Genomic DNA, 461373 nt, shown 5'->3' on the forward strand with positions numbered 1-461373 from the left:
GATTGCGCGCGGGGGCTTCGATAACGAATGTGGTGTCGGCACTGCTGGTGTAGGCGTTCCACTCCCCGCCCAGTGACTGCAGGCGCTCTTCCAGGCCGCCTTCGCCGGTGTCGTCGATACCGCTGAACAACAGGTGCTCCAGCAGATGTGGCAGCTCTTTCTGTTCGCAGCCGAAATCGTCCAGGCCGACCCCGACCACCAGGCGAATGGCGACATGATCGCGCTCGTAACCGGATTTCAGGATCACCTGCAGGCCGTTGGGCAACAGGTAACCTTCGACCCGTGAGCGATCCAGGGCAAATGAGGGCAGGCTGCAGATCAGCAGGCAAACGAACATCAGGCAACGCATGGGCGAGCTTGGGTCTCCGGTTGTGCGGGATCAGGGCAAACGGGCTTCGTCCGGGACGCTGTCGAGCATCAGCCCGCCGGTGTCCGAACCGCCCAGTACCACATAGGCACTGCTGCAGAACAAAGAGTTCAACCGCTTCATGTCGGCAATCAGTTCCAAGTGTAGCGAACTGGTCTCGATACTTTGTACCACCTTGCGTTGCAGGCGGCTGACATGGGCGTGAGCCAAGCGGCGCTCCTGGGCGCGGAAGCGGCGTTTTTCGCGCAGGAGCAGGTGTGCGCTTTCAGGGTCTGCGCTGAGAAACACCGACAAGCCCAGGCGCAGGTTTGCCAGTAACTGCGCCTGCAGGCCGGTGAGTTCTTCCAGGCCAACTTGGGAAAATTCCCTGCGCTGGCTGGTTTTCTGCTGCTGCACCTTGCGCAACATGCGCTCTATGAGGTCGCAGGCCATCTTGAGGTTGATTGCCAGCTCGATGATTTCGGCCCAGCGACGGTTGTCCTGGGCGCCAAGGTCTTCGCGAGGCATTTGGGCCAGGTACAACTTGATGGCGTTGTACAAGGCTTCGGCGTCTTCTCCCAAGGCCCGCACCTGCTGCGGCAACGCCGTCTGCGTGCCTCGCAAGGCGCCGAGCATGGCTTCCAGCAGGCTGTCGACAATGTCGCCCAGGCGCAGTGTCTCACGGGCAGCGTTGGCCAAGGCAAGGCTGGGTGTGGTCAGGGCCGAGGCATCAAGGTGGCGTGGGCGTATCTGGCCGTTGGCGCTTTCACGCTCGGGCAGCAATTTATTGCACAGCCGCCCCATGGGTTTGACCGTCGGCAGCATGATCAGGCAGCGCAAAGTGTTGTAGAGCAGGTGAAAGCCGATCACCAGTTCCTGGGGGCTGAAACTCAGCGAGTCCATCCAGTCGACCAGTGGGTGCAGCACCGGGATGATCAGCACCAGGCCGATCAGTTTGTAGAGCAGGCTGCCTAGCGCCACACGGCGGCCCGCGGTGTTTTGCATGCTGGTGCTGATGAACGCGAGCAGCCCGCTGCCGATGTTGGCGCCCACTACCAGGCCGATGGCGACCGGCAAGCTGATGACTTCGGCGCCGGCCAGCGTTGCCGTGAGCAACACCGCAGCCAGGCTGGAATACGAGACCATGGCAAACATCGCGCCGACCAGTGCGTCGAGCAGGATGTCGCCGGTGAGCGAGGCGAACAGGACCTTCACGCCTTGGGCATGGGTGATGGGGGCTGCCGCCTGAACGATCAGTTCCAGCGCCAGAATGATCAGACCAAGGCCAATGGCCACTCGCCCCAACTGGCCAGCGCGTGTCTGTTTGCGAGAGAGGAAGAAGATCACGCCAAGGAAAATCAGCAGCGGCGACAGCCACGAAAGGTCCAGGGTCAGTACCCGCGCCATCAGCGCAGTACCGACATCCGCCCCAAGCATGATCGCCAGGGCCGGGGTCATCGCCATCAACCCTTGGCCTACAAAAGACGTGACCAGCATGGCGGTGGCGTTGCTGCTTTGCACCACGGCGGTAACCACGATACCGGCAATGAAGGCCAAAGGCCGCCGGTTCATGTTCTGGCTGAGCACCCGGCGCAGGTCGGAGCCGAACACCCGAAGGATGCCGGTACGGACGATGTGCGTACCCCACACCAGCAGGGTTACGGCAGAAAGCAGGTTCAACAGGGTCAGCATGTTCGAGCCCCCCTTGTAACTGGGCCCCAGCAGCGAGGCCAAAATGTGAAGCCGTGAGCCTGGCCCGGGGGTGGGCGTTTTTAATCAGTGCTCACTCAAGCTTTAGTTGTTTTGCGCAGCTCGCGCCAGCTTGGCATGCTCGGCAAGCATTTGAAATATATTCGTCATGAAAGCTGAGGCATGAAAAAGGCCCTGATGGAGGGCCTTTTCTGTGCGTCCCGGTCTTACTGACCTGGAATGTCTTTGCGCAATTTCACTGGATCATGCTCTTTGCCTTCCTTGCGCGCCAGGGCAGTGCGCATTCGGATGTTGATGGCCTCCACTGCCAGGGAGAAGGCCATGGCGAAGTAGACATAGCCTTTCGGCACGTGCACGTCGAAAGATTCGGCTATCAGTACCGTACCCACCACGATCAGGAACGAAAGTGCGAGCATCTTCAGCGAAGGATGCTTGTCGATGAAGTTGCTGATGGCACCGGCGCACAGCATCATCACCAGCACGGCAACGATGATTGCAGCGATCATTACCGGTACGTGCGAGACCATGCCTACCGCGGTGATGACCGAGTCCAACGAGAACACGATATCAATGATGGCGATCTGGATGATGGTGTAGAAGAACTTGCCACCCGCGCCCTTCGGCTCGTCGCCGCTCTCGTCTTCACCTTCCAGGCCGTGGTAGATCTCCTGGGAGCTCTTCCACAGCAGGAACAGGCCGCCGAAGAACAGGATCAGGTCCCGGCCGGAAATGCCTTGGCCAAACACGACGAACAGGTCTGCGGTCAGGCGCATGACCCAGGTGATCGACAGCAACAGCAGGATGCGAGTGACCATGGCCAGGGCCAGGCCGAAGATCCGGGTACGCGGCTGCATGTGCTTGGGCATGCGGCTGACCAGGATCGAGATCATGATGATGTTGTCGATACCGAGAACGATCTCAAGCGCCGTGAGGGTGAAAAAGGCAACCCAGATTTCCGGGCTGGTCAGCCATTCCATGTGTCTTCCTTCAAACGATAAAGGCGATGCGCCCGTCAAGGCGCATCGCGGTTGGGTAATGCGTGTGTATTAAAGACTACTGAACAGCGGGAAAATGCCCATCAGCAGCGCGGCGAACATTATGCACAGGCACACCAGCACTGCCCACTTGAGGGTGAAGCGCTGATGATCGCCGAATTCGATACCGGCCAGGGCCACCAGCAGGTAGGTGGAGGGTACCAGCGGGCTGAGCAGGTGTACCGGCTGCCCGACGATCGACGCCCGGGCCATTTCCACGGGGCTGATGCCATAGTGGGCGGCGGCTTCCGACAATACCGGCAGTACGCCGTAGTAGAAGGCATCGTTGGACATGAAGAAGGTAAACGGCATGCTCACAATCGCGGTGATCACGGCCAGGTAAGGGCCCAGTGCTTCCGGGATGACTGCCAGCAGGCTCTTGGACATTGCCTCGACCATACCGGTGCCAGACAGGATGCCGGTGAAGATGCCCGCGGCGAAGATCAGCCCGGTCACGGCCAGTACGCTGCCCGCGTGGGCGGCGATGCGGTCTTTTTGCTGCTGCAGGCACGGGTAGTTGACGATCATGGCGATGCTGAAGGCAATCATGAACAGCACGGGCAGCGGCAGCAGGCCTGCGATCAGTGCGACCATCAACACGGCGGTCAGGGCGCCGTTGAACCACAGCAGTTTGGGGCGGCGGGCCTCCGGGAACTGGGAAACCGAGATTTCGCTGTGATCGATGTCGTCAGTTGGAAGGTGCAGTTCACCCAGGCGGGCACGTTCGCGCTTGCCGTACATGTAGGCGATACCCAGGATCGCTACCACACCGAACAACATGGCCGGGATCATTGGTACGAAAATGTCGGACGGGTCGACATGCAGGGCGCTGGCAGCGCGCGCGGTCGGGCCGCCCCATGGGGTCATGTTCATCACGCCACCGGCGAGGATGATCAGGCCGGCCATGATGCGAGGGCTCATGCCCAGGCGGCTGTAGAGCGGCAGCATGGCGGCGCAGCAGATCATGTAGGTGGTAGCACCGTCACCATCCAGGGACACCACCAGAGCCAGTACTGCGGTGCCAACAGAGACTTTCAGCGGGTCGCCCTTGACCAGTTTGAGGATCTTGCGCACGGCCGGGTCGAACAGGCCGGAGTCGATCATCAGGGCGAAGTACAAAATGGCGAACATCAGCATCACGCCAGTGGGCGCGAGCTTGCTGATGCCTTCAAGCATCATCGGGCCGATCTTGGCGGAAAAGCCACCGAACAGGGCAAACAGGATGGGTACCAGGATCAGCGCGATCAAGGCCGAAAGGCGCTTGGTCATGATCAGGTACATGAAGGTGATGACCATGGCAAAGCCGAGGAAGGTCAGCATGGCAATACTCCAGGCGTGGCGCGGCGAAAGGAAAGACGATTCGGGCGGATCAGCGCGTCGGGCGCTGTGCAAGGAGTACGCGGAGGGGGACTACGGAAGGGCGGGCGCAGGAAAACATCAGAATCACCATTGTTGTTGTTGATTGGGCCGGGCGCGGAATATTCCGGGTGCCCTGGCTGACCGGTCTTTGCCGGTAGTGGGGCTATCCTAGGGGCGTAAGCTTTCAGCCAGCTTTCGCCGAAGAAAGGGCGACGGGAGGTAGGTGATGCCGAATGTTTCTGAAGGAGGGTGCCATTGCGGGGCCTTGCGTTACCGGTTGGAGGGTGACTTGACCGACGTTGCGCACTGCCACTGCACCATATGTCGCAGGGTTACTGGGGGGCTGGTCGTCACTTGGGTTACTCTGCCGCGCAAGGCATTTCGCTGGATGACGGGCCGGCCTCAGTGCTATGTGGCGCCGGCCAGTTGCAAGCGGTACTTCTGCAGTGAATGTGGGGCGCATGTGGCGTTGGTGACTGACCACAGCCCGGAAAGTATCGATGTGACAGTCGCGACACTTGACCAACCGGAGCGGGTGAAAGCCAACCGGCATATCTGGACCGGCAGCCGGTTACCTTGGCTGCATCTGGATGAAGAGTTGCCCGGGGAGGAGCAGGAACACCTGTAGGAGCGGCCTTGTGTCGCGACCCTTTCACGACACAAGGCCGCTCCTACAGTGCGTTTTCGGTCAGGGTAGTTGCAAGCCCCCTGCCGCCTTGTGCAGCGTACGCAAATGCTCGCCGATCTGCTTGACGTTCGCCTCGACAGCAGCAATCTCCTTGGCTCGTGACGGCTCCAGCAGCGCCCTCACCTCTTTGTCCAGGCTGGTGCTCAATCGCAGCAGCTGTGCCTGTCGCTCACTGCTGACCTGCTCCAGGTGCTTACGCTCTTCGGGTTGCGGGAGGCCGTAGCCCTTGGCGTCCAGCAACTCCGCCGGGCGGCTGAGGAAGCCACTGTTGGCAAGCATCTGCTTTAGCGTCTGGTCAGCCTTGTCCACGCTGCCGTCCTTCAGCGCCGCCGCATTGAGGTAGCGTTGTTTCACCTCGTCTTGGGCCAGCAGCAACTGGCGCCGCAGCCCTGCCTGCTCAAGCAGGAGTAAAGCTGCGCTGGTGCGCAGGTCGGCCTTGGCAAACCAGGGGCGGCGCTGTTCAGCATTCAGCGTCAGCCAATCCTCGACTTGCGTTTGTTTGATCGGCAGTTGCTTTTTCAGCACGTCGAACATCGCCTGATAGCGGTCGCGGTAGGAATCGAAGCGGTAACCCAGGCGCAAGGCTTCCCGGGGGTCGTCGAGCACACTGGTGTCTGCCAGCCCCCTGCCCTTCAACACGGCCAGCAAGCCGTTGGGCATGATGCTGTCCAGATCATTCAGGCGTGGGTTGGCGGTGCCACTGCGTAGCAGCTTCAACGACTCGACCGCGCAATTGTTGGACAGGAACCAGTAACTGCCGTCGTAGCTCCAGTGCATCTCGGCGGCCTGACGTACCAAGTCCTCGACTTCGGCACGGCTAAGTTTCAGCGGCACAGATGCCAGGCTGCGCAGCTCGGTTTTGGTGTACTCATCAATCACCTGGCCCAGTGGCAGCACGAACAGCCGTGAGGGGTAGTTACCGACCAGCCCGTCCCAGCTGGATAGCTGCACATCGTTGACGAAGGCGCGGTAAGACAGCACCAAGTGCTGGTCGAGGTCCAGCCGGCAGTCCGGCCCGCGTGGCCGACCCGGCTTGCATATCACCAGGCGCAGCATGCTGTGGCCCCAGCGGCTGACCAGGTTCTGGTTGGCCTCGGCCAGCAGGTAGTCCACCTCATAGACCCGCTCGGGGTCGATTTCACCCAGCGGTTGTCGGGCGAAATCACTGCCAGCATTAATGAACGGCAGGCCTTTGGCGCAACTGTCCTGTTTGGGCGCCCAGCCGAAGTGGTCACGCAGGTATTTGTTGAGCGCTGGCCGCCGGCAGCCATAACTCGGGTCGAGAAGGAAATACTCCATATTGACCGCGATGTATTCTTTGGGGCTGCTCAGCTCGTAGGTGTCTGGGCTGCGCACGAACTGGCCGTTGTGCTGCTCGCGTTCCCCGCGCCTACCCACGTACTGCTGCCAGCCCGCCAGGTCTAGCAGGCGTGGATCATCGCTCAGGGTGAAGCGTCGTTCAGCCTGACCACGGCATTCTTCAGGCAGGCCAATTTTGCCCAAGGTGTTTTGCTGGCGTTTGCAGCGGGCGATCAGTGATTGCTCAGTGCTCGGCCAGAGCCTGGCACGATCGTAGATGTGGGTGAGTTCGTGTAGCACGGTTGCCAGCAACTCTTCGCGGACAGTGCCATGCGGGCGATTGGTAAGCGTTGTTGCCGCAGTGCCGTCGGTCAGTGAGGGCAGCAGGCTGCGGTTCAACTCCAGCGTGGACACGAGCGAGGCCTGCCCGTAAGCATCAGCTGGCATGTTGGCGGCCCAGCTTACCTTGATATGGCGATCCAGCTCCTGTTTGAAACGCGGGGGGAGCTTGCCCAATGCCTCATCGAGCAGGGCTTGAGTGGCTTTAACCTGTTGTGGCTCAAGCCCGTCTGCCTGCAGGTCAAGCTGCATCTCGGCCAGGGCGGGCGTGCCCAGCAGCGTCAGAACGCAGCCGAGCAGCCAGGCACGCACGCGGCTCACAGAGCGAGAATGGCTTCGGCCAATACTTGGTCGCTGGCGCCACGTGCTTCAGGCACGCGCTCACGCAGCGTGTTGAAGGCTGCTTCAAGCTGAGCGCCACGGATGTCACCATTGCTGGCGACGAAGCTGGCGGCATCATCATGGGCTTCGCGTACAACTTTGGAGTCGCGAATTGAAGTGGTGGTATCAGACGTGAAGTCGATCGAACGGCCAAACGCACGAACGATGATATTGCTGGTTGCCACCAGAGTCTGAGCGTGGGCCAGGTCGGCCAGCAACAGCATGCCGAGGGTAGCGGCGATCAGCGGTTTACGCATGGAGCATCTCCGAAAATACAGGGAGTCAAATGTAATTATTGGACGAGTATTGCTTCTGCCAGTTCAAGGTCGCCGACGGAGTGCCGAGCGCAGTTGTGGCGCAGTGAATCGAGTGCCGCTTCCAGCCGAACCCCGCGAATTGCACCATCGCTGGCGACAAACGCTGCGGCATCATCCCGGGCTTGTCTGACCAGCTTGCGGTCAAAAGGTGCTGTGGTGACTTGGCTGGTTACGTAACCTGTTATGACCAGGCCCTGCGTGGTGGTGTCCATGGCGTGGGCATTGCCCATGGCGCCAAGGGCGAGCAGAGAAGACAACAAAAAACGCATCATGTGGATTACGGCTTAAAACTGGAATGGCGAAGAAAGCTGGGTCGTAGGCCAATGGCATTCGACCCAGCTATCAAGGGCTCAAATGGCCAGGATGGCCTGGGCCAGTTGTGCGTCGCTTGCTTGCAATGCCGGCATGCTGGAGCGGATATGCAGGAATGCGCTTTCCAGCTTGGCGCCGCGAATGGCGCCCTGGCTGCCGACGTAGCTGGCGGCATCGTCGCGCGCGGCTTGAACGATCTTGTCGTCACGGAACGACGAAGATACGTCAGAGGTGGCATCCGTGGAGGCGGCAACGGCGCCTACAACGGCATCGGTGGTGACTACGAAGCTGGTGGCGTTGGCGGTGCCGACCAGGCCGAGCAGCAGGGCGGCGCCAATCAGGTGTTTGCGGGACATGGTCGTGGACTCCTGGAAAAGGGTCTATGGAACTGCTTATCGGACGCTCACATGGCTCGTCGCGGTACGTATGAACAACTGGTTTCTACCAGACTGTTGAGTCAAGCGTATCACGTAGCGGTATTTCAGGATGTTAATGAACAGCGTCCTAACTAACTGTACCTGTTGTTTATCGGTTATCAGAAATTGTACCGTTTGTGGTGGTAACAGCCCTAGCGCGTGGATCAGCCAATAAAAAACCCGCTGCAGTCACCTGCAACGGGTTGGGGAAATCTTGGTGCCGGGCTATGCCGGCAACCAGTGCTTAGCGCCAGAACGGCTTGCTGAGCTCTTCGTAACGCTGCGACTCGCTGATACCGGCGTCGGCCAGCAGGCGGGCATCCAGGCGAGCCAGTTGACGGCGGCTGGCCATGCGACGCTGCCAGAGCAGCAGGGTGGACAGAGCGCGCAGTGGCAGCGAAGCCTTGGCTTGCTGAGCGTTGTTTTCAAAAACCAGACCGGAACTGAGGGTACGTTCCATGATGCTTCATCCTTCCGCTTATGGCGGCATTAGGTAGTGATTTAACTGATGCCAATGATCCTCTCCTGTTGTCCATAACAGTAGATACAGTTAAACAGTTAAGTGATCGTTCAGTTAACTGTTTAACCTGACTGTTGCACCCGAATCTGGCGTAACTGTACTGGTCGGCACCAGGTTGGTGCATTTTGGCTGTTTGGTATGGTTCTGCAAGGCATTGATCAGTGCTGTCATCGGTACAGTAGAACAGTTTTTATTGCCTGGTCTCTAGGCTGTGATGGCGGAAAATAAAAAGCCCGCCCCCACACTGGTCGGTGGGAGCGGGCCTGTCCCGCTAAGGCGTCAATACAGTTTTCAACACACTGTACTGTTCCCGATTGATCAGCCGGCCAGCATCCGCCCGCTTTCTTCCAGGTTCTCGTGCCAGCTCAGCGCTTCGCGCAAAATGTGCGGAGTATGACCACCACGCTGGCAGGCGCGGTCGAAGTAGTCATTCAGTGCTGCACGATAGTCCGGGTGCACACAGTTATCGATGATCGCCCGAGCGCGCTCGCGAGGCGCCAGGCCACGGAGGTCCGCCAGGCCTTGTTCGGTCACGAGAATGTCCACATCGTGTTCGGTGTGGTCAACGTGGCTGACCATCGGCACCACGCTCGAAATCGCACCACCTTTGGCAATCGACTTGGTCACGAATACCGCCAGGTGGGCGTTACGGGCGAAGTCGCCAGAGCCACCAATGCCATTCATCATTTTGGTGCCGCAGACGTGTGTCGAGTTCACGTTGCCGTAGATATCGAACTCCAGCGCCGTATTGATGCCGATGATGCCAAGGCGGCGTACCACTTCAGGGTGGTTGGAAATTTCCTGTGGGCGCAGGACCAGCTTGTCCTTGTAACGCTCCAGGTTGCCAAACACATCGGCATTGCGACGGGTCGACAGGGTGATGGAGCTACCCGAAGCGAAGCTGAGCTTGCCCGCATCGATCAGGTCGAAAGTCGAGTCCTGCAGCACTTCGGAGTACATGGTGAGGTCTTCGAAAGGCGATTCGATCAAGCCGCACATTACGGCGTTGGCGATACTGCCGATACCGGCTTGCAACGGGCCGAGCTTGTTGGTCATACGCCCTGCTTCAACTTCGCCTTTGAGGAAGTTGATCAGGTGATCGGCGATGCCCTGGGTTTCGTCATCTGGCGGCAATACAGTAGAGGGGGAGTCTGGTTGCTCGCTGATGACGATACCTACGATCTTGGCCGGATCGATCGGAATTGCGGTGCTACCAATGCGATCATCGACCTTGACCAGAGGGATTGGCGTGCGAGTCGGGCGGTAGGTCGGGATATAGATGTCGTGCAGGCCTTCGAGGTTGGCGTTGTGCGACAGGTTGATCTCGACGATCACCTGTTTGGCGAAGATTGCGAAGCTAGCCGAGTTACCCACCGAGGTGGTCGGCACGATGTGGCCTTGCTCAGTGATGGCGACCGCTTCGATGACGGCGATGTCCGGCAGCTTGAGCTGGTTGTTACGCAGTTGCTCGACGGTTTCCGACAAGTGTTGATCGATGAACATCACTTGGCCGTCGTTGATGGCTTTGCGCAAGGTGCTGTCGACCTGGAACGGCATGCGGCGAGCCAGTACACCTGCTTCGGTCAGCTGCTTATCGAGGTCATTGCCCAGGCTGGCGCCGGTCATCAGGCTGATCTTCAATGGCGATGTCTTGGCGCGTTCGGCCAACGCATGCGGCACAGCCTTGGCTTCGCCGGCGCGGGTGAAACCGCTCATGCCGACGGTCATGCCGTCCTCGATCAGGCCAGCGGCATCAGCCGCACTCATAACCTTGCTGTGCAGGGAGGACAAGCGGATACGATCACGGTACATGGATTGTTATCTCGGGCTACTGAAGCTACTGCAGCGCAGTCTAGAGATTTCGCCGGTCGCCGTCCCACGACCATGGTCGTATGAGAAGCCCGGAAGTAGAGCCATTGATCTGGATCAGCCAAATAGAAAGGCCCCGGGAGTTTTCTCGCCGGGGCCTTCTATATAGCTCACGCTTTTATAGGTAGTGGATTACTCGACAGCTTTGACCATATCCTCGATGACCTTCTTCGCATCGCCGAACACCATCATGGTCTTGTCCAGGTAGAACAGCTCGTTGTCCAAGCCTGCATAGCCACTGGCCATGGAGCGCTTGTTGACGATGATGGTCTTGGCTTTGAAGGCTTCCAGAATCGGCATGCCGGCAATCGGCGACTTCGGATCGTTTTTCGCCGCCGGGTTCACCACGTCGTTAGCGCCCAGCACCAGCACCACATCGGCCTGGCCGAATTCGGCGTTGATGTCTTCCATCTCGAACACCTGGTCGTAAGGCACTTCAGCTTCGGCCAGCAGTACGTTCATGTGCCCGGGCATACGTCCCGCCACAGGGTGAATCGCGTACTTCACGGTCACACCGTTGTGGGTCAGCTTTTCGGTCAGCTCCTTCAGCGCATGCTGTGCGCGGGCCACTGCCAGGCCATAGCCCGGAACAATGATCACGCTGTCAGCGTTGCTCAGCAGGAAGGTGGCGTCGTCAGCCGAGCCAGATTTTACTGGACGTTGTTCTTTCGAGCCTTGTGCAGCCCCCGCATCGGCATCGCCACCGAAACCACCAAGGATAACGTTGAAGAACGAGCGGTTCATCGCCTTGCACATGATGTACGACAGGATCGCACCGCTGGACCCCACAAGGGAGCCGGCGATGATCAGCATCGAGTTGTTCAGCGAGAAGCCAATACCGGCCGCCGCCCAGCCCGAATAGCTGTTAAGCATCGATACCACCACCGGCATATCCGCGCCACCGATCGGGATGATGATCAGCACCCCCATGATGAAGGCCAGAACCAGCATCAGGGTGAAGGCGCTGTAATGGCCGGTGAAGGTAAACAGCAGGCCGAGGGCGATAGTGGTCAGGCCAAGAATCAGGTTCAGCTTGTGTTGGCCGGCGAACTGTACCGGTGCGCCCTGGAACAGGCGGAACTTGTACTTGCCCGACAGCTTGCCGAAGGCGATCACCGAACCGGAGAACGTGATTGCACCGATAGCAGCACCCAGGAACAGTTCCAGACGGTTACCGGTGGGAATCGGGTCGCTCATGGCGGCAACAATGCCCATCGACTGCGGTTCAAGCACTGCGGCAATGGCAATGAATACCGCCGCCAGGCCGATCATGCTGTGCATGAAGGCGACCAGCTCCGGCATCTTGGTCATCTCGACGCGCTTGGCCATGATTGAGCCGGCGGTACCGCCAACCAGCAGGCCGACGATGACGTAGCCGATGCCAGCGGTGGCGAGCTCGGCGCCCAGCTTATAAATAAGGCCGACGGTAGTAAGGATGGCAATCCCCATACCGATCATGCCGAACAGATTGCCGCGCCGCGAAGTGGTCGGGTGCGACAGGCCCTTGAGTGCCTGGATGAAACAGACCGAAGCGACCAGGTACAGAAGTGTTACCAGATTCATGCTCATGCTTACTTCTGCGCCTCGTTCTTGGTTTTCTTCTTGAACATCTCAAGCATGCGGCGGGTGACCAGGAAGCCACCGAACACGTTGACCGCGGCCAGGGCCACCGCCAGGGTGCCCATCAGCTTGCCAGCCGGGGTCACGGTCAGCGCGGCGGCCAACATGGCGCCGACGATCACGATCGCCGAGATGGCGTTGGTGACCGCCATCAGGGGGGTGTGCAGCGCCGGGGTAACGTTCCACACCACGTGATAGCCCACATAGATGGCCAGCACGAAAATGATCAGGTTGTAGATGCCGTGAGAAATCAGCATGTCTTCCATTGTCGTGCTCCTTAGCCGTTCTTGCGGACGACCTGGCCATCGCGGCACATCAGGCAGGCCGCGACAATGTCGTCTTCGAGGTTGATTACCAGCGCGCCGTCCTTGTCGAACAGCAGCTTCGTGAAGTCCAGCAGGTTGCGTGCATACAGCGCCGAGGCATCGGCGCCCACTTGTGCTGGCAAGTTGGTTGGGCCGACGATGGTCACGCCATTCTGCATGACGACCTGATCTGCCACGGTCAGCGGGCAGTTGCCGCCTTGCGCGGCCGCCAGATCGATGACGACCGAGCCAGGCTTCATCTGTGAGACGGTTTCGGCGCTCAGCAGGGTCGGTGCCTTTCGACCGGGGATCAGCGCCGTGGTGATCACAATGTCAGCCTGTTTGGCGCGCTCGTGAACAGCCTGAGCCTGGCGCTGCATCCAACTGGCCGGCATTGGACGGGCATATCCACCAACGCCTTCGGCGCACTCGCGTTCTTCGTCCGTCTCGTAGGGCACGTCGATGAACTTGGCACCCAGCGATTCGATCTGCTCCTTCACCGCGGGGCGTACGTCGGAGGCCTCGATCACTGCACCCAGGCGCTTGGCGGTGGCGATGGCCTGCAGGCCGGCCACACCAGCACCCAGAATCAGCACGCGAGCAGCTTTGACGGTGCCGGCGGCAGTCATCAGCATGGGCATGAAGCGCGGATAGTGATGGGCTGCGAGCAACACGGCCTTGTAGCCGGCAATGTTGGCCTGAGACGACAACACATCCAGGCTCTGGGCCCGTGATGTGCGCGGCGCTGCCTCGAGCGCGAAGGCCGTGATGCCACGTTCAGCCATCTTGCCGATCAATTCGCTGTTGAAGGGGTTGAGCATGCCTACCACGAGGCTGCCACTGTTGATCTGAGCCAGTTCCTGGTCGTTAGGGGCAACCACCTTGAGAACCAGTTGGGCGCCGTAGGCATCGGCGGCACTCCCAAGGGAAGCCCCTACGGCTTCATAGGCACTGTCCGGAATGCTGGCGTTAAGCCCTGCCCCCCGTTGGACGGTGACCTGATGGCCCTGGCCAATCAGTTTCTTGATGGTTTCCGGGGTCGCAGCGACCCTTGTCTCACCGGTCTGCGTCTCGAGAGGAACACCAATGTGCACGACTTATTCTCCTGCGGTGACCTTTATTCTTTGTATGAGCCAGCGAACTGCGAGTGGTGCGCTGGTTTGGCTAATGAGCGCCAACCCGCCGAAACCCGGGCGGGGCGAGGCATTTTGCAGACGAACTCAGGCACCTTCAACCGGTTCTGGAGCGATACGAACTTAAAACTACAAGTCACCCTGTGACCGTATGTCGCAAGTGCTGGGCTGCAGCCCGTCAAACATGGGCAATTGGCAGATTAGGAGATTTTTTGATTTTTTTTGCGAAGTTTTCGCGGGCAGCTTCATGGATGTCGCAAATATCCATAAAAGCCGCGTGGTTGATGGGCTGGAGGGGGATTTTCAGGGTTGCGATACAGTTTGTTCTATGGCGACAATTACTTATATCTGTAGGCGTTAAAAATAATTGACTACAGGGTCAATTAGTCCGAGCCGTCATCATGTGACTGGCTATAGTGCCGCGCTGTATCTGCGAGCCAGTCGCGAAATGCGCGCAAAGAAGCGGATTCAACCTTGCGTTCAGGAATCATCAGATAATAGGCCTTGTCGCTAGTGAGTGCGTGCCGGTTCGCGACCACAAGCCTGCCCTCCTCCAGTTCGCGCTGGATCAAGAATGGCGGAATAAGTGCAACGCCCATTTCATGCATTGCCGCTTGGGCGAGCATCGAAAATAGCTCATAACGTGGGCCGGTCATGTCGCCTTCAATATCAAGGCTCTGGCCTTCAAACCATTGGCGCCAGGCATAAGGGCGAGTGGTTTGCTGCAGAAGCGGCAAGGTGGCAATGTGTTGCGCGCTGAGCGCAGCCTCCCCCATCAACCATGCAGGGCTGCAGACTGGCACGGGGTTTTCACCCATGAGGCGGTGGGATTGAGTGCCCGACCAGTCAGCGTCGCCAAAATAGATGGCAGCGTCGAATGGCGTATCTGCAAAGAGAAAAGGTCGGGTGCGGTTGGTCAGATTGACAGTGACCTCCGGGTGTTTTTGCTGGAAGTCCTTGAGCCTTGGCAGCAGCCACTGGGTGCCAAAGGTTGGAACCACTGCCAGCTCGATGACGCTGGCGCCTTGCTGGCGCATGACCGACAGCGTGTCGCGTTCCACTGCGTCCAGTTGTGCCGCGACCTGCCGGCTATACGAAAGGCCGGCTTCTGTCAGTTTCACGCCACGGCGGGAGCGCCGGAACAGTTCGACATTGAGGAAGTCCTCCAGCCCGCCGATCTGTCGGCAAACAGCCCCTTGAGTGAGTGCAAGCTCGTTGGCGGCCTTGGTGAAGCTTTCATGGCGTGCAGCTGCCTCGAAGCAGATCAAGGCTGTTGTGCTGGGGATCTTGCGGCGCATGTACGTCGACCTCACTTCTACCGATAGCAATGTGGCGATTAGTCGTGCTTCGGAGTGAGAATTTATCACTAATGAGTGCGTAATCCTCGTTTGCCCGGGTGGATGATCAAGCCTAGCATCAATGGCATAAGAACCTGCTTCCCACTCTAAGAGGACTCTGCCCATGGCCGGTAAAGCAAGCTTCAACTGGATCGATCCGCTGCTGTTGGATCAACAGCTCACTGAAGAAGAGCGCATGGTGCGTGACAGCGCTTATCAGTTCGCCCAGGACAAGCTGGCGCCGCGTGTGCTTGAGGCATTCCGCCACGAGCAGACCGACCCGGCAATCTTTCGCGAGATGGGCGAAGTGGGCCTCTTGGGCGCGACGATTCCCGAGCAATATGGCGGTAGCGGGCTTAACTATGTCTGCTACGGCTTGATCGCTCGTGAAGTGGAGCGTATCGACTCTGGTTACCGCTCGATGATGAGTGTGCAGTCCTCTCTGGTAATGGTGCCCATCAACGAATTCGGCACCGAGGCGCAAAAGCAGAAGTACCTGCCCAAGCTGGCCAGTGGCGAATGGATCGGCTGCTTTGGTCTGACAGAACCTAACCATGGGTCCGACCCCGGCTCCATGATCACCCGCGCCAGGAAGGTCGAAGGCGGCTACCGCCTGAGCGGCAGCAAGATGTGGATCACCAATAGCCCGATTGCTGATGTATTCGTGGTCTGGGCAAAAGATGATGCTGGCGACATCCGCGGGTTCGTGCTGGAGAAAGGTTGGCAAGGCCTCAGTGCGCCGGCCATTCACGGCAAGGTTGGTCTGCGCGCTTCCATTACTGGCGAGATCGTCATGGACAACGTGTTCGTTCCGGAGGAGAACATCTTCCCAGAGGTGCGTGGTTTGAAGGGGCCGTTCACTTGCCTGAACTCTGCCCGCTATGGCATCTCCTGGGGGGCGCTGGGGGCGGCTGAAGCCTGCTGGCATACCGCCCGCCAGTACACGTTGGATCGTCAGCAGTTCGGCCGCCCTCTGGCCGCCAATCAGCTGATCCAGAAAAAGCTGGCGGACATGCAGACCGAAATCACCCTCGCCCTGCAAGGTTGCTTGCGCCTGGGGCGCATGAAAGACGAAGGCACTGCAGCGGTGGAAATTACTTCGATCATGAAGCGCAACTCGTGCGGCAAGGCGCTGGATATCGCCCGCATGGCTCGAGACATGCTCGGCGGCAACGGCATTTCTGATGAATTCGGTGTGGCTCGTCATTTGGTTAACCTTGAGGTGGTCAACACCTATGAGGGTACCCATGACGTACATGCGCTGATATTGGGGCGCGCGCAAACCGGCATCCAGGCCTTCTATTAATAAGGAGCCGGCCCATGGGCGCGCTATCTCATCTGCGGGTTTTGGACCTTTCCCGAGTGCTGGCCGGGCCCTGGTGTGGTCAGATACTGGCGGACCTTGGCGCCGATGTAATAAAGGTCGAGCGCCCGGGCAGTGGCGACGATACACGTGCGTGGGGGCCGCCCTTCCTTAAGGATGCTGAGGGCGAGAACACCAGCGAGGCAGCCTATTACTTGTCGGCCAACCGGAACAAGCGTTCAGTGACTATCGATTTCACTCAGCCGGAAGGCCAGCGCCTCGTGCGTGAACTGGCGGCCAAGTCGGACATCGTCATTGAAAATTTCAAGGTTGGCGGGTTAGCTGCCTACGGGCTGGATTACCAAAGCCTGAAGGCGGTCAACCCCAAGCTTATTTACTGCTCGATCACGGGGTTCGGGCAGACTGGGCCTTATGCCAAGCGTGCGGGCTACGACTTCATGATTCAGGGGTTGGGTGGCCTTATGAGCCTGACTGGGCGCCCGGATGGTGAAGAAGGTGCTGGGCCGGTGAAAGTAGGTGTCGCCCTTACAGACATACTGACAGGCCTTTACTCGACTGTGGCGATCCTCGCTGCTCTCGCCCATCGTGATCAGGCCGGCATTGGGCAGCATATCGATATGGCGCTGCTCGATGTACAGGTGGCTTGCCTTGCCAACCAGGCAATGAATTACCTGACAACCGGGAATCCCCCGCGTCGTTTAGGTAATGCGCATCCCAATATAGTGCCGTATCAGGATTTCCCGACGGCAGATGGCGACTTCATTCTCACCGTTGGCAACGACGGGCAGTTCCGCAAGTTCGCGGAAGTGGCCGGGCAGCCGCAGTGGGCGGACGATCCACGCTTTGCTACCAACAAGCTGCGGGTTGCCAACCGGGCAGAGCTTATTCCACTGATACGCCAGGCGACTGTATTCAAGACCACGGCTGAATGGGTGAGCCAGTTGGAGGCTGCTGGTGTGCCTTGTGGACCAATCAATGACCTTGCACAGATGTTCCAGGACCCGCAGGTAGTTGCGCGTGGTTTGGCGGTGAGCTTGCCGCATGCGTTGGCGGGTAGCGTGCCGCAGGTAGCCAGCCCGATTCGCTTGTCGGAGACCCCGGTGGAATACCGTCATGCGCCCCCGTTGCTGGGCGAACACACCGAGAGGGTTCTGAAGGAGTTGCTGGGCCTGGAGAGCAGTGAAGTGCGCGGTTTGCGTGATGCTGGAGTGCTTTGACGGGATGATGGGCTATTTGATGGCGGGGCGGCCGAAGGCCGCCCCGCTTTGCTTTTCGGCGATTTTGAAACTTAATGAAATCAAAGGCTTGACGCGCTTTCGAATCTCCTTATAATGCGCCCCACTTCCAGCGTAGCCGGAACGAAAAACTCCTTGTTAATCAACAGGTTGAGCGATTCGGTCGAAAGTGGAAGGTTGTAAAGAGGTGGTTGACAGCGTTTTCGAATGCTGTATGATTCGCCTCCCGCTACGAGAGATCGCAGCGAGTCAAGTGTTTGAAGCTAAACGAGTTTCTCGCAAAAAACTTCAAAATAAACGCTTGACAGGCAATGAGGAAAGCGTAGAATGCGCGCCTCGGTTGAGGCGAAATGCTCTTAACCAAACGCTCTTTAACAAATTGAATCAAGCAATTCGTGTGGGTGCTTGTGAGTACGGACTGATAGTCAATAAGATTATCAGCATCACAAGTGGCCATGCGAGAAATCACATAGTCATTTGAGATTGCTGAGCCAAGTTTAGGGTTTCTTAAAAACCCAAGCAGTATTGAACTGAAGAGTTTGATCATGGCTCAGATTGAACGCTGGCGGCAGGCCTAACACATGCAAGTCGAGCGGATGACGGGAGCTTGCTCCTTGATTCAGCGGCGGACGGGTGAGTAATGCCTAGGAATCTGCCTGGTAGTGGGGGACAACGTTTCGAAAGGAACGCTAATACCGCATACGTCCTACGGGAGAAAGCAGGGGACCTTCGGGCCTTGCGCTATCAGATGAGCCTAGGTCGGATTAGCTAGTTGGTGGGGTAATGGCTCACCAAGGCGACGATCCGTAACTGGTCTGAGAGGATGATCAGTCACACTGGAACTGAGACACGGTCCAGACTCCTACGGGAGGCAGCAGTGGGGAATATTGGACAATGGGCGAAAGCCTGATCCAGCCATGCCGCGTGTGTGAAGAAGGTCTTCGGATTGTAAAGCACTTTAAGTTGGGAGGAAGGGCAGTAAGTTAATACCTTGCTGTTTTGACGTTACCGACAGAATAAGCACCGGCTAACTCTGTGCCAGCAGCCGCGGTAATACAGAGGGTGCAAGCGTTAATCGGAATTACTGGGCGTAAAGCGCGCGTAGGTGGTTTGTTAAGTTGGATGTGAAAGCCCCGGGCTCAACCTGGGAACTGCATCCAAAACTGGCAAGCTAGAGTACGGTAGAGGGTGGTGGAATTTCCTGTGTAGCGGTGAAATGCGTAGATATAGGAAGGAACACCAGTGGCGAAGGCGACCACCTGGACTGATACTGACACTGAGGTGCGAAAGCGTGGGGAGCAAACAGGATTAGATACCCTGGTAGTCCACGCCGTAAACGATGTCAACTAGCCGTTGGAATCCTTGAGATTTTAGTGGCGCAGCTAACGCATTAAGTTGACCGCCTGGGGAGTACGGCCGCAAGGTTAAAACTCAAATGAATTGACGGGGGCCCGCACAAGCGGTGGAGCATGTGGTTTAATTCGAAGCAACGCGAAGAACCTTACCAGGCCTTGACATGCAGAGAACTTTCCAGAGATGGATTGGTGCCTTCGGGAACTCTGACACAGGTGCTGCATGGCTGTCGTCAGCTCGTGTCGTGAGATGTTGGGTTAAGTCCCGTAACGAGCGCAACCCTTGTCCTTAGTTACCAGCACGTAATGGTGGGCACTCTAAGGAGACTGCCGGTGACAAACCGGAGGAAGGTGGGGATGACGTCAAGTCATCATGGCCCTTACGGCCTGGGCTACACACGTGCTACAATGGTCGGTACAGAGGGTTGCCAAGCCGCGAGGTGGAGCTAATCTCACAAAACCGATCGTAGTCCGGATCGCAGTCTGCAACTCGACTGCGTGAAGTCGGAATCGCTAGTAATCGCGAATCAGAATGTCGCGGTGAATACGTTCCCGGGCCTTGTACACACCGCCCGTCACACCATGGGAGTGGGTTGCACCAGAAGTAGCTAGTCTAACCTTCGGGAGGACGGTTACCACGGTGTGATTCATGACTGGGGTGAAGTCGTAACAAGGTAGCCGTAGGGGAACCTGCGGCTGGATCACCTCCTTAATCGACGACATCAGCCTACTGATGAGCTCCCACACGAATTGCTTGATTCAGATGTAAAGGCGACTTAGGCCCTGCGTGGGTCTAATGATGTTCCTGGTCAGAACTCAGAAATGAACATTCAGTTTGAATGTTGATTTCTGACTTTTGTCAGATCGTTCTTTAAAAATTCGGATATGTGATAGATATAGACTGAACACCAGTTTCACTGCTGGTGGATCAGGCTAAGGTAAAATTTGTGAGTTCTGCTCAGTAATGAGCGAAATGCGAATTTTCGGCGAATGTCGTCTTCACAGTATAACCAGATTGCTTGGGGTTATATGGTCAAGTGAAGAAGCGCATACGGTGGATGCCTTGGCAGTCAGAGGCGATGAAAGACGTGGTAGCCTGCGAAAAGCTTTGGGGAGTCGGCAAACAGACTGTGATCCAGAGATCTCTGAATGGGGGAACCCAGCCAGCATAAGCTGGTTATCTTGTACTGAATACATAGGTGCAAGAGGCGAACCAGGGGAACTGAAACATCTAAGTACCCTGAGGAAAAGAAATCAACCGAGATTCCCTTAGTAGTGGCGAGCGAACGGGGACCAGCCCTTAAGCTGGTTTGAGATTAGTGGAACGCTCTGGAAAGTGCGGCCATAGTGGGTGATAGCCCCGTACACGAAAATCTCTTGCCAGTGAAATCGAGTAGGACGGAGCACGAGAAACTTTGTCTGAACATGGGGGGACCATCCTCCAAGGCTAAATACTACTGACTGACCGATAGTGAACCAGTACCGTGAGGGAAAGGCGAAAAGAACCCCGGAGAGGGGAGTGAAATAGAACCTGAAACCGTATGCGTACAAGCAGTGGGAGCCTACTTTGTTAGGTGACTGCGTACCTTTTGTATAATGGGTCAGCGACTTATATTCAGTGGCGAGCTTAACCGAATAGGGGAGGCGTAGCGAAAGCGAGTCTTAATAGGGCGTTTAGTCGCTGGGTATAGACCCGAAACCGGGCGATCTATCCATGGGCAGGTTGAAGGTTAGGTAACACTGACTGGAGGACCGAACCGACTACCGTTGAAAAGTTAGCGGATGACCTGTGGATCGGAGTGAAAGGCTAATCAAGCTCGGAGATAGCTGGTTCTCCTCGAAAGCTATTTAGGTAGCGCCTCATGTATCACTGTAGGGGGTAGAGCACTGTTTCGGCTAGGGGGTCATCCCGACTTACCAAACCGATGCAAACTCCGAATACCTACAAGTGCCGAGCATGGGAGACACACGGCGGGTGCTAACGTCCGTCGTGAAAAGGGAAACAACCCAGACCGTCAGCTAAGGTCCCAAAGTCATGGTTAAGTGGGAAACGATGTGGGAAGGCTTAGACAGCTAGGAGGTTGGCTTAGAAGCAGCCACCCTTTAAAGAAAGCGTAATAGCTCACTAGTCGAGTCGGCCTGCGCGGAAGATGTAACGGGGCTCAAACCATGCACCGAAGCTACGGGTATCACCTCTGGTGATGCGGTAGAGGAGCGTTCTGTAAGCCTGTGAAGGTGAGTTGAGAAGCTTGCTGGAGGTATCAGAAGTGCGAATGCTGACATGAGTAACGACAATGCGAGTGAAAAACTCGCACGCCGAAAGACCAAGGTTTCCTGCGCAACGTTAATCGACGCAGGGTTAGTCGGTCCCTAAGGCGAGGCTGAAAAGCGTAGTCGATGGAAAACAGGTTAATATTCCTGTACTTCCAGTTATTGCGATGGAGGGACGGAGAAGGCTAGGCCAGCTTGGCGTTGGTTGTCCAAGTTTAAGGTGGTAGGCTGAGATCTTAGGCAAATCCGGGATCTCAAGGCCGAGAGCTGATGACGAGTTGCCTTTAGGCGACGAAGTGGTTGATGCCATGCTTCCAAGAAAAGCTCCTAAGCTTCAGATAACTGGGAACCGTACCCCAAACCGACACAGGTGGTTAGGTAGAGAATACCAAGGCGCTTGAGAGAACTCGGGTGAAGGAACTAGGCAAAATGGCACCGTAACTTCGGGAGAAGGTGCGCCGGTGAGGGTGAAGCACTTGCTGCGTAAGCCCACGCCGGTCGAAGATACCAGGCCGCTGCGACTGTTTATTAAAAACACAGCACTCTGCAAACACGAAAGTGGACGTATAGGGTGTGACGCCTGCCCGGTGCCGGAAGGTTAATTGATGGGGTTAGCGCAAGCGAAGCTCTTGATCGAAGCCCCGGTAAACGGCGGCCGTAACTATAACGGTCCTAAGGTAGCGAAATTCCTTGTCGGGTAAGTTCCGACCTGCACGAATGGCGTAACGATGGCGGCGCTGTCTCCACCCGAGACTCAGTGAAATTGAAATCGCTGTGAAGATGCAGTGTATCCGCGGCTAGACGGAAAGACCCCGTGAACCTTTACTATAGCTTTGCACTGGACTTTGAATTTGCTTGTGTAGGATAGGTGGGAGGCTTTGAAGTGGGGACGCCAGTTCTCATGGAGCCATCCTTGAAATACCACCCTGGCAACTTTGAGGTTCTAACTCAGGTCCGTTATCCGGATCGAGGACAGTGTATGGTGGGTAGTTTGACTGGGGCGGTCTCCTCCCAAAGAGTAACGGAGGAGTACGAAGGTGCGCTCAGACCGGTCGGAAATCGGTCGTAGAGTATAAAGGCAAAAGCGCGCTTGACTGCGAGACAAACACGTCGAGCAGGTACGAAAGTAGGTCTTAGTGATCCGGTGGTTCTGTATGGAAGGGCCATCGCTCAACGGATAAAAGGTACTCCGGGGATAACAGGCTGATACCGCCCAAGAGTTCATATCGACGGCGGTGTTTGGCACCTCGATGTCGGCTCATCACATCCTGGGGCTGAAGCCGGTCCCAAGGGTATGGCTGTTCGCCATTTAAAGTGGTACGCGAGCTGGGTTTAGAACGTCGTGAGACAGTTCGGTCCCTATCTGCCGTGGACGTTTGAGATTTGAGAGGGGCTGCTCCTAGTACGAGAGGACCGGAGTGGACGAACCTCTGGTGTTCCGGTTGTCACGCCAGTGGCATTGCCGGGTAGCTATGTTCGGAAGAGATAACCGCTGAAAGCATCTAAGCGGGAAACTTGCCTCAAGATGAGATCTCACTGGGATCTTGAATCCCCTAAAGGGCCGTCGAAGACTACGACGTTGATAGGTTGGGTGTGTAAGCGCTGTGAGGCGTTGAGCTAACCAATACTAATTGCCCGTGAGGCTTGACCATATAACACCCAAGCAATTTGCGCAGGCCTCTGAACAAGAAGCGCCAAATTGTGGTGGTGAAGACGAAAGACCCGAAAGTTCGCAACATCACAAATCGCATATCCGAATTCGCTAGGCTGTCCAGTTGGACATTCTGGCAACAGAATTTCTTGACGACCATAGAGCATTGGAACCACCTGATCCCATCCCGAACTCAGCAGTGAAACGATGCATCGCCGATGGTAGTGTGGGGTTTCCCCATGTGAGAGTAGGTCATCGTCAAGATTCATTTCGCAAAACCCCTATCTGCGCAAGCAGGTAGGGGTTTTGTCTTTAAGTAGAAGCTAACGCTTTTTGTTGACCAGGTCATAAGCCAGTCGGCAGTTTCAAAAAGGCAGTTGACAGCGTTTCTGAATGCTGTATGATTCGCCTCCCGCTACGAGAGATCGTAGCGAGTCAAGTGTCTGAAGCTAAACGAGTTTCTCGCAAAAAACTTCAAAATAAACGCTTGACAGGCAATGAGGAAAGCGTAGAATGCGCGCCTCGGTTGAGACGAAACGCTCTTAACCAAACGCTCTTTAACAAATTGAATCAAGCAATTCGTGTGGGTGCTTGTGAGTACGGACTGATAGTCAATAAGATTATCAGCATCACAAGTGGCCATGCGAGAAATCACATAGTCATTTGAGATTGCTGAGCCAAGTTTAGGGTTTCTTAAAAACCCAAGCAGTATTGAACTGAAGAGTTTGATCATGGCTCAGATTGAACGCTGGCGGCAGGCCTAACACATGCAAGTCGAGCGGATGACGGGAGCTTGCTCCTTGATTCAGCGGCGGACGGGTGAGTAATGCCTAGGAATCTGCCTGGTAGTGGGGGACAACGTTTCGAAAGGAACGCTAATACCGCATACGTCCTACGGGAGAAAGCAGGGGACCTTCGGGCCTTGCGCTATCAGATGAGCCTAGGTCGGATTAGCTAGTTGGTGGGGTAATGGCTCACCAAGGCGACGATCCGTAACTGGTCTGAGAGGATGATCAGTCACACTGGAACTGAGACACGGTCCAGACTCCTACGGGAGGCAGCAGTGGGGAATATTGGACAATGGGCGAAAGCCTGATCCAGCCATGCCGCGTGTGTGAAGAAGGTCTTCGGATTGTAAAGCACTTTAAGTTGGGAGGAAGGGCAGTAAGTTAATACCTTGCTGTTTTGACGTTACCGACAGAATAAGCACCGGCTAACTCTGTGCCAGCAGCCGCGGTAATACAGAGGGTGCAAGCGTTAATCGGAATTACTGGGCGTAAAGCGCGCGTAGGTGGTTTGTTAAGTTGGATGTGAAAGCCCCGGGCTCAACCTGGGAACTGCATCCAAAACTGGCAAGCTAGAGTACGGTAGAGGGTGGTGGAATTTCCTGTGTAGCGGTGAAATGCGTAGATATAGGAAGGAACACCAGTGGCGAAGGCGACCACCTGGACTGATACTGACACTGAGGTGCGAAAGCGTGGGGAGCAAACAGGATTAGATACCCTGGTAGTCCACGCCGTAAACGATGTCAACTAGCCGTTGGAATCCTTGAGATTTTAGTGGCGCAGCTAACGCATTAAGTTGACCGCCTGGGGAGTACGGCCGCAAGGTTAAAACTCAAATGAATTGACGGGGGCCCGCACAAGCGGTGGAGCATGTGGTTTAATTCGAAGCAACGCGAAGAACCTTACCAGGCCTTGACATGCAGAGAACTTTCCAGAGATGGATTGGTGCCTTCGGGAACTCTGACACAGGTGCTGCATGGCTGTCGTCAGCTCGTGTCGTGAGATGTTGGGTTAAGTCCCGTAACGAGCGCAACCCTTGTCCTTAGTTACCAGCACGTAATGGTGGGCACTCTAAGGAGACTGCCGGTGACAAACCGGAGGAAGGTGGGGATGACGTCAAGTCATCATGGCCCTTACGGCCTGGGCTACACACGTGCTACAATGGTCGGTACAGAGGGTTGCCAAGCCGCGAGGTGGAGCTAATCTCACAAAACCGATCGTAGTCCGGATCGCAGTCTGCAACTCGACTGCGTGAAGTCGGAATCGCTAGTAATCGCGAATCAGAATGTCGCGGTGAATACGTTCCCGGGCCTTGTACACACCGCCCGTCACACCATGGGAGTGGGTTGCACCAGAAGTAGCTAGTCTAACCTTCGGGAGGACGGTTACCACGGTGTGATTCATGACTGGGGTGAAGTCGTAACAAGGTAGCCGTAGGGGAACCTGCGGCTGGATCACCTCCTTAATCGACGACATCAGCCTGCTGATGAGCTCCCACACGAATTGCTTGATTCAGATGTAAAGACGATGCTGTAACGCAACCCTGTTATAGGTCTGTAGCTCAGTTGGTTAGAGCGCACCCCTGATAAGGGTGAGGTCGGCAGTTCAAATCTGCCCAGACCTACCATTACATGGTTCAGCCGTAAATACGGGGCCATAGCTCAGCTGGGAGAGCGCCTGCCTTGCACGCAGGAGGTCAGCGGTTCGATCCCGCTTGGCTCCACCACTTTTGCAGTACTTGATCAGAACTTAGAAATGAACATTCAGTTTGAATGTTGATTTCTGACTTTTGTCAGATCGTTCTTTAAAAATTCGGATATGTGATAGATATAGACTGAACACCAGTTTCACTGCTGGTGGATCAGGCTAAGGTAAAATTTGTGAGTTCTGCTCAGTAATGAGCGAAATGCGAATTTTCGGCGAATGTCGTCTTCACAGTATAACCAGATTGCTTGGGGTTATATGGTCAAGTGAAGAAGCGCATACGGTGGATGCCTTGGCAGTCAGAGGCGATGAAAGACGTGGTAGCCTGCGAAAAGCTTTGGGGAGTCGGCAAACAGACTGTGATCCAGAGATCTCTGAATGGGGGAACCCAGCCAGCATAAGCTGGTTATCTTGTACTGAATACATAGGTGCAAGAGGCGAACCAGGGGAACTGAAACATCTAAGTACCCTGAGGAAAAGAAATCAACCGAGATTCCCTTAGTAGTGGCGAGCGAACGGGGACCAGCCCTTAAGCTGGTTTGAGATTAGTGGAACGCTCTGGAAAGTGCGGCCATAGTGGGTGATAGCCCCGTACACGAAAATCTCTTGCCAGTGAAATCGAGTAGGACGGAGCACGAGAAACTTTGTCTGAACATGGGGGGACCATCCTCCAAGGCTAAATACTACTGACTGACCGATAGTGAACCAGTACCGTGAGGGAAAGGCGAAAAGAACCCCGGAGAGGGGAGTGAAATAGAACCTGAAACCGTATGCGTACAAGCAGTGGGAGCCTACTTTGTTAGGTGACTGCGTACCTTTTGTATAATGGGTCAGCGACTTATATTCAGTGGCGAGCTTAACCGAATAGGGGAGGCGTAGCGAAAGCGAGTCTTAATAGGGCGTTTAGTCGCTGGGTATAGACCCGAAACCGGGCGATCTATCCATGGGCAGGTTGAAGGTTAGGTAACACTGACTGGAGGACCGAACCGACTACCGTTGAAAAGTTAGCGGATGACCTGTGGATCGGAGTGAAAGGCTAATCAAGCTCGGAGATAGCTGGTTCTCCTCGAAAGCTATTTAGGTAGCGCCTCATGTATCACTGTAGGGGGTAGAGCACTGTTTCGGCTAGGGGGTCATCCCGACTTACCAAACCGATGCAAACTCCGAATACCTACAAGTGCCGAGCATGGGAGACACACGGCGGGTGCTAACGTCCGTCGTGAAAAGGGAAACAACCCAGACCGTCAGCTAAGGTCCCAAAGTCATGGTTAAGTGGGAAACGATGTGGGAAGGCTTAGACAGCTAGGAGGTTGGCTTAGAAGCAGCCACCCTTTAAAGAAAGCGTAATAGCTCACTAGTCGAGTCGGCCTGCGCGGAAGATGTAACGGGGCTCAAACCATGCACCGAAGCTACGGGTATCACCTCTGGTGATGCGGTAGAGGAGCGTTCTGTAAGCCTGTGAAGGTGAGTTGAGAAGCTTGCTGGAGGTATCAGAAGTGCGAATGCTGACATGAGTAACGACAATGCGAGTGAAAAACTCGCACGCCGAAAGACCAAGGTTTCCTGCGCAACGTTAATCGACGCAGGGTTAGTCGGTCCCTAAGGCGAGGCTGAAAAGCGTAGTCGATGGAAAACAGGTTAATATTCCTGTACTTCCAGTTATTGCGATGGAGGGACGGAGAAGGCTAGGCCAGCTTGGCGTTGGTTGTCCAAGTTTAAGGTGGTAGGCTGAGATCTTAGGCAAATCCGGGATCTCAAGGCCGAGAGCTGATGACGAGTTGCCTTTAGGCGACGAAGTGGTTGATGCCATGCTTCCAAGAAAAGCTCCTAAGCTTCAGATAACTGGGAACCGTACCCCAAACCGACACAGGTGGTTAGGTAGAGAATACCAAGGCGCTTGAGAGAACTCGGGTGAAGGAACTAGGCAAAATGGCACCGTAACTTCGGGAGAAGGTGCGCCGGTGAGGGTGAAGCACTTGCTGCGTAAGCCCACGCCGGTCGAAGATACCAGGCCGCTGCGACTGTTTATTAAAAACACAGCACTCTGCAAACACGAAAGTGGACGTATAGGGTGTGACGCCTGCCCGGTGCCGGAAGGTTAATTGATGGGGTTAGCGCAAGCGAAGCTCTTGATCGAAGCCCCGGTAAACGGCGGCCGTAACTATAACGGTCCTAAGGTAGCGAAATTCCTTGTCGGGTAAGTTCCGACCTGCACGAATGGCGTAACGATGGCGGCGCTGTCTCCACCCGAGACTCAGTGAAATTGAAATCGCTGTGAAGATGCAGTGTATCCGCGGCTAGACGGAAAGACCCCGTGAACCTTTACTATAGCTTTGCACTGGACTTTGAATTTGCTTGTGTAGGATAGGTGGGAGGCTTTGAAGTGGGGACGCCAGTTCTCATGGAGCCATCCTTGAAATACCACCCTGGCAACTTTGAGGTTCTAACTCAGGTCCGTTATCCGGATCGAGGACAGTGTATGGTGGGTAGTTTGACTGGGGCGGTCTCCTCCCAAAGAGTAACGGAGGAGTACGAAGGTGCGCTCAGACCGGTCGGAAATCGGTCGTAGAGTATAAAGGCAAAAGCGCGCTTGACTGCGAGACAAACACGTCGAGCAGGTACGAAAGTAGGTCTTAGTGATCCGGTGGTTCTGTATGGAAGGGCCATCGCTCAACGGATAAAAGGTACTCCGGGGATAACAGGCTGATACCGCCCAAGAGTTCATATCGACGGCGGTGTTTGGCACCTCGATGTCGGCTCATCACATCCTGGGGCTGAAGCCGGTCCCAAGGGTATGGCTGTTCGCCATTTAAAGTGGTACGCGAGCTGGGTTTAGAACGTCGTGAGACAGTTCGGTCCCTATCTGCCGTGGACGTTTGAGATTTGAGAGGGGCTGCTCCTAGTACGAGAGGACCGGAGTGGACGAACCTCTGGTGTTCCGGTTGTCACGCCAGTGGCATTGCCGGGTAGCTATGTTCGGAAGAGATAACCGCTGAAAGCATCTAAGCGGGAAACTTGCCTCAAGATGAGATCTCACTGGGATCTTGAATCCCCTAAAGGGCCGTCGAAGACTACGACGTTGATAGGTTGGGTGTGTAAGCGCTGTGAGGCGTTGAGCTAACCAATACTAATTGCCCGTGAGGCTTGACCATATAACACCCAAGCAATTTGCGCATGCCTCTGAACAAGAAGCGCCAAATTGTGGTGGTGAAGACGAAAGACCCGAAAGTTCGCAACATCACAAATCGCATATCCGAATTCGCTAGGCTGTCCAGCTGGACATTCTGGCAACAGAATTTCTTGACGACCATAGAGCATTGGAACCACCTGATCCCATCCCGAACTCAGCAGTGAAACGATGCATCGCCGATGGTAGTGTGGGGTTTCCCCATGTGAGAGTAGGTCATCGTCAAGATTCATTTCGCAAAACCCCTATCTGCGCGAGCAGGTAGGGGTTTTGTCTATAAGTAGGAACTACAGAGATTCGCTGGTACGTCCGCAGGACGGGCCGGCACACAGAATTTCTTGACGACCATAGAGCATTGGAACCACCTGATCCCATCCCGAACTCAGCAGTGAAACGATGCATCGCCGATGGTAGTGTGGGGTTTCCCCATGTGAGAGTAGGTCATCGTCAAGATTCAAATAAAAAGGCCCTGTCTGCGATGCAGACAGGGCCTTTTGCTTTGCGTCAGAAATAGATCAGAACTGGTAACTCACCGTTGCACTGACGTTGCGCTCTTCCCCCATGTAGCAGTAGTTCAAACTGGCACAGGAGGCTATGTAGGTCTCGTTGGTGACGTTGTTGGCGTTAAGCCGTAAATCCACACCCTTCATCCCTAGCTTGCCCATGTCATAGCCAATAGAGGCGTCAAATAGGGTGTAGGAAGGCACTTTCATGCTGTTCTCCGCATCTACCCAGCTGTAACCCACGTAACGCACACCGCCTCCCAGTCGCAGGCCATCCAGAGGCCCTTGGCGGAAGTTGTAGTCGGCCCACAACGAGAACATTTGTTTAGGGGCCTGAGTGGGGGAATTCCCCTTGTTGTCGAGCTCACCCGAAACAAGACTGGGCATTGACTTGGAGTATTCGATGTCGGTGAACGTGTAGCCACCCAAGAGCTTCAGATTTTCGGTCAGTTGAACGTGTGCCTCAAGCTCAAGGCCCTGGGAGCGCACTTCACCTACTGGCCGGTAGAAGTCTTCGTCAGGCTGCTTGGACGCCAGATTCTCCTGCTCAATGCGGAATACCGATGCAGTAAAGAGGTTGTCACTGCCCGGTGGCTGATACTTGATACCAGCTTCCCACTGGGTACCCTCGGTAGGCGCCAATGGGCGACCATCCTGGTCAGACACCGTATTGGGGTTAAACGACTCAGAATAGCTCACATAAGGCGCAATGCCGTTTTCAAACAGGTAGAGCACCCCGGCCCGGGTAGTGAACTTGGAGCGGTCATCACTGGCCTTGCTGTCGCTGTCACGGTTCTCTTCGGAGACCTTGACCCAGTCCTGCCGCAAGCCCAGTGAGAAGCGCCATTGGTCAAGCTCGACCAGATCCTGCAGGTAGACCCCGGTTTGCTGCAAACGGCGCTGGTAGCGGTTTTCGCCAAGCACCTGCAGATTGCCATTGCCGTACTGTGGGTTGGCGGCATCCAGTGGCTCAACAGTGCCATAGCGCCAAGCTACATCCGCCTTGCGGCGCTGATAGTCAGTACCGAGCAGCAGCGTATGCTTGGCTGCGCCAGTGAAGAATTCTGCCTGCAGCATATTGTCGATGATGTACGAATGCAGGCGCTCGTCGCCGCCTGTGTATGCCCGATTGAGGATATTGGTATTGGCGTCTGCCCATCCGGCCGAGTACACCTGGTCCATCGACACATCAGAATCCTGGTACCGAAAGTTCTGCCGAGCCGTAAAAACATCATTGAAGCGATGCTCGAACTGATAGCTGAACGATTGTTGGGTGCGCTCATAGTTGTCGATGTCAGGTTCGCCTTCAAAGAAGTGATCCGACAGGCGCTGGCCATTGCGTTTGTGCAGCATGCCGTCTGCCGGGTTGCCTCCGTGATACCCACCATTCGGATCGTGCTGCAGGTTAGCCTGCAGGGTCAGTGAGGTGTCCTCGGTAAAGTCGATGCTGATGGCTGGTGCGATGGCGTAGCGTTCTTCCTTGTTGTGGTCGAACTGCGTGTCGGAAGCGTCCGCCAGGCCCGTCAGGCGATAGGCGATGCGCTTGTCGGCGTCCAGCGGGCCGCTGAAGTCAAACCCCATGCCGCGCTGCCCTTGGGTACCCACGGTGGCTTGAACCTGATGATAAGCTTCGAACAGTGGCTTTTTGGTAGTCAGCGCCACAAGTCCACCGGGAGAGCTGCGGCCATAAAGTACCGAGGAGGGGCCTTTGACTATATCGATGCGCTCCAGGAAGTAGGGGTCAACCTGCATCGTGCTGTACGTGCCGTTGTCACCCATCGACTTCAGCCCGTCGACATAGATGTTGTCCACCGATCCATCATTGAAGCCGCGCATCGCCACGTAGTCATAGCGATGGGTCGCACCGTAAGGGTTGGTCAGCACGCCTGGTGTGTATCGCATGGCTTGAGCCACAGTCTGTGAGCCTTGGTCGTCCATCTGCTGCCGGGTAACGACGGATACCGACTGGGATGTTTCAACCAAGGGCATGCTTGTCTTGGTCGCAACCTGGCTGTGGGTGGCGTTGTAGCCCTCCATGCTGCCCAGTGCATTACCCAGGCTAAAGCTGCGCACATCGGTATCGGGCAGCGACAGCGCCGCACCATCGGTGTTTGTGTGAAGTACGAAGCTACGCCCGTCCTGACTGGCCGCTTCCAGGCCTGTTCCATTGAGGAGGTGACGCAACGCTTGTTCGGTCGAGTAACGCCCCTGAAGCCCCTGAGAACTCAAGTTGTCAGTCAGATCTGGAGTGCTCGATAAAGTGATGCCCGCCTGACGGGCAAACTGGTAGAGAACATCACTCAAGCTGCCCGCTGCAATGTTGTATTGCTGGCTAATCTGCACCGTTTCAGCGGCATGAACCACGACTGAAACAGTAGATAAGCCTAGCGTCGTCCCGAACAGCGCAGCGCGGATCGCTTTGCCAAGAAGCACGGAATTCAAGACAGGTCGAAAATCATTCGCATGGGAGGGACATGCAGTTAATGAGGCATTGGGCATGGAAGGGTCCGTGTAGTCGTGTGAGGCAGAAGAAGTTGATTACTCTCCTAGCCGGACTCGCCACCAAAACCCGCCAGAAATTTCCACGGCAGCAGTATCAGGCAACCGATTCCAAGCGAATCCACCAGCGTGTATGTCGGTTCAGGCGCACTGGCAGCGTCTGTGGCAGCAGCTGGATCAGGTGTTCAGGATCTTCAAGCCGGTAAACGCCGGAAAGGCGAAGGTTGGCAATGTCGTCGCTACAGCTGAGGTAGCCATGTCGATAACGGCTTACTTGCACCAGGAAGTCGGCCAAACGCATGTCGCGGGTAACAATCAAACCTTCCGTCCAGGCGCTTGCATCCATGTCCACATGATCAAGGCGATGGGCCCCCATGTTGTCCACTCGCCATTCCTGGTAGCTACCGATCAGCAGCTGACGATCCGCTGAGGGGTACAAGGCAATATTGCCTTGGGCCACACTGACTCTCGTACAGTCAGCTTCCTGCCTGACCACAACATTGCCTTCTACGCCTTCGATTAAAGCATCACGGGTTCGTACCCTTATCGGATGCCCCGATTTGCAGCTGAGCATCAGTTCGCCTTGCTTGAGGTAGATCAGGCGTTGCTGATCGGTAAAGGCCAAATCCACCGCACTGCGTGTATTGAGCTGCAGAATAGAACCGTCAGGGAGAGAAAACGTGCGGCGCTCGCCTGTTGTTGTAGCAAGGTCGGAAGTCCAGGTGTTGATGCTGTCCATGTCCTTGGCCAGCCAGGCTGCCGACCCTACCAGTGCGACGCCGCCAAGCAGTTTCAGCGCTTGCCGGCGCCGGAGCCGTTGTTGGCTGGTTTCCAATGTCTGCAGAGCCAAACCGGCCCCAGGGATTGCACGCAGGTCCAAATCCTGGTGAAGGGCTACCACCCGCTGCCATGCCAGTTCATGTTCTCGGTCAGCCTTTCGCCAGTGCTCACACTGCTGCAACAGGGTTATGTTGTTACCGCTTTCACGCAGCTTCAACATCCACTGTATTGCCTGTTTGACAGCGTTGGGGGAGGGCGCCACTTCAATCCTCGTCTTCGTAGCGCAACAGGTAGCAGTGGTAAAGCGCATCGGCTATGTAGCGCTCTACCGACCGCAGCGAAATGCCCATCTGCTCGGCAATTGCTTTGTGGCCCAGACCATCGCACTGGGCCAGGAGGAAGGCGCGACGGACCTTGGGCTTGAGCCCATCGAGCATTTTGGCGATGCGCTCAAGCAGCTGAAGCATCACTTCACGGGTTTCTACCGAGGGGACGTGCGCCTCCGGCAAATGCGCCAAAGCCTCGAGGTAAGCTCGGTGCAGCTCTTCACGCCGCCAATGGTCAATTACCAACCCCCGTGCAACAGTGCGCAGGAAAGCACGCGGGGTGGTCAGTTGCACAGGCTCCCGCCGTTGCAGCAGCCGCACGAAGGTATCTTGAGCCAAATCCGCAGCATCAGCAGAATTGCCCAATTTGCTGCGCAACCATGTGTGCAGCCAGCTGTGGTGATCACTGTAGAGCGAGTGCACTGAATCGTTTATAGCCATGACGGGCAATCGGCATGAATGATAATTAGTCTCATTGTTTGCCGCGGCATGCACTATTTGCAACCGTCATTTTCGCTTTCAGTGGTTTTAGCGCTGCTTGTCCAGATAACTCCTGATCACCCGGGCAGCATTGTTCAAGTGCCGTTCCAACACCGCGACCGCTTGATCCACCAACTTGTCGCTGGCGGCGTCCACAAGCGCGTTGTGGTCATCCTGAGTCAGCTTGCCAAGCCCCATCGAGGAAAGATGGAAGCGCAAGAACCGCTCTTCTTCGTTAAGTTCATCTTCGATCAGGCGAAGCAGCTTCTGATTGGATGCCTTGAAGTAGAGCGACATATGAAACAGCCGGTTCAGGCGGCCGATTTCGGCATGTACGGTTTCGTTTTCAAGCTGTTGGATATAACCGCGTGCCTTGGCAATGTCTGCAGCGTCGAGAAGCGGAATAGACTGGCGCAGCGCTTCGCTTTCCAGCAGCACGCGCAGTGCATAGGTATCTACCGCGTCCTCGCCAATCAAAGGGGCGACAACTGCCCCCTTGTGCATTTCCACTTTCAGAAGTGATTGTGCCTCAAGCTGGCGCAAGGCCTCACGCACGGGCATACGGCTGACACCATAGAGGGTGGCAAGCTCTTGCTGGCGTACGGCGGTACCTGGCGGCAGGCGCCCGTCAAGAATGGCGCTGCGCAGGCGCTCTTCGATCGCGCCACGGGCCAAGTGGGCCGGCAGCTGCTCGCTGGCCAGCACATTGCTCAGTTTTATCTTATCGGCCACGCGGCGTATGCCTCAGCGACTAAAGTTGGATCCAATGACACTAGTTACAGGCGTGAGGGCTTGTCAAACCCGCGCACGCACTGGGACGGGCTCAGATATGGTGGATCAAGTTGCAGAGCAAAGGAAGCGCTACACACTTGGTACTAACAAGAAAGTCATGTGCCTCCGACCACTGGCTTCATGATTGCAGGGTGCCATTGTGTTTTACCTTGGCAAGCCGCACCATCGCGGCCTACAACTGCTCTGAACTGGTCTTCGCTGTGGCGATACCCTGGATGCTCAAGAACATCATGCGACGCGTCGGCTTTGCCGTGCTGCTGGGTAGCTTGCTACTGGGCGGTCTGCATGCGGATTGGGATTTTTCCGAGATCAGCCGCAAGTCACAGGCCCTCTACGGTCCGCTGGGTGCAGGGAAGGCCCGCATTGATGCCTGGCAAAACCTGATGGCAACTCAAAACCAAGGCAGCGAACTGCAGCGCCTGCAAGCGGCCAACGTTTTTTTCAACCAACAGTTACGGTATGTCGAAGACATAGACTTGTGGCATGAGGTGGACTATTGGGCCACTCCCATCCAGGCGCTTATCAAAGGCGCGGGGGACTGCGAAGACTACGCCATCGCCAAGTATTTCAGCCTGCGCCGCATGGGTATTCCAAACGAAAAACTGCGCATCACCTACGTCAAAGCGCTACGGCAAAACCGAGCGCACATGGTGTTGACCTATTATTCAAGCCCACAGGCCCAGCCGCTGGTGCTGGACAGCCTGATGGACGCGATCAAGCCAGCTAGCCAGCGGCCAGACCTGCTGCCTGTGTATGCCTTCAACGGCGAAGGCCTATGGCTGACCGGCGCAGCAGGCAACAAGAAGGTCGGTGACACAAAGCGCCTGTCGCGGTGGCAGGACTTGTTGAAGAAAATGCAGGCCGAAGGGTTCCCGGCCGAACCGGTTTACTGAAGGAGCACAGATGTCACTGTTCAAACAATTGCTGTTGGCCATTTGCCTGTTCCTGGTCGTCGCGTTCAGCGGCAGCTTCATGGTCAGCCTGGAAAGCTCGCGCAGCCAGTACGTCAATCAGTTGCGCTCGCATGCTCAGGACGCGGCTACCGCGTTGGCCTTGTCATTGACACCGAACATCGACGACCCGGCCATGGTCGAGTTGATGGTCAGCTCGATCTTCGACAGTGGTTACTACTCCAGTATCAAGGTGGTCGATCTGGCCTCCAATGCCGTGCTGGTCGAGCGCCATGCCGAGCCTGACCCGGGCGGAGTGCCTGGTTGGTTCGTGCACCTTATCGGCCTGGAGCCCGCGGGGGGTGACGCCATCGTAAGCCGTGGCTGGCAGCAAGCCGCCAGGGTGGAAGTGATCAGCCACCCGATGTTTGCCATTGCCAAACTCTGGCAGAGCGCCTTGGGCAGCCTGGGCTGGCTGCTGCTTTGCGGGGCGGCGAGTGCGGTATTGGGGGCGCTGCTACTACGCCGCCAACTTCGCCCACTGGATTATATGGTCGAACAATCCCACGCCATTGCCCGTCGAGAATTCCTCAGCTTGCCAGATCTGCCGAGCACGCCGGAATTGCGCCGGGTGGTGCAGGCGATGAACCAGATGGTCGACAAACTCAAGGCGCTGTTCAGCGAGCAGGCCCAGCGAAGCGAGCAATTGCGTGCAGAGTCTTATCAAGACAGCCTGACCGGGCTGTCCAACCGTCGCTACTTCGAAATGCAGCTGGCAGCACGGGTCAGCAACATGGAGGAGGCCCGCGCCGGTTACCTGCTGCTGCTGCGGGTGCAGGGGCTGGCTGGCCTTAATGCGCGCCTGGGCGGCCAGCGCACAGACGAGCTGCTGCAGGCAGTGGGCGAGCAGCTGCGTCGCACCTGCGCAAGCTATCCGGAAACCAACGACCTGATCTCGCGCAGCCGTGGCGGCGAGTTCGCCGTGTTGGCGCCGGGCATGGTTCATGAAGAGGCCGTCCAGCTTGCCCAAGCCCTGGAGGTGACGCTTAAAAGTCTGCACGAAACTGGCGCAAGCGATGTTGACCCGGTGGCCTGCATCGGCCTGGCACCATTCAGCCCAGGCGACTCGCCTCAGGCATTGCTGAAGCTGGCTGACGAAGCGCTGGCGCGGGCCGAAAACCAGCCGACACCCGGCTGGGTGTGCCTGGAGCAGGGCGCTGCGTCGGTTGCGGGAGACACGCAGCATGTGTGGCACCAACGCCTTGACCAGGCGTTCGCCACGGGCCAGTTTGAGCTGTTCTTCCAACCAGTCGTCAGCACCCGCGATCCGCAGCAGGTGCTGCACCACAAAGTCATCTCCCGGCTGCTCGACGACGACGGCCAAGCACTGCCCGCAGGCCGCTTCCTGCCCTGGCTGGAGCGTTTCGGCTGGCTACCGCGTCTGGACTTGCTGGTGCTGGAAAAGGTTATGGCGCACCTGCGCAGTCATGATCAGGTAGTGGCGTTGAACCTGTCTGCCGCTACTTTGGCCGACCCCAAGGCGCTGCAGCGAGTCTACGAGCTTTTGGGCCAGCATCGTGCTTTGGGCCCACGGCTGGTGTTCGAGATCGGTGAAGAACAACTGCCCGAGCAGGCAAAGCTCGAACAGTTGACCAGACGCCTGCACAGCTTGGGCTTCGGCCTGGCGTTACAGCGTTTTGGTGGCCGTTTCAGCATGATCGGCAACCTGGCTCATCTGGGCCTGGCTTACTTGAAGATTGATGGCAGCCATATCCGCAACATCGATCAAGAGCAGCACAAGCGTCTGTTCATCGAAGCTATTCAACGGGCGGCGCACAGCATCGACCTGCCGCTGATTGCGGAGCGGGTCGAAACCGAAGGCGAGCGGCAGGTGCTGCTCGACATGGGCGTTGGCGGGATTCAGGGGCAACTGGTGGGTGAGCCGGCGCCCTGGCGGTGATGTGGCGGCATTCAGGGCTGCTTGGCAGCCCTGTCCAACCTGCCCGAAACGGGGTGCTCAGATCAACCCACCATGCTCCTCTTCCTCGATCAGGTTGTTCAAACTGCCCAGTGCCTTGCGCGCTGTAGATCGGTTGAGCAGCTTGGCCTGAGCTCCCGCCGGTAGGTCCGTGATACTGAACACACCCTTGGCCGTAAGCACCTCGATCAAATCTTCAAGCACGCGGATCATGTCCAGATCACTCTGCTTGAGCTGCTTGAGGCTGTTTTCGACGACATCGTCGGCAAACCAATCGAGAATTTCCGCATGGTCAGCCGGCAGAACTTCGGTGTGCTCAGCGTACGGGGCAACCTCCACCCGCTGTAATTGCCCCTGGTCGTCGCGCTGCACGTAGAACATGGCTTCCATCCTCGTCACGATGACTCCTTAAGTAAGTGGGGCCAGGCGCAGCATAGGCAATATTGCCCCGCTGCGCCTGCCGGTCAGCTGTTGTTGTTGTCGATCTTGATGGTCGGGTCGGCGCCGCTGATCAATGAGTTGATCGTGGTACTTGACCAGTTAACCCCTTCCAGCTTGATTGATACATCGGCATTGGCCAGGCCACCTGCAGCGTTCAACTTGCCCTCGGTACTGATCTGCAGGGTCGATTCACCACCCACCGTGGTGATTTTCAGGTAGTTGTCGATCGTCGTGCCACGCTCACCTTGCAGCAAGTCGGTAAGGTCAAGGCGGTCGCCCTCGCTCAGCTTGAAGTCCTTGATCACGTCCTGGCCTATGTCGCCGATTTTCCAGACAAAGGTATCGGCACCCGCGCCACCGCTCAGAATGTCGTTGCCCTTACCGCCAGTCAGGCTATCGTTGCCGGCTCCACCGAAGAGCAAATCGTTGCCCTCGCCACCGAGCAAGGTGTCATTGCCGGTGCCGCCCAGCAAGATGTCGTTGCCTTTGCCGCCATCAATGTAATCGTTGCCACCCTGGCCGAAGATCACGTCATTGCCGCCCCCGCCCATCAAGGTATCGGCGCCGTCGTTAGTGCGCGAAAGGTCGAACTCGGTGTAATGCTCGGTGATGTACTGGTGCATGACTTTCGCATCCACCGTACTGGCGTCCACACCAAGTTTTGTCGCCACGAACGCCTGGACGGCTTCCACCCCGCTGCCGGGTATCGAATCGAAGCTGACCAGGTCGCCGAAGATGATGTCGTGCCCATCGCCGCCATCGATCTTGTCGGCACCTGCAACCGTCGCATCGGTGTGGCCGAGGATTGCATCGGCCAGCTTGGTCGCGTCGACGTTGGTTTGTGGCACGCTGTCGGTGTCGAAAGGTTTCAGGTCATTGGTGCTGATGCCCGTGCCAATGCCGATAGCTTCCACGGCGGACAGTGCCGAGAGCAATTTGAAGCTGTCGGTGGCGTTGGTCAGGGTGTCGCTGGTGGTGGTGCTGCCGGTACCAGCACGGGTCGACAGCTCGTAGCCGCCATTGCCCTCTGCGCGGATGTTGCCGGTGGTCACTGCGCTCCACTTGTAGCTCAGGGTCGTAAGGTCGAAGCTGCGGGTTTCTGCCGTGAGCTTGCCGGCGCTGTCGATCGACACCCGGTTGGTGGTGTCCAGCGAGTAGTTGGTCACAGTGTCGCCCGACTTGTAGCTGATATTGCTGAGGAACGTGTCGAGCTTGACCGAGCTGTTGGCCAGCGTCGGGTTGGTCTGCTCGCTGGTCTGGTAGTAGGTCGGCTGGCCATCGGTGAGGAAGAAGGTCTGGTTGGTGCCAGTGTTACCGGCCGTCTTGAGGTTCTGGAACCAGTTGGCGGTGGTCTTGAACGCGTCTTCGTAGTTGGTGCCGCCCTCCGAACTCATTGTGCCCAGGGCGGTGAGCAGGGTTTTCAGGCCGGCGTCGTTGAGGGTGACCGATACCGTGCTCTTGACCTGCGTGGCGAAGTCCACCAGCAGCACGTTGACGGTTCCCACGCCCATGGCTTTGTCCTGTGCCAGCATGGTCTTGAACACGGTCTCCAGCGAGGCCTTGGTGGCTTCAATGCCGGCACTCCCCATGCTGCCTGAAGTGTCGACGATGAACGCTACGTTGTAGTCTTTGCCAGGGGCCATGTGCAGGCCGGCAACATCGGCGATGATGATGTCGTTGCCGACCGTTCCGCTCGAGGTGTCGCTGGCGGTGGTCAGGGTGCTGGTGGAGTAGGTTTCCGGGTAAACCGTAACCTTGATCGTGCCCTCGTTGGTGGCAAAGCTGCCACCGACGGATTCCGTGGATGTGGAGGTGACCTTCACATCGAACTGCCCGCTGTAGTAGGCAGGCGTCTTGATCGACAGGCTGGTCAGTGTCCAGCCGGTCACATCGACCGCAGTACTGCCGACCGTGATGCTGTGCCCGGCATTGTCGCTGATCACAGAGCCCACCGGGATGCCGGCAAGTTTGACGCTGAGCGTCTCGGAGCCGTCGGTATCGGTCAATGCGGTGGTAATGCCCGCCAGCTTGACGCTGCCGTTCTCCGGCCCTTCGTTGAGTTTGAAGCCATCGTAGTAACCCTGACCATTACTGCCGTGCAGGTCGGATACGGTGACCCCGGCGTTACCCAACTCGGTCACATTAGGGTACATCGGGATGTTGGCGCTGTTCAGGTCAGTGACCAGCCCGCTACCGACCTTGACGTTTACGTCATAGCTCCCTGGGCCAGACTGGTTGGCGTGGTAGATCTCTAGGGTGTAGTAGCCGCTGACGGTCGGGGTAAAGGTGCCCGCCACGACACCGGCGCCGCTGCCCCAAGTGGCCGTGACCACGGTTTTGCCGCCAATGTTGACCAAAAGGCTGTCGTCGGCGGTGCCGCTGAAGGTATAGGTCTTGCCTGCTTCCATGTAGATCAGGCCGGACGTTTTGGAACCGCTTTGAGCGGCCACACTGGCGTCAGACTGTACGTTGGTGGTGGTTTCGCTCTTGGTGGCGTTTCCGGAGTTGCTGAATACCGTCTTCAGCGCATCGCCGGTAATACCATTGCCATTGGTGCCCAAGCCCGTGAGCGTGGTCCAGGTTTCCTTGGTCAGGCCCAGGGAGTTGACGTTGGCGCTGCCAATGCTCAGGTCCGGTTTGTCGGCGACCGGGGTGATGTCCACTTTCAGTGTGGTTTCGCTGCCAGGCGTCACGCCATCGGTAGGCTTGTACTTCAGCTGCGCGTAGTCAGCCTGTTTATTGCCCACTGCTGTACCGCCATAACCATCGGCACCGGACTGGTTGGCCAGCGGCACGAACTTCAGCTTGCCGGCCGCGATATCGGCCTGGCTCACGGTCTGGTTGACCGTCACATTTACCCAAGCCGTGCCGTTGTAGTACTTGAGGCTGCCCAGCGTCGGAAGTTGGGTGATAGTTACGCCCAGGCTGGAAGTCGCGCTGTCGACGTCAGTGACGTTGAAGTTGCTCCAGTTCAACACCAGGTCGGTGTCCTCGGTGCCGGTCACGGCGCCGCCAGTGGAAACCGGAGCGTCGTTGACTGCCACCACGTTGACCGTGGTGGTCGCGGTGTTGGACACGTTTACGCCATCGGTCACCGTCACCGTTATCACGCGAGGGGTTGTGCTCGGGTCCTCGCTGGTATTGACGAAGGTGATGTTCTTGATCGCCTGCATGTAGTCGGCGAGCGTTGCCGTGCCACTAAGTGTGAGCACAATTTTGCCATCGGTAACGCTGGAGCTGATGGTGATGCCAGTGACGCTGTTGCCGAGATTGAGCGCATCGCCAGCCAGGCGGTTGGTCAGGGTGACGGTGGCGCCGGTCAGCTGGCTGCTGTCGAAGTCGGTGATGGAAATATCCAGGTCACTGATCGAGTTGCCACTGCCGTTCTCGATAAAGGTGGTCTGGTAATCCGCGCCGGATTTGCCACTGGAATCGTTGGCATCCAGGTCCAGCACCGGGGCAGGCTCATACAGCTGGGTGGTGACGCTGCCTGCTGTGCTGCTTACAACCAACCCTTCGAAGTTGCCGCCCGTGGCCGAGTCGATCTTGATAGTGAACTGCTCTGTACCCTCGGTGACGTTGTCCTTGATCGTGGGGATGGTAAAGGTGGCCTGGTTGCTGTTGGCCTTGATCGTCACAGTGGCCACCCCGGTGTAGTCCACACCGTTGGTGGCAGTGCCGCTGTAGCTGAGTTTGACGATCACATCGGTTTGCGGCGCGCTGGTCAGCGTCAGGGTGTAGGTGCCGTTGTTGCCTTCGGCGACCGTGGCCGAGCCGCTGATGCTGAGCGTGGTGTTGTTCAGCGTGTCAGTCACTGCGGTGACTGCTGGCGCGGGGTTGATCACCAGGTTTTCGAAGTTGCCGCCGGTGGCAGTGGTAATGGTGGTACTGAGTGTGGTCGCGTCGATGTAGACATCGTCGACAGGGGCGGCCACGGTGACGCTTCCGGAAGACTGGTTGGCCGCGATGGTGATGGTCTGGCCGTTGCTCAGCGTCACGGTGACTGCTGTCTGCGCTGGGTTGGTAAGGGTCGCGGTGTAGACGATCTGGCCACCTTCGGCAACGGTCGGCGTGGCGGTGAGCGTTACCGTTGTGTTGTCCTGCACATCAAGGACGCTGGTGCTGATGACACTTTTGTTTGCCACCAGGTTCTCGTAGCTACCACCGCTGACGCTGCTGATGCTGTTGGTGACCGGCGTGTGGCCCTGATAAACATCGTTGGTCACCGTGCCGGTGGCGGTCCCCGTGGACTGGCCGACGGCAATGTTGATGGTCTGGCCGTTGGTCAGTGTCACCACCACCGGGGTTACGGTTACCGGTGCGCTGACGGTTGCGGTGTAAATGATGGTGCCACCTTCGGCCACGCTTGGCGTGGCGGAAAGAGTGACGGTCGTAGTGTCCTGCACATCCGTCACGGTGGTGCTCACCGTAGCGGAGCTGGCGACCAGGTTCTCATAGCTGCCGCCACTGACGCCGGTAATGCTGTTGGTGACTGGTGCGTGGCCCTGGTAGACGTCGTTGGTCACAGTACCAGTGGCAGTGCCGGAGCTTTGGCCGACCGGGATAGTGATGGTCTGACCGTTGGCCAGCGTGACCACGACTGGTGACCCGGTCACTGGCGCGCCGACGCTGGCGGTGTAGGTGATGGTGCCACCTTCAGCCACCGATGGGGTAGCGGTCAGCGTAACGGTGGTGGTGTCCTGCACATCGGTGACCGTGGTGCTGACGGCCGTCTGGTTGGCGACCAGGTTCTCGTAGTTGCCGCCGCTCACGCCGGTGATGCTATTGGTGACCGGCGCGTGTCCCTGATACACATCGTTGATCGCAGCTCCGGTAGCAGTACCAGAGCTTTGGCCGACCGCAATGGTAATGGTCTGGCCGTTAGCCAGAGCGACCAGGACCGGGCTACCGGTGACCGGTGCGCTGACGGTTGCGGTGTAGATGATGGTGCCGCCCTCAGCTACGGATGGGGTCGCGGTCAGCGTGACGGTAGTGGTGTCGATGGTATCGGTAACGTTGGTGATCGCTGAGGTGCTATTGATCGCCAGGTTCTCGAAGTTGCCCCCGGTGGCGTTGGTGATTTTGGCACTGACCTGACCCGCATCCACGTATGGATCATCACCCGGTGCAGCTACGGTGACGCTGCCGGAGGTCTGATTGGCGGCAATGGTAATGGTTTGACCGTTGCTCAGAGTAACCGTGACGGCAGACTGGGCCGCATTGGTCAGCGTCGCGGTGTAAACGATCGAGCCGCCTTCGGCCACGCTTGGGGTTGCCGACAGCGAAACCGTGGTGGTGTCCTGCACATCCGTGACAGTGGTACTGACAGCGGTCTTGTTCGCGACCAGGTTCTCGTAGTTTCCGCCGCTGACGTTGGTGATGCTGTTGGTGACCGGTGCGTGGCCTTGGTAGACATCGTTGACAGCAGTACCCGTGGCGGTGCCCGAACTCTGGCCGACTGCAATGGTGATGGTCTGACCGTTGGCCAGGGTGACTACAACCGGAGAACCGGTCACCGGTGCGCCAACGCTGGCGGTGTAGGTGATAGTGCCGCCTTCAGCCACCGATGGGGTGGCAGTTAGCGTGACCGTGGTGGTGTCGATGGTATCGGTAACGTTGGTGATCGCTGAGGTGCTATTGATCGCCAGGTTCTCGAAGTTGCCCCCGGTGGCGTTGGTGATCTTGGCACTGACTTGGCCCGCATCCACATATGGATCATCGCCCGGTGCAGCCACGGTGACGCTGCCGGAAGTCTGGTTGGCGGCAATGGTGATGGTCTGGCCGTTGCTCAGGGTGACGGTGACTGCCGATTGGGCAGCATTGGTCAGGGTGGCGGTGTAAACGATCGAACCGCCTTCGGCCACGCTTGGCGTCGCCGACAAGGAAACCGTGGTGGTGTCCTGTACATCGGTCACGCTGGTGCTGACGGAGCTGGTGTTAGCAACCAGGTTCTCGTAGTTGCCGCCGCTGACATTGGTGATGCTGTTGGTGACCGGGGCGTGACCTTGATACACGTCGTTGACGGCTGTGCCGGTGGCGGTACCGGAGCTTTGGCCGACGGGAATGGTGATGGTCTGGCCGTTGGCCAGGGTGACCACGACAGCCGACCCAGTCACCGGTGCACCGACGCTGGCGGTGTAGGTGATGGTGCCGCCTTCAGCCACCGACGGAGTCGCGGTCAGCGTTACGGTGGTGGTGTCGATGGTATCGGTGACGTTGGTGATCGCTGAGGTGCTATTGATCGCCAGGTTCTCGAAGTTGCCCCCGGTGGCATTGGTGATCTTGGCACTGACTTGGCCCGCATCCACATATGGATCATCGCCCGGTGCAGCCACGGTGACGCTGCCGGAAGTCTGGTTGGCGGCAATGGTGATGGTCTGGCCGTTGCTCAGGGTGACGGTGACTGCCGATTGGGCAGCATTGGTCAGGGTGGCGGTGTAAACGATCGAACCGCCTTCGGCAACGCTTGGCGTCGCCGACAGTGAAACCGTGGTGGTGTCCTGCACGTCGGTCACGCTGGTGCTGACCGTGCCGGTGTTCGCGACCAGGTTCTCGTAGTTGCCGCCGCTGACATTGGTGATGCTGTTGGTGACCGGGGCGTGACCTTGATACACGTCGTTGACGGCCGTGCCGGTGGCGGTACCGGAGCTTTGGCCGACGGGAATGGTGATGGTCTGGCCGTTGGCCAGGGTGACTACGACTGGCGAGCCGGTCACCGGCGCACCGACGCTGGCGGTGTAGGTGATGGTGCCGCCTTCGGCCACCGAGGGGGTGGCGGTCAGGGTGACGGTGGTGGTGTCTTGCACATCTGTGACTGTGGTGCTGACGGTTGCCGTGTTGGCGACCAAGTTCTCGTAATTTCCGCCGGACACAGCGCTGATGCTGTTGGTGACTGGCGCATGGCCTTGATAGACGTCATTGCTCACCACGGCGGTGGTGGTGCCGGAGCTCTGACCCACGGCAATGGTGATGGTCTGGCCATTGGTCAGGGTCACTACGACGGGGCTACCGGTCACCGCCGCACTGACGCTTGCGGTATAGATGATGGTGCCACCCTCGGCTACCGATGGAGTCGCGGTGAGCGTGACGGTGCTGGTGTCGACGGTATCGGTGACGTTGGTCACTGCTGGCGCGCTATTGATCGCCAGGTTCTCGAAGTTGCCACCGGTGGCGTTGGTGATCTTGGCACTGACCTGACCCGCATCCACATATGGATCATCGCCCGGCGCGGCCACGGTGACGCTGCCGGAGGTCTGGTTGGCGGCAATGGTGATGGTCTGGCCGTTGCTCAGAGTAACGGTGACGGCAGACTGCGCCGCATTGGTCAGCGTCGCGGTATAAACGATCGATCCGCCTTCGGCCACGCTCGGCGTCGCCGAGAGCGAAACCGTGGTGGTGTCTTGCACGTCGGATACAGTGGTGCTGACAGCGGTCTTGTTCTCGACCAGGTTCTCGTAGTTCCCGCCGCTGACGTTGGTGATGCTGTTGGTGACCGGCGCATGGCCCTGATAAACGTCATTCACAGCCGTGCCGGTGGCGGTGCCGGAGCTTTGGCCGACCGGGATGGTAATGGTCTGGCCGTTGGCCAAGGTGACCACAACCGGCGAGCCGGTGACCGGTGCACCGACGCTGGCGGTGTAGGTGATGGTGCCGCCTTCAGCCACCGACGGAGTCGCGGTGAGCGTGACGGTGCTGGTGTCGACGGTATCGGTGACGTTGGTCACTGCTGGCGCGCTATTGATCGCCAGGTTCTCGAAGTTGCCACCGGTGGCGTTGGTGATCTTGGCACTGACCTGACCCGCATCCACATATGGATCATCGCCCGGCGCGGCCACGGTGACGCTGCCGGAGGTCTGGTTGGCGGCAATGGTGATGGTCTGGCCGTTGCTCAGAGTAACGGTGACGGCAGACTGCGCCGCATTGGTCAGCGTCGCGGTATAAACGATCGATCCGCCTTCGGCCACGCTCGGCGTCGCCGAGAGCGAAACCGTGGTGGTGTCTTGCACGTCGGATACAGTGGTGCTGACAGCGGTCTTGTTCTCGACCAGGTTCTCGTAGTTCCCGCCGCTGACGTTGGTGATGCTGTTGGTGACCGGCGCATGGCCCTGATAAACGTCATTCACAGCCGTGCCGGTGGCGGTGCCGGAGCTTTGGCCGACCGGGATGGTAATGGTCTGGCCGTTGGCCAAGGTGACCACAACCGGCGAGCCGGTGACCGGTGCACCGACGCTGGCGGTGTAGGTGATGGTGCCGCCTTCAGCCACCGACGGAGTCGCGGTCAGCGTGACGGTGGTGGTGTCGATGGTATCGGTAACGTTGGTCACTGCTGGCGCGCTATTGATCGCCAGGTTCTCGAAGTTGCCCCCGGTGGCATTGGTGATCTTGGCACTGACTTGGCCCGCATCGACGTACGGATCATCGCCCGGTGCAGCCACGGTGACGCTGCCGGAAGTCTGGTTGGCACCAATGGTGATGGTCTGGCCGTTGCTCAGGGTGACGGTGACGGCAGACTGCGCCGCATTGGTCAGGGTGGCGGTGTAAACGATCGAACCGCCTTCGGCCACGCTTGGCGTCGCCGACAGCGAAACCGTGGTGGTGTCCTGCACGTCGGTCACGCTGGTGCTGACCGTGCCGGTGTTCGCGACCAGATTCTCGTAGTTGCCGCCACTGACGTTGGTGATGCTGTTGGTGACCGGCGCATGGCCCTGATACACGTCGTTAACGGCCGTGCCGGTGGCAGTGCCGGAGCTTTGACCAACCGGGATAGTGATGGTCTGGCCGTTGGCCAGGGTGACCACGACCGGCGAGCCGGTGACCGGTGCACCGACGCTGGCGGTGTAGGTGATGGTGCCGCCTTCAGCCACCGACGGAGTCGCGGTCAGCGTTACGGTGGTGGTGTCGATGGTATCGGTGACGTTGGTGATCGCTGAGGTGCTATTGATCGCCAGGTTTTCGAAGTTGCCCCCGGTGGCGTTGGTGATCTTGGCACTGACTTGGCCGGCATCGACGTACGGATCATCGCCCGGTGCAGCCACGGTGACACTGCCGGAGGTCTGGTTGGCACCAATGGTGATGGTCTGGCCGTTGCTCAGGGTGACGGTGACGGCAGACTGCGCCGCATTGGTCAGGGTAGCGGTGTAAACGATCGAACCGCCTTCGGCCACGCTTGGCGTCGCCGACAAGGAAACCGTGGTGGTGTCCTGTACATCGGTGACGGATGTGCTGACGGTGCCGGTGTTGGCAACCAGGCTCTCGTAGTTGCCGCCGCTGACGTTGGTGATGCTGTTGGTCACGGGAGCGTGGCCTTGGTAGACATCGTTGACAGCAGTGCCGGTGGCGGTGCCGGAGCTTTGGCCGACCGGGATAGTGATGGTCTGGCCGTTGGCCAAGGTGACCACAACCGGCGAGCCGGTCACCGGTGCACCGACGCTGGCGGTGTAGGTGATGGTGCCGCCTTCGGCCACCGATGGGGTCGCAGTCAGCGTGACGGTAGTGGTGTCCTGCACATCGGTAACGGTGGTGCTGACGGTGCCTGTGTTGGCTACCAGATTCTCATAGCTGCCGCCGCTGACATTGCTGATGCTGTTGGTGACCGGGGCGTGGCCCTGGTACACGTCATTGCTGACGACGGCGCTGGTCGTGCCAGAGCTCTGGCCGACGGCAATGGTAATAGTCTGGCCATTGGTCAGGGTGACCACGACCGGGGAGCCGGTTACTGGGGCACCCACGGTCGCCGTGTAAATGATGCTTCCGCCCTCCGCCACGCTCGGTGTGGCGCTCAGGGTCACGGTGGTGGTGTCCTGAACATCCGTCACGCTGGTGCTGACGGTGCCGGTGTTGGCCACCAGGTTCTCGTAGTTGCCGCCGCTGACATTGGTAATGCTGTTGGTGACCGGCGCATGGCCCTGATACACGTCGTTAACGGCCGTGCCGGTGGCAGTGCCGGAGCTTTGACCAACCGGGATAGTGATGATTTGGCCGTTGGCCAGGGTGACCACGACCGGCGAGCCGGTGACCGGTGCACCGACGCTGGCGGTATAGGTGATGGTCCCGCCCTCAGCCACTGATGGGGTGGCAGTGAGGGTCACCGTAGTGGTGTCCTGCACATCGGTAACGGTGGTGCTGACCGTTGCGGTGTTAGCGGTCAGGTTCTCGTAATTTCCGCCGGACACAGCGCTGATGCTGTTGGTGACCGGCGCATGGCCTTGATAGACGTCGTTGCTGACGACGGCGGTGGTCGTGCCAGAGCTTTGGCCCACAGCAATGGTGATGGTCTGGCCATTGGTCAGGGTGACCACGACTGGTGAGCCAGTCACTGGCGCTCCGACTGTGGCCGTGTAAACGATGCTACCGCCTTCAGCCACCGAAGGGGTCGCGCTCAGGGTTACGGTGGTGGTGTCCTGAACATCAGTGACGGATGTGCTGACGGTGCCGGTGTTGGCCACCAGGTTCTCGTAGTTGCCGCCGCTGACATTGGTAATGCTGTTGGTGACCGGAGCGTGGCCTTGATACACGTCATTCACAGCCGTGCCGGTGGCAGTGCCGGAGCTTTGACCAACCGGGATGGTAATGGTCTGGCCGTTGGCCAAGGTGACCACAACCGGCGAGCCGGTGACCGGTGCACCGACGCTGGCGGTGTAGGTGATGGTTCCGCCCTCAGCCACTGATGGAGTGGCGGTGAGGGTCACCGTGGTGGTGTCCTGCACATCCGTGACGTTGGTGCTGACGGTTGCGGTGTTGGCTACCAGGTTCTCGTAATTCCCCCCGGATACAGCGCCGATGCTGTTGGTGACCGGCGCATGGCCTTGATAAACGTCATTGCTCACCACGGCAGTGGTGGTGCCGGAGCTCTGACCCACGGCAATGGTAATGGTCTGGCCATTGGTCAGCGTGACCACGACCGGGCTACCAGTAACGGCCGCACTGACACTGGCGGTGTAAACGATGGTGCCGCCTTCGGCCACTGACGGCGTGGCGGTTAACGTCACGGTCGAAGTGTCGACGGTATCGGTGACGTTGGTCACTGCTGGCGCGCTATTGATCGCCAGGTTCTCGAAGTTGCCTCCCGTGGCATTGGTGATTTTCGCACTGACTTGCCCAGCATCGACGTACGGGTCGTCGCCCGGCGCGGCCACGGTGACACTGCCGGAGGTCTGATTGGCGGCAATGGTGATGGTTTGACCGTTGCTCAGGGTGACAGTGACTGCGGACTGCGCAGCGTTAGTCAGCGTCGCGGTATAAACGATCGAGCCACCTTCAGCCACGCTCGGTGTGGCCGACAGGGAAACCGTGGTGGTGTCCTGCACATCGGTCACGCTGGTGCTGACCGTGCCGGTGTTGGCGACCAGATTCTCGTAATTTCCGCCCGAAACCCCTGTGATGCTGTTGGTGACCGGGGCGTGGCCCTGGTAGACGTCATTCACAGCCGTGCCGGTGGCAGTGCCGGAGCTTTGGCCAACCGGGATGGTGATGGTCTGGCCGTTGGCCAGGTTAACCACGACTGGCGACCCGGTCACCGGTGCGCCGACGCTGGCGGTGTAGGTGATTGTGCCGCCCTCGGCCACCGATGGCGTTGCGGTCAGGGTCACCGTAGTGGTGTCCTGCACATCGGTAACGGTGGTGCTGACGGTGCCTGTGTTGGCTACCAGATTCTCATAGCTGCCGCCGCTGACATTGCTGATGCTGTTGGTGACCGGGGCGTGGCCCTGGTACACGTCATTGCTGACGACGGCGGTGGTCGTGCCAGTGCTCTGGCCAACGGCAATGGTGATGCTCTGGCCATTGGTCAGGGTGACCACGACTGGTGAGCCAGTCACTGGCGCTCCGACTGTGGCCGTGTAAACGATGCTACCGCCTTCAGCCACCGAAGGGGTCGCGCTGAGGGTTACGGTGGTGGTGTCCTGAACATCCGTCACGCTGGTGCTGACGGTGCCGGTGTTGGCCACCAGGTTCTCGTAGTTGCCGCCGCTGACATTGGTAATGCTGTTGGTGACCGGGGCGTGGCCCTGGTAGACGTCATTGACGGCCGTGCCGGTGGCGGTGCCGGAGCTTTGGCCGACCGGGATCGTGATGGTCTGGCCGTTGGCTAGGGTGACTACGACAGGCGACCCAGTCACCGGTGCACCGACGCTGGCGGTGTAGGTGATGGTGCCGCCTTCAGCTACCGATGGAGTCGCGGTCAGGGTGACGGTGGTGGTGTCTTGCACATCCGTGACAGTGGTGCTGACGGTTGCGGTGTTGGCGGTCAGGTTCTCGTAATTTCCGCCGGACACAGCGCTGATGCTATTGGTGACCGGCGCATGGCCTTGGTACACGTCATTGCTGACGACGGCGGTGGTCGTGCCAGAGCTCTGGCCGACGGCAATGGTAATAGTCTGGCCATTGGTCAGGGTGACCACGACCGGGGAGCCGGTTACTGGGGCACCCACGGTCGCCGTGTAAATGATGCTTCCGCCCTCCGCCACGCTCGGTGTGGCGCTCAGGGTCACGGTGGTGGTGTCCTGAACATCCGTCACGCTGGTGCTGACGGTGCCGGTGTTGGCCACCAGGTTCTCGTAGTTGCCGCCGCTGACGTTGGTAATGCTGTTGGTGACCGGAGCGTGGCCTTGATACACATCATTCACAGCCGTGCCGGTGGCAGTGCCGGAGCTTTGACCAACCGGGATGGTAATGGTCTGGCCGTTGGCCAGGGTGACCACAACCGGCGAGCCGGTGACCGGTGCACCGACGCTGGCGGTGTAGGTGATGGTGCCGCCCTCGGCCACCGATGGGGTGGCGGTCAGGGTGACGGTGGTGGTGTCTTGCACATCCGTGACTGTGGTGCTGACGGTTGCGGTGTTGGCGACCAGATTCTCGTAATTTCCCCCCGAAACAGCGCTGATGCTGTTGGTGACCGGCGCATGACCTTGATAGACGTCATTGCTCACCACGGCGGTGGTGGTGCCGGAGCTCTGACCCACGGCAATGGTGATGGTCTGGCCATTGGTCAGGGTCACTACGACGGGGCTACCGGTCACCGCCGCACTGACGCTTGCGGTATAGATGATGGTGCCACCCTCGGCTACCGATGGAGTCGCGGTGAGCGTGACGGTGCTGGTGTCGACGGTATCGGTGACGTTGGTTACTGCTGGCGCGCTATTGATTGCCAGGTTCTCGAAGTTGCCTCCCGTGGCATTGGTGATTTTCGCACTGACTTGCCCAGCATCCACGTACGGATCATCGCCCGGCGCGGCCACGGTGACACTGCCGGAGGTCTGGTTGGCGGCAATGGTGATGGTTTGACCGTTGCTCAGGGTGACAGTGACTGCCGACTGCGCAGCGTTGGTCAGCGTCGCGGTATAAACGATCGAGCCACCTTCAGCCACGCTCGGTGTCGCCGACAGCGAAACCGTGGTGGTGTCCTGCACATCGGTCACGCTGGTGCTGACCGTGCCGGTGTTGGCGACCAGATTCTCGTAATTTCCGCCCGAAACCCCTGTGATGCTGTTGGTGACCGGGGCGTGGCCCTGGTAGACGTCATTGACGGCCGTCCCGGTGGCGGTGCCGGAGCTTTGGCCGACCGGGATGGTAATGGTCTGGCCGTTGGCCAGCGTGACCACGACTGGCGAACCGGTCACCGGCGCACCGACGCTGGCGGTGTAGGTGATAGTGCCGCCTTCAGCTACTGATGGAGTTGCGGTCAGGGTCACCGTAGTGGTGTCCTGCACATCGGTGACGGTAGTGCTGACGGTTGCCGTGTTGGCGACCAGGTTCTCGTAGTTGCCGCCGCTGACGTTGGTGATGCTGTTGGTGACCGGCGCATGGCCCTGATAAACGTCATTCACAGCCGTGCCGGTGGCGGTGCCGGAGCTTTGGCCGACCGGGATAGTGATGGTCTGGCCGTTGGTCAGGGTGACCACGACAGGCGACCCAGTAACCGGTGCACCGACGCTGGCGGTGTAGGTGATGGTGCCGCCTTCAGCCACCGACGGAGTCGCGGTCAGCGTGACGGTGGTGGTGTCGATGGTATCGGTAACGTTGGTCACTGCTGGCGCGCTATTGATCGCCAGGTTCTCGAAGTTGCCCCCGGTGGCATTGGTGATCTTGGCACTGACTTGGCCCGCATCGACGTACGGATCATCGCCCGGTGCAGCCACGGTGACGCTGCCGGAAGTCTGGTTGGCACCAATGGTGATGGTCTGGCCGTTGCTCAGGGTGACGGTGACGGCAGACTGCGCCGCATTGGTCAGGGTGGCGGTGTAAACGATCGAACCGCCTTCGGCAACGCTTGGCGTCGCCGACAGTGAAACCGTGGTGGTGTCCTGGACATCGGTGACGGATGTGCTGACGGTGCCGGTGTTGGCAACCAGGTTCTCGTAGTTTCCGCCGCTGACGTTGGTGATGCTGTTGGTGACAGGGGCGTGGCCCTGATAGACGTCGTTAACGGCCGTGCCAGTGGCGGTGCCCGAGCTTTGGCCGACCGCAATGGTGATGGTCTGGCCGTTGGCCAAGGTGACCACGACAGGCGACCCGGTGACCGGCGCACCGACGCTGGCGGTGTAGGTGATGGTGCCGCCTTCAGCCACCGATGGGGTGGCAGTGAGGGTCACCGTAGTGGTGTCCTGCACATCGGTAACGGTGGTGCTGACCGTTGCGGTGTTAGCGGTCAGGTTCTCGTAATTTCCGCCGGACACAGCGCTGATGCTGTTGGTGACCGGCGCATGGCCTTGATAGACGTCGTTGCTGACGACGGCGGTGGTCGTGCCAGTGCTCTGGCCAACGGCAATGGTGATGCTCTGGCCATTGGTCAGGGTGACCACGACTGGTGAGCCAGTCACTGGCGCTCCGACTGTGGCCGTGTAAACGATGCTACCGCCTTCAGCCACCGAAGGGGTCGCGCTGAGGGTTACGGTGGTGGTGTCCTGAACATCAGTGACGGATGTGCTGACGGTGCCGGTGTTGGCCACCAGGTTCTCGTAGTTGCCGCCCGAAACCCCTGTGATGCTGTTGGTGACAGGGGCGTGGCCCTGATACACATCATTCACAGCCGTGCCGGTGGCGGTACCGGAGCTTTGGCCAACCGGGATGGTGATGGTCTGGCCGTTGGCCAGGTTAACCACGACTGGCGACCCGGTCACCGGTGCGCCGACGCTGGCGGTGTAGGTGATGGTGCCGCCCTCGGCCACCGATGGCGTTGCGGTCAGGGTCACCGTGGTGGTGTCCTGCACATCCGTGACGTTGGTGCTGACGGTTGCGGTGTTGGCTACCAGGTTCTCGTAATTCCCCCCGGACACGGCGCTGATGCTATTGGTGACCGGCGCATGGCCCTGATAGACGTCATTGCTGACGACAGCAGTGGTCGTGCCAGTGCTTTGGCCGACGGCGATGGTAATGGTCTGGCCATTGGTCAGGGTGACCACGACTGGCGAGCCAGTCACTGGGGCGCCTACTGTGGCGGTGTAGACGATCGAACCGCCTTCGGCCACGCTGGGCGTGGCGCTCAGGGTCACGGTGGAGGTGTCCTGAACATCCGTCACGCTGGTGCTGACCGTGCCGGTGTCGGCGACCAGGTTCTCGTAATTTCCGCCCGAAACTCCCGTGATGCTATTGGTGACCGGTGCGTGGCCTTGGTAAACGTCATTGATGGCAGTGCCGGTGGCGGTGCCCGAGCTTTGGCCGACCGGGATGGTAATGGTCTGGCCGTTGGCCAGGGAGACCACAACCGGCGAACCGGTGACCGGTGCACCGACGCTCGCGGTATAGGTGATGGTCCCGCCTTCAGCCACGGATGGGGTGGCGGTGAGGGTCACCGTAGTGGTGTCTTGCACATCCGTGACGCTGGTGCTGACCGGTGCCTGATTTGCCACCAGGCTCTCGTAACTCCCACCAGAGACGCTACTGATGCTGTTGGTGACCGGAGCATGTCCCTGATACGCGTCATTGCTGACAATTGCAGTAGTTGTGCCGGTACTTTGGCCCACGGCTATGGTAATGGTCTGGCCGTTGGTCAGCGTGACCACCACGGGGCTACCGGTCACCGGTGCCCCCACGGTAGCCGTGTAAACGATGTTGCCCCCCTCGGCGACTGTTGGTGTAGCGGTCAGGGTGACGGTAGTCGTGTCCTGCACATCCGTGACAGTCGTGCTGACGGTGCCCGTGTTGGCAACGAGATTCTCGTAATCACCGCCGCTTACATCCGTGATGCTGTTGGTAACCGGGGTGTGACCTTCGTAGACATCGTTGGAAGCTGTGCCGGTCGCCGTGGCGGAGCTTTGCCCGACCGGGATGGTAATGGTCTGGCCGTTGGCCAGGGTCACCACGACCGGGCTGCCGGTGACCGGTGCGTCGACGCTGGCGGTGTAAGTGATGGTACCGCCCTCGGCCACGCTCGGAGTCGCGGTGAGGGTTACGGTGGTAGTGTCCTGGTCGCTGGTGACCGTGGTGCTGACCTGGGTTTTGTTTGCTTCCAGGTTCTCGTAGTTACCGCCGCTGACCGTGCTGATGCTGTTGGTAACCGGAGCATGGTCATGGTAAACGCCATTGCTCACCACCGCCGTCGCTGTGCCTGAACTCTGCCCGACTGCAATAGTGATGGTTTGCCCGTTGGTCAGGGTAACCACGACGGGGCTGCCGGTGACCGGCGCGGTTACTGTGGCGGTATAAACAATGGTGCCGCCTTCGACCACGGACTGTGAGGCGGTCAGCGTAACGGTCGACGTGTCGATGGTATCGCTAACGTTGGTCACTGCTGGCGCGCTGTTGATCGCCAGGCTCTCGAAGTTGCCACCGACGGCATTGGTGATCTTCGCACTCACCTGGCTGGCGTCCAGGTAGGGATCGTTGCCCGGCGCGGCAACGGTGATGCTGCCAGAGGTCTGGTTGGCGCCGATGGTGATGGTCTGGCCGTTGCTCAGCGTGACGGTGACTGCCGACTGGCCTGCCTGCGTCAAGGTGGCGGTATATACGATCGAACCGCCTTCGGCGACGCTCGGAGTGGCCGAAAGCGAGACCGTGGTGGTGTCCTGTACATCGGTCACGCTGGTACTGACGGTGCCCGTGTTGGCGACCAGGTTTTCGTAATTGCCTCCTGAAACTGCCGCGATGCTGTTAGTCACCGGGGCATGCCCCTGATAAACATCGTTGGTCGCGGTGCCAGTGGTAGTGGCCGAACTCTGGCCAACCGGAATGGTGATGGACTGGCCGTTGGTAAGGGTGACCACGACCGGGCTGCCAGTCACCGGCGTACCCACGGTAGCCGTGTAGATGATGGTGCCGCCTTCTGCCACGCTGGGGGTGGCGCTCAGGGTCACGGTGGTTGTGTCCTGCACATCTGTGACGCTGGTGCTCACCGTAGCGGTATTTGCAACCAGGTTCTCGTAATTGCCGCCGCTGACGCTGGTGATGTTGTTGGTGACCGGCGCATGGCCCTGATAGGCATCATTCGTCGCGGTGTCAGTGGCTGTGCCAGTGCTTTGGCCAACCGCAATTGTGATGGTTTGGCCGTTGGCCAGTGTGACCACGACAGGCGAGCCAGTCACCGGCGCGCCGACACTGGCGGTGTAGGTGATGGTGCCGCCCTCTGCAACGCTTGGGGTGGCGGTCAGTGCGACGGTTGTCGTATCGACGGTGTCGGTGACGTTGGTCACCGCTGGCGTGCCGTTGACTGCCAGGTTTTCGAAGTTACCCCCGGTGGCGTTGGTGATCTTGGCACTGACAGGGCCGGCGTCGACGTAAGGGTCATTACCGGGTGCGGCAATGGTGACACTGCCGGAGGTCTGGTTGGCACCGATGGTGATCGTTTCGCCATTGCTAAGGGTGACAGTGACAGCCGACTGCGCAGCATTGGTCAGAGTGGCGGTGTAAACGATCGAGCCGCCCTCGGCCACGCTCGGTGTGGCCGACAAGGAGACCGTGGTGGTGTCCTGCACGTCGGTGACGGATGTGCTGACAGAGCCGGTGTTGGCGACCAGGCTCTCGTAGTTGCCGCCGCTGACGCCGGTGATGCTGTTGGTGACTGGGGCGTGGCCTTGATAGACATCATTGACGGCCGTGCCGGTAGCGGTGCCGGAGCTTTGGCCGATCGGGATGGTGATGGTCTGGCCGTTGGCCAGCGAGACCACAACCGGCGAACCGGTGACCGGTGCACCGACGCTGGCGGTGTAGGTGATTGTGCCGCCCTCGGCCACCGATGGCGTTGCGGTCAGGGTCACCGTAGTGGTGTCCTGCACATCGGTAACGGTGGTGCTGACGGTGCCTGTGTTGGCTACCAGATTCTCATAGCTGCCGCCGCTGACATTGCTGATGCTGTTTGTGGCCGGCGCGTGGCCTTGATAGACGTCGTTGCTGACGACGGCGGTGGTCGTGCCAGTGCTCTGGCCAACGGCAATGGTAATAGTCTGGCCATTGGTCAGGGTGACCACGACCGGGGAGCCGGTTACTGGGGCACCCACGGTCGCCGTGTAAATGATGCTTCCGCCCTCCGCCACGCTCGGTGTGGCGCTCAGGGTCACGGTGGTGGTGTCCTGAACATCCGTCACGCTGGTGCTGACGGTGCCGGTGTTGGCCACCAGGTTCTCGTAGTTGCCGCCGCTGACGTTGGTAATGCTGTTGGTGACCGGAGCGTGGCCCTGATACACGTCATTCACGGCCGTGCCGGTGGCGGTGCCGGAGCTTTGGCCGACCGGGATCGTGATGGTCTGGCCGTTGGCTAGGGTGACTACGACAGGCGACCCAGTCACCGGTGCACCGACGCTGGCGGTATAGGTGATGGTCCCGCCCTCAGCCACTGATGGGGTGGCGGTGAGGGTCACCGTAGTGGTGTCCTGCACATCGGTAACGGTGGTGCTGACCGTTGCGGTGTTAGCGGTCAGGTTCTCGTAATTTCCGCCGGACACAGCGCTGATGCTGTTGGTGACCGGCGCATGGCCTTGATAAACGTCATTGCTGACGACGGCGGTGGTCGTGCCAGAGCTTTGGCCCACAGCAATGGTGATGGTCTGGCCATTGGTCAGGGTTACCACGACTGGTGAGCCAGTCACTGGCGCTCCGACTGTGGCCGTGTAAACGATGCTACCGCCTTCAGCCACCGAAGGGGTCGCGCTGAGGGTCACGGTGGTGGTGTCCTGAACATCCGTCACGCTGGTGCTGACGGTGCCGGTGTTGGCGACCAGATTCTCGTAACTTCCCCCCGAAACCCCTGTGATGCTGTTGGTGACCGGGGCGTGGCCCTGGTAGACGTCATTGACGGCCGTGCCGGTGGCGGTGCCGGAGCTTTGGCCGACCGGGATCGTGATGGTCTGGCCGTTGGCTAGGGTGACTACGACAGGCGACCCAGTCACCGGTGCACCGACGCTGGCGGTGTAGGTGATGGTGCCGCCTTCAGCTACCGATGGAGTCGCGGTCAGGGTGACGGTGGTGGTGTCTTGCACATCCGTGACAGTGGTGCTGACGGTTGCGGTGTTGGCGGTCAGGTTCTCGTAATTTCCGCCGGACACAGCGCTGATGCTATTGGTGACCGGCGCATGGCCTTGGTACACGTCATTGCTGACGACGGCGGTGGTCGTGCCAGAGCTCTGGCCGACGGCAATGGTAATAGTCTGGCCATTGGTCAGGGTGACCACGACCGGGGAGCCGGTTACTGGGGCACCCACGGTCGCCGTGTAAATGATGCTTCCGCCCTCCGCCACGCTCGGTGTGGCGCTCAGGGTCACGGTGGTGGTGTCCTGAACATCCGTCACGCTGGTGCTGACGGTGCCGGTGTTGGCCACCAGGTTCTCGTAGTTGCCGCCGCTGACGTTGGTAATGCTGTTGGTGACCGGAGCGTGGCCTTGATACACATCATTCACAGCCGTGCCGGTGGCAGTGCCGGAGCTTTGACCAACCGGGATGGTAATGGTCTGGCCGTTGGCCAAGGTGACCACAACCGGCGAGCCGGTGACCGGTGCACCGACGCTGGCGGTATAGGTGATGGTCCCGCCCTCAGCCACTGATGGGGTGGCGGTGAGGGTCACCGTAGTGGTGTCCTGCACATCGGTAACGGTGGTGCTGACCGTTGCGGTGTTAGCGGTCAGGTTCTCGTAATTTCCGCCGGACACAGCGCTGATGCTGTTGGTGACCGGCGCATGGCCTTGATAAACGTCGTTGCTCACCACGGCGGTTGTCGTGCCAGTGCTCTGGCCAACGGCAATGGTGATGGTCTGGCCATTGGTCAGGGTGACTACGACCGGCGAGCCAGTCACTGGTGCGCCGACAGTCGCCGTATAGACGATACTTCCGCCCTCGGCCACGCTCGGTGTGGCGCTCAAGGTTACGGTGGTGGTGTCCTGTACATCGGTGACGGATGTGCTGACGGTGTCGGTGTTGGCAACCAGGTTCTCGTAGTTGCCGCCCGAAACCCCTGTGATGCTGTTGGTGACCGGGGCGTGGCCCTGATACACGTCATTCACAGCCGTGCTGGTGGCGGTACCGGAGCTTTGGCCGACCGCAATGGTGATGGTCTGGCCGTTGGCCAGGTTGACAACAACCGGCGAACCGGTGACTGGCGCACCTACGCTGGCGGTGTAGGTGATGGTCCCGCCTTCGGCCACCGATGGGGTCGCAGTCAGCGTGACGGTGGTGGTGTCCTGCACATCGGTAACGGTGGTGCTGACAGTTGAAGTGTTGGCGGTGAGGTTTTCGTAACTTCCGCCGGACACAGCGCTGATGCTGTTGGTGACCGGCGCATGGCCTTGATAAACGTCGTTGCTAACTACCGCAGTGGTGGTACCGGAGCTTTGTCCGACGGCGATGGTGATGGTCTGGCCATTGGTCAAGGTAACCACGACCGGGGAACCAGTCACTGGCGCTCCAACTATGGCCGTGTAAACGATGCTACCGCCTTCAGCCACCGAAGGAGTCGCGCTGAGGGTTACGGTGGTGGTGTCCTGGACATCGGTGACGGATGTGCTGACCGTGCCTGTGTTGGCCACCAAGTTCTCGTAATTGCCGCCCGAAACCCCTGTGATGCTGTTGGTGATCGGGGCATGGCCCTGATACACGTCATTCACAGCCGTGCCGGTGGCGGTACCGGAGCTTTGGCCAACCGGAATGGTGATGGTCTGGCCGTTGGCCAGAGTGACCACAACCGGCGAACCGGTGACTGGCGCACCGATGCTGGCGGTGTATGTGATGGTCCCGCCTTCGGCCACCGATGGGGTCGCAGTCAGCGTGACGGTGGTGGTGTCCTGCACATCGGTAACGGTGGTGCTGACAGTTGAAGTGTTGGCGGTAAGGTTCTCGTAATTCCCCCCGGATACAGCGCCGATGCTGTTGGTGACCGGCGCATGGCCTTGATAAACGTCATTGCTCACCACGGCAGTGGTGGTGCCGGAGATCTGACCCACGGCAATGGTAATGGTCTGGCCATTGGTCAGCGTGACCACGACCGGGCTACCAGTAACGGCCGCACTGACACTGGCGGTGTAAACGATGGTGCCGCCTTCGGCCACTGACGGCGTTGCGGTTAACGTCACGGTCGAAGTGTCGACGGTGTCGGTGACGTTGGTCACTGCTGGCGCGCTATTGATCGCCAGGTTCTCGAAGTTGCCGCCGACGGCATTGGTGATCTTGGCACTGACTTGGCCTGCATCGACGTAGGGGTCGTTGCCGGGTGCGGCCACGCTGATGCTTCCGGAAGTCTGATTAGCCGCAATGATGATGGTCTGACCATTACTCAAGGTCACGGTAACGGCCGACTGGGCGGCATTGGCCAGTGTAGCGGTGTAAATGATCAAGCCGCCTTCAGCCACGCTCGGTGTGGCCGACAGGGAAACCGTGGTGGTGTCCTGGACATCCGTCACACTGGTGCTCACCTGCGCGGTGTTAGCGACCAGATTTTCGTAATTACCGCCCGAAACCCCTGTGATGCTGTTAGTAACCGGCGCATGGCCCTGATAGACATCATTGGTCACGCTACTGGTTGCAGTACCAGAACTTTGCCCAACCGGGATGGTGATGGTCTGGCCGTTGGCCAAGGTCACTATCACAGGTACACCTGTGACCGGCGACCCCAACGTAGCGGTGTAGATGATGGTGCCGCTCTCAGCCACCGATGGGGTAGCGGTCAGCGTGACGGTAGTGGTGTCCTGCACATCCGTCACACTGGTGCTCACAGTGGCGGTGTTGGCGACCAGACTTTCGTAATTACCGCCGCTGACACTGCTGATGCTGTTGGTGACGGGCGCATGCCCTTGATAGGCATCGTTGGTCGCTGTGCCGGTGACAGTGCCGACGCTTTGCCCTACCGGGATGGTGATGCTCTGGCCATTGGCCAATGTCACCACTACCGCTGTACCGGTGACCGGCGCGCCCACGCTGGCGGTGTAGGTGATCGTTCCGCCTTCTGCAACGCTCGGGGTGGCTGTGAGGGTGACGGTGGTGGTATCGACGGTATCGGTGACGTTAGTCACTGCTGGCGAACCGTTGATCGCCAGGTGCTCGAAGCTGCCCCCGGTGGCGTTGGTGATCTTGGCACTGACTTGGCCGGCATCGACGTACGGATCATCGCCCGGTGCAGCCACGGTGACGCTGCCGGAAGTCTGGTTGGCGCCAATGGTGATGGTCTGGCCGTTGCTCAGGGTGACGGTCACGGCAGACTGGGCCGCATTGGTCAGGGTCGCGGTGTAAACGATCGAGCCGCCTTCGGCCACGCTCGGCGTCGCTGACAGCGAGACCGTGGTGGTGTCCTGTGTATCAGCCACGGTGGTGCTGACCGGAGCAGTGTTGGCCACCAAACTTTCAAAGTTACCGCCGGAAACCCCGCTGATGCTGTTGGTGATCGGGGTGTGGCCCTGGTAGGCATCGTTGGTTGTGGTGCTGGTAGTGGTGCCGGCGCTTTGGCCCACGGGAATGGTGATGGTCTGCCCATTGGCCAAAGTGACCACGACCGGTGAACCGGTCACCGGCGCACCTACGGTCGCGGTGTAGGTGATACTGCCACCTTCGACAACGCTTGGGGTCGCGGTCAATGTTACGGTTGTTGTGTCCTGCACGTCGGTAACGGTGGTGCTGACAGGCGTCTGGTTAGCTGTCAGGTTCTCGTAGTTACCGCCAGAGACCCCGCTGATGCTGTTGCTCACCGGCGCATGGCCCTGATAGACGTCGTTGCTGACGACTGCAGTGGTTGTGCCGGTGCTTTGGCCCACGGGAATGGTGATGGTTTGCCCATTGGCCAAAGCCACCACCAACGCAGAGCCGGTTACCGGAGCGTTGACCGTTGCTGTGTAGACAATGCTGCCGCCCTCGGCCACCGACGGCGTGGCGGTCAGGGTGACCGTGGAGGTGTCCTGAATATCGGTGACAGTCGTGCTGACTGTCGTCTGATTGGCAACCAGGTTTTCGAAATTCCCCCCGGAAACGCCAGTGATGTTGTTGGTGACAGGAGCATGGCCCTGATAGGCATCATTGCTCACGCTGCCCGTGGCGGTACCGGAGCTTTGGCCTACGGCGATTGTGATGGTCTGCCCGTTGGCCAGGGTGACCACAACCGGCGAGCCGGTGACCGGCGCGTTTACCGCAGCGGTGTAAACAATGGTGCCGCCTTCGGCAACCGAGGTCGTGGCCGTGAGTGTAACCGTGGTGGTATCGAGGGTATCGGAAACGGTAGTTACAGCTGGCGTACTGCTGAACGCCACGTTTTCAAAACTCCCCCCTGACGTACCGGTGATATGCGCACTGACCTGGCTGCCATCGGCATACGGGTCGTCACCAGGCGCAGCAACCGCGACGCTGCCGGAGGACTGATTGGCCGCAATAATAATGGTCTGGCCATTACTCAGGGTAACGGTAACTGCCGTTTGCGAGGCGTTGGTCAGGGTTGCGGTGTAAACGATCGAGCCGCCTTCGGCGACGCTTGGCGTGGCGCTGAGGGTAACCGTTGTGGTGTCCTGCACATCCGTCACGCTGGTGCTGACGGGAGTGGTATTGGCCACCAGATTTTCGAAATTACCGCCCGAGACGCCAGTGATGCTGTTGGTTACCGGTGCGTGGCCCTGATACACATCATTGGTGACGACGCCAGTGGCGGTGCCGGAACTTTGGCCAACCGCGATGGTGATGGTTTGGCCGTTGGCCAGGGTTACCACAACCGGCGAACCTGTAACCGGCGCGCCTAGGCTGGCGGTGTAGGTGATCACTCCTCCTTCAGCTACGGAAGACGTTGCAGTGAGGGTAACCGTCGTCGCATCGACGGTATCGGTGACGCTGGTGCTGACCGGAGCCTGATTGGCGACCAGGTTTTCGTAGCTGCCCCCGGATACACCGCTGATGCTGTTGGTAACTGAGGCATGGCCTTGATACACATCGTTATCCACAGCCGCAGTAGCGGTGCCGGAGCTCTGGCCCACGGCAATGGTAATGGTCTGGCCGTTGGCCAGGCTTACGACTAGCGGGCTACCGGTAACCGGCGCTGAAACCGTGGCGGTGTAGACAATGGTGCCGTTCTCGGCGACCGACGGCGTAGCGGTGAGGGATACCGTGGAGGTGTCCTGTACATCGCTGACCGTAGTGGTAACCGGGGCTTGGCTGGCAACCAGGTTCTCGTAATTGCCCCCGGCAACGCTTGCGATATTGTTGGTGACCGGGGCATGGCCCTGATAGGCGTCGTTGCTTACTGCGGTTGTGACGGTACCGGCACTTTGCCCCACCGGGATACTGATGGTTTGCCCATTGGCCAACGTCACCACAAGTGGCGAACCGGTCACCGGCGCGGTGACTGTCGCGGTGTACACGATAGTGCCGCCCTCTGTGACAGAAGGCGTCGCGGTCAGGGTTACCGTGGATGTATCTGGCGTATCGGTTACCGAAGTCACTGCTGGTGTGCCATTGATTGCCAGTACTTCGAAATTGCCTCCCGTGGCATTGGTAATACGCGCGCTGACCAGGCTGGCATCCACGTACGGGTCATCCCCGGGCGCGGCGATGCTGACACTGCCAGAGGTCTGGTTCGCGGCAATGACGATGGTCTGGCCGTTGCTCAGCGTCACAGTAACTGCGCCCTGGCCTGGATTGCTCAGGGTCGCGGTATAGGTGATCTGGCCGCCCTCGGCCACGCTCGGGGTAGCGCTCAGGGTAACCGTGGTGGTGTCTTGCGTGTCGTTGATTACAGTGCTGACCGGCGCCGTATCGGGCACCAGGCTCTCATAGTTGCCGCCGCTGACGCCGGTAATGCTGGTACTGACCTGACCCTGCCCCTGATACACATCATTGCCCACAGGTACATTGACCGTCCCGGTGCTCTGGCCCACTGCAATGGTGATGGTCTGCCCATTGGCAAGGTTCACCAGTACCGGGCTGCCGGTTACGGGTGCCGAGAGGCTGGCGGTGTACACGATGGTGCCGTTTTCACTGACCGAAGGCGTTGCAGTCAGGGTTAGCGTGCTTGTGTCGGCCGAGTCGCTGACGACTGTCAGTACTGGGGTCGGGTTGGGCTGTAGCAGCTCGAAGTTGCCACCAGTTGCCGACGTGATGGTGGTGCTCAGTGTGCTATCACCCCTGTACACATCGTTGGCCGTCTGCAGTACGACGCTGCCACTGGTTTGCCCGGCGGCGATACCGATGACCTGGCCGTTGGACAGGGTGACCGTCACCGCTGTCTGCGCCACGTTGCTCAAGGTGACGGTATAGGTGACGGCCCCACCCTCGGTTACTGTCGGGGTGGCGCTGAGGATCGCCGTGGTGATATCGAGGGTATCGACAATCTGGGTTGTAGCCGGAGTGCCATCAATACTGATCGGCAGGCCGCCGCCGGTGGTACCTGTGATGTTGGCCGATACCGTCTGGCCATCGACGTACACCGTATCGTTGGCTGCAACCGGCACATTCACCGATCCACTGGTTTGGCCCGCGCCAATCACGATCACGGCGCCGTTTGACAAGGTCACCGTCAGCTCGCTTATAGGCGCCTGGCCGACGGTAGCGACGTAGACAATGGTCCCACCTGCTTCGCTGATCGAAGGGGTCGCACTCAGCACTACGGCCGTGCCAGCGGCTGCTGGGGTGGTAGCTGTCGTGTCATCCAGCCCGGCGAATTGCTCAAAGCGCAGGCCGTCGCTGAAATTGAGCGGGCCGGTGGGGTAGCCAATGTTCGGGTCTACCCGGCCGGCGGTTTCTTCGAGCAACACGAAACTGTGCCCGCCGCCCAGCGCACCGCTGCTCCCCGCTGCGGCTGGCCCCGCAGCGGTAGCTTCCAGTGCCTTGGTAGGGTCGACACCGGCCTGAATCGCTTGTTGCAGTTCTTCCACCGAGGGGGCGGCTTGGGCGGTTGCCTGGCTGAGGTCGGTGCTGCTGTCAGGGGCATCGGCGCTCCACTGGCTGTCGCGGCCCAGGTCCAGGTAGCGCCCATCGGCGAGCTGCAAGGTCACAGCGCCACCAACGCCGGTCAGCACCTGCTCGCCAGCGAACAAGCGGTCGCCTTCTACCAGCACGCGCCGGATGCCTTCTGGGGAAACCGCGATAACTTGGCCAACAATGCTTTTGACGATGGCTACAACAGTGCTCATGGGACTCTCCAGATGACTCGACCAGTTTCTTCCATGCCCCGCCAGCGCTCGGCTCCAGCGTGGTAAGTGGAATGATTCGAAAGTGCCTGTATCGTTTTTCTGTCAAACTTTCGTGCACTGGCTTTTAGTGGGCCAACTTGCGACGAAATATTGACTTCGTGGCCGCGTGCGCGAGCAACGGCCAAGCTAAAGTCATATCGTGAAATTGCCGATTGCCAACTCTTGCTTTCGTATTAGTTGTATTGTTTTCCTCAGCAATAGGGGGCGTGTGAACAACTTTTGTCGATGCAAGCCAGGTGGGAATGGCTCGAAATGCAAGGGCTTCGGGTTTCCCGTAGTAACCGTTTGGAAAACGGTGATTAAAAATGCAGTTGCGTAAGCCGAACCATTCGTTAGTCTTTGAATGTCCAACTCTGGCGGCTTGTCTATATTCTGGAAGTCAGCGCATCAGGCGTTAGATGCCAAGTAATTAGTACGAAATAAAGCAGCCCGTGGACGTTAACACCGTCGCGTAGTTGTACCGGGCTAATGTTGATGGGGCAGCGCCCTCCCAACTACCGCAAGGAAGAGAGTGCCACGTGGAATCCGAAGTCAGTCGAGCCCTACTCAGTCACGATCCGCGTAGTCAGCATGATGATCCTTTGCTGGATTGCCTGCTGACCCTGTGTGTGCTGCATCAAAAACCCGCCAGCCGGGTGATGTTGACCACCGGGCTACCTCTACCAGCGCAACGCCTGAGCCCGGAGTTGCTGCCCCGTGCAGCCGCCCGTGCCGGCCTGCAAGGGCGGCTGTTACAGCGCAAGCTGGAGCAGATCCCGAGCATCGCCATGCCGGCCATGCTGCTCCTCAAGGAAGGCCGCGCCGCGGTGCTGCTGGGCTGGGAAAACCATGACACCGCCCGCCTGCTGCTCAGCGAAAGCGATGGTGGTGAGGTGCTGATCAGTCGTGAAGCACTAATCAGCGACTACAGCGGCCGAGTGTTCTTCGCCCAGCCGCAGCACAAGTTTGATGTCAACCATGGCAATCTCATCCCACGCGCGCGCTCTTGGTTCCGCGACACGCTCCTGCGCAGCAAATGGCTCTACATTGATGCCATCGTTGCCAGCCTGGTAATCAACATCATTGCCTTGGCGGCGCCGCTGTTCGTGATGAACGTCTACGACCGGGTGGTGCCCAATCAGGCCACTGCAACCCTATGGGTGCTGGCGGTCGGCATCACGGGTGCCTACCTGTTCGACCTGATTCTCAAGGGGTTGCGCAGCTTGTGCCTGGATCTGGCGGGCAAGAAGACCGACCTGATCATCTCCGCCACACTGTTTGAACGTATCGTAGGCATGTCGATGAAGTACCGCCCCGCGCGGGTCGGCAGCTTTGCCCAGAACATCCACGAGTTCCAGGGCCTGCGAGACTTCCTTGCCTCGCTTACCCTCACCAGCCTGATCGACTTGCCCTTCACCCTGATCATTCTGATGGTCATTGCCATTATCGGCGGGCACCTCGTCTGGATCCCGATCCTCGCCTTCCCGCTGGCGCTTGGCATCGGTTATGCCCTGCAGCGGCCTCTGATGGCGACCATGGAGCGCACCATGGCGCTGGCCTCCGAGCGCCAGTCGAGCCTGATTGAAACGCTTGCTGGCCTCGACGCAGTGAAGGTCAACAACGCAGAGAGCGAACGCCAGTACATGTGGGAGCAAACCCTTGGCACCTTAAGCCGCCTTGAACTGCGGGTGAAAGTGCTGTCAGGGCTGGCGATGAACATCACCATGCTCATCCAGCAACTGGCCGGTGTGGCGATGATCTGCGTGGGTGTTTACCTGATCATCGACGGCACCTTGAGCATGGGTGGGCTGGTCGCCTGCTACATGCTCAGTGGCCGCGCGCTGGGGCCGCTGAGCCAGCTCAATGGCCTGCTTGCCCGTTATCAGCAGGCCAAGGTGACCATGGCCTCCACTGACCAGATGATGGAGCTGCCGCAAGAACGCAATTTCGAAGAACGCCCGTTGAGCCGCCAGGTGCTGCAGGGTGCTGTCGAATTCCGGGGCGTGGACTTCACTTACCCGAACCAGCAGAACCAGGCGCTCAAAAGTATCAACCTGACCATCCGCCCGGGCGAGAAGGTCGGCATCATCGGCCGTAGCGGTTCGGGCAAGAGTTCGCTGGCCAAGCTGATCGTTGGCCTGTATGAAGCTGATAAAGGCTCGTTACTGGTCGACGGTGTGGATATCCGACAGATCGATGTGAGTGAACTGCGCCACAACATCGGCTACGTGCCCCAGGACATCCAGTTGCTGGCCGGTACCCTGCGCGACAACCTGGTCAGTGGCGCCCGCTACATCGAAGACGAGCTGATTCTGCAGGCCGCAGAGTTGTCCGGTGTGCACGAGTTTGCCCGTTTGCACCCTGATGGCTATGAGCTGCAGGTTGGCGAGCGCGGCCAGAACCTCTCTGGCGGCCAGCGCCAGAACGTGGCTCTGGGCCGTGCCTTGTTGCTGAATCCGCAAATCCTGCTGCTTGATGAACCCACCGCAGCCATGGACAACACCGGTGAAGAACGCCTCAAGCAGCGCCTGCAAGCGGTAATCGAGAACAAGACCGTGTTGCTGGTCACCCACCGTGCTTCGCTGCTGACGCTGGTAGATCGGCTGATCGTCATTGACCGTGGGCAGATTGTTGCCGATGGCCCGAAAGCCGCAGTCATGGATGCACTGAAGAAGGGGCAGATCAGTGTTGCATAAACTTGATATGGGCCAGTTCAAAGACCAGATGCGCCGGTACTTCAAGGGCTCGGAATCGCTGCACGGCCAGCCGCTGCCCGAGGTCAACAAGGCGCTGATCGAAGATGCCCCACGGGTGGTGCGGATGACCATCTGGGGCGTCATCGCGTTTTTCCTGTTCCTGATCATCTGGGCGTGCTTCGCGCCCATTGATGAGGTAACACGCGGCGAGGGCAAGGCGATCCCATCATCAAAGGTGCAGAAGATCCAGAACCTTGAGGGTGGCATCGTTGCCGAGATTTTCGCCAAGGAAGGGGAAGTGGTGGAGGTCGGCGAGCCGTTGCTACGCCTGGATGAAACCCGATTCGCCTCGAACAAGGGCGAAACCGAGGCCGACCGCGTGGCCATGGCCCTGCGGGTCGAGCGGTTGAGTGCCGAAGTGGGCGATACCCCTTTGAAGATCGAAGACAGCCTGCGCCAGGCGGCGCCTAGCCAGGCGGCCAGTGAGGAGTCGCTGTTCCAGAGCCGTCGCCAGCAACTGGAAGACGAGATTGGCGGCTTGCAGCAGCAGTTGGTGCAGCGTCAACAGGAACTGCGCGAGTTCAACTCCAAGCGCGCCCAGTACGCCAACAGCCTGCAGTTGCTCCGTCAGGAAATCGGTATGTCTGAGCCTTTGGTGGCCAAGGGCGCGATTTCCCAGGTTGAAATCCTGCGGTTGCGCCGTTCCGAAGTAGAGACTCGGGGTGAGTTGGACGCCACAGCGCTGGCCATTCCTCGTGCCGAGGCCGCGGTCAGGGAGGTTCAAAGCAAGATCGAAGAAACCCGTGGCAAGTTCCGCAGCGATGCCCTGACCCAACTCAACGAAGCACGTACCGAGCTGAACAAGGCCACGGCAACCAGCAAGGCCCTGGATGACCGGGTTAACCGCACAATGGTCACCTCACCTGTGCGTGGCATCGTCAAACAGCTGCTGGTGAACACCATCGGCGGTGTGATCCAGCCGGGCAGCGACATCATCGAGATCGTGCCGCTGGATGATTCGCTGGTGATCGAGGCGAAGATCCTGCCCAAGGACATTGCCTTCCTGCACCCGGGCCAGGAGGCGATGGTCAAGTTCACCGCCTACGACTACACCATTTACGGTGGGCTGGAGGCCAAGCTGGAGCAAATCGGTGCCGACACCATCACCGATGAAGACAAGAAGACCACCTACTACCCGATCCGCCTGCGCACCGACAAAAGCCACCTGGGCACAGATGACAAACCCTTGCTCATCATTCCCGGGATGGTTGCCACGGTGGATATCAAGACCGGCAAGAAGACCATCATGAGCTACCTGCTCAAGCCGATCATGAAGGCGCGGTCGGAGGCGTTGCGGGAGCGGTAAGCCTGCAGCGGGTGTGACGGCCTTTGTAGGCGCGGATTCATCCGCGATGGGGCCGTCAGATCAACCCGCTGTTGTCATCTTCTTCGATCAGGTTGTTCAAACTGCCCAACGCCTTCCGGGCCGTGGAGCGGTTAAGCAGCTTTGATTGCGCGCCCACCGGCAGGTCAGTAATGCTGATCACGCCCTTGGTGGTCAGCACGTCAATAAGATCTTCAAGCACCCGGATCATGTCCAGGTCGCTCTGCTTCAATTGCCGCAGGCTGTTTTCGACCACGTCATCGGCAAACCAGGCCTGGATCTCGGCATGGTCCGCCGGGAGCATTTCCGTGAAGTGCTCATACGGGGCAGCTTCTACCCGCAGCAACTGGCCTTCGGCGTCGCGTTGCACGTAGAACATGGCTTCGTCCCTCGTCACGTTGGTTCCTTGTTGATAGTCAGCAGCATAGGCAAAGTTCACCGGGCAGGGTTACCCGGCGCATGAGTATGCGCTGCCATTGAATGTCAGAAAAGACCGCCGCCGTGGTGGCCACGTGTGGCCACCACGGCGGAGGGATCAGTTGGTGTCGACCTTGATGGTCGGGTCGGCACCGCTGATCAGCGAGTTGATCGTGGTGTTCGACCAGTTCACGCCTTCGAGCTTGATGGTGACATCAGCCGTGCCGCCTGCGTTGAGCTTGCCTTCGGTGCTCACTTGCAGGGTCGACGAACCATCGACCGTGGTGATCTTCAGGAAGTTGTCGATGGTGCTTGCCTTCTCGCCCTGCAGCAGGTCGCTCAGGTCAAGCTTGTCCTTCTCGCTTACCTTGAAGTCCTTGATCACATCGTTGCCAAGGTCACCGGCCTTCCACACGAAGGTATCGGCTCCACTGCCGCCGATCAGGATATCGTCACCCTGGCCGCCGATCAGCGTGTCGTTGCCGGTACCGCCGAGCAGGATGTCATTACCCTTGCCGCCATCAAGGTAGTCGTTGCCACCCTGGCCGAAGAGGATGTCATTGCCCGCGCCGCCCAGCAGTGTGTCGGCACCGTCGTTGCTGCCGGAAACGTCGAACTCGGTGTAGTGCTCGCTGACGTACTTGTGCATCGCCCGCGCATCGACATCCCCGGCATCGACGCCGGTTTTGTTGGCAACGTAGGCCTGGATGGCCTCGACACCGGTGCCAGCGATGGACGGGAAGGTCACCAGGTCGCCGAAGATGATGTCGTTGCCGTCCCCACCGTTGACGTTGTCGTTGGCTGGCAAGGCAGCCTCGGTGTGACCGAGGATGGCATCGGCCAGCTTGCTCGGGTCGATGTTGGTCTGTGGCTTGCCGTCGGAGTCGTAAGGCTTCAGGTCGTCCTTGTCGACACCGCTGTTCAGGCCGATGGCCTCTACATCAGACAACTTGGAGAGAATGCTGAAGCTGTCAGTAGAGTTGTTAGTGGTGGCCCTGTCAGTCGAGTTACCACTACCAGCGCGGGTTGACAGCTCGTAGGTGCCATCGCCCTGTGCACGAATGCTTCCGCTGGCGCCGTAATACCAGTCGCCCTTGGACTTGTAGATGGTCGTCAGGTAGCCATCGCTGATTTTAACTTGGGTGTTGTTGCCCAAATCGGTCCAGTCGAGGCTGTCGCCAGTCTTGTAATTGATCGACGAGAGGAAGCTGTCCAGCGTCTTGCTGGTGTTGCCAAGTGTCGGGTTGGTCTGCTCGCTGGTCTGGTAGTAGGTCGGCTGGCCATCGGTAATGAAGAACGTCTGATTCTTGCCAGTGCTACCTGCATCCTTGAGCGCCTGGAACCAGTTGGCCGTGGTCTTGAAGGCATCCTCGTAGTTGGTGCCGCCAGTGGAACTCATGTTGCTCAGGGCATTGAGCAGGGTCTTGAGGCCGGCATCGTTGAGGGTTACCGAAACGGTGCTCTTGACCTGGGTAGCGAAGTCGACCAGCAGAATGTTGACTACGCCCGACTGGTCACCTTTGACGCTTGCCAACAGGGTCTTGAACACCGACTCCAGCGAAGACTTGGCCGCGTTCACACCGGACGACCCCATGGAACCCGAGGTGTCGACGATGAAGGCGATGTTGTAGTTCTGGCCAGGTACCACGTGCAGGCCGTTTACGTCAGATACGATGATGTCGTTGCCGTCGGTACCGGCAGTGGTGTCGGCATCGGAGGTCAGGTTGGTGGTGACGTAAGTTTCGGCGTACACCGTAACCTTGATGGTGCCCTCGGTAACGGCCTTGCTACCGCCAACACTTTCGGTCGACGTCGAGGTGACCTTCACATCGAACTGGCCCTGGTAGTAGGCCGGCGGCTTGATCGACAGGCTGTTCAAACTCCAGCCAGTAACGTCCACCGCGTCCTTGCCGACAGTGAAGGTATGCCCAGCGCCGTCGCTGACCACCGAGCCTTCCGGAATGCCGCTGAGCTTGACGTTGAGGGTTTCAGAACCGTCGGTGTCGGTCAGCGCGGTGCTGATGCCTACCAGCTTGACCGGTGCGCCGTTCTCGCGGCCTTCGTTGAGCTTGTAGCCGTCGTAGTAACCCACGCCGTTGCTGCCGTGCAGATCGGACACGGTGAGGCCGGCATTGGTCATCGCCGACACGTTCGGGTACATCGGGATGGCCGAGCTGCCCAAGTCGGTGACCGGGCCAGTGCCGACCTGGACATTGATGTCCAGGCTGCCAGGGCCGGACTGGTTGGCGTGGTACACCTCGAGGGTGTAATAGCCACTGGTGGTCGGTGTGAAGCTGCCGGAAATACTGCCACCGGCACCCCAAGTGGTGCTGACCACGCTCTTGCCACCGATGTAGACCTGCAGGCTGTCGTCAGCGGTACCGCTGAAGGTGTAGGTCTTGCCGGCTTCGAGGTAAATCAGGCCGGAAGTCTTGCTGCCAGTGCCAGCAGTGACGCTGCCGTTGGAGTCGGCGGTGGTCACCTGCTGAGTGGTGGCGGCTTTGCCGGAGTTGGCAAACACGTTCTTCAGCGTATCGCCGGTGATGCCGTTACCGTTGGTGCCCAGGCCGGTGAGGCTGGTCCAGGTTTCCTTGGTCAGGCCCAGCGAGTTGACGTTGTTGCTGCCAATGGTCAGCGACGGCGCATCTGCGACGGGCGTGATGTCGACCTTCAACGTGGCTTCGCTGCCCGGGGTGACGCCGTCGGTAGGCTTGTACTTGATCTGCGCGTAGTCAGCCTGCTTGTTGCCCACACCGGTGCCGCCATAACCATCGGCGCCCGACTGGTTGGCCAGCGGCACGAACTTGAGCTTGCCGGCGGTGATGTCGGCTTGGCTGATGGTCTGGTTGACCGCCACGTCGGTCCATGTCGAACCGACCAGCAGCTTCAGCGTGCCGGCAGTCGGCAGCTGGGTGATGGTCACGCCCAGGCTGCTGACAGGCGAGTCCACGTCGCTGACGTTGAAGTTGCTCCAGCTCAGCACCAGGTCGGTGTCTTCTGTACCGGTGACAGCGCCGCCGGTGGAGGTTGGCGCGTCGTTCACGGCCACTACGTTGACCGTGGTGGTGGCGGTATTCGAAGTGTTGACGCCATCGGTCACCGTCACAGTGATGATCCGCGGCGTTGTGCTCGGGTCTTCGCTGGAGTTGATGAAGGTGATGTTCTTGATTGCCTGGATGTAGTCAGCCAGCGACGCAGTACCGCTCAGGGTCAGCACCACTTTGCCGTCGGTGCTGTTGGCGTTGATGCTGATACCGTTGACGCTGTTGCCCAGGTTCAGGGCATCACCCGGCTGACGGTTGGTCAGCGTTACGGTTGCGCCGGTCAGCATCGAGCTGTCGAAGTCGGTGATGGTCACGTCCACATCACCGATCGACACGCCGCTGCCCGGCTGGTTCTCGGTGAAGGTGGTCTGGTAGTCGGCACCGGTCTTGCCACTGGAGTTGTTGGCATCCAGGTCCAGCACAGGGGCCGGTTCGAAAATCTGGGTGGTAACGCTGCCAGCGCTGCCGCTGACGTCCAGCTTCTCGAAGTCGCCGCCGGTGGCCGAGTCGATCTTGACGGTGAACTGCTCGGTGCCCTCGGTGACGTTGTCCTTGATGGTCGGGATGGTGAAGTTGGCAGTACTGCTGCCAGCCTTGATGGTAACCGTGGCAACGCCCGTGTAGTCGGCGCCGTTGGAAGCGGTGCCGGAGTAGGTCAGTTTGACGGTGACATCGCTCTGCGCCTTGTTGGTCAAGGTCAGGGTGTAGGTGGCGGTGTTGCCTTCAGCCACGGCCGTGGTGCCACTGATGCTCAGCGTGGTGGCCTGGACGTTGTCAGTCACGGCAGTGACCGCAGCCTGGTCGCTGACGGTCAGTTGCTCGAAGTTGCCACCACTGGTTTCGGTGATCTTCGCCGAGACGTTGCCTGCACTGATGTACACGTCATCTACTGGCGCCGGGACGGTAACGGTGCCGGAGAGCTTGCCCGCTTCAATGGTGATGACCGCACCGTTGCTGAGCTTGACGGTCATCGCAGTGTCGGCCTTGTTGGTCAACGTGGCGGTGTAGGTGATCTGACCACCTTCCTGGACTGTGTTGGTGGCGCTCAGGGTCAGGTTGGTGTTGTCGATGGTGTCGGTGACTTTGGTCACCGCATACGAGCCGTCGGTGGCCAGCAGTTCGAAGTCGCCGCCGGAGGTAGCATTGATCTTGGCCTGAACGTTACCTGCATCGATGTACGGATCGTCGCCCGGTGCGTTGACGATCACGCTGCCGCTTTTGGCACCCTTGGCAATGGTGATTTCCGCACCGTTGCTCAGGGTGATGGTCATTGCGGTGCCCGCTGGGTTGCTGAGCGTAGCGGTGTAGGTAATTTTGCCACCTTCAGCCACAGTTTCAGTCGCGGTAAGGGTCAGGCTGGTGCTGTCCTTGGTGCCCGGAATGTCGTTGACGGTCGTCGTTGGGTTGCCGGCACCAACGATCTTCTCGTAGTTGCCGCCAGTGATGCCGGTGATGCTGTTGGTCAGCGGGGCGTTAGTGTTGTAGACGTTGTTCGGTGCGGTGTAGTTGACCGAACCGCTGGTTGCGTTGACGTCAATGGTGATGGTCTGGCCGTTGGCCAGGGTAATCACCAGCGGCGCCACGGTAACTGGCGAGGAGACGGTGGCGGTATACACCACGGTGCCACCCTCGTTGACCGACGTGGTCGCAGTCAGGGTCACGGTCGACGTATCGATCGAATCGGTAACCGCGGTCACAGCTGGCGTGGCGCTGACGTTCACCTTCTCGAAATCACCGCCGGTGGTGCCGGTAATGCTGGCGCTGACGTTGGTACCATCTACGTACACGGTGTTTCTCGGAGCATCGACAGTGACGGTGCCTTCGCTCAAACCCTTGGCGATGGTGACGGTCGAGCCGTTGCTCAGGCTGATGGTCATCGCACTGCCCGCCGGGTTGCTCAGCTTGACGGTGTAAGTGATCTGGCCGCCTTCCTGGACACTGTTGGTGGCCGTGAGGGTGATGTTGGTGGTGTCCAGGTTGGACGGGTTGTCGTTGACCGAAGTGCTTGGGGTGCCCACCGCCACCAACTTCTCGTAGTTGCCGCCCGTGGTGCCGGTGATGCTGTTGGTCAGCGGGGCGTTGGTGGTGTAGACGTTGTTCGGCGCGGTGTAGTTGACCGAGCCGGACGTGGCGTTGACCGCGATGGTGATGCTCTGGCCGTTGGCCAGGCTGATGACCAGCGGCGAACCGGTTACTGGAGCACTCACGGTGGCGGTGTAGGTGACGATGCCGCCTTCGGTGACCGATGGGGTTGCGGTCAGGGTCACGGTCGACGTATCGATCGAATCGGTAACCGCGGTCACGGCCGGGGTGGCGTTGACGTTGATCTTCTCGAAGTCACCGCCGGTGGTGCCGGTGATGCTGGCGCTAACGTTGGTGCCGTCCACGTAAACAGTGTTTCGCGGCGCATCGACGGTGACGCTGCCTTCGCTCAGGCCTTTGGCGATGGTGACTGTCGAGCCATTGCTCAGGCTGATGGTCATCGCGCTGCCGGCCGGGTTGGTCAGCTTGACGGTGTAGGTGATCTGGCCACCTTCCTGAACACTGTTGGTGGCCGTGAGGCTGATACCGGTGGTGTCCAGGTTATTCGGGTTGTCGTTGACCGTGGTGGTCGGGGTGCCCGTGGTTTCCAGTTTCTCGTAGTTACCGCCGGTGACGCCGGTGATGCTGTTGGTCAGCGGGGTGTTGGTGGTGTAGACGTTGTTCGGGGCGGTGAAGTTGACCGAGCCGGAAGTTGCACCTACGCCGATGGTAATGGACTGGCCGTTCTCCAGGGTGACCACCAGCGGAGCCTTGGTGACCGGGGCGGATACGGTTGCGGTGTAAGTGACTACACCGCCTTCCATCACGTTCGGGGTGGCGGTCAGGGTCACGGTCGAGGTGTCGATGGTGTCGGTGATCGAGGTCACGGCCGGCGTGGCGTTGACGTTGATCTTCTCGAAATCACCACCGGTAGTGCCGGTGATGCTGGCGCTGACGTTGGTGCCGTCGACGTACACGGTGTTTCTCGGCGCATCGACGGTGACGGTGCCTTCGCTCAGGCCTTTGGCGATGGTGACCGTCGAGCCGTTGCTCAGGCTGATGGTCATCGCGCTGCCGGCCGGGTTGGTCAGCTTGACGGTGTAGGTGATCTGGCCGCCTTCCTGGACGCTGTTGGTGGCCGTGAGGCTGATACCGGTGGTGTCCAGGTTATTCGGGTTGTCGTTGACCGTGGTGGTCGGGGTACCCGAGGTTTCCAGTTTCTCGTAGTTGCCGCCAGTCACGCCGGTGATGCTGTTGGTCAGCGGGGTGTTGGTGGTGTAGACGTTGTTCGGGGCGATGTAATCGACCGAGCCGGACGTGGCGTTGACCGCGATGGTGATGGTCTGGCCGTTGGCCAGGCTGATGACCAACGGTGCAACGGTAACCGGGGAGGACACGGTGGCGGTGTATACCACGGTGCCGCCTTCGGTGACCGATGGGGTCGCGGTCAGGGTAACGGTCGAGGTATCGATCGAGTCAGTAATGGCTGTTACAGCCGCAGTTGGGCTGACTTCCAGCTTCTCGAAGTCACCACCGGTGGTGCCGGTGACGGTCACGCTGACGTTGGTGCCGTCGACATACACGGTGTTTGCCGGTGCCGGCAGGGTGATGCTGGCCTCGGTCTGGCCCTTGCCGATGGTGATGGTTTCACCATTGCTCAGAGAGATCTTCATCTCGGTGCCAGCCGGGTTGGTCAGCTTGGCGGTGTAGACGATCTCGCCGCCTTCCTGGACGGTGCCGGTGGCGCTCAAGGTCAGGCCGGTGGTGTCGAGGCGAGCCGGATCATCGGTGACCGTAGTGGTCGGTTCGCCGGCAGTGTCCAATTTCTCGTAGTTGCCACCCGACACGCCGGTGATGCTGTTGGTCAGCGGGGTGTTGGTGTTGAGTACGTTGTTCGGGGCGATGAAGTCGACCGAACCGGAGCTGGCATTGACCGGGATGGTGATGGACTGGCCGTTGGCCAGGGTGATCACCAGCGGGGTGCCGGTGACTGGCGAAGTCACCGACGCGGTGTAGGTTACTACGCCGCCTTCGGCGGCCGAGGCGGTAGCCGTCAACGTTACAGTCGACGTATCGATGGTGTCGGTAACAGCAGTCACAGCCGCCGTCGGGCTGACTTCGAGGTGCTCGAAATCACCACCGGTGGTGCCGGTGACTGTCACGCTGACATTACCGCCGTCCACATACACGGTGTTCTGTGGCGCCGGGAAGGTGACCGAACCTTCAGTCTGGCCCTTGCCAATGGTGATGGTCTCACCATTGCTCAAGGTGACCTTCATTTCGGTGCCAGCCGGGTTGGTCAGCTTGGCGGTGTAGACGATCTCGCCGCCTTCCTGGACGGTGCCGGTGGCGCTCAAGGTCAGGCCGGTGGTGTCGAGGCGAGCCGGGTCATCGGTGACCGTGGTGGTCGGGGTACCTGCGGTTTCCAGCTGCTCGTAGTTACCACCCGACACCCCGGTGATGCTGTTGGTCAGCGGGGTGTTGGTGTTCAGCACGTTGTTCGGGGCGATGAAATCGACCGAACCGGAGCTGGAATTGACCGGAATGGTGATGGACTGGCCGTTGGCCAGAGTAATCACCAGCGGGGTGCCGGTTACAGGCGAAGTGACCGACGCGGTGTAGGTGACCACGCCGCCTTCCACGGCACTAGCAGTCGCCGTCAACGTTACAGTCGACGTGTCGATGGTATCGGTGATCGCCGTGACAGCGGCAGTCGGGCTGACTTCGAGGTGCTCGAAATCACCACCGGTGGTGCCAGTGACGGTCACGCTGACGTTGGTGCCGTCGACATAAACAGTGTTGGCCGGTGCCGGCAGGGTAATGCTGCCCTCGCTCAAGCCCTTACCAATGGTGATGGTCTCACCATTGCTCAGGCTGACCTTCATTTCGGTGCCGGTCGGGTTGGTCAGTCTGACGGTGTAAACGATCTCGCCGCCTTCCTGGACGGTGCCAGTGGCACTCAAGGTCAGGCCGGTGGTGTCGAGGCGAGCCGGGTCATCGGTGACCGTGGTGGTCGGTTCGCCTGCGGTATCCAGCTGCTCGTAATTGCCGCCAGTCACACCGGTGATGCTGTTGGTCAGCGGGGTGTTGGTGTTCAGCACGTTGTTCGGAGCGATGAAATCGACCGAACCGGAGCTGGAATTGACCGGAATGGTGATGGACTGGCCGTTGGCCAGAGTAATCACCAGCGGGGTGCCGGTTACAGGCGAAGTGACCGACGCGGTGTAGGTGACCACGCCGCCTTCCACGGCACTAGCAGTCGCCGTCAACGTTACAGTCGACGTGTCGATGGTATCGGTGATCGCCGTGACAGCGGCAGTCGGGCTGACTTCGAGGTGCTCGAAATCACCACCGGTGGTGCCAGTGACGGTCACGCTGACGTTGGTGCCGTCGACATAAACAGTGTTGGCCGGTGCCGGCAGGGTAATGCTGCCCTCGCTCAAGCCCTTACCAATGGTGATGGTCTCACCATTGCTCAGGCTGACCTTCATTTCGGTGCCGGTCGGGTTGGTCAGTCTGACGGTGTAAACGATCTCGCCGCCTTCCTGGACGGTGCCAGTGGCACTCAAGGTCAGGCCGGTGGTGTCGAGGCGAGCCGGGTCGTCGGTGACCGTGGTGGTCGGGGTGCCTGCGGTTTCCAGGTGCTCGTAGTTACCACCCGACACCCCGGTGATGCTGTTGGTCAGCGGGGTGTTGGTGTTCAGCACGTTGTTCGGGGCGATGAAATCGACCGAACCGGAGCTGGAATTGACCGGGATGGTGATGGACTGGCCGTTGGCCAGAGTAATCACCAGCGGGGTGCCGGTTACAGGCGAAGTGACCGACGCGGTGTAGGTGACCACGCCGCCTTCCACGGCACTAGCAGTCGCCGTCAACGTTACAGTCGACGTGTCGATGGTATCGGTGATCGCCGTGACAGCGGCAGTCGGGCTGACTTCGAGGTGCTCGAAATCACCACCGGTGGTGCCAGTGACGGTCACGCTGACGTTGGTGCCGTCGACATAAACAGTGTTGGCCGGTGCCGGCAGGGTAATGCTGCCCTCGCTCAAGCCCTTACCAATGGTGATGGTCTCACCATTGCTCAGGCTGACCTTCATTTCGGTGCCGGTCGGGTTGGTCAGTCTGACGGTGTAAACGATCTCGCCGCCTTCCTGGACGGTGCCAGTGGCACTCAAGGTCAGGCCGGTGGTGTCGAGGCGAGCCGGGTCGTCGGTGACCGTGGTGGTCGGGGTGCCTGCGGTTTCCAGGTGCTCGTAGTTACCACCCGACACCCCGGTGATGCTGTTGGTCAGCGGGGTGTTGGTGTTCAGCACGTTGTTCGGGGCGATGAAATCGACCGAACCGGAGCTGGAATTGACCGGGATGGTGATGGACTGGCCGTTGGCCAGAGTAATCACCAGCGGGGTGCCGGTTACAGGCGAAGTGACCGACGCGGTGTAGGTGACCACGCCGCCTTCCACGGCACTAGCAGTCGCCGTCAACGTTACAGTCGACGTGTCGATGGTATCGGTGATCGCCGTGACAGCGGCAGTCGGGCTGACTTCGAGGTGCTCGAAATCACCACCGGTGGTGCCAGTGACGGTCACGCTGACGTTGGTGCCGTCGACATAAACAGTGTTGGCCGGTGCCGGCAGGGTAATGCTGCCCTCGCTCAAGCCCTTACCAATGGTGATGGTCTCACCATTGCTCAGGCTGACCTTCATTTCGGTGCCGGTCGGGTTGGTCAGTCTGACGGTGTAAACGATCTCGCCGCCTTCCTGGACGGTGCCAGTGGCACTCAAGGTCAGGCCGGTGGTGTCGAGGCGAGCCGGGTCGTCGGTGACCGTGGTGGTCGGGGTGCCTGCGGTTTCCAGGTGCTCGTAGTTACCACCCGACACCCCGGTGATGCTGTTGGTCAGCGGGGTGTTGGTGTTCAGCACGTTGTTCGGGGCGATGAAATCGACCGAACCGGAGCTGGAATTGACCGGGATGGTGATGGACTGGCCGTTGGCCAGAGTAATCACCAGCGGGGTGCCGGTTACAGGCGAAGTGACCGACGCGGTGTAGGTGACCACGCCGCCTTCCACGGCACTAGCAGTCGCCGTCAACGTTACAGTCGACGTGTCGATGGTATCGGTGATCGCCGTGACAGCGGCAGTCGGGCTGACTTCGAGGTGCTCGAAATCACCACCGGTGGTGCCAGTGACGGTCACGCTGACGTTGGTGCCGTCGACATAAACAGTGTTGGCCGGTGCCGGCAGGGTAATGCTGCCCTCGCTCAAGCCCTTACCAATGGTGATGGTCTCGCCATTGCTCAGGCTGACCTTCATTTCGGTGCCGGTCGGGTTGGTCAGTCTGACGGTGTAAACGATCTCGCCGCCTTCCTGGACGGTGCCAGTGGCGCTCAAGGTCAGGCCGGTGGTGTCGAGGCGAGCCGGGTCATCGGTGACCGTGGTGGTCGGGGTACCTGCGGTTTCCAGCTGCTCGTAGTTACCACCCGACACCCCGGTGATGCTGTTGGTCAGCGGGGTGTTGGTGTTCAGTACGTTGTTCGGGGCGATGAAATCGACCGAACCGGAGCTGGCATTGACCGGAATGGTGATGCTCTGGCCGTTGGCCAGGGTAATCACCAGCGGGGTGCCGGTCACAGGCGAAGTGACCGACGCGGTGTAGGTGACCACGCCGCCTTCGACGGCCGAAGCAGTGGCCGTCAGGGTCACGGTGCTGATGTCGATGCTGTCGGTGATAGCCGTAACAGCCGCAGTTGGGCTCACTTCCAGGTGCTCGAAATCACCGCCGGTAGTACCGGTGACGGTCACGCTGACATTACCCGCATCAACGTACACGGTGTTCGCCGGTGCCGGGAAGGTAATCGAACCTTCGGTCTGGCCCTTACCGATGGTGATGGTTTCACCGTTGCTGAGGATGACCTTCATCTCGGTGCCAGCCGGGTTGGTCAGCGTGGCGGTGTAGGTGATCTGGCCACCTTCCTGCACGGTATTGCTGGCAGTCAGGGTCAGGCCGGTGGTGTCGAGGCGAGCCGGGTCATCGGTGACGACGGTGGTCGGAGTGCCAGCGGTTTCCAGCTGCTCGTAGTTGCCGCCAGTCACACCGGTGATGCTGTTGGTCAGCGGCGTATTGGTGTTCAGTACGTTGTTCGGGGCAATGAAGTCGACCGAGCTCGAGCTGGAATTGACCGGGATGGTGATGGACTGGCCGTTGGCCAGGGTAATCACCAGTGGGGTGCCGGTTACAGGCGAAGTGACCGACGCGGTGTAGGTGACCACGCCGCCTTCCACGGCCGAAGCAGTGGCCGTCAGGGTCACGGTGCTGATGTCGATGCTGTCGGTGATCGCAGTCACCGCTGCGGTCGGGCTGACTTCCAGGTGTTCGAAATCACCGCCGGTAGTGCCGGTGACAGTCACGCTGACGTTGCCCGCATCGACGTACACGGTGTTGGCCGGTGCCGGGAAGGTAATCGAACCTTCGGTCTGGCCCTTGCCGATGGTGATGGTTTCACCATTGCTCAGAGAGATCTTCATCTCGGTGCCAGCCGGGTTGGTCAGCTTGGCGGTGTAGGTGATCTGGCCACCTTCCTGCACGGTATTGCTGGCAGTCAGGGTCAGGCCGGTGGTGTCGAGGCGAGCCGGATCGTCGGTGACGACGGTGGTCGGGGTACCCGCAGTTTCCAGGTGCTCGTAGTTACCACCGGTGACGCCGGTGATGCTGTTGGTCAGAGGCGTGTTGGTGTTCAGTACGTTGTTCGGGGCAATGAAGTCGACCGAACCGGAGCTGGCATTGACCGGAATGGTGATGGACTGGCCGTTGGCCAGGGTGATCACCAGCGGGGTGCCGGTCACAGGCGAAGTCACCGACGCGGTGTAAGTCACCACGCCGCCTTCGACGGCCGAGGCGGTAGCCGTCAACGTTACAGTCGACGTATCGATGGTGTCGGTAACAGCAGTCACAGCCGCCGTCGGGCTGACTTCGAGGTGCTCGAAATCACCACCGGTGGTGCCGGTGACTGTCACGCTGACATTACCGCCGTCCACATACACGGTGTTCTGTGGCGCCGGGAAGGTGACCGAACCTTCGGTCTGGCCTTTGCCGATGGTGATGGTCTCACCGTTGCTCAGGGTGACCTTCATTTCGGTGCCAGCCGGGTTGGTCAGCTTGGCGGTGTAAACGATCTCGCCGCCTTCCTGAACGGTGCCAGTGGCAGTCAGGGTCAGGCCGGTGGTGTCCAGACGAGCCGGGTCGTCGGTGACCGTGGTGGTCGGGGTGCCTGCGGTTTCCAGGTGCTCGTAGTTACCACCCGACACCCCGGTGATGCTGTTGGTCAGCGGGGTGTTGGTGTTGAGTACGTTGTTCGGGGCGATGAAGTCGACCGAACCGGAGCTGGCATTGACCGGAATGGTGATGGACTGGCCGTTGGCCAGGGTGATCACCAGCGGGGTGCCGGTGACTGGCGAAGTGACCGACGCGGTGTAAGTCACCACGCCGCCTTCGACGGCCGAGGCGGTAGCCGTCAACGTTACAGTCGACGTATCGATGGTGTCGGTAACAGCAGTCACAGCCGCCGTCGGGCTGACTTCGAGGTGCTCGAAATCACCACCGGTGGTGCCGGTGACTGTCACGCTGACATTACCGCCGTCCACATACACGGTGTTCTGTGGCGCCGGGAAGGTGACCGAACCTTCGGTCTGGCCTTTGCCGATGGTGATGGTCTCACCGTTGCTCAGGGTGACCTTCATTTCGGTGCCAGCCGGGTTGGTCAGCTTGGCGGTGTAGACGATCTCGCCGCCTTCCTGAACGGTGCCGGTGGCAGTCAGGGTCAGGCCGGTGGTGTCCAGACGAGCCGGGTCGTCGGTGACCGTGGTGGTCGGGGTGCCTGCGGTTTCCAGGTGCTCGTAGTTACCACCCGACACCCCGGTGATGCTGTTGGTCAGCGGGGTGTTGGTGTTGAGTACGTTGTTCGGGGCGATGAAGTCGACCGAACCGGAGCTGGCATTGACCGGAATGGTGATGGACTGGCCGTTGGCCAGGGTGATCACCAGCGGGGTGCCGGTGACTGGCGAAGTGACCGACGCGGTGTAAGTCACCACGCCGCCTTCGACGGCCGAGGCGGTAGCCGTCAACGTTACAGTCGACGTATCGATGGTGTCGGTAACAGCAGTCACAGCCGCCGTCGGGCTGACTTCGAGGTGCTCGAAATCACCACCGGTGGTGCCGGTGACTGTCACGCTGACATTACCGCCGTCCACATACACGGTGTTCTGTGGCGCCGGGAAGGTGATGGAACCTTCGGTCTGGCCCTTGCCGATGGTGATAGTTTCACCATTGCTCAGGCTGACCTTCATTTCGGTGCCGGTCGGGTTGGTCAGTCTGACGGTGTAAACGATCTCGCCGCCTTCCTGGACGGTGCCGGTGGCAGTCAGGGTCAGGCCGGTGGTGTCCAGACGAGCCGGATCATCGGTGACCGTAGTGGTCGGTTCGCCGGCAGTGTCCAATTTCTCGTAGTTGCCACCCGACACGCCGGTGATGCTGTTGGTCAGCGGCGTGTTGGTATTCAGCACGTTGTTCGGCGCGATGAAATCGACAGAACCGGAGCTGGCATTGACCGGAATGGTGATGGACTGGCCGTTGGCCAGAGTGATCACCAGCGGGGTGCCGGTCACAGGCGAAGTCACCGACGCGGTGTAAGTCACGACACCACCTTCTACCGCACTTGCAGTCGCGGTGAGGGTGACAGTCGACGTATCAATCGAATCGGTAACGGCAGTCACCGCCGCGGTTGGGCTGACTTCGAGGTGCTCGAAGTCACCACCGGTAGTGCCGGTAACGGTCACGCTGACGTTGGTGCCGTCCACGTACACGGTGTTTGCCGGTGCCGGCAGGGTGATGCTGGCTTCGGTCTGGCCCTTGCCGATGGTGATGGTTTCACCATTGCTCAGGGTGATCTTCATTTCGGTGCCAGCCGGGTTGGTCAGCTTGGCGGTGTAAACGATCTCGCCGCCTTCCTGAACGGTGCCGGTGGCAGTTAGGGTCAGGCCGGTGCTATCGAGGCGAGCCGGGTCATCGGTGACCGTGGTGGTCGGGTTGCCTGCTGTGTCCAGCTTCTCGTAGTTGCCACCGGTGACGCCGGTGATGCTGTTGGTCAGCGGGGTATTGGTGTTGAGTACGTTGTTCGGGGCGATGAAGTCGACCGAACCGGAGCTGGCATTGACCGGAATGGTGATGGACTGGCCGTTGGCCAGGGTAATCACCAGCGGGGTACCGGTCACAGGCGAAGTAACCGAAGCGGTGTAAGTCACTACGCCGCCTTCGACGGCCGAGGCAGTCGCCGTCAGGGTGACGGTGCTGGTGTCGATGCTGTCGGTAATGGCAGTCACGGCCGCAGTCGGGCTGACTTCTAGCTTCTCGAAGTCACCACCGGTGGTGCCGGTGACGGTCACGCTGACGTTGGTGCCGTCCACGTACACGGTATTAGCCGGTGCAGGCAGGGTAATGCTGGCTTCGGTCTGGCCTTTGCCAATGGTGATGGTTTCACCATTGCTCAGGGTGACCTTCATTTCGGTGCCAGCCGGATTGGTCAGCTTGGCGGTGTAAACGATCTCGCCGCCTTCCTGAACGGTGCCAGTGGCAGTCAGGGTCAGGCCGGTGGTGTCCAGACGAGCCGGGTCGTCGGTGACCGTGGTGGTCGGTTCGCCGGCAGTGTCCAGCTTCTCGTAGTTGCCACCCGACACGCCGGTGATGCTGTTGGTCAGCGGCGTGTTGGTATTCAGCACGTTGTTCGGCGCGATGAAATCGACAGAACCGGAGCTGGCATTGACCGGAATGGTGATGGACTGGCCGTTGGCCAGAGTGATCACCAGCGGGGTGCCGGTCACAGGCGAAGTCACCGACGCGGTGTAGGTCACCACACCACCTTCAACCGCCGAAGCCGTGGCGGTCAGGGTCACGGTGCTGGTGTCGATGGTGTCAGTAATAGCAGTCACAGCCGGAGTCGGACTGACGTCCAGCTTCTCGAAGTCACCACCGGTGGTACCGCTAATGGTCACACTGACATTGCCAGCATCGACATAGACGCTGTCACTCGGCGCGGCAAACGGCACGCTGCCTTGGGTTTCACCCTTGGCGATAGTGATAACGGCGCCGTTGCTGAGTGTAACGGTCATCGCGGTGCCAGCCGGATTGCTCAGAGTGGCGGTGTAGATGATCTGACCACCTTCAGCGACAGTGCCGGTAGCAGTCAGGGTAAGGCCAGTGGTGTCCAGGTTTGCCGGGTCATCGACGACGGAGGTGGTCGGGTTGCCGACGGCTTCCAGCTTCTCGTAGTTACCGCCAGTCACACCAGTAATGCTGTTGGTCAGCGAGGCGTTTGTGCTCAGCACGTTGTCCGGCGCGGTGAATGGCACCGAACCTGACGACTGACCCACCTGAATCGTAATGGTCTGGCCGTTGGCAAGAGAAACCACCAGTGGAGTGCCGGTAACGGGCGCGCTGACCGTAGCTGTGTACGTGACGACACCGCCTTCAGTCACGCTCGGGGTGGCTGTCAGCGTCACCGTCGACGTGTCGATGGAGTCATTGATGGTAGTTACAGCTGGCGTCGAGTTGGCCTCAAGCTGTTCGAAGTTACCGCCAGTGGTGCCGGTAATGGTGGTGCTGACGGTGGAACCGTTGTTGTAGACGTCATTGGCTGGCGTCTGGAAGTTCACGCTACCGGTTGACTGGCCCGCTTCAACAGTAATGGTCTGGCCATTGGACAGGGTCACGGTCACCGGAGTCTGGGCCGGGTTGCTCAGGGTCACGGTGTAGGTGATCACGCCACCTTCGGTCACGCTTGGCGTGGCGGTGAGGGTAGCGGTGGTGGTGTCGACCGAGTCGGCAATGGTGGTTTCAGCCGGAGCCGGGTTCGGGGTCAGCTGTTCGAAGTTACCGCCAGTGGTACCGGTAATGGTGGTGCTGACGGTGGAACCGTTGTTGTAGACGTCATTGGCTGGCGTCTGGAAGTTCACGCTACCGGTCGACTGGCCCGCTTCAACAGTGATGGTCTGGCCATTGGACAGGGTCACGGTCACCGGAGTCTGGGCGGGGTTGCTCAGGGTCACGGTGTAGGTGATCACGCCGCCTTCGGTCACGCTTGGCGTGGCGGTGAGGGTCGCGGTGGTGGTGTCGACCGAGTCGGCAATGGTGGTTTCAGCCGGAGCCGGGTTCGGGGTCAGCTGTTCGAAGTTACCGCCAGTGGTACCGGTAATGGTGGTGCTGACGGTGGAACCGTTGTTGTAGACGTCATTGGCTGGCGTCTGGAAGTTCACGCTACCGGTCGACTGGCCCGCTTCAACAGTGATGGTCTGGCCATTGGACAGGGTCACGGTCACCGGAGTCTGGGCGGGGTTGCTCAGGGTCACGGTGTAGGTGATCACGCCGCCTTCGGTCACGCTTGGCGTGGCGGTGAGGGTCGCGGTGGTGGTGTCGACCGAGTCGGCAATGGTGGTTTCAGCCGGAGCCGGGTTCGGGGTCAGCTGTTCGAAGTTACCGCCAGTGGTACCGGTAATGGTGGTGCTGACGGTGGAACCGTTGTTGTAGACGTCATTGGCTGGCGTCTGGAAGTTCACGCTACCGGTCGACTGGCCCGCTTCAACAGTGATGGTCTGGCCATTGGACAGGGTCACGGTCACCGGAGTCTGGGCGGGGTTGCTCAGGGTCACGGTGTAGGTGATCACGCCGCCTTCGGTCACGCTCGGCGTGGCGGTGAGGGTCGCGGTGGTGGTGTCGACGGTGTCGGTAATTTCGGTGAGCGTCGGCGTCTGCGGCAAGGTCACGACCAGCCCGCCACCGCCAGTGGTGCCGGTAACAACTGTCGAAATCTGGCCGCCATCAATGTAAGGCGTGTCATTCGCCGGGATGGTGACGTTCACGCTGCCGGTGGTCTGGCCGGCCGGGATGACGATCACCGCGCCGTTCGACAAGGTAACGGTCAGGTTGGTCGAAGGCGCCTGGCCGACGGTAGCGGTATAAACGATCACGCCACCCGCTTCGGAAATGGAAGGGGTGGCGCTGAGGGTAAGCCCGGTGGTGACTACGGTGTCGGTATCCGTAGTCGATGTGGTGTCAAGTGCACCCACTTCCTCCGTGTCCAGCCCGGCGGCGAAGGCCAGCGGGTCAGTGGGGAAGCCGATGGTGGGGTCCACACTGCCAGCCGTGGCATCGAGCATCACGAAGCTGTGGCCGCCGCCGACCGAGCCGCCGCTACCTGCCGCAGTCGGGCCGGCTGCAGTGGCTTCAAGTTGTGTGGTCGGGTCGACACCCGCAGCAATTGCCTGCTGCAGTTCCTCAACAGACGGTGCCGCCTGTGCAGTGGCCTGGCTCAGGTCAGTGCTGCTGTCGGGCGCATCAGCGCTCCACTGGCTATCACGGCCCAGGTCGAGCAACCGGCCATCGGCCAGCTCCAAGGTAACGGCGCCACCTGGGCCGGTGAGCACTTGCTCACCCGCCAGCAAGCGGTCTCCTTCAATGAGTACGCGCCGGATGCCTTCTGGGGATACTGCGATGACTTGGCCAACAATGCTCTTGACGATGGCAACAACGCTGCTCATTGGACTCTCCGGGTTACCCGATGTTGGTTCTTCCATGCCCCGAGCGGTGTTCAAAAGGCCGCTTCAGGCGGGAATGTTTCGTTAATGTTTTCGACTTATTTGACGTCAAATTTTTGTCTATATCGTTTGGCGATTAACTTTATGCCAAACTATTGACCTTCTGATTGCCATCCTAAACAATCGGCTCAGTAATGTCACATTGATATTTGAACGTTTGCTTCTTCTTCCCGAAGTGCCCAGCCCTGTGCCCTGTTGGAAGCTCGCTCATCGGTCAAATCAGGTTGCCATTTTCCAAGCCTGAACAGCTTCAGCCGTGCTTCAGGACAACAGCGCCCTCGGGGATCAGTAAACAATGCGTGCATCTCTTTTTACCGCTCTACCACTGGCCTTTGCCGCCTCCTTCGTACACGCTCAGACACTGCCTGAAGCCATGCAGGCGGCGCTTGAGGTTCACCCCGAGATCCAGGCCGGGGTCAATGCCCGCGTGGCGGCGGACTATCAGCTGCGTGCTGCCAAGGGCGGCTATTTGCCGCGGGTAGATGTGACAGCCGGTTACGGCCGGGAAGGCACCGACAGCCCGAGTACTGCCAATCGTTGGGAAACCCTTAACCGAGGTGAGTCAGCGATCCGTTTGCGCCAGATGGTTTTTGACGGTTTTGCCACTTCCAGCGAAGTCGGCCGCCAACAGGCCACCGCCAATGCCCGCGCTTACTCGCTGATGGGTACTTCGGAGCGTACCGGGCTCGACGTGGCCCAGGTTTATCTGGATGTGCTGAGCCGCCGCGAAATGGTGCGCCTGGCAGAAGAAAACCTGCGTAACCACGAACGCATCCTCGACCAGATCAAACTGCGTACCAGCCGTGGCGTTGGCCGCCTGGCCGACCTCGACCAGGCTGAAGCGCGCCTGGCACAGGCGCAAAACAACCTGATAACCGAGAAGACCAACCTGGCTGATGCCAATACCAACTACCTGAGCGTGGTTGGCCGCATGCCCGAAGAACTGAGCGCACCCGCACCTTTCATCGACTTGCTGCCAGCCACGCTGGAGGAAGCCCGCGCGCAGATGGTAGAAAGCAGCCCGGTACTGCGTTCGGCAGAATCCGACATTGCCGCAGCGGAAAAACAGTACGAAGCGGCGAAGTCTACGTTCTACCCGCGTTTTGATGCAGAGCTCGGACGGACGGCCGACAACAACATCGATGGCATCGCTGGCCATAACAATGAATGGCAGGCCATGCTGCGCATGAACTTCAACCTGTATGCCGGCGGCAGCAACAAGGCAGACCTGGAGTCGAAGTCGTACCTGGCCAACCAGGCGCTGGACATTCGCAACAATGCCTTGCGCCAACTCAACGAGGAATTGGGCCTGGCTTGGAACGCCCAGGAGAACGCCAACGCCCAGGTCCCGATCGCCCAGCAATACGTTGACCACAGCAACCGTGTGCGCAGCGCCTATCAGCAGCAATTCAGCCTTGGCGAGCGAACCTTGCTCGACTTGCTCGACAGTGAAAATGAAACCTTCACCGCTCAACGTCGGTTGGTAGAAGTAAAAAACATTCAATTGTTTACTCAGTACCGAATCAAGGCGACCATTGGCCAGCTGCTCAAGAGCCAAGGCGTTGTAGCGCCGATGGCCACCGTTGTGCAGAACGATTTGAAACCCAAGGTGAACCTGCCAGGCCTGAACTGAGGCTCACCCGACCCCATCTACCCGTAAGGTTGAAGAGAGCACCGCGTGGAATCCGAAGTCAGTCGAGTCCAACTCAACCACGATCCACGCAGTCAGCATGACGATCCGCTACTGGATAGCCTGCTGACCCTGTGTGTGCTGCATCAGAAACCCGCCAGCCGGGCGATGTTGACCACTGGCCTGCCGCTGCCTGCGCAACGGCTGAGCCCGGAGCTGTTGCCTCGTGCAGCAGCCCGCGCCGGCCTGCAGGGGCGCCTGTTGCAGCGCAAGCTGGAGCAAATTCCGAGCATCGCCATGCCTGCCATGTTGCTGCTCAAAGAAGGCCGCGCCGCAGTTATGCTGGGCTGGGAGAACGAGGATACCGCCCGCCTGCTGCTCAGCGAGAGCGACGGCGGCGAGGTGCTGGTCAGCCGTGAGGCATTGCTGGACGACTACAGTGGCCGGGTGTTCTTCGCCCAGCCGCAGCACAAGTTCGACGTCAACCACGGCAACCTTATCCCGCGCGCCCGCTCCTGGTTCCGCGACACCCTCCTGCGCAGCAAATGGCTGTACATCGATGCAATCGCCGCCAGCCTGGTGATCAACATCATCGCTTTGGCGGCGCCGTTGTTCGTGATGAACGTCTATGACCGGGTAGTGCCCAACCAGGCCACCGCAACCCTGTGGGTGCTGGCCGTCGGCATCGCCGGTGCTTATGTTTTCGATCTGATTCTCAAGGGCCTGCGCGGGTTATGCCTGGATCTGGCCGGTAAAAAAACAGACCTGATCATCTCGGCCACGCTGTTCGAGCGTATCGTGGGCATGTCGATGAAGTACCGGCCCGCGCGGGTCGGCAGCTTTGCCCAGAACATTCATGAGTTTCAGGGCCTGCGTGACTTTCTCGCTTCGCTGACACTGACCAGCCTGATCGACCTACCGTTCACGTTGTTGATCCTGATCGTCATCGCCATTATCGGCGGCCACCTGGTGTGGATTCCGGTGCTGGCGTTCCCACTGGCGCTTGGCATTGGCTATGCGCTGCAGCGGCCCTTGATGGCCACCATGGAGCGCACCATGGCCTTGGCGTCCGAGCGCCAGTCGAGCCTGATCGAAACCCTCGCCGGCCTTGACGCGGTGAAGGTCAACAACGCCGAGAGCGAGCGCCAGTACATGTGGGAGCAGACTCTCGGCACCCTCAGCCGGCTGGAGCTGCGGGTGAAAGTGCTGTCGAGCCTGGCGATGAATATCACCATGCTGATTCAGCAACTGGCCGGTGTGGCGATGATCTGCGTGGGCGTTTACCTGATCATCGATGGCACTCTTAGCATGGGCGGCCTGGTGGCCTGCTACATGCTCAGTGGTCGCGCCCTCGGCCCGCTGAGCCAGCTCAATGGCCTGCTGGCCCGCTATCAACAGGCCAAGGTAACCATGGCCTCCACTGACCAGATGATGGAACTGCCGCAGGAGCGCAACTTCGAGGAGCGCCCGCTGAGCCGTCAGGTGCTGCAGGGCGCCATCGAATTCCGCGGTGTCGATTTCACCTATCCGAATCAGCAAAACCAGGCGCTCAAAGGTATCAACCTGAGCATTCGCCCCGGCGAGAAAGTCGGCATCATCGGCCGCAGTGGTTCGGGCAAGAGTTCGTTGGCCAAGCTGATTGTTGGCCTTTACGAAGCCGACAAGGGTTCGTTGCTGGTCGATGGCGTGGACATTCGCCAGATTGACGTAAGTGAACTGCGCCACAACATCGGTTATGTGCCCCAGGACATCCAGCTGCTGGCCGGTACCCTGCGCGATAACCTGGTCAGCGGCGCCCGCTACATCGAAGACGAACTGATCCTGCAGGCCGCCGAGCTGGCAGGTGTGCACGAATTTGCCCGCTTGCACCCCGACGGTTACGAGCTGCAGGTTGGCGAGCGCGGCCAGAACCTCTCCGGGGGCCAGCGCCAGAACGTGGCGCTGGGTCGCGCCCTGTTGCTCAACCCGCAAATCCTGCTGCTCGACGAACCAACCAGTGCCATGGACAACACTGGCGAAGAACGCCTCAAGCAACGCTTGCAGGCCGTGGTGGAGAACAAGACCGTGCTGCTGGTCACCCACCGTGCTTCGCTGCTGTCGCTGGTCGACCGGCTGATCGTCATCGACCGTGGGCAGATTGTCGCCGATGGCCCTAAGGCCGCGGTCATGGATGCGTTGAAGAAGGGGCAGATCAGTGTTGCATAAGCTGGATATGGGGCGTTTCAAGGACGGCCTGCGCCGCTATTTCAAAGGCTCTGAGTCGTTGAATGGGCAGCCGCTGCCTGAGGTCAACAAAGCGCTGATCGAAGATGCCCCACGGGTGGTGCGGTTGACCATCTGGGGTGTGATCGGGTTTTTCGTGTTCCTGATTGTCTGGGCCTGCTTTGCACCTATCGATGAAGTGACGCGCGGCGAAGGCAAGGCGATCCCATCGTCAAAGGTGCAGAAGATCCAGAACCTTGAGGGTGGCATTGTTGCCGAGCTCTTCGCCAAGGAAGGGCAGGTGGTGGAAGTCGGCCAGCCATTGCTGCGCCTGGATGAAACCCGCTTTGCTTCCAACGTCGGCGAAACCGAGGCCGACCGGCTGGCCATGGCCCTGCGCGTGCAGCGCCTGAGCGCCGAGGTGGATGACAAACCGCTGCAGATTGACGAAGAACTGCGCAAGGCCGCGCCAAGCCAGGCCGCGAACGAGCAATCGTTGTACCAGAGCCGCCGCCAGCAACTGCAGGACGAGATTGGCGGCCTACAGCAGCAATTGGTGCAGCGTCAGCAGGAGCTGCGCGAGTTCAACTCCAAGCGTGCCCAGTACGCCAACAGCCTGCAGTTGCTGCGCCAGGAAATTTCCATGTCCGAGCCGCTGGTTGCTCAGGGTGCGATTTCCCAGGTTGAGGTGTTGCGCCTGCGCCGGGCCGAGGTCGAAAACCGTGGCCAGATGGATGCCACCACGCTGGCCATCCCGCGAGCCGAAGCGGCTATTCGGGAAGTCGAGAGCAAGATTGAAGAAACCCGCGGCAAGTTCCGCAGCGACGCCCTGACCAAACTCAACGAAGCACGTACCGAGCTGGATAAGGCCACTGCCACCAGCAAGGCGCTGGACGACCGTGTAAACCGCACGCTCGTTACCTCGCCGGTGCGCGGTATCGTCAAGCAGTTGCTGGTCAACACCATTGGCGGCGTGATCCAGCCGGGCAGTGACATCGTCGAGATCGTACCGCTGGACGATTCATTGGTGATCGAGGCCAAGATCTTGCCCAAGGATATTGCCTTCCTCCACCCTGGCCAGGAAGCGACCGTCAAGTTCACGGCCTACGACTACACCATTTACGGCGGTTTGAAGGCCAAGCTTGAGCAGATCGGTGCCGATACCATCACGGATGAAGACAAAAAAACCACCTACTACGTGATCAAGCTGCGCACCGATAAAAGCCACCTGGGCACTGACGACAAGCCGCTGCTGATCATCCCCGGGATGGTCGCCACGGTGGATATCATGACCGGCAAGAAAACCATCATGAGCTACCTGCTCAAGCCGATCATGAAAGCGCGGTCCGAGGCTTTGCGCGAGCGGTAGTTTTGGGGCGGCCGCATCGCGGATAAATCCGCTCCTACGCGGTCTTGTAGGAGCGGATTTATCCGCGATGCGGCCAGCACATATTCTTCAGGATCACGCATTCCTGTTCATATCGTTATTCATTAACGATATTTAAATTATTTTTCTTATTCCTTTATATTCAATCCCACTGCGTACCCGTCGACCAATCGATGCGCCGCACGACTTGAACCCACACGGGTAGCCCCCGTGCGTTTCTGATCGTTGCGCGCCATTGAAGTCGCGCACTGCGTGGGAGTGAAACATGCCAGCCGCCTCGAACGCCTTGTCGTCCAACGACAGCGCCCAGCCGCAACTATTTGAAATCCGCCCGTTTCCCGGTGCCGTCGGCGCCGAGATCATCGGCCTGGACTTGGCCAAGCCGGTCAATGCCGAGGATTTCACCCGAATTCATCGCGCCCACCTCGACCACCATGTGCTGGTGTTTCGTGACCAACGCATCAGCCCCGAACAGCAAATTGACTTCAGCCGTCGTTTCGGTGAGCTGCAAATCCATGTGCTCAAACAGTTTTTGCTGGCCGGCCACCCCGAAATCCTGATCGTTTCCAACATCATCGAAAACGGCCAAAACATTGGCCTGGGTGATGCCGGTAAGTTCTGGCATTCCGACCTGTCCTACAAAGAGCTTCCCAGCCTCGGCTCGATGCTGCATGCCCAGGAGTTGCCCAGTGAGGGCGGCGATACCCTGTTCGCCGACATGCACAAGGCGTGGGACGCAGTGCCGGAAGCACTGCGCAAAATCGTCGAAGGCCGCCATGCCGCGCATTCCTACACCGCCCGTTATGCCGAAACCAAGTTCGAAGGCAACTGGCGCCCGACCTTGACCGCCGAGCAACTGGCCCAAGTGAAGGAAGTCATTCACCCGGTAGTTCGTACCCACCCGGAAAACGGCCGTAAGGCGCTGTTTGTCAGCGAGGGCTTCACCACCCGCATCGTTGGCCTGCCGGACGATGAAAGCCAGGACGTGCTGCAGCAGCTGTATGCCCTGAGCGTGCTAGAGCAGAACATCTACCGCCACCAATGGCAGCCTCACGACCTGGTGTTCTGGGACAACCGTTCGCTGATCCACCTCGCCACCGGCTGCCCCGCGCACCTGCGGCGCAAACTCTTCCGTACCACCATCCAGGGCGATGCCCCGTTCTGACGACTGAGGAATACATCATGCGCAAATCCATCAGCCGCCTGGCGGCAAGCATTGGCCTGGGCGCCAGCCTGGTTGTCGGCAGCCTAGCGGCGCCGGCCGTGGCCCAGGCCGAAGGCCAAATTAGAATTGCCGAGCAGTTCGGCATCGTTTACCTGCTGCTCAATGTGGTACGTGATCAGAACCTGATCGAAAAGCATGGCAAGGAGCAAGGCCTCGACATCAAAGTTGATTGGGCCCAGCTTTCCGGCGGTGCGGCAATCAACGATGCGTTGCTGTCCGGTTCGGTGGACATCGCCGGGGCCGGTGTTGGCCCGCTTTTGACCGTGTGGGACCGCACCAAAGGCCGCCAGAACGTGAAAGCCGTCGCCTCGCTGGGCAACTTCCCGTACTACCTGGTCAGCAGCAACCCGAATGTGAAGACCATCGCCGACATTTCCGAAAAGGACCGTATTGCGGTGCCAGCCGTGGGTGTTTCAGTGCAGTCACGCTTCCTGCAGTATGCCGCTGCCCAACAGTGGGGTGACAAGGAATACAACCGCCTCGACAAGTACACCCTTGCCGTTCCGCATCCGGATGCCACCGCAGCGCTGCTGGCGGGCGGCACCGAGCTTAACGGGCATTTCTCCAACCCACCGTTCCAGGACCAGGCGCTGGCCAACAAAGACGTGCATGTGGTGCTCAACAGCTATGACCTGCTTGGCCCCAACTCGCCAACCCTGCTGTTCGCCACCGAGAAATTCCGCAAGGACAACCCCAAGACCTACAAGGCCTTCGTCGATGCCTTGGCTGAAGCCGCCGACTTTGCCCAGAAGGACAAGGCAGCTGCTGCCGACACGTACATCCGCGTGACCAAGGCAAAGATCGACCGCGACACCTTGATCAAGCTGATCGACAACCCGCAGTACGAGTTCACTGTAACGCCCAAGAACACCTACAAACTGGCTGACTTCCTGTACCGGGTAGGTGCCATCAAGAACAAGCCGGAATCGTGGAAGGATTACTTCTTCCAGGATGAACGCCCGTTGCAGGGGAGCTGATCAGCCATGACCGCCCCATTGCCAGGCCACACGGCCAGCAACCTGAGCCGTGTCGCGACACCCCCTCTGCTCAAGGTGGACAACCTGAGCCTCGAATACCGCACCGCGCAGCGCGTGGTGCGGGCCACCCACCAGGTCAGCTTCGAGGTGGATCGTGCAGACCGCTTCGTGCTGCTTGGGCCTTCCGGTTGCGGCAAGTCCACCTTGCTCAAGGCAGTTGCAGGGTTTATCAGCCCACAGGAAGGGCAGATCCTGCTGCAAGGCCAACCGGTCAGCGGCCCCGGGCCGGATCGCATCGTTGTGTTTCAGGAGTTCGACCAGTTGCCGCCATGGAAGACGGTGAAGCAGAACGTCATGTTCCCGCTGCTGGTTTCCGGCCAACTCAAGCGTGCCGAGGCTGAAGAGCGGGCGCTGCATTACCTGGACAAAGTCGGGCTGGCGGCTTTCGCCGATGCTTACCCGCACACCCTGTCGGGCGGGATGAAGGCGCGTGTTGCCATTGCCCGCGCACTGGCCACGCAACCCAAAATCTTGCTCATGGACGAGCCCTTCGCCGCGCTAGACGCTTTAACGCGCCGCAAGATGCAGGAAGAGCTGTTGCTGTTGTGGGAAGAGGTGCGCTTCACCCTGTTGTTCGTCACGCACTCCATTGAGGAAGCGCTGGTGGTCGGCAACCGTATTTTGCTGTTGTCGCCGCACCCGGGCAGGGTGCGTGCCGAGGTGCACAGCCATCAGTACGACCTTGGCAGCCTGGGGGGGACGGATTTTCAGGCTGATGCACGGCGTATCCATCGGTTGCTGTTCGATGAGGCCGAAATCCCGGAGCAGGCCGACGGCCTGGGTTTCAACGACATTCGCATCGCCTACTGACAGGAGCTTCAGTCATGACCCCTACACCTGTACGCCAGGAATACGAGGTGCAGCTGGAGCCTTTGCTCAGTGTGCCTCTTGAACGCAACTTGCCGCTGGCACAGCGCCTGTGGCAGCACGGTTGGCTGCGCAAGGCGGTGATTCTCGCGGTGATCGCTGCGCTGTGGGAGGCCATTGCCCGTTATCAAGGCAATGACCTGTTGCTGCCGACCTTTCTGCAAACAGCCACGGCACTGTGGGACGGCCTGATCAGCGGCGAGCTGCCGGCCAAGGTCGGTGTTTCGCTGGTGATTCTGCTCAAGGGCTACGTGCTCGGTATTGTGCTGGCGTTTGGCCTGACCAGTTTGGCGGTTTCTACCCAGTTGGGGCGCGATCTGCTTGGCACGTTGACCTCCATGTTCAACCCGCTACCGGCAATCGCGTTGCTGCCGTTGGCCCTGTTGTGGTTTGGGCTGGGCGACAACAGCCTGATCTTCGTGCTGGTGCACTCGGTGCTCTGGGCGCTGGCGTTGAACACCTACGCGGGCTTTTTGGGGGTGTCGGAAACGCTGCGCATGGCGGGGCGTAACTACGGCCTGAAGGGCTTGAGGCTGGTGCTGCACATTTTGGTGCCAGCGGCGCTGCCGTCGATCCTGTCTGGGCTGAAGATCGGTTGGGCATTTGCCTGGCGCACACTGATTGCCGCAGAGCTGGTGTTTGGGGCGAGCAGCGGTAAGGGTGGGCTTGGCTGGTACATTTTCCAGAACCGTAACGAGCTGTATACCGACAAGGTGTTTGCCGGGTTGGCCGTGGTGATCTTGATCGGCTTGTTGGTCGAAGGGCTGGTGTTCAATACCCTGGAGCGGTTGACCGTGCGACGCTGGGGCATGCAGCGATGACATACCTGTGCCGGCCTCATCGCGGATAAATCCGCTCCTACAGTGATTTCACCGTCTGTAGGAGCGGATTTATCCGCGATAGGGCCATCACAGGCATTCAAATCAAGTATCGGGCAGCCGCATTGCTCAAGGCCCTGGCAATCTCATCGCGCAGCTCGCCTGGCTGCTCCACCACCACACCGTCCCCTTGGCTAAGCAACCACCAGCGCAGCGGCCAACCGTCCTCCACGGTGGCCCGCAAGCGGTGCCCTTGCTCCAGTGCAGTCAGCTGCATGTCCGGGCTCAACGGCTCATCACGTAACCGCCGAGCCACCTGATCGTTAACCCATGCCAGCAATTCCAGGCCTTCGCCCAGCGCCGGCTTTAGCGTTTCATTGCGCAAATAACCCAACAAGTCGAAATTGCCTCGCACATCTCCAGCGGCCTGGGCCGACCAGTGCCAGCCAAACGGAATGCTCTTGTCATTTCGCTCAAGAGGGAAGATCAACGACAACTCGTTCAAGTCGCGTTCGATCGTGCGCTTGCTGACATCGAAACCCACATCCCGCAAGCGCCACACCAGTTCGGCGCTGGTTATGCCAGGGGAGCGGCTGGGCAGTTGGCGCAGTAGCGCCCACTGACGGCAGAGGGTGGCGCGGGTGGTGGCGAACGGCAAAAGGTAACGTCCTTGTCTAGGCTTGCTGCAACAGGATGGCGGCACGAGCGGATCATGGCAATTAGCCATGGCTGCATGAGATCAGGCAATTGGCAATTGGTTGCCTGCTACCAGATCGTTCGCGACAGGTTTTGACGTGGCATTGCGCAGAATCACGCCTCAGCACAGCCGCGGTCGGGCCTGTGGGTCGTTCAATGAGGATGAACATGTCTGCTGTCAGCAATATCCATTCGCTGCTCGCCCGTCTTTTGCCCGAGCAGGTCATTACCGCACCGACCCCCGCCGGGCGCCGGCAACGGTTGTTTGCTGGCGTAGGGCTACCGAGCCAACGCGCGCTGCTGGTCAACCGCCTCGACGAAGCGCCCGACGTGCAAGCGGTGTATGCCGACCTTAGGCAGCAGGCCCTGGCTGGCAATGTAGCTGCGCTCAATGATCTCGGCTGGATCTGGCTGAACGGCAAGTACTGGCGCGCTGACACTGGCCTTGCCGGGCACCTGCTGCGCATGGCGGCGCTGCAGGGGAATGCCGCTGCGTGGTTCAACCTGGGCCAGCAGCACTACTTCGGCAAAGGGGTTGAAACGTCCTACCTGCAAGCGGCGGAATGTTACCGGCAGGCATTCGAGCGCGGCATCTGGCACGCTGCCGCCGCACTGGGCGACCTGTTCGAAGAAGAGGTGTGCGACGCCAGCCTGGGCTGGCAGGTCGACATGCCTCAGGCGTACCAATGGTTTTTGCGGGGTGCCGAACGTGGCGATGCCAGGTGCCGCTTTGAGGTCGGTTACCGTTTGCTGCATGGGCTATGCGTGGAGGCCGACCTCAAGGCCGGCCTCTACTGGCTGGAGTTGGCGGCGGCTACCGGCGTGATGCAGGCGGCCGAGGAGTTGGCGGTGCATTTCAGCAGGCGTGATGCGGGGCGTTATCTGGATTGGCGGGATCGCGCGGTGCAGATGGGCAGCACGTTGGCACTGGCCATGAAGCTGGAAGACCAGGCCCAACCCTGATGGGGGTTACACAGCGTTTTACTTACCTGCGCATGAACAACAATTCATCAGCGCTCTGTCGCCCCCTGTTGACGACAGGGGGAGGCCAAGGCGTATATTGATAGTTAGCAAACTATGAATATCCTTGGTTCCTCACATGACCCTTGACTCCCTGCGCTTGCAAGTTAGCAGTGGCATGGTGGTTGCCGGCCGCCATTGGCGCCGTATCTGCCACACAGCCCTGACCAGCTACGGTATTTCCGAAGCCTGCGCCGCACCATTGCTGATGATCGTGCGCCTGGGTGATGGCGTGCATCAGGTTGCCGTGGCGCAGGCGGCAGGCCTGGAAAGCCCGTCGCTGGTGCGCCTGCTGGATCAGTTATGCAAGGCCGGCCTGGTGTGCCGTAGTGAAGACCCACTGGACCGCCGCGCCAAGGCACTTAGCCTGACCGCTGAAGGGCGGGTGCTGGCAGAGGCCATCGAAGCCGAGTTGGTGCGTGTACGCCACGAGGTGTTGCAAGGCATTGACGAAGCTGACCTGCAGGCGGCTTTACGCGTACTGCGTGCCTTCGAGGCCGCAGGCTTGGGTTCGGGCGGGGTGGCATGAACGGTTTCTTCAGCTCGGTGCCGCCCGCCCGCGACTGGTTCTATGGCGTGCGCACGTTTGGCGCCTCGATGATTGCCCTGTACATCGCCTTGCTGATGCAGTTGCCGCGTCCGTATTGGGCGATGGCTACCGTTTACATCGTCTCCAGCCCGTTTGTAGGCCCGACCAGTTCGAAGGCGTTGTACCGCGCCCTGGGCACGCTGCTCGGCGCCGGTGGGGCGATTTTCCTGGTGCCGCCGCTTGTGCAGTCCCCGCTGTTGCTGACAGTCGCCATCGCCCTCTGGACCGGCACGCTCCTGTACCTCTCGCTTAACCTGCGTACTGCCAACAACTATGTGCTGATGCTGGCAGGCTACACGTTGCCCATGATTGGCCTGGCCGTGGTCGACAACCCGCTGGCAGTGTTCGATGTGGCCTCTTCCCGCGCCCAGGAAATTTGCCTGGGCATTGTCTGTGCGGCCGTGGTTGGGGCGATTTTCTGGCCGCGCCGGTTGGCCCCGGTGGTAGTTGGTGCCACGGGCTCCTGGTTCAGTGAGGCAATACGCTATAGCGATACCTACCTGGCCCGCGATGTGGCTGCCGATAAGGTGGGTGGCATGCGCGGCGCGATGGTCGCCACCTTCAACTCACTGGAATTGATGATTGGCCAGCTCGGCCATGAAGGGGCGGGCCCGCATACCCTGAAGAACGCTCGCGAACTGCGTGGGCGCATGATCCACCTGCTGCCGGTAATTGATGCGCTCGACGATGCGCTGGTCGCCCTTGAGGGCCGTGCGCCGGCCCAGTTCGCGCAACTGCAACCGCTGCTGGCCGCAGCCCGTGAATGGCTCAAAGGCACCGCCGACAACGCCTCGGTCGCCCGCTGGACCGCCCTGCACGAGCAGATCGACCGCCTGCAGCCCGGCGCTGCCGCCCTTGACCAGCGGTCCGAACTGCTGCTGTCCAACGCCCTCTACCGCCTGACCGAATGGGCGGACCTCTGGCAAGACTGCTGCACCCTGCAGCATGCCCTGCGCAGTGACGATGCCAAACCCTGGCGCGCGGCGTACCGCCACTGGCGCCTGGGCCGCCTGACACCATTCTTCGACCGTGGCCTGATGCTCTATTCCGTGTGTTCCACGGTGCTGGCTATCATCGTTGCCTGCGGCCTGTGGATAGGCTTGGGCTGGAACGATGGCGCCAGCGCGGTCATTCTGGCCGCAGTGTCCTGCAGCTTCTTCGCAGCCATGGATGACCCGGCACCTCAGATCTACCGGTTCTTCTTCTGGACCTTGATGTCGGTGATCTTCTCCAGCCTGTACCTGTTCCTGGTGTTGCCCAACCTGCACGACTTCCCGATGTTGGTGCTGGCGTTTGCCGTGCCGTTCATCATCGTCGGTACCCTGACCGTGCAACCGCGCTTTTACCTGGGCACGCTGCTGACCATCGTCAACACTTCGACCTTTATCAGCATCCAGGGTGCCTACGACGCGGACTTCTTCACGTTCCTCAATTCCAACCTGGCTGGCCCGGTGGGCCTGTTGTTTGCCTTCATCTGGACTCTGGTAATGCGCCCGTTTGGTGTGGAACTGGCGGCCAAGCGCATGACCCGCTTCGTCTGGCGCGACATTGTAGAAATGACCGAACCCGGCACCCTGGCAGAACAACGCCAAGTCGGCGTGCAGATGCTCGACCGCCTCATGCAGCACCTGCCGCGGTTGTCGCAGACCGGCCAGGACAGCGGCGCGGCCCTGCGTGACGTGCGGGTTGGGCTGAACTTGCTCGACGTGCAGGCATACCTGCCGCGTGCCGGCCAGCAAGCCCGCGAGCGCCTGCAAACAGTGATCGACGAAGTAGGCGCCCACTACGCTGCCTGCCTGCGTGCCGGTGAGCGCCTGCATGCCCCGGCGGCGCTGTTGCGCAACATGGAACGCGCCCGCCTGGCACTGAACCTTGACGAACTTTACGAACGTGGCGATGCCCGCACCCACCTGCTGCATGCCCTCAGCGGCCTGCGTCTGGCCTTGTTGCCGGGGGTGGAAGTGATGCTCGAGCCCGCCGAACAACCGCAACTGCCCCCCGGCCTGGACGGAGCGCCCCTGTGATTGGTGAACTGGATATCAGTGGGGTGTTCCTGCCCACGCTGCTGGTGATGATGTTTGGCACCTACCTGTTGTTCCTCGGGGTGCATGCGGTGCTGGTGCGTGTGCATTTCTACCGCCTGGTCTGGCACCGGGCGCTGTTCAACGTTGCCCTGTATGCCGTGCTGCTTGGTGCGGTGGACCACTTTTGCCGAAGCCTGATGCTGCCATGAATAAACCTTTGCTGACCTTGGGCCGTGTGGTCCTGACCTTGCTGGTAGTGACCTTTGCCGCCGTGCTCGTGTGGCAGATGGTGGTGTACTACATGTTCGCCCCCTGGACCCGCGACGGCCACATCCGCGCCGACGTGATCCAGATTGCCCCAGACGTGTCCGGGCTGATCCAGAAGGTCGAAGTACGCGACAACCAGACCGTCAAACGCGGCGATGTGCTGTTCACCATCGACCAGGACCGCTTCACCCTGGCCCTGCGCCAGGCCAAGGCCACGCTCGGCGAGCGCCAGGAAACATTGGCCCAGGCCTCGCGCGAAGCGCAGCGCAACCGCAAGCTAGGCAATCTGGTGGCGGCCGAGCAACTGGAAGAAAGCCAGTCCCGTGAAGCCCGCGCCCGTTCGGCCGTCAGTGAAGCACAGGTTGCAGTCGATACCGCCCAGCTCAACCTCGACCGCTCGGTGGTGCGCAGCCCGGTCGACGGCTACCTCAACGACCGTGCGCCGCGTAACCACGAATTTGTCACTGCCGGGCGCCCTGTGTTGTCGGTGGTCGACAGTGCCTCGTACCACGTCGACGGCTACTTCGAAGAGACCAAACTGGGTGGCATCCACATTGGCGATGCCGTGGATATCCGCGTGATGGGCGACAACACCCGCCTGCGTGGCCATGTACAGAGCTTTGCTGCCGGCATCGAAGACCGCGACCGCAGCAGCGGTGCCAACCTGCTGCCCAACGTCAACCCGGCGTTTAGCTGGGTGAGATTGGCCCAGCGGATTCCGGTGCGCATCGGCTTTGACGAAGTACCGGAAGATTTCCGCATGATCGCCGGGCGCACCGCCACGGTATCGATCATCGAGGGGCAGCACTGATGAAACAGCTGATCCTGGCCGGCTTTTGCCTGTCGCTCGGGGCTTGCATGATGGTTGGCCCCGATTACGAAGTGCCGAAGGGTGCGGCAGTGCAGCGCAGCGACCTCAACGGCCCGCTGCGCCAGGATGCCGATAGCGTAATGTCGGCGCCGGTGCCCGAAGACTGGTGGCAGTTGTACCAGGATCAACGCCTGAACGCGTTGGTGCACCAGGCCTTGAGCGCCAACACCGAGTTGCGCGTGGCCGCCGCCAATATCGCCAAGGCCCGCGCCCAGGTTGAAGTGGCCGAATCGCAGGGTGGCTTCAATGGCGGCGTCAAACTGGGTGCGCAGCGCTTGCAAGAGTCGGGTGAAGCCTTCTTGCTGACGGAAAAGGTACCGGTGGCCAACATCGGTGAGGCGATCATCAGTGCCTCGTACCAGTTCGACCTGTGGGGCACCTTCAAACGTGGTACCGAAGCAGCCCAGGCCAACGCCGATGCCGTACAGGCTGCTGCTGACACCGCACGCATCACGTTGGTGGCCGATGTGGTCAAGGCCTACACGCAAGTGTGTTCCGCCAATGAGGAATACCACATCGCCCGCGAATCGCTTGATTTGCAGGAGCAGAGCGTAAAGCTCAACCAGCGCCTGCGTGACGCTGGCCGTGGTGACGAAACCCAGGTTACCCGCTCGCAAACCCAATTCAAGTCTTTGCGGGCCGAGTTGCCGCGCTTCAAGGCCGAGCGTGAGACCGGCCTGTACACCCTTGCGGCTTTACTGGCCAAACCGGTGGAACAGTTGCCAGCCGGCACCGCCGATTGCGCCGAGCTGCCGCACCTCAGCCAGTTGGTGCCGGTAGGCGATGGCGCTGCCTTGCTCAAGCGCCGCCCTGACGTACGCCAGGCTGAACGCCAGCTGGCAGCCGCGACCGCCAACATTGGAGTAGCCACTGGCGCGTTGTACCCCGACATCAGCATCGGCGCACAAGTAGGCACTATCGGTATTCTGGAAAACCTCGGCGAGCCTGCCACCAACCGCTGGGGCTTTGGCCCGCAAATCAGCTGGAACATCCCGACCAACGGCACCCGTGCCCGCATCCGCATGGCCGAGGCGTCTACACAGGCTGCGCTGGCACATTTTGATGGCGTGGTGCTTAACGCCGTGCGCGAAACCCAGACCCGCCTGGCGCAGTACAGTGCCTTGCTGGACCGGCGCGATGCGTTGGCCGAGGCAGAGCAGTCGGCCAAAGAAGCCGCCGATCAGACCCATCGCTACTACCAGGCCGGGCGTGAGTCGTTCCTGGCCGACTTGCAGGCAACGCGCACCTACACCGACGTGCGAGCGCAGCTGGCAGCGGCCAATAGCCAAGTGGCGTTGGGCCAGATTGGCGTATTTCTGGCATTGGGTGGTGGCTGGAAGGACGTTGGCAAGCCGTGAGATTGCCGGGGCCGCTCAGCGGCCCCATGTCGAATTGTCACAAAATTTTTCATGAAACCCGCCCGCACATCTTGAGAGAAGCAAAGTGGAAGTGAACAATGTTCTCTTTCGCATCTCCTTCGAGACTGGCCATGAATCCCCGTTCCCGTCTGCTTGCCTGGCTGCTGTGGCCAGTGCTGGCGCTGTGCAGCACTACCGTGCTGGCCGAATCCTCTGCCGATGCTGCCAAGGCATTGCACTTGCTCGACTACATAGGTGCCGATTACCCACCAACCGTGCGGGACGGCAAGGTAGTAGACCCGGCAGAATACCGAGAGCAGCAGGAGTCCAGTGCAGCCTTGGCCGAACTGGTCAAAAGCCTGCCGGCCAACGCTGAACAGGCGGGCTTGCAGCAGGGCGCACAGGCGCTGAGCTCAGCCATCGACCAGCGTCAGGACGGGGCCAGTGTTGGCCGTCTGGCGCGACAGCTAGGTGCGCGGCTGGCGGTGGCCTATGAGGTCAGCCAGGCCCCGATCATCACGCCGGACCCCGCTCGCGGCGCCTCACTTTATGTACAGAACTGCGCCATTTGCCACGGCGACACCGGTGCCGGTGACGGCCCGGCTGGAGTGGGGCTTGAGCCTGCTCCAGCGGACCTGCGCAATGCCCAGCGTATGGACCAGTTAAGCTTGTACGACCTCTACAACACCTTGGGGCTGGGCATGGATGGCACCGAAATGCCTGCGTTCACCGACCAGCTCGACGAGCGTCAGCGTTGGGACGTGGCAGCCTACATCGCCAGTTTCACCGCTAACCTGCAGGCCAGCAAAGGCGACAAAACCTGGAACATAGCGGACCTCGCACGGCAAACCCCGGCAGAGATCGGCGCCAGCGAAGGCGCTGCTGCGGTGGAGGCGTTCCGCGCCCAGCGGGCCCAGCCGCCGCAGGTCAAACGTGGCCCTGCGCAGCTGCTGGAATACACCTCCACCACGCTCGACAAAAGCTTGGCCGCTTACCGAGCAGGTGACCACGATCAAGCTTACGACCTGTCGGTTGCTGCCTACCTTGAAGGCTTCGAGCTGGTGGAAAGCTCGCTGGATAACATCGACACCCAAGCCCGCAAGGACACCGAGAAATCGCTGATGGCATACCGCCAATCCCTGCAGGATGGGTTGCCCGTGGCCCAGGCCGAACAGCGCCTTACCGAAGCCAAGGCCAAGCTGGACCAGGCTGCCAAGCTGCTGGGCAGCGATGGCCTGAGTTGGTCGCTCAGCTACATTTCCGGCCTGCTGATCCTGCTGCGCGAAGGCCTTGAGGCGATCCTGGTGTTGGCGGCAATACTTGCCTTCCTGCGCAACACCGGCCAGCAGTCGGCGGTGCGCAGCGTCAACATCGGGTGGGGCCTTGCACTGGTTGCGGGCTTCGCCACCTGGGCACTCGCTGCCTATGTGATTGACGTTGGCGGTGCCCAGCGTGAGCTGCTAGAAGGCTGTACCGCGTTGTTTGCCGCGGTGATGGTGCTGTGGCTGGGCGTGTGGATGCACGATCGTCGCCATGCTGCCGCCTGGCAGGACTACATCAAGACCAGCCTTGTCAGCGGAGGCGGGCGGTTCGGCTTTGCGGTGCTGGCATTCTTCTCGGTTTACCGGGAGCTGTTCGAAGTCATCCTGTTTTATGAAACCCTGTGGCTGCAAGCAGGGCCTGCCGGGCATCAGGCAGTGCTGGCCGGTGGTGCGACGGCGCTGGTCTTGCTGGTTGGGCTGGCCTGGGTGATCTTGCGGGGGTCGGCGAAGCTGCCGCTGTCGTTGTTCTTCAGCATCAATGCGGCGCTGCTGTGTGCGTTGTCGGTGGTATTTGCGGGGCATGGCGTGAAGGCGTTGCAGGAAGCGGGGGTGCTGGGTACGCGGCCGGTGTCGTTCTTCGAGTTCGACTGGCTGGGCATTCATGCCGATGCCTATTCGCTGGGGGCGCAGGCGGTGGCGTTGTTGGCCATTGTGGTGCTATACAGCCGCAGTCGCCTGGCGGAGAAGCGTCGGGCTGCAGTTTAAAGGTTGGTGCTGCTGGCCTCATCGCGGCTAAAGCCGCTCCTACAGGGGTTACGCGTGCCCTTGTAGGAGCGGCTTCAGCCGCGATGAGGCCAGCACTGAAAAAAGAGATTTCTGCAATGCGCATCTGGATCGACGCCGACGCCTGCCCAAAGGCAGCCAAGGACCTGATCGTAAAATTCGCCCTCAAGCGCAAGCTTGAGGTAATCATGGTAGCCGGCCAGGCGGTGGCCAAGCCCAACTTTGCCGTGGTCCGCCTGATCGTGGTACCCAGCGGCATGGACGCGGCCGACGATTACCTGGTCGAGCATGCCGAACCCGGGGAACTGGTGATCTGCAGCGATGTTCCCCTGGCCGACCGTCTCATCAAGAAGGGCGTTGCGGCCCTGGACCCGCGTGGCCGTGAGTTCGACGAGCGCAACATGGGTGAGCGGCTGGCCGTGCGCAACCTGTTCACCGAACTGCGTGAGCAAGGCCAGGTCGGCGGCGGCCAGGCGCCTTATGGCGAACGCGAAAAACAGGCGTTCGCCAATTCGCTGGACCGCATCCTTACCCGCTTCAGCAAAGGCTGATCATTCGCCCTCGTGGGTCAGCTCCAGCACTCGGTCCACGAGTTTGTAGATGCCGCCAGCAGCCTCACTGATGGACTTGGCTTCCATGTAGGCTGGGGTGGTCACCAGTTTGCGCTGGGCGTCTTCAACGATGTCGTGCACATCGCAGTCCTTGTGGGTGCCACCCATCTTGGTCACTGCCGCAGCGGTATCAGCGTCTTTACCGATGGTGCACAGCACCCCGGGGCCATAAATCTTGGCAGCCAGCGCTGGCGAGATGCAGATCAGGCCAACCGGCTTGCCCGCCTCGGCAAAGGCTTCGGCCAGTGCCAGTAAGTCGGGATGAACGGTGCAACCGGCGCCTTCAATGGCGAAGTTGGATAGGTTCTTGGCCGCCCCGAAGCCGCCTGGCACGATCAGCGCGTCGAACTCTTCGGCTTTGGCTTCACGAATGTCCTTCACCTCGCCCCGGGCAATGCGCGCCGATTCCACCAGCACGTTGCGCGACTCGGGCATCTCGTCGCCGGTCAGGTGGTTGATGACGTGCATCTGCGCGATGTTGGGCGCAAAGCATTGCACCTGTGCGCCGCGCTGGTCGAGGCGCAGCAGGGTGATCACGCTCTCATGGATTTCGGCACCGTCGTACACGCCGCAACCGGAAAGAATCACCGCTACTTTTTTGGTCATGCTCATTACTCCATTTTCGAGGCGCTAAATGTCCTCTAGTTTGGCAGATGTGGCCATAGGGATTCGTGTGAGCGCATCCTAATCTCTGTGGATAACCCTTGAGAGCGTTGCCCATGGACCTGATTCTGTTGGCCGTGCCGTTTTTCTTCGTGCTGATCGCGGTTGAACTGGCCGCGGATCGCCTGCGTGGCCAGCGCAATTTCACGTTGGCAGATTCCGTGAACAGCCTCAGCACTGGCGTGCTGTCGACCAGCACCGGGCTGCTGACCAAAGGGGTAGGGTTGGTTACCTATGCTTTGGCCTGGGAGCACCTGGCGCTTTATCGCTTGCCCGAGCATGCGTGGTGGGTGTGGTTGCTGGCCTTCGTGCTGTATGACCTCTGCTATTACTGGCTGCACCGCCTGGGGCACGAGCGCAATGTGCTGTGGGCGGCCCATTCGGTGCATCACCAAAGCGAGGAATACAACCTCACCACCGCACTTCGTCAGACCAGCAGCGGCTTTATCTTTTCCTGGATTTTCTACCTGCCGTTGGCGCTGCTCGGTGTGCCGCCACTGGTGTTCATCACCGTGGCTTCGCTGAACCTGCTGTACCAGTTCTGGGTGCATACCCGGCATATTCCCAAACTGGGCTGGCTCGAGTGGGTGCTGATCACGCCGTCCAACCATCGCGTTCACCATGCGCAAAATCCTGTTTACTTGGATCGCAACTACGGTGGTGTGTTCATTCTCTGGGATAGGCTGTTTGGTACGTTCAAGGAGGAAGACCCTGCCGAGCCGGTGATTTTCGGCGTGACCACGCCCCTCGCCAGCTGGAACCCGTTGTGGGCCAATCTGCAGTTCTATGCCCAGTTGTGGAACGACGCCCGGCGCGCGGGCAGCTGGAAGGACAAGTTACGCATCTGGTTCATGCCCACAGGATGGCGGCCTGCGGATGTCGCGGCACGTTATCCACAGGCCAAGCAAGACCTGGCGCAGTTTCGCAAGTTCGAGATCGCGTTGGGGAGGGCTCAGCAGGTGTATATCGTGCTGCAATTCGCTGCCTACGTGGCGCTGGGCAGCTACCTGATGGATGTTGCTAGCCGTAGCTCGACCGCAGCGCTGATGCTGGGCTGGTCGATGATGGCGTTGGGGTTGTTCGCGTTGGGCGCTGCACTGGAAAACCGGCCTTGGGCAATGCGGCTGGAATGGGTGCGTTTGCTGGTGACCGTGCCGGCACTGTATCTGGCCGGCACTTTGGGTTTAGCGGTGGTCACGCCGTTGTTCTGGCTGCTGCTCGGCGTTTACATCCTGATCAGCTTGCTCGGGCTGGGCTTCTGCCGCCGCACGGCGCTCGGCACGAATGGTGCGAAACCGACGGCGCAGCCACAGCAGGCCACCCAGGCCCAGCAAGCCACCGAGCACCCATAGCTCGTACTTCTTGATGCTGCCCAGCATGCCTTCGAGGATGGCGCCGAAGTGATAGGCAGCCAAACCCAGCACCAGTGCCCACACCGCAGCGCCAATACCGTTCAGCAGAAGGTAACGACGCGGTGGGTAACCCGACAGGCCAATGGCCACGGGCATGACTGTGCGCAAGCCGTAAACGAAGCGGAAGCTCAGCACCCAGATGTCGGGGTGGCGGCGGATGTGTTCCAGGGCGCGGTCACCCATCGCTTGCCAGCGCGGTTTGCGTGCAAGGATCTTGCGCCCGTGGCGGCGGCCCATGAAGTACCACAGCTGGTCGCCAGCATAGCTGCCGCAAAAGGCGACCAAAACCACCAGCTTGATGTCCATGTACTCGCGAAACGCAAGAAACCCTGCAAGTACCAGGATGGTCTCGCCTTCGAAGAAGGTGCCTAGAAAAAGGGCAAAGTAGCCGAAATCCTGCAGGAATTGTTGAAGCATTTTCTGAGGTGCTGGCGAAATGAACGCGCAGCCTACCCCTTCGCGCGCATTCGGGAAAGTGTCCAAATGTGTCTCGACGTGAACATTTCCTACAACCACAATGGCTTCGGCAACAAGACGCGGCTTGCATCAGGCTGTCACACAGGCGTCATAATGGCTGCTTATCGTCCCGCGTAATTGATGATAGGGCGTTAACGTCCTCCAGGAACGTCCAGATGAATAATGAAGTGCTCACCCCTGTCACGATCAAGGACGCCCAGGCCGTCCCCGAAGAAGTCGTACAGACCCCGCCGGACCTGCCCGAAGCTCAAGAGCCGGTACTTGAAACCGCTGTTGCTGCGGCCCCGGCGCCCGCGCCTGCGCCAGCCATCGCCACGATAAGCCTGGACGACAGCAGCCTGTACATTCATCGCGAACTGTCGCAGCTGCAGTTCAACATTCGCGTGCTGGAACAGGCGCTGGATGAGTCCTACCCGCTGCTGGAGCGGCTGAAGTTCCTGCTGATCTTCTCCAGCAACCTGGACGAGTTCTTCGAGATCCGCGTAGCCGGCCTGAAGAAGCAGATCAATTTCGCCCGCGAACAGGCCGGCGCGGATGGCCTGCAGCCGCACCAGGCCCTGGCGCGTATCAGCGAGTTGGTGCACATCGAAGTTGACCGCCAGTACGCGATCCTCAACGACGTGCTGCTGCCAGAGCTGGAAAAGCACGCGATTCGCTTCATCCGTCGCCGCTACTGGACGCCCAAGCTCAAGACCTGGGTACGCCGCTACTTCCGCGACGAGATCGCACCGATCATCACGCCGATCGGCCTTGACCCGACCCACCCGTTCCCGTTGCTGGTGAACAAGAGCCTGAACTTCATCGTCGAGCTTGAAGGCGTCGATGCCTTTGGCCGCGACTCGGGCCTGGCGATCATCCCGGCCCCGCGCCTGCTGCCACGGGTTATCCGTGTGCCTGAGGATGTGGGCGGCCCAGGTGACAACTACGTATTCCTGTCGTCGATGATCCATGCCCACGCTGACGACCTGTTCCAGGGCATGAAGGTAAAAGGCTGCTATCAGTTCCGCCTGACCCGAAACGCCGACCTTGCACTGGACTCCGAAGAAGTCGACGACCTGGCCCGCGCCCTTCGCGGTGAGCTGTTCTCGCGCCGTTACGGCGATGCCGTGCGCCTGGAAGTGGCCGACACCTGCCCGAAACACCTGTCGGACTACCTGCTCAAGCAGTTCAGCCTGAGCGAGAGCGAGTTGTACCAGGTCAACGGCCCGGTCAACCTTACTCGCCTGTTCAGCATCACCGGCCTCGACAGCCACCCGGAGCTGCAGTACACGCCGTTTACCCCGGCGATTCCAAAGCTGCTGGTAAATGCCGACAACATCTTCAGCGTGATCGGCAAGCAGGACGTGCTGCTGATGCACCCGTTCGAGTCGTTCACGCCGGTGATCGACCTGCTGCGCCAGGCCGCCAAAGACCCGCACGTGCTGGCCGTGCGCCAGACCCTGTACCGTTCTGGTGCCAACTCCGAAATCGTCGACGCGTTGGTGGACGCCGCGCGTAACGGTAAGGAAGTTACCGCCGTGATCGAGTTGCGGGCGCGCTTTGACGAAGAGTCCAACCTGCAGATGGCCAGCCGCCTGCAAGCAGCCGGTGCCGTGGTGATCTATGGCGTGGTGGGCTTCAAGACCCACGCCAAGATGATGCTGATCCTGCGTCGTGAACAGGGTGAGATCGTGCGTTATGCGCACCTGGGCACTGGCAACTACCACGCCGGCAACGCCCGCCTGTACACCGACTACAGCCTGCTGACCTCTGATGACGCCCTGACCGAGGACGTCGGCAAGCTGTTCAGCCAGCTGATCGGCATGGGCAAGACGCTGCGCATGAAGAAGCTGCTGCACGCGCCATTCACCCTGAAGAAGGGCATGCTCGACATGATCGCCCGGGAAACCCAGTTCGCGCTGGAGGGCAAACCCGCGCACATCATCGCCAAGTTCAACTCGCTGACCGACGCCAAGGTGATCAAGGCGCTGTACAAGGCAAGCCAGTCGGGCGTGAAAATCGACTTGGTAGTGCGGGGTATGTGCTGCCTGCGCCCAGGTATTCCGGGGGTTTCGCACAATATTCAGGTGCGCTCGATCATCGGCCGCTTCCTGGAGCACACGCGCGTGTTCTACTTCCTCAATGGCGGCGAAGAGCAGATTTACCTGTCCAGCGCCGACTGGATGGAGCGCAACCTCGACAAGCGCGTCGAGACCTGCTTCCCGGTAGAAGGCAAGAAGTTGTTGCTACGGGTGAAAAAGGAGCTGGAAGGCTACCTTACCGACAACACCCATGCCTGGACGCTGCAACCTGACGGGCGCTACGTGCGCAGCACGCCAACCGGTAACCAGAACCCGCGCAGTGCCCAGGCGACCCTGCTGGAGCGCCTGAGCAACCCGGTGCTTAACGTACGCTAAGCACAAAGCCGACCCGGGTCAGCCACTCCGCTTCGTTGGCGAAGTCGGCCTGGGTCAGCTGGTTTTGTTCCAGCCAGCCCTCTGGGAAGGCCACGTCAAGGCTCTCGCCGGCAGCCTTGAGTTGCACTTTTGGCATTTGCTGATTACCACGGATGTGGTGGAAGAGGATGGCGAAGCGCAGCAATACACACAGGCGCAACAGCTTGACGCCCTCGTCGCCCAGTTCGGCAAACTTGTCCTTGGGGATGTTGCGGCGGTGGCCACGCACCAGCAGTGCCATCATCTGCTGATCTTCACGGGAGAAGCCAGACAGGTCGGAATGCTCGATCAGGTAAGCGCCGTGCTTGTGGTAGTGATAGTGGGCGATATCCAGGCCGATTTCGTGGATTTTGGCTGCCCAACCCAGCAAGTCGCGCCAGTTTCCGTCTTCCAGATCCCATGCCTTGGCCACTTGATCGAAGGCGTGCAATGCCTTGCGCTCGACACGGGCAGCCTGGCCTTGGTCGACGTGGTAGCGCTCCATCAGGGAATTCAGCGTGCGTTCGCGAACATCTTCATGGTGGTGACGGCCCAGCAGGTCGAACAGCACGCCTTCACGCAGTGCGCCATCACAGTGTTCCATGCGTTGCAGTTCCAGCGCATCGAAAATGGCTTCGAGAATGGCCAGGCCAGCCGGGAAGATCGTGCGGCGGTCAGGTTTTACGCCGTCGAAATCGATCTTGTCGACTTCGCCCAGCTTGAACAGCTTGCGCTTGACCCAGGCCAGGCCCTCGGCGTTGACTTCGCCATTGCCCAGGCCGCCTGACTTGATGGCCGCGCCAATGGCGCGGATGGTGCCGGATGAGCCGATGGCTTCATCCCAGGTCAGGCGGTGCAGCGCGTTCTCGATGCTCATCAATTCCAGGCGCGCGGCAGTGTAAGCCTGTGCATAACGTGCCGGGGTAATCTTGCCATCGCGGAAATAGCGCTGGGTGAAGCTCACGCAGCCCATTTGCAGGCTTTCACGCAGAAGCGGTTCGAAGCGCTGGCCGATGATGAACTCGGTGCTGCCGCCGCCGATGTCGGCAACCAGGCGCTTGCCAGGGTTATCGGCCAATGTGTGCGATACGCCCAGATAGATGAGGCGCGCTTCTTCACGGCCGGAGATCACTTCAACGGGATGCCCAAGAATCTTCTCGGCACGTTGTATGAAGATGTTCCGGTTGCGCGCTTCGCGCAGCGCGTTGGTGCCAACAATACGCACGGCGCCCGACGGCATGCCATTGATCAGTTGGGCAAAACGCTTGAGGCACTCCAGGCCTCGCTGCATGGCTTCTTCGGTAAGCAGGCGGTCTTCGCCGATGCCCGCGGCCAATTGAACCTTTTCACCCAGGCGCTCGAGAATACGGATCTCGGTGTGGTGAGCCTTGGCCACGACCATATGGAAGCTATTGGAGCCAAGGTCGATGGCGGCGATCAGGGACAGGTTCTTCGCAGTGGTATGCGGCATGATCTGAGTGTTCTCGGTCGTTAACCCGGCAATCGTGCCACGATCCTTGGCTGTCGCCAACGCGCGGTTCACCGGGGCTTGATGCAAGGCAATGTGCCATTCGATGCTATGACACTTGTGTGACAGTTTCGATTCGCGGCGTCTTGCACAACTATAGTTACACTCAATCGTCCGTGACTTCCTGTAATCAGCCTCTGCGGCTATGATGGGCCACGTTTTTTGCTTACGACCCTGGAGATATCCATGAGCAGCGATCTGATCAAACACGTCACCGACGCCACCTTCGAAGCCGAAGTGCTGCAGGCTCAAGGCCCGGTGCTGGTCGACTACTGGGCTGAATGGTGCGGTCCATGCAAGATGATCGCTCCGGTTCTGGACGACATCGCTTCCACCTACGAGGGCAAACTGACCGTCGCCAAGCTGAACATCGACGACAACCAGGAAACCCCGGCCAAGCACGGCGTGCGTGGCATCCCGACCCTGATGCTGTTCAAGAACGGCAACGTCGAAGCCACCAAGGTTGGCGCACTGTCCAAGTCGCAGCTGGCCGCGTTCCTCGACGCTCACCTGTGATGTGAAAAGCCCCGCAAAAGCGGGGCTTTTTTTTGCCTCAAGGAACAATTTACCCCCCGAAGGCCACTAGACGCAGAAAAAAGCAAGTGTTACATTCGGCCTCGCACTGATTTTTAAGTGCCCTCTGCACGCCGTCGCCGAAGCATCCCTAATTCGAATCAGTACGCGATCCTGTCGCCATCTAGCGGCGCGGCCTCATTAAGCCAAAGCTTAATTCTCCCTTCTTACATGATTACGTCACTCCCCTTATGAACCTGACTGAACTCAAGCAAAAGCCGATTACCGATCTTTTGGAAATGGCCGAACAGATGGGCATCGAAAACATGGCCCGTTCGCGCAAACAGGACGTGATTTTCGCCCTGCTGAAGAAGCACGCGAAAAGCGGCGAAGAGATCTCGGGTGACGGCGTGCTGGAGATTCTCCAGGATGGTTTCGGTTTCCTGCGTTCGGCTGATGCGTCTTACCTGGCCGGCCCCGATGACATCTACGTCTCGCCAAGCCAGATCCGCCGTTTCAACCTGCGCACCGGCGACACCATCGTCGGCAAGATCCGCCCGCCTAAGGAAGGGGAGCGTTACTTCGCGCTGTTGAAGGTCGATACCATCAACTTCGACCGTCCGGAAAACGCCAAGAACAAGATCCTGTTCGAAAACCTGACGCCGCTGTTCCCCAACAAGCGCCTGAAGATGGAAGCCGGTAACGGCTCCACCGAAGACCTCACCGGCCGTGTCATCGACCTGTGCGCGCCTATCGGTAAAGGCCAGCGTGGCCTGATCGTTGCTCCGCCGAAAGCGGGCAAGACGATCATGCTGCAGAACATCGCGGCCAACATCACCCGTAACAACCCAGAGTGCCACCTGATCGTCCTGCTGATCGACGAGCGCCCGGAAGAAGTGACCGAAATGCAGCGCACCGTGCGCGGCGAAGTGGTCGCCTCCACCTTCGACGAGCCGCCAACCCGTCACGTGCAAGTGGCCGAGATGGTCATCGAGAAGGCCAAGCGCCTGGTCGAGCACAAGAAGGACGTGGTCATTCTGCTCGACTCCATCACCCGTCTGGCCCGTGCCTACAACACCGTGATCCCGAGCTCCGGCAAGGTACTGACCGGTGGTGTTGACGCCCACGCCCTGGAAAAGCCGAAGCGCTTCTTCGGTGCCGCCCGTAACATCGAGGAAGGCGGTTCGTTGACCATCATCGCCACCGCGCTGGTCGAAACCGGCTCGAAGATGGACGAGGTGATCTACGAAGAGTTCAAGGGTACCGGCAACATGGAGCTGCCGCTGGACCGCCGCATCGCCGAGAAGCGCGTGTTCCCGGCCATCAACATCAACCGTTCCGGTACTCGCCGCGAAGAGCTGCTGACTGCCGACGACGAGCTGCAGCGCATGTGGATTCTGCGCAAGCTGCTGCACCCGATGGATGAAGTGGCTGCCATCGAGTTCCTGGTCGACAAGCTCAAGCAGACCAAGACCAACGATGAGTTCTTCCTGTCGATGAAGCGTAAGTAAGCGTTTCGATTCGGGATTGATTGGGGCCGCTTCGCGTCCCATCGCGGATAAATCCGCTCCTACAGGTGGTTGACCTGTAGGAGCGGATTTATCCGCGATGGGACGCGAAGCGGCCCCAATGCATTTTTGCCCCAACGAACCCCTGATCGGCGCTACACTCTGCACCCCCGACCGATACGGCCAACACGAGGCTCTTGCATGCAGTATCGCGATTTGCGCGACTTCATCCGTGGCCTGGAGCAGCGCGGCGAACTCAAGCGCATCCAGGTTCCGATCTCTCCCGTCCTGGAAATGACCGAGGTCTGCGACCGCACGCTGCGTGCCAAAGGCCCCGCCTTGCTGTTCGAAAAGCCCACCGGCTTCGATATTCCGGTGCTGGGCAACCTGTTCGGCACCCCGGAGCGGGTTGCCATGGGCATGGGCGCCGAGTCGGTCGATGAACTGCGCGAAATTGGCAAGCTGCTGGCATTCCTCAAGGAGCCGGAGCCGCCAAAGGGCCTGAAGGACGCCTGGTCCAAACTGCCGATCTTCAAGAAGGTCGTGTCGATGGCGCCGAAGGTAGTCAAGGACGCGGTGTGCCAGGAAGTGGTAGTTGAAGGTGACGATGTCGACCTCGGCCAACTGCCGATTCAGCATTGCTGGCCGGGCGACGTTGCCCCGCTGATCACCTGGGGCCTCACCGTTACCCGTGGCCCGAACAAAGACCGCCAGAACCTGGGCATCTACCGCCAACAGGTCATCGGCCGTAACAAAGTGATCATGCGCTGGTTGAGCCACCGTGGCGGCGCGCTCGATTACCGCGAATGGTGCGAAAAGAACCCGGGCCAGCCTTTCCCCGTGGCTGTTGCGCTGGGTGCAGACCCGGCAACCATCCTCGGCGCCGTTACACCCGTGCCGGATACGTTGTCCGAGTACGCCTTTGCCGGCCTGCTGCGAGGCAACCGCACCGAACTGGTCAAGTGCCGTGGTAGCAACCTGCAGGTGCCTGCAACCGCGGAGATCATCCTTGAAGGCGTGATCCACCCCGGCGAAATGGCCCCCGAAGGCCCGTATGGCGACCACACCGGGTACTACAATGAGGTGGACAGCTTCCCGGTGTTCACCGTCGAGCGTATCACCCACCGGCAAAAGCCGATCTACCACAGCACCTATACCGGCCGGCCGCCAGATGAGCCGGCGATTCTGGGTGTGGCACTCAACGAAGTGTTCGTGCCGATCCTGCAGAAGCAGTTCCCGGAAATCGTCGATTTCTACCTGCCACCTGAAGGTTGTTCGTACCGCATGGCAGTGGTGACCATGAAAAAGCAGTACCCGGGCCACGCCAAGCGCGTGATGCTGGGTGTGTGGTCGTTCCTGCGACAGTTCATGTACACCAAGTTCGTTATCGTAACCGACGACGACATCAACGCCCGCGACTGGAACGATGTGATCTGGGCCATCACCACGCGCATGGACCCCAAGCGTGATACGGTGATGATCGACAACACGCCAATCGATTACCTGGACTTTGCGTCGCCGGTATCGGGGCTGGGGTCGAAGATGGGCCTGGATGCCACCCACAAGTGGCCGGGCGAGACTACACGCGAATGGGGCCGGGTCATCGTCAAGGACGAGGCCGTCACCCGCCGTATCGATGAGCTGTGGGATCAGTTGGGAATAGATTGATGCAGGTAACGTTGCAGCCGTCCGGGGCGGTGCTGGCGCTCGAACCCGGGGAACGGATCCTGGATGGCGCCCGGCGTTTGGGCTACGACTGCCCGAACAGCTGCCGCAATGGCAATTGCCATGTCTGCGCCGCGTTGTTGGTCGAAGGGCGGGTGCGCCAGAATGGCGAAGTCCGCGATCACGGCGAATTGTTCACCTGCATTGCCGAGCCGCTGGAGGACTGCGTGCTGCTCTGGGATGGCGTGCTCGCTTTGGGCGAGCTGCCGGTACGCAAACTGGCCTGCAGCGTGGGTGAGTGCGTTGAAGTTGGTGGCGATGTGTGGCGAGTGCGCCTGCGCGCGCCGGCGGGCAAGCCACCGCGCTACCATGCTGGCCAGTACCTCATGATCGAGCGTGAGGGTGGCAAGCAGGCTGCCTTTTCGTTGGCCTCAGCGCCGCATGCAGGGCGGGAGCTCGAGTTGCATGTGCTGGGGCGTGAGGCCAGTGCTCAGGAGCTGCTCGCACAATTGCAGCGTGATGGCTTGGCGCGCATTGAGCTGCCATTTGGTGACACTCACCTGGCTGAATTGCCGGATGGCCCCTTGGTGCTGATTGCAGCGGGTACCGGCATGGGGCAGATGCACAGCCTGGTCGAGCATTGCCGGGCTCAGGGTTTCAAGCATCCAGTACACCTCTATTGGGGCGTACGCCGCCCGGAAGACTTCTACACCATCGAGCACTGGGATGAGTGGGAGCGCCTGCCGAACCTGTTCCTGCACAAGGTGGTCAGCGACCTGTGTGGCTGGGAAGGGCGATGCGGCATGTTGCACGAAGCGGTGTGTGAGGACGTTGCAGACCTGAACACGGTTCACGTGTATGCCAGCGGCTCGCCAAACATGGTGTACGCCACGCTCGACGCGCTGGTGGAAGCCGGTATGGACGCGCATCGAATGCGCGCAGACGTGTTTGCCTACGCCCCTCGCGGCTAATAACTCAAGTTACGGCAAGTGGGTATAAGGCGGCTATTGTTACCGCCTTTGCCCATAACTTTCGTGTCAATTGGAATAATACTCCCCAGTCGTCGGAACTGGCCGAGAAACATGTGCTCCAGGGGTTGAGCATTGGCCAGTTTGTGTCCTATGGTAAATGCAAGGAACCCGGAAACGGCGGCGCAAGGCCTGCCACGCTGAGGTTCAGGCTTTATCTGTAGTTCACAGGGAATGATGGCGGCAGCTTATGTCGGCAATTGAAAGTTTGTCCTGGGAAGTTTCCTATCCGCCGGTGCTCGACTTTGGTCAGCAACTCACGCGCGAGCAACTCTACAACTCCATGCAGTCGACCATGTCGCAGCATCAAGGCGGCCCAGTGTGGTTGTTTGCGTATGGTTCGTTAATCTGGCGCCCGGAGTGCAACTCGGTTGAACGGCAACGTGCGCGGGTGCATGGCTACCACCGCGGTTTGTACTTGTGGTCGCACGAGCATCGTGGCACGCCTGAGACACCAGGGCTGGTGTTCGGGCTTGATCGTGGCGGCTCATGCAGTGGTTTTGCCTATCGGCTTGAGGACAGCAACCTCGATGACTCGCTGATGGCGCTGTGGCAGCGAGAGATGCCTTATCCGGCCTATCGGCCGCATTGGCTGAGTTGTCGGCTGAGTGACGGCAGCAAAGTGCAGGCATTGGGCTTTGTGCTGGAGCGGCATTTGCCGTGCTACGCCGGTAACCTGCCAGATGCACTGCTGAGCCGGATTTTGGCCAGTGCCAAGGGCCGGTACGGCACCACACGCGAATATGTGGAGCAAACGTTGAATGCGTTGCGCAGCCATCAGATGCCGGATCGCGGCCTTGAGGCGAGGTTTAGGCGTTGCCATAACCTGCGCGAGGTTTGATGGCCTGGCCCCATCGCGGGCTTGCCCGCGGTGAGGCCGAACCTGCCCTACCTGGCCAGCACCACCAACTTACCCACAGCCCGACGCTGCCCCAGCTCTTCAATCGCAGCCCCTGCCTCACCCAGTGGATAAGTCCTGGACACCAGCGGTTTCAACTTGCCCTCGGCGTGCCAGGCAAACAGTTGCCTGAAGTTGGCCGCATTGTCTTCAGGCTGGCGCTGCGCAAACGCCCCCCAGAACACGCCAAGCACCGCCGCCCCCTTCAGTAGCACCAGGTTTGCAGCCATTTGCGGGATCGTCCCGCTGGCAAACCCCACCACCAGGAGCCGGCCATTCCACGCCAGCCCGCGTACCGCGTGATCGAACAGCTCACCACCGACCGGATCGTAGATCACATCCACACCTTGGCCCCCGGTCAGCCGCTTTATTTCGTCCTTGAGGCTGGCTTTGCTGTAGTCGATCAGTTCGTCAGCCCCAGCCGCTTTGGCAATCGCGAGCTTCTCGGCGCTACTGGCTGCGGCAATTACCTTTGCCCCCATTGCCTTGCCGATCTCCACGGCTGCCAGGCCTACACCACCCGATGCTCCCAGTACCAGCAGTGTCTCGCCCGGCCGCAATTGGCCACGCTGACTGAGTGCATGCATTGAGGTGCCGTAAGTCATGCCGAATGCGGCAGCTGTGGTGAAATCCATGCTCTCGGGAATAGGCAGCACGTTATAGAACGGCACCGCGACCTGCTCGGCAAAGGCCCCCCAGCCAGTCAACGCCATCACCCGGTCGCCCACCTTGAATGCCCCGGCTTTCTCGCCCACGGACGCGACAGTGCCGGCTGCCTCGCCACCCGGTGAAAAGGGCATCGGCGGCTGGAACTGGTATTTGCCCTCGATGATCAGCGTGTCGGGGAAGTTGACCCCGGCCGCCTGCACGTCAAGCAGGATTTCGTTCTTCTTCGGTACCGGGCTGGCGACTTCTTCCAGCACCAGGTTGTGAGCCGGGCCCAAGGTTTTGCACAACACCGCTTTCATCGGGACTATTCCTTTGCCTGTGGTGGCCGATAAGTGTAGGAGGGCCACCTCCCGGGTCAACGAGCATGGCCCGCCCTGATGCACCGGCATAAGCCCGGGCTTGGGTTTGAGCGGTGTGCTGGGTAAGCTGGCGCCAACTGTATTGAGGAGTGCATTCGTGAAAGCGTGGATCTTGATGGTACTGGCCTTGATGCTGCCAGCGGCGGCCATGGCCGAAGAAGCCAAGGAAGGGGTGCCGAAAGTGGCCTACATCAGCCTGAGCCCACCCTTTGTGGGTAACTACGCCCTCGACGGCAGCCCCAAGCTACGTGTTTACAAGGCCGACGTCGCATTGCGTGTGACCGGCGACGAAGCTGCCAAAGCCGTTAAGCACCATGAGCCGTTGATCCGTAACCAGCTGGTGGCACTGTTCACCCAGCAGGGTGTGGATAACATGAGCAACGTCGAGGCCAAGGAAAAGCTGCGTCAGGAGGCCCTGAAGCAGGTCCAGCAAGTGATGGAAGCGGAAGAGGGCAAGCCGATTGTCGAAGACTTGCTGTTCAACAACCTGATCGTGCAGTGATCCAACGCATCGCGGATTAATCCTTGTAGGAGCGGATTTATCCGCGATGCGGCGCGCAGCGGCGCCTGAAGCACGCTGCCCCTCTCTTCTACCTCATCGCGCCAAGGCAACAATCGCCGCCCACTGCTCCTCGGTCACCGGCATCACCGACAGCCGCGTACCCTTCTGAACCAACGGCAGCTCCACCAAGGCACTCTGCTGCTTCAGCAAGCCCAGCCCCAGCACCTGGCGGAATGTTTTCACATGCGCCACATCCACCGCGCTCCACGGGTTCTTCTCGGTATTCGCCTTGGCATCAAAGTAATGGCTTTCAGGATCCAGCGCCGTAGGGTCCGGGTAGGCGGCCTTGATGATCTTCGCAATCCCGGCAATCCCGGGCTGAGGGCAGCTGGAGTGGTAGAAGAAAAATTCGTCACCCTCGCTCATGGCCCGAATGAAATTGCGTGCCTGGTAGTTGCGCACACCATCCCAGCGCGCCTCGCCCAAGCGTTCCAGCCCTGTAATGGATAGCTCGTCGGGCTCGGATTTCATCAGCCAATAGGCCATTGGTACTGCTCCTGAAAAGGTTTGAAATAACCTGTTGCACGAAACCGACAGCCGGTTGGCGTCAACGTTTGCGTGTCGACTCAGGTTGTCGGAAAATGCGCCGATTTTAAAGCTAGACGCTCCGGCGGCACCTAGAAGGTCGTGGAGCATGGACAGTTTGCCTAGGGGGGCATTCTTCGATGAATCAACGTAAACCGGACCTGCTCTGGGTTCTGGTCTTCATCTTTGGTCTTGGTGTTGTTACCACCGGTTATGCCCAGGGTTTTCTGGAGCGTAAGCAGGATGCTGCCTATCAGGCACAGGCAGTAGCTACCCAACCGCAACGCTGACTCCCGAGGCGCGTCGCTCATTTCGACGCCAGGTACCAGCCACGGTCCGAGACCGTGCCCTGCAACGGTACATCCCAGCTGGCTTGAGCCAATCGCTCCACCTTTTGGCATTCGTGGGCCAGGCCCAGCAGCAATGGCTTCTTCCAGGCCTTGCGACGTGCCTGATACGCCAGGCTGCGATCGTAGAACCCACCGCCCATGCCCAGGCGACCGCCAATCTCATCAAACCCCACCAGCGGTAGCAATATCAGGTCCAGCGACCAGATAGCGCGTTGGCGTTTGCGCTCGGTAATCGGCTCTGGAATACGGAAGCGGTTGCGCTTGAGCCGCTCGCCCTGCTCGAAACGCTGGAAGACCATGCGCGTGCGCGGCCAGGCGTGCAGTACTGGCAAATAGGTGTGCTTGCCTCTGCGTTGGGCTTCTCGCAGTAAAAAACGCGGGTCGATTTCACCGTCATTGGGCAAGTAGAGTGCAATATGACGGGCGCGTCGAAACAGCGGGTGCTGCGCCAGCTGGCGATACAGGCCACGTGAGGCCTGGCATTGCTGTGCAGGTGTCAACGCTCGGCGAGCATTGCGAAGCAGGCGACGAAGCTGCGGGCGGGTAAGCGGCGCGGTGTCTGTCATGGCACGGGCGTTCCCGGGTGTCGGATTGCCTGCCGGCTGGCAGGCAATGAGGAAGCAGGCTCCCCGATAAGACCGCTATCGGTGTAGCCCTTGAACCCGAAAGTTCAAGGTGGAGATTGCAGGGGGCGTTAAGGCTTTCCGTCGGGCGGACATGCACACCGGCCCCAGCGTGCAACCCCCGTGGTTGTGCGTATCGGCTCAGGGACATAACCGACTGGCGCATCCCCCAGGGAGTGGCGCCAGTATACCAATCTCAGCCGATTTTGGTATCCGTGTCGTCGCCTAATGCCTGATCGACCCGCTCCAGCAGGTCGCGCACCTGCTCTCGGGTGGCGCCACCTGCTGGCGCATCGTTGCGGTCTTCCTGCCGGTGCAGCAGTTCGTGGGTGATGTTCAACGCAGCCATCACCGCGATACGGTCGGCGCCGATCACCTTGCCGCTGCTGCGGATTTCGCGCATCTTGCCATCCAGGTAGCGTGCCGCACTGACCAGGTTGTTGCGCTCTTCCGGCGGGCAGATGATCGAATACTCCTTGTCGAGGATCTGCACGGTGACGCTATTGCTTGAACTCATGAGTCTTGCTCCAGGGCCTTCAGGCGTAAAATCATCGACTCGACCTTGCGCTTGGCGATTTCGTTCTTTTCGATGAGGTGGGCGCGCTCCTCGCGCCAGGATTTTTCCTGAGCTACTAGGAGTGCATTTTGCCGTTTTAGTTGCTCGACGCGTTCGATCAGCTGCTCGAACCGGCTCATCAGCGCCTGCAGGTCGTTCTCTTGCGTGGGTTGCACTCGATTCGCTCCGTCATTGAATCACCCGACGATGATGCCTCTCCCTGAACGCCGACGGCCAGTGCCGATGGTCTTGGCGCGCCTGCCGGTGCTAGGATACAAGGTCTTCATTCTAGTCAAATGCGCCGTCTGGCGCCTAGCTGCCCATGCCTAATACCCAATCGCCGTATACCGCATTCGCCGCACTGCTTTCGAGCAACGGCCACCCTGTTTCCCCTGCCGAGCTGCATGGCCTGTTGATTGGCCGTAGCTGCGCCGGTGCCGGCTTTGACGCCGACGCCTGGCTGGCCGACGCCGCCGGCGTGCTGGAGAACGAGCCAGAAGATACCGTGCGTGCCGCGCTGATCGGCCTGCAAGAGATGGTCAAGGCCGAGCTTACCGGTGAGGACATCGCCATTGTTCTGCTGTTGCCAGGTGACGAAACGCCACTCACTGAGCGTGCTACGGCACTGGGCGAGTGGTGCCAGGGCTTCATCACAGGCTTTGGCCTGAACGCTGGCGGCAAGGATTTGTCCACCGATGCCAAGGAAGTGCTCCAGGACTTGGTGGCTATTTCCCAGGTACAGGAAGCGCTGGAAGAGTCCGAAGACGGCGAAAGCGACTATATGGAAGTTTCGGAGTACCTGCGGGTTGCCCCGTTGCTGCTGTACACCGAGCTGGCCGCACCCGCCGCACCTGCGCCAAAACCATCGCTGCACTGATCAACCGGGGGACGTTCTGCCCATGAGCCACATTCCCAAGGCCGAGTATGCCCGTCGGCGCAAGGCGCTGATGGCGCAGATGGTCCCCAACAGCATTGCGATTCTGCCCGCTGCCGCCGTTGCCATTCGCAATCGTGACGTCGAGCACGTATACCGCCAGGACAGCGATTTCCAGTACCTCAGCGGGTTCCCCGAGCCCGAGGCGGTGATTGCGCTGATCCCCGGGCGTGAGCATGGCGAGTACGTGCTGTTTTGCCGCGAACGCAACCCGGAGCGCGAGCAATGGGACGGCTTGCGGGCCGGGCAGGAGGGGGCGGTGCGCGACTACGGCGCGGACGATGCCTTCCCCATCACTGACATCGACGAGATTCTCCCCGGGCTGATCGAAGGCCGCGAGCGCGTTTACAGTGCCATGGGCAGCAACGCGGAGTTCGACCGCCGGCTGATGGACTGGATCAACGTGATCCGCTCCAAGGCGCGCCTTGGCGCCCAGCCGCCGAACGAGTTCGTTGCCCTGGATCACCTGCTTCACGACATGCGTCTGTATAAATCGGCTGCAGAGGTGAAGGTGATGCGCACGGCCGCCGAAATTTCGGCGCGGGCCCATGTACGGGCCATGCAGGCTTGCCGCGCGGGGCTGCATGAGTACAGCCTTGAGGCAGAGCTGGATTACGAGTTCCGCAAGGGCGGGGCGAAGATGCCAGCTTATGGTTCCATCGTTGCAGCAGGCCGTAACAGCTGCATCCTGCACTACCAGGAGAATGACGCTGCTCTGAAGGACGGTGATCTGGTGCTGATCGACGCAGGTTGCGAAATCGACTGCTACGCCAGCGATATCACCCGCACCTTCCCGGTCAGCGGCCGTTTCACGCCAGAGCAAAAGGCCATTTACGAACTGGTGCTCAAAGCCCAGGAAGCCGCCTTTTCCGAAATCGCCCCGGGCAAGCACTGGAACCACGCCCATGAGGCGACCGTGCGTGTCATTACCGAGGGCCTGGTGGAGCTTGGGCTGCTCAAGGGCGATGTGCAGGCGCTGATCGACAGCGAGGCCCATCGCGCGTTCTACATGCACCGTGCAGGGCACTGGCTGGGCATGGATGTGCACGATGTGGGCGATTACAAGGTCGGCGGTGAATGGCGTGTGCTGGAGCCCGGCATGGCGCTGACCGTTGAGCCCGGCATCTACATTGCCGCTGACAACCAGAGTGTCGCTAAGAAATGGCGCGGCATCGGTGTAAGGATCGAGGACGATGTGGTCGTGACCAGGCAAGGTTGTGAAATTTTGACGTCGGGCGTACCCAAGACTGTCGCCGAAATTGAAGCGCTGATGCAGGCAGCGCGTAAGGACGCGGCATGAATCGGGTGAGCCTTGCAATCGTTGGCGGTGGCCTGGTGGGCGCGAGCCTGGCCCTGGCGCTGCAGGCAGGGGCGAAGGCGCGTGGTTGGAAAATCTTGCTGATCGAGCCGTTTGCTCCGGGCGACAGTTTCCAGCCCAGCTATGACGCACGGTCCTCGGCGCTGTCGTTCGGTACCCGGCAGATTTATCAGCATCTGGGTATATGGCAAACGATCAGCCCACGTGCGGAGCCAATCCGGCAGATCCAGGTTTCAGACCGCGGGCGCTTCGGTGCGACGCGGCTGGATGCGATGGAAGAGGGCGTACCAGCGCTTGGCTACGTCGTCGAGAATGCCTGGCTCGGCCAATGTCTGTGGCAGGCGCTGGACAACGAGGTGGTGAGCTGGCGTTGCCCGGCCGAAGTGAAGGCGATGCAAGCCATAGAAGGCGGCTACCATCTGCAACTGGACGATGACACCACCGTGGAATGCGACTTGGCGGTACTCGCCGACGGTGGCCGTTCGGGCTTGCGCGAGCAGTTGGGCATCCATGTACGCCGCACCCCTTATGATCAAAGTGCCCTGATCGCCAATATCACACCGGGCGAAGCCCATGGTGGGCAGGCGTTCGAGCGTTTTACCGAACAAGGGCCGATGGCCCTTTTGCCGCTGCCGGACAACCGCTGTGCGCTGGTCTGGACGCGTCAGGGGATGGATGCCAAACGCCTGGCGGACATCGACGAGCGCAGCTTCCTGCGTGAATTGCAGGATGCTTTCGGTTACCGCTTGGGTGCTCTGCGCCAGGTCGGCGCTCGGCACCTGTACCCACTGGCGCTTGTCGAGGCCGAAGAGCAGGTGCGCCCGCACCTGGTGGTGCTGGGCAACGCTGCGCATAGCCTGCACCCGATCGCCGGGCAGGGCTTCAACCTGTCGCTGCGTGATGTGCAGTCGTTGGCCGATGCGCTGCTGGCCGGCCCGCAGCACCCTGGCGACTTGGCGACGCTGCAGGGTTACCGCCAGCGGCAGCAGCTGGACCAGGCCATGACCATAGGCTTCTCCGATCAGGTTACGCGGCTGTTTGGCAGCAATCAGCCCTTGGTCACGGCCGGGCGCAACATCGGGCTGCTCGGGCTCGACCTGTTGCCGCCAGCCAGAAGCTGGTTCGCGCGCCAGGCCATGGGCCTGGGCACGCGCCCTGATCCGCGGGGCCAGGCATGACTAACCCGCGCAAGCTGGCGCGCCGGGCGCGCATGTTGCGCTGGCTGCTGAACCTCTACCCGCCCTACCTGGGCGCGGGAATTCGCATCCAGCACATCAGCCCCGATATGCGCAGCGTCAAGGTGCGCATGAAATTGACACGCTGGAACCGTAACTACGTCGGTACCCAATTCGGGGGCAGCCTGTATTCGATGGTCGACCCGTTTTACATGCTGCTGCTGATCGAGCAGTTGGGCCGCGAATACATTGTCTGGGACAAAGCTGCCAGCATCGATTTCATCGCACCGGGCAAAGGCCCGGTATATGCCGAATTCCGCGTCGATGATGCGCTGCTGGACGAAATCCGCCAGCAAACCGCCACCGGCAAGAAGTACCTGCCCCGATTGCAGGTCGACATCCGCGACGGCGCTGGCGAACTGGTGGCGCGGGTGGATAAAACCCTATACGTGCGGCTCAAGCCGCAAGCGAGGCAGGCGTAAGGCATGGAAATGCGCGCAGATCTTTTGATTGTCGGTGCCGGTATGGTCGGCAGCGCTCTGGCCTTGGCGTTGCGCCACAGTGGCCTGGAAATTCTCCTGCTCGATGGCGGCCCGCTGACGGTCAAGGCGTTTGACGCCGATGCATCGTTTGAGCCACGGGTCAGCGCCTTGTCGGCGGCCAGCCAGCGGATCCTCGAACGCTTGGGCGCATGGGAAGGGATTGCCGGGCGACGCGTTTCACCGTATTCCGATATGCACGTATGGGACGGTAGTGGCACTGGGCAGATTCACTTCTCTGCCGCCAGCGTACACGCCCAGGTGCTTGGCCACATCGTCGAGAATCGCGTGGTGCAGGACGGTTTGCTGGATCGCCTTCACGACAGCGACATCGGTTTGCTGCCCAGTGCCCGCCTTGAACAATTGCGCCGCTCTGGCGACGAATGGCTGCTGACCCTGGCTGACGGCCGCCGCTTGCGGGCCCCACTGGTGATTGCCGCAGACGGTGCCAACTCCGCTGTGCGCCGCCTGGCGGGTTGCGAGACCCGTGAATGGGATTACATGCACCACGCCATCGTTACCAGTGTGCGATGCAGCGCGGCACATCAGGCCACGGCATGGCAGCGCTTCACTGATGAAGGGCCACTGGCGTTCCTGCCGTTGTCGCGTGACGGCCAGCAGGAGTGGTGCTCGATCGTGTGGTCGACCACGCCGGAGCAGGCGGAGAAAATCATGGCGCTGGATGACGACGCCTTCCTCAAGGCGCTGGAGCGTGCGTTCGAAGGCCGTTTGGGCGAGGTGCTGCAAGCCGACCCCAGGGTTTGCGTGCCGTTGCGACAGCGCCACGCCAAGCGCTATGTGGAAGAAGGGCTGGCGCTGATCGGCGATGCGGCTCACACCATTCACCCGTTGGCGGGGCAGGGGGTCAACCTTGGTTTCCTTGACGCTGCGGTATTGGCAGAGGTGCTGGTCAGTGCATGCGAGCGGGGGGAGCGGCTTGCGGACGTGAAAGTGCTGAGCCGTTACGAGCGCCGCCGCATGCCGCATAATTTGGCACTGATGGCGGCAATGGAAGGGTTTGAGCGGTTGTTCCAGGCCAATCCGTTACCGTTGCGTTGGTTGCGTAACAGCGGGCTCAAGTGGGTGGAGCAGATGCCGGAGGCCAAGGCGTTGTTTGTGCGCCAGGCGCTCGGGCTGACCGGGGATCTTCCGGATTTGGCGAAGGCCTGATATCGCCAGGGGCTGCTTTGCAACATTCGGTAACGGCTAGGTGGGTGAGCCGGAAAATGGGATTCACTACCATTTGCGCCTTTCCCATGAACCGAGGAGTGCCTTCCATGTTGCCACGCAAGCCCCTACTGGCCGCCCTGGCCTTGACCCTGTTCGGCGGCACCGCCCAGGCGGCGGACGAAGTGGTGGTGTACTCCTCGCGCATCGACGAGCTGATCAAGCCGGTGTTTGATGCATACACTGCCAAGACAGGCGTCAAAATCAAATTCATTACCGACAAGGAAGCCCCGCTGATGCAACGCATCAAGGCCGAGGGCGTGAACGGTGTTGCCGACCTCTTGTTGACCGTGGATGCCGGCAACCTCTGGCAGGCCGAGCAGATGGGCATCCTGCAGCCGATCAAGTCGGACATCATCGACCAGAACATCCCGCCTCAGTACCGCGCCTCATCCCATGACTGGACCGGGCTGAGCCTGCGGGCGCGCACCATCATCTACTCCACCGACCGGGTCAAGCCTGAAGAGCTGACCACCTACGAAGCCCTGGCCGACAAACACTGGGAAGGCCGCCTGTGCCTGCGTACAGCGAAAAAGGTCTACAACCAGTCGCTGACTGCCACCATGATCGAGAACCATGGTGAGGCGCAGACCGAGCAGATCGTCAAAGGCTGGGTGAACAACCTGTCCACTGATGTTTTCTCTGACGACAACGCAGTGATCCAAGCTATCGAGGCAGGGCAGTGCGATGTTGGCGTGGTCAACACCTATTATTACGGTCGCCTGCACAAGCAGAACCCCAATTTGCCGGTGAAGATTTTCTGGCCTAACCAAGGCGACCGTGGTGTACACGTCAACCTGTCGGGTATCGGCCTGACCAAGCATGCGCCACACCCAGAGGCGGCGAAGAAGCTGGTCGAGTGGATGACTGGCGAAGAAGCGCAAAAGCTGTTTGCCGATATCAACCAGGAATTCCCGGCAAACCCGAAGGTTAAGCCGTCGGAAGAAGTGGCGGCCTGGGGCAGCTTCAAGGCGGACAGTATTCCGGTGGAGGTGGCTGGCAAGCGCCAGGCTGAGGCCATTCGGTTGATGGATCGGGCTGGCTGGAATTAAGCGTCAGGCTATATTCTCCCGGCGCCTTTGAGGGCCATTCGCGGATAAATCCGCTCCTACGGGCCCTGTAGGAGCGGATTTATCCGCGATCGACCGCGCAGCGGTCGCCACCGCAATCGAGATTCCAACCTTGCACCACACCCCCCAACGCCGTTGGTACCTACCGGTTTCCCTGATCGCCGCCTTGGTGCTTCTGCCCCTGAGCGTGCTGCTGCTGTCCTGGCAATCGATTGACCTGCAAATCTGGTCACACCTGCTCGACACCCAGATGGGCCGTTTGCTGGGCAATACGGTGACCTTGGTGTTGGGTGTTGGCGTAGGCGTCACTGTGCTGGGCGTGAGCCTTGCCTGGCTCACAAGCCTTTGCGAATTCCCCGGCAGGCGCTGGCTGGACTGGGCGCTGATGCTGCCCTTCGCGATCCCCGCCTATGTGCTGGCGTTCGTCTTCGTTGGCCTGTTGGACTTTGCCGGCCCGGTGCAAAGCGCCCTGCGCGAGGTGTTCGGGCCGATGCGTCTGCCTCGGGTGCGGTCCACCGGCGGCGTGATCATTGTGCTGGTGCTGGTGTTCTACCCCTATGTCTACCTGCTGGCGCGCACAGCCTTCCTGGCTCAAGGCAAAGGTTTGATGGAGGCTGCTCGCGTTTTGGGGCTTTCGCCGTTACAGGCCTTCTGGCGGGTCGCCTTGCCAATGGCGCGCCCGGCCATCGGTGCCGGTATTGCACTGGCCTTGATGGAAACGCTGGCCGATTTCGGCGCGGTGGCGGTGTTCAACTTCGACACCTTCACCACCGCCATCTACAAGACTTGGTATGGCTTCTTCAGCCTTTCCAGCGCGGCCCAGCTCGCCAGCCTGCTGCTGTTGGCGGTAATGCTGGTGTTGTACGGCGAGCGCAGAGCGCGGGGCGCGACCCGCAGCGGCAATGAACGCCCGCGCGGGCAGGCGCTTTACCCTTTGCGCGGGGTGAAGGCGTTGTTGGCAAGCGGGTGGTGCCTGCTGGTTTTCGCCTGCGCCTTTGTGATTCCGCTGCTGCAACTGCTGACATGGTTCTGGCAGCGCGGGCGGCACGACCTGGACGAGCGCTACGTGGGGCTTGTGCTGCACACCCTGTATCTCGGCGCTATGGCCGCACTGATCACGGTTTGCGTAGCGTTGCTGCTGGCATTCGCCAGGCGTCACGCGCCGACGGGCGGCATCCGCGCTGGCGTCGGCCTTGCCAACCTGGGCTATGCCTTGCCCGGGTCGGTGCTGGCGGTTTCGATCATGTTGGCCTTCAGCTACCTCGACAATCACTTGGTAATCCCGCTGTCCACCTGGCTGGGCGGTGCTGGCAAGCCACTGTTGCTGGGGAGCCTCGCGGCACTGCTGCTGGCCTATCTGGTACGGTTCATTGCCGTGGCCTATGGCCCGCTGGAGAGCAGCCTGGAACGTATCCGGCCGTCGCTGCCGGAGGCGTCACGCAGCTTGGGGGTCAGCGGCGTGCGATTGTTTTTCAAGGTGTATCTGCCCTTGCTTGTACCGGGTGCTCTGAGCGCCGCACTGCTGGTGTTCGTCGATGTGTTGAAAGAGATGCCGGCGACGCTGCTGATGCGACCGTTCGGCTGGGACACGCTTGCTGTTCGGGTGTTCGAAATGACGAGTGAGGGCGAGTGGGCACGGGCCTCGCTGCCAGCGTTGACGCTGGTACTGGTTGGCTTGTTGCCGGTCATCGGGTTGATACGCCGCTCGGCCCGGCGGCCCGGTCACAGTCACTAAAGGTGCCAGCCAGCGACCTTGCGGCTACAATGCGCGGCATTCGCGCGGCGGGTCCTACAAGAAGAGCTGACGATTAAACGTCAACGACCGCCGCCGCTTCGCCACGCCCGGAAGGAGAAACCCATGGGACAGCGCACGCTTTTGTACGACTTGCACCTGGCGCTTGGCGCCAAGACGGTCGATTTCGGTGGCTGGGACATGCCGCTGCACTATGGCTCGCAGGTCGAGGAGCACCATCAGGTGCGTAGCGACTGTGGGGTGTTCGATGTGTCTCACATGACGGTCATCGACATCGACGGGGATGATGCCACCGCCTGGTTACGCAAATTGCTGGCCAATGACGTTGCCCGCCTTGATGGCCCAGGCAAGGCCCTGTACAGCCCGTTGCTGAACGAAGAAGGCAAGGTCATCGATGACCTGATTGCCTACCGCACCGAATATGGTTATCGCCTGGTAACCAACGCCGCCACGCGAGCTACGGTGCTCGATTGGCTGACACGCCAGAGCGACGGCTTCAGCGTTGGCTTTGAAGCACGCCCGGACCTCGCCATTTTTGCCATCCAGGGGCCACATGCCCGTGAAAAGGTGGCTGCCCTGCTCAGCGCCTCCCGCGCAGCCCTGATTCGCGAACTACGCCCGTTCGAAGGCCTTGCCGAGGGCGACTGGTTCATTGCCCGCACGGGCTATACCGGTGAAGACGGCCTGGAAATCATTCTACCGGGCGATCAGGCAGTAGCCTTTTTCAACGATCTGGTCGGTGCCGGTATCGCCCCCAGCGGCCTTGGCGCGCGCGACACCTTGCGCCTTGAGGCCGGCATGAACCTGTATGGGCAGGACATCGACGCAAGTCACACCCCGCTCACGTCCAATCTGGGCTGGTCGATTGCCTGGGAGCCAGCCGAGCGCGACTTCATCGGCCGCGCCGGCCTGCTCGCGGAAATCGAGCAAGGTGTGCAGGAAAAACTGGTCGGCCTGGTGCTCGAAGAACGTGGTGTTCTGCGCGCCCATCAGGTGGTCCGTGTCGCCGGGATTGGCGAAGGGGAGATCACCAGTGGTAGTTTCTCACCTACGCTGAGCAAGTCCATTGCCCTGGCACGCGTGCCCATGGCCACCGGTGACCGGGCCGAGGTTGAAATCCGCGGCAAGTGGTACCCGGTGCGGGTGGTCAAACCGACCTTCGTGCGCCACGGCAAGATTCTGATCTGAACATTTGACGGCGGGCCGAACCGCTGACCCAATCGAGGAATACAACACATGAGCAATATCCCCGCCGATCTGCGTTTTGCCGAAAGCCATGAGTGGGTACGCCTGGAAGCCGATGGCACCGTAACCGTCGGCATCAGCGACCACGCCCAGCAAGCTTTGGGTGACGTCGTGTTCGTTGAGTTGGCTGAAGTGGGCAAGGCCTTCGCTGCTGGCGATGCCGCCGGTGTGGTCGAGTCGGTCAAAGCCGCATCCGACATTTACGCGCCGGTTTCTGGCGAAGTGATCGCTGTCAACGAAGAGCTGGCCGACAGTCCAGAGCTGCTTAACGAAGAGCCTTACGAATCGTGGATCTTCAAGTTGAAGCCTAGCGACAAGGCTGAGCTGGACAAGCTGCTGGACGCTGCGGCCTACAAGGCTGCGATCGGCGAGTAAGACCGCGCTGGCTTCATCGCGGCTGAAGCCGCTCCTACAAGGTCTGCGAGGCCCTTGTAGGAGCGGATTTATCCGCGATGAGGCCCGTACAGGCAACAACTTTTCCCACACCCTCAGCGATCCCTTCCTAGACTTGTAAGTCTCCACGAGACCCGGTACAGGAAGAGAATTCGCCATGTCCCAGTCGCCGTCCCTGCATCAACTGCACGATTCCAACCCGTTCCTGCGTCGCCATCTGGGCCCTGATGCCACCGAGCAGCAGGCCATGCTCGGCACGCTCGGCCTTAAAACCCGTAGTGAACTGATCGAGCAGACCGTCCCGCCCGGTATCCGACTCAACCGCCCGCTTGAGCTGCCCCAGGCCCTGGATGAGCAAGCAGCACTGGCCAAACTGGCAGGCTACGCCGAACTGAATCAGGTGTGGACCAGCCTGATCGGCATGGGCTATCACGCCACCGTTACCCCAACCGTGATTCTGCGCAACGTTCTGGAAAACCCCGGCTGGTACACCGCCTATACGCCCTATCAACCGGAAATTGCCCAAGGCCGGCTGGAGGCCTTGCTGAATTACCAGCAAATGGTCATCGACCTGACCGGGCTGGCGCTGGCCAACGCCTCGCTGCTTGATGAGGCCAGCGCTGCTGCTGAAGCCATGGCCCTGGCCAAGCGCGTCGCCCGTAACAAGAGCAATGCCTTTTTTGCCGATGAACATTGCCACCCGCAGACCCTGTCGGTGTTGAAGACCCGTGCCGAGGGCTTTGGCTTTGAGCTGATCGTCGACGCTGTGGATAACCTTGCCCAGCACAATGTATTTGGGGCGTTGCTGCAGTACCCGGACACCCATGGCGAGGTGCGTGACTTGCGCCCGTTGATCGACCAGCTGCACGGCCAGCAAGCGCTGGCCTGCGTTGCTGCCGACCTGCTCAGCCTGGTGGTGTTGACGCCGCCCGGCGAGCTGGGCGCCGATGTGGTACTGGGCTCGACCCAGCGCTTCGGTGTGCCCATGGGCTACGGAGGTCCGCATGCGGCCTACTTCGCCTGCCGCGACGACTTCAAGCGGGCGATGCCCGGGCGCATCATCGGTGTGTCAAAGGATGCCCGGGGCAACACTGCCCTGCGCATGGCCCTGCAGACTCGCGAGCAGCATATCCGCCGTGAAAAGGCCAACTCCAACATCTGCACCGCGCAGGTGCTGCTGGCCAATATTGCCGGCTTCTATGCGGTCTATCACGGCCCCGAGGGCCTGCGGCGCATTGCCCAGCGCGTGCACCGCCTGACCTTCGTGCTGGCGGCTGGGCTTGAAGCCAAGGGCATCAAGCGCGTCAATCAGCATTATTTCGACACATTGACGCTGGACGTTGGGGGCGCCCAGGCGGCGATCATCGAAAGCGCTGAAGCCGCGCGCATCAACCTGCGAATTCTTGGGCGTGGGCACTTGGGGGTTAGCCTTGACGAGACCTGCAGCGAAGCAACCGTGCTGCGGCTGTTCGACATCTTCCTCGGCGTCGACCACGGCCTCGACATCGCTACATTGGATCGGCAGGCCCTCCCCGAAGGCATTCCTGCTGCATTGGTACGGCGTACGCCATTTCTTGATCACCCTGTGTTCAACCTGCACCACAGCGAAACCGAAATGCTGCGCTATCTAAAGCAGCTGGAAAACAAAGACCTGGCCCTGAACCAGTCGATGATCCCGCTGGGCTCCTGCACCATGAAGCTCAATGCCACCAGTGAAATGATCCCCATTACCTGGCCGGGCTTTGCCTTGCTTCACCCCTTTGCGCCTGCGGCACAGGCCACGGGCTACAAGGCGATGATCGAAGAGCTTGAAAGCTGGTTGTGTGCAATCACCGGGTTCGACGCCATTTGCATGCAGCCCAACTCAGGCGCCCAAGGCGAGTACGCCGGGCTCATGGCAATCACACGCTACCACCACAGCCGTCATCAGCCCCAGCGCACGTTGTGCCTGATTCCGTCTTCGGCCCATGGCACCAACCCGGCCTCGGCACAGATGGCAGGCATGGAAGTGGTCATCGTCGATTGTGATGACGACGGCAATGTCGACCTTGAGGACCTCAAGGCCAAGGCCAGGGCGGCGGGGGACAAACTGTCGTGCCTGATGGTCACTTACCCTTCGACCCACGGGGTGTACGAGGAGGGTATTCGCGAAATCTGTGAAGTGGTCCACCAGCACGGTGGCCAGGTGTACATGGACGGTGCCAACCTCAACGCTCAGGTCGGCCTGACGCGGCCGGCGGATATTGGTGCCGACGTTTCCCACATGAACCTGCACAAGACGTTTTGCATCCCCCATGGCGGTGGCGGCCCGGGCATGGGGCCAATCGGTATCCGCGCTCACCTTAAGCCGTTCGTCGCCAGCCATCCCGTGGTTCCGGTGCCGGGCCTGGACCCGAACAACAGTGCGGTCAGTGCGGCACCGTGGGGCAGCGCGAGCATCCTGCCGATCAGTTGGATGTACATCGCCATGATGGGGCCGCAATTGGCTGATGCCAGTGAAGTCGCCATTCTGTCTGCGAATTACCTGGCTGGGCAGCTGGGTGGGGCCTTTCCCGTGTTGTACCGCGGCCGTAATCAGCGGGTGGCGCACGAGTGCATTCTGGATTTGCGACCTCTCAAAGCCCAAACGGGCATTACGGAGGAGGACGTTGCCAAACGGCTGATGGATTATGGCTTCCACGCACCGACCATGTCGTTTCCGGTGCCGGGTACCTTGATGGTCGAGCCGACCGAAAGCGAGTCGAAAGCCGAGTTGGACCGCTTCATCGAGGCCATGTTGGCGATCCGTGCAGAAATCAACGAGGTGCAAGAGGGGAACTGGCCGGCAGAAAACAACCCCCTCAAGCACGCGCCACATACCTTCGCGGATGTGCTGGCACCGTGGAACCGGCCTTACAGCCTGGAGCAGGCAGTAGCGCCCAGCGCTCACGTACGCCAGCACAAGTACTGGCCGGCAGTGAACCGGGTCGACAACGTGTATGGGGACAGAAACCTGTTTTGTGCCTGTGTGCCGGTGGAGGCTTACCGGTAATGCTGAATGCGGGAGGGGCGGCGCGGCGCCCCTCCCCACTGGCTGCGGTTATTCAGCCACCGCATTCTTCGCCAGAATGGCATTGGCCAGTTCCATGTCCGAGGCGTTCATCCCTGGGTTTTCGGCACGTGCCTGGCGCATGGCTGCCTCCAGGAATGGCCCACGGATTGCGCCTTCACTGGCCACGAAGCTGCTGGCGTCATCCTGCGCCGCAATCACCATTTTGTGATCCCTGGAGGTGAGGTAAGTCGACCCCGTGGTAGCGCCCGAAGTCAGCACGTTGCGCCAGAAGGTATCGGCCAGGGCGGAGCCAACAGGCAGCGAGAGCAATGCAGCAGCTGCGATGGCGGTTTTGAGACGCATGATGAAACACCTCGAAGGATGAGGGTTGAGGATGCCCGCTTGGATCGTGCTTCACGTAGCCAAGTTCCTTGAATGCAAGGGTTTTTTCCTTAGCCACACACCCTCAATACCTCTTCGGGCCTGGTTAGCCCGCGCGCCACTTTGGCCTCTCCACACTGGCGCAGGTCCAGCATACCTTCATCCACTGCTTGCTGTTGGAGGCTGGCGAGGTCTGCGCCGCTACTTATCCGCGCACGCAGGGCTTCGCTTGGAACAAGGAGTTCGAACAAGCCTGTGCGGCCATGAAAGCCTGTACCGCGGCAAACCTGGCAGCCTGCTGTTGCCCCCCCTCTGCATTCAACACACAGCAAGCGCACCAGGCGTTGTGCCATGACGCCACCCAGCGTTGCCCGAATCAGGTAATCGGCGACACCCAGTTCCTGCAGGCGGGTGATGGCGCTGCAGCTGTCATTGGTGTGCAGGGTAGACAACACCAAGTGCCCGGTAAGGGCCGCCTGTACCGCAACCAGCGCGGTTTCCTGGTCGCGGATTTCGCCGATCATGATGATGTCCGGGTCTTGCCGCAGCAGAGCACGTACGCCGTTGGCGAAGCCAAGGTCCAGCGCCGGCTGAACCTGCAACTGGTTAAACGCTGGCTCCAGGCGTTCAATTGGGTCTTCGATGGTGCACAGGTTGACCTCCGGCGTGGCCAGCAGCTTGAGGCTTGCGTACAGCGTGCTGGTTTTGCCGGAGCCTGTGGGGCCGGTGACCAGCAAGATCCCTTGGCGGCGTTGCAGCAGTGCTTGCCATTGGGCCAGTTGCTCGCCATCCAGGCCCAGGTGGTCAAAGTCTTCCTTGAGCTGTTGTGGGTCAAACAGGCGCAGTACCAGCTTTTCGCCAAATGGCGTGGGCAGGGTCGAGAGGCGTAGTTCGACTTCGCCCTTGCTGCCAGGCAGTCGGCTTTTCACGCGGCCATCCTGTGGCCGGCGTTTTTCTGCCACATCCATGCGGCCCAGGTGTTTGAAGCGGCTGACCACGGCCAGCGTGACGCTTGCAGGGAAGGCGTAGACGGTGTGCAGCAGACCATCGATGCGGTATCGCAACTGGCCTTGATCGCGACGTGGCTCCAGGTGGATATCGCTGGCGCGCTGCTCCACGGCGTACTGCAACAGCCAATCTACGATGTGCACGATATGCGCGTCGTCGGCAGATACGTCGGCTTGGCGCTTGCCAACCTCCAGCAACTGCTCAAGCTCGCCCAGGCTGGCCGGTTGCTGGTGCTGGGCGCCTTGCACTGAATGAGCGAGGTGGAACAGTGACTGCCCCAACTGGCGAATCTGCTGTGGGCTGGCCATCACCCGGCGCACCGGTTTGCCCAGGCTGCGCGCCAGGTCGGCTTGCCAGCCGTTTTGGTAGGGTTGTGCGCTTGCTACGGTGATGCCGTTGGGGTCATTGCTGACGATGAGTATGCCGTGGCGTTGGGCGAACGCCGGGGATATCAACCCATTGACCTGTGCCAGGTTGAGCTGCATGGGGTCGATACGCAGGTAAGGCTGGCCGACCTTGTCGGCCAGCCATTGGCAGAGACTTTCCAGATGCAGTGGCTGGCCGGGATGCAGGCGGTCATCCAGGTTCAGCGCCGCGATGGTTTCAAGTGGATGGCGGGAGGGGTGTCGGCTCGCCAGCTCACGTATCTGCCTTATGGCGGGGGGATCTATGCGGCGGTCGGTTTGAAGCGCATCGAGTACCCGACCCAGGTCGAGTGATTGATCGTCGTTAGTGTGCATGATGGCATCCGTGCCAGGTAATGAGTGCCCGCTGAAGGCTAGCCCGGCAGATTCTGGCCATTGGCTCAAAACCGTTTCCGGATCTTGCGGCTCACACCACTGCCAATTCCGCTCTTGCCCGGTTTTCCAGGCTCACTTGCGCGACACACACCAGGTTGCGCATTTTTTGCGCAATGACCTCTGCTCGATGCCAACTCAGCCCACCAATGGCCACCTCGATGTCGAGCCAGTCATCCTGCTGGCATACCTGCACGCTGTGGGGGGTCAAAAATTGCAGCGCAAACAAATTGAGCACACGGCACAGGGTGTCAGGTTCGGCCTCAGCCTGTAGTTGGTAGCACACCGTGCTGTGGCTGGCATTGGCGGCCCAGGCGTCGGAGCGGGGCAGGGGGCGTTCGAGTGCGTTCATGGTGGTCTCCGCTAGAGTGGGAGAATTTTTACACGTTGAAAGCGGTATTGTTTCGCTATGATTGGCTCAATTACCCTGGAGATTAGATTGATCTATTCGACAGGTTTGGCCATGGAGAATTAATTATGCAAAGTGATCTGGACGCTTATGACCGACAGATTCTTCAGTTGTTGCAAGAAGACGCGTCGCTGTCCAGCGCGCAGATAGCCGAGCGCGTTGGCCTGTCGCAGTCACCTTGCTGGCGCCGAATTCAACGGTTGAAAGAAGAAGGGGTCATTCGTGGCCAGGTGACCTTGCTGGACCGCAAGAAGGTGGGCCTGAACACGCAGATTTTTGCCGAGGTAAAGCTCAATGCCCACGGCCGCTCGAACTTCACCGAGTTCACTGAGGCTATCCGTGGCTTTCCGGAGGTGCTGGAGTGTTATGTGCTGATGGGGGCTGTGGACTTTCTACTGCGTATCGTCACGTCGGATATCGAAGCATATGAACGGTTTTTCTTCGAAAAGCTGTCGAACGTGCCGGGTATTCAGGAGGTGAACTCGATCGTGGCGTTGTCAGAGATCAAGTCCACCACCAGCCTGCCCCTACGCTAAAACCTGTAGGAGCGGATTTATCCGCGAACACCGGCGAAGCCGGTGCCATGCACCGCGGCGCTTGCTTCGCGGCTAAAGCCGCTCCTACAGGGTACGCGTCGCGCTTGCGACCGTAGTTCCCTGTGCGACAGCGCAGCCCGAATGGGCTGGGCAATCGCCTACAGTTCCAGTTTCAGGCTTTGAGCAGGTGTTTCCAGCCGCGGCTCTGATCGACGACGCGAGCCTGTTCGATACGCGCCTCCAGCAGCTCATCGCTCAGCGGCTGCTCCGCCAACTCATGCAGCTTTTTCAGGTCGCCGTACAGGCGGTCCATCTGCGGCGCCTCCAGCACCTGGCGGGCATGGTGCAGCCAGGCCAGCAACTGCTCGATACGCGGCAACTGTTCAGCCAGGTCTTCCGGGCGCTGGGTGTATAGCGGCAGTTTCAGCGCACGGCCTTCTTCGCCCAATTGATGTGCCAGCCAGCTGGCCAATTGCGCCTTGCCTTGGCGTTCGCCGCGGCCCTTGCGCTCCACAGTCCAGGCTCGGGCCAAGAGCCAACGCGAGGTTTCCAGCGAGAACTGGCCCCAGCGTACGTCTTCCAGCTCTTCTATAAACTGCTCAGGCGCGGCGCGGCGGATATCTTCGTCGTCATTGCCGGCCTGTACCAGCGGGCGCCAGTCCTCCAGCAGGGCGTCGAGGCTGGCGCGCAGTTCGCGGGTGGTGGCACGCGGAGCGGCCTGGCCCAGGCTGGCAGTCAGGGCGCGCAATTCGGCCAGGCACTGCACCCAATCCTGCAGCAGGCGCCAGTGGCCGTTGTGGCGGTATTGCTCGGCCAGGCGCTGGCTGCTGGCCAGCAACTGCCAGGCGAGGGCGGTGTAGGCGTCGTCCAGCGCGATTTCGGCGTCCAGCTCGGTGGTTGGCAAGCCCAGCTCGTAGCTGTCCGGCTCCAGCAGGCGATAACCGCGCTCGGCCTTGCTGATGTCGCAGGGCATCAATGGCAAGCTGGCAGCCAGCTCTGCGGCCAGCTCCAGCAGGGCCTCGGGGGCGCCTTCGCGCAGTTCCAGTTCAAGTTCGCTGATTTCTTCCTTGCGCTTGCCGGCAATCACGAAACCTTGGTCCAGTGCCGCCTCGATCACGACCTTGCTCTTGCCGCGGCCCCAGCTGATCTCCGCGTATTCGCGGGTGAAGTCGGTGGTGAACAACGGCTTGATGGTTTTTTTGTCCAGATTGGCCAGTTGCTCCGGCCAGCAGGTGGCGTCGAGCTTTTTCAGGTCGAGCTTGACCTTGTCCAGGTGCCACTCGTATTCGTTGCGCTCGGACAGCCCGGCGACGCTTTGGCCACGGCACTTCAAGGTCTGGATGACTTCTTCGCCATCGCGGCGCAGGCGCAGGGCTACGCGGGCTGCGGACAGCTCGCGCTCCGGGGTGTCGAAGTACTGGTTGAGCAGTTCGCGGGTCTGCCAGCCGGACTTGTTGCGCTTTTTCAGCAGAGGGTGCTCGCGCAGGGCGGCAAGGGTCTCGCGGCTGGCGCGGAGCTTGAGTTCGGTTTCTTTGTGCATCGCAGGCTCGAAGGAGGGGCGTAATAACCGTGCAGTCTACAGGACTGGGCCGGCAACGGTTTATTCCTTACGGCGGATAGCCCTATGATGGGCAACGCTTTCGAGGAGTACGCGCATGCCGTTGCCAACGCTGAAAGACCAGTTTGCCGCTTTGATCGCCGCGCCCTCGGTCAGTTGCACCCAGGCTGCCCTGGACCAGTCCAATCGCCAGGTTATCGACCTGCTGGCCGGCTGGCTGGGCGACCTGGGCTTCACCTGCGACATCCAGCAGGTCAGCCCCGGCAAGTTCAACCTGCTGGCGAGCCGCGGCACTGGCCCTGGTGGCCTGGTGCTGGCCGGCCACAGCGATACCGTGCCATACGATGAGCAGCTGTGGAGCAGCGACCCGCTCAAGCTCACCGAGGTCGATGGCCGCTGGGTTGGCCTGGGCAGTTGTGACATGAAGGGCTTTTTTGCCCTTATCATCGAAGCGGTGATTCCGCTGCTGGAGCACGACTTCAAGCAACCGCTGCTGATCCTTGCCACTTGCGATGAAGAAAGCTCGATGTCCGGCGCGCGCGCTTTGGCCGAGGCGGGCCAGCCACTGGGCCGAGCGGCGGTGATCGGCGAGCCCACGGGCTTGCGGCCGATCCGCATGCACAAAGGCATCCTCATGGACCGCATCGACATCCTCGGCCGCAGCGGCCATTCCTCCGACCCGAGCCTGGGCCACAGCGCCCTGGAGGCCATGCACGCGGTGATGGGCGAGCTGATGGGCCTGCGTCGGCAATGGCAGGAAACCTATCGCAACCCACAGTTCACGGTGCCCACCCCCACCATGAACTTCGGCTGCATCCACGGCGGCGATAACCCCAACCGCATCTGCGGTCAGTGTGCGCTGGAGTTTGACCTGCGTCCCTTGCCCGGCATGGATGTGGAACAACTGCGTGCGGCAATTCGCGCCAAGTTGCAGCCAGTTGCCGAACGCCATGAAGTGCGCATCGACTATGCGCCGCTGTTCCCTGAAGTACCGCCTTTCGAGCAGGCCGCCGATGCCGAGTTGGTGCAAGTGGCCGAGCGCCTTACCGGCCATCGGGCCGAAGCGGTGGCATTCGGCACCGAGGCGCCTTATCTTCAGCAACTGGGTTGCCAGACCATCGTGCTTGGCCCCGGAGACATTGCCTGCGCCCACCAACCGGGCGAATACCTCGAAATGTCACGCATCGAGCCTACCGTGCGTCTATTGCGTGATTTGATTCGGCACTACTGCCTGAACTAAACGTCCACCCTGCTGATTCGTTTTTTGCCTAGAGGAGACCGCGCGTGACCGCAAGCCTGTTCCGACGATGATCCTGAACGCCGCGCCATCCAACGTTCTCCGTCCACTTTATCCACAGGCCCCGTCATGCCCGATTATGTCAACTGGCTACGCCATGCCTCCCCGTACATCAATGCCCATCGTGACTGCACCTTCGTGGTCATGCTTCCCGGCGATGGTGTAGAGCACCCGAATTTCGGCAACATCGTCCACGACTTGGTGTTGCTGCACAGCCTGGGCGTACGCCTGGTGCTGGTGCACGGCTCGCGCCCGCAAATTGAAAGCCGACTGGCCGCCCGTGGCCTGACCCCGCACTACCACCGTGGCCTGCGCATTACCGATGCGGCCACGCTGGACTGCGTGATCGATGCGGTCGGCGCCTTGCGCCTGGCCATCGAGGCACGCCTGTCCATGGACATCGCTGCCTCACCGATGCAGGGCTCACGGCTGCGCGTGGCTTGCGGCAATCTGGTGACGGCGCGGCCTATCGGCGTGCTCGAAGGCGTGGACTACCACCACACTGGCGAAGTACGGCGTATCGACCGCAAAGGCATCAGCCGTTTGCTCGATGAGCGTTCGATCGTGCTGTTGTCGCCTTTGGGCTACTCGCCGACCGGCGAAATCTTCAACCTGGCCTGCGAAGACGTGGCCACCCGCGCCGCGATCGAACTGGGGGCGGACAAATTGCTGCTGTTCGGCGCTGAGCCTGGCTTGCTGGATGAGCAAGGAAAGCTGGTGCGCGAGTTGCGGCCGCAGCACATCGGGCCACATCTGGCGCGGTTGGGCAGCGATTACCAGGGCGAACTGCTGGACGCTGCCGCCGAGGCTTGTAAAGGCGGTGTGGCGCGTAGCCATATCGTCAGCTATGCCGAGGACGGCGCGCTGCTGACCGAACTGTTTACCCGGGGCGGTGGCGGTACGCTGGTGTCGCAGGAACAGTTCGAAGTCGTTCGCGAGGCGACCATCGAGGATGTTGGCGGCCTGTTGGAATTGATCAGTCCGCTGGAAGAGCAGGGCATTCTGGTGCGCCGCTCCCGTGAAGTGCTGGAGCGCGAGATCGAGCAGTTCAGCGTGGTGGAGCGCGAGGGCATGATCATCGCCTGTGCGGCGCTGTACCCGATTGCCGATTCCGAGGCAGGTGAGCTGGCGTGCCTGGCGGTGAACCCGGAGTATCGCCATGGCGGGCGTGGGGACGAACTGCTGGAGCGGATTGAAAGCCGGGCGCGGGCGTTGGGGCTGAATACCCTTTTCGTGCTTACCACGCGGACTGCGCACTGGTTCCGCGAGCGCGGGTTTGCGCCGAGTGGGGTGGAGCGGCTGCCTGCCGCGCGGGCTTCGCTTTACAACTATCAGCGCAATTCGAAGATTTTCGAGAAGTCTTTGTAGGCCTGTACCGCAGCCCATTGTGGGAGCGGCCTTGTGTCGCGACAGGGGTGCGAAGCGCCCCCATGATTTGCGCATCACGCTGATAGTTTTGGGGCCGCTCTGCGGCCCTTTCGCGACACAAGGCCGCTCCCACAACAGGGGCGGCGTTTTTGCTTACACGGTATGCAGATACCAGTTGTACTCAAGGTCGGAGATCGAATGCTCGAACTCCTCCAGCTCGCTTTCCTTGCACGCGACAAAGATGTCGATGTACTTCGGATCGATGTACTTGTTCAGGATTTCGCTGTCGTCCAGCTCGCGCAGGGCATCGCGCAGGTTGTTCGGCAGGCTCTGCTCCAGCTGTTCGTACGAGTTGCCTTCAATCGGCTCGCCCGGTTCGATCTTGTTGGTCAGGCCGTGGTGCACGCCTGCCAGCACGGCTGCCATCATCAGGTACGGGTTGGCGTCGGCACCGGCCACGCGGTGCTCAACGCGCACGGCGTCCGGCGAACCGGTGGGTACGCGAAGGGCTACGGTGCGGTTGTCCAGGCCCCAGCTTGGCGCGTTCGGCACGTAGAACTGCGCGCCGAAGCGGCGGTACGAGTTGACGTTCGGGCACAGAAACGCCATGGACGCGGGCAGGGTCTCGAGCACACCGCCGACAGCGTGACGTAGCGCGGCGTTCTGCTCGGGATCCTCGCTGGTGAAGATGTTGTTGCCATCTTTGTCCAGCACGGAAATGTGTACGTGCAGGCCGTTGCCTGCCTGGCCCGGGTAGGGCTTGGCCATGAAGGTGGTGTCCATCTCATGGTCGTAGGCGATGTTCTTGATCAAACGCTTGAGCAGCACCGCGTAGTCACAGGCCTTGAGCGGGTCGGCAACGTGGTGCAGGTTGACTTCGAACTGCGCCGGGGCGCTTTCCTTGACGATGGCGTCGGCCGGGATGCCTTGCTCCTTGGCACCTTCGAGGATGTCCTGGAGGCAGTCGGCGTATTCGTCGAGGTCGTCGATCAGGTAAACCTGGGTCGACTGCGGGCGCTTGCCCGAAATTGGCGAGCGTGGCGGTTGCGGGCGGCCGTTCACGTTCTCCTGATCAATCAGGTAGAACTCCAGCTCGAACGCAGCGCAAATGGTCAGGCCCATGTCGGTGAACTTGCTCACCACCTGACGCAGCACTTCACGCGGGTCGGCAAAGAACGGCTCGCCTTCGAGTTCGTGCATGGTCATCAGCAGCTGGGCGGTAGGGCGCTTCTGCCAGGGTTCGTTGGAGAGGGTGCCAGGGATCGGGTAGCAGATGCGGTCGGCATCGCCAATGTCCAAGCCCAGCCCGGTGCTTTCAACGGTGGAACCGTTGATGTCCAGGGCGAAGAGGGAGGCCGGCAGGTTGATGCCTTTCTCGTAAACCTTGTGGAGGCTGGTGCGCTCAATGCGCTTGCCACGCACCACACCATTCATATCTGCAATCAGAAGGTCAACGTAGAGAACCTCAGGATGTTCCTTAAGGAACGCGTTCGCTTCGTTAAGCTGAACGGCACGCGGGGGTACCGACATGATGCAACACCTTTGTTGTTAAAAATATCAATCAAGGGGGGCTTGCAGGACCAGTCAATCGAAAAGCCATACTGATGTCAAGCCAACCCCATGATGCCCTGAAATGGCACATCGACGGCAGATTTGCTGCATATCGGGGCGTGCCATTATCCGCTATTTCCGCTGTGAAGGGCTATCTCAGACATGCCGTGTTTTATTTTTTACGGAGGTGTTGTGTAAAAAAATGAACAAGGCTAAGCTCGGCCTCAACCCAAAACACAATAATACGAGGGTCACATGGTCCGCTTGTCGCGACCTGAAAGCGCTGCCATTGCAGTGCCATCGGGTACTCATGCCATTTATGCGAGCACCGCCTGCGTCGCAGCCACTCTGGCCGCAATAATTGACGCTTGGTGCACTCGGATCATGCCCTGTAGCGGCTTGCCGCGCCTCTTTTTGCCTTTCTGCCCTTCGAACTCATTACGGAAACACGTGTTTTCAGTGTATCCAACGCGGCTCTGCGCGGGTGTTTTTGCTTTAGCAATCTACTCCATCCAGAATCAATGCGCGGACCACATTACCTCCTGAGGTATTTATGAGTAACAACCTCGACCAGCTCACCGATTGGTTGAAAGAGCACAAGATCACCGAAGTCGAATGCCTGATCAGCGACCTGACCGGCATCACCCGCGGCAAGATCTCGCCCACCAACAAATTCATCGCCGAAAAAGGCATGCGCCTGCCTGAAAGCGTGCTGCTGCAGACCGTGACCGGCGATTACGTCGATGACGACATCTATTACGACCTGCTCGACCCGGCCGACATCGACATGATCTGCCGCCCGGACGAGAACGCCGTGTTCCTGGTGCCATGGGCCATCGAGCCAACTGCACAGGTGATCCACGACACTTACGACAAGAAGGGCAACCCGGTCGAGCTGTCGCCGCGCAACGTGCTGAAGAAAGTACTCAAGCTCTATGCTGACAAGGGCTGGCAGCCCATTGTCGCGCCCGAGATGGAGTTTTACCTGACCAAGCGCAGCGAAGACCCGGACTTTCCGCTGCAGCCCCCGGTAGGCCGCTCCGGCCGCCCGGAAACCGGCCGCCAGTCGTTCTCCATCGAAGCCGCCAACGAATTCGACCCGCTGTTCGAGGACGTTTACGACTGGTGCGAACTGCAGCAACTGGACCTCGATACGCTGATCCACGAAGACGGCACGGCGCAGATGGAAATCAACTTCCGTCACGGCAACGCCCTGCATTTGGCTGACCAGATTCTGGTGTTCAAACGCACCATGCGTGAGGCGGCCCTCAAGCACAACGTGGCGGCCACCTTCATGGCCAAGCCCATGACCGGCGAGCCAGGCAGTGCCATGCACCTGCACCAGAGTGTGGTGGACGTGCACACGGGCAAGAACATCTTCTCGAATGAGGACGGCAGCATGAGCGAGCTGTTCCTCAACCACATCGGTGGCCTGCAGAAGTTCATCCCTGAGGCTCTGCCGCTTTTTGCACCCAACGTCAATTCGTTCCGCCGTTTCCTGCCGGACACCTCGGCGCCGGTGAACGTGGAATGGGGCGAAGAAAACCGCACCGTGGGCCTGCGCGTCCCGGATGCCGGCCCGCAGAACCGCCGTGTCGAGAACCGCCTGCCGGGTGCCGATGCGAACCCTTACCTGGCCATCGCCGCCAGCCTGCTATGCGGTTACATCGGCATGGTCGAGGGCATCGAAGCCAGTGCGCCGGTTGTGGGGCGCGGCTATGAGCGCCGCAACCTGCGCTTGCCGCTGACAATCGAAGATGCCTTGGAGCGTATGGAAATCAGCCGTGCGCTGACCCAGTACCTGGGCAAGAAATTCATCACCGGCTACGTCGCCACCAAGCGGGCCGAGCATGAAAACTTCAAGCGCGTCATCAGCTCCTGGGAGCGTGAGTTCCTACTGTTCGCTGTCTGATCAACCCTGAGGCCGCCGGTTGGCGGCCACCGGAAAATGGAGAGGCACATGAGCGTCAAAAACCCGCAAACCCGTGAATGGCAAACCCTGAGCGGCGAGCACCACCTTGCTCCTTTCTCTGACTACAAACAGTTGAAGGAAAAGGGGCCGCGCATCATTACCAAGGCGCAGGGGGTGCATTTGTGGGACAGCGAGGGGAGCAAGATCCTCGACGGCATGGCCGGTCTATGGTGCGTGGCGGTGGGTTATGGCCGTGAAGAACTGGTGCAGGCGGCAGAAAAGCAGATGCGCGAGCTGCCGTACTACAACCTGTTCTTCCAGACAGCCCACCCGCCTGCGTTGGAGCTGGCCAAGGCCATCACCGATGTGGCGCCCGAAGGCATGACCCATGTGTTCTTCACCGGTTCCGGCTCTGAAGGCAACGACACCGTGCTGCGTATGGTCCGCCATTACTGGGCGCTGAAGGGCAAGCCGCCCAAACAGACCATCATCGGCCGCATCAACGGCTACCACGGCTCCACCTTCGCCGGTGCATGCCTGGGCGGTATGAGCGGGATGCACGAGCAGGGCGGCCTGCCGATACCGGGCATCGTGCACATTCCACAGCCGTACTGGTTCGGTGAAGGTGGCGACATGTCACCGGACGACTTCGGGGTATGGGCTGCCGAACAACTGGAAAAGAAAATCCTGGAAGTTGGCGAAGACAACGTCGCTGCCTTTATCGCCGAGCCGATTCAAGGTGCCGGTGGCGTGATCATTCCGCCGGAAACCTACTGGCCCAAAGTGAAGGAAATTCTGGCCAAGTACGACATCCTGTTCGTCGCCGACGAGGTAATTTGCGGGTTCGGCCGTACCGGCGAGTGGTTCGGCTCCGACTACTACGGCCTCAAGCCCGACCTGATGACCATCGCCAAGGGCCTGACCAGCGGTTACATCCCTATGGGCGGTGTGATCGTGCGTGACAAGGTGGCCAAGGTGATCAGCGAAGGCGGCGACTTCAACCATGGCTTCACCTATTCCGGGCACCCGGTAGCGGCAGCGGTAGGCCTGGAAAACCTGCGCATTCTGCGCGACGAGCATATTGTCGAGGACGCTCGTACCAAAGTGGCACCCTACTTGCAAAAACGACTGCGCGAGCTTGAAGACCACCCGCTGGTGGGCGAGGTGCGCGGCCTGGGCCTGCTCGGCGCGATCGAACTGGTCAAGGACAAAGCCACCCGCAGCCGTTACGAAGGCAAAGGCGTGGGCATGGTCTGCCGCAACTTCTGCTTCGAAAACGGCCTGATCATGCGGGCGGTTGGTGACACGATGATCATCGCGCCACCGCTGGTGATCAGCCACGCAGAGGTCGATGAGCTGGTGGAAAAGGCGCGCAAGTGCCTCGACCTGACCTACGAAGCGATCAAGTAAGCACCTGCTAGGCTAGCGATGTGACATTAAGTCGTTACAAGGCCCTGCTTTCCTTGAAACAGCGCCTTGTAACTTGCCAGACTAGCGGCTGCTTCAGTTGCCTGATCGCGTGTACGGCGGGGCCTGGCTGCTGAACGGATGGCTAATCAAAAAAATCTGGAGCATGACGCATGAAGAAAATGGGCAAGACGTTGCTGGCCGCAGCCCTGATGGGTGCCATGGCTACTGCTGCACAGGCTGAGGACAAGGTACTTAACGTCTACAACTGGTCGGACTACATCGCACCGGACACCATTGCCAAGTTCGAGAAGCAGACCGGTATCAAGGTCAAGTACGACGTCTTCGACAGCAACGAAACCCTGGAAGCCAAGCTGCTGGCAGGCAAGTCGGGTTATGACATCGTCGTGCCTTCGAACAACTTCCTGGCCAAGCAAATCAAGGCTGGCGTTTACGAGGAGCTGGACCGCTCCAAGCTGCCAAACTGGAAAAACCTCGACACGGACCTGCTCAAGGCCGTTGGCGATGCCAGCGACAAGGACAACAAGCACGCCTTCCCGTACATGTGGGGTTCGATCGGTATCGGCTACAACCCGGAGAAGGTCAAGGCTGCGCTGGGCGTGGACAAGATCGACTCGTGGGACGCCGTGTTCAAGCCTGAGAACATCGCCAAGCTCAAGAGCTGCGGCGTGAGCTTCCTGGATGCCCCGACCGAAATGTTGCCAGCTGCGCTGCACTACCTGGGCCTGCCGAGCGACAGCACCAAGAAAGAAGACCTGAAGGCGGCTGAAGACCTGTTCCTGAAAATCCGCCCATCGATCACCTACTTCCACTCCTCCAAGTACATTGGCGACATGGCCAACGGCAACATCTGCGTAGCTGTCGGCTACTCGGGTGACCTGGAGCAGTCCAAGGCGCGTGCCCACGAAGCAGGCGACAAGGTCAAAGTGGACTACATCATTCCGAAAGAAGGCGCCGGTACCTTCTATGACATGGTCGCCATCCCGAAAGATGCCGAGCATAAAGATGCCGCCTACAAGTTCATGGACTTCCTGATGCAGCCAGAAATCATGGCTGAAATCACCAACGCCGTGCGCTTCCCGAACGGTAACGCTGCTGCTACCCAGTTCGTGGACAAGGACATCACCAGCGATCCAAGCATCTATCCACCAGCTGAAGTGAAGAAGCAGCTGTATGCGATCGCTGCGCCTGACGCTTCTGTTCAGCGTGTGATCACTCGCAGCTGGACCAAGATCAAGTCGGGCAAATAAGCCTGATGCGGCACCTCTGGGCCGGGGTTTTCCGGCCCAGAGCCAGTGAACGGCAATTGATGATTGCGGCATCGAAGCTGCGAAGGTAAGTTGCGCGCCGGTTTTGCGTGTGCGGCTGCATTGCCGCTACCCAGGGCACTGATTGTGAGGACCACCCACTTGTCTATTTCTGTATTACGCAAGGCCTTGATGGCTGGAGCGGGCCTGACGCTGGCATGCAGCGTCCAAGCGGCGCCTACGGTGCACTTCTACAACTGGTCCGACTACATCGGGCCGACCACGCTCGCGGACTTTGAGAAAGAAACGGGCATCAAACCCGTGCAGGATGTTTTCGATTCCAATGAAACGCTGGAAGGCAAACTGCTGGCCGGCAATACCGGCTATGACGTAGTCGTGCCGTCCAACCATTTCCTGGGCAAACAGATCAAGGCGGGCGCATTTCAGAAGCTCGACAAGAACCTGCTGCCCAACTATGAAAACCTTGACCCGGCGTTGATGAAACGCCTGGAGAAGAACGACCCTGGCAACCAGTACGCCGTGCCATACCTGTGGGGCACCAACGGCATCGGCTACAACGTCGACAAGGTCAAGGCAGTGCTGGGCGTGGACACCATCGACTCGTGGGCCGTGCTGTTCGAACCCGAGAACATGAAGAAGCTCTCCAAATGCGGTGTGGCCTTCCTCGACTCGGCGGACGAAATGCTGCCTGCGGTGCTCAACTACATGGGGCTGGACCCCAACAGCACCAAGGAAGCGGACTACAAGAAGGCCGAGGAAAAGCTCCTGGCCGTGCGCCCCTACGTCACTTATTTCCACTCGTCCAAGTACATCACCGACTTGGCTAACGGCGATATCTGCGTCGCGGCAGGTTTCTCCGGTGATGTGTTCCAGGCCAAGGCCCGCGCTGAAGAAGCGAAGAAGGGCGTGAACCTGGCCTACGCCATTCCGAAAGAAGGCGGCAACCTCTGGTTTGACGTGTTGGCGATTCCAAAGGATGCCAAGAACGTTAAAGAGGCCCATGCCTTCATCAACTATTTGCTGAAGCCTGAGGTTATCGCCCAGGTCAGTGATTACGTCGGTTACGCCAACCCGAACCCCAAGGCTGGCGACCTGATGGACCAGGCCGTGAGGACTGACGCCGCGGTTTACCCACCGCAGGAAGTGCTGGACAAGATGTTCGTCAACAGTGAGTTGCCGCCCAAAGTGCAACGTTTGATGACCCGCAGCTGGACCAAGGTCAAGTCGGGCAAATAACAATCCAGGCCCGTCGCTGACGCAGCGGCGGGCACACAAATCTTGTTGGGAGTTTCACTCATGGCAGTTGCCTCCGGTGCCTATAAAAAAGCCCTCGAGGGTGGCCAGCAACCCAAGCAGGTGCTGGTCAAGATCGACCGGGTCACGAAAAAGTTCGACGAAACGGTAGCCGTGGACGATGTGTCCCTGGAAATCCGCAAGGGCGAGATCTTCGCCCTGCTGGGCGGCTCCGGTTCCGGCAAATCCACCTTGCTGCGTATGCTGGCTGGCTTCGAACGCCCGACCGAAGGGCGGATTTTCCTCGATGGCGTCGACATCACTGACATGCCGCCCTACGAGCGGCCGATCAACATGATGTTCCAGTCCTACGCCCTGTTCCCGCACATGACCGTGGCGCAGAACATTGCCTTCGGCCTGCAGCAGGACAAGATGCCCAAGGCTGAGATCGACGCCCGCGTGGCCGAGATGCTCAAGCTGGTGCACATGACCCAGTACGCCAAGCGCAAGCCGCACCAGCTTTCCGGTGGCCAGCGTCAGCGTGTGGCCCTGGCCCGCTCGCTGGCCAAGCGCCCGAAACTGCTGCTGCTCGACGAACCAATGGGTGCGCTGGACAAGAAGTTGCGCTCGCAGATGCAACTGGAGCTGGTGGAAATCATCGAGCGCGTGGGCGTGACCTGCGTGATGGTGACCCACGACCAGGAAGAGGCCATGACCATGGCCCAGCGCATTGCCATCATGCACCTGGGCTGGATCGCCCAGATCGGCTCGCCTGTGGATATCTATGAGACCCCCACCAGCCGCCTGGTGTGCGAGTTCATCGGCAACGTCAACCTGTTCGAAGCCGAGGTGATCGATGATGCCGAAGGCCACGCGCTGATCGCCTCGCCGGAGCTTGAGCGCAAGATCTACGTGGGCCACGGGGTTTCCACCTCGGTTGAAGACAAGCACATCACCTACGCCCTGCGCCCTGAAAAGATGCTGGTCACCACCACTCAGCCAGACTTCGAGCACAACTGGTCGCGCGGCAAGGTGCACGACATCGCCTACCTGGGTGGCCACTCGGTGTTCTACGTCGAATTGCCAAGCGGCAAGATCGTGCAGTCGTTCGTGGCCAACGCCGAGCGCCAGGGCACGCGCCCGACCTGGGGCGATGAAGTGTACGTATGGTGGGAAGACGACAGCGGCGTGGTACTGCGGTCATGAAACCTCGCAAGCTCAAGCGAGCACTCCAGCGCATCATCCCGGAGGGGCGCCACTTGGTGATCGGCGTGCCGTTCATCTGGCTGTTCCTGTTCTTCATGCTGCCGTTCTTCATCGTGCTGAAGATCAGCTTTGCCGAAGCGGACGTGGCGATCCCGCCGTATACCGAGATCTACAGCTACGTCGAAGGCAAGGTTCAGCTGATACTGAACATGGCCAACTATGGGTTGCTGACCGAGGATGAGCTGTACCTCTCGGCCTACCTGGGCTCGCTGAAGATGGCGTTCTTCAGCACCCTGCTGTGCCTGTTGATTGGCTACCCGATGGCCTATGCCATTGCCAATGCCAAGAAGGAAACCCAAACCGTTCTGCTGTTGCTGATCATGATGCCGACCTGGACGGCGATCCTGATCCGCGTTTACGCCTGGATGGGCATCCTCAGCAATAACGGCCTGCTTAATGGTTTCCTGCTGTGGACAGGGTTGATCGACCAGCCGCTGCAGATCCTCAATACCAACCTGGCGGTGTACATCGGTGTGGTCTATTCGTACCTGCCGTTCATGATCCTGCCGCTTTACGCCAACCTGGTGAAGCATGACCAAAGCCTGCTGGAGGCCGCATCCGACCTGGGTTCGAGCACCTTCAACAGCTTCTGGAAAATCACCGTACCGCTGTCGAAAAACGGCATCATCGCCGGCTGCATGCTGGTGTTCATCCCGGTGGTGGGCGAGTTCGTGATTCCTGAGCTGTTGGGCGGCCCGGAAACCCTGATGATCGGTAAAGTGCTGTGGCAGGAGTTCTTCAACAACCGTGACTGGCCGGTGGCATCTGCCCTGGCGGTGGTGATGCTGGCGATCCTGATCGTGCCGATCCTGCTGTTCAACCGTAGCCAGGCCAAAGAAATGGAGGGCCGCGCATGAAACGCTTCAGTTTCTCCAAGCTGATGCTGGTGCTCGGCTTGCTGTTCATCTACTTGCCGATGCTGATCCTGGTGATCTACTCGTTCAACGCCTCCAAACTGGTAACGGTATGGGGCGGTTGGTCGGTCAAGTGGTACGTCGGCCTGCTGGACAACAGCCAGCTCATGGGTTCGGTGATGCGCTCGCTGGAGATTGCCTGCTACACCGCGGTCGCCGCTGTGGCGCTGGGTACCCTGGCGGCCTTCGTGCTGACCCGGGTGACCCGCTTCAAGGGCCGTACGCTGTTCGGTGGCCTGGTCACCGCGCCGCTGGTAATGCCTGAAGTGATTACCGGCCTGTCGCTGTTGCTGCTGTTCGTGGCCATGGCGCAGATGATCGGCTGGCCGCAAGAGCGTGGCATCGTCACTATCTGGATCGCCCACACCACGTTCTGCGCGGCTTATGTGGCAGTGGTAGTGTCGGCGCGCCTGCGTGAGCTGGACCTGTCGATCGAAGAAGCGGCCATGGACCTGGGTGCCAAGCCGTGGAAGGTATTCTTCCTGATCACCATCCCGATGATCGCGCCATCGCTGGCGGCGGGCGGCATGATGTCGTTCGCCCTGTCGCTGGATGACCTGGTGTTGGCCAGCTTCGTGTCCGGCCCGGGTTCGACCACGTTGCCGATGGAAGTGTTCTCGGCGGTGCGTCTGGGCGTGAAGCCTGAGATCAACGCCGTGGCCAGCCTGATCCTGCTGTCGGTGTCGCTGGTGACCTTCCTGGTCTGGTACTTCAGCCGCCAGGCCGAAGAGCGCCGCCGCAAGGCGATCCAGCAAGCCATCGAAGAAGGCGCTGCGGCAAACGTGTCGCAGCCGCAGGTCAAACGCCCGACGCAGGTCGCTGCGTCCGCCTGACCGACACGGTCAATGTGGGAGCGGCCTTGTGTCGCGAAAGGGGCCGCAAAGCGGCCCCCAAGGTCTCTGCAGGTATGCCGAGATTGCCGGGGCCGCGTTGCGGCCCATTCCGACCGGTTCGGCGCCCCGGCAAGGCCGCTCCCACAACCAATCCTCATTAGTCCCGCCCCGTGTTCTTTTCTGAACCCTGAACTACGCTGACAGTCGCATCCCACAAATCATTTGTGCGCAAGCAAGGAGCCTGCATGGCGGTTATCCGTCCGCTGTCGGTCATTTGCCTGGGGCTGCTGTACATGCTCGCTGGCTGTAGCAAGGAACAGCCCCCGGAGCCCAAGCCCCGGGTGGGTGTGCTGCAGGTGCAGCCCACCGATTTCGCTGCCAGGGTCACCCTGACCGGCGACGTGCAGGCGCGGGTTCAGACCGACCTGTCGTTCCGCGTGGGCGGCAAGATCATTTCGCGCAGTGTCGATGTGGGCGACCACGTCAAAGCCAACCAGGTGCTGGCACGGCTAGACCCCAAAGACCTGCAGAACAATGTCGATTCGGCCAAGGCTGAAGTGTTCGCTGCCCAGGCCCGCGTGACCCAGACCAGCGCGGCTTTTGTCCGGCAACAGAAACTCCTGCCCAAGGGTTACACCAGCCAGAGCGAGTACGACTCCGCCCAAGCTTCGCTGCGCAGTAACCAGAGCGCACTCAAGGCTGCCCAGGCCCAATTGGCCAACGCCAATGAGCAATTAAGCTACACCGCGCTGGTGTCCGAGGCCGACGGGGTGATCACCGAGCGTCAGGCCGAAGTGGGGCAGGTGGTGCAGGCAACCATGCCGATCTTCAGCCTGGCCCGCGATGGCGACCGCGATGCGGTATTCAACGTATACGAATCCTTGCTAGTGGCGCCGCCCAGTGACGAAGGCGTCATTGTCAGCTTGCTGGACAACCCCAAGGTGCAGGCTCAAGGCTTTGTGCGTGAAGTTACCCCGACCGTCTCGGCCCAGAGCGGCACGGTGCAAGTGAAAGTAGGCCTTCGCAACGTGCCGCCGGGCATGCAGTTGGGGGCGCCGGTCACCGCCACAGGCAACACGCAGGGGCGCCCAAGCATCGAACTGCCCTGGGCGGCGCTGACCAAGGCGCTGCATGAGCCTGCCGTATGGGTAGTAGGCGAGGGCGACAAGGTTGAACTGCGCAAAGTCCAGGTCAGCCGTTACTTGACGGGTAAGGTGGTGATCGCACAGGGCATCAAAGGGGGGGAAACCGTTGTGGTCAGCGGTGGTCAGCTTTTGCATCCCGGCATGGAGGTTGAAAAAGTCGATGCCAAGGATGGAGGCGCCGCACCATGAAACGGAAGATGTTGATGCTCACGGCCGCCGTGCTGCTGACGGCCTGTAGTGGAGAAGATGAAAAACCTGAAGCCGTGCGCCCGGTGCTGTCGACGTTGGTAGAGTCCCAGGCGCAATCGCAGTTAGGCCGCTTCGCCGGCTCCATTCAGGCCCGGTATGAAAGCACCTTGGGCTTTCGTGTGGCCGGGCGCATTGCCCGGCGCTGGCTGGACGTTGGTGCGCAGGTCAAACCCGGTGACACCCTGGCAACCCTCGACCCTACCGATCAGCAAAACCAGCTGCGCGCCGCCGAAGGCGACCTGGCCCGGGTTCAGGCGCAGTGGATCAACGCCCAGGCCAACGCCCGCCGCCAGCAGCAACTGTATGACCGGGGTGTTGGCGCCCAGGCCCAGCTGGACATCGCCCAGACCGACCTGAAAACCACCGGTGCCAGCCTCGAACAGGCCCGTTCGGCGGTCAGCCAGGCCCGCGACCAGCTCGACTACAGCACCTTGCGCACCGATCACGCAGCGGTGATCACGGCCTGGCAGGCCGAAGCCGGGCAGACGGTCACCGCGGGGCAAGCGGTGGTCACACTGGCCCGCCCTGATGTGAAAGAGGCCGTCATCGACCTGCCAATCACCTTGGCTGAACAACTCACCAAAGACCTGACCTTTACCGTTGCCTCGCAACTCGACAGCAGTATCAACACCACCGCCACCCTGCGTGAACTGGAACCCCAGGCCGATGCCACCACCCGCACCCGCCGCGCCCGCCTGACGCTGGCCAGTACCCCGGACGCCTTCCATCTGGGTACGGCGATCAGCGTCACGCTGACCTCGGCGATTACCCCGCGCAGCGAATTGCCGCGCAGTGCCTTGCTCGAGCGCGACGGCAAGACCCAGGTCTGGGTGATCGACCCTCAGCAAAAGACCGTCGCCACGCGTGATGTGGCGTTGATTGATCGCACCGACAACAGCATTGTGCTGGCGTCCGGCGTGCAGCCCGGCGAGCGTGTGGTTACCGCTGGCGTCAACAGCCTCAAACCCGGCCAGAAGGTTACATTCGACGAGGATGAGCAATGAAAGGAAGCTTCAACCTGTCCGAATGGGCCCTGCGCCACCAGTCGTTCGTCTGGTACCTGATGTTCGTTGGCTTGCTGATGGGGATTTTTTCCTACTTCAACCTGGGGCGTGAGGAGGACCCGTCCTTCACCATCAAGACCATGGTCATCCAGACCCGCTGGCCGGGCGCAACCCAGGACGAAACCCTTTACCAGGTCACCGACCGTATCGAGAAGAAGCTCGAAGAGCTGGATTCCCTCGATTACACCAAGAGTTACACCCGCCCCGGTGAGTCCACGGTTTACGTCTACTTGCGCGATACCACCAAGGCTGCGGACATCCCGCAAATCTGGTACCAGGTACGCAAGAAGATCCAGGACATCCGGGGCGAATTTCCCCAAGGCATCCAGGGGCCAGGGTTCAACGACGAGTTCGGCGATGTGTTCGGCTCCATTTACGCCTTTACCGCCGATGGCCTGACCCTGCGCCAGCTGCGCGATTATGTGGAGCAGGCCCGCGCCGAAGTGCGCGAAGTGCCCAACATCGGCAAGATCGAACTGGTCGGCACTCAGGATGAAGTGCTCTATCTGAACTTCTCCACCCGTAAGCTGGCGGCATTGGGCATCGACCAACGCCAGGTCATGCAGGCGCTGCAGCAACAGAACGCGGTAACACCGGCGGGTGTGATCGAGGCCGGGCCGGAGCGTATCTCGGTGCGCACCACCGGGCAGTTCGCCTCGGAGAAAGACCTGCAAACTGTCAATTTGCGCATCAATGACCGCTTCTTCCGCCTGGCCGATATCGCCGAAATCGAGCGCGGCTACGTCGACCCGCCATCACCCATGTTCCGCTACAACGGCCAGACCGCCATCGGCCTGGCCATCGGCATGAAAGCCGGTGGCAACATCCAGGTGTTCGGGGCGGCGCTGAAGAAGAAGATGGACAGCGTGACCAATGACCTGCCAGTGGGCGTTGGTGTGCATACCGTGTCGGACCAGTCGGTGGTGGTGAAAGAGGCGGTGGGTGGCTTCACCAGCGCGCTGTTCGAGGCGGTGGTGATCGTGCTGGCGGTGAGTTTCGTGAGCCTTGGGGTTCGGGCGGGGTTGGTGGTTGCCTGCTCGATTCCGCTGGTGTTGGCCATGGTGTTCGTGTTCATGGAGTACAGCGGCATCACCATGCAGCGGATCTCGCTGGGCGCCCTGATCATCGCGTTGGGGCTGTTGGTGGACGATGCCATGATCACCGTGGAGGTGATGGTCACCCGGCTGGAAATGGGCGAAAGCAAAGAGCAGGCGGCGACCTTCGCCTATACCTCCACAGCCTTCCCCATGCTCACCGGCACGTTGGTGACAGTGGCCGGCTTTGTGCCGATTGGCCTCAATGCCAGTTCGGCAGGGGAGTACACGTACACGTTGTTCGCGGTAATTGCTGTGGCGCTGATCGTGTCCTGGGTGGTGGCGGTGTTTTTCGCACCGGTTCTGGGCGTGCATATTCTCAAGAGCGACAAGCTCAAGGCTCACGAGGCCGAGCCAGGGCGGGTGGGTAGAGCGTTCGAGGGCGGGTTGGTGTGGTGCATGCGTCACCGTTGGCTGACCATCATCGGCACCATCGTGATTTTTGCGTTGTCGATCTTCAGCATGCGCTTCGTGCAGAACCAGTTCTTCCCGTCGTCGGACCGCCCGGAAATTCTTGTCGACCTCAACTTGCCGCAGAACGCCTCGATTGAAGAGACGCGCAAGGTGGTCGACCGGCTGGAGGCCAGGATAAAGGACGACCCGGACCTGGTACGCTGGAGCACCTACATCGGCCAAGGCGCCATTCGCTTCTATCTACCGCTGGATCAGCAGTTGCAAAACCCGTATTACGCCCAGCTGGTGATCGTCAGCAAGGGCTTCGAGGAGCGCGCTGGCATGATTGCGCGGCTGCAAAAGCTGCTGCATGAAGAATTCGTCGGTGTCGGCACCAACGTTCAGTCCCTGGAAATGGGCCCCCCGGTAGGGCGGCCGATCCAGTACCGGGTAAGCGGCAAGGACATTGACCAGGTGCGCAAGCATGCCATCGACCTGGCCACCCTGCTTAACGCCAACGAGAACGTCGGCGAGATGATTTACGACTGGAACGAGCCCGGTAAGGTGTTGCGGGTGGAAATCGCTCAGGACAAGGCGCGTCAGCTAGGGCTTTCGTCCGAAGACGTGGCCAACGTGATGAACAGCATCGTCAGCGGCGCGCCGGTGACCGAGGTCAACGACAACATCTACCTGGTGGATGTGATTGCCCGCGCGGTGGACAGCGAGCGTGGCTCGCCCGATACCTTGCAGAACCTGCAAATCGTGACCCCAAGCGGAACGTCCATTCCCCTGTTGGCTTTCGCCACCGTGCGTTACGAGCTGGAGCAGCCGCTGGTGTGGCGCCGCGACCGCAAGCCGACCATCACCATCAAGGCCTCGGTCAATGGTGATATCCAGCCGACCGACCTGGTTGCGGTGCTCAAACCCAGCATCGACGAGTTTGCCAGCAAACTGCCAGTCGGCTACGAGGTGGAAACTGGCGGTACAGTCGAGGAAAGTGGCAAGGCTCAAGGCCCGATTGCCAAGGTCATCCCATTGATGCTCTTCCTCATGGCCACATTCCTGATGATCCAGTTGCACAGCGTGCAGAAGCTGTTCCTGGTGGTCAGCGTTGCGCCGCTAGGGCTGATCGGCGTAGTGCTGGCGCTGGTCCCGACGGGTACGCCAATGGGCTTTGTGGCGATCCTGGGCATTCTGGCGCTTGCTGGCATAATCATTCGCAACTCGGTGATTCTGGTAACCCAGATTGACGAGTTCGAGGCCCAGGGTTACTCGCCGTGGGACGCGGTGATGGAGGCTACCAACCACCGCCGCAGGCCGATTTTGCTGACGGCCGCAGCGGCCAGCCTGGGCATGATCCCGATTGCCCGCGAGGTGTTCTGGGGGCCGATGGCTTACGCGATGATCGGCGGCATCATCAGTGCAACGCTGTTGACGCTGCTGTTCCTGCCGGCGCTGTATGTGGCCTGGTACAAGATTCGTGAGCCGCAGGAACAGTCGCGTTAGAACATGAGGGCCGCTTTGCGGCCCTTTTCGACCGGTCCGGCGCCCCGGCAAGGCCGCTCCTACAGGCGATCGCGACCCCTTGTAGGAGCGGCCTCGTGTCGCGAAAGGGGTGCGCAGCACCCCCAAAAAACGTCAACAACTCACATAGGCATGAAAGTTATATAAACATTCTTAAACAGTATTTTTAAGAATATCCGCGCGTCACTACTATTGCTCTCAAGCCAGGCGCAAATCCCCCTTCAAACCTCTGCCCGGCACCCTTGTTCAACAGGAGAACGAGCATGAGCGCATCGCTGCGTAGCATCGACGGTCAGGACGAAGCCACCATTCTGCGTGAGATCCAGAGCGCCCTGCGCGACCTGCGTTTCGGCGCGGTGGAGATTACCGTGCACAACGCGCAAGTCGTGCAGATCGAGCGCAAGGAGAAGTTCCGCCTGCAACAGCCTGGCAACAAGCCCGGCTGATACCGCACCACCTTCAAAACTAGAAAAATGCCAATCGGGAGCTTCACCATGTCCATCCGCCGTTATGCGCTCGCCGCTCTGGCCAGTGCTGTGTTTGCCGGTTCCGCCATCGCCAAGGACTACGAACTGCTGAACGTGTCCTACGACCCGACCCGTGAGCTGTATCAGCAATACAACGCCGAGTTCATCAAGCACTGGCAACAGTCCAATCCGGGCGACAAGGTGAAGATCCAACAGTCCCACGGCGGCTCGGGCAAACAGGGCCGTGCGGTGATCGACGGCCTGCGCGCTGACGTGGTGACCCTGGCCTTGGCCGGTGATATCGACGAAATCGCCAAACTCGGCAAGACCCTGCCGGAGGACTGGCAGAAGCGCCTGCCGGACGCCAGCACCCCGTACACCTCGACCATCGTGTTCCTGGTGCGCAAGGGCAACCCGAAAGGCATCAAGGATTGGGGCGACCTGATCAAAAAAGACGTCTCGGTTATTACCCCTAACCCGAAAACTTCCGGCGGTGCCCGTTGGAACTTCCTCGCCGCCTGGGCCTATGGCCTGAAAGCCGGCGGCAGCGAAGCCAAAGCCAAAGAGTATGTGCAGGAGCTGTTCAAGCACGTACCGGTGCTGGATACCGGCGCCCGTGGCTCGACCATCACCTTCGTCAACAACGGCCAGGGCGATGTGCTGCTGGCCTGGGAAAACGAAGCCTTCCTGGCGTTGAAGGAAGACGGCGGCAGCGACAAGTTCGAAATCGTCGTGCCTTCGCTGTCGATCCTTGCCGAGCCACCGGTGGCCGTAGTTGACAAGAACGCTCAGAAGAAGGGTAACGAGCAGATTGCCGAGGAATACCTCAAGCACTTGTATAGCCCGGCCGGCCAGAAAATTGCCGCCGAAAACTTCTACCGCCCACGTGACGAAAAGGTCGCTGCCGAATTTGGCAAGCAGTTCCCGAAACTGGACCTGGTAACCATCGACAAGGACTTCGGTGGCTGGAAGACTGCACAGCCGAAGTTCTTCAATGACGGCGGTGTGTTCGACCAGATTTACCAGGCGCAATGATAAAAGCTGGGGCCGCTTTGCGGCCCTTTCGCGACACAAGGCCGCTCCTGCAGGGGCTTGTGCTCGACCTGTAGGAGCCCCAGGCTCCTAAAGCCTGCACCAGCCCGGGAGCGCTCCCGGGCTTCGTGCGTTCAACCAGGGATATTTATGTCACGTCGTATTTCCCCCGTCATACCCGGCTTCGGGCTGACGCTGGGCTACACCTTGGTGTACCTCAGCCTGATCGTGCTGATACCGCTGGCCGCCATGTTCGTGCATGCCGCGCAGCTTACCTGGGAGCAGTTCTGGAACATCATCAGTGCACCGCGGGTCATTGCCGCACTTAAGCTGAGTTTCGGCACCGCCCTGTTCGCCGCCATCATCAACGGTGTGATCGGTACCCTGCTGGCCTGGGTACTGGTGCGTTACACCTTCCCCGGGCGCAAGATCATTGATGCGATGATCGACTTGCCATTCGCGTTGCCGACCGCTGTTGCCGGTATCGCTCTGACGGCCCTGTATGCGCCGGCGGGCTGGGTCGGGCAGTTCGCGACAGATCTGGGCTTCAAGATCGCCTATACGCCGTTGGGCATCACTTTGGCTCTGACCTTCGTCACCTTGCCCTTCGTGGTGCGCACGGTACAGCCGGTGCTGGCAGACATCCCGCGTGAAGTCGAAGAAGCCGCTGCCTGCCTCGGCGCCAAGCCGCTGCAAGTGTTCCGCCACGTGCTGGCACCGGCGCTGCTGCCCGCCTGGCTCACCGGCTTTGCCCTGGCGTTTGCCCGTGGCGTTGGCGAGTACGGCTCGGTGATCTTCATCGCTGGCAACATGCCGATGAAGACCGAAATCCTGCCGCTGCTGATCATGGTCAAGCTCGACCAGTATGACTACACCGGCGCAACCGCCATCGGCGTGCTGATGCTGGTGGTTTCCTTCATCCTGCTGCTGCTGATCAACTTGCTGCAGCGCCGCATCGAAACCCCTTGAAGGAGGCCCGGTCATGTCCAGTTCATCCCTGAGTGCCAGTGCCGCCGCCAACGCTGCACGCCGTGGCAATGCCACCTCTCGGCGCATCCTGATCGGCCTTGGCTGGTTGGTGTTTGCGTTGTTCCTGTTGCTGCCGCTGGTGATCGTGGTGTCGCAGGCGCTGAAGAATGGCTTTGGCACATTCTTCGAGGCGATCTTCGAGCCTGATGCCTTGTCGGCCCTGAAGCTGACGTTGCTGGCAGTGGTCATTTCGGTGCCGCTGAACCTGGTCTTCGGTGTCAGTGCCGCCTGGTGCGTGAGCAAATACACGTTCCGCGGCAAGAGTATTCTGGTCACCCTGATCGACCTGCCGTTCTCCGTATCACCGGTGATTGCCGGCCTGGTCTACGTGCTCATGTTCGGTGCCCAAGGCCTGTTCGGCCCGTGGCTGCAGGACCACGACATCCAGATCGTCTTCGCCTTGCCCGGCATCGTGCTGGCGACCATCTTTGTCACCGTACCTTTCGTTGCCCGTGAGCTGATCCCACTGATGCAGGAGCAGGGTACGCAAGAGGAAGAGGCCGCACGCCTGCTGGGTGCCAACGGCTGGCAGATGTTCTGGCACGTGACCCTGCCGAACATCAAATGGGGCCTGATTTATGGCGTGGTGCTGTGTACCGCCCGTGCCATGGGCGAGTTTGGCGCAGTGTCGGTGGTATCTGGCCACATCCGCGGCGTCACCAACACCTTGCCGCTGCATGTGGAGATCCTCTACAACGAGTACAACCACGTGGCGGCCTTCAGCGTGGCCAGCCTGCTACTGATCCTGGCGCTCTTCATCCTGCTGCTCAAGCAGTGGAGCGAGAACCGTATTAACCGCCTGCGCCACAGCGCCGCGGAGGAATGATTCATGTCGATCGAAGTTCGTAACGTCAGCAAGCGCTTCAACAGCTTCCAGGCTTTGGACAACATCAACCTGGACATCAACAGCGGTGAGTTGGTGGCCCTGCTCGGCCCGTCCGGCTGCGGCAAAACCACCCTGCTGCGCATCATCGCGGGCCTGGAAACGCCGGATAACGGCAGCATCGTGTTCCACGGCGAAGATGTATCCGGCCACGACGTGCGCGACCGCAACGTCGGGTTCGTATTCCAGCACTACGCATTGTTCCGCCACATGAGCGTGTTCGACAACGTTGCCTTCGGCTTGCGCATGAAGCCTAAAGGCGAGCGCCCGAGCGAAAGCAAAATTGCCGAGAAGGTTCATGAGCTGCTGAACATGGTGCAGCTCGATTGGTTGTCCGACCGCTACCCGGAGCAGTTGTCTGGTGGGCAGCGCCAGCGTATCGCCCTGGCCCGTGCCCTGGCCGTAGAACCCAAGGTACTGCTGCTCGACGAGCCGTTCGGCGCGCTGGATGCCAAAGTACGGAAAGAACTGCGCCGCTGGCTGGCGCGTCTGCACGAAGACATCAACCTGACCTCCGTGTTCGTGACCCACGATCAGGAAGAAGCCATGGAAGTGGCAGACCGCATCGTGGTGATGAACAAAGGTGTGATCGAGCAGATCGGCTCGCCTGGCGAGGTGTATGAGCAGCCGGCCAACGATTTCGTCTACCACTTCCTTGGCGACTCCAACCGCCTGGCCCTGAGCGAAGGGCACCACGTGCTGTTCCGCCCGCATGAGGTGTCGCTGTCGCGGCATGAAACCGAAGGCCACCATGCCGCCGAGGTACGTGATATCCGCCCGCTTGGCGCCACTACCCGGGTGACCCTGAAGGTGGAAGGGCAGAGTGACCTGATCGAGGCAGAAGTGGTGAAGGATCACGATAGCCTGACAGGCCTGGCGCGGGGGGAGACGCTGTTCTTCCGGCCGAAGGTTTGGCAGAAGGTGGCGGATATCTAGGCCTCCTGTACAAGAAAGCCCGGGCATGGTCCCGGGTTTTTTATTACCTGTTCCGGCCTCGATCGCGGATGAATCCGCTCCTACAAGGCCCTGTAGGAGCGATCGAGGGCGCAGCGCTCGCAGAAATCCCATGCTATTCAGGAATATTTAAAATGCTTCTAAAGCATTGCAGCCTGATACCTCGCCCACACCACGCGAATGACGTGGCCTCACGACGATCGATGAAATTAAATATTCCTTAAAGATCTAAGTTTAATTTTAAACATTACTTTAAGAGATAAGCCTCTGCCCCTGATGATTCAGCCACACACCTGAATCAAGAACCCCCAGGAGTTTATCAATGGGTAATGTCCAGTCGGCCGTCAGGGCCTACGACCAGCCATGGCGCCCGGCCCCAGGCGACTTGGTCGAGTTGGGACGGACGCTTCGACTGCCATTGGGCCAGCTGCGCCTGCAGCGCACCCCCGTCAGTGGCCTGAAGCGCCGTGACAAAATGGCCTTGGGCCTGCTGGTGCTGGCCCTGCACGGTGCCGCCGCCTATTGGGTAAGCCAGGCACCCACGCCTGAATTGCCGGTGGTGCCGCCGCAGATTCCACCCATGACCATCGAATTTGCCGCACCTGCACCACCTGTGCTGGAGCCACCACCGCCCGCCCCGGCGCCACCGGTTGTCGAAACGCCGCCTCCGCCAGTGGTTGACGAACTGGCCGCAAAGCCCAAGCCCAAGCCAAAACCTGTGCCCAAGCCCGTGGCCAAGCAGCCGCCCAAGCCACAGCCCAAACCGGTCGAAGCACCACCACCGGCACCTGCGCCAGTCGCCGCCCCGGCACCACCCGCGCCGCCTGCACCCGCGCCGGTGACGCCGCCTTCGGCCAACGCGGCGTACCTGAAGAACCCCGCGCCGGAATACCCACAGATGGCCCAGCGCCGTGGCTGGGAAGGCACGGTGCTGTTGCGTGTGGAAGTGCTTGCCAGTGGCAAACCAGGGCAGATCCAGATTCAGAAAAGCAGCGGTCGCGATGCGCTCGACGCCGCTGCCTTGGCCGCGGTCAAGCGTTGGAGCTTTGTCCCCGCCAAGCAGGGCGACGTGGCCCAGGCTGGCTGGGTCAGCGTGCCGATCGATTTCAAGCTTCGTTAACTTTTTTACAGAACACAGGAAGACATCATCATGAGCCTGCTGGTATCCCCCCTCGAGTCCGTTGAAAGTGCAGTCATCTGGCTGCTGGTCGGTTTTTCCGTCGTTACTTGGGGCCTGGCCCTGGTCAAGGTCACGCAGTTTGTGCGGCTGAAGAACCAGGACAAACGCTTCCACCAGCAATTCTGGGCAGCCTCCAGCCTGGACTCGGCAGCCGAAATCAGCCATGACCTGCCCGGCCCGGCTGCCCGTGTTGCACAGTCCGGCTATGCCGCCATTGCCGTCGGCGATACCCAGGCCAATGACCTGAGCCACGCCATCAACCACCAAGACCGCCTGGAGCGCGCCCTGCGCCAGCAAATCGTGCGTGAGCGCCGCTCGCTTGAAACCGGCCTGGCCGTGGTCGCCAGTATCGGCAGCACCTCGCCCTTCATCGGCTTGTTTGGCACTGTGTGGGGCATCATGGAAGCGCTCAAAGGCATCAGTGCTGCAGGCTCCGCCAGCCTGGAAACCGTAGCCGGCCCGATCGGTGCGGCGCTGGTCGCCACCGGCGTGGGTATTGCCGTGGCAGTGCCAGCGGTGCTGGTTTACAACTACTTCCTGCGCCGCCTGAAGCTGACTGCGGCTGACCTCGACGACTTCGCCCACGACTTCTACAGCCTGGCCCAGAAGAGCGCCTTCCGTGTGCTGGTGCACCCGGCCGTGCACAAGGCCCAGGCCGGTTTCACCCAGCCCGTGAAGGAGGCGTCCTGACATGGCCTTTTCGACTCAAGACAGCGACGAAGTCCTCAGTGAGATCAACGTCACGCCGTTGGTGGACGTCATGCTGGTGCTGCTGGTGGTGTTTATCGTCACCGCGCCGCTGCTGACCAATGCCATCCCCATCAACCTGCCCAAGACCGAGGCAGTTGCGCCGGTGGAGCAGAAAGACCCGCTGGTGGTAAGCATCGACGGTGCGGGCAAGTTGTTCATCAACAAGGACGAGATTCAGCCGGATTTGCTGGAAACCAACCTCAAGGCGGCCAAGGACAAAGACGCGGATGTGCGTGTGCAACTGCAGGCTGACGATGGCGTGAACTACGGCGAAGTGGCGCGGGCCATGGCGGCGATTGAACGCGCCGGGATCAGCAAGTTGGCGGTGATCACCGCGCGGTGATCCGCAAAACCTCTTCAGGCAAGTGTTTATGGGCCGTATCTCTTGGCAGGGGTAGGCCCATTTTTTTGCAGGAAGCGCCGCTGCGCGCCGCATCGCGGATAAATCCGCTCCTACAGGGGATCGCATTGCTTTGTAGGAGCGGATTTATCCGCGATGCGGCGCGTAGCGGCGCCAAATGAGCGTATTTGGTTATTAATAAATAGCTTCTTATTCCTTTACGAATATAACTCCCTCCCTATACTGACCTCCAAGCACGCAAACTCACTGGAGGCGTCCCCATGCGCAATGAGTCAATTCGTTACCTGATTGTGCCGGGCTGGCAAGGATCGCCAGACAACCATTGGCAAAGTCACTGGCAGCGCACCCTGCCCAACAGCGCCCGGGTCGAGCAGCATGACTGGCTCACTCCGCAGCGTCGCGATTGGGTACAGGCGCTGGAGCAGGCGATTGCCGCCGAGCCCTCGCCAGTGATCCTGATCGCCCACAGCCTGGGCTGCATTACGGTCGCCCATTGGGCGGCCGAAGCCAGCCCGGCGTTGTTGCAGCGGGTGCGTGGCGCGTTGCTGGTGGCCCCGGCGGATGTCGAACGGCCAACCTGCGCGCCTGCGCTGCGCAACTTTGCGCCTATCCCGCTGCAGGTTTTGCCGTTCCCCAGCCAAGTGGTCAGCTCCGATAATGACCCGGCAGTGAGCGTGCCGCGCGCGCTTTACCTAGCTCAGGTATGGGGTGCCGAAGCGGGGCTGCTGACCAACGCAGGGCACATCAACGTCAAATCCGGGCATGAGCGCTGGGAGCAGGGCTTCGCATACCTTTACCGCCTGCAAAGCCGGGTTGAGCAACGCGCACTGCGCAGCGCCTGACCGGCACGAGAGTTCGTCATGACATTTCAAAACCCGTTCGGCCAGCCGCTGCTGACCTTCCCTGAACTGGACAAAAGCCCTTTGAGCATCCGCGCCAAAGCGCTGGTGTTCATCGACCCCCGTTCTCAGCAATTGCGCCAAACCCTTGAGCGTCTGGCCCCGCAACCGCTGCCAGTGCTGATACGTGGTGAAACGGGTACCGGCAAGGAACTGCTGGCCCGGCAGATTCACCGCGCCAGCGACCGGGCCGGGCTTTTTGTCTCGGTCAACTGCGCGGCCATCAGCCCCACCTATGCCGATGCCGAGCTGTTCGGCTACAGCGCAGGCAGCCAGGGCGGTACTGCCAGCAGCCGTGCAGGTTGGTTTGGCTCTGCAAACGGCGGCACGCTCTACCTGGACGAAATTGCCGACCTGCCGCTGGAAATCCAGGGGAAACTCCTCGCCGCACTGGAGAACCGCGAAGTCACCCGTGTGGGCGCACAGCAACCGCAGCCTGTGGATGTGCGGCTGGTAGCCGCCACCAGCATCGACTTGGCGCGCGTGGTTCGTGCTGGCCGTTTCAACGAGCGCTTGTATCAGTACCTGCTTGAGGGTGCCCTGGAGCTTCCGCCACTGCGCGACCGCCCCGGCGATATCCTACCGCTGGCCGAGTATTTCGTGGGCATCTACAGCGTTCGCCTGCAGCGCGCGGTACCCCTGATCAGCGAGGCAGCACAACGTGTGCTGGAGGCACATGCCTGGCCGGGCAACACCCGTGAGCTGGAGAATGTGGTGCACTTCGCACTGCTGGTCAATGACAGCGAAGAGATACAGCCGGAAGACCTCGACCTTCCGCACCCCCCGCGCTAGACGTGCCTCATAAGCAAATACGCTGATGGCAGTTTGTTTTGGCTATAAGCAGCGAATTAAAAGATATTGTTGCGGAATAAAAAATGTCGGTATCTTCCGCCTCACGCCCACTGGTGAACCGGTTGGGCACCTGACTTTGCCATCGCCGATGGCCCAGCTTAAGCATTAAGGATCCCCATGAAGAAGACCCTGCTGACCACGGCCCTGGCCGCTGCCCTGTCGTTCTCCGGCTTGGCCGCCGCCGCTGAAAAACTGGTGGTTGCCGCTACTCCCGTACCGCACGCTGAAATTCTTGAGCTGATCAAACCGACCCTGGCCAAAGAAGGCGTGGACCTGCAGATCAAAGTCTTCACCGACTACGTGCAGCCAAACGTGCAAGTCGACCAGAAACGCCTGGATGCCAACTACTTCCAGACCCTGCCATACCTGAAGAGCTTCAACGAAGGCAAAGGCACTCACCTGGAAACCGTAATCGGCGTACACGTCGAGCCTTTCGGCGGCTACTCGAAGAAGATCAAGAGCCTGAGCGAGCTCAAGGACGGCGCCACCGTTGCCATTCCTAACGAAGGCAGCAACAGCGGCCGTGCCCTGATCCTGCTGCAGAAGGCTGGCCTGATCACCCTGAAAGACCCGAAAAACGCCCTGGCCACCCCGAAAGACATCGCCGAAAACCCGAAAAAGCTCAAGTTCCGCGAGCTGGAGTCGGCCATGCTGCCACGCGTGCTGGACCAGGTTGACCTGGACATGATCAACACCAACTACGCCCTGGAAGCCGGCCTGAACCCGGCCAAGGATGCGCTGGTCATCGAAGGCAGCGATTCGCCTTACGTGAACTTCCTGGTTGCCCGCCCGGACAACAAGGACAGCGAGGCCATCCAGAAACTGGCCAAGGCGCTGACCAGCCCTGAGGTGAAGGAATTCATCGCCAAGAAATACAGTGGCGCGGTGCTGCCGGCGTTCTAAGTTAGCCGGCAGGACGAAAAACGCCGACGCATATGCGTCGGCGTTTTTATTTGTGGTCACTGGTTGCGCGGCAGCCAGTTCAATAGAAAGTCGTTGATGACTTTTGGGTTCTCAAGGCTCGAAATATGCCCTGCAACCGGTATCTGCGCGGCCAGGCAGCCGATGATCCGGGACATCTCGCTGGATTCTTCAGGTGGGCGGGGAATGTCCTTGTCGCCGCACAGGATGAAGGTTCGCTCACTGGCCATTTCATTCAGTCGTGGCAAGAAATCCGTCCGCCCGAAGATAAGCCTGCCCAGCGGGTAAAAACTGTCGCGAATGGTCTCGGCGGTGCTGGCCTTGAGTTTGGCGCGAAACTTCTCGCGCTCTTCCGGGGCAGTTTGCCCGTCAGCATGGAAGAAGATCGGTACGATGATATCCAGCAGCGGATCGGGGAAGCTGCCGGCCGCTTTGGCTGCTTCCAGTAGCGCAAAGTACTTGTCGCGGGTTTCTGCCGGTTCTGCGCCAAGGTAGGTGTCCATCAACACCACCCGATCAACCCGTTGCGGATGCTCAACGGCCAAGCGCGCGCCCCACATGCCACCTACTGAAAGGCCAACCAAATGGCATTTGTCTATGTCCAGGGCATCGAGCAGTTTCAGATGCTGCCGGGCCAGGGCATTCATGTCGGTGGTGGTGCCGGGCGGTGCATCTGACGCGCCATGCCCCCATATCTCGGGCACGATGACGCGAAATTGCTTCGACAGCGCTTCGATCTGCGGCTGCCACATCTCGGCATCCCACAGGTAGCTATGGCCGAGCAGCACCGGGAAGCCTTCGCCTTGGTCGACATAGCTCATGCGTGCGCCGTCGGTTTCTACATATTGCCTTTGCATGGAGTGAGCTCTACGTAAACATTAATCGGTCGGCAGCAATCGTAGCGTGCTCTTGGCCGGGATAACGCCCATTTGCGCCTTGAAATATCGCCCCTGGATGTAGGCTTCGGCCTGATCGGCGAAATGCTCGTCGAAAGGTACGCCGCTTTGGCCGACCGGATTTACGGTCAGGGCCTGTGCGGGGTCGGCGAAGTCGATGATCCGGCGGGTGGACGGGCCGTAGGTAACCGGCCACGGCGCGGGGCCAATCTTGGCCGACAGGTTATTGGGCACTTCATGGGTGCCGGGCACCGCAAATGGACCGACATTGAAAAGCAGGTTCAGCGGCTTTTTCACCCCCAGCGGGTGGTTGTGGGTGAGCGTATGCGCTTTGCCCCACTGCCAGCTGGCCGGGTCTTTGCCGAACGTTTCACGCAGGTGTTTCAGGCTTTTCTGCCACGCGACTCGCACGACGGCGGTGCGGTCTGTGCGCTGATCGGCGCCACGGGTATTCCACCATGGCGACTCAGGGTCTGCGGCCAGGCGCGGTAGGGCAGCATCTATGGCGCGCGTGCTGATGAGTACCGGGAACCAGGTGTCGCCCAGTTCATCGTGCAGGGCTGCATGTGCCAGTTCATATAGAAACTGGTTGAACAGTGTGGCGTTGGTGGACTCCACAGGGTAGTCGCCACGCCATGCTGCAAGCTGCTCGACCAGCTCCTTTTCTTCATCACCACTGGCGACGCTGCGCAGGGTCGCCAGCAGCGGCGCCAGGGTGCGTGGGCCATAGTCGTTGCTGGTGTCCAGTTGCAGGGCCTGGGTGTTTTCGCTGTTCCATTTCACATCAGGTGCTGCCAGTTGTCGGTCGAGCTGGCGGCCTCGATCCGGCAGGTTGTAATAGCCCGGGATTGGCACCACGGCAGGTGGCTGATAATTGGCCGAGACGATGTAACCATTGGCCGGGTTCTCTTGCTGTGGGTTGACGCTGAACGGGTAGAACCCCGGTTTGTCTGCCTGCGGGCTGCTGCCATTCAGAATGAACGCCGGGTTGGCCCCGTCGGCGCGCACAGGCAGCTTCGCCGCTGCCCACCAGCCGATGTCTCCACGGGCATTGGCCCAAACGAAATTGAGCCCGGGGGCCTGGACCTTGGCGGCGGCCTCTCGCATTTTGCCCAGCGTGTCGGCGCGGTTGATCTGGTAGAAGCCTTCGAGGATCGGATTTTCCGTTTCAAGGAATGCCCACCACATGGCGATCGGTGTGGCGCCTGCGGTCGCCCCCAGCACGCTGTTGACGATGGGGCCGTGGGGCGAGCGGAGCAAGGTCAGTGTGACCGGGTCTTCGCCCTTGACCGTTACCTTTTGCTCGGTCTTTTCCAGGTTTTGCCACTGCCCGTCGACCATCACCTGCTCGGCGTTGGCAGGGTTGGTCTTTTCCGCGATCAGGTCGACATCGTCGTTCTGGAACATGGTCAGGCTCCAGCCGAAGTCGCTGTTGTGCCCCAACAGGGCAAACGGGTTCAAGGCCTGGAAGTAGCCATACAGGTTGAACCCCGGTGCCGACAGTTCTGCCTCGTACCAAACGGCAGGCATGGCAAAGGCGATATGTGGATCACCGGCCAGCAACGGCCTGCCGCTGCTAGTGCGGTTACCGGCGATTGCCCAGGCGTTGCTGCCTTCAAACTGTGGCAGCCCTGTTTCGTGCAAGGCCTCCTGGCTCACGCGTGCCAGCGCCTCCAGGCTCTGCCAGTCAGCTGCGGCCAGGGGCGCCGCCAATGCGCCATCGGGGTGCCATTGGAGGTCGAAGATGTTCAGGTACTGCGGGCCGAGCTGGTCGCGGATGTACGTCAGCGCGGGTTCCGTACGGAAGGCTGCGGCGAAGCTGTAGGCCAGGTAACCGGCGATGCTCAGGGTATCTTCAGCCGTAAATGGGCGCGGCGTAATGCCAATCAGGTCGAATTCGATCGGTTTGGGGTGGCTGGCCTGCCAGGCATTGATGCCATCAAGGTAGGCTTGCAGCGCTTGCCAGGAGGGCGAATTGCGGTCCTGCCGCTGCACCATCAGCGCCGCTTGATCGCGAATGCGCAGGCTGCGGAACAAGGTGTCGGTAGGCAGCAGCTTGTCGCCCAGCACTTCGGCCAGTTCGCCCCGGGCCAGCCTGCGCATGATCTCCATCTGGAACAGCCGGTCTTGGGCGTGCACGTAGCCGAGGGCGCGGTACAGGTCCTGCTCGTTTTGCGCCTGCAGGTGGGGCACGCCGCGGGCGTCATAGCGCACGCTGACCGGTGCCTGCAGCCCGGCAATGGTCACCTCGCCCTCGCGCTGTGGCAGCTTGCCATGCACGTACCAGTAACCGGCACCCGCGGCCGCGGCTACCACGATCGCCAACAGGGTCAGGCTGCGCTTCATCGGGACTCCTTGTGCAGAAATTAACTAGCCCAAGGACAATAGCAGCCCACGGAAAGCGTGTTGGATGCGAAAACCTGGCGTCCTTGAAGCAACGCCTTGAGGATTGGCTCGATGAAACTGTTGCTGGCATTGCACACCGCGCCTTCGCTGTACGGGCCGAAGTAGGCGAGCTGGCCCTTTTGGTCCCAGATGGCCACGGCGGGCGAAGCGGGCAGGTGTTCGCTGCCGGGGAAGTGGGTGATGGTTTGCAAACTGGTGAGGTTCGCCGGCAGTTGGCCATGGCTACCGGGCTTCTGCACCACGTGGAAGCTCACGCCTTTGCCTGCAAACTGGCTGACAAGGTCGCCCAGGTGTTGTTGATTGCCGACATTGCACGGGCAGGCCGGGTCCCAGAAGTGCACCACACGGATCGGGCCGGGGCCGGCGAGGTCGGCAGGCAGGTGCAGTTGGCTGCCGTCGAACAGGGTGGTCTGGTTGTCGAAAGGGCGCAGGTAGCGGGACTGGAAGCTGGAATAGGCTTGCCAGAAAATCACGGCGCATATTAAAGCTGCCAGCAAAGCAATCACTGGCTTGATCGAGCGGTTCTTCATCGGAATGTCCGGAGCGCTTGTGGGAGTGGCCTTGTGTCGCGAAAGGGCTGCGAAGCAGCCCCAAGGTTGCAGCTACGCAGCACATATTGCTGGGGCTGCTTCGCAGCCCTTTCGCGACACAAGGCCGCTCCCACAGTGTCTGTTCGAGGTGAGCAAGCTTGCCATGATGGCGGGCAGAGCTGAATATCCCAGATCAATACTCGCTTTACCGTGGATACACTTGATGCCTGCTTTCCAACCCGATCACCTGCGTACCAGCCTGGCGCCACTGAGCACTCGCCAGCCTTTGTCCTCGCAAGCGCAGGACTATCAGCGCTTCTATGGCCTGAACCTGCCTGCCCAGAGCTGGCTCGGTGGTTTCAAGGGTGCGGGGTTCGACCTGGTGGGGCAGGCCTGGGTGCCGCAAAAACCGGTGGCAACGTTGGTCCTTCTGCACGGTTACTACGACCACATGGGCCTCTATCGGCATGTGATCGAGTGGGCGCTGAAGCTCGGTTATGCCGTCATCAGTTGCGACCTGCCAGGCCATGGGCTGTCCAGCGGGGAGCGGGCCAGCATCACAGACTTCGCCCTGTACCAGCAGGCACTGGACGCCCTGCTGGAGCAGGCACGCGGCCTCGAGTTGCCACGCCCATGGCACCTGTGTGGGCAGAGCACCGGTGGTGCGATTGCGGTGGATCACCTGTTGCACAAGGGCGCGCAAAGCCCGATTGATGGCCAAGTGATCTTGCTGGCGCCGCTGGTACGCCCACGTGCCTGGCGCTGGTCAAAATTCAGCTATCGCGTGCTGCGCCATTTCGTCAATGGCATCGAGCGTCGCTTCAGCGAGAACACCAACGACCCGACCTTCCTGCCATTCCTTGAGGCCGATCCGCTACAACCCCGCCGCCTGCCTACGGCGTGGGTCGGGGCACTGATGGCGTGGGTCAAACGTATTGAGGCAGCGCCGCAGAGCGCGCGGCAACCTTTGATCGTTCAGGGAGAGGCGGATGGTACGGTGGACTGGCCCTACAACCTCAAGGTGCTCAAGGCCAAGTTCAGTGACCCGCAGATCTTGATGCTGCCCGAAGCCCGACACCACCTGGCCAACGAGCTGCCGAACATCCGCCGGCGCTACTTTGACTTCATCAACCAGCGCCTGGGCTGATTACTTCAAGTCTGCGCTGTTCTGCCCAACTGCAAGGCCTGCCCGCACGGCAGCCACCGCAGCTTGGTAATACGCCTTGCCTTCCGGCGATTCGGCAAAGGTGGCGAACTCTTCCAGCTCTGCGTCGGACAGGCCGCGATAGACGTAGAGCAACGTATTGTTCAGGTCTTCGCCAATCTGGCTCATCAGGCGCTGGCGCTGGCCGTCGAGCATGCCTTGGGCCTGGCCGCCGCCAAACAGGCCGGGGATCATCGAACTCAGGCTGTCCGCCGCCACACCGGCAATCGCCAGGCTGACTTCCGCCCCAGCTTCGCGGGCAGGCAGCGCCTGGGCCAAGTGGCCGATGATCAGCAGGCGATTATCGCTGGCCTGGATTTTCGGTAGGCCCTTGGCGTTTTTGGCCAGCTGGTCCTTGCGCGTGGCCAGCAGTTCGGCGGCAACGATCTTGCGCCCCAGTGGCGACTGGAAAAAGGCCAGCGCAGGAGCAGGGTTTGGCAGCGAAGCGCGCAGCTTGGCCAAGGCACGGCTGTCCATTGCCTGAGCCTGGAAGCGCTGGTTGCTGTTATTAACCAGTGCCTGGTAAACCGCAGGCGGCAAGCTGTTACGGTAGCGCTGCTGGGCGGCGCTCACGGCATCGTTGAAATGGGCGCGCTGGTCGGGCCAGCCGGCGGCCTTGTAGAGTTGATCGAGGCTGTCTGCCCAGACAGGTGTGGTGCAGATCATCAGCAAAATCAGGGTAAACAGACGGCGCATTCAGGACTCCTGTCGGCAGATGGCTATTGTCCTTGCCTCGGCGCAGGTTTGTCGAGTGATCCGCATGCTTCTCAGCCAAGTGGCGCTGTGCGGCGGCATGGCGAATGGATATGATGCGCGCCATGCACATCTCCCCTGAAAACCCGATGTTTGCGGCCGTCGTAGACGATCTGGCCACCCATGGCTGGTCGCAGCAGGCGCTCTTTTTGCCCGCCGACCTGGTGCGCGCGCTGGCAGCCGAATGTCGGCGGCGTGATGCCGAAGGTGAACTCAACCCGGCAGGTGTCGGGCGCGGTGCGGACCAGGAAGTGCGCGAGGCAATCAGGGGTGACCAGATCCAGTGGATCGACCCGGGGCAGGCCGAGGCATGCGACCGCTACCTGGAGGCCATGAGCCATCTGCGTCAGGCGATCAATCAGGGGTTGTTCCTGGGCCTTGAAGACTTCGAATGCCATTTTGCCCTTTACCCGCCCGGGGCTTTCTACCGCCGCCATCTGGACCGCTTCCGCGACGATGACCGGCGAATGGTTTCTGCGGTGCTGTACCTCAACGAAGATTGGCAAGCGCAGGATGGCGGCCAGCTTCGCATGTACCTTGCTGGGGATGTGACGCACGATGTTCAACCGGTGGCGGGCTGCCTGGTGGTGTTTCTGTCGGGTGAAGTACCCCACGAAGTGCTGCCGGCCGGGCGCGAACGATTGTCGTTGACTGGCTGGTTCCGCCGCCGTGGCAATGACCCGTTCTGATTCGCCCAAGGTCCTGGTCAGCGCTTGCCTGCTGGGGCAGCCGGTGCGCTATGACGGCCGCGCAAGCGGGCACCCCGATGTGTTGCAGCGCTGGCAGGCTGAAGGGCGCGTGGTGCCCTTGTGCCCCGAAGTGGCGGGGGGATTGCCGACGCCAAGGCCGCCGGCGGAGATACCGGGCGGGCAGGGCAGTGACGTGTTAAACGGTATTACCCAGGTGCTGACGGTAACCGGTGAGGACGTCAGTGCTGCCTTTGTTGCCGGCGCCCGGCAGGCATTGGAGCTGGTGCGCCGCCATGGTATCCGCGTGGCGGTACTCAAGTCCGGTAGCCCGTCCTGTGGTAATCGCCTGACCTACGATGGCACCTTCTCGGGTGTGAAAGTGCCGGGTGAGGGGGTAACTGCTGCGCTGTTGCGGCGCGAAGGTGTGCAGGTTTTCAGTGAGCTGGAGTTGGAGCAAGCGCAGCAGGCGCTGGCTCTGGTGCCTGAGGTGCCTTGAACCATTTTTGCTCCAGTTCGGTCAGCCGGCCACTGGTTTTCATGCGCTGCAGCGCGTTGTTCAGCACACTTTGAAACGCTGGGTTGCCCTTCTGGAACGGGATGACCATTTGTTTCTCGCCAAACGGCTCACTGACATCGAAGGGGCCATCACTCTTGAGCGTTTCACCTGGCGGCGTCAGTGCAACGTCGTAAGTGCCGCGTTCCACCCCTGGCATCACTTTCTCTTCGGGAGTCTCGATGAGTTCGGCACGCAGGCCCAGTTCGCGAGCCAAATCCTGGCCTAACTCGACCTGGAAGCCCGTCAGGTGTTCATTTTCCTTGAAGGCGTAGGGCGGAGCATCAGCTTGCACTGCAATACGCAATTCGCCCCGGTCGGTGATCTCATCGTACAGGTCTGCCTGAGCCAACGGAGTGATCAGTACTGCCAGCAGTACGCCTATGGTCGACCGCATTGTGTGCCCCTTTTTCAAACAGATGAATTTCTTTCGCCACGACTTTCTTCCTCGTCGCGGTCGAGCGCAGCCTATGACCTTATCGTCTTGGCGAGGTTTAACCCTAACTGAAATATTTCTCCGTGTGGGCTATGGTGAACTACCGCCGCTATCCGTTTGTAGGTGGATGCGGTCTTAAAGTGAATACAGGAGAAGTGAATGAACAGCCTATTTTCGCGTGCTGCCGTTGCCGGTCTGCTGATGGGGGCCTCGGTATTGGCCAGCGCCGCAGATGCGCTGAAGAGCCAGGAGCCGCCCAAGGATGCCAAGGTCTTCATCGTTTCCCCCGCCGATGGCGCCACGGTCGACAAAACCTTCACCGTCAAGTTCGGCATCGAGGGCATGGCGCTCAAGCCAGCGGGTGACCAGACCCCGCATACCGGCCATCATCACCTGCTGGTAGATGTGGACAAAGAACCTGCTGCCGACCAGCCGCTGCCAACCAGCCTGATGCCAGAGAACAACGCGCCGCTGCCAGCTGGCCCGCAGGTGCTGCACTTCGGCAAGGCGCAGACCGAGGCCACCATTACCCTGACCCCAGGTAAGCACACCTTGCAGCTGGTGCTGGGTGACCAGTATCACGTCCCGTTCAAGCCGAGTGTCGAGTCGCAGAAGGTTACTGTTACCGTGAAATAGTGCTGGATCTTCGCGGGTAACCCCGCTCCCGCAGGGCTTGCACAACCTCTGTGGGAGCGGGTTTACCCGCGAAGCAGGCAACACCGATCTCACTGGACAAAAAAAGGGAGGCCACCAGGGCCTCCCTTTTTCATGCCGCTGCCAAGCTTAGAACAACACGCGCGAGCGAATGGTGCCCTTGACCTGCTGCAGCTTCTCTTGCGCCAGGTCGGAGTACTCGGCGTCGACGTCGATTACTACATAACCAACTTTCTCGTTGGTCTGCAGGAACTGACCGGAGATGTTGATGCCGTTTTCAGCGAAGACTTTGTTGATCTCGCTGAGCACACCCGGGATGTTTTCGTGGATGTGCAGCAGGCGGTGCTTGCCAGGGTGAGCCGGCAGGGCCACTTCAGGGAAGTTGACCGAGGACACCGAGGTACCGTTGTCGCTGTACTTGACCAGCTTCTCGGCCACTTCCAGGCCAATGTTGGCCTGCGCTTCGGCAGTGGAACCACCGATGTGCGGGGTCAGGATCACGTTGTCCAGGCCGCGCAGCGGGCTTTCGAACTGCTCGTCGTTGGAGCGTGGCTCTACCGGGAACACGTCGATGGCGGCGCCGATCAGGTGCTTGTCCTTGATGGCGGCAGCCAGGTGGTCCAGTTCGACCACGGTGCCACGGGCGGCGTTGATCAGGATCGCGCCCTTCTTCATCGAGCGGATTTCTTTCTCGCCGATCATCCACTGGGTGGATGGCAGCTCCGGCACGTGCAGCGAGACGATGTCGGCCAGGCCCAGCAGTTCGTTCAGGCTGGTGACCTGGGTAGCGTTGCCCAGCGGCAGCTTGGTCAGCGGGTCATAGAAATAGACCTGCATGCCCAGGTTCTCGGCCAGTACCGACAGTTGGGTACCGATCGAGCCGTAACCCACGATGCCCAGCTTCTTGCCGCGGATTTCGAACGAGTTGGCCGCGCTCTTGATCCAGCCGCCACGGTGGCAGGAGGCGTTTTTCTCCGGGATGCCGCGCAGCAGCAGGATGGCTTCGGCCAATACCAGTTCGGCTACCGAACGGGTGTTGGAGTAAGGCGCGTTGAACACGGCGATACCGCGCTCGCGGGCAGCGCTCAGGTCGACCTGGTTGGTGCCGATGCAGAAGCAGCCGACTGCGACCAGTTTTTTGGCGCCGTCGAAGATCTCTTCAGTCAGCTGGGTACGCGAGCGGATGCCGATGAAGTGAGCGTCGGCGATCTTTTCCTTGAGTTCCGCTTCTGGCAGCGAGCCAGTGTGGTACTCGATGTTGGTGTACCCGGCGGCCTTGAGGGTATCCACCGCGTTCTGGTGCACACCTTCAAGAAGAAGGAACCTGATCTTGCTCTTGTCGAGAGAAGTCTTGCTCATCTGCGTAAACCTGTATCCCGGAGAAAAAATGGCGAGGGGTGAAGCGGCGCGGTGTCGGCCTTAGCACGAACAGCAGGGGGGCTATGCTAGCATACGCGACACAATCTGAGCTTATCCCGACAGGTGAAGAGTGCTCAGGGTGACTATGAATAAGTCGAGAGTTCCAGCGATGACCCACCCCGCGGTAATTGATGAACTGAAGACCCTGGTCGACCCTGGCAGGGTCCTGACCGACGCGGCTTCCCTTGAGGCGTACGGCAAGGACTGGACCAAACATTACCCGCCCGCGCCTTCTGCCATCGTACTCCCCAAGACCATCGAGCAGGTGCAGGCCATTGTCGGCTGGGCCAACCGCCATCAGGTTGCGTTGGTGCCCTCGGGCGGGCGTACCGGGCTGTCGGCTGGCGCGGTTGCGGCCAACGGCGAGGTGGTGGTTGCGTTCGACAACATGAACCAGATTCTCGACTTCAACGCCTTTGACCGCACGGTGGTCTGCCAGCCGGGCGTGATCACCCGCCAGTTGCAGGCCTTCGCCGAAGAGCAGGGCTTGTACTACCCCGTGGACTTCGCTTCAAGCGGCTCCAGCCAGATTGGCGGCAATATTGGCACCAATGCTGGCGGTATCAAGGTGATCCGCTACGGCATGACACGCAACTGGGTGGCGGGCCTCAAAGTGGTCACCGGCAAGGGCGAGCTGCTGGAACTGAACAAAGACCTGATCAAGAACGCCACCGGTTATGACCTGCGCCAGCTATTTATAGGCGCGGAGGGGACGCTGGGCTTCGTGGTCGAGGCGACCATGCGCCTGGACCGTGCACCGCGCAACCTCACCGCGATGGTGCTGGGCACCCCGGACTTCGACTCGATCATGCCGGTGCTGCACGCCTTTCAGGGCAAGCTCGACCTCACCGCGTTCGAGTTCTTCTCCGACAAGGGCCTGGCAAGGATCATGGCTCGTGGCGATGTGCCGGCACCGTTCGATACCCCGTGTCCGTTCTACGCCTTGCTGGAGTTTGAAGCCAGCACCGACAACGTGGCCAACGAGGCGCTGGCCACCTTCGAGCATTGTGTGGAGCAGGGCTGGGTGCTGGACGGTGTGATGAGCCAGAGCGAAACACAGCTGAAGAACCTGTGGAAGCTGCGCGAATACCTGTCAGAAACCATCTCTCACTGGACACCCTACAAAAACGACATTTCCGTCACCGTGTCCAAGGTGCCGGCGTTCCTGCGCGACATCGATGCCATTGTCAGTGAGCACTACCCGGACTACGAAGTGGTCTGGTACGGCCACATTGGCGACGGCAACCTGCACCTGAACATCCTCAAGCCCGACCACATGAGCAAGGACGACTTCTTCGCCTCCTGCACCAAGGTCAACAAGTGGGTGTTCGAGATCGTGCAGCGCTACAACGGCTCGATCTCTGCCGAGCACGGCGTAGGCATGACCAAACGTGATTACCTGGGTTACAGCCGCTCGCCTGAAGAAATTGCCTGCATGAAGGCAATAAAGGCCGTGTTCGACCCTAACGGCATCATGAATCCGGGTAAGATCTTCGCTCCTGAATAAAAGCAGTAATCAAAGGAGTCGGCCATGAGTTACCAGCACCAGTACGTAGACGGCACGCGCATTCACTTCCCGCTGGGCAAGGTAGTGTGTGTGGGCCGTAACTATGCCGAGCACGCCAAGGAACTGGGCAACCCCATTCCGACCGAGCCGCTGCTGTTCATCAAGCCCGGCAGTTGCGTGGTGCCACTGGAGGGCGGCTTCAAGATCCCGACCGACCGTGGCTCGGTGCATTACGAGGCTGAAATTGCCGTGTTGCTCGGCAAGCCGCTGTCGGCGCACCCCACCGAAGAGGAAGTGGTCGACGCCATTTCCGGATTCGCCCCGGCGCTGGACCTGACCTTGCGTGACGTGCAGACCAAGCTCAAGGAAAAGGGCATGCCGTGGGAAACCTGCAAGAGCTTTGACGGCGCCTGCGTGCTGCCACCGTTCGTTGCCGCCGGCACCTTTGAAGACCTGACCGACATCCCGGTACGCCTGACCATCAATGGCGAAGTGTGCCAGGACGGCAATAGCGGGATGATGCTGAACCCGATCGTCCCGATCATTAAGCACATGGCCTCGCATTTCTCGCTGCAGCCTGGCGACGTGATTCTCACCGGCACCCCGGCCGGTGTCGGGCCGTTCAATGTGGGTGACGAGCTGGTGCTGGAGCTGCCGGGCGTTTGCCGCTTCGAAAGCCGGGTGCTTTAAGCACTTACGCTGACTGTGTGGGAGCGGCCTTGTGTCGCGAAAGGGCTGCATGGCAGCCCCGGCAATATCAGTTGCGAAGCTGCACCCTGGGGCCGCTACGCGGCCCTTTCGCGACACAAGGCCGTTCCCACAGGTGCGTATTTCGATTTACCGAATTTTTCACACCCCATCCGGATAATGCGCCTCCCATAGCCCCTACCCCAGGACCACCCGCATGCCATCCTCCGCCAGCGCCCCCGTATCCCCCAAGCGCCGTTTCTACCTGCGCTGGCCCTTCGCCCTGGCCGTGGCTGCGGTGATCGGTTATGGCGTAGCCGTGGCCATGCACTGGGACGACCGTGGCCTGCTGTGGGTAAAGGAAAGCTTCGAAAGCACTGCCGAACGCAGCGAAAGCGTGTGGTTGCCCGACTTCAAGGTCGATATCGACGCCAAGCCAATGCCGGGCATGGACGATGACGAAGCTTCCGACATCGCCTTCAACCCTCATACCCGCACCTTGTTCGTGGTCATGGGCAAAAACCCGTTCCTGGTCGAGCTCAACCTTGAGGGTGATGTGTTGCGCCAGATCCCGCTGGTCGGCTGGAACAACCCTGAAGGCGTGGCCGTGCTGGAAGACGGCCAAATTGCCATCACCGACGAGCGCAAGCATGACCTGACCGTGGTCAAGGTCGATGCCAGCACCACCACCCTTAACCACGCCGACTTCCCGAGCCATGACTTGGGCGAGTCGGTCAAAAGCAACAAAGGTTTTGAAGCCGTTGCCTGGGACCCGATGCGCCAACGCCTGATCATCGGCGAGGAGCGCCCGCCAAAGCTGTACACCTGGGCAACCGATGGCCGCAGCCCGCTAGAGGGTGACAAGCAGCCGCTGGCCAGTGACGAACTTGACCTGCGCAACCTCTCGGCCCTGGGTGTGGACCCGCGCACCGGGCACCTGCTGGTGCTGTCTGCCGACTCCAACATGCTGCTGGAACTGGACGAGCAAGGCCAGCAGGTCAGCTTCATGACCCTGCTGGGTGGTTTCAACGGCCTCAAGAGCACCATCCCGCGTGCCGAGGGCGTGGCCATGGACGATAAGGGCAACCTTTATATGGTCAGTGAGCCCGCGCTCTTCTATCGTTTCAAGAAGAACTGACTGCCTTATCAGGGAATGATGGCATTAAGCTTCACTTCAGTCAGGCATGGTTAGATTCGCCACCCTTACGCCGAGTCTGCCGTTATGCGTCGTTATGTTCGCCTGCCCCTGATCCTTGCTGTTGTCGGTTTGCTGGCCGTGCTCTTGTTGAGCATGGCGGGGCAGGAGTTCCGCTTGTTCGAGCGGGGTTGGTTCAACCTCAAGACCTGGTGGCAGCCCGCTGAGCAGAGCATGGGGCTCGATCGCTACCGGGTGGCGATCGAAGCGCAGACGATCGACGGCCTGGACGATGATGTGTCGGCGCTGACCTACGACCCCGACCGCAAAACGCTGTTCACCGTCACCAACCAGCGCTCCGAATTGATCGAACTGTCGTTGGACGGGCGCATCCTGCGCCGCGTGCCGCTAACCGGTTTTGGCGACCCTGAAGCCGTGGAATACGTCGGCCCCAACAGCTATGTGATTACCGACGAGCGCCAGCAGCGCCTCATTCGTGTGCGCCTTGACGATGACACGATGTTCCTCGACGCTAACGACGCCGAGCAACTGAGCCTGGGCATCGGCCTGAACGGCAACAAAGGCTTCGAAGGCTTGGCCTACGACTCGGCAGGCAAGCGCCTGTTCGTGGCCAAGGAGCGCGACCCCATGGTGATTTACGAAATTCACGGGTTCCCTCATGACAACCCGGAACAGCCATACGCCGTGCATGTGGTGCAGGACCGCAAACGTGATGAGCGGCTATTCGTGCGCGACTTGTCGAGTTTGCAGTTCGATGAGCGCAGCGGGCATTTGCTGGCGCTGTCGGACGAATCGAGGCTGGTGCTGGAGCTGGATGTGAAGGGCAAGCCGCTGAGTACCTTGTCGTTGCGCAAGGGGTACCAGGGTTTGAAGCAGGCGGTGCCGCAGGCAGAAGGGATTGCGATGGACGAGGCCGGGACCATTTACATGGTCAGCGAGCCTAACCTGTTCTACGTGTTCAAACAGCCGGCCGACTGATTGCCTACAGATGAACCCGCCCTGCGTGGAGCGGGTTCACCGAGACGTCGAACCGCCGCGATGGCTATTACTCGGCCTTGAGGGTTTTCACACCTTCAGCGGTACCCAGCAACAGCAAATCCGCCGGCCGCGCCGCGAACAGGCCGTTGGTGACCACGCCAACGATCGCATTGATTTGCGCTTCCAGCTCTACCGGGTTGGTGATCTGCAGGTTGTGCACGTCCAGGATCACGTTGCCGTTGTCGGTCACCACGCCTTCGCGGTAAACCGGGTCGCCGCCCAGCTTCACCAGCTGGCGCGCCACATGGCTACGGGCCATCGGGATTACTTCGACTGGCAGCGGGAAAGCGCCCAGCACCGGCACCAGCTTGCTGCCATCGGCGATGCAGATGAAGGTCTTGGCCACCGCCGCAACGATTTTCTCGCGGGTCAGGGCTGCGCCACCGCCTTTGATCAGGTTCAGGTGCGCATCGCTTTCGTCGGCACCATCCACATAAAACTCCAGCTCGCTGACGCTGTTCAGCTCATACACCGGAATACCGTGGCCTTTGAGGCGCTGGGCAGTGGCTTCGGAGCTGGCAACGGCGCCGTCGAAGGCGGTTTTGTGCTGGGCCAGGGCGTCAATGAAGAAGTTGGCAGTCGAACCGGTGCCGACACCGACGATGCTCTTGGTATCCAGCTTCGGCAGAATGAAGTCGACAGCGGCCTGGGCGACGGCCTGTTTGAGTTGGTCCTGGGTCATGCGGGCTCCGGAATGGGGCAGGGCGGTTTTCAAAGTGGCCTAGTATAACGGCTCGGGCGGCTTTGCTGTGGTCGCCCGACGTAGCGCTGCGGTAGACTCGCAACCCTTGTCCTGCGGCCAGTGATGCTTTCCCGATGCTCGAACAGTACGTCAAGAAGATCCTCACCTCGCGCGTTTACGACGTTGCGGTCGAAACCCCGCTGCACAATGCCGGCCAGCTCAGCAAGCGCCTTGGCAACCACGTGCTGCTCAAGCGTGAAGACCTGCAGCCGGTGTTTTCCTTCAAGATTCGCGGGGCGTACAACAAGCTGGCCCAACTGAGCCCGGAAGAACTGGCGCGCGGCGTGGTTACTGCCTCGGCGGGTAACCATGCCCAGGGCGTGGCGTTGGCGGCGCGTGAGCTGGGCATCAAAGCCACCATCGTGATGCCCAAGACCACCCCGGAAATCAAGGTCGAAGGTGTGCGCTCGCGGGGCGGGAAGGTGGTGCTGCATGGCGACTCGTTCCCAGAGGCGTTGGCCTATTCGCTGAAATTGGTCGATGAGAAGGGCTTCGTCTATATCCACCCTTACGACGACCCGCACACCATCGCCGGCCAAGGCACCGTGGCGATGGAAATTCTGCGCCAGCACCCGGGCCAGCTGGATGCCATCTTCGTACCGGTGGGCGGGGGCGGCCTGATTGCCGGTATTGCCGCTTACGTTAAATACCTGCGCCCGGAAATCAAGGTGATTGGCGTTGAACCGGATGACTCCAACTGCCTGCAGGCCGCCATGGCGGCGGGTGAGCGCGTTGTCTTGCCACAGGTGGGGCTGTTTGCCGATGGCGTGGCGGTTGCACAAATCGGCCAGCACACCTTCGATATCTGCCGCCTTCATGTGGACGAAGTGATCACGGTCAGCACCGACGAGATCTGTGCCGCCATCAAGGATATTTACGACGATACCCGCTCGATCACTGAACCTGCCGGCGCTTTGGGCGTTGCCGGCATCAAGAAGTACGTTGAAACCACCGGCGTGACCGGGCAGGCCCTGGTGGCCATCGACTCGGGCGCCAACGTCAACTTCGACCGCCTGCGCCACGTGGCCGAACGTGCCGAGCTGGGTGAAAAGCGCGAAGCGATCATCGCGGTGACCATTCCCGAGCGTCCGGGTAGCTTCAAGGCCTTCTGCGAAGCGATCGGCAAGCGCCAGATCACCGAGTTCAACTACCGCAAGCACACCTCCGATGAAGCCCATATTTTCGTTGGCGTGCAGACCCACCCTGAGAACGACCCGCGTGCCGCACTGGTTCAGCACCTGACCGAGCAGGGCTTCCCGGTCGCCGACCTGACCGACAACGAGCTGGCCAAACTGCACATTCGCCATATGGTGGGCGGCCATTCGGCGGGGGCCAGTGACGAAATCGTGCTGCGCTTCGAGTTCCCTGAGCGACCGGGGGCTTTGTTCAACTTCCTCAACAAACTGGGTGGGCGCTGGAATATCTCGATGTTCCACTACCGTAACCACGGCGCGGCTGATGGGCGTGTGGTGGCCGGCTTGCAGGTGCCGGAAGACGAGCGCCACCTGGTGCCAGCGGCGCTGGCCAAGATCGGTTACCCGTATTGGGATGAGACTGATAACCCGGCTTACAAGCTGTTTCTGGGTTGAGGGGCTAAGCTGGGGCTGATGGCCCTTTCGCGACGCAAGGCCGCTCCTACAGGACGCTCGACATGGAACACCTCAACACCATCAAGGCCCTGCACATCGCCGCCACCGTGCTTTTGCTTCTAGACGCTCTGGGTCTGACCATCTGGACGGTCCGCGCCCGTAAACAGGGCGATACCGAGGCCTATGCCAAGCTGCTACGCCGGCCACTGGTGTTCGTCTGGCTGGTGATGGGCCTGTGCCTGGTGAGCATGCCCTTTACCGGCTGGTGGCTGGTGCACCTGGTGGGCTGGCCGTTGGGGCAGACCTGGGTGTTGGCGTCCAGCATCATCTATACCTTGGGCGCGTTCGCCGCGTGGTGGCTGCTGGTGAGGTTGAACCGGCTACGCAAAGCCGAATCAGTGGGCTTGCGGTTCACCTTGGCGTTGGCCGTGTTCAGCGGGGTCTGTTTCCTGTCGATTGCCGGGCTGATGGGCGCCAAACCGGTTTGAGACTCAGGCCAACATCAATCCTTAACGTAAACCGGTTATACCGGTACTGCGCCCACAACCAGGCCAGCCTTCAAAACACGCAGTTTTCACCTCGCAGCACATAAGCTTGGCGGGCGCGTTGCTGCGCTCGCAAGCTTTGTGGAACAATGCGGTGACATGCGTTTGCGAGGTTGCTGCCGTGATCGACCCGGATGGTTTTCGCCCCAATGTCGGGATCATTCTTACGAATGATGCCGGGCAGGTGCTATGGGCTCGACGGATCAACCAGGATGCCTGGCAATTCCCGCAGGGTGGTATCAACCCTGACGAGACGCCGGAAGATGCCCTGTACCGTGAGCTGAACGAAGAAGTTGGCCTTGAACGCGATGATGTTGAAATTCTTGCCTGCACCCGCGGCTGGTTGCGTTATCGTTTACCCCAGCGGCTGGTACGCACCCACAGCCAACCGCTGTGCATCGGCCAGAAGCAGAAGTGGTTTTTGCTGCGGTTGGTGAGCAATGAGCAACGGGTGCGGATGGACCTGACTGGCAAGCCGGAATTCGACGGCTGGCGCTGGGTCAGCTATTGGTATCCGCTGGGCCAGGTGGTGACGTTCAAGCGTGAAGTCTACCGCCGCGCCCTGAAAGAGCTAGCACCGCGTCTACTGACGCGCGACTGACGACGGAGTTCGACCCCGAGCCATGCTCAATACGCTGCGCAAGATCGTCCAGGAAGTGAACTCCGCCAAAGATCTCAAAACGGCGTTGGGTATCATTGTCTTGCGCGTAAAGGAGGCGATGGGCAGCCAGGTCTGCTCGGTGTACCTGCTCGACCCGGAAACCAACCGCTTCGTATTGATGGCCACCGAAGGCCTGAACAAGCGTTCCATCGGCAAGGTCAGCATGGCGCCCAACGAGGGCCTGGTGGGCCTGGTGGGCACCCGGGAAGAGCCGCTGAACCTGGAAAACGCCGCCGATCACCCCCGTTACCGCTATTTTGCCGAAACCGGCGAAGAGAAGTTTGCGTCCTTCCTGGGTGCGCCGATCATCCACCACCGCCGTGTGGTGGGTGTTCTGGTCATTCAGCAGAAGGAGCGCCGCCAGTTCGACGAGGGCGAAGAGGCCTTCCTGGTTACCATGAGTGCCCAGCTCGCAGGGGTTATTGCCCATGCCGAGGCCACCGGTTCGATCCGCGGCCTGGGCCGCCAGGGCAAGGGCATCCAGGAAGCGCGCTTCGTGGGTGTGCCGGGCTCGCCGGGCGCCGCCGTGGGCCGGGCGGTGGTCATGTTGCCTCCGGCAGACCTCGAAGTGGTGCCGGACAAAACCGTCGATGACATCGACGCCGAATTGAAACTGTTCCACAACGCCCTCGAAGGCGTGCGCGAAGACATGCGCAAGCTTTCGGCCAAGCTGGCTACCCAGTTGCGCCCCGAAGAGCGCGCGTTGTTCGATGTGTACCTGATGATGCTCGAAGACGCTGCCTTGGGTGGCGAGGTGGTGGACGTCATCAAGACCGGCCAGTGGGCCCAGGGCGCCTTGCGCCAAGTGGTTGGCGAACACGTTAACCGCTTCGAGCTGATGGACGACGATTACCTGCGCGAACGCGCCTCTGACGTCAAAGACCTTGGTCGCCGCTTGCTGGCCTACCTGCAGGAAGCCCGTTCGCAAACCATGGTGTATGCCGACAACACCATTCTGGTCAGCGAGGAGCTGACCCCGGCAATGCTCGGCGAGGTGCCGGAAGGCAAGCTCGTCGGCCTGGTTTCGGTGCTGGGTTCGGGCAACTCCCACGTCGCCATTCTGGCCCGGGCGATGGGCATCCCGACGGTGATGGGCCTGGTTGACCTGCCTTACTCCAAGGTCGACGGCATCGAAATGATCGTCGACGGCTACAAAGGCGAAGTGTTCACCAACCCCAGCGACGTGCTGCGCAAGCAGTACAGCGATGTGGTCGAGGAAGAGCGCCAGCTGGCCCAGGGCCTCGATGCCTTGCGCGAACTGCCTTGCGTCACGCCAGATGGCCACCGCATGCCCCTGTGGGTAAACACCGGCCTGCTCGCCGATGTGGCCCGCGCCCAGCAGCGCGGCGCCGAAGGCGTAGGCCTGTACCGCACTGAAGTGCCGTTCATGATCAACCAGCGGTTCCCCAGCGAGAAGGAACAGCTGGCGATTTACCGTGAGCAGTTGGCGGCCTTCCATCCGCTGCCGGTGACCATGCGTACGCTGGACATTGGCGGCGACAAAGCGCTGTCTTACTTCCCGATCAAGGAAGAAAACCCGTTCCTGGGCTGGCGCGGCATCCGTGTCACCCTCGACCACCCAGAAATTTTCCTGGTTCAGACCCGGGCAATGCTCAAGGCCAGCGAGGGCCTGAACAACCTGCGCATTCTGCTGCCGATGATTTCCGGTATCCATGAGCTGGAAGAGGCGCTGCACCTGATTCACCGTGCCTGGGGCGAAGTGCGCGACGAAGGCACCGATGTGCCGATGCCGCCGGTGGGTGTAATGGTCGAAATCCCGGCTGCGGTTTACCAGACCAAGGAACTGGCCCGGCAGGTGGACTTCCTATCGGTCGGCTCCAACGACCTGACCCAGTACCTACTGGCAGTGGACCGTAACAACCCGCGCGTTGCCGACCTGTACGATTACCTGCACCCGGCCGTGCTGCAGGCCTTGAACACCGTGGTGCGTGATGCTCATGGCGAAGGCAAGCCGGTGAGCATCTGTGGCGAGATGGCCGGTGACCCGGCAGCAGCGATCCTGTTGATGGCCATGGGCTTCGATAGCTTGTCGATGAACGCCACCAACCTGCCAAAGGTTAAGTGGATGCTGCGCCAAGTCAACATGAGCAGGGCCAAGGAATTGCTGAGCGAGGCGTTGAGCCATGACAACCCGCAGGTTATCCACAGCTCGCTGCAGTTGGCGCTGAAGAACCTCGGGTTGGCGCGGATGATCGGGCCGAACAAGACGTTGTGATGTTGGGGCCGCTACGCGACCCATCGCGGATAAATCCGCTCCTACAGGGTCGCGCGCACTTGTAGGAGCGGATTTATCCGCGATGGCCGCGCAGCGGCCCCTTCAAACCCCCACCTCAACCTCACCAAGATGCCCACCAAACGGCCCAAAACTACGCTCAATCAGCCGCCTTCTCCCCTGATCATCCACAATCAATACCGTACTCGCCCGCGTCCCATAATTCTGGCTGGCGATGAATACGCTCGACAACAACCGCTCGGTCGCCATCCCCACCCCCGTTTCCGGCAGGTCAGCATCCGGCGCAATCTCTCCATCGCTCAGCAAAGTCAGCAACTGCTGTGGATCAGCCGCCTCCAGCAGCCCCTCCAGCCCTTGCCGCGCCTTCACCAGCTTCGGCCACGGCGTATCCAGCCCGGCATTGGAAACCCCATAAACCCCAGGCGCAAGAATTCGCGGTGCCGCCTCGCGGGCATGCAGATACCCCAATTGCTGCCCATCGCCCACCAGCAGGTTGAACCCCGAATACTGCCCGCTGCGGCTGGCAACCTGGTCCAGGTACGCCTCGACGCCCAGTTCACTTTGCAGGTATGCCGCCACCAGTTCACCCCGCGAACGTGGGCCTACTGCCTGCCCCGGGTCACGAATGTTGGTCAATGCTGCAAACCGACCATCAGGCCCCACCCCCAGCCAGGTGCCACCAGCTTCCAGATCACGCCCTGCATGCACGCCAGGCGCATCCTCCCACGCGGCCAGCGCTTGGGTGGGCCTGGCATAGAACTCGTCACGGTTGGCCGCCACGATCAGCGGCAGGGCATGCCCCGGCCGCCAGGCGAATACGATCAGGCACATAGGTGTGGCCCCTGTGTTTTTTGCCACTCTAACCATTGAGGCCGTGACGATCCATCCTGTCACAGACTTCACTAGAGCCACGAGCCCGGCTTCCGTTACCATGCCGGATTGATTTTCTCGGGGACCACGAATGGAGTTCGTACTCTATCTGCTGTTGGGCGCCTGCGCCGGTGTGCTGGCCGGGCTGTTCGGCGTGGGGGGCGGCATCATCATCGTGCCGGTGCTGGTATTCAGCTTCACCTTGCAAGGTTTTGATGCTTCGGTGCTAACTCACCTGGCAGTGGGCACATCGCTGGCCACCATTATCTTCACCTCAATCAACGCTGTGCTGGAGCACCACCGCAAAGGCGCGGTGCAATGGCGCATTTTTGCCTGGATGACCCTCGGCATCCTGCTGGGTGCCGGTATCGGTGCCAAAACGGCCTCGTTGATCCAAGGCCCGCAACTGCAAAAGATCATCGGCGTGTTCGCCCTGATCGTCGCCGCGCAAATGGCCCTGGACCTAAAACCCAAAGCCAGCCGTGGCATACCGGGTAAGCCGGGGCTGATCGGCGCTGGTGGGGTAATCGGCTGGGCCTCTGCGATCTTCGGCATTGGCGGCGGCTCGCTGACCGTGCCGTTCCTGACATGGCGCAGCCTGCCAATGCAGCAGGCGGTGGCCACATCCTCGGCCTGTGGCCTGCCGATTGCCATAGCCAGTGCCCTGAGCTTCATGCTGCTGGGTTGGCACGACGAACACCTGCCGCCTCACAGCCTGGGTTACGTGTACCTGCCGGCATTGCTCGGCATCGCCGTCACCAGCATGTTCTTTGCCCGCTTCGGCGCGCGCCTGGCGCACAAGCTGTCGCCCCGTTTGTTGAAACGCCTGTTCGCAGCGCTGCTGTTCTGCGTTGGCCTCAGCTTTCTGATTTGAACCAAGAGGAATCTCCATGCTGCCTTACCCGCAGATAGACCCCGTGGCCGTGGCCCTCGGGCCGCTGAAAATCCATTGGTACGGCCTGATGTACCTGATTGGTATCGGCGGCGCCTGGCTGCTGGCGTCGCGCCGGCTCAACCGCTTCGACCCTACCTGGAGCCGAGAAAAGCTCTCGGATCTGGTGTTCTGGTTGTCGATGGGGGTGATCGTGGGCGGGCGCCTGGGTTACGTGCTGTTCTACGACCTGCACCAGTACCTGGCCAACCCGACCCTGATCTTTGAGGTGTGGAAGGGCGGCATGTCGTTCCACGGCGGTTTCATCGGCGTGATGCTGGCGGCCTTGTGGTTCGGCAAGCGCAACAACAAGTCGTTCTTCGAACTGATGGACTTTGTCGCGCCACTGGTGCCGATCGGCCTGGGCGCAGGGCGGATCGGCAACTTCATCAACGCCGAACTGTGGGGCAAGGCCACTGATGTGCCGTGGGCAATGGTGTTTCCACCGTTCAGCGACCCGGCCCAACTGCCGCGTCATCCGTCGCAGCTGTACCAGTTTGCCCTGGAAGGTGTGGCATTATTCGTGATTCTCTGGTTGTACTCGCGCAAACCGCGCCCGACCATGGCCGTGTCCGGCATGTTCGCGCTGTTCTATGGCATTTTCCGCTTCATCGTGGAGTTTGTGCGGGTGCCTGATGCCCAACTGGGCTACATTGCCTTCGGCTGGTTGACCATGGGTCAGTTGCTTTGCGTACCGATGATCATCGGCGGCATCTTCCTGATCTGGTTGGCCTACAACCGCAAACCCACGGCCAAACCCGCCGTCTGATTTTCACGGCAGGGGCGATCCCCCTGCCGTTTTTGTTACAGGTAAGCCATGAAACAGTATCTAGACCTGGTTCGCGACGTCATCGAAAACGGCACGCTGCAAGGCAACCGTACCGGCATCCGCACCATCAGCCTGCCGGGCGCCATGCTCAAGTTCGACCTGCAGAAGGGCTTCCCGGCCATCACTACCCGCAAGCTGGCGTTCAAGTCGGCCATCGGCGAAATGGTCGGCTTTTTGCGTGGCGTGAAGAACGCGGGCGAATTCCGTGAGCTGGGCTGCAAGGTCTGGGACCAGAACGCCAACGAAAACGCCCAGTGGCTGGCCAACCCGTTCCGCCAGGGGCATGACGACCTTGGCGAAATCTACGGTGTGCAGTGGCGCCAGTGGCCGGGCTACAAGCGCGTGCCGTTGAGCAACCCGGCCGCCATCGAAATGGCTGAAAAAGCCGGTTTCCGGCAAATCGCCAAGGACGAGGAAGACGGCGAGGCATTCGTCATCCTGTACAAGGCCATCGACCAGGTGCGCCAGTGCCTGGACACCATCGCCAACGACCCGGGCAGCCGCCGTATTCTGTTCCACGGCTGGAACTGCGCCCAGCTCGATGAGATGGCGCTGCCGCCGTGCCACCTGCTGTATCAGTTCCACCCGAATGTCGAGACGAAGGAAATTTCCCTCACGCTGTACATTCGCTCGAACGACCTGGGCCTTGGCACACCGTTCAACCTCACCGAAGGTGCGGCGCTGCTTTCGTTGTTCGGCCGCTTGACCGGCTATACCCCGCGCTGGTTCACCTACTTTATTGGCGATGCCCATGTGTATGAAAACCACTTGGACATGCTCAACGAGCAGCTCAAGCGCGAGCCGTTGGAAGCACCGAAGCTGGTGATCAGCGACCGCGTGCCGGACTTTGCCAAAACCGGCAAATATGAGCCGGAGTGGCTGGAGAAGATCGAGCCGAGTGATTTCAGCCTGGAAGGGTATGAGCACCATGCGCCGATGACGGCGCCGATGGCGGTTTGACGCGATTTGAGCTTATGCGGTCTGTGTAGGAGCGGCTTTAGCCGCGAAGCAGGCGACGCGGTGCGTGGCACCGGCTGCGCCGGTGTTCGCGGCTGAAGCCGCTCCTACAGGAGTTTTGTACAATCTTCAGTGCCCGTGGCTGCGCCCCACATGCGAATGCTCGGTGTCCGGCACGGACACCGCGCCATTCACCTCCAGCTGCTGCAAAATTGCGCACTCTGCCCCCTGTGCACTGCAGCGCCTGCGCAACTCCACCAGTTGCGCCTGCAACGCTACCAACCCGTCAATCCGGGCTTGTACGTGCTCGATATGCTCATCGATCAGGGCATTGACGCTACCGCATGAACCTTCAGGGCTGTCGCGCAGGCGCAGCAGGCTGCGTATTTCATCCAGGGTCATGTCCAGCGTGCGGCAGTTGCGGATGAACGTCAGCCGCTCCACGTGGGCCTGGGTATAAAGCCGGTAATTGCCATCTGTGCGTGCCGGTTCCGGCAGCAGTTGTTCGCGCTCGTAGTAGCGAATGGTCTCCACAGGGCAGTCGGTGGCCTTGGCGAGTTCTCCGATCTTCATCGCACAATCTCCAGCAAGTGGCTTGACCCTATAGTGGCTACAGGGTGTTCACTTGGCAACAGGCTCACTTTAAGGACGACCCCATGAACCAGCCTGTCAGCCACGAACACAAGCACGGCCACAGTTGCTGCGGTAGCCACAAGCCGCTGCCGGTGATTCAACTCGGCGAAAAAATCAGCGCCGAGGCACAGCTCAGCCGCTTTCGCATCGAGGCCATGGACTGCCCTACTGAACAGACGCTGATCCAGGACAAGCTGGGCAAGCTGGCAGGTGTCGAACAGTTGGAGTTCAACCTGATCAACCGCGTGCTGGGCGTGCGCCACACCCTCAAGGGCACCGCCGAGATCGAACGGGCCATCGACAGCTTGGGGATGAAAGCCGAACCTTTGGTTGGCGACGATGACGGTACGGCCTCTGCACCCAAACCCCATGCCACCCGTTGGTGGCCGTTGGCGTTGTCTGGTGTTGCAGCGGTCGCGGCTGAAATCGTGCATTTCAGCGCGCTGGCGCCGGAGTGGGTAGTTGCCGGGTTGGCCTTGGCGGCGATCCTGGGCTGCGGGCTTGGTACCTATAAAAAGGGCTGGATTGCCCTGAAGAACCGCAACCTGAACATCAACGCACTGATGAGCATCGCCGTGACCGGCGCGGTATTGATTGGCCAGTGGCCCGAAGCAGCCATGGTGATGGTGTTGTTCACCATCGCGGAACTGATCGAGGCCCGTTCCCTTGACCGCGCGCGCAATGCTATCAGTGGCCTGATGCAACTCACGCCGGACATGGCCACCGTGCAGCAGGCCGATGGCCAGTGGCAGGAGGTTGAAGTGCGTGAGGTGGCCATCGGCGCGTTGGCCAGGGTGCGACCCGGCGAGCGCATTGGCCTGGACGGCGAGGTGGTGAGCGGCCAGTCCAGCGTTGATCAGGCTCCGATCACCGGCGAAAGCCTACCTGTCGAGAAGGCCGCAGGCGACAAACTGTTTGCCGGCACGATCAATCAGGCGGGTGCGTTGGAGTACCGCGTCACCGCCGCAGCGGGCCAATCCACGCTGGCCCGAATCATCAAGGCCGTCGAAGAAGCCCAAGGCGCCCGCGCACCGACTCAGCGCTTTGTCGACCGTTTTTCGCGCATTTACACTCCGGCGGTGTTTGCTTTGGCGTTGGCCGTTGCGCTGATCCCGCCGCTGTTCATGGCGGGCGCCTGGTTTGACTGGGTGTATCGAGCGCTGGTGCTGCTGGTGGTGGCCTGCCCGTGTGCGCTGGTGATCTCAACCCCTGTGACCATCGTCAGCGGCCTGGCCGCAGCTGCACGCAAAGGCATCCTGATCAAGGGCGGCGTTTACCTGGAAGGTGGCCGCAAGCTGGACTTTCTTGCCTTGGACAAAACCGGCACCCTGACCCACGGCAAGCCGGTGCAAACCGATGCCCAGGTGCTCGACCCGTTGTTCGAGGGCCGCGCCCAGGCGCTTGCCGCCAGCCTGGCCAGCCGTTCCGACCACCCTGTTTCCGGGGCCATTGCCCAGTTCGCCAAGGCGCAGAGCCTGGGCGTGTATGACGTAACCGAATTTGCCGCTTTGGCGGGCCGTGGTGTGCGTGGCGTCATTGAGGGTGAAACCTACCATTTGGGCAACCACCGCCTGGTCGAAGAGCTGGGCCTGTGCTCGCCGCTGTTGGAGGCACAGCTTGATGCGTTGGAGCGCCAAGGCAAGAGCGTTGTGCTGTTGCTCGACCGCTCCGGCCCGTTGGCACTGTTCGCGGTGGCCGACACGGTCAAGGACAGCAGCCTCCAAGCCATTGCCGAGCTGCACGAACTGGGCATCAAAACCGTCATGCTCACGGGCGACAACCCCCATACCGCCCAAGCCATTGCCGCCCAGGTGGGCATTGACCGTGCCGAGGGCAACTTGTTGCCTGCCGACAAGTTGAGCGTCATCGAACAGCTCTATGCCCAAGGTCACCGGGTAGGCATGGTCGGGGACGGTATCAACGACGCGCCTGCCCTGGCCCGCGCCGAGATCGGGTTTGCAATGGCCGCGGCGGGCACCGACACCGCCATCGAAACGGCCGATGTGGCACTGATGGACGACGACTTGCGCAAAATCCCCGCGTTCGTCAGGCTGTCGCGCCAAAGTGCCGCCATCCTGATCCAGAACATCGTGCTGGCATTGGGCATCAAGGCCATCTTCCTGGCGATTACCTTTACCGGCATGGCCACCCTGTGGATGGCGGTGTTTGCCGATATGGGCGTAAGCCTGCTTGTGGTATTCAACGGCCTACGCCTGTTACGCAAATGAGGTTACCCAATGCTCAGTGCCGAGCTCAAAGCCTTCTACATGGTCGCCCGCCTGGGCAGCATCACCCAGGCGGCGAAGAAGCTCGGGCTGAGCCAGCCAACGGTCACCACGCAGATTCGTAACCTGGAGAATCACTACGCCGTGGAGCTGTTCTACCGTGGTGGCAGGCGGTTGGTGCTTAGCGAAGAAGGTGTGCGCCTGCTGCCGATGGTCAAGGCGCTGCTGCAACAAGAGGCCGATATCGAGTTTGAGCTGCGCAACAGTGGCCAGTTTCAGGGCAGTTTGCGCATTGCCGCCACAGCGCCCTATTACATTCTCGACTTGGTGAAAATCTTCCGCGAGCGCCTGCCGCAGGTAGAAGTGGCGGTAGAGATTGGTAACTCCCAGCAGGTGCTGGAGATGCTCGATGATTACCGCGTCGACATCGCCGCCTCATCGGAGCTGGTGGAGGATGCCCGCCTGGTGCGCCGGGTGTTGGGCACCGACCCGTTGGTGCTGGCGGTGCACCGCAACCACCCGCTGGCTCACCGGCAGGCGGTGGCTATCGACGCGCTGGCCGGGCATTGCCTGTTGGTGCGGGAGAAGGGCTCGATCACCCGCAAGCTTACCGAGCAGATGATGCAGGACGCCGAGGTCAAGGCGGGCGCGCTGCTGGAGATTGGTAGCCGCGAGTCGATCCGTGAAGCGGTGTTGCGCAATATCGGCATCAGCGTGATTGCCCGTCACGAAGTGCCGCATAACCCTGAGTTACGCGTGGTGGCGCTGGAGAATGCGCCGGTGATGCATGAGTACTTGTATTGCTTGAAAGAGCGGCGTCAGGCGCGACTACCGGCGGCGTTTCTCGGGGTGGCGCAGGAGGTGGTGGGTTCGCAGTTTTAGGCGTGTGCTTGCCTTATCGCGGATAAATCCGCTCCTACCTGGGCCGGTGTAGGAGCGGATTCATCCGCGATAAGGCCCTAAAGGCCACTACCAAATCTGCCTATACTACTATCACTCGCTTTTGCCCCAACGCCACAGAACCTTCGCACAGCCTTCCTAGCATGGCCCCATCTCTTCGATGAGGCCTTGCCATGACCCATGCCACCCCTGGCGCACACATGAAAGTGCGCGGTATCCACAAGCGCTTCGGTGCTTTCACAGCGCTTAACGATGTGTCGCTGGACGTTGCCGCCGGCGAGCTGGTGTGCCTGCTGGGCCCTTCCGGGTGCGGCAAAACAACGCTACTGCGCTGCATCGCCGGCCTGGAGCGCCAGGACCGCGGTGAACTGTTCATCGGTGAGCGCAACATTTCCGAGCTGCCGCCCCAGGCCCGGGACTACGGCATCCTGTTTCAGTCCTATGCGTTGTTCCCTAATCTCACTGTCGAAGCCAACATTGCTTACGGCCTGACCGGCACCGGCCGCGAGGAAAACCGCCTTCGTGTAGGTGAGATGCTTGAGCTGGTTGGCCTGGCCGGCAGCGAAAAGAAATACCCCGGCCAATTGTCCGGCGGCCAGCAGCAGCGTGTCGCGCTGGCCCGTGCCCTGGCCCCATCGCCTTCATTGTTGCTGCTTGATGAACCCATGTCGGCGCTGGACGCCCGGGTGCGTGAGCACCTGTGCACCGAGCTGCGCCAACTGCAACGCCAGCTTGGCATCACCACGTTGATGGTCACCCACAACCAGGACGAAGCCATGCTCATGGCCGACCGCATTGCGGTGATGAACAATGGCCAGGTTGAACAGTACGCCACCCCTCAGGCCATCTACGACCAGCCTGCCACACCGTTCGTGGCCGAGTTCGTCGGGCAAGGCAACTGGCTGCCGTTCCAGCGCAGTGGCGACAGCCATGCCCAGGTCGGCACCATGAACATGCGCCTGGCTGCCGATGCCCCGCATACCCGCAGCGGCCGGCTGTTTTGCCGCCCGGAAGCGATCACCGTCAACCCGGTGGTGCATGAGGAAAACCTGTTCCCGGCCAAGGTCCGCGAAATCACCTTCCTGGGCAACCGCTGCCGCATGAGCTTCGAGTTCAAGGCTTTGCCCGGCCACGCGTTGCTCGCGGAACTTGCACCGGAAGCCATGCCGCGCCTGGGTTCGCAGGACATCTGGGTGGCCTTGCCACCGCAGAGCCTGCAGGTGTTTGCCTGAGATGGCCGCGCCAATGTCCCTGCCGCTTGCTCAGGCCACGCGCGCGTCGCAGGGTAGCGCCGCCCTGGGTGATCGCCTGTTCGTCATCGGTGGCAAGAGCCTGTTGCTGCTGCTTTTGGTGCTGGCGGTGCTGATGCCGTTGCTGGCGATTTTCTGGCGAGGCTTCAGTGGTGATGCCAGCCAGGGCGGTGGTTTGCTGGCGGCCCGAGAACTGTTCGCCAGCGAAAACTTCCGTTGGCTACTGGGCAACAGCTTGTCGGTGGCCTTTACCGTCGCGGCCATCGTCATCCCGCTGGCCTACCTGTTTGCCTACGCCCTTCAGCGCACGTTGATCCCGGCCAAAGGCCTGTGGCGCGGTATCTCGCTACTGCCGCTGCTGGCGCCGTCGATGCTGCCGGCCATCGCGCTGGTTTATCTGTTCGGCAACCAGGGCCTGCTGCGCGGGCTACTGGACGACAACATTTATGGCTTCTGGGGCATTGTCCTGGGTGAAGCGATCTACACCTTCCCCCACGCCCTGATGATCCTGCTCTCGGCGTTGTCCCTGGCCGACGCGCGACTGTTCGACGCGGCGTCCAGCATGGGCGCCGGCCCTTGGCGAGCGTTTCACAGCATTACATGGCCGGCGACGCGCCAGGCCGTATTCGCGGCGTTCTGCCTGGTGTTCACCCTTACCATCACCGACTTCGGCGTGCCGGTCGTGGTGGGCGGCGATTATCAGGTGCTGGCGCTGGAAGCCTACAAGGCGGTGGTCGGGCAACAGCAGTTTGGCCGTGGCGCCTTGATCGGCATGGTGCTGCTGGTGCCAGCGCTGCTCAGCTTCAGCGTCGATGCCTGGCTGCGGCGCCGCCAGGGCGAGGCCATGAGTGGCCGCGCCCAGGCCTTCATGCCCAAGCCGTCGCGCCTGCGCGATGCCTGCTTCCTGGCAATCGTGCTGCTGGTGTGTGCTGTGCTGGTAGCGGTGGTGGGCATGGCGGTGTACTCGTCGCTGGTCACCTTCTGGCCCTACAACATGACGCTGTCGTTCAAACACTACATGTTCGAGGACACTGCCGGCGGTGGTTGGCTGGCCTACCGCAACAGCGTGACCATGGCCATCTGCACCGCGTTGGTCGGCAGCGTCGTGATCTTCACCGGTGCCTACCTGATGGAGAAGACCCAAGGCCAGCGCCTGCTCAATCAAGTTCTGCGCCTGCTCAGTTTCATTCCCATGGCAGTCCCCGGGCTGGTGCTGGGCCTGGGCTATGTCTTCTTCTTCAACCTCAACGGCAACCCGCTGCACGTGTTCTATGGCGGTATGGGGCTGTTGGTGGTGTGCACCATCGCCCACTACCTGACCACCGCGCAGATGACCGCAGCCACTGCGCTGCGCCAGCTCGACGGCGAGTTCGAGGCCGCCGCGCTGTCGCTCAAGGCCCCGCTTTACAAGCACTTCATGCGGGTCACCGTGCCGATCTGCCTGCCCGCCCTGCTGGACATCATTCGCTACCTGTTCGTCTCGGCGATGACCACGGTCTCGGCCGCGATCTTCCTCTACAGCCCCGACACCATCCTCGCCGCTGTCGCCGTGCTGAACATGGACGACGCCGGCAACGTTGGCGGTGCAGCCGCCATGTCCACCCTGATTTTGCTGACCAGCGCAGCGGCGTCCTTGCTGCTGGCCGGTGCATCCCGCGGCCTGCTGCGCCGCTCCCAAGCCTGGCGCCAGCGCGCGCCCGGCCATTGACCGACTGCCCACACTGAAGGAAACGCACCATGTTCAAGCCACTCGCACTTGCCGCTGCCGTATCCGCCGTATTCAGCCTGCAGGCCTCGGCCGCCGACACGCAGCTGACCGTGTACACCGCCCTGGAGGCTGAGCAGCTCAAGGCCTACAAGCAGGCGTTCGAGAAAGCCAACCCGGACATCGAGATCAAGTGGGTACGCGACTCCACGGGCATCATCACCGCCAAGCTGCTGGCAGAAAAGGACCGCCCACAAGCGGATGCAGTGTGGGGCCTGGCCGCGTCCAGCCTGGCGATCCTCGACCAGCACGGCATGCTTGAAGCCTATGCGCCGAAAGACCTGGGTACCATTTCGCCCAACTACCGCGACGCCGCCAACCCGCCGGCCTGGGTGGGCATGGACGTGTGGGCCGCGACCATCTGCTTCAATACCATCGAGGCCGAGAAACAAGGCCTGAGCAAGCCCATCAGCTGGCAGGACCTGACCAAGCCTGAGTACAAGGGCAAGATCGTCATGCCTAACCCGGCCTCGTCCGGTACCGGCTTCCTGGATGTGAGTGCCTGGTTGCAAACCTTTGGCGAGCCGCAGGGTTGGGCCTACATGGACGCCTTGCACCAGAATATCGGCCAGTATGTTCATTCCGGCTCCAAGCCCTGCAAGCTGGCGGCAGCGGGCGAATTCCCGATCGGCATTTCGTTCGAGTACCCGGCCATGCAGCTCAAGCGCCAGGGTGCGCCGCTCGATATCGTGCTGCCCAAGGAAGGCCTGGGCTGGGAAATCGAAGCGACCGCTGTGATCAAAGGCACAGACAAGGCAGAAGCGGCCAAGCGCCTGGCCGATTTCTCGGCCAGCCCGGCGGCCATGGAGTTGTATAAAGAGAACTTTGCCGTGCTGGCGGCACCGGGTATTGCCAAACCGCAAACCGAGTTGCCGGCTGACTACGAGCAACGGCTGATCAAGAACGACTTTGCCTGGGCTTCAAAAAACCGTGACCAGATTTTGGCCGAATGGCGCAAACGCTATGACGGCAAGTCGGAGAAAGTGGCACAACAATAACGTCAGGAGCCAAACCATGCCTACGCCAGCTGAAATCATCGAACGTACCTTCGCCTTGTATGAGCAACATGGCAGCGACGACTACATCGGCGAAGCCATCACCCAGCTCGAACACATGTCCCAGGCCGCGCAACTGGCCATGGCCGAAGGTTATGACGACGAAGTGGTGCTGGCGGCTTTCTTCCACGACATCGGCCACCTGTGCGGCGGTGACGCCAGCATGGGTGGTTATGGCGTAGTCAGCCACGAACGCATCGGCGCCGAGTACCTGCGCCGCTGCGGGTTTGGCGAGCGCATGACGCGGCTGGTGGAGTATCACGTGGAGGCCAAGCGTTATCTCACACTGCGCCAGCCTGGGTATTACGAGCGGTTGAGCGAGGCCAGCCGGCGCACCTTGGCGTATCAGGGTGGGGTGATGAGCGAGGGTGAGGCGGATGCGTTTGAGCGCGACCCGTTATTCGCGGTGAGCCTGCGGATGCGCGAGTGGGATGAAATGGCCAAGGAAGTTGGGGTGCCGGTAATCAAGCTGGCTACCCTTCAGTCCAAAGCGCTGGCGCTCCTACAGAAGCAACGCGGTTCACCGTGGGCTATGCGTCAGTTGGAAACATAATTTTACGTAATCAAGCCGTGTTCATCGTCAAATTTGTAGGAAATTTCCCAAAGTTTGTTTGAGCTGACGCGTACTATTGCGCCGGTTGACACAGGGAACTAGTGTCAACCGAACCTAATGGCGAACGGGACGATGCGCCCTAAGCCCTCAGGAACATCCGACAGACGACGGTGTCCGAAAATCGTCGTCATCAGCCCAACATTACCAAGGAGAGGTAAGCATGGCTTTCGATGCTTATATTCAAATTACCGACATCACTGGCGAAGCACTGGACGAGCAGTACGCCAACTGGATCGAGATCATCGGCTACAAGTTCGGTGCCAACCAGAGCACCTCTGCCACCGCAAGCTCCGCGGGTGGCGCATCCTCCGGGCGTACCGCCTTCACCAACTTCACCTTCACCAAGAACCTGGACAGCGCCAGTTGCAAGCTGCTCGAAGCCAGCTGTGCGGGCCAGCACCTGAAAGAAGTGAAGTTGGTGGTGTGCCGTGCCGGTGGCGAGAAGCTCAGTACTACGAAGTGGTCCTTGAGGAAGTGATCATCGCCGACTACACCCAGAGCGCCAGTGCCGGGGTGCCGGTGGAGGTGGTGCAGTTGAACTACGGCCGTATCAAGACCACCTACACACGGCAGAAGCGCCTGGATGGCAGTGCCGGCGGCAACGTGACCGGCGGCTGGGACCGCATCAACAACAAAAAGTATGCGTGAGGTGCGACCATGTCCGAGGCACGCAGCTTTATCAATCAGCACGCGCAGACGTATGAATCGCTGAAGGCCGACACGCCCATGACCGCGAATCAGCGGGCCAAGTTTGATGTGTTGAATGCGCATATCGCCAATGGTGTGGTCGTTGGTGGGGAGCTTGTGATTGTTGGTGACCCCAGCACGCCTATGTGCACGGGGCATGAAGCATTCCTGATGGCGAAGGCAGAGGGGATACATCATCAGCTTGAGATCAATGGCGCTGGGGTGGATGACTTTTTGCTGGATAACTATGAGATGTTGAAAAGTCTTCTGGCGCACGCTTCCATAGGGGCGGGAGCAGCTGCTGATGGATGGAGCCGGTACCTCGAAGATATCAAAGCAACGCTGGAAGAAATCGAGCAGCTCCACCGAAAGTACTTGGGAAATGGTACGAACCGTTCGCGTGATGAGTTTTATGCAAAGCGCATGGCGTTGTTCATGAGGCTGGATGAGCAGCTGAGTAGGATAGCTGCTTACGGTTCTGCCTTACGTAACAAAGGGGCAGCGAAGAGGGCACTTGAGATATCCACCAAGAGCTACCTGCATACCGGCGAATTAGCTGGTTACGCGGAAAAAATTGCTGGGGTTTCTAGGGCGGCGGCGTTAGTGAAGAAGGGTACGTACATTGGCGTTGGGCTTGATGTTGCATCCACGGCGCTCGATGTTCACAAAGCTTGCACACTTGGTAGAGAAAGTGAGTGCACAAAAGCCAAGTATGTCCAGGGCAGCTCCTTAGTGTTGGGATTGGGTGGGGGAGGTGTGGGAGGTTCTGTGGGGAGTTTTTTTGCCACTGCTGGTTGTACTTTCGTGCTGGGCGTTACCACGGGGCCTGGTGCTCTTGTCTGTGCGGTGTTGGGGGGCGCGCTGGGCGGTGTTGTTGGCGGAGATATAGGAGCGGAGGGTGGTGAAGTCATCGGTGAGTACCTGTATCGGAAGGTGGCGGAATGAATATCGAACCTGCCCTTATTTGGATGGCTATTTTAGGCCCGGGCTGCCTGTCTATGTTGTTGCTGATATATGTGGCTTATAAGTATATTGATGCGGTCGAGGAGTTGCTGGCTAACTCAAAGTATATTAAAGATCTGAAGGTTACATTTTCCGGGGCAGGAATGATCGGGAAGGTTGTGCGAATATGTATCATCGGAGGCGTGCTGTTAGTGCCAGGCCCCTATGCCCGCAGGGGGCTTGTCGACTTGACTGAAATCGAGCGTTTTCCCAGTGGGATAAGGAGGGTTGTTGTGGGGGGGCTGTTAATCCTCGTTTTCTCTTTTCTGATGATGGTTGCTTTCAGAGTATGGAGCTATTTAGTTATGCAGTAGCTTTTGCATTGCTCTCCAGTTGTAACTGCTTGTTTAGAGGTTTAGCTGCAGCTGTATGCGCTGTGATGTTTGATGTTGTTGCCTTCGGCACGGTTGCAGTAGTTTGTATTGGCGCTTTATCGTGAGTCTGGTCAATGAGTAGTAGTGGTATTAATTGGGTTGTCTTCTCGTGTTTTGCCTTGGCGCTGCTGTGTATGCTGTGTTTAACTTATATTTCGTGGCGCTACTTGGATAGAATAGAGTCACTACTATCGAATTCAAAATTTGTGACGGATAACAAAAGTCTTTACGCTCGTGTTGGCCTGGCTGGGCGCGTAATGAGAGTTTGTACGGTTTCAATATTGCTTACTATGCCCAAGGTTTTTAGTTGCAGAGGGTTGGTTGATCTGCAGGAGGTAGAGCGCTTTCCTGTAATTATGCGAATAATTTTAGTGGCGCTTTGGAATGTGATGTTGGTGGCATTCATTGCGTTCCTCTGTCTTAGGCGTTTTCATGTTGTCTTGTAGGACTTGGAGCAAGTGCGACAGTTTCCCAGCGGACTGAGGGTTTTTATGGTTTTCATGTGGGGAGTTACGTTGTTGTCCTTGTCAGGTGTCGCTTATCTGGATCTATTCTGCGGATAGCACCAGCAAGTTCTGCGGTGAACTCGAAATCCTAGGAGCTGCTGCGCAGCCCTTTCCGACCGGTCCGGCATCCCGGCGAGGCCGCTCCTACAAAAGCAATGCCAGGGCTGCTATCTCAAATCTGCAAAACCAGCGCCTCCAACTGCTCCTGCCGCTCTGCCTGATTCACCCGTGCCCCCGGGTTGAGCGTCGACCATTGCGGATGCGCCCGCGCTTTGCTCAGCGCCTCGGGCAGTTTGCCCTCGCGCCAAGCCTTTTCATCCAGCGCTGCCAGGCGAATGCTGTCTTGAGCCGCATGCCCCCGGTTCTCCAGCGCCACCATCAGCTGTTGTTGGCGCAATGCCAGCAAGCGCAGCACATTGTCGTCAACGGTCAGTTCACGCTGGCCCTTGAGCTTGCCCATCAACCGTGAGCCGTAATTGCGGGCAGTTTGAAGTGCACCACCAGCAATGGCGCCGGCCAATGCGGCAGCGCCAAGGGTCAGGCCGCCGACCAGCAGGTCCACACCCGCGCCCGCCGCAGCACCCGCCGCCACGCCGCTGCCCAGGCGCACGCCCAGCAGCTTCAACGTTTCGGGGTTGAACAGGTCGTCTCCCCAGCGCCCATCCAGCAGCGGCAGGTCACCGGCATTGGCATCTTCACGGCGGAAGGCATAAAGCTTGAGCAAGGCTTCCACGCAGCGTTGTTCACGCTGGCGGACCTCGCGTCGCAAGGCCTCGATAGCCTGGGCTTCGGCAGCAGGTTCAGCCTCCACGCTGCGTCGGCACGCAGCGCAGTCGAGCAGCAATTCGGCAATCAGGCGCTTGCCGCTTTGCTGGCGTGCCAAACGCTGTGCTTGCTGGTCGTCGATCAAGCGTTGCAGCGACGGGCGGGCGTCCTCCAGCAATAACGCCAGGCTCTCGTAAAGGCGACGCTCACCATCCTCCGGCGGCGCCACGCTGTCGAAACGCACCAGCGCGTGCAGGCCCAGGCGGGCCAGCGCATCGCGCCATTCGGGCTCGCGGTGCTGGCTGCTGGCGACGAAGTTGAGCACTGGCAACAGTGGCTTGCCGCAACTGGCCAGTACCTCCAGTTCGTCGCGGTATTTGGCCAGTACCGGCTCGCGGGCGTCGATCACATACAGGCCGGCATTGCTGGCCAACAGCTGGCGCAGCACTTTGGCTTCCTGTTCGAACCGCTGGCGCGCCTCGCTGCCCTGAAGAAAACGCTCCAGACGGGCAGGGCCGTCCAGCCGTTCACCCGGGCGCTCCAGGCGCTCCAGGTAGTCGAGCAAGGCAATGGCATCTTCCAGCCCGGGCGTATCGTAGAGTTCAAGCAGCGGCTGGCCGTCCACCGACAGGCGTGCACCTTCTACATGGCGCGTGGTGCTGGGGCGGTGGGAGACTTCGCCAAAGCCCACGTCGCGGGTGAGGGTGCGCAGCAGCGAGGTCTTGCCGACGTTGGTGTGGCCGACCACGGCCAGTTTCAGCGGCTCAGTCATGGCCATGCTCCAGCCAGGTCAGGGGCGAGGTGTCGGCGTGGGGCAGGCCGAGACGGTCCAGGGCTTCGTGCCAGTCGCCAAGGCGCGCTGCGTCCAGCGCTTGGCCTGGGGCTGCCTGCAGCAGCCAGATGCGCGTGGCGCCGGCATTGCGGGCCAGCTCGGCCAGCAACGCCAGGCTGCCGCGGTCGGGCGAGCGGCGGGGGTCGCAGGCGATGGCCAGGCGTGCCGGGGGGAAGCGGCTGAGTTGTTCCAGCAGCTTGTTGCGCGACTCGCGGCTGTCGAGCACGCCGGCATCGGTAACGGTTTTGGGCAGCGCTGGCGGCCAGGGCCGCTGATCGTCCAGCTCCAGCCCGACCAGCAGGGCGCCTGAGCTGCCTGGTTCAAGCTGACCGGTTTGAAACTGCGGCAAGGCTTCTGGGGCTGCGTCCTGCACGCCGATGCGTTCGCTGCGTGGCATTAGGGCTTCGCGCAGTTGTGCATAACCGGGCAGGCTAAGATCCAGCATCAGGCACTTGCGGCCCTGGCGCCAGCGCAACAGGCACAGGCCAGCCAGCAGCAGGCGGGGCAGCAGGCCATAGACCAGCACCACGCCGAGCAGCCAACTGGCCCAAGCCTGGCGGGCGATGTCGAGGGCGGGGAGGGTGTCGCCGCTGGTGCGGATCATCGATTCGTCGGGCACCGCGAAGCCCAGCAACGAGGGCAGGGCGCCGAGTGCCTGGGTCAGGTGCACGAATGGGTCGGCTGCCAGCAGGGTGGTTTCCCACACGAAGCCGTAGCGCCGGGTGGCGAGCAGCGTCAGCAATACCACCAAGGCGCTGAGCATGGCCAGCAGCCAAAGGCCATGAACCAACAAGCCCAGCAGCCAGCGGTTAAGGCGCTGGCGCTGCAGCAGCACCAGCAGCGCCGGGGCAAGCTGCGCCGCTTGGGCATCGCGGGCGAAGCGCTCCCTCAGCCACAACCACAAGCGCCCAAGGCTGGCACCATGTTCGCCGCTCAATGCCAGGCCGACGGCCCAGCCCAGCAGCATCAGCACATTCAGCCCAAGCAGGCTACCCAGGGCCCAGAACACGTTGACCGGGCGCAGCCCGTCACCCAGCGCCGCAAAGGCCAAGCCTGCGCCGCTGAGCACGGCCAGCACCATCAACGCGATCAACGCCAGCCGCGCGCCCTGCTTCCAATGGCGCAGGGCTGCAGCCATGCCGTCGCGTTCGGCCAAAAACAACGCCCGGGCTTCGATACGTGCCGCCAGGTCGCCGCCCCGCTGGCGGGCATGGCGGTTGGCTTCCTGGTCCTCCAGGGGGCCGGCGTGTTCTTCGCGCAGGCGTACCGCTTCGGTAAGCCAGCGCTTGTCCAGTGGAGTCGGTCCAGTCACAAGGTCTTCCATTGCACAGTTCAGGGCAGAAGCATAACCCACCACGGGTTTGCTATCCTCGCCGGCATGACTACCTCACTCCCCCTCAGCCTGATCGCGGCTCACGCCGAGAACCGCGTGATCGGCATCGACAACTCCATGCCCTGGCACCTGCCTGGGGATTTCAAGTACTTCAAGGCCACCACCCTGGGCAAGCCGATCATCATGGGGCGCAAGACGTGGGACTCACTGGGTCGGCCGCTGCCTGGGCGGTTGAACATCGTGGTCAGCCGCCAGCCGGGCCTGGAGCTGGCCGGTGCCGAAGTGTTCGCATCGCTTGAGGCAGCACTGGTGCGGGCCGAGCAGTGGGCGCGTGAGCAGGGTGTCGATGAGCTGATGCTGATCGGTGGTGCGCAGCTGTATGGGCAGGCGTTGGAGAAGGGGCTGGTGAGCCGCATGTACCTGACCCGGGTCGAGCTATCGCCGCAAGGGGATGCGTGGTTCCCTGAGTTCGATGAGGCACAGTGGCAACGGGTGTCCAGTGAACCGCAAACTGAAGACGGGACGGCTTATCACTTTGAGGTTTGGGATAAGCGTTGAGGCAGGTTGGGGCTTGACGACAGGTGTTTGGTGTTGGTGAGATCGAGCGCCGCTCACGCGGCGCGTCGCGGATAAATCCGCTCCTACAGGCCATGGTTGCCTGCCTTGTTACACCTGTAGGAGCGGATTTATCCGCGATGCGCCGCGTGAGCGGCGCTCAACAATTGCGAATTCATCTCATCTTCTGCTAGCGTGCGCTCCTCTTGAGGCCCAGAGCCAGGACGTGCCGTGTCTTCATGGAACAAGCAGATCACCCGGCTGTTCACCGAGCAGAAAAAGGCGCTGGAAGCCTTTGTTGCCCGGCGTACCGGCAATGCCCAGGTGGCCGCTGACCTGACGCAGGAATCGTTCCTGCGCCTGGCGCGGCTGCCTGCCGACAAGCAGATCGACAACCTGCCAGCCTTTCTTTTCACCATCGCCAGCAACCTGGTGCGTGACCACCAGCGCCAGGCCATCCGCCGTGAGCGCATGGAGGGCGGTGAGCCGAGCGAAGATCTGGCCAGCGACGTGCAGGCTGCCGAAGACCAGCTGGCCGACCAGCAACAGCAGGCCCTGATGCAGGCGGCGATCCAGTCGCTGCCTGAGGCGACCCGGCATATCTTCCTGCTCTATCATGTCGACGGTTGCAGCTACCGCGAGATCGGCGAGCGCATGAATGTCACCCCGCGTAGCGTCGAGTACCAGCTGCGCCGTGCGCTGCTCGACTGCCGTGCCTTCATCAAGGCGCAACTGGCCGGGAGGCCGCGGCCATGAGTACCGATACCGAGAACCCGACCATCCCCATGAGCGAAATACCCGACAGCGAGCAGTTGTTCGCCGAAGCCACGGCCTGGTATTACCGCTTGCAGGCGGACGATGCTACCGCCGATGAGCATGAGGCGTTCGCCGCCTGGAAAGCCAAAGGCACGGACCGTGTGCAGGCCTGGGACGAAGTGATCGTGCTGTTGGGGGCGCTGCAGGCACCTGCCAGGGCAATTCGCCAACAACAGCACGATGCCTGGCGCAAGCCGGTGCGCTGGGCATGGCCAAAAGCAGTGGCGGCGGTTTTGCTACTTGGTTTTTTGTTTGCCCAAACGCCTTGGCTCGACCGTTGGCGCTCCGACTACGCCACCGTCACTGGTGAGGCCCGCAGCGTTCAGCTGGGCGATGGTTCGCGGCTGGAACTCAACACCGACAGTGCGGTGCAGGTTGAGATGCTCGCCAACGAACGGCGTGTCACGCTGCTGCGTGGCGAGGCCTGGTTTGACGTGGCGCGCAATCCTGACCGGCCTTTTGTGGTGCACGCAGGCGACGGCTGGGTGCGCGTTGTGGGCACCCGCTTCAGTGTTGAGCGGGCTGATGGGCAAACGCGTGTGCAGGTCGAGCAGGGCAAGGTCGAGGTCAACGCAGGCCAAGGCCCGGGCGTGTTTCTGGAGCCGGGGCAAGCTGTCGAATACAGTGCCAGTACCCTTGCTGCCGCGCATGCGTTCGAACCCGCCAGCGCATTTGCCTGGCGCCATCGCCAACTGGTGTTCAGCCAGCGCCCTTTGGCCGAAGTGGTGGATGAACTGAACCGCTACTGGCCGGGCCAGACGTTGGTGCTTGGGGATAACTTGCGAGCGCGCAAGGTGTCTGGCGTGTTTGAAATCGACAAACCCCAGGCAGTCATCAAGGCATTGACCCACACCTTGGGGCTGAGTGCGGAGCAATACACCCCCTACCTGCGCATCCTGCGCGAACGCTGAGCAAAAAAAATTCAGGAAAGTTTCAGGGTTTCCCCTAACACCGACGTCCTTGATGGGGTAGGCGCAAATAATAAGCACTCTCAGACAGTGCCGCGCTGTTCATCTGGATATGTTCGGGGGAGCTCTACCAATGAAAATCATCGCCACGCGAACCGCGCTTGGTTTGGCCATCGCCCTGGGTTGCGGCGCTAACGCAGTGTTTTTAACCACTCAGGCGTTCGCTGAGGCTCGTGCTTACCGCTTCAGTATCCCGGCGCAATCACTGGATTCGGCCCTGGCCGCCTTCAGTGCGGTGACGCGGGTGCAAGTGCTGGTACCTGGCGAGTTTACCCGTGGCCTGCGCTCCCCTGGCGTCAGCGGTAGTTATCCACAGGAGCAGGCCTTGGCACGGCTGCTCAGCGGCACCGGGCTGAGCGCCACCTACATTGATGGTGACAGCGTGACGCTGGAACGCGCCCGCAGTGCAGACGACACATCGCTGCAACTGGGTGCCACGCGGGTCGACAGTAAATCGTTGGGCGCAACCACCGAGGGTAGTGGTTCCTACACCACTGGCGCGCTGACCATTGGCAAAGGCGAGCAGAAGCTCAAAGACATCCCCCAGTCAGTCTCGGTAGTAACCCGCCAGCGGCTGGACGACCAGAACATGAACAGCCTGCAGGACGCCATGCGCCAGGTGACTGGGACTACCATCAAGGCCTACAACTCCGGCTCCAACCTTAACGATGTGTACATGCGCGGCTTCCTGGTCGACCAAGTGCAGGTCGATGGCGTATCCCAACGTACTGGCCAAGGCGACATGGCCACCAGTTTTGACTTGGCAATGTTCGACCGGGTTGAAGTGCTGCGGGGGCCTTCTGGCCTTTATCAAGGGGCAGGCGAGCCGGGCGGCACTATCAATCTCGTTCGCAAGCGTGCGCTTGGGCAGTTTGCACTCGCAGGGGAGCTGTCTGCCGGGAGCTACGACCGCTATCACTCCACGGTCGATGTCACCGGGCCGCTGAACGATGAGGGCACCTTGCGGGGGCGCTTTGTAACTGCCTACGAAAACAACCAGTCGTTCGTCGATTACGCACAGAACGAGCGGCCCATGATCTACGGGCGGCTTGAGTACGACATCACGCCCGCTACCACCCTTTCCCTGGGCGGTGCCTACCAACGTAACAACTCCACCCCGGCGTTCGGCCTGCCGGCATACGCCGACGGCAAGCTGCTTGATGTTAGCCGCTCGACCTTTGTCGACGCCAAATGGAACGAACTGGACGAGCGCCTATGGGAAAGCTTCTTCGAAGTCGACCACGCCCTGGAGGACGGTGGCCAGTTCAAGACCTCGCTGACCTACCGCGATGCTGAAACGCCAACCCGCAACTTCACCTGGAGCGATGACGCGGTCAACCCGCAAACGGGTGACAGTTGGGCAGTGGCATACGCCTATTACACGCACATCAAGAGCCTTGGGCTGGACAGCTTTGTCACGTTCCCGGCACAAGCGTTCGGGCGAGAACACGAGTTCACCGTAGGTGCGGAGTATCAGCACCTGGACAAGGACTTCACCTACGGCGGTGGTGAGTACTTCCCCATCAATGTGTTCGACCCGGGCAGCATCGACATCCCCAAGCGTGACTATGAGATGGTCAACGGCAACTGGTCGAAGTCCAACCAGTACGGCCTGTATGCGCGGGCGAAGATCAGTGCGACAGACTGGCTGGATGTGATCGTCGGCAGCCGGGTGAGCTGGTTCGACAGTGAAGCGCGTAACGAAAACCCGTTCTTCAACAACTTCACCCGTACCGACACCAATATTGACCGCAAGGTGATCCCGTACGCGGCGCTTGTGGCCAAGCTCACGCCCGAGTTGTCGGCCTATGCCAGCTATACCAGCATCTTCAAGCCACAGACCGAGGTGGATGCCGATGGTCAGCCGCTCGACCCGCGCAAAGGCAAGCAATATGAACTGGGTTTGAAACGCGAGTTTCTGGATGGCCGCCTCAATGGCAGCGTGGCGCTGTTTCGCATCTACGATGAAAACCGCGCACAGTCGGTCAGCCAGACGGCGTTCTACGAGGCCCAGGCCAAAGTGCGCAGCCAGGGGTGGGAAACCGAGCTTTCCGGCAACCTGACCGACAACTGGAGCATCAGCACGGGTTATGCCTTTACGATGCTCAAGTCGATGAGCGACGAAAACTACCAAGGCATCAGCATCACGCCCAAGCACAACTTCAACTTGTGGACACGCTACCAGTTCAGCGATGGGCCGCTGGCCGGGTTCAGCGTGGGTGGCGGGGTGCGCGTAGTCAGCGAAACGTACTACAAGCGCGATGTGGACTTTGTGCAGGGTGGCTATGCCGTGGCCACCGCGCAGGTCGGCTACCGCTTCAACAAGCACCTGAGCAGCACGCTGACGGCCAACAACCTGTTCGACCGCAAATATTACGAGCGTGTGGACAGCGCCTGGGGCTCGAACTTCTATGGCGAGCCGCGCAACCTGACGTTGACGCTGCGCGCGGCATACTGATTGACGCAATCCTTGTAGGAGCGGATTCATCCGCGAAACAGACCACGCGGTGGACGGCACCGGCTTCGCCGGTGTTCGCGGATAAATCCGCTCCTACAAGGGATGGAGTAACGTTTAGGTATGGCTTAGCTCGGCATGCTGATCACCCGCCAGCACATCCTTGTCGGTTTCTTTCAACAACTGGCTGGTCACCACGCCCGCGGTCATCGAACCGTTCACATTCAGCGCCGTACGGCCCATGTCGATCAGCGGTTCCACCGAAATCAGCAAGGCCACCAGCTCTACCGGCAAGCCCATGGCCGGCAGCACGATCAGTGCTGCGAAAGTTGCACCACCGCCAACGCCGGCCACACCTGCCGAACTCAGGGTAACAATAGCGACCAGGGTCGCGATCCACAGCGGGTCGAAGGTATCAATGCCCACGGCCGGCGCTACCATCACGGCCAGCATCGCCGGGTACAGGCCCGCGCAACCGTTTTGGCCAATGGTCGCCCCGAACGAAGCGCTGAAGCTGGCAATGGACTGCGGCACGCCCAGGCGGCGGGTTTGCGCCTCGATGTTCAGCGGGATGCTGGCAGCGCTTGAGCGGCTGGTGAAGGCAAAGGTCAGCACCGGCCATACCTTGCGGAAGAAGCGCAGCGGGCTGACGCCGGTGGCGGCGAGGATGATGCCGTGCACCACGAACATCAGGCCCAGGCCGATATACGACACCACCACGAAACTGCCCAGCTTGAGGATGTCGTCCAGGTTGGAACTGGCCACTACCTTGGTCATCAGTGCCAGCACGCCGTAGGGGGTGAGCTTCATTACCAGGCGCACCAGGCGCATGACCCAGGCCTGCAAAGTGTCGATGGCCGACAGGGCGCTGCGGCCTTTTTCGGCATCGTCCTTGATCAGTTGCAATGCAGCCAGGCCAACGAACACGGCAAAAATAACCACGCTGATGATCGAAGTCGGCTTGGCCCGCGCCAAGTCACCCACCGGGTTGCTGGGGATGAACGACAGCAACAGCTGCGGGATATTGAGGTCGGCAACCTTTCCGGCATAGTCGCTGTGGATGGCCTGCATGCGGGCGCTTTCCTGGGCGCCGGCCACCAAACCTTCGGCGCTGAGGCCGAACAAATTGGTCAGGGCGATGCCGATCAGCGCGGCGATGGCCGTGGTCAGCAGCAGGGTGCCGATGCTGAGCACACTGATGCGCCCGAGCGAGGACGCGTTGTGCAGGCGCGCCACGGCGCTGAGGATCGATGCGAAGATCAGCGGCATGACGATCATCTGCAGCAGGCCAACGTAGCCGTTGCCGACCAGGTCGAGCCAGCCGATGGTGGCTTTCAGCACGGGGTGGCCGGCGCCATAGATCGTGTGCAGTACCAAGCCGAACAGGACGCCCAGCACCAGGCCGAGCAGCACTTTTTTGGCCAGGGTCCAGTCGGTACGGCGGGTTTGCGCCAGGCCCAGCAGCAGGGCCAGGAACGCCAACAAGTTAAGGGACAGCGGCAGGTTCATTGAAGCTCCAGGAAAAAGCAGTAGAGGCATCGCCTCTGTGAGCGATTGCGAACGGAAATGCTAACAGCCTGAAAACAAACGAATTTATACCCAAAAGGCATTTGCATAGTCGTTTATGGAATAACGAACTGTCGGAAATAGCAATGAACACGGCGTTTAAACACGCGCAAAGGTCGTTGCCAGAGGCTGCCTTGAGGGGTTGATGGTCTAGCTTCTGACGACCTTTTCAGGAGATCCGCACATGAAGTTCGCTCCGAAAATGCTCGCCGCCGGGCTGTCGCTGCTGTTCAGTGTCGAAACCTTTGCCACCGAGCTCAAGCACTGGCCGCCTGAAGCCGCCCGGCAACTGGATGCCATGATTGCCGCCAATGCCCACAAAGGTAACTACGCGGTGTTCGACATGGACAACACCAGTTACCGCTTTGACCTTGAAGAAGCCTTGCTGCCCTTCATGGAGAACAAAGGGCTGCTTACCCGTGACAAGCTGGACCCCTCACTGAAGCTGATCCCGTTCAAGGACACCGCTGACCACAAGGAAAGCCTGTTCAGTTATTACTACCGCCTGTGCGAACTGGACGACATGGTGTGCTACCCGTGGGTAGCCCAGGTGTTCTCGGGCTTTACCCTCAAGGAGCTCAAAGCACAGGTCGACGAGATGATGGCGTCGCACAAGCTGATCTCAAGCACGTACTACGAAGGGGATCAGGTCAAATCCATCGAAGTTCAGCCCCCCAAGGTTTTCACCGGCCAGGCCGAGCTTTACAACAAGCTGATGGAAAACGGCATCGAGGTGTACGTGATTTCAGCGGCTTCCGAAGAACTGGTGCGCATGGTCGCCTCGGACCCGAAGTACGGCTACAACGTAAAGCCTGAAAACGTGATCGGCGTGAGCCTGCTGCTCAAGGACCGCAGCAGCGGGCAGTTGACCACCGCACGCAAACAGATCAGTGCAGGGCATTACGTTGCCAGCGCCAACGAGGGCATGGAGCTGACGCCTTACCTGTGGACCCCGGCCACCTGGATGGCGGGCAAGCAGGCGGCGATCCTTACCTACATTGATGAATGGAAAAAGCCCGTGCTGGTGGGCGGTGATACCCCGACCAGTGATGGCTACATGCAATTCCACGGTGTGGATGTGGGCAAGGGCGGCATCCACCTGTGGATAAACCGCAAGGCCAAGTACATGGATCAGCTGAACGGCATGATTGCCAAGAATGCGGCGGCGCAGGCCAAGGAAGGGTTGCCGGTGACAGCGGACAAGAATTGGGTGATTGTGACGCCGGAGCAGATTCAGTAGTTGTGCGGGCCTCATCGCGGATAAATCCGCTCCTACAGGTACAACACCGCCTGTAGGAGCGGATTTATCCGCGATGGCGCCGTTACAGGCATAAAAAACCGGCGCACCTGGCGCCGGTCTTCATTGCTGCGAAAGAGCCTTACAGCCCTTCCAGCATCGCCTTGTTACGCACAGCACCTTTGTCGGCACTGGTCGCCAGCAGCGCGTAAGCCTTCAGGGCAGTGGTCACCTTGCGAGGGCGAACTTCCGCCGGCTTCCAGCCTTTCTGGTCCTGCTCGACGCGGCGTGCAGCCAGCTCTTCATCGCTGACCAGCAGGTTGATCGAACGGTTGGGGATGTCGATCAACACCTTGTCACCGTCGCGCACCAGGCCAATGGCGCCGCCAGCAGCCGCTTCCGGCGAGGCGTGGCCGATAGACAGGCCCGAAGTGCCGCCCGAGAAGCGGCCATCGGTGAGCAGTGCGCACGCTTTGCCAAGGCCTTTGGACTTCAAGTACGACGTCGGGTAGAGCATTTCCTGCATGCCCGGGCCGCCTTTCGGGCCTTCGTAGCGGATGATCACGATGTCGCCAGCCTTCACTTCGTCGGCGAGGATGCCGCGCACGGCGCTGTCCTGGCTCTCGAAGATCTTGGCGCTGCCTTCGAACACGTGGATCGACTCATCGACACCAGCGGTTTTCACCACGCAGCCATCAAGGGCGATGTTGCCGTACAGCACGGCCAGCCCGCCTTCTTGCGAGTAGGCGTGCTCGAAGCTGCGGATGCAGCCGTTTTCACGGTCGTCGTCCAGGGTTTCCCAGCGCGTCGACTGGCTGAAGGCCGTTTGGGTCGGTATGCCGGCCGGGCCTGCCTTGAAGAAGGTGTGCACGGCTTCGTCATCGGTCTGGGTGATGTCCCACTTGGCGATGGCTTCTTCCATGCTGCGGCTGTGCACGGTCGGCAGGTCGGTATGCAGCAGGCCGCCACGGGCCAGCGAGCCGAGGATGCTGAAGATGCCGCCAGCGCGGTGGACGTCTTCCATGTGGTACTTCTGGATGTTCGGCGCCACTTTGCACAGCTGCGGTACTTTGCGTGACAGGCGGTCGATGTCACGCAGGTCGAATGCCACTTCACCTTCCTGAGCTGCTGCCAGCAGGTGCAGGATGGTGTTGGTCGAACCGCCCATGGCGATGTCGAGCATCATGGCGTTTTCGAATGCCTTGAAGTTGGCGATGCTGCGCGGCAATACCGACTCGTCGTTTTCGCCGTAGTAACGCTTGCACAGCTCGACAATGGTACGGCCAGCGGTCAGGAACAGCTGTTCGCGGTCGGCGTGAGTGGCCAGGGTCGAACCGTTGCCTGGCAGGGCAAGGCCCAGGGCTTCGGTCAGGCAGTTCATCGAGTTGGCGGTGAACATGCCGGAGCACGAACCGCAGGTCGGGCAAGCGCTGCGCTCGTACTCGGCGACTTTTTCGTCGCTGGCAGTGGAGTCGGCGGCGATGACCATGGCATCGACCAGGTCCAGGCCGTGGCTGGCCAGCTTGGTCTTGCCGGCTTCCATCGGGCCACCGGAAACGAAGATCACCGGAATGTTCAGGCGCAGGGCCGCCATCAGCATGCCGGGGGTGATCTTGTCGCAGTTGGAAATGCACACGATGGCGTCGGCGCAGTGGGCATTGACCATGTATTCCACGGCGTCGGCGATGATCTCGCGGCTCGGCAGGGAGTACAGCATGCCGTCATGGCCCATGGCGATGCCGTCGTCGACCGCGATGGTGTTGAACTCTTTTGCCACGCCACCGGCGCGTTCGATTTCGCGGGCAACCAGTTGGCCCAGGTCCTTCAGGTGCACGTGGCCCGGGACGAACTGGGTGAACGAGTTGGCGATAGCGATGATCGGCTTCTTGAAATCTTCGTCCTTCATGCCGGTGGCGCGCCACAGGGCACGGGCGCCGGCCATGTTGCGGCCTTGGGTCGAAGTCTTGGAACGATAATCAGGCATGAAACACTCCTGGCGGCTAAATCAGGTCACTAAAAGGGGAGTGAGCTTCTCTTGTCCTTTGTGCCGCAGGCCGGTTGCCACTGGCACGGATGAGGCCGAAACCGCGCGGGATCGCCGCGTGCTCGACCAGAGCTCATAAACCCGCCGGGGGATGACTGGCGATGAATAGGCCGATTCTACACCGCTGGCGCGTCGAGGGAATGCGGATGTGGGTGACTGAAAGGGGGATTGCGACAGGAAAGAGCTGCCGGGCCCCTCTTTTTAGCAGATATCAGCGCTTTGCCCTCAACTGGCAGGTATTGCCGGTCGCCACCTTGCGCTCTATGACGTGGGGCAGGCGCGGTAGAAAATTTACTTTCGACGTAGGCTAATACTGAAGATGCCCTAAGTGCGCCATTTTCGGATGACGTTGGTGTTTGGCCTTACTACTATCCCTGCGCCGCATGTGCGGCTCCACGAGACACGACTTCAATGGACCTTCCCAGTTTCAGTTCATCGCGAACCTGCAAATTGGCACTGAGCGCGCTGTCGCCAGGGCTTCCGAAGACTTGAGTCCGTGTGGCTGAGGTTTGCGGGTGCCCGTGTCGGCGCCTGGAGAACCTTATGCAACACATCCATGCAAGCTGCATCCACTGCAAGGCCGCCTATCCGGTCCCAGCCACGGGCGAGGCCATCGAACAGCTACGCCAGGAAGCCACCGAAGATTTCCACAAAGGTGCATCGATCACCAACCACGTCGGCAATCTCAGGGATGCCACGGTCAGCCTGCTATATCGCAAGCGCGTGTTGTGGTTGGTCCTGCTAGTGTTTGGCAACCTGTTTTCCGGGGCAGGTATCGCTGCTTTCGAAGATACCATCGCCGCACATATCGTGCTGGTGTTCTTCCTGCCGCTGCTGGTGGACAGTGGTGGTAACGCTGGCGCGCAGTCTGCAACCCTGATGGTACGCGGCCTGGCCACGGGGGAAGTGGTCATGGGCGACTGGTTGCGCCTGTTGGCGCGAGAATGCGCTGTCGCATTGGCACTGGGCGGCACCATGGCGGTAGCCGTTGCGTCGCTGGGAGTTTTGCGCGGCGGGGCGGATATTGCTCTGATCGTGGCCAGCAGCATGCTGGTGATCGTCTTGCTGGGTAGCCTGATCGGCATGAGCTTGCCGTTCATGTTTACCAAGTTGAGACTTGACCCAGCGACGGCAAGCGGCCCGCTGGTCACCTCAATTGCCGATGCGGCGGGCGTCCTGGTGTACTTCGGGATAGCTTCCTACGTATTGGGCTTGTGAAAAACAGGGGGCCGTCAAGCGGCCCCCTGTTTTCAGCGTTAGCTGTTTGGCAGCAACCGGCAGGTGATGCTCTTGATGTAACGCGTCTCGGCAATAGCCGGGTGTACCGGGTGATCCGGACCCTGGCCGCCGCGTTCAAGCAGTTGCAGGTTGCGGTCCAGGTGGCGGGCGCTGGTCAGCAGGATGTTGTTCAGGTCATCTTCCGGCAGGTGCATCGAGCACGAAGCGCTCACCAGAATGCCGTCCTTGGTCAGCATGCGCATGCACTGTTCGTTGAGGCGGCGGTAGGCCGCTTCGCCGTTTTTCAGGTCTTTTTTGCGCTTGATGAAGGCGGGTGGGTCGGCAATGATCACGTCGAAGCGCTCTTCGGCGGCTTTGAGCTCACGCAGCGCCTCAAACACGTCACCTTCGATGCAGGTCAGTTTCTCACTGATGCCGTTGAGCGCCGCGTTGCGTTCAACGCCATCCAGGGCAAAGCCCGAAGCATCCACGCAGAACACTTCACTGGCGCCGAATGCGCCAGCCTGCACGCCCCAGCCGCCGATGTAGCTGAACAGGTCGAGCACGCGCTTGCCTTTTGCATAAGGGGCCAGGCGCGCACGGTTCATGCGGTGGTCATAGAACCAGCCGGTTTTCTGGCCTTCGCGGACAGGGGCCTCGAATTTGACGCCGTTTTCTTCCAGCGGCACCCAATCCGGTACTTCGCCGTAAACGGTTTCGACGTAACGCTGCAGGCCTTCGGCATCGCGGGCGGACGAATCGTTCTTGAACAGGATGCCGCTTGGCTTGAGTACCTGAATCAGTGCTGCGATCACGTCGTCCTTGTGCTGTTCCATGGTGGCCGAGGCCAGTTGCACAACGAGGATATCGAAGAATCGGTCAACCACCAGGCCAGGCAGCAGGTCGGAATCACCGTACACCAGGCGGTAGCAAGGCTTGTCGAACAGGCGCTCGCGCAGGGACAGCGCTACGTTCAGGCGGTGCACCAGCAGCGACTTGTCCAGTGGCAGCTTGGCGTCGCGCGACAGCAGCCGGGCGCAGATCAGGTTGTTCGGGCTCAGTGCCACCACGCCCAGTGGCTTGCCGTTGGCAGCCTCGAGAATAGCCTGTTGGCCGGCCTGCAAGCCCTGCAGCGGGGTCGCGGCGACGTCGACTTCGTTGCTGTAGACCCACAGGTGGCCGGCGCGCAGGCGGCGGTCGGCATTGGCTTTAAGGCGAAGGCTGGGCAGGGACATGACGTCGCTCCGGGAAAAAAGAGCGGGAGTATAACCTGTTGGCCCGCAATTCGGTTCGGGCTGCGACAAAGCGCTGGCGCAGGCAACTGGGTTAGAATCCCCCGTCCTTAACGAGTAAGTACGCATGTCCCAAGAACTCAGCGCCGAACAGATCCAGCAAGCCTTGCAAGGCATTACCATTCCGCCGCAGCCGCAGATCATGGTCGACCTGCAGTTCGAGCAGTACATGCCCGACCCGGACCTGGAAACGATCGCCAAGCTGATTTCCCAGGACCCGGGCCTGTCGGGGGCCTTGCTCAAACTGGTCAATTCGCCGCATTTTGGCCTGTCGAACAAGATCGGCTCGATCCAGCGGGCCGTGAATTTGCTGGGCAGCCGTTCGATCATCAACCTGATCAACGCCCAGTCGATCAAGGGCGAGATGAGCGATGAGACCATCGTCACCCTCAACCGCTTCTGGGATACCGCCCAGGACGTGGCCATGACCTGCCTGACCCTGGCCAAGCGCACCGGCATTCAAGCGGCAGACGAGGCCTATACGCTTGGGTTGTTCCATGATTGCGGCGTGCCGTTGATGCTCAAGCGCTTCCCCGAGTACATGGATGTGCTGGAAGAAGCTTATGCCAAGGCCAATGCCGAAACCCGTGTGGTTGATACCGAGAACCGTGCCTTCAACACCAATCACTCGGTGGTCGGTTACTTCACCGCCAAGTCCTGGCGCTTGCCAGAGCACTTGAGCGCAGCCATTGCCAACCACCACAACGCCTTGGCGATTTTCCGCGAAGAGTCATCGCGCAATACCCAGAGCCAATTGAAGAACCTGCTGGCCGTACTGAAGATGGCGGAGCACATCTGCGCGTCCTATCGGGTGCTGGGCAATCAGAGTGTGGACCACGAATGGAACGCCGTCGGGCCACTGGTGCTCGACTACATCGGGTTGTCGGAGTACGACTTCGAAAACCTCAAACAGAACATTCGCGAGCTGGGCGGGCATTGAGTCATGCCGGAATTACCTGAAGTCGAAACGACACGGCGCGGCATCGCCCCCCACCTGGAAGGGCAGCGCGTCAGCCGTGTGGTGGTGCGGGACAGGCGCTTGCGCTGGCCGATTCCTGAAGACCTGGATGTGCGTTTGTCCGGGCAGCGGATTGTCACTGTCGAGCGACGGGCGAAGTACCTGCTTATCAATGCCGAGGTGGGCACGCTGATCAGCCACTTGGGAATGTCGGGCAACCTGCGCCTGGTTGAAGTAGGGCTGCCGGCGGCCAAGCATGAGCATGTGGACATCGAGCTGGAGTCTGGCTTGATGCTGCGCTACACCGACCCGCGTCGTTTTGGTGCAATGCTTTGGAGCCTTGACCCACTCAACCATGAACTCTTGTTGCGCCTCGGGCCTGAGCCGCTGACCGACCTGTTTGACGGCGAACGGTTGTTCCAGCTGTCACGCGGACGGGTGATGGCCGTGAAGCCATTTATCATGGACAACGCAGTGGTGGTGGGTGTGGGCAATATCTATGCGACCGAGGCGCTGTTTGCTGCGGGGATTGATCCGCGGCGTGAAGCGGGTGGGATTTCCCGGGCTCGTTATCTGAAGCTGGCCATTGAAATCAAGCGTGTGCTGGCGGCGGCCATTGAGCAGGGCGGCACGACCTTGCGCGATTTCATTGGGGGCGACGGGCAGCCAGGTTACTTCCAGCAGGAGCTTTTTGTGTATGGCCGGGGTGGCATGCCGTGCAAGCTGTGCGGCACGACCTTACGCGAAGTGAAGCTGGGCCAGCGGGCCAGCGTGTTTTGCCCGCGCTGTCAGCGTTGACTGTGGGGGCCAATCGCGGATGAATCCGCTCCTACAAGACTGGCGCTGATCTTGTAGGAGCGGATTCATCCGCGACACGGGCGAAGCCCGTGCCACGCACCTTATTCCTTGCCGGTTATGCGCCGGTACTTGGCCATCAACTGCTCTTCAGTCTCCGGATGCGCTTCATCCAGCGGGATGCAGTCGACCGGGCAAACTTGCTGGCACTGTGGCTCGTCATAATGGCCCACGCACTGGGTGCACAGGTTAGGGTCGATCACGTAGATCTCTTCGCCTTGGGAGATAGCCTCGTTCGGGCACTCGGGTTCGCAGACGTCGCAGTTGATGCAATCGTCGGTGATGATCAGGGACATGGGGACTCCGGCCGGGGCTCCGCGCCCGGGCATGTTCAACGCAATGGGCACAATTGTGCCGCATTCGCGCCCGCAGTGCACGCGGGCGCGATAATCAGGCGCTAAAGGCTTACTTCTTGAATCGTTCGGTCAGCGCTTCGGCCACCGCTGGATGGACGAATTTGCTGATATCACCGCCCAGTGCAGCGATTTCACGCACCAAGGTCGAGGAAATGAACGAGTAACGCTCGGATGGCGTCAGGAACAGGCTCTCTACGTCGGGCGCCAGTTGCCGGTTCATGTTCGCCAGCTGGAATTCGTATTCGAAGTCCGACACTGCACGCAGGCCGCGCAGGAACACGTTGGCACCTTGTTCCTTGGCGAAGTGCGCTAACAGTGACGAGAAGCCGATGACTTCGACATTGGGCAGGTGCTTGGTGACCTCACGGGCCAGCGCTACCCGTTGTTCCAGCGGGAACAGGGGGTTTTTCTTCGGGCTGGCTGCCACCGCGATGATCACGTGGTCGAACAGGCGTGAGGCACGTTCGACCAGGTCGCCATGGCCTTTGGTAATGGGGTCGAAAGTACCCGGGTACAACACTCGGTTCATCGCGTCATCCTGGCTGGAGTGCGTTGGGGAGTCGGATGGTAGCGCAGCGATTGCGCCCGGCCAAGTCATGCGGCCGGCTGATGGCACTATAGACAGTGGGCGTATTTGTTGTCATGCACTCTGTGCCAGGCGGGTAATCAGGGCATCGGTGAGCTTTGCGCTGATGGCGTACACCGACAGTTGCGGGTTGGCACCGATGCTGGTGGGAAACAGCGAACCATCGTGGATCGACAAGTTTTCCAGCTGATGATGGCGGCCCAGGCTGTCGCAGACCGCTTGGCGGGGGTCGTCGCCCATAGGACAGCCACCCATCACATGGGCACTGCCAAGGCGGGTGCGGAACAGCTCCAGGCGCAGGCCGTCGATCATGGCCCGCGCGTTTTCCGGGTTGGCGGCGGGGCTGGCGTCGCTGTGCACGGGCGTGACGTGCGTGGCCCCGGCAGCAAACTGAATCTGCGCCATGTTGTGATAGGCGCGGCGAAGGCCATCGCGCAGGTAGTCGGTCACCGGGTAATCGAGCACGGGCGAGCCGTCGCCACGCAATTCCACCGTCCCTCCCTCGCTTTCAGGGTGAAAACCGTCCCGCAGCAGCGCCAGCATGACGTGGGTATGCGGCAGGTCGGCCATGCGCTGGGCATTTTCGTTGCCAAAGCCGCCCAGCAGGGTGCTGGCAAGGGCCGGGTGCAAGGGTGGCACTTCCAGTTTGTAGCCCACCGGGCCGTCCACGCCGCCCTGCCACTGGAAATGATCGCTGTAAATTGACTGCGGGGCGCCATAGTACGGATCGATGCGTTCTTCGAAACGTGCTGCGCTGAAGTTGACCAAGTGCAGGAACGTGCGCTTGCCCAGGCGGCCATGCGGGTCTGGCGCGGCAGAGCGCAGCAGCAGGGCCGGGCTGTTGATGCCGCCACCAGCGAGAATGAAGTGGCGCGCCTGCACTGAAATTGTCAGGCCAGTGGGCTGAATGCCTTGAGCATCCAGCGCCTGGCATTTCAACAGACTGATGCGTTCACCGTCGTGCTCGAAGCGTTCAGCGCGGGCCAGGTAAAGCAGCTCACCGCCCTGGTTGAGGGTGGCGGGTATGCGCGTTACCAGCATCGATTGCTTGGCGTTGACCGGGCAGCCCATGCCGCAGTAACCAAGGTTCCAGCAGCCACGTACGTTGCGTGGGATGACGGCCCAGCGATAGCCCAATTGTTCACAGCCTCGGCGCAGTACGTCGTTGTTGGCGTTTGGCGGCACAGCCCATGGGGTTATGCCCAGGTCTTGCTCGATACGTTCGAACCAGGGGCGTAGCTCGGTTTCGCTTAAGCCCGCGACGCTGTGAGCTGAAGCCCAGTGCGAAAGGGTGGGGGTTGGGGTGCGAAAGCTTGAGGTCCAGTTGACCAGCGTGGTACCGCCCACGGCCCGGCCCTGGAGGATCGTGATGGCGCCATCCTTACTCATTCTGCCCAGGCCCTCCTGATACAGGCTGGCATACGCCTCGTTTTCCAACAGGTGGAAGTCGCTGCTGGTCTTCAAGGGGCCTTCTTCGATCAGCAGCACTTTGAAGCCCGCGGCGCTGAGCATCTGAGCGCTGGTAGCACCGCCTGCGCCGCTGCCAATCACGGCGATATCGGCCTGCAGCGTGAGGTCTTGCTCCAGTCTGGAGCCATCGTAGGTAATCCAGCCGCGTTCGAGGCCTTGGCGAAACGGGTCGGTCACAGGCATTGAAAGTGCTCTTGTTGTTGTCGGTCAGATCTTGGGTGGGCCGGGATATCCGCAGGCAGCCCAAGCTTGCGGGCGTTCGTACCAGCTCATCTGCAGCAATTGCAGCAATGATGCATGGCCCATCCGCAGAAGGTTCAGCGAGCTGTCCTGCCAGCGCTGCAGAAAGGCAGCGATCTGCCCAGGCCGTGCCTGCTGCCATGCACCCCAGACGCCGGTCAAAGGCCCTCGGGTGAGCGGCAGGCTCAGCACATCCAGCAGTTGCCGGGTGAGTTTGAGCATCTCGGGCGACAGCGCTGCCAGTTTGTTGTCGAGGCTTTGCAACACAAGGTCTTCCTTGGCCGACGTGCCGGCCAGCACCACGGGGATGAGCGCCTGCAATACCGGCAAGTCATCGTCGCGCAGCACGCGGTAACCGGTGGCAGGCGTTTGAGCGGTACAGTCCACCAGGCTGGCACCTGCAAGAAAGACACTGGCACCCAGGCTGAAGCGCAGCAGATCGCGACGGTGCATGGTCGGCCCCTCAGCGGATGAACAGTTTGTAGACCAGGCGTTGCAAGGCCTTGCCATAGGGCGGGTAGATCAGCCGGGCGGCGTTGATGCGCTGTTTGGCGAGCACGGCCTTGGCCTTGCTGAAGGTCAGGAAACCTTCATGGCCATGGTAGTGCCCCATGCCTGACGGGCCGATGCCGCCGAATGGCAGGTCGTCCTGGGCAACATGCAACAGCGTATCGTTCAGGCACACACCGCCCGAATGGCTGTGGCGCAGCACATGTGCCTGCTCGGCACGGTCGTAGCCGAAGTAATACAAAGCCAACGGACGTGGGCGCTGGTTGATGTAGGCCAGGGCGCCATCAAGCGTGTCATACGGTACCAAGGGCAGCAGCGGGCCGAAAATTTCGTCCTGCATTACCAGCATGTCGTCATTCACTCCGGTGAGCAGATGCGGTGGCAGCCGCCGGCCCTGGCGGTTTTCGCTGGCATAAAGGTCGATTACATCAGCGCCTTTGTCCGCAGCGTCTTCCAGCAAGTGTTGCAGCCGTTGCTGTTGCCTGGCGTTGATGATCGCGCTGTAGTCAGGGTTGTCGGCGATGCGCGGGAACATGCGGTGGACGGCACGTTGGTAGGCATCGCTGAACGCGCCCAGGCGGTCGCGAGGCACCAGCACGTAATCGGGGGCGACGCAGGTCTGGCCGGCATTGAGGGTTTTGCCGAAGGCAATGCGCTCGGCTGCGCTGTCCAGCGGTACGCTCGCCGAGACAATGGCTGGCGACTTGCCACCCAGTTCCAGGGTCACGGGTGTCAGGTTTTGCGCCGCAGCCAGCATGACCTGGCGACCGACGCTGGTGGCGCCGGTGAACAGCAGGTGATCGAACGGTAGCCGGGCGAAGGCCTGGCCAACTTCCACTTCACCCAGTACTACATTTACCAAGTCTTGAGGGAACACCCTTTCTAGCATCGCCTTCAATACAAAGCCGGTGGCGGGCGTGGCCTCACTGAGCTTGAGCATGACCCGGTTGCCGGCAGCCAATGCGCAGGTCAGCGGGCCGATGGCGAGAAACAGTGGGTAGTTCCACGGCACGATGATGCCCACCACACCCAGCGGCTGATACTCCACGCGGGCGCTGGCCGGCTGGAAGGCCAGGCCGACGGCCCGTCTGGCAGGGCGCATCCAGCGCCGCAGGTGGCGTTCCGCGTGTCGGATGCCTTGAATCGAGGGCATCAGCTCGGCCAGCAGGGTTTCATCGGCGCTGCGGCCGCCGAAGTCAGCGTCAATGGCTTCGATCAGCCGCTGTTGACCTTCCAGCAGTGCCTCACGCAGGCTTTTCAGCCATTGCTGCCGTTGTGCCGCCGGTGGCATGGGGTTGCCGGCAAAAGCCCCGCGTTGGGCGGCGAACGCGGCGGTCAGGTCGATGTCGGAACGCGCAGGTGGCACGGCGAGGTTCGAATTCACGGCGGTTTTCCGTGTGGGCTGGAATGACTAGAGCATATACTCTAGTTTGTACCATGGTGCTACTTTTTCTGCCCGGCCAGACGGTGCATTCGCCGCGTATTACACCGTAAGATGAGCCATTACACACAGCCTGCAGACTGGGAGCTGAGCATGGCCCCGCGCATCAAGACCCGAGAGCGCATCGTGCAGAGCAGCCTTGAGCTGTTCAATCAACAGGGCGAACGTTGCGTCAGTACCAATCACATCGCCGCGTACATGGAAATTTCGCCCGGCAACCTCTACTACCACTTCCCCAACAAGCAGGCGATTATCGCTGTGCTGTTCAGCCAGTACGAAGAGCTGGTGGATAGCTTCCTGCGCCCGCCGCAAGGGCGCGCAGCCACGGTGGAAGACAAACGCTTCTACCTCAAGGCCTTGCTCGCCGCGATGTGGAACTACCGTTTTCTGCACCGTGATCTTGAGCACCTGCTGGAGAGCGACCCCGAGTTGGCAGCCCGCTATCGGCGCTTTTCCGAGCGCTGCCTGCATCAGGCACAGGCGATCTACCGCGGATTTGTCGATGCCGGCATCCTCGCCATGGAGCCAGCGCAGATCGAGTCGCTGACTATCAATGCCTGGATCGTGCTGACCTCTTGGGTACGTTTTCTCAGCACCACGCGCGAACATTCTGCGCACTTGGGTGAAGAAGCCTTCATGCGGGGCGTTTATCAGGTACTGGTGCTGGAGCTGGGTTACGTCACTGGCAAAGCCCGCAGCGCCGTGGATGCCCTGTGCCAGGAATTTCATGTTCCGTTCAATCAGGCCTTGGCCCATTAGGCCAGGGCCCTTGTGCCATCGATCAGGAGATTGTCATGCCCCTTGCGCCATTGATCACCCCACAGCAGTTGGCCGAGCGCCTGGACTCGCCCGCGTTGGTGATCCTCGACTGTCGTTTTGCCTTGGAGGATGTGGATTACGGCCAACGCAGCTATGCCCAGGGGCATATCGCCGGAGCGCACTTTGCCGACTTGGAGCGCGACCTGAGCAGCCCGGTGAACAAGGGCAAGACCGGGCGCCACCCGCTGCCCGACCCGCAGCGGCTGGCCGCACGTTTGCGCGAATGGGGCATGAACAACGACAGTGAAGTGGTGCTTTACGACGATGGCCCTGGCGCTTTCGCTGCCCGTGCGTGGTGGCTGCTGGCGTGGCTGGGCAAACGCAGCAACGTGGCCATCCTGGATGGTGGCCTGAAAGCCTGGCACGCCGCCCATCTGCCGCTGAGCCTGGATGCACCACCCAAGCGTGAAGGCTCGTTCACCGGAGAGCCGGATGCCAGCCTGCTGATTGACGCCAAGCACCTGGCCAACCGCCTTGGCGATCCGCAAATGACCTTGATCGATGCGCGCGCCTTGCCACGCTTCAGGGGTGAAGTGGAGCCCATCGACCCCATAGCCGGGCATATTCCGGGTGCGCAATGCGCCGCGTTTACCGACAACCTGGACGCCGACGGGCGTTTTCTGGCACCACAGCTGCTCAAGCAACGCTTCGCCGACAAACTTGCCGGTCGGTCGCCGGAGCATCTGGTGGCCTACTGTGGTTCGGGCGTGACGGCGTGCCATAACCTGTTTGCCCTGGCATTGGCTGGCTATCCACTCGGTAAGCTGTATGCCGGGTCGTGGAGTGAGTGGATCAACGACCCCCGGCACGGTGTAGCGACGGGCGAGTAGTGTTCAGCCCTCGATCAGCCACTGCGGAATCCGCCGTTCCAGGTAGTACCCCGGGTTTCGCAGGCTGCCGTCGACAAACCCCACATGCCCGCCGTGGCTCTGCAGCTCGAAATGCGTCTGCGGCGCCAGCTCGCTGGCGGTGGGCAGGCTGCCGATGCTGACGAACGGGTCGTCGACCGCGTGGATGATCAGCGTCGGCGTGCGATTTTCGCCCAGGAAAAAACGGCTGGATGACCGACGATAGTAATCGTGAACGTCCTTGAAACCATTGAGTGGTGCCGTCACCTTGCCATCGAAATCCCAGAAGGTGCGCAGGTTGCGCAGCGGCCCCAGGCGATCAATGGCGGCCAGGCTGTCGTGATGGCCTTGGGTTTGAAAATGCTTCTGTTTCGACTGCACATAGGCCAGCATCTCGCGCATGAAATGCGCCTGATAGACCTTGGAAAACCCCTGGCCGATACGGTCGGCACACTGGTCCAGGCGGAACGGCACCGAAACGGCTACGGCCGCCTCAAGCTGGCTGGACGCGCCACTTTCACCCAAGTATTTGAGCAGCACGTTACCGCCCAGCGAATAGCCCACGGCATACAGCGGTGCCAATGGCCGCTGGGCACGCAGGTGGGCGACGATTTCGGCCAGGTCTTCGCTGGCGCCGGAATGGTAGCTGCGCGCCAACAGGTTTGGCTCGCCTGAGCATCCGCGCCAGTTCACCGCCACGCTGGCCCAGCCACGGCTTTGCAGCGCCAATTGCAGGCCTTTCACATACGGTGAGTGGGAAGAGCCGGTCAGGCCATGCAGCACCAGCACCAGCGGTGCGTGAGGCTGGTGCGGCCCATGCCAGTCCAGGTCAAGAAAGTCGCCATCGGCCAGCCACAGGCGCTCCCGGTTGCGTTCAAGCGCAGGCAGTTTTCGCCAAAGTGGGCCCCACAGGGTCTGCAAGTGGGGGTTGGAGAGGCCGATGGCCGGGCGGAACGTAGCGGTGAGGCTGGGCATGCTGGGCGACTCGTGTTGTGCCTGCCTAGAGTGCCATGAAACACCGCTACTGTATGTGCGCTATTGGTCTGCCAAGTAGCCTTAGCCCCTTTGCCAAAGTGCGTAATGTACCTGACCGGTCTTTTTCTCGCGGTGCAGGCGCCAATTGCCCGGCATTTGCAACGTGGAGGGTGCGGCTTCGCTCTCGGTGTAAACCCAGGCCTGTTCACGTAGCCATTGGTTTTGCTCCAGCAGGTTGCAGGTGTTGGCCAGCAAGTCCTGGTGGAAGGGAGGATCGAGAAATACCACGTCGAACTGCTGCTTGGCTGGGTTTTGCAGGTAACGCAAGGCATCGGTTTGCAGAATCTGGCCACGCGGGCAGCGCAAAAGCTCAAGGTTGTTCTTCAGGTTGCTGATTGCCGCCGGGTTGCTGTCCAGCGCCACGGCATCCTCAGCCCCGCGAGACAGCGCTTCAAGCACCAGTGCGCCGCTGCCAGTGAACGCATCCAGCACTCGCGCACCTTCGATGTAGGGTGCCAGCCAGTTGAATAGCGTTTCGCGCACGCGGTCGGGCGTGGGGCGCAAGCCCTCGCCCTCCGGTACCGCCAGGCGACGGCTGCGCCACTCGCCGGCGATGATGCGCAGGTGGCCCTGGCCCTTGCTTTGGCCCTGTTGCGGGCGGGCTGGAGGGGTGGATCTAGGCATTAGTGCTCCGGTACGCCAAGCGGTTGCTCGGCGGGTTTGTCAGTGGGGGCTGGCAGCGGCTTCTGCGGCACCGTGGGGCCGACGGTGACGATCACCAGTTTGTCGGCGGCCAAATGCTTGTTCATGGCAGCTTTTACCTGCTCGACAGTCAGCGCCTGGGATTGCTGCATGAAATCTTCCAGCCAGGTCAGCGGCAGATTATAGAAGCCGATGGCGCCCAGTTGCCCGACAATACTGGCGTTGCTGGCATTGGACAGCGGGAAGCTGCCGGCCAGTTCGCGCTTGGCATCGTCCAGCTCCTGCTGGGTTGGGCCGTTTTTCAGGTAGTCGGCAAGAATACCTTGAACCAGCTTCAGCGTACCTTCGCTGAGTTCTGCGCGGGTTTGCAGGTTGATCATGAACGGGCCGCGTACCTGCATCGGGCTGAATACCGAGTATACCCCGTAAGTCAGGCCGCGTTTTTCCCGCACTTCACTCATCAGGCGAGTGCCAAAGGCGCCGCCGCCGAGGATCTGGTTACCCAGCGACAGGGCAGGCCAGTCCGGGTCCTGGCGGTCGATGCCCAGCTCTGCGAGCATCAGGTGGGTCTGCTTGGTGGGGAAGTCGATGTGGGTGGCGCCGGCCTTCGGTTCGGCCGGTTGGGCGGGCTTGGCCAGGGCCGGGCCTTTGGGCAGTGCGGCGGAAACCTGGGCGGCAATGGTTTCGGCTTCTGCGCGGCTGAGGTCGCCGACCAGCGCTATCACGGCATTGCCAGGGGTGTATGCCTTGGCGTGGAAAGCGCGCAGCTGCTCCAGAGTGATGCCCGGAATGCTTTCTGCGCTGCCATCGCTCGGGTGAGCGTAAGGGTGGTCGCCGTACAGTTTGCCGAACAGTGCCTTGCCGGCAATTTTGCCTGGGCTCTGCTTCTCATACTCGAAACCGGCCAGCAGCTGGTTCTTGATGCGCTTGAGGGCATCTTCCGGGAACGTCGGCTTGCCGGCCACTTCAGCGAACAGTTTGAGCGCGGGCTCACGCTTGTCCTTGGCGCTGAGGCTGCGTAGCGAAGCTACGGCCATGTCGCGGTAGGAGCCGTTGCCAAAGTCGGCGCCAAGGCCTTCGAAGCCTTCGGCGATGGCAGTTACATCTTTGCCTGCAACGCCCTCGTTAAGCATTGCGTTTGTCAGCGCGGCCAGCCCGGGGGTATTGCCGTCCTGGCTGCTGCCGGCAGCGAAGGTTACGCGCAAGTCGAACATCGGCAGTTCACGGGCTTCGACGAACAGCACGCGGGCGCCTTCGGCGGTTTGCCAGTTTTGAATGTTCAGCTGCCTACGGCTGGGGGCCTTGCCGTCCAGTTCGGCCAGCGATTGCAGGGTGTTGGCCGGGCGCGCTGCATTGCTGTCGGCTGCCGCATGGGCCGGGCTGGCCAGCGCGGTTGCCACGGTAACCACCAGTGCGATGATGCCCGTACCTAACAGGGTGTGGCGGGGTACGCTGCGATCACTCATGGGCGGCCTCCTCGGGCAAAACGTGGGCAACGCTGAGGCGTTCGCGGGTGAAATAGGTGCGTGCGGCATTCTGGATATCTTCGGGGGTGACGCGTTTGAGCTCATCCAGTTCGCTGTCGATCAGCTTCCAGGACAAGCCGACCGTCTCCAGCTGGCCAATGGTGGTGGCCTGGCTGCTGATGGAGTCGCGGTCGTAAACCAGGCCTGCAATTACCTGGGCGCGCACGCGCTCCAGCTCTTCGGCGCTGGGCGGGGTGGTCTTGAGTTCTTCGAGCAGTTGCCACACGCCTTTTTCCACATCAGCGAGGGTTTTCTGCTTTTGCACGTTTGGTGTGGCCGAAATCATGAACAGGCTGTCACCGCGGGTGAATGCGTTGTAGCCGGACGAGGCGCCTGCCACCAGTTCCTGGCCCCGCTCCAGGCGAGCGGGCAGACGGGCACTGTAGCCGCCGTCCAGCAAGGCTGAAATCAGCCGCAGGGCGTGGACGGTGCGCGGGTCCTTGGCGGTGGCAAGGCCGGGGACGTTAAAACCGTACAACAGGCTAGGCAGTTGAGTGCGCAGGTGCAAAGTCAGCTGGCGCAGGCCAGGCTCGGCAAGCTCGAGCGGCAGCTTGGCGGGCGGCACGGCGCGTTTGGGGATGCTGCCGAAATATTTCTGTGCCAGCGCTTTGACTTCGCTTTCGGTCACATCGCCAACTACCACCAACGTGGCGTTGTTCGGCGCGTACCAGGACTCATACCAGTGCCGCAGCTCTTCGACCTTCATGCGTTCAAGGTCCGCCATCCAGCCAATGGTGGGGGTATGGTAGCCGCTGGCAGGGTAGGCCATGGCGCGGAACAGCTCCAATGCCTTGCCGTTGGGCTGGTCGTCGGTGCGCAGGCGGCGTTCTTCCTTGATCACTTCGATTTCGCGGCTGAACTCATCGGCCGGCAGGCGCAAGCTGGCCAGGCGGTCGGCTTCCAGCTCCAGTGCGACGGGCAGGCGGTCGCGGGCGAGCACTTGGTAATAAGCGGTGTAGTCGTCGCTGGTGAAGGCGTTTTCCTCGGCGCCGAGGTCGCGCAAAATGCGCGAGGCCTCGCCGGGGCCGATCTTTGCGCTGCCCTTGAACATCATGTGTTCCAGCGCGTGGGAAAGGCCAGTCTGCCCCGGGGTTTCGTAGCTGGAGCCGACCTTGTACCAGATTTGCGAAACCACCACCGGCGCGCGGTGGTCTTCACGCACGACCACTTTAAGGCCGTTGTCGAGGATGAACTCGTGGGTGGGTTGCACATCGGCGGCCAGGGCCGCAAGCGGCAGGCAAAGCGTGCTGAGCAACAGGCCAGCGGCCCGGCGGGCTAGAGCATTCATACAATGTTTAACCTGTTCGGCGGCCCGCTGGTTTAGCGTCGACGGGCCAGGAGGTGCTAGGATACTGATCCGGTTGCCTGGCGACCATGCCTGTCGCCGCTCTGGCCCACAGGCCCATTAAGACAAAACATTGCGCATGAACCAGCCGGATTCAAAATAGTCTGTTCTGCGTTTAGAGAATTCCCGATGCGCCAGTGCTGGCCCATCGCTACCCTGAGATAGCCGTCTTCCATGTTTGGTTCCAACGACGACAAAAAAGCGCCTGCCGAGGCTGGCGAGAAAAAAGGCCTGTTCAGCTGGTTTCGCAAGAAGCCGCAGCAACCTGTCGCCGAACAGCCGCAAAGCCCTGAGCCACAGGCTGCCGAGCCGGTAGCGCCGCAGCCAGCCGTCGAGCAACCCGTTGCAGCTCCGGCTGAGCCGGTGGCCGAGGTTGTACCCGTGGTCAAGGCCCCGGAGCCGGAGATTGTGCAGCCTGGTGCTGCCCCGGAGCCAATCAAGCCTGTTGAGCCGGCCGTAGTTGCCGAGCCGATCCAGCCACCAGCGCCTGTTGCAATCCCGGAGCCAGTCAAGGCACCAGAGCCTGTTGCAGTCCCGGAGCCAGTCAAGGCACCAGAGCCTGTTGCAGTCCCGGAGCCAGTCAAAGCTCCAGAGCCTGTTGCTGCTGTGCAACCTGCCAGCACCCCCGTTGAACCGCCAGTCAGCAACCTGGTGCTGCCAGTCGCTGAAGAACCTGTCGCCCTGGTGCCGGACCTTGAGCCCATGGCTCCGCCAGCCATCCCTGAGCGTCCGGCGCCAGAGGCCGTTGCGCCTGTTGTTGCTGCCGAGCCGTCCAAGCCCGGTTTCTTCGCCCGTCTCAAGCAAGGCCTGTCGAAGACCAGCGCCAGCATCGGCGAAGGTATGGCCAGCCTGTTCATGGGCAAGAAGGCCATCGATGATGACCTGCTCGATGAAATTGAAACCCGATTGCTGACCGCAGACGTCGGTGTGGAGGCCACTTCGGCCATCGTGCAGAACCTGACCCAAAAAGTTGCCCGCAAGCAGCTTGCAGACGCTGAAGCGCTGTACAAGTCGCTGCAGGAAGAGTTGGCCGCACTGCTGCGCCCGGTGGAGCAGCCGCTGAAGGTCGAAGCTCAGAACAATCCCTACGTGATCCTCGTAGTGGGCGTGAACGGTGCAGGCAAAACCACCACCATCGGCAAGCTGGCCAAAAAACTGCAATTGGAAGGCAAGAAAGTCATGCTGGCTGCCGGCGATACCTTCCGTGCCGCTGCCGTGGAGCAATTGCAGGTATGGGGTGAGCGCAACCAGATCCCGGTGATTGCTCAGCACACCGGTGCCGACTCTGCCTCTGTCATTTTCGACGCCGTGCAGGCCGCCAAGGCCCGTGGCGCTGACGTGTTGATCGCCGACACCGCCGGCCGCCTGCACACCAAAGACAACTTGATGGAAGAGCTTAAAAAGGTTCGTCGTGTCATTGGCAAACTCGATGCCGAAGCCCCGCACGAAGTGCTGTTGGTGCTCGACGCCGGTACCGGCCAGAACGCCATCAGCCAGGCCAAGTACTTCAACCAGAGCGTTGAGCTGACCGGCCTGGCCTTGACCAAGCTGGACGGCACCGCCAAAGGCGGGGTGATCTTCGCCCTGGCCAAGCAGTTCAAGCTGCCGATTCGCTTTATCGGTGTCGGTGAAGGCATCGACGACCTGCGTACCTTCGAAGCCGAGCCGTTCGTCAAGGCTCTGTTCGCCGAGCGAGACTGACCATGATCCGATTCGAACAGGTTGCCAAGCGCTACCCAAACGGCCATGTCGGCTTGCATGAGCTGAGTTTTCGGGCCCGCCGTGGCGAATTCCTGTTCGTCACCGGCCATTCCGGCGCGGGCAAGAGCACCTTGCTGCGCCTGCTGCTGGCCATGGAGCGCCCGACCAGCGGCAAACTGATGCTGGCAGGGCAGGACCTGGGCCAGATCAGCAATGCGCAGATCCCGTTCCTGCGCCGACAAATCGGCGTGGTGTTCCAGAACCACCAGTTGCTGTTTGATCGCACGGTATTCAACAACATCGCGTTGCCACTGCAAATTCTCGGCTTGTCCAAGGCCGAAATCACCAAAAAGGTGGATTCGGCCTTGGAGCGTGTTTCCCTGTCTGACAAAGGCGACCTGTTCCCGGCGGACTTGTCCACCGGGCAGCAGCAACGCGTGGGCATTGCCCGTGCCATCGTGCACCAGCCGGCCTTGCTGCTGGCCGACGAGCCCACCGGTAACCTTGACCCGCGCCTGGCTGCCGAAATCATGGGCGTGTTCGAAGACATCAACCGCCTGGGGACCACGGTTCTGATTGCCAGCCACGACCTGGCACTGATCGCACGCATGCGCCATCGCATGCTCACCTTGCAGCGCGGCCGGCTTATCGGCGATGGGGAGGCCGGGCAATGAGCACCACACGTACACCAAAGGTTTCCGAGCGCGTCGCACCCAAGGCTGCAGACCCGCAGCCTGCAAAAAAGAAGCGCGGCGACCACGACGATGACGGCCCGGACTTCCGCACGCTGCTCAACGCCTGGCTGGAGAGCCATCGCGCCAGCCTGGCCGACAGCTTGCGCCGCCTGGGCAAGCAGCCGATCGGCAGCTTTTTCACCTGCCTGGTCATGGCGGTGGCGTTGAGCATGCCTATGGGCCTGTCGCTGTTGCTGAAGAACGTCGAGAAGCTCGGCGGCTCCTGGCAACGTGCGGCGCAGATTTCCCTGTACCTGAAGCTTGATGCCGGCAGCCGGGAAGGCGAGGCGCTGCGCGATGAAATCAAGGGTATGCCTGGCGTGGCAGACGCGTTGTACGTCAGCCGTGAACAGGCGTTGGAAGAGTTCCAGCAACAATCCGGGCTGGGCGAAGCGCTACGCGAACTGCCTGACAATCCGCTGCCTGGCGTGGTGGTGGTGACGCCGACCGAAGTCGACAAGCCGGCGCTGGAAGCGTTGCGCCAGCGCCTGTCGGAACTGGGGCATGTGGAAAACGCTCAACTTGATCTGGTTTGGGTAGAACGGCTGGCCGCCATCCTGAAGCTGGGCGATCGCTTCGTCTTCGGCCTGGCCGTCATGCTGATTTCCGCCCTGCTGTTAGTAATCGGTAACACAATTCGTCTACATATTGAAAACCGCCGCATCGAGATCGAAGTGATCAAGCTGGTAGGCGGCACCGACAGCTACGTGCGCAGGCCTTTCCTGTACATGGGGGCCTTGTATGGCCTGGGTGCGGGAGTGTTGGCGTGGGGCATTCTGGCATTCGGCCTGAACTGGCTGAATGAGGCCGTGGTAGGGCTGTCCGGGCTGTATGAGAGTGATTTTGCCCTGGGTGGCGTTCCTGCGTCCGATGGTCTGTCTCTCTTGATCGGAGCGGTGCTGTTAGGGTATATCGGTGCATGGATCGCGGTAGCCCGTCACCTGAACGAACTGGCACCACGATAGTTTTTACGTGCCAGCATTGACATTTTTTTCATTCAGGAACTTGTACCGTCGTTCCGGGTCAATGTTGGCAGCGCTCACAAGGCGCGAGTCTAGTAAGTCGGAGGTTCTTGAATGACCACATCGTTGCAACCTGCCTATGCCCTGGTTCCTGGTGCAAACCTTGAAGCCTACGTGCACACGGTCAACAGCATCCCGCTGCTGACTGTCGAGCAGGAGCGTGATCTGGCCGAGCGTCTCTACTATGAGCAGGATCTTGAGGCCGCTCGGCAAATGGTGATGGCCCACCTGCGTTTTGTCGTACACATCGCCCGTAGCTATGCAGGCTACGGGCTGGCTCAGGCTGACCTGATTCAGGAAGGCAACGTGGGCCTGATGAAAGCCGTCAAGCGCTTCAACCCCGAAATGGGCGTGCGCCTGGTGTCTTTCGCCGTGCACTGGATCAAGGCGGAAATCCACGAATTCATCCTGCGCAACTGGCGCATCGTCAAGGTGGCTACCACCAAGGCCCAGCGCAAGCTGTTCTTCAACCTGCGCAGCCAGAAGAAGCGCCTGGCCTGGCTGAACAATGATGAAGTGCATCGCGTGGCGGAAAGCCTGGGTGTAGAACCCCGTGAAGTGCGCGAAATGGAAAGCCGTCTCAGCGGGCAGGACATGGCCTTCGACCCGGCCGCCGAAGCGGATGACGACAGCGCCTTCCAGTCGCCTGCGCATTACCTCGAAGACCACCGCTATGACCCGGCTGTGCAGCTGGAAGATGCCGACTGGAGCGACAACTCCACCAGCAACCTGCATGTAGCCCTGCAGGGTCTGGACGAGCGTAGCCGCGACATTCTCTACCAGCGTTGGTTGGCCGAAGAGAAAGCGACGTTGCATGAGCTGGCTGACAAGTACAGCGTTTCGGCTGAGCGGATTCGCCAGCTTGAAAAAAATGCGATGAACAAGGTCAAGGCGTTGATCGCGGTCTGATCAAGCCAGGTTCCAATGGAAAGCCGCTGGCCTGATAGGGTGAGCGGCTTTTTGTTTTAGAGCTTGCGCGAGCTGTCCAGCTGCATCAGATAGCTCGGCCCGCCCAGCTGGCTCATCTGCCGGCGAATCCAACCCGCCCGGCTTGCGACATAGGTACTTGGCCGGCTGGCGCTCCATTTGATCGGGCTGGGCAGCACGGCCGCCAGCTGAGCCGCCTGCTGGCGGCTCAAGCGGCTGGCATCGACGCCAAAGTGGTACCGCGCTGCTGCCTGGGCGCCAAACACGCCTTTGCCCCACTCGGCGCTATTGAGGTAAACCTCAAGAATCCGCTCTTTCGACCAGAACAGCTCGATCAGCGCTGTGAACCAGGCTTCCAGCCCTTTGCGGAACCAGCTGCGCCCGGACCACAGGAACAAGTTCTTGGCCACTTGTTGGGTCAGGGTGCTGGCACCCCGAATGCTGCCGCCGCGCTCGTTGTACGCCAGTGCGGCTTGGATAGCCGGGATATCGAACCCCCAGTGGCTGGCGAACTTCTGGTCCTCGCCTGCGATGACCGCCACTTTGAGCTCGTCAGAGATGTTCTCCCATGGCTCCCAGTCCCGTTGCAGGTCGAGCGGCTCGCCGCTGACCCACGATTGCACCTTGCGCTCGACCATCAGTGCCGTGCCCGGTGGCGGCACCCAGCGAAACACCAGCACCAGCACGATGCTGCCAGCAGCAAACCAGAGCAGGGCGCGGGAAAGGCGGCGGATGAGGGATGACAACATGGCGATGGCTTGGCCGGACCGGTGGAACGGGCCATTATACAGACCCGATCCAAGGAGTCGTCCCATGCTTCGCAGCTTCCTGATGCTTGCCGCGTTTTTCGGCTTTACCGGTGTTGCCTTGGGCGCCTTCGCTGCGCACGGGCTGAAAAACCGGCTGACGGCCGATTACCTGGCCATTTTTCACACCGGCGTGACCTATCAGCTAGTCCATGCCTTGGCGATCTTCGGCGTTGCCGTTTTGTCCGCGCATATACCGGGCCGACTGGTGGGCTGGGCCGGTGGTCTGTTCGCCCTGGGTATCCTGCTGTTCTCCGGTAGCCTGTATCTGCTGACCCTCAGTGGCCTGGGCAAGCTGGGTATCATCACCCCTATTGGCGGCCTGTGCTTTCTGGCGGGCTGGTTTTGCCTGGGGCTGGCTGCCTGGCGGCTGGCTTGACCGAATGAGCAAGAAACAGGACAAGAGGTGCCCTGCAATCGTGTGAAAAATGTCCTACAAACGCTAGAATGCGGGCCCCCGAAAAAAATGGTGACCGTGCGCATGCGCATCCAATTGAACGGTGAACCCTTTGAATTGCCCGCAGGCGAAAGCGTTGCGGCCCTGTTGGCGCGCCTGGACCTGACCGGGCGCCGTGTTGCGGTGGAACTCAACCTGGATATCGTGCCGCGCAGCCAGCACGAGAGCACGCCGCTCAATGAAGGCGACCAGGTCGAAGTGGTCCACGCCATCGGCGGCGGCTAACCCCTGCCGGCCATTTACACGCAAGCCCCGCAACCTTTTCCCGAGGAACCACGATGAGCAACGTTCGTAGCGACAAGCCCTTCACTCTGGCCGGGCGTACTTTCCAGTCGCGCCTGCTGGTCGGTACCGGCAAGTACCGTGACATGGAAGAAACCCGCCTGGCCATTGAGGCATCGGGCGCTGAAATCGTCACTGTTGCCGTGCGCCGCACCAACCTCGGCCAGAACCCGGGCGAGCCGAACCTGCTCGACGTGCTGCCGCCGGACCGCTACACCATTTTGCCCAACACCGCCGGTTGCTATGATGCGGTCGAGGCCGTGCGCACCTGCCGCCTGGCCCGTGAACTGCTGGATGGCCACAACCTGGTCAAACTGGAAGTTCTAGCCGACCAGAAAACCCTGTTCCCTAACGTGATCGAAACCCTCAAGGCCGCTGAAGTGTTGGTCAAAGACGGTTTCGACGTCATGGTCTACACCAGCGATGACCCGATCATCGCCCGTCAGCTGGCAGAAGCCGGTTGCATCGCCGTCATGCCGTTGGCTGGCCTGATCGGTACAGGCCTGGGCATCTGCAACCCCTACAACCTGCAGATCATCCTGGAAGAGTCCAAGGTGCCAGTACTGGTTGATGCCGGTGTGGGTACCGCGTCCGATGCCACCATCGCGATGGAAATGGGCTGTGAGGCGGTGCTGATGAACTCCGCCATTGCCCACGCCCAGCAGCCGGTGCTGATGGCCGAAGCCATGAAGCACGCCATCGTCGCAGGCCGCATGGCCTACCTGGCCGGGCGTATGCCGAAGAAACTCTATGCCAGCGCATCTTCGCCGCTGGATGGTCTGATCAAGTAAGAGCTCCTGATGACTGAATCGCACGATACGCCGACCACCACCGACGGCGACGCACGCCCCCACCGCCGCATCAAAAGCTTCGTGATGCGCGCAGGGCGCATGACCGAAGGCCAGCAACGCGGCCTGGACCAGGGCGGCCCGCTTTACATCCTGCCGCTGGCCGACAGCCCGGTGGATTACGACCAGGTGTTTGGTCGTTCGGCCCCGCGTACCCTGGAGATCGGCTTTGGTATGGGCCACTCCTTGCTGGAGATGGCTGCTGCCTCGCCAGAGCTGGACTTCATCGGTGTGGAAGTACACCGCCCGGGCGTTGGTGCGCTGCTCAACGGCGTGCTGACCCAAGGTTTGAAGAACCTGCGCGTGTATGACTGCGATGCCATCGAAGTGCTCAACCGCTGCGTGGCCGACAACAGCCTTGACCGGCTGATGCTGTTCTTCCCCGACCCCTGGCACAAGGCGCGTCACCACAAGCGTCGTATCGTGCAGCTGGAGTTCGCCGAACTGGTACGGCGCAAGCTCAAGCCGGGCGGTGTGTTCCACATGGCTACCGACTGGGAACCGTATGCCGAGTACATGCTGGAAGTGATGAGCGCGGCGCCCGGCTATCGCAACCAGGCGGCTGATGGCACTTACGTTCCACGCCCGGAAGAGCGCCCGATCACCAAGTTCGAGCGCCGTGGTGAGCGCTTGGGGCATGGGGTTTGGGATTTGAAGTTCGAGAAGGTGGATTGATCGGCTGAATTAGCCTTTCGATGTGCTGACTGCGAAATACAGGCAAAAAAAACCGCTCTCAAAAGAGCGGTTTTTTGTGTGAGCGGCAGGACTGAGTATCCTCCACTCTGGGACTTCACCGAAAACCCCCACACAGTCAGTGGATCATAAGTAGCCCGATCAGGCGGGTCAATGGTAAGAAATATCTAGCATCATGTGTGTCGGAGTGGTTAACAGCCTCGGCCGCGGATCCCAAGTATCATCGCGCTGCTCCTGTTTGGATGATTTCGGTGATGGGCCGGGTAGGCTAAGAATTTTGCTTTCCGGCCCCTTCGACACGGCCTGAGAACCGTGCCGGCGACTTTGTTCGAAGGGCCATTGACCTGGCCACTTCACCGAATACCTCCACACGGTTTTCGAAGGCATCGAAGCGCCGGTTAGATGCTGGAAGATTGGCCCGCCAATACGGAGGCCAAGGCATATGAAGCGTTTGCTTGATGCGCTGAGCCGCGTCTGGAAGCTCGTTCGAATCTTGACTGTGCTCAAGACCGCACGAGACCTCATGCGCGATCACTTCGATGATGCCCAATAAGGGCTAGTCAGGTGGTGGAGCTGCCCTGGTTCACCGGGGCAGCTTTTAGCAAGCCCTACCCGCGGCGATCAGCCACCACTCCGATCAACACCAGCACCACCAAAAGCACCGGTGCCAGCGCGTAATTGTTGAACTGGCTCAACCCCTTCACCACCCACGGCGTGGCATAGATCAGCGCCGCACCACTGCCGATCATCACCAGCAGGGCCATGAACGGCACGCGCAGCGCGCCAGCCAAACCGCCCAGGCGTTGTTCCACCCAGCCTTTGATATCGGTGCCGAACAGCACCAGCAAGCAGCCCACCAAAGCCAGGGAAATCTCTGACAGGTTGCTACGGCTCCAGCGGGAAACCGTAGCCAGCAGATCAAGTACCAGATCCATGGGTCATCCTTAGGTCAAGAAATACTGCAGCAAGTCATTGAGGAACAGTTGGCCCCGTGGGGTTGCCACCAACCGATCCGGTTCGACCTGCAAAAGGCCCTTTTGTTCGGCGGCGCGGCGCGCTTCGGCCAGTTGCGCCAGCGGTAAACCCGTCCTCTCGCTGAAGAGCTGGGCTTCCACGCCATCGGTGAGGCGCAGGGCGTTCATCAGGAACTCGAACGGCAGCTCGTCCACCGGCAGCAGTTTTTCGCCGGCCTTGAACGGCTTGGCCAGGTTCAGGTAGTCCTTGGGCAGGCGGGTCTTCCAGGTGCGCAGGATACGGCCATCGGCGAAGGTCAGTTTGCCGTGGGCACCGGCACCGATGCCGATGAAATCGCCAAAGCGCCAGTAGTTCAGGTTGTGCCGGGCAGCGCGGTCCTGCTGTGCATAGGCAGACACTTCGTACTGCCTGAAACCATTGGCGGCCATCAGCGCCTGGCCAGCCTCCTGGATGTCCCAAAGGATGTCGTCTTCGGGCAGCTCTGGCGGCTGGTTCCAGAACACCGTGTTCGGCTCCACGGTCAGCTGGTACCAGGACAGGTGGGTCGGCCCCAGGTCGATGGCTTGGCGCAAATCGCCGAGAGCGTCGTCCAGCGACTGGTCTGGCAGGCCGTGCATCAGGTCGATGTTGAAGTTGTCGAACCCTGCCGCCCGCGCCATGCCGGCTGCACGTACGGCTTCGTCGCCGTTGTGGATGCGACCCAGCGCTTCCAGCTTGGCGGGTTGGAAGCTTTGCACACCAATGGACAGGCGATTGATGCCGGTCTGTCGATAGGCCTTGAACTTCTCCTGCTCGAAGGTGCCCGGGTTGGCTTCGAGGGTAATCTCGATGTCCGGCGCAAACGGGATGCGCTGCTCGACGCCGCGCAGCAGGCGGCCAAGGGCGTTGGCGCTGAACAGGCTCGGGGTGCCACCGCCAAAGAAGATCGAGCTGATGGGCCGGCCCTGAACGGCGACCAGCTCCTGATCTAGGTCGGTCAGCAGGGCGTCGACATAGGCCTCTTCCGGCAGCTCAGGCCCGGCGGCGTGGGAATTGAAGTCGCAGTAAGGGCATTTGCGCACGCACCACGGGATATGAATGTACAGCGCCAGTGGCGGGAGTGCGGACAACATGTCGGTCATGCCAGGCCCAGGCGTTGACGCAGCAGGGCCATGGCGCGGGCGCGGTGGCTGAGCTGGTTCTTGTCGGCCGGGGTCAGGTCGGCGCTGGAGCATTCACGCTCCGGCACCCAGAACAGCGGGTCGTAGCCAAAGCCATGTTCGCCGCTGGCCTGGAACATGATGCGCCCGTGCCACAAGCCTTCGCACAGGATCGGCAGCGGGTCGTCGGCATGGCGCACCAGCGCCAGCACGCAGACAAACTGGGCGCCACGCTGGTCTTCAGGTACGTCCTTGAGCGCTTCGAGCAGCTTGGCATTGTTCGCCGCGTCGCCTTTGCCGTCGGCATAGCGGGCCGAGTAGATGCCCGGTGCACCGCCAAGGAAGTCCACCGCCAGGCCCGAATCGTCCGCCAGCGCCGGCAAGCCGGACAAGCGTGCGGCATTGCGGGCCTTGAGGATGGCGTTTTCCACGAACGACAGGCCGGTTTCTTCAGGCTCTACCTGGCTGAATTCACCCACCGAGCGCAGTTGAACGGAGCCGCCGAGCATGGCCTGCAGCTCTTTGAGCTTGCCAGCATTGTGACTGGCCAATACGAGTTGCTGAAAATTCATCATTCGCCTGGGAATACTTCTTGATTGAAACTGAGTTTATGGCTGACACCGCCGGTTTCGACATTCAGTTCGAAGGTCAGGGTTTCGGCCTGTTCGATCTTGAACTGGGCGATGTAGTACACCGCGCCCTGATCGGTAATCTGCTTGAACGAAAGGCGGCTCTCACGCCCGGTCAGGTCTTTTACAGCGCCACTGACCACCGCCATGGCGGGTTTGCCGCCCTTGAGCACGGCAATGTTGAGCACGCCCTGATTTTTGCTGCGAGTAAGCCCGGTGGCTGCAGCCACGTCGGGCTGCAGCATGCTGGAGGTGAAGGCACTGTAGTGCACCGTCACATCGCCGAAAACTTCCTTGCGCTCGGGTTTGGCGGCATCGGCAGCCAGTACCGGCAGGGCCAGGCACAGGCTGATCAGGAACAAGGCAAGGCGACGCATGGTGCAATTCCTCCGGTGGAGTTCAGACCGCCAGCTGGTGCTCCTGCAGGCCGGGGCTGCTGACGCGGTAAATACCGATTTCACCTAGAAGATTAGGCCAAAGCCGCCCGCCCCACCCGTTGCGGTGCAGGTGGTCGACGGCCAGGCGGTCCAGCACCTTCGCGCGGCGCTCGTGGCACAGCTCTTCGAAGTCGGCGAAGGTGCAGAAGTGAATGTTCGGCGTGTTGTACCAGGTGTACGGCATGAAGTCGGAAACCGGCATGCGCCCCTTGGTGGCCAAGTACCAGCGGCAGCGCCAGTGGCCAAAGTTGGGGAAGGTGATGATGCACTGGCGGCCAACCCGCAGCATCTCGTCCAGGATGCGGTCGGGGTACTCAACGGCCTGCAGGGCCTGGGTCATGATGACCACATCGAAGCTGTTGCTGGCGAAGTTGCCCAGGCCTTTGTCCAGGTCCTGTTCGATCACGTTGACGCCCTTCGCCACGCACGCAGCGATGTTGTCGGGGTCGATTTCCAGGCCGTAGCCGGTAACCTGCTTGCGATCACGCAGCGAAGCCAGCAGCTCGCCACTGCCGCAGCCCAGGTCGAGTACCCGGCTGCCGGCGGGGATCCAGTCGTGGATGATTTCCAGATCGGCTCTCATGCTGTCCTCAGATGGCGATGCGGTTCATGTAGTTCGCGAAACCTTGCATGTAGCGAGGCGTTGGGATCAGGAAGGCATCGTGGCCATAAGGCGAGTCGATCTCCAGGTAACAGACGTTTTTGCGCGCCGCCATCAGGGCGTCGACGATTTCCCGCGAGCGAGCCGGGGAGAAACGCCAGTCGGTCGTGAACGACATGATGCAGTAGTCTGCCGTGACATGGGCCAAGCTGGCGGCAAGGTCGCCATCGTTTGCCGCGGCCGGGTCGAAGTAGTCCAGGGCCTTGGTCATCAGCAGGTAGGTGTTGGCGTCGAAGCGGCCGGAAAACTCCTCGCCCTGATAGCGCAGGTAGCTCTCGACCTGGAACTCGACGCTGTGGAAGTCGTAGTTGAGTTTGTCGCTCTTCAGTTCGCGGCCGAATTTTTCACCCATCGAGTCATCCGACAGGTACGTGATGTGGCCAACCATGCGGGCCAGCATCAGGCCGCGCTTGGGGATCACGCCCTGGTCCTGGAACGAGCCACCGTGGAACTCGGGGTCGGTCAGGATGGCCTGGCGCGCCACTTCGTTGAACGCAATGTTTTGCGCGGACAGCTTGGGCGCCGAGGCAATGTCGACGCAATGGCGCACACGGTCCGGGTAGGTGATGGTCCACTGCAGCGCCTGCATGCCGCCGAGGCTGCCGCCGACAATGGCAGCCCATTGGCCGATGCCGAGGCGGTCGGCCAGGCGAGCCTGGCTGTGCACCCAGTCTTCCACGGTGAGTACCGGGAAGTCGGCACCGTAGGGCTTGTCGGTAGCCGGGTTGACGCTGCTTGGGCCAGTGCTGCCATTGCAGCCGCCGAGGTTGTTCAGGCTGACCACGAAGAAGCGGTTGGTATCGATCGGCTTGCCGGGGCCGATGCAGCTGTCCCACCAGCCCGGCTTGCGGTCGGTGGCAGCGTGGTAGCCAGCGGCATGATGATGGCCAGACAGGGCATGGCAAATCAGCACGGCATTGCTCGCGCTGGCATTGAGGGTGCCATAGGTCTCGTAGACCAGCTCATAGCTGGCCAGCGAACGGCCACAGGCCAGGGCCAGCGGTTCATCGAACCGGGCGGTTTGCGGTGTAACCAGACCGACGGAATCTTCGGGAAGGACAGTGGACATCGACCCTGCTCACGCTTGACGGAGGCGTAAGTCTAAAGAGCGCTACCCCCAGCGGCAAGCAAAGGCTTGCCGCCAGGTGCAAGCGGGGTCAGATCATGCGCCACAGCTCTTGTGGCATGCCGGCGTAGGCGGCCAGAGGTGGCATGACGAAGGACTGGACCACCTGGATCGCCAGGAAGGCGAAGATCGGCGAAATGTCCATGCCGCCGAGGTTTGGCACGATACGGCGGAACGGCGCCAGCACCGGCTCGCTGATCTGGTAGGCCAGCTCTGCAGCCGGGTTATGGCTGTTTGGCGCGACCCAGGAAACGATCACCATCACGATCATTGCGACCCAGAAGATTTTCAGGAATAACGAGGTGATGCCAATGATCGCCCACATCAGCAGGTGCAGTACGTCACCGAACGTGCCGTAAGTCACCATCAGCACAAAGCCCATCAGCAGGGCCTGAATGACGATCGAAAGCAGCAGTGACGAGGTGTCCAGGCCACCGATGCTGGGGATGATGCGGCGGATCGGCTTGAGCAGCGGCTGGGTGGCGCGCACCGCGAACTGGCAAAGCGGGTTGTAGAAGTTGGCCTTGACCAACTGCAGCACAAAGCGCAGCAGGACGATCACCAGGTACAGGCTGACCAGGGTTTGCACCACGAAGATCGCGGCGCCGGACAGTGCATTCATCAAGAACTCCTTATTTGCCCAATTGTTCGGCCAGTTCGGCGGAACGCTTCGATGCGGCTTGCAGTGCCTGCTCCACGATGGCTTCGAAACCGTTGCCCTGGAACGACTTGATCGCCGCTTCGGTGGTGCCGGCCGGCGAGGTGACGCGGCGGCGCAGTTCAGCGGCATCGACGTCGCTGGCCACGGCCATGTGGGCGGCGCCCAGGGCGGTTTGCAGGGTCAGCTGAGAGGCTGTTTCGCGTGGCAGGCCGAGTTTTTCGCCTGCGGCGGTCATGGCCTCGATCAGCAGGAAGAAGTATGCCGGGCCACTGCCCGAAACGGCTGTCACGGCATCGAGCTGTTGCTCTTGCTCCAGCCACAGGGCAGTGCCGACGGCCGACAGCAGCTGCTCGGCTTGCTGGCGCTGTTCGGCAGAAACCTCGGCCGTGGCGTACAGGCCGCTAACGCCCTGGCGCAGCAGGGCCGGGGTGTTGGGCATGCAGCGAACGACCGGGCGCTTGCCAACCCAGTTTTGCAGGCTTTCGCAGGTGATGCCAGCGGCGATGGAGACGATAAGCTGGCCAGCCTGCAAGCTTGGCTGCAAGGCCTGGCAAACGGCTTTCATCACCTGAGGTTTGACCGCCAGTACGATCACATCGGCCCCGGCAATGGCTTGGGCGTTGTCTTCGAACACTTCAATACCGTGCTCGGCGTGGATGCGTGCGCGGGTCTCTGCGCCCGGGTCGCTGGCGCGGATCTGCGCGGCGTCCAGGCCCTGGGCACGCAGGCCGCCGATCAGGCTGGCGGCCATGTTGCCGGCGCCGATAAAGGCGATACGTGTCTTGCTCATGTCAGGTCCTTGAAGGAAAGAGTGAGTAAAGCATGGAATCAGGCCGTGCCGTAGTCGCGGGCCCCGAACAGGGCGGTGCCGATACGCACCCAGGTCGCCCCTTGAGCAATCGCCGCTTCAAGGTCGTGGCTCATGCCCATCGAAAGGGTGTCCATGCCGAGGCCGAGCTCTTCTTGCAGCTGGCGCAGGCTGGCGAAGGCAGCCTCTTGAGCGTGGCGGTCTTCGGTGGGTTCGGGGATTGCCATCAGCCCGCGCAGGCGCAGGTTGGGCAGTGCGGCCACAGCGTTGGCCAGTGCAGCGAGGCCCGCCGGGGTGCAGCCAGACTTGCTGTCTTCGCCGCTCACATTCACCTGCAGGCAGATGTTAAGCGGCGGCAGGCCTTCAGGGCGCTGTTCGGACAGGCGTTGGGCGATTTTCAGGCGGTCCACGGAATGTACCCAGTCGAAATGTTCGGCAATTGCCTTGGTCTTGTTCGACTGAATGGGGCCGATGAAGTGCCAGATCAAGGGCAGATCGCGCAGTTCATCCTGCTTGGCCAGTGCTTCCTGCAGGTAGTTCTCGCCCACATCACGCACACCGGCCGCGTGAACTTCGCGGATGGCGCTGGCCGGTTTGGTCTTGCTCACGGCCAGCAACCGAACGCTCGCCGGGTCACGTCCGGCGGCCTGGGCGGCGGTCTCGATGCGGGCGGCAAGGGCACAAAGGTTGTCTGCTATGGTGGACATGGATCGCTGCCGTCTGCTCAGGAGTCTGCGGCATTCTACCTACTTGTTGATGGCCTTTGGGGAGTCTCATGGACGTGACCGACCTGTTGGCCCGAGCTGTGGAGGCAGGGGCAAGTGACCTGCATCTGGCTGCGGGCGAAATACCGATGCTGCGCCTGGATGGCGAGTTGCGGCGGATGGAATTGCCGACGTTGCAGGCTGCGGAGTTAACTGATGGCATGGCGTCTTTGCTCGATAAGCCCCGGCAAACGCAATGGCTGCAGGGGGATGAGCTGGATTTGGCGCTTGAGCTGCCAACGCTTGGGCGCTTTCGGGTAAATCTGTTTCGTCAGCTGAGGGGGCCGGCCGTGACTTTGCGTCTGATACCGCAGCGCATCCTGACGGTGGAAGAACTCGGCCTGGAAGATGTGTATCGAGCTGTTTCGCAGTGTGCCGATGGCCTGATTCTGGTGGGTGGCCCGACCGGAAGCGGTAAGTCCAGCACCTTGGCGGCGTTGCTCGACCGGCTGAACCGCGAGCGCCCACTGCACATCATCACCCTTGAAGACCCTGTGGAGGTTATCCACAGCAGCCACAGCAGCCTGGTGAATCATCGTGAGGTGGGCCGGCATTGCCGCGATTTTTCACAGGGGCTACGTAGCGCCCTGCGTCAGGACCCGGACGTCATCATGATTGGCGAATTGCGTGACCTCGAAACCATTCGTTTGGCCCTCAGAGCGGCGGAAACCGGGCATCTGGTGCTGGCGACGGTGCATACCCGTTCGGCGGCGGGCAGCATCGACCGGTTGGTTGAGGTGTTTGCTGCCGAGGAAAAGCCACTGGTGCGGGCAATGCTGGCGGAGTCGCTGCGGTTGGTGGTGGCTCAGGTGCTGGTCAAGCGGATTGGTGGTGGGCGGGTGGCTGCCCGGGAGGTGCTGGTGGCGACGTCAGCGGTGCGTAACCTGATTCGCGAGGGGCGCATGGCACAGTTGTGTTCGGTGATGCAGAGCGGGGCGGCGGAGGGGATGCGGACGATGGAGGGCGCTTTGCGGGGGCTGAAAGAAAAGGGGTTGATTGGCGAGTTGTAGGTGCCTGCCCCGGCCTCTTCGCGGGTTTACCCGCGAAGAGGCCGGGGCAGGACAGTGCCGATCGGTTTAGCGCTTGGCCAGCGCCAACTGCTGCTGATCCTTCGGCAACACCCGCTTGGCAACAACATAATGCTTCTGCCAGTAAGGCTTGCTCAAGTTGTCGATGCTCACCCGCTTGCCGCGACGCGGCGCGTGGATGAAGCGGTCGTTGCCCAGGTAGATGGCAACGTGGTTAACCCGGCGGCTCTTGATGTTGAAGAAGATCAAATCGCCAGGCTTGAGGTCACTCTTGGCCACTTTCACGCCGTGGCCTTGAGCCATGGCATTGGAGGTGCGCGGCAAGTCGACATCAGCTACATCGTTGAATGCATACTTGACCAGCCCGCTGCAGTCGAAGCCCTTCTTGGGGCTGCTGCCACCCCACACGTAGGGCGTACCGAGCACATTGACGGCACGGCTCAGCACATCGCTGCTTTGCTTGGGCGACATTGTCGCCACAGCCGGCAGGTTGTGGGCCTTGCCTGGCGTGCTGGCGCGAGCGCGCAACGTAGCCTGTTTGGTAGGCGCGTGTTTCACTGTGGCATTGGTGGTATAGCCGGTGAAACCATTTGGAAGACGTTGCTCACGATTGGTGGCGTGGGCGGCCAGGGGCAATAATAGACAGAGGGTCAGCCATGTCTTGAATAAAGGCGGCATAGATGAAGCTCTTGTGAATGTTTTAAGTGTTTTATGTGTGTTGGCGCGCAACTTTATAACAGCTTTTTGATCACTTTTTGATCCGTTGGTCGATTGTCATGTTGCCGTACGTCGGCCTGCGCACGAAAAGTCACATTTTTTCTTAGAAAATTTTTGGATAACCCACAGGGGGCTATGAATGAACACTTATCAACACGGGGAGCCCTACCACGATACCCACAGCAAGGTGATCGGCTATTTGCTGTGGATTTTCGGCTTCACGGGTTCGCACCGTTTCTACTACGGCAAGCCGATTACCGGGACCATCTGGTTCTTCACCCTTGGGCTGCTGGGTATCGGCTGGCTGATCGACCTGTTCCTGATCCCATCGATGGACCGTGAAGCCGACCTGCGTTTTCAGTCAGGCCGCATCGACTACAACATCGCCTGGATCCTGCTGACCTTCCTGGGCATTTTTGGCGTGCACCGCTTGTATCAGGGCAAGTGGATCACTGCGATCATCTACTTCTTTACCGGTGGGTTGTTCCTGGTCGGTGTGCTGTATGACTTCTGGACCCTGAACGGCCAGATATCACAAGCCAACGCCGAACGCCGCTGAGGCAGAAAAAAGGCCTTGTCGCTGAGAGCGGCAAGGCCTTTTTGATTACTGGCGGGTTTGTCGCTGTTGCAGCAGCAGGTTGTTGAAACCGGCCCCTGCCAACTGCTTCTGCGCCCCGGTCAGCTGTTCGCGGTTGCTGAACGGGCCAACCAGTACGCGGTACCAGGTTTCCTCCTTCACCGTGCCGGATTCCACCTTGACCGCCTGGCCAAGCAGGATGATCTGGGCGCGCACTTTGTCGGCGTCAGCCTGTTTGCGGAACGAACCGGCTTGCAGGAAGAACTGTGTGGTCGCTGCCGGCTTGATCACCGGCGGAGCAGGCGGTGGCGTTTGCCCCAGCAGTGCAGCCTGGGCGCGCGCGGTGTCGATCTTCGCCGCTTCCGCTGGCGTAACCGGTGTAACGGGTTGCGCTGGCACCGGCGGCGTTTTCTCCGGCACGGCTTCTGGCGGCACGATCACCTCGGACTCCGGCAGCAGCGTGTAGAAGTCGTACTTCGGCTTCACTGGCTGCTGCGGGGTTGCAGTCGTGGTTTTGCTGGCCTCGGCCACCTTTTCCGGCTTCTGCTGCTCGGGCTTGGCGCGCTTGATGTCGCCGCCCCCGGGTTCAAGTTTCATCAGGAAAACGATGAAGGCGCCAACGGTCAGGCCAACCGCCAACCATACCCAGCCGGGAATCGGCTGTTTGGCCGGTGCCTGATTGCGGCTGGCGCCGCGCTTGGGTGCAGGTTTTTTCTTGGCAGCCAACTTACATACGCTCCAGGGTTTCCAGGCCGAGCAGTTCCAGACCTTGCTTCAGGGTACGGCCGGTGAGGGCAGCCAGGCGCAGGCGGCTCTGTTGCTGTGCCGGGGTTTCGGCGGCAAGGATCGGGCAGTTCTCGTAGAAGCTGGAGAACAGGCCGGCGAGGTCGTACAGGTAGCTGCACAGTACGTGCGGGGTGCCTTTGTCGGCCACGCTGTTGAGGATTTCGCCGAACTGCGCCAGGCGTGCGGCCAGGTCTTGCTCGTGGGCGGCTTCTAGCACGATGTTGCCGTCGACCTCATCGAAGCCTTTGCCCAGCTTGCGGAACACACCAGCCACGCGGGTGTAGGCGTACAGCAGGTACGGCGCGGTGTTGCCCTCGAAATTGAGCATCAGCTCGAAGTTGAAGCTGTAGTCGCTGGTACGGTGCTTGGACAGGTCGGCGTACTTCACCGCGCCGATGCCAACTACTTCACCGATGCGGCGCAGTTCGTCTTCGGCCAGGCTCGGGTTCTTTTCCTTGACCAGTGCGTAGGCGCGGTCCTTGGCTTCGGTTAGCAGGTCGATCAGCTTGACGGTGCCGCCATCGCGGGTCTTGAACGGGCGGCCATCGGCGCCGTTCATGGTGCCGAAGCCCATGTGCTCCATCTGCATCGGGTGGCCGACGAAGCCTGCGCGGCGGGCCACTTCGAACACTTGGTTGAAGTGCAGGGCCTGGCGCTGGTCGACGAAGTACAAGGCGCGGTCAGCCTTGAGCACGTTGCTGCGGTAGCGCACGGCGGCCAGGTCGGTGGTGGCGTACAGGTAGCCGCCGTCGGCCTTCTGGACGATCACTGGTAGCGGTTCGCCTTCGGAGTTCTTGAATTCTTCCAGGAATACGCACTGGGCGCCTTGGTCCTCGACCAGCAGGCCTTTGGCCTTGAGGTCGGAAACCACGTGGGCCAGGTCGGCGTTGTAGGCGCTTTCGCCCATCACGTCAGCCATGGTCAGTTTGACGTTCAGCAGTTCGTAGGTTTTCTGGCAGTGGGACAGCGAAATATCCTTGAAGCGTGTCCACAGTGCCATGCAGTCCGGGTCACCGGCTTGCAGCTTGACCACCAGGCCACGGGCGCGGGTGGCGAATTCTTCGGACTCGTCAAAACGCTTCTTGGCGGCGCGGTAGAAGTTTTCCAGGTCAGATAGCTCGTCGCTGGTGATCGGGTTTTCTTCCAGGTAGGCCAGCAGCATGCCGAACTGGGTGCCCCAGTCGCCTACGTGGTTCTGGCGGATCACGTCGTCACCAAGGAATTCCAGCACGCGGGCAACGCTGTCACCGATGATGGTCGAACGCAGGTGGCCGACGTGCATCTCTTTGGCCAGGTTCGGTGCCGACATGTCGATCACCACCTTCTGCACAGGCCCGGCCTTGCGCGCGCCCAAGTGAGCGTCGGTCAGGGCAGCGTCCAGGCGGTTGGCCAGGGCGTCGGTGTTCTGGAAGAAGTTCAGGAAGCCCGGGCCGGCGATTTCGACCTTGCTGATGTCGGCACTGGCCGGCAGTGCATTGATCAGTTTTTCGGCCAGGTCACGCGGCTTCATGCCGGCCGGCTTGGCCAGCATCATGGCGATGTTGCTGGCGAAGTCGCCGTGGGTCTTGTCCCGGGCGTTTTCCACCTGGATCGCCGGCGACAGCCCTTCAGGCAGCACACCGTCGGTGACGAGTTGGGTGAGGGCTTGCTGGATCAGCTGGCGAATGGTGTCTTTCATGGGAGTCTCTTTTCGACCGCAAGCGCGGTGGAGCGCCTGGATGCGCAGGTGGAAAAACTGGGCATTATCCGTGGCCGGGGCCGGGTTGCCAACCTTTGGGGTGATCGCGATGCCTGTCGACTGTAGATACTCTGTTGGCGGTCAAGCTTTTCTCAGGTGTTCAGCGCTGAAAAGCTTGGCCGTATCAAATGGCTCATCTCCACGCATGCATGCCCAGATGCCTGTCAGGTACTTACGCATGACGGCAGCGATGGCCTGCATTTTCTTCTTGCCCCTGTTGACCAGCGACTCGTAAAAAGCCCTCGCATAAGGGTCGCAGCGCACCGCGGTCAAGGCAGGCATGTACATGGCTGCCCGCAGGTACGCATTCCCACTTTTGCCGAGTCTGCCGGGCTTATCAATGCTCGTCCCCGATTGTGTCTGTCGAACATCGAGTCCCGCGTGGCGAGCTACCTGCGAGGACTTGAGCATTTGAGGAAGGGTGGTCAGTTCAGCGAGTGCAGCAAGTGCCGAGACTTCTCCCATCCCGGGACCTGCAAGTAGCTGCTTGTACTGCCGAGTAAGCGTCGGACACTGGGCGATCAGCTCGCGACCTGCCTTACGGAAGCGCTCAATTCGATTATCCAGTGAAACAATCGCTTCCTCTTGATCCTCGATCAGCATCGACACGGTCGTAGCCGTTGCCTGTAATGCATGCAGCTCGTTTTTTGCCCTGGTGCGGTGTCCCACCAATCGATTGATATGTCGACCCAGAGCTCGCAGCTCAAGCTGCACAGGGTTTGGGGGTGTCCACAAGCGTGGTGTCATACGCTCGCCGTACTCGGACAGCAGTTGAGCATCTATTGCATCGGTCTTGCTGTTCACCAGCATCAGTTTGGCGAAATTGTGGAAGCTCTTGGGGTTGATCACTGAAACAGGGAGATCGGCCGCATGTAGCTCAAGGGCCAAGTCCAAGTAATAGATCCCGGTCGCCTCCATCACGATCGACTTGGGCTTGAGTGCCAGCAGCTTTTTTACTGCAGCCTTACGGCCTGCCGGTGTTTGAGCGATATCCCACTGACCGGCAGGACGCCCATCTTTGCGCACCCCGGCGATCGAAGTACGTGAGCCGATATCGAGACCAACCCAGACACTCATTCTTCCCCCTCCCAAGCGAGTTAGGTAACAATGGCCTCCGGTTCCCCGACCTCGAACTTCATGCCGCTGCAACCTTGTAATGCGAAGTCCGACTTGTCGGCTTCTCGATACTCTTCGTAGTGGGCAATGAGGCGGGGGGCCTCTCTACATACAAGGTCAGGGCCATCCCTGCCTTCAGGAGCGGTCGGCCTCCCCGGAAGTGCTTCTTCAGCCTGACGAGCATAACCACTCTCGCCAGGCCAGACACAACATACAAGGAGCGGCCTTGTGTCGCAAAAAGGGTTGCGCGGCAACCCCGTGCGTCAATACAGGTCAACCGGATCAACATCCAGCGACCAGCGCACCGGCCGCCCGCTGGGTAACTGCTCCAACACTAGCAACCAGGCGCTCATCAGTCGATGCAAGGGCGCCCGGGTATTGGCCTGGATCAACAACTGTGCCCTGAAACGCCCGGCCCGGCGCTCCATGGGAGCCGGTACCGGGCCCAGGAGTTCAATGCCCGGCAAGCGTTGTTCAGCAATCAGTTGCTCGGCCGCGCTGCAGGCTTCGTCCAGAAATGCCTCGGCCTGTCCCGGCTTGTGTGCCTCCGCGCGCAGCAGCGCCAGGTGCGAATAGGGCGGCAGGCCAGCGGCGCGGCGCTCTTCCAAGGCCTGTTCGGCAAAGGAGAAATAGCCCTGCTCGGTGAGCTGCACGAGCAGCGGATGGTCCGAAAGGTGGGTCTGGATGATCACCTTGCCGGGCTCTTCGGCACGTCCGGCACGCCCAGCCACCTGAACGATGAGCTGGGCCATGCGCTCGCTGGCGCGGAAGTCGCCGGAAAACAGCCCGCCATCCGCATCGAGAATGGCCACCAGCGTTACCCGCGGGAAGTGATGCCCCTTGGCAAGCATCTGTGTGCCCACCAGGATGCTCGGTTGCCCGCGCTGGATGGTGGTGAACAGGTTGTGCATGGCGTCCTTGCGCGCGGTGCTGTCGCGGTCCACCCGCAGGATCGGGTAGTCGGGGAACAGCACTTTCAGGCGCTCTTCGGCACGCTCTGTGCCCGCACCCACCGGGCGTAGGTCCACGTGGAAGCACTTGGGGCACTGCTGCGGGATGTGCTCGTCATACCCGCAGTGGTGGCAGCGCAGCACGGCCGAACGCTGGTGCACGGTCATGCGGGCATCGCAGCGCGGGCACTCGGACAGCCAGCCGCAGTCATGGCACAGCAGTGTGGGTGCAAAACCACGGCGGTTGAGGAATACCAGCACTTGCTGGCCGGCTTCCAGTGTCTGGCGGATGGCCTGCTGCAAGGGGCCGCTGATGCCGCTGTCCAGTGGCAGGCTCTTGACGTCCAGCCGCAGCATGCGGGGTGGGCGGGCGCCGCCGGCCCGCTGGTTCATGCGTAGCAGGCGGTAGCGGCCAGTCAGTGCGTTGTGCAGGGTTTCCAGCGAAGGGGTTGCGGAGCCGAGCAGAATCGGGATGTTTTCCTGGTGCGCCCGCACCATCGCCAGGTCCCGGGCATGGTAGCGCAGGCCTTCCTGCTGTTTATAGGAGCCGTCGTGCTCTTCATCGATGATGATCAGGCCCGGGTTCTTCATGGGTGTGAACAGGGCCGAGCGGGTGCCGATAATGATGTCGGCCTCGCCGTCGCGGGCAGCCAGCCAGGCATCCAGGCGCTCGCGATCATTCACGGCCGAATGCAGCAGGGCGATGCGGGCATTGAAGCGTTGTTCGAAGCGCGCCAGGGTTTGCGGGCCCAGGTTGATCTCGGGGATCAGCACCAGCGCCTGCTTGCCCGCCTCCAGAGTTTCGCGGATAAGCTGCAGGTAAACCTCGGTCTTGCCGCTGCCGGTGACACCTGCCAGCAGGAAGGCGCCGAAGCTGCCAAATCCTTCACGCACTGCATCAAAAGCATCGCGCTGCTCATCGTTCAATGGCAGTTCGGGTTGTGCCAGCCAGTGTTCATGGCGGGCCGATGGCAGCTGGCGGCGAATCTCGACCTGCACCAGTCCCTTGGCCAGCAGCAGGTCGAGGCTGTCCTTGTTCAGGTTGAGCTTGCCCAGCAGGCTGTGCGCCACGCCATGCGGGTGTTGGGCCAAGGTCTTGAGGGCATCGCGTTGGCGCGGGGCGCGGGCAATGCGCGGGTCTTCAAGGCGTGCACCGGGGCTGACATGCCAGAAGCGTTCCTGGCGCATTTCAGCAGGTTCACCCTGGCGCAGCAGGGTGGGCAAGGCCCAGCTCAGGGTGTCGCCGAGGCTGTGCTGATAGTATTGAGCTGTCCACAGGCACAGCTTGAACAGCGACGCCGGCACCGGTGAAACCGGGTCGAGCAGCGCGACCGCCGGTTTGAGCTTGTCGGCGGGGACTTCACTCTGTTGGCATACCTCCACCAGCACGCCGATCATTTCCCGGCGGCCGAAGGGCACGCGGATGCGCATGCCCGGGGTCAGCGCCTGGCGCGCCATGCTCGCTGGCGCCTTGTAGTCGAACAGGCGGCGCAGCGGTGAAGGCAGGGCAAGGCGCAGGATGACGTCGGGCACGCGTGAGGTCTCAGGGTGAATCAAAGAGGGCGAGCCTAGCAGACGACGGTCGGTGCAAGCGACAACTTGCGTTGGCGCGCTGCTCTGGTATTATTCGCCGCCTAATTACGTGCGGTATTCAACAATTGGTGTTGGGTGGCGGCACGCAGCTCGAGGAAGTGACCATGAAAGCAGATATTCATCCGAACTACGAAGTAGTTGCAGTCACCTGCAGCTGCGGCAGCAAATTCGAAACCCGTTCGACCCTGGCCAAGCCGCTGGCGATCGACGTGTGCTCCCAGTGCCACCCGTTCTACACTGGTAAGCAGAAAGTCCTGGACACCGGTGGTCGCGTACAGAAGTTCGCCGATCGCTTCGGTATGTTCGGTACCAAGAAGTAATCATGCGCATGGCGAATCCTTCGGGTTTCGCATTGCTGCAAAAAAAGGCGCCCCTTGTGGGCGCTTTTTTTATGGGCGCGATTTGGCACGCCCCGGCTCTGGCGTTTTGCCCGTTACCGGACAACCCACAGCAGGTTGTGGTGAGGCAGGTGGTGGATGGCGACACCCTGCGCCTGGCAGACGGTCGCAGCGTGCGCATGATTGGCATCAATGCGCCTGAAATCGGCCGCAAGGGCCGTACCAGTGAGCCGTATGCCGAAGCGGCCAAGCGGCGCCTGCAGGCGCTGGTCGATGCCAGCCAGGGTCGGGTCGGGCTTGTGCCGGGAGTTGAGGGTAAGGACAAGTACGGCCGCACCTTGGCACACCTTTATGGCCGTAATGGTGACAATCTAGAGGCGCGGTTGCTCAGTGAGGGGCTGGGCTATCGTGTGGCCGTAGCCCCCAACGTGAGTTTGACCAACTGCCAGCAAGGCGCCGAGCACGCCGCGCGTAAGGCTGGCGCAGGGTTATGGCACCAATCCCCTGTGCTGAAGGCTGGCGACATCCGGCAGTCCGGGTTTGCTGTCGTCGGCGGGCGTATTCAGCGCATCGAGCGCAATCGAGGCGGTATCTGGCTTGAGCTGGACAACGCGCTGGTGTTGCAGATTCCCACTCGTCTGCAGCGCAACTTCCCCGCAAGCTTCTTCGATAATCTCAAGGGGAGCCAAGTCGAAGCGCGTGGCTGGGTGCTGGACCGATCCCGCAAAGGCGGCCTCCAGCCCGGGCAGCGGCGTTGGTTGTTGCCATTGACCGACCCGAGCATGCTGGAGCGTATTCCAGGCTGAAAAAATGTAGACATTTCGCTATAGGATTGTACACACTGTAAGCCCAATGCCCCCGTGTGTTATAGCGTAAAGTCGTAGGCTCAAGGCCTTGACACAAGTGACCGGCCAGTCTTGTAGCTCCCCGGCTCTTTGCGTATCCTCGGCGGTCCGTCAGAACAGTAAATAGCGGAATGCCCACCATGTCAGACCTGAAAACCGCCGCTCTCGAATATCACGCTCAACCTCGCCCGGGGAAACTGAGCGTCGAGCTCTCCAAGCCCACCGCCACCGCCCGCGACCTCGCCCTGGCTTACAGCCCAGGCGTTGCTGAACCCGTGCGTGAAATTGGCCGTGATCCAGAGCTGGCCTACAAATACACCGGCAAGGGCAACCTGGTCGCGGTAATTTCCGATGGCACCGCCATCCTCGGTCTGGGCGACCTCGGCCCACTGGCTTCCAAGCCGGTCATGGAAGGTAAGGGCGTTCTGTTCAAGCGTTTCGCTGGTATTGATGTGTTCGACATCGAAGTCGAATCGGAGAGCCCACAGGCTTTCATCGACACCGTACGTCGCATCTCCATCACCTTCGGTGGCATCAACCTCGAAGACATCAAGGCCCCAGAGTGCTTCGAAATCGAGCGCACCCTGATTGAACAGTGCGATATCCCGGTCTTCCACGATGACCAGCACGGTACTGCGATCGTTACCGCAGCCGGCATGATCAACGCGCTGGAAATCGCTGGCAAAAAACTGGAAGACGCCAAAATTGTTTGCCTGGGTGCCGGCGCTGCCGCGATCTCCTGCATGAAGCTGCTGGTCAGCATGGGTGCCAAGGTCGAGAACATCTTCATGATCGACCGCAGTGGCGTGATCCACGCTGGCCGCGACGACCTGAACCAGTACAAGGCCCAGTTCGCTCACGCTACCGACAAGCGCACCCTGGCTGACGCCCTGGACGGCGCAGACGTGTTCGTAGGCCTGTCCGGCCCGAACCTGCTGAGCCCGGAAGGCCTGAAGTCGATGGCTGCCAACCCGATCGTGTTCGCTTGCTCCAACCCGGACCCGGAAATTTCGCCAGAGCTGGCTCACGCCACCCGCAGCGACGTGATCATGGCTACCGGCCGTTCGGACTACCCGAACCAGGTCAACAACGTGCTGGGCTTCCCGTTCATCTTCCGTGGTGCTCTGGACGTTCGCGCCAAGCGTATCAACGAAGAAATGAAGATTGCTGCCGCCATCGCCCTGAAAGACCTGGCCAAGCTGCCGGTGCCTAAGGAAGTTTGCGAGGCTTATGGCGTTGACGGCCTGGAATTCGGCCGTGAGTACATCATTCCGAAGCCACTGGACGCTCGCCTGATCACTGTTGTTTCCGACGCAGTGGCCAAGGCTGCCATTGAATCGGGCGTTGCTACCCTGCCATATCCGAAGCACTACCCGCTGAACAGCGTGGATGAAGTGTTCAACGGCTGATTGCAGCTGTAGCGGTATAAAAAAGCCCCGGCTCGCGAGAGCCGGGGCTTTTTTATTGCTTGCGCAAAACATTCAGAGGCTGGCGCGATCTCTGTGGGAGCGGCCTTGTGTCGCGAAAGGGCTGCGCAGCAGCCCCGGCAATATCGGCTGCGAAGCTGCAATCGATTGGGGGCGCTACGCACCCCTTTCGCGACACAAGGCCGCTCCCACAGGAATAGCGCATGCATCGAGGTAAGCACTGGACCCGTGGTGCGGCTTCGCGGGTGTGTTGTCAGAACAGATCCATCGGCGCCGCATCGTCTGCCGGCAGCGGGCTACCCGGTGCCGCACCATTACCCAGCTCGTCCACCGAAGGCGGCGAATCCTCCGCCTTGAACAGCTCGAAATATGCATTCGGCGTGCTTGGCGAAGCCGCACGGCCGCTGACCGGGTCCACCCGCAGGCTCAGGATACCTTCCGGCTCGGCCGGAGGATGGTTTGGCTTGTCCTTAAGCGCTGCACCCATGAAATTCATCCAGATCGGCAGCGCCACGGTGCCACCGTACTCACGACGGCCGAGGGTTTCCGGCTGGTCGAAGCCGACCCACACGGTGGTCATGTAATCAGCGTTGTAACCGGAGAACCACGCGTCCTTGGACTCGTTGGTAGTACCGGTCTTGCCCGCCAGGTCGGCACGGCCCAACGCCAGTGCCCGGCGCCCGGTGCCGCGCTTGATTACATCTTGCAGCATGCTGGTCAGGATGTAGGTAGTACGGCCATCAATGATCTGTTCGGCGATGGTTGGCGTTTGCGGTGGTGGCGCGATCTGGCCCAAAGCGGACGGCGCCTCGCCTGGCATGGCGGCAGTGCTGATGGGCTGCTCCGGTGCAGCGAGGCCTGCATGGTCCTCTGCACCCTGCGGCACACGGGCCGGGTTGGCAGTGAACAGCGTCTCACCGCTACGGCTTTCGATGCGGTCGATCAGGTACGGGCTGATCTTGTAGCCGCCGTTGGCAAAGGTGCTCCAGCCGGTGGCGATTTCCATCGGGGTGAGGGTGGCGGTGCCCAGTGCCAGCGACAGGTTGCGCGGCAGGTCCTGCTTGTTGAAGCCGAACTTGGCGATGTAGTCGATGGTGCGGTCCACGCCCATTGCCTGAAGCAGGCGGATGGAAACCAGGTTGCGCGACTTGTACAGCGCCTCGCGCATACGGATCGGGCCGAGGAAGGTGTTGGTGTCGTTCTTGGGCCGCCAGACTTTGTCCAGGTATTCGTCCACGAACACGATCGGTGCATCGTTCACAAGGCTGGAGGCGGTGTAGCCGCTGTCCAGGGCTGCGCTATAGATGAACGGTTTGAAGCTCGAACCTGGCTGACGCTTGGCCTGCATGGCACGGTTGTAGTTGCTCTGCTCGAACGAGAAGCCTCCGACCAGGGCGCGGATGGCACCGTTGTAAGGGTCGAGGGTAACCAGCGCACTCTGTGCACCAGGTACCTGGCTGAACTTGAGTTTGCCATCGTCCAGGCGTTGCAGGCGCACCACATCCCCGACCTGGGCCACGTCAGTCGGCGACTGCGGCGAGCGGCCCTGGGCGTTGGTGTTGATGAACGGGCGTGCCCACTTCATGGTGTCCCAGGCAACGTCTTCTTCCTTGCCGCCACGGGTCAGCACTTTCAGGCCGGCTTTGTCCACGTGGGTGACGATGGCAGGTTCCAGCCCGCCCAGCGTGCGCAGTTTGTTCAGCTCTTGTAGCCAGGCTGCTTGCGCCTTGCCGGGGAAGCGTGCCTCGGGCCCGCGGTAGCCGTGGCGCTCGTCGTAATCGGACAGGCCATTGAGCACGGCCTTGTTGGCCATTTCCTGCATGTCGCTTGGTACGGTGGTAGTGACACGGAAGCCTTCTGTGTAAGCGTCGCTCCCATAGCGGCCAACCATCTCGGCGCGGGCCATTTCGGCGATGTACGGCGCGTTAACTTCAGGTGTCGGCACGTGGTAGCTGGCGTTGAGCGGTTCGGCCAAGGCTGCCTGGTAGCTGGCCTCATCGATTTTGCCCAGCTTGTACATGCGGCCGAGAATCCAGTCGCGGCGCTCCTTGGCGCGTACCGGGTTGGCCAGCGGGTTGAAGCGCGACGGCGCCTTGGGCAGGCCGGCGATCATGGCCATTTGCGCCAGGCTCACGTCACGGATCGACTTGCCGTAGTAAACCTGTGCGGCTGCATCGATACCGTAGGCACGGTTGCCCAGGTAGATCTTGTTCACGTACAGCTCGAGGATTTCGTCCTTGGTCAGCTCACGCTCGATCTGCAAGGCCAGAAGAATCTCGTTGGTCTTGCGCGAGAAGCTGCGCTCGCTGGTGAGGAAGAAGTTCTTCGCCACCTGCATGGTGATGGTGCTTCCGCCTGTCTGGATATGGCCGGTTTTGACCAGCTGGGTGGCGGCACGCATCAGGCTGCTCGGGTCGACCCCGTAGTGGTTGAGGAAATTATCGTCCTCAGCCGACAGAAGCGCCTGAATGAATTGTGGGGGGATTTCTGCAAAGCGGATGGGCGAGCGGCGCATTTCGCCGAACTCGGCAATCAGCTTGCCATCGCTGCTGTAGACCCTCAGCGGGATCTGCAACTGGATGCTTCTGAGCGAATCGACCGACGGCAGGTTGGGGCTAAGATACAGAAACGCACCGCTCACACCGAGTACGAGCGCGCAGATGACTGCGACGAAAGACCACCAGATGAACTTCAGCAGGCGTATCAAGGCTTTTGGGTGTCCAGGTTGAGAGGTGAATTGCGCACGGGGCCGGCGGACGAAAAACGCTGGGCATTATAAGCATTTTTCGCCTCGCCGGGTGACCGGCCGGGCGGCCCGCTGCACCGCCTGGCTGTCGAGGGCTGGTGGTGCGCGGGTATCAGCGGCTAAAGGAAACAGCCATGCTTGGACGCTACGGCAAGGATGCCGGTTCACTGCTGGGGGTGGAAATTGCCCCCGATTCCGTACGAATGCTGCAACTGCGGCGTCGCAAGGGCCGCGACGACGTGATTGCCTGGGCGGTTGAGCCACTGGCACCGGTAAAAAACGGCGAAGATTGGCAAAGCACCGACCGTATTGCACCGGCTTTGCGCGCTGCTTTTCAGCGCTGTGGCAGCCGCCAGCGTCGAGTTGCATTGGCCCTGCCAGCCTCGCAGGTAATTTGCAAGCTGTGCCATTTGCCAGCCGGCCAGTCAGAAGCCGACTTGGAAGCAGGGCTCTTGGCGGATGCCGACCGGCTTTTCCCTTTCCCATTGGAAGACCTTGCCATGGATTTCCAGTTGATGGGGCCTTCGCAGTCGCGTGAAGGGTGCGTGGATGTAATGGTGGCTGCGAGCCGACAGAGCGCGCTACAAGCACTTGAGGCAGTGATTGATACATCGGGTTTGCAACTGGACGCCGTGGAAGTCGACACCATTGCCTTGCGCCGTATGCTGCCGCGCCCTATGCCGGGAGGCGCCATGCTGCTTCGCATTGAGCCAGGCAGCGCCACGCTGCATTACTGGGAAAATGACCGACTGCCCCAGCGCAGAGAAATGGCGCTGGATGCAGCGGCAGACTGGCTTTGCGAGCTGCCGGGTGATGCCCCGCCCCCGGATGAGCTACTTGTGACCGGCCTGTCGATGGCGGAACAAGACCGTCTGGATGAGCTGAGCGGGCGGTTGCGGATACCTTGTCGGCCACTGCCGCAGCTGGTGCGTCTGGATTGCAGCGGCGGCGATATGACACTGGCCTGCGCCCTGGCCAAGGGTGGGATGTCATGATGCTGCGCCTCAATCTTCTGCCATGGCGTGAGCGCCAACGTGCCTGGGCATTGCGGCGTTTGCGTGCCACGGTTATCGCTGCCGCTACCCTGGCGCTTTGCGCGGTTGTGCTGATGGATCAATTGGCGCGGCATCGTGCTCAACAACAGGCCGATGCCAACGCCGCGCTCCAGCAGGCCATTTCAGCGTTGAATGAGCAAATCGAGCAATTCGGGCGCATTCGGCAGAATACCGAAACCCTTCGGGCTCAAGCCGCTGCGCTCGCGGCCCTGCGTACTGGCCAGGGGCAGGTGTCAGGGTTGTTTGCCGACCTGGAGCATGCCGTGCCTGAAGGCATCCAGCTGGTAGAACTGGCGCTTGAAAGGGGGCGGTTGCAGATCGAGGGTGTGGCTGCTTCCAGTGCAGCCGTGGCGCAATTCATGCGCAATCTCGATCGCTCGGGTGTGCTGGCGGGGCTTGAACTCAAGCGCATTACAAGCAGCGCGAGTGGCGATGAGTTTTTGCTGCTGGCGCGGATGTCTGCGCCATGGTCCTGAGCGTGCTGCACTTCGATTGGCATGCTCTGCTCAGGCGCTATCGGCTGCTGAGCCAAGTGTTGCCAATCGGGGTGGCGTGTCTTGTACTGGCATTGGGCTGGTGGGTCAGGCAGCCAGTGTGGCACAGGGTGCATGCGCATGAGCAACGCACACATGAGGCGTTGAGCAGTGAGTACGAGGCCAAGGCTGCCACAGCGCTCACGCGCGCGTCGGTGCAGCGTGCCCAGGACGATGCCAATCAGCTTTTGCAGGATGCGCGCTGGCGCCTCGCGGCGGGCGACGGCATGAGCGAGTTGCTGGATCAGCTGGCCGCTTCGGCGCATGCCTACGGTTTGCTCTTCGAACAACTCGATGTGCTTGATGACGTCAGGCAGCCGGGATACCTGGAAACGCCCCTGGATATGCAAGTAGTCGGTCGCTACTCGGCGTTGCGCATGTGGCTGGATGACTGGCTGGGGCAGACGCGGCTGTTACGGGTGGGTGATATGCAGTTGATCGATGCAGGTGACAGGTCAGGCCTGCTGCGTATGCGGCTGCGCGTCAGTGCCTACCAAGCCGATGCCGCGGCGCGAGTGCCCGTTTCACTGGCAGAGACGCCGGCGAGGGCGCCCGTGATGCCTCCGGAACTTGACCCGTTTTCCGCCTGGTCAACCCGCGTTGTGCGGGAAGGGCTCGCCAGTATGCCTCTTGTCCATCTGCAGATGGTTGGCAGCCTCTCCAGAGGTTCCGCCAGAGAAGCCGTGCTGGCGGCTGGCGGGCGACTGTATCGCGTGCGCAAGGGGGACCGCCTGGGCAGGGACGAAGGGGTGGTGGTGCAGATAGGTGAGCAGCAGGTTGCCGTGCGTGAGCGTTTGTACATGGGTGGTGCGTGGCGGGAGCGTACGACACTGCTGACGCTCAGGAAGGGCGTGGACAGGGAGGTCAAGGAAGATGAAATGGCTGACGAGGTGGGCAGCGGTGGCGATGATGCCCATACCGCTGGTGATGGCGGAGCCCCATCGGGCTGAGCCGATATCGCTGAACTTCCAGGATGTGGAGGTGCGCGCTGTTCTGCAAGTGTTGGCCGATTACGCTGGCGTCAACCTGGTGGCCAGTGACTCGGTGCAAGGAAATGTCACCCTTCGCTTGCAGGATGTTTCCTGGGAGCAGGCGCTGGAGCTCGTGTTGCGCAGCAAAGGGTTGGCGCGGCGCGAAGAAGGGAACGTGCTAATGGTGGCGCCTGCGGCCGAAATGGCTCAACAGTCGATCGGTGAGCGGATTGGGTCTGAACTGGATGCTCAGTTGCAGCCCTTGCACCGTGAATTGTTGCCGATTCATCACGCCAAGGCTGCCGAGCTTGCCGAATTGTTGCTCGTGGCACTGGCCGATGGTGAGTCGCTCTCCGGGCGTGGCAGCTTGAGTGTGGATGCCCGCACCAACACGCTTGTGGCCTATCAGCCCGCGGAGCGCCTTGCCGAGTTGAGGCAGTTGGTGGCCAAGCTGGACGTGCCGGTCCGCCAGGTGGCGATTGAAGCCCGTATCGTGGAGGCCAACGTGGATTACGAGAAAAGCCTGGGTGTGCGATGGGGTGGCGGCTTGTATGAAGATGCGCCGCGCATGGGCAAGGATATCTTTGTCGATCTGGGTGTCGAAAGGGCCGGCTCCGGTGTTGGTCTTGGGCTATTGCGCAGTGATGTGCTGCTGGACCTGGAACTGAGCGCTATGGAAAAGAGCGGTAATGGCGAGATCATTTCCCAGCCCAAAGTGGTGACCGCCGACAAGGAAACCGCCCGGATTCTCAAGGGGACCGAGGTGCCTTACCAGGAAACCAGCGTGAGCGGCGCTACCTCGGTTTCATTTCGCGAGGCTTCGTTGTCTTTGGAGGTTACCCCGCAAATTACGCCGGACGGTAAGGTCATCATGGACGTGCGCGTGACCAAAGATGAGCCGGACTTCGTCAATGCCTTGAACGACGTGCCCCCAATCCGCAAGAACGAGGTCAATGCCAAGGTCCGCGTAGCGGACGGTGAGACCATCGTGATTGGAGGCGTTTACTCGACCACGCAAAACAAAGTGGTCGACAAGGTGCCATTTTTCGGCGATCTGCCGTATGTTGGGCGGCTGTTTCGACGCGATGCATTACAAGAGAAAAAATCCGAGCTGCTGGTCTTCCTGACTCCGCGTATCATGAGTGACCAGGCGATTGCTGTGAGTCGTTGATTCTGTGCGAAATTTGATACTTGTAGGGCCCATGGGTGCTGGTAAAAGCACCATCGGGCGCCTGTTGGCCAAAGAACTGCGCCTGCTGTTCAAAGATTCCGACAAGGAAATCGAACTGCGAAGCGGCGCCAACATCCCGTGGATCTTCGATAAGGAAGGCGAGCCGGGCTTTCGTGACCGTGAGCAGGCAATGATCGCCGAGCTCTGCGAGCTTGATGGCGTGGTCGTGGCAACCGGTGGCGGTGCTGTCATGCGCCCGGAAAACCGCAAGGCTCTTCACCAGGGTGGCCGGGTAATCTATCTGCATGCCTCGGTGGAGCAGCAGGTGGGGCGTACCGCGCGTGATCGCAACCGGCCACTACTGCGCACCGCCAACCCGGAGGCGACCCTGCGTGCCTTGCTGGAAGCACGCGACCCGCTTTACCGTGAAATTGCCGACCTGGTGGTGGAAACCGACGAACGGCCGCCGCGCATGGTCGTGCTCGATATTCTCGAGCGTTTGCAGCAGTTGCCGCCCCGGTAGGCCGGGACTATTCTCGGCCAGCGCCGAGGCGAGGTTCAACGTTATCGCGTGGGTCGCCAAGCCGACGCCGCGCCCAAGTACATTGTGGGGATACATGCAGACACTAAAGGTCGACCTGGGCGAGCGTAGCTACCCGATCTACATTGGCGAAGGCCTGTTGGACCAGCCGGAGCTGCTGGCCCCGCACATCGCCGGCCGGCAGGTTGCCATCGTTTCCAACGAAACCGTCGCGCCTCTGTATCTCGAGCGTCTGAGCAAGACCCTGGGGGCCTATTCGGTGTTGCCGGTGATCCTGCCGGACGGCGAAGCCTACAAGAACTGGGAAACCCTGCAGCTGATCTTCAACGGCTTGCTCACTGCCCGCCACGATCGCCGTACCACGGTGGTTGCGCTGGGTGGAGGTGTGATCGGCGACATGGCCGGTTTCGCGGCCGCCTGTTACCAGCGTGGCGTCGATTTCATCCAGGTACCCACCACACTGCTGTCCCAGGTCGATTCTTCGGTGGGTGGCAAGACCGGCATCAACCACCCGCTGGGCAAGAACATGGTCGGTGCGTTCTATCAGCCCAACGCGGTGCTGATCGACACCACCAGCCTGAAGACACTGCCCGAGCGCGAGCTTTCCGCGGGGCTGGCCGAAGTGATCAAGTACGGCCTGATCTGTGACAAGCCTTTCCTGGGCTGGCTCGAAGACAATATGCACGCCCTGCGCGCCCTGGAGCCTGCAGCCCTGACCGAAGCAATTCGCCGCTCTTGTGCGGCCAAGGCCGCGGTAGTGGGGGCTGATGAGCGTGAATCCGGCGTGCGGGCGACGCTGAACCTCGGGCATACCTTTGGGCATGCCATCGAAACCCACATGGGCTACGGTGTCTGGCTGCACGGTGAAGCCGTGGCAGCGGGCACTGTAATGGCCCTGGAGATGTCCATGCGCCTGGGCTGGATCGACCGGCTCGAGCGCGATCGCGGAATCCGCCTGCTGCAGGATGCAGGTTTGCCGGTGGTGCCACCACAGGAAATGACCCCGGCGCATTTCATGGAGCATATGGCGGTCGACAAGAAGGTGATCGACGGGCGTCTGCGGCTGGTGCTGTTGCGCCAGCTGGGCGAAGCCGTGATTACCGACGACTATCCGAAAGAGATTCTTCAGGCCACGCTGTCGGCGGATTACCGCGCGATCGTGGCCCAGCTTTGAGGTTGTGACAGCGCAATGACCAGTTTGCATGCCGATGAGGCGTTTCTCGACCATTACCAGTTGAGCCACGATCCGTTCGCGCCGCGTGTGCCCGGTTTCAAGTTCTTCCCTGCCCAGCGCAAGCCTGTGCTTGGCCAGCTGCATCACCTGGCCCGTTATAGCCAGCTGATGCTGGTGGTGACCGGCCCTGTGGGCAGCGGCAAGACCTTGCTCCGCCAGGCCCTGGTGGCCAGCACCAACAAGGACTCGGTGAAAAGCGTGGTGGTGTCTGCCCGCAGCGCTACCGATGCCGCCAGCGTGCTGGCGCAGGTGGCCCAGACGCTGGAGGTGGGCCAGCCGGAAGTCCAGGCAATCATGTCCAAGGTCGTGCAGTTGGCACTGACCGGGCAGGAAGTTTATTTGCTGGTGGACGATGCGGAACAACTCGACGAGTCGGCACTCCAAGCGTTGCTGGAACTGGCGGCAGGTGTACCGGAAGGGCGCCCGCATGTGTTCCTGTTTGGCGAGCCGTCGCTGATTGCAGCGTTGGACGAGATCAATGTCGAGGAAGAACGCTTCCACGTCATCGAGCTTGCCCCGTACAGCGAGGAGGAGACACGCGAGTACCTGGAGCAGCGCCTGGAAGGTGCCGGCCGGGGCATCGATGTATACACCCGTGAACAGCTCGTCGATATCCATGAAAACTCCGACGGTTGGCCTGGCAACATCAACCAGGTCGCCCGCGATACCTTGATCGAAGCCATGATCGCCAGCCGCGGTGCGGCCAAGCGACCAACCATGGGGTTCAAAATGCCTAAGAAACACGTGCTCGCGTTGTCCGCTGTCGTCGTGGTCGCCGTTGCTGCCGCGGTTCTCATGCCCAAGAAAGGCGACAAGGCGCCTGAAGAGGCGCCGAACGCCCAGGCCCAATTGCCGCTGGGTGATGGCAAGTCGGGTAACCCGGCCATCGAATTCTCCGGCTCGTCGCAGCCTATGCCGTTGCCGCTGGTAGGCCAGTCGCAGCCGGTGATGCGCGAGCCGCTGGCTCAGGCCGCCGGCATGGGCGAAGGCGAAGAGGGCAGCCCGGCGGGCGACACTGCGCTGCAGCCTGGCAACCCTCCGACTGTCACCACCACTGCGCCGCCCGTAGGCGTGCCTGCAGGCCCGGCTCCGACCATGGCCCAGGCCACTGCTCCGGCACAGCCAGTTGCGCCGGCGCCTAAGCCTGTTGCAACCCAGCCTGCAAAACCGGTTGCACCTGCCAAGCCTGCACCGGCGCCTACCCAGGTAGCGACCGCCAAACCGGCGGCCAAACCAGCTGCTGGTGGTAGCGGCAACAGTGGCTGGTACTCGGGCCAGAAACCGGGCAATTACGTGGTGCAGATCCTGGGTACCAGCTCGGAAGCGTCGGCCCAGGCCTTCGTCAAAGCGCAGGGTGGCGACTATCGCTACTTCAAGAAAAACCTGCAGGGCAAGCCGCTTTACGTGGTCACATATGGCAACTTCGCCAACCGCGACGCAGCGGTTGCGGCAATCAAGAACTTGCCAGCGAAGGTCCAGGCTGGTAAACCTTGGCCACGTACCGTCGCCAGCGTCCAACAAGAGCTGGCCTCGGCTCGCTGATTACCTTCCGGGCGGCACCACCCCGTCGCCCAGTTGCTGAGCGAACATGACTTTTGACTAGCCTGCTGCGCCTGAGCGCGGCAGGCTTTTCTGTCCCAGACTGCCGGCCACAAGCCAACGTTGCAGTCATGGCTGAAACGCTTCAGACTCGAGCCAAGCCGCTATCACGGCGCATGGCGCAAAAACATTCAAAATTGCGACATAAATTTTCAATGGTGAGACATGAAAATTTGTGGGTATGACTGTCGCTGTGCAACAATGGTTTTCCATGGCCACCGCAAAAAAGCTGGCGTTTGATCGGCGTGGATGGTAAGTGGTTGTTAAAAAAGAGATTTGCCTCCGGTTGAGAGGTGAACCTGGTGAGAAAGTGTCTATGAAAACAGGTCTGTACCATCCCGAAGAATTCAAGGACAACTGTGGTTTTGGCCTGATCGCCCATATGACGGGCGAGCCGAGCCACCACCTCCTTCAAACTGCCATGCAGGCGCTGACGTGCATGACCCACCGTGGCGGTATCAACGCCGACGGCAAGACCGGTGACGGTTGTGGTCTGCTCATGCAGAAGCCTGATCAATTCCTGCGGGCCGTGGCCCAGGAAACCTTTGCCGTCGAGCTGCCCAAGCAGTACGCCGTCGGCATGGTGTTCTTCAACCAGGACCCAGTCAAAGCCGAAGCAGCTCGCGCCAATATGGACCGCGAAATCCTGGCTGCCGGCCTGAAGCTGGTTGGCTGGCGCAAAGTCCCGATCGACACCAGCGTCCTCGGCCGCTTGGCGCTGGAGCGCCTGCCGCAGATCGAGCAGGTGTTCATCGGCGGTGAAGGCCTGAGCGATCAGGAATTCGCCATCAAGCTGTTCAGTGCCCGTCGCCGTTCGTCCGTGGCCAACGCCCACGACGCCGACCACTACATCTGCAGCTTCTCGCACAAGACCATCATCTACAAAGGCCTGATGATGCCGCGCGATCTCGCGGCGTTCTTCCCGGACCTGGGTGACGAGCGCCTGCAAACCGCGATCTGCGTGTTCCACCAGCGCTTCTCCACCAACACCCTGCCGAAATGGCCGCTGGCGCAGCCGTTCCGCTTCCTCGCCCACAACGGCGAGATCAACACCATCACCGGCAACCGCAACTGGGCCATGGCCCGTCGCACCAAGTTCGCCAATGACCTGATCCCCGACCTCGAAGAGCTCGGCCCACTGGTTAACCGCGTGGGTTCCGACTCGTCGAGCATGGACAACATGCTGGAGCTGATGGTTACCGGCGGCATCGACCTGTTCCGCGGCGTGCGCATGCTGGTACCGCCAGCCTGGCAGAACGTCGAGACCATGGACGCTGACCTGCGCGCCTTCTACGAGTACAACTCCATGCACATGGAACCGTGGGATGGCCCGGCCGGTATCGTCATGACCGAAGGCCGCCACGCAGTGTGCCTGCTCGACCGTAACGGCCTGCGCCCGGCGCGTTGGGTCACCACCAAGAACGGCTACATCACCCTGGCGTCGGAAATCGGCGTGTGGGACTACAAGCCAGAAGACGTGATTGCCAAAGGCCGTGTTGGCCCTGGCCAGATCTTCGCAGTCGATACCGAAACCGGTCAGATCCTTGACACCGACGCCATCGACAACCGTCTCAAGTCGCGCCATCCGTACAAGCGCTGGTTGCGTCAGCATGCCCTGCGCATTCAGGCGACCCTGACCGACGATCAGGGCGCGGCCAGCTACGACAGTGACCAGCTCAAGCAGTACATGAAGATGTTCCAGGTCACCTTCGAAGAACGTGACCAGGTGCTGCGCCCGCTCGGCGAGCAGGGCCAGGAAGCGGTCGGCTCGATGGGTGACGACACGCCGATGGCCGTGCTGTCCCAGCGTGTGCGTTCGCCGTACGACTTCTTCCGTCAGCAGTTCGCCCAGGTGACCAACCCGCCGATCGACCCGCTGCGCGAAGCGATCGTCATGTCGCTGGAAATCTGCCTGGGTGCCGAGCGCAATATCTTCCAGGAGTCCCCGGAGCATGCTTCGCGGGTCATCCTCAGCTCGCCGGTCATATCGCCCGCCAAGTGGCGTTCGCTGATGAACCTGGAGCGCGAAGGCTTCGACCGCCAGCTGATCGACCTCAACTATGAAGAGAGCGTCGGCCTGGAAGCGGCCATCCGCAACATCGCAGACCAGGCCGAAGAGGCTGTGCGTGGCGGCAAGACCCAGCTGGTGCTGAGCGACCGTTACATCGCCCCGGGCAAGCTGCCAGTGCACGCTTCGCTGGCCGTGGGTGCGGTGCACCACCGCCTGACTGAAAAAGGCCTGCGTTGCGACAGCAACATCCTGGTGGAAACCGCCACCGCCCGCGACCCGCACCACTTTGCCGTGTTGCTGGGCTTCGGCGCCTCGGCCGTTTACCCGTACCTCGCTTATGAAGTGCTGGCCGATCTGATCCGTACCGGCGAAGTGCTGGGTGACCTGGACGAGGTCTTCAAGTACTACCGCAAAGGTATTTCCAAAGGCCTGTTGAAGATCCTGTCGAAGATGGGCATCTCCACCATCGCCTCGTACCGTGGCGCGCAGCTGTTCGAAGCGATCGGCCTGTCCGAGGAAGTGGTTGGCCTGAGTTTCCGTGGAGTGCCGAGCCGTATCAAGGGTGCCCGCTTCAGCGACCTGGAAAGCGACCAGAAGCTGCTGGCTGCCGAAGCCTGGAGCGCGCGCAAGCCGATCCAGCAAGGTGGCTTGCTCAAGTTTGTCCACGGCGGCGAGTACCACGCCTACAACCCGGATGTGGTCAACACCCTGCAGGCGGCAGTGCAGCAGGGCGACTACGCCAAGTTCAAGGAATACACCTCGCTGGTTGACCAGCGTCCGGTGTCGATGATCCGCGACCTGCTGAAAGTGAAAGTGGCTGATGAGGCCCTGCCACTGGATCAGATCGAGCCGATGGAAGAGATCCTCAAGCGCTTCGACTCGGCCGGTATTTCGCTGGGTGCGCTGTCGCCAGAGGCCCACGAAGCTTTGGCCGAGGCGATGAACCGCCTGGGTGCGCGCTCCAACTCCGGTGAGGGCGGTGAAGATCCGTCGCGCTACGGCACCATTCGCAGCTCCAAGATCAAGCAGGTGGCCACTGGCCGCTTTGGTGTGACCCCAGAATACCTGGTTAACGCCGAAGTGCTGCAGATCAAGGTGGCTCAGGGCGCCAAGCCCGGTGAGGGTGGCCAGCTGCCGGGCGGCAAGGTCAACGGCCTGATCGCCAAGCTGCGCTATGCGGTACCGGGCGTGACCCTGATCTCGCCGCCGCCGCACCACGACATCTACTCGATCGAAGACCTGTCGCAGTTGATCTTTGACCTCAAGCAGGTCAACCCGCAGGCGCTGGTATCGGTCAAGCTGGTGGCAGAAGCTGGCGTCGGCACCATTGCCGCTGGCGTGGCCAAGGCTTATGCCGACCTGATCACCATTTCCGGTTATGACGGTGGTACTGGCGCTTCGCCGCTGACCTCGATCAAGTACGCCGGCGCCCCGTGGGAACTGGGCCTGGCTGAAACCCACCAGACCCTGCGCGGTAACGACCTGCGCGGCAAGGTACGGGTACAGACTGACGGCGGTTTGAAGACCGGCCTGGACGTGATCAAGGCCGCCATCCTCGGCGCCGAGAGCTTCGGCTTCGGCACCGCGCCGATGATCGCCCTGGGCTGCAAATACCTGCGTATTTGCCACCTGAACAACTGCGCCACTGGCGTAGCCACCCAGAACGACAAGCTGCGCAAGGACCACTACATCGGCACCGTCGATATGGTGATCAACTTCTTCACTTTCGTCGCAGAAGAAACCCGTGAGTGGCTGGCCAAGCTGGGCGTACGCAGCCTGGGCGAGCTGATCGGCCGCACTGACCTGCTCGACGTGCTGCCAGGCGACACCGAGCGCCAGCAGTACCTGGACCTGACTCCACTGCTGGGCAGCTCGCACATTCCTGCCGACAAGCCGCAATTCTGCGAAGTCGACAAGAACCCGCCGTTCGACAAGGGCGAATTGGCCGAGAAGATGGTTGAAATGGCCCTGCCGGCCATTCGCGATCAGGCCGGTGGCGAGTTCAGCCTCGACATCTGCAACTGCGACCGCTCCATTGGTGCCCGCATCTCTGGCGAAATCGCCAAGCTGTACGGCAACCAGGGCATGGCCGACAAGCCGATCACCTTCCGCTTCAAGGGCACTGCGGGCCAGAGCTTCGGCGTGTGGAACGCCGGTGGCCTGAACCTGCACCTGGAAGGCGACGCCAACGACTACGTCGGCAAGGGCATGACTGGCGGCAAGGTGACCATCGTGCCGCCCGCTGGCAGCCCGTTTGCAACCCAGCACAGCGCCATCGTCGGCAACACCTGCTTGTACGGTGCCACGGGCGGCAAGCTGTTTGCCGCCGGTACTGCGGGCGAGCGCTTCGCTGTGCGTAACTCCGGCGCCCACGCTGTTGTCGAGGGTACTGGCGATCACTGCTGTGAATACATGACCGGTGGCTTTGTTTGCGTGTTGGGCAAGACCGGTTACAACTTCGGTTCTGGCATGACTGGCGGCTTTGCCTACGTGCTCGACATGGACAACACCTTCGTCGACAAACTCAACCACGAGCTGGTGGAAATCCAGCGTATCAGTGGTGAGGCGATGGAGGCCTACCGCAGCCACCTGGCGCGTGTCCTTGGCGAATACGTGGAAGAGACCGGCAGCGAGTGGGGGCGTGAGCTCTTCGAGAACCTGGACGACTACGTGCGGCGCTTCTGGCTGGTCAAGCCGAAGGCGGCCAACCTCAAGCAACTGCTGTCCAGCACCCGCGCCAACCCGCAGTAAGAACAGCTGCAAGTGACGGCCCCGTGCGCGGGGCCCGTCGTGCTCAAGTGATCGTCTTGCAGCTTGCGGCCTGAGGCCGGCAACTGCGGTAAAGAGGTTTTGAAAAATGGCTGAACGTCTGAACAACGACTTCCAGTTCATCGAAGTGGGCCGCAAGGACCCGAAGAAGAAGCTGCTGCGCCAGCGCAAGAAGGAGTTCGTGGAAATCTACGAACCGTTCAAGCCGCAGCAGTCCGTGGACCAGGCGCACCGCTGCCTGGGCTGCGGTAACCCTTATTGCGAATGGAAGTGCCCGGTCCACAACTTCATCCCCAACTGGTTGAAGCTGGTTTCCGAAGGCAACATCCTGGCGGCAGCCGAGCTGTCGCACCAAACCAACACTCTGCCGGAAGTGTGCGGCCGCGTGTGCCCGCAAGACCGCCTGTGCGAGGGTGCCTGCACCCTGAACGACGGCTTTGGCGCCGTGACCATCGGCTCGGTGGAGAAGTACATCACCGACACCGCTTTCGCCATGGGCTGGCGCCCGGACATGTCCAAGGTCAAACCGACTGGCAAGCGCGTTGCCATCATCGGTGCCGGCCCGGCTGGCCTGGGCTGTGCCGACGTGCTGGTGCGTGCCGGCGTGACCCCGGTGGTATTCGACAAGAACCCGGAAATCGGCGGCCTGCTGACTTTCGGCATCCCCGAGTTCAAGCTGGAAAAGACCGTGCTGAGCAATCGCCGCGAAGTCTTCACCGGCATGGGCATCGAGTTCCGCCTGAACACCGAGGTGGGCAAGGACATTACCATGGAACAGCTGCTCGCCGAGTACGACGCTGTGTTCATGGGCATGGGTACCTACACCTACATGAAAGGTGGTTTCCCGGGTGAAGACCTGCCGGGCGTGCACGACGCGCTGGACTTCCTGATCGCCAACGTCAACCGCAACCTGGGCTTCGAGAAATCGCCGGAAGACTTCATCGACATGCAGGGCAAGAAGGTCGTAGTGCTGGGCGGTGGTGACACCGCGATGGACTGCAACCGCACCTCGATTCGCCAGGGTGCCAAGGCGGTTACCTGTGCCTACCGTCGTGACGAAGCCAACATGCCGGGTTCGCGCAAAGAAGTGAAAAACGCCAAGGAAGAAGGCGTGAAATTCCTCTACAACCGCCAGCCGATCGCTATCGTGGGTGAAGACAAGGTCGAAGGCGTGAAGGTGGTAGAGACCCGTCTCGGCGAGCCGGATGCCCGTGGCCGCCGCAGCCCCGAGCCGATTCCGGGTTCTGAAGAGATTCTGCCGGCTGACGCCGTGGTGATCGCCTTCGGCTTCCGCCCGAGCCCGGCGCCGTGGTTCGAGCAGCACGGTATTCAGATGGACAGCCAGGGCCGTGTGGTGGCACCGGAAAAGGGCAAGTTCAAGCACCAGACCAGCAACCCGAAAGTGTTTGCCGGTGGCGACATGGTGCGCGGTTCGGACTTGGTGGTGACTGCCATTTTCGAAGGGCGTACGGCTGCTGAGGGCATCCTGGACTATCTGGAAGTCTGATCCATCGTGGGGCCGCTTTGCGGCCCTTTCGCGACACGAGGCCGCTCCCACAGGGGTACCCACTCCCCTGTGGGAGCGGCCTTGCCGGGGCGCCGGACCGGTCGGACAGGGCTGCGAAGCAGCCCCAAAATCGAAAATTTGTATACAAAATCGTTTGATCTATGGCACTCGATAGACAAAACGCATGGTCGCATCCGTGCCTTTTGCGCTGCCGTCTGAGAAAATGCCCGCACTATTTTCCCGGATGCCGACATGACTGCCTTGAAGAATGACCGTTTCCTGCGTGCTCTGCTAAAGCAACCCGTAGACGTCACCCCAGTGTGGATGATGCGCCAAGCCGGCCGTTATCTGCCTGAGTACCGCGCCAGCCGCGCCAAGGCCGGCGACTTCATGAGCCTGTGCATGAATCCGCAGTTCGCCTGCGAGGTTACCCTTCAGCCGCTGGAGCGCTACCCACTGGATGCGGCGATCCTGTTCTCGGACATCCTCACCATTCCCGACGCCATGGGCCAGGGCCTGTACTTCGAAACCGGTGAAGGCCCGCGTTTCAAGAAAGTTGTCAGCACGTTGGCCGACATCGAGGCGCTGCCGATCCCTGATCCGCAAAAAGACCTCGGCTATGTGATGGACGCCGTCAGCACCATCCGCCGCGAGCTGAACGGCCGTGTACCGTTGATCGGCTTCTCCGGCAGCCCGTGGACGCTGGCCACCTACATGGTGGAGGGCGGCTCGTCGAAGGACTTCCGCAAAACCAAGGCGATGGCCTACGACAACCCCGAGGCCTTGCACTTGCTGCTGGACAAGCTGGCCCAGTCGGTCACCAGCTACCTGAACGGCCAGATCCTTGCCGGTGCCCAGGCTGTGCAGATCTTCGACACTTGGGGTGGCAACTTGTCTGCTGCTGCCTACCAGGAGTTCTCCCTGTCCTACATGCGCAAGATCGTAAGCGGCCTGATTCGTGAGCATGAAGGGCGCAAGGTACCGGTGATCCTGTTCACCAAGAATGGTGGGCTGTGGCTGGAAAGCATTGCCGAAGCTGGCGCCGATGCGCTGGGCCTGGACTGGACCTGCGAAATCGGTGATGCCCGCCGCCGTGTGGGTGACAAAGTGGCTCTGCAAGGCAACATGGACCCGACGGTGCTGTACGCCAAGCCAGAGGCCATCCGCAAGGAAGTGGCGCGTATTCTGGCCAGCTATGGCAAAGGTTCTGGCCACGTGTTCAACCTTGGCCATGGCATTACACCGGAAGTCGACCCGGAGCATGCTGGCGTGTTCATCAACGCTGTGCACGAACTGTCGGCGCAGTACCACGCGTAACGCCTCGGGAAGGGAGATTGGCCTGAGCAATCTCCCTTCTTTCTTTCGCGACCCCTCCCACATTTCTCAGCGAATCTGCCTTACACAACACCGCTCTGCGCCTCTTTAGCATTCGACGTATCCCGCCAGTTCAAATACTGGCCAGAACATCGAGCGCATGTGGAGGTGTTACATGAAGCAGTGCGTAGTACGAACAGGCTTATTGGCAGGTGGTGCACTTGCCGCCCTGAGCGTGGTTGGTTTCTTGCCAAACGTGGCAAATGCCCATGGCTACCTGAGCGACCCACCCTCCAGGGATTACGCGTGTCGCCTTAGGCAGAACACTGGCTGTGGTGCGGTAGTTGACGAACCGCAAAGCGTTGGCGAAACCAACAAGGGTTACCCTGCCAGCGGGCCAGCTGATGGCAAGATCGCAAGCGGTGGCATATCGAGGTTTGCAGCGATTGATGAGCAATCTGCCAATCGCTGGACACTCATGCAGATTGACAACCCTGCGGTCGAATTCGATTGGTACTACACCAAGGCTCACCTAACTACCGGGTGGGAGTATTTCATCAGCAAACCGGGTTGGAACCGCAACGCCCCATTGGCGCGTTCGACCTTCGATTCAAAACCGTTCTGCACCGTCGACGGCAAGGGCGAATTCCCGCGCGATACGAATACCCCGGGTCCAGGCCGGGAAAAGCACGCCTGCATCATCCCGGCGGATCGAACCGGGCACCATGTGATTCTTGGTGTGTGGACCGTTGCTGACACGGTCAACGCCTTCTACAAGGTGATCGATGTCGATATCCAAATTGAAGGGGGCCCGGCGCCGGAGTGGCGGCAGGTCAGCAGCATAGACCCGCATCGCGACCTTCAGGTAGGTGACAAGGTCAAGGCCAGAGCCTTCGTCGGTTCTTCGGAGGACGAGTCGTACAGTGCCGAAATCTCCATTGGCACTGCAGAGGAGGCGATTGCGGCCAATTGGTCTTACAAGCTCGCTGCCCAACTCAACCAGACCCAGACGCTGATCCGCGCCGGGCATAAGGATTCGGAAGGCATTATTGCGCCTATCCAGGGCCCTAATATCATCTACGCCAAACAGGAGAGCGGTGTTACAGGCTACGAACTGGAGTTTGACGGTGAGCCAGGTGACGATGCCTATATGCATGTGCACGGCCTGAAGCCGGAGTATGTGCTTGAGGGCGGCAAGGCGACGCTCGATTTTTCAGTCATGACCAACCGTGACCTGGAGGTGCGCGCCACCCTGTACAACAGCGCCGACAGCCAGGTTGGGTTTGCGAGCGGACAAGTGGACTCCACCACCCGGCCATTTTCGCTGCACGCCGAGAGCTCGGCAGGCGAGCACCTGCTCAAGATTGTCGGTACCGATGAAGACAGCCGCGTTCTGCTACAGCAGGAGCATCCCGTGCTGCTGCGCTCGGCAGACGGCGGCGAGCACGATTTTGTCTACCCGCAATCGATTGACGTCTACCGCGAAGGTACGCGTGTGCTTCAGCCCAAAGATGGCGGTGTCTACGAGTGCCTGCCATTCCCGGTGGATGGTTGGTGCCGCATTTACTCCTCCAGTGCGAACCAGTATGAGCCAGGGGTAGGGAGCGACTGGCAATCGGCCTGGATCAGGCGTTGATGGTGGCGGCGCGCTGGATGCCGGGCTAGATCATGACCTTGCGCTTGCTGTGCTGGGTGGTAATCCCGTCCCTGACCCTCGCAGGTATGGCGTGGCAGGGGCGGGCGATTCCGCAAACCAGGCAAATCGAGCCCGCCGCGTTGTCGCAACCCTTTGCCAGCGCACCGCCATTACCGTTGCCCGGTGCCCTGTTGGCGTTGGCATTCGGCCTGAGCACGGAGCCTGATACGCAGCCCGAGCGCAAGGACATTGTGCTCAAAGCCACATTCGTGCCCACCCACGGCCCTGCACGCGCGCTGCTGCTGGTTGACGCCAAAGCGGCTATCCATCAGGTGGGGGACCGCCTACCGGGTGGTGCCACCGTGCGGCGGATAAGCACTGATGCACTCGTCATCTGGGCCAATGGCCGGGAGCAGCGCCTGGCCTTGTCGGGCTCTGCCCCGTTTCAATATTTGCAGGAGTTCAAATGACCTTCAGGCCGAAGCTTCAGCGTGCAGGGCTGGGCGCCTACTTCATGCTGACGAGCCTCTGTGCGTTGGCCGAAGCCACCACGTGGCAAATGTCGATGAATGATGCCGACGTGCGTGATGTGGTACGGGAAGTGGGCGCCATCCTGGACCAGTCAATCATCCTCGACCCTCGTGTCCAAGGGCGCATCACCGTGCTTTCCAATGAGCGGCTGGACCGCGAAGGCGTTCGGCGATTGTTCTATTCGGTGCTCAATGCCCATGGTTTTGCGGCGGTTAACGACGATCAACGCCTGTTGATCCTGCCTGCAAGCGAGGCCAAGGCATGGGCCAATCATCAGCTGGATGCTATTCCGGCAGCGTTCACCACTCGGGTTTTCAGCCTGTCCGGCAGCCTGGCCGCAGACCTGGCAGGCTTGTTACGGCCTCTGGTATCCGGCAATGGATACATCGGGCCCTCCAGTTCGGCCAATGCGTTGGTGGTGACGGACTCTGCGGCCAATCTGGACAGGCTTCAGGCGCTTGTGGCGCAGCTCGACAGTGGACAACGGCATGACCATGAACTGGTTATGCTCAAGCAAGGTCGGGCCACCGAATTGCAACCAACGCTTGAAGCTGCCGCGGGTGGCGTGGACAGCGGCGTGCGCGTGCTTGCCGACAGTCGCAGCAACGGCTTGCTGATTCTTGGCCCGGCAAAATCCCGGCAGCGGCTGGCCCAGTTGGCGCGCTCGCTGGATGTACCGGCTCCGCCGACGTCGCAGAACTGGCGCGTGGTGCGCTTGCAGCACGGCAACGCCGAACAGTTGGCCGAAGTGCTCGGCGAGGTGGGCGGCAAACTGGGCGGTGATCCGGCTCGCGACGGGCAGGCCATGGGTGCGCTGGCTACCCAGGCGCTGGTGAAAGCGGACGTCAGCCAGAATGCGCTGGTGCTTCTCGGCCCACCCGAAGTCATGGCAGGCCTGGAAAACATCATCGGGCAACTCGACCAGCCCAGGGCGCAAGTGTTGATCCATGCTGCAATCGTCGAGGTGAGCGGCGATATCAGCGAGGCGCTGGGGCTGCAATGGGGCGTGGACAGCGGCAGCCTTAAAGGGGGTGTCAGCTTTCCTGACAGCGGCATTTCTTTGCCCGCGCTGCTTGGTGGTACTGCTTTAAACCCGGCAGGTGCAGCATTGGCAATCGGCTCGGACCGCTTTGCCGCGCTGGTGACTGCGCTGGCCAGCAACACCCGCAGCAACTTGCTGTCCACCCCTAGCCTGTTGACACTGGACAATCAGGAAGCGCAGATCCTGGTGGGCCAGAACGTGCCCTTCAAATCGGGCTCCTACGCTACCCCAGGCAATGGTTCGGAAAACCCCTTCACCACCATCGAGCGCAAGGACATCGGCATCAGCCTGAAAATCCGGCCGCACATCAACGAAGGGAACAGCCTGAGGCTGGAGGTCGAGCAGGAAAGCTCCGAGTTGGCACCCAGCACGCTTGAAAATGACCTGATCACCAACAAGCGGACCCTTAAAAGCACCATTCTGGCGGCCGACGGCGAGATCATCGTAATCGGCGGGCTGATCAAGGACAGCGTGCGCAGTGAACAGCGCAGCGTGCCGTTTCTGGGCCGCTTGCCGTTGATTGGCGGCCTGTTCCGTTGGCAAAGGGATGTTGACGAGAAAACCAACCTGATGGTGTTTCTGCGCCCGACCATCCTGCGCAGCCAGCAAGAAGCGGTCGAGGCGGGCCAGCGTGCTTATCGTGAAGTGCGCGCGCCGGGGGCGCCCAGCCTGCCGGACGAAGTAGACGGGCTGTTCGAGGCGCGCCCATGACAATGCCCCTGACGTTCGGATTCGCACGGCGCCACGGCATTTTGCTGGACCAGCAAGACGTGCAGCCATGCTTGCTGATGCGCGAAGGGGCATCTCTGCATTCGCTGTCTGAGGCATTGCGGCAACTGGGGGCTGGCTGGCCATTGCGCTGCGTCGATGCCAGCACCTTTGCCGAGCGCCTGGCGCATTGTTATGGCGACACGCAGGATGCCGCACAGACGCTGGTGCAGGGTATCGATCAACAAATCGACTTGACCCGGTTGAGCGAAGAGTTGCCACAGACGAGCGATCTGCTCGACCAGCAGGGCGATGCGCCAATCATCCGCTTGCTCAATGCGCTGCTCAGCGAGGCTGTCAGGTCCGGGGCCTCGGATATTCATCTGGAAACCTTCGAGGAGCAACTGCGGGTGCGCATGCGCATCGATGGCGTCATGCGGGAAGTGCTCTCGCCGCCGCGCGCGCTGTCGGCGTTTCTGGTGTCGCGAATCAAGGTGATGGCGCGCCTGGACATTGCCCAGAAGCGCATTCCGCAGGATGGCAGGATCAGCCTGCGGCTTGCCGGTCGAGAGGTGGATGTGCGCGTATCGACGTTGCCGGCAGCACATGATGAGCGTGTGGTGCTGAGGCTTCTGGACAAGCAGGCAGTCAGGCTGGATATCGAGCATATGCACATGCAGGAGGGCACTCGATCAGCGTTCCTGAGCTTGCTCGCCAAACCCAACGGCATCGTCCTGGTCACCGGCCCGACCGGATCAGGCAAGACCACCACGTTGTACACGGCACTGTCGGTACTCAATCAGGTGACGCGCAACATACTTACCGTGGAAGACCCGATCGAATACCACCTGCCCGGCATTGGCCAGACGCCTGTCAACACAAAGGTCGACATGACGTTCGCCAGAGGGCTGCGAGCCATTTTGCGGCAAGACCCTGACGTGGTGATGGTGGGTGAAATCCGTGACCGTGAAACCGCCGACATTGCCGTGCAGGCTTCGCTGACCGGCCATCTGGTGTTGTCCACCTTGCACACCAACAGCGCGCTGGGGGCTATCAGCCGTTTGACCGACATGGGGGTCGACCCTTGTCTGCTGGCGTCTTCACTGTCGGGGGTGATGGCACAGCGGCTGGTTCGCAAACTGTGCCCCCACTGCAAGGTGGGCAGTGCGCCGGATAGCGCGACTGTCGGTCTGTTGGGGCACCCGGTTGACCTGCCTTCAGTGGTCTTTCGCCCGAAGGGCTGCGAGGCATGCCATCAAGGCTACAGCGGTCGCCTTGCGTTGCATGAGCTGATTATCGTCACTCCCGACCTGGCCGAAGCCATCCACGAAAGGAACTCACCGTCACACCTTCTTGAGCTTGCCCGCCAGCACACTCCCAGCTTGTTTCAGCACGGGGTGCTGCGCGTGTGTGAGGGGGAAACGAGTGTTGAGGAACTGCTCCGGGTCGCGGGGCAGCAATGACCGGCATGCGATTCAGATTCGAGGCCCGCGACGGTAACGGGGTACGACAGCGGGGCACGCTGGAAGCATCGGCTGCGTTGCAGGCGCGGCAGGCATTGCGCGCGCGCGGGTGGTCCATCGTTTCGATCAGGCCTGTGCGGTTTTATCTACCACCGGGATTGGCCACTACCAATCCGTTGGGGGGTGGTCGACTGTCTATAGCCACTCGGCAATTGGCGACCTTGTTGCGTGCAGGCATGCCGCTGACGGAGGTGCTTCAAGCCGTTTCATCGCAGAGCGAGCGCGCAGATGTTCGTCAGGTATTACGTGCAGTCGGCGAGCGGGTGGCCGAAGGGTTTACTCTGGCGCAAGCCCTGGAAGAGCACCCTCAGGCCTTTCCACCTGTTTACCGCGCCACGGTGGCCGCCGCGGAGCGTTCGGGCTACCTGCCGGAGGTGTTCGAGCGCTTGGCCGACCATGCTGAGCGACAACAGGCACTGCGCCAGAAGGTGAAACTGGCGTTGGTCTACCCAGCCATCTTGCTGATGGTCTCCATCCTGGTTGTGGGCTTTTTGCTGGGCTACGTGGTGCCCGACGTGGTCCAGGCTTTCGCCCGAGGCCACGCGCAATTGCCCTTCGCGACGCGCCTCCTGATGGTCATGAGTGATTTCACGGCGCGCTTTGGCTGGCTTGCGCTGATGGTGGGTGCCTTGGCAGTGATGCTGGCCTGCTGGGCACTGCGGCAGCCCGCCAGGCGCCAGCGTTGGGATGAGTTTGCGTTGCGTCTGCCACTGTGGAGCGCGTTTGTCCGGGCCAGCGATGCCGCACGTTTTGTCGCCACGTTGGCAACCCTTGGCAGAAGCGGCGTCGCGTTGGTCGAAGCCATGCACATCGCAGCGGCTGTCACCAGCAACCTTGCATTGCGCGAGCGCCTGGCCTGTGCTGCGCGCGAAGTCGCCGAAGGCACGAGCCTTGCCAGCAGCCTGACGCGCTCTGCCGCGCTACCTGTGTTGACCCTGCACATGATTGCCAGTGGGGAGCGGGCCGGTGAGCTCGACACCATGCTGGAGCGTGCCGCCGACCTGCAGGAAAAGCACCTCGCGTCCCGTATCGCCTTGCTGGTCAGCCTGTGCGAGCCCGTCATGCTGCTGACGATGGGCGGCATTGTGCTGTTCATCGTGCTCGCCATCCTGATGCCCATCCTCAACCTCAACCAACTGGTCACCTGACTATGGCTAACCGCACCCTTCAACGCCCGCAATGGGGCTTCACGCTGATCGAAATCATGGTAGTGGTCATCATCCTCGGAGTGCTCGGCGGACTGGTTTTGCCCAATGTCATGAGCCGCCCGGACCACGCCAAGCTGACGGCAGCCCGCACCGACCTGCAGTCGATCTCGACGGCGCTTGAAGTTTACCGGTTGGACAACGGCCGTTACCCAAGCACTGCCCAAGGGCTGGAAGCGCTGGTGATGCGCCCCACGCAAGCTCCGTTGCCCAGGCTGTGGAATGCTTCAGGCTACCTCAACAGCGTACCGATCGACCCTTGGGGGGCTGCCTACCAGTACGCCAGCCCGGCGACCCGCTCCAATCAAGGCTTCGACCTGTTTTCCCTGGGGGGGGATGGGCGGCCAGGTGGCGACGCTCTGGATGCCGACATCGGCAACTGGCAACCATGAAGCGCCGACAGATGTGCGGGTTCACCTTGCTGGAGGTGCTGCTGGTGCTGGCCGTGCTCGGCACCGTGATCAGCATGGCCAGGTTGGTACCCCTGGGCAGCCCTCATCGGCTTGCACAGCAGGACGCGCAGATGTTCTTGCAGCTGTTCGAGCAGTCACGCGACCGTGCGTTGCTTGAGGGGCAATTGCTGGGTATGCACATCGATGCTGGCGGTTTTCAGGTGATGCGATACACCGAGCGCGGTTGGTATCTCACTGGGAGGCGGGTGGCGAGCGACCTGGAACTGCAGCTGGAGCTGGATAGCGTCAGCGAATTGCCTGGGAATGCCCCACAACTTCAGCTCAGCGGTGATCAGGAACACGCGCCGTTCGTACTGGCGTTTGGTCGGGCCGGTGAAACGCTGGCGTGTGTCGTGAGTGATGGCCTTGATGCGCGCATTGGTTGCTGAGCGAGGGTTCACCTTGCTGGAGGTGCTGATCGCGCTGGCCGTTTTTGCCGTGCTGGCTACCGCTGGCGGCCTTGCCATGCAACACGTGTTGCAGCAGGCCCGGCAGTTGAACGAGCGGTTGTTTGCCAGTTGGGTTGCCGATAACCATCTGGCAGAAATGAAGCTTCAGTCCAGTACGGGTGCAGGGCAGCGTGTGGTCACCATTCGTTTCGCAGAGCAGAGTTGGCAGGTGAAGGAGACACGTCAACGTAGTGTGGGATGGCTGGAGGTAAACCTGCAGGTGGCGTTGTCAAAGGACGGGCAGGTGCTGTACCAGACCACCGGCTGGCTGGAAATTGCCCATGGCAGCTAGCAGCGCTGCCTGGGGGCGCCGGCAACTTGGCTTCACCTTGCTGGAGCTGTTGCTGGCTGTGTCGATCTTTGCGTTGCTGGCTGCTGGCAGCGCGCAGCTGTTGAGCGTCATGGTCAAAGCAGATGCTGCGCGGCAAGGGTCTGCTGAATCCTTCAGACGCCTTTCCAGAGCAATGGGCCTGCTTCAGCAGGACACATTGCATGCAGTCTTCCCTTCGCAAATGAAAACCGCTGGCCACGCGGTGATGTTGCAGGGGCAGAGCCTGCAATGGATGGTGAACAGCCCTCAAACGCCCGGCCCGTCTTATCTGGGTGAGATGCAGGTGGTCCGTTACTGGGTTGAGGCTGGCGTACTGTGGCGTCAGCGTCGAACCCTGGCTGAGGGTGTGGGGCGTGCTCAACGGCTGCTCGAAGGCGTAACGGCATTGCAGTGGCGCGTGTTCGTGCCGGGGCAAGGATGGCGAACCGACTGGCCAGCCTCTGCGGGTGGAAATGATCGCCCCCTGGCCATAGAAGTCACCTTGTCTACCGAGCGCACCCGGCAGATTCGCCGTGTGCTGCACATGGCGAGCACACACCAGTGAAGGCCGTTCAACAGCGTGGGGTGGCGTTGGTTACCGTGTTGCTGATCATGGCCCTGGTCATGATGCTGATTGTGGCAATGGTTCGCAGCCATCAGTTATCGGTTGCTGCCTTGGGTTACCAGACTGAAGCCTTGCGAGCCATGCAGTTGATTTTGGCCGTGGAACGCAAGGCACTCCTGAGGTTGCGAGGGCAGTTCGACGAAAGCCTGGCTGTAATCCATGCGGGGCAACCCTGGGCACAGGCTCAGGTTCTTGAACTGGGGCAGGCCAGTGTGCACATGCAGGTTGAGGACTTGGCCGGGCGCTTCAACCTCGGCGCACTTGTACGAAACGGCCGTGTTGACCCCGTGCTTTTGAAGCGTTGGCAACAACTGTGTCAGGCCATGGGTGTGGAGCCTCCAGCCATGGAAACACTGCCTGTGGATACTTTGCTCGACATCAGCCAGTTGCGGGTGTTGCCCGGCGTCGATACAGCTTTTTTGCAACGCCTGGCGCCTTGGGTCGTGGTACTGCCCCCACAGGCCGGGCTCAACATCAATACGGCTTCGGCACGCATGATCGCCATGCTGGAAGGTCTTGAGCCCGCTACCGCCAAGCGCCTGGTTGCAGCGAGACCTGAAGCAGGCTACGCCAGCGTGCAGGGCTTTCTGGCCGACCCGATTCTGGCAGGGGGCACCGTTACGGGGCGAGGCCTTGCGGTTGGCAGCCGGTGGTTTGGGTTGACACTGCGAACTGATCTTGACGGTGTGCGTGTGCAGCTTTACAGCGAAGTGGAACTGGACGCCAGAAGCGATCGGTTCCGTGTCATGCGGCGTGCGCTTTCCCGAGTACCGAGGTAGGTGTCGAATGACTGAGCACATCATCTATCTGTTGCCAGCAGGCATCGGCGGTGCCGAGGCACAGTGGCCCGTCAGGGTTCGGACGTCGGGTGGCGAGGTGTACCGTTCAGTGCTTGGAGAATTGCCCCTGCCGCAAGTTGGCCAGGCGGTCGTGCTGGTCCTGCCGATGGAGTTGTTGTCGTGTTGTGGGACCGGGCCGCTGTCAACCCGTCGGCCCAGCCGGCAGACACTCGCCTATGCCGTTGAGGAGCAACTGGATACTGCGCTAGAAACCCTGCACCTTGCCTTCAGTGCCGATGGCGACCACGTGCTCGCCATTGATCGGGCCCTGTTCGAACGCGTGCTGGCGTGCCTGCGGGAGCGGGGCATCGAACCCAGGGCAATTTATGCTGATGCCGATATGTTGGCTCAGAAAGGGCCCGCTGCTGTGTGGCTGGAAGGCCGTTGGCTGATAGGGGGCGGGGAAAATGTACGGCTGGCGGCCAGTGCGCAGATAGCGCAGGCGTTGGTGGACCGTCTACCCCCCATGCACTGGATGGCCGAACCGGATTACGCCGGTGACCCCTTGTGTAACCGGCGTGTTGGCGATGCCCTCGCCGAGCTTTGTCACAAGCCGGCTGGCGCCATCGACCTGTTACAAGGGGGCTATGCCAGGCGGCATGGGCTGTTCCCCTGGCGGCACCTGGTGGGAGCACTGGTATTGTCGGGTTTGCTGGTCAGCCTGGCCGGGCAGTGGCGTAGCGACCAAGTGGTACGACATGCCGATGAGTTGCGGGCAGCGAGCCAGCAGCCTGACAGGCAGTTAGTACAGGCGCCGCCTTCTTCCATGCAGCACTTGGCTGAAATGAGCGAGCAGTTGGTCGCTGCGGGAGGGCTGACCATCGCGCTTGCACAGCACACTGAAGGCGAGGGTTGGCAGGTCAATGTCGTCGCCCACGGTTTTGCAGACCTGGAGCGGTTGCGTGAGCGACTGCCTAACTTGCAAGTCGGACAAGCCCGGCAACGTGGCGCCGAGGTGCGTGCCACGCTGGTTTGGGCGGGGGGGCAGCAGCGGCAAGTACCAGTGCCGCCCACTGCAGCCTGGACCGCAGCGCGTCTGAGCGAGCAGGCGCAGGCGAGTGGGCTGCGAATTACTGACCTGCAGAGTTCCGAGCAGCAGGTAATCATGGCCCTGCAAGGGCCACCACGTGTATTGATGGAGTGGATTCACTCGCTGGAGCAGGGCGGGGGGCAGTTGCATGAAATCCGTTTGCAGGTTGACGGTGAGCAAATGCTGGCGCACGTCGCACTGCAGTCGGGGCAACCTTGATGCACGTTAAGTTTGGCTTCAGCGGGGTTCGCTAGGATGCATCCATCAGAACCCCAACAGGATCATGCCAAATGAAAGCTCGTTACCTCGCCATCATCCTTGCCCCGCTTTTCAGCACCGCTGCCCTGGCTGCCGGTTATACCGGGCCTGGCGCCCAGCCGGTTACCACGGTTGCTGCCGCCAACGAGGCCGCCGACGATACGCCGGTGGTGCTGCAGGGCTTTGTTACCAAGAAGATCAACAACGACGACAAGTACGAGTTCAACGACAACACCGGCACCATCAACGTCGAAATCGATGACGAAGACCTGCCTGCCACGCCGTTCAACGAGAAGACCAAGGTGAAGCTGACCGGTGAGGTGGAGAAGCACCTGATGAGCCGTGAGGTGGATGTGGATATCGTCGAGATCGTCAATTGATCTGATGGTCTTTTCGCGGGGCAAACCCGCTCCTACCGGCCCTCTGCGCGCCCAGTGGGAGCGGGTTCACCCGCGAATGCCTCACGCCGTTTTGGCCGGCAATCTGCTCAAGTGCAATGCCACCACCAACGCCACCGCCAGCAAGCAGCCAATGAACAGCCCGATACCGTTCCAGCCCCATTGGTGCCAGAACACCCCGCCCGCAGTGCCCGCCACACTCGACCCAGCGTAGTAGCAGAACAGGTACAGCGACGAGGCCTGCCCCTTGGCCTTGAGTGCCCGGCGCCCGATCCAGCTGCTGGCAACCGAATGCGCGCCGAAGAAACCGAAAGTGAACACCAGCATGCCTGGGATCACCATGGTCAGCGGGCTGGCCAGGGTCATCAGCATGCCGATCGCCATCACCACGATACTGGCCCAAAACACTTTCCGCCTTCCCAGCTTGTCCGCCAGGGCGCCAACTTGCGCCGAGCTGTAGATACCAGACAAATACACCACTGAGAGCAGGCCAACCAATGCCTGGTTCATATGGTACGGCTCGGCCAGCAGGCGGTAGCCGATGTAGTTGAACAGCGTGACGAAGGCCCCCATCAGCAGGAAGGCTTCGAGGAACAGCCAAGGCAGGCCGGCGTCCTTGAAGTGCATGACGAAACCGTTCACCAGGCTGCGCGGGTTCATGGCTTGAGGGCGGAAATTGCGCGATTCCGGCAGTACCTTCCAGAACACCACTGCAGCGATGAGTGCCAGGCCGCCGATGGTGAGCATTGCCGTATGCCAACTTACGAAGTCGATCAGTACCCCGGTGATCAAACGCCCGCTCATGCCGCCGATGGCATTACCACCGATGTACAACCCCATGGCCAGGCCAATGTGCTGGGGGTGAATTTCCTCGCTCAGGTAGGTCATTGCCACCGCCGCCAGGCCGCTAAGGGAAAGGCCCACCAGGGCGCGCGTGGCCAGTACCAGCTCCCAGGTGGGCATTACCGCGCTGGCCAGGGTCGACAAGGCCGCGCAGACCAGCGCGAACACCATCACCGGCTTGCGCCCGATGCGGTCAGAGATGGGCCCGGTGATCAACAGCCCAAACGCCAGCATTGCGGTCGACACCGACAGCACCAGGCTGCTTTGCGCCGCATTGATCGAAAACTCCTGCGACAGCAACGGCATCATCGGTTGTACGCAGTACAGCAGGGCAAAGGTGGCAAACCCGCCGCTGAACAACGCCAGCACGGTCTTCATGAAGGCGGGGGTGCCTTTTTCGATCCAGATGTCGTTAAGCGGGGCAGGTTCGGGTTCAGCAGAAAGGGGGGCTACAGCAGTTTTCACGATGGGTACCTCTGGCGCGATGAAAAAAGCATATAGCTGGCTATTGATTAGATCCAATATATTGTTCGACCTATTTAAGACGTTTGGCGACTTGTTTGGAGTTAATCATGGAACTGCGCCATCTGCGTTACTTCATCGCGGTAGCCGAAGAGCTGCATTTTGGCCGTGCGGCCCAACAGCTGGGCATTTCACAACCGCCCCTTAGCCAGCAGATTCAGGCGCTGGAGCTGGAGCTGGGCGCGCGCCTTTTCGAGCGTACCAATCGTCGGGTTGAGCTGAGTGAGGCCGGCCGGCTGTTTCTGGAAGAAGCTCGCCAGGTGCTGGCGCAGGTCGAAAAGGCGGCGGACGTGGCACGGCGCGCGCAATTGGGCGAGCTGGGCGAAATGAAAATAGGCTTCACGTCCTCGGCGCCATTCACGTCAAAGATCCCCAAAGCCATTCACGCCTTCCGCCAGCGCTTCCCTGCGGTGCACCTGAACCTGAAGGAAATGAGCAGCCGGGATGTCGCCGAAGGCGTATACGACGAGTCCATCGAGGTGGGCTTGATGCGGCCCATGCCTTTGCCTGAAGGGTTGGTGGCCACCGAATTGTTTCGCGAGCCGCTGGTTGCAGTGATCAATGCCTCGCACCCGCTGGCGCAGGGCAGCGAAGAGGGTGTGCACATGGCGGCATTGGCCCACGAGCCGTTTGTGTTCTTCCCTCGTAGCTACGGCAGCGGGCTGCATGCGCAACTGATGAGCCTGGCGCGGCAAGCCGGGTTCAGCCCGCACTTTTCGCAGGAGGCCGGGGAGGTAATGACCATCATTGGCCTGGTGTCAGCCGGTTTGGGTGTTTCGGTGCTTCCCGCATCGTTCCAGCGCATGCGTATCGACGACGTGGTTTACCGGACTTTGCTGGACGAGGGTGCCACCTCGGCGGTGTGGCTGGTGCAGCGCGAGCAAGGTGGCTCGGCGATGGCCAAGGCCTTCGCCGAGCTGGTGACCGGCCAGGCGAAGGTGTCAGGCCCAGCGGCGGAAGATCAGTGACGTATTGACTCCACCGAAGGCGAAGTTGTTGTTCATCACGAACTCATGGCTCATGGCCCGGAAATCACCGGTGATGTAGTCCAGTTCGCCGCAGCGGGGGTCGACGTTATCGAGATTGAGGGTGTGCACGTAGCGGTCGCTGTTCATCATTTCGATGCTGAACCACGACTCCAGAGCACCGCAGGCGCCCAAGGTGTGGCCGAGGTAGCTCTTTTGTGAGCTGATCGGCATGCGTGCACCAAACAGGGTGCTGGTGGCCAGTGTTTCGGCAATGTCGCCTTGCTCGGTTGCCGTGCCATGCCCGTTGACGTAGCCGATGGCTTCGGGGGCCAGGGCCGCATCCTCCAGCGCAAGTTCCATGGCGCGGCCCATGGTGGCCTGCTCGGGGCGAGTGATGTGTTGCCCGTCGGCGTTGCTGCCAAAACCGACGACTTCGGCATGGATCCTCGCCCCGCGTGCCAGGGCGTGCTGCAGCTCTTCAAGCACCAGCATGCCGCCCCCTTCACCAATCACCAGGCCGTCACGGTCCTTGTCGTAGGGCCTTGGGGTCAGGTGCGGCGTGTCGTTCTTGAGGCTTGTGGCGTACAGGGCATCGAACACCATCGCTTCAGTGGGGCACAGCTCTTCGGCACCGCCGGCCAGCATCATCGGCAAACGCCCGTACTTGATGGCTTCGTAGGCGTAGCCGATGCCTTGACTGCCGCTGGTGCAGGCGCTGGAGGTGGGGATCAGGCGGCCGGTGAGGCCAAAAAAGATACTGATATTGGCAGCCGTGGTGTGTGGCATCATCCGCACGTAGGAGTTGGCATTCAGGCCATCGGCCACCGAATTCATCAGCATGTTGCCAAAGGTTTTTATTTCATCGGTGCTGCCAGTGGAAGAGCCACAGGCCACGCCCATGCGCCCGTCGCGGATGCTGGGGTCGCCGAGCAGCCCGGCATCGGCCAGGGCACGTTCCGCGGCGGCCACCGCCAGGCGTGACACCCGGCCCATGCTACGCAGTTGCTTGCGCGTCCAGTGGGCGGGCACTTCAAAATCATCGACCGGGCCGGCCAGGCGGGTGTTGAGCTCGGCAAAACGGTCCCACTCATGCATCCGGCGGATGCCGCTGTGTTGATTGGCGAAATGCCCGGCGATGGTTGCCCAGTCATTGCCCAGGGCAGTAATGCCGGCCATGCCGGTGACGACCACGCGGCGCATCAGCACAGCCCCCCGTTCACTGCCAGTACCTGGCGGGTGATGTAGGCCGCTTCGGCAGACATCAGGAAGTTGACCGCCCCGGCCACCTCTTCAGGGGTGCCCATACGCCCGGCCGGGATCATCTTGAGCAACTCGTCGACCGGAACATGCTCATCCAGCATGGCGGTGTCGATCAGCCCTGGCGCCACGCAGTTGACCGTAATCTTGCGTTTGCCCAGTTCGATTGCCAGCGCTTTGGCCGCGCCGACAAGGCCAGCCTTGGAGGCGCTGTAATTGACCTGGCCACGGTTGCCGATCAGGCCGGAAACCGACGTGATGCAGACAATGCGCCCCGGCGCGCGGCGGCGGATCATCGGCATGGTCAAGGGTTGCAGCACATTGAAGAAACCATCGAGGTTGGTCCGCATCACCTGGTCCCAATCGTCTTCGCTCAGCCCCGGGAAGGCGCCGTCGCGGGTCAGGCCGGCGTTGCATACCACGCCGTAGTAGGCGCCATGGCTTTCTACATCCTGTTCGAGGATGGCCTTGCAGGTTGCACGGTCGGCCACGTCAAACTGCAGCACCCGTGCCTGCTGGCCCAAGGCACGAATTTCTTCTGCCACGGTATCGGCCTCGCTGCGGCCGCTGCGGCAGTGCAGCACCAGGTCGAACCCGGCTTTAGCCAGGCGCAAGGCGATGGCCCTGCCGATGCCTCGGCTGGAGCCTGTGACCAGGATGGTGTCAGTCATGGAGCAGATTCCTCAGGGCCGGCTTCGGCCAGGTAGCTGGCCGGTTGTGGCGGGGTGTAAACGTTCAGCCTTGCTGTGGCATGAATGCCTGGGCCGTGCAGGTGGCATTCGAACACACCCATGCCATTGTCGTCTTCCAGCGAGCGTTGGGCGTGCACGTGCAATTCAGCGCCCGACGGGAAGTGCTCGACATCACACTGGTATTTGCGGGTGCCGAGCAGGAAGCCCAATTCTACCGGCTGCCCGTTGCGACGTGCACGGCAGCCGGCAAAGGCGGCCACGCTTTGTGCCATCAACTCGATGCCGAACCACGCGGGCAGGCTGCCGTCCGGGCGGTTGAACAGGCCGCCGGGGCGTACAGTGGTGCGGGTGTTGATCTGCTCGTCGTCGCAACTGTCAATGTGATCGATCAGGATCATGTCGCCAGCATGGGGCAGCAGCTCGGCCAGTGGCCACGTAATCATGGGGCGTCTCCGAGAATCAGGCTGACGTTGTTGCCGCCGAAGGCAAACGAATTGCTCATTACTCTTCGCGGGTGGCCCGTCGGCATGCGATGGTCGCGCGCCACCAGGTTGAGCGGTGGCAGTTGCGGGTCGGCCACCCCATCCCAGACGTGGGGTGGCAACAGGCCGAGCGGATTATGCTCGCTCAGGGCCAACCAGCAGAATGCCGCTTCAAGCGCTCCGGCGGCACCCAAGGCGTGGCCGGTCATGGGTTTGCTCGACGAGCAGGCGATGCCGTTGGCGAACAGGCTGTGAACGGCCAGGCCTTCCATGGCGTCGTTGTGCGCCGTTGCTGTGCCGTGCAGGTTCAGGTAGCCGACCTGCCCGGGCGCCAGGCCGGCATTGTCCAGGGCTTTGCCCATGGCGTGCAAGGCGCCTTTGCCGGCCGGGTCCGGGGCGGAAATGTGATGGGCATCGGAACTGGCGCCGGCGCCCAACAGGGCGATCGTGTGGCCAGTTGTGTTCGGCACGCGACTCATCAGGAACAGGGCCGCTGCTTCCCCGATATTGATACCCATGCGGTTGGCTGAAAACGGATTGCACAGATTTTCGCTGATCGCTTCAAGGGCGGCGAAGCCATTAAGCGTCAGGCCGCACAGGCTGTCGACGCCGCCACACAGCACAGCGTCGCATACCCCCAGGTCAAGCAACCTGCGGGCGCTTATCAAGGCTCTGGCGCTGGATGTGCACGCGGTGGATATCACGTAGGCCGGGCCGCTCAGCTGTAGCCAGTCAGCCAGGAACTCGGCGGGTGCACACAGTGCTTGCTGGTCGTAGCGATAGTGCGCGGGGAACTCGCCAGCCTTGAGGTAGTGGGCAATGCTGGCGCTGGCTTCGTTGATGCCTGATGTACTACTGCCCAATACCACGGCAACCCGCTGCGGGCCGTGGCGTGCAATGGCTTCGCGGATGGCTGGCTCAATCTGCAGGGCCGCCGCATACAGCAGCTGATTGTTGCGGCTGTGCTGCTCAGGCAATGGCACTGTTGGCAATGGGCCTTGCACGGCGCCAACCGGCGGGCATCGGCCTTCAACCCAACCGGCCTGCGCTTGCATGCCGGAGCAGTCGCCGGCAAACAAGCGGGCAGCTACTTCAGCCTGGCCGCGACCGAGGGCACAGACCAGGCCCAGGGCATTGAGGCAGGCAGTCATGGCGTTGTCTCGCTGGGCATCGGGTCGACTTGATAACTCAGGCCTTGGCCAAGGTTCAAGTCAAACGCGCTGGCGGCCCGATAACTGACCTGCCAGCGGTCAGCCAACCAGCGGCGCTGCCCTTGCTGGCGGGCCTCGGGGTACAGCTGCAACAACTGCTCGCTGGGCGTGATGGCAAACAGCACGGCGGCGAACAGCTCGCGTGCCTGCGGGTTGGGCGGCAACAGGCCGTCCGCCTGCCAGTGCTGCCCGTCGAGCAACTGCCGGGCTTGGGGAATGCCAAGCAGGTCGAGCAGCGTCCAGCGCAGGCGCTGGCCTTCACGCTGGATCACCAGCAACCAGTCCTGCTGTTGCCCGGCCTGTTCAGCCTGTACGTGCAACTGCTGTGGCAGCTCCAGCGAGGGTAATTGTGCAGGCAGGGGCGGCCGCACTGCGCAGGCGCCGAGCAGCAGGCACAGGGCCAGTGTGATCAGGTGCCTCATGATTGCTCCGCGTGTACGTCAGGCCGTTGGGCTGCCCAGGGCGCGAGCAGGAAGCTGAAGGCAAGCCCCAGGCTGACTGCCAGGCCGAAATTGCTTACCGCCGGGGTTGCCGAAAGCGCCAGCAGGCCGAACGACAACCAAGTGGTGAGGGCTGCCAGCAGCGTGCCCAGCAAGCTGACAGCGGCGCTGCCGATGTGCTCGTGCATCAGAATGGCATAGTCGACGCTGATGGCCGTGACCAGCAGCAGGCCAAAGAGGCTGAACAGCGTCAGTGGCTGGCCGAGCCAACCCAGGCAGGCCAGGCTGCACAGGGCGGCGAGCAGCGGCAGGGCAACGATCCGCAGGGCGCCACGCAGGCCGAACGGCAGCACCAGCAGCACCAGAATCAGCACACATGACAGCAACTTGAGTTCGGCTGCGCTGATCTGAGTGGCGGCAAACAGCTGGTTCAGCTCGCCCAGCCGGTCTACCAATTGCACGCCGTCCAGGTCTTCGACCTGCAAGCGCAGCAGTGCGGCATCGCCCAAGCCTTGCAGGCTGACGATGGCGGCGACGCCTGCACCGTCCTGGCCCAGCCAAAGTGGCCGCCAGGCCTCGGCCAGCGGGCCTGCGAGCGCCTGTTCGATGGTTAGCGGCGCCAATGCACGCAGCGACTCTACTTCACTTTGCAGCGCCGCTTGCGGCACGCCCAGTGCCAGCAGGGGCTGCCAGTGCTCGGGCAATGCGTGCAGTGCCTGCTGTGTGCGGGCCTGTTCTGCCGGGCTGGCAACCAGTTGCCCAAGGCTCATGTATCCCTTGAGCTTGTTCAGTTCGACCAGCTCATCGAGTTTGCCTGCAAGTCTATGCAGGCGGTCGAGCAATTGCTGTTGATCGCTGCCGCGAACCAGGTAGAACTGGCTGGTGGGTTGATAACCGGTGATGCGCGCAACAGCCTGTGCTTCTTCGAGCAACTGTGGCGGGCTGGCAACCCATTGGCGGATGTCGTTGTGGCTGGTAAGCCGCCACAAGCCGCACGCGCAGAACACCAGCACCACGGCCAGCAGCACGGCGCTGGGCACTCGGCGCAACAGCCGTTCGCGCAGGTTGGTCAGGGTTTGTGCCAGCCGCAGTGGCCAGTGTGAAGGCTGTAGCTGCAGGCCGTTGAACAGGGCAGGCAACAGGCATACGGCGCTCAGGTACGCCCCGACCAGGCCTGCGGCGGAAAAGGCAGCAATCTGGGTGAGCGCGGGGAAGGGGGTGAACGCCAGGGCAAGGTAGCCGATGCAGCTGGTGGCCAGGCTCAGGCTCAGGCCCGGCAAGGTCAGCCGCAATGCAGGCCAACTGCGCCAGGGTTGCAGGCTCCAGCTTTTGGACAGGTAGTGCAGCGGGTAATCCACGGCCACGCCGATCAGGCTGGACCCCAGCACCAGCGTCATCACATGCATCTGCCCGAATAGCGCCACGCACACCACCGAACCGAACAGCATGCCCACCAGCACCGGGACGAATGCCAGCAATACGCGCCAGCGGCGAAATGCCAGCAGCAAAAGCAGCAGAATGCCAACGGTGGCACCGCCACCCACCCAGGTGATTTCGCGGCTGGCTTGCTGCTGGCCGGCCGCGGCGTGCAGCAGGCCGCTGGCGGCCAGCAGATGGCCGCCTTGTGCGGCGGCTTGCATACGGCTACTGGCGAGCAGATCGGCGACCTGCAACGGCAGGTTCAGGTCGAAAGCGTTGCCCTGGGTTCTGGCGCGCAGCAACACCCAGTACTGGCCCTCGGCTTCGGCGACCAAGGCACCGCTGGCGGTGTCCAGTTCAATATTGGCAGGCTTGGGTTGGCTGGCCTGGATGCGCCCGGTCAGGCCCAGCCAATCGTCCTGACTGGCTACCAGGTTGAAGCCGGCAAAGGGGTCGAACAGGGTTTGCACACGCTGCTCGATGAACGCAGCGGGCTGCTCGCGCAGTTGAACGCGGTCTGCCTCCGACAGCATCCCCAGCCGGCCTCGCAACAGTTGCTGGCGCACGGCGGTCAGGTCGGTCTGCAGGCTCCACTGCACCTTCTCGAACAGGCCGCTGGCTTGCCACTGCCCTGCCAGTTGCTCGGCGAGGGTCAACGCCTGCTGGCGGTCGGCGTGGCCGACCAGTACCAGCATTTCGCGGTTCAGCGGCTCCTGCATGCGTTGCTCCGCACGCTTGATCAGCGGGTCTTGCGTGGCGCCGGGCACCAGCGCCATCAGGTCGGCGGACAAAGGGGCGCCGCGGTGCCATTGCCAGAATGCCACTGCCAGCATGACCACCAGCAGGCCCGTGAACAGGCGTGGTAACAGGCGTTCAGTCGGCAAAATCGCTGCGCTCCGTATCACTCAGTTTGTTTGAACCGGTGCTTTCGGGCATGCGTAGCACGGTGCTGTCGCCCTGGGTTTCGTTCAGCTCGATTCGCTCGACAAAACGGCCACCGCTGATGTCGATGTGTTGGAACACTTGCTTGAGCAGCATCGAGCGCGGGGTGAGCTGGAGCTGCCAGTGTTGCGCATCGCCCGTCAGTTGCACTTCAAAATCCCGTTGCAGGCCTGTGCTGTCACCCTGCAGTACGGCAAAGAACAGCCGATTCTGCTCGGCCCCGGCGCTGCGGCTGGGTAAGGTTTGCCAGCCGCTTGCTCCCCGGCGGGCAATGCCTTTTTCGTCGATGCGGTAGTCCTGCTGCAAAGGTGTTTGCAGCAGCCATAGCAGCCCATGGTCGCGCGCCAGTACGAAGCGCCCATTGCTCACCAATGGCTGGGGCAGGGCGCGAAGGTGCTTCTCCTGAGTGAACGGGCCTTGGATCACGGCAGGCTCGCTCAGCTGCTTTTGCAGGTCATCAAGGTTGAAGGCCAGGGCCAGGGGGCTGGCGAGCAGCAGCAGGAGCGTTGCCAGATACCGTTTCATGCCAGCACCCGTGCAACAGCATCCAGCATGACCTGAGGCGACGCCAGTTGCATCTCGCCACTTTCGATATGCACTGCAACTTGCACGGTGCTGGCGCGTGTCAGCCGTTCGCCGCTTTCGGCATCGCTGATCAAGTAGTGGATTTTCAGCCGGTTTTCCCACTCCACCAGGCTGGCGCGCACGTTCAGGCGCTGGCCGAAAATGGCGCCGCGGATGTAGCGCAGTTGCAGGTCGATCACCGGCCACATGTAGCCGCTGGCCTGCATTTGCCGGTAGTCGTGGCCCAGGCGGTCGAGCAAGGCGCAGCGGGCGACTTCCAGGTATTTGACGTAATGCCCGTGCCAGACGATGTGCATGCTGTCGACGTCGAAAAAGGGCACGACGATTTCGCTGTCCACATGGAACACGCCCGGGTTACGCATGCAGCCTCCAGTGGCGCGCGGCGATGCGTTGCAGGCACAGGCGCAGGTCGCTTTCGAGGGCGCGGTCTTCGATGACCGGGGCAAAGTCCTGTTGCAGCGCTGCGTGCATCTGCGCCAGGGCCGGTGGCAGGGCGTGGCCTTCTGCCTCGCGGGTTCGCAGCCAGACGCCCTGGTTGGCGGCCAGCAAGCTGGCGGCTGCTACCTGTTCGGTCAGCTCCAGCACGCGCAGGGCATCGCGGGCGGCGATGGTGCCCATGCTCACCTTGTCCTGGTTGTGGCATTCGGTGGAGCGCGAGAACACGCTGGCGGGCATGGTAAGTTTGAGGGCCTCGGCGGTCCAGGCGCTGGCGCCGATCTGCACGGCCTTGAAGCCGTGGTTAAGCATGGCCCGTTCGGCCGTGGCGCCAGACAGGTTGCTCGGCAGGCCATGGTTGTAGCGCACGTCCACCAGCAGCGCGAGCTGGCGGTCGAGCAGGTCGGCAACGTTGGCTACCAAGGTTTTCAGGCTGTCCATGGCAAAGGCGATGTGGCCGCCGTAAAAGTGCCCGCCATGCAGCACGCGCTCGGCGTCGCCGTCGATGATCGGGTTGTCGTTGGCACTGTTGAGTTCGGTTTCGATAAAACCGCGCAACCAGCCCAGGCTGTCGGCCAGTACGCCCAGCACATGCGGTGCGCAGCGCAGCGAATAGCGGTCTTGCAGGCGATGCAGGGGTGGCAGCGGGGCGTCGATGGCCAGGTCCTGGCGCAACCAGGCGGCCACCTGGGTCTGGCCGGGGTGGGGCTTGGCGGCGAACAGGCGCTCGTCGAAGTGCTCCGGGTTACCCTGCAGGCCGATCACATTGAGGGCGGTAATGCGCGTGGCCAGTTGCAGCAGGTAATCGGCGCGGGCGAAGGCCAGGCAGGCCAGGCCGGTCATCACGGCGGTGCCGTTCATGAGGGCGAGGGCTTCCTTGGGCCGCAGCACCAGCGGCTGCCAGCCCAGCTCGCGGTGCACATCGGCGCTGCTGCGACGCAGGCCCTGGTACATCACCTCGCGCTCGCCCGACAAGGTGGCTGCCACGTAGGACAACGGGGTAAGGTCGCCACTTGCACCTACCGAACCCTCTTCGGGGATCAGCGGCAGGATGTCGTGGGCGAGGAAGTCGCGCAGGCGCTCCAGCAACTCAAGGCGCACGCCCGACACGCCGTGGCTCAATGAGCGCAAGCGGGCTGCCAGCACGGCGCGGGTGGCTGGCGCATCGAGCAATTTGCCCAGGCCGCAGCCGTGGAAGGTATAGAGGTGTTGTGGCAGGGCTTCCACATGCTCCAGCGGCACAGCCACCACGCAGGAGTCGCCGTAACCGGTGGTGACGCCATAGATCACCCCTTCCTTGTCGAGCAGAGTGTCGAGAAAGCGCGCGCCACGGGCGATGCGCTCGCGGTAGGCGGCATCGTCCTGTAGCTGCACGCGGGTGCGGCGCTCGGCGAGGGCCAGGACATCTTCGATTGCCAGCGGCGACTCGCCGAAGGTGACAGGCTCATGCGGGTGCATCGTCATCGGTCTTCCAGAAAGGGTAGAAATTGAACCACTGCAAGGGGGCCTGAGCACAATAATGGCCCAACCGGCTGGCATAGCGTGCGGCTGACTCGGCGATCACCTGGTCACGTTGACCACGACGCCATTGAATGTGTTCGGCAAAGGGTTCCAGAGTGATGCGGTAACGCCCCTGCTGTTTCAGGCAGAACAGCAGGTTTACCGGGCAGCTCAACAGCCCTGCCAGCAACCACGGGCCTTGAGGCAAGGCGGCCTGATGGCCTACGAAATCCACCTCCACGGTGCGCGTGCCATGCAGCGGCACGCGGTCGCCGGCGATTGCCAGCCATTCGCCTTGCTCCAGGCGTTCGGCCAGTTGCAGCATGATGGCCGGGTCCAGCTCGCTGACCTGGATCAGCCGCAGGTTGCTCGCCCCGGCCTCACCCAGCAGGCGGTTGAAGCGCTCGGCATGGCGGGTGTGTACCAGTACGTTCATGGGTACCTGCTCGCCGAGTTCGGCCAGGGCCCGGCAGACTTCCAGGTTGCCCAGGTGGGCGCCCACCAGCATCTGCCCGCGTGCACCGCGCAGTTGCTGGCGCAGGTGGCTGGGGTCGTCGATGTCGATGTCCGCCAGGCTCAGCCGGCCATTCCACACATCGAGCTTGTCCAGCAGGGCGTCGGCAAAGGCCATGAACTGGCGGAACACTTGCCAGTGGCTTGGCGCTGGCGTCTGCCCGCCAGTATGCCGGTGCAGGCGCTGCTGATACTGCCATGCGCTGCGCCGGGCGCGGCGGCCGAACAAGAAGAAGTAGGCGACGATCATATGGATCAGCGGGCTGAGCACGCGGCGGCCAAGGGAGCGCACCAGCGTTGCAGTCAGCTTCATCAGCCAGTAACTGCCGCGCTCCTGTTGGCCGGCCCAGTGTTGCCCGTTCATCCGCGCCACCTGCCCCAGAGAATCAGCGGGGCGCGCACCAGCATGCCGAAGAACAGCTTGGCGTGCATTTTGGAGATCAGCGCGTTGTCATGGAACAGGCGAAAGTGCGAACGGCCGTCTTGTGGGTAGTGCACGCGGGTGGGCAGCCAGTGCATCGGCTGGTTGCGCCATGAAAGCCTGACGAGGATCTCCGGGTCGAAATCCATGCGTTTACCCAGCGCAACGCTGTCGATCATGGCCAGGGTCGCTGGCAACGGGTACACGCGAAAACCGCACATGGAGTCTGGAATGCTCAGCGACAGGCTGTTGATCCACACCCACACGTGGGTGAGGTAGCGTGCATAAAGCCGGCCTTTGGGCACACTGGCGTCGTATTGTGGATAACCACACACCAGCGCTTGTGGATAAGCCTGCGACGTAGCCAGGAAGCGGTGAACGTTGGCGAGGTCGTGCTGGCCGTCGGCGTCCACCTGCAGTGCATGGCTGAAGCCCAGGCGAGCCGCTTCGCGCAGCCCGGCCATGACCGCGCCGCCCTTGCCTTGATTGACCAGCAGACTGACCAGATGAACCTGATCCTGTTCTGCCAGCTGGCGCAGCACCTGGGCGCAGGGCGGGTGGCTGGCGTCATCCACCAGTACACAGGGCAGCCCGGCGCGCAGCAGGCCGGCGACCACGGCGGGCACCGCCTGCTCATGATCATAAACCGGGATCACCGCGCAGGGCTTATGCATCCAGAGCCTCCAGTAAAATGCGGCCGCTGGCGCACACCTGGCCTGCGCATTGGTAGTTGAAGTAGAGCTTGCCCCGCTCACTGTCGAAACGCAGAGTCAGTGCCAGTTCGTCGCCCGGGCGTACCACGTGCTGGAACTTGAGCACTTCGAGGCCGGCAAAACGGTGATTCAACCCCAGGTGTTCGGTGGCCAGTGCCATCGCCCAGTCCACTTGCACCACGCCTGGCAAGACGGGCGTTTGCGGGAAGTGGCCAGAGAAGCACGCCAAATCGGGTGGAACGGCCAGCCGCAGACACAATTCATCGCCCTGTGTCTGCTGCCCCAGCAGTTCTGGTGCCATGCTGCGCGGAGCTAGCAAAAGTGCAGCCACCTGAGCCTGTGGCAGCTTGCCCTGGGTGTTCAGCGGCAATTGCCGGAGCAGGCGCCAACGTCGGGGTAAGGCCAACGCCTCGCAATGCTTCCCTAGGTGCTGGCGCAAGTTTTCGAGCAATTGCCTGCGGCCCTGGCTACGCAGCTGGTGCAGGCCATCAGGCGAAAGCACCACCAGCGCGCCCAGGCAAGCACGCCCCTGCTCAATTACGCCGAGGCGGGCCTCGGCCACGCAGGCATGGGTGCACAGAGCATGCTCAAGCATGGGCAGGGAGACGCGTTTCTCTTCCAGCTTCACGATGCGATCGAGGCGCCCGAGCAAGCGAAAGCGCCCATCGTCAGTAAGCTCGGCGGCATCGGCGCTTTTTTCAATATGGCCTTGTGGCAAATAGGGCGAAGCGATCTGCAAGGCGCCGTGTTCGTCCTGGCTGAGCTGCACGCCGTTGAACGGCCGCCAAAGCGTGCCCCCTTCGCGCCAGGCGATACCGCCCGTTTCCGAACTGCCGAGTATTTCCACAGGCCATTGGCCAATGCGCTGGTGCAACGCTTGTGCAGCTTCAACGGGTAATTCGCCGCCAGATGAAAACACCTTCCGAACAGCGCTCAGCGCGGGCCAGTCAAGGTTGTCACCCATACGCTTGAGCAGTGCCGGGCTGGTTACCCAGGCAAATGCCGGGTACGTGCGGCTGGCGCGCTGCAGGTCTTCGGGGAAGGGCAACTGGCGTCGTTCGAAACCGCGACCGGCGCACAGTGGCCAGAGTACCCGGAACAGCAAGCCGTAGATGTGTTGCGTGGCAACGCTGCCAATGATCCAGGCCTCGCCCAGGGCCTGGCCCCAGAGCTGTTCCAGTGCCTGCACTTCATTGGCCAACTGGCGCAGCTGTTTGTCGATGCGCTTGGGTTCGCCGCTGGAACCGGAGGTGCACAGGCTGATGCGGCATTGATCCAGGTCGAGAGTGGCCGGCGTCAGAGGGTGGGCGTGCAGGTCTGAAGGCTGATGGTCGCCGGGCTGATCACTTATCCACAGCTCGACCTGATCATTCCAGCGGTTGCGAGTACCTGGCTGTAAGTCGCCGGGCAGTAATACTTCGACACCCGCCCGCCAGGCCCCGAGCAGGGTGATGGCAAGCAGTGCAGCATCTTCCAGGTACACGCCGACGCAGCGCACGCCCCGCTGTTGCAGGCCGCCTGCCAGGCGTAAGGCTTGGTCGCACAGCTGTGCATGGTCCAGGCTCGGCGTTTCAGTTACAAGACGTGGCGTTGGGTGTGGCCAAAGCAGTTGCTCAAGGGCGATCCAGTTCATGGGCGGCCTCGAACACGTTGCCGTACTCGCCATTCGACGGCGAACAGCAGGCCCATGGCGATATAGGCGAGCAGCCCGTTGTAGAGGGTCCACCAGCTCAGCGGTGCCCACAGGGTCAAGGCGGTGGCGATCAGGCCGTTCACAAGGAAGAACACGCACCACACCTGGGTTACCCGGCGCGTATAGCGCACCGCTCTGGCGGGCAAATGCGGCTCACGCAAGCGAGCCAGGCGTTCGGCCATGGGCATGCCGCGCAGCAGGCTGGTGCCGAACAGGGCAAGCATGAAGGCGTTGATCAGCACCGGGTACCAGCGCAGCAATGCCGGGCTGTCCGACAGCCCCAGCAGCGCACAGAAGCCAAGCGCGGCAATTGCCATCCACTGGCTGCCGGGGCTGCGTGTGACGATCGCCCGCGCCAGCCACAGGGCACCAAGCAACAGGCCGAACTGCCAGGGGGCAACGTGCGCCAGGCCAAAATACACGGCGAACGGATACATCACGCCGGCAAGCAGCAGGCCCAGGCCGATCAGCCGCTTCATGCCGCCGGGCTGACCAGGCGGAATACGGCCTCGACTACGTCATTGACGGTGCGCACCGACTTGAAATCCTCGGCGGTGATTTTTCTACCGGTTTGCCGCTTGATGTGGTCAAGCAGGTCGATGGCGTCGATGCTGTCGATTTCCAGGTCTTGATACAGGTTGGATTGCAGGCTGATGTCGGCGGGATCCAGTTCGAACAGCTCGACCAGGGCGTCGCTGAGGAGGGTGTAGATTTCTTCGCGGGTTTGCATGGTGCGGTCTCAGGCGGCCTGACGGGCAGTGACGAAGGCGGCCAGGGTGGCCACGTTGCTGAAATGGTTACGGGTGTCCTTGGCATCGGCGTCGATCTTGAAGCCGTAACGCTTCTGGATTGCCAGGCCAAGCTCCAGTGCATCCACCGAATCCAGGCCCAGGCCTTCGCCGAACAGCGGTTGCTGATCGTCGATGTCCTGCACGCTGATGTCCTCCAGGCCGAGGGCATCGATGATCAGTTGCTTGAGGTCACGGTTAAGGTCTTGTAGTGGCACGCTCATCGGTGGCGAGCTCCTTGATGTAGTACTGATGCAGGTAATCGTTGAGTTTGCGCGACGCCACGGGGGCAGGCCCCATGGCGGCAAAAGCCTGTGGGTCGATATCGGCGCCGATGCTGAGGCTGAAGTGCACCCGGCGGTGGGGGATGCGATACCACGGCTCGTTTTTGGTCAGTGTGGTTGGGGTTACCTTGATGGTCACCGGTGTAATGATTTTCGCACCGCGCAGGGCGATAGCGGCGGCACCACGATGAAAGGCCGGCGTCTGGCCGGGCGGAGTGCGGGTGCCTTCCGGGAAGATGATCAGCGGCTGGCCCTCAAGCAGTGAAGCAACGGCGGTGTCGAGCATGTCCATGCTGCCGTCGTTGCCGATGTATTGAGCTTCACCGATGGGGCCGCGGGTAAACGGGTTGTCGAACAGGCTCTGCTTCACCACACAGTTGGCCTGACGTATCAGGCCGATCAGGAATACCACGTCGATCAGCGAGGGGTGGTTGGCGATGATCAGCTGGCCCGGGCGGCCCAGGCGCTCGGCACCTTCAATCTGGTAAGTCAGCACACCCGCACGGCGCATCAGCCGCACAAAGCGCCAGAACAGCCAACTGATCAGGTGGCGGGCCCGCTGGCGGTGGCGCATGGCACCACCGGGCAGGCAGGCGAGTACGGGGAACACGAGCAATCGCAGGCACAGGCAACCCAAACCGAAGATGAAGAAGCTCGCGGCGGTTGCCAGCAGGCGCCAGTAATAGGCATCGCGGCGCCGGTTCACGGCTGTCGTTGCCAGTTCCATGTGCGGCGCTTCCACGAGTGGTTGAAGGAATGCCGATTGCTGAGCAGTGCTTGCAGCCAGCTCAGCGCGTGCGGCAGTTCGGTTACCTCTAGGTTTTCAGCCAGTTCTGGCTGCAACTGCCATTGCTGCCCCGGCGTCAGCAAAAGGCCCATGGCATAGGAAAACGGTACATCGTCGATCCAGGGCCGGTAGGCTTGCGCCGGCAGCTCTTCGGTGATGATCAACAGTACGGCCGGCGCCCCCTCGGCCAGCAGCCCGACCGCTTCCAGCACCCCCTGTTCAAAACCGTCGCCGGCAGCGGACAGAGCCGTCATTTCGCTGGTTTCACCACGCAGGATCGACCACAGGCCAATGACGGCATTGTGCACCGACAGGCTGAACTGGGTGGGTGACAGCGGTTGCCCTTCGGCCAGTTCGCAAAGCAACGTGTAGGTGCGCGGGGTTTCGCCATGCCGCGAGACGAACACCAGCGGCAACGCCCCTTGGCCCTCGGCCAGCGGCCAGCCCACGGCGAACGCCATGCGTGCCAGGTAGCTGAGGCGACGGCGCTGCAGGGCGGGCAGAAACGACACATCAGGTGCCGGTGCCTCGCTCTGCGGGCTCAGGCCACCCTGCGCCCAGGCCTGCCATTCGGCAGGCGTCTGCAGGCCCGGTGCCCATGCGCGCCATTGGCTGATATCGAAGGTGATCACGATGTCTTCTGACTTCCCGCCCTGTGGGGTGCGTTTGCGCAGGGAGCAACTCGGAACCGGGTTGGTGCAATTGCCGAGAGGCGCGCAATTATCCCGGTGCCGGCGGTGTGTAGCAAATCGAGGTTACATGATTGCCATCAGACAGTGGCTAACCGTGAATGCGCCAATGCGGGCATAACGGGTGAGATTTTTCCGATAAGCGGTGTGGTGCAGCTATCGGTCGCCATTTGCCCTGAACTATCGACATGAAGCTGGTCATTGCCAGCGCATCGCCACATACTCGGGCATTCGTTGATACACGGAGGTCTCTCATGCGGCGCGTGGTATTCAATCAGAAAGGTGGTGTGGGCAAGTCGAGCATTGCGTGCAACCTGGCGGCGGTAAGCGCCAGCGAGGGCTATCGGACGCTGCTGATTGACCTGGACGCCCAGGCCAACTCGACCCAGTACCTGACGGGGCTGACCGGCGAAGACATCCCCATGGGCATCGCTGACTTCTTCAAGCAAAGCCTGTCCAGCGGGCCATTCAGCAAGAAGAACAAGGTCGATATCTACGAAACGCCGTTCGACAACCTGCACGTGGTTACCGCCACGCCCGAACTGGCCGACTTGCAGCCCAAGCTTGAGGCCAAGCACAAGATCAACAAGCTGCGTAAGTTGCTCGACGACCTGGACGAGGATTACGAGCGCATCTACATCGATACGCCGCCTGCGCTCAACTTTTATGCAGTATCTGCGCTGATTGCAGCCGATCGCGTACTGATTCCGTTCGACTGCGACAGTTTCTCGCGCCAGGCCCTGTATGGCCTGCTGGCCGAAATTGAAGAACTCAAGGACGACCACAACGAAGACCTGGTGGTTGAAGGCATTGTGGTCAACCAGTTCCAGTCCCGCGCCAGCCTGCCCCAACAGATGCTTGATGAGTTGTTGGCTGAGGGGTTGCCGGTGCTACCGGTCTATCTGGGCAGTTCGGTGAAGATGCGCGAATCGCACCATGCCAGCTTGCCGCTGATTCACCTGGAGCCTCGGCACAAGCTAACGCAGCAGTTTGTTGAGCTGCATGATCTGCTTGAACAGAGCGAGTGATCGTTACACTTTTGTCCTTGCGGCTAAATTGATCTACAAGCACAATCTCCCAAAACGGGAGATTTGCTTGGATGCGCGTGATTGCCAAAAGCACGTTGGTAAAGTTTTGGAGGTTACCCGGGCATGAGGATGCAAAAGCAGCACTGGAAAGCTGGCACGATATGGCCATTAAGGCCAACTGGCGATCGCCACAGGATTTGAAGGATCAGATTGGTAGCGCCAGCATATGTGGCAACAACCGCGTGGTCTTTAACATCGGAGGCAATAAGTATCGGCTTGTGGTGGAGATGCAGTATCGAGCTGGTATTGCCTGGGTGAAATTCGTCGGTACGCACAAGCGCTATGACGAGATTGACGTGGAGACAATCTGTGAATATTAAGCCGATCCGCAACGATGACGACCTTCGTGAAGCTTTTCAGAGACTCGAAGCCATTTTTCAGGCTCCGGCGGGGACACCCGAGGCTGATGAGATGGAGGTGCTTGTAACACTCATTGAGGTGTATGAAAGCAAGCATTACCCGATCCATCCTGCGAACCCTATCGACGCCATCAAGTTTTGCATGGATCAACAGGGTTTGACGCCACGGGACCTTGAACCATTCATAGGTCCGAGTGGGAGGGTTTCTGAAGTCCTGAACGGAAAGCGTGGATTAAGCCTTTCCATGATCAAGCGTTTGCATGATGGCCTTCGTATCCCTTACGAATCGCTCCTGGCAGGAGCTTGAGGTTTAAACCCCTTGCGAACGCAACCATTCAATCAATGACTGCAACGGAAACGCCCCAGCCTGACGGCTGATTTCCCGACCGTTCTTGAACAGGATCAGGCTGGGGATCGAGCGGATGCCCAGTTGCCCGGCCAGGTTGCGGTTGGCTTCGCTGTCGAGTTTGGCCAGGCGGCAGCGGCCGGCCAGTTGGCGGGCGGCCTGTTCGAAGGTGGGGGCGAAGGATTTGCACGGGCCGCACCAGTCGGCCCAGACGTCCACCAGCAACGGCAGGTCGCCTTTGATCTGGCTGGCGTAGCTGCTTTCGCTGAGGTTGAAGGGGTTGCTGAGCAGTACGTCCTGCTTGCAACGGCCGCACTTGGGAGCATCGCCCAGACGGTCGGCGGGTAGGCGGTTGAGGCCGTTGCAGTGGGGGCAGGGGATTAGCAGGGCTTCGGGCATGTTGGTTCCTTGAGAATGTTGGGGCTGCTGCGCAGCCCTTTCCGACCGGTCCGGCGCTCCGGCGAGGCCGCTCCTACAGGCGAACGAGACCCTCTGTGGGAGCGGCCTTGTGTCGCGAAAGGGCCGCAAAGCGGCCCCGGGATATTATGAAGAGCAGCTGATTTCCAGATGCTTACCCCATTCTGGTGGCCGCTCGGCATAGGCCTGCATTCCGTCCTGTTCCTCAAACGGGTTGCAGAGTATCTGATGCAACCGCCGCACTTCACTGTAATCCCCGGCCTCAGCCGCTTCGATGGCCTTCTGCGCCAGGTAGTTGCGCAACACATACAGCGGGTTCACCGCATGCATCCGCTCAAGACGGCCCTCGGCATTACCCGCCTCCCGCTCGCAGCGTGCAAGGTAATCCGCACCCCAGGCATCAAAACCTGCCAAGTCGATAAAGTCGTCGCGCACCACCTTCAACGCCTCGGTCACAGGCTGTTCGCCAAGCCTGCGGAAGAACAGGGTGTAATCCACACCCCCGCTCTGCATGCGCTGCAACAGCTGTTCAACCAGCGCCATATCGTCGTCTTCGGCGGTGGTAAGGCCCAGGCGGCGGCGCATCAGGTCCAGATAGTGGGCCTGATAGAGCGGCAGGAACAGGCCAAGGGCTTCTTTCAGCGGCTCCACTTCGATCACCGTGGTCAGCGCCTGCGCCAGTGCGCTGAGGTTCCAGTGTGCAATAGGTACCTGATTGGCATAGCTGTAGCGGCCCCGGTCATCGGAGTGGTTGCAGATGAAGTTGGCGTCGAAGTCGTCGAGGAAGGCGTAGGGGCCAAAGTCGAAGGTGATGCCGAGGATCGACATGTTGTCGGTGTTCATTACCCCATGGCAGAAGCCATAGGCCTGCCAGCGGGCGATCAGCTCGGCGTTGCGCTCGACGATGGTGCGGAACATGGCCAGGTAGGGCTGTTCGGCATCACGGCACTCGGGGTAATGCTGTTCCAGCACGTGGTCGATCAGCACGCGCTGCTGTTCAGGCTGCTTGGTGTAATAGAAATACTCGAAATGGCCGAAACGCACATGGCTCTGCGCAAGGCGCGTGAGCATGGCGGCACTTTCGCGCGTCTCACGCCACACCGGGGTGCTCGAGCCGACCACGCACAACGCCCGGCTGGTGGGGATGCCCAGGGCGTGCAGGGCTTCGGAGGCCAGGAACTCACGAATGGACGAGCGCAAAACGGCACGGCCGTCGCCCATGCGCGAGTAGGGCGTCTGGCCGGCGCCTTTGAGGTGCAAGTCCCAATGCTCGCCGGCATCGTTGAGCACTTCGGCCAGCAGCAAGCCACGGCCATCGCCCAGGCGTGGGTTATACGAGCCGAACTGGTGGCCTGAGTAGACCATCGCCCGTGGGTCGGCTTCTTCCCAGAGTTTATGGCCGCTGAACAGCTCGGCGAACACGGGCAGCTCAGCCTGGGCGGGGTCGAGGTCGAGTAACGCCATGGCCGACTCGCTTGCTACCACCAGGCGTGGCTCGGCGATGGGCTCGGGCAGGACCTGGGTGGAGAACGCGTCGCCCAGGCGGGCGAAGCGGTTGTCGAAGCGGAGTTGGTCGAGGTGTTTCACTAGTTGCTCCTGAGGGGGCATTGGGGCCGCTTTGCGGCCCATCGCGGCTGAAGCCGCTCCTACAGGGGGGCGGTGTGCGGCTCTGGCCTGGATTCTACTCGGGTTTTGGTTGCTCCACTGGAATCAGCTGCTGTTTGCCGCCGTTCAGATCCATCAGGAACACCTCGACCTGGCGTACCGAAATCTTGATGTTGTGCGCCTTGAACTCGCGGTTGATGTAGCGGTTGATCTCGTCCAGCGTCGGGTTGCGGTCGCCCAGGTCGCGCACGTGCATGCGCAGTTCATGGTCCAGCGAGCTTTCGCCGAAGTTGAGGAAGTACACCAGTGGCTCCGGGTCTTTGAGCACCCGTGGGTTTTCGTGGGCGCCCTTGAGCAGGATATCGCGCACCAGGTCCAGGTCGGAGCCGTAGTCGATGCCCAGCTTCAGCGTTACCCGGGTAACCGTGTCGGTCAGCGACCAGTTGATCAGCTGGCCGGTGATGAACGTCTTGTTGGGGACGATGATGTCCTTGCGGTCGAAGTCGGTGATGGTGGTGGCGCGGATGCGGATTTTGCTGACCGTGCCGGACAGGTTGCCGATGGTGATGGTGTCACCGATGCGTACCGGGCGTTCGAACAGGATCATGATGCCGGAGATGAAGTTGGCGAATATCTCCTGCATGCCAAAGCCCAGGCCCACCGACAGCGCGGCAACCAGCCACTGCAGCTTGTCCCAGCTCACGCCAAGGGTCGACAGGGTGCTGACGATGCCGACGCCAACAATGGTGTAAGACAGCAACGTGGTGGTGGCGTAGGCACTGCCCTGGGCCAGGTTGAGGCGTGACAGCACCAGCACTTCAAGCAAACCGGGCAAGTTGCCAGCCAGGGCGAAGGTGATGCCAACGATGACCAGTGCCCCCAGCAAGTCGCCCAGGCTGATCGGCACCATGCTCGCCGCGGCGCCGGTACCGCTGGTGTATTCGTACAGGGTGAAGTTGTTCAGGTAGGCGAACACCGAGATGAGGTCGGCCCAGACCCAGTAGAGGCCGGCGATGAAGCCGCCGAGCAGGGCCAGGCGGATCAGGCGCAGCGACTGCTGGTTGACCTGTTCGATGTCCAGTGTGGGCTCTTCGGTGATCACTTCACCATCCAGCCCTTCCTTGGCGGCTGCACGCTTGCTGAGTGCGCGTTGATAGGCCAGGCGCCGCGCTGCCACCGACAGGCCGCGCACAAATGCCGCTTCGATCACGAGCCAGAACAGCAGCAGGTACAGGGTGTAGATCAGCCGGTCAGTCAGCTTCAATGCGGTGTAGTAGTAGCCGAAGCACACCGCCACGAACAGGGCGATGGGCAGGGCGGTGAATGCCACACCCACGGCTTTGCGGAACAGTGAAGTGTCGCGGTGCGCCGGGCTGCTCAGCAGCAAGCGGCTGAGCAGCCAGGCCATGAGTGCGTAACAGGTCAGCACCACACCAATGCCCAGCACATCATCGGCCAATGCCGAAGGCTGATGCTCTGCCACCGCTACAACACCAACCAGCGCCAGTACCACGGTGCCCAGGCGTCGCACCCAACCACGCAGGAACTCAACCTGCGGCTTGTGCCAGCGGAAGTGGATTTCTGCCACACCACCGGGGGCGAGGATGCGGTAGGCGGTGTAGAACACCAGCCATGCCTGGGCCAGTTGCCAGAGCGCGGCGCCGAGGTTGGCGTTTTGGCCACGGGCGTCGATTTGCAGGGCGTAGCTGCACAGCGCCAGGCCCAGGCTCACTGGCATGGCCAGCAGGATGTTGATCAGGATTGCCTGGGGCGTGTGCCACTGGCTGTCACGGCGGAAATGGCCGATGTCCTGGTGCACTTTGCTCAACCGTTCGTACAGGTATTTGCGCCGCCACAGCAAAGCGCCGATCACCAACAGCAGCGGCAGGAACAGCAGCGGGCGTTGGCTCAGGCCGTCCGCCAGCTCCTTGATGCCAGAGCCCCACGGCAAGCTGGCAACTTGGTCTGCGAAGCGCTGCGGCACGTAGCTCAGCCAGTCCCAGTCCAGCGGCTTGTTGCTGGGGATCCAGAACATCTGCTCGTCGAGGGTGTTGCGCAGGCCCTGGGCGGTGCCAAGCAGTTGCTTCTGGTTGAGCTGCAGGGTGATCGATTCGTTGAGCAGTGCAGACAGTTCGCGATTCAGGCGTTCGAGCAGGTCGCTGCGGGTGATCGCTACTTCCAGCAGGGCCTTGCGCAGCTGTGGGGTCACGTCTTGAGCGGGTTGATTGGCCAGCAGCTTGTCGACGTAGGTCACCGGGCTGCTCATTTGCTCGCGCTGCTGGTTGACCTCGAACTGGTACAGGCGGATGTCGGCGATCTGGTCGGCCAAATCGCGGTCCACCTTCAGATGCGGCAGGGCCTGTTTCTGCTTGTAGAGGATCTTTGACAGCAGCAGGCTGCCCTTGAGCACGCTGATTTGTTCGTCCAGCGCCTGGTCGGCCTGGGTCAGGGTGTCGAGTTGCTGCTTGGTGCGCAGGTTCTGCTGGGTCAGTTCGTTGAGACGGTCGGTGCTCTTGAGCAGGTAATCGGACAGTTTGAGGTTGGCCGCGCTCTCGCTCGCCAGCAGGCTGCTGCCGCCGGCTTTTTGGGCTTCGATCGACTGTTGGGTGACGGTTTGCTGTGACTGGGCCAGGCGCTTTTCGTTGATCAGCGTTTGCAGGTCCTGAATTTCCTGCTCCAGGCGTGCGGTGCGCTCGATCAGCAAGTCATGCCGAGCGTTGCCCAGGTCCTGCAGCAGGCCGTTGCCAGCCAGTTCCTGGCGGCGCAACTGAGTCAGGGCGTTGAGCGAGGCCAGTTCGGCGGTGAGCTGGTTGCGCTGGTCGGCGTTGATCGACTTGCCGCCGTCTTTGCCACTTTTGAGGATGTTGTTGATCTGCTGGGTGCGGGTCTGGTTGTTGCTGATCTCGGCCTGGGCGCGCTCCGGGCGGGTCTGGGAGTTGATGATCAGGCTGTTGGCTTCGGACAGCGCCTTTTGCAGCTCGCCCTGCTGGGTGCTGCGCTCGCTGAGCATCTGCTCCAGCTGCGGCACATTGAGGCTGGCGTAGCGTTGGGCCACAGGCTGCGTTTTGCTGTCCTTGAGTTTGGTCAGCTCTTTCTGGCTGTCGCTGGTTTCTTTTGGCGCGCTGGCCAGCTGCTGCTTGAGCGCGGCCAGCTTGCTTTCGCTGTCTTCCTTGCTGGCGAGCAGGCTCAGGGTTTGTTCAAGCACCTGCTGCAGGGCTTTTTGTTCGGCTTCCGGCAGCTTGCGCTCGGCGATCTTGTCGAGGCTGTTCTGGATGCTGGCGGTGGTCGGGGTTTCCGCCGCGGTGGCGGCAAACGACAGGGACAGGCACAGCCCGAGCAGGGCTGCGCGAAGGTACACGCGCAGGGACATAGGCAGACTACTTGTGGATCAGGCAGAAACGAAGTTTAGAGGAACAATCCTGGTCCGGGTCGCGTTCCTTCGGGGAATCTGACGCCGACCTTTTGCACATTGTTCCCGTCCATGGTCGCCACGGTCCAGATTGTGCCGTGCCATTCGACCTGGTCGCCTACTACTGGAGCGCCTCCGACCTTCTGTCGGATGAACTGCGCCAGCGGCATTTTTGCGTCCAGGCCGTCCAGTTTCAGGCCATAAAGTGCCGCCACGGCGCCCAATTCGGCATCGCCTTCGAGCACGAAATCGCCGAAGAAGCGCAGGTCCAGCCCGCGCTGCGGTGCCTGGCTGAACAGCTTGCCCAGTGCGGGCAGGTTATGTTCGTGGCCGATCACGCAGAGCATGTCGCCTACTTCCAATACCGTGCTGCCAGAGGGGTGCAGCAGTTGCTCGTTGCGGAACAGGGCCGCGATACGGGTGCCCTCGGGCATTTTCAGCTCGCGCAGGGCGGCGCCGATGCACCACTTTTCAGCGCCCAGGCGGTACACGAACAGCTCCCACTCACTGGTGATGTGCACCTCCAGCGCGGAGCGGGAAATGGGCGCCGGGTCTGGTGGTACGGTCACTTTCAGCAGCTTGGCCATCCACGGCAGGCTGGTGCCTTGCACCAACAGCGACACCAGCACGATGAAGAAGGCCAGGTTGAAGAACAGCTGAGCCTGCGGCAGGCCGGCCATGAGCGGGAACACCGCCAGAATGATTGGCACCGCGCCGCGCAAGCCAACCCAGGCGATAAAGCCCTTTTCACGGCCATGGAAGGCCTTGAACGGCAGCAGGCTGGCGACGACCGACAGCGGGCGTGCCACGAGGATCATCCACAGCGCCAGGCCCAGGGCCGGGAGGGCGATGGGCAGCAGGTCGTGAGGCGTGACCAGCAGGCCCAGCACCAGGAACATGCCGATTTGCGCCAGCCAGGCCATGCCGTCGAGCATGTGCAGGATGCCATGGCGGCTGCGAATCGGCTTGTTACCCAGCACCAGGCCACACAGGTACACGGCCAGGAAGCCGCTGCCGTGCAGGGTGTTGGTCAGCGAAAAAATGGCCAGGCCGCCGGCTACCACCAGAATGGGGTACAAGCCACCCGCCAGGTTGATGCGGTTGACCATCTGCAGCATCAGCCAGCCACCGGCCAGGCCTACCACGCTGCCAATGCCGAATTCGCGCACCAGGTGGCCCAGCAGGCTCCAGTGCAGGCCCGTCTGGCCGCTGGCGATCATCTCGATCAGGGTGACGGTGAGGAACACGGCCATCGGGTCGTTGCTGCCCGACTCGATCTCCAGCGTGGCCGTGACCCGTTCGTTCAAGCCCTTGCCGCCCAGCAGCGAGAACACTGCCGCAGCGTCGGTAGAGCCGACGATGGCACCGATCAGCAAACCCTGGATCAGGCTCAGGTCGAACAGCCAGGCCGCGATCATGCCGGTCAGGCCGGTTGTGATCAGTACCCCGACGGTGGCCAGCGACAAGGCCGGCCACAAAGCCACGCGAAAGCTCGCTACCCGCGTACGCAGGCCACCGTCGAGCAGGATGACCGCCAGCGCCAGGTTGCCCACGAGGTAGGCGGTTGGGTAGTTGTTGAAGATGATGCCGCCACCGTCCACGCCCGCGGCCATGCCGACGGCGAGGATGATGACCAGAATAGGGATGCCCAGGCGCGACGACAGTGAGCTGACCAGGATACTTGCACCCACCAGCAATGCGCCGATCAAGAACAGGCTGTTGATGGTGCTGGCATCCAAAGGCATTACTCCGGGACATCGCGGGGGGAGGGGACTTGCGAGCGTGAACTAGCAGGTCGCGTGCCAAATGATTCTAACCTGATGAATTGGCAGGCTGTAAAGCGTTTCTGCAGATGTAGAAAAGGCACCGGGGTGGGTGCCTTTTCTTGTGTTGCCTGGGAGGGCCTCTTGCGGATAAATCCGCTCCTACAGGGGTTCGCAACGCCCGAGAACGATGCAGTACCTGTAGGAGCGGCTTTAGCCGCGAAGAGGGCGGAGCAGGATCAAGCCTGCTTCACCTCACGCATCGCCTTGCCCTTCACCGGTGCGCCATTGGCCACGTAGTACTTGGCAGTGCTGCGCGCCAGCGGCTTGCGGCCACGGATCTTGTCCGAGATTTTCTCGGCGATCATGATCGTGGTGGCGTTCAGGTTGCCGGTGATGATGATCGGCATGATTGACGCATCGACCACGCGCAGGCCTTTCATGCCGTGCACACGGCCTTCGCCGTCGACCACCGCCATGTCGTCGGTACCCATCTTGCACGAGCAGGACGGGTGGAAGGCGGTTTCGGCGTGCTCGCGGATGAACTTGTCCAGCTCTTCATCGGTTTGCACGTGGGCGCCCGGGCTGATTTCGCGGCCGCGGTACGGGTCCAGCGCCGGCTGGGCCATGATCTCGCGGGTCAGGCGGATGCCATCACGGAATTCCTGCCAGTCCTGCTCGGTGGCCATGTAGTTGAACAGGATGCTTGGGTGCTTGCGCGGGTCCTTGGACTTCACGTGAATGCGGCCACGGCTAGGCGAACGCATGGAACCCATGTGCGCCTGGAAGCCGTGCTCCTTCACGCCGTTGGAGCCGTTGTAGTTAATGGCAACCGGCAGGAAGTGGTACTGAATGTTCGGCCACTCGAATTCAGGGCGGGTACGGATGAAGCCGCCTGCCTCGAACTGGTTGCTGGCGCCGATACCGGTGCCGTTGAACATCCACTCGGCACCGATGGCCGGCTGGTTCCACCACAGCAGCGACGGGTACAGCGACACCGGCTGGGTGCAGGCGTACTGCAGGTACAGTTCCAGGTGGTCCTGCAGGTTTTCACCGACGCCCGGCAGATCGTGCACAACCGGGATGTCGAGGCTTTCCAGCAGGGCACGCGGGCCAACACCGGAGCGCTGCAGCAGTTGCGGCGAAGCGATGGCGCCGGAAGAAACGATGACTTCCTTGCGGGCGCGGGCTTCCACGCGCTCTTCGCTGTCGCCGACCAGGTAAGTCACGCCGATGGCGCGCTTGCCGTCGAACAGTACGCGGTCGCTCAGGGCGTGGGTGACGATGGTCAGGTTCGGGCGCTTCTTGGCCTGGTCCAGGTAGCCGCGAGCGGTGCTGGAGCGGCGGCCGTTCTTGGTGACCGAGCGGTCCATCGGGCCGAAGCCTTCCTGTTGGTAGCCGTTCAGGTCTTCGGTGCGCGGGTAGCCGGCTTGTACACCAGCCTCGACCATGGCGTGGAACAGCGGGTTGTTGCCGGCCTTTGGCGTGGCAACGCTGACCGGGCCTTCGCCGCCGTGGTAGTCGTTAGGGCCGATGTCACGGGTTTCGGCTTTACGGAAGTACGGCAGGCAGTCCAGGTAGGTCCAGTCTTCCAGGCCTGGCAGTTCTGCCCAGCCGTCGAAGTCCATGGCGTTACCGCGGATGTAGCACATGCCGTTGATCAGCGACGAACCACCCAGGCCCTTGCCGCGACCACACTCCATGCGGCGGCCGTCCATGTGCGGCTCCGGGTCGGTCTCGTAGGCCCAGTTGTAGCGGCGGCCCTGCAGCGGGAAGGCCAGGGCGGCTGGCATCTGGGTGCGGAAGTCGAAGCGGTAGTCGGGGCCGCCGGCTTCCAGCAGCAGCACGGAGACGCTGGCGTCTTCGGTCAGGCGGGTGGCCAGGGTGTTACCGGCCGAGCCGGCGCCGACGATGATGTAATCGTATTCTTGGGACATGGTAAGTACCCTCGTGTTGGCGGTGATCAGGGAGCAGGAACGCCCGTGCGCTGAGGCACGGGCGTGGCTAGACCGGGTTTAGAAAACCGAGTTGTAGCCGCCCAGCTCGACCTGGACCGACTTGATGCGAGTGTATTGAGCCAGCGAGCTGACGCCGTTTTCACGGCCGACGCCCGACTGCTTGTAGCCGCCGACCGGCATCTCGGCTGGCGATTCGCCCCAGGCATTGATCCAGCAGATACCGGCTTCGAGCTTGTGGATGATGCGGTGGGCGCGGGTGATGTCGTTGGTGCACACACCGGCGGCCAGGCCGTACTCGGTGTCGTTGGCACGGCGGATGACTTCTTCTTCGGTTTCGTAGGTGAGGATGCTCATCACCGGGCCGAAGATTTCTTCCTTGACGATGGTCATGTCGTCGGAGCAGTCGGTGAACACGGTCGGGGCCACGAAGGCACCCTTGGCGAAATCACCAGCGGTCAAGCGCTCACCGCCGCACAGCACGCGGGCACCTTCTTCTTTGCCCTTGGCGATGTAGCCCAGCACGCTTTCCATGTGTGGGAAGCTGACCAGCGGGCCGAAGTTGGTGTTTTCGTCTTCCGGGTTGCCAACACGGATGCGGGCAACGCGCTCGGCGATCTTGGCTTCGAAGGCGGCTTTCATGGCGGCAGGCACGAACACGCGGGTGCCGTTGGTGCAGACCTGACCGGAGCTGTAGAAGTTGGCCATCATGGCGATGTCGGCAGCCTTGTCCAGGTCGGCGTCGTCGCAGATGATCAGCGGCGACTTGCCACCCAGTTCCATGGTCACTTCCTTCAGCGACGAGCTGGAGGCGCTGGCCATGACTTTCTTGCCGGTGGTGGTGCCGCCGGTGAACGACACTTTTTCGATGCGCGGGTGTTCGGTCAGCCAGGTGCCGACTTCACGGCCACTGCCAGTCAGTACGTTGAATACACCGTTCGGCAGGCCGGCTTCGGTGTAGATTTCGGCCAGTTTCAGGGTGGTCAGCGAGGTGACTTCCGACGGCTTGAAGATCATGGCGTTGCCAGCGGCCAGGGCCGGGGCGGATTTCCACAGTGCGATCTGGATCGGGTAGTTCCAGGCACCGATACCGACGGTGACGCCCAGCGGCTCGCGGCGGGTGTAGACGAAGGACGATTCGCGCAGCGGAATTTGCTCGCCTTCAATGGCCGGCACCAGGCCTGCGTAGTATTCCAGGACGTCGGCGCCGGTGACGATGTCGACGTAGCGGGTTTCGGAGTACGACTTGCCGGTGTCCAGGGTTTCCAGCATGGCCAGCTCATCGTTGCGCTCGCGCAGGATGTCGACGGCGCGGCGCAGAATGCGCGAACGCTGCATGGCGGTCATGGCGGCCCATACTTTTTGGCCGCGCTCGGCGCTTTCGACAGCCTTCTCGACGTCGGCCTGGGTGGCACGTTGCACGTGGGCGAGGACTTCGCCGGTAGCCGGGTTGATGGCTTCGAAGGTGGCATCGCTGCCAGCGTCGACGTAAGCGCCATCAATGTAGAGTTTTTGCGTTCCGAAACGGGCCATAGTGTCCTCGCAAGTGCAGTGTGTGGTTGGCTTGCGCGTCACGCTCCTGCCGGGTTGGCAAGCGCCGTGCGCGTTTGTTCAGCGGCCTGGTCATCTGTGCCCAGGGTGTGCTGTTTAGCCAGTTGTAGATCCATGTATTCGTAAGCAATCCGTATCGCCTGGTCGGTGTCAAATGCATCACCCGACAACGCTCCACGCAGCCACAAGCCATCGATCAGGGCCGCCAGGCCGCGGGCTGCCTTGCGCGCATGGTAAAGCGGCAGGCTGCGGCGGAACTGGCAGCACAGGTTGGAATACAAGCGGTGGTCGTTGATCCGCTGCAACCTGTGCAAATCGGGCTGGTGCATGCTGGAAGCCCAGAAGGCCAACCAGGTTTTCATCGCCGGGCCGTTCACCTGGCTGGCATCGAAGTTGCCCTCGATGATCACTTTCAGGTGGGCTCGCGGGCTGTCGTCGGTCAATGCCTGGCGACGCGCCCTCACGCCTTCGTTGAGCATGCTCATGATGTAGCCCATCGTCGCTGCTATCAGGCCGTTCTTGTCCCGAAAGTAGTGACTGATGATGCCGTTCGACACCCCGGCCAAACGGGCAATAAGCGCAATGCTGGCGTCCCCCAGCCCCACCTGATCGACCGCCTGCAAAGTGGCTTCGATCAACTGCTGGCGGCGGATGGGTTGCATACCGACCTTGGGCATCTTGCTATCTCCTCAGGCCTTTCGAGCAGACGACGTGCGGCTGACTCGGCGAAGACCAGTCTATTTTGTTTTGATTGAACGTTCAATCAATAAAGAATAAGCTCTGCGACAATTTGTGCCATTGACAGTTTTTCAGGCTGCTTCGAAAGCACGAATTGACACCCCAGGAAATCGTGTAACCCCCGGAATACAAGGCGTTGACGGGATAGAGCGATGCGAAATACAGATTCTGCCGAACGGTCACTGACCTGCGGCAGGCCCTTGGAGCGGGCGGGGTGCTCTGTGGCGAATGCGCGCACCTTGCCTGGTTTTCGCGCTGGCCTGCAGACCACCTGTCTGGTTTTTGCAACGTTTCGATTCGGGATCACGGTTTCCAGGGTGCTTTTATAACACCTGTAGCAGTGGGGCTATTGCACCAATTGCGCGGGAAAGACTGATTAGCCTCCACAGCCGTACTGCCCGGAGCATTCGTGCAATGAGTTCTGCCTCCCTTACCAAACCCCCCGCCGAGAGGGTACGGGTCAACCGCGTGGTGTTCTACACCTCCGCGCTGATGATCCTTGTTCTGACTGCCTTGCTGATCGCTGTACCCGAAACCGCTGGCCAGATGCTGGGCGTGGCCCAGAAGTGGCTGACGCGCACCTTCGGCTGGTACTACATGCTGGTGATCTGCGGTTACCTGCTGTTCGTTATCTACCTGGCCTTCTCCGACTACGGCAAGCTCAAGCTCGGTGGTAAGGATGACCAGCCGGACTTCAGCTACGGCGCCTGGGCCGGCATGTTGTTTTCTTCTGGCATCGGTATTTCGCTGCTGTACTTCGGCGCGTCCGAGCCACTGGACCACTACTTCAACCCGCCGGAAGGCACGCCCGCCAGCCTTGAGGCTGCACGCCAGGGCCTGCAGCTGACCTTCCTGCACTGGGGCCTGCATGGCTGGGCGATCTATGCCCTGGTCGGTCTGGCCGTGGGCTACTTCGCCTACCGCCACAACCAGCCGCTTGCACTGCGTTCGGCACTGTACCCGCTGGTGGGCGAGCGTTGGGTCAAGGGTGCCGCCGGCAATGCCGTGGACATCTTCGGCATGTTCGTGACCCTGCTGGGCCTGGTGACCAACCTGGGTATCGGTTCGATGCAGGTGGCGTCTGGCCTTGAGTACCTGTTCGGCATGGACCACAGCAAGACCAACTTGCTGGTGGTGATTCTGGTGATGGCGGGCGTTGCTACCGTGGCCGCCGTGTCGGGTGTGGAAAACGGCATCCGCCGCTTGTCCAACCTGAACATCCTGCTGTTCAGCGGCCTGCTGATCTTTGTACTGCTGGCCGGCAACACGTTGCACTTGTTCAACGCATTCGTGCAGAACGTTGGCGACTACCTCAATGGCATCGTGCTGAAAACTTTCGACCTGTATGTGTACGAAGGCGCTGCCGGCCAGTCCGAGCGCTGGCTGGGCCTGTGGACCGTGTTCTACTGGGCTTGGTGGATTTCCTGGGGCCCATTCGTTGGCATGTTCATCGCCCGTATTTCCAAGGGTCGTACCGTGCGTCAACTGGTCAGCGGCGTGCTGCTGATTCCGCTGGGCTTCACCCTGGCCTGGCTGTCGATATTCGGTAACACCGCGTTGGACCTGGTGATCAACCAAGGAGCCGTGGAGCTGGGCAAGACGGCGCTGGAACAGCCCTCGATGTCGATCTACCAACTGCTGGAATACTTCCCGGCGGCCAAGATCGTGATCGGTGTGGCAGTGTTCGTGGGCTTCGTGCTGTTCCTCACCCCGGCTGACTCGGGTGCGGTGATGATGGCCAACCTGTCCTGCAAAGGCGGCAAGGTAGACGAGGACGCCCCGCACTGGATGGTGGTGTTCTGGTCTGTGGTCATTACCCTGGTCACCATCGGCTTGCTGTTTGCCGGCAACTTCGAAGCCATGCAGACCATGGTGGTGCTGGCGGGCCTGCCGTTCTCGGTGGTGCTGGTGCTGTTCATGTTTGGCCTCTACAAGGCCATGAAGCAAGACGTTGCCGTTGAGGGCGAGCGCGCCGAACTGGCGGCCCGTGGCCGTCGCGGCTTCAGCGAACGCCTGAGCCAACTGGACCTGCAGCCAACTCAGGCAGTCGTGCAGCGGTTCATGGACAAACAGGTTACGCCTGCGTTGAAAGAAGCGGCCGAGCAGTTGCGTACACTGGGCTTCGAAGTCGAAACCCGTGTGGGGCAGTCGCGCAACATGATGGGCCTGCGGGTGATGATGGAAGAGGGCAACCCCTTCGTCTACGAAGTGAGCCTGGATGGTTACCTGGCAGCGCCAAGCGAGGCGCCGGTCGAGGGTGAGCCGGAGGTGCGTCAGCGTTTCTACCGCGCCGAGGTCTACCTGCACGATGGCAGCCAGGAATACGACCTGATGGGCTTTGCACCGGAGCAGATCGTGCGCGATGTGCTGGATCAGTTCGAGAGCCATCGCCAGCTGTTGGGGCGTGTTTACAGCTGATTGATGCGCGGTTGTTGTCAGAGCCCTATCGGTAACGATAGGGCTTTTTCTTGCTCCAGATTTAGTTACTGCCCACCTACCAGATGCATGGCGATCCTTGCAGGTTTTCAAACTCAAGGAACCGTCGCATGTCTCTCGATCTGCCTGCCTTGCCTGACCTTCATTCGGCCGTAAGCACCGAATTTACTACGCGCCCAGCATTTCGCCAGGTTGCCAGCCAGCAATTGCTCAAGCTTCTGGGTGAACGGGTGCCGATTGTTGCAAGCGCCGCGCTGCCGTCGGCAGAGTACGTGCTGCTGCTTGTGCCAAACGATAAAGGGGCGCTTTCTGTTCCCTACGACAGTTGGACGCCTCGGTCATTGCTCGATTGCGTCATGGAAGTTGCTCAGAAAGGGTGCTCTCTGGCATCGCTGGGAGCCGCCGGCGGGATGTTCCAGATAACAGTCAGTGCGCCCTACAGCTTCAAGAACAGCGAAGGTGAGGCGTTGGTGAATTCTTCCATCGCCATCACGCATGCGATGGATGAACTGGAAGACTTGATATCGGCACTGCCGGAGCACTTTTGCCAGGCGCATGCCGATTACTGGGCGGCCAATGGCAGCATGGAGGTGTCCCGAGAGCGTTGGCTAAGCCAGATGCTTCGCGGCGAGTTACTTCAAAATTTGCCGCTTCAGGGGTTGGATACGCTGCAGCGGGACTGTGTGCTTGGCTTGCTCCAGGGGGGCAGGCAGCAGCCTTCGGTTTTTGTCGTGGAAATTCAGCTGGTAAACAAGGGGCAGTCCTTCACGTTGCTGCTGCCCCATCTTTTGCTGCGCGGCGAGCGCGATGAAGGTGAAACTGTCCTCTGGTGCGCCCCGTCCAGCGTCGTCCAGGCATACGCGTCCTTCGACGATTTTGCGCAGTCGCTGTGCGAAGTAATGGCTGAACAGTATCGTTTCGACTCGATGAGCTGGCATCGTTATGAGTTGGAGGGTGATTGCTTCACTCAGCAGTGCGCGTTACTGCTGGAGTGCATGCTCAGCACGGTACAGCGCCTGCGTTACATCGAGTTCGAGGATGTACAGGCGTTGGAGCTGGCCTATGAGCGCACCAGCAACCCCGCGCAATGGTTCATCAAGGATTACCGCGCCAGCCAGGATGGCCGTATCAAGTTGCCGCCGGGGTTGCGCACCACCGATGCCGCTAACAGTTTTGCCTACCAGAACGGACTGTTTGACCTGGCGCTCGCCCAGGCCTTGTCCGATGGCACGGGGGCTCTCGACGACATCCTTGATTTGAACAGTTACACCCGCCAGCGTCTGCGTGAGCAGATGCTGGCGGACCATCCAGTCGATGCCAATTACTTCTCCGACGACTTGCAGCTCACGCTTACGGTGGCGAGGGGTACGCCGGGTGGTTCGGGCGTCGGGCCCGGTGGGGGATTAGTGGAGACGTCCACCATGAGCCTGACAGCGTTTGCCATCGGTAACCTCGCCTCGCTACAAGGGGCGACCCTGACAGGTGTCACGCACTCGCAGGGCCAGTTGCTGATGGACTGGCTGACCCTGGATTATCTGAAAACACTGGTGACCAGCGTTGATATCGGTGCTCACTACCCGGTTTATGTGGCCCAGCAACTTGATGACCCGGCTACGCGCCAGGACCGTGTTGCCAGGTTTGCCCGCGAGTGGCGTTGTTCGCTGCTGTTCAGTGCGCTTGCTGCTCGGCTGGGCGGTGGGTTGAGTGAGGGTGGCCTGCAGGCGGTCAGCGATTACTGTCGGGGGTTACTGGATGCCGGGCTACCCGCCAGTGTACTGATGCCATTGGCATTCAAGCGTGAACCCACTGCAAACGAACCTGATCTGGTGGCTGGCATGTATGTGCTCAAGTGCACCGAGCCATCGACCGTCCTGCTTTACCGGCCTCTCTACGGCACTGCGGCATTGAGCGAGTTTGACGACCTTGCCCAAATGATGGCCGCCATTCGCAACCCAGGCCCATTGCAGGACAGCATCCTGGCGTGGCTACCTGATTCGGCACGCACGGTGTACGACAACGGCGGCTTCGTTGAACCGCACCTGGGCAAGCCGATCGTGGACACATCCATCTTGCCAGAGCCTGTGGAGCCTGCCAGTTTCAGTGCGCAGTTCTGGAAGGCGGATGTCGACACCTATCTCTACACAGCCAATCGTAAACTGCTGGTCGAGTTGGCGGACCGCGATTCGGTATCCAATGCCGAAAGCCGATGGCAAGCGCTGGCAACCGGAGGCTGGCTACTGTTCGACGTCGTTACCCTGCTTTTACGTGGCCCCGTTGCAACTGTCGCCTGGCTGACGCAGGCCTTGGCCGGGCTGAGGGGCGATGTTGCGGCATTGCGAACCGGGTCTGGCTTCGAGCGCTCGGCAGCGGTTGTGGACCTTGTGATGAATGCATCGATGGCTTTGCTGCACCTGCGTCTGCCGTCGCATGCCACCGAGGGAGAGGCACTGGCGTCAGCTCATACTCCGTTGTCTGGCCTGCTCGCACCGGCTGACCCGTTCATGACCACGCCGGATGCTGCGCCGGCGCAGGGCGAAGTCTGGCTTGCGGGAGGGCTGGCTGAGCGTGCAGCTGTTCAGCTGGATTTCACGTGGCGGGGGCGGCAGGGCTTCAATGTGCTTGCGCCTGAGCGACGCAAGGCGTTGCTACGGATGCGTTCCCCAATTTCGCTCAATGACTTGAGCCCGATCGAAAACGGCCCACGACAAGGCCTTTATCAAGTGGGGGAGCGCTTTTACGTAAGCATTGCCGGTGATGTCTATGAGGTCACGACCGCCGCACAACAGGTGAACATCCTGGCCCCATCAGGCGAGGTTGGGCCATTGCTGAGCCTCAAGTATGGGCAGTGGCGCATCGACAGTGGGCTGCTGCTGAGCGGGGGTGGCCCCAAGAACCGCCGCACATTGCTCAAGGAAGAAAATCAGCGCCAGTTCGAACGCTTGCGTACCGAGGAAGTTGCACATGCCCAGCGCCACAATGCGTTGGCGGTACCGCTGAATCAACACCGTGATTTGCTGATCGCGAAAGACCAACGCATCAAGTTTCTGGAAGAGGTCCAGGACCCTGATGAGCTGACCCTGAACGAGCTCGAACTGACACGGCGCCTGCGCAAGCAAATCAACATCAAGTTGGCCTACGAACTGAAGGACATCATTGATAACGATGTTGAACACGACAACATCCTGACCCAGTTGAAGGCCATAAAACATGGCGATCATTCACTGGAACTCAGTGTTGATGACCAGCGCAGCATGGTGCGGCAGGCGCTGATAGACAGTGTCGCGACCTTTTACGATGAGCTGGCGAGCTTCATCAACAACGAAGGGATAGATGCACTGGCCGATCGCATTACCGTGCATCCTGAAAGCGAAGCCGAGATTGATCACTACAAGGCATTTCGCAAGTCGCTGGAGAGTGTGGTGAAGTGGGAGGCAGACATGGTGGAAACGTCCAGCCTGCTCGACCGGTTGCTGGAAGAAACACTCAAGGATGAGTCGATTTACTTCTTCAACGAGCAAACCAAGGCGCGCATCAACAAGGACCGGGAGCTGAAGCAGCAAATCGAAAGGCGGCGTTTGACCGCTGTCGACCTGCAGTTCCGTTTGCTTCAGGACCGGGCAGAGCTCAGCCTGGATCGGCTCGCTGATGTCGAAGAGCGGGTACTGGAGGAGTATTTCGAGTACTTGTCCGGTATTAGCCTGAGAAGTGCCGGCAACACGCATGCAGATCTGGCGGAGAGTACGCTGGCTGATTTGGAGCGTATTGACGTGTTGAAGGGCGTGATCGAGGTTTATGAAGAAGCCTCGGCCATGGCGCAATACCTTGGCAGTGTAGGCGGCATGGTCATCCAGGGTGAGCAGCTCAAGGGTTATCAAAAAGTGCTGGTTGAGCTGAAAAGCGCTGCAGAAAAGGAAATGGCGCAGTTGGTAAGGGAGAGTGAGCTACAGGAAATACGCCCAACCAGGCAACCCGTCTACGCGCCCAGAGGCGGGCGACGTCACCTTGTGCGTACCAGCCGGGGGCGTAGCGTGTTGGCAGAGGAGGTGGAGGTAGACGGCGTTGCAGTGGTCCAGCAGCGAGACTTCCGAACCAAGAATGTGCTCAAGACTTTCCGGCAAGAGGGCAAGGACTGGGTTGAGGAGAAAGGCAGTGACGACCCCGGCCCGCTCTCGCCGCTTGCGCCGCCAATCGCCCGGAAGCAGGCTCAGGGCCTGATCAATCAAGTCGATTCGGTCATCATGCTGGGAAGGGCCTACCTGAAAGCGAACGAGCCTTTGAACTTGGCTACCGTCCTCGACGGGCATATCGAAAAACTCAAGGAAGCATTGGCTGGAATACCTCGAACCTTGTCCGATGATGAGGTTTTCGATGGTCTGACAAGCTCGATCGAGCGTCTTCAATCCATTCGTCGCGACTTCCTGACCACACTGTACTTTTCGACCAGCAGGCCGAGTGCCAACAGCTTGCGCTTCTTGCGTGAAGAGGGATTGATCAGTATCGAGCGTGTCGGGCCGCGCAAAGCGCTGGGTCAGGGTGATTTTCTTGATGTGTACGAGGTGCGGCGTCTGCCGCGCCAGGGGAGCGCAGTTGGGGAGGGGCTCTGGGAGGCGCACTTCCACTATCCATCTGCAACGACGCCCGCGCGTGAATTCAACCGTGGCCATCTGAAACTATGGTCGCAGCGAAAACTGGGTCGAATCGCTCAGTTGCGCGCCGCGACCAGTGGTCGCGATTTGCTGGAGATCTACCGTGGCGAACTGCGCCTTGCCGACCTGGAAGGCGTTATCGAGTTCGTCTGATGTGATTCAGCGATTGCTGTACTGGCCATGTTTGCCGTGTGCAGGCATGGCCAGGTTGCTGCGCTCGGCAATCATCTGCTTGATACCGATCAGCTCGATACCCCGTTGTTTTAGCTGGGGTAGCGCACGTTCAAGTACTTGCAGCGTCTGCGGGTAAGGATGGCCAATCAATACTGCCGAACCTTGCCGGCGTGCTAGTGCCATGCCCTGTTCCAGCTGCCCGGTGATCGCTTCGATTGTCCGCGTGTCGTCAAGAAATACATCCCGTGAAACATGCGCCAAACCGATACGCTGAGCTTCGGCGGCAGCAACCGTGGCGGCACTGGTGCGGCTGTCGACGAAAAACAGATGACGTTGCTGTAATTCGCCCATCAGCCACGCCATTGCCTCACGCTGGGCGGTCATGCGGCTGCCCATGTGATTGTTGATGCCAGCGGCAAAGGGAACCTTGGCAAGGGCTGCCTGCAGGCGGTTCGCCAGTTCGGGCTGCGGGGTGCCGGGGTGCCACGCATAAGGGCCGGTAGCCGGGTCCATGGGCATGTGCAGGATTACCGTCTTGCCTGCTCTGTGGGCCTGGCGGGCAAAATCGGTTGCATGTGGGGTGTCAGGCATGATCGCCATGGTGACCGGCCCGGGCAGGGCCAGCGTGCGGTTGTCCCGTTCGATGCTTTGCCCCAGGTCGTCGATGATGATGGTCATGTAGGCCTTGGCTGGCGCCGCATGGGCGGTGCCAGCCAGCAGGCAGAACAGCGAAAACAGCAAAAACCTCATGGCAGGTATCAGTGGCCCTTGGTGATGTTCAGGCCCTTGAGCAGGCTCAGAGCCTGGCTCAGCTGGAAGTCATCGTCCTGTGGGCGTTCCTTGCGCTTGCTGCTGCCGGTGGGGCGGTCGGCACCACCGTTGCCGTTGCCCAGGTGGCCTTGCAGGTCGGCTTCCTTGAAGTTTTCTGTGTCGACTTCGGCGGTGAGCTTGGCCGGGCGCACTTCGATGTCCGGGACAATGCCCTGGGCCTGGATCGAGCGGCCGTTCGGGGTGAAGTACAGCGCCGTGGTGAGCTTCAGGGCGCGGTCGTTGGCCAGCGGCAGCACGGTTTGCACCGAGCCTTTGCCGAAGCTGTCGGTGCCCATCAGTACGGCGCGTTTCTGGTCCTGCAGGGCGCCGGCGACAATCTCCGAGGCCGAGGCGCTGCCGCCGTTGATCAGTACAACCAGTGGCACGCCTTCGCTGGCATCGGCGGGGTCGGCAGAGAAGCGCAGTTCGGAGTTGGCGATGCGGCCTTTGGTATAGACGATAAGGCCTTTGGTCAGGAAATGGTCGGCCACTTCCACCGCCGACTGCAGCACGCCGCCCGGGTTGTTGCGCAGGTCAAGCACGATGCCTTGCAGCTTCTTGCCGTTGTCTTTGCGCATCTTGGCCAAGGCTTTGCCCACTTCGTCGCCGGTCTTGACCTGGAACTGGGTAATGCGGATGTAGCCGTAGTCTTTTTCAAGCAACTGGCTTTTCACGCTTTTGACCTGAATTACCGCGCGGGTGAGCGTTACATCGAAGGGGTTGCCGCCGTCACGCACCAGGGTCAGGGTGATCTTTTCGCCAACTTTGCCGCGCATCTTGTCTACAGCTTCGGTCATGGTCTGCCCACGGGTCGGGGCGCCATTGATCTTGACGATCAGGTCGCCCGCCTGCACGCCGGCACGCGAGGCCGGAGTGTCATCGATGGGCGATACGACTTTGATAAAGCCGTCTTCCTGCCCAACTTCGATGCCCAGGCCGCCAAATTCACCGCTGGTGCTCTCTTGCAGCTCCTGGAAGTCCTCAGGGCCGAGGTAGGCGGAGTGCGGGTCGAGGTTGCTGAGCATGCCTTTGATGGCATTTTCCAGCAGAGTCTTGTCATCTACCGGCTCGACGTAAGCCGCCTTGATGCGATCCATGACCTCGGCAAAGGTGCGCAGTTCTTCCAGAGGCAGCGGAGCCTTGGCCGTCACTTCAGTGGCCGGTGCGGCGACTGGCTTGGCCGGCTCGGCAGCGAGGGCCAGGGGCGCGCCGATCGCCAAGGCGATGGTCAGGGCCAGCTGGGTGAGACGAGGCGAGTGCTGCATGTCGAAGAAACTCCTGATCCTGTTGTCGCTCCGGTGAGGGAGCATCGAGCCAGCGCCAGGGCGCTGCCTCGCAAATAAGTCAGCCAGGCCGAAACCTTAGCCTCTGCACCACTGCGAAGGGTCGGTAGGCCGGCCCTGCTGGCGGATGGCAAAGTACAAACCTGCACTGTCCTGGCCACCACTGTCGCCGACGGTGGAAATCGCCTCGCCCGCCTTGACGATGTCGCCGGCGCTCTTGAGCAGGCTCTGGTTGTGGCCATACAGGCTCAGGTAACCATTGCCATGGTCGAGAATGACCAGAAGGCCGGCGCCGCGCAACCAGTCGGCGAACACCACGCGCCCGCCGTGCACGGCGCGCACTTGAGTGCCGGGGTTGGCGCTGATCATCACACCGTCCCACTTGGCGCGGGCATCGGTGCCACGCGCATCACCAAAGCGTGCAAGCAATCGACCATTGACCGGCCAGGGAAGTTTTCCCCGGGCTGCAGAAAATGCGCCGCCGTAGTTCGCGCCGTCGCTGGAGACGATAGGGCCCAGGGTGGTGCGGGCCTTTTTCGGTGGTTCTGAGTCTTCGCGTGCGGCCAAGGCTTCCTGTTGGCGGCGCTTTTCAGCTTCCTGTTGAGCCAGCAGCGCTTTTTTGCGCGCTTCCTCGGCTTCCCGAGCCTGGCGGGCAAGCGTTTCTTCAATGGTTTTGAGGACTTTGGCCAAGTCAGCCTGGTCCTGTTCGCGTGCTTGCAGCTTGCTGTCCCGGTCTTTCACATCGCTGTTGAGCTTGGCCAGCACCTGCTGGCGTTTACCGCGTTCGGTTTCCAGTTCCTGGCGACGAGTGTCGAGGTCCGCGCGCTGAGCCAGCAATTGTTCCTGCTGGCGGGAGATGTCCTGCTCGACGTTGGCCAGTTGACGCAGGGTCTCGTTGAAGGCACGCAGCTGCTCAGTGCGGGCCTTGCTCAAGTAATCGTAGTAAGTGAGGGTGCGGGCAAACTTCTCGGGGTTCTGCTGGTTGAGCAGCAGCTTGAGGTATTCCTCGCGGCCGTTGTTCTGGTAGGCCGAACGGGCCTGAATGGCGATCAGTCGCTGTTGTTCAACGCGGGCGGTCTGGAGTTTTTTTTTCTCGGTATCAAGGCGCTCCAGCTCGCCCTCGGTCTTTTTTAGTTCTTGCTGCAGACCCTCCACCTGTTTTTCGAGGTTACCGATGTCGGTCTCGGTGGCCTTGAGGTCTTTTTGCGCACCGGCCTTTTCTTCCTGGAGCTTGCCCAGCATCTTCTTGAGCTCGGCAATGTCCTGGCGGGTGGCGTCCAGTTGCTGCTGGGTCTGTGCGCGCTCGTCGGCGAAAGCCGGGCTGAGCAGGCAAGACAAGGCTATGAGGATCAGGGCGCGAAGCATGGGGTTTGGCGTACCAAGGATGGAGACTGGGCTAGTATGCCCGCGTGGGGCGGCAAAAAAAACGCCCGGCGGCTGATGTGGTTGGGCGTTTGTCTGGATTTCATGTGCAAGGGGCTGCGCAGCAGCCCCAGCTTTTCTATCAGGCATCAACCAGAATCGAAGTCCCGGTCATTTCGGCAGGCTTCTCCAGCCCCAGCAACTTCAGCATGGTTGGCGCCACGTCCGCCAGCACGCCGCCTTCGCGAACGCTGACCTTACGTTTGCCAACATAGATGAACGGTACCGGCTCGGTAGTGTGGGCGGTGTGCGCCTGGCCGGTGCATTCGTCTTCCATCTGCTCGACGTTGCCGTGGTCAGCGGTGATCAGCGCTTCGCCATCGACTTTTTCCAGCGCTTCGACGATGCGGCCAACGCAGGTGTCCAAGGCTTCGACGGCCTTCACCGCAGCTTCAAACACGCCGGTGTGGCCGACCATGTCGCCGTTGGCGTAGTTGACCACGATCACGTCATAGCGCTGCTGCTCGATGGCCTCGACGATGCGGTCGGTGACCTCGGGGGCGTTCATCTCCGGCTGCAGGTCGTATGTGGCGACTTTAGGCGATGGGATGAGGATGCGCTCTTCGCCTTCGAACGGCTCTTCACGCCCGCCCGAGAAGAAGAAGGTGACATGGGCGTACTTCTCGGTTTCGGCAATGCGCAACTGAGTTTTGCCGTTCTTGGCCAGGTATTCGCCCAGCACGTTGTCCAGGCTGGCCGGTGCGAAGGCAGCAGGGGCAGGGATTTTTGCCGAATACTGAGTCAGGCCGATGTAGGCTGCCAGTTTAGGCAAGCGTGCACGCGGGAATTCGTTGAAGTCGGGCTCGACGAACACGCGGGACAGTTCGCGGGCGCGGTCGGCACGGAAGTTCATGAAGATAACGGCGTCGCCATCTTCCACCTTCACGGCTTCGCCAACGCGCGTGGCTTTGACGAACTCGTCGCTCTCGTCGCGGGCGTAGGCAGCTTGCAGCCCTGCAATGGCGCTGTCGGCGGTGTAATCGGCCACGCTGTCGACGATCAGGTTATAAGCGGCGCTGACGCGGTCCCAGCGGTTGTCGCGATCCATGGCGAAGTAGCGGCCGATCAGGCTGGCGATGCGGCCTTTGCCGAGTTTGGCGAAGGTGGCATCGAGCAGCTCGATGGAAGACTGCGCGCTGCGCGGTGGGGTGTCGCGGCCGTCGAGGAAGGCGTGCAGGTAGATTTTTTCGGCCCCACGCTGGGCGGCCAGTTCGGCCATGGCTACCAGGTGGTCCTGGTGGCTGTGTACGCCCCCATCGGACAACAGGCCGAGGATGTGCACGGCCTTGCCTGCGCCGGCTGCCTTGTCCACCGCGCCGGTCAGTACCGGGTTTGCGAAGAACTCGCCGTCACGGATGGCCTTGGTGACGCGGGTGAAGTCCTGGTACACGACACGGCCGGCGCCGAGGTTCATGTGGCCGACTTCCGAGTTGCCCATCTGCCCGTCCGGCAGGCCGACATCCATACCAGACCCGGAAATCAAACCATGCGGCTGGGTGGCGCGCAGGCGGTCATACACAGGGGTGTTGGCGGCATAAATGGCATTGTATTCGGGGCTTTCGCTGTGACCGAAGCCATCCAGAATGATCAGGACCAGGGGTTTGGGCGTACTCGTCATCAATCAAACTCACGGTTGTTCAAAGATGATAAAGACACGCATTTTAGGGCAAATACGCCATCAACGGCGAATAATCGTCCCATCGGCCGACCGGCGCAGGCAATGCTGCAACATGAAGCTGTATTTACTGCCGGCCCGCCGGGCTTTGGCGGGCATTGGGGGGTGTGTATACTGGCCGGCATTTTCAATCGCGTGGAACACCCCAGATGGTTGCTAACCTGATTCAATTTGCGACAAACCACTACATCCTGGTGGCGATCTTCGTTGTTTTGCTGGTCGCACTGCTGGTCAACGAAATCCGCCGCGGTGGCCAGAGCCTGAGCAACGGCCAGCTGACCGCGCTGGTAAACGCCGAAAAAGCGCTGGTCGTCGACATCCGCCCGTCGAAGGAGTACACCTCCGGCCACATCGTCGGTGCCGTGAACATTCCGCAGGACAAGCTGGTCAATCGCATGACCGAGCTGGAAAAGCACAAAGAGAAGACCCTGATCGTCGTCGACGCCATGGGCCAGCAGTCCGGCACCATCTGCCGCGAGCTGCTTAAAGCTGGTTACAACGCCGCCAAACTGAGCGGTGGCGTTTCCAGCTGGAAAGCCGATAACCTGCCCCTGGTGAAGTGATATGAAGCCTGTCATCGTCTATTCCAGCGACTACTGCCCCTACTGCATGCGCGCCAAATACCTGCTTGAGAGCAAGGGTGTGGCCTTCGAAGAAATCAAGGTCGACGGCAAGCCGCAGGTTCGTGCCGAGATGAGCCAGAAGGCTGGCCGTACGTCGGTGCCGCAGATCTGGATCGGCAGCACCCATGTCGGTGGATGCGATGACCTCTATGCCCTGGAGCGCGCCGGCAAGCTCGACGCGCTGCTGGCCGCCTGAATTGCACTGCATTCAAAAACATTAGGATAAGGATCTGCCATGACTGATCAACAGACCAACGGCGCCGCCGCAGAAGACAACAGCCCTCAGTTCTCCATGCAGCGCATCTACGTGCGCGACCTGTCGTTCGAGGCCCCGAAAAGCCCGCAGATCTTCCGCCAGCAGTGGGAGCCGAGTGTTGGGCTGGACCTGAACACCAAGCAAAAAGCCCTGGAAGGCGACTTCCACGAGGTTGTGCTGACCCTGTCGGTTACCGTCAAAAACGGTGACGAAGTGGCTTTCATCGCTGAAGTTCAGCAGGCAGGTATCTTCCTGATCAAGAACCTGGATGCGGCTTCGATGAGCCACACCCTCGGTGCGTTCTGCCCGAACATCCTGTTCCCGTACGCCCGCGAGACCCTGGACAGCCTGGTGACCCGTGGTTCGTTCCCGGCACTGATGCTGTCGCCGGTCAACTTCGACGCCCTGTACGCGCAAGAAATGCAGCGTATGCAGGAAGCGGGTGAAGCCACCGTACAGTGATTGCTGCCCGGTAGTGAAAAGGCGACCTTCGAGGTTGACGCTGTTCACTTGAGAATGCCGGGGCCGCTTTGCGGCCCTTTCGCGACACAAGGCCGCTCCCACATAGTCCGCGACAATCCTGAAAATGCAGGGCTTGCGCGGTCCGTGTGGGAGCGGCCTTGTGTCGCGAAAGGGCTGCGCAGCAGCCCCGGCATTCTTAAGTGAGCAGCATTAACCTTCGAGGTCGCTTTTTTTTTGCCCTGCTTTCTATACCGGCGCCTTAACTGCCGGCAAATCCCTGCTGGCGCCACGCCTCGTACACCGTGACCGCCACGGTGTTGGACAGGTTCAGGCTGCGACAACCCGGGCGCATCGGCAGCCGCAGGCGCTGCTCGGCTGGCAGGCTGTCCAGCACCTCTGCCGGCAGCCCGCGGCTCTCCGGCCCGAACAGGAAGGCATCACCCGGTTGGTAAGCCACCTCATGAAACGGATGCGAGCCTTTGGTGGTGAACGCGAACAACCGTGGGTTGCCCAGGCTCTCCAGGCATGCGGCCAAACTCTCGTGGCGCTTGAGCGTGGCATACTCGTGGTAGTCCAGCCCCGCGCGGCGCAGGCGCTTGTCGTCCAGTTCGAAGCTGATGGGTTCGATCAGGTGCAGGTCGCAACCGCTGTTGGCGCAGAGGCGAATAATGTTGCCGGTATTCGGCGGAATTTCTGGTTGAAAGAGGATGACGTGAAACATGCACGGCTCCAAGCATGAAGATGACGGGCATTCTACCTCTGAACCCGGCCTGCGTTCGAAAGGCTTCCCAAAGGTGATGCTTTCTTTGGCGATCGTCGGCCTGATGGTAGGGCTGATGATCGGCCGCCTCACCGCACCGGAAGAACGTGTGCTGGAGCAAGTGGAGGTTGTGCAGGACGGGCTGGATCTTTGGTTCAACGAAGAACCCAAGCTGCACGGGGAGAATGTCGAAGGCACCGTAGCCCTGCTGTTCGAGGCAACGGGCAAGACCCAGCGTGGGCAATTGAGCCTTCAGGGCAAGCCCGTGGGCTGGCGTTTGCAGAAGAGTGAGGAGGGTTTGCTGCTGACGGTGATTGCCGCGCGCCCCCTGCGTGGCGAGTGGGCCGGTGCAGAGGACGCGGGGCGCTGGCGGGTGCAGGTAAGGCTGCACGAATAAAAGAGGGGAATTCCCGGCCTGCCTGTACCGAGGTCCCCAAAGGCGGTGGTGTTGCGAATAAAAGAGGGGATGTCCCGGCCTGCCTGTACCAGGGTCCCCCGAAAGCGGGATTACAACGTGTTAAAGAGGGGGTATCCCGGCCTGCCTGTACCGAGGCCCCCGAAACTGGAGTTACGTTACCTATTGCAGGGGGCGTGCCAATTTTGAAAACCCCGGAAACAAAGGGTTTCAGGGCGATTTGGCCGGGTTTTGAGGGGATTTATGCCTTCGAGCGGTGCATCAGGCACAGGTTCGGTGCATGGAGCGCAGAAACAGTTGGGGCCGCAAAGCGGCCCCAGTAATCGTTCAAACTCGCGGGATCAGTGGTCTTCACCCTCGTCGTCATCCCCGCCCGCCACGTTCATGCCCAGTTCCTTGATCTTGCGGGTGAGGGTGTTGCGCCCCCAGCCCAGCAGGACGGCTGCATCACGGCGGCGCCCGGCGGTGTGCTTGAGCGCCGTCTCGATCATGATGCGCTCAAAGCTCGGGACGGCGCTGTCGAGCAGATTGGACTGCCCACGTGCCAAGGCCTGGTCGGCCCACTGACGCAATGCCTGCTCCCAGTTTGTCACCGGCGCGGCATCTTGCGGCAGGTTCAAAAGCTCAGGCGGCAAGTCGCCAATCAGCACTTCACGGCTGGAGGCCATGACGGTGATCCAGCGGCAGGTGTTTTCCAACTGGCGTACGTTGCCTGGCCAAGGCAGGTTGCGGATGAACTCTTCGGTTTCCGGCTTGAGCAGCTTGGGTTCGACTGCCAGCTCCTGAGCGGCGCGGCCCAGGAAGTGGCGGGCCAGGGCCGGGATGTCTTCGCGGCGGTCTGCCAGGCGTGGAATATGGATGCGGATCACGTTCAGGCGGTGGAACAAGTCTTCACGGAACTTGCCGGCCTGCACCAGTGATTCGAGGTTCTGGTGGGTCGCAGCGATGATACGTACATCGACTTTAACGGGCACGTGGCCGCCAACGCGATAGAACTCACCGTCAGCCAGTACTCGCAGCAGGCGGGTTTGTGTGTCGGCAGGCATGTCGCCGATTTCGTCAAGGAACAGCGTGCCGCCGTCTGCCTGTTCGAAGCGACCGCGTCGCAGGTTGGCCGCGCCTGTGAAAGCGCCTTTCTCGTGGCCGAACAGCTCCGATTCCATCAAGTCTTTAGGGATGGCCGCCATGTTCAGGGCGATGAACGGCGATGCAGCACGTGGGCTGTGGCGATGCAGGGCATGTGCCACCAATTCCTTGCCGGTACCGGATTCGCCGTTGATCAACACCGTGATGTTGGAGTGGCTAAGGCGGCCGATGGCGCGAAACACTTCCTGCATCGCAGGGGCTTCACCGATGATTTCCGGTGTGCGGGTCAGCGCTTGAGGCACATCCAGGCCTTGTTGTTCCTGAGCATGCTGATTGGCACGTTTGACCAGCGATACAGCCTCGTCCACGTCAAATGGCTTGGGCAGGTATTCAAATGCGCCGCCCTGGTAGGACGCCACGGCGCTGTCCAGGTCGGAGTGCGCGGTCATGATGATGACCGGCAAGCGCGGGTGCTGTTCGCGGATCTGGGCGAGCAAGTCCAGGCCGCTGGCGCCGGGCATGCGGATATCGGAAATGATCACATCCGGCTGCTGCCGGGCCAGGCGGCCCATCACGCCATCGGCGCTGTCGAAGCTCTGGGTGGTCATGCCTTCTTGTTGCAGGGCTTTTTCCAGTACCCAGCGAATGGAACGATCATCGTCGACGATCCATACGGTTTCACTTCGGCTCATGAGGCAGTGGCTCCTTGTTCCAGTGGCAGGAAGATCGAGAAGGCGGTATGACCCGCGTGGCTTTCACACTCGATCAGGCCCTGGTGCTGGCTGATGATGTTCTGGGTAATGGCCAGGCCCAACCCGGTACCGTCCGGGCGTCCACTGACCATGGGATAGAAGAGGGTGTCCTGCAGTTCCGTCGGGATGCCCGGGCCGTTGTCGATGATGTCGACACGGGCGACCAGCCGGTGGCGGACATGGCCAATGGTGAATTGGCGTACTGCACGGCTGCGCATGGAGATGCGCCCGAGGCGCAGTTCATTCTGCGAGCTGATTGCCTGCATGGCGTTACGCACGATGTTGAGCACTGCCTGGATCATCTGCTCGCGATCTATCAGGACATCGGGCAAGCTCGGGTCGTAATCGCGCACCAACGTGATGCACCCTTGGCTTTCCGCATCGACCAGGCTGCAGACGCGCTCCAGCACTTCGTGGATGTTGGTCATGGACAGCGAAGGCAATTTGTTGGAGCCGAGCATCCGGTCGACCAGGTTACGCAGGCGGTCGGCCTCTTCGATGATCACGTTGGTATAGTCGCGCAGGCCTTCTTCGGGCAGCTCGCGCGACAGCAGCTGCGCTGCGCCGCGGATGCCACCGAGCGGGTTCTTTATTTCGTGGGCCAGGCCGCGCACCAGCATTTTGGTGGTTTCCTGCTTGCTTAGCTGGGCCTCTTCCTTGGTGATGCGCAGCAGGCGGTCGCGTGGGTGAACCTCCAATAGCAGCAGGGTACTGCCCTGATGCAGGATCGGCGTCACGGCATAATCGACAGTGATGGTCTGCCCGGTCAGCGAAGTGAGCTGCGCTTCGCGTTTGGTGAACGGGTGCGCATGCTCCACGGCCTGCCTCAGGGAGTTGAGCGCCTCGGTCGACTCGGTAAACAGTTCGCTGATGAACTGCCCATGGCTGCGTTGACCACTGACCGCCAGCAGCATCTCTGCTGCCGGGTTCATGTACTCCAGGCGCAGCTCCGAGTTGAGCAGAAGCGTGGCCGTGGTCAGGTTGTCCAGAAGCAGACGGTGCTGTGCATCGCTGATGGTCATAAGGCGTCGTTGACCTCTTTTGGCGCTGGCATTCCCTGGCCGTGCCTGGGGTGGGTGCGCTATGGATCCGCTGATGCCAGGAAAATGCAAGAAACAAACCAAGGCTCCGAAAAGAAGCGGTATTTCGTGACAAAGACCTGAAACTGCGCCTAATCGAATCAGAAAATGCTGATTTACTGCTCCATGTGACCTGTTTTGGGGTGCGGCATGGGGCGCTCAAGCCTTTGCTGCACCAATATAGAGCATTGTAGTACCTAGCGGTCCCTGCACAGCTGTGCCGTGGCTCGCACTAGCGCCATGTGGCGCAGGGGGTCATTGGTGCGCCGTTGCAGTGCGCTGGTCAGGTTCAGCTTGCAGTCGGCTTTTGCGGTGCTGTCAAAGCGGCCAAGTTGCGACATCAAAGTTGCTTTGAGCTTGTCCAGGCGTGGGCGAATTTCGTGCACCAGGTCGTGGGATGCCGTTGGTGGTCTGTTGCCAAGCGTGTTCCAGCGGTCTACCAGGGTGTACTGAACGAGCTTGTTGGCCTCAATCTGATCGCTGAAAAAAGCAGCGGCGCGGTCAGCGGTGAGGTTGTAGTCGGCAGCATCCTTTCGCACGTCGGCAAGGACTTGCCGTTCGCGCTCTGGCGCTTCGATCGGCAGCTTGTTGTCCCATTTGTGTGCGGCGACTGATATGGCCAGGTCCAGACGTTGCTCGATGGTGGCGAGCAAGGGTTGGAGTTCGGGTTGTGAGGGCGATGTTGCACTGCAGCCTAGCAGGCCGACTGCAAGGCAGCAAAGAGTGAGGGCAGGGCGCATGGAGATCTCCTTTTTGTGGAAACCTGAGTGTGGCCAGCCTGACAGCATTCGTTTGTAGGACGCGCCTGATAGCGCTGTACGTTAAATAAAAAACGGCCTTCATATGAAGGCCGTTTTCAATGATTTCATCGGCGCAAGGCGCCAACTACATCAAACGCTGTAGTACAGGTCGTATTCCAGCGGGTGAACGAAGGTGCGGACTTTGATTTCTTCTTCCGACTTCAGCTCGATGTAGGCATCGATGAAGTCGTCGGAGAACACGCCGCCCTTGGTCAGGAACGCACGGCCTTTGTCCAGCTCTTCCAGGGCTTCTTTCAGGCTACCGCAAACCTGTGGGATTTCCTTGGCCTCTTCAGGCGGCAGGTCGTACAGGTTCTTGTCGGCGGCGTCGCCTGGGTGAATCTTGTTCTGGATACCGTCCAGGCCAGCCATCAGCAGTGCGGCGAAGCACAGGTACGGGTTGGCAGCCGGGTCCGGGAAGCGCGCTTCGATGCGGCGGGCTTTAGGGCTGGAAACGTAAGGAATACGGATCGAGGCCGAACGGTTACGGGCCGAGTAGGCCAGCATTACCGGGGCTTCGAAGCCTGGGACCAGACGCTTGTACGAGTTGGTAGCCGGGTTGGTGAAGCCGTTCAGGGCCTTACCGTGCTTGATGATACCGCCGATGAAGTACAGGGCGGTGTCGGACAGGCCGGCATAGCCTTCGCCCGAGAAGGTGTTCTTGCCGTCTTTGGAGATCGACATGTGAACGTGCATGCCCGAGCCGTTGTCGCCGTACAGTGGCTTCGGCATGAAGGTAGCGGTTTTGCCGTAAGCGTCGGCAACGTTGTGCACGCAGTACTTCAGGGTCTGAACTTCGTCAGCCTTGGTCACCAGGGTGTTGAAGCGCACGCCGATTTCGTTCTGGCCGGCGGTGGCAACTTCGTGGTGGTGAACTTCGACAACCAGGCCCATTTCTTCCATGGCGTTGCACATGGCAGTACGGATTTCGTGGTCGTGGTCGCACGGCGGAACCGGGAAGTAGCCGCCTTTGACGGCAGGGCGGTGGCCCTTGTTGCCGCCGTCGACGTCCTGGTCGGTCATCCAGGAGCCTTGCTCGGAGTAGATTTTGAACATGGAGCCGGAGATGTCCGACTTGAACTTCACCTGGTCGAAGATGAAGAACTCAGGCTCCGGGCCTACCAGCACGGTGTCACCGATACCGGTCGACTTCAGGAATTCTTCGGCACGCTTGGCGATGGCGCGTGGGTCGCGGTCGTAGCCTTGCATGGTGGACGGCTCGATCACGTCGCAGACCAGGATCAGGGTCGGCTCTTCGGTGAACGGGTCCAGGACGGCGGAGGAGTCGTCCGGCAGCAGGATCATGTCGGAAGCTTCGATGCCTTTCCAGCCTTCGATCGACGAACCGTCGAACATTTTGCCAGCTTCGAAGAAGTCATCATCCAGCGCATCGCGAGCGGGCATGGTGACGTGGTGCTGCTTGCCTTTGGTGTCCGTGAAACGCAGATCAATCCACTTGACGTCATGATCTTTGATGAGTTGAACCGACTTCGACATGTTGTCCTCCGGATGGTCTAGGGCGCTTAGCCGCTGCCCTGGAAAAAGGGTGTCGCTGGGCGCGCATACTCGGCCAAGCTTACCTGCCTCACAAGAGAGCAAATTGCATGCCAGTGCCCAAAAATGGCGATAGCGGGATAAAAGGGGGCGTTTGCGGGCATTTGCTCGGGGGTGGGCAGGGAAAAATGCACCTATAAGATGCAGGATTTCAATGCGTGGCACCAAATGGGTGCGCTAGCGGATTTTCGTGCTTTCTTTGAGGGCCTCTCGCGGATAAATCCGCTCCTACAGGTGTGGCGCCCTCCTGTAGGAGCGGATTTATCCGCGAAGGGCCGGCGCAGGCACCTCAAAAATCACACTCCACACCTATCTGAAAGCTTCTGATCAAAAGTTGGTCAAATCCTGAGCAATTTCCGCTATAATTCGCGCCCCTCATTTTCGGCAGGCCCTGCGCGCGCTGTTAAACCAATGAAACTTATCGTCAAAGTCTTCCCAGAGATCACCATCAAGAGCCGGCCGGTGCGCAAGCGCTTCATCCGTCAGCTCGGCAAGAACATCCGCGTCGTGCTCAAGGACCTGGATCCCGAGCTCGTGGTCGATGGTGTCTGGGACAATCTCGAAGTGGTCACCCGCGTCGAGGACGAAAAGGTCCAGCGCGAGATGATCGAGCGGCTCACCTGCACCCCGGGCATCACCCACTTTCTGCAGGTAGAGGAATATCCGCTGGGCGACTTCGACGACATCGTCGCCAAGTGCAAACACCACTTCGGCCACCTGCTGGCCGGCAAGCGCTTTGCCGTGCGCTGCAAGCGCGGCGGCCACCACGACTTCACCTCGATGGACGTCGACCGCTACGTCGGCAGCCAGTTGCGCCAGCAGTGCGGCGCCGTGGGCATCGACCTGAAGGCGCCGGAAGTGCTGGTGCGTATCGAAATCCGCGATCAGCGCCTGTACGTTATCCACAACCAGCACAATGGTATCGGCGGTTACCCACTGGGCGCACTGGAGCAGACTCTGGTGCTGATGTCCGGCGGTTTCGACTCTACCGTGGCCGCTTACCAGATGATGCGCCGTGGCCTGATGACCCACTTCTGCTTCTTCAACCTCGGCGGCCGTGCCCACGAACTGGGCGTGATGGAAGTGGCCCACTACCTGTGGAAAAAGTACGGCAGCAGCCAGCGCGTGCTGTTCATCAGCGTACCGTTCGAGGAAGTGGTCGGCGAAATCCTCAACAAGGTCGACAACAGCTACATGGGCGTGACCCTCAAGCGCATGATGCTGCGTGGCGCGGCCCACATGGCCGAGCGCCTGCAAATCGAAGCGTTGGTTACCGGTGAGGCGATTTCGCAGGTGTCCAGCCAGACCCTGCCGAACCTGTCGATCATCGATTCCGCCACCGACAAGCTGGTGTTGCGCCCGCTGCTGGCCAGCCACAAGCAGGACATCATCGACACCGCCTATCAGATCGGCACTGCCGAGTTCGCCAAACACATGCCAGAGTATTGCGGCGTGATTTCGGTAAACCCGACCACCCATGCCAAGCGCCACCGCATGGAGCACGAAGAGAAGCAGTTCGACATGGCGGTGCTGGAGCGTGCCCTTGAGCGCGCGAAGTTCATCTCCATCGATAATGTGATCGATGAGCTGGGCAAAGACATCGAGATCGAGGAAGTGGCCGAGGCCCTGCCGGGCCAGATCGTCATCGACATCCGCCACCCCGATGCACAGGAAGACGAACCGCTGGTGATCGAGGGCGTTGAAGTCCAGGCCATGCCGTTCTACGCGATCAACAGCAAGTTCAAGCAGCTGGATGGCAACCGCCAGTACCTGCTGTATTGCGACAAAGGTGTGATGAGCCGCTTGCACGCACACCATCTGCTCAGTGAGGGACATGCCAATGTGCGTGTTTATCGTCCGGCATAAAACGCCAGGGCTGTATGGCGGCAGCATCCGCCATCGCCCTCCCGACAGCCGGGCCCGCTGAGCCTTTTAACTTCATATTGGCCGCCTAGACTGGGCGGCAACCGAATCCTCTGATCGAGATACAGTTGTGATCGAAAATCTGCGTAACATCGCCATCATCGCCCACGTTGACCATGGTAAAACCACCCTGGTCGACAAACTCCTGCGCCAGTCCGGCACCCTGGAGCGTAACGAGCTCAACGACGAGCGCGTCATGGACTCCAACGACCAGGAAAAAGAGCGCGGCATTACCATTCTGGCGAAAAACACCGCCATCAACTGGAACGGCTACCACATCAACATCGTCGACACCCCCGGCCACGCCGACTTCGGTGGCGAGGTTGAGCGTGTAATGTCGATGGTTGACTCGGTGCTGCTGCTGGTCGACGCCCAGGACGGCCCGATGCCGCAAACCCGCTTCGTGACCAAAAAGGCTTTCGAAGCCGGCCTGAAGCCAATCGTCGTGATCAACAAGGTTGACCGCCCGGGCGCGCGTCCTGACTGGGTTCTGGACCAGATCTTCGACCTGTTCGACAACCTCGGTGCTACCGACGAGCAGCTGGACTTCAAAGTCGTCTACGCCTCGGCCCTGAACGGCATTGCCGGCCTGGACCACACCGAAATGGGCGAAGACATGACCGCGCTGTACCAGTCGATCGTCGACAACGTACCAGCTCCGGATGTTGACCGTGACGGCTCGTTCCAGATGCAGATCTCCGCTCTGGACTACAACAGCTTCCTCGGCGTTATCGGTGTTGGCCGTATCGCCCGTGGTCGCGTCAAGCCGAACACCCCGGTTGTCGCCATCGACACCAACGGCAAGAAGCGTAACGGCCGTATCCTGAAGCTGATGGGCCACCACGGCCTGCACCGTGTAGACGTTGAAGAAGCCCAAGCTGGCGACATCGTCTGCATCAGCGGTTTCGACGAGCTGTTCATCTCCGACACCCTGTGCGCCCCGGATGCGGTAGAAGCGATGAAGCCGCTGACCGTTGACGAGCCGACCGTTTCCATGACCTTCCAGGTCAACGATTCGCCGTTCTGCGGTAAAGAAGGCAAGTTCGTCACCAGCCGTAACATCAAGGACCGTCTGGACAAAGAGCTGCTGTACAACGTTGCCCTGCGCGTTCAGGAAACCGATTCCCCTGACAAGTTCAAGGTCTCGGGCCGTGGTGAACTGCACCTGTCGGTTCTGATCGAAACCATGCGTCGTGAAGGCTTCGAGATGGCTGTAGGCCGTCCTGAAGTGATCATTCGCGAAGTCGACGGCGTCAAGCAGGAGCCGTTCGAAAACGTCACCATCGACATCCCTGAAGAATCCCAGGGCAAGGTGATGGAAGAAATGGGTCTGCGTAAAGGCGACCTGACCAACATGGTTCCGGATGGTAAGGGCCGTGTTCGTCTGGAATACAACATTCCAGCCCGTGGTCTGATCGGTTTCCGTAACCAGTTCCTGACCCTGACCAACGGTGCAGGCATCCTGACCTCGATCTTCGATCGCTACGACACCATGAAGTCGGGCCAGATGTCCGGCCGCCTCAACGGCGTACTGGTTTCGGTAGAAACCGGCAAGGCACTGACCTACTCTCTGGAAACCCTGCAGGCGCGCGGCAAGCTGTTCGTTGAGCACGGCCAGGAGATCTACAACGGTCAGATCATCGGCCTGAACAGCCGTGACAACGACCTGGGCGTGAACCCGACCAAAGGCAAGAAGCTCGACAACATGCGTGCTTCGGGCAAAGACGAAGTCATCGCCCTGGTACCACCAGTTCGCCACACCCTGGAACAGGCTCTGGAGTTCATCCAGGACGACGAGCTGTGCGAAGTGACGCCTAAGTCGATCCGCCTGCGCAAGAAGATCCTGGACGAAGGCGAGCGTACCCGCGCTGCCAAGAAAGCCAAGAACTGAGTTAGCTCAGGCTGAATGAAAACGCCCCCGGTCGAAAGGCCGGGGGCGTTTTTGTTTGTGGGATGGATGCTCAACGCCTCATGCCCAGCTCCGCATCGTCCAGCAGGGCCTTGGCCAGTGCGCTGAGGTAGTGCGAGGCCCAGATCAGTTGCGGGTCGTTTTCCATCACGGCAGTCAGCGTCAGATCGCGTACACAGCCCATCAGTTCGCTGGCTTGTTCGCGGGCGTGCTGACAGGGGATGCCGGGGGCGATCTGGAACAGCGGTTGTTTGTGGTTTTCGCATTGGTAGAAGCAGGCTTTACCGGGGGTGGTCGGATTGTCTTCGGTCATCGATTCATTTCCCTGAATTCGGCTGTGGATGCACCGGCTTTGCCGCTGTTCACGGGTACTGCACAGGCCTAGGGTATTGCGCGATCCCTGTGGGAGCGGGTTTGCCCGCGAAGCGGCGAGCATCAATGCGTGCTGCCAGTACGCTCCAGGGCGAACGACAAAGCGTCCGCCTGCCCCCAGGCCAACTGCATGGCCCGCAAGCCATTCACCAGGGTCTCCCGCGTGCGGTCATCCGCGATGCCGTCGAGGGCACGGTGGCAATGGTTGTAGGCGATCATCAGGTAATGAGCGATGTTGACAACAACATGGTCCAGCGGGACCAGGTTCTCGCAGATGGCGTGGGTGAGAGTCTTCCCGTCTGGAAGATCGAAATGGTGGGGAGGATCGGGGACGATTTTTTTCATGGCTGGTTCTCATGTCTTCACCCCACCCATCCATTTCCACACGGAAGGGTGGCAGTTGTACACGGAGTGGAAAACCAGGCATGAGAACCCCGGTAGGCCTTGCGGCCTTCCGCGTACAACCGCCATGACGACAGTCGCGTTTCTCATGAATTGCCGGGTTTCCACACCCGATCGCTGAACCGTCAGCGACCCGGGAATCCTAGAGAGCCAGGTTTCCAGTAACAATCAGACGCGAGTCGACATGGTTTGTAGGATATTTCGCTGGAGTAAGTAGCGCCAGCTCACTCTTGTAGGAAGCGTCTGAAGAAATTGTAGGGTGACAAGTAAGGCATAGGCCCCTGTGTGAGCGGGAAAACCCGCCTCCACAGTCGCAAGCACAGGCATCGGGCTTTGCGCCCCTGCCGTGCAAAACGGTGAATCAGCGGGTGGCCGCCTTCGGCTTATACGCACAATACCCCGGCCGCGGCCCCACCTTTGGATGGTTGCGGCAGGTGTCCGGGCGCTTGTCATAAATGGTGCACAAGCGGCTTTTACGATCCAGATAGAGGCAATCGTCGTTGCTCATGCGGGTCAGGGTGAAGATGCCCGACTTCTGGTTGAAGCGCTCGATGGTGCCGTCTTTCTGCAGGCGTTTGGCGATGTTTTTTGGTGGTTCGTCCTTTTCGAACTCGTCCACCACGCCAATGCGGATCAGGTCTTTGATCTTCACTTCTACCGGCAAGGTGCAGCAGGTCGAATGGCAGCCACCGCACATGTGGCTGGCGTAGCGCTGCCAGGTTTCCAGGCGGTCGACTTCGGCCGCGGCAATCAGGGTCGTTTTCATCGTTATATGTAGGGTGAATCACGGTCTTGGGGCGCGCGATCATACCGGAGTTGTTCAATTTGTGAACAACCTTTTGCCGGATTCACAAACCGGGCATGAAAACTGCGAACGCTGACTGTCACTCTCTGTCGAAGGGTCTAGTCTCAACACTCTCCCTCCGCTTTCGTCAACTTGCCCGAGGATGCCGCATGTCCCAGGAACCCAAAGCACGTGACGCCGAGGTGGCCGACTTTCGCGCCGCGGTACTGAGCAAACTGACCTATGCGGTCGGCAAGGACCCGGAGCATGCCTTCGACCACGACTGGTTCGAAGCCATTGCCCTGGCCGCCCGCGATCATATGGTCGACCACTGGATGGATCACACCCGGCAGGCTTACAGACGCAGCCAGAAGCGGGTGTACTACCTCTCCCTGGAATTTCTCATCGGCCGATTGCTGTACGACAGCCTGAGCAACCTGGGCTATCTGGAGATCGCTCGCGAGGCCCTGGAAGGGCTGAACGTGGACCTGGAACGTATCCGCCTGCTGGAACCCGATGCGGCGCTGGGCAATGGCGGCCTGGGTCGGCTGGCGGCGTGCTTCATGGAGAGCATGTCTACCTTGGGTATCGCTGCCCACGGTTATGGCATCCGGTACGAGCATGGCTTGTTCCGCCAGGCCGTGGTCGATGGCTGGCAGCAGGAGCAGACCGAGAACTGGCTGGATTTCGGTAACCCGTGGGAGTTCGAACGGGCCGAGGTGATTTACCCGATCAGCTTTGGCGGCAGTGTCGAAACGGTCCACGATGCCAATGGCACTCAGCGCCAGGTTTGGTGGCCGGGCGAAACGGTTCGGGCAGTTGCCTACGACACGCCTGTGGTCGGGTGGCGCGGTGCGAGCGTCAATACGCTGAGATTGTGGCGTGCGCGGGCGTTGGAAGAGCTTCACCTTGAGCGCTTCAATGCCGGGGACCATTTGGGGGCGGTGGCCGAGGTCGCCAGGGCCGAGAGTATTTCCCGGGTCTTGTACCCGGCCGACAGCACCGAGGCCGGGCAGGAATTACGCCTGCGGCAGGAGTATTTCTTTGTGTCGGCCTCGTTGCAGGACCTGCTGCGTCGCCACCTGAACATGCATAAAGACCTGCTGAACCTGCCTGACGCGGCCGCCATTCAGCTCAACGACACCCACCCGTCCATAGCTGTGGCCGAGCTGATGCGTCTGCTGGTTGATCAGCATGGCGTGCCATGGGAGAAAGCCTGGGAGCTGACGGTTGGCACGCTGGCCTACACCAACCACACCTTGTTGCCCGAAGCGCTGGAAACCTGGCCGGTGGCGTTGATGGAGCGCATGCTGCCGCGACACATGCAGATCATCTATCTGATCAACGCTTATCACATCGATTCGCTACGGGCCAAAGGCCTGCACGACTTCGATGTGCTGCGTGCTGTGTCGTTGATTGAAGAAGACAACGGCCGCCGGGTGCGAATGGGTAACCTGGCGTTTCTGGGGTCGCACAGCGTCAACGGGGTGTCGGCGCTACATAGCAAGTTGATGAAAAGCACTGTCTTTTCCGAGCTGCACAAGCTCTACCCGCAGCGCATCAACAACAAGACCAACGGTATTACCTTCCGCCGCTGGCTGTATCAGTCAAACCCGCAACTGACGGCCATGCTGGTAGAGGCGCTGGGCCCGGAACTGCTGGATGACCCGGAAGGTCGCCTGGCCAACCTGGTGCCGTTCGCCGACAAAGCGGGTTTCCGCAAGGCCTTCGCTGCCCAGCGCCTGCACAGCAAGCGCGCCTTGGCCAGCATCATCCAGGACCGCCTTGGTATTACGGTTAACCCGGAGGCGCTGTTCGATGTGCAGGTCAAGCGTATCCACGAGTACAAGCGCCAATTGCTCAACCTGCTGCACACCGTGGCACTGTACCAGGCCATCCGTAATGACCCGGGTATCGACTGGGTGCCGCGGGTGAAGATTTTTGCCGGCAAGGCGGCGGCCAGCTATCACCAGGCCAAGCTGATCATCAAGCTGGCCAACGATATTGCTCGTGTGGTCAACAACGACCCGACCGTGCGAGGCCTGCTCAAGGTGGTGTTCCTGCCCAACTACAACGTCAGCCTGGCCGAGAGCATCATCCCGGCGGCGGACCTGTCGGAGCAGATATCCACAGCCGGCTACGAAGCCTCAGGCACCAGCAACATGAAGTTTGGCCTAAACGGCGCGCTGACCATCGGCACGCTGGACGGCGCCAACGTGGAGATGTGCGAGCAGGTGGGGGCGGACAACATGTTCATCTTCGGCCTGACTGCCCAACAGGTCGAGGCGAAGCGCAAGGCCAACGATTTTGGTGCCAATACGGCGATTGCCGCATCCCACCGCTTGAGCGATGTACTGCAGGCGATCCGCAGTGGCGTGTTCTCGCCGGATGATCCGGGGCGTTATGCCGGTTTGATCGATGGGTTGGTGGCCTATGACCGGTTCCTGGTCTGTGCCGATTTCGACGCTTATTGGGAGGCGCAGCGGCGGGTCGAAGACCTTTGGCATACGCCGCAGGAATGGTGGCGTATGGCGGTGCTGAACACGGCGCGGATGGGGTGGTTCTCATCTGATCGAACCATTCGGGAGTATGCGACGGAGATCTGGAAGGCGCTGGATTAAGCACTGGGCCAGCCCAGGCTGCAGGACAACCCCAGCCGACCATTGGCCGGCTGGCGGCTGAACTCAGGGCAAGAAGTCGAGTCTCTTTGCTCGCTAGCTCGCAACTCTCCCTGTAAACTGCGGGGGTTTTTCTCCCCCAATCCTTTCGGAGCCATACATGTCCCGCGTTACCCTTAGTCGCTATCTGATTGAGCAGACCCGCAGCAACAATACCCCTGCCGATCTGCGCTTCCTGATCGAAGTGGTGGCGCGTGCGTGCAAGGAAATCAGCCACCACGTGTCCAAAGGCGCCCTCGGCGGCGTGCTGGGCAGCATGGGCACCGAAAACGTGCAGGGCGAGGTTCAGAAGAAGCTGGACGTGATCTCCAACGACATCCTGCTCGAAGCCAACGAGTGGGGCGGCCACCTGGCCGGCATGGCGTCCGAAGAAATGGACAATGCCTACCAGATCCCGGGCAAATATCCGAAAGGCGCCTACCTGCTGGTATTCGACCCGCTGGACGGCTCGTCCAACATCGACGTCAACGTGTCGGTCGGCACCATCTTCTCGGTTCTGCGTTGCCCTAACGAGTACCTGAGCCAGAACGAAACCCTGAACGAAAACGCCTTCCTGCAGCCAGGCACCCAGCAGGTTGCCGCTGGTTACGCCATCTATGGCCCGCAGACCATGCTGATCCTGACCCTGGGCAACGGCGTCAAGGGCTTTACCCTGGACCGCGAACTGGGCAGCTTCGTTCTGACCCACGAAAACATTCGCGTACCGGAAACCACCGCAGAATTCGCCATCAACATGTCCAACCAGCGTCACTGGGAAGCCCCGGTGCAGCGTTACGTGGGCGAGTTGCTGGCCGGTGAAACCGGGCCGCTGAAAAAGAACTACAACATGCGTTGGATCGCCTCGATGGTGGCCGACGTGCACCGTATCCTCACCCGTGGCGGCCTGTTCATGTACCCTCGCGATGCCCGCGAGCCTAGCAAGCCGGGCAAACTGCGCCTGATGTACGAAGCCAACCCGATGTCGTTCATCATCGAACAGGCTGGCGGCGCCTCCACCAACGGTTACGATCGCATCCTCGACATCAAGCCAGAGAGCCTGCACCAGCGCGTGTCGGTGATCCTCGGCTCGAAGGAAGAGGTAGAGCGCGTTACCGCGTATCACAAGGAGTAAACCATGCTTGCACCTTGGCAGCCGTTGCTGGAGTGGTGGTTCGGTTGGGGCACCAGTGCCCAGGCCGTGGCTGACGAGAAGAGCACGTTGTGGTTCGGCAAGCACCACGATGCCGAGGCCCACGCGGTGTTTGGCGAGCTGGTCGAGCACGCCCTGGCGGGTGGGCTCGACGAGTGGCAGCAAAGCCCGCAGGGCTGGCTGGGCCTGCTGATTCTGCTGGACCAGTTGCCGCGCATGCTTTACCGCGACACGCCGCGCGCCTTCGAGGGTGACCGGCGTGCCCAGGTGGTGGCGATGCAGGGTTTGCAGAAGGGCTGGGATTACCAGCTGCTGCCGATCCAGCGGGTGTTCGTGCTGCTGGTGCTTGAGCATGCCGAGGTGCTGGACTGGCAGAACCTGAGTGTCGAGCGTTACCAGATGCTGCTGGATGAGCAGCCCGAGGCGAACCGCCGGTTGTTCGAGGGGTTTCTGGATTACGCCGAGCAGCATCAGCGGGTGATTGCCCGGTTTGGGCGGTTCCCGCATCGCAATCTGGTGCTGGGCCGGCCTAGTACCAGTGAAGAGATGGACTTTTTGCTGGAGCCTGGCTCTCGGTTCTGAACCGCAAGGCCGCTCCTACAGGGAAATGCATTCACCTGTAGGAGCGGCCTTGCCGGGACGCCGGACCGGTCGGAAAGGGCCGCAAAGCGGCCCCAGCGATCTCAAATCCGGAAACTCCCCACCAAATGCTTCAACCGCCCGACCTGAAGCTCCAGGTCGTTGCAGGCACGCAAGGTGCTCTGCAGGTTCTGCACCCCTTCCTGATTCAGCGTATTGATCTCGGTAATGTCGACATTGATCGACTCGACCACGGCCGTCTGCTCTTCGGTGGCGGTGGCCACAGACTGGTTCATGCCATCGATCTCGCCAATGCGCTGAGTCACGCTGCCCAGTCGCTCGCCGGCCTGGTTGGCGATGCCCACGCTGTGGTCGCTGTGCTGACGGCTCTGGTTCATGGTGCTGACCGCCATCTGGGCGCCGGCTTGCAGCTCTTCAATCAGCTGCTGCACTTGCTGCGCCGACTCCTGGGTGCGGTGCGCCAGGTTGCGGACTTCGTCAGCAACCACGGCAAACCCACGCCCGGCTTCACCTGCGCGGGCTGCTTCGATCGCAGCGTTCAGCGCCAGCAAGTTGGTTTGCTGGGAAATGCCGCTGATCACATCCAGAATTTGCCCGATGTTGGCGGTGTGGGCATTGAGCGTTTCGATGTTGCCACACGAATCGCTGATGCGCGCCGATAGCTGGTGCATTACGTCAATGGTGCGCCCGACCACTTGCTGGCCATCTTCGGCCAAGCCACGGGCTTCGCTGGAGTGTTGCGACGCCAGCGCTGCGTTCTGGGCAATTTCCTGGGCGGCAGCCCCCAGCTGGTTAATGGCGGCCGCCACGCTGCTGGTACGGCTGGATTGCTGGTCGGCGTTATGGATCGAGGCATTGGAAGCAGTCACAACCTGTGCGGCCACCGCATTCACTTGGCCGGTGGCCGAAGCCACTTCGCGGATCGACTCGTGAATACGCTCCACGAAGCGGTTGAACGACTTCCCGAGGCTCCCAAACTCGTCCTGGGCATGAATGACCAGGCGCCGGGTCAGGTCGCCTTCGCCTTCGGCGATGTCGTGCATGGCGCGGCCCATCAGGTGCAGCGGCTCCATCAGCACGCGGATCAGCAGGCCGAGCAGGGCAATGATGGCCACTACCGCAATCAGTGTCGCGACGACGGCCGAGGTGCGCAGCTCACCCAGCATGGCGAACGCCGCATCCTGGTCGACCACCAGGGCCACGTACCAGTCAGCCGAGGGCACGCCGTCGACATGGGTGAAGTTGATGAACTGCTTGCGCCCGTCCAGTTCGACTTCCTTCATGCCGTTGCTGATGTGGGGGGTGTTGCTCGGGTACACGTCGGCCAGGGTTTTGAGTGCCAGTTCGGCTTTGGGGTGGATGAGGATCTTGCCTTCACCGTTGACGATGAAGGCGTGGCCGTGGCCATCGAAGTCGAGGGCATTGATCAGGTTGCTGATGGTCTGCAGGTCAGTGTCGACCCCGCTAACGCCCATCAGGCGGCCTGCCTGTTGCACCGGTGTGGCGAGGGTGATCACCAGCTTGCCGGCCGATGCCGAAATGTAGGGTTCGGTCACGATGGTGCGGGTGCCGGCGCTGGCGGCCTTGTACCAGCCGCGCGCACGCGGGTCGTAATCGGCAGCGCGGTTGCCTGCGGGCACTGACTGCATGCTGCCGTCCTGGCCGCCAAAGTAGGTGAGCTGGAAATTGCTGGCATACACCGGCAGGGCCAGGCTGCGGTCGAGGCTGGCCTTGGCCGGGCCATCGATGGCAATTTGCTGGGCCAGCGAGTCGAGCAACTGGATGCGGCTATCGAGCCAGTTGCGGATGTTGCCGGCGGTAAGGCTGCCCAGCTCCTGCAGGTTGGTCTGTGTGTCGTTACGCAGGGACTGGCGTTGGCGGTAGTCGTTGAACAGCACGAAACAGGTAAAGGCAACGGCCACCACGAGGGCGGCGGCCAGCAGGATCTTGTGGCTGAACTTCAGGTTCTTGGTCATTTTTATGTCTGCACAAGGCAAGGCGGAGGTGGGTTGCCGTGGCGATGCGCCACAGCGTGCACGCTGTGTCGACCCGGCGCGGCAAAACCTTAATCGTTTGCGCAGTGCCAGCCGACCAACGGTGTTGAACGAAAGGGGGGGTGGCAGGGAACCCGGGAGGGATTTTCCCGTCGAAGGTCACTGCAGGCCACTCGCCTGTATCCATCTTTCAGGAGTGACCCTTCATGTCGTTGCGTTCCCTCGCCCTGTTGTCCTTGTGCGTCGTCCTGACTGCGTGCAGCAAGATCAATCAGGAAAACTATTCCAAGCTCAAGGCCGGTATGAACAAGGCTGAGGTCGAGCAACTGCTTGGCACGCCCAAGGAGTGCTCTGGCGCGCTGGGCATGAGCAGTTGCACCTGGGGGGACGAGAAGAGTTTCATCAGCGTTCAGTACGCGGCCGACAAAGTGCTGATGTATTCCGGGCAGGGCCTCAAATGAGGCGTCTGCACCTGCTGCTGGGGTTGTGCCTGGTAATGCTGCTGGGTGGCTGCGCCACCTCTTCGAACGACCCGCTGGCCCCGAAGACCGCCGGCAACGTCGACCTCAAGCGTTACCAGGGCAAATGGTACGAGCTGGCACGTTTGCCGATGCCGTATCAAAGCGAATGTGCCCAGTCCGAGGCACATTACAACCTCAAGCCGGATGGCTCGTACGGCGTGCTTAACCGCTGCCGCACCATTGGCGATGAATGGCTGCGCGCCGAGGGGCACGCGAACATTCAGGAGCCGGGGCACACCGACAGGCTGTGGGTGGAGTTCAACAACTGGTTCACTCAGCTGGTACCGGGCGTGGCGCGTGGCGAGTACTGGATTCTGTACGTGGACGATCACTACCGCACGGCCATCGTCGGCAGCCCGGACCGCAAGTACCTGTGGATTCTTTCGCGCACACCAAGCCTGCCAGCCTGGGAGCGAGAGAGCTTGTTGTCCAAGGCGCGTCAGCAGGGGTATGACACCAGTCGGTTGATCTGGCGTACCGCAGACAAGCAGATTGTGCAGATGCATTGAATTGAATGGGGCCGCAAAGCGGCCCCAACTTCTCAGCCCAGCAGCTGTCTCAAAACACCAACGAACGCCCGCCCGCTTTCTTCGTCATGCTCGTGCCGCCCCTGGCGCACCACCCACTGCCCGTTGACCATCACATCCCGCACCTGACGGTCTCCACCGGCAAACAGCCAGCGGTTGAGAATTGCATCCCCATCCGCCATGGCGATATACGGGTCAGCCCCATCCAGCACCAACCAATCGGCACGCTTGCCCACCGCCAGCTCACCGACTGCTTGCCCAAGTGCCTGGGCGCCACCGGCGAGTGCAGCGTCATACAGCGTGCGCCCGACCATCGGCTGATCCTCACGGTACAGCCGGTTACGCCGTTGGTCCCGCAAGCGCTGGCCATACTCCAGCCAACGCAGTTCTTCGACCACGCTCAGTGAAACATGGCTGTCCGAGCCAATGCCCATTCGCCCGCCTTGGGCCAGAAAGTCCACGGCAGGGAAGATACCGTCACCCAGGTTGGCTTCGGTGGTCAGGCACAACCCCGCCACTGCGCCGCTGCGTGCCATCGCCGCCACTTCGTCCGCCTCGGCATGGGTGGCGTGCACCAGGCACCAGCGCGCGTCGACATCCACATGGCGATACAGCCACTGCAACGGGCGCAGGCCGCTCCAGGCCAGGCAGTCGTCGACCTCCTTTTGCTGTTCGGCGATGTGAATGTGAACCGGGCAGTGTTTGCTGCTGGCGGCCAGTACCTCGGCGATTTGCTCAGGGGTGACTGCCCGCAGGGAGTGGAAGCACAGGCCCACTTGCTGCGCAGGCTGCGCGGCCAGCAGTGGTGTGAGCTGGGCCTGCAGTTTCAGGTAGTGCTCAGTGGAGTTGATGAAGCGCCGTTGCCCATCATTGGGCGCCTGGCCGCCAAAACCCGAGTGGCTGTAGAGCACCGGCAACAGGGTCAGGCCGATGCCGCTGCTGGCGGCAGCGGCGCTGATGCGCCGGGACAATTCGGCAGGGTCGGCGTAGGGCTGGCCCGAAACGTCATGGTGCACATAGTGGAACTCTGCCACCGACGTGTACCCGGCCTTGAGCATCTCGATGTAAAGCTGCCGGGCAATGACCTCCATCTGATCCGGGCTTACTTTGCCTACCAGCCGATACATCAGGTCGCGCCAAGTCCAGAAGCTGTCGTTGGGGTTGCCTGCCACTTCCGCCAAGCCCGCCATTGCCCGCTGGAACGCGTGAGAATGCAAGTTGGGCATGCCCGGCAACAACGGGCCGTTTAGTCGCTCGGCTCTCTCGGCACTGGCATCGGCCTGGATCAACGCCAAGTGGCCATCATCTGCCACCTCCAGGCGGACATTGTTGGCCCAACCGCTGGGCAGGAGGGCGCGTTCGGCGAAGTAGGCGGGCATTGGGCTATCCTGTTAGTGTTCAGCTTGTATATACATATACAGCCGTTTGCCTGCCGGGTAAACTCCGGCAAGCTACCGCTCAATCAATTCGCACAAGGATCAATGCCGTGCCGACACCTCCTGTCTCCGTGCTGGTGGCCCAGATGGGCGAAGGGCCGGCGCCGCTGTACGCCCGGGTCAAGCTGATGATTGTCCAGCAGATCGAAAACGGCAGCTGGCCGCCGCACCACCGGGTACCTTCGGAAAGCGAGCTGGTCAGCGAGCTGGGTTTCAGCCGCATGACCATCAACCGTGCGTTGCGTGAGCTAACGGCCGAGGGGCTGCTGGTGCGCATGCAGGGCGTCGGCACTTTCGTGGCCGAACCCAAGACCCGCTCAGCGTTGTTTGAAGTACACAACATTGCCGACGAAATCGCCGCTCGTGGCCATCAGCATAGCTGCCAGGTCATCACCCTGGCTGAAGAAGCGGCAGGCTCCGAGCGTGCGTTGGCGCTGGACATGCGCGAAGGCCAGCGGGTGTTCCATTCGTTGATCGTGCATTACGAAAACGGCGTGCCGGTGCAAATCGAAGACCGCTACGTCAATGCGCTGATTGCCCCGGATTACCTCAAGCAGGATTTCACCCGGCAGACGCCTTACGCGTATTTGTCACAAGTCGCACCGTTGACCGAAGGTGAGCACGTGGTCGAGGCGATCCTTGCCGACCCGGACGAGTGCAAGCTGCTGCAGATTGAGCGGGGCGAGCCTTGCCTGCTGATCCGTCGCCGCACCTGGTCCGGCCGTCAGCCGGTGACGGCAGCACGTTTGATCCACCCCGGTTCCCGTCATCGCCTGGAAGGACGTTTCAGCAAATGAGCCAGTTGCAGTGGTTGCGTGCCAAGGATTACCCGCGCATGCCGTGGAAGAACGGCGGCGGCTTTACCGAGGAAATCACCCGTGATGCCGGCGATGGGCTGGATGGGTTTGGCTGGCGTCTGTCGATTGCCGACATCGAGGCCTCCGGGGGGTTTTCCAGTTTTGCCGGTTACCAGCGCATCATCACCGTGTTGCAGGGTGACGGCATGCGTTTGACGGTGGATGGTGAGCAAAGCCGGCCGCTGCTGCCATTCGACGCCTACGCCTTCGATGGCGAGAGCCAGGTGAATTGTAATCTGCTGGGCGGGCCGATTCGCGATTTCAACCTGATCTATGCGCCGGGGCGTTACCGGGCGCGGTTGCAGTGGTTCAACGGGGGAAGCCGGTTGTTCAGCGCGGCCGAAACGGTGCTGGTGTTCAGTGCCCAGGCGGAGTTGCAGGTGAGCATTCAGGGGCAATCACATTCGCTGGGCAGGTATGACTGCCTGCAGTTGAGCGGTAACGACCGCTTGCAGGAAATCGAAGTGCTGGGCCGCTGTTGCGTCATCGAGCTGACCGGCGCAACACATCGAATCTAGAGCGCCCTGTGGGAGCGGCGGTTCGCCGCTGCGATTTACCCGCGAAGGCGTCGTTGGGTTCAACATCGCATTGGCGGGTGAACCCGCTCCCACAAAAAATCTCACTTGGCTATTACCCCGGTAACGCCTCGAAACGGGACACGTTGTTACCGAACGCCCCAGGATGGCGCAATGCCTTCCAGCCCTGTAATCCCTTTCCTGATCATCCCAAAGAAATTTTCCCGTTTCTGTAGCCCTTGATTCTCAAGGCCTTCAATCCTGCTTCACATCTCGTTTAACCACTCAGGCCCTCAACTTGGCAATTCAATTGCATATGCTTGTATGTACAAGTAAAGCCAAGTGCGCGAAAGTGGATAGGCCGTCCCCAATCGCGCTGTACGCACCCGAGGAGCACTTTCGTGACTGACAACAAGCTGAACAAATTCCGTGACGTCGAGATCCGCGCCCCGCGTGGCAACAAGCTGACGGCCAAAAGCTGGCTGACCGAAGCCCCGCTGCGCATGTTGATGAACAACCTCGACCCACAAGTTGCCGAAAACCCCAAAGAACTGGTGGTTTACGGCGGCATTGGCCGCGCCGCACGCAACTGGGCCTGCTACGACAAGATCGTCGAGAGCCTGACCAACCTGAATGATGACGAAACCTTGCTGGTACAGTCGGGCAAGCCAGTGGGTGTGTTCAAGACCCACGCCAATGCCCCGCGCGTGCTGATCGCCAACTCCAACCTGGTGCCGCACTGGGCCAACTGGGAGCACTTCAACGAGCTCGACGCCAAGGGCCTGGCCATGTACGGCCAGATGACCGCCGGCAGCTGGATCTACATCGGTAGCCAGGGCATCGTCCAGGGCACCTACGAAACTTTCGTCGAGGCTGGCCGCCAGCACTACAACGGCAGCCTCAAAGGCAAGTGGGTACTGACCGCCGGCCTTGGTGGCATGGGCGGCGCCCAGCCTTTGGCCGCGACCCTGGCTGGCGCCTGCTCGCTGAACATCGAGTGCCAGCAGAGCCGCATCGACTTCCGCCTGCAAACCCGCTACGTCGATGAGCAGGCCACCGACCTGGATGACGCGCTGGCCCGTATCGCCAAGTACACCGCCGAAGGCAAGGCCATCTCCATCGCCCTGCACGGCAACGCCGCTGAGGTGTTGCCAGAGCTGGTCAAGCGTGGCGTGCGCCCAGACATGGTTACCGACCAGACCAGCGCCCACGACCCGCTCAACGGCTACCTGCCAGCCGGCTGGACCTGGGAGCAGTACCGCGACCGCGCGCAGACCGAACCGGCGGCCGTGGTCAAAGCCGCCAAGCAATCCATGGCCGTGCACGTGCAGGCCATGCTGGACTTCCAGAAGCAGGGCGTGCCGACTTTCGACTACGGCAACAATATTCGCCAGATGGCCAAGGAAGAGGGCGTTGCCAATGCCTTCGACTTCCCGGGCTTCGTGCCAGCCTACATCCGCCCGCTGTTCTGCCGCGGCATTGGCCCGTTCCGCTGGGCGGCGTTGTCGGGCGATGCGCAGGACATCTACAAGACCGACGCCAAGGTCAAGGAACTGATCCCCGACGACGCTCACCTGCACCGTTGGCTGGATATGGCCCGTGAGCGCATCAGCTTCCAGGGCCTGCCGGCACGTATCTGCTGGGTTGGCCTGGGCCTGCGCGCCAAGCTGGGCCTGGCGTTCAACGAAATGGTGCGCAGCGGCGAGCTGTCGGCGCCGATCGTGATTGGCCGTGACCACTTGGACTCGGGCTCGGTATCCAGCCCCAACCGTGAAACCGAAGCCATGCGCGACGGCTCGGATGCTGTGTCTGACTGGCCGCTGCTCAACGCCTTGCTGAACACCGCCAGCGGTGCCACCTGGGTATCGCTGCACCATGGCGGCGGCGTGGGCATGGGCTTCTCGCAGCACTCTGGCATGGTGATTGTGTGTGACGGCACCGATGAAGCGGCCGAGCGCATTGCCCGGGTGCTGACCAATGACCCGGCCACCGGGGTGATGCGCCATGCGGATGCCGGTTATGAAATTGCCATTGAGTGCGCGAAAGAGCAGGGGTTGAACCTGCCGATGATTACTGGCTGATGAGCCGTTGGGGCCGCGTTGCGGCCCATCGCGGTTAAAACCGCTCCTACAGTAGGAGCGGATTCACCGAAACGTCGGACCGCCGCGATGGGCCGCAACGCGGCCCCCCTTTCCAAACCCTGCCGTATTCCATTTTCAAGTTTGGGAGCGTCACGCAATGAAAACCAACAAGACCCTGCTCGCCTCGTTGTTCGCCCTGGGCCTGCTCGGCGCCGCTGGCAGCAGCCAGGCTGCCGGCTGGTGCGAGTCTGGCAAGCCGGTGAAATTTGCCGGCCTGAACTGGGAAAGCGGCATGCTGCTGACCGACGTGATGCAATTCGTGCTGAAAAACGGCTACGGCTGCGAAACCGACAGCCTGCCCGGCAACTCCATCACCATGGAAAACGCCCTGGGCACCAACGATATCCAGGTGTTCGCCGAAGAGTGGGTGGGCCGCAGCGAGGTCTGGAAAAAAGCCGAAGCCGCCGGCAAGGTGGTAGGCGTTGGCGCCCCGGTGGTGGGCGCCGAAGAAGGCTGGTACGTGCCCCGCTACGTGATCGAAGGCGACGCCAAGCGCAAGCTCGAAGCCAAGGCGCCGGAGCTGAAAAGCATCGCCGACCTGGCTAAGTACTCCGCTGTCTTCAAGGACCAGGAAGAGCCAGGCAAAGGCCGCTTCTACAACTGCCCGGCCGGTTGGACCTGCGAGCTGGACAACAGCCAGATGCTCAAGGACTACGGCCTGGAAAGCAGCTACACCAACTTCCGCCCCGGCACCGGCCCGGCGCTGGATGCTGCCGTGCTGTCGAGCTACAAGCGCGGCGAGCCTATTCTCTTCTACTACTGGACCCCAACCCCGCTGATGGGGCAGGTGGACCTGGTCAAACTGCAGGAAAAAGCAGGCGTGGACAAGTCCGTGTCGATCAAGGTCGGCCTGTCGAAAACCTTCCACGAGCAAGCCCCGGAACTGGTCGCGGTGCTGGAGAAGGTCAACCTGCCGATCGACCTGCTAAACCAGAACCTGGCACGCATGACCAAGGATCGGATCGAGTCGCCCGCACTGGCCAAGGCGTTCCTCAAGGAACATCCTGAAGTGTGGCAGGCGTGGGTCAGCGAAGATGCTGCCAAGAAGATCAACGCGGCGCTCTGAGCGCCCTTGCGGATGAGTGGAACCTATGTTTCCTGACAACCTGACATTCTCGATCGCCGACTGGGTCAATGGTTGGGTCGATGCCCTGGTGACCAATTATGGCGATGTGTTCCGGCACATTTCCGACACCCTGCTATGGGCCATCGTCAGCCTTGAGGGCGTACTGCGGGCCACACCCTGGTGGCTGATGCTGGCCGTGGTGGGGTTGATTGCCTGGCACGCCACCCGCCGCATTCTGCCGACCCTGGTGATCATAGGCCTGCTGTTCCTGGTCGGCGCCGTCGGCCTGTGGGACAAGCTGATGCAAACCCTGGCCTTGATGCTGGTAGCCACGCTGATCTCGGTGCTGGTGGGCATCCCGCTGGGTATCCTGTCGGCGCGCAGCAACCGCCTGCGTTCGGTGCTGATGCCGCTGCTGGACATCATGCAGACCATGCCCAGCTTCGTGTACCTGATCCCGGTGCTGATGCTGTTTGGCCTGGGCAAGGTGCCGGCGATCTTCGCCACCGTGATCTACGCCGCGCCGCCGCTGATCCGCCTGACCGACCTGGGCATTCGTCAGGTTGACGGCGAGGTCATGGAGGCAATCAATGCCTTCGGCGCCAACCGCTGGCAGCAACTGTTCGGGGTGCAACTGCCCCTGGCCCTGCCAAGCATCATGGCCGGCATCAACCAGACCACCATGATGGCCCTGTCGATGGTGGTGATTGCCTCGATGATCGGCGCCCGTGGCCTGGGCGAGGACGTGCTGGTAGGCATCCAGACCCTCAACGTCGGCCGCGGCCTCGAGGCGGGCCTGGCAATCGTCATTCTTGCGGTGGTGATCGACCGCATTACCCAGGCCTATGGCCGGCCACGCCATGAGGTGAGCCAATGAGCACGCAACCCGTCAGCAAGATCGAAGTGAAGAACGTCTTCAAGATCTTCGGTGAGCGCGCCGAAGAGGCCTTGCAGTTGATCCGCAACCAGCAGGGCAAGGAGCAGGTACTGGCGCAGACCGGCTGCGTGGTGGGGGTCAACGACTTGTCGCTGTCCATCGGCAGTGGCGAGATCTTCGTCATCATGGGCTTGTCCGGTTCGGGCAAGTCGACCCTGGTGCGTCACTTCAATCGCCTGATCGACCCCACCAGCGGGCAAATCCTGGTCGACGGTGAAGACATCCTGCAGTACGACATGGAAGCACTGCGCGAATTTCGCCGGCGCAAAATCAGCATGGTGTTCCAGAGCTTCGGCCTGCTGCCGCACCGCAATGTGCTGGATAACGTCGCTTACGGCCTGAAGGTGCGTGGCGAGAGCAAGCAACTGTGTGCCGAACGTGCCCAGCAGTGGATTGAAACCGTGGGCCTGAAGGGCTACGAGAAAAAGTACCCGCATCAGCTTTCCGGTGGCATGCGCCAGCGCGTGGGCCTGGCCCGGGCATTGGCGGCCGACACCGACATCATCCTGATGGACGAGGCTTTCAGCGCCCTCGACCCCTTGATCCGCGCCGAAATGCAGGACCAGTTGCTGGAGCTGCAAAAGACTCTGCACAAGACCATCGTGTTCATCACCCATGACCTGGATGAAGCCGTGCGCATCGGCAACCGCATCGCGATTTTGAAGGATGGCCGGCTGATTCAGGTCGGCACGCCGCAGCAGATCCTGCACAACCCGGCCGACGAATACGTCGACCGCTTCGTCCAGCGCCGCGCGGTCGCGGTATGAGGAGCGCCATGTCCAACGCTGAAACCGTGGTTTTCACTGGCGGCGCATTACGCTGGCAGGATATCGCCGCCGTGGCCCGCCAAGGTGCGCGCCTGGAACTGGCACCGCTGGTGTGGGCGCGTATCGACAATGCCCAGGCCATCGTGCAGCGCATCGTTGAAAGCGGTGAGCGCGCCTATGGCGTCAACACTGGGCTCGGTGCGCTGTGCAACGTTTCATTGCAGGCCGAGCAGCTCAGCGAGTTGTCGCGCAATACGCTGCTCAGTCACGCCTGTGGGGTTGGCCCGGCACTGCCCGACGAGCAGATTCGGGCGATCATCTGTGCCGCCATCGCCAACTACAGCCACGGCAAGTCCGGTATCCACCGCCGGGTGGTCGCGGCGTTGCTGGCGTTGCTCAACCACGGCATCACGCCGCAAGTGCCATCCCAAGGTTCGGTCGGGTACCTGACCCATATGGCTCACGTGGGTGTGTGCCTGCTTGGCATCGGCAAGGTCAGCTACCGCGGGCAGATCGTCGAGGCCGCGCAGGCGTTGGAGGCCGAGGGCCTCGCACCGGTGCAGTTGGGTGCCAAAGACGGTTTGTGCCTGGTCAATGGCACCCCGTGCATGACCGGCCTGGCCTGCCTGGCCCTGGATGACGCCAACCGCCTTCTGCAATGGGCCGACGTGATCGGTGCCATGAGTTTTGAAGCCTTGCGCGGGCAAATAGCTGCTTTTGACCCAGAAATCATTGCCCTCAAGCCGCACCCGGGCATGCAACAAACTGGCGAAAACCTGCGCGCCTTGCTCGCCGACAGCCAAGTGATCGCCTCCAGCAAGGGCATCCGCACGCAGGACGCCTTGAGCATCCGCTCCATCCCGCAGGTGCACGGCGCCGCCCGTGATCAGCTGGCCCATGCCGCGCAACAGATCGTGGCCGAACTCAACGGCGCCAATGACAACCCGTTGCTGCTGGGCACGCCGGACAGCTTCCGCGTGATGTCCCAAGCCAACCCCCACGGCCAGTCGGTGGCCATGGCTAGCGATCTTCTGGCCATCGCCATGGCCGAAATCGGAGCCATTGCCGAGCGTCGCCTTGACCGCCTCGTCAACCCGCACGTCAGTGGCCTGCCGGCATTTCTGGTGAGCAACCCCGGGGTCAACTCCGGGATGATGATCGCCCAGTATGTCGCGGCCTCGCTGTGCGCGCAGAACCGCCAGCTGGCGCAGCCGGCGGTGCTCGACAACTACGTCACCTCGGGCCTGCAGGAAGATCATCTGAGTATGGGCACCAATGCCGCACTCAAGCTGCATCAGGTGCTGGAAAACTGCACCCAGATCCTCGCCATCGAGTATCTGCTGGCCGCCCAGGCGTTCGAGTTTCTGAAGGACCAACGCTTTGGCGCCGGTACCGATGCGGCCTGGCGGCTGCTGCGCGAGCAGGTGCCTGCCTACGTGCAGGACCGTTGGCTGGCGCCGGATATCGCACTCGCCGCTACTTTGCTCAAAGCGCCGCAGCCTGTGCTGCCTGCGCTGAACTGAAATATAGAAAGGAGCCCTGCTCATGGAAGCCCTCAATCTCATCCCCGGCAGCTTGACCCTGGCCCAGCTGCGCCGTATTCATGCCGCGCCGCTGCACCTGGGCCTGGATGCCAGCGCCGCTGCAGGCATTGACGCCAGCGTGGCCTGCGTCGAGCGCATCATTGCCGAAGACCGTACCGCCTATGGCATCAACACCGGCTTTGGCCTGCTGGCCTCGACCCGCATTGCCAGTCACGACCTGGAAAACCTGCAGCGCTCGCTGGTGTTGTCCCACGCAGCGGGTATTGGCGCGCCGCTGGACGACGCCATGGTGCGGTTGATCATGGTGCTCAAGATCAATAGCCTCAGCAGGGGTTTTTCCGGCATTCGCCGCAAGGTCATCGATGCGTTGATCGCACTGGTCAATGCCGAGGTCTATCCGCATATTCCGCTGAAGGGCTCGGTCGGAGCGTCCGGTGACCTGGCGCCGCTGGCACACATGTCGCTGGTGCTGCTGGGCGAGGGCAAGGCGCGTTATCAGGGCGAATGGCTCCCGGCCAATGAAGCACTGGCGGTTGCCGGCCTGGAGCCACTAACCCTGGCTGCGAAGGAAGGGCTGGCGCTGCTCAACGGCACCCAGGCCTCTACCGCCTATGCCCTGCGCGGGCTGTTCCAGGCCGAAGACCTGTTTGCCGCTGCCATTGCCTGCGGTGGCCTGACCGTGGAAGCCGCCCTGGGTTCGCGTGCGCCGTTCGACGCCCGCATCCACGCCGCTCGTGGCCAGCGTGGGCAGATCGACACAGCGGCGTGCTTCCGTGACCTGCTGAGCGACTCCACCGAAGTGTCGCGTTCGCACCAGAACTGCGGCAAGGTTCAGGACCCGTATTCCCTGCGCTGCCAGCCGCAAGTCATGGGCGCCTGCCTGACCCAGCTGCGTCAGGCCGCCGAAGTGCTGGGCATCGAGGCCAATGCCGTTTCCGACAACCCGCTGGTTTTCGCTGCCGAAGGTGATGTGATTTCCGGCGGTAACTTCCATGCCGAGCCGGTGGCAATGGCGGCTGACAACCTGGCGCTGGCCATTGCCGAAATCGGTGCGCTCAGCGAACGCCGCATCTCGTTGATGATGGACAAGCACATGTCGCAACTGCCGCCATTCCTGGTGGAAAACGGCGGGGTCAACTCCGGCTTCATGATCGCCCAGGTGACCGCAGCTGCACTGGCCAGCGAGAACAAGGCCCTGTCGCACCCGCACAGCGTCGACAGCCTTCCGACGTCGGCCAACCAGGAAGATCACGTGTCCATGGCCCCGGCGGCAGGCAAACGGCTGTGGGAAATGGCCGAGAACACCCGTGGCGTACTGGCCATCGAATGGCTGGGGGCTTGCCAGGGCCTGGACCTGCGCGAAGGGCTGAAAACCTCGCCGAAGCTGGAGCAGGCGCGCCAGGTGCTGCGCCGCGAGGTACCGCACTACGATCGTGATCGTTTCTTCTCGCCGGATATCGAGGTCGCCAGTGCCTTGCTGGCTGAAGGCAAGCTGACCGGGCTGTTGCCCGCTGGCGTACTGCCAAGCTTGTGAGCGCGTTACCTGCGGTGATCGCTGTGGCTGCAAGTGTGTCGCGTTTCCTGTGGGAGCGGCTTTAGCCGCGAAGCAGGCGACGCGGTGCCTGGCACCGGCTTTGCCGGTGTTCGCGGCTAAAGCCGCTCCCACATGTCCCTGCTGATTCATCCGCGATGAACCCAACGCGGTCAGAGATCGAACATCGGAGTTTGTGTATGAGAACCCTATGGCAACACTGCCACGCCGCTACCATGGCCTATGGCAGCTACTCGACCATCGAGGATGCCGCCATCGTCACCAACGCCGGCCTGATCGAATGGATCGGCCCGCGTACCGACCTGCCGACGTTGGAAATCGCCCGCACGGTTGACCTCAACGGCGCCTGGGTCACCCCCGGCCTGATCGACTGCCACACCCACGCGGTGTTCGGCGGCAACCGCAGCGGGGAATTCGAACAACGGCTGCAGGGCGTAAGCTACGCCGAAATCGCCGCCCAGGGCGGCGGCATCGCCAGCACTGTGCGGGCCACCCGCGCCGCCAGCGAGGACGAACTGTTCGTCAGCGCCCGCCAGCGCGTGCAGGCACTGATGCGCGACGGCGTGACCACGATCGAGATCAAGTCCGGCTACGGCCTGGACCTGGCCAACGAGCGCAAGATGTTGCGTGTGGCCCGGCGTCTGGCCGACGAACTGCCACTCGCCGTGCGTGCCACCTGCCTGGCAGCACACGCGTTGCCTCCCGAGTATGCGGGCCGGCCGGACGACTACATCGCGCACATCTGTGACGAGATGCTCCCGGCATTGGCCGAGGAAGGGCTAGTGGATGCCGTGGATGCGTTCTGCGAGCACCTTGCGTTTTCCCCTGCTCAGGTCGAGCGGCTGTTCATAAAGGCGCGTGAGTTGAGCCTGCCGGTCAAATTGCATGCCGAGCAGCTTTCGTCGCTGCACGGTTCCAGCCTGGCGGCCCGGTACCAGGCGCTGTCTGCCGACCATCTGGAGTTCATGACCGAAGAAGATGCCATTGCCATGGCCCAGGCAGGCACCGTGGCAGTGCTGTTGCCAGGTGCCTTCTACTTCTTGCGCGAAACCCAGCTGCCACCGATGGACGCTCTGCGCAGACACAACGTGAAGATTGCCCTGGCCAGCGACCTCAACCCCGGCACTTCGCCGGGCCTTTCGTTGCGCCTGATGTTGAACATGGGCTGCACGTTGTTCCGCATGACCCCGGAAGAGGCCTTGGCCGGTGTCACCGTGCATGCCGCCACCGCATTGGGCATGGGCGACAGCCACGGTTCGCTGGAAACCGGCAAGGTGGCGGACTTCGTGGCCTGGCAAATCGAGCGCCCTGCCGACCTGGCCTACTGGCTGGGCGGCGACTTGCCCAAGCGCGTGGTGCGCAAGGGTAACGAGATCTCCAATTGAGCGAGGCAGAATGGACAAGGTACTGAGCTTCCACCAGGGCTGTTTGCCCCTGCTGATCAGCATGCCCCATGCGGGCCTGAAACTGACCCCGGCGGTGCAGGAAGGGCTGGTCGACGCTGCGCGCAGCCTGCCCGATACCGACTGGCATATCCCGAGACTGTACGATTTTGCCCGTGAGCTGGGTGCAAGCGTTGTGGCGGCAGAGTATTCGCGTTTCGTGATCGACCTTAACCGTCCGGATGATGACAAGCCCTTGTATGCCGGGGCCACCACAGGGCTTTACCCTGCCACGTTGTTTGAGGGGCAACCGCTGTTCAAGGACGGGCAAGCACCTTCGGCAGACGAGCGGGCGACCTACCTTGAGCACATCTGGCGGCCCTACCACGATACCCTTCGAAACGAGTTGGCACGTCTACGAGCGTTGCACGGCTATGCCCTGCTGTGGGACGCCCACTCGATCCGCTCGCTGATACCGCACCTGTTCGACGGCAAGCTGCCGGATTTCAACCTGGGCACTTTCAATGGCGCCAGTTGCGACCCGGAGCTGGCCAATCGTCTGCAGGGCGTGTGCGCTGAAACCGAGGCGTACAGCCACGTACTCAATGGGCGATTCAAGGGCGGGCACATCACTCGCCATTACGGTGCCCCACATGACCATGTCCATGCGGTGCAGCTGGAGTTGGCGCAGAGCACCTACATGGAAGAGGTAAACCCTTTCAGCTACCGCGAAGACCTGGCGCAGCCAACCCAGGCGGTACTGAAAAACCTGCTGGAGGCACTGCTTGCCTGGGGCCGGGAGCGTTACGGCAAATGAAAGTGCCCGGGGCCTCTCTACGGCCCCGGTGCTCCAGGCTTCAGGGCAGATCTTTGCCTGCATGGTTGGTGAGTTCACGAATCAGCGCGCGCTCCTCTTGCTTCCATTGCTCCTGCAGCGCTTGCATCTGGGGGGCCAGTGCATCGATCGATTCATCCGGGTGCTGTTCGAACAGCGCCGCCTCGCGATCCAGGTAGTTGGCCTTGAGCTGCTGGAACCGTTCTGCATGCGTTGCGCGCAGGTGGTTCACCCAAAGCTCAAGGTCCTCGGCGAACGCCAGGAAAGCCTCGCCAGCCTCTGCCTCGCGCACTTGCCGCTCGACATTTTCCAGCTCTCCGCGCTGCAGCCTGGCGGCGCTCTCATACAGCATGTGATCAGCAGGCGCCTGCAAATCCAGCGCCGTTGCGAGCCTGCGCTGATACGCCAGCCGGACCTCGGCCTCATCGATCTCGGTATCCGCCTCGGCCTTGAGCCGGGCAATTTCATCGATCCTGTTTTGCCGGAAGAGACGACGGGTCAAGCGGTACAGGGTGTCGCCTTCGCCGTCTTGTGGCGATATGGCAGCCATCCTGCTGACCAGCAGTTGCTCTTCGATCTGCTTGAACACCAGCAATGCGCCGTCGTGGCAAGTGCGATTGGCCGCGGCATCCTGTGCCATGCCATTGAAGAGCAGGCGTTGCTCGCGATGTTCCGCCGCATACTGCAGGACCTCCCAAAGCCGCTCGATAAATGAGCTGCGACCCGTTGCGTTGCGGTAAGGCGCCGATTGCGTCAAACGCCCCGCCAGGGCCAGCAAGTCGCTGGCCTCTGCGCCCTGCTGCAACGTTTCCCAGGCACTTCGACGGCTTGCGACCACGGTTTCGCCCATATCGGCAGTCAGCCATCGGCTAACATCCGGAATGTCACCCGGCGCCCAAGGCACTGGGCTGTGCCGGTGCAGGCTTGCCGTACTGCCGGTGCTGCCCGGGCTGCTATCAGTACTGCTTCCGGTGTCACTGCTGATCAAGTAGTCGGGTGGCATGAGGGTCAGCAGCTCGGGGGTCAGGTCCAGGTCGAAGGTGTAGCGGCGGTGCCGGCCGTGTGAGAGGTGCGCACGGCGCAGCGTTTCATCGTTCAGTGGGTTGTCTGCAAGTGATATGGAGGTAAAGCCATCATGGCTTTCCGGGTTTTGCAGAATGTGCTCCGGTAGTTCGGTGAGCTGGTTATCGTCCAGATCGAGCACGTGCAGCGGCATCCAGTCGTCCAGCCACTCAGGCCACCGTTGCAGGCCAGCATTGCGAAGGGATAGCCGCTGCAGAGGGCGATGAATGTCGGCGGGGCTATGCAGTGCCGGCGCAAAATGGTTGCCGGACAGATCAAGGGCAATCAGCTCGCGCATGCCTGCCAAACTGTCCAGTGTTTGTTGATCGACCATCAGGCCTTGTTCGCGCAGATAGAGCTCGTTGATTCTGGAGTTGACCAATGCCGAGGGCAAAGTCCGCATGGGTTGCACGTGCCCTTCGAGCGTCAGCGATCTGAGCATGGGGGCAGAGACAATCAATGCATTCAACGCTTCAGGGGTAGCCGCCACTCTTCGCAGCCTGAGGTGTTCAAGGTAGTTGTAGAAGAATGGGGGCAGGCGGGGCGGGAAGTCGCTCAGCGCAACACCCTCCACATGCAGGGTTGCGAAGTTCAGGCCACGGACCCGCTGGAGCCAGAAATCCAGAATCGACTGGCCGATCAGGGTGCGGTCGCGACGGGTTTGTTCGGTCAGAGGGGCTGAAGAGCTTGAGGCATTGGCCCAATGATCAACCGCATCGTGAAGCTGACGGCGTTCGTCCTGCAGCCCTGTAAGCCTTGCTTCCAGGCTTGGAGGCAAGTCCAGATTGAAACTGAAGCGGCGCCGCTGCCCGTCCTGAATCAGGTGCAGGTTGCGCAACTGGTTTGGCAGGATCGGGTTTTCCTCCAGCGAGATCAATGTGTGGGGCCCGTTGCCAATTGTGTTTTCTTCAAGGTAATGAGGAATCACAGTCAGCAGGTTCTCGCGCAGCGATAATTCCTGAACGCGTTGAAGTGACTGTTCGTTGAGCCAGAGTGGCCAGCGCTCTATGGCCATCCGGTCCAGCCCCAGGTACTCGAGCTGCCAGTCAGGGAAGGTAAACCTGGCTTGTGAGTCGAAGCGATTGCCGCTCAGGTCCAGCCGGGTGAGGTACGAGCGGGAGGCCAGGCGGTCGATGTCCAGAGGGTAGAGCGCTGCATTCTGGTTAACGAACCTCAGCTCGCTCAGGTGCGGGAAGCTCCTGATAATCAACGGAATGCTGTTGGCGAATTCGGAAGCTTGCAGGTTGGGGCCATAGCCGCGATCGACTTCAAGGCTGTCCAGGTTGGGAAAGTGCCGGAACACATTGTTCAATTGAGCTTCGAAATGTTCCCAGCTCAGTGACCCGTCCCCCGCATGATCAAGCGAGATGTTTTGCAACTGCAGGCGACGCATTCGCGATGAAATGAACTCTGGCAACTGTTCGGGGAATTCGGCGATGAACATGTTCTGAAGCCGCAAGGTGCCTAGAGACTCGCCCAGCTCTGGTACGGCGTTGTGAATCCAGTGGTCCCAGAGCGCAGCTTCGATTTCGGCCCGGTTTGCCGCCCGCGCGCCAAAGCCGGTGACAAGGCCGGGGCCAGGTGCGTCGAGGCTCGCTTGCAGCTCCCTGCGCTCGGCAAACAGTTGTCTGATCCGGTCCTGAATTTGCTCCGGGGACCTGCCAGCTGCTTCCAGCGCTGTCAGTATGGCTTCGGAAGTCACGGTGAATTCCGGGGCCAGGGTAAGGTCGTTGAGCTGATGCAGCAGATTGGTGCGGCTCACACCCGAGCCAAAGCCCTTGCCCCCGCTCAAGCGGTAGCCGATACGCCCGTCAGCCAGCCGCATCGGTGACCTTGGGCCTGGACGCTGCATGTTGAGGGCCTTGCGTAATGCCCAGCGGGGCAGGAGCGGCAGCTGGGTAGCCTGGTCGCTCAGGGTCGGCCCGTCGCTGATACCCGCAGTCGCCAGGTGCTGGCGCTGTTCGTCAGGCAGGGCCGCCAACACGGCGTCGAAAAGGGTTGCATGCGTGAGTTGCCCAGGCACCACTTCATAACCGCTTGAGGTGCGTTTGATCACGTGGGGAGTCGAATCTTCAGGGCCGATACCGTCAACCCGTTCAGCTGCAAGGGTACCTTTGCGTAGCTCAATGGCGGTACTTTCCGACCAGCCTGGCACTTGTTGCAGCGCGTGCAGCATCAGGCGCTCGGTGTCGGGGTTGTCCACGCACTTGAGGAACAGCCCCTCGTAGGCTCGGGACAGGCGTAACTGTTGCTGGAAGTGGCGCACCTCGTCACCGATGCGCTTGGGAATTTTGCCACCGACCAGCATCTGCTGTTCAGCCTGAGAAGCGTTGCCTAGCAGTTCGTCGATCACCACGGCGGGCAGTTTGGGATAGATGCGCTGAATCACGGCAGCCCCGCTACCTTCGCTGGCCGGCAACTGACGATAGCGCGCCTCGAACTCGGCGTAGCGCGTCGCTGGCGAGGCTTCGGCGAACGTTTGCATGACTTCCTGATCCAGCCTGAAGCGTTGCATCGTATCCTTCAGCAGGGCAGGGAGCTGTTCGCTCTCGCTCAGGACTCTACGCAGCATGCCTTCGTCTATGCCGCTGACCGCCAGAATTCGCAGCGCAGTGGCTTCATCGAAAGTTGCGCCCATTGGCCCTAGCCGCCCGAACAGTTGCACGGTTTGCCACTCCCGTGGCCGGTCCAGGCCATGCAGCCAGGCGCCTTCGTCGTTATGGCGCAAGGGCGGCGCGTAGGCGTTGGCTCGGCGGGGGTGTTCCAGGTGGTAGGTGCCTGAGGCGGATGAAGTCCTGACCGCATAGGTTTTACCCTCCAGTACAAGCCATTTCTTGCCGCCGTGGTGATAAAACCCCATTGCGTCGGGGCTGGCATCCGCCGGGAGTGACTGCTCCTGGACGTAAGGCGCCAGGTCAGGCCGCCACAGGCGCTGGTCACCGTTGGGCAGTTCGACGTCTTCAAGCTCCTCGATGAAGGAGGGGGCTTCCACCGGCAGGCGCTTGAGCGCGGCTTCACGAAGTTCAGCCATCAGGGCTTTGCTACCGGCAGCGGCAATCACCATCATCGCCACGTTCTCCAGTACATCCACCATGTACTGGAAGGCCTGGTGCCTGTCGTCGTTCGACCAGCTCTCGATGCCTTCGTACACCTCATAACCTAATTGCAGGGTGGATACGGCCAGCATGAATGCCCCAACCTCGGGTAGCACGAAGCCCACCAGATTGAGTGCATCGAAGGCCAGCGATTCAAAGTAAGCCAAGCGTTCCTTGAAGGTTTTTGCATCCATGGCCTTAGTGGGTACGGCATGGAACAAGGCGTCATCCCGATGCCGGATGAATGCCTGGTAAATCAGCTCGGCGCCTAACGGGTAGCTCAGATTGCGCGGTGTGATTGGCAGCACCGCGTGTGGGTCGGCAACACGCTCGTAGATGTTCTTCAGGGTGAAAGTCAGCGGCAACAGATGGTCTTGCAGTTTGCCGAGCAGGTTGGTCTTGCTGGCGTCGGGAATGTGCCCGGCAATCACTGCCAGGTTCTGTTGCACGCGGTCGCGCAAATCGTTACGCAGTGTCTCGAACGATGAGTACTCGCGCAGAGGGGTTTCGTTGTCCTGAGGCGTATACAGCAACGCCTCGCCAGACGCCGGCAGGCTGCGGGCGAAGGTGATCAGCAACATGCCCGTCAGTTCAACGCCCCACAGCGTCAGGAAGCTGAAGGTTGCCTGCGGCTGCGCGGGGTCTTCCTTTACCTCCAGCGGGGTGCTCAGCACAGCATCGTAGCTGGCCCTGCTGATCGCTCCCCGGAGAAAGGCAAGATGCAGGCTTTGCCTGAAAGCCGAAAGCTCCAGCGCGCTGAGCGTGTCGGCAACCGGCATTTGTGCTTCTTGCGGCGTCTCACCGGCTGCGGGCTCCGGGTAATAGATCTTGTCCAGCATGGCGAAATACTTGCCGCCGATGTCCAACTCCCTGCACAGCGCGGCGAATGCTGCCGGATCGATGTTCACCACATTGTCGAATGGCGGGCCTTTCTGGTATCCGCGATGGTCGAGGATGACCGAGCGCATCTGCGGTGTTGGCACATCCAGCCCGCCCGGTTGGATTGCCGAGGCTTCGAAGTTCTGCAAGGCGTGGTGCTTCAACGACTTGACGAACTGCCCAGGCTCGGCAGCACCTTGCTGGCGCTGGTGAGCGTAGCCGACTGCGTCGAACAGGTAAGTCCGCTCTACGTCCACATCCAGCTGGAAATTGTGCTTGATAGCGTCGGTCAGCAATTGGGTGGCAAAGGTTACAAGCGACGGCAAGTGCCTGAACAGTTGATGAACCGCTTGCTTGTTGTCGCGGTAGTGCTGGTGCTCCTGGGCCAGTGCGTTGGCCACGGCCGGGTAGTCTCGGCAGGCTTGTTCAAGCGTGTGCGGGGTATTTGCAAGTGCGTCGCGGATCGCCTGAAAGGTCTGCGCTGTCGCTGTCTGCATCCACTTCGGCATCTTGTTTTCGACTGTAGTGAAATGGAGGCTGGCCTTGCTTTCATTAACGGGTGTCATGCAATGGTCCTTGATTGGGTTTGGACCGTTTGCACTATCCTCAGTCGCAGCGGCGCGGCGTAGTAACTATCTGCCACGCCTTGGCAGCGAGGGGGTCGCGCCTGCCTGGTCAGGGCAGGCAGGCGCTTTGAACTGACGCAAACGTTGCAATCAGCATTATGCAATCAGCGAGGGTTGAACCCGTGCGGGAGCTGGAACGTCAAGCGCTGCCCTTGGGTACTGATGTGTTGCAGCGTGTCTTCGTCCAACGGGTTGCCTGTCAGCGCAATGGTGGTGCTGTCGTCGTCCACCACAACAGCTTCAAGCATGGCTCGGGGCAATTGGGTCAGCTGGTTGGCCTCCAGGTCCAGCAACTGAGAAGGCATGACATCGAACAGCCAGCCTGGCCAGGTTTCCATGCCAACGTCGCCCAGCGAAAGGCTCTTCAACTGCCCGGCAAAGTGCAATGGGCCTTGCAGCGAGGGGTGCAACCTGTTTTCGGACAGGTCCAGTACTTCCAGTGCTGGCAAGCGGGCGAGCAGTGCCATTGCCTCGTTGTCGATCTGCAGGCCGATGTTGACCAGTTCGATCTCAACCAGCGTCGGTAGCTCGGCCAGTGCGGCGGGCAGCGCCGGCAGGGACTGTACGCATTCATAAATGGCCAGCGTGGCCAGGTTGCTGAATGGCCGAAGTAACGTGTTCAGTTGTGCGGTGCCCAGCTCCGCGCTCTCAAGGACAAGGCGGTCGACTGCTTCAGTGAAATAGCTCGGCAGGCCTTGTGGCAGGGTATTCGGATTGAGGTTTTCCAGGTGCAGCGGTGTCGAGGTGAAGCCACGCACCCTGCTTTCCCAGAACTCGATCAACGCCTGTGCGACCAGTGCCCTGCTGGCAAGCAGGGTGGGCCTCGCTGTTACCCACTGGTTGAGGCCCTCTCGCAGGTCGGCCCGTTGGTCCGCTAACAGCCGGATGCGCTGCTGGATCTGGGGAGTGATGTCCAGGTTGAAGGCGAATCTGCGTGGCTGGCCGTCTTCACTGATTGCTAGCTGCTGGATCAGCGAGCCGGGCAGTGAGCTGCCCTCCAGCGACACGATCGTATGGCGCTGGTCGCTGACTTCATTGATGCGCAGAAAGCTCGGCACTTGGGTGATCGGGTTGTTGCACAGTGACACCGCTTCGATGTTGCCGAGCAAGGTCACGTTCAGCCAGTGGGGCCAGGCATTCAGTGACATGCGGTCCATGCCGAGGAACTGAAGTTGCCAGCCACCGACGACGGCATCCTGTGCCGGGGCCAGCGTATTGCCAGCGAGGTCCAGGTACTCAAGCGCTGCTGGCCTGGCCAGCAGGTCGATGTCCTGCGCAGAGAGAACCAGGTTGAGGTTGATGAGCTTGAGCTCCCGCAAATTCGGGAAATGCCTGCCAACCAGTGGCAGCCTGCCAGTCCATTCGGGCAGCGTGGCAGGGGCGTAAGGTTGCCCCACGGACAATATCTGCAGGTCAGGGAAATGCCGGAACAGGCGATTGAACGATTGTTCCAGTTGGTCGGCGGGGTGCTCCGGTGCTGTTAGAAGGTTGAACACCACGTCATCGAGTTGCAGGTGTTTGACACCCGAGGTGAACGTTACGGGCAGCGTTTCGGGGAACTCTTCAATGAACGCTGTGTGCAAGTACAGCGCCTCGGCAGCATCGGGGTCGCGGGGCAGCGCATGCTGAGCCCAGTGCACCCAGATTGCCGTGCCTATCATGTCGCGGCTGTACTCACCTAGCTGCTGGTTGGCCAGCCGGACAGGTTCGGCACGCCATGCGTCCAGGCTGGCCTGGAGTGCGAGCACATGTTCCACGGGCAGCTGAGCGATTGCAGTCAGCACTTCGTCGTCCGTGACGGGCGAGTCGAGCAGCGCGTTCACGAACCACTCAGCGGGCTCTTGCGGCACGCCCAGGCGTGTCAGCAAGCGTGAGAAACGCGTGAAACGGTCGATCCTGGCCAGGTCGTTCACCAATGGGCTTAGCGGGTAGCCGACGCGGCCATCCGCCAGGCGCATGGGCGATCTGAAGCTTCGCCGTTGCATGCCCAGCTTCTTGCGCAAGGTCGCGCGGGGTAGTTGCGGGGCTTGTTGCAGTAGCCGGCGAATCGCCTTTGCATCGACGACGTCAGGCAACGCCAGTGCAGTGAACAGCGCATCGAAGAGGGTGGTGTGCAGGGGCGCCGCCGGGCTGGAAGGGAAAGGGGTGGTGACACTGTATCCTGTGGGGTATCGGGTGATGATCCTGACAGATTGCGCCTCATCCGGCCCGACGCTGTCGATCAGGCCCGGCTTGAAGCGCCCCTCGTGCAACTCCAGCCGCAAACCTTGGGGCCAGCTTTCCAGCAAGGGCACGGTGTTGAGGATCAACTGGTCACTGTCGGCATTGTGTACCGCTTCAAGGAACAAACCTTCGTAGGCCCTGCTCAGGCGAACCTGTTGCTGGTAAACGCGAATTTCTTCACCCAGACGCATTGGCACCCTGCCTTCGACCAGTGCCGCCAGTTCACCGGAGGTGACGTTGCGCAAAAGTTCTTCAGTGACCACGCCAGGCAACTGCGGGTAGATGCGCTGAAGGATCGCCGCGCCTGGTTCCTGCCGGCCAGGCAGGGCTTCATACGCCACCTTGAAGGCTGCACTGCGGGTGTTTGGTGTGGCATCGGCATGTTCGCGGATGATCTGCTGGTCCAGCCAGAAGCGTTGCATGGTGTCTTCCAGCAGCGCTGGGAGGCGCTGGCTGTTGCTCAGTGTTCGTCGCAGCACGTCTTCTTCGATGCCTGCCACGCTCAGGAGTTGAGCAGCCGTTTGGTCATCAAACTCGCCATTGAGGTGACCCAGCCGTCGGAACAGGCGCATGCCCTGCCACTGCTCAGGATTGTCCAGCTCGTGCAGCCACGCGCCGGCCCCGTTGTGTTGCAATGGGGGCTCGTAGCTCAGTGGTTTGTCAGGGTGCGCAAGCGTGTAAGTGTTAACCGCCATGGCGGGCTTTACCGAGTACAGCTTGCCGTCCAGAGGCAACCACGTCTTGCCCTGGTGGTGGTACAGGCCGAACTCATCTGGCTTGAGGCCCGCAGGTAGCACGATGTCGTGGGCAAAAGGCTGCAGATCAGGCGCCCACAGGCGCGTGCTGCCGTCGGCGATGGAAACAGGCCTGAGTTCTTCAATGAATGAAGGCACTTCTACCGGGATTCGTTCGACAGCAGGTGTGCCCCCTGAGCCGCCCGCGGCCCCCAGCGCTGCCATGAACGCGACGTTTTCCAGCACGTCCACCAGGTATTTGACTGCCTCTTGACGGTCACCGTCCGCCCAGCTTTCGAAACCTTCAAAAACCTCGTAACTCAGTTGCAGGGTTGTTAGGCCCAGCATGAGTGGCCCCAACCCAGGTATGAAGAACGCCCCCAGGCTCATCGCATCGAACGCCAGCCCGGCAAAGTAAGCCATGCGCCTGTGGGCGCTCTTCTGATCCTCCATGGCCGTTGGCACGGCATGGAACAGTGCGTCGTCCCGAAGCCGCTGTTGCTTTTGCGCAACCAGTGCATCCACCACACCCTGGCCCAGAGGCTGCACAGTCACCGGCACCCAGGCATTCGGGTCTCGTACGCGGGTGACGGTTTGACCACTCTGGCCTGGTGTGACGGTTGTCGTGCTGCGGTCAATGGGGTGCAGGGCGTCCTGCAACTTGTGAAAGAACGATGTGCTTTCGCGTGCTGGCACCCCGTCGAGCAGTTGATGAACCTTTATCGTCCATAACTGCTCGCGAAGATAAGCTTGCAATGCCTGGGCCGTGGCATGTTGCTTCAACGGGATTGCCGCACCGGGTAAGTAGGTGATCAGGATATCTTTATAAGGAAGGTAAAGCGGGTCGTATCCAAGCAACAGCTCGGGGGAGGGCACCACGCCGAAAATCAGGGCACCGGTGACCGCGGAGTCGAAGAGTTGCAGGAAGGCACCACGTATCGGGCTGCCCTGGTACTCGGCCTGGCCGCTTTGAACCAGATCCAGCATGGCCTGGTACACCGGTTGGTCGATGGCTTCGCTCAGGTAGGCCTTGTGCAGCTCAAGGCGCAGGGCGCTTTGTTCGACGTTGCCCAGCGCGTCGGCAAGCGTCGAACCTGGTTTACAGGGGGCGGCGATAAGCTGCTGGTAGTTGCCGCCGATATCCAGTTCGCGAGCAAGCCCGGCGAAGGCGGTTGGCGAAATGTCGACGGGGTTACCGCTTGGATACACGCCCAGCAGTGCATTGCTGTCCAGTACAGCCGCATTGAGCCGAGGGGTGTCCAGCCCGCCAGGCTGCGCTTCGTCAGCTTCGAAGTTCTGCATGGCACTGTGCAGCAACGACTGCATTGCAAGCTTGAACGAGCGCGCGGCGCCGATCACTGGATCGCCGCTTGTTTGCGTTTGATAGGCCGAGGCTTTGCTGGCGTTGAACAGGTAGGTCTTGCTGACATCGAGGTCAAGGTTGAAGTGCTGCTTCACTGCCGAGGTCAAGCGTTGTGCGGCAAACTGTTCGATGTCCGGGATCTGCTTCAGCAGTTTGCGAAGCTCGCTTTCGAACCTTCGGTGCGCGCCGTATTCCACGACCATGTTTCGAGTGATGTCCGGATGAAGCTGGCAGGCCTTTTCGAACCATTTGGCCGACAGGCCCAAGGCCGTGCGCATGTGCTGATGAGCCGGCGTTTCAAGGTCGGCCAGCCAGCCGGGCATCTTCTGCTCGATCAGCCTTTGCTGCAAAGGGGGTTCTACGGTGGATGTGCTTGCGGCGTCAGTCATGGCAGAGTCCGTGGTGAGGTGAAGAACCTCGGGACTCTATCCACGGTGTTTCAGAGCAGGTGGTAGATAAGTTTGTCGTGTCGCAGCTGCCGAATGGCATCAACACATGCTCAAAGCGCAATTCAGGTTTATGATGCCCAACGGCAGACAATATCCTCACACGGAGTGCGCAATGCAGACCTTGTACCCGCAGATCAAACCCTACGCCCGGCACGATCTGGCCGTGGAAGCGCCGCATGTGCTGTATGTAGATGAGAGTGGTTCACCGGAAGGTCTGCCGGTGGTGTTCATCCACGGTGGCCCTGGCGCGGGTTGTGATGCCCAGAGCCGTTGCTATTTCGACCCCAACCTGTACCGCATTGTCACGTTCGACCAGCGCGGGTGCGGCCGGTCCACGCCCCATGCAAGCCTGGAAAACAACACTACCTGGCACCTGGTCGAAGACCTTGAGCGCATTCGCAAGCACCTTGGCATCGACAAGTGGGTGCTGTTTGGTGGCTCATGGGGCTCCACCCTGGCACTGGCCTATGCCCAGACCTACCCCGAGCGTGTGCACGGTCTGATCCTGCGTGGCATCTTCCTGTGCCGGCCTCAGGAAATCGAATGGTTCTACCAGGAGGGCGCCAGCCGTCTGTTCCCCGATTACTGGCAGGACTACATCGCCCCGATTCCACCGGAAGAGCGGGGCGACCTGGTGAAGGCTTTCCACAAACGCCTGACCGGCAACGATCAGATTGCCCAGATGCATGCGGCCAAGGCCTGGTCCACCTGGGAAGGCCGCACTGCCACCTTGCGCCCCAACCCGCTGGTGGTCGACCGCTTCTCCGAACCTCAGCGTGCCCTGTCGATTGCACGCATCGAATGCCACTACTTCATGAACAATGCGTTCCTGGAGCCAGACCAGCTGATCCGTGACATGCCAAAAATCGCCCACTTGCCGGCAGTGATCGTGCACGGGCGCTATGACGTGATTTGCCCGCTGGACAATGCCTGGGCGTTGCACCAGGCGTGGCCGAACAGTGAGCTTAAAGTGATTCGCGATGCAGGGCATGCCGCATCCGAACCCGGTATAACCGACGCGCTGGTACGCGCAGCCGACCAAATGGCCCGCCGTTTGCTTGACCTGCCTCTGGAAGAAGCATGAAGGGGCTGTTGCAGCGTGTACGTGGCGCGCGGGTAGAGGTGGCCGGCGAAATCGTCGGTGCCATTGATCAAGGCTTGATGGTGCTGGTGGCCGTTGAGCCTGAAGATACGCGCGAGCATGCCGATAAGCTGTTGCACAAGTTGCTCAACTATCGTGTGTTCAGCGATGAGCAAGGCAAGATGAACCTGTCGCTCAAGGATGTGGGCGGTGGGCTGCTGCTGGTTTCACAGTTCACGTTGGCTGCCGACACCCGCAGTGGCATGCGTCCGAGCTTTTCAACGGCTGCGCCGCCGGCGTTGGGGGCCGAATTGTTCGACTATTTGTTGCACAAGGCCAAGGCCGAGCACGCCGACGTGGCAAGTGGTCGGTTTGGTGCTGACATGCAGGTGCATCTGGTCAATGATGGCCCGGTGACATTTCTGTTACAAATATGAGGTCAAAAAACCGCTTGTTTATAGGAAAACAAGGGGTTTTGTACGATAAATAGTTGGTCCAGCCTGATGCGTTGTAACGTGTCCTGCTGGATAATCGCGCGCTGCGTGAGCCTGCGTTCGCAGGTTCGTTTTACTCTGACTCGAGCATTGTCTGGAACCGTTTGGGGAATCATTACGCCCTCACGGGGTCCGAACAGTGCTCGCCAACCCGGCATTTGTCGCTGGCCGTTGGTTTCATGATCTGTTTTCGGCGAGGGTTGCTCGTGATTGTTAGTCCCCAAAAAGCATCAAGAATCCCCGGCACACGGCTGCGTTCGGCCCTGATGGCCAGCGTGGCCCTGGTAGGCCTGATGAGCGCGGGCCAGCTGTGGGCATTCAATCTTGACGATGTTGCAGCCAAGGCAAAGGATCTGGCCGGCCAGAAATACGAAGCACCCAAAAGCAACCTGCCGGCTGTATTCCGCGACATGAAGTACGCGGACTACCAGAAAATCCGCTTCCTGCAGGAAAAGGCCGAGTGGGCCAACGACAAGACACCGTTCAAGCTGTCGTTCTACCACCAGGGCATGCACTTCGACACACCGGTGAAAATCAACGAAGTCACCGCTACCAAGGTCGAGGAAATCAAGTACGACCCGAGCCGCTTCGAGTTCGGTGACGTGCCGCACGACCCGGAAACCACCAAGAACCTCGGTTACGCCGGGTTCCGCGTGCTTTACCCGATTAACAAGGCCGACAAGCAGGACGAGATCATGACCCTGCTCGGGGCCAGCTATTTCCGCGTGGTCGGCAAAGGCCATGCGTATGGCCTTTCGGCCCGTGGCCTGGCAATCGACACCGCATTGCCGTCGGGTGAAGAGTTCCCGCGCTTCACCGAATTCTGGGTCGAGAAGCCAAAGCCTGCCGACAAGCATCTGGTGATCTACGCCTTGCTGGACTCGCCACGCTCCACCGGCGCCTACAAGCTGACCGTGCGCCCGGGCAACGACACCATCGTTGACGTCAAGTCGCGCGTATACCTGCGTGACCACGTCAGCCGCTTGGGTATCGCCCCGCTGACCAGCATGTTCCTGTTCGGCCCCAACCAGCCGTCGAAAGTGCTGAACTACCGCCCGGCCCTGCACGACTCCGAAGGCCTGTCCATCCACGCCGGCAATGGCGAGTGGCTGTGGCGCCCGCTGAACAACCCGAAACACCTGGCCGTGAGCAACTTCAGTGTCGAGAACCCGCGTGGTTTCGGCCTGATGCAGCGCCAGCGCGCCTTCAGCGACTATGAAGACCTGGACGACAACTACCAGAAGCGCCCAAGCACCTGGATCGAGCCGAAAGGCGACTGGGGCAAGGGTACCGTCGATCTGGTCGAAATCCCGACTGCCGACGAAACCAACGACAACATCGTTGCCTTCTGGAGCCCGGAGAAGCTGCCTGAGCCAGGCAAGCCTTTCGAATACGACTACCGCCTGCACTGGACCATCAACGAGCCGAAGTTCCAGGCCCCTGACCTGGGCTGGGTCAAACAGACCCTGCGTTCCACCGGTGACGTCAAGCAGTCCAACCTGATCCGTCAGCCGGATGGCAGCGTTGCGTTCCTGGTTGATTTCGATGGCCCGGCACTGGCCGCATTGCCGGAAGATGCCCCGGTCCGCAGCCAGATCAGCGTTGGTGACAATGCCGAAGTGGTCGAGAACAATCTGCGCTATAACCCTGAAACCAAGGGCTGGCGCCTGACCCTTCGCCTGAAAGTGAAGGAAGCCAACAAATCGACTGAAATGCGCGCCGCACTTGTGCGTGATGTGCCGGTCGAAACTGCCAAGGAAGCCAAACAGGACAAGGCTGCTGCCAAGCACGAGCACGCCAAGGCCGACAAGGCTGCCAAGGCCGAGCACCCTGCCAAGGCTGAACAACCTGCCGCCGATGCGGCGTCCACCAACGGGGCCCCGGCCACCACCGAACAGGTGCTGACCGAGACCTGGAGCTATCAGTTGCCTGCCGATGAGTAACTCAAGCGCAAGGCCGGTATCGCTTGGCGAATACCTGGCCCACCTCCCACTGAGCGACGAGCAGCGCGCGGAACTCGCCAGCTGCACGTCCTTCAGTGAGCTGCACCAACGCCTGGCGGCCAAACCGGCCGCCGACTCCACCGAGGCCGTGCAGGCCTCGGTGGGCCCGCGCCTGACCGTGGGCAGCGCCGCCGAGCTGGAAGATGCCGAAATGCTGGGCGTCGACGGCAGCGGCCGACTGTGTCTGAAAATCGCACCGCCGATCAAGCGCACCAAGGTAGTGCCGGAGCCATGGCGCACCAACGTGCTCATTCGCATGTGGCGGCGCATGACCGGCCGCCCCAACGCCCCGCAGCCGCCCAAGCGCGAGCTGCCGCCGGCGCGTTGGCGCACGGTCGGCTCGATCCGCCGCTACATTCTGCTTGCCCTCATGATCGGCCAAACCATCGTCGCCGGCTGGTACATGAAAGGCATCCTGCCGTACCAGGGCTGGTCGTTTGTCGACTTCGACGAAGTGGTCAAACAGCCGCTCTGGGACACCGTGGTACAGGTTTGGCCGTATGCGTTGCAGACTTCCATCCTGATCCTCTTTGGCATCTTGTTCTGCTGGGTTTCTGCCGGTTTCTGGACTGCCCTGATGGGCTTCCTTGAGCTGCTGACCGGGCGCGACAAGTACAAGATTTCGGGCAGCAGCGCTGGCAACGAGCCAATTGCACCCGAAGCGCGTACTGCATTGGTGATGCCAATCTGCAACGAAGACGTGCCTCGCGTATTCGCAGGCCTGCGCGCTACGTTCGAGTCGGTGGCCGCCAGCGGCAACCTCGACCGTTTCGACTTCTTCGTGCTCAGCGACACCAACGACACCGACATTGCCGTTGCCGAGCAACAGGCGTGGCTGGACGTGTGCCGCGAGACCAAAGGCTTTGGCCGTATCTTCTATCGCCGCCGTCGCCGCCGTGTGAAGCGCAAAAGCGGTAACCTGGACGACTTCTGCCGTCGTTGGGGTGGCGATTACAAGTACATGGTCGTGCTCGACGCCGACAGCGTCATGAGCGGCGAGTGCCTGAGCAGCCTGGTGCGCCTGATGGAGGCCAACCCGGACGCCGGCATCATCCAGACCGGGCCGAAGGCTTCGGGCATGGATACCCTGTATGCGCGCATGCAGCAGTTTGCCACCCGTGTGTATGGCCCGCTGTTCACCGCCGGCCTGCACTTCTGGCAGCTGGGCGAGTCCCATTATTGGGGCCATAACGCCATCATCCGCATGAAGCCGTTCATCGAGCATTGCGCCTTGGCGCCGTTGCCGGGCAAGGGCGCGTTCGCCGGTGCGATCCTCTCCCACGACTTCGTCGAAGCCGCGCTGATGCGCCGCGCCGGCTGGGGCGTGTGGATTGCCTACGACCTGCCGGGCAGTTACGAAGAATTGCCGCCGAACCTGCTCGACGAGCTCAAGCGCGACCGCCGCTGGTGCCACGGCAACTTGATGAACTTCCGCCTGTTCCTGGTCAAGGGCATGCACCCGGTGCACCGTGCGGTGTTCCTTACCGGGGTGATGTCTTACCTGTCGGCGCCGCTGTGGTTCCTGTTCCTGGTGCTATCGACCGCGCTGCTGGCGACCAACACGCTGATGGAGCCGCAATACTTCATCGAGCCGTATCAGCTCTACCCGCTGTGGCCGCAGTGGCACCCGGAGAAGGCGGTGGCGCTGTTCTCCACCACCATCGTGCTGTTGTTCCTGCCCAAGCTGCTCAGCGTCATTCTGATCTGGGCCAAAGGCGCGACCGAATACGGCGGGCGTATCAAGGTCACCTTGTCGATGCTGATGGAGATGCTGTTCTCCATGCTGCTGGCGCCGGTACGGATGATCTTCCACACCCGCTTCGTGCTGGCCGCGTTCCTCGGTTGGGCTGCCACCTGGAACTCGCCGCAGCGTGACGACGACTCCACCCCGTGGGGCGAGGCGGTGCGCCGCCATGGCCCGCAAACCCTGCTGGGCTTCGCCTGGGCCGGGTTGGTGGCTTGGCTGAACCCGAGCTTCCTGTGGTGGCTGGCGCCGATTGTCGGTTCGCTGGTGCTGTCGATCCCGGTTTCGGTGATCTCCAGCCGCACGCGCCTGGGCCTGGCGGCCAAGGACGACAAGCTGTTCCTTATCCCCGAGGAATACGCAACGCCGCAGGAACTGCTGGCAACCGACCAGTACACCCACGAAAACCGCTGGCATGCACTGAAGGACGGTTTCGTGCGGGCCGTGGTCGACCCGCGACAGAACGCCTTGGCCTGTGCCATGGCCACTGCCCGCCATGGCCAGGCCGCGCCGATTGAGTCGATGCGTGCCGAACGTGTGGCGAAAGCACTGGAAGCGGGGCCGAAAGGGGTGGATCTGAACACCCGTCTGGCGCTGCTGAGCGACCCGGTAGCGCTGACCCGCCTGCATGAGCAGGTGTGGGCCGAGCAGAACTCGGCGTGGATCGATGTGTGGCGTGCTTCGAAGAAGAACGACCCGCATTCGCCGCTGTTGCCGCTGCATCCGGAGAATGAAGGCCAGCCAGCATTGGTTGGGGCCTGATAGATCGCGATCGCGGATAAATCCGCTCCTTGTAGGAGCGGATTTATCCGAGATGCTTTTTTTGGCCAACAAAGTCCCCCCCGGCTCTAGGTCCCAGAGCCACCATGCGTTAGCATCCCACTCCGATAACCCAGGCCGGCCTATGTCGCCGCGCCAACGATAAGACTCGCTACTTTTCTTGCTAGGGGACTTGGTGATGATGAAAAAATACATTTCGCGCCTGCTGGTCGGCGTTACCGCGCTGGTCGCGGTCGCTTCGGCCCAGGCCGGTGCCATTGATGATGCGGTCAAGCGCGGTACCCTGCGGGTGGGCATGGACCCAACCTACATGCCGTTCCAGATGACCAACAAGCGCGGCGAGATCATCGGCTTTGAAGTCGACATTCTCAAAGCCATGGCCAAATCCATGGGCGTGAAGTTCGAGGCGGTTTCCACGGCCTATGACGGTATCATCCCGGCCCTGCTGACCGACAAGTTCGACATGATCGGCAGCGGCATGACCCTGACCCAGGAGCGCAACCTGCGCCTGAACTTCAGCGAACCCTTCATCGTCGTTGGCCAGACCCTGCTGATCCGCAAGGAGCTGGCAGGTGAAATCAAGTCGTACAAAGACCTGAACAACGAGAAGTACCGCCTCACCTCCAAACTTGGTACCACGGGTGAAATGGTTGCCAAGAAGTTGATCAGCAAAGCCAAGTACCACGGCTACGACAACGAGCAGGAAGCGGTGATGGACGTGGTCAACGGCAAGGCCGATGCCTTCGTCTACGACGCACCATACAACGTGGTGGCAGTGGAGAAGGCCGGCGCTGGCAAGCTGCTGTTCCTCGAAGAACCCTTCACCTACGAGCCGCTGGCCTTCGGCCTGAAGAAAGGCGACTACGACAGCATCAACTTCATCAACAACTTCCTGCACCAGATCAAGCATGACGGGACCTACGATCGTATCCACGACAAGTGGTTCAAGAACAAGGACTGGCTGAAGGAAATGGAATAAGGCCCAGGCCACAAGCCCAGGCTTTAACCCCGACGCGCAGGTAAACCCTGCGCGTTCGCATTTACGGAAGTACCCACGTGATCAAACACAAGAAAGCCCAGTGGCCCTGGCATGCGCTGACCGCGCTGGTACTGGTGGGCCTTGCGCTCAGCCTGTACCTGGCCACTTCGATGATTTCCTACGAGTGGCGCTGGAACCGTGTGCCGCAGTACTTCGCCTATCAGGCGGAAGAAGCGCAGCGTGCGGCCGGATATGGCACGGTGCAGGACATTGTCGTTTCTGGTGACACCGCGCGTGTCACGCTGAAGGACGAAAACGGTGACGAGCAAGTGCTCGACGTGGCCAAGGACAGCCTGCAACTGAGCCGCGGTGACGATGTATCCGAAGGCGACCAGGTTGGCGTGACCCGCCATTGGGCAGCGGGCCCGTTGGCCTGGGGCCTGTGGACCACGTTGTGGATCTCGGTGGTGTCCGGGGCGCTGGGCCTGGTGATCGGCCTGTTCGCCGGCTTGTGCCGGCTGTCGAACAACCCGACCCTGCGTGACCTGTCGACGGTCTACGTCGAACTGGTGCGGGGCACACCGCTGCTGGTACAGATTTTTATCTTCTACTTCTTCATCGGTACCGTGCTCAACCTTTCCCGCGAGTTCGCAGGTGTGGCTGCCTTGGCGCTGTTCACCGGGGCCTACGTGGCTGAAATCGTGCGTGCCGGTGTGCAATCCATCGCCAAGGGCCAGAACGAGGCTGCGCGCTCGCTGGGTCTGAATGCCGGCCAGTCGATGCGCCATGTGATCCTGCCGCAGGCGTTCAAACGCGTGCTGCCGCCGCTGGCCGGGCAGTTCATCAGCCTGGTCAAGGACACTTCGCTAGTATCGGTGATCGCCATTACCGAGCTGACCAAGAGCGGCCGTGAGGCCATCACCACCTCGTTCTCGACCTTCGAGATCTGGTTCTGTGTGGCAGGCCTTTACCTGCTGATCAACCTGCCGCTGTCGCACCTGGCCAGCCGGCTTGAGCGGAGGCTTGCGCAAAGTGATTGAAGTCCGTGACCTGCTGAAAGTCTTCGACACCCGCGGCCATGTTGTGCGTGCTGTGGACAATGTCACCACTCGCGTGGCCAAGGGCGAAGTGGTGGTTGTGCTCGGCCCGTCCGGTTCGGGCAAGTCCACTTTCCTGCGCTGCCTGAACGGCCTTGAGCATTTCGACGAAGGCCACGTGGCCATCGACGGCCTGCAACTGGATGACCCAAAGACCGACATCAACGCCTATCGGCGCGAAGTCGGCATGGTGTTCCAGCATTTCAACCTGTTCCCGCACATGACCGTGCTGGAGAACCTGTGCCTGGCGCAGAAGGTGGTGCGCAAGCGCAACAAGGCCGAGCGCGAAGCCAAGGCCCTTGCGTTGCTTGAAAAGGTGGGTATCGCACAGAAGGCCAACGAGTATCCGTCGCGGCTTTCTGGTGGCCAGCAACAACGGGTAGCGATTGCCCGTGCCCTGGCGATGGACCCCAAAGTGATGCTGTTCGACGAGCCCACTTCGGCGCTGGACCCGGAAATGGTCGGTGAGGTGCTGGATGTAATGAAGACGCTGGCCCAGGAAGGCATGACCATGGTCTGCGTAACCCACGAAATGGGCTTTGCCCGGGAAGTGGCGGACCGTGTGTTGTTCTTTGATCATGGCAAGTTGCTGGAAGACTCGGCGCCGGTTGAGTTCTTTGCATCGCCGAAGGATCCGCGGGCGCAGGCCTTCCTGCGGCAGGTGCTTTAACCGTACCGGCCTCTTCGCGGCTAAAGCCGCTCCTACAGGTTCCGCAATCCTCCTGTGGGGGCGGCGATATACCCGCGAAGAAGGCGCCGCGATTTTACAGCCTGAACCGCCCCACCATCCCGCGCAACTGCTGCCCCAATTGCTCCAATTCCCCGCTGGAAGCTGCCGTCTGCTCGCTCGCTGCAGAGGTCAGGTCCGACACGTCCCGCACATTCAAAACACTGCGGTTGATCTGCTCCGCCACCACGCTCTGCTGTTCGCTGGCCGTGGCGATCTGCTGATTCATCCCCTGGATGTTCGACACCGTGTCGGTGATTCGCCCTAAAGCATCCCCAGCCTTGCGGCTTAGCTCCACGCTTTGCTCCGTTAGCTGCTTGCTGCTGTCCAGCAATTGAGTCACCTCGTCGGTGCCACTGTGCAGGCTGCCGATCAGCTGTTCGATCTCTTCCGTGGAGTGTTGCGTGCGTTGCGCCAACCCGCGTACCTCGTCGGCAACCACGGCAAATCCGCGTCCGGCCTCTCCGGCGCGGGCCGCTTCGATGGCCGCGTTCAGCGCCAGCAGGTTGGTTTGCTCCGAGACCGACTTGATCACATCCAGAATGCTGCCGATACGCTGGCCTTCTCCAGCCAGATGCTGCATGGCCGCCAAACAGTGGTCCATCTGCGCGGCCAGGCGCTCAATGCGCTCGATGGCTTCAGCCACGACCTTGTCCCCGAGCTGTGCCTGTTGGTCGGCATCGGTCGCGGCTTGGGAGGCTTGCTCGGCATTGCGCGCAACTTCCTGCACCGTGGCGCTCATCTGGTGCATGGCGGTGGCCACCTGGTCGGTTTCTTCGCGTTGCTGGCTGATGCGCACTTGGGTGTCGTGGCTGCTGGCTGCAAGCTGGGTGGCCGCCTGTGACAGGTGGCCGACCCCTTGGTCTATGCCGCCAATCAATTCCCGCAGGCTTAGAGTCATGTCGCGCATGCTGGCCTGCAATTGCCCCAGTTCATCTTGCCGATGTGCAGGCTCCTGCAAGCTCAATTCGCCACGGGCGATGCGGGCTGCCTGAGCCAAGGTCTGGCGCAAGGGGTGGGTGATTTGCCGGGTGATCAACCAACTTGCCACTGTCCCCACCGCCAGCGCCAGCAGGGCCACGATGGCCAACAGAGTGCGGGCAGCAAGCGCTTCATCGTCGCGTTGCTCCACTTTCCGGGCGCTCAGCTCGACACTGGCTGCGTCGAGCTCGTTGCCCATCTGTTCCATCTGGTGATGCAACTGCTCCATGCGCGTGGCATTGCGGCTGTCGACGGCCTGTTGCAAGGCCGCGAAGGTTTCACGCAGGCGCTTTAGCACCAGCAGCTTCTGCGTCAGCATTTGCTGGGACTCGCCAACACGGCTACGTTGTTGCAGTGCGGTCAGCAGGTGTTCGAGTTGATCAAGGGTTTGATGGATGGTTGCCTTGCTTTGACTGTCGGCCTGCAGGCGATACGCGAGCCGTTCGGCACGCAGGTCTTTGACCAGGTCAGTGATCAGGCCGATTTCACTGAGTTGTTCCGAGCGGATAATGGCGTCGTCCAGGGCACGCCAGCCGGTGAGGGTGGTGGCCAGGGTAAGCAAGAGCACCACGGTAAAGCCGAGGGCGAGCTTGGCGCCGACGCTGATGTGGTTGAGGAAGCCAAACATGGCATGTCTCCGTCCAAATGAAAGGGCTGGCATGCGGGCGAAATGCCTGCGTGCCAGCCCTGCCCATCGGCGGAGGTGTTGTAGGACTTGACCTGAAAATCATGTAGGAAAAGTCGCTGTGAGTTGTAGGGCGTGCGTTGAAGGCGTCGGCCTGCTCACCGGGTGAATCAAAGCCTGAATTTACCCACCAACCCTTGCAGATGTGTACCTAGCCGCGCCAGTTCGACGCTGGAACTCGCAGTTTCCTCGCTAGCTGCCGAGGTTTGGTCGGAAATATCCCGCACATTCATCACGCTGCGGTTTATCTCTTCGGCCGTGGCGCTCTGCTGTTCCGCTGCGGTGGCGATTTGCTGGTTCATCGCCTGGATCGACGACACGGTACGGGTAATGGTTTCCAGCGAACCGCCGGCACGGCGGGTCAGTTCCACACTGCTGTCTGTAAGCTGACGGCTGGCATCCATCACGTTCGCCACGCGTTGCGTGCCGCTTTGCAACCCGGCAATCAGCTCTTCGATCTCTTCAGTGGACTGCTGAGTGCGCTGCGCCAGGCTGCGCACTTCGTCAGCCACCACGGCAAAGCCGCGTCCGGCTTCGCCGGCACGCGCCGCTTCGATGGCTGCGTTAAGCGCCAGAAGGTTGGTCTGCTGGGCCACAGACTTGATAACGTCGAGCACACTGCCAATCTTGTCGCTCTCGGCCTTGAGCTGGTTCATGGCCTCGCTGGAGTTGACCACCTCACTGGCCAGGCGCTCAATCTGCGCCACCGCTTCGCTGACCACGCGATCACCCTCGCGGGCCTGCTGGTCGGCCATCAGGGCAGCTTCGGAGGCCTGTTCGGCGCTACGTGCCACTTCGTGCACGGTCGCGGCCATCTCGTTCATCGCAGTGGCCACCTGGTCGGTTTCGACTTTCTGGTTGTTGACCCCGGCGCTGGTCTGCTCGGTAACGGCCGACAGCTGTTCTGCGGCGCTGGCAATTTGCGTCACGCCGTCGCCTATACCGCCGATCAGTTCGCGCAGGCCTTGGGTCATGCGTTGCATGCTGGTCTGCAGTTGGCCGAGTTCGTCGCGGCGGGTCGATTGCAGGTTCTGGCTGAGGTCGCCAGCAGCCACGCGCTCGGCTGCCGCCAACGTCTGGCGCAGGGGGATGATGATCTGTCGGGTAATGGCCCAAGCTGCGAGCAGGCCAATGGCAAGGGCCAGTGTGGTTGCGATGGCCAGCAGGTTCTTGGCTTGCTGGGCCCCCGCGTCACGCACTTGGGTTTGCGAAGCGGTCATTGCCTGGCTGGTTTGCAGCAGCACCGTGCCTTGGTCGGCCATACGTTGCAGTGCCTGGGCGCCGCCGCCTTGCTTCAGTTCGCCGAATGCCTGGCGATACTGGCGGATCGCTTCGCTCTGCTGCTGCAGCCGCTGGTGGTCGGCGGGCTGCTCGATCTGCCCGAGCATGAACTGCACTTGGCGCTCGACTTCATTCAATGCCCGATCAATGCCATCCAGCGAAGCCTGATCGGTTTTACGCTCGTACTGCTGGCGGGCGATGCGCAGGTCCTGGGTGTACTGCTGGATCACCGAGATATTGCCCAGCTTGTCGCCACGCTCGATGATGCTGTTCATGCCAGACCAGCCCGTTACCGTGATGGCCAAAGTCATGACAAGCACCAGGCCGAAGCCCAGGCCCAGTTTGCGATTGACGCTTACATTTCCCAACGCTTGGGAAAACCATCCATACATGTTCGACTCCCCGGTCACTTGGCAGCACGGATTATTGTTGTGTTGCCAGAGCATCGGCCCGCGCCGGGGAAACTTGACGGATAAAAGCTGACCCGTTCGTCAGAAAATCCTTGAGAGCAAAGCAGTTACGGCCGTTTCCACACGCAAGATGCGGTCACCCAGTTGTACCGGTGCCAGGCCAGCTTTGCCGAGCAGGTCGACTTCGTAAGGGATCCAACCACCTTCCGGGCCGATCGCCAGGGTTACCGGGCCTTCTACTGCACGCGGGCAAGCAGGGTAGGGGCCGGGATGGCCAACAAGGCCCAAGGTGCCATCTGCGATGGCTGGCAGGCGGTCTTCGACGAACGGCTTGAAGCGCTTCTCGATGATCACTTCCGGCAGAACCGTGTCGCGGGCCTGCTCAAGGCCGAGAATCAGGTTTTCGCGGATGCTCTCGGGGTTCAGGAAAGGGGTTTGCCAGAAGCTTTTTTCGACCTTGTAACTGTTGACCAGAATCAGCCGCGTCACACCCAGGGTGGCCACGGTCTGGAACAGCCTGCGCAGCATTTTCGGCCGAGGCACTGCAAGCACCAAGGTCAGCGGCAGCTTGGCGGGTGGTGCTTGATCAAAGCCAACTTCCAGTTCTGCCTCGTGCTTTTCCAGGCGCAGAACGGTGGCCTTGCCCATCAGGCCGTTGATGCGGCCTACACGCAGCGTGTCGCCCACCGCCACGCGGTGGATTTCCTGCATGTGCGTAAAGCGGCGGTCAGCAAGAACCACGCGGTCGGCCGAGACGAAGTCGGCCTCTTCAAGGAGCAACAGATTCACGATTGGGTCGCAGGCGGCTGGTCGTTATGGTCGTTCGAAGCTTCATCCGGTGCAGGGCCGCGCTTGCGTATCAGGCTACCGCACAGCACGCCACACTCGAACAGCAGCCACATCGGCACGGCGAGCAGGGTCTGGGAGAAGATGTCGGGCGGGGTGAGGATCATGCCGACCACGAAGCAGCCGATGATCACGTAGGGGCGAATTTTCTTCAGGTACTGCACATCGACCACGCCGATCCACACCAGCAGCACCACCGCCACCGGGATTTCGAAGGCGACGCCGAAGGCGAAGAACAGGGTCATGACGAAGTCGAGGTAGCTGGCGATGTCCGTCATCATCGACACGCCTTCTGGTGTGGCGGCGGCGAAGAAGCTGAACATCAGCGGGAACACCAGGAAGTAGGCGAACGCCATGCCTGCATAGAACAGCAGAATGCTCGAAATCAGCAACGGGATGGCAATACGCTTTTCATGGCGGTACAGCCCCGGCGCAATGAAGCCCCAGATTTGTTGCAGGATGAACGGGATGGCCAGGAACAGCGACACGATCATGGTCAGCTTGAACGGCGTCAGGAACGGCGAGGCCACGTCGGTGGCGATCATCGTTGCATTGGCCGGCAAGTGCGCGCGCAGTGGCGCCGAGACCAGGGTGTAGATCTGCTGGGCGAACGAGAACAACCCGGCAAAAATCAGGAAGATGGCGGCCACGCAACGCAGCAGGCGGGTGCGCAGTTCGGTCAGGTGCGAGACCAGCGGCATCGGCTGGTCGTGTTCCGGAATTTCGCTCATGGGACTCGCGGCGGTTGAGGCTGGTCGGGCTGAACGGGCGTGGTCACAGGCGTAACCGGCGCCGGTGCTGCAGCGGGCTGCTCGGTGGCTGGCGTGGCCGGTGGAGCGGGCGGCATCTGCGGGTTGAGGATGCGCTTGGCCTCCTGTTCCATCTGCAGGATGTGCTCGTTGTGCAGTTGGCGACGGATGTCATCGGCGCCGATTTCACGCTCGACTTCCGTCTTGATCGCATTGAAGCTGCGTTTGAGCCGGCCGATCCACAGGCCTGCGGTACGTGCAGCACCGGGCAGGCGCTCGGGGCCGAGCACCAGCAGGGCGACCAGGCCGACGAGCAGCAGCTCGCTGAAGCTGATGCCGAACATGGGTCAGTCTTTCCGCTGTGGCTCTTGGACCGGCTGAGCCTGGCCCTCGATGGTATGGCCCTGGGGCTGTTGTGCGGTGTTCTGCACAGGTTGTACAGGTGGCACCGGCTGCGCTGGCGGCGGGGTCTGTTCGGCCGGTTTGTTCTCTTCGTCGTTCATCGCCTTGCGGAAGCCTTTGATCGACTCGCCCAGGTCGCTGCCGAAGTTTTTCAGCTTTTTGGTGCCGAACACCAGGACGACGACAACCAGCAGGACGATCCAGTGTTTCCAGTCAAAAATACCCATGGTGCTCTCCTAAGAATGCAATTCGGTCAGGCCGAGGGCTGACGTGCGGCCTTTTCATCGTGCCCGGAAAGGCCGAAACGGCGCTCCAGTTCATCTAGCACGGCTTGTGGATGCTGGCCCAGCGCGCTGAGCATGACCAGGCTATGAAACCACAGGTCTGCGGTTTCATAGATGACATCGCTGCAATCCTTGCTGACGGCGGCATCCTTGGCGGCAATGATCGTCTCGATGGACTCTTCGCCGAGCTTTTCAAGGATCTTGTTCAGGCCCTTGTGGTACAGGCTGGCCACGTAGGAGCTGTCTGGCGCGGCTTGCTTGCGCTCTTCCAGCACTTCGGCCAGGCGGGTGAGGGTGTCGCTCATGTCAGTGTCCTGCGCTGTAGATGGCATCCGGGTCTTTCAACACGGGGTCGACGGTTTTCCACTGGCCGCCTTCGTAAACGCGGTAGAAGCAGCTTTCACGGCCGGTATGGCAGGCGATATGGCCCAGTTGCTCGACCATCAGGATGATCACGTCGGCATCGCAGTCCAGGCGCATCTCATGCAGCTTTTGCACATGGCCGGACTCTTCGCCCTTGCGCCACAGTTTGCCACGGGAACGCGACCAGTAGATGGCACGTTGCTCGGCGGCGGTAAGGGCCAGCGATTCACGGTTCATCCAGGCCATCATCAACACGCGTCCGGTCTTGTGGTCCTGAGCGATTGCCGGTACCAGGCCATCGCTGTTCCACTTGATCTCGTCCAGCCAGTCTTTCATCGTCGACTCCAAAACGGGCCCGCTCCTGTACCGGGCCCTTTGCGCTAGTGTGCCAGCCAGCGGCGCGGCTGGCTATTGGCGCACGATCAGGTAAAGGCCAGCGGCCAGCATCAGCCAGGCGGGCCAGGCGGCGGGGGCGGCGAGGCTGGCGGCTTCGGCAGCGCTGGCGGCCAGCACCGCACCGCCGCCAAGCAGGCCGGCGCCCAGCAGGCGCAGAGCCCAGCGGTCACCCTGGCGGCGCCGCTCCGGCAGTTGCGGGTCGTGCAGGTGCGGCTGCGACAGGCGTTCGAGCAGGTCGCGGGTCATGTCGGCCAGGTGCGGCAGTTGTTCGACCTGGCTGTGCAGGTTGCCCAGCACGGCCTTGGGGCTCATGCGGTCGCGCATCCAGCGTTCGAGGAACGGCTTGGCCGTGCTCCACAGGTCCAGGTCCGGGTAAAGCTGACGGCCCAGGCCCTCGATGTTGAGCAGGGTTTTTTGCAGCAGCACCAATTGTGGCTGGACTTCCATGTTGAAGCGCCGTGCGGTCTGGAACAGGCGCATCAGTACCTGGCCGAAGGAAATGTCTTTCAGCGGCTTCTCGAAAATCGGCTCGCACACCGTGCGGATTGCCGCCTCGAACTCGTTGACTTTGGTGTGCGCCGGCACCCAGCCCGAATCGATGTGCAACTGTGCCACGCGGCGGTAGTCACGCTTGAAGAAGGCGATCAGGTTGCGCGCCAGGTAGTCCTGGTCCTCGGCGGTCAGGCTGCCGACGATGCCGCAGTCGATGGCGATGTATTGCGGGCTCCACGGTTTGACCGTGCTGACAAAGATGTTGCCCGGGTGCATGTCGGCGTGGAAGAAGCTGTCGCGGAACACTTGGGTGAAGAACACCTCCACGCCGCGCTCGGCCAGCAGCTTCATATCGGTGCGCTGGTCGGCCAGGGTGGCCATGTCGGTCACCGGTACGCCGTAAATGCGCTCCATCACCAGCACCTTGGGGCGGCAGTGGTCCCAGTACACCTGGGGCACATACATAAGCTCCGAGCCTTCGAAGTTACGGCGTAGCTGGCTGGCGTTGGCCGCCTCGCGCAACAGGTCGAGTTCATCGTAGATGGTCTTTTCGTAATCGTTGACGATTTCTACTGGGTGCAGGCGGCGTGCATCGGCCGAGGCGCGCTCGGCAGCCTTGGCGATCAGGAACAGCCAGGCCAGGTCCTGGGCAATCACTGGCTTCAGGCCCGGGCGCACCACCTTGACCACCACCTCTTCACCACTTTTAAGGCGCGCGGCGTGTACTTGCGCCACCGAAGCCGAGGCCAGTGGCTCGACGTCGAAGCGGCTGAACACTTCGCCCACCTTGGCGCCAAGTTGCGCTTCGATCAGCGCGACAGCCTTTTGCGGGTCGAACGGTGGTACGCGATCCTGCAAAAGCATCAGCTCGTCGGCGATGTCAGTGGGCAGCAGGTCACGCCGCGTGGACAGCAACTGGCCGAATTTGATGAAAATCGGCCCCAGGTCCTGCAGCGCCAGGCGCAACCTCGCCCCACGGCTCAGCTCGGATGGCTTGCGCGGCAGCCAGCGCCAGGGCATCAACAGGCGCAGGCTCATCAGCCACCAAGGCAGGGGCAGGTCGAACAGCAGGTCATCAAGACGGTAGCGGATCACCACGCGCTGGATGCGGAAAAGACGGCGGACGGCGAGCAGCTTCATGCGTTATCGCTGGTATCAAGGGATCGGGAAAGGCGCTGCAGGCGCGCCTCAAGGCGTTCTATGTCAACCTTCAGATGATCGAGTTCACTGAAGGCGGCTTCTGCTTCACGCTTGCCCACCAGGGTGCGCGACTCTTCGGCCAGGTATTCGGACAGGTTCTGGCTGAAACGCGCCAGGCCCTGGCGGGTCCAGCGTGCGCGCAGGCGTATGTGGCCGGCCAGCAGCGCCGTGGCAACCGGGCCAAGCCAGCGTTGCAGCTCGTGTTCCCAGTCCAGTTCCAGGTCTTGCAGCACGCCGAACAGGTCGAGCAGCACGGCACTGTCGCCATGCAGTTCTACCTGTGGGCTATGCAGCACGGCGGTCTTGTCCTTGGCCAGGGCCAGTTGCGCCAGGCTGCCGGCAGGGGCGCGCAGGCTGCAGTCGACCTCGCCCTCCCAGTGGGCGGCGAGCATCAGGCCTTCTTCATCGGGCAGGATGAACACCTGCAGGGCCGGTTGGCGGCAGTCGACTTCGATGACCTTGCCTTCGAGCGCAGCCAGGCGCGGCAATGCCGTGCTGTCCATGCGCAGGACGCGGTTCAGGCCATGTTCGACGCTGGCGAGCAGCCCGGCCAGCAGCATCAGGGCTTGATCCCCCGGTGTACGGCAACGATGCCGCTGGTCATGTTGTGGTAGGTGACGCGGTCGAAGCCGGCGTCGACCATCATGGCCTTGAGGGTTTCCTGGTCAGGGTGCATGCGGATCGATTCGGCCAGGTAGCGGTAGCTTTCCGAATCGTTGGTGATCAGCTTGCCCGCCAGCGGCATGAAGGCGAATGAGTAGGCGTCGTAGGCCTTGGACATCAGCTTGTTGGTCGGCTTGGAGAACTCCAGCACCAGCAGGCGCCCGCCCGGCTTGAGCACGCGCAGCATCGAGCGAATGGCTTCGTCTTTGTGGGTGACGTTGCGCAGGCCAAAGGCGATGGTCACGCAGTCGAAGTGGTTGTCCGGGAACGGCAGCTTCTCGGCGTCGGCCTGGACAAACTCGATGTTGCCAGCCACGCCACGGTCCAGCAGGCGGTCACGGCCAACTTTGAGCATTGACTCGTTGATGTCTGCCAGGACTACTTGCCCGGTCGGGCCGACCAGGCGCGAGAACTTGGCGGCCAGGTCGCCGGTGCCACCGGCGATATCCAGCACGCGGTTGCCGCTGCGCACGCCCGACAGCTCGATGGTGAAGCGCTTCCACAAGCGGTGCATGCCGCCGGAGAGCACGTCATTCATCAGGTCATACTTGGCGGCCACCGAATGGAACACCTCGGCGACTTTCTTCGCTTTCTGGCTCTCTGGGACGTCCTGGTAGCCGAAATGAGTGGTGGGTTCGGCGTGGTCGCCTTTGCGCTGGTCGTTCATATCGCTTCACCGGAAAAAATTACCGCCATTCTAGGGCGAACGGGCGCATTTGTCTTGGCGGGGTGTGTCGAGCGGCAGGGGCGGGCATAATGCCAATTATGTCCAAACCCCCAGGAACACCTGCATGACCCAGATCAGCGTTGAACGCAAACACACCCTCGGCCGCGAAGCCGCCCGCGCCAAGGCCGAAGCGCTGGTGGAAAAGCTCAGCCGCGAGTACGACCTCAAGGCCACCTGGAACGGTGACCGGGTGGATGTGGCACGCAGCGGCGCCAACGGCAGCGTGCACATCGGGGATGACACCATCCGGGTCGAGCTGAAGCTTGGGATGATGCTGTCGATCATGGGCGCCAGCATCAAAAGCGAAATTGAGCGGGCGCTGGACAAGGCGCTGGCCTGACGCCCGCTGCGCTTCAATTGTCGGGGAATGGAATCAGCCCTTCGATCTGTTCAAGGCGCAGGTCGCCCCGGTAGATGCGGATGCGTTCTGCCGGGTCGAGCGAGCGTTGCAGTTGCTCATCCCGGCTCATCGAGCGCGGCTCCCAGAACTTTACGTGGCCCTTGGCGAATTCGCGTGGGTTGGCATCGGCCGCGGTGTAGTGGAAATGCACCTCCCAGAGTTTTTGCCGGGGTTGCCTGCGATGGATGACATAGACATCCAGGTAGTCGTTGGCCTTGAGCCGCTTGCGTGAGGTGCTTGGTGTGATCTCGATCTGGTCTTGCTCCACCAGATAGCGCAAAGCCTTGCTGTCCGGATGCTGGTTGTCCAGGTAGGCCTGGGTCAGCAGGCGGCGCTTTTCGGCTTGCATGTCGCTGACTGCCTGATCCAGCCGCGTTGCCAGTGCATGCCCGTCCTCAGTGCCCGCGCGTAATTGGCGGGCGATGTCGGTCATGTCCTGGATGTGCCAGTCCATCAAGTCGGCCAGACTGTTCGGTTCTGACGTGTAGCGCGAAGCAAGGGCAATTCTGCTGTCCTTTTGCGTCAGCAGGCTGTTGCCTACCCGTTGGAGATAGCCTGTGCCATGCGGCGTGGCAGCCGGTGTCACGAACTCCCATTGATCCCCTCGCTGCTGGTAGTGGGTCACCGCCTGTTCGGTCCGTGGGTCGGTCTGCACGGCCTCGTCGCTGCCTTCTGCCTGCTCGGCCAGAATTGCCCTGCCCCGTGTGGTGCGGATCAGCTTGCGCTTGCCAGGGCGCACGCGGTAGGTGACAGGCCGGACGGTGCTTGCCGCACCTTCGATGTCACTCAGGGCCTGGCTCAGGTCCCTTTCTGCCTGGGTTTTCAGTGCGGTCAGCTCGCGGATGTAATCTTCGATGTGCGTGCTTTCAAACACCGAAGCGTCCAATGACAGCAGGAAATTGGCCTTGCCCAGTGAAATCTCGTATTCACGCAAGGCCGTCCCCAGGATCTCGGCCTGCTCGTCGTATGGCAGGCTGGCGGCTGCCAGCGCATCGTGGCTGAGCAATGCTTCGTGGAAGTCACGGTTGCGAAGGTCTGCCTGCATGCGCAACAGTTCGTCGAAGTTTTCGCTTGTCAGCTGGTCCCGTTTGATCATCAGCTGGTTCAGGTCGCTCAGCACCTGTGCGCGGGTGATGACCGTAGAGTACATGCGCGTATTGATGATGGTTTCCAGCTTGTTCTGCTTGTCTGTGTACTGGATTTTCCGGTTTTCGAGGGCCTCGAACAGGTGGCGGTCCAGGCGTTCACTGACCGCGAGTAGACGCTTGTGCGTTTCCAGCGCGGCTTCGATGTTCTTGCTGTAGGCAAGGTACAGCAGCGCTTGCTCATCGCCGAAGGGGGTTGCCAGCAAGCGCTGGGACTGCGACTTGAGTGCTTCATAGTCGGTCATGTCGAGCAGCCTGTGGAACAGGTGCAAGTCGGTGTTGAGCATTTGCTCCCACCACTGGCCGCGCGCATAGGGTGCCTGGCCGGTGCGGTCGTACCTGGCAAACCGGGGTTCGCTCATCGTGGCGAACAGTTCCAGCTGCTGGGCTACAAGGCCGCTCTGCTTTTCGTACGTCAACGTCAGTACATGCAGATGGGTACGCGCCTCATTGCGCATGGCATGCAGGGCACGTAGGCGTACCTGCATGGCTTCAGGCAGGTCCTTGCGCGCGACCCCGGGGTACTCCGCCATGGATGCCCTGAAGGCAATGGCGGCCTCATCGAAGTCCTTGAGCATGTCGCGGTAACGGTCGATGAAGTCCTCATTGTTTTCAATCAGGCGATCATTGCGCCTCCTGCTTTCCTGCAGGGTGAGGAACTCGCTTTTGTTCTGTTCGGCGATGGCCTTGCGGGTTTTGGGCATACCGCCCGCCATGTGCAGGTCGAGCACCCATTCACCGTTCCAGCGGGTCACCCATGGCCCCTTTTCGCGTTCACGCCCGGCGATGTAATAGCCGTCCCATTGGCCTCCCCATTGGTCTGTCCATTCCCCTTTGTTGAGGTCTGGGCCGATGATGCGCATGCCGCTCCACGTTTCTTCGACTTCAAATGCGATGTCCTGAAGCTTTACGTAATAGCGCTCATCAATGTTGTACAGGCCTCGGAAACGTCCTGTCGCCAGCGGGGTCAGCCCATCCAGCGAGGCTTTGGCACGCAGCAGGTTCAGTGTGTTGCGAGCTTCGGCTGGCAGGTTGCCAAGCCGTTGGTTGCCTGCCCATTGGTTGACGCTGAGTATTGTTGGCCGTGATTGCTCAGCGGGGGCCTGCCAGTCATTGGCTTTTGGCTGCTCCTGGGGGGCAGCGGTACTGGCTCTGCGTACGGCGGGGGCGGCTGAACGGGGTCTGGGGTGCGATGTGGGTTCGAGGGCTGGATGCTCGGCAGCCGGGCCGTGGGCCAGCAACATGGCAATGTTGAACAGGATGTCGGTGCAGGCCAGCAGCTTTTCTTCGCGCGTACCTTGTGTCAGAGCCGAGAGGTCGCCCTTGATGCTGATCAGCGTTGCGGCCAGCCAGGCCACCGTTCCTGCGGGCCCGGGCAATAGCGGCGCGACCGTGTTGAACGCCAGCCAGGCACACTGGATGATCAACGCCCAGCGTTGCTGGGCATTGGAAACACTCTGCCGTGATGCCAGCAACAGCATCGCCTGCGCCTTGGCCTGAAAGAGCTGGTTGTCCAGGTTGCCGGACCATGGCGTGAACGCCAGCGTTGCAGGTGCTCGCAGGCGTGCAAGGGCCTCATCGGTCAGGACGGTACCAGGGCCGAGCAGGTAGGCCAATTCGGACAATCCGGCATGCAGGTGTGGCCGCGAGAAGCCTCCATTGGCGTAAATGGGGCGGGCATCGTCATTCATCCAGGCAAGCACGCTCTGTCGAAGTTCGCTTTCTGCACAGATGCAGGACATCAGTTGTTTTGCGCTGCCAAAAGCCCGGATGGGGTTGGTGGCAATCATCGGCCTGTAAAGAACCCAGGTGGCGGTGGCAGGCACTTCGAGCACGAACATGCCATGAACCTTGTTGGCTTTTGGAGTGCCAGGCACGCTTTTGAATGCCAGGGGTGCCAGGTTCACGGGATTAATTGCGAGCTTCTCGCCATGGCAAAACCCGACCAGCGCCTGACAGGTGCCTTCGTCCAGTTGGCCATCGATTTTTGCCTTCAGGGCGCTGAGCAGCAAGGCGCTGCGCCATTCGCAGGCAAAATGATCGACTCGCTCGGCCGTGACGGTTTGCAGTTGCGAATGAACATAACGCGGGTATTGGCCACCCACGTCCACGGCATCGATCAGCGTGTTGATGTAGTCAAGGTTCATCCAGGCCGCAATGGGCTGCCCATCGCCGCGGCTTACGGCTGAAGCGACTTCCTGTGCACCGGGCTGCAGGCGAGCGATGGCCAGCTCCGTGAGCGTGTCGGTCCTGAGGTATTCAAGGCGTGTCTGGCCCAGGGAAGAAACCTGCACCAGCTGCGAAATCGTCATGTGCACTTGGTCGGGGTTGCAAGGCGGAGTGCCTGGGTGGTCTGCAAGCATCTGCTCGCGCAGCCGCCGGGCGGCGTAGTGCTGCAGGTCTTCAATGCCGTCCAGGGACGATGCACCTTGTGCCAGCATTTGCGCCGCACCAATATCCAGTAGTGCGGTGTGGTAGTTAAACCGGTCCGCGTCCGCAGCTGAGGCCAGCCAGCCAGGCAGCGGAATGACCGTAGCCGGGGGTTCAAGGTAAGTGCCGGGCATGAACGCGGGCGAAGGGTCGCTCAGCTGGCTGAAGGTGGTTTCCAGCTCGCCCACTAGGGTGATGGCGCAAAGCTGTACCCGGTCAAGCCGCTGCAGGATGCCGTTGAGCAGTTGCCTGGCCTGATAACCGAATGGGTCCTCCTCAAGTGGGCAGCAGGCCCAGGACAGGGTTTCGAACACGTAGTGGTCGGCGAACTCGTCACGCAAGGCGCAGGCGAAAGCTGCCACGTTGTCAAAGCCGCGGACCGTGCCCGAAGGCTGGCACCACAGCACGATTGTTTGCTCGTCCCGTTCGGCGGTAATGAGCAGGTCTGGCAATGAGTGGTGAGTTTCGTTGCCTTGGTTACTCAGCGACACCTGCAAGCCTTGAGCAGCCGGAGTATTCGAAGCCTGGCCGAGTAGCGCGTATATCAGTCGTTTCTCATCCTCGCCAAGCCCCTGGCGCTCGGTTGCATTGAGCAGCGCGGCTTTGATCACCTGCTGCAGCCAGCTCAGGCGCGAGACGTGTGTATCCGTGGCGCAGCCGCTCCAGAAGCTGATTTGCGCCTGCTGGAAGGATTCGTTCAAGGTAGCGAGCATTTCGTCGAAGTCGCTGTTCAGGTCTGCCATGCGTAGCTCAACAACGGGCGCTTGTTCCTGAGGGCGGAAAATCACCGGCGGCGCGAGGCTCAGCTGGTCCGAGTCTGCAAGTGCGATGCTGCTACCTGTCAGGAAGTGCTCGAGCAGTGTCTCCACCAGATCGCTCTGTTGCCCACTATGCCCTTCTTCGGTGGCGTGGAGGATGCTGAAGCCTGCGATGGACGTTAAGTGTGGGTAGTTCTGCCGGGTCCATGGGTAGCGCGCTGCCAGTACTTCGAAACCGACGCTGGCGATGACATCGCGCAAGCTGGGGCGGCCTGCGAATTGAGCCGCGACCAGTTGTCTGAATGATGAATAGTGTGGGGTGGGTGCAAGGGACATGGTATCTGGCTCCGGTCTAAGGGAGCCGAATGCTGAAACGCTGGTCGTTCAGAGCTGCGGTAGATAGGTAAACCTTGCGATCTTAGGGTGAAGATTCTAATTCCCCCGCCTACCTTATGCTCAAGCCCAACCTCCATGGGCGGTTCATCCCTCCACTCATGAACATGAGGTACAGAGCATGGCCAAAGTGAATGTGAAGAAGAAGGACGATGCGCAAGGCACGCTGGGCGAAGTCCGCGGCTACGCCCGCAAGATCTGGCTGGCAGGCATTGGCGCTTATGCCCGGGTCGGCCAAGAAGGCTCGGAGTACTTCAGCGAGCTGGTGAAAGCCGGTGAAGGCGTTGAAAAACGCGGCAAAAAGCGCATCGACAAAGAGCTCGATGCAGCCAACAACCAGATTGAAGAAGCCACCCAAGAGGTAAGTCGCGTACGCGGCAAGGTCGAAATTCAACTCGATAAAATCGAAAAAGCTTTCGACGCGCGGGTAGGCCGTGCCTTGAATCGCCTCGGCATTCCGTCTAAACATGACGTTGAGGCGTTGTCCATCAAGCTTGAACAGCTGCATGAGCTGCTCGAGCGCGTCGCGCACAAACCATAAGGAGAGCAGGATGGCTGGCAAGAAGAATACCGACAAAGAAGGCAGCTCCTGGGTCGGCGGGATCGAGAAGTACTCCCGCAAGATCTGGCTGGCGGGGCTGGGTATCTATTCGAAAATCGACCAGGACGGCCCCAAGCTGTTCGACTCGCTGGTGAAGGATGGCGAGAAGGCCGAGAAGCAGGCGAAGAAGACTGCTGAAGACGTAGCGGACAGCGCCAAGGCTTCGACCACTTCGCGCGTGTCTGGCGTGAAGGACCGTGCCTTGGGCAAGTGGAGCGAGCTTGAAGAGGCGTTCGACAAGCGCCTTAACAGTGCGATCTCGCGCTTGGGCGTGCCAAGCCGCAACGAGATCAAGGCGCTGCACCAGCAGGTGGATAGCCTGACCAAACAGATCGAAAAACTGACCGGCGCATCGGTTACCCCGATCTCGTCGCGCACTGCGGCGGCCAAGCCGGCGGCGGCCAAGACTGCAGCCAAACCACTGGCCAAGGCAGCGGCCAAACCTGCGGCGAAAACTGCTGCGGCCAAGCCCGCTGCGAAGACTGCTGCAGCTAAACCTGCGGCGAAACCTGCGGCAGCCAAACCGGCTGCCAAGCCAGTAGCGGCCAAACCCGCAGCGGCGAAAAAGCCGGCTGTGAAGAAAGCACCGGCCAAGCCCGCTGCTGCCAAGCCTGCGGCGGCCACCGCCGCTCCGGCAGCCACCGCGGCACCGGCACCTGCCGCCGCAACGGCCAGCAGTGCACCGTCGGCACCGGTGAGCGCGGTTACCGAGGTCTGATACCGCGTCGCACTCCTTCGCGGCGGTCCGACGTCTCTGTAAACCCGCTCCCACAGGGCAACACAATACCTGTAGGAGCGGGTTTACCGAGACGTCGGACCGCCGCGAAGAGGCCAGCCCTGCCAGGCGCCTACCCCTCCAGATACCCCACTGCCAATTGCTCCGCCGCCTCCCGCGCCTGCACTTCCAAATGCGGCGCCACTAGCATCATCACCTGATACACCACGATCCCTACATCTCCCTCGCGCCCCAGCACCCGCTGGTAATCCAGCGAAAACATCAGGGTCAGGGTGATCTGTTCCACCAGTTGCCCCAAAGCTTGAGTTTCGCTCACCACCTGCCCCTGGCTTTTCAGGCTCGCCAGCAACGCCGCCAACGTGCGCTTGAGGGCATTGATCAGGCTGCGCATGCCACGGGCCAGTTTGGGCAGTCGCCCGGTCAGGTTCGACAGGTCCTGGAACAGGAAGCGGTACTGGGCCATGCGCTCGACGATCAGGTGCAGAAACAGCCAGTAGTCTTCTGCATCCAGGCGCACTTCAAGCGGTGGGTCGAGTAACGGCATCAGCTCGTCTTCGAAACGCTCGAACAGGCCGTGTATCAGGGGCTCCTTGCCATGGAAGTGGTAGTAGAGATTGCCCGGGCTGATGCCCAGCTCATTGGCAATTTCAAGGGTTGAAACATTGGGCTCGCCCTGCTGGTTGAACAGTTGCAGTGCGCATTCCAGGATACGGTCACGGGTTTTCATCCAGTTACTGCACTCATCGGGTCAGCACATAAGTGCCTGGCGCAGGGCCCAGAGGCGGATAGGTGCTGTTGCCCAACTCGGTGCGCGGTGCTTTCAGAGGGCCCGAGCGTGGGGTAATCCATTCCAGCCACAAAGGCCACCAGCTGCCGTCACTGCGTTTTGCCTCGTAGAACCATGCGCGCGGGTCGCCCGACAGTTTGGGGTTTTGCAGGTAGTAGGCCTTGGGGTTGTCCGGTGGGTTGATGATGCTCTGGATGTGCCCGCTGTTGGCCAGCACAAACCGCCGGTCGCCACCGAGCAGCAAAGCCGAGCGGTACACCGCGTCCCATGGCGTGATGTGGTCGTTGCTACCGGCCACGGTGAAGCTGTCCAGGTCAACCTGCTTGAGGTCGATGGGCGTGCCGCATACCTCCAGCCCGGCCGGGTGAGTCAGCGGGTTGTGCTTGAAGAAGTCCAGCAGGTCGCCGTGCAGGGCGGCCGGTAGCCGCGTGTTGTCGGCGTTCCAGTACAGGATGTCGAATGCGGGTGGCGCCTTGCCGAGCAAATAGTTGTTTACCCAGTAGTTCCAGATCAGGTCATTGGGCCGCATCCAGGCGAAAATCCTGGCCACCTCACCACCGTCTAGCACGCCGCGCTGGTAGGAACGGCGTTTGGCGGCTTCGATGGTTTGCTCGTCGGCAAACAGGCTGGCGGGGCTGTCGAACTTGCTGTCCAGCAAGCTGACCAGATACGTGGCGCTACGGATTTTGCGCAACTGATGCTTGGCCTGCAGGTGGCCTTGCAACGCGGCCATGGTCAGGCCGCCAGCGCAGGCACCCATCAGGTTGGGGTCGCGATTGCCGCTGATGCTGCGGCACGCGTTGAGGGCCTCTTCCAGCGCCTGCACATAGCTGGACAGCCCCCACTCGCGGTGGCGCGGGTCGGGGTTGCGCCAGCTGACCATGAACACCTGCAAGCCGTTTTTCAGCATGTACTGAACGAGGCTGTTGTTGGCCTGAAGGTCGAAAATGTAGAACTTGTTGATTTGCGGCGGCACCACCAGCAAGGGCCGGGCATGTTGCTTTTCGCTCATCGGCTTGTACTGGATCAGTTCCAGCAGTTCGTTGCGGAACACCACCGCGCCGGGGGTTGCCGCCAGGTTGCCGCCGACTTCGAAGGCGCGCTCGTCAACCTGGCGTGGTAGCCCGTCGTTGTGGCGCAGGTCGTCGAGCAAGTGAGCGACACCGCGTACCAGGCTTTGGCCGCCGGTGTTGAGCAGCTCCTTCACGGCCATCGGGTTAAGTAGCGAATTGCTGGGTGCCAGGGCGTCGTTGATCAAACCGAACAGGAAGTGCGCCCGGGCCCGGTCATCGTCGTCCAGATGGCTCTCGTCGATCCACAGGCGGGTTTGCTTCTGCCAGGCAAGGTACGCCTGCAAGCTTCGCCGGTAGAACGGGTTCTGGCTCCAGGTCGGGTCGCTGAAGCGGCTGTCACGCGGGTTGGGTTGGTAAGGCGTGTCGCCCAGCATGACGCGGCCTAGCTGGCCGCCTAGCGCCAACAGATGGCGGGCGGTATGCACGGGGTTGATCAGGCTGTGGCGGCCTACCCTGCGCAGGGTGGACACCAGGTCGCGCCCCCGCAACCCAAGAATGGCGTTCTGCACGTTCATGCTGGCGGCTGGGAGCGTTTTCGTTCCTTTGGCCGGTTTGTCTGTCATGGCAACACTCCCTCGTCTTACCCGTATCGCGGGCAACGAAAATCAACCGCCGGAGGCGGGGCGCGGATGCATGACCGCGCGCTGACGCTCTTCCTGTAGAAACTTCATGATGATTGGTGCGACAGCTTCGGCCCTGGTGATCAGGAACAGGTGGCCATCGTCAATGATGTGCAGCTGGGCATTGGGAATACGCCAGGCCAGCAGGCGCATGTTGATCAGTGGGATCAGCGGGTCGTCGTCGCCTGCCAGCACCAGGGTTGGCTGGTGGATCTTGTGCAGCCAGTGAATGCTGGTCCAGCCGAGGCCGGCGAACAGCTGCCAGTAGTAGCCCATCTTGCCGCCCGAGCGCACTTTGGACGCGTGTTGCATAGCCAGGTCCGGGTCTCGGCGAAACGCTCCGCCGTAGATCAACGGAGCAATGCGGATCACGTGGGACGGCTGCACATAACGCCTGGGGCTGGCCATCATCCACAGTACCTTGGGCTTGCCCGGCACCATCACTGCGCCAGCAGCCGTGGCGGCCAGCACCAGCTTCTTGCAGCGCTCCGGGTAGTCGTGAGCAAACTGCTGGGCCAATGCGCCGCCCCATGACACACCGATCGCACTGACCTGGCCATAGTCCAGGTAATCCAGCATGCGAGCGGTCAGTTTGGCCAAACCCGGAAAGCGATAAGGGTGGCGAGGCGTGGAAGAGCCGCCGACCCCGGGCACATCGAAGGCAATGACTTCCAGGTCGGGGTCCAGCGCCTCGATGAACGGGAACACCAGCTCCAGGTTGGCGCCGATGCCGTTGAAAATCAGCAAAGGCGTCAGGTGCGGCTTGCCCGGGCGGACGGCGGTGCGGATGGACTGGTCGTCCAGCTCTACGGTCCTGTAGATGTACGGTTCCGGCATGCGCAAGACTCTGTGGTGAAGAAAGCGCCGTGGCACGCGTTCATGCGGCCACGGCAACACAACTCAGCGTTCGTGAACGTAGGTTCCCGGTGACGCCTCGCCTGCGGCATAGGCGCGATTGCCCAGCCGGGTTGGTGCCTTTTTCAAGTCGCCCGCGCGTTCGCCCAGCCAGGCTTCCCAATGCAGCCACCACGAGTCGGCGTGCTTGTCGGCGTTTTCCTGCCAGGCCACCGGGTCGCCCGGGCGGTCGGCGCCCGTCATGAAGCGCGCTTTGGGGTTGCCAGGCGGGTTGAGAATGCTCTGGATGTGGCCGCTGTTGGACAGCACGAACTCGATCTTGCCGCCGAACAGATGCGCCGAGCGGTAGCAAGACTGCCACGGGGTGATGTGGTCGGCGGTGCCGGCAACGCTGTAGATGTCGCAGTCGACTTTCTTCAGGTCGATGGCGGTGCCGCACACTTCCAGGGCATCGGCCCGGGTCAGCGGGTTGTTCTTGAACATCTCGATGAGGTCGCCGTGGAAGGCGGCCGGCAAGCGCGTGGTGTCGTTGTTCCAGAACAGGATGTCGAACACCGGCGGCTCGTTACCGAGCAGATAGTTGTTCACCCAGTAGTTCCAGATCAGGTCGTTGGGGCGCATCCAGGCGAATACCTTGGCCATGTCGCTGCCTTCGAGCACCCCGGCCTGGTAAGAATGGCGCTTGGCCGATTCCAGCGTTTGCTCGTCGACGAACAGGGCCACCTGGGTGTCCACAGTCGTGTCCAGCACGCTGACCAGCAGGGTCAGGGCATTAACCTTTTTCTCGCCGGTGGCAGCGTAGTGGCCAACCAGCGCGGTGCAGGTGATACCGCCGGAGCAGGCACCCAGCATGTTCAGGTCTTTGCTGCCGGTAATCGCCAGCACCGCGTCCACCGCTTCCTTGAGCGCATCGATGTAGGTCGACAGGCCCCATTCGCGTTGGGCCTTGGTCGGGTTGCGCCAGCTGATGATGAAGGTTTGTTGCTGGGAGCGCAGGCAGAAGCGCGCCAGGCTCTTTTCCGGGCTCAGGTCGAACACATAGAACTTGTTGATCTGCGGCGGCACCACCAGCAGCGGGCGCGCATGCACTTGCTCGGTGATGGGGCTGTACTGGATCAACTCCAGCACGTCATTGCGGTACACCACTGCGCCGTCACTGGTGCCGAGGTTTTTGCCCACTTCAAAGGCATCCATGTTTACCTGGCTGGGCATGCCACCGTTGTTGACCATGTCCTTGGCCAGGTTGGACAGGCCGTCAAGCAGGCTCTTGCCACCGGTTTCGAAGAACCGTTTGACCGCCGCCGGGTTGGACAGGGTATTGGTGGGCGCCATGGCTTCGGTCATCAGATTGATGACGAACTGCCCGCGGCTGATGTCTTGAGGTGAAAGGTCACTTTCGCCAATCCAGTCCTGCAACTCCTTGCGCCAGGCGAGGTAGGTTTGCAGGTAACGGCGATACAGCGGGTTCTTGCTCCAGGCTGGGTCGACGAAGCGACGGTCGTCGCCCTCGGGGGCCAGCGTGGACTTGCCCAGCAGCACGTTCTTCAGCTCAAGGCCAAAGTGCGCCACGTGCTTGGCACTGTGCAGCGGTTGGCGCACGGCCTGGCGCAGCACGGTGCGTGCCGAGCTCAGCAGGTCTTTGCGGCGGATGCCGATGACCGGGTTCAGCCCCAGGGTGTTTTCCGAGGCTTGCCGCTGCAACTCATCGTTGTTCTTGTTACTCATCTACGACGCTCCGTTGTCCTGAGACGAGTACCGGTTTGCTGTGGCGCATGCACAGAAGACAGCCCGGTACTGCTACTCGGGTGACCAGTGATAAGGAACAGCGGTGCTGCGGGCCGGATGCATTCGGCGATGAGCTGCGGGGAATTCTGCGTGTGAAGACAGCCTGCTTTCGCTCGCGACCTCTACAAACCGGCCATGCCCTGATTGCCCTTGAGCAACGCAGGTAACTTGCCAGCCCCATTGGTTACCCGACTTTCATGTAATGCGCAAGACAGCCGGTTGAAGAGCTGTCTGTAAGGCATTCAAGCAGATGAGATTAGAAAATGCGCTCTAAACCTTGGAAGCCTTGAGCTAGAGCATGAGTTTAACGACGGATTCTGACGGATCGCGGGATTTTCCCGCCTTGTGCAATTCATCCAGATAGTCGGCCCACAGCTGCTCCTGGCGCAGGCAAAGCTGCTCAAGGTACTCCCAAGTGAACAGTCCGCTGTCATGGCCGTCGTCGAAGGTCAATTTCAGTGCATATTGGCCGGCAGGTTCCAGGCCGACGAGGCCTACGTTGATCTTGCCAAATTGCAGGATGGGATTGCCGTGGCCCTGGACCTCGGCGGAAGGCGAATGCACGCGCAGGAATTCGGCGGGCAGGTGGTAGGCCTCGTTCGGGCCGTAGGTGAGGGTGAGGGTTTTGGAGGCTTTGTGCAGGTTGATGGCGGTGGGCAGGCGGGCCATGGGCTGAATCTCTGGAATGCTGATTGGGGTAGCTTCCAGTTTCTTCTGTGCGGATCAAGGCGACGCTGTTCTTACAGGATGTAACGCGACAGGTCTTCGTTCTGTGCCAGTTCACCCAGGTGACCATTCACATATTCTGCATCGATGCGAATCGGTGCTTCATCATGGGTGCTGGCCAGGTCGCCAGCACTGAACGACACCTCTTCGAGCAGGCGCTCAAGCAGGGTGTGCAGGCGGCGGGCACCGATGTTCTCGGTCTTTTCGTTCACCTGGAAAGCAATCTCGGCCAGGCGCTTGATGCCGTCGGCGGCGAACTCGATGTTCAGGCCTTCGGTCTTGAGCAGCGCGCTGTACTGCTCGGTCAGCGAGGCATGCGGCTCTTGCAGGATGCGCTCGAAGTCTTCCGGCGTCAGCGCCTTCAACTCAACGCGGATCGGCAGGCGGCCTTGCAGCTCAGGCACCAGGTCACTCGGCTTGCTCAGGTGGAACGCACCGGAGGCGATGAACAGAATGTGGTCGGTCTTGACCATGCCCAGCTTGGTGTTGACGGTGCAGCCTTCGATCAGCGGCAGCAGGTCGCGCTGTACGCCTTCACGGGACACATCGGCGCCGCCAACGTTGCCGCGCTTGGCCACCTTGTCGATCTCGTCGATGAACACGATACCGTGCTGTTCAACGGCTTCCAGGGCCTTGGCCTTGAGTTCTTCGTCGTTTACCAGGCGGCTCGCTTCTTCGTCGCGAACCATCTTCAGCGCGTCCTTGACCTTGAGCTTGCGGGTTTTGCGCTTGCCCTTGCCCATGTTGGCGAACAGGTTTTGCAGCTGGCTGGTCATTTCTTCCATGCCGGGTGGCGCGGCGATCTCGACGCCCATGTTCTCGGCAACTTCAATCTCGATTTCCTTGTCGTCCAGCTGGCCTTCGCGCAGGCGCTTGCGGAACAGCTGGCGGGTGTTGGAATCGCTACTGGTTTGGGCGGCTTCCTCGCTGAAGCTGGTCACGCGCGCTTGCGGCAGCAGGGCGTCGAGGATGCGGTCTTCGGCGGCGTCTTCCGCGCGGTGGCGCACACGGACAATTTCCTGCTCGCGCAGCATCTTCATCGCAGCGTCGGCGAGGTCACGGATGATCGACTCGACGTCGCGGCCCACATAGCCCACTTCGGTGAACTTGGTGGCTTCGACCTTGAGGAACGGCGCATTGGCCAGTTTGGCCAGGCGGCGGGCGATTTCGGTTTTACCAACGCCGGTAGGGCCGATCATCAGGATGTTTTTCGGCGTTACCTCGGCACGCAGCTCGGCTGGGAGCTGCATGCGCCGCCAGCGGTTGCGCAGGGCAATGGCTACGGCGCGCTTGGCGTCGTCCTGGCCGATGATGTGGCGGTTGAGTTCGTGGACGATCTCGCGGGGGGTCATGGACATGATGAATATGGTCCTTGGGAGTGGCTCAGCGTGGAAAAGCCCCCTCACCGGGAAGGGGCGCCAAAACAGCTGATTACTCGGCCAGGTCCTGCTCCTCGATGGTCAAGTTGTGGTTGGTGAACACGCAGATGTCACCGGCAATGTTCAATGCGGTCTCGGCGATTTCGCGGGCCGAGAGGTCGGTCTTGTTCAGCAGGGCGCGGGCGGCGGCCTGGGCGTAGGCGCCACCGGAGCCCATGGCGATCAGGCCGTCTTCCGGCTCGACCACGTCACCGTTGCCGGTGATGATCAGGGAGGCGTCCTTGTTGGCCACGGCCAGCATGGCTTCCAGGCGGCTCAGTGAACGGTCGGTACGCCATTCCTTGGCCAGCTCCACGGCAGCACGCACCAGGTGGCCGGAGTGTTTCTGCAGTTGGGCTTCAAAGCGCTCGAACAGGGTGAACGCGTCGGCAGTGGCGCCGGCGAACCCGGCAATAACCTGGCCGTTGTACAGGCGACGGACCTTTTTGGCGTTGCCTTTCATCACGGTGTTGCCGAGGGATACCTGGCCGTCGCCGCCCATGACGACTTTGCCGTTACGGCGGACAGAAACGATGGTGGTCAAGGGAGAGTCTCCACGCAGCGGGGCGAAAATGCCTGTTGCAGACTCATATGGGGGGAGGGGGAAGGATTTCAACCGGGGGGATGAATGGTTGCTGGAGTGCGCCGTCGTTGTGGGAGCGGCCTTGTGTCGCGAATGGGCCGCAGAGCGGCCCCAGGTTTTCAGCTTTGCAGCCAATGTTGCTGGGGCCGCTCTGCGGCCCTTTCCGACCGGTCCGGCGCCCCGGCAAGGCCGCTCCCACTAGGTTACGGCTCAGGCTTCGTGGCAAACATGCCCATCGACCAAGGTATAACGCACTGCGCCCGGTAGGCAGTGGCCGATGAACGGGCAGTTGTCACCGCGCGAGAACCACTGCTCACCCGCCACGGTCGAGGCTTTCGGATCGAACAACACCAGGTCGGCCGCGCCGCCCACCTTCAGCTCACCCGCCGGCAGGCGCATGGCCGCAGCCGGGCCGCTGGTCAGGCGTGCCAGCAGCGTTGGCAGGTCGAGCAGGCCATCCTCAACCAGCGTCATGGCCAGCGGCAGCAGCAGTTCCACGCTGCTGATGCCTGGCTCGGTGGCACCAAACGGCGCCAGCTTGGCATCGCGCTCGTGGGGCTGGTGGTGGCTGGAGATCGCCTGGATCACACCCGACTTCACCGCCTCGCGCAGGCCGTCGCGGTCTGCAGCGGTGCGCAGCGGTGGCTGCACGTGGTACAGGCTTGAGAACTCACGCAGCGACTCGTCGGTGAGGATCAGCTGGTACAACGCCACATCCGCGGTCACCGGCAGGCCAAGCTGCTGGGCCTGGGCGATCAGGCGAGCGCCACGGGCGCTGGTGATCTGGGTGAAGTGCGCACGCACGCCGGTCTGCTCCACCAGCAAGAGGTTGCGCGCCAGGGCGACGGTTTCGGCCGTTTCAGGGATGCCGGGCAGGCCGAGGAAGCTGGCCATGGCGCCTTCGTGGGCCAGGCCACCCTGGGACAGGTCGCGGTCCTGGGAGTGGAACACCACGGTCAGGTCGAAAGTGGCGGCATACTCCAGGGCACGGGCCAGGGTACGGTTGTTGGGGATTTCCTTGAGACCATTGCCGAACGCCACGCAACCGGTATCGCGCAGCGCGACCAGTTCGGCCAGTTGCTCGCCTTCCAGGCCCTTGGTCAGCGCGCCGATAGGGTAGACCTTGCTGTTGGCGGCTTCGCGGGCGCGGTCGAGGATCAGTTCGGCCACGGCCGAGGTGTCCAATACCGGTTTGGTCTGCGGCGGGCAGCACAGGCTGGTGACGCCACCGGCCACGGCGGCGCGGGTTTCGCTGGCGATGTTGCCTTTGCGGCTGTAGCCGGGTTCGCGCAGCGATACGTCAAGGTCGACCAGGCCCGGGGCGGCAATCAGGCCGTTGGCCTCGATCGTGCGGCTGGCGCTGAAACCCGCTGGCGCGGCGCCAATGGCGACAATGCGGCCGCCGTCCAGGTGCAAGTCCGTGACTTGGTCCAGGCCACTCTTGGGGTCGATGACCCGGGCGCCAAGAATGCTGATGGTCACAGGGCGTTCTCCTGGTCGAATTGACGTTGCGCGTTCTGCCCGCTCATGGCCATGGACAGCACTGCCATGCGCACGGCGATGCCGTAAGTGACCTGGTTGAGGATCACCGAGTGTTTGCCGTCGGCCACGGCCGATTCGATTTCCACACCGCGGTTGATCGGCCCCGGGTGCATGACGATGGCGTCAGGCTTGGCACCGGCCAGGCGTGCGGTGGTCAGGCCGAACAGGCGGTAGAACTCGCCCTCGCTGGGCAGCAGGCCACCAGCCATGCGCTCGCGTTGCAGGCGCAGCATGATCACCACGTCGACGTCCTTCAGGCCTTCGGCCAGGTCGGTGTAGACCTTCACGCCATATTGCTCGATGCCGATTGGGATCAGCGTTTTCGGACCGATCACGCGGATGTCCGGGCAACCCAGTGCCTTGAGCGCGAGCATATCGGAGCGAGCTACACGCGAGTGCAGGATATCGCCGACGATCGCGACAGACAGGTTCTCGAAGCTGCCTTTGTGGCGGCGGATGGTCAGCATGTCGAGCATGCCCTGGGTCGGGTGCGCGTGGCGGCCATCACCGCCGTTGATCACGGCAACGTCCGGGCACACATGTTCGGCGATGAAGTGTGCGGCGCCTGAGTCGGAATGGCGTACGACGAACATGTCGGCGGCCATTGCCTCAAGGTTGCGCAGGGTGTCGAAGAGGGTTTCGCCTTTGCTGGTCGAGGAGGTCGACACGTTCAGGCTGATCACGTCAGCCGACAGGCGCTGGGCCGCCAGCTCGAAGGTGGTGCGGGTGCGGGTGGAGTTTTCGAAGAACACGTTGCACACGGTCTTGCCGCGCAGCAACGGGACTTTTTTCACGGCCCGGGCGCCGACTTCAAGGAACGAGTCGGCGGTGTCGAGGATCTCGGTGAGCAGTTCGCGGGGCAAACCGTCGAGCGAGAGAAAGTGGCGCAGCTGGCCCTGATCATTGAGCTGCAGCGGGCGCTTGGCGTCGATTGGCGTCATCGCGGGGGACTCTTAAAGGGCGGAAGCGGTGGCGAGGTCCTGGCGCTCGAGGGCGAGCGGTGCGGGTCCGGTCAATTTTACCCGTTCATGGGCGGCAAGCGACAGGGTGGCGCCAAGCACATTCGGGCGGATCGGCAGTTCGCCGGCATCCAGGTCCAGCAGGCACACCAGGGTCACGCTGGCCGGGCGGCCATAGTCGAACAGTTCGTTGAGCGCCGCACGGATGGTGCGACCGCTCATCAGGACGTCATCAATCAGCACCAGGTGCTGGCCTTCGATTTCAAACGGCAACTCCGACGGGCGCACCTGCGGGTGCAAGCCGTTCTGGCTGAAATCGTCGCGGTAGAAGGAAACGTCGAGCGTGCCCAACGGGCTGGTATCGGCGAGTTCCTGCTGAAGGGCCTGGGCTACCCAGACGCCGCCGGTGCGGATGCCAATGAAGCGTGGCTCGGTGATATTACGGCGGGCCAGATGGGCGCGAAGGTCCACAGCCATCTGCCGGATCAGGTCGGCGGGGTTGGGAAGGCTCATTGCGTGCTCCTTGGGAGGGCGCCGGGTTGACCCGGCGGCAAAGCGGATTTAAGTGTTGGCCTCCAGCCAGCCCTGCAACAGCAGGGCCGCGGCGATGGCATCGACCGGGTTGTCGCGGTAGCTGCCGCGCTGCCCGCCCCGGGCCAGGCGTTCGCCTTTGGCTTCGAAGGTGGTCAGGCGTTCGTCGTGGGTGTGCACCGGCAGGTTGAAGCGGCCATTGAGGCGGCGGGCGAACTTTTCGGCTCGGGCGCTCATTTCGCTGGGCGTACCGTCCATGTTCAGCGGCAGGCCGACGACGATGGCATCAGGCTTCCATTCGTTGATCAGTTTTTCCACCTGGGCCCAGTCCGGCACACCGTTCTGCGCTTTCAAAGTGCACAACTCGCGGGCTTGGCCGGTTACCACCTGGCCCACGGCCACACCGATCTGTTTGCTGCCGTAGTCGAAGCCCAGCAGCAGGCGCAGCTCGGCCATCAGGCGTGGCCCGCCTGGCTGGTCAGCAGGCTGAGGTTGATCCCCAGGCTGGCGGCGGCGGCGTCCAGGCGCAGGTCGCTGGCCAGGCCAAAGATGATCTCGGGGTCGAATGGGCAGTTGAGCCAGGCGTTGTCGGCCAGCTCCGCTTCCAGTTGGCCCGCTTCCCAGCCGGCGTAACCCAAGGTGATCAGGCTCTGCTTTGGCCCCACGCCAGCGGCAATGGCCAGCAGGATGTCCTGCGAAGTGCTCAACGACAGGCCGTCCAGAGCAACAGTTGCCTGGAAGCTGCATTCGCTGGAGTGCAAAACGAAACCGCGGTCGGTCTGCACCGGGCCGCCTTGGTAGATTGGTACCTGCAGGGTGCTGGCAGGTGGCTCCTCGTCCGGGCGCAGCTGCTCAAGAATGTCCGCAAGGTTCAGCTCCTGAGGCCGATTGACCACCAGGCCCATGGCGCCATTGGCGTTGTGCTCGACGATGTACGTGAGGGTCTGGGCGAAGTTCGGATCTGCCATGTGTGGCATGGCGATCAGGAACTGATGCTTGAGGTAGCTGGGGGTGAGGGTTTTCATGGGGGATAGTGTGGCGCCAGGTGGCGAGGCTGACAAGGTGGTTATGTTGGGTGGTGTTCGCCTTTAGGTGTTTGTCGCCTGTGAGATCGAGCGCCGCCCGCGCGGCGCATCGCGGATGAATCCGCTCCTACAGGTGGGCGCAAGGCAGGCAACCATGGCGTAACAAGTTCGGCACGTTGCAACAAATGTAGGAGCGGATTTACCGAGACGTCGGACCGCCGCGATGCGCCGCGCGGGCGGCGCGCGATCTCATGAGCGCCCGAAAAGCGTCGGCAAACGCATCCAGCAATCAATTACTGGACAGCCGATCCCCACGCGCAAACCGCCAGGTCCGGATAATCTCCAGCCGGTCAAACTCCGCCATATCCCCGGTAAAGGGTGCAAACGGTGCCGCCAGCCGCACGATCCGTTGCGCCGCCTGGTCCAGCACCGGCTGCCCGGACGATTCCAGCACCAGCACTTCATACAGCGAGCCATCGCGGTTGATCGACACCATCATGCGCAAGTTGCCGTATATCTGCTGGCGACGTGCCTCATCCGGGTAATTCAGGTTACCCACCCGCTCAACCTTCTTGCGCCACTCTTCCTTGTACCAGGCACCCTTGTCGCGCATGGTCGAGGCCGCATTCAGGCGGTGAATACGAGGCCGCTTGGCATACATTTGCTGCTCGTTGGAAAGCTCGGCCTCAAGGCTGGCAATCTGGCTGGACAACTGCGAACTGTCGAAGTCCGGCGTTGGCGTGGCAGGCTTGGGCTGCGGCTTGCTTTCCTTGGGTTTGGGCTCGATCTTCTGCGCTTTGGGTGCAGTAGTGGCCACAGCGGATTTTGCCGGCGTCGGCGGTGGCACCACCTCAGGCTTTGCAGCCGGCGGCGGGGTGACCTTGTTGATCTTGCTGTCCTGGAACGGCGCCACTTCGGTGGTGGTGGGCACCGCCTTCTTGTCCAGCGTGCCGCTGCCCTGTTGATTGGCCTGGGCCTGGAAGTCGGCCTTCTCGGGCGCTTTTTCGCTCTTGAAGGTGGCCAGGGTAATGTCCATGGTCTGGCGGATTTCAGCCGGTTTGACCACGGTAAAACCCACGCCAAGAATCAGCGCCAGGTGCACCAGGGCAGCCAGGAACAGGGTAAAGCCAAGCCGGTCCACCGGGCGAACGCGGGGTGGCAGCAGGTCGGCGGGGATGTCGGCAGGCAGCGTCATCGGGTATCCAGCAACCGCGGGGCGGGGCAGCAGCTCAGTCAAATAAGACCGGCATCATACCCCACTCCGCGCCTTTGCTTCGCGTCGGCGGTCAGCGCGCCTTCAGCTTGCGATCAATGGCGTCCATCAGCTTGCCACCTATATCGGTGTTGTAGGCCGCGTCAATCTCGCGAATGCAGGTGGGGCTGGTGACGTTGATTTCGGTGAGGTAGTCGCCAATCACGTCCAGGCCGACGAACAGCAGGCCCTTTTCGCGCAGGGTCGGGCCCACCTGGGCGGCGATCCAGCGGTCGCGTTCGGTCAGCGGGCGGGCTTCGCCACGGCCACCGGCGGCCAGGTTGCCGCGGGTTTCGCCGCTGGCGGGAATGCGTGCCAGGCAGTAGTCCACCGGCTCGCCGTCGATCATCAGGATGCGCTTGTCACCGTCCTTGATCGCCGGCAGGTAGGCTTGCGCCATGATCTGCTGGGCACCCAGCGCAGTCAGGGTTTCAAGGATCACCGACAGGTTAGGGTCGCCGGCCCTGTGGCGGAAGATCGATGTACCGCCCATGCCGTCCAGCGGCTTGAGGATGACGTCGCTGTGCTTGGCGGCGAACTCGCGGATGATGTCCGGGCGGCGGCTGACCAAGGTGGGCGTGGTGCACTGCGGGAACAGCGTGGCGAACATCTTTTCATTACAGTCGCGCAGGCTTTGCGGGCGGTTGACCACCAGCACGCCGTCAGACTCGGCCTGTTCCAGCAGGTAAGTGCTGTAGACAAACTCCATGTCGAACGGTGGATCCTTGCGCATCAGGATCACGTCCAGTTCGGCCAGCGGGCTGTCCTGCTCGTCACCCAGCTCGAACCAGTGCGCCGGGTCGGCGAATACCTTCAGCGGGCGCATGCGCGCGCGGGCCTTGCCTTCGCCTTGGTACAGGTCGCGTTGCTCCATGTAGAACAGGCTCCAGCCACGGGCCTGGGCAGCCAGCAACATGGCCAGCGAGCTGTCCTTCTTGTAGGAGATGGACGCGATAGGGTCCATGACAATGCCGAGGCGAACGCTCATGGGTGGTTCCTCTTGGCGGCACCGGGCCGCGATGGATCGAAAGAAAAGTGGCTCAGGGTGGCGCCGTGAACGCCTGCGGTCAAGGGGTGCGGCAGATGGAATGGCCCCCCGGAGTGTGCTAAAAATGCCAGTCATGATGCTGTATGACAGCCCCTTTGGGGCTACAGGGCAGCACGATCCATGTAGGAGCGGCCTTGTGTCGCGAAAGGGCCGCAAAGCGGCCCCGGCAATCTTGCCCCGAGCAGCGATGGTAGCCCAGTGATGGAACAACCCCTGAAGGTGATGGTGATCGACGATTCGCGCACGATCCGCCGCACCGCGCAGATGTTGCTCGGCGAAGCGGGCTGCGAGGTGATTACCGCCAGTGACGGCTTCGATGCCCTGGCCAAGATAATCGACCACCAGCCACAGATCATTTTCGTCGACGTGCTGATGCCGCGCCTCGATGGTTACCAGACCTGCGCAGTGATCAAGCACAACAGTGCTTTCAAGGACATCCCGGTGATTCTTCTGTCATCCCGCGACGGCTTGTTCGACAAGGCCCGTGGCCGGGTGGTCGGCTCTGACCAGTTCCTGACCAAGCCTTTCAGCAAAGACGAGCTGCTTGATGCGATCAGGGCACATGTGCCCGGGTTCGCCGCGCAAGAACAACACGCACCCTGACCGCGCCCGCCAGTGGCGCGGCCTTAATGTTCCTGATGGGGAAACAGCATGGCCCGAGTTCTGATTGTCGACGATTCGCCGACAGAAATGTACAGATTGACCGAATGGCTGGAAAAGCACGGCCATCAAGTGCTCAAGGCCGACAACGGCGCGGACGGCGTGGCGCTGGCTCGCCAGGAGAAGCCAGACGCGGTGCTGATGGACATCGTCATGCCCGGCATGAACGGCTTCCAGGCCACCCGCCAGTTGAGCAAAGACCCCGAAACCAGCGGTATTCCGGTGATCGTGGTCACCTCCAAGGACCAGGAAACCGACCGCATCTGGGCCGCGCGCCAAGGTGCCCGCGACTTCCTGACCAAACCGGTTGAAGAAGACGCCCTGATCGCCAAGCTCAAAGAAGTGCTGGGCGCTTGACCACCCGCCCCCAGGGCGCGTCGCTGACCGCCTTCGAGCTGCTGCTGGACATCGACCGGCGCTGCCGCCTGCTGGTGGCTGACCAGCCGCCGCAGGATACCCGCCTGCAACAGTGGAGCGGCATCGGTTTTCGTGTGGCCGGGCAGTGGTTTGTCGCCCCCATGGGCGAGGTGGCCGAAGTGCTCCGCGAACCTCGCAGCAGCCGCGTGCCGGGTGTGCAGCCCTGGGTTTGCGGGGTGGCCAACCTGCGTGGGCGGCTGCTGCCGGTGATGGACCTGAGCAGCTTCTTTGGCCTGGGCCCAGTCGCGCTGGGCAAGCAGCGGCGGGTACTGGTGCTGGACCACGAAGACCTGTTCGTCGGCCTGTTGGTGGATGAAGTGCTGGGTTTGCAGCACTTCGCCCTGAGCAGCCTGGACCTGTCGCCGCCGCAACCCCTGTTGCGAGCTGCCGCCCGATTCGTTCAGGGGCATTTCGCCCGAGAACGCAACTGGGCCATCTTCAGCCCCTTCGCCCTGGCCCAGGCGCCGGGTTTTCTTGACGTGGCGCTATAGGACTCTTGAACGTGAACACGCCAGCTACCCCCGTAGCGCCCGCCAGCATGACCCCACGCACACGCAGCATCGTGCAGATCACCGTGCTGTTCATCGTGCTGATCCTGTCGATCATCCTGCTGTTCGCCAACTTCGCCTACCTCAACACCCAGGCCAACCACGACAAACAGTACATCGGCCATGCCGGCGAGTTGCGCGTGCTGTCCCAGCGCATCGCCAAGAACGCTACCGAAGCAGCGGCGGGCAAGGCGCTGGCGTTCAAGTTGTTGTTGGATGCACGCAATGACTTCGAGCGCCGCTGGAGCTACCTGCGCGAAGGCGACAAGTCCACTGGCCTGCCTGCCGCCCCGCCAGCGGTGCGCGATGAAATGGAAGCCGTGCGTCAAGACTGGGACAACCTGCGCAAGAACACCGACACCATCCTGGCCAGTGAGCAGACCGTGCTATCGCTGCACCAGGTAGCGGCCACCCTGGCCGAAACCGTGCCGCAGTTACAGGTTGAATACGAGAAGGTGGTCGAAATCCTGCTGCAAAGCGGCGCCCCGGCCAACCAGGTAGTGGTGGCCCAGCGCCAGTTGCTGCTTGCCGAACGTATTCTGGGTTCGGTCAATACCGTGCTGGCAGGTGATGACACCGCCGCCCAGGCTGCCGATACCTTTGGCCGGGATGCCAACCGCTTTGGGCAGGTGCTGGAAGGCATGCTCGGTGGGAACCCGGCCATTCAGGTGACCCGTGTGGAGGATGCCGACGCCCGTGCACGCTTGGCTGAAATTGCTGAACTGTTCCAGTTCGTGGCCGGCTCGGTCGACGAAATCCTCGAAACCTCGCCCGAGCTGTTCCGTGTACGTGAAGCAGCCGGGAACATCTTCAGCCTCTCGCAAACCCTGCTCGACGAAGCCTCGCACCTGGCCAACGGCTTCGAAAACCTCGCCGCAGGCCGCACCCTCGACACCGTTGGCGGCTATGTACTGGGCCTGCTGGCGCTGGCGTCGATTATCCTGATCGGCCTGGTGATGGTACGCACCACCCACCGCCAGTTGCGTGAAACTGCCGAAAAGAACGAGCGTAACCAGCAGGCAATCATGCGCCTGCTGGATGAAATCGAAGAGCTTGCCGACGGCGACCTGACCGTGACGGTGTCGGTTACCGAAGACTTCACCGGCGCCATCGCCGACTCGATCAACTACTCCGTCGACCAGTTGCGTGACCTGGTAGCCACCATCAACCACAGCGCCGAGCAAGTGGCGGCGGCCGTGCAAGACACGCAGAACACCGCCCGCCAGTTGGCCAAGGCCTCGGAGCACCAGGCCGAGCAGATCAGCGAGGCCTCCGAGGCGGTGGGTGACATGGTGGAGTCGATCGACCGCGTTTCCGCCCATGCCTACGAGTCGGCGAAGGTGGCAGAACGCTCCGTGGCCATTGCGAACAAGGGCAACGAGGTGGTGCACAACACCATCAACGGCATGGACAACATCCGCGAGCAGATTCAGGACACCGCCAAGCGGATCAAGCGCCTGGGCGAGTCCTCGCAGGAGATCGGCGACATCGTCAGCCTGATTGATGACATTGCCGACCAAACCAACATCCTTGCCCTCAACGCCGCCATTCAGGCCTCGTTGGCCGGCGAAGCGGGCCGTGGCTTTGCGGTGGTTGCCGACGAAGTGCAGCGCCTGGCCGAGCGCTCGTCTTCGGCTACCCGGCAGATCGAGGCATTGGTGCGCACCATTCAGGCCGATACCAATGAGGCCGTCATTTCCATGGAACAAACCACTGCCGAGGTGGTGCGCGGTGCCCGCCTGGCCCAGGACGCGGGTGTGGCACTGGCCGAGATCGAAGGTGTTTCGCAGAACCTGGCCGAACTTATCCACAGCATCTCGGACGCGGCGCAGTTGCAAACGTCTTCAGCAGGGCAGATTTCCCACACCATGGCGGTGATCCAGCAGATTACCGCGCAAACCTCCGCCGGCTCCGGCGCCACCGCCGACAGCATTCGCCACCTGACTCGAATGGCCAGCGAAATGCGCCGTTCGGTGTCTGGCTTTACCCTGCCGGCACCGGCCGAGCGGCGCTGAGGAGTGGCCATGGCTTCTGCAGCAGTCAGCCCCGAACGCCACGACACGGTCGCCCTGGCCTGGACGCGTGCTGCCATCCTCGATTGCCTGGGCCAGGCGCGTCAGGCACTGGAGCGGTTTGCTGGCCAAACGGATGACCTTTCGATTCTCGCGTTCGTTGTGGATAACCTGCATCAGGTGCATGGCTGCCTGCGCATGCTCGAACTGCGCGGTGCCACCCGCCTTGCCGAGGAGCTGGAGTTGCTGGCCCGGGGCTTGGCCGACGGCCAGGTAAGCCCGCGCGGTGATTGCCTGGGCCCGTTATTCCGAGGCATGGAGCAGTTGCCTTCGTATCTGGAGCGGCTGCGCGGCGCACGTCACGACCTGCCATTGGTGATGCTGCCGCTGCTCAACCAGCTACGCGCCTGCCGCGGCGCCGAGCCGCTGGCCCAGAGCAGCCTGATCAGTGGCGCGGCGCAGCGCTTTGCCGGTTCCGACGACCTGGCCAACCTGGACTTGTCGCTGGGTAGTTGGCGTGAGCAGTTGCAGGCCGGGACGGGGCGTGACGCCTTGCGTTCGGTGGTGACGGCACTGTGCGATGACTTGATGCGCATCAAGGAGCGGCTGGACCAGTTCGTGCGCAGTGACCGCCAGCACAGCGAGCAGTTGGATGCGCTGCTGGCCCCCTTGCGGCACGTCGCCGACACCCTTGCCGTGCTGGGTTTCCAGCAGCCTCGGCGAGTCATCATCGACCAGGTGTTGGCATTGCAGGCCTTGGCCCAGGGTGAGCGCGAGGCAGATGACGCCACGCTCATGGATGTAGCCGGCGCCCTCTTGTACGTGGAAGCGTCTCTTAACGGCATGGTCGGCCCGCTTGAGCAGAACGGGCAGGGCGGGCTGCCGGGTTCGGACCTGGCCGAAATCCGCCAGCTGGTACTGAACGAAGCGCTGGCCGTGGTGCAGCAAGCCAAGGACTTGATAGGCGATTGCCTGGAGTCCGGCTGGCCCAAACAACGTTTGCAACCGTTGCCAGGGTTGTTGCACCAGGTGCGCGGGGCATTGGCGATGCTGATGCTGCCCACTGCCGCCGAGGTGTTTGCCGGGTGCGCAGGCTATGTCAGTGGCTGGTTGCAGCACCTGGAAGTGGAGCCCCCGCAGGATGAGCTGGAGCACTTGGCAGAGGCGTTGAGCGCGGGTGAATGCTACCTGCAATGGCGAGTGGCCGACCCACTGGCCGATGGGCAACCGTTTCTGGAAATGGCCCGCACCAGCCTGGCGGCGCTTGGCGTGCAATGTCACGCCGATGAGCGGGTAGCCGCTCACGACGGCAGCTCTGACGGTATTGATGACGAAGTGCGCGAGGTGTTCCTTGAGGAGGCCGGTGAACTGCTGCCGGAGATCGAGCGCCAATGGTTACGCTGGCGGGCCGACAACAGCTTGCGCGATGCACTGGCCGACGTGCGCCGTGACCTGCATACGCTCAAGGGCAGCGGCCGCATGGTGCACGCACAGGCTGTAGCAGAGTTGGCCTGGGGTGCCGAGCACCTGCTCAACAGGGTGCTGGAAGGGCGTATCACGCTGGCGCCGGAAGGCGTGGTGGCGCTGCAGCAAGTGTTCGTTCACCTGCCTGACCTGCTGGCCGACTTTGCGGCCGGCCAGCTGCCGCAATTGACTGAAATCGAACAACTGGCCGGGCATCTTCACGCCTTGGCCGAAAACGATGCCCCAGCCAGTTCCGAGGTGGATGGCCTGGACCCGCAGTTGCTGGACATTTTCCGCACTGAAGCCCAAGGCCACCTCGCCAGCCTGGATGGTTTTTTACAAAGTGCTACTGCTCAGGGCACGCAAGTCAGCGATGGCCTGCAACGCGCCTTGCACACCCTCAAGGGCAGCGCAGCCATGGCCGGTGTGCTGCCGATTGCCGAACTGGCAACCGCTTTCGATCGGTTGGTCCGGGAGTATCGGGGGCATCAGTTTTTGCTGCAGGAGGCGGAGATCCAATGGCTGGTCGCAGCGCGAGGCTTGTTCCAGTTGGGCCTGTCGCAGTTAGACACATCTCCGCTGGCGCCCATCCCGGGTGCCGCCATGTTGATCGAGCAAGTGGGCGAAGCGGTAGATACGCGCTTGGCCGCCCTGCATGACGAGCCTTCGCACGCACGGCGTAACAAACGCGACCCGCACCTGATCGCCAGCTTCCTGGCGCAGGCCATGGATATTCTGCTGGATGCCGAGTCGCTGCTGTCGCGCTGGCAGGAGCAACCGGCCCGGCGCGAGCCGCTCGATAGCCTGCTCGATGAGCTGACCACCCTCTGCCACGGCGCGCATCTGGCTGACCTATGGCAAATGGACGACCTTTGCGAAGCACTGCTGGACCTGTATGGCGCGGTGGAAGAGGGCAGCCTGGGTGCCGACGCGCGCTTTTTTGCCCTGGCACGGCACACTCATGAGGTGTTGCTGGACATGCTCGATGAGGTGGCGGCTGGCCAGGAACTCACCCCCCGCCCCGACTGCGTCGACGCCTTGCGCAACCTGTTGGCCGGCGCCTTGGCACCGGATGCAACCGGCCTGGTGGCGCCCGGTTCGGTAACCCCACTGCCAGCGTTGGTCGAGCAGCCCGAAGAGCCTGACAGCCCGGGTGATAAAGAGCTGCTGGAAGTCTTCCTCGAAGAAAGCTCGGACATCGTCGAAAGTGCCGCCTCCGCGCTGGCACGCTGGCAGGCCGACCCGCGCAACAGCGTGGAAGTGGAGAACTTGCTGCGCGACTTGCACACCCTCAAGGGCGGCGCGCGAATGGTCGAAATCGCGCCCATCGGCGACCTCGCCCATGAATTGGAGTTTCTATACGAACTGCTGGCGGCGGGGCGCCTGCCGCCCAGCGCGGCGTTGTTCGCGCTGCTGCAAAACTGCCACGACCGCCTGGCGCACATGCTTGATGCCGTGCGCCTGGGCCAGCCACTGCATGCCGCCACGGCACTGATCGACTACATCCGCAATTTCAGCAGCGCTGCCCTGACCGACAGCGCAGCCGGGCAGGCACCGGCAGAAACCGCACCAGCCGAGGTGCCTGCCGCTACGCCCGAGCGGGCCGGCGACATGGTCAAGGTGGATGCCGAGCTGCTTGACGACCTGGGCAACCTTGCGGGTGAACATTCGGTGATTCGCGGGCGTATCGAGCAGCAGGTCAACGACGCCCAGTTTGCCTTGAACGAGATGGAAACCACCCTGGAGCGCATGCGCGACCAGTTGTTGCGCCTGGACATCGAAACCCAGGGGCGCATCAGCAGCCGCCAGTCGTTCGAAGGTGATGCCTACGAAGATTTTGACCCGCTGGAAATGGACCGCCATTCCCAGCTGCAACAACTCTCACGGGCGTTGTTCGAGTCTGCCTCCGACTTGCTCGACCTGAAGGAAACCCTTGCCCAGCGTGCCCAGGAGGCGCAAAGCCTGCTGCAGCAGCAGGCCCGGGTGAACAGTCAGTTGCAGGAAGGCCTGACCGCCACCTTGATGGTGCCGTTCGAACGGCTGGTGCCAAGACTGCAGCGGGTGGTACGCCAGGTCGCCACTGAACTGGGCAAGCAGGTGGAACTGGTGGTCGGCAATGCCGAAGGCGAACTGGACCGCAGTGTGCTTGAGCGCATGGTGGCACCGCTTGAACACATGCTGCGCAACGCCGTCGATCACGGCCTGGAGTCGCGCGAAGCACGCCTGGCGGCCGGCAAGCCGGAGCAGGGCACGATCCACCTGAATTTGCTGCACGAGGGCGCCGACATCGTCATTGAAATGACTGACGACGGTGCCGGTGTTCCGCTGGATGCGGTGCGGCGCAAGGCCATCAAGCGTGGTTTGCTTGACCCTCAAGCTCAGCTGAGTGACCACGAGGTTTTGCAGTTCATCCTGCGCCCCGGGTTTTCCACGGCGGAAAAGATCACCCAGATTTCCGGGCGCGGCCTGGGCATGGATGTAGTACACGAGGAGGTCAAGCAACTGGGGGGCTCGATGAGTATCGAGTCGGCGCCGGGCAAGGGTGCACGCTTCCTGATCCGGCTGCCGTTCACGGTGTCGATCAACCGTGCGCTCATGGTGCATGTGGGCGAAGAGCAATACGCCATCCCCCTCAATACCATCGAGGGCATCGTGCGCGTGCCGCCCGCCGAGCTGGCGGCCTGCTACGAGCAGGAAGTGCCGCGTTACGTGTATGCAGGGCACGAATACCAACTGCGTTATCTTGGGGAGCTGCTGCAAGGCATGCCGCGGCCTGCACTGCTGGGGCAGAGCGTACCGCTGCCGGTGGTGTTGGTGCATTCTCAGGAGCAGTCATTCGCCATCCAGGTCGATAATTTGTCGCCGAGCCGCGAAATCGTGGTGAAGAGCCTTGGGCCGCAGTTTGCTGCCGTTGCCGGGTTATCCGGGGCAACCCTTCTGGGCGATGGCCGGGTCGTGCTGATTCTTGACCTGCTCGGCCAGTTGCGCGGGCAGCAGCGTCGCCTGGCCCGCCTGCCAGGCGGCAGCGGGGTGCAACGCACGTTGTTCGGGCCTGCACCTCGGCGAGCGTTGCTGGTGATGGTGGTGGACGACTCAGTGACGGTACGCAAGGTCACCAGCCGCCTGCTGGAGCGCCACGGCATGAGCGTGCTGACAGCCAAGGACGGTGTGGATGCCATGGCATTACTCGAAGAGCACCGCCCCGACGTGTTGCTGCTGGATATCGAAATGCCACGCATGGACGGCTTCGAAGTGGCCACCCGCATTCGCCGAGACGAGCGCCTGAAGGACTTGCCGATCATCATGATCACCTCGCGTACCGGCCAGAAACACCGCGACCGGGCCATGGCCATCGGCGTGAATGATTACCTGGGCAAGCCGTACCAGGAGTCGGTGCTGCTGCAGAGCATTGCCCATTGGAGCCAGACCCATGCTTGAATTGATCGCGGGGCAGCGCAGCAGCCTGACTGGCCTGCTGTTGCCAATGGGCGATCGCACCCTGGTGCTGCCGAATGTTGCCGTGGCGGAGCTGATTGCCCAGCGCAACCTGGTGTGTTTACCGGGGGAGCCTGCCTGGCATCTGGGCTGGATCGACTGGCGGCAGCAACGCTTGCCGTTGATCGGCTTTGAGGCGGCGTGCGGCGGGGAGACGCCGTGTGGCGAGCGTGCCCGCATCGTGGTGCTCAATGCCTTGGGGGACACCGGGCTGCGGTACCTGGCGGTATTGCTGCAGGACATTCCACGCTCATGCAAGCTCGACAGCCAGCTCAACTATGTGGATGTGGCGCTGGGTAGCCTGGAATTGGCGGCGGTGCAGGTGGGCGAGCAGGTGGCACGGGTACCGGACCTGATCGGGCTGGAAAGGCTGGTGCGTGACGCGCAATTGCAACCTGTGGTTGGTTAGGATGTAAGGCGGATGGCCCCTTAGCGGGTAAACCCGCTCCCACAGGATCTTCACCAACCCGTAAGGGAGTGCAATACCCTGTGGGAGCGGGTTTACCCGCGAAGGGGCCGGACCAGATCTACACGGAACCCAGCCCACCTCAGGAGGTCTGTGTTTGCATGTATTACGGTGAACGCTTCAACGCCTGGACCCACTTGGTGGGTGCCGTCCTGGCCTGCATCGGCGCCATCTGGCTGATTGTCGTCGCAGGCTTGCAGGGCGACCCCTGGAAGATCGTCAGCTTCTCCATCTATGGCAGCACGTTGCTGCTGCTCTACAGCATCTCAACGCTTTACCACAGCACCCGCGGGCGGGCGAAGCGGATCATGCGCAAGCTCGATCACCTGTCGATCTACCTGCTGATCGCTGGCAGCTACACGCCATTCTGCCTGGTCAGCCTGCGTGGGCCTTGGGGATGGAGCCTCTTTGGCGTGGTCTGGGGGCTGGCGGTGATCGGCATGCTTCAAGAGATAAAACCGCGTTCGGAAGCAAGGGTGCTGTCGATCATCATCTATGCGGTGATGGGCTGGATCGTGCTGGTTGCGGTGAAACCGTTGCTCCACAGCCTTGGCACCGCCGGCTTTGCCTGGCTGGCAGCCGGCGGGGTGTTCTATACCGTAGGTATCATCTTTTTTGCCTTCGACAGCCGCTTCCGCCACTGGCACGGCATTTGGCACCTGTTCGTGATTGCCGGCAGCCTGATGCACTTTGTGGCGGTGTCGTTGTACGTGCGTTAGAAGTCGCCCCACAGTTGCTGCGCGACCGACAGTGCCACCACCGGGGCTGTTTCGGTGCGCAGTACCCTCGGGCCAAGGCGGGCGGCGTGGAAGCCAGCGGCCTTGGCCTGGTCGACTTCCGCTTCGCTCAGGCCACCTTCGGGGCCGATCAGGAATGCCAGTTTCGAGGGCTTTTGATGGCTGGTCAGCGGCTCGGCTACCGGATGCAGCACCAGCTTCAAGTCGGCTTCGGTGCCCTTCAACCATTCAGCCAAGGTGACAGGCGGATGAATGACCGGCAGCGTCGAGCGGCCACACTGTTCGCAGGCGCTGATGGCTACCTGTCGCCAGTGGGCCAGGCGCTTGTCGGCGCGCTCGTCTTTCAGGCGAACTTCGCAGCGCTCGCTGACGATCGGGGTTATTTCGTTGGCGCCCAGTTCGGTTGCCTTCTGGATGGCCCAATCCATGCGCTCGCCGCGGGACAGGCCCTGGCCAAGGTGAACGTGCAGTGGCGATTCGGCTTGGCCAGCTAGGGCTTGGTCGAGGCTGACGCGCACGCTTTTCTTGCCCACTTCAAGCAAGGTGCCGAGGTATTCGGGGCCGCTGCCGTCGAACAGTTGCACGGCATCGCCGGGGGCCATGCGTAGCACGCGGCCGATGTAGTGGGCCTGGGCTTCGGGCAAGTCGTGCTCGCCGAGGCTCAAGGGCGCGTCGATGAAAAAGCGGGAAAGTCTCATGGTTCTGCTCAAACTCAAGGAGGGTCGCATTCCCTGTGGGAGCTGGTTGACCCGCGAATGCAATGGTGAAATTGAAACTGCATTCGCGGGTAAACCCGCTCCCACAGAGCTCGCTACGGGCTTCAGGGCTAGCCCGGATCGCGGAAGTCGGGGTGGAAGTTTGCAGGCACTGCAACGCTTACGCTATCGCGCGTGGCAATGTCGATGCCTTCGCTGGCCACTTCAGCCAGGAAATCGATCTGCTCAGGGGTGATGACGTACGGCGGCAGGAAGTACACCACACTGCCCAGCGGGCGCAGCAGCGCGCCGCGGGTAAGGGCGTGCTCGAACACTTTCAGGCCCCGGCGTTCCTGCCAGGGGTAGGCCACCTTGCCAGCTTTGTCCTGCACCATCTCGATGGCCAGTGCCATGCCGGTCTGACGGATTTCCGCCACATGCGCGTGGTCGGCCAGGTGTGCCGTGGCGCTGGCCATGCGTGCCGACAGGGCCTTGTTGGCTTCGATGACGTTGTCTTGCTCGAAGATGTCCAGGGTTGCCAAGGCAGCGGCACAGGCCAGGGGGTTACCGGTGTAGCTGTGCGAGTGCAGGAACGCGCGTAGTGTCGGGTAATCGTCGTAGAACGCCTGGTACACCGTGTCGGTGGTCAGGCACGCGGCCAGTGGCAGGTAGCCCCCGGTCAGCGCCTTGGACAAGCACAGGAAGTCGGGGCGGATGCCGGCCTGTTCACAGGCGAACATGGTGCCCGTGCGGCCGAAGCCTACGGCAATTTCGTCGTGAATCAGGTGCACGCCATACCGGTCACAGGCCTCGCGCAGCAGCTTGAGGTACACCGGGTGGTACATGCGCATGCCGCCGGCGCCCTGGATCAGCGGCTCGATGATCACTGCCGAGAGGGTTTCGTGGTGTTCGGCCAGGGTCTGTTCCATGGCCGCGAACATGTTGCGCGAGTGTTCTTCCCAGCTCATCCCCTCGGGGCGCAAGTAACAGTCAGGGCTGGGTACTTTGATGGTGTCGAGCAGCAGGGCCTTGTAGGTTTCGGTGAACAGTGGCACATCGCCGACCGACATGGCGGCGATGGTTTCGCCGTGGTAGCTGTTGGTGAGCGTGACGAAGCGCTTTTTCGCCGGTTTGCCGATGTTCTGCCAGTAGTGGAAGCTCATCTTCAATGCCACTTCAATGCACGATGAGCCATTGTCGGCGTAGAACACCCGATCCAGCCCGGCAGGTGTCATGGCTACCAGACGCTCTGACAGTTCGATCACCGGTTGGTGGCTGAAGCCGGCAAGAATCACATGTTCGAGCTGATCAACCTGGTCCTTTATGCGCTGGTTTATGCGTGGGTTGGCATGGCCAAACACGTTGACCCACCAGCTGCTGACTGCATCCAGGTAACGTTTGCCGTCAAAGTCTTCAAGCCACACGCCTTCGCCGCGTCGGATAGGGATCAGCGGGAGCTGCTCGTGGTCTTTCATCTGGGTGCAGGGGTGCCACAGGACCTTCAGGTCACGTTGCATCCACTGATCATTGAGGCCCATGGGCACTTCTCCTGGCATTGCGGCGGGGTTGGACCGCGTAAGCCTAAGCAAAGCCAGGAAGCAGGACAACCGCTGATGCTCAATGGCGGCAGGTGCGGGTCCATTCCAGCCGGCGGATATGCACGGTGCCGGCTCGTGAGGTTGAGATGGTCAGGCGGCGGAATGGGCCGACAATCTCTTGGTAATACGGCTGGGTAGCGATCGGGCCGGGCCAGGAGTCGGTGTAGCCACTGCCGGAAAGCGTCAGCCAGTAAAAGCTGCGGGGGGCGGGCGCACAGAGATCCATGTCGTAGCCGTCTGTGTCGAACAGCATTTGCACATCATCATAGTGGTGATCGCTGACCACATAGTATTCGAGGCAGAGCTTCTCGACTTCCTGGTTGAAGTGAATTTCCACCTCGCATTGCTCGCCTATTACCAGTTCGGTTCCGTCTTCGCCCTTGAACGCTTCATAAAGGCCTGCCCAACTGGTGCATTTTGAGAAAATGCTCAAGCCCGAAGGCGTTTCCACCATTTGTTCTTGCAACAATGACTGGCGTTGGACGCGTGCAAAATGCTCCTCATAGATCATGCGCGGCTCCTTTTGTCGGAATTTTCAGCCCACGACGGCAGCATTACGCACTGGCCAGCGCCTTGGCTACTGACAAAAATGCCAGTTGCCAAAAGCACTTGATATCGCTGTGCTGGCAGGGTGGTCATACCTGACGTATTCTTAACGCATATCTCTCGGGGCAGCCCTGCCTCTTCCCATTCCTGATGTTTTGACTCGGAGTTCGCCATCATGGCTGCTGCTTGGGTGCGTCTGTGCGCGTTCGTATTGATAGGTGTTTCCAGCGGTGCCGCGCTGGCAAAAGACAAGACACCGACGGCAATCGTGGTGGGTGGCGGGCTGGCGGGCCTTACCGCGGCCTATGAGTTGCAGAACAAAGGTTGGCAGGTGACCTTGCTGGAGGCCAAATCGGGCATGGGCGGCCGGTCGGGCCTGGCCACCAGCGAGTGGATCGGCAACAACAAGGCCCAGCCAGTGCTGAACCAGTACATTGACCGCTTCAAACTTGAAACACTGCCTGCGCCTGAGTTTGTGCGTACCCCGGGTTATCTGATCGACGGCGAGTACTTCAGTGCCGCTGACCTGGCAACCAAACAGCCTGCCACTGCGGAAGCCATCAAGCGTTACGAGAAGACCCTGGACGACCTGGCTCGCTCCATCGACGACCCGCTCAAGCCGCAGGCCACCAGCACGCTGTTTGCCCTCGACCAGATGAACGTTGCTACCTGGCTCGACAAACTGCAACTGCCCACCACTGCGCGGCAACTGGTCAATCAACAGATCCGCACTCGTTACGATGAGCCTTCGCGCCTGTCGCTGCTCTACTTCGCCCAACAGAGCCGCGTCTACCGCGGCGTCAGCGACCGTGACCTGCGTGCTGCGCGCCTGCCAGGTGGCAGCCCGGTGTTGGCGCAGGCGTTCGTCAAGCAATTGAAGACCATCAAGACCGGTTCGCCTGTAACGGCCATCATCCAGGAAAAGGACGGGGTGACGGTCAAGGCAGGCAGCGTAAGTTATCAAGCCGATTATGTGGTCATGGCAGTGCCACTGCGCGCCCTGGCCAAGATTCAAATGACCCCTGTGCTGGATACTCAGCATGTGGCCGCGCTCAAAGGTACCAACTACGGCTGGCGCGACCAGTTGATGCTGAAGTTCAAGCAGCCAGTGTGGGAGAGCAAGGCACGCATGTCTGGTGAAATCTTCAGTAATGCCGGGTTGGGCATGCTGTGGATTGAGCCGGCACTCAAAGGCGGCGCCAACGTGGTAATCAACTTGTCTGGCGACAACGCCCGCCTGCTGCAAGCCTTTGGTGACAAGCAGATGGTCGACCAAGTGTTGATCCGCCTGCACGCGTTCTACCCCAAAGCTCGAGGCGCGTTTACCGGGTACGAGGTCAAGCGTTACAGCACCGACGTGGGTACAGGCGGCTCCTACCTGGCTTACGGCCCAGGGCAGATCAGCAAGTACTGGCGCCTGTGGGAGCGGCCGGTACAGCGCATAGCCTTTGCGGGCGAGCATACCGATGCGCTGTACCCCGGCACCCTCGAAGGTGCGTTGCGCAGCGGGCAGCGTGCCGCCGGCCAGGTGCAGGATTTGCTGGCAGGCAAATCGTTCGAACCGGTCAAGGCTGAGGCTGTCGCAAAGGCTGCACCGGCGAAGGTGAAGGAAGAGTCGGGCTTCTTCTCCCGACTGTTCGGAAGTGCCGACAAGCCTGCTACCAAAGTGGAGCCGGTTGCCAAGGCTGACTGACGGCATTACAGCACCGGCTTTCTGATAACGGGGGCCGGTGCTGACAATCTGTAATTACCCGCTATCGTTAATGTTTCCTTAATAGCTGACTCACACACTAATCATCGTATTTCTCGATAATCCAAAGCAGTTTTTTTCGCTTTAATTCGATACGTTTAGCGTTAGTCTGTGCACAGCTTTCACGGGGAACACGTCAACATGCAACTGCGCAACTCACCTTCTCGCTATGGCGTGGTCAGTATCGTCCTGCACTGGGGCGTGGCACTGGCAGTCTTCGGCCTGTTTGGCCTGGGCCTGTGGATGGTCGGCCTCGATTACTACAGCCCATGGCGCAAAGCTGGCCCGGACTTGCATAAAAGCATCGGCCTGGTCCTGCTGGCAGTGATGCTGTTGCGAGTGCTATGGCGCTTCATCAGCCCACCGCCGCCGGCACCTGCCAACCATGGCCCTCTTACCCGCGTGGCAGCCAAGCTTGGCCATCTGGCGCTGTACTTTGGGCTGTTCGCCGTGATGATCGCCGGTTATTTGATTTCCACCGCCGATGGCGTGGGCATTCCGGTGTTCGGCCTGTTCGAAGTGCCGGCACTTATCAGCGACCTGCCTGACCAGGCGGACCTGGCTGGCGTGATCCATTTGTGGCTGGCGTGGGGCTTGGTTATTTTTGCCCTGCTGCATGCGTTAGCTGCACTGAAACACCACTTCATCGACCGTGACGCGACCCTGACACGCATGCTGGGCCGCAAAGCTTGACTCACAACCTCAATTGCAAAGGAAGGAAGTAAGGATGTTGAAAAAGACTTTTGCCGCTCTGGCGCTCGGTACCGCTCTGCTCTCCGCTGGCCAGGCCATGGCTGCCGAGTACAAGATCGACAAGGAAGGCCAGCACGCGTTCGTGGACTGGAAGATCAGCCACCTGGGCTACAGCTTCATCCACGGCACGTTCAAGGACTTCGACGGCAACTTCACCTGGGACAGCGCCAAGCCTGAAGCCAGCAAGATCAATGTCGACCTGAAAACCGCCAGCCTGTGGTCGAACCACGCCGAGCGTGACAAGCACATCGCCAGCGCCGACTTCCTGGACGTGAAAAAGTACCCGGATGCCAAGTTCGTCTCCACCGCCGTTAAATCGACCGGTGCCAAGACTGCCGACGTGACCGGCGACCTGACTCTGCACGGTGTGACCAAGCCGGTGACCTTCAAGGCCGTATTCAACGGTGAAGGCAAGGACCCGTGGGGCGGTGAGCGTGCTGGCTTCAATGCTACCACCACGCTGAACCTGAATGATTTTGGTATCAAAGGCCCGGGCGCGACTTCGCAGACGCTGGACCTGGATATCAGTGTTGAAGGTGTGAAGCAGAAGTAATTTTGCTCGGCTGACATAACAATGGGGCTGCTGCGCAGCCCTTTCGCGACACAAGGCCGCTCCCACAGGAGATCGCATTCTCCTGTGGGAGCGGCCTTGTGTCGCGAAAGGGCCGCGAAGCGGCCCCATCGTTTTTTAGCGGTTACGCGTCAGCAGCGCAGGCCGCTCACCGCGTGGGCGGCTTGGCGCGTCATCCAGCTGCTCAGGCGTAGGGAACCGATCCAGCTTGGACTCCTTGCGGATGATCACTGGCTGGTTTTGCGGTTCACGCGCGCTGCGTACCGCCGGCTCCTGGCGTGCCGAATCATCACGTCGACCACGGCCGCCACCGTTGTTGTCACGTCGGGTACCACCGCCGTTGTTATTACGAGCCGGCCGTTTGTCGCCACCGGCGTTGCGTTGCTGGCCACCACCATTACGGGCCTGGCCACCGGTGCCGCTACGCTGCTGGCCGTTGTTCTGACCTTGGCCCTGACCCTGACCACCCGGGCGACGGTTACGCCCCTGGTTCTTGGCATTCTGGTAAGGGCTGACATAGTCGGCGCGGTTGCCAAAGTTGTCGACATCGTCATCCAGGAATTCTTCCGGATCGCGGTCGGCAGGTACTTTCGGTGCGCTGCTGGTGCCAGCGTTGGCCTGCTGTTGGCGCGGCTTCTTGTCACGCGGCTTGCGTTGCTGCTGCTTGTCGCCGGACTTTTCCTTGTCCGCCGGTTTATCAGCCGCCTGCTGCTTGGCCTTACCTTTGTCCTTGCCCTTGTCCTTGCGGCCACCGCCGCCTTCTTTGGCGCCTTCGCCACGGGCCTGCTGGTTGCGGCCACCACGGCCGTTGTTCTGCTGGCGCTCGCGGGCTTCAGGCTTCTCGGCCTCAACCTGGCTTGCGTCAAAGCCCATCAGGTCGCCATCAGCGATCTTCTGCTTGGTGACGCGCTCAATGCTCTTGAGCAGCTTTTCTTCGTCAGGCGCGACCAGGGAGATCGCCTCGCCAGAGCGACCGGCACGACCGGTACGGCCGATACGGTGAACATAGTCTTCCTCGACATTCGGCAGCTCGAAGTTGACCACGTGAGGCAACTGGTCGATGTCCAGGCCGCGGGCGGCGATGTCGGTGGCGACCAGCACGCGTACGCTGTTGGCCTTGAAGTCGGCCAGCGCCTTGGTGCGGGCGTTCTGGCTCTTGTTGCCGTGAATGGCAGCGGCGGTCAGGCCGTGCTTTTCCAGGTACTCGGCCAGGCGGTTGGCGCCGTGCTTGGTGCGGGTGAACACCAGTACCTGTTCCCAGGCACCCAGAGTGATCAGGTGGGCCAGCAGGGCGCGCTTATGGCTGGCAGGCAGACGATAGACGCGCTGCTCGATGCGTTCGACCGTGGTGTTCGGTGGCGTGACCTCGATGCGCTCCGGGTTGTGCAGGAGCTTGTCGGCCAGGTCAGTGATGTCTTTGGAGAAAGTGGCCGAGAACAGCAGGTTCTGGCGCTTGGCTGGCAGGCGTGCCAGTACTTTCTTCACATCATGGATGAAGCCCATGTCGAGCATGCGGTCGGCTTCATCGAGCACCAGGATTTCCACGTGGGCCAGGTCAACCTTGCCTTGGCCGGCCAGGTCAAGCAGGCGACCAGGGCAGGCCACCAGCACGTCCACACCCTTGGCAATGGCCTGGATCTGCGGGTTCATGCCGACACCGCCGAAAATGCAGGCGCTTACCAGCGGCAGGTCGCGGGCGTAAATCTTGAAGCTGTCATGCACCTGGGCGGCCAGCTCGCGAGTGGGTGTGAGCACCAGCACCCGCGGTTGGCGTGGGCCATGGCGCTGGGACTTGTCGGGGTGGCCGGTCGGGAACAGGCGTTCGAGGATCGGCAAGGCAAAGCCGCCGGTCTTACCAGTACCTGTCTGCGCGGCAACCATCAGGTCGCGGCCTTGCAACACGGCGGGAATGGCCCGCTGTTGCACAGGGGTCGGCTGGGTGTAGCCCGCGGCCTCGATAGCGCGGACAAGAGCCTCGGAGAGACCGAGGGAAGCAAAGGACATGGGCAATCCTGTTCTCGTGTGGGCTGGGCCCGTTGGGATGTTCTGCCTGGCGCGACGGGCATCGGTGGGATGCGATCGCGTCCGGTCCAGCTGGGCTTTCACTGCACATCCGGGAAGCGGAGGGTGGACACCGAAGAGGCGTCTGTGCCGATCAGGATGCCTGTTGCGAGGCCGAGCGTCCGGGCGTGAGCCGGGCGGGAAGGCCCGAGTATAACAGAGCTATCGCAGCGTGCTGCTTTCCTGCTGCTCAACGGCGCCAAGAAGATTGCTTACGTCGCCAATGTAACGTTCGATTATCGCCACGTAGGCAGGCTCTTGCTTGAAGCGTCGGAGTTCATCTGAAAACGCGTGGGCAAGCGCCTCGCGGCCCGGTTTGCGGGCCAGGCCCAGGAACTGGGGCTGGCGGTTCACCACCAGCGGCAGTTCGTCGACCTGTTGTTCCAGGCCAAGCTGGCGACGCACGTAGCGGCCAACCAGCCGGTCGGTGATCAACAGGTCGATGCGCCCGAGCACGAGCTTGCCGAAATTGGCTTCATGGCTGGGGGCGGCTTCACGGCTGAAGGCGGCTGATTCGTTGAATGCGCCGCCATAGTTGTACCCAGGAGAGGTGCCAACCCTCAGGCCAGCGAGGTCGCTCAAGCGCGAAATGAGATGGCGGCGGTCACTGGCCTGGTACAGCACGAACTCGACATCCGACATGGGCTCCGCCGGGTAGACCATGTAGGCCTTGCGCGAATCGGTTTCGAAGATGTCCATCACCCCGTCGGCCAGCCCTTGCTCGATCATTGCCAGGCACCGTTTCCAGGGAAGGAATTGCCACTCCACCTCTACCCCCAGCCGCCGGAACACCTCATTGGTCACTTCATAGTCGATGCCTTTGGGCTGGCCCGCCTCGCGAAAAACGTAGGGTGCCCAATCGTCGCTCACCAGGCGCAGCCGGTCACCCAGCGCCATCGGGCTCAGGCAGGCGAGCAACAGGATGCACAGCAGGCGGGTGATGTGGGGCATGGCGCGAGATTACGCGGCGGATAGTGGCAACTCAAGACCGAGACCCGTTCAACAAATGCGCCTCGATATCCTTGCGTCTGTCGCCTAGTGACAATCGCATGCCCGGATGGCGCAAGCATTGTCGCAATTGCTCCGGCTCCATACGGCCATAGCGATCGTTGAGGTTCTCCAGTGCCTTGTCCCACCAGGCCGGTGCGCAGGCGCGGTCAAACTCGTTGGGGTAGGGGTAGCAGCCGTACAGCAACTCACGGGCAAACTGCCGTTCGCGGCTGGGCATGGTCAGGCTCAAGGCTTTGTAGCCAAGGCGGTGCAGGGCGGGAGGCCGAGGCAGTTGATCGTTGACCAGAAGCACGTCGGCCCGCGCGGCTTCGCTCAGTGGGGAGTTGCCATGTTTGCGCAGCCAGGCCTGGATCTTGGCGCGAAACTGCGCCTTGCGGCTCCAGTAGTGATGAATGACGTCGGTGCATTCGGCCAGTTCCAGCTTGCGGTAGGCTGCAACGGCCAGGCAGAACTCCTCCAGCGTGTAGGCGGCACGGGCCAAGGGGTAGAACTCGTCCATCATGGCAATGGAGTGGTCGAGCGTTGCCGCGTCTGCCTCGACCAGGCCGATAACGCCGGAGTTCACCAAAGGCATCTGGCAGTCGGCCAGGCCGCGCTGCTGGAGAATGGTCAGCAGATTCTTGTACAACAGGCATTTTTGATTGCCGCCATAGCGCCCGCCAACAAAGTTGCACAGTAACTGGCCCTTCTTCACCCGCTGGAACAGCTTCATGGGTGAGGCGCGGAAGAATGTGTCGGTATCGATCAACACGGCCATGGGGTGCTGCCGGAGCACTTGGCGCAGCAGCACATGCTTGCTGCGAAAGTGATAACCGTGGGGCTGGTTCCAGGCGTTGCGAGTTTCGTCGTCGAGAACGTGAACAGTGACCGGAAGGTTGCCGTAGGGCTCGGGGTTGTCGGTGAACACCTGGATGTCCATCGCCTCGGCTGCCGCCGTGTCGAGGTGAGTCAGGGCGCTGACGATGCTGAAACAGGCTTCCTGATGATAGGTTGCCGGGCCGAACGCCAGGTAAACCAGTTGTGCACGCGATGGCGGAAGATGCTGCATTTCAGGCAAGACCTGTCTGAACCAGAAAGAAATAAGGCTTTAGTCTATGACCAAAGCCTTAAGCATTTCTGAACGAGACTTTGCCAAAAAGTTTCAGCGAGGCAGCTTCAGGTTGTTCCAGATCGCCAGGCTCGGTTCGGCCTGGTTCAGGGTGTAGAAGTGCAGGCCCGGTGCGCCGCCTTGCAGCAACTGTTCGCACATGCGGGTGATCACTTCTTCGCCAAACGCCTGGATGCTGGCGGTGTCGTCGGCATAGGCCTCAAGCTGCTTGCGGATCCAGCGTGGGATCTCTGCACCGCACGCGTCGGAGAAGCGCGCCAGCTTGCTGTAGTTGGTGATCGGCATGATGCCCGGCACGATCGGGATCTCAACGCCCAGCTTCTGCGCGCGCTCGACGAAGTAGAAATAGCTGTCGGCGTTGAAGAAGTACTGGGTAATGGCGCTGTCGGAACCGGCCTTGACCTTGTGTACGAAGTTGGCCAGGTCAGCTTCGAAATTGCGTGCTTGTGGGTGCATTTCCGGATAGGCGGCTACTTCCAGGTGGAAGTGGTCACCGGTTTCCTGGCGGATGAACTCGACCAGGTCGCTGGCGTAGCGCAGTTCACCACTGGCCATGCCCATGCCTGACGGCAGGTCACCACGCAGGGCGACGATACGCTTGATACCAGCCGCTTTGTACTCGGCCAGCAGGCTGCGCAGGTCATCCTTGCTGTCGCCGACGCACGACAGATGCGGGGCCGCAGGGACTTTGACTTCGCTTTCCAGCTGCAGCACGGTGTTCAGCGTGCGATCGCGAGTGGAACCACCGGCACCGTAGGTGCAGGAGAAGAAGTCCGGGTTGTAGCTGGCCAGCTGTTTGGCCACAGCCATCAGCTTTTCGTGACCGGCGTCGGTCTTGGTGGGGAAGAACTCGAAACTGTAGCGGCGTTCTTGTGACATCAGGCGTTCCTCAAGCAGCAAGCCTCAGGCGGCAAGCTGCAAGTAAAAGCCAGATCGGTGAAGGCCGATCTGGCTTGGCATCGTTCAAGATCGTGAGTGCTTGAGCGTCAAGCGACAATGGCACGTTTTGCCTTTGCTTGCCGCTTGCAGCTCAAAGCTTGCCGCTTAGTAGCGGTAAGCGTGCGGCTTGAACGGGCCTTCGACGGTCACACCGATGTAGTCGGCTTGCTGCTTGGTCAGTTTGGTGACCACGCCGCCGAAGCCGCGGACCATTTCCAGGGCCACTTCTTCGTCGAGCTTCTTCGGCAGCACTTCTACGGTCAGGCGCTCGGCTTTCTTCTCGGCCGACAGGTCAGCGTACTTCTGCTCGAACAGGAAGATCTGGGCCAGCACCTGGTTGGCGAACGAGCCGTCCATGATGCGGCTTGGGTGGCCAGTGGCGTTGCCCAGGTTCACCAGGCGGCCTTCGGCCAGCAGGATCAGGTAGTCATCGTTCTGCGCGTCGAAGTCGCCAGGGCCGGTGCGGTGGATCTTGTGCACCTGCGGCTTGACCTCTTCCCATGCCCAGTTCTTGCGCATGAAAGCGGTGTCGATTTCGTTGTCGAAGTGGCCGATGTTGCACACAACGGCACGCTTCTTCAGGGCCTTGAGCATGTTGGCATCGCAGACGTTGACGTTACCGGTGGTGGTGACGATCAGGTCGATCTTGCCCAGCAGGGCCTTGTCGATGCTGGCTTCGGTGCCGTCGTTGTTGCCGTCGATGAACGGCGAGACCAGCTCGAAGCCGTCCATGCAGGCCTGCATGGCGCAAATCGGGTCAACTTCGGTGACCTTGACGATCATGCCTTCCTGACGCAGCGACTGGGCCGAGCCCTTGCCCACGTCACCGTAGCCGATCACCAGCGCTTGCTTGCCCGACAGCAGGTGGTCGGTACCGCGCTTGATGGCATCGTTCAGGCTGTGACGGCAGCCGTACTTGTTGTCGTTCTTGCTCTTGGTGACCGAGTCGTTGACGTTGATGGCCGGGACTTTCAGCTCGCCCTTGGCCAGCATGTCCAGCAGGCGGTGAACGCCGGTGGTGGTCTCTTCGGTAACACCGTGCACGCGGTCCAGAACGGCCGGGTACTTCTTGTGCAGCAGTTCGGTCAGGTCGCCGCCATCGTCAAGGATCATGTTGGCGTCCCATGGCTGGCCATCCTTCAGGATGGTCTGCTCCAGGCACCACTCGTATTCTTCCTCGGTTTCGCCTTTCCAGGCGAACACCGGGATACCGGCAGCAGCGATGGAGGCTGCGGCCTGGTCCTGGGTGGAGAAGATGTTGCAGGACGACCAGCGTACTTCGGCGCCCAGGGCAACCAGGGTTTCGATCAGCACGGCAGTCTGAATGGTCATGTGGATGCAGCCCAGGATCTTCGCACCCTTGAGCGGCTGCTCAGCGAGGTACTTGCGACGCAGGCCCATCAGGGCAGGCATTTCCGATTCGGCGATGATGGTTTCGCGACGGCCCCAGGCAGCCAGGGAGATGTCGGCGACTTTGTAATCGGTAAAACCAGCAGGCGTGTTTACAGCGCTCATGTAGAGCCTCCATTCGTAGTGTGCGAATGGGCGCCGTTGTGCGTTGAGCGTCCGCTTTGGCGGACAACGCCCCATCCGAGCCTGACAGGCCGAGCCTGCTGCAGCGCCCCTCGGACAGGTGGCGGGCATGGCGCCGCAGTGGGCAGCCATGTGAAACGGCAGGGATTATAGCCTTGGGCGTGTGACACACCCAAGGCTTTCTGTCGATTAATCGCGACGATAGTCGATGATCAATGGAGCGCTGGCGGCCGCTCTGCCATCATTACTTCACGTTAGCCAAGCAGGTCAGGAGTACAGATGAACTTTCACACCCGCAAATGGGTTAAACCCGAAGACCTCAACCCCAACGGCACGCTGTTCGGCGGCAGCCTGTTGCGCTGGATCGACGAAGAAGCCGCGATTTACGCCATCGTTCAGTTGGGTAACCAGCGTGTGGTGACCAAATACATTTCGGAGATCAACTTCGTCAGCGCCTCGCGCCAGGGCGACATCATCGAGCTGGGCATCACGGCCACCGAGTTCGGCCGCACCTCCATCACCCTGAAGTGCGAAGTGCGCAACAAGATCACCCGCAAGGCGATTTTGACGGTGGACAAGATGGTCTTCGTCAACCTGGGCGACGACGGGCTGCCGGCTGCGCACGGGCGTACCGAGATCAAGTACATCCAGGACCAGTTCCCGGATTCTGCGGTGGAATGATGATTTTGGGGCCGCAAAGCGGCCCCAGAGTCTCAAGGCTGGGCGCTGACCTTGCGCACCACCCGGCCCACCGTCAAACCCTGCACCAGGATCGACGACAGCACCACGATGTAGGTAATCGACAGCAACAGGTCGCGCTCGCTCCCTTGCGGCAACGACAGCGCCAGCGCCACCGACACCCCGCCACGCAACCCACCCCATGTCAGCACGCGAATAGTGCCCTTGGGCACACTGCGCCAGCGGCGCAGCAGCACGATGGCCGGGGCCACCGTCAGCAGGCGCGACAACAGCACGGCCACTGCCAGCACGCCACCCGCCGCCAGGTGCAGCCAGTTGAACGGCAACAGCAACAGCTCCAGGCCGATCAGCGCAAACAGCAGGGCGTTGAGCATGTCGTCGATCAACTCCCAGAAACCGTCCATGTAACGGCGGGTCATGTCGTTCATCGCCAGGTTGCGGCCCAGGTTGCCGATGATCAGGCCGGCCACCACCATCGCGATGGGCGCCGACACGTGCAGCTCGTAACACATTGCCGAGCCGCCAATCACCAGTGCCAGGGTCAGCATGACCTCGACCTGATACTGCTCGACGCTTTTGATCATGCGGTAGGTGGCGTAGCCGATCAGCCCGCCGAACACCGCGCCGCCGATGGCTTCGCGGGCAAACAGGAGGGCGGTTTCCGATGCGCTGGGCGTTTCACCAAGCTGGATGATGCCCAGCAGTACGGTAAACACCACCACCGCCGTACCGTCGTTGAACAGCGACTCGCCCACGATGGTGGTTTTCAGTGGTTTCGAGGCATTGGCCGTACGCAGCGCGCCGAGCACGGCAATTGGATCGGTCGGTGAAATCAGTGCGCCGAACAGCAGGCAGTAGATCAGCGGCACATTCCAGCCGAACAGGGCGAATACCCAGTGGGCCAGGTAGCCAATCACGACCGTGGCGATCAACACGCCGAGGGTGGCCAGCAACCCGATGGGCCAGCGGTAGCTGCGCAGGTCGGTGAGGTTGACGTGCAGGGCGCCGGCAAACAACAGGAATGACAGCATCCAGTGCATCAGCAGATCATTGAAGTCGATCTGGTTCATCAGCCCTTCGACGCGGTCTTCCAGGCCGGGGAAACCGATCAGACTAAGCCCCTGCAGCAGCAAGGAGAACAACAGCGCCGTGACCATCACGCCGATGGCGGGTGGCAGGCCGATGAAGCGGTAATTGACGTAGGTGAGGAGGGTGGTGAGGCAAATGAACGCGGCAACTAATTCAAGCATCCTGAATCCTGTAGCAATGGCTTCCAAGTCGTACCCGAATGGCATCGGGCAGTTGTTTGATGACCTGGCGATGGGTTCGGGACACAGCTTTGACCGAATTCACTCTTTTCGTTCCGTGGTACCTGGCAGTTGAGAAGCGTTGTATCGTTGCCTGCTAGGACTGCATGGAGCTTTTTTGCGTGTTGGCAACTTCCCTGGTTCTGGTCGCCGCCCTGTTGCACGCGACCTGGAACACCTTGATCAAATTCAGCGGCGAGCGCTTGCTCGTGATTGCCAGCATGGACACGGTAGCGCTGGCTTTTGCAGTAGCCGCGGTGGCCTTCGTCGACTTTCCGCCTGCTGAAATCTGGCCATGGCTGTTGGCCTCAGCGCTGGCCGAGCAGTTGTACCGTGTCCTGTTGATCAAGGCCTATCGGGTTGGCGACCTGGGCCTGGTCTATCCTCTGATGCGCGGGCTTTCGCCGCTGGTTGTGCTGGGGCTGACCCTGGCCTTTGCTGGCGAGTCGCTGAGCCAGCAGCAGATCATCGGCATCCTGCTGATTCCTTGCGGCATGGCCTGCCTGTTGTGGCAGGGCGGCGGCGGTGATCGGCTGCCTTGGTCGATGCTGCCGGTGGTGGCGCTGATCGGCCTGTGCATCGGCTGTTACACCTGGTTCGACGGGCAGGCAGTGCGATTGTGGGGCAAGCCGCTGGATTATCTGGTGTGGCTGACCTTGCTCAGTGCCTGGCCCTTCCCGTTGCTGGCCAGCGTGGCGAGGCGGGCGCCTTTCGTGATGTTCTGGCGCACGCAGTGGCGGCTGGGCATGGCGGTCGGGTTGTGCGTGTTGTTCAGCTACGCCCTGGTGCTGTGGGCCATGCACCTGGGCTCTGTTGCCGAGGCGGCGGCGCTGCGCGAGTTGAGCGTGATTCTGGTGGTGCTGCTGGGCATGCGCTACCTCAAAGAACCTTTTGGCGGGCCAAGACTCCTAGCTTGCGGGCTGGTCCTGGCAGGCATGCTGGTGATGAAGCTCTAACCCATTTTCGAACAAGGAGTCGTGAGCATGACCGTTGCCCTGTGGTGCATCCTGATTGCGTTGGTGTTGAACCCGCTGTGTGCGTTGATTGCCAAGGTAAGCAGTGGCCGTTTTGGCCTCAAGGACAACCACGACCCCCGCGCCTTCCTCGATACGCTGTCGGGCCTGCCGCGCCGGGCCCATGCCGCGCAACAGAACGGTTACGAGGCGTTCCCGGCGTTTGTGGCGGCGGTGCTGGTTGCGGACATTGTCGGCAATGCCGAGCAGGTGACGCAGGATGTGCTGGCAGTGCTCTATATCACCAGCCGGTTGCTTTACATCATCTGCTACCTGGCTGACTGGGCGGCGTTGCGGTCGGTGGTGTGGTTTGCCGGGCTGGCTTTGATTGTTTCGTTCTTCGTGGTTTCTATCTGATACCGAGTCGCCTGCTTCGCGGGTAAATCGCAGTGGCGGTTCGCCGCTGCGATTTACCCGCGAAGAATCCAGCGCCGATTACAGCACCTTCGGCACCTCAGGCAGCGGCTTGCCTTTGGGCCACAGCATCCAGATCTGCCCCTGTTGCTTCATGTTTCCCGCCAGTTCGCCTGCCTCAGGCCCGGTTCCCCAGAACAAATCAGCACGCACCTCGCCAGTAATCGCCCCGCCGGTATCCTGTGCCCCCACAGGCCGCACGACAGGCGAGCCATCCGGGCGCGTGGTCGACAGCCACAGCAAACTGCCCAATGGAATCACTTTACGGTCGATGGCCACGCTGTAACCCGCCGTCAGCGGCACATTCAGTGAGCCGCGCGGGCCTTCATTGCTGTCTGGCCGGGTGCTGAAGAACACGTAGCTGGGGTTGCTGGCCAGCATTTCCGGCACGCGCTGCGGGTTAGCCTGCGCCCAGGCATGAATGGCACCCATGCTCACGTCTTCCTTCTTCAACTGGCCTTGCTCTATAAGCCAGCGTCCAATGGGGCGGTATGGGTGGCCGTTCTGGTCGGCGTAGCCCAGGCGCAGCTGACGCCCGTCTTCCAGTTGCACCCGGCCAGAACCCTGAATCTGCAGGAACTGCAGGTCCATGGGGTCGGTCAGCCAGGCCAGCACCGGTGCCTTCACACCGTCGCGGTTTATCACCTCGGCAGTGTCGTATGGCTTAAGCACCCGGCCATCGAGGCGCCCGCGCAAGCGCTTGCCTTTGAGTTCGGGGTAAACGCTGGCCAAATCGACCACGATCATGTCCTCGGGTACGCCGTAAACCGCCACGTGCGCAGCTTCCGTGCGCTTCAGGCTGCCGGGGTAGACCGGTTCGTAGTAGCCAGTGATCAGGCCGTTGGCGTTGTTTTCGGCAGAACGCAGGCCATAAACCTCCAGGTTTTGCTCAAGGAACGTCCGCACCTGGGCTGCGCTGGCGGTGTCGCTGCCGGCCGCTTCGCAGGTGGCTGCCCACACCGGGTCGCGCTTGAGCTTCTCGCAGCCGCTGCGCCAGGCGTAAAAGCCGGCCAGCAGGTCTTCGTCGCTGACCGTCGGCAGGTCTTTCCAGGTGGCGGGGGCGTAGGTGGCAATGGCGTGTGGCTCAGGCTTGGCGCTTTCGCCGCCGTTGCAGCCGGCCAGCAGGGCCAGTGCGGGGAGTGTCCAGGCCAGGTGGCGCAGGGCAGATTTCATCAATGGATTCCTGTCAGTGGTGAACATGAAGTTTCACCCCTGTCTTTTATGTGGCTATTGGTCTTTGTGCGACGGGCGGTGATACTGGCCGCCCGTTTGTGTAGGCCGAAGTGACCGTGATGTTCAAGCGATTGACTGTAGTGCTGCTTGCAGCCCTTGCCCTGACTGCCTGTGATGCCGTAGACCCGAACTCGCCGCTGGGCCTGCGTAAAACCATCTTCAAGGACATGCTCAAGACCAGCGAGGACATGGGCGGCATGCTGCGTGGGCGCTTGCCGTTCGATGGCCGGAAATTCGCTGACGGTGCAGTGAAGCTCGACACATTGGCCCATGAACCTTGGCAACATTTCCCTCAGGTACGGGACGATGGCAAAAGCAGTGCACGGCCCGAGGTGTGGGAGCGGCAGGCCCGGTTCCATGACCTTGCCCGCCAGCTGGAAGGCGTCACCGGTGAACTGGTCACTGTAACCCGCAGCCAGCCGTTGGACGCCGTGCAGTTGAAGGTGCCGATGGACAAGGTCGAAGCCGCGTGCAAGGCCTGTCATACCGAATTCCGCAATCACTGAAGACTGTGCTGGCTGAATTGGCCCTTGTGGGAGCGGCCTTGTGTCGCGATGGGCTGCAAGGCAGCCCCGGCAATATCAGTTGCGAAGCTGAAATCCAGGGGCCGCTGCGCGACCCTTTCCGACCGGTCCGGCGCCCCGGCAAGGCCGCTCCCACAGTAATCGCGTCAGCTTTTAGGTTTCATACAAGACAGTTGCTCACATATTGACCGTGCCAGCGGGTCAGATGCCTTAGCGATCCAGGTCGTCCACGGCTTCCTGTAGTTCTTTACGCGACTCGGCCAGTTTGTCCTTGCGCTTGTTGATTTTCTCGGCGTCGCCTTTCTTCTCGGCCTTCTTCAGGTCTTTTTCACGCTGCGCGACTTCGTGGCGGGCGTCCAGAACCTTTTGCTCGCGCTCTTTGCGCAGGCCCGAATCGGTGCATTTGTCGACGCCACGCAAGGCCTCTTCCAAGCCAGCCACCTGGCCGCTGTTGCCTTGGTCACGCGCAATCTTAAGCTGGTTTTCGATGGCGCTGCGCTTGGCGGCGCAGCCGGTCAGGCCGGCATCCGGTTGGGCGGCTTGCGCGGTGCCGGCAGCCAGGCCGATTGATGCGAGCAAAACAAGGGTGGAGATGCGTTTCATGTGGCCTCCTTTACGGGGCGGGGCAGCAAAAGATGGAGCAAATGCTGCCTTGGTTTTACTGTTTTAGAAACCCTTGTTAAGCCATTGCACGGCCAAACTCAGCATTTACTTACACTTATTTTTCCAAAGGCTCATTGTTGGCTGGCCTCTACATGGATTCGGAAGCCGTCAACTTCACGCTCGCCCAACCGCAAAGCGATTGTCTGCACCTCTGCGTCGGCAAAGAATGCGGCAAGTTGCCGGGCCCGAGTCGGACCTATGCCGGGTAATGACTGCCAGTCGTCCTCTGAGCGTGCTGCCAGCGTCGCCCAGTCGCTTTGCAAACTTGTCTCTCGCGGAGCGGGAACGCCGAGGCCACGCAACCAGCGGTCAAAAGGTTGAGCCCGGCCTGTTTCGAAGCTCTGAAGCAGGCGCGTCGCCGTGGCCTTGCTGATGCCGGGTAAGCCTGCAAGTTGCTCAGCATCCAATGTTAGCCAGTCGACCAGAGATGTTAATTGGCCTCCGTCCACCAGCCTGCGCCACGTACCGGGGCCAACGCCCGGCATCGCCAACCCTTTTTGCCCGCTCAACCACGTAAGCCGGGCGAGAAACTGTTCTTCGCAGCCCACACTGGCTTGCCAGCAGCTGTGGGGGCCGTATTTTCCGGGCGCGGGCGCTGTGACGGGTTGGCGTACGCTGGCGCGGTGAACTACCTGTTCGAAGCGCGGAATGGTCAGGCCAGCCAGGCTGATGGCTACCTGATCACCCGGGCGGGCATCGCTGGCCTGCCAGCGAGCCAGTGACCCCAGGCTGACCTGGCTGATCATTCGGTCGTCGAGCTTGACCGGCTCCAGCTTCAGCACCGGTGTGACCTTCCCCGTGCGACCCACCCGAAAATGGACGTCACGTACCAGAGCCAGCGCTTGGGTGTAGGGGTATTTCCAGGCGGCAATCCAGTAGGGCGCCTTGGCTTGCCAGCGTTCGGCGGGCGGCCGGCTGTCCTGGCGCAGGATTATGCCGTCGGTGGCGAAGGGCAGGGGAGAGTGGTACCAGTGCAAACGCCACAGTGCGGCTTCGTCCGCAGATTTGATGGCCTTGCTGTAGCGCTGAGTGTCCGCAAAGCCGAGTTCGCTCAGCTGTGATTGGCGCTTTGCCTGATCGTCAGGCCCCAGCGGCCAGTCCCACACAAAAAGCCCGATGCTGGCGCCAAGTTCGTGGCCGAGTTGTTTTCGGGCCAGCAGCCCCGCGACCGTGCCGCGAGCATTGGCGCTGCCTGTTTGCGCCTGAACATGGTTGTCCATGCGCAAGTACAGCTCACCTTGCAGCACCAGGTCCAGCGGTTGGGGTAACTGCCGGTTAATCGTGTGTAGGTCTGAAATATGGCGGCTCCAGTCGTGGCCCCGAATGCCATCACCGCGGCTGAGCAGTTGCGTGAGCTGGCCTTGGCGATAAATCAGCGATACGGCAACCCCATCTATTTTTGGCTGGACCCAGACGCCAGTTTTGCCCGCCATCCAGTGGCGCATGGCCGCTTCATCGGGCAGCTTGTCGACGCCGGTATGAATCACCGGGTGCGTGATCGGCCCGCGCGCGGTGGCCAAGGCATTCACTTGATCCTCAATTTTGAAGCATTGCTGCAGGTGTTGCAGGCGCTGGCGGCTTTGGTCGTAAAGCTGGTCAGTCACCAGTGCAACGCCTTGGCGATGGTAGTGGTCATCCCAGTTGGCGAGGGTTGCGCGCAGTTTGGCTACCTCGGCGGTAGCGCGCTCGGAGGGCCAGCCAGGGCAATTGGCCGCTTGCGAAGCGAGCGTGTACAGCAACAGCAGGGTAAGCAGCAGTACTTTCAGCATGGCCAGCATCCTTGCTTGGCGGAGTTGAAGCCTCAGCGTAGGCAGGCGGGGGCATTACTGTGCCGAGCAATTGTCAGCCGATATGTCACAAAAAAGCCCCTGCCGATCACTCGGCAGGGGCTTTCATTTACCGCTGTAGGAAATTACAGCCCGGCAGCATCACGCAGCGACTGGGCGCGGTCGGTGCGTTCCCAGGTGAATGTGGTGAAGGTGTCGTCGCCGACCGTCTTCTGCTGTGGCTCGCGGCCGAAGTGGCCGTAGGCTGCGGTTTCCTGGTACATCGGGTGCAACAGGTCCAGCATTTTGGTGATGGCGTACGGGCGCAGGTCGAAGCACTCGCGTACCAGCTGGATGATCTTGTCGTCGGAAACCTTGCCGGTGCCGAAGGTGTTGATCGAGATGGAGGTCGGCTGGGCCACGCCAATGGCGTAGGACACCTGGATCTCGCAACGCTCGGCCAGGCCAGCGGCAACGATGTTCTTGGCGACGTAACGGCCAGCGTAGGCTGCCGAGCGGTCGACCTTGGACGGGTCTTTACCCGAGAACGCGCCACCACCGTGACGGGCCATGCCGCCGTAGGAGTCGACGATGATCTTGCGACCGGTCAGGCCGCAGTCGCCCACCGGGCCACCGATGATGAAGTTGCCGGTCGGGTTGATGTGGTATTGGGTGCCTTTGTGCAGCAGCTCGGCAGGCAGGGTGTGCTTGACGATCAGCTCCATCACGGCTTCTTGCAGGTCTTTCTGCGAAACCTCAGGGTTGTGCTGGGTCGACAGAACAACGGCGTCGATACCGACGACCTTGCCGTTCTCGTAGCGGCAGGTGACCTGCGACTTGGCGTCCGGGCGCAGCCAAGGCAGCAGGCCCGACTTGCGTGCTTCGGCCTGGCGCTCGACCAGACGGTGCGAGAAGCAGATAGGCGCCGGCATCAGTACGTCGGTTTCGTTGCTGGCGTAGCCGAACATCAGGCCCTGGTCACCAGCGCCCTGGTCTTCCGGCTTGGAGCGGTCAACGCCCTGGGCGATGTCCACCGACTGCTTGCCGATGATGTTCATCACGGCGCAGGTGGCGCCGTCAAAGCCGACGTCGGAGCTGTTGTAGCCGATGTCGATGATGACGTTACGCACCAGCTCTTCCAGGTCGACCCAGGCCGAGGTGGTGACTTCGCCGGCGATAATGGCAACACCGGTCTTTACCAGGGTTTCGCAAGCCACGCGGGCATACTTGTCCTGGGCGATGATGGCGTCGAGGACGGCATCAGAAATCTGGTCGGCGATCTTGTCCGGATGCCCTTCGGACACGGACTCGGAGGTGAAAAGGGAGTATTCGCTCATCTCGACGGGTTCCTAAAATTTACCGATGGTGAGTGTCGCCAGCCGTCCGCTGAAAATGGCGGACCTGTATCTGGAAACCGTTACGCAAGCCCACGTAGAGGCTGTCCCCAAGGGCCAGCCCTGCCGCGTTGGCCCAACGGGCCAGGTCGTCCTGTTCAAAGCCAAGCCACAGGTCGCCGCAGGCTTCCCGCGCCCACCCCTGGTCATGGCTGCACAGTTCGGTGACCAGCAGGCTGCCGCCCGCTTTCACCCGTTTGGCCAGCAGGCGCAGGGCCTGGGCCGGGTCGCTGAAATGGTGCAAAACCATGTTCAGCACAACGCAGTCGGCTTCCACATCCGTTGCACCCAGTGCATCGGCCAACTGCAGGTTTACGTTATTCAGGCCTTCGCGTTCGCACACCTGGCGCGCCAGCTCGAGCATGGTCGGGCTGTTGTCCATGGCGGTGACCGTGGCAAAGCGCCGGGCCAGGTCAGGCAGGAAGCCGCCATCGCCAGGGCCCACCTCCAGCGCGCTCGCGCTTGGCAGGTAATCCAGCTTGTCGAGCAGGGCCAGCAAGCTTTCGCGGTACTGCGGCAGGCCGGCGATCAAGTCTTGCTGGGCACGAAACTTCTCTTCGACCCGCAGGAAAAAGTCCTGGCTGGTGGCCGCGCGGCGTTGCTGGATTTGTGCAATGCGCACTTGCACGTCCTGCGCCAGCGCCAGTTCGTCGACCTCTTCGAGCAACGCTGCATGCAAGCGCCCGCTGGGCAGAGCACGACGATAGAAGATGGCATTGCCCTCGCGCCGGGTGGCCACCAGGTCGGCCTGGGCCAGCACCTTCAAGTGGTGGCTCATGCCGGACTGGCCGATGTCGAAGATCTGCGCCAGCTCCAGCACGCCAAACGAATCGCTGGCCAGCGCGCGCAACACATTCAGGCGCAACGCATCGCCACTGGCTTTGCACAGGGCTGCCAGTGTGTCGCTTTGCACGGGGATGGGTTGCGCACGAAGGTTCATGACGCGGCAGTCTAGACAGGCAACCCTCACCCCGCAAGGCCAATATCAAAAAGTTTTGATATTGGCAGATGGGCGGGACCGCTCGCCGGTTTTTCCCCCGGATTGGATGCCAATCACAGGAAATTCGCCCAACTGTGGCCATCCGTCATTGCCCCAAGGCCCGCCTGTGGGCGAAAATGGCCGCCTTTTTCGTTACACCACCAATTCAAGCCCCAGGAGATAAGCGATGCCCAGCCGTCGTGAACGTGCCAACGCCATTCGTGCCCTCAGCATGGATGCCGTGCAAAAGGCTAACAGCGGCCACCCAGGTGCCCCCATGGGCATGGCGGATATCGCCGAAGTGCTGTGGCGCGACTACATGAAGCACAACCCGAGCAACCCGAGCTTCGCCGACCGCGACCGCTTCGTGCTGTCCAACGGCCACGGTTCGATGCTGATCTACTCGCTGCTGCACCTGACCGGCTATGACGTCAACATCGACGACCTCAAGGCCTTCCGCCAGCTGCACAGCCGCACCCCGGGCCACCCGGAATACGGGTACACCCCAGGCGTCGAGACCACCACTGGCCCCCTCGGCCAGGGTATCGCCAACGCCGTAGGCTTCGCCCTGGCTGAAAAAGTCCTGGCTGCCCAGTTCAACCGCGAAGGCCACAACATCGTCGACCACAACACCTACGTGTTCCTGGGCGATGGCTGCATGATGGAAGGCATTTCCCACGAAGTCGCTTCGCTGGCTGGCACTTTGGGCCTGAACAAGCTGATCGCCTTCTACGACGACAACGGCATCTCCATCGACGGGGAAGTGCACGGCTGGTTCACCGACAACACCCCGGCGCGCTTCGAAGCCTACAACTGGCAGGTGATCCGCAACGTCGACGGCCATGACGCCGACGAGATCAAGATGGCCATCGAGACCGCGCGCAAAAGCGACCGTCCGACCCTGATCTGCTGCAAGACCATCATCGGCTTCGGTTCGCCGAACAAGCAGGGCAAGGAAGACTGCCACGGCGCACCGCTGGGCAACGACGAAATCGCTCTGGCCCGCAAAGAGCTGAACTGGAACCACGGCCCGTTCGAAATCCCGGCCGACATCTACGCCGAGTGGGACGCCAAGGCCGCCGGTGCCAAGGCCGAAGCCGAGTGGAACCAGCGTTTCGACGCCTACGCCAAGGCTTACCCTGAGCTGGCTGCCGAGTTCAAGCGCCGTGACAGCGGCGAGCTGCCGGCCGACTTCTCCGAAAAGGCCCAAGCCTACATCAACGAAGTGGCTGCCAAGGGCGAAACCATCGCCAGCCGCAAGGCCAGCCAGAACGCGTTGAACGCCTTCGGCCCACTGCTGCCTGAGTTCCTCGGCGGCTCGGCTGACCTGGCCGGTTCCAACCTGACCCTGTGGAAAGGTTGCAAAGGTGTCGAAGCGAACGACGCCAGCGGCAACTACGTGTTCTACGGCGTGCGCGAGTTCGGCATGACCGCCATCATGAACGGCGTTGCCCTGCACGGTGGCCTGGTGCCTTACGGCGCTACCTTCCTGATGTTCATGGAATACGCCCGTAACGCCGTGCGCATGTCGGCCCTGATGAAGCAGCGCGTCATCCACGTCTACACCCACGACTCCATCGGCCTGGGCGAAGACGGCCCGACTCACCAGCCGATCGAGCAGCTGACCAGCCTGCGCAGCACGCCGAACCTGGACACCTGGCGCCCAGCCGACGCCGTTGAATCGGCCGTGTCCTGGAAAGCCGCCCTGGAGCGCAAGGACGGCCCATCGGCGCTGATCTTCTCGCGTCAGAACCTGCAACATCAGGATCGCAACGCCCAGCAAATCGCCGACATCGCCCGTGGTGGCTATGTGCTCAAGGACTGCGCTGGCGAGCCTGAGCTGATTCTGATCGCCACCGGTTCGGAAGTGGGCCTGGCCGTTCAGGCGTTCGACAAGCTGAGCGAGCAGGGCCGCAAGGTCCGCGTCGTTTCGATGCCGAGCACCAGCGTGTTCGACGCCCAGGACGCTGCTTACAAGCAGTCGGTGCTGCCGTTGGAAGTTGGCGCGCGTATCGCCATCGAAGCTGCCCACGCCGACTTCTGGTACAAGTACGTCGGCCTGGAAGGTCGTATCATCGGCATGACCACTTACGGTGAGTCGGCCCCGGCCAGCGCACTGTTCGAAGAATTCGGCTTCACCCTGGACAACATCCTGGGCACCGCCGAAGAGCTGCTGGAAGACTGATGTAACAATGGAGGGCAGTGTCGCCCTCCATGTCGTGCAAGGGGAGGGCTTCGCCCTCCATCGCGACGCAAGGCCGCTCCCACAGGTACTGCGCTATTCAGGAGATGGCGCGGTCCTTGTGGGAGCGGCCTTGCGTCGAGATGGGCCGCAACGCGGCCCCAATAGCCAACATGCGTTAGCGAGCCACCGAATGCCCCACCCGCGTCCCTACAAAGTTGCACTCAACGGTTACGGCCGCATTGGCCGCTGTGTCCTGCGCGCACTGTTCGAGCGAGGGGCGAAGGCGGGCTTTGAAATCGTTGCGCTCAACGACCTGGCCGACCAGGCCAGCGTGGAATACCTGACACGCTTCGACTCCACCCACGGGCGATTCCCCGGCGAGGTGAGGGTTGATGGCGATTGTCTTCATATTAATGGCGACTGCGTGAAGGTATTGCGCAGCGCCACCCCCGAGGGCGTCGATTGGGCAGCCCTGGATATCGACCTTGTGCTGGAATGCTCCGGCGCTTATCACACCCGCGCCGACGGCCAACGGTTCCTGGATGCTGGCGCGCCGCGCGTGCTGTTTTCCCAGCCGATGGCCAGCGAGGCGGATGTCGACGCAACCGTGGTTTATGGCCACAACCAGGATTGCCTGACTGGCAGCGAGCTGCTGGTGTCCAACGCCTCCTGTACCACCAACTGCGGCGTGCCGTTGCTGCGGGTGCTGGATGAGGCATTCGGCATCGAGTACGTACAGATAACCACCATTCACTCGGCAATGAATGATCAGCCGGTGATCGATGCCTACCACCACGAAGATTTGCGCCGCACGCGCTCGGCGTTCCAGTCAGTGATTCCGGTGTCCACGGGGCTCGCCCGCGGTATCGAACGCCTGCTGCCGGAACTTGCCGGCCGAATTCAGGCCAAAGCGGTACGCGTGCCTACCGTCAACGTCTCGTGCCTGGACATCACCCTGCAGACCGCCCGCGATACCAGTGCGGCCGAGGTCAACCGGGTACTGCGCGAGGCGGCACTGGAAGGCCCGCTGAAAGGCTTGCTGGCCTACACCGAGCTGCCCCACGCCAGCTGTGATTTCAACCATGACCCGCATTCGGCAATCGTCGATGCCAGCCAGACACGCGTCTCAGGCCCACGCCTGGTGAACCTTATGGCTTGGTTCGACAACGAATGGGGGTTCGCCAACCGTATGCTCGACGTTGCCGAACACTTTCTGCACGTCGTTCACCCAACCCGCACCAAACAGCCCTGAAGGACTGCATTCATGACCGTGTTGAAGATGACCGACCTCGACCTGCAAGGTAAGCGCGTACTGATCCGCGAAGACCTCAACGTGCCTGTAAAGGACGGTGTGGTAGCCAGCGACGCGCGTATCCTGGCAGCGCTGCCGACCATCAAGCTGGCCCTGGAGAAGGGCGCGGCGGTAATGGTCTGCTCGCACCTGGGCCGCCCGACCGAGGGCGAGTTCTCGGCCGAAAACAGCCTCAAGCCGGTTGCCGACTACCTGACCAAGGCCCTGGGCCGCGAAGTGCCGCTGGTTGCTGACTACCTGGACGGTGTCGAAGTCAACGCCGGTGATCTGGTGCTGTTCGAGAACGTACGCTTCAATAAAGGCGAGAAAAAGAACGCCGATGAACTGGCGCAGAAGTACGCTGCCCTGTGCGACGTGTTCGTGATGGACGCGTTCGGAACTGCTCACCGCGCCGAAGGTTCCACCCACGGTGTGGCCAAATTTGCCAAGGTTGCTGCTGCAGGCCCGCTGCTGGCTGCCGAGCTGGATGCCTTGGGCAAGGCCCTGAAGGCCCCGGCCAAGCCGATGGCTGCCATCGTTGCCGGCTCCAAGGTTTCCACCAAACTGGACGTGCTGAACAGCCTGAGCACGGTGTGTGACCAGTTGATCGTTGGTGGCGGCATCGCCAACACCTTCCTGGCCGCTGCCGGGCACCCGGTTGGCAAATCGCTGTACGAGCCGGACCTGATCGAAACCGCCAAGGCCATTGCTGCCAAGGTCAGCGTACCGCTGCCGGTCGACGTGGTCGTTGCCAAAGAGTTCGCCGAAACCGCCGAAGCTACTGTCAAAGCCATCGCCGACGTCGCCGCTGACGACATGATCCTGGACATCGGCCCGCAAACCGCGGCCAACTTCGCCGAGCTGCTGAAGTCGTCCAAAACCATTCTGTGGAACGGCCCGGTTGGCGTGTTCGAATTCGACCAGTTCGGCAACGGCACCAAAGTGCTGGCCAAGGCCATTGCCGACAGCGCTGCATTCTCCATTGCCGGTGGCGGCGATACCCTGGCCGCCATCGACAAATATGGCGTCAGCAAGGATATCTCCTACATTTCTACCGGTGGTGGCGCGTTCCTCGAGTTCGTCGAAGGCAAAGTGCTGCCGGCCGTGGCGATCCTGGAAGAGCGGGCAAAAGCCTGACAATGGCGGCGCCTGGCAAAGGGAGCGACCTGATGGTCAAACAATTGCCTGTGATGATCATGGCCGGGCTGCTGGGCGCTTGCTCCAGCAACTCGTCCCCGGACGCCGACCCGGCGCAACCGCCCAAGGGCGGTTGCTACCAGTCCGAGTGGCAAGCCGAGACCGTGCCGGTGATCAACAAGCGCACAGGCCCGGAGGGCCTGGAAAAGTACGACGAAGAGCACCAGCGCAAGGCGCCGGGCTGCCCTTGAACCGGAAGGCGTGCCGTGCGTTTCATCGGCACGGGCAACCAAGCGGCCGCTGTGTGGTCATCTAGAGGATATGTAATGAAAGCGCTGATGGCCGCACTGGCCCTGGCGACACTGGCAGGCTGCTCGCTGCTGCAACCGGTGCAAACTGCCCCGGCAGACAACTGGACCCGCTGGGTCTGCGACACGCAAACCGATGTGCTGTGGCGTTTCGCCGATGCACAACGTGATGCGGTGGATGTACGCCTTGGCGGCGGTGACCAGGTTTACCGGCTCAAGTCCGAACCGGGCGCCTCTGGCGCGCTGTACAGCGATGGCGTGCTGGCCTTCCACACCAAAGGCGAAGAAGGCCTGGTGTACTGGGTGGCAACCAACGATCTGATTGGGCGGGGCTGCAAGGCACCGTGACTGGCCGGGCCGCACAGGCGGCCCACACTACTTGAACAGCAACCGCCCATGCGGCAGGCTTGCACGAAACAAACGACGCTTGTCGGGAGAGAGATACACAATGGCACTCATTAGCATGCGCCAGATGCTGGACCACGCCGCCGAGTTCGGTTACGGCGTTCCGGCTTTCAACGTCAACAACCTCGAGCAGATGCGCGCCATCATGGAAGCGGCCGACAAGACCGACTCCCCGGTGATTGTCCAGGCTTCGGCCGGTGCCCGCAAATACGCCGGTGCCCCGTTCCTGCGCCACCTGATCCTCGCCGCCATCGAAGAATTCCCGCACATCCCGGTGTGCATGCACCAGGACCACGGCACCAGCCCTGACGTGTGCCAGCGCTCCATCCAGCTGGGCTTCAGCTCGGTGATGATGGACGGCTCGCTGGGCGAAGACGGCAAGACCCCGACCGACTACGAGTACAACGTACGCGTTACCCAGCAAACCGTTGCCATGGCTCACGCCTGCGGCGTTTCGGTTGAAGGCGAGCTGGGCTGCCTGGGTTCGCTGGAAACCGGCATGGCCGGTGAAGAAGACGGCATTGGCGCCGAAGGCGTGCTGGACCACAGCCAGATGCTGACCGACCCGGAAGAAGCCGCGGACTTCGTCAAGAAGACCCAGGTAGACGCCCTGGCCATCGCCATCGGTACCAGCCACGGTGCCTACAAGTTCACCAAGCCGCCTACCGGTGACGTGCTTGCCATCGACCGCATCAAGGAAATCCACAAGCGCATCCCTAACACCCACCTGGTAATGCACGGTTCGTCGTCGGTACCGCAAGAGTGGCTGGCGATCATCAACCAGTACGGCGGCGACATCAAGGAAACCTACGGCGTACCGGTTGAAGAAATCGTCGAAGGCATCAAGCACGGCGTGCGCAAGGTCAACATCGATACCGACCTGCGCCTGGCCTCCACCGGTGCCATGCGTCGCCTGATGGCGCAGAACCCGAGCGAGTTCGACCCGCGCAAGTTCTTCGGTGAAACCGTAAAAGCCATGCGTGACGTGTGCATCGCCCGTTACGAAGCCTTCGGCACCGCCGGCAATGCCTCGAAGATCAAGCCGATCTCCCTGGAAGGCATGTTCCAGCGCTACCTGAAAGGTGAGTTGGCTGCCAAGGTCAACTGATCCATCGGTGGAACAAAAAACCCGCAGAAATGCGGGTTTTTTTATGGGCAGGTGCAACCCAAACGACCGTTAGTCGACTACCCTTAAATTTATGCACTGATAGCGTTCTGATTGCATTGCGTGTTGCAAGCTCGAGACTAGAGTGTTAATCGGATCCAATAAAGGATGAAGTCCGTCACAAAAGAGAAGCAGCATGGATCGCGCTTACCCTCAAACACCAGAGGCCAACTCGGTACTTCTGGTGGTAGACGATTACCCTGAAAACCTCATCAGCATGCGGGCATTGCTGGCGCGTACGGATTGGCAGGTGTTGACGGCAAGCTCCGGCATGGAAGCCCTGAGTGCTTTGCTGGAGAACGAAGTCGACCTGGTATTGCTGGACGTACAGATGCCAGAAATGGATGGGTTCGAGGTCGCTCGCCTGATGCGTGGCAGCCAGCGTACGCGGCTGACGCCCATTATTTTCCTGACGGCCAACGAGCAGTCGGATGCCGCTGTGCTCAAAGGCTACGCCAGTGGCGCAGTGGATTACTTGTTCAAGCCGTTCGACCCGCAGATCCTCAAGCCCAAGGTGCAGGCGCAGCTGGATCAGCAACGCAATCGGCGCATGCTGCAGCGGCTGACGCGCGAACTGGAAGCGGCCAGGGCCTTCAATGCGTCAATCCTGGAAAACGCTGCCGAAGGCATTCTGGTGGTAGGTGCCCAGGGCATTATCAGCTTTGCCAACCCTGCTGTTTCTGCACTGCTCGAAGCGCCGGTGGATCAGCTGCGGGGCGTGCAGCTGCTGGATTTGGTGCAATTGCCCAATGCCACCCTGTGGAGCGAGTCTGAATTTCTTCAGGCGTATCTGGCCCGGCGCATTTTCCGTGTGCACGATGCCCATTTGCGTACCGTAAGTGGCCATCTGGTGCCGGTAGCACTGTCGTGTGCGCCACTGCCCGCCGATCAGCAAGCAATGGTGGTCACGGTGCTGGACATGTCGGTGGTGCGCAACCTCCACCAGCAACTCGAGTACCAGGCCGTTACCGACCCCCTCACCGGACTGCTGAATCGCCGCGGCTTCTACCAGGCTGCCGAGGGCGTGTTGTTGCGCAACGAGTTCTCGGACAAGACCCAGGCCCTGATGTACATGGACCTGGATGGCTTCAAGCGGATCAATGACTCGCTTGGCCATGATGCTGGCGACAAAGTGCTGCGCTGGGTTGCCGAGCAGTTCAAGGACTGCCTGGGCAATGAAGCGCTGCTGGCACGAATGGGTGGGGATGAATTTACTGCGTTGTTCGATAACCTGCCCTATCCGGAGCAGGCCGGGCGTTATGCCGAACAGCTGCTTGAACGTATGTCTGCCCAGCCCCAGCTCGATGGGCTGGAGGTTTCGTTGGGTGTCAGCATCGGCATCGCTACGTACCCGGACTGCGGCTCCAGCGTCGAGGGCCTGTTGCGCGCCGCCGATGCGGCGATGTATGCGGCCAAGCAATCCGGGCGCCAGCAGTATCGCTTCTATGACCAGGAGCTCAATGGCCGGGCGCGTTCGCGCCTGATGCTCGAAGACAGTGTGCGCGCCGCGGTGGAGTCCCATGACTTCAGCCTGGTGTACCAACCGCAGGTGAGCTTCGCCGATGGCCACTTGCGCGGCTTCGAAGCCTTGTTGCGTTGGCAGCACCCCAGCGTTGGCGATGTGCCGCCAGGGCTGTTTATTCCGTTGCTGGAGGAAGCCCGGCTGATCAACCGCCTGGCAAGCTGGATCTACCGCCAGGGCGCGGCTCAGCGCCAGGCCTGGTATGGGCACTTTGCCCCCGAGTTGGTACTGGGTATCAGCCTTAGCCGTGCGCAGTTCGTCATGCCAGGTTTGGTGGATGAATTGCAGCGGGTTGTCGAGGAATACCAATTGAACCCGGCACAGCTTGAAGTGGAAGTGGCGGAAACCTCGCTGATGTACAACATCGATGCCGCGGTCAAACAGATCCATCGCCTGCGCGAGCTTGGCGTGCGCGTGGCGCTGGACGACTTTGGTGCAGGCGACTGTTCGTTGCGCATGCTGCGCGACTTGCCCATCGATACCCTCAAACTCGACCGCCATCTGGTCGCCCGCCTGCCTGACTCTGCAGCCGATGCAGCGCTGGTTCGCAGCGTCATTGCCCTGTGCGGGGACTACGACATCACGGTCATTGCAGAGGGGGTGGAAACAGTCGACCAAGCTGCGTGGCTGAAAGCAAACGGTTGCGCTTATGTGCAGGGTTTTCTGGTGGCATACCCGATGACGGCAGCAGATGCGAGTGGCTTCTCGGCGATTTTTTCCTGGCCCAGGCCCTGATTGGCTAGAATCGGCTTTCGTTACACCGAAAGCCGTGCCATGACCGAATTACGCTACTTGCAAGCCTACCCGCCGCACCTGCAGGAACAGGTACGCCAGATGATCGCCAGCGACCGCCTGGGCGATTACCTGCAACGCCGCTACCCTGGCCGCCATGACGTGCAGAGCGACAAGGCACTGTATGGCTACGCTCAGGACCTGCGCCAGCAATATCTGCGCAGTGCGCCCAGCCTGGACAAAGTGCTGTTCGACAACCGCCTGGACCTGACCCACCGTGCGCTGGGGCTGAACACGGCGGTATCGCGCGTGCAGGGCGGCAAGCTCAAGGCCAAGAAGGAAATCCGCATCGCCTCGCTGTTCAAGGAAGCCGCGCCGCAGTTTTTGCGCATGATCGTGGTGCATGAACTGGCGCACCTGCGTGAGCGTGACCACAACAAAGCGTTCTACCAGCTCTGCCAGCACATGGAGCCGGACTACCATCAACTGGAATTCGACCTGCGCGTGTACCTGACCTATCGGGAGCTGCCAGGCAACCTGTAAGGACCAAGCAGCATGGATGTGAGCAAGACCAAGAGCAGCTTCTACCGCCGTTTGTACGTGGCCTGGCTGATCGACAGCCAGACCGCCACCAGCGTGCCTGCGTTGATGGAGGCCACCGGCATGCCGCGACGCACCGCCCAGGACACCATTACCGCACTGGCCGACCTGGACATCGTCTGTGTGTTCGAACAGCAGGAAGGGGCGCGCAATCATGCCGGGCATTACCGGGTTCATGATTGGGGCGCCATCGACAAGCAGTGGATCATCCAGCATCTTCGGCAAATTCGCGAAGTGTTGGGTTACCCCTGAGCGTTTTGAAACTCCCCACGACGATTCATCAGGAAACCTTGAATGTCAGTAAGCCGGCAGGCCATTTCCCCCCGCTTCAGCAACTACGCCGCCATGGCCGATGGTGTCGCAACCCTGTTGTTCCCCCACGCGGAGGTTGTGGTGCACGACCTACGCAGCCAGACCGTGGTGCACATCGCCAACAACATCTCCAAGCGCCAGCTGGGGGATGATTCGGCGCTGGATGACCTGCCTGCCGAACTGGACGCCACCACGCCGTTGGGGCCATATGAAAAGCTCAACTGGAATGGCCAGAAAATTCGCTCCATCAGCAGTGTGATGGTCGATGAGACGGGGCAACCCGAGGCGCTGCTTTGCATCAACTTCAATGTTTCGGTGCTTGAACAGGCCAAGCACGCGCTGGACCTGTTCTTTCAGGCCAGCCGTTTGTTGCCTCAGCCGGATGTGTTGTTCCGTGACGACTGGCAGGAGCGCATCAATACTTTCCTGCATGGTTGGCTGCAAGAGCGGGGGTTGGGTCTTGGCGCGCTTGACCGTGAGCAGAAGCGGCAGTTGGTGGAAGCGCTGCACGGTGAGGGGGCGTTCCGCGGCAAGAGTGCCATCGATTATGTGGCCAACGTGCTTGGTATGGGGCGTGCCACCGTTTACAAGTACGTGAAGGCTGCCCGCGAGATGTGACGCGGTGTCTCGGCAAGCTTGATGTTCGTGGATTAATATTCTACGGTAGACGAATATTCTATTTGTCCGTCGCTGGAGAGCCTGCCCATGGCAATTGCTGACGCCGATCTCGATTCACTGTTCCAGGCCATCTTCCAGGCCCATCTGGCGATGCGGCCGCAAGTGGCTGTAACGCCACTTATCCACAGCCCTGCGCTTTCGGCCATCACGGGCTGCACCGTGCACCTCAAGTGCGAGCATTTGCAGCACACCGGTTCATTCAAATTTCGTGGTGCCAGCAACAAGTTGCGTTTGCTGGACGCGCAGCAGCGCAAGGATGGGGTGATTACCGCGTCCTCCGGCAACCATGGGCAGGGGCTGGCACTGGCCGGGCGCTTGCTGGGCGTGCCGGTGAGAGTTTTTGTCAGTGCCGACGCGTCGCCGGTCAAGATCGAGGCCATGCGTGCATTCGGGGCTGAGGTGACGCTGCTGGATTGCGACCCGCTGCAAGTCGAACTTGAGGCCGGTCGCCAGGCGAGGTTGCAGGGCAAGCCGTTCGTATCGCCTTACAATGACCTGCAGATCATCGCCGGGCAGGGCACCATCGGCATGGAGCTGGCAGAACAGGCATGGGGCCTGGATGCGGTGTTCGTGGCGGTTGGGGGTGGTGGCATGGTGTCTGGTATCGCTGCCGCGCTGCATCGCCTGAAACCGTCAGTCGAAATCATTGGTTGCTGGCCGGCCAATGCCCCGACGCTCAAGCGCTCGCTGGAAGCCGGTGAAATTATCGAAATGGCAGAGTCGCCAACCCTTTCGGACGGTACCGCAGGTGGTGTCGAGCCGGGCGCCGTCACCTTTGGCTTATGCCAGCGTCTGCTGAGCCGGCAGGTAGAGGTCAGCGAAGATGAGATCCGGGCGGCAATGCGCGATGTGGCTACCCATGAACGCTGGATTATCGAAGGGGCTGCTGCCGTTGCATTGGCTGGCATGAAGCAGCTGGCAAAAGACTACCAGGGTAAAAATGTGGCCGTTGTGCTCTGCGGGCGCAACATCCAGCTGGAGAAGTTTCTGGGGGCCATTGCATGAAGGTCTTCAACAGGCAGGCCATCGCGCAACACCTGGACCTGGATGATGCCGAAGCGCGTCTTGCGCAGGGCTTCATGGCTTATTCGGCGGGCAAGGTCCAGGTGCCGCCGGTTCAGGCTTTCAGCTTTGCCCAGGCCAATGGTGATTGCTGTATTAAATCTGCCTGGCTGGAAGGCAGCGATACCTTCACCGTCAAGGTTTCCACAGGCTTCTACGACAACCCAGCGCTGGGGCTGGACAGCAACGATGGGCTGATGCTGGTACTGAGTGCCTGCAACGGCCAGCCCTTGGCGCTGCTGGCCGATCAAGGCTGGCTGACCAGCGTGCGTACGGCTCTGGCTGGCCGTATCGTGGCGCGCGTGCTGGCGCCTGCCAGGGTCGAGGCGATTGGCGTGCTGGGCACTGGAAGCCAGGCGCGGCTGCAACTTGAGTACTTGAAGGCTGTGACCGAGTGCCGTGAGGTGATCGTGTGGGGGCGCAGTGAAGCGGCGCTGAGTGATTACCATGATTTTGCCGAGGCCCTTGGTTTCAACGTGCGTACCACGCTTGAGCCGCAAGCAGTCGCCCAGGCTGCAAACCTGATCATCTGTGCCACACCGTCCCGTGAACCCCTGCTGATGCGCGACTGGTTGCGCCCGGGTACTCATATCACGGCGGTGGGTGCCGATGCGTCGGGCAAGCAGGAGCTCGACCCGTGGCTCGTGGCTGCTGCCGACCGGATCGTGGTGGACTCGATCCCGCAGTGCAGCCAGTACGGCGAAGTTTCCCACGCAGTCAAAGCAGGCATGATCGACTGGCTTGGCCTTGTGGAGCTTGGCCGCGTACTCGACGGCAGCAATCCCGGCCGGGAGCACGAAGCACAGATAACCCTGGCGGACCTGACCGGCGTTGCCGTGCAGGATGCGCAAATCGCCCGGTGTGCCTACGAAGCGTTGCTTGGATCAAATTAAAGGCCATTTGACACTATTGCATGCTGCCCTTGCGTTGCCCTTGGGTTACTCTGCGGAGTCTGTAGTGCCCACCACTGCAAAAGGACTTGAGCATGCGGCCACTGCTTTGCGTTCTATGTTTGCTGGGAGTGATGCTGGCAGCGACTGCCTCGGCTGAGGGCAGGTTGCGGCTGGTGGCTGATAACTGGCCACCGTTCAACGATACCGGCATGCCAGGCGGTGGCCTGGCCACCAGCATCGTCACCACGGCTCTGGCCCGGGCAGGGTATGCCAGTGAGTATGAAGAAGCGCCTTGGGCGCGAGCGCTGATGGGCGTTACTGAAGGGCGATACGACATTCTCATCAACGCCTGGTACAACGATGCCCGCGCGCAGGTTGGGGACTTTTCCAAAGCCTACCTGAACAATCGCATTCGCCTGCTAAAGCGCAAAGGTGACAGCTTTCGCTTCAAGCGCCAGGCCGACCTGTATCCCTACAGCATTGCCGTGGTGCGAGACTATGCCTATTCCCCGGAATTCGACGGCGACAACCACCTTAACAAAGTGCCCGTGAGCAGTTTCTCTTCAGCTGTGCGCATGTTGGCGGCGGGGAGGGTGGACCTGACCATCGAAGATGAGTTTGTGGCGCGGTACAACCTGCAGCGTGAGCCGGAGCAGGTGCGGGACGCGGTGGAGTTTGTAGACCCGCCGCTGGGCGAGAATACCCTGCATATCCTGGTTAGCCTGAAACATCCGGCGCATCGGCAGATTGTGGAGCGGTTCGAACGGGCCATTGAAGCGATGAAGGCCGATGGCAGTTATGAGCGGCTGATGCGTCAGCATGGCTTTTGATTGTTGTGCATCAATCAGGCCGGCTCACCTTCCTTGATCAGATGCGCCGCCAATGTACGTAATGGCCCCAACTGCCGGCAAATCAGCGCCAGCTGCGTCTGCACCAGGCGTTGCTGCTCATCCAGCTCTTCGGGCATCTGCTCCAGCGTAGTGGCCAGCGCTTCCTCGGCATCACTGTGAATCGCCACTGAAGACCGCGCCGCCAGCCCGTTGGCAATTTCATCCAGGCTATTGGCCAGGCTTTGCCCGGCCCCCTCGATCAACTGCTCCTGCACCTCGGCCGGCAATGCTGCGTCGCGGTGTGCACCCAGCCCCGACAAGTAACTCAGCAAGGTGTGTGACAGCACCAGGAAACGAAAGCCCACATCAGCTTCTTTGCGAAAGTGCCCTGGCTCCATCAGCATGTTGGCCAGGGTGGTGGACAGCGCTGCATCGGCGTTGTGGGCGTTGCGCCGCGCCAGCCGGTAGGCCAGGTCGTCGCGCTTGCCGTGGGCATATTGCTGCATGATCTGGCGCAGGTAGACGCTGGCGCAGGTGAGGGTGTTGGCCAGCGCCTTGTTCAGGCGGCGGCCCTGCCAGTCGGGGAGGAACAGGAATACCGCCAGGATGGCGATCAGGCTGCCCACCAAGGTATCGAACAGGCGCGGCAGGAACAGGCCATAGCCGTCGCCGATCTGGTTGAAGCAGAACAGCACCATCAGGGTGATGGCGGCCGTGGCCAAGGTGTAGCGCGTGGTGCGGTTGACGAAGAACACCACCCCGGCAACCACCGCGAACAGCGACTGGATGAGCGGGTTGGGGAACAGGTCGAACAGCGCCCAGCCCACGGTCAGGCCGATGGCCGTACCGAAGATCCGCTGCACCAGCTTGCGCCGCGTAGCGCCGTAGTTGGGTTGGCAGACGAACAGCGTGGTGAGGATGATCCAGTAGCCTTGGGTCGGGTGAATCAGGTGCACCATGCCGTAGCCGATCGACAATGCCAGCGGCAGGCGCAGGGCGTGGCGGAACAGCAGCGAGGTGGGCGTGAGCTGGGTACGCAGGCGCTTCCACACGTCTTTGAGGTTGCGTGGCGAGCGGTCGAGCAGGCTGCTGTCACTGGCGTCGGCCAGGCTGTCCGGGTTGCTGGCGGCGCCGAGCAGGCGGTCCAGCGTTGCCAGGTTGGCGGCCAACGCGCGCAATGAACGTAGCAGCCCGCGCCAGGCCGGGTTGCTCTGGATGCGCAGGTGCTCCAGCGAGGCGTTCAGGTCCTCCAGTGCATCGGCAAAGCCGTTATCCAGCACAAAAGGCTGGCGCAGGCGGATTGAGCGTGACAGTTCCTGACAGGCCGAACCTTGTTGGCGTAGCAGGCGCTGGCAGCGGAACATCACGTCGCTGTGGAAGAAGGCATCGGCCAGGGCGTTGTAGGGGTAGTGCGAGGCGCTGACCCGCTCGTGGATGTCCTGGGCCAGGAAATACAGCTTCAGGTAACGGCTGACCTTGGAGTTTGGCTGGCTGTTGCCTACCCGGTGGAGAATGATTTCCTTGGCGGCGTTAAGTGCCGCGACTACTTTGCCGTTCTGTTGCGCCAGTTCCAGGCGCCGGGCTTCCAGGTCGAGGTTGCGTACCGGTTCGAACAGGTTTGCCTTGAGCTTGAGGTAACGCCCTAACTCAAAAAACAGCTTGGCCAGGCTCTGTTGCACGGGCTGGTTGGAGAACAGCGCCTGCCACAGCACCGAAAGCAGCCCATACCACGCAGCACCCGCCACCAGCAGCATCGGCTCGTGCCAGAAGTCGCTGACCTGGCCGCCGCGCTGGTCCACGCCGATCATGGTGTACACCGACAAAATCAGCGTGCCCGAGGCAATGGCGCCATACCGTTCACCCAGTGCCCCGAGCATGGTCAAGCCAAAAGCCGCCAGGGCCATGGCAATCACGAATATCCAGGGGTAGGGGAACAGCAGCTCCACCGACAGCGCCGCAACGGCGAAACACACCAACGTCACTGCCAGCGCACTGAGGCGCCCTTGCCAGCTATCGTCCGTTTCGGCCAGGGCACACGCGATGATGCCCAGAAACAACGGAATCAACAGCGCCATTTCGTTCTGATACCAGCACAGGGCCAGGCTGCCGGTCAGGGCGATGGTGACCCGGATGCTGTAGCTGAACTTGTCTTGGCCCCACAAACGACGCAGTGACTGGCGGAACGAGCTCGATGACATGATGGCCTGCTGGGCAGTGTTCGTAAGAATGCATTGCGGCACGGACCAGCAAGAAGCGTTCCGTGCTGCTGAATGGATTCTACTCTACACGAACTGTGCTGCAGCGTTAGCGGATGCCCAAGCCCACTGGAAGTTGAAGCCCCCCAAATGCCCGGTTACATCGAGCACTTCGCCGATGAAATAAAGGCCAGGGCTTTTCAGCGACTCCATGGTTTTGGACGACACCTCGCGGGTGTCCACGCCGCCCAGCGTCACTTCAGCGGTGCGGTAGCCCTCGGTGCCGGCCGGCACCACCTGCCAAGCAGCCAGCTTGTCGGCGATTTGCGCCAGTTCCGCCGGGGTGTACTGCTTCATCGGTCGGGACTCGAACCATTGCTCGGCCAGCAGGTTGGCCAGCTTGCGGGTGAACACTTCCCCCAGCACGGTTTTCAGTTCGGCATTGGCTCGTTCGGTTTGCACCTGTTGCAGCCAGGTCAGTGCATCACGATCGGGCAGCAGGTTGATCTCTACTGTATCGCCCGCTTCCCAGAACGACGAAATCTGCAAAATCGCCGGGCCGCTAAGGCCGCGGTGGGTGAATAGCAGGTTTTCTCGGAAGCTTGTGCCATTGCAGCTGGCCGTGCAGTCCAGCGAAGTGCCCGACAACTCGGTGCACAGTGCCTTGAGTTGGGGCTCGGTGATGGTGAATGGCACCAACCCGGCGCGGGTTGGCAGCAGCGTGTGACCAAATTGGCGCGCGACCTGATAGCCGAAGCCCGTAGCACCCAATGTCGGGATCGACAGGCCGCCCGTAGCGATGACCAGCGACTGGCAAGCGAATTGCCCGCCGCTGGTTTGCAGCAGGTAGCCGCCCTCGGTCTTCTCGATCTGTTCGATGCTCGTGTGCATGCGAATTTCGGCGCCCGCGTCGTCGCATTCGGCCAGCAGCATGTCGAGAATGTCGCTGGCCTTGTTGTCGCAAAAAAGCTGGCCGAGCTTTTTCTCGTGGTAGGGCACGCCGTGCTTGCACACCAGTTCGATGAAGTCCCACTGGGTGTAGCGGGCCAGGGCCGATTTGCAGAAGTGCGCGTTCTGCGACAGGAAGTTGGCCGGCTCGGTGTACATATTGGTGAAATTGCAGCGCCCGCCGCCCGACATGAGGATCTTCTTGCCTGGCTTGTTGGCGTGGTCGAGCAGCAGCACACGGCGGCCACGGCGGGCGCTGAGCTGGGCGCACATCAGGCCGGCGGCGCCAGCGCCGATGATGATCACGTCGGTGGAGTGCACGGTGGGAACCTCTTTGGGATTGCTGGGGGCTGCAAAGCAGCCCCAAAACAAGTCAGATAATGCGGACTTTCAGTGCCCGGCCCTTGATCTTGCCGCTGTTCAGCCGCTGCATGGCCTGCTTGGCCAATGCCCGCTCCACCGCCACAAAGGCCACGAAGTCAAAGATCGCAATCTTGCCCACCTGCTTGCCCGGAATGCCGGCGTCGCCAGTCAGCGCACCCAGAATGTCGCCCGGGCGCAGCTTGTCCTTGCGGCCTGCCGCGATGCACAGCGTGGTCATCACCGGCAGCAGTGGTTCACCGCCTTTGCTCTTCAGGCTGTCCAGCTGGTCCCAGCGCAGCGGGCTTTTCTGCAGGTCTTCGATCGCTTGAGCGCGGTGCCCCTCGGCAGGCGCTACCAGGCTGACGGCAATACCTTTCTCGCCAGCGCGACCGGTACGGCCCACACGGTGAACGTGAATTTCGGCATCGCGGGCCAGCTCCACGTTGATGACCATGTCCAGGCCGTCGATATCCAGCCCACGGGCTGCCACATCCGTGGCCACCAATACCGAGCTGCTGCGGTTGGCGAACATGGTCAGTACCTGGTCGCGGTCACGCTGCTCCAGGTCGCCATGCAGGGCTTGGGCGACGATGCCTTTGGCGGTGAGGTGGGCGACAACGTCTTCACACTGCTGCTTGGTGAAGCAGAACGCCACGCAGGACTGCGGGCGGTAGTGGCCCAGCACGCGGGTGACCGCTTCCAGACGCTGCTGCGGGTCAATCTCGATGAAGCGCTGTTCGATCTGGTTGTCGGCGTGCAGGCTTTCTACCTTGACCTGCTGCGGCTTGCGCATGAAATCGGCGGCCAGTTGCTCGATACCAGTCGGGTAGGTGGCCGAGAACAGCAAGGTCTGGCGGCGCGCCGGGGTTTTGCCGATGATGCTGGCGATTGCGTCGAAGAAGCCCATGTCGAGCATGCGGTCAGCTTCGTCCAGCACCAACGTGTTAAGCCCGTTGAGCACCAGGGTGCCTTTGTCCAGGTGCTGCTGTACGCGGCCCGGGGTGCCGACAATGATGTGTGCACCGTGCTCCAGCGAGGCGATTTGCGGGCCCAGCGACACGCCACCGCACAGGGTGAGGATCTTGATGTTGTCCTCGGCGCGGGCCAGGCGGCGCAGCTCTTTGGCGACCTGGTCGGCCAGCTCGCGAGTGGGGCACAGCACCAACGCCTGGCAGCCGAAGAAGCGGGGGTTGATCGGGTTGAGCAGGCCGATGCCGAAGGCGGCTGTTTTGCCGCTGCCTGTCTTGGCCTGGGCGATCAGGTCCTGGCCCTTGAGGATGACCGGCAGGCTCTGGGCCTGAATCGGCGTCATCGAGGCATAGCCGAGGGCGTCCAGGTTGGCCAGCATGGCGGCGGACAGCGGCAGGGTGGCAAAGGCGGTGGTTTCGGTGGTCACGAGGCGGGCCTGCGTTGCGAAGCGAAAAATGCCGCACAGTCTACCAGCCTCATGGCCATTCGCCCTACGATTCCATATGTTGTTCCGGACGACGGGCACGCCTTCCGTCCGTCGGCGCCAGTTGCAGGAAGATCGCCGCAGCCAGCATGGCCATGATGCCGATGGTGACGAAGGTCAGCTGGAAAGCGCCGAGCGTGGTTTCCACCCCATCAGCGTTACCGGCTGCGGTGAAGCCGCCCAGCAGCGCACCGGCACAGGCCACACCCAGGCTCAGTGACAGTTGTGCCACTACCGACAGCAGGCTGTTGCCGCTGCTGGCGCTGGCGTCGTCCAGGTCGATCAGGGTAACCGTGTTCATGGCGGTGAACTGCATCGAGTTCACTGCCCCCAGCATTGCCAGTTGTGCCAGCAGCAGTGGGTATGGCGTCTGTTCGTCGACCAGCCCGAGGCTGGCCAGCAGAATACCCAGCAGTAACGTGTTGCCAGTGAGGATGATGCGATAGCCGAAACGCTCGATCATCGGCCGCGCGACAGACTTGGCGACCATTGCCGCCGCCGCCAGCGGGATCATGCTCATGCCCGCCTGGGACGGTGAGTAACCCAGCGCCACTTGCAGCAGCAACGGCACCAGGAAGGGAAGGGCGCCACTGCCCAGCCGGGCGAACAGGTTGCCGAGAATGCCGATGGCAAAGGTACGCACGCGGAACAGGCTGGGTGAAAACAGCGGCTCCGGGTCGCGCCCGGCACGCAGCCAGTAGGCGGCAAGGCAAGCCATGCCCGCAAACAGCAGCAACATCACCCGCAAGTGCGGCAAATGAAGTTCGCCCAGGCCTTCCATAGCGATGGTGATTAGGACCATTGCCGCGCCAAACAGGAGGAAGCCGGGCCCGTCGAACGACGTGCGCTCGGCGCCGCGCAGGTCGGGGATGAACTTCCAGACCGCGTAGCAACCCAGCGCACCCACCGGCAGGTTGAGCAGGAAGATCCAGTGCCAGCTGAGGATTTCCACCAGCCAGCCGCCGAGCGTCGGCCCCAGCAGCGGGCCCAGCAGGCCGGGGATGGTGATGAAGCTCATGATCCGCACCAGCTCGCTGCGCGGATAGGCCCGCAGCACCACCAGCCGCCCGACCGGCAGCATCAGCGCGCCGCCCAGGCCTTGTACCACCCGGGCGAAAATCAGGAAGCCCAGGCTATCGGCCATGGCGCACAGGAGTGAGCCGAAGCTGAACAACAGAATGGCGCTGAAGAAGATGCGCTTGGTGCCGAAGCGGTCGGCGATCCAGCCGGACGCCGGTATCAACAGGGCCACGGTGAGCATGTAGGCGATCACCACACCTTGCATGCGCAGTGGGTCTTCGCTGAGCGAGCGGGCCATGGCGGGCAGGGCGGTGTTGAGGATGGTGCCGTCGAGGGACTGCATGAAAAAGGCGATGGCCACCACCCAAGGGAGCCAGCGGGCGGTGACGGGGTCCAGCGGGGCGCGGTCGGGCATGGGTTCCTCGTTTGTCTGGGCCGGCCTCATCGCGGATGAATCCGCTCCTACAGGGCGCGCGTTGCCTGTGTAGGAGCGGATTTATCCGCGAAGGGCCCTCAAGCCAAATCACAATGTCAGCGTCAACCCTCTGACCAACGCCCCCGGCAAATGACTCGACCCGGTACTGCGCTGCCCATAGGTACTGGTCGACAGAATCATCTCCCGCTCCCGGGTCAGGTCTTCCAGCTGGCTGCCCAGCAGATTGTAGAGGCTGTCATCGAAGCGCATGGTGCTCACCGGCCCTTTTATCTCGCCATTCTCCACCCAGAACGTGGCGAACCGGGTCAACCCGGTCATGCGCGCGGCCGGCAGGTCGGAGTAGTTCAGGTACCAGAGGTTGCTGATGTACAGCCCGGTACCCAGCCTTTCGAGAATCTCCTCGTTGGGCAACTGCCCGGCTGCCAGGCTCAAGGCGCAGGGCGATTCGTAGCTGTCTGCACCGTTGGCCGCAAGGTTGAACTCGGCCGCACTGCGTGCACTGATCAACCGCTGCAGGGCTCGCCCTTGCCCAATCAGTGGAACGTCCTGGCGCGGCGAGCCCTCGTCGGAAAACGCCGGGCTAAGCGAACCGCTGACCTGTTCATCAAAGCTCACCAAAGGACTCAGGCTGGCATCACCGTTGTAGAGCCGCTGCAAGGCACTGTTGCCGGTGGCCAGCGCCTGCGCCGAGAACGCCCCCCAGCACAGCATCCCGGCGATTTCGTCCATGGCCGCGGGCGCGAGGTAGGCCCGGTAGCTGCCAGGGTTCAGCGTAATGGTCGGGCGGCCGAGGAAGCCCAATTGTTCGCGTGCCTGGCGCAGGCGGGCGGTGAAGTCCTCAGCGTGCCATGCCTGCCCGGCATAGTTGGCCTTTACCGCCTGGCCATTGGCGTGGAACAGGCTCCAGTCAACATTGAAACTGTTGGCCTGGTGCCAGCCGAAAGCGCCGAACGAACTGGCAAAGCCACGGCAGATCGGGCCGGCGGCATAGATGCCAACCAAGTCCAGGTCGCCCGCTTCCCGCTCAAGCAGTGCCATCACCTCGGCCAAGTCCGGTAGCGCCTGCTGCTGCAGGCTGTTGCTCTGCCAGGCGGCCTCGTCCAGCTGCAAGTAAGGGTCGATGGCCAGCAGCGGCAATGTTTGGCGAAGTTGCGCCAAGGCGTCGGTCAGCCGTTGACGGTCCAGATGTTCATCACCGCTCAACGTCACATGCTGCTCGGCCTGACGCCCATCGTGCACCAGCCTCAGCTGCGCGCTGGCCTGGTTAACCTCGCCAGCCTGCCGAACTTTGGCATGGTTGAAACGCACGAACTGCGACTGCTCGGCGCTGTAGCCAAGCGTAAATTGCTCACCGGCTTGCAGTGCCTCGCGCACTGCGCTTACCAGGGCTTCGAAAGCTTGTTTCATCAGGCATCGCCCCCGAAAACATCGACTTGGCTGAATACACACGCTGGCGAAGCGTGGCCCACCCGCACTACCTGGTTGGGTTCGCCCTTGCCGCAGTTTGGCGTACCCAGGACCTGGAAGGTGCTACGGTCGCCGACCGCCGTGAGGTTGCGCCAGAAGTGTGCGGAGATGCCGCGGTAGTTGGGGTTCTTGACGATGCCCTTGAGTTCACCGTTTTCGATCAGTTGCCC

General features: G+C 61.1%; 356 protein-coding genes, 2 tRNA genes, 7 rRNA genes, 1 other RNA gene, 5 pseudogenes and 1 riboswitch (2 of these 372 running past the window's edge). Of the genes and pseudogenes, 207 read left to right on the forward strand and 164 right to left on the reverse strand.

Annotated elements, in window-relative coordinates:
* The 4 genes from PVV54_RS00550 to PVV54_RS00565 form a co-directional block, all read right to left on the reverse strand.
* A protein-coding gene (locus tag PVV54_RS00550; RefSeq protein WP_274908111.1) for a M16 family metallopeptidase crosses the window boundary here: on the reverse strand, positions 1 to 349 show its 5' portion. 1055 nt of this gene lie to the left of the window's left edge; 349 of the gene's 1404 nt are visible here — the first part of the coding sequence; its start codon is at positions 347 to 349; the stop codon falls past the left edge of the window.
* A gap of 30 nt (positions 350 to 379) precedes the next feature.
* On the reverse strand, positions 380 to 2038 hold the full coding sequence (locus PVV54_RS00555) for a Na/Pi cotransporter family protein (protein WP_274908112.1): 1659 nt from the start codon (positions 2036 to 2038) through the stop codon (positions 380 to 382).
* 224 nt (positions 2039 to 2262) lie between these two features.
* Positions 2263 to 3033: a TerC family protein gene (locus PVV54_RS00560; RefSeq protein WP_274908113.1), complete on the reverse strand. Its 771-nt coding sequence runs from the start codon at positions 3031 to 3033 to the stop codon at positions 2263 to 2265.
* 69 nt (positions 3034 to 3102) lie between these two features.
* Positions 3103 to 4410 carry a CitMHS family transporter gene (locus PVV54_RS00565; protein WP_274908114.1) on the reverse strand — a complete coding sequence of 436 codons (1308 nt, stop codon included), beginning with the start codon at positions 4408 to 4410 and terminating at the stop codon, positions 3103 to 3105.
* Between the two features lie 265 nt (positions 4411 to 4675).
* Here PVV54_RS00565 and PVV54_RS00570 point away from each other — a divergent pair, with 265 nt between their 5' ends.
* The gene (locus PVV54_RS00570) at positions 4676 to 5077 is read left to right on the forward strand and encodes a GFA family protein (protein ID WP_274908115.1); all 402 of its coding nucleotides are present in this window, start codon (positions 4676 to 4678) and stop codon (positions 5075 to 5077) included.
* A 60-nt stretch (positions 5078 to 5137) separates the two neighbouring features.
* Here PVV54_RS00570 and PVV54_RS00575 read toward each other — a convergent pair whose 3' ends face one another.
* From PVV54_RS00575 to PVV54_RS00620, 10 genes are all read right to left on the reverse strand, one after another.
* Positions 5138 to 7096, reverse strand: coding sequence for a DUF7844 domain-containing protein (locus PVV54_RS00575; protein ID WP_274908116.1), 1959 nt, complete (start codon positions 7094 to 7096; stop codon positions 5138 to 5140).
* On the reverse strand, positions 7093 to 7413 hold the full coding sequence (locus tag PVV54_RS00580) for a DUF2388 domain-containing protein (protein WP_027917214.1): 321 nt from the start codon (positions 7411 to 7413) through the stop codon (positions 7093 to 7095). Before PVV54_RS00580 ends, PVV54_RS00575 begins: the two co-directional genes overlap by 4 nt.
* Before the next feature lie 35 nt (positions 7414 to 7448).
* Positions 7449 to 7742 (reverse strand): DUF2388 domain-containing protein, encoded by a 294-nt coding sequence (locus tag PVV54_RS00585; RefSeq protein ID WP_274910513.1) that lies wholly within the window; start codon positions 7740 to 7742, stop codon positions 7449 to 7451.
* An 81-nt stretch (positions 7743 to 7823) separates the two neighbouring features.
* Entirely contained in the window at positions 7824 to 8141 is a 318-nt protein-coding gene (locus PVV54_RS00590; protein ID WP_274908117.1) for a DUF2388 domain-containing protein, read from the reverse strand.
* Between the two features lie 304 nt (positions 8142 to 8445).
* Positions 8446 to 8661 (reverse strand): DUF1127 domain-containing protein, encoded by a 216-nt coding sequence (locus PVV54_RS00595; RefSeq protein ID WP_274908118.1) that lies wholly within the window; start codon positions 8659 to 8661, stop codon positions 8446 to 8448.
* A gap of 378 nt (positions 8662 to 9039) precedes the next feature.
* On the reverse strand, positions 9040 to 10533 hold the full coding sequence (locus tag PVV54_RS00600) for an acetyl-CoA hydrolase/transferase family protein (protein WP_274908119.1): 1494 nt from the start codon (positions 10531 to 10533) through the stop codon (positions 9040 to 9042).
* Between the two features lie 189 nt (positions 10534 to 10722).
* The gene (locus tag PVV54_RS00605; RefSeq protein ID WP_274908120.1) at positions 10723 to 12159 is read right to left on the reverse strand and encodes an NAD(P)(+) transhydrogenase (Re/Si-specific) subunit beta; all 1437 of its coding nucleotides are present in this window, start codon (positions 12157 to 12159) and stop codon (positions 10723 to 10725) included.
* Positions 12160 to 12161: 2 nt separating this feature from the next.
* The gene (locus PVV54_RS00610) at positions 12162 to 12476 is read right to left on the reverse strand and encodes an NAD(P) transhydrogenase subunit alpha (protein ID WP_003256966.1); all 315 of its coding nucleotides are present in this window, start codon (positions 12474 to 12476) and stop codon (positions 12162 to 12164) included.
* 11 nt (positions 12477 to 12487) lie between these two features.
* Positions 12488 to 13609 (reverse strand): Re/Si-specific NAD(P)(+) transhydrogenase subunit alpha, encoded by a 1122-nt coding sequence (locus PVV54_RS00615; protein ID WP_274908121.1) that lies wholly within the window; start codon positions 13607 to 13609, stop codon positions 12488 to 12490.
* A 422-nt stretch (positions 13610 to 14031) separates the two neighbouring features.
* Positions 14032 to 14946, reverse strand: coding sequence for a LysR family transcriptional regulator (locus tag PVV54_RS00620; protein ID WP_274908122.1), 915 nt, complete (start codon positions 14944 to 14946; stop codon positions 14032 to 14034).
* Positions 14947 to 15109: 163 nt separating this feature from the next.
* Between PVV54_RS00620 and PVV54_RS00625 the strand changes: the two genes are divergently transcribed.
* The 11 genes from PVV54_RS00625 to rrf (PVV54_RS00675) all read left to right on the forward strand — a co-directional run bounded on the left by PVV54_RS00625 (position 15110) and on the right by rrf (PVV54_RS00675) (position 28947).
* Positions 15110 to 16291 (forward strand): acyl-CoA dehydrogenase, encoded by a 1182-nt coding sequence (locus PVV54_RS00625; RefSeq protein ID WP_274908123.1) that lies wholly within the window; start codon positions 15110 to 15112, stop codon positions 16289 to 16291.
* Positions 16292 to 16305: 14 nt separating this feature from the next.
* Positions 16306 to 17526: a CaiB/BaiF CoA transferase family protein gene (locus PVV54_RS00630; RefSeq protein WP_274908124.1), complete on the forward strand. Its 1221-nt coding sequence runs from the start codon at positions 16306 to 16308 to the stop codon at positions 17524 to 17526.
* A gap of 545 nt (positions 17527 to 18071) precedes the next feature.
* Positions 18072 to 19608, forward strand: a 16S ribosomal RNA gene (locus PVV54_RS00635).
* 319 nt (positions 19609 to 19927) lie between these two features.
* Positions 19928 to 22819: ribosomal RNA gene (locus PVV54_RS00640) — 23S ribosomal RNA — on the forward strand.
* 147 nt (positions 22820 to 22966) lie between these two features.
* Positions 22967 to 23082: ribosomal RNA gene (gene rrf, locus PVV54_RS00645) — 5S ribosomal RNA — on the forward strand.
* 449 nt (positions 23083 to 23531) lie between these two features.
* Positions 23532 to 25068, forward strand: a 16S ribosomal RNA gene (locus tag PVV54_RS00650).
* An 85-nt stretch (positions 25069 to 25153) separates the two neighbouring features.
* Positions 25154 to 25230 (forward strand) — tRNA-Ile (locus tag PVV54_RS00655).
* A 23-nt stretch (positions 25231 to 25253) separates the two neighbouring features.
* Positions 25254 to 25329 (forward strand) — tRNA-Ala (locus tag PVV54_RS00660).
* Positions 25330 to 25567: 238 nt separating this feature from the next.
* Positions 25568 to 28459 (forward strand): 23S ribosomal RNA (locus PVV54_RS00665).
* A gap of 147 nt (positions 28460 to 28606) precedes the next feature.
* Positions 28607 to 28722: ribosomal RNA gene (gene rrf / locus PVV54_RS00670) — 5S ribosomal RNA — on the forward strand.
* A 109-nt stretch (positions 28723 to 28831) separates the two neighbouring features.
* Positions 28832 to 28947: ribosomal RNA gene (gene rrf / locus PVV54_RS00675) — 5S ribosomal RNA — on the forward strand.
* Together the 16S, 23S and 5S rRNA genes with 2 tRNA genes alongside form the textbook arrangement of a ribosomal RNA operon.
* Positions 28948 to 29009: 62 nt before the next feature.
* Here the strand turns inward: rrf (PVV54_RS00675) and PVV54_RS00680 are convergent.
* The 4 genes from PVV54_RS00680 to PVV54_RS00695 form a co-directional block, all read right to left on the reverse strand.
* Positions 29010 to 31496: a TonB-dependent siderophore receptor gene (locus tag PVV54_RS00680; RefSeq protein WP_274908125.1), complete on the reverse strand. Its 2487-nt coding sequence runs from the start codon at positions 31494 to 31496 to the stop codon at positions 29010 to 29012.
* Positions 31497 to 31593: 97 nt separating this feature from the next.
* Positions 31594 to 32586: a FecR family protein gene (locus PVV54_RS00685; RefSeq protein ID WP_446731436.1), complete on the reverse strand. Its 993-nt coding sequence runs from the start codon at positions 32584 to 32586 to the stop codon at positions 31594 to 31596.
* Positions 32540 to 33043 carry a sigma-70 family RNA polymerase sigma factor gene (locus PVV54_RS00690; protein ID WP_274908126.1) on the reverse strand — a complete coding sequence of 168 codons (504 nt, stop codon included), beginning with the start codon at positions 33041 to 33043 and terminating at the stop codon, positions 32540 to 32542. Before PVV54_RS00690 ends, PVV54_RS00685 begins: the two co-directional genes overlap by 47 nt.
* An 87-nt stretch (positions 33044 to 33130) precedes the next feature.
* Positions 33131 to 33814, reverse strand: a complete 684-nt coding sequence (locus PVV54_RS00695; protein WP_274908127.1) for a GntR family transcriptional regulator — start codon at positions 33812 to 33814, stop codon at positions 33131 to 33133.
* 191 nt (positions 33815 to 34005) lie between these two features.
* On the opposite strand from PVV54_RS00695, the gene lapG reads away from it, so the two are divergent.
* A complete protein-coding gene (gene lapG / locus PVV54_RS00700; protein WP_274908128.1) occupies positions 34006 to 34767 on the forward strand; it encodes a cysteine protease LapG in 762 nt (253 codons plus the stop codon).
* A gap of 10 nt (positions 34768 to 34777) precedes the next feature.
* On the forward strand, positions 34778 to 36724 hold the full coding sequence (gene lapD, locus PVV54_RS00705; protein ID WP_274908129.1) for a cyclic di-GMP receptor LapD: 1947 nt from the start codon (positions 34778 to 34780) through the stop codon (positions 36722 to 36724).
* A 57-nt stretch (positions 36725 to 36781) separates the two neighbouring features.
* Here lapD and PVV54_RS00710 read toward each other — a convergent pair whose 3' ends face one another.
* Both PVV54_RS00710 and PVV54_RS00715 read right to left on the reverse strand, forming a co-directional pair.
* On the reverse strand, positions 36782 to 37123 hold the full coding sequence (locus tag PVV54_RS00710) for a tryptophan synthase subunit beta (protein ID WP_274910360.1): 342 nt from the start codon (positions 37121 to 37123) through the stop codon (positions 36782 to 36784).
* 83 nt (positions 37124 to 37206) lie between these two features.
* A complete protein-coding gene (locus PVV54_RS00715; protein ID WP_274908130.1) occupies positions 37207 to 63696 on the reverse strand; it encodes an immunoglobulin-like domain-containing protein in 26490 nt (8829 codons plus the stop codon).
* Between the two features lie 578 nt (positions 63697 to 64274).
* Here PVV54_RS00715 and PVV54_RS00720 point away from each other — a divergent pair.
* On the forward strand, positions 64275 to 66431 hold the full coding sequence (locus PVV54_RS00720) for a type I secretion system permease/ATPase (RefSeq protein WP_274908131.1): 2157 nt from the start codon (positions 64275 to 64277) through the stop codon (positions 66429 to 66431).
* A gap of 7 nt (positions 66432 to 66438) precedes the next feature.
* Complete coding sequence (locus tag PVV54_RS00725) at positions 66439 to 67797, forward strand: HlyD family type I secretion periplasmic adaptor subunit (RefSeq protein WP_274910361.1); 1359 nt, start codon at positions 66439 to 66441, stop codon at positions 67795 to 67797.
* A gap of 55 nt (positions 67798 to 67852) precedes the next feature.
* Here the strand turns inward: PVV54_RS00725 and PVV54_RS00730 are convergent, their stop codons facing one another.
* Together PVV54_RS00730 and PVV54_RS00735 are read right to left on the reverse strand one after the other, a co-directional pair.
* Positions 67853 to 68194, reverse strand: a complete 342-nt coding sequence (locus PVV54_RS00730) for a tryptophan synthase subunit beta (RefSeq protein WP_274910362.1) — start codon at positions 68192 to 68194, stop codon at positions 67853 to 67855.
* A 156-nt stretch (positions 68195 to 68350) separates the two neighbouring features.
* Positions 68351 to 85879: a retention module-containing protein gene (locus PVV54_RS00735; RefSeq protein ID WP_274908132.1), complete on the reverse strand. Its 17529-nt coding sequence runs from the start codon at positions 85877 to 85879 to the stop codon at positions 68351 to 68353.
* Between the two features lie 352 nt (positions 85880 to 86231).
* Between PVV54_RS00735 and PVV54_RS00740 the strand changes: the two genes are divergently transcribed.
* The 7 genes from PVV54_RS00740 (at position 86232) to PVV54_RS00770 (ending at position 95105) form a co-directional block, all read left to right on the forward strand.
* Complete coding sequence (locus tag PVV54_RS00740; protein WP_274908133.1) at positions 86232 to 87569, forward strand: TolC family outer membrane protein; 1338 nt, start codon at positions 86232 to 86234, stop codon at positions 87567 to 87569.
* A gap of 45 nt (positions 87570 to 87614) precedes the next feature.
* Complete coding sequence (locus tag PVV54_RS00745) at positions 87615 to 89771, forward strand: type I secretion system permease/ATPase (protein ID WP_274908134.1); 2157 nt, start codon at positions 87615 to 87617, stop codon at positions 89769 to 89771.
* A 7-nt stretch (positions 89772 to 89778) separates the two neighbouring features.
* Positions 89779 to 91137, forward strand: coding sequence for an HlyD family type I secretion periplasmic adaptor subunit (locus tag PVV54_RS00750; RefSeq protein WP_274910363.1), 1359 nt, complete (start codon positions 89779 to 89781; stop codon positions 91135 to 91137).
* A gap of 283 nt (positions 91138 to 91420) precedes the next feature.
* Complete coding sequence (locus PVV54_RS00755) at positions 91421 to 92320, forward strand: TauD/TfdA dioxygenase family protein (protein ID WP_274908135.1); 900 nt, start codon at positions 91421 to 91423, stop codon at positions 92318 to 92320.
* A 17-nt stretch (positions 92321 to 92337) separates the two neighbouring features.
* Entirely contained in the window at positions 92338 to 93357 is a 1020-nt protein-coding gene (locus tag PVV54_RS00760) for an ABC transporter substrate-binding protein (RefSeq protein ID WP_274908136.1), read from the forward strand.
* 6 nt (positions 93358 to 93363) lie between these two features.
* The gene (locus tag PVV54_RS00765; RefSeq protein WP_274908137.1) at positions 93364 to 94227 is read left to right on the forward strand and encodes an ABC transporter ATP-binding protein; all 864 of its coding nucleotides are present in this window, start codon (positions 93364 to 93366) and stop codon (positions 94225 to 94227) included.
* A gap of 14 nt (positions 94228 to 94241) precedes the next feature.
* Positions 94242 to 95105 (forward strand): ABC transporter permease, encoded by an 864-nt coding sequence (locus PVV54_RS00770; RefSeq protein WP_274908138.1) that lies wholly within the window; start codon positions 94242 to 94244, stop codon positions 95103 to 95105.
* A gap of 97 nt (positions 95106 to 95202) precedes the next feature.
* On the opposite strand, the gene PVV54_RS00775 is transcribed toward PVV54_RS00770, so the two are convergent.
* Complete coding sequence (locus PVV54_RS00775; protein WP_274908139.1) at positions 95203 to 95760, reverse strand: WYL domain-containing protein; 558 nt, start codon at positions 95758 to 95760, stop codon at positions 95203 to 95205.
* Positions 95761 to 95966: 206 nt separating this feature from the next.
* Here PVV54_RS00775 and PVV54_RS00780 point away from each other — a divergent pair, with 206 nt between their 5' ends.
* The 8 genes from PVV54_RS00780 (at position 95967) to PVV54_RS00815 (ending at position 104523) form a co-directional block, all read left to right on the forward strand.
* A complete protein-coding gene (locus PVV54_RS00780) occupies positions 95967 to 96761 on the forward strand; it encodes a tetratricopeptide repeat protein (protein WP_274908140.1) in 795 nt (264 codons plus the stop codon).
* Positions 96762 to 96897: 136 nt separating this feature from the next.
* Complete coding sequence (locus PVV54_RS00785; protein ID WP_274908141.1) at positions 96898 to 97347, forward strand: MarR family winged helix-turn-helix transcriptional regulator; 450 nt, start codon at positions 96898 to 96900, stop codon at positions 97345 to 97347.
* Entirely contained in the window at positions 97344 to 99431 is a 2088-nt protein-coding gene (locus PVV54_RS00790) for an FUSC family protein (RefSeq protein ID WP_274908142.1), read from the forward strand. Before PVV54_RS00785 ends, PVV54_RS00790 begins: the two co-directional genes overlap by 4 nt.
* Entirely contained in the window at positions 99428 to 99640 is a 213-nt protein-coding gene (locus PVV54_RS00795; RefSeq protein ID WP_274908143.1) for a DUF1656 domain-containing protein, read from the forward strand. The genes PVV54_RS00790 and PVV54_RS00795 overlap by 4 nt, the downstream gene beginning before the upstream one ends.
* On the forward strand, positions 99637 to 100509 hold the full coding sequence (locus PVV54_RS00800) for an efflux RND transporter periplasmic adaptor subunit (RefSeq protein ID WP_274908144.1): 873 nt from the start codon (positions 99637 to 99639) through the stop codon (positions 100507 to 100509). The genes PVV54_RS00795 and PVV54_RS00800 overlap by 4 nt, the downstream gene beginning before the upstream one ends.
* Positions 100509 to 101927: an efflux transporter outer membrane subunit gene (locus tag PVV54_RS00805; protein WP_274908145.1), complete on the forward strand. Its 1419-nt coding sequence runs from the start codon at positions 100509 to 100511 to the stop codon at positions 101925 to 101927. The genes PVV54_RS00800 and PVV54_RS00805 overlap by 1 nt, the downstream gene beginning before the upstream one ends.
* Positions 101928 to 102025: 98 nt before the next feature.
* A complete protein-coding gene (locus tag PVV54_RS00810) occupies positions 102026 to 103954 on the forward strand; it encodes an FTR1 family protein (RefSeq protein ID WP_274908146.1) in 1929 nt (642 codons plus the stop codon).
* Between the two features lie 116 nt (positions 103955 to 104070).
* Entirely contained in the window at positions 104071 to 104523 is a 453-nt protein-coding gene (locus PVV54_RS00815; RefSeq protein WP_274908147.1) for a YaiI/YqxD family protein, read from the forward strand.
* Here PVV54_RS00815 and elbB read toward each other — a convergent pair whose 3' ends face one another.
* The gene (elbB, locus tag PVV54_RS00820) at positions 104524 to 105189 is read right to left on the reverse strand and encodes an isoprenoid biosynthesis glyoxalase ElbB (protein WP_274908148.1); all 666 of its coding nucleotides are present in this window, start codon (positions 105187 to 105189) and stop codon (positions 104524 to 104526) included.
* A 113-nt stretch (positions 105190 to 105302) separates the two neighbouring features.
* Here elbB and PVV54_RS00825 point away from each other — a divergent pair.
* A pseudogene (locus PVV54_RS00825) lies at positions 105303 to 105929 on the forward strand (sterol desaturase family protein); the annotation flags it as partial.
* Positions 105930 to 106430: 501 nt separating this feature from the next.
* Here the strand turns inward: PVV54_RS00825 and PVV54_RS00830 are convergent.
* Complete coding sequence (locus PVV54_RS00830) at positions 106431 to 107075, reverse strand: DedA family protein (RefSeq protein ID WP_274908149.1); 645 nt, start codon at positions 107073 to 107075, stop codon at positions 106431 to 106433.
* A 215-nt stretch (positions 107076 to 107290) separates the two neighbouring features.
* Here PVV54_RS00830 and ppk1 point away from each other — a divergent pair, with 215 nt between their 5' ends.
* Positions 107291 to 109531: a polyphosphate kinase 1 gene (gene ppk1 / locus PVV54_RS00835; protein WP_274908150.1), complete on the forward strand. Its 2241-nt coding sequence runs from the start codon at positions 107291 to 107293 to the stop codon at positions 109529 to 109531.
* Here the strand turns inward: ppk1 and ppx are convergent.
* Complete coding sequence (gene ppx / locus PVV54_RS00840; RefSeq protein WP_274908151.1) at positions 109518 to 111020, reverse strand: exopolyphosphatase; 1503 nt, start codon at positions 111018 to 111020, stop codon at positions 109518 to 109520. The two genes, ppk1 and ppx, sit on opposite strands and share 14 nt — an antisense overlap.
* Positions 111021 to 111263: 243 nt before the next feature.
* Between ppx and trxA the strand changes: the two genes are divergently transcribed.
* The 5 genes from trxA (at position 111264) to PVV54_RS00865 (ending at position 116632) form a co-directional block, all read left to right on the forward strand.
* Positions 111264 to 111593, forward strand: a complete 330-nt coding sequence (gene trxA, locus PVV54_RS00845) for a thioredoxin TrxA (RefSeq protein WP_009684153.1) — start codon at positions 111264 to 111266, stop codon at positions 111591 to 111593.
* 248 nt (positions 111594 to 111841) lie between these two features.
* Complete coding sequence (gene rho, locus PVV54_RS00850; protein WP_274908152.1) at positions 111842 to 113101, forward strand: transcription termination factor Rho; 1260 nt, start codon at positions 111842 to 111844, stop codon at positions 113099 to 113101.
* Positions 113102 to 113299: 198 nt separating this feature from the next.
* A complete protein-coding gene (ubiD, locus tag PVV54_RS00855; RefSeq protein ID WP_060513169.1) occupies positions 113300 to 114766 on the forward strand; it encodes a 4-hydroxy-3-polyprenylbenzoate decarboxylase in 1467 nt (488 codons plus the stop codon).
* Positions 114766 to 115734 carry a CDP-6-deoxy-delta-3,4-glucoseen reductase gene (locus tag PVV54_RS00860; protein ID WP_274908153.1) on the forward strand — a complete coding sequence of 323 codons (969 nt, stop codon included), beginning with the start codon at positions 114766 to 114768 and terminating at the stop codon, positions 115732 to 115734. The genes ubiD and PVV54_RS00860 overlap by 1 nt, the downstream gene beginning before the upstream one ends.
* A 247-nt stretch (positions 115735 to 115981) precedes the next feature.
* Positions 115982 to 116632: a gamma-glutamylcyclotransferase gene (locus PVV54_RS00865; protein WP_274908154.1), complete on the forward strand. Its 651-nt coding sequence runs from the start codon at positions 115982 to 115984 to the stop codon at positions 116630 to 116632.
* Between the two features lie 47 nt (positions 116633 to 116679).
* On the opposite strand, the gene PVV54_RS00870 is transcribed toward PVV54_RS00865, so the two are convergent.
* Complete coding sequence (locus PVV54_RS00870) at positions 116680 to 117657, reverse strand: NADPH:quinone oxidoreductase family protein (RefSeq protein WP_274908155.1); 978 nt, start codon at positions 117655 to 117657, stop codon at positions 116680 to 116682.
* Positions 117658 to 117814: 157 nt separating this feature from the next.
* Between PVV54_RS00870 and PVV54_RS00875 the strand changes: the two genes are divergently transcribed.
* A complete protein-coding gene (locus PVV54_RS00875; RefSeq protein WP_274908156.1) occupies positions 117815 to 118219 on the forward strand; it encodes a flagellar basal body-associated protein FliL in 405 nt (134 codons plus the stop codon).
* 93 nt (positions 118220 to 118312) lie between these two features.
* Here the strand turns inward: PVV54_RS00875 and PVV54_RS00880 are convergent, their stop codons facing one another.
* On the reverse strand, positions 118313 to 118765 hold the full coding sequence (locus PVV54_RS00880) for an EVE domain-containing protein (protein WP_274910364.1): 453 nt from the start codon (positions 118763 to 118765) through the stop codon (positions 118313 to 118315).
* 179 nt (positions 118766 to 118944) lie between these two features.
* On the opposite strand from PVV54_RS00880, the gene PVV54_RS00885 reads away from it, so the two are divergent.
* Complete coding sequence (locus PVV54_RS00885) at positions 118945 to 119094, forward strand: hypothetical protein (RefSeq protein ID WP_274908157.1); 150 nt, start codon at positions 118945 to 118947, stop codon at positions 119092 to 119094.
* Between the two features lie 17 nt (positions 119095 to 119111).
* Here the strand turns inward: PVV54_RS00885 and PVV54_RS00890 are convergent, their stop codons facing one another.
* The 4 genes from PVV54_RS00890 to PVV54_RS00905 all read right to left on the reverse strand — a co-directional run bounded on the left by PVV54_RS00890 (position 119112) and on the right by PVV54_RS00905 (position 120473).
* The gene (locus tag PVV54_RS00890; protein WP_274908158.1) at positions 119112 to 119720 is read right to left on the reverse strand and encodes a 5-formyltetrahydrofolate cyclo-ligase; all 609 of its coding nucleotides are present in this window, start codon (positions 119718 to 119720) and stop codon (positions 119112 to 119114) included.
* A 56-nt stretch (positions 119721 to 119776) separates the two neighbouring features.
* Positions 119777 to 119956, reverse strand: a non-coding RNA gene (ssrS, locus tag PVV54_RS00895) — 6S RNA.
* 17 nt (positions 119957 to 119973) lie between these two features.
* Complete coding sequence (locus PVV54_RS00900) at positions 119974 to 120294, reverse strand: cell division protein ZapA (RefSeq protein ID WP_274908159.1); 321 nt, start codon at positions 120292 to 120294, stop codon at positions 119974 to 119976.
* A complete protein-coding gene (locus PVV54_RS00905; RefSeq protein ID WP_274910365.1) occupies positions 120291 to 120473 on the reverse strand; it encodes a TIGR02449 family protein in 183 nt (60 codons plus the stop codon). Before PVV54_RS00905 ends, PVV54_RS00900 begins: the two co-directional genes overlap by 4 nt.
* A 182-nt stretch (positions 120474 to 120655) precedes the next feature.
* On the opposite strand from PVV54_RS00905, the gene PVV54_RS00910 reads away from it, so the two are divergent.
* The 10 genes from PVV54_RS00910 to gcvP all read left to right on the forward strand — a co-directional run bounded on the left by PVV54_RS00910 (position 120656) and on the right by gcvP (position 133018).
* The gene (locus PVV54_RS00910; RefSeq protein WP_274908160.1) at positions 120656 to 121210 is read left to right on the forward strand and encodes a YecA/YgfB family protein; all 555 of its coding nucleotides are present in this window, start codon (positions 120656 to 120658) and stop codon (positions 121208 to 121210) included.
* A 22-nt stretch (positions 121211 to 121232) separates the two neighbouring features.
* Positions 121233 to 122567, forward strand: coding sequence for a Xaa-Pro aminopeptidase (gene pepP, locus PVV54_RS00915; RefSeq protein ID WP_274908161.1), 1335 nt, complete (start codon positions 121233 to 121235; stop codon positions 122565 to 122567).
* Complete coding sequence (gene ubiH / locus PVV54_RS00920; protein ID WP_274908162.1) at positions 122564 to 123763, forward strand: 2-octaprenyl-6-methoxyphenyl hydroxylase; 1200 nt, start codon at positions 122564 to 122566, stop codon at positions 123761 to 123763. Before pepP ends, ubiH begins: the two co-directional genes overlap by 4 nt.
* Positions 123760 to 124242 (forward strand): DUF4442 domain-containing protein, encoded by a 483-nt coding sequence (locus tag PVV54_RS00925; protein WP_274908163.1) that lies wholly within the window; start codon positions 123760 to 123762, stop codon positions 124240 to 124242. Before ubiH ends, PVV54_RS00925 begins: the two co-directional genes overlap by 4 nt.
* 9 nt (positions 124243 to 124251) lie before the next feature.
* Positions 124252 to 125469, forward strand: coding sequence for a 2-octaprenyl-3-methyl-6-methoxy-1,4-benzoquinol hydroxylase (locus PVV54_RS00930; RefSeq protein ID WP_274908164.1), 1218 nt, complete (start codon positions 124252 to 124254; stop codon positions 125467 to 125469).
* Between the two features lie 107 nt (positions 125470 to 125576).
* Positions 125577 to 126578: an extracellular solute-binding protein gene (locus PVV54_RS00935; RefSeq protein ID WP_274908165.1), complete on the forward strand. Its 1002-nt coding sequence runs from the start codon at positions 125577 to 125579 to the stop codon at positions 126576 to 126578.
* 130 nt (positions 126579 to 126708) lie between these two features.
* A complete protein-coding gene (locus PVV54_RS00940) occupies positions 126709 to 128331 on the forward strand; it encodes an ABC transporter permease (RefSeq protein ID WP_274908166.1) in 1623 nt (540 codons plus the stop codon).
* Positions 128332 to 128454: 123 nt separating this feature from the next.
* Positions 128455 to 129537: a glycine cleavage system aminomethyltransferase GcvT gene (gene gcvT / locus PVV54_RS00945; RefSeq protein ID WP_274908167.1), complete on the forward strand. Its 1083-nt coding sequence runs from the start codon at positions 128455 to 128457 to the stop codon at positions 129535 to 129537.
* A gap of 48 nt (positions 129538 to 129585) precedes the next feature.
* Entirely contained in the window at positions 129586 to 129969 is a 384-nt protein-coding gene (gcvH, locus tag PVV54_RS00950; RefSeq protein WP_274908168.1) for a glycine cleavage system protein GcvH, read from the forward strand.
* Positions 129970 to 130144: 175 nt separating this feature from the next.
* On the forward strand, positions 130145 to 133018 hold the full coding sequence (gene gcvP / locus PVV54_RS00955; protein ID WP_274908169.1) for an aminomethyl-transferring glycine dehydrogenase: 2874 nt from the start codon (positions 130145 to 130147) through the stop codon (positions 133016 to 133018).
* 48 nt (positions 133019 to 133066) lie between these two features.
* On the opposite strand, the gene PVV54_RS00960 is transcribed toward gcvP, so the two are convergent.
* The 3 genes from PVV54_RS00960 to PVV54_RS00970 form a co-directional block, all read right to left on the reverse strand.
* Positions 133067 to 133381 (reverse strand): DUF2388 domain-containing protein, encoded by a 315-nt coding sequence (locus tag PVV54_RS00960; RefSeq protein ID WP_274908170.1) that lies wholly within the window; start codon positions 133379 to 133381, stop codon positions 133067 to 133069.
* Positions 133382 to 133470: 89 nt separating this feature from the next.
* A complete protein-coding gene (locus tag PVV54_RS00965; protein WP_274908171.1) occupies positions 133471 to 135147 on the reverse strand; it encodes a GspE/PulE family protein in 1677 nt (558 codons plus the stop codon).
* A 91-nt stretch (positions 135148 to 135238) separates the two neighbouring features.
* Positions 135239 to 135556, reverse strand: coding sequence for a hypothetical protein (locus PVV54_RS00970; protein ID WP_274908172.1), 318 nt, complete (start codon positions 135554 to 135556; stop codon positions 135239 to 135241).
* 125 nt (positions 135557 to 135681) lie between these two features.
* Between PVV54_RS00970 and PVV54_RS00975 the strand changes: the two genes are divergently transcribed.
* Positions 135682 to 136149, forward strand: coding sequence for an Lrp/AsnC family transcriptional regulator (locus PVV54_RS00975; RefSeq protein WP_274908173.1), 468 nt, complete (start codon positions 135682 to 135684; stop codon positions 136147 to 136149).
* Positions 136150 to 136321: 172 nt separating this feature from the next.
* Here PVV54_RS00975 and PVV54_RS00980 read toward each other — a convergent pair whose 3' ends face one another.
* Positions 136322 to 137689, reverse strand: a complete 1368-nt coding sequence (locus PVV54_RS00980) for a CYTH domain-containing protein (RefSeq protein ID WP_274908174.1) — start codon at positions 137687 to 137689, stop codon at positions 136322 to 136324.
* 115 nt (positions 137690 to 137804) lie between these two features.
* On the opposite strand from PVV54_RS00980, the gene argE reads away from it, so the two are divergent.
* On the forward strand, positions 137805 to 138947 hold the full coding sequence (argE, locus tag PVV54_RS00985) for an acetylornithine deacetylase (protein WP_274908175.1): 1143 nt from the start codon (positions 137805 to 137807) through the stop codon (positions 138945 to 138947).
* 126 nt (positions 138948 to 139073) lie between these two features.
* Entirely contained in the window at positions 139074 to 140372 is a 1299-nt protein-coding gene (gene argA, locus PVV54_RS00990; RefSeq protein ID WP_274908176.1) for an amino-acid N-acetyltransferase, read from the forward strand.
* A gap of 153 nt (positions 140373 to 140525) precedes the next feature.
* On the opposite strand, the gene PVV54_RS00995 is transcribed toward argA, so the two are convergent.
* On the reverse strand, positions 140526 to 141902 hold the full coding sequence (locus PVV54_RS00995) for a glutamine synthetase family protein (protein ID WP_274908177.1): 1377 nt from the start codon (positions 141900 to 141902) through the stop codon (positions 140526 to 140528).
* 574 nt (positions 141903 to 142476) lie between these two features.
* Between PVV54_RS00995 and PVV54_RS01000 the strand changes: the two genes are divergently transcribed.
* The 21 genes from PVV54_RS01000 (at position 142477) to PVV54_RS01100 (ending at position 165556) form a co-directional block, all read left to right on the forward strand.
* Positions 142477 to 143835, forward strand: coding sequence for a glutamine synthetase family protein (locus tag PVV54_RS01000; RefSeq protein WP_274908178.1), 1359 nt, complete (start codon positions 142477 to 142479; stop codon positions 143833 to 143835).
* 48 nt (positions 143836 to 143883) lie between these two features.
* Positions 143884 to 145245, forward strand: coding sequence for an aspartate aminotransferase family protein (locus tag PVV54_RS01005; RefSeq protein WP_274908179.1), 1362 nt, complete (start codon positions 143884 to 143886; stop codon positions 145243 to 145245).
* A gap of 170 nt (positions 145246 to 145415) precedes the next feature.
* Positions 145416 to 146513, forward strand: a complete 1098-nt coding sequence (locus PVV54_RS01010) for a polyamine ABC transporter substrate-binding protein (RefSeq protein WP_274908180.1) — start codon at positions 145416 to 145418, stop codon at positions 146511 to 146513.
* A gap of 159 nt (positions 146514 to 146672) precedes the next feature.
* On the forward strand, positions 146673 to 147767 hold the full coding sequence (locus tag PVV54_RS01015) for a polyamine ABC transporter substrate-binding protein (RefSeq protein ID WP_274908181.1): 1095 nt from the start codon (positions 146673 to 146675) through the stop codon (positions 147765 to 147767).
* A 60-nt stretch (positions 147768 to 147827) separates the two neighbouring features.
* The gene (locus tag PVV54_RS01020) at positions 147828 to 148970 is read left to right on the forward strand and encodes an ABC transporter ATP-binding protein (protein WP_274908182.1); all 1143 of its coding nucleotides are present in this window, start codon (positions 147828 to 147830) and stop codon (positions 148968 to 148970) included.
* Positions 148971 to 149005: 35 nt separating this feature from the next.
* Positions 149006 to 149887 (forward strand): ABC transporter permease subunit, encoded by an 882-nt coding sequence (locus PVV54_RS01025; protein ID WP_274910366.1) that lies wholly within the window; start codon positions 149006 to 149008, stop codon positions 149885 to 149887.
* A complete protein-coding gene (locus PVV54_RS01030; RefSeq protein ID WP_274908183.1) occupies positions 149884 to 150777 on the forward strand; it encodes an ABC transporter permease subunit in 894 nt (297 codons plus the stop codon). Before PVV54_RS01025 ends, PVV54_RS01030 begins: the two co-directional genes overlap by 4 nt.
* Positions 150778 to 151022: 245 nt before the next feature.
* On the forward strand, positions 151023 to 152111 hold the full coding sequence (locus tag PVV54_RS01035) for an efflux RND transporter periplasmic adaptor subunit (protein WP_274908184.1): 1089 nt from the start codon (positions 151023 to 151025) through the stop codon (positions 152109 to 152111).
* The gene (locus PVV54_RS01040; protein WP_274908185.1) at positions 152108 to 153175 is read left to right on the forward strand and encodes an efflux RND transporter periplasmic adaptor subunit; all 1068 of its coding nucleotides are present in this window, start codon (positions 152108 to 152110) and stop codon (positions 153173 to 153175) included. Before PVV54_RS01035 ends, PVV54_RS01040 begins: the two co-directional genes overlap by 4 nt.
* Entirely contained in the window at positions 153172 to 156228 is a 3057-nt protein-coding gene (locus PVV54_RS01045; protein ID WP_274908186.1) for an efflux RND transporter permease subunit, read from the forward strand. The genes PVV54_RS01040 and PVV54_RS01045 overlap by 4 nt, the downstream gene beginning before the upstream one ends.
* Before the next feature lie 281 nt (positions 156229 to 156509).
* Positions 156510 to 156692 carry a sulfur starvation response protein OscA gene (gene oscA, locus PVV54_RS01050; protein WP_003248957.1) on the forward strand — a complete coding sequence of 61 codons (183 nt, stop codon included), beginning with the start codon at positions 156510 to 156512 and terminating at the stop codon, positions 156690 to 156692.
* Between the two features lie 48 nt (positions 156693 to 156740).
* Positions 156741 to 157748, forward strand: a complete 1008-nt coding sequence (locus PVV54_RS01055; RefSeq protein WP_274908187.1) for a sulfate ABC transporter substrate-binding protein — start codon at positions 156741 to 156743, stop codon at positions 157746 to 157748.
* 147 nt (positions 157749 to 157895) lie between these two features.
* Positions 157896 to 158714 carry a sulfate ABC transporter permease subunit CysT gene (gene cysT / locus PVV54_RS01060; protein WP_161871732.1) on the forward strand — a complete coding sequence of 273 codons (819 nt, stop codon included), beginning with the start codon at positions 157896 to 157898 and terminating at the stop codon, positions 158712 to 158714.
* A 13-nt stretch (positions 158715 to 158727) separates the two neighbouring features.
* On the forward strand, positions 158728 to 159600 hold the full coding sequence (gene cysW / locus PVV54_RS01065) for a sulfate ABC transporter permease subunit CysW (RefSeq protein WP_060498120.1): 873 nt from the start codon (positions 158728 to 158730) through the stop codon (positions 159598 to 159600).
* A gap of 3 nt (positions 159601 to 159603) precedes the next feature.
* Entirely contained in the window at positions 159604 to 160593 is a 990-nt protein-coding gene (locus tag PVV54_RS01070) for a sulfate/molybdate ABC transporter ATP-binding protein (RefSeq protein WP_274908188.1), read from the forward strand.
* A 340-nt stretch (positions 160594 to 160933) separates the two neighbouring features.
* A complete protein-coding gene (locus PVV54_RS01075; RefSeq protein WP_274908189.1) occupies positions 160934 to 161731 on the forward strand; it encodes an energy transducer TonB in 798 nt (265 codons plus the stop codon).
* Positions 161732 to 161761: 30 nt separating this feature from the next.
* Positions 161762 to 162481: a MotA/TolQ/ExbB proton channel family protein gene (locus tag PVV54_RS01080; protein ID WP_274908190.1), complete on the forward strand. Its 720-nt coding sequence runs from the start codon at positions 161762 to 161764 to the stop codon at positions 162479 to 162481.
* A gap of 1 nt (position 162482) precedes the next feature.
* Entirely contained in the window at positions 162483 to 162884 is a 402-nt protein-coding gene (locus tag PVV54_RS01085; RefSeq protein ID WP_274908191.1) for an ExbD/TolR family protein, read from the forward strand.
* Between the two features lie 278 nt (positions 162885 to 163162).
* Positions 163163 to 163744 (forward strand): alpha/beta hydrolase, encoded by a 582-nt coding sequence (locus PVV54_RS01090; protein WP_274908192.1) that lies wholly within the window; start codon positions 163163 to 163165, stop codon positions 163742 to 163744.
* An 18-nt stretch (positions 163745 to 163762) separates the two neighbouring features.
* Positions 163763 to 164593, forward strand: coding sequence for a sigma 54-interacting transcriptional regulator (locus tag PVV54_RS01095; RefSeq protein ID WP_274908193.1), 831 nt, complete (start codon positions 163763 to 163765; stop codon positions 164591 to 164593).
* A gap of 177 nt (positions 164594 to 164770) precedes the next feature.
* Complete coding sequence (locus tag PVV54_RS01100; RefSeq protein WP_274908194.1) at positions 164771 to 165556, forward strand: MetQ/NlpA family ABC transporter substrate-binding protein; 786 nt, start codon at positions 164771 to 164773, stop codon at positions 165554 to 165556.
* 56 nt (positions 165557 to 165612) lie between these two features.
* Here PVV54_RS01100 and PVV54_RS01105 read toward each other — a convergent pair whose 3' ends face one another.
* From PVV54_RS01105 to PVV54_RS01115, 3 genes are read right to left on the reverse strand one after another with little or no spacing between them, the layout of a single operon-like run.
* Positions 165613 to 166431 carry an alpha/beta fold hydrolase gene (locus PVV54_RS01105; protein WP_274908195.1) on the reverse strand — a complete coding sequence of 273 codons (819 nt, stop codon included), beginning with the start codon at positions 166429 to 166431 and terminating at the stop codon, positions 165613 to 165615.
* A 21-nt stretch (positions 166432 to 166452) separates the two neighbouring features.
* Complete coding sequence (locus PVV54_RS01110) at positions 166453 to 168816, reverse strand: penicillin acylase family protein (RefSeq protein ID WP_274908196.1); 2364 nt, start codon at positions 168814 to 168816, stop codon at positions 166453 to 166455.
* Between the two features lie 20 nt (positions 168817 to 168836).
* A complete protein-coding gene (locus PVV54_RS01115) occupies positions 168837 to 169406 on the reverse strand; it encodes a DUF6436 domain-containing protein (RefSeq protein WP_274908197.1) in 570 nt (189 codons plus the stop codon).
* Between the two features lie 223 nt (positions 169407 to 169629).
* Between PVV54_RS01115 and PVV54_RS01120 the strand changes: the two genes are divergently transcribed.
* Positions 169630 to 170553, forward strand: coding sequence for an alpha/beta hydrolase (locus PVV54_RS01120; RefSeq protein WP_274908198.1), 924 nt, complete (start codon positions 169630 to 169632; stop codon positions 170551 to 170553).
* Here PVV54_RS01120 and PVV54_RS01125 read toward each other — a convergent pair whose 3' ends face one another.
* Positions 170554 to 171306, reverse strand: a complete 753-nt coding sequence (locus tag PVV54_RS01125; RefSeq protein ID WP_274908199.1) for a DUF2059 domain-containing protein — start codon at positions 171304 to 171306, stop codon at positions 170554 to 170556.
* A gap of 110 nt (positions 171307 to 171416) precedes the next feature.
* On the opposite strand from PVV54_RS01125, the gene PVV54_RS01130 reads away from it, so the two are divergent.
* On the forward strand, positions 171417 to 172052 hold the full coding sequence (locus tag PVV54_RS01130; RefSeq protein ID WP_274910367.1) for a 2OG-Fe(II) oxygenase: 636 nt from the start codon (positions 171417 to 171419) through the stop codon (positions 172050 to 172052).
* Complete coding sequence (locus tag PVV54_RS01135; protein ID WP_274908200.1) at positions 172039 to 172548, forward strand: DUF523 domain-containing protein; 510 nt, start codon at positions 172039 to 172041, stop codon at positions 172546 to 172548. Before PVV54_RS01130 ends, PVV54_RS01135 begins: the two co-directional genes overlap by 14 nt.
* Here the strand turns inward: PVV54_RS01135 and PVV54_RS01140 are convergent.
* On the reverse strand, positions 172487 to 173002 hold the full coding sequence (locus PVV54_RS01140) for a substrate-binding periplasmic protein (protein WP_274908201.1): 516 nt from the start codon (positions 173000 to 173002) through the stop codon (positions 172487 to 172489). The two genes, PVV54_RS01135 and PVV54_RS01140, sit on opposite strands and share 62 nt — an antisense overlap.
* Positions 173003 to 173200: 198 nt before the next feature.
* On the opposite strand from PVV54_RS01140, the gene PVV54_RS01145 reads away from it, so the two are divergent.
* A complete protein-coding gene (locus PVV54_RS01145; protein WP_274908202.1) occupies positions 173201 to 173677 on the forward strand; it encodes a DUF4399 domain-containing protein in 477 nt (158 codons plus the stop codon).
* A 147-nt stretch (positions 173678 to 173824) separates the two neighbouring features.
* Here PVV54_RS01145 and serA read toward each other — a convergent pair whose 3' ends face one another.
* Positions 173825 to 175054 (reverse strand): phosphoglycerate dehydrogenase, encoded by a 1230-nt coding sequence (gene serA, locus PVV54_RS01150; protein ID WP_274908203.1) that lies wholly within the window; start codon positions 175052 to 175054, stop codon positions 173825 to 173827.
* 169 nt (positions 175055 to 175223) lie between these two features.
* Between serA and PVV54_RS01155 the strand changes: the two genes are divergently transcribed.
* The 4 genes from PVV54_RS01155 to PVV54_RS01170 all read left to right on the forward strand — a co-directional run bounded on the left by PVV54_RS01155 (position 175224) and on the right by PVV54_RS01170 (position 179442).
* A complete protein-coding gene (locus tag PVV54_RS01155; protein WP_274908204.1) occupies positions 175224 to 176621 on the forward strand; it encodes an FAD-binding oxidoreductase in 1398 nt (465 codons plus the stop codon).
* Between the two features lie 24 nt (positions 176622 to 176645).
* The gene (locus tag PVV54_RS01160) at positions 176646 to 177311 is read left to right on the forward strand and encodes a fumarylacetoacetate hydrolase family protein (RefSeq protein ID WP_274908205.1); all 666 of its coding nucleotides are present in this window, start codon (positions 176646 to 176648) and stop codon (positions 177309 to 177311) included.
* Positions 177312 to 177525: 214 nt separating this feature from the next.
* On the forward strand, positions 177526 to 178446 hold the full coding sequence (locus PVV54_RS01165) for an SdiA-regulated domain-containing protein (RefSeq protein WP_274908206.1): 921 nt from the start codon (positions 177526 to 177528) through the stop codon (positions 178444 to 178446).
* Between the two features lie 84 nt (positions 178447 to 178530).
* Positions 178531 to 179442: an SdiA-regulated domain-containing protein gene (locus PVV54_RS01170; protein ID WP_274908207.1), complete on the forward strand. Its 912-nt coding sequence runs from the start codon at positions 178531 to 178533 to the stop codon at positions 179440 to 179442.
* Between the two features lie 67 nt (positions 179443 to 179509).
* Here PVV54_RS01170 and rpiA read toward each other — a convergent pair whose 3' ends face one another.
* On the reverse strand, positions 179510 to 180184 hold the full coding sequence (gene rpiA, locus PVV54_RS01175; RefSeq protein WP_274908208.1) for a ribose-5-phosphate isomerase RpiA: 675 nt from the start codon (positions 180182 to 180184) through the stop codon (positions 179510 to 179512).
* A gap of 134 nt (positions 180185 to 180318) precedes the next feature.
* Here rpiA and ilvA point away from each other — a divergent pair, with 134 nt between their 5' ends.
* The 4 genes from ilvA to ptsP all read left to right on the forward strand — a co-directional run bounded on the left by ilvA (position 180319) and on the right by ptsP (position 185275).
* Positions 180319 to 181833: a threonine ammonia-lyase, biosynthetic gene (gene ilvA / locus PVV54_RS01180; RefSeq protein WP_274908209.1), complete on the forward strand. Its 1515-nt coding sequence runs from the start codon at positions 180319 to 180321 to the stop codon at positions 181831 to 181833.
* 62 nt (positions 181834 to 181895) lie between these two features.
* Entirely contained in the window at positions 181896 to 182321 is a 426-nt protein-coding gene (locus PVV54_RS01185; RefSeq protein ID WP_274908210.1) for a DUF2269 domain-containing protein, read from the forward strand.
* A 178-nt stretch (positions 182322 to 182499) separates the two neighbouring features.
* Positions 182500 to 182979 carry an RNA pyrophosphohydrolase gene (locus PVV54_RS01190; RefSeq protein ID WP_003249017.1) on the forward strand — a complete coding sequence of 160 codons (480 nt, stop codon included), beginning with the start codon at positions 182500 to 182502 and terminating at the stop codon, positions 182977 to 182979.
* A 22-nt stretch (positions 182980 to 183001) separates the two neighbouring features.
* Complete coding sequence (gene ptsP, locus PVV54_RS01195) at positions 183002 to 185275, forward strand: phosphoenolpyruvate--protein phosphotransferase (protein WP_274908211.1); 2274 nt, start codon at positions 183002 to 183004, stop codon at positions 185273 to 185275.
* Between the two features lie 102 nt (positions 185276 to 185377).
* Here the strand turns inward: ptsP and PVV54_RS01200 are convergent, their stop codons facing one another.
* Entirely contained in the window at positions 185378 to 186124 is a 747-nt protein-coding gene (locus tag PVV54_RS01200; protein ID WP_274908212.1) for an NRDE family protein, read from the reverse strand.
* A 130-nt stretch (positions 186125 to 186254) separates the two neighbouring features.
* Here PVV54_RS01200 and PVV54_RS01205 point away from each other — a divergent pair, with 130 nt between their 5' ends.
* Genes PVV54_RS01205 through PVV54_RS01215 form a run of 3 tightly spaced genes read left to right on the forward strand, consistent with a single transcriptional unit; the run spans position 186255 to position 188883 of the window.
* The gene (locus PVV54_RS01205) at positions 186255 to 187037 is read left to right on the forward strand and encodes a sulfite exporter TauE/SafE family protein (protein WP_274908213.1); all 783 of its coding nucleotides are present in this window, start codon (positions 186255 to 186257) and stop codon (positions 187035 to 187037) included.
* 16 nt (positions 187038 to 187053) lie between these two features.
* On the forward strand, positions 187054 to 187863 hold the full coding sequence (gene lgt / locus PVV54_RS01210) for a prolipoprotein diacylglyceryl transferase (RefSeq protein WP_274908214.1): 810 nt from the start codon (positions 187054 to 187056) through the stop codon (positions 187861 to 187863).
* 48 nt (positions 187864 to 187911) lie between these two features.
* Positions 187912 to 188883 carry a thymidylate synthase gene (locus PVV54_RS01215; protein ID WP_274908215.1) on the forward strand — a complete coding sequence of 324 codons (972 nt, stop codon included), beginning with the start codon at positions 187912 to 187914 and terminating at the stop codon, positions 188881 to 188883.
* 126 nt (positions 188884 to 189009) lie between these two features.
* On the opposite strand, the gene cadR is transcribed toward PVV54_RS01215, so the two are convergent.
* Positions 189010 to 189453, reverse strand: coding sequence for a cadmium resistance transcriptional regulator CadR (gene cadR / locus PVV54_RS01220; RefSeq protein ID WP_274908216.1), 444 nt, complete (start codon positions 189451 to 189453; stop codon positions 189010 to 189012).
* An 83-nt stretch (positions 189454 to 189536) separates the two neighbouring features.
* On the opposite strand from cadR, the gene PVV54_RS01225 reads away from it, so the two are divergent.
* The 9 genes and pseudogenes from PVV54_RS01225 (at position 189537) to PVV54_RS01265 (ending at position 199324) form a co-directional block, all read left to right on the forward strand.
* The gene (locus PVV54_RS01225) at positions 189537 to 191741 is read left to right on the forward strand and encodes a heavy metal translocating P-type ATPase (protein ID WP_274908217.1); all 2205 of its coding nucleotides are present in this window, start codon (positions 189537 to 189539) and stop codon (positions 191739 to 191741) included.
* Positions 191742 to 191750: 9 nt separating this feature from the next.
* Positions 191751 to 192620, forward strand: coding sequence for a LysR family transcriptional regulator (locus PVV54_RS01230; protein ID WP_274908218.1), 870 nt, complete (start codon positions 191751 to 191753; stop codon positions 192618 to 192620).
* Positions 192621 to 192811: 191 nt separating this feature from the next.
* Positions 192812 to 193870, forward strand: coding sequence for a putative 2-aminoethylphosphonate ABC transporter ATP-binding protein (locus PVV54_RS01235; RefSeq protein ID WP_274908219.1), 1059 nt, complete (start codon positions 192812 to 192814; stop codon positions 193868 to 193870).
* Between the two features lies 1 nt (position 193871).
* The gene (locus PVV54_RS01240; protein WP_274908220.1) at positions 193872 to 195596 is read left to right on the forward strand and encodes a putative 2-aminoethylphosphonate ABC transporter permease subunit; all 1725 of its coding nucleotides are present in this window, start codon (positions 193872 to 193874) and stop codon (positions 195594 to 195596) included.
* Positions 195597 to 195625: 29 nt separating this feature from the next.
* Positions 195626 to 196651 (forward strand): putative 2-aminoethylphosphonate ABC transporter substrate-binding protein, encoded by a 1026-nt coding sequence (locus PVV54_RS01245; RefSeq protein ID WP_274908221.1) that lies wholly within the window; start codon positions 195626 to 195628, stop codon positions 196649 to 196651.
* A gap of 16 nt (positions 196652 to 196667) precedes the next feature.
* Positions 196668 to 197261, forward strand: a complete 594-nt coding sequence (locus PVV54_RS01250; RefSeq protein WP_274908222.1) for a phosphonate degradation HD-domain oxygenase — start codon at positions 196668 to 196670, stop codon at positions 197259 to 197261.
* Between the two features lie 220 nt (positions 197262 to 197481).
* Positions 197482 to 197969, forward strand: a pseudogene (locus PVV54_RS01255) (Hcp family type VI secretion system effector).
* Between the two features lie 9 nt (positions 197970 to 197978).
* The gene (locus tag PVV54_RS01260; protein ID WP_274908223.1) at positions 197979 to 198953 is read left to right on the forward strand and encodes a hypothetical protein; all 975 of its coding nucleotides are present in this window, start codon (positions 197979 to 197981) and stop codon (positions 198951 to 198953) included.
* Positions 198950 to 199324 carry a hypothetical protein gene (locus PVV54_RS01265; RefSeq protein ID WP_274908224.1) on the forward strand — a complete coding sequence of 125 codons (375 nt, stop codon included), beginning with the start codon at positions 198950 to 198952 and terminating at the stop codon, positions 199322 to 199324. The genes PVV54_RS01260 and PVV54_RS01265 overlap by 4 nt, the downstream gene beginning before the upstream one ends.
* Before the next feature lie 738 nt (positions 199325 to 200062).
* On the opposite strand, the gene PVV54_RS01270 is transcribed toward PVV54_RS01265, so the two are convergent.
* Positions 200063 to 201427, reverse strand: coding sequence for a GTPase/DUF3482 domain-containing protein (locus PVV54_RS01270; RefSeq protein WP_274908225.1), 1365 nt, complete (start codon positions 201425 to 201427; stop codon positions 200063 to 200065).
* A complete protein-coding gene (locus tag PVV54_RS01275) occupies positions 201420 to 202811 on the reverse strand; it encodes a DUF2868 domain-containing protein (protein WP_274908226.1) in 1392 nt (463 codons plus the stop codon). The genes PVV54_RS01270 and PVV54_RS01275 overlap by 8 nt, the downstream gene beginning before the upstream one ends.
* A 54-nt stretch (positions 202812 to 202865) precedes the next feature.
* Between PVV54_RS01275 and PVV54_RS01280 the strand changes: the two genes are divergently transcribed.
* The 4 genes from PVV54_RS01280 (at position 202866) to PVV54_RS01295 (ending at position 207617) form a co-directional block, all read left to right on the forward strand.
* Positions 202866 to 203378: a dihydrofolate reductase gene (locus PVV54_RS01280; protein ID WP_274908227.1), complete on the forward strand. Its 513-nt coding sequence runs from the start codon at positions 202866 to 202868 to the stop codon at positions 203376 to 203378.
* A gap of 228 nt (positions 203379 to 203606) precedes the next feature.
* Positions 203607 to 204131, forward strand: a complete 525-nt coding sequence (locus PVV54_RS01285; protein ID WP_274908228.1) for an RNA polymerase sigma factor — start codon at positions 203607 to 203609, stop codon at positions 204129 to 204131.
* Positions 204128 to 205102: a FecR family protein gene (locus tag PVV54_RS01290; RefSeq protein ID WP_274908229.1), complete on the forward strand. Its 975-nt coding sequence runs from the start codon at positions 204128 to 204130 to the stop codon at positions 205100 to 205102. The genes PVV54_RS01285 and PVV54_RS01290 overlap by 4 nt, the downstream gene beginning before the upstream one ends.
* A gap of 130 nt (positions 205103 to 205232) precedes the next feature.
* Positions 205233 to 207617, forward strand: a complete 2385-nt coding sequence (locus PVV54_RS01295) for a TonB-dependent siderophore receptor (protein WP_274908230.1) — start codon at positions 205233 to 205235, stop codon at positions 207615 to 207617.
* Between the two features lie 114 nt (positions 207618 to 207731).
* Here the strand turns inward: PVV54_RS01295 and PVV54_RS01300 are convergent, their stop codons facing one another.
* Complete coding sequence (locus PVV54_RS01300) at positions 207732 to 209123, reverse strand: L-cystine transporter (RefSeq protein WP_274908231.1); 1392 nt, start codon at positions 209121 to 209123, stop codon at positions 207732 to 207734.
* Positions 209124 to 209364: 241 nt separating this feature from the next.
* On the opposite strand from PVV54_RS01300, the gene PVV54_RS01305 reads away from it, so the two are divergent.
* Positions 209365 to 210420 carry a haloacid dehalogenase-like hydrolase gene (locus PVV54_RS01305; RefSeq protein WP_274908232.1) on the forward strand — a complete coding sequence of 352 codons (1056 nt, stop codon included), beginning with the start codon at positions 209365 to 209367 and terminating at the stop codon, positions 210418 to 210420.
* Positions 210421 to 210559: 139 nt separating this feature from the next.
* On the opposite strand, the gene ilvD is transcribed toward PVV54_RS01305, so the two are convergent.
* Positions 210560 to 212401: a dihydroxy-acid dehydratase gene (ilvD, locus tag PVV54_RS01310; protein ID WP_274908233.1), complete on the reverse strand. Its 1842-nt coding sequence runs from the start codon at positions 212399 to 212401 to the stop codon at positions 210560 to 210562.
* Positions 212402 to 213004: 603 nt separating this feature from the next.
* Between ilvD and PVV54_RS01315 the strand changes: the two genes are divergently transcribed.
* A complete protein-coding gene (locus tag PVV54_RS01315; RefSeq protein ID WP_274908234.1) occupies positions 213005 to 213679 on the forward strand; it encodes a magnesium transporter in 675 nt (224 codons plus the stop codon).
* A gap of 38 nt (positions 213680 to 213717) precedes the next feature.
* On the opposite strand, the gene PVV54_RS01320 is transcribed toward PVV54_RS01315, so the two are convergent.
* Positions 213718 to 214914, reverse strand: a complete 1197-nt coding sequence (locus PVV54_RS01320) for a class I SAM-dependent rRNA methyltransferase (RefSeq protein WP_274908235.1) — start codon at positions 214912 to 214914, stop codon at positions 213718 to 213720.
* 178 nt (positions 214915 to 215092) lie between these two features.
* Here PVV54_RS01320 and PVV54_RS01325 point away from each other — a divergent pair, with 178 nt between their 5' ends.
* Together PVV54_RS01325 and mutM are read left to right on the forward strand one after the other, a co-directional pair.
* Entirely contained in the window at positions 215093 to 215911 is an 819-nt protein-coding gene (locus PVV54_RS01325) for an HDOD domain-containing protein (protein WP_274910368.1), read from the forward strand.
* A 3-nt stretch (positions 215912 to 215914) separates the two neighbouring features.
* The gene (mutM, locus tag PVV54_RS01330) at positions 215915 to 216727 is read left to right on the forward strand and encodes a bifunctional DNA-formamidopyrimidine glycosylase/DNA-(apurinic or apyrimidinic site) lyase (protein ID WP_274908236.1); all 813 of its coding nucleotides are present in this window, start codon (positions 215915 to 215917) and stop codon (positions 216725 to 216727) included.
* A 101-nt stretch (positions 216728 to 216828) separates the two neighbouring features.
* Here the strand turns inward: mutM and PVV54_RS01335 are convergent, their stop codons facing one another.
* From PVV54_RS01335 to PVV54_RS01355, 5 genes are all read right to left on the reverse strand, one after another.
* Entirely contained in the window at positions 216829 to 217080 is a 252-nt protein-coding gene (locus PVV54_RS01335) for a YfhL family 4Fe-4S dicluster ferredoxin (RefSeq protein WP_274908237.1), read from the reverse strand.
* Between the two features lie 109 nt (positions 217081 to 217189).
* On the reverse strand, positions 217190 to 217669 hold the full coding sequence (gene coaD, locus PVV54_RS01340; protein WP_274908238.1) for a pantetheine-phosphate adenylyltransferase: 480 nt from the start codon (positions 217667 to 217669) through the stop codon (positions 217190 to 217192).
* 111 nt (positions 217670 to 217780) lie between these two features.
* Positions 217781 to 219379 (reverse strand): GMC family oxidoreductase, encoded by a 1599-nt coding sequence (locus tag PVV54_RS01345; RefSeq protein ID WP_274908239.1) that lies wholly within the window; start codon positions 219377 to 219379, stop codon positions 217781 to 217783.
* Positions 219380 to 219403: 24 nt separating this feature from the next.
* On the reverse strand, positions 219404 to 219889 hold the full coding sequence (locus tag PVV54_RS01350) for a twin-arginine translocation pathway signal protein (protein WP_274908240.1): 486 nt from the start codon (positions 219887 to 219889) through the stop codon (positions 219404 to 219406).
* A 10-nt stretch (positions 219890 to 219899) separates the two neighbouring features.
* Positions 219900 to 221330, reverse strand: a complete 1431-nt coding sequence (locus PVV54_RS01355; protein WP_274908241.1) for a coniferyl aldehyde dehydrogenase — start codon at positions 221328 to 221330, stop codon at positions 219900 to 219902.
* 150 nt (positions 221331 to 221480) lie between these two features.
* Here PVV54_RS01355 and PVV54_RS01360 point away from each other — a divergent pair, with 150 nt between their 5' ends.
* Positions 221481 to 222146 carry a TetR/AcrR family transcriptional regulator gene (locus tag PVV54_RS01360; protein ID WP_274908242.1) on the forward strand — a complete coding sequence of 222 codons (666 nt, stop codon included), beginning with the start codon at positions 221481 to 221483 and terminating at the stop codon, positions 222144 to 222146.
* A gap of 35 nt (positions 222147 to 222181) precedes the next feature.
* Positions 222182 to 223036 (forward strand): sulfurtransferase, encoded by an 855-nt coding sequence (locus PVV54_RS01365; protein WP_274908243.1) that lies wholly within the window; start codon positions 222182 to 222184, stop codon positions 223034 to 223036.
* A gap of 3 nt (positions 223037 to 223039) precedes the next feature.
* Here the strand turns inward: PVV54_RS01365 and PVV54_RS01370 are convergent, their stop codons facing one another.
* The 4 genes and pseudogenes from PVV54_RS01370 to PVV54_RS01385 all read right to left on the reverse strand — a co-directional run bounded on the left by PVV54_RS01370 (position 223040) and on the right by PVV54_RS01385 (position 227545).
* On the reverse strand, positions 223040 to 224029 hold the full coding sequence (locus tag PVV54_RS01370; protein WP_274908244.1) for a hydrolase: 990 nt from the start codon (positions 224027 to 224029) through the stop codon (positions 223040 to 223042).
* 81 nt (positions 224030 to 224110) lie between these two features.
* On the reverse strand, positions 224111 to 224713 hold the full coding sequence (gene rsmD / locus PVV54_RS01375; protein ID WP_274908245.1) for a 16S rRNA (guanine(966)-N(2))-methyltransferase RsmD: 603 nt from the start codon (positions 224711 to 224713) through the stop codon (positions 224111 to 224113).
* Positions 224713 to 226065 (reverse strand): annotated as a pseudogene (locus PVV54_RS01380) (M16 family metallopeptidase); the annotation flags it as partial. The pseudogene PVV54_RS01380 and the gene rsmD, both read right to left, overlap by 1 nt.
* 124 nt (positions 226066 to 226189) lie before the next feature.
* On the reverse strand, positions 226190 to 227545 hold the full coding sequence (locus PVV54_RS01385) for a M16 family metallopeptidase (protein WP_274908247.1): 1356 nt from the start codon (positions 227543 to 227545) through the stop codon (positions 226190 to 226192).
* Between the two features lie 231 nt (positions 227546 to 227776).
* Here PVV54_RS01385 and ftsY point away from each other — a divergent pair, with 231 nt between their 5' ends.
* The 4 genes from ftsY (at position 227777) to rpoH (ending at position 231968) form a co-directional block, all read left to right on the forward strand.
* Positions 227777 to 229303, forward strand: coding sequence for a signal recognition particle-docking protein FtsY (gene ftsY / locus PVV54_RS01390; protein ID WP_274908248.1), 1527 nt, complete (start codon positions 227777 to 227779; stop codon positions 229301 to 229303).
* A gap of 2 nt (positions 229304 to 229305) precedes the next feature.
* A complete protein-coding gene (ftsE, locus tag PVV54_RS01395; RefSeq protein WP_274908249.1) occupies positions 229306 to 229977 on the forward strand; it encodes a cell division ATP-binding protein FtsE in 672 nt (223 codons plus the stop codon).
* Entirely contained in the window at positions 229974 to 231002 is a 1029-nt protein-coding gene (ftsX, locus tag PVV54_RS01400) for a permease-like cell division protein FtsX (protein WP_274908250.1), read from the forward strand. Before ftsE ends, ftsX begins: the two co-directional genes overlap by 4 nt.
* A gap of 111 nt (positions 231003 to 231113) precedes the next feature.
* Positions 231114 to 231968, forward strand: coding sequence for an RNA polymerase sigma factor RpoH (rpoH, locus tag PVV54_RS01405; RefSeq protein ID WP_274908251.1), 855 nt, complete (start codon positions 231114 to 231116; stop codon positions 231966 to 231968).
* A gap of 56 nt (positions 231969 to 232024) precedes the next feature.
* Here the strand turns inward: rpoH and mtgA are convergent, their stop codons facing one another.
* A complete protein-coding gene (mtgA, locus tag PVV54_RS01410) occupies positions 232025 to 232735 on the reverse strand; it encodes a monofunctional biosynthetic peptidoglycan transglycosylase (protein WP_274908252.1) in 711 nt (236 codons plus the stop codon).
* A gap of 64 nt (positions 232736 to 232799) precedes the next feature.
* Between mtgA and PVV54_RS01415 the strand changes: the two genes are divergently transcribed.
* The 4 genes from PVV54_RS01415 to trmB all read left to right on the forward strand — a co-directional run bounded on the left by PVV54_RS01415 (position 232800) and on the right by trmB (position 235054).
* Complete coding sequence (locus PVV54_RS01415; RefSeq protein WP_274908253.1) at positions 232800 to 233171, forward strand: DUF423 domain-containing protein; 372 nt, start codon at positions 232800 to 232802, stop codon at positions 233169 to 233171.
* A 102-nt stretch (positions 233172 to 233273) separates the two neighbouring features.
* Positions 233274 to 233474: a sulfur carrier protein ThiS gene (gene thiS / locus PVV54_RS01420; protein WP_274908254.1), complete on the forward strand. Its 201-nt coding sequence runs from the start codon at positions 233274 to 233276 to the stop codon at positions 233472 to 233474.
* 53 nt (positions 233475 to 233527) lie between these two features.
* Entirely contained in the window at positions 233528 to 234322 is a 795-nt protein-coding gene (locus tag PVV54_RS01425) for a thiazole synthase (protein WP_008092966.1), read from the forward strand.
* A gap of 9 nt (positions 234323 to 234331) precedes the next feature.
* A complete protein-coding gene (gene trmB / locus PVV54_RS01430; protein ID WP_274908255.1) occupies positions 234332 to 235054 on the forward strand; it encodes a tRNA (guanosine(46)-N7)-methyltransferase TrmB in 723 nt (240 codons plus the stop codon).
* A gap of 626 nt (positions 235055 to 235680) precedes the next feature.
* Here trmB and PVV54_RS01435 read toward each other — a convergent pair.
* The 9 genes from PVV54_RS01435 to PVV54_RS01475 form a co-directional block, all read right to left on the reverse strand.
* A complete protein-coding gene (locus tag PVV54_RS01435) occupies positions 235681 to 236007 on the reverse strand; it encodes a DUF3392 domain-containing protein (RefSeq protein WP_003257821.1) in 327 nt (108 codons plus the stop codon).
* Between the two features lie 9 nt (positions 236008 to 236016).
* Entirely contained in the window at positions 236017 to 237168 is a 1152-nt protein-coding gene (hemW, locus tag PVV54_RS01440; protein ID WP_274908256.1) for a radical SAM family heme chaperone HemW, read from the reverse strand.
* Positions 237165 to 237761 carry an RdgB/HAM1 family non-canonical purine NTP pyrophosphatase gene (gene rdgB / locus PVV54_RS01445; RefSeq protein ID WP_274908257.1) on the reverse strand — a complete coding sequence of 199 codons (597 nt, stop codon included), beginning with the start codon at positions 237759 to 237761 and terminating at the stop codon, positions 237165 to 237167. Before rdgB ends, hemW begins: the two co-directional genes overlap by 4 nt.
* Positions 237758 to 238192 carry a DUF4426 domain-containing protein gene (locus PVV54_RS01450; RefSeq protein ID WP_274908258.1) on the reverse strand — a complete coding sequence of 145 codons (435 nt, stop codon included), beginning with the start codon at positions 238190 to 238192 and terminating at the stop codon, positions 237758 to 237760. The genes rdgB and PVV54_RS01450 overlap by 4 nt, the downstream gene beginning before the upstream one ends.
* Before the next feature lie 22 nt (positions 238193 to 238214).
* Positions 238215 to 238835, reverse strand: a complete 621-nt coding sequence (gene metW / locus PVV54_RS01455) for a methionine biosynthesis protein MetW (RefSeq protein WP_110632944.1) — start codon at positions 238833 to 238835, stop codon at positions 238215 to 238217.
* 7 nt (positions 238836 to 238842) lie between these two features.
* Positions 238843 to 239982, reverse strand: coding sequence for a homoserine O-succinyltransferase MetX (gene metX / locus PVV54_RS01460; protein ID WP_274908259.1), 1140 nt, complete (start codon positions 239980 to 239982; stop codon positions 238843 to 238845).
* A gap of 88 nt (positions 239983 to 240070) precedes the next feature.
* Positions 240071 to 240661: a YggT family protein gene (locus PVV54_RS01465; RefSeq protein ID WP_274908260.1), complete on the reverse strand. Its 591-nt coding sequence runs from the start codon at positions 240659 to 240661 to the stop codon at positions 240071 to 240073.
* Positions 240662 to 240671: 10 nt separating this feature from the next.
* Entirely contained in the window at positions 240672 to 241490 is an 819-nt protein-coding gene (gene proC, locus PVV54_RS01470; RefSeq protein ID WP_274908261.1) for a pyrroline-5-carboxylate reductase, read from the reverse strand.
* A gap of 38 nt (positions 241491 to 241528) precedes the next feature.
* Positions 241529 to 242215 (reverse strand): YggS family pyridoxal phosphate-dependent enzyme, encoded by a 687-nt coding sequence (locus tag PVV54_RS01475; protein ID WP_274908262.1) that lies wholly within the window; start codon positions 242213 to 242215, stop codon positions 241529 to 241531.
* Positions 242216 to 242283: 68 nt separating this feature from the next.
* Between PVV54_RS01475 and PVV54_RS01480 the strand changes: the two genes are divergently transcribed.
* Complete coding sequence (locus tag PVV54_RS01480) at positions 242284 to 243282, forward strand: type IV pilus twitching motility protein PilT (protein WP_274908263.1); 999 nt, start codon at positions 242284 to 242286, stop codon at positions 243280 to 243282.
* 66 nt (positions 243283 to 243348) lie between these two features.
* On the opposite strand, the gene PVV54_RS01485 is transcribed toward PVV54_RS01480, so the two are convergent.
* Positions 243349 to 243978 (reverse strand): C40 family peptidase, encoded by a 630-nt coding sequence (locus PVV54_RS01485; protein ID WP_274908264.1) that lies wholly within the window; start codon positions 243976 to 243978, stop codon positions 243349 to 243351.
* A 178-nt stretch (positions 243979 to 244156) separates the two neighbouring features.
* Here PVV54_RS01485 and PVV54_RS01490 point away from each other — a divergent pair, with 178 nt between their 5' ends.
* Positions 244157 to 244576: an NINE protein gene (locus PVV54_RS01490; RefSeq protein WP_274908265.1), complete on the forward strand. Its 420-nt coding sequence runs from the start codon at positions 244157 to 244159 to the stop codon at positions 244574 to 244576.
* Between the two features lie 45 nt (positions 244577 to 244621).
* On the opposite strand, the gene PVV54_RS01495 is transcribed toward PVV54_RS01490, so the two are convergent.
* From PVV54_RS01495 to PVV54_RS01510, 4 genes are all read right to left on the reverse strand, one after another.
* The gene (locus tag PVV54_RS01495) at positions 244622 to 245320 is read right to left on the reverse strand and encodes an SPOR domain-containing protein (RefSeq protein WP_274908266.1); all 699 of its coding nucleotides are present in this window, start codon (positions 245318 to 245320) and stop codon (positions 244622 to 244624) included.
* 1 nt (position 245321) lies between these two features.
* Positions 245322 to 247058: an arginine--tRNA ligase gene (gene argS / locus PVV54_RS01500; RefSeq protein WP_274908267.1), complete on the reverse strand. Its 1737-nt coding sequence runs from the start codon at positions 247056 to 247058 to the stop codon at positions 245322 to 245324.
* A 141-nt stretch (positions 247059 to 247199) separates the two neighbouring features.
* On the reverse strand, positions 247200 to 248195 hold the full coding sequence (locus PVV54_RS01505) for an IS110 family transposase (RefSeq protein ID WP_274907733.1): 996 nt from the start codon (positions 248193 to 248195) through the stop codon (positions 247200 to 247202).
* A 302-nt stretch (positions 248196 to 248497) separates the two neighbouring features.
* Positions 248498 to 250717, reverse strand: coding sequence for a primosomal protein N' (locus tag PVV54_RS01510; RefSeq protein WP_274908268.1), 2220 nt, complete (start codon positions 250715 to 250717; stop codon positions 248498 to 248500).
* Between the two features lie 164 nt (positions 250718 to 250881).
* On the opposite strand from PVV54_RS01510, the gene rpmE reads away from it, so the two are divergent.
* The 3 genes from rpmE to PVV54_RS01525 all read left to right on the forward strand — a co-directional run bounded on the left by rpmE (position 250882) and on the right by PVV54_RS01525 (position 253369).
* Complete coding sequence (gene rpmE, locus PVV54_RS01515) at positions 250882 to 251097, forward strand: 50S ribosomal protein L31 (protein WP_029614303.1); 216 nt, start codon at positions 250882 to 250884, stop codon at positions 251095 to 251097.
* Between the two features lie 2 nt (positions 251098 to 251099).
* Positions 251100 to 251921, forward strand: a complete 822-nt coding sequence (locus PVV54_RS01520) for a thermonuclease family protein (protein ID WP_274908269.1) — start codon at positions 251100 to 251102, stop codon at positions 251919 to 251921.
* Between the two features lie 179 nt (positions 251922 to 252100).
* Positions 252101 to 253369: a malic enzyme-like NAD(P)-binding protein gene (locus PVV54_RS01525; protein ID WP_274908270.1), complete on the forward strand. Its 1269-nt coding sequence runs from the start codon at positions 252101 to 252103 to the stop codon at positions 253367 to 253369.
* A 271-nt stretch (positions 253370 to 253640) separates the two neighbouring features.
* Here the strand turns inward: PVV54_RS01525 and PVV54_RS01530 are convergent, their stop codons facing one another.
* Positions 253641 to 256094: a penicillin-binding protein 1A gene (locus PVV54_RS01530; protein ID WP_274908271.1), complete on the reverse strand. Its 2454-nt coding sequence runs from the start codon at positions 256092 to 256094 to the stop codon at positions 253641 to 253643.
* A 173-nt stretch (positions 256095 to 256267) separates the two neighbouring features.
* On the opposite strand from PVV54_RS01530, the gene pilM reads away from it, so the two are divergent.
* The 22 genes from pilM to PVV54_RS01640 all read left to right on the forward strand — a co-directional run bounded on the left by pilM (position 256268) and on the right by PVV54_RS01640 (position 281826).
* A complete protein-coding gene (gene pilM / locus PVV54_RS01535; RefSeq protein ID WP_274908272.1) occupies positions 256268 to 257128 on the forward strand; it encodes a type IV pilus biogenesis protein PilM in 861 nt (286 codons plus the stop codon).
* Positions 257128 to 257664, forward strand: coding sequence for a PilN domain-containing protein (locus PVV54_RS01540; RefSeq protein ID WP_274910369.1), 537 nt, complete (start codon positions 257128 to 257130; stop codon positions 257662 to 257664). The genes pilM and PVV54_RS01540 overlap by 1 nt, the downstream gene beginning before the upstream one ends.
* Positions 257655 to 258671, forward strand: a complete 1017-nt coding sequence (locus PVV54_RS01545) for a pilus assembly protein PilP (RefSeq protein WP_274908273.1) — start codon at positions 257655 to 257657, stop codon at positions 258669 to 258671. Before PVV54_RS01540 ends, PVV54_RS01545 begins: the two co-directional genes overlap by 10 nt.
* The gene (locus tag PVV54_RS01550; protein WP_274908274.1) at positions 258595 to 259863 is read left to right on the forward strand and encodes a type IV pilus secretin PilQ; all 1269 of its coding nucleotides are present in this window, start codon (positions 258595 to 258597) and stop codon (positions 259861 to 259863) included. Before PVV54_RS01545 ends, PVV54_RS01550 begins: the two co-directional genes overlap by 77 nt.
* 4 nt (positions 259864 to 259867) lie before the next feature.
* On the forward strand, positions 259868 to 260386 hold the full coding sequence (gene aroK, locus PVV54_RS01555; protein ID WP_274908275.1) for a shikimate kinase AroK: 519 nt from the start codon (positions 259868 to 259870) through the stop codon (positions 260384 to 260386).
* A 94-nt stretch (positions 260387 to 260480) separates the two neighbouring features.
* On the forward strand, positions 260481 to 261578 hold the full coding sequence (aroB, locus tag PVV54_RS01560; RefSeq protein WP_274908276.1) for a 3-dehydroquinate synthase: 1098 nt from the start codon (positions 260481 to 260483) through the stop codon (positions 261576 to 261578).
* 15 nt (positions 261579 to 261593) lie between these two features.
* Complete coding sequence (locus tag PVV54_RS01565) at positions 261594 to 263180, forward strand: AAA family ATPase (RefSeq protein WP_274908277.1); 1587 nt, start codon at positions 261594 to 261596, stop codon at positions 263178 to 263180.
* 373 nt (positions 263181 to 263553) lie between these two features.
* The gene (gltB, locus tag PVV54_RS01570) at positions 263554 to 267999 is read left to right on the forward strand and encodes a glutamate synthase large subunit (protein ID WP_274908278.1); all 4446 of its coding nucleotides are present in this window, start codon (positions 263554 to 263556) and stop codon (positions 267997 to 267999) included.
* 106 nt (positions 268000 to 268105) lie between these two features.
* Entirely contained in the window at positions 268106 to 269524 is a 1419-nt protein-coding gene (locus PVV54_RS01575) for an FAD-dependent oxidoreductase (protein WP_274908279.1), read from the forward strand.
* Between the two features lie 252 nt (positions 269525 to 269776).
* On the forward strand, positions 269777 to 270841 hold the full coding sequence (gene hemE, locus PVV54_RS01580; RefSeq protein ID WP_274908280.1) for a uroporphyrinogen decarboxylase: 1065 nt from the start codon (positions 269777 to 269779) through the stop codon (positions 270839 to 270841).
* Between the two features lie 172 nt (positions 270842 to 271013).
* Positions 271014 to 272474, forward strand: a complete 1461-nt coding sequence (gene gbpA, locus PVV54_RS01585) for an N-acetylglucosamine-binding protein GbpA (protein ID WP_274908281.1) — start codon at positions 271014 to 271016, stop codon at positions 272472 to 272474.
* Positions 272475 to 272506: 32 nt separating this feature from the next.
* Positions 272507 to 272944: a protein XcpP gene (locus PVV54_RS01590; RefSeq protein WP_274908282.1), complete on the forward strand. Its 438-nt coding sequence runs from the start codon at positions 272507 to 272509 to the stop codon at positions 272942 to 272944.
* Positions 272941 to 274758: a type II secretion system secretin GspD gene (gene gspD, locus PVV54_RS01595; RefSeq protein WP_274908283.1), complete on the forward strand. Its 1818-nt coding sequence runs from the start codon at positions 272941 to 272943 to the stop codon at positions 274756 to 274758. The genes PVV54_RS01590 and gspD overlap by 4 nt, the downstream gene beginning before the upstream one ends.
* Positions 274755 to 276218 (forward strand): type II secretion system ATPase GspE, encoded by a 1464-nt coding sequence (gene gspE / locus PVV54_RS01600; protein ID WP_274908284.1) that lies wholly within the window; start codon positions 274755 to 274757, stop codon positions 276216 to 276218. Before gspD ends, gspE begins: the two co-directional genes overlap by 4 nt.
* A 5-nt stretch (positions 276219 to 276223) precedes the next feature.
* Positions 276224 to 277426: a type II secretion system inner membrane protein GspF gene (gene gspF, locus PVV54_RS01605; RefSeq protein WP_274908285.1), complete on the forward strand. Its 1203-nt coding sequence runs from the start codon at positions 276224 to 276226 to the stop codon at positions 277424 to 277426.
* Positions 277427 to 277428: 2 nt separating this feature from the next.
* Positions 277429 to 277875 (forward strand): type II secretion system major pseudopilin GspG, encoded by a 447-nt coding sequence (gene gspG, locus PVV54_RS01610; RefSeq protein ID WP_274908286.1) that lies wholly within the window; start codon positions 277429 to 277431, stop codon positions 277873 to 277875.
* Complete coding sequence (locus PVV54_RS01615; protein ID WP_274908287.1) at positions 277872 to 278324, forward strand: prepilin-type N-terminal cleavage/methylation domain-containing protein; 453 nt, start codon at positions 277872 to 277874, stop codon at positions 278322 to 278324. The genes gspG and PVV54_RS01615 overlap by 4 nt, the downstream gene beginning before the upstream one ends.
* Positions 278305 to 278676, forward strand: a complete 372-nt coding sequence (gspI, locus tag PVV54_RS01620; RefSeq protein ID WP_274908288.1) for a type II secretion system minor pseudopilin GspI — start codon at positions 278305 to 278307, stop codon at positions 278674 to 278676. Before PVV54_RS01615 ends, gspI begins: the two co-directional genes overlap by 20 nt.
* Positions 278666 to 279259 (forward strand): type II secretion system minor pseudopilin GspJ, encoded by a 594-nt coding sequence (gene gspJ, locus PVV54_RS01625; protein WP_274908289.1) that lies wholly within the window; start codon positions 278666 to 278668, stop codon positions 279257 to 279259. Before gspI ends, gspJ begins: the two co-directional genes overlap by 11 nt.
* A complete protein-coding gene (locus tag PVV54_RS01630; protein ID WP_274908290.1) occupies positions 279256 to 280098 on the forward strand; it encodes a general secretion pathway protein GspK in 843 nt (280 codons plus the stop codon). Before gspJ ends, PVV54_RS01630 begins: the two co-directional genes overlap by 4 nt.
* Before the next feature lie 7 nt (positions 280099 to 280105).
* A complete protein-coding gene (gspL, locus tag PVV54_RS01635; RefSeq protein ID WP_274908291.1) occupies positions 280106 to 281407 on the forward strand; it encodes a type II secretion system protein GspL in 1302 nt (433 codons plus the stop codon).
* A gap of 71 nt (positions 281408 to 281478) precedes the next feature.
* Positions 281479 to 281826: a YgiW/YdeI family stress tolerance OB fold protein gene (locus PVV54_RS01640; protein ID WP_274908292.1), complete on the forward strand. Its 348-nt coding sequence runs from the start codon at positions 281479 to 281481 to the stop codon at positions 281824 to 281826.
* An 81-nt stretch (positions 281827 to 281907) separates the two neighbouring features.
* Here PVV54_RS01640 and PVV54_RS01645 read toward each other — a convergent pair whose 3' ends face one another.
* Positions 281908 to 283152: an MFS transporter gene (locus tag PVV54_RS01645; RefSeq protein WP_274908293.1), complete on the reverse strand. Its 1245-nt coding sequence runs from the start codon at positions 283150 to 283152 to the stop codon at positions 281908 to 281910.
* Positions 283153 to 283259: 107 nt separating this feature from the next.
* On the opposite strand from PVV54_RS01645, the gene PVV54_RS01650 reads away from it, so the two are divergent.
* Complete coding sequence (locus tag PVV54_RS01650; protein WP_274908294.1) at positions 283260 to 284177, forward strand: LysR family transcriptional regulator; 918 nt, start codon at positions 283260 to 283262, stop codon at positions 284175 to 284177.
* Here PVV54_RS01650 and PVV54_RS01655 read toward each other — a convergent pair.
* The 17 genes from PVV54_RS01655 to PVV54_RS01735 are packed head-to-tail and all read right to left on the reverse strand — an operon-like array spanning position 284151 to position 298971.
* Positions 284151 to 285377, reverse strand: a complete 1227-nt coding sequence (locus PVV54_RS01655; protein ID WP_274908295.1) for a beta-ketoacyl-ACP synthase — start codon at positions 285375 to 285377, stop codon at positions 284151 to 284153. The genes PVV54_RS01650 and PVV54_RS01655 overlap by 27 nt on opposite strands.
* Positions 285377 to 286105 (reverse strand): 3-oxoacyl-ACP reductase FabG, encoded by a 729-nt coding sequence (fabG, locus tag PVV54_RS01660; protein ID WP_274908296.1) that lies wholly within the window; start codon positions 286103 to 286105, stop codon positions 285377 to 285379. Before fabG ends, PVV54_RS01655 begins: the two co-directional genes overlap by 1 nt.
* On the reverse strand, positions 286102 to 286569 hold the full coding sequence (locus tag PVV54_RS01665) for a hotdog family protein (RefSeq protein ID WP_274908297.1): 468 nt from the start codon (positions 286567 to 286569) through the stop codon (positions 286102 to 286104). The genes fabG and PVV54_RS01665 overlap by 4 nt, the downstream gene beginning before the upstream one ends.
* A complete protein-coding gene (locus PVV54_RS01670) occupies positions 286566 to 287759 on the reverse strand; it encodes a beta-ketoacyl-[acyl-carrier-protein] synthase family protein (RefSeq protein WP_274908298.1) in 1194 nt (397 codons plus the stop codon). Before PVV54_RS01670 ends, PVV54_RS01665 begins: the two co-directional genes overlap by 4 nt.
* A complete protein-coding gene (locus tag PVV54_RS01675; protein WP_274908299.1) occupies positions 287756 to 288241 on the reverse strand; it encodes a hypothetical protein in 486 nt (161 codons plus the stop codon). The genes PVV54_RS01670 and PVV54_RS01675 overlap by 4 nt, the downstream gene beginning before the upstream one ends.
* Positions 288238 to 290562 carry an MMPL family transporter gene (locus tag PVV54_RS01680; protein ID WP_274908300.1) on the reverse strand — a complete coding sequence of 775 codons (2325 nt, stop codon included), beginning with the start codon at positions 290560 to 290562 and terminating at the stop codon, positions 288238 to 288240. The genes PVV54_RS01675 and PVV54_RS01680 overlap by 4 nt, the downstream gene beginning before the upstream one ends.
* Positions 290552 to 291145 (reverse strand): outer membrane lipoprotein carrier protein LolA, encoded by a 594-nt coding sequence (locus PVV54_RS01685; protein WP_274908301.1) that lies wholly within the window; start codon positions 291143 to 291145, stop codon positions 290552 to 290554. The genes PVV54_RS01680 and PVV54_RS01685 overlap by 11 nt, the downstream gene beginning before the upstream one ends.
* Positions 291142 to 291567, reverse strand: a complete 426-nt coding sequence (locus tag PVV54_RS01690) for an acyl-CoA thioesterase (protein ID WP_274908302.1) — start codon at positions 291565 to 291567, stop codon at positions 291142 to 291144. The genes PVV54_RS01685 and PVV54_RS01690 overlap by 4 nt, the downstream gene beginning before the upstream one ends.
* Complete coding sequence (locus tag PVV54_RS01695) at positions 291560 to 293104, reverse strand: HAL/PAL/TAL family ammonia-lyase (protein WP_274908303.1); 1545 nt, start codon at positions 293102 to 293104, stop codon at positions 291560 to 291562. The genes PVV54_RS01690 and PVV54_RS01695 overlap by 8 nt, the downstream gene beginning before the upstream one ends.
* A complete protein-coding gene (locus PVV54_RS01700) occupies positions 293085 to 294017 on the reverse strand; it encodes an LpxL/LpxP family acyltransferase (RefSeq protein ID WP_274908304.1) in 933 nt (310 codons plus the stop codon). The genes PVV54_RS01695 and PVV54_RS01700 overlap by 20 nt, the downstream gene beginning before the upstream one ends.
* Entirely contained in the window at positions 294014 to 294748 is a 735-nt protein-coding gene (locus PVV54_RS01705) for a glycosyltransferase family 2 protein (protein ID WP_274908305.1), read from the reverse strand. Before PVV54_RS01705 ends, PVV54_RS01700 begins: the two co-directional genes overlap by 4 nt.
* Positions 294741 to 296420, reverse strand: coding sequence for an AMP-binding protein (locus PVV54_RS01710; RefSeq protein ID WP_274908306.1), 1680 nt, complete (start codon positions 296418 to 296420; stop codon positions 294741 to 294743). The genes PVV54_RS01705 and PVV54_RS01710 overlap by 8 nt, the downstream gene beginning before the upstream one ends.
* Positions 296417 to 296959 (reverse strand): COG4648 family protein, encoded by a 543-nt coding sequence (locus PVV54_RS01715; RefSeq protein WP_274908307.1) that lies wholly within the window; start codon positions 296957 to 296959, stop codon positions 296417 to 296419. The genes PVV54_RS01710 and PVV54_RS01715 overlap by 4 nt, the downstream gene beginning before the upstream one ends.
* Positions 296956 to 297210, reverse strand: a complete 255-nt coding sequence (locus PVV54_RS01720; RefSeq protein WP_274908308.1) for an acyl carrier protein — start codon at positions 297208 to 297210, stop codon at positions 296956 to 296958. The genes PVV54_RS01715 and PVV54_RS01720 overlap by 4 nt, the downstream gene beginning before the upstream one ends.
* Positions 297211 to 297219: 9 nt before the next feature.
* Positions 297220 to 297492 (reverse strand): phosphopantetheine-binding protein, encoded by a 273-nt coding sequence (locus PVV54_RS01725; RefSeq protein ID WP_274908309.1) that lies wholly within the window; start codon positions 297490 to 297492, stop codon positions 297220 to 297222.
* Complete coding sequence (locus tag PVV54_RS01730; protein WP_274908310.1) at positions 297467 to 298279, reverse strand: lysophospholipid acyltransferase family protein; 813 nt, start codon at positions 298277 to 298279, stop codon at positions 297467 to 297469. The genes PVV54_RS01725 and PVV54_RS01730 overlap by 26 nt, the downstream gene beginning before the upstream one ends.
* Entirely contained in the window at positions 298255 to 298971 is a 717-nt protein-coding gene (locus PVV54_RS01735) for a beta-ketoacyl synthase chain length factor (protein ID WP_274908311.1), read from the reverse strand. Before PVV54_RS01735 ends, PVV54_RS01730 begins: the two co-directional genes overlap by 25 nt.
* A 311-nt stretch (positions 298972 to 299282) precedes the next feature.
* On the opposite strand from PVV54_RS01735, the gene PVV54_RS01740 reads away from it, so the two are divergent.
* The 3 genes from PVV54_RS01740 to PVV54_RS01750 all read left to right on the forward strand — a co-directional run bounded on the left by PVV54_RS01740 (position 299283) and on the right by PVV54_RS01750 (position 300782).
* On the forward strand, positions 299283 to 300056 hold the full coding sequence (locus PVV54_RS01740) for a ParA family protein (protein WP_274908312.1): 774 nt from the start codon (positions 299283 to 299285) through the stop codon (positions 300054 to 300056).
* 71 nt (positions 300057 to 300127) lie between these two features.
* On the forward strand, positions 300128 to 300436 hold the full coding sequence (locus PVV54_RS01745; protein ID WP_274908313.1) for a type II toxin-antitoxin system HigB family toxin: 309 nt from the start codon (positions 300128 to 300130) through the stop codon (positions 300434 to 300436).
* Positions 300426 to 300782, forward strand: coding sequence for a helix-turn-helix domain-containing protein (locus tag PVV54_RS01750; protein WP_274908314.1), 357 nt, complete (start codon positions 300426 to 300428; stop codon positions 300780 to 300782). Before PVV54_RS01745 ends, PVV54_RS01750 begins: the two co-directional genes overlap by 11 nt.
* A gap of 3 nt (positions 300783 to 300785) precedes the next feature.
* Here the strand turns inward: PVV54_RS01750 and trxC are convergent, their stop codons facing one another.
* The 7 genes from trxC to betI all read right to left on the reverse strand — a co-directional run bounded on the left by trxC (position 300786) and on the right by betI (position 312198).
* The gene (gene trxC / locus PVV54_RS01755; RefSeq protein ID WP_274908315.1) at positions 300786 to 301220 is read right to left on the reverse strand and encodes a thioredoxin TrxC; all 435 of its coding nucleotides are present in this window, start codon (positions 301218 to 301220) and stop codon (positions 300786 to 300788) included.
* Between the two features lie 144 nt (positions 301221 to 301364).
* Positions 301365 to 302825, reverse strand: coding sequence for a protein adenylyltransferase SelO (gene selO, locus PVV54_RS01760; protein WP_274908316.1), 1461 nt, complete (start codon positions 302823 to 302825; stop codon positions 301365 to 301367).
* Between the two features lie 94 nt (positions 302826 to 302919).
* Entirely contained in the window at positions 302920 to 306213 is a 3294-nt protein-coding gene (mscK, locus tag PVV54_RS01765) for a mechanosensitive channel MscK (protein ID WP_274908317.1), read from the reverse strand.
* Positions 306214 to 306248: 35 nt separating this feature from the next.
* Entirely contained in the window at positions 306249 to 307991 is a 1743-nt protein-coding gene (locus PVV54_RS01770; RefSeq protein WP_274908318.1) for a potassium/proton antiporter, read from the reverse strand.
* Between the two features lie 263 nt (positions 307992 to 308254).
* Complete coding sequence (betA, locus tag PVV54_RS01775) at positions 308255 to 309952, reverse strand: choline dehydrogenase (RefSeq protein ID WP_274908319.1); 1698 nt, start codon at positions 309950 to 309952, stop codon at positions 308255 to 308257.
* Between the two features lie 78 nt (positions 309953 to 310030).
* Positions 310031 to 311503, reverse strand: a complete 1473-nt coding sequence (gene betB, locus PVV54_RS01780) for a betaine-aldehyde dehydrogenase (protein ID WP_274908320.1) — start codon at positions 311501 to 311503, stop codon at positions 310031 to 310033.
* A 38-nt stretch (positions 311504 to 311541) separates the two neighbouring features.
* A complete protein-coding gene (betI, locus tag PVV54_RS01785; RefSeq protein ID WP_274908321.1) occupies positions 311542 to 312198 on the reverse strand; it encodes a transcriptional regulator BetI in 657 nt (218 codons plus the stop codon).
* Between the two features lie 475 nt (positions 312199 to 312673).
* On the opposite strand from betI, the gene PVV54_RS01790 reads away from it, so the two are divergent.
* Together PVV54_RS01790 and PVV54_RS01795 are read left to right on the forward strand one after the other, a co-directional pair.
* Complete coding sequence (locus PVV54_RS01790) at positions 312674 to 314677, forward strand: BCCT family transporter (protein WP_274908322.1); 2004 nt, start codon at positions 312674 to 312676, stop codon at positions 314675 to 314677.
* 128 nt (positions 314678 to 314805) lie between these two features.
* Positions 314806 to 319494 (forward strand): dermonecrotic toxin domain-containing protein, encoded by a 4689-nt coding sequence (locus tag PVV54_RS01795; protein ID WP_274908323.1) that lies wholly within the window; start codon positions 314806 to 314808, stop codon positions 319492 to 319494.
* A 6-nt stretch (positions 319495 to 319500) separates the two neighbouring features.
* Here PVV54_RS01795 and PVV54_RS01800 read toward each other — a convergent pair whose 3' ends face one another.
* From PVV54_RS01800 to gpmI, 4 genes are all read right to left on the reverse strand, one after another.
* Positions 319501 to 320265, reverse strand: coding sequence for a divergent polysaccharide deacetylase family protein (locus tag PVV54_RS01800; RefSeq protein ID WP_274908324.1), 765 nt, complete (start codon positions 320263 to 320265; stop codon positions 319501 to 319503).
* Between the two features lie 8 nt (positions 320266 to 320273).
* Positions 320274 to 321590: a S41 family peptidase gene (locus PVV54_RS01805; RefSeq protein WP_274908325.1), complete on the reverse strand. Its 1317-nt coding sequence runs from the start codon at positions 321588 to 321590 to the stop codon at positions 320274 to 320276.
* A gap of 96 nt (positions 321591 to 321686) precedes the next feature.
* Positions 321687 to 322973, reverse strand: coding sequence for a murein hydrolase activator EnvC family protein (locus PVV54_RS01810; RefSeq protein WP_274908326.1), 1287 nt, complete (start codon positions 322971 to 322973; stop codon positions 321687 to 321689).
* Positions 322974 to 323112: 139 nt separating this feature from the next.
* Entirely contained in the window at positions 323113 to 324648 is a 1536-nt protein-coding gene (gene gpmI / locus PVV54_RS01815; RefSeq protein ID WP_274908327.1) for a 2,3-bisphosphoglycerate-independent phosphoglycerate mutase, read from the reverse strand.
* 206 nt (positions 324649 to 324854) lie between these two features.
* On the opposite strand from gpmI, the gene PVV54_RS01820 reads away from it, so the two are divergent.
* The 3 genes from PVV54_RS01820 to secB are packed head-to-tail and all read left to right on the forward strand — an operon-like array spanning position 324855 to position 326046.
* Positions 324855 to 325268, forward strand: a complete 414-nt coding sequence (locus PVV54_RS01820; RefSeq protein WP_274908328.1) for a rhodanese-like domain-containing protein — start codon at positions 324855 to 324857, stop codon at positions 325266 to 325268.
* 1 nt (position 325269) lies between these two features.
* The gene (gene grxC, locus PVV54_RS01825; RefSeq protein ID WP_003249204.1) at positions 325270 to 325524 is read left to right on the forward strand and encodes a glutaredoxin 3; all 255 of its coding nucleotides are present in this window, start codon (positions 325270 to 325272) and stop codon (positions 325522 to 325524) included.
* 39 nt (positions 325525 to 325563) lie between these two features.
* The gene (gene secB, locus PVV54_RS01830; protein ID WP_274908329.1) at positions 325564 to 326046 is read left to right on the forward strand and encodes a protein-export chaperone SecB; all 483 of its coding nucleotides are present in this window, start codon (positions 325564 to 325566) and stop codon (positions 326044 to 326046) included.
* Between the two features lie 259 nt (positions 326047 to 326305).
* Here secB and trmL read toward each other — a convergent pair whose 3' ends face one another.
* The gene (trmL, locus tag PVV54_RS01835; protein WP_236237947.1) at positions 326306 to 326767 is read right to left on the reverse strand and encodes a tRNA (uridine(34)/cytosine(34)/5-carboxymethylaminomethyluridine(34)-2'-O)-methyltransferase TrmL; all 462 of its coding nucleotides are present in this window, start codon (positions 326765 to 326767) and stop codon (positions 326306 to 326308) included.
* On the opposite strand from trmL, the gene PVV54_RS01840 reads away from it, so the two are divergent.
* Positions 326766 to 327203, forward strand: a complete 438-nt coding sequence (locus PVV54_RS01840) for a hypothetical protein (RefSeq protein ID WP_274908330.1) — start codon at positions 326766 to 326768, stop codon at positions 327201 to 327203. The genes trmL and PVV54_RS01840 overlap by 2 nt on opposite strands.
* A 359-nt stretch (positions 327204 to 327562) precedes the next feature.
* On the opposite strand, the gene ntrC is transcribed toward PVV54_RS01840, so the two are convergent.
* The 4 genes from ntrC to glnA all read right to left on the reverse strand — a co-directional run bounded on the left by ntrC (position 327563) and on the right by glnA (position 332435).
* On the reverse strand, positions 327563 to 328999 hold the full coding sequence (gene ntrC, locus PVV54_RS01845; protein WP_274908331.1) for a nitrogen regulation protein NR(I): 1437 nt from the start codon (positions 328997 to 328999) through the stop codon (positions 327563 to 327565).
* On the reverse strand, positions 328996 to 330081 hold the full coding sequence (glnL, locus tag PVV54_RS01850; protein WP_274908332.1) for a nitrogen regulation protein NR(II): 1086 nt from the start codon (positions 330079 to 330081) through the stop codon (positions 328996 to 328998). The genes ntrC and glnL overlap by 4 nt, the downstream gene beginning before the upstream one ends.
* 254 nt (positions 330082 to 330335) lie before the next feature.
* The gene (locus tag PVV54_RS01855) at positions 330336 to 330878 is read right to left on the reverse strand and encodes a chorismate mutase (protein WP_274908333.1); all 543 of its coding nucleotides are present in this window, start codon (positions 330876 to 330878) and stop codon (positions 330336 to 330338) included.
* Positions 330879 to 331028: 150 nt separating this feature from the next.
* Positions 331029 to 332435 (reverse strand): glutamate--ammonia ligase, encoded by a 1407-nt coding sequence (glnA, locus tag PVV54_RS01860; RefSeq protein WP_274908334.1) that lies wholly within the window; start codon positions 332433 to 332435, stop codon positions 331029 to 331031.
* Positions 332436 to 332903: 468 nt separating this feature from the next.
* Here glnA and thiI point away from each other — a divergent pair, with 468 nt between their 5' ends.
* Entirely contained in the window at positions 332904 to 334358 is a 1455-nt protein-coding gene (thiI, locus tag PVV54_RS01865; RefSeq protein ID WP_274908335.1) for a tRNA uracil 4-sulfurtransferase ThiI, read from the forward strand.
* A gap of 127 nt (positions 334359 to 334485) precedes the next feature.
* Entirely contained in the window at positions 334486 to 336306 is a 1821-nt protein-coding gene (gene typA / locus PVV54_RS01870) for a translational GTPase TypA (RefSeq protein WP_201203572.1), read from the forward strand.
* 70 nt (positions 336307 to 336376) lie between these two features.
* Here the strand turns inward: typA and PVV54_RS01875 are convergent, their stop codons facing one another.
* The 3 genes from PVV54_RS01875 to PVV54_RS01885 form a co-directional block, all read right to left on the reverse strand.
* Complete coding sequence (locus tag PVV54_RS01875) at positions 336377 to 336637, reverse strand: DUF3077 domain-containing protein (protein ID WP_274908336.1); 261 nt, start codon at positions 336635 to 336637, stop codon at positions 336377 to 336379.
* A 122-nt stretch (positions 336638 to 336759) separates the two neighbouring features.
* Positions 336760 to 337041: a hypothetical protein gene (locus tag PVV54_RS01880; RefSeq protein ID WP_274908337.1), complete on the reverse strand. Its 282-nt coding sequence runs from the start codon at positions 337039 to 337041 to the stop codon at positions 336760 to 336762.
* A 418-nt stretch (positions 337042 to 337459) separates the two neighbouring features.
* Positions 337460 to 337864, reverse strand: a complete 405-nt coding sequence (locus PVV54_RS01885; protein WP_274908338.1) for a YkgJ family cysteine cluster protein — start codon at positions 337862 to 337864, stop codon at positions 337460 to 337462.
* Between the two features lie 188 nt (positions 337865 to 338052).
* On the opposite strand from PVV54_RS01885, the gene PVV54_RS01890 reads away from it, so the two are divergent.
* The 3 genes from PVV54_RS01890 to PVV54_RS01900 all read left to right on the forward strand — a co-directional run bounded on the left by PVV54_RS01890 (position 338053) and on the right by PVV54_RS01900 (position 342271).
* The gene (locus PVV54_RS01890) at positions 338053 to 340503 is read left to right on the forward strand and encodes a glycogen/starch/alpha-glucan phosphorylase (RefSeq protein ID WP_274908339.1); all 2451 of its coding nucleotides are present in this window, start codon (positions 338053 to 338055) and stop codon (positions 340501 to 340503) included.
* 157 nt (positions 340504 to 340660) lie between these two features.
* On the forward strand, positions 340661 to 341671 hold the full coding sequence (locus PVV54_RS01895) for a class 1 fructose-bisphosphatase (RefSeq protein ID WP_009681216.1): 1011 nt from the start codon (positions 340661 to 340663) through the stop codon (positions 341669 to 341671).
* A 3-nt stretch (positions 341672 to 341674) separates the two neighbouring features.
* Positions 341675 to 342271 (forward strand): DUF924 family protein, encoded by a 597-nt coding sequence (locus tag PVV54_RS01900; protein ID WP_274908340.1) that lies wholly within the window; start codon positions 341675 to 341677, stop codon positions 342269 to 342271.
* A gap of 101 nt (positions 342272 to 342372) precedes the next feature.
* Here the strand turns inward: PVV54_RS01900 and PVV54_RS26525 are convergent, their stop codons facing one another.
* Together PVV54_RS26525 and PVV54_RS26530 are read right to left on the reverse strand one after the other, a co-directional pair.
* Positions 342373 to 343233, reverse strand: coding sequence for a methyl-accepting chemotaxis protein (locus tag PVV54_RS26525; RefSeq protein WP_446731448.1), 861 nt, complete (start codon positions 343231 to 343233; stop codon positions 342373 to 342375).
* Positions 343228 to 344265 (reverse strand): annotated as a pseudogene (locus tag PVV54_RS26530) (cache domain-containing protein); the annotation flags it as partial. The pseudogene PVV54_RS26530 and the gene PVV54_RS26525, both read right to left, overlap by 6 nt.
* Before the next feature lie 224 nt (positions 344266 to 344489).
* Between PVV54_RS26530 and bamE the strand changes: the two are divergent.
* Both bamE and PVV54_RS01915 read left to right on the forward strand, forming a co-directional pair.
* Entirely contained in the window at positions 344490 to 344744 is a 255-nt protein-coding gene (gene bamE, locus PVV54_RS01910; RefSeq protein ID WP_011536093.1) for an outer membrane protein assembly factor BamE domain-containing protein, read from the forward strand.
* Positions 344741 to 345313 (forward strand): lipocalin family protein, encoded by a 573-nt coding sequence (locus PVV54_RS01915; protein ID WP_274908342.1) that lies wholly within the window; start codon positions 344741 to 344743, stop codon positions 345311 to 345313. Before bamE ends, PVV54_RS01915 begins: the two co-directional genes overlap by 4 nt.
* 32 nt (positions 345314 to 345345) lie before the next feature.
* Here PVV54_RS01915 and PVV54_RS01920 read toward each other — a convergent pair whose 3' ends face one another.
* The gene (locus PVV54_RS01920; protein ID WP_274908343.1) at positions 345346 to 346710 is read right to left on the reverse strand and encodes a formimidoylglutamate deiminase; all 1365 of its coding nucleotides are present in this window, start codon (positions 346708 to 346710) and stop codon (positions 345346 to 345348) included.
* Positions 346711 to 346853: 143 nt separating this feature from the next.
* On the opposite strand from PVV54_RS01920, the gene hutC reads away from it, so the two are divergent.
* The 10 genes from hutC to hutG all read left to right on the forward strand — a co-directional run bounded on the left by hutC (position 346854) and on the right by hutG (position 358345).
* Positions 346854 to 347564 carry a histidine utilization repressor gene (gene hutC, locus PVV54_RS01925; protein WP_274910370.1) on the forward strand — a complete coding sequence of 237 codons (711 nt, stop codon included), beginning with the start codon at positions 346854 to 346856 and terminating at the stop codon, positions 347562 to 347564.
* A complete protein-coding gene (locus PVV54_RS01930) occupies positions 347561 to 348142 on the forward strand; it encodes a HutD/Ves family protein (RefSeq protein WP_274908344.1) in 582 nt (193 codons plus the stop codon). Before hutC ends, PVV54_RS01930 begins: the two co-directional genes overlap by 4 nt.
* A gap of 398 nt (positions 348143 to 348540) precedes the next feature.
* The gene (gene hutU, locus PVV54_RS01935; protein ID WP_274908345.1) at positions 348541 to 350220 is read left to right on the forward strand and encodes a urocanate hydratase; all 1680 of its coding nucleotides are present in this window, start codon (positions 348541 to 348543) and stop codon (positions 350218 to 350220) included.
* A gap of 157 nt (positions 350221 to 350377) precedes the next feature.
* A complete protein-coding gene (locus PVV54_RS01940; protein WP_274908346.1) occupies positions 350378 to 351346 on the forward strand; it encodes an ABC transporter substrate-binding protein in 969 nt (322 codons plus the stop codon).
* Between the two features lie 25 nt (positions 351347 to 351371).
* Complete coding sequence (locus PVV54_RS01945; RefSeq protein ID WP_274908347.1) at positions 351372 to 352223, forward strand: ABC transporter permease; 852 nt, start codon at positions 351372 to 351374, stop codon at positions 352221 to 352223.
* Positions 352220 to 353050: a quaternary amine ABC transporter ATP-binding protein gene (locus tag PVV54_RS01950; protein WP_274908348.1), complete on the forward strand. Its 831-nt coding sequence runs from the start codon at positions 352220 to 352222 to the stop codon at positions 353048 to 353050. The genes PVV54_RS01945 and PVV54_RS01950 overlap by 4 nt, the downstream gene beginning before the upstream one ends.
* A gap of 8 nt (positions 353051 to 353058) precedes the next feature.
* The gene (locus PVV54_RS01955) at positions 353059 to 354573 is read left to right on the forward strand and encodes an HAL/PAL/TAL family ammonia-lyase (protein ID WP_274908349.1); all 1515 of its coding nucleotides are present in this window, start codon (positions 353059 to 353061) and stop codon (positions 354571 to 354573) included.
* Positions 354574 to 354595: 22 nt separating this feature from the next.
* On the forward strand, positions 354596 to 356128 hold the full coding sequence (gene hutH / locus PVV54_RS01960) for a histidine ammonia-lyase (protein ID WP_274908350.1): 1533 nt from the start codon (positions 354596 to 354598) through the stop codon (positions 356126 to 356128).
* Between the two features lie 197 nt (positions 356129 to 356325).
* Positions 356326 to 357531, forward strand: coding sequence for an imidazolonepropionase (hutI, locus tag PVV54_RS01965; RefSeq protein WP_274908351.1), 1206 nt, complete (start codon positions 356326 to 356328; stop codon positions 357529 to 357531).
* A gap of 10 nt (positions 357532 to 357541) precedes the next feature.
* Complete coding sequence (hutG, locus tag PVV54_RS01970; protein WP_274908352.1) at positions 357542 to 358345, forward strand: N-formylglutamate deformylase; 804 nt, start codon at positions 357542 to 357544, stop codon at positions 358343 to 358345.
* 40 nt (positions 358346 to 358385) lie between these two features.
* Here hutG and PVV54_RS01975 read toward each other — a convergent pair whose 3' ends face one another.
* Together PVV54_RS01975 and PVV54_RS01980 are read right to left on the reverse strand one after the other, a co-directional pair.
* Positions 358386 to 363965, reverse strand: coding sequence for an NEL-type E3 ubiquitin ligase domain-containing protein (locus PVV54_RS01975; protein ID WP_274908353.1), 5580 nt, complete (start codon positions 363963 to 363965; stop codon positions 358386 to 358388).
* Between the two features lie 164 nt (positions 363966 to 364129).
* Positions 364130 to 368734 carry a dermonecrotic toxin domain-containing protein gene (locus tag PVV54_RS01980; RefSeq protein WP_274908354.1) on the reverse strand — a complete coding sequence of 1535 codons (4605 nt, stop codon included), beginning with the start codon at positions 368732 to 368734 and terminating at the stop codon, positions 364130 to 364132.
* Between the two features lie 172 nt (positions 368735 to 368906).
* Here PVV54_RS01980 and pip point away from each other — a divergent pair, with 172 nt between their 5' ends.
* The 7 genes from pip to PVV54_RS02015 all read left to right on the forward strand — a co-directional run bounded on the left by pip (position 368907) and on the right by PVV54_RS02015 (position 377642).
* The gene (gene pip / locus PVV54_RS01985; RefSeq protein WP_274908355.1) at positions 368907 to 369878 is read left to right on the forward strand and encodes a prolyl aminopeptidase; all 972 of its coding nucleotides are present in this window, start codon (positions 368907 to 368909) and stop codon (positions 369876 to 369878) included.
* Complete coding sequence (gene dtd / locus PVV54_RS01990; protein WP_274908356.1) at positions 369875 to 370312, forward strand: D-aminoacyl-tRNA deacylase; 438 nt, start codon at positions 369875 to 369877, stop codon at positions 370310 to 370312. Before pip ends, dtd begins: the two co-directional genes overlap by 4 nt.
* A 263-nt stretch (positions 370313 to 370575) precedes the next feature.
* Positions 370576 to 372312 (forward strand): glucan biosynthesis protein G, encoded by a 1737-nt coding sequence (locus tag PVV54_RS01995; protein ID WP_274908357.1) that lies wholly within the window; start codon positions 370576 to 370578, stop codon positions 372310 to 372312.
* Positions 372305 to 374878 carry a glucans biosynthesis glucosyltransferase MdoH gene (gene mdoH / locus PVV54_RS02000; protein WP_274908358.1) on the forward strand — a complete coding sequence of 858 codons (2574 nt, stop codon included), beginning with the start codon at positions 372305 to 372307 and terminating at the stop codon, positions 374876 to 374878. Before PVV54_RS01995 ends, mdoH begins: the two co-directional genes overlap by 8 nt.
* Positions 374879 to 375077: 199 nt before the next feature.
* The gene (locus PVV54_RS02005; RefSeq protein ID WP_274910371.1) at positions 375078 to 375875 is read left to right on the forward strand and encodes a transporter substrate-binding domain-containing protein; all 798 of its coding nucleotides are present in this window, start codon (positions 375078 to 375080) and stop codon (positions 375873 to 375875) included.
* Between the two features lie 77 nt (positions 375876 to 375952).
* Positions 375953 to 376915: an amino acid ABC transporter permease gene (locus tag PVV54_RS02010; RefSeq protein WP_274908359.1), complete on the forward strand. Its 963-nt coding sequence runs from the start codon at positions 375953 to 375955 to the stop codon at positions 376913 to 376915.
* Positions 376908 to 377642 carry an amino acid ABC transporter ATP-binding protein gene (locus PVV54_RS02015; protein ID WP_274910372.1) on the forward strand — a complete coding sequence of 245 codons (735 nt, stop codon included), beginning with the start codon at positions 376908 to 376910 and terminating at the stop codon, positions 377640 to 377642. Before PVV54_RS02010 ends, PVV54_RS02015 begins: the two co-directional genes overlap by 8 nt.
* A 94-nt stretch (positions 377643 to 377736) precedes the next feature.
* Here the strand turns inward: PVV54_RS02015 and PVV54_RS02020 are convergent, their stop codons facing one another.
* From PVV54_RS02020 to ubiE, 11 genes are all read right to left on the reverse strand, one after another.
* Complete coding sequence (locus tag PVV54_RS02020) at positions 377737 to 379308, reverse strand: methyl-accepting chemotaxis protein (RefSeq protein WP_274908360.1); 1572 nt, start codon at positions 379306 to 379308, stop codon at positions 377737 to 377739.
* 167 nt (positions 379309 to 379475) lie between these two features.
* A complete protein-coding gene (locus PVV54_RS02025) occupies positions 379476 to 381038 on the reverse strand; it encodes a methyl-accepting chemotaxis protein (RefSeq protein ID WP_274908361.1) in 1563 nt (520 codons plus the stop codon).
* A 99-nt stretch (positions 381039 to 381137) separates the two neighbouring features.
* Positions 381138 to 381845, reverse strand: coding sequence for a 16S rRNA (uracil(1498)-N(3))-methyltransferase (locus tag PVV54_RS02030; protein WP_274908362.1), 708 nt, complete (start codon positions 381843 to 381845; stop codon positions 381138 to 381140).
* A complete protein-coding gene (gene tatC / locus PVV54_RS02035; protein WP_274908363.1) occupies positions 381842 to 382633 on the reverse strand; it encodes a twin-arginine translocase subunit TatC in 792 nt (263 codons plus the stop codon). Before tatC ends, PVV54_RS02030 begins: the two co-directional genes overlap by 4 nt.
* Positions 382630 to 382995: a Sec-independent protein translocase protein TatB gene (tatB, locus tag PVV54_RS02040; protein WP_274908364.1), complete on the reverse strand. Its 366-nt coding sequence runs from the start codon at positions 382993 to 382995 to the stop codon at positions 382630 to 382632. The genes tatC and tatB overlap by 4 nt, the downstream gene beginning before the upstream one ends.
* A gap of 3 nt (positions 382996 to 382998) precedes the next feature.
* Positions 382999 to 383280, reverse strand: coding sequence for a twin-arginine translocase TatA/TatE family subunit (locus tag PVV54_RS02045; protein WP_274908365.1), 282 nt, complete (start codon positions 383278 to 383280; stop codon positions 382999 to 383001).
* 26 nt (positions 383281 to 383306) lie between these two features.
* On the reverse strand, positions 383307 to 383642 hold the full coding sequence (locus PVV54_RS02050; protein ID WP_274908366.1) for a phosphoribosyl-ATP diphosphatase: 336 nt from the start codon (positions 383640 to 383642) through the stop codon (positions 383307 to 383309).
* Between the two features lies 1 nt (position 383643).
* Complete coding sequence (hisI, locus tag PVV54_RS02055) at positions 383644 to 384036, reverse strand: phosphoribosyl-AMP cyclohydrolase (RefSeq protein ID WP_274908367.1); 393 nt, start codon at positions 384034 to 384036, stop codon at positions 383644 to 383646.
* 72 nt (positions 384037 to 384108) lie between these two features.
* Positions 384109 to 385728, reverse strand: a complete 1620-nt coding sequence (gene ubiB, locus PVV54_RS02060; RefSeq protein WP_274908368.1) for a ubiquinone biosynthesis regulatory protein kinase UbiB — start codon at positions 385726 to 385728, stop codon at positions 384109 to 384111.
* On the reverse strand, positions 385725 to 386348 hold the full coding sequence (locus tag PVV54_RS02065) for a ubiquinone biosynthesis accessory factor UbiJ (RefSeq protein WP_274908369.1): 624 nt from the start codon (positions 386346 to 386348) through the stop codon (positions 385725 to 385727). The genes ubiB and PVV54_RS02065 overlap by 4 nt, the downstream gene beginning before the upstream one ends.
* Positions 386348 to 387118: a bifunctional demethylmenaquinone methyltransferase/2-methoxy-6-polyprenyl-1,4-benzoquinol methylase UbiE gene (gene ubiE / locus PVV54_RS02070; RefSeq protein ID WP_274908370.1), complete on the reverse strand. Its 771-nt coding sequence runs from the start codon at positions 387116 to 387118 to the stop codon at positions 386348 to 386350. The genes PVV54_RS02065 and ubiE overlap by 1 nt, the downstream gene beginning before the upstream one ends.
* Positions 387119 to 387242: 124 nt before the next feature.
* Between ubiE and PVV54_RS02075 the strand changes: the two genes are divergently transcribed.
* Positions 387243 to 387518, forward strand: coding sequence for a polyhydroxyalkanoic acid system family protein (locus PVV54_RS02075; RefSeq protein ID WP_274908371.1), 276 nt, complete (start codon positions 387243 to 387245; stop codon positions 387516 to 387518).
* Between the two features lie 13 nt (positions 387519 to 387531).
* On the opposite strand, the gene PVV54_RS02080 is transcribed toward PVV54_RS02075, so the two are convergent.
* A complete protein-coding gene (locus PVV54_RS02080) occupies positions 387532 to 392247 on the reverse strand; it encodes a hypothetical protein (RefSeq protein WP_274908372.1) in 4716 nt (1571 codons plus the stop codon).
* A gap of 178 nt (positions 392248 to 392425) precedes the next feature.
* Here PVV54_RS02080 and PVV54_RS02085 point away from each other — a divergent pair, with 178 nt between their 5' ends.
* Positions 392426 to 392845: a phasin family protein gene (locus PVV54_RS02085; protein WP_274908373.1), complete on the forward strand. Its 420-nt coding sequence runs from the start codon at positions 392426 to 392428 to the stop codon at positions 392843 to 392845.
* A gap of 10 nt (positions 392846 to 392855) precedes the next feature.
* On the forward strand, positions 392856 to 393623 hold the full coding sequence (locus tag PVV54_RS02090; RefSeq protein ID WP_274908374.1) for a phasin family protein: 768 nt from the start codon (positions 392856 to 392858) through the stop codon (positions 393621 to 393623).
* Positions 393624 to 393753: 130 nt separating this feature from the next.
* On the opposite strand, the gene PVV54_RS02095 is transcribed toward PVV54_RS02090, so the two are convergent.
* The 14 genes from PVV54_RS02095 to gshB all read right to left on the reverse strand — a co-directional run bounded on the left by PVV54_RS02095 (position 393754) and on the right by gshB (position 407785).
* The gene (locus tag PVV54_RS02095; protein ID WP_274908375.1) at positions 393754 to 394368 is read right to left on the reverse strand and encodes a TetR/AcrR family transcriptional regulator; all 615 of its coding nucleotides are present in this window, start codon (positions 394366 to 394368) and stop codon (positions 393754 to 393756) included.
* Between the two features lie 13 nt (positions 394369 to 394381).
* Positions 394382 to 396064 carry a class II poly(R)-hydroxyalkanoic acid synthase gene (gene phaC, locus PVV54_RS02100; protein WP_274908376.1) on the reverse strand — a complete coding sequence of 561 codons (1683 nt, stop codon included), beginning with the start codon at positions 396062 to 396064 and terminating at the stop codon, positions 394382 to 394384.
* A gap of 42 nt (positions 396065 to 396106) precedes the next feature.
* Complete coding sequence (phaZ, locus tag PVV54_RS02105; protein WP_274908377.1) at positions 396107 to 396958, reverse strand: poly(3-hydroxyalkanoate) depolymerase; 852 nt, start codon at positions 396956 to 396958, stop codon at positions 396107 to 396109.
* A gap of 63 nt (positions 396959 to 397021) precedes the next feature.
* A complete protein-coding gene (gene phaC / locus PVV54_RS02110; protein ID WP_274908378.1) occupies positions 397022 to 398701 on the reverse strand; it encodes a class II poly(R)-hydroxyalkanoic acid synthase in 1680 nt (559 codons plus the stop codon).
* Positions 398702 to 399052: 351 nt separating this feature from the next.
* Complete coding sequence (locus PVV54_RS02115) at positions 399053 to 399430, reverse strand: DUF971 domain-containing protein (RefSeq protein WP_274908379.1); 378 nt, start codon at positions 399428 to 399430, stop codon at positions 399053 to 399055.
* Positions 399431 to 399501: 71 nt separating this feature from the next.
* Positions 399502 to 400845, reverse strand: a complete 1344-nt coding sequence (hslU, locus tag PVV54_RS02120) for an ATP-dependent protease ATPase subunit HslU (protein ID WP_274908380.1) — start codon at positions 400843 to 400845, stop codon at positions 399502 to 399504.
* Between the two features lie 73 nt (positions 400846 to 400918).
* Entirely contained in the window at positions 400919 to 401449 is a 531-nt protein-coding gene (hslV, locus tag PVV54_RS02125; RefSeq protein WP_134690445.1) for an ATP-dependent protease subunit HslV, read from the reverse strand.
* A gap of 249 nt (positions 401450 to 401698) precedes the next feature.
* Positions 401699 to 402970 carry a dihydroorotase gene (locus PVV54_RS02130; RefSeq protein ID WP_274908381.1) on the reverse strand — a complete coding sequence of 424 codons (1272 nt, stop codon included), beginning with the start codon at positions 402968 to 402970 and terminating at the stop codon, positions 401699 to 401701.
* Positions 402967 to 403971 carry an aspartate carbamoyltransferase catalytic subunit gene (locus PVV54_RS02135; RefSeq protein WP_027920654.1) on the reverse strand — a complete coding sequence of 335 codons (1005 nt, stop codon included), beginning with the start codon at positions 403969 to 403971 and terminating at the stop codon, positions 402967 to 402969. Before PVV54_RS02135 ends, PVV54_RS02130 begins: the two co-directional genes overlap by 4 nt.
* 12 nt (positions 403972 to 403983) lie before the next feature.
* Entirely contained in the window at positions 403984 to 404502 is a 519-nt protein-coding gene (gene pyrR / locus PVV54_RS02140) for a bifunctional pyr operon transcriptional regulator/uracil phosphoribosyltransferase PyrR (RefSeq protein ID WP_274908382.1), read from the reverse strand.
* 48 nt (positions 404503 to 404550) lie between these two features.
* A complete protein-coding gene (ruvX, locus tag PVV54_RS02145) occupies positions 404551 to 404976 on the reverse strand; it encodes a Holliday junction resolvase RuvX (RefSeq protein ID WP_274908383.1) in 426 nt (141 codons plus the stop codon).
* The gene (locus PVV54_RS02150; protein ID WP_274908384.1) at positions 404976 to 405545 is read right to left on the reverse strand and encodes a YqgE/AlgH family protein; all 570 of its coding nucleotides are present in this window, start codon (positions 405543 to 405545) and stop codon (positions 404976 to 404978) included. Before PVV54_RS02150 ends, ruvX begins: the two co-directional genes overlap by 1 nt.
* Positions 405546 to 405834: 289 nt before the next feature.
* Positions 405835 to 406740 carry an energy transducer TonB gene (locus PVV54_RS02155; protein WP_274908385.1) on the reverse strand — a complete coding sequence of 302 codons (906 nt, stop codon included), beginning with the start codon at positions 406738 to 406740 and terminating at the stop codon, positions 405835 to 405837.
* A 91-nt stretch (positions 406741 to 406831) separates the two neighbouring features.
* A complete protein-coding gene (gene gshB / locus PVV54_RS02160) occupies positions 406832 to 407785 on the reverse strand; it encodes a glutathione synthase (protein WP_274908386.1) in 954 nt (317 codons plus the stop codon).
* A gap of 261 nt (positions 407786 to 408046) precedes the next feature.
* On the opposite strand from gshB, the gene PVV54_RS02165 reads away from it, so the two are divergent.
* The 7 genes from PVV54_RS02165 (at position 408047) to trhA (ending at position 417626) form a co-directional block, all read left to right on the forward strand.
* Positions 408047 to 408448 (forward strand): response regulator, encoded by a 402-nt coding sequence (locus tag PVV54_RS02165; protein ID WP_274908387.1) that lies wholly within the window; start codon positions 408047 to 408049, stop codon positions 408446 to 408448.
* A gap of 48 nt (positions 408449 to 408496) precedes the next feature.
* Complete coding sequence (pilH, locus tag PVV54_RS02170) at positions 408497 to 408862, forward strand: twitching motility response regulator PilH (RefSeq protein ID WP_274908388.1); 366 nt, start codon at positions 408497 to 408499, stop codon at positions 408860 to 408862.
* Entirely contained in the window at positions 408859 to 409413 is a 555-nt protein-coding gene (locus tag PVV54_RS02175; RefSeq protein ID WP_274908389.1) for a chemotaxis protein CheW, read from the forward strand. Before pilH ends, PVV54_RS02175 begins: the two co-directional genes overlap by 4 nt.
* Positions 409414 to 409460: 47 nt before the next feature.
* On the forward strand, positions 409461 to 411485 hold the full coding sequence (locus tag PVV54_RS02180; RefSeq protein ID WP_274910373.1) for a methyl-accepting chemotaxis protein: 2025 nt from the start codon (positions 409461 to 409463) through the stop codon (positions 411483 to 411485).
* Between the two features lie 9 nt (positions 411486 to 411494).
* Entirely contained in the window at positions 411495 to 416384 is a 4890-nt protein-coding gene (locus PVV54_RS02185) for a hybrid sensor histidine kinase/response regulator (RefSeq protein ID WP_274908390.1), read from the forward strand.
* The gene (locus PVV54_RS02190) at positions 416377 to 416850 is read left to right on the forward strand and encodes a chemotaxis protein CheW (protein ID WP_274908391.1); all 474 of its coding nucleotides are present in this window, start codon (positions 416377 to 416379) and stop codon (positions 416848 to 416850) included. Before PVV54_RS02185 ends, PVV54_RS02190 begins: the two co-directional genes overlap by 8 nt.
* Before the next feature lie 158 nt (positions 416851 to 417008).
* Positions 417009 to 417626 (forward strand): PAQR family membrane homeostasis protein TrhA, encoded by a 618-nt coding sequence (gene trhA, locus PVV54_RS02195; protein ID WP_274908392.1) that lies wholly within the window; start codon positions 417009 to 417011, stop codon positions 417624 to 417626.
* Here trhA and PVV54_RS02200 read toward each other — a convergent pair.
* From PVV54_RS02200 to PVV54_RS02210, 3 genes are all read right to left on the reverse strand, one after another.
* Positions 417623 to 418342 carry a 16S rRNA (uracil(1498)-N(3))-methyltransferase gene (locus PVV54_RS02200; RefSeq protein WP_274908393.1) on the reverse strand — a complete coding sequence of 240 codons (720 nt, stop codon included), beginning with the start codon at positions 418340 to 418342 and terminating at the stop codon, positions 417623 to 417625. The two genes, trhA and PVV54_RS02200, sit on opposite strands and share 4 nt — an antisense overlap.
* A 128-nt stretch (positions 418343 to 418470) precedes the next feature.
* Positions 418471 to 419877, reverse strand: coding sequence for an adenosylmethionine--8-amino-7-oxononanoate transaminase (locus PVV54_RS02205; protein ID WP_274908394.1), 1407 nt, complete (start codon positions 419875 to 419877; stop codon positions 418471 to 418473).
* Positions 419878 to 419956: 79 nt separating this feature from the next.
* On the reverse strand, positions 419957 to 420448 hold the full coding sequence (locus PVV54_RS02210; protein ID WP_274908395.1) for a hypothetical protein: 492 nt from the start codon (positions 420446 to 420448) through the stop codon (positions 419957 to 419959).
* Between the two features lie 210 nt (positions 420449 to 420658).
* Between PVV54_RS02210 and PVV54_RS02215 the strand changes: the two are divergent.
* The 3 genes and pseudogenes from PVV54_RS02215 to PVV54_RS02225 form a co-directional block, all read left to right on the forward strand.
* A pseudogene (locus PVV54_RS02215) lies at positions 420659 to 422158 on the forward strand (flavin monoamine oxidase family protein); the annotation flags it as partial.
* 216 nt (positions 422159 to 422374) lie between these two features.
* Positions 422375 to 422926, forward strand: a complete 552-nt coding sequence (locus PVV54_RS02220; RefSeq protein WP_274908396.1) for a cytochrome b — start codon at positions 422375 to 422377, stop codon at positions 422924 to 422926.
* 34 nt (positions 422927 to 422960) lie between these two features.
* Positions 422961 to 423539: a YceI family protein gene (locus PVV54_RS02225; RefSeq protein WP_274908397.1), complete on the forward strand. Its 579-nt coding sequence runs from the start codon at positions 422961 to 422963 to the stop codon at positions 423537 to 423539.
* Between the two features lie 135 nt (positions 423540 to 423674).
* Here PVV54_RS02225 and PVV54_RS02230 read toward each other — a convergent pair whose 3' ends face one another.
* From PVV54_RS02230 to ahcY, 5 genes are all read right to left on the reverse strand, one after another.
* Positions 423675 to 425561, reverse strand: coding sequence for a DEAD/DEAH box helicase (locus PVV54_RS02230; protein WP_274908398.1), 1887 nt, complete (start codon positions 425559 to 425561; stop codon positions 423675 to 423677).
* Between the two features lie 219 nt (positions 425562 to 425780).
* Entirely contained in the window at positions 425781 to 426569 is a 789-nt protein-coding gene (locus tag PVV54_RS02235; RefSeq protein ID WP_274908399.1) for a substrate-binding periplasmic protein, read from the reverse strand.
* 31 nt (positions 426570 to 426600) lie between these two features.
* Positions 426601 to 427677 carry a hypothetical protein gene (locus PVV54_RS02240; protein WP_274908400.1) on the reverse strand — a complete coding sequence of 359 codons (1077 nt, stop codon included), beginning with the start codon at positions 427675 to 427677 and terminating at the stop codon, positions 426601 to 426603.
* A 93-nt stretch (positions 427678 to 427770) separates the two neighbouring features.
* Entirely contained in the window at positions 427771 to 428616 is an 846-nt protein-coding gene (gene metF / locus PVV54_RS02245; RefSeq protein ID WP_274908401.1) for a methylenetetrahydrofolate reductase [NAD(P)H], read from the reverse strand.
* A gap of 165 nt (positions 428617 to 428781) precedes the next feature.
* Complete coding sequence (gene ahcY / locus PVV54_RS02250; RefSeq protein ID WP_274908402.1) at positions 428782 to 430191, reverse strand: adenosylhomocysteinase; 1410 nt, start codon at positions 430189 to 430191, stop codon at positions 428782 to 428784.
* A gap of 21 nt (positions 430192 to 430212) precedes the next feature.
* Positions 430213 to 430309, reverse strand: a riboswitch (S-adenosyl-L-homocysteine riboswitch).
* 179 nt (positions 430310 to 430488) lie between these two features.
* On the opposite strand from ahcY, the gene PVV54_RS02255 reads away from it, so the two are divergent.
* A complete protein-coding gene (locus PVV54_RS02255; RefSeq protein ID WP_274908403.1) occupies positions 430489 to 430890 on the forward strand; it encodes an acyl-CoA thioesterase in 402 nt (133 codons plus the stop codon).
* A gap of 32 nt (positions 430891 to 430922) precedes the next feature.
* Here the strand turns inward: PVV54_RS02255 and PVV54_RS02260 are convergent, their stop codons facing one another.
* Positions 430923 to 432158 (reverse strand): cation:proton antiporter, encoded by a 1236-nt coding sequence (locus tag PVV54_RS02260; RefSeq protein ID WP_274908404.1) that lies wholly within the window; start codon positions 432156 to 432158, stop codon positions 430923 to 430925.
* Positions 432159 to 432337: 179 nt separating this feature from the next.
* On the opposite strand from PVV54_RS02260, the gene PVV54_RS02265 reads away from it, so the two are divergent.
* Both PVV54_RS02265 and PVV54_RS02270 read left to right on the forward strand, forming a co-directional pair.
* The gene (locus PVV54_RS02265; RefSeq protein ID WP_274908405.1) at positions 432338 to 433171 is read left to right on the forward strand and encodes a DMT family transporter; all 834 of its coding nucleotides are present in this window, start codon (positions 432338 to 432340) and stop codon (positions 433169 to 433171) included.
* Between the two features lie 27 nt (positions 433172 to 433198).
* Positions 433199 to 433585 carry an MAPEG family protein gene (locus tag PVV54_RS02270; protein WP_274908406.1) on the forward strand — a complete coding sequence of 129 codons (387 nt, stop codon included), beginning with the start codon at positions 433199 to 433201 and terminating at the stop codon, positions 433583 to 433585.
* Positions 433586 to 433663: 78 nt separating this feature from the next.
* Here the strand turns inward: PVV54_RS02270 and mltA are convergent, their stop codons facing one another.
* Positions 433664 to 434815: a murein transglycosylase A gene (mltA, locus tag PVV54_RS02275; RefSeq protein ID WP_274908407.1), complete on the reverse strand. Its 1152-nt coding sequence runs from the start codon at positions 434813 to 434815 to the stop codon at positions 433664 to 433666.
* 119 nt (positions 434816 to 434934) lie between these two features.
* On the opposite strand from mltA, the gene PVV54_RS02280 reads away from it, so the two are divergent.
* Positions 434935 to 435381 (forward strand): c-type cytochrome, encoded by a 447-nt coding sequence (locus PVV54_RS02280; protein ID WP_274908408.1) that lies wholly within the window; start codon positions 434935 to 434937, stop codon positions 435379 to 435381.
* Between the two features lie 228 nt (positions 435382 to 435609).
* On the opposite strand, the gene PVV54_RS02285 is transcribed toward PVV54_RS02280, so the two are convergent.
* The 4 genes from PVV54_RS02285 to PVV54_RS02300 form a co-directional block, all read right to left on the reverse strand.
* Positions 435610 to 436002 (reverse strand): DUF1090 domain-containing protein, encoded by a 393-nt coding sequence (locus tag PVV54_RS02285; RefSeq protein WP_274908409.1) that lies wholly within the window; start codon positions 436000 to 436002, stop codon positions 435610 to 435612.
* A gap of 131 nt (positions 436003 to 436133) precedes the next feature.
* A complete protein-coding gene (ligB, locus tag PVV54_RS02290) occupies positions 436134 to 437831 on the reverse strand; it encodes an NAD-dependent DNA ligase LigB (RefSeq protein ID WP_274908410.1) in 1698 nt (565 codons plus the stop codon).
* 143 nt (positions 437832 to 437974) lie between these two features.
* Complete coding sequence (gene metK / locus PVV54_RS02295) at positions 437975 to 439165, reverse strand: methionine adenosyltransferase (RefSeq protein WP_274908411.1); 1191 nt, start codon at positions 439163 to 439165, stop codon at positions 437975 to 437977.
* Between the two features lie 19 nt (positions 439166 to 439184).
* Positions 439185 to 440162, reverse strand: coding sequence for an ArsR/SmtB family transcription factor (locus tag PVV54_RS02300; RefSeq protein ID WP_274908412.1), 978 nt, complete (start codon positions 440160 to 440162; stop codon positions 439185 to 439187).
* A gap of 226 nt (positions 440163 to 440388) precedes the next feature.
* Here PVV54_RS02300 and tkt point away from each other — a divergent pair, with 226 nt between their 5' ends.
* From tkt to PVV54_RS02365, 13 genes are all read left to right on the forward strand, one after another.
* Positions 440389 to 442386, forward strand: coding sequence for a transketolase (gene tkt, locus PVV54_RS02305; protein WP_274908413.1), 1998 nt, complete (start codon positions 440389 to 440391; stop codon positions 442384 to 442386).
* 190 nt (positions 442387 to 442576) lie between these two features.
* Entirely contained in the window at positions 442577 to 443638 is a 1062-nt protein-coding gene (gene epd / locus PVV54_RS02310) for an erythrose-4-phosphate dehydrogenase (RefSeq protein ID WP_274908414.1), read from the forward strand.
* A gap of 12 nt (positions 443639 to 443650) precedes the next feature.
* Positions 443651 to 444814, forward strand: a complete 1164-nt coding sequence (locus PVV54_RS02315) for a phosphoglycerate kinase (RefSeq protein ID WP_274908415.1) — start codon at positions 443651 to 443653, stop codon at positions 444812 to 444814.
* Positions 444815 to 444846: 32 nt separating this feature from the next.
* On the forward strand, positions 444847 to 445065 hold the full coding sequence (locus tag PVV54_RS02320) for a hypothetical protein (RefSeq protein WP_274908416.1): 219 nt from the start codon (positions 444847 to 444849) through the stop codon (positions 445063 to 445065).
* Positions 445066 to 445140: 75 nt separating this feature from the next.
* On the forward strand, positions 445141 to 445470 hold the full coding sequence (locus PVV54_RS02325; RefSeq protein WP_274908417.1) for an MliC family protein: 330 nt from the start codon (positions 445141 to 445143) through the stop codon (positions 445468 to 445470).
* Between the two features lie 100 nt (positions 445471 to 445570).
* Entirely contained in the window at positions 445571 to 446635 is a 1065-nt protein-coding gene (gene fba, locus PVV54_RS02330) for a class II fructose-bisphosphate aldolase (protein WP_008093958.1), read from the forward strand.
* A 193-nt stretch (positions 446636 to 446828) separates the two neighbouring features.
* Positions 446829 to 448949 (forward strand): putative bifunctional diguanylate cyclase/phosphodiesterase, encoded by a 2121-nt coding sequence (locus PVV54_RS02335; RefSeq protein ID WP_274908418.1) that lies wholly within the window; start codon positions 446829 to 446831, stop codon positions 448947 to 448949.
* Positions 448950 to 448988: 39 nt separating this feature from the next.
* Entirely contained in the window at positions 448989 to 449489 is a 501-nt protein-coding gene (locus PVV54_RS02340) for a M48 metallopeptidase family protein (protein WP_274908419.1), read from the forward strand.
* A 12-nt stretch (positions 449490 to 449501) separates the two neighbouring features.
* The gene (locus PVV54_RS02345; RefSeq protein WP_274908420.1) at positions 449502 to 449798 is read left to right on the forward strand and encodes a winged helix-turn-helix domain-containing protein; all 297 of its coding nucleotides are present in this window, start codon (positions 449502 to 449504) and stop codon (positions 449796 to 449798) included.
* A gap of 42 nt (positions 449799 to 449840) precedes the next feature.
* Positions 449841 to 450476, forward strand: coding sequence for a helix-turn-helix transcriptional regulator (locus PVV54_RS02350; protein WP_274908421.1), 636 nt, complete (start codon positions 449841 to 449843; stop codon positions 450474 to 450476).
* A gap of 87 nt (positions 450477 to 450563) precedes the next feature.
* The gene (locus PVV54_RS02355; protein ID WP_274908422.1) at positions 450564 to 451541 is read left to right on the forward strand and encodes a threonine/serine dehydratase; all 978 of its coding nucleotides are present in this window, start codon (positions 450564 to 450566) and stop codon (positions 451539 to 451541) included.
* Positions 451538 to 452491 (forward strand): ornithine cyclodeaminase family protein, encoded by a 954-nt coding sequence (locus tag PVV54_RS02360; RefSeq protein ID WP_274908423.1) that lies wholly within the window; start codon positions 451538 to 451540, stop codon positions 452489 to 452491. The genes PVV54_RS02355 and PVV54_RS02360 overlap by 4 nt, the downstream gene beginning before the upstream one ends.
* A 92-nt stretch (positions 452492 to 452583) precedes the next feature.
* Entirely contained in the window at positions 452584 to 453321 is a 738-nt protein-coding gene (locus PVV54_RS02365) for a substrate-binding periplasmic protein (RefSeq protein WP_274908424.1), read from the forward strand.
* A gap of 14 nt (positions 453322 to 453335) precedes the next feature.
* Here PVV54_RS02365 and yccS read toward each other — a convergent pair whose 3' ends face one another.
* The 6 genes from yccS to PVV54_RS02395 form a co-directional block, all read right to left on the reverse strand.
* Complete coding sequence (gene yccS, locus PVV54_RS02370; RefSeq protein WP_274908425.1) at positions 453336 to 455519, reverse strand: YccS family putative transporter; 2184 nt, start codon at positions 455517 to 455519, stop codon at positions 453336 to 453338.
* 84 nt (positions 455520 to 455603) lie between these two features.
* The gene (locus PVV54_RS02375) at positions 455604 to 456785 is read right to left on the reverse strand and encodes an NAD(P)/FAD-dependent oxidoreductase (protein ID WP_274908426.1); all 1182 of its coding nucleotides are present in this window, start codon (positions 456783 to 456785) and stop codon (positions 455604 to 455606) included.
* Between the two features lie 52 nt (positions 456786 to 456837).
* Positions 456838 to 458175: an ATP-dependent RNA helicase DbpA gene (dbpA, locus tag PVV54_RS02380; RefSeq protein ID WP_274910374.1), complete on the reverse strand. Its 1338-nt coding sequence runs from the start codon at positions 458173 to 458175 to the stop codon at positions 456838 to 456840.
* Positions 458176 to 458287: 112 nt separating this feature from the next.
* On the reverse strand, positions 458288 to 459715 hold the full coding sequence (gene mdtD / locus PVV54_RS02385) for a multidrug transporter subunit MdtD (protein WP_274908427.1): 1428 nt from the start codon (positions 459713 to 459715) through the stop codon (positions 458288 to 458290).
* 108 nt (positions 459716 to 459823) lie between these two features.
* Positions 459824 to 461143 (reverse strand): TldD/PmbA family protein, encoded by a 1320-nt coding sequence (locus tag PVV54_RS02390; RefSeq protein ID WP_274908428.1) that lies wholly within the window; start codon positions 461141 to 461143, stop codon positions 459824 to 459826.
* A protein-coding gene (locus PVV54_RS02395; protein ID WP_274908429.1) for a TldD/PmbA family protein crosses the window boundary here: on the reverse strand, positions 461143 to 461373 show its 3' portion. It continues 1212 nt past the right edge of the window; 231 of the gene's 1443 nt are visible here — the last part of the coding sequence; the start codon falls outside the window, past its right edge — the gene reads right to left on this strand; the stop codon is at positions 461143 to 461145. The genes PVV54_RS02390 and PVV54_RS02395 overlap by 1 nt, the downstream gene beginning before the upstream one ends.

The organism is Pseudomonas sp. PSKL.D1 (assembly GCF_028898945.1).
GTDB lineage: Bacteria > Pseudomonadota > Gammaproteobacteria > Pseudomonadales > Pseudomonadaceae > Aquipseudomonas.

What these genes read in the sequence shown, in the direction of transcription:
- ubiH (WP_274908162.1), top strand. Translation starts at nt 122,564, where the DNA reads ATGAATCGGGTGAGCCTTGCAATCGTTGGCGGTGGCCTGGTGGGCGCG.
- mtgA (WP_274908252.1), bottom strand. Translation starts at nt 232,735, where the DNA reads ATGTTGTCATCCCTCATCCGCCGCCTTTCCCGCGCCCTGCTCTGGTTT.
- PVV54_RS01675 (WP_274908299.1), bottom strand. Translation starts at nt 288,241, where the DNA reads ATGAGGCACCTGATCACACTGGCCCTGTGCCTGCTGCTCGGCGCCTGC.
- hemW (WP_274908256.1), bottom strand. Translation starts at nt 237,168, where the DNA reads ATGACCGACATGTTGTCCGCACTCCCGCCACTGGCGCTGTACATTCAT.
- PVV54_RS01115 (WP_274908197.1), bottom strand. Translation starts at nt 169,406, where the DNA reads ATGAAGAACCGCTCGATCAAGCCAGTGATTGCTTTGCTGGCAGCTTTA.
- PVV54_RS00790 (WP_274908142.1), top strand. Translation starts at nt 97,344, where the DNA reads ATGAACGGTTTCTTCAGCTCGGTGCCGCCCGCCCGCGACTGGTTCTAT.
- PVV54_RS00740 (WP_274908133.1), top strand. Translation starts at nt 86,232, where the DNA reads ATGCGTGCATCTCTTTTTACCGCTCTACCACTGGCCTTTGCCGCCTCC.
- PVV54_RS01855 (WP_274908333.1), bottom strand. Translation starts at nt 330,878, where the DNA reads ATGCGCCCTGCCCTCACTCTTTGCTGCCTTGCAGTCGGCCTGCTAGGC.
- phaC (WP_274908378.1), bottom strand. Translation starts at nt 398,701, where the DNA reads ATGAGTAACAAGAACAACGATGAGTTGCAGCGGCAAGCCTCGGAAAAC.
- PVV54_RS01695 (WP_274908303.1), bottom strand. Translation starts at nt 293,104, where the DNA reads ATGACGATGCACCCGCATGAGCCTGTCACCTTCGGCGAGTCGCCGCTG.
- gspG (WP_274908286.1), top strand. Translation starts at nt 277,429, where the DNA reads ATGGCTAACCGCACCCTTCAACGCCCGCAATGGGGCTTCACGCTGATC.
- PVV54_RS01640 (WP_274908292.1), top strand. Translation starts at nt 281,479, where the DNA reads ATGAAAGCTCGTTACCTCGCCATCATCCTTGCCCCGCTTTTCAGCACC.
- PVV54_RS01240 (WP_274908220.1), top strand. Translation starts at nt 193,872, where the DNA reads ATGGCCGCGCCAATGTCCCTGCCGCTTGCTCAGGCCACGCGCGCGTCG.
- PVV54_RS01165 (WP_274908206.1), top strand. Translation starts at nt 177,526, where the DNA reads ATGCCATCCTCCGCCAGCGCCCCCGTATCCCCCAAGCGCCGTTTCTAC.
- gspI (WP_274908288.1), top strand. Translation starts at nt 278,305, where the DNA reads ATGCGCGCATTGGTTGCTGAGCGAGGGTTCACCTTGCTGGAGGTGCTG.
- PVV54_RS00590 (WP_274908117.1), bottom strand. Translation starts at nt 8,141, where the DNA reads ATGTCCCGCAAACACCTGATTGGCGCCGCCCTGCTGCTCGGCCTGGTC.
- PVV54_RS01840 (WP_274908330.1), top strand. Translation starts at nt 326,766, where the DNA reads ATGCACGGCTCCAAGCATGAAGATGACGGGCATTCTACCTCTGAACCC.
- PVV54_RS02225 (WP_274908397.1), top strand. Translation starts at nt 422,961, where the DNA reads ATGTTGAAAAAGACTTTTGCCGCTCTGGCGCTCGGTACCGCTCTGCTC.
- metF (WP_274908401.1), bottom strand. Translation starts at nt 428,616, where the DNA reads ATGTCACAAGAACGCCGCTACAGTTTCGAGTTCTTCCCCACCAAGACC.
- PVV54_RS01075 (WP_274908189.1), top strand. Translation starts at nt 160,934, where the DNA reads ATGGGTAATGTCCAGTCGGCCGTCAGGGCCTACGACCAGCCATGGCGC.
- gcvP (WP_274908169.1), top strand. Translation starts at nt 130,145, where the DNA reads ATGTCCCAGTCGCCGTCCCTGCATCAACTGCACGATTCCAACCCGTTC.
- lapD (WP_274908129.1), top strand. Translation starts at nt 34,778, where the DNA reads ATGTCACTGTTCAAACAATTGCTGTTGGCCATTTGCCTGTTCCTGGTC.
- PVV54_RS00860 (WP_274908153.1), top strand. Translation starts at nt 114,766, where the DNA reads ATGCAGGTAACGTTGCAGCCGTCCGGGGCGGTGCTGGCGCTCGAACCC.
- PVV54_RS01980 (WP_274908354.1), bottom strand. Translation starts at nt 368,734, where the DNA reads ATGACTGACGCCGCAAGCACATCCACCGTAGAACCCCCTTTGCAGCAA.
- PVV54_RS01130 (WP_274910367.1), top strand. Translation starts at nt 171,417, where the DNA reads ATGATGCGCGCCATGCACATCTCCCCTGAAAACCCGATGTTTGCGGCC.
- pilM (WP_274908272.1), top strand. Translation starts at nt 256,268, where the DNA reads ATGCTTGGACGCTACGGCAAGGATGCCGGTTCACTGCTGGGGGTGGAA.
- argE (WP_274908175.1), top strand. Translation starts at nt 137,805, where the DNA reads ATGCCGTTGCCAACGCTGAAAGACCAGTTTGCCGCTTTGATCGCCGCG.
- PVV54_RS00880 (WP_274910364.1), bottom strand. Translation starts at nt 118,765, where the DNA reads ATGGCCTATTGGCTGATGAAATCCGAGCCCGACGAGCTATCCATTACA.
- PVV54_RS01800 (WP_274908324.1), bottom strand. Translation starts at nt 320,265, where the DNA reads ATGAGGTTTTTGCTGTTTTCGCTGTTCTGCCTGCTGGCTGGCACCGCC.
- PVV54_RS01485 (WP_274908264.1), bottom strand. Translation starts at nt 243,978, where the DNA reads ATGCCGCCTTTATTCAAGACATGGCTGACCCTCTGTCTATTATTGCCC.
- ntrC (WP_274908331.1), bottom strand. Translation starts at nt 328,999, where the DNA reads ATGAGCCGAAGTGAAACCGTATGGATCGTCGACGATGATCGTTCCATT.
- PVV54_RS00625 (WP_274908123.1), top strand. Translation starts at nt 15,110, where the DNA reads ATGGCCGGTAAAGCAAGCTTCAACTGGATCGATCCGCTGCTGTTGGAT.
- PVV54_RS01490 (WP_274908265.1), top strand. Translation starts at nt 244,157, where the DNA reads ATGAACACTTATCAACACGGGGAGCCCTACCACGATACCCACAGCAAG.
- PVV54_RS00715 (WP_274908130.1), bottom strand. Translation starts at nt 63,696, where the DNA reads ATGAGCACTGTTGTAGCCATCGTCAAAAGCATTGTTGGCCAAGTTATC.
- glnL (WP_274908332.1), bottom strand. Translation starts at nt 330,081, where the DNA reads ATGACCATCAGCGATGCACAGCACCGTCTGCTTCTGGACAACCTGACC.
- PVV54_RS01085 (WP_274908191.1), top strand. Translation starts at nt 162,483, where the DNA reads ATGGCCTTTTCGACTCAAGACAGCGACGAAGTCCTCAGTGAGATCAAC.
- PVV54_RS00565 (WP_274908114.1), bottom strand. Translation starts at nt 4,410, where the DNA reads ATGCTGACCTTCCTCGGCTTTGCCATGGTCATCACCTTCATGTACCTG.
- PVV54_RS00580 (WP_027917214.1), bottom strand. Translation starts at nt 7,413, where the DNA reads ATGCGTAAACCGCTGATCGCCGCTACCCTCGGCATGCTGTTGCTGGCC.
- PVV54_RS00735 (WP_274908132.1), bottom strand. Translation starts at nt 85,879, where the DNA reads ATGAGCAGCGTTGTTGCCATCGTCAAGAGCATTGTTGGCCAAGTCATC.
- rpoH (WP_274908251.1), top strand. Translation starts at nt 231,114, where the DNA reads ATGACCACATCGTTGCAACCTGCCTATGCCCTGGTTCCTGGTGCAAAC.
- PVV54_RS02230 (WP_274908398.1), bottom strand. Translation starts at nt 425,561, where the DNA reads ATGTCCTTTGCTTCCCTCGGTCTCTCCGAGGCTCTTGTCCGCGCTATC.
- PVV54_RS02080 (WP_274908372.1), bottom strand. Translation starts at nt 392,247, where the DNA reads ATGTCCCTTGCACCCACCCCACACTATTCATCATTCAGACAACTGGTC.
- PVV54_RS01215 (WP_274908215.1), top strand. Translation starts at nt 187,912, where the DNA reads ATGAAACAGTATCTAGACCTGGTTCGCGACGTCATCGAAAACGGCACG.
- PVV54_RS01890 (WP_274908339.1), top strand. Translation starts at nt 338,053, where the DNA reads ATGTCCCAGGAACCCAAAGCACGTGACGCCGAGGTGGCCGACTTTCGC.
- betI (WP_274908321.1), bottom strand. Translation starts at nt 312,198, where the DNA reads ATGCCCAAGGTCGGTATGCAACCCATCCGCCGCCAGCAGTTGATCGAA.
- PVV54_RS01260 (WP_274908223.1), top strand. Translation starts at nt 197,979, where the DNA reads ATGTCCGAGGCACGCAGCTTTATCAATCAGCACGCGCAGACGTATGAA.
- pip (WP_274908355.1), top strand. Translation starts at nt 368,907, where the DNA reads ATGCAGACCTTGTACCCGCAGATCAAACCCTACGCCCGGCACGATCTG.
- PVV54_RS00980 (WP_274908174.1), bottom strand. Translation starts at nt 137,689, where the DNA reads ATGCACAAAGAAACCGAACTCAAGCTCCGCGCCAGCCGCGAGACCCTT.
- mdtD (WP_274908427.1), bottom strand. Translation starts at nt 459,715, where the DNA reads ATGCCCGACCGCGCCCCGCTGGACCCCGTCACCGCCCGCTGGCTCCCT.
- gspE (WP_274908284.1), top strand. Translation starts at nt 274,755, where the DNA reads ATGACAATGCCCCTGACGTTCGGATTCGCACGGCGCCACGGCATTTTG.
- cysW (WP_060498120.1), top strand. Translation starts at nt 158,728, where the DNA reads ATGTCCAGTTCATCCCTGAGTGCCAGTGCCGCCGCCAACGCTGCACGC.
- PVV54_RS01185 (WP_274908210.1), top strand. Translation starts at nt 181,896, where the DNA reads ATGGAACACCTCAACACCATCAAGGCCCTGCACATCGCCGCCACCGTG.
- PVV54_RS02045 (WP_274908365.1), bottom strand. Translation starts at nt 383,280, where the DNA reads ATGGGTATTTTTGACTGGAAACACTGGATCGTCCTGCTGGTTGTCGTC.
- PVV54_RS01385 (WP_274908247.1), bottom strand. Translation starts at nt 227,545, where the DNA reads ATGAATGCTCTAGCCCGCCGGGCCGCTGGCCTGTTGCTCAGCACGCTT.
- PVV54_RS01900 (WP_274908340.1), top strand. Translation starts at nt 341,675, where the DNA reads ATGCTTGCACCTTGGCAGCCGTTGCTGGAGTGGTGGTTCGGTTGGGGC.
- gshB (WP_274908386.1), bottom strand. Translation starts at nt 407,785, where the DNA reads ATGAGCGTTCGCCTCGGCATTGTCATGGACCCTATCGCGTCCATCTCC.
- PVV54_RS00890 (WP_274908158.1), bottom strand. Translation starts at nt 119,720, where the DNA reads ATGACAGACACCGCGCCGCTTACCCGCCCGCAGCTTCGTCGCCTGCTT.
- tatB (WP_274908364.1), bottom strand. Translation starts at nt 382,995, where the DNA reads ATGTTCGGCATCAGCTTCAGCGAGCTGCTGCTCGTCGGCCTGGTCGCC.
- PVV54_RS00960 (WP_274908170.1), bottom strand. Translation starts at nt 133,381, where the DNA reads ATGCGTCTCAAAACCGCCATCGCAGCTGCTGCATTGCTCTCGCTGCCT.
- PVV54_RS00765 (WP_274908137.1), top strand. Translation starts at nt 93,364, where the DNA reads ATGACCGCCCCATTGCCAGGCCACACGGCCAGCAACCTGAGCCGTGTC.
- PVV54_RS01690 (WP_274908302.1), bottom strand. Translation starts at nt 291,567, where the DNA reads ATGCGTAACCCGGGCGTGTTCCATGTGGACAGCGAAATCGTCGTGCCC.
- PVV54_RS01465 (WP_274908260.1), bottom strand. Translation starts at nt 240,661, where the DNA reads ATGAATGCACTGTCCGGCGCCGCGATCTTCGTGGTGCAAACCCTGGTC.
- hemE (WP_274908280.1), top strand. Translation starts at nt 269,777, where the DNA reads ATGACTGCCTTGAAGAATGACCGTTTCCTGCGTGCTCTGCTAAAGCAA.
- PVV54_RS01235 (WP_274908219.1), top strand. Translation starts at nt 192,812, where the DNA reads ATGACCCATGCCACCCCTGGCGCACACATGAAAGTGCGCGGTATCCAC.
- serA (WP_274908203.1), bottom strand. Translation starts at nt 175,054, where the DNA reads ATGAGCAAGACTTCTCTCGACAAGAGCAAGATCAGGTTCCTTCTTCTT.
- PVV54_RS01010 (WP_274908180.1), top strand. Translation starts at nt 145,416, where the DNA reads ATGAAGAAAATGGGCAAGACGTTGCTGGCCGCAGCCCTGATGGGTGCC.
- PVV54_RS00900 (WP_274908159.1), bottom strand. Translation starts at nt 120,294, where the DNA reads ATGAGTTCAAGCAATAGCGTCACCGTGCAGATCCTCGACAAGGAGTAT.
- epd (WP_274908414.1), top strand. Translation starts at nt 442,577, where the DNA reads ATGCCCCACCCGCGTCCCTACAAAGTTGCACTCAACGGTTACGGCCGC.
- PVV54_RS02240 (WP_274908400.1), bottom strand. Translation starts at nt 427,677, where the DNA reads ATGCAGCATCTTCCGCCATCGCGTGCACAACTGGTTTACCTGGCGTTC.
- PVV54_RS00865 (WP_274908154.1), top strand. Translation starts at nt 115,982, where the DNA reads ATGTCGGCAATTGAAAGTTTGTCCTGGGAAGTTTCCTATCCGCCGGTG.
- PVV54_RS01230 (WP_274908218.1), top strand. Translation starts at nt 191,751, where the DNA reads ATGCTCAGTGCCGAGCTCAAAGCCTTCTACATGGTCGCCCGCCTGGGC.
- argA (WP_274908176.1), top strand. Translation starts at nt 139,074, where the DNA reads ATGCCCGATTATGTCAACTGGCTACGCCATGCCTCCCCGTACATCAAT.
- PVV54_RS01810 (WP_274908326.1), bottom strand. Translation starts at nt 322,973, where the DNA reads ATGCTTCGCGCCCTGATCCTCATAGCCTTGTCTTGCCTGCTCAGCCCG.
- PVV54_RS01335 (WP_274908237.1), bottom strand. Translation starts at nt 217,080, where the DNA reads ATGTCCCTGATCATCACCGACGATTGCATCAACTGCGACGTCTGCGAA.
- PVV54_RS01320 (WP_274908235.1), bottom strand. Translation starts at nt 214,914, where the DNA reads ATGTCCCTGCCCAGCCTTCGCCTTAAAGCCAATGCCGACCGCCGCCTG.
- PVV54_RS01415 (WP_274908253.1), top strand. Translation starts at nt 232,800, where the DNA reads ATGCTTCGCAGCTTCCTGATGCTTGCCGCGTTTTTCGGCTTTACCGGT.
- PVV54_RS01270 (WP_274908225.1), bottom strand. Translation starts at nt 201,427, where the DNA reads ATGACTGAGCCGCTGAAACTGGCCGTGGTCGGCCACACCAACGTCGGC.
- gcvH (WP_274908168.1), top strand. Translation starts at nt 129,586, where the DNA reads ATGAGCAATATCCCCGCCGATCTGCGTTTTGCCGAAAGCCATGAGTGG.
- PVV54_RS02220 (WP_274908396.1), top strand. Translation starts at nt 422,375, where the DNA reads ATGCAACTGCGCAACTCACCTTCTCGCTATGGCGTGGTCAGTATCGTC.
- gpmI (WP_274908327.1), bottom strand. Translation starts at nt 324,648, where the DNA reads ATGACGAGTACGCCCAAACCCCTGGTCCTGATCATTCTGGATGGCTTC.
- PVV54_RS01110 (WP_274908196.1), bottom strand. Translation starts at nt 168,816, where the DNA reads ATGAAGCGCAGCCTGACCCTGTTGGCGATCGTGGTAGCCGCGGCCGCG.
- PVV54_RS01200 (WP_274908212.1), bottom strand. Translation starts at nt 186,124, where the DNA reads ATGTGCCTGATCGTATTCGCCTGGCGGCCGGGGCATGCCCTGCCGCTG.
- PVV54_RS01450 (WP_274908258.1), bottom strand. Translation starts at nt 238,192, where the DNA reads ATGCGTCGCCTTGCCTTGTTCCTGATCAGCCTGTGCCTGGCCCTGCCG.
- PVV54_RS01250 (WP_274908222.1), top strand. Translation starts at nt 196,668, where the DNA reads ATGCCTACGCCAGCTGAAATCATCGAACGTACCTTCGCCTTGTATGAG.
- ruvX (WP_274908383.1), bottom strand. Translation starts at nt 404,976, where the DNA reads ATGGCCGAGCTGCGCCTGCTGCTGGGCTTCGACTACGGCAGCAAACAG.
- grxC (WP_003249204.1), top strand. Translation starts at nt 325,270, where the DNA reads ATGAAGCCTGTCATCGTCTATTCCAGCGACTACTGCCCCTACTGCATG.
- PVV54_RS01790 (WP_274908322.1), top strand. Translation starts at nt 312,674, where the DNA reads ATGAGTTCTGCCTCCCTTACCAAACCCCCCGCCGAGAGGGTACGGGTC.
- PVV54_RS01135 (WP_274908200.1), top strand. Translation starts at nt 172,039, where the DNA reads ATGACCCGTTCTGATTCGCCCAAGGTCCTGGTCAGCGCTTGCCTGCTG.
- PVV54_RS00935 (WP_274908165.1), top strand. Translation starts at nt 125,577, where the DNA reads ATGTTGCCACGCAAGCCCCTACTGGCCGCCCTGGCCTTGACCCTGTTC.
- PVV54_RS00585 (WP_274910513.1), bottom strand. Translation starts at nt 7,742, where the DNA reads ATGCGTTTTTTGTTGTCTTCTCTGCTCGCCCTTGGCGCCATGGGCAAT.
- hutH (WP_274908350.1), top strand. Translation starts at nt 354,596, where the DNA reads ATGGAAGCCCTCAATCTCATCCCCGGCAGCTTGACCCTGGCCCAGCTG.
- betB (WP_274908320.1), bottom strand. Translation starts at nt 311,503, where the DNA reads ATGGCCCGTTTCGGAACGCAAAAACTCTACATTGATGGCGCTTACGTC.
- PVV54_RS02335 (WP_274908418.1), top strand. Translation starts at nt 446,829, where the DNA reads ATGGATCGCGCTTACCCTCAAACACCAGAGGCCAACTCGGTACTTCTG.
- PVV54_RS00930 (WP_274908164.1), top strand. Translation starts at nt 124,252, where the DNA reads ATGCGCGCAGATCTTTTGATTGTCGGTGCCGGTATGGTCGGCAGCGCT.
- trxA (WP_009684153.1), top strand. Translation starts at nt 111,264, where the DNA reads ATGAGCAGCGATCTGATCAAACACGTCACCGACGCCACCTTCGAAGCC.
- PVV54_RS02300 (WP_274908412.1), bottom strand. Translation starts at nt 440,162, where the DNA reads ATGAACCTTCGTGCGCAACCCATCCCCGTGCAAAGCGACACACTGGCA.
- PVV54_RS02095 (WP_274908375.1), bottom strand. Translation starts at nt 394,368, where the DNA reads ATGAAAACCCGTGACCGTATCCTGGAATGCGCACTGCAACTGTTCAAC.
- PVV54_RS01155 (WP_274908204.1), top strand. Translation starts at nt 175,224, where the DNA reads ATGACCCACCCCGCGGTAATTGATGAACTGAAGACCCTGGTCGACCCT.
- PVV54_RS02150 (WP_274908384.1), bottom strand. Translation starts at nt 405,545, where the DNA reads ATGAAAACCCTCACCCCCAGCTACCTCAAGCATCAGTTCCTGATCGCC.
- ilvD (WP_274908233.1), bottom strand. Translation starts at nt 212,401, where the DNA reads ATGCCTGATTATCGTTCCAAGACTTCGACCCAAGGCCGCAACATGGCC.
- PVV54_RS01305 (WP_274908232.1), top strand. Translation starts at nt 209,365, where the DNA reads ATGAAGTTCGCTCCGAAAATGCTCGCCGCCGGGCTGTCGCTGCTGTTC.
- pyrR (WP_274908382.1), bottom strand. Translation starts at nt 404,502, where the DNA reads ATGAGCCTTCCCAACCCCGCCGACCTGATCCGGCAGATGGCTGTGGAC.
- PVV54_RS02235 (WP_274908399.1), bottom strand. Translation starts at nt 426,569, where the DNA reads ATGCCCCACATCACCCGCCTGCTGTGCATCCTGTTGCTCGCCTGCCTG.
- cadR (WP_274908216.1), bottom strand. Translation starts at nt 189,453, where the DNA reads ATGAAGATCGGAGAACTCGCCAAGGCCACCGACTGCCCTGTGGAGACC.
- PVV54_RS01550 (WP_274908274.1), top strand. Translation starts at nt 258,595, where the DNA reads ATGAAATGGCTGACGAGGTGGGCAGCGGTGGCGATGATGCCCATACCG.
- ppk1 (WP_274908150.1), top strand. Translation starts at nt 107,291, where the DNA reads ATGAATAATGAAGTGCTCACCCCTGTCACGATCAAGGACGCCCAGGCC.
- PVV54_RS02210 (WP_274908395.1), bottom strand. Translation starts at nt 420,448, where the DNA reads ATGATCTATGAGGAGCATTTTGCACGCGTCCAACGCCAGTCATTGTTG.
- hslU (WP_274908380.1), bottom strand. Translation starts at nt 400,845, where the DNA reads ATGTCCATGACCCCCCGCGAGATCGTCCACGAACTCAACCGCCACATC.
- PVV54_RS00800 (WP_274908144.1), top strand. Translation starts at nt 99,637, where the DNA reads ATGAATAAACCTTTGCTGACCTTGGGCCGTGTGGTCCTGACCTTGCTG.
- PVV54_RS00685 (WP_446731436.1), bottom strand. Translation starts at nt 32,586, where the DNA reads ATGCGCTTTACCACTGCTACCTGTTGCGCTACGAAGACGAGGATTGAA.
- gcvT (WP_274908167.1), top strand. Translation starts at nt 128,455, where the DNA reads ATGGGACAGCGCACGCTTTTGTACGACTTGCACCTGGCGCTTGGCGCC.
- PVV54_RS00730 (WP_274910362.1), bottom strand. Translation starts at nt 68,194, where the DNA reads ATGTTCTACGTGCAACGCGACGCCGAAGGCCAGTTGCTGCGGGTAGAA.
- PVV54_RS01040 (WP_274908185.1), top strand. Translation starts at nt 152,108, where the DNA reads ATGAAACGGAAGATGTTGATGCTCACGGCCGCCGTGCTGCTGACGGCC.
- PVV54_RS00885 (WP_274908157.1), top strand. Translation starts at nt 118,945, where the DNA reads ATGAATCAACGTAAACCGGACCTGCTCTGGGTTCTGGTCTTCATCTTT.
- bamE (WP_011536093.1), top strand. Translation starts at nt 344,490, where the DNA reads ATGTCGTTGCGTTCCCTCGCCCTGTTGTCCTTGTGCGTCGTCCTGACT.
- PVV54_RS01090 (WP_274908192.1), top strand. Translation starts at nt 163,163, where the DNA reads ATGCGCAATGAGTCAATTCGTTACCTGATTGTGCCGGGCTGGCAAGGA.
- PVV54_RS02005 (WP_274910371.1), top strand. Translation starts at nt 375,078, where the DNA reads ATGAAAAAATACATTTCGCGCCTGCTGGTCGGCGTTACCGCGCTGGTC.
- trxC (WP_274908315.1), bottom strand. Translation starts at nt 301,220, where the DNA reads ATGCCCGAAGCCCTGCTAATCCCCTGCCCCCACTGCAACGGCCTCAAC.
- PVV54_RS01435 (WP_003257821.1), bottom strand. Translation starts at nt 236,007, where the DNA reads ATGGATCTGGTACTTGATCTGCTGGCTACGGTTTCCCGCTGGAGCCGT.
- PVV54_RS01145 (WP_274908202.1), top strand. Translation starts at nt 173,201, where the DNA reads ATGAACAGCCTATTTTCGCGTGCTGCCGTTGCCGGTCTGCTGATGGGG.
- PVV54_RS01160 (WP_274908205.1), top strand. Translation starts at nt 176,646, where the DNA reads ATGAGTTACCAGCACCAGTACGTAGACGGCACGCGCATTCACTTCCCG.
- cysT (WP_161871732.1), top strand. Translation starts at nt 157,896, where the DNA reads ATGTCACGTCGTATTTCCCCCGTCATACCCGGCTTCGGGCTGACGCTG.
- PVV54_RS02065 (WP_274908369.1), bottom strand. Translation starts at nt 386,348, where the DNA reads ATGCTGCTGGCCGGGCTGCTCGCCAGCGTCGAACATGGCCTGAACCGC.
- PVV54_RS00560 (WP_274908113.1), bottom strand. Translation starts at nt 3,033, where the DNA reads ATGGAATGGCTGACCAGCCCGGAAATCTGGGTTGCCTTTTTCACCCTC.
- PVV54_RS01370 (WP_274908244.1), bottom strand. Translation starts at nt 224,029, where the DNA reads ATGCCCAGCCTCACCGCTACGTTCCGCCCGGCCATCGGCCTCTCCAAC.
- PVV54_RS01360 (WP_274908242.1), top strand. Translation starts at nt 221,481, where the DNA reads ATGGCCCCGCGCATCAAGACCCGAGAGCGCATCGTGCAGAGCAGCCTT.
- PVV54_RS01080 (WP_274908190.1), top strand. Translation starts at nt 161,762, where the DNA reads ATGAGCCTGCTGGTATCCCCCCTCGAGTCCGTTGAAAGTGCAGTCATC.
- gspL (WP_274908291.1), top strand. Translation starts at nt 280,106, where the DNA reads ATGACTGAGCACATCATCTATCTGTTGCCAGCAGGCATCGGCGGTGCC.
- PVV54_RS01745 (WP_274908313.1), top strand. Translation starts at nt 300,128, where the DNA reads ATGCGCGTGATTGCCAAAAGCACGTTGGTAAAGTTTTGGAGGTTACCC.
- metK (WP_274908411.1), bottom strand. Translation starts at nt 439,165, where the DNA reads ATGAGCGAATACTCCCTTTTCACCTCCGAGTCCGTGTCCGAAGGGCAT.
- trmL (WP_236237947.1), bottom strand. Translation starts at nt 326,767, where the DNA reads ATGTTTCACGTCATCCTCTTTCAACCAGAAATTCCGCCGAATACCGGC.
- PVV54_RS02135 (WP_027920654.1), bottom strand. Translation starts at nt 403,971, where the DNA reads ATGACGCCAATCGACGCCAAGCGCCCGCTGCAGCTCAATGATCAGGGC.
- PVV54_RS01275 (WP_274908226.1), bottom strand. Translation starts at nt 202,811, where the DNA reads ATGGAAGACCTTGTGACTGGACCGACTCCACTGGACAAGCGCTGGCTT.
- fba (WP_008093958.1), top strand. Translation starts at nt 445,571, where the DNA reads ATGGCACTCATTAGCATGCGCCAGATGCTGGACCACGCCGCCGAGTTC.
- PVV54_RS02345 (WP_274908420.1), top strand. Translation starts at nt 449,502, where the DNA reads ATGGATGTGAGCAAGACCAAGAGCAGCTTCTACCGCCGTTTGTACGTG.
- proC (WP_274908261.1), bottom strand. Translation starts at nt 241,490, where the DNA reads ATGAGCAAGACACGTATCGCCTTTATCGGCGCCGGCAACATGGCCGCC.
- hutG (WP_274908352.1), top strand. Translation starts at nt 357,542, where the DNA reads ATGGACAAGGTACTGAGCTTCCACCAGGGCTGTTTGCCCCTGCTGATC.
- metX (WP_274908259.1), bottom strand. Translation starts at nt 239,982, where the DNA reads ATGTCCACTGTCCTTCCCGAAGATTCCGTCGGTCTGGTTACACCGCAA.
- PVV54_RS00760 (WP_274908136.1), top strand. Translation starts at nt 92,338, where the DNA reads ATGCGCAAATCCATCAGCCGCCTGGCGGCAAGCATTGGCCTGGGCGCC.
- lgt (WP_274908214.1), top strand. Translation starts at nt 187,054, where the DNA reads ATGCTGCCTTACCCGCAGATAGACCCCGTGGCCGTGGCCCTCGGGCCG.
- PVV54_RS01665 (WP_274908297.1), bottom strand. Translation starts at nt 286,569, where the DNA reads ATGATTACGTGGCCACTGGCCGAGCTGCTGCCCCATGCTGGCGACATG.
- PVV54_RS00750 (WP_274910363.1), top strand. Translation starts at nt 89,779, where the DNA reads ATGGGGCGTTTCAAGGACGGCCTGCGCCGCTATTTCAAAGGCTCTGAG.
- dbpA (WP_274910374.1), bottom strand. Translation starts at nt 458,175, where the DNA reads ATGCTGGCCAACCTGGACGCCCTCGGCTATGCCTCGATGACGCCGATT.
- PVV54_RS00925 (WP_274908163.1), top strand. Translation starts at nt 123,760, where the DNA reads ATGACTAACCCGCGCAAGCTGGCGCGCCGGGCGCGCATGTTGCGCTGG.
- PVV54_RS02190 (WP_274908391.1), top strand. Translation starts at nt 416,377, where the DNA reads ATGCTTGAATTGATCGCGGGGCAGCGCAGCAGCCTGACTGGCCTGCTG.
- PVV54_RS01425 (WP_008092966.1), top strand. Translation starts at nt 233,528, where the DNA reads ATGAGCAACGTTCGTAGCGACAAGCCCTTCACTCTGGCCGGGCGTACT.
- oscA (WP_003248957.1), top strand. Translation starts at nt 156,510, where the DNA reads ATGAGCGCATCGCTGCGTAGCATCGACGGTCAGGACGAAGCCACCATT.
- PVV54_RS00910 (WP_274908160.1), top strand. Translation starts at nt 120,656, where the DNA reads ATGCCTAATACCCAATCGCCGTATACCGCATTCGCCGCACTGCTTTCG.
- phaZ (WP_274908377.1), bottom strand. Translation starts at nt 396,958, where the DNA reads ATGCCGGAACCGTACATCTACAGGACCGTAGAGCTGGACGACCAGTCC.
- secB (WP_274908329.1), top strand. Translation starts at nt 325,564, where the DNA reads ATGACTGATCAACAGACCAACGGCGCCGCCGCAGAAGACAACAGCCCT.
- coaD (WP_274908238.1), bottom strand. Translation starts at nt 217,669, where the DNA reads ATGAACCGAGTGTTGTACCCGGGTACTTTCGACCCCATTACCAAAGGC.
- PVV54_RS01590 (WP_274908282.1), top strand. Translation starts at nt 272,507, where the DNA reads ATGACCTTGCGCTTGCTGTGCTGGGTGGTAATCCCGTCCCTGACCCTC.
- PVV54_RS01895 (WP_009681216.1), top strand. Translation starts at nt 340,661, where the DNA reads ATGTCCCGCGTTACCCTTAGTCGCTATCTGATTGAGCAGACCCGCAGC.
- PVV54_RS01730 (WP_274908310.1), bottom strand. Translation starts at nt 298,279, where the DNA reads ATGGAACTGGCAACGACAGCCGTGAACCGGCGCCGCGATGCCTATTAC.
- PVV54_RS01120 (WP_274908198.1), top strand. Translation starts at nt 169,630, where the DNA reads ATGCCTGCTTTCCAACCCGATCACCTGCGTACCAGCCTGGCGCCACTG.
- ubiE (WP_274908370.1), bottom strand. Translation starts at nt 387,118, where the DNA reads ATGAACGACCAGCGCAAAGGCGACCACGCCGAACCCACCACTCATTTC.
- hutC (WP_274910370.1), top strand. Translation starts at nt 346,854, where the DNA reads ATGGGCGAAGGGCCGGCGCCGCTGTACGCCCGGGTCAAGCTGATGATT.
- PVV54_RS01720 (WP_274908308.1), bottom strand. Translation starts at nt 297,210, where the DNA reads ATGCAAACCCGCGAAGAAATCTACACCCTCCTCAGCGACGCCCTGGTC.
- tkt (WP_274908413.1), top strand. Translation starts at nt 440,389, where the DNA reads ATGCCCAGCCGTCGTGAACGTGCCAACGCCATTCGTGCCCTCAGCATG.
- PVV54_RS01670 (WP_274908298.1), bottom strand. Translation starts at nt 287,759, where the DNA reads ATGACTGCCTGCCTCAATGCCCTGGGCCTGGTCTGTGCCCTCGGTCGC.
- rdgB (WP_274908257.1), bottom strand. Translation starts at nt 237,761, where the DNA reads ATGATGAATTTTCAGCAACTCGTATTGGCCAGTCACAATGCTGGCAAG.
- PVV54_RS01365 (WP_274908243.1), top strand. Translation starts at nt 222,182, where the DNA reads ATGCCCCTTGCGCCATTGATCACCCCACAGCAGTTGGCCGAGCGCCTG.
- PVV54_RS01740 (WP_274908312.1), top strand. Translation starts at nt 299,283, where the DNA reads ATGCGGCGCGTGGTATTCAATCAGAAAGGTGGTGTGGGCAAGTCGAGC.
- gbpA (WP_274908281.1), top strand. Translation starts at nt 271,014, where the DNA reads ATGAAGCAGTGCGTAGTACGAACAGGCTTATTGGCAGGTGGTGCACTT.
- betA (WP_274908319.1), bottom strand. Translation starts at nt 309,952, where the DNA reads ATGTCCCAAGAATACGATTACATCATCGTCGGCGCCGGCTCGGCCGGT.
- rsmD (WP_274908245.1), bottom strand. Translation starts at nt 224,713, where the DNA reads ATGCCTAGATCCACCCCTCCAGCCCGCCCGCAACAGGGCCAAAGCAAG.
- mscK (WP_274908317.1), bottom strand. Translation starts at nt 306,213, where the DNA reads ATGTCCCTGCGCGTGTACCTTCGCGCAGCCCTGCTCGGGCTGTGCCTG.
- PVV54_RS02325 (WP_274908417.1), top strand. Translation starts at nt 445,141, where the DNA reads ATGAAAGCGCTGATGGCCGCACTGGCCCTGGCGACACTGGCAGGCTGC.
- PVV54_RS00805 (WP_274908145.1), top strand. Translation starts at nt 100,509, where the DNA reads ATGAAACAGCTGATCCTGGCCGGCTTTTGCCTGTCGCTCGGGGCTTGC.
- PVV54_RS02320 (WP_274908416.1), top strand. Translation starts at nt 444,847, where the DNA reads ATGGTCAAACAATTGCCTGTGATGATCATGGCCGGGCTGCTGGGCGCT.
- argS (WP_274908267.1), bottom strand. Translation starts at nt 247,058, where the DNA reads ATGAAAGACACCATTCGCCAGCTGATCCAGCAAGCCCTCACCCAACTC.
- PVV54_RS01170 (WP_274908207.1), top strand. Translation starts at nt 178,531, where the DNA reads ATGCGTCGTTATGTTCGCCTGCCCCTGATCCTTGCTGTTGTCGGTTTG.
- PVV54_RS01525 (WP_274908270.1), top strand. Translation starts at nt 252,101, where the DNA reads ATGTCAGACCTGAAAACCGCCGCTCTCGAATATCACGCTCAACCTCGC.
- PVV54_RS01055 (WP_274908187.1), top strand. Translation starts at nt 156,741, where the DNA reads ATGTCCATCCGCCGTTATGCGCTCGCCGCTCTGGCCAGTGCTGTGTTT.
- PVV54_RS01475 (WP_274908262.1), bottom strand. Translation starts at nt 242,215, where the DNA reads ATGTCCACCATAGCAGACAACCTTTGTGCCCTTGCCGCCCGCATCGAG.
- PVV54_RS02205 (WP_274908394.1), bottom strand. Translation starts at nt 419,877, where the DNA reads ATGGGCCTCAATGATCAGTGGATGCAACGTGACCTGAAGGTCCTGTGG.
- PVV54_RS01795 (WP_274908323.1), top strand. Translation starts at nt 314,806, where the DNA reads ATGTCTCTCGATCTGCCTGCCTTGCCTGACCTTCATTCGGCCGTAAGC.
- PVV54_RS00600 (WP_274908119.1), bottom strand. Translation starts at nt 10,533, where the DNA reads ATGTACCGTGATCGTATCCGCTTGTCCTCCCTGCACAGCAAGGTTATG.
- PVV54_RS00815 (WP_274908147.1), top strand. Translation starts at nt 104,071, where the DNA reads ATGCGCATCTGGATCGACGCCGACGCCTGCCCAAAGGCAGCCAAGGAC.
- PVV54_RS01615 (WP_274908287.1), top strand. Translation starts at nt 277,872, where the DNA reads ATGAAGCGCCGACAGATGTGCGGGTTCACCTTGCTGGAGGTGCTGCTG.
- PVV54_RS00870 (WP_274908155.1), bottom strand. Translation starts at nt 117,657, where the DNA reads ATGAAAGCGGTGTTGTGCAAAACCTTGGGCCCGGCTCACAACCTGGTG.
- PVV54_RS01805 (WP_274908325.1), bottom strand. Translation starts at nt 321,590, where the DNA reads ATGCAGCACTCGCCTCGTCTCACCCAGCTGGCCCTGACCATCGCCTTG.
- PVV54_RS00965 (WP_274908171.1), bottom strand. Translation starts at nt 135,147, where the DNA reads ATGCACACTAACGACGATCAATCACTCGACCTGGGTCGGGTACTCGAT.
- ppx (WP_274908151.1), bottom strand. Translation starts at nt 111,020, where the DNA reads ATGCCGCATACCACTGCGAAGAACCTGTCCCTGATCGCCGCCATCGAC.
- PVV54_RS02340 (WP_274908419.1), top strand. Translation starts at nt 448,989, where the DNA reads ATGACCGAATTACGCTACTTGCAAGCCTACCCGCCGCACCTGCAGGAA.
- PVV54_RS00725 (WP_274910361.1), top strand. Translation starts at nt 66,439, where the DNA reads ATGGGCCAGTTCAAAGACCAGATGCGCCGGTACTTCAAGGGCTCGGAA.
- PVV54_RS02270 (WP_274908406.1), top strand. Translation starts at nt 433,199, where the DNA reads ATGACCGTTGCCCTGTGGTGCATCCTGATTGCGTTGGTGTTGAACCCG.
- PVV54_RS01225 (WP_274908217.1), top strand. Translation starts at nt 189,537, where the DNA reads ATGAACCAGCCTGTCAGCCACGAACACAAGCACGGCCACAGTTGCTGC.
- ptsP (WP_274908211.1), top strand. Translation starts at nt 183,002, where the DNA reads ATGCTCAATACGCTGCGCAAGATCGTCCAGGAAGTGAACTCCGCCAAA.
- PVV54_RS01885 (WP_274908338.1), bottom strand. Translation starts at nt 337,864, where the DNA reads ATGAAAACGACCCTGATTGCCGCGGCCGAAGTCGACCGCCTGGAAACC.
- PVV54_RS01880 (WP_274908337.1), bottom strand. Translation starts at nt 337,041, where the DNA reads ATGAAAAAAATCGTCCCCGATCCTCCCCACCATTTCGATCTTCCAGAC.
- ubiD (WP_060513169.1), top strand. Translation starts at nt 113,300, where the DNA reads ATGCAGTATCGCGATTTGCGCGACTTCATCCGTGGCCTGGAGCAGCGC.
- PVV54_RS01315 (WP_274908234.1), top strand. Translation starts at nt 213,005, where the DNA reads ATGCAACACATCCATGCAAGCTGCATCCACTGCAAGGCCGCCTATCCG.
- PVV54_RS02090 (WP_274908374.1), top strand. Translation starts at nt 392,856, where the DNA reads ATGGCTGGCAAGAAGAATACCGACAAAGAAGGCAGCTCCTGGGTCGGC.
- PVV54_RS02050 (WP_274908366.1), bottom strand. Translation starts at nt 383,642, where the DNA reads ATGAGCGACACCCTCACCCGCCTGGCCGAAGTGCTGGAAGAGCGCAAG.
- PVV54_RS02200 (WP_274908393.1), bottom strand. Translation starts at nt 418,342, where the DNA reads ATGAGACTTTCCCGCTTTTTCATCGACGCGCCCTTGAGCCTCGGCGAG.
- PVV54_RS01045 (WP_274908186.1), top strand. Translation starts at nt 153,172, where the DNA reads ATGAAAGGAAGCTTCAACCTGTCCGAATGGGCCCTGCGCCACCAGTCG.
- glnA (WP_274908334.1), bottom strand. Translation starts at nt 332,435, where the DNA reads ATGTCGAAGTCGGTTCAACTCATCAAAGATCATGACGTCAAGTGGATT.
- rpmE (WP_029614303.1), top strand. Translation starts at nt 250,882, where the DNA reads ATGAAAGCAGATATTCATCCGAACTACGAAGTAGTTGCAGTCACCTGC.
- ahcY (WP_274908402.1), bottom strand. Translation starts at nt 430,191, where the DNA reads ATGAGCGCTGTAAACACGCCTGCTGGTTTTACCGATTACAAAGTCGCC.
- PVV54_RS01915 (WP_274908342.1), top strand. Translation starts at nt 344,741, where the DNA reads ATGAGGCGTCTGCACCTGCTGCTGGGGTTGTGCCTGGTAATGCTGCTG.
- PVV54_RS02165 (WP_274908387.1), top strand. Translation starts at nt 408,047, where the DNA reads ATGGAACAACCCCTGAAGGTGATGGTGATCGACGATTCGCGCACGATC.
- PVV54_RS01705 (WP_274908305.1), bottom strand. Translation starts at nt 294,748, where the DNA reads ATGCATAAGCCCTGCGCGGTGATCCCGGTTTATGATCATGAGCAGGCG.
- PVV54_RS02075 (WP_274908371.1), top strand. Translation starts at nt 387,243, where the DNA reads ATGACCCAGATCAGCGTTGAACGCAAACACACCCTCGGCCGCGAAGCC.
- PVV54_RS02280 (WP_274908408.1), top strand. Translation starts at nt 434,935, where the DNA reads ATGTTCAAGCGATTGACTGTAGTGCTGCTTGCAGCCCTTGCCCTGACT.
- PVV54_RS01350 (WP_274908240.1), bottom strand. Translation starts at nt 219,889, where the DNA reads ATGCACCGTCGCGATCTGCTGCGCTTCAGCCTGGGTGCCAGTGTCTTT.
- PVV54_RS01520 (WP_274908269.1), top strand. Translation starts at nt 251,100, where the DNA reads ATGCGCATGGCGAATCCTTCGGGTTTCGCATTGCTGCAAAAAAAGGCG.
- ligB (WP_274908410.1), bottom strand. Translation starts at nt 437,831, where the DNA reads ATGCTGAAAGTACTGCTGCTTACCCTGCTGTTGCTGTACACGCTCGCT.
- PVV54_RS00830 (WP_274908149.1), bottom strand. Translation starts at nt 107,075, where the DNA reads ATGCTTCAACAATTCCTGCAGGATTTCGGCTACTTTGCCCTTTTTCTA.
- PVV54_RS01940 (WP_274908346.1), top strand. Translation starts at nt 350,378, where the DNA reads ATGAAAACCAACAAGACCCTGCTCGCCTCGTTGTTCGCCCTGGGCCTG.
- PVV54_RS01930 (WP_274908344.1), top strand. Translation starts at nt 347,561, where the DNA reads ATGAGCCAGTTGCAGTGGTTGCGTGCCAAGGATTACCCGCGCATGCCG.
- PVV54_RS00770 (WP_274908138.1), top strand. Translation starts at nt 94,242, where the DNA reads ATGACCCCTACACCTGTACGCCAGGAATACGAGGTGCAGCTGGAGCCT.
- yccS (WP_274908425.1), bottom strand. Translation starts at nt 455,519, where the DNA reads ATGTCATCGAGCTCGTTCCGCCAGTCACTGCGTCGTTTGTGGGGCCAA.
- PVV54_RS01920 (WP_274908343.1), bottom strand. Translation starts at nt 346,710, where the DNA reads ATGCCCGCCTACTTCGCCGAACGCGCCCTCCTGCCCAGCGGTTGGGCC.
- gltB (WP_274908278.1), top strand. Translation starts at nt 263,554, where the DNA reads ATGAAAACAGGTCTGTACCATCCCGAAGAATTCAAGGACAACTGTGGT.
- PVV54_RS02350 (WP_274908421.1), top strand. Translation starts at nt 449,841, where the DNA reads ATGTCAGTAAGCCGGCAGGCCATTTCCCCCCGCTTCAGCAACTACGCC.
- PVV54_RS01020 (WP_274908182.1), top strand. Translation starts at nt 147,828, where the DNA reads ATGGCAGTTGCCTCCGGTGCCTATAAAAAAGCCCTCGAGGGTGGCCAG.
- PVV54_RS02085 (WP_274908373.1), top strand. Translation starts at nt 392,426, where the DNA reads ATGGCCAAAGTGAATGTGAAGAAGAAGGACGATGCGCAAGGCACGCTG.
- PVV54_RS00755 (WP_274908135.1), top strand. Translation starts at nt 91,421, where the DNA reads ATGCCAGCCGCCTCGAACGCCTTGTCGTCCAACGACAGCGCCCAGCCG.
- PVV54_RS01095 (WP_274908193.1), top strand. Translation starts at nt 163,763, where the DNA reads ATGACATTTCAAAACCCGTTCGGCCAGCCGCTGCTGACCTTCCCTGAA.
- PVV54_RS02185 (WP_274908390.1), top strand. Translation starts at nt 411,495, where the DNA reads ATGGCTTCTGCAGCAGTCAGCCCCGAACGCCACGACACGGTCGCCCTG.
- PVV54_RS01725 (WP_274908309.1), bottom strand. Translation starts at nt 297,492, where the DNA reads ATGAGCGTGCCACTACAAGACCTTAACCGTGACCTCAAGCAACTGATC.
- PVV54_RS01265 (WP_274908224.1), top strand. Translation starts at nt 198,950, where the DNA reads ATGAATATCGAACCTGCCCTTATTTGGATGGCTATTTTAGGCCCGGGC.
- PVV54_RS01540 (WP_274910369.1), top strand. Translation starts at nt 257,128, where the DNA reads ATGCTGCGCCTCAATCTTCTGCCATGGCGTGAGCGCCAACGTGCCTGG.
- PVV54_RS01035 (WP_274908184.1), top strand. Translation starts at nt 151,023, where the DNA reads ATGGCGGTTATCCGTCCGCTGTCGGTCATTTGCCTGGGGCTGCTGTAC.
- PVV54_RS00905 (WP_274910365.1), bottom strand. Translation starts at nt 120,473, where the DNA reads ATGAGCCGGTTCGAGCAGCTGATCGAACGCGTCGAGCAACTAAAACGG.
- PVV54_RS00610 (WP_003256966.1), bottom strand. Translation starts at nt 12,476, where the DNA reads ATGGAAGACATGCTGATTTCTCACGGCATCTACAACCTGATCATTTTC.
- pilH (WP_274908388.1), top strand. Translation starts at nt 408,497, where the DNA reads ATGGCCCGAGTTCTGATTGTCGACGATTCGCCGACAGAAATGTACAGA.
- PVV54_RS01070 (WP_274908188.1), top strand. Translation starts at nt 159,604, where the DNA reads ATGTCGATCGAAGTTCGTAACGTCAGCAAGCGCTTCAACAGCTTCCAG.
- PVV54_RS01245 (WP_274908221.1), top strand. Translation starts at nt 195,626, where the DNA reads ATGTTCAAGCCACTCGCACTTGCCGCTGCCGTATCCGCCGTATTCAGC.
- PVV54_RS02285 (WP_274908409.1), bottom strand. Translation starts at nt 436,002, where the DNA reads ATGAAACGCATCTCCACCCTTGTTTTGCTCGCATCAATCGGCCTGGCT.
- PVV54_RS01700 (WP_274908304.1), bottom strand. Translation starts at nt 294,017, where the DNA reads ATGAACGGGCAACACTGGGCCGGCCAACAGGAGCGCGGCAGTTACTGG.
- PVV54_RS01290 (WP_274908229.1), top strand. Translation starts at nt 204,128, where the DNA reads ATGAGTACCGATACCGAGAACCCGACCATCCCCATGAGCGAAATACCC.
- PVV54_RS00690 (WP_274908126.1), bottom strand. Translation starts at nt 33,043, where the DNA reads ATGGCTATAAACGATTCAGTGCACTCGCTCTACAGTGATCACCACAGC.
- PVV54_RS02115 (WP_274908379.1), bottom strand. Translation starts at nt 399,430, where the DNA reads ATGGCCCGCCTGCCCACCGCCATCAACCTGCACAAAGCCTCCAAAACC.
- PVV54_RS00970 (WP_274908172.1), bottom strand. Translation starts at nt 135,556, where the DNA reads ATGAACGCACTCGAACGCCCCCTGCCCCGCTCCGACGCCTGGGCCGCC.
- metW (WP_110632944.1), bottom strand. Translation starts at nt 238,835, where the DNA reads ATGAGAGCCGATCTGGAAATCATCCACGACTGGATCCCCGCCGGCAGC.
- PVV54_RS00570 (WP_274908115.1), top strand. Translation starts at nt 4,676, where the DNA reads ATGCCGAATGTTTCTGAAGGAGGGTGCCATTGCGGGGCCTTGCGTTAC.
- rho (WP_274908152.1), top strand. Translation starts at nt 111,842, where the DNA reads ATGAACCTGACTGAACTCAAGCAAAAGCCGATTACCGATCTTTTGGAA.
- PVV54_RS01685 (WP_274908301.1), bottom strand. Translation starts at nt 291,145, where the DNA reads ATGAAACGGTATCTGGCAACGCTCCTGCTGCTGCTCGCCAGCCCCCTG.
- PVV54_RS01710 (WP_274908306.1), bottom strand. Translation starts at nt 296,420, where the DNA reads ATGAACTGGATCGCCCTTGAGCAACTGCTTTGGCCACACCCAACGCCA.
- ilvA (WP_274908209.1), top strand. Translation starts at nt 180,319, where the DNA reads ATGCTCGAACAGTACGTCAAGAAGATCCTCACCTCGCGCGTTTACGAC.
- PVV54_RS00555 (WP_274908112.1), bottom strand. Translation starts at nt 2,038, where the DNA reads ATGCTGACCCTGTTGAACCTGCTTTCTGCCGTAACCCTGCTGGTGTGG.
- PVV54_RS00620 (WP_274908122.1), bottom strand. Translation starts at nt 14,946, where the DNA reads ATGCGCCGCAAGATCCCCAGCACAACAGCCTTGATCTGCTTCGAGGCA.
- PVV54_RS00595 (WP_274908118.1), bottom strand. Translation starts at nt 8,661, where the DNA reads ATGGAACGTACCCTCAGTTCCGGTCTGGTTTTTGAAAACAACGCTCAG.
- fabG (WP_274908296.1), bottom strand. Translation starts at nt 286,105, where the DNA reads ATGACTGACACCATCCTGGTCACAGGCTCCAGCCGAGGCATCGGCAGG.
- PVV54_RS01105 (WP_274908195.1), bottom strand. Translation starts at nt 166,431, where the DNA reads ATGCAAAGGCAATATGTAGAAACCGACGGCGCACGCATGAGCTATGTC.
- mltA (WP_274908407.1), bottom strand. Translation starts at nt 434,815, where the DNA reads ATGAAATCTGCCCTGCGCCACCTGGCCTGGACACTCCCCGCACTGGCC.
- PVV54_RS02390 (WP_274908428.1), bottom strand. Translation starts at nt 461,143, where the DNA reads ATGAAACAAGCTTTCGAAGCCCTGGTAAGCGCAGTGCGCGAGGCACTG.
- ubiB (WP_274908368.1), bottom strand. Translation starts at nt 385,728, where the DNA reads ATGAAGCTGCTCGCCGTCCGCCGTCTTTTCCGCATCCAGCGCGTGGTG.
- thiS (WP_274908254.1), top strand. Translation starts at nt 233,274, where the DNA reads ATGCGCATCCAATTGAACGGTGAACCCTTTGAATTGCCCGCAGGCGAA.
- rpiA (WP_274908208.1), bottom strand. Translation starts at nt 180,184, where the DNA reads ATGACCCAGGACCAACTCAAACAGGCCGTCGCCCAGGCCGCTGTCGAC.
- PVV54_RS01650 (WP_274908294.1), top strand. Translation starts at nt 283,260, where the DNA reads ATGGAACTGCGCCATCTGCGTTACTTCATCGCGGTAGCCGAAGAGCTG.
- PVV54_RS00995 (WP_274908177.1), bottom strand. Translation starts at nt 141,902, where the DNA reads ATGTCGGTACCCCCGCGTGCCGTTCAGCTTAACGAAGCGAACGCGTTC.
- hisI (WP_274908367.1), bottom strand. Translation starts at nt 384,036, where the DNA reads ATGAAAGACTGGCTGGACGAGATCAAGTGGAACAGCGATGGCCTGGTA.
- PVV54_RS00710 (WP_274910360.1), bottom strand. Translation starts at nt 37,123, where the DNA reads ATGTTCTACGTGCAGCGCGACGACCAGGGGCAATTACAGCGGGTGGAG.
- PVV54_RS01005 (WP_274908179.1), top strand. Translation starts at nt 143,884, where the DNA reads ATGAGCGTCAAAAACCCGCAAACCCGTGAATGGCAAACCCTGAGCGGC.
- PVV54_RS01280 (WP_274908227.1), top strand. Translation starts at nt 202,866, where the DNA reads ATGACTACCTCACTCCCCCTCAGCCTGATCGCGGCTCACGCCGAGAAC.
- gspF (WP_274908285.1), top strand. Translation starts at nt 276,224, where the DNA reads ATGCGATTCAGATTCGAGGCCCGCGACGGTAACGGGGTACGACAGCGG.
- PVV54_RS01545 (WP_274908273.1), top strand. Translation starts at nt 257,655, where the DNA reads ATGGTCCTGAGCGTGCTGCACTTCGATTGGCATGCTCTGCTCAGGCGC.
- PVV54_RS00810 (WP_274908146.1), top strand. Translation starts at nt 102,026, where the DNA reads ATGTTCTCTTTCGCATCTCCTTCGAGACTGGCCATGAATCCCCGTTCC.
- PVV54_RS01300 (WP_274908231.1), bottom strand. Translation starts at nt 209,123, where the DNA reads ATGAACCTGCCGCTGTCCCTTAACTTGTTGGCGTTCCTGGCCCTGCTG.
- gspD (WP_274908283.1), top strand. Translation starts at nt 272,941, where the DNA reads ATGACCTTCAGGCCGAAGCTTCAGCGTGCAGGGCTGGGCGCCTACTTC.
- PVV54_RS01505 (WP_274907733.1), bottom strand. Translation starts at nt 248,195, where the DNA reads ATGAGTGTCTGGGTTGGTCTCGATATCGGCTCACGTACTTCGATCGCC.
- gspJ (WP_274908289.1), top strand. Translation starts at nt 278,666, where the DNA reads ATGGCAGCTAGCAGCGCTGCCTGGGGGCGCCGGCAACTTGGCTTCACC.
- PVV54_RS00780 (WP_274908140.1), top strand. Translation starts at nt 95,967, where the DNA reads ATGTCTGCTGTCAGCAATATCCATTCGCTGCTCGCCCGTCTTTTGCCC.
- PVV54_RS01345 (WP_274908239.1), bottom strand. Translation starts at nt 219,379, where the DNA reads ATGCCTGTGACCGACCCGTTTCGCCAAGGCCTCGAACGCGGCTGGATT.
- PVV54_RS01125 (WP_274908199.1), bottom strand. Translation starts at nt 171,306, where the DNA reads ATGCGCCGTCTGTTTACCCTGATTTTGCTGATGATCTGCACCACACCT.
- PVV54_RS02155 (WP_274908385.1), bottom strand. Translation starts at nt 406,740, where the DNA reads ATGACGCTGCCTGCCGACATCCCCGCCGACCTGCTGCCACCCCGCGTT.
- pepP (WP_274908161.1), top strand. Translation starts at nt 121,233, where the DNA reads ATGAGCCACATTCCCAAGGCCGAGTATGCCCGTCGGCGCAAGGCGCTG.
- PVV54_RS02025 (WP_274908361.1), bottom strand. Translation starts at nt 381,038, where the DNA reads ATGTATGGATGGTTTTCCCAAGCGTTGGGAAATGTAAGCGTCAATCGC.
- PVV54_RS02260 (WP_274908404.1), bottom strand. Translation starts at nt 432,158, where the DNA reads ATGCTTGAATTAGTTGCCGCGTTCATTTGCCTCACCACCCTCCTCACC.
- aroB (WP_274908276.1), top strand. Translation starts at nt 260,481, where the DNA reads ATGCAGACACTAAAGGTCGACCTGGGCGAGCGTAGCTACCCGATCTAC.
- PVV54_RS01030 (WP_274908183.1), top strand. Translation starts at nt 149,884, where the DNA reads ATGAAACGCTTCAGTTTCTCCAAGCTGATGCTGGTGCTCGGCTTGCTG.
- tatC (WP_274908363.1), bottom strand. Translation starts at nt 382,633, where the DNA reads ATGAGCGAAATTCCGGAACACGACCAGCCGATGCCGCTGGTCTCGCAC.
- phaC (WP_274908376.1), bottom strand. Translation starts at nt 396,064, where the DNA reads ATGACAGACAAACCGGCCAAAGGAACGAAAACGCTCCCAGCCGCCAGC.
- PVV54_RS01715 (WP_274908307.1), bottom strand. Translation starts at nt 296,959, where the DNA reads ATGAAGCGGCTGATCGGCCTGGGCCTGCTGCTTGCCGGCGTGATGTAT.
- hutI (WP_274908351.1), top strand. Translation starts at nt 356,326, where the DNA reads ATGAGAACCCTATGGCAACACTGCCACGCCGCTACCATGGCCTATGGC.
- PVV54_RS01655 (WP_274908295.1), bottom strand. Translation starts at nt 285,377, where the DNA reads ATGCGCCGCGTGGTCGTCACCGGCATGGCCGGCATTACTGCCCTGGGC.
- PVV54_RS01575 (WP_274908279.1), top strand. Translation starts at nt 268,106, where the DNA reads ATGGCTGAACGTCTGAACAACGACTTCCAGTTCATCGAAGTGGGCCGC.
- PVV54_RS00630 (WP_274908124.1), top strand. Translation starts at nt 16,306, where the DNA reads ATGGGCGCGCTATCTCATCTGCGGGTTTTGGACCTTTCCCGAGTGCTG.
- PVV54_RS01140 (WP_274908201.1), bottom strand. Translation starts at nt 173,002, where the DNA reads ATGCGGTCGACCATAGGCGTACTGCTGGCAGTACTGATCACTCCGTTG.
- PVV54_RS02180 (WP_274910373.1), top strand. Translation starts at nt 409,461, where the DNA reads ATGACCCCACGCACACGCAGCATCGTGCAGATCACCGTGCTGTTCATC.
- PVV54_RS02315 (WP_274908415.1), top strand. Translation starts at nt 443,651, where the DNA reads ATGACCGTGTTGAAGATGACCGACCTCGACCTGCAAGGTAAGCGCGTA.
- ftsE (WP_274908249.1), top strand. Translation starts at nt 229,306, where the DNA reads ATGATCCGATTCGAACAGGTTGCCAAGCGCTACCCAAACGGCCATGTC.
- dtd (WP_274908356.1), top strand. Translation starts at nt 369,875, where the DNA reads ATGAAGGGGCTGTTGCAGCGTGTACGTGGCGCGCGGGTAGAGGTGGCC.
- PVV54_RS02255 (WP_274908403.1), top strand. Translation starts at nt 430,489, where the DNA reads ATGAACTTTCACACCCGCAAATGGGTTAAACCCGAAGACCTCAACCCC.
- trhA (WP_274908392.1), top strand. Translation starts at nt 417,009, where the DNA reads ATGTATTACGGTGAACGCTTCAACGCCTGGACCCACTTGGTGGGTGCC.
- PVV54_RS01295 (WP_274908230.1), top strand. Translation starts at nt 205,233, where the DNA reads ATGAAAATCATCGCCACGCGAACCGCGCTTGGTTTGGCCATCGCCCTG.
- ftsX (WP_274908250.1), top strand. Translation starts at nt 229,974, where the DNA reads ATGAGCACCACACGTACACCAAAGGTTTCCGAGCGCGTCGCACCCAAG.
- PVV54_RS02355 (WP_274908422.1), top strand. Translation starts at nt 450,564, where the DNA reads ATGGCAATTGCTGACGCCGATCTCGATTCACTGTTCCAGGCCATCTTC.
- ftsY (WP_274908248.1), top strand. Translation starts at nt 227,777, where the DNA reads ATGTTTGGTTCCAACGACGACAAAAAAGCGCCTGCCGAGGCTGGCGAG.
- PVV54_RS01945 (WP_274908347.1), top strand. Translation starts at nt 351,372, where the DNA reads ATGTTTCCTGACAACCTGACATTCTCGATCGCCGACTGGGTCAATGGT.
- PVV54_RS00680 (WP_274908125.1), bottom strand. Translation starts at nt 31,496, where the DNA reads ATGCCCAATGCCTCATTAACTGCATGTCCCTCCCATGCGAATGATTTT.
- elbB (WP_274908148.1), bottom strand. Translation starts at nt 105,189, where the DNA reads ATGACCAAAAAAGTAGCGGTGATTCTTTCCGGTTGCGGCGTGTACGAC.
- PVV54_RS01955 (WP_274908349.1), top strand. Translation starts at nt 353,059, where the DNA reads ATGTCCAACGCTGAAACCGTGGTTTTCACTGGCGGCGCATTACGCTGG.
- PVV54_RS01205 (WP_274908213.1), top strand. Translation starts at nt 186,255, where the DNA reads ATGGAGTTCGTACTCTATCTGCTGTTGGGCGCCTGCGCCGGTGTGCTG.
- PVV54_RS01000 (WP_274908178.1), top strand. Translation starts at nt 142,477, where the DNA reads ATGAGTAACAACCTCGACCAGCTCACCGATTGGTTGAAAGAGCACAAG.
- PVV54_RS02360 (WP_274908423.1), top strand. Translation starts at nt 451,538, where the DNA reads ATGAAGGTCTTCAACAGGCAGGCCATCGCGCAACACCTGGACCTGGAT.
- PVV54_RS02365 (WP_274908424.1), top strand. Translation starts at nt 452,584, where the DNA reads ATGCGGCCACTGCTTTGCGTTCTATGTTTGCTGGGAGTGATGCTGGCA.
- PVV54_RS00975 (WP_274908173.1), top strand. Translation starts at nt 135,682, where the DNA reads ATGCAAAGTGATCTGGACGCTTATGACCGACAGATTCTTCAGTTGTTG.
- PVV54_RS00605 (WP_274908120.1), bottom strand. Translation starts at nt 12,159, where the DNA reads ATGAGCATGAATCTGGTAACACTTCTGTACCTGGTCGCTTCGGTCTGT.
- PVV54_RS02020 (WP_274908360.1), bottom strand. Translation starts at nt 379,308, where the DNA reads ATGTTTGGCTTCCTCAACCACATCAGCGTCGGCGCCAAGCTCGCCCTC.
- mdoH (WP_274908358.1), top strand. Translation starts at nt 372,305, where the DNA reads ATGAGTAACTCAAGCGCAAGGCCGGTATCGCTTGGCGAATACCTGGCC.
- mutM (WP_274908236.1), top strand. Translation starts at nt 215,915, where the DNA reads ATGCCGGAATTACCTGAAGTCGAAACGACACGGCGCGGCATCGCCCCC.
- PVV54_RS01950 (WP_274908348.1), top strand. Translation starts at nt 352,220, where the DNA reads ATGAGCACGCAACCCGTCAGCAAGATCGAAGTGAAGAACGTCTTCAAG.
- PVV54_RS01100 (WP_274908194.1), top strand. Translation starts at nt 164,771, where the DNA reads ATGAAGAAGACCCTGCTGACCACGGCCCTGGCCGCTGCCCTGTCGTTC.
- thiI (WP_274908335.1), top strand. Translation starts at nt 332,904, where the DNA reads ATGAAACTTATCGTCAAAGTCTTCCCAGAGATCACCATCAAGAGCCGG.
- trmB (WP_274908255.1), top strand. Translation starts at nt 234,332, where the DNA reads ATGACTGAATCGCACGATACGCCGACCACCACCGACGGCGACGCACGC.
- PVV54_RS01820 (WP_274908328.1), top strand. Translation starts at nt 324,855, where the DNA reads ATGGTTGCTAACCTGATTCAATTTGCGACAAACCACTACATCCTGGTG.
- PVV54_RS01565 (WP_274908277.1), top strand. Translation starts at nt 261,594, where the DNA reads ATGACCAGTTTGCATGCCGATGAGGCGTTTCTCGACCATTACCAGTTG.
- PVV54_RS01975 (WP_274908353.1), bottom strand. Translation starts at nt 363,965, where the DNA reads ATGACACCCGTTAATGAAAGCAAGGCCAGCCTCCATTTCACTACAGTC.
- PVV54_RS00785 (WP_274908141.1), top strand. Translation starts at nt 96,898, where the DNA reads ATGACCCTTGACTCCCTGCGCTTGCAAGTTAGCAGTGGCATGGTGGTT.
- PVV54_RS01480 (WP_274908263.1), top strand. Translation starts at nt 242,284, where the DNA reads ATGGACGTGACCGACCTGTTGGCCCGAGCTGTGGAGGCAGGGGCAAGT.
- PVV54_RS01875 (WP_274908336.1), bottom strand. Translation starts at nt 336,637, where the DNA reads ATGACCGAAGACAATCCGACCACCCCCGGTAAAGCCTGCTTCTACCAA.